Consider the following 382,245-nt stretch of genomic DNA (forward strand, 5'->3'; position numbering starts at 1 on the left):
AATTTATTGAGGAAATTAGTAAAGAAGGTTTGCTATTTACAGTAAAGTATTGCGAAGAGTTTCTAAATAGCGATCTAACTAAAGAAGAAAAGGAAGACATTATAAAGTGTAATGCAGAAATATATTTTCCGACAATTGGCTTACCGCCTATAGAATGGTTAAAAAGTGTAATAGAACAACTAAAAGAGGCTATTTAAAAGAAACACTGAAAGGCCCCCATTTTATGGAGGGTCTTTTTATATTGATACCGAAGTTTTTGGCTTTCTTATCCGGATAGAAATGCAACACCGACAGTGCGGTTTGGATCTACTTGACGGCATCACTAGCTGAACTTTTCAACAAGTTTGACCCTAAAAAGAGATACGGACCATAAATTTCGAGCCGAAAAATCAAGTTCGCCAACAACTTGCGAATTTGATAAACCGGCTTTATTAAGGGAAATTAAAAAACCCTTGCTACGCAAGGGTTTCGGCTATGATTCCGACTGGGCTCGAACCAGCGACCTCTACCCTGTCAAGGTAATGATTATCTTCTGATACGAACAGACGTTTTATTTCGAAACCTTATTTTATAAGGTTTGCTGACCAGTCTTTCTGATAAAAAATCTTCTGTTTTGGCTAAAAATGAACAAGTTGGTCCCCAATTCGTCCCCAACTGTCTCCACATAAAAATAAATTAAAAAGGCCCTGAATCCATTGAGTTAAATGTACCCTTATATACCAAGTGTTCATCTAGATAAAAGACGATAGAATAATGATTGTAAGGTTTCGAATATGTAATAGATTGACCTACATCAGGACATTGATACATCTTATCACACCATGTTTCATATATTCCGTTTGATGTAAGATCCTTCATAATTAATTTAGCATTGAATGTTGGTTCATCTTTGTTAACATTAAATGTGAAAGTTACTTTTTCTTTAGTAAGATTCACTGATTCTACGAAAGTCCACGCAGAATAAAAAAACCAGTTTTTAGGATCAACTATTATTATATCTCTAAAATTCCGTTTAGTAGACTCATCTAAAAGATTAATAAAGGTTTCTTTCTCAGCTTGGCTTCTACATACAATTCTCTTCAAAAACCTAAGATCACATTTATTAGGTATTATCAACTCTGCATGTTTATGATATTTAATATAAGATTCATTAATAGGATCGTAGTAACCTTCATGATATACAAACTCAAATGGCATTTTTCTGAAAGATTCTGCGTCGTTATAAATAGTAGTCGAATCAGAGGCCAAATTACCGTATGTAAAACTAGAATTATCCATAGCGAGCATTGATAGACTATCAAAAAGAAAAAAGACTGGCACTGGACAATGTGCTTTTAGGTCGGGATTTATTTGGCTGTGTGAGCGTATCCCTTCATTACGATACTGAGTTGGTGTTTTAGGCCTGAAATAAAATCTAACGTAATTTTTACGGTCTTTCCATGTATTTTCTATTACTGTCTTACTTGCATTATCGACTTTCATTATGCCTTTTTCTAATGCTTGATTGCGACAATAAATATATCCTTCTGTAAGGATGTTTTTTGCGTTCAATAAATCTGTGAAATGATAAACGTATTTCGGAAAACGTGTCATTTTGAGAGGTGGTAAACCAGTTTTTAATTTACCTGTAGTTAACTCATCTATTACTTGTTTAAATTCATATTTATTTTTTGTCCCTTGGTTCAACTGTGGTTTCCCCCTCCTTATTTTGAAAACCAGTGTTCATTTTGTAAGGTACTACTCTTATTCCATTTACAAAATCTTCATCGTCATTAAACTTATACGCAATTTCGACTGGCTCTATATAATCCAATCTATTTAATAAATTTAAAACTAAACCACCATATTCATGCAAACCTTCAGGTAAATCTTTTTTTGTGCAAAAACCAACTTTTCTAAGTAATCTCCATAGTTCTTTAAGTTGGTATAGAGAAAGAACATGTCTATTATCATTATTTTCAAAAAGAATACATGGTGATTTTTCTAACTGATCGAATTCATCAATTACATTAATTTCCTCAAGGTAAATTCGCCAGTTCTCACCTTTAACTGTTAGATTGGATTCAAAATTGATACTGTATTGTAAGTCTTCCCAGACTTCATTGAAGCTTAAAAATTTTGGCATTGCCTTCAACCAATTTTTTGTAGCCAATATTTCTTTATGCTCAGGTTTTGACTTTTTACTGTCAGTAAGATGAATATATACCTCTATCGGCAAAGGTCTTAAATAATGCTCCATAAGTGGTTGAACTTGTGTTTCCCAATCAAGACCTCCATTGCCGCATCCTAATAATGGAAATGAAATTGATGTTATACCCTTTTCTTCATAAGTAGCAACAAACTTTTTCAATCCAGCTTCTATATATTCAAGTTTCGATGGCGAACGCCAATGTTTTTTTGTTGGAAAATTTAATATCCATTTATGATCAGATTTGTATATCCAAAGTTTACCTATGTCTAGGGCTTTATTTTCGCAAAAAATTTGATATTGTTCAAACATTTCGGGGTAAATTTGTTTAAATTGTTTAGCTATCCCTTTCCCCATCACCCCAACAGTGTTTACCGTATTAACCAAAACTTGGGCTGGGCTTTCAAAAATATTCTGCTTTACGTAAGTAATCAATTTACAACACACCTTTAGTGGAAACTATATATAGACTATTCATTACAATTATTATTAGACCTTAAACATATAACTTTTATTTAACCTCAAACGGGCGAAATTTCTTGTTAGCTTCAAGCTCTTTTTTTAAATTTTCAACATCTTGTCGTAAAAATAAACTTGACGTACCTACTTTTTTGACCATCGCGATTCTTCCGTCTTTAATTAGTTTACTCATTCGCTGCTTATTTACATCTAAAATCTTTGCCACTTCAGGAGTACTTAAGATTTCCCTTACTACAAAATCCTCAACGTCCTGACGACACTTTAAATGGTACTCCATATTTTCCCCATCCCATTTATTAATTCTCAATACAGTTCATTCGATAAGGTCAATATATGACACGTTCATCTTTTGAGCTACAATAACTGTTAATCTGGAAGAAAAAATGTTTGTTTCTCTTTAGAATTTCAAGTCATCAATAAAGAATATGAATTCATTTTTCTTAACATTAGTCTTATGATATAATTTCATTATAGTTGATGTATAGACCAAGGTCTATACATTTTCAAAAATAAACTCTACTCTTAAGTGCACTCCTAATAAAAATGTTCAATAACGATTTTTTTCATTACGATCTTAGATAAAATCCTACCTCCTACTTAATAATTCACTATAAAACAAAAATAGGAAAAATGACACAAATCAAATTACCATTTTTGTCTTTGAATCACTCAGTAATATTTTTCTTTATTCTTCCATAATAATATCTTGTTGAAGTATTTCGTATGAAAGGATATGGTCATGAAAGTTTTCGAAGCAACCACCCTCCTCGCCGCTGCCAAACAGCGCGCGGGTGAATACAAAAAACTGCGCGGCCAGATGGTTAATCTAAAAAAAGCGTTTCAAGGTATGGCTGATTTTGGTGACAATGATTTCTCAGGCCGGGGCGCAAATAACATCAAAGCTTTTTTCAAGGACCACGCCGGCGTCACAGACAGCTGGCTTGATCTGATCGATATGAAAATCGCATTTCTCACAAGCCTTCCCGGCAAGGTCGAAGACGCCGGACTTTCCAATTCGCATGTGGAGGAATCATTTCTGGAGCACGAGCTCACCCACGCTCTCAGTAAATCAAAGGCGATTATGGAAGAGCAGAAAAAGGACATGCGCTCCATCCTCGGAGAGATCGAAGACATCATCTCGCTCGAATTGTTTTCAACCGAAAGCACGGATCAGAAGCTTTCTTCAGCTGACAAAAAAAGAAGCGAAACGATACATAAGCTCGGCAAGCTTGATCACGATCTAACGAAAGAATACGCAGAAACCGAAGCAAACGAACAGTTCATCCAAGCCGACTTTCAGCAGCTCCAAAACGCCACGGGCAAAGGAAAAAGCGCCACGCCGCTTCACTACAACGCCAAGGCGTACCGTGAAAGCGACATCCATAAGAAGAAAGGCGAGATTGCAAGACATTCGGATGCTTATTTGACGATTAAAAAGGAAGAAGCGAAAGAGCGAGAAATCAAGGATCTGAAGAAAAAGCTGGCTGATGGTGTAACCGACCCGGATGAATACTTAGAAATCGCCAAAAAGGTTGGCTATGAGAATCTCACCCCTGAACAGCTTGAATTTGTTTCATTTCTGGAACAGCGTAAAGCTTTCATGGATAACGGAAAAGAAGCATTGCAAATCATAGGTGATGGCGCCAAAGGTCTGCTTGTTGGTGTATACGATCTTGCCAAGGATACCGGTGAAGGAGCACTTCAACTCGGACGGAATATAGGTTGGACAATTGACAACTTAAACAAAGACCCTCAAAAAGTTCTGGATACTGTTCTGGAATACGACTATCTAGGTGTCTTTCAAAGTATGGTTGACACATTGAAGGATGATTGGGATAAAAAGATGATTCACGGGGATGCATATACACGGATGCACTATGTTACTTACTTGGGCGGAAGTCTTCTGTTATTGAAAGGCGGAAAGTCCTCTGTCTCAACAGGCTCAAAAGATCTTGCTAAAGCTGGTGGCAAAATTAAAAAAGGCGGAAAGTCTGTAAAACAGTTTTACAAATCTCCTGTCAATCGGTATACTCCTGCATTAGAAGGAATCCTTCAAGATGCTGAGAATACTATTAATGTGAAGAATACACCACTCCTAAAAAGAATAGCCGATTCCACTAAAGATAGTGTACTCTTTAAATCAATCAATGGTAAGTCATCAAAAAACAAGACAGTTAAAAAAGGCCTTTCCAAAAAATCAAGAGAAGTTGCGCTTCCAAAGGTAGACACATATGAACAAGCTAGAAATGAGGCGCTAAATCTAATTGGTGATTTAGGAATAGATTCAAAACCTTTTATAGGTACTTTATCTAAAAGCGCAGGCTTTGGTAAAGTTACTGGCCGAATGTCTGGAGATAATAAAGTCCTTTGGAGATTAGATTATGACCCCGAAAAGGGACCTCATATAAATGTTGAGGATTATAGAAATGGAAAAGGAGATAAGGCAAAGAAATATTATATACCTTTTAACGGAAACGAAGATACTTATAAATCCCTTTTAAAACATTTAAATAAATAGGAAGTGTTAATATGACCTTATACGAAGAATGTCTAGAAGCTCTTGGAGATAACAAAGAAGTCCTCACTATTTCTGAGACACGTAAATATCATGAGCAACTTGGCGAAAGTTTCCCCTTCACATCATGGGGAAGAATTAAATGGGATGAAGTAACTTATCACAGATCTATTGATTACGCTGAAGATATTGATGAATGGTTAGTTGAGAATAAAATAGATAATAAAACTGTTATTCTCCTTTGGGCTTACGGTGATTATCCAGCTGTAAAAACCAGCTTAGACAACGCCTTAAACGTAATTGATGATGTAACTGCTGTAGGTTCAGATACCTTCATGTTCAGCGAATCTGGTTATGTTATTGAATTTTTCCATGATGGAGATGTAACAATAGGAAAAGCAATATGAAAATATTAGCCCTTTTTAGTTAAGAGAATCAATATGAATTTAGAGAAAAAAATGAAAGATATATTAATTAAAAGAAAAAAACTTAATCTTAATGATGACTATGGCATTCAAAAAAGTTGGGATGAAATAATTGAAGTGCTCTCAGAAAACGAAGAAAATACAATCAGCTATCTAGAAAATTGTAATAAAAGCAGATTTATATTGGGTCAGTGAGGTATTTGAAGATTTAGCTGAAAGTTTGCAAAGTAAAGAACTTATTGATTGTTTAAGAAAATTAGATGAAAAATACCCTGGCCTAGAAATGACAAATGATATTGATATAGCAGAAAGTTATATAGAATAATATACTTACCACCTCTTATATTTGAAGATAACGATTCTTGGTGGTGGTAAGCAATGATTGAAATTAAAGTTTCTGATCCTGTATTTAGATTTCTCGGTGGACATTTTCACCAAGATATAGAGTCTCCGGAAAATGCACTTGATGAATATTTAAATGAAGCATCACAAAAACTAAAAGAAAGAGATTTAATAGCACTAACTGAGTTTGTAAATAGTGATTATTCAGAAGAAGACAAGAATGAATTTATAGAGGAAGCAGCGGATGGTATATACTTTCCTGAAGATGATATAACTCCATTAGAATGGCTTAAGCAAGTCACTGAACAAATTAAAAAACACCTTAAAACAACATAGTTAGAAAAAGAGCCCTCTTATAAGAAGGGCTTCTTTTATAATTTCAATTTCACTTCTAGCTTCGCTTTCGTTTTTAGTCCGTAAATGCCGTATGTCTTCAAAACAAACATGGACTGAATCGTTCGACCGCATTTTTGATGACAGATAAATTGAAGTGGTATAAACTGCAGAAAAAGAGGGTAATAAAAAAAACCATAATAATGGACTTAATTTATATTCTTCTAATCTCATTTTATGGGATTTTCCCCATCTCTCTGATGAACAAAAAGTCGCTAAACCATATCGGCTGTATTAGATGTAGAGATGTATATTAATAAAGATGGCTCAATAGCTACTGCATATCCTTTATATAAAAAACCAAGGGAATGATTGATTTTATTATGAAATATTCATTTGAATGTAAAAGAGCCCGTTTAGGGTACTTACGAGTAGTTCTCCCCGCAGAGTTAGAATACTTTTCTGATTTCATTGAAGACATTGTTTCGGTAGATGAAGCTGATGAATACTTGAAAATGATTCAAGATGTATTGGATGGTTCTTCTGAAGAATATGAGATTCAACTAAATACAACCATTGCATATATAAAAGAAGATCAAACAGTCATAGAACACCTTTATACAGAAAATGAAAACGATAGAAGCTCCATGGAAACAGAAAAATTCAAAAAACTTATACTCGACTGGAGAGACAAGATCCCCCAAAGGTATAAGAGTGATGATTGAAACTTTAGGTCCCTTGAAATTCAAGGGACCTTTTACTTTAATACCGCTCCAAGTTTCACTTTGTTTTCGATCCACAGTTACTATCTGAAGAACTCATTAGGAACCGTCTGACCAATTTTTTGGTTTTCAGTGCATAATAGCTATCAATACCATATCCTTGCCCTTCTTACTGGAATAATGTAAGCCTCTAGAGCTGTTTCAATAAAAAGTAAAAAACCCTTGCTACGCAAGGGTTTTGGCTATGATTCCGACTGGGCTCGAACCAGCGACCTCTACCCTGTCAAGGTAGTGATTAGCTTCTGATACGAACAGATGTTTTATTTTGAAACCTTATTTTATAAGGTTTGCTGACCAGTCTTTCTGATAAAAAATCTTCTGTTTTGGCTAAAAATGAACAAGTTGGTCCCCAATTCGTCCCCAACTGTCCCCAAATCAGATTTATTGACAACAGAACTAACGTTCGTATATCATCTTTGCAGGAGTTGAATTGCAATGACCGATTTTGAACGGAAAGTGTATCGGATTATTTTTAATATGACTCGCTTCGGGAAAAATCCCTCCATGGAACAATTGAAAAGGAAAACCGGGAAAGATGAGCAGACGATACGTGCTGCTGTGAAAAATTTGATGAGGCAACGCATTTTGAAGTGGGATAAGAAAAAAGAGAAGTGGATGTTTTGACTCATTACAATAAAGTTAAACAAAGGATTTAAAAGGGGTTACATGGTTTATTGCACTTGATGCTCTTTTAACAGTTGATAGTGTTCATAGGTGAATTGAAATAATCTAAAAAGAGGAAACTGCAAAAAAAGCTCACCATAATAATGGCGAGCTTTAATCAATTAGAAGCGTTTCTGCATGATCATAAGAAATTATCTGAAGTTCGTCTGTTTCTTTCCAAGCGTTTTCCTCATGTGAAAAATCACTTATATCTCCAGAGCCGTAATCAATAAAGAATTTATCTACTTTTTGCAATATCTCAAATTCATGTTCATCAAAGATACTCTCATTGAAGTTCTCTAAAGATTTAATTTGGTTTGCAACATAATTACCTTGCATTTCGTACTGTATTTTAATAAGCTTATTTTTTTCTAACGTTGATAATAGCAATTCATAATCTTTAGGTACTGGTCCAAATTTAAAACGAACGTAGGGCATCCCTGTTATGGATAAAGTGTTTTGCTTGAAATTTAGAAAATCTGAATAAAATAATAACTTCATTAGTTTGGTTTTCTGTACTCCGAGTTGAGCAAAGTACAAAACCATATTTATTAATTTCTCTATATTAAAAGGACTATAACCTGAGTCAATTGTTTTTTCGTGTATTTTATAATTCATTTGAATAGTATCCAACAGGCTCTGCTCTACTTCGCGTTGCTCTACACAACTGAGTTTACTCTTTATTTTCTCTTGCTCTTTATCATTAAATTTGTACATTCTTTGCTTAAAAAAATCATCTAATTTCTCTGGATTTTTGTTTAGTTGCAAGTATATATTCATATGTGATGAATCAGGAATATACTTACCTGATTCATACCGTACTATTGTAGACTTACTCCATCCTAAAATCCGAGAAAATAAATCCATAGACAAACCATATTGATTTCTAATATTTTTTATCTCATCAAGAGGCAGACCAACTCGCTCTGTATAAAGCTTAACCAACATATTCATTGTTTCATTATCTAAAGTTTCATTGTATAAATCTTCATTACACGTTTTGCATTGCAAAACTCTCTCTGTAAGATCGAATGTCTCACCTTTGAAAGTATACTTAGTGGGACGTTCTACAATTATGGTTTCAACATCTTTATCACAGACATCACAATATTGAATTTTTGTCTTCACCATAGTGTCCTCCATTGTCAAATCTCCCTGTTTTTCATCATTTACCCAATTGTTGCACTTACCAATCCTTATGAAAGGATAAACAGACACATCCACGACGCTTATGAATTTTCATTTTGATGTATACTTGATCACCGTTTACAACTTTTTTGAACACCCAGATTACTTTTCCCTCATGCTTACGGTCAACATCAATAATCGGTCCGTCTACATAATGACTTGGTGTTAAAGTTAAGGTTTCATTCCAGACCTGACTAACTGTTGTCAGTCCAATATCCAATAGCGCTTCTTTCCACTTAACCTTTTTTCCTGATGGATGATTATAAGTTCGTGGTATGAAATCTCTTTTGCCGCTGGAGATTAGTCGTTTAGCTTCTTTCAAAAAGGATTTTGAATCTTTATTATGCAGAAGCTTTCTCCCCCAGTGACATTTGTTATTTTATTTATTTTATAATATTGAATATATAAAGGGTATATACCGAGTATATACAATACCGGTATCAATTGATACCGTTTTGACACGAAAATATTCCTGACAGGAATATTTTTTGTCGACACCTTTCGACATTTGGAAGAGATTACAATGGAGAACAACTTAAATTATAAACTTTCTAAGAATAAATGGAAATAACTTAGTGAAAATTCTCCATAATCTTTATAATCTCTATTATTAGGTAGCAAACGTATTACAAATTTAATCAGAAAATTCCTTCTCATTTCAAGAAAAGCTTCGCTCATCATAAAGCCAGTACTCTTACAACCGACTTTAAGTTTTCCCCCTTAACTCTGACACATTTCATACAAGATAGGAACAAAGATACAGGTCAAATTATTCATTTTTCCTCTTTGGATCGCACATTAATCTTTTTCTTCATTCTTCCATGGTAATATCTTGTTGAAGCTTTTTAAAAGAAAGGATATGGTCATGAAAGTTTTTGAAGCAAACAGCTTGTTGACCGCTGCCAAACAGCGTGCGAGTGAATACAAAGAACTGCGCGGCCAGATGGTCAATCTAAAAAAAGCGTTTCAAGGTATGGCTGACCTCGGTGACAGCGACTTTTCAGGCCGGGGCGCCGACAACATCAAAGCCTTTTTCCAGGACCACGCCGGCGTCACAGACAGCTGGCTTGATCTGATCGACATGAAAATCGCATTTCTCACAAGTCTTCCCGGCAAGGTCGAAGATGCCGGACTTTCCAATTCGCATGTGGAGGAATCATTTCTGGAGCAAGAGCTCACCCACGCCCTCAGTAAATCAAAGGCGATTATGGAAGAGCAGAAAAAAGACATGCGCTCCATCCTCGGTGAGATCGAAGACATCATCTCGCTCGAATTGTTTTCAACCGAAAACACGGATCAGAAGCTCTCTTCAGCAGACAAAAAAAGAAGCGAAACAATACATAAGCTCGGCAAGCTCGATCACGATCTAATGAATGAATACGCAGAAACCGAAGCGAACGAACAGTTCATCCAAGCTGACTTCCAGCAGCTTCAAAATGCCACGGGCAAAGGAAAAAGCGCCATGCCGCTTCACTACAACGCCAAAGCGTACCGTGAAAGCGACATCCATAAGAAAAAAGGCGATATCGCAAGACATTCGGATGCTTATTTGACGATTAAAAAGGAAGAAGCGAAAGAGCGCGAAATCAAGGACCTGAAGAAAAAGCTGGCTGATGGCGTAACCGACCCGGATGAATACTTAGAAATCGCCAAAAAGGTTGGCTATGAGAATCTTACCCCTGAACAGCTTGAATTTGTTTCATTTCTGGAACAGCGTAAAGCTTTCATAGATAACGGAAAAGAAGCATTGCAAATCATAGGTGATGGCGCCAAAGGTCTGCTTGTTGGTGTATACGATCTTGCCAAGGATACCGGTGAAGGAGCACTTCAACTCGGACGGAATATCGGTTGGACAATTGACAACTTAAACAAAGATCCTCAAAAAGTTCTGGATACTGTTCTGGAATACGATTATCTAGGTGTCTATCAAAGTATGGTTGACACATTGAAGGATGATTGGGATAAAAAGATGATTCACGGGGATGCATATACACGGATGCACTATGTTACTTACTTGGGCGGAAGTCTTCTGTTATTGAAAGGCGGAAAGTCCTCTGTCTCAACAGGTTCAAAAGATCTTGCTAAAGTTGGGAAGGCGGCTAGCGAAAAGATTAAAAATGGCAATCCATCTGTCAAGCCTTATGCCAATAGATATACCCCGGCATTAGAAGGGATTTTACAAGACGCCGGGAATACTATTAATGTTAAAAATACGCCGCTTTTAAAGAGATTAGTTCAATCAAAGGATGATTTGTTTACTAAAGCCGCACCTTATACTTACAGAGATGAATACGGAAACCTCAAAACAGTTAACTTAAAAATGGGCCATCTTAAAAACCAAAAACATCCTAAAACTGGAGTTCCATATAATAAAGACGGTTTCCCAATTTTCAAAGCAAAATTTGATACGAAGATTGATTCTAAACTTTATAAGGAAAGCGATTATTTACAATTTAAAGATGCAACCTTAAAATTAAAAGAAGAAATTGAAAGAGATCCTTTACTTAGAAATCAATTCAATGACCTTCAAATCGAAATGATAAAAGCTGGTGAAACACCAGACGGATATACTTGGCATCATCACCAAGATTCAGGGAGAATGCAATTAGTTGACCAAAAGGTGCATCGGCAAACAGGCCATACAGGAGGTCGGCACCTTTGGGGTGGTGGAAGTAAGAACAGATAGGAGTTGGTCAATATGACAGAGTGGAGATTTGCCGAAGAACCCATCGGGGAAACAACTGTTAAAAAAATCGAAAAGGCTTTAGATATTAAGTTTCCAAACGACTACATTTCAACTATATTAAACAACAATGGAGCACGCCCAAGTAAAAAGATTTTTGACTATGAAAATACAAAAGGCGCGGTTTTTAATCGATTACATGGCCTAACTGAGGATAGTTCAAGTTTTATTTTAGAGATCTTAGAAGATTATCAGGATGGAAGAATGCTTTCAGGGATAGTCCCTTTCGCCTCTGATCCTTTCGGTAATGAAATCTGTTTCGATTATCGTCAGAATAAAGAGAATCCCACCGTGGTATTCTGGGATCATGAAATTGCATATGAAGATCCTGATGGGGCTTTGAGTCATATATGTGATTCATTTACCGAGTTGATTAATAAACTATACGAGGAATGAACGGATAAAGAAAACGACCAAAAATAAATAAGCTCATTGCCCTTCCTCTTTGTGGAAAAGGGCTCTTTTTTATTTCAATAACTTATTGTTTCACTTTTGTTTCGGGCCGCTCAGGATTTTAGGAGTAAGCCCATGTATAAGCTGGAACCTTCTCACTGCATCCCTTGAAGGATTTAAAAGGGGATATTAATTTAATTGACCTGCCTAGTGTACTTGACGTTAATTTGAAATAAGATCAAGTGAAAATTTCTCCCAAGAATTTGTCCAAATAATGTTATAATGGAGAAAAAAGAAGGGTAAGCAAATTATGGGAGATATTGTTTCAGCTTTTTTGGACAAGAGTCCACCTTGGTTTTTTATCATTTCTAGTTTTATTCTTATTGTCATACTCCTAATTATTGGTTTTTTTGTATATGTTGCTGTAAAACGATTTGCTGATAACGCAAATAAAGAAAATAAGATTATCAAACTTTTAGAAGAAAGAGAAACACTTAAAAATGAAAATCTGCACAATAAACTACTAACAGAACAACTAACAGTCGTTATCTCCAATGCTAAAACCTTTGTCGATTTGTTAGTATTAATACAAAAAAACCGATCAGGTTCAACTGGTGATGCTGTACTAGATGCCATCAATACAATTTTGGAGGGACTTACCGCTGTCATTAAAACTGACATTGGCGAAATGCACAGGTGTGGTTTTTGGATAAGTGATGACACAGGTCTTAGGTTACTTTGTGGAAGTTCGGGCTTTCCTCTTGATTATCCCGGTAATAGAGTTTTAGATATAAATAATTCTATAGCTGGACGATGTTTTAGAAAATCAGAATCAATAAATATTGCTGATGTAACTAAAGATGTTGACTGGAAAGACTCAGATTCTTCAAACACATATAGTTCACTAATATGTATTCCAATAAGTGAATGGGGAGTCGTTACCATTGACGCAAAAAGAGAAATGAGTAATAATACGTTACAAATAGGACAACTTTATTGTTCTATTATAAGTGGCATTTTAGGTGAATATTACGAACTTGTACAGGATGAAGATATTCGCGAGCAAAACCCGGACAGAGATTTCGATGATTTTGTTGATGAAGTTGCTGCTAATGTTGAATCTTAGCCTAAGGAGTTGATGAGATTGAACAGCAAATATACACTCCAAAAAACAGCAATAAAAAAGCTATTTAATGACAACAAAATTTCAAAAGAAGAGTTGGAACAGATATTAGCGAGACTTGAAAAAGAAGCAAACTTCATAGATAAACAAAAGAACAAACGAAAAGAATTAGTCAAAAAAGCTCGATATAGAATATTCGAACATGTTTAAAAACCCCTTCCACATAGGAAGGGGTTTTATTCTTATTGCTGTTTTAATAATGCTTTCAGTTTTGCCTTTGTTTTTGGTCCATAAATGCCATCAGGAGTTAGTCCATTCATCAGCTGGAACCGTCTTACGGCATCGGCTGTTTTCGGTCCATAATAGCTATCAATCCCAAAGTTTTTGGCTTTCTTATCTGGATAGAAATGCAATGCCGCCAGTGCTGTTTGAATCTGTTTAACAGCATCGCTGTGCATTAATGGACTTTTCACTTTGAAAATGCCAGAAGGTAGATTAAAAGATGTTTTCTTTTTGCTTGAGCTTGATTTTTTCACCGTTTTGGATGAAGTTGTTTTCTTGCTTGATGTTTTGCTGCCAAGCGCTTTTAATTCAGCATCAATCGCTGCTTTGACTTCATTCCAGCGTCCCTCTGCTAAAATACGGTGCGGGCAATACTTTCCGCTCCAGTCTTGATGCTTCCTTACACGATCAATGCCCCACCCGTATTCTTTAAGAAGCTGCGCCACAAATTTGATAGCCAGTGCCTCCGCTGCTTGGTATCGCGCTCCGCCTGACTTGCTGTAGCAGATTTCTACACCGATAGACTTACGGTTCCCGGTTCCGTTTGTACCGTCGCCAGAATGCCAAGCGTTCCGGTCCAGCGGAATCCCCTGAATTACTTCTTTATCATCTACAGCAAAATGATAGCTTGTCGATTCGCTGTTTCCCGTCATATAACTGATTTCATTGGCGGCTGATGCGTCGTTTGCTGTGTTATGGATGGTGATATACTCCGGCGTCATTGGATTCGGGCATTTCAGTGCGTAATTTTCACTTGGAACTAATCTTTTTTTGACTGCAATTGTCATGAAAAATCTCTCCTATTCTGTTTTTGAATTAAAAAAACAGCAGCCGGATTAACCAGCTGCCTGTTCGTCTTTTTCTTTTGTCTGATCGTTGTCGCTTTCAATTACGTGAAGCCGGTCAGTGATGACGGCCGGAATTTTAACGCCGATCTGTGCCAAATTTTCCGTGATGGACAGGCCCTCATTTGCGATATAAAAAAGAACGGTTCCAAAGGTCAGAACACCGTTCAAATTTGTTATCGTATCAATAATGTTTGCGACGATGACCACCATAAAACTGAGCATCTTCCGCACATACCCAAACCACGCGCTGCGGCTCCGCAGCTGCTTCATTTTCCACGCTTTGATAATGCCGGTGATGACATCCAAGATGCTGAGGATCAGAAGCAAGTCAAGGTATTTCACCTCCCCGAAAAGATATGTTCTTGCGATCTGTAAGCTTTCAAAATTCATCCACACATGTATTCCCTCCATTTTGATCACCTCCTTCGAGGCAAAATAAAAACACCTATTCAGTTACAGGTGCTGGTTCACTATTATTTTCTTTCGACGCTGCTGTCGCGTTTAATTGCTTTTCGAGTTCCTCGCGTTTATTATCTGCAAACGTGTATAGCGCTTTATATTCGGCCAGCTCATTATTCTTCAGATTCAATTCCTGCTGTAGGGAAGCAGCTTTATATGCTGCAATTTGTAACTGGTCCTGAAGTTGCTCTTTTGTCATTTCTTGCATTCCTTTCACTCCTTACTCTTGATCGGGATACGCATTACCGCGTTCGCTTTCTGTAATTTCATCATATTCCGCTTGTGTGATGCGGCCTTTCTCAACGGCTTTTCTCATTTCAATGGTCAAAACAGTTCCATTTTTCCAGCAATCCTCAAAAAACCCGAAAAGAGCACTTCGGTTCTCCAATGGGCTCCCCCCGTTTCCTTTTATTGATTCATTAAGAGATTGCAAACCCTCTGAAGGTCAAGGACTTGTTCCTGCAACTTTTCCTCTGTAGTCTTTTCCTTTTCTCTATCTTTTGCTTCAATATTTAATACCACGGGCTCAAGCTTCATCTTTGTCACCCTCCTTATTTTGAACGTAGATTGTTATAAGCCCCTCTCGGTTGCCTTGTGGATCAACGACAATTTGAACTGGAATCATAATAAGCTTTTTGCTCCCACTGTACCCTTGATAATAACCGTCAGGCTCTACATAGGTTTTTGTAAGCAAATAGCTTATTTCATCCGACTTTATATCATGAAGAACATATAATTGATACGCTACTTTTGTTGTATCGTCCGGCTGCAGATCGAACGAAACAGCCTCCATGGGATATGTCTTGTCTCCTTTTTTTATAGAGCCGGCAGTTATATCAATTCCCGTGCTGGTTTCTTCTATTTCAATGCCATCCGCATAATAAAGACTCATGTTAAAATCCCTTTTTTCAATCATAAAAATTACTCCCTTATTGTGATTCGTAAAAAATAACTATTTGAACCTTTATCGTTTTTCCCGCAACTCCGGCAGTAGTCCCGGTCCCTCTCACTCCAATATCAACAGAACTAGCGCTTATATTTTCTAATCCTACCGTAACCGCATTAGAATATGCGCCAATCGCTGTACCTACCGCCGCAAAAACGTTCTCAGGCGCATAATCAAAACTATCAACAAAAGGAATGCGATTGTAGCGTGCGTACGCAGTTGCCCCTCCGTCAGGCGGCAGTTTAATGTCCCAAGTAAAGCAGTAAACCATCAAACCGTATTGTAGGCCTCCATGCTCGTCTTCTAATTCTGTAGAAACATTGCCACCCATCAATTTGAATTCGCAATTTTTTGCATTCCCTGCTACAACTTTGGTTCCCAATGGTAGCGTTAAATCTGATGCATCAACAATCGTTTTTTGGCCTGATTTCAGTCGAATGACCCCTGGGACATCAATATCTAAATTATTCGGTTTAAAGCGATAAATAGTAGCTGATCCTTCAAAAAGGGCCTGATAACGGTTATATGTGAACGGCTCTCCTATATTTTTAGGATTGGTAGTAGCAGTAAGAAGAAAAGCGTCTTCTTCAACAGCTGCCTGTCTTTCCATTTTCATATTAAAATGGCTTATAACTTGTCCAACATCTCCTATTTCTGAATACATTGAAATAGTTGGAACCGTTTCATATGCGGTTTGCTCGCCTGCGCCACGGAGCTCTATTTTGCCATCACCAATTGAAACTGTTCTATAGATTTCATTATAGGAATCACCAGGATCAAAAAACTTTCCTTGTTCCTGCATTATTTTCCCAGAACTAACAATCAATTTGTTGTAAACATAATGAGAGTCTCTGGTGTACTGGTAAATCTTATCGCCTTCGATATAGTATTCGGCATCTTCTGATTGTGTCAGCGCCTCGAAACGGGCCCCTTTTATGGTCACCCCCTCAATCGTGATACCTTTTAACGTCCCGACATTTATTTTGTCCGCTGAAAGGTCTTTGATCTTGGCGTTTGTTATTGAACCATCAATGATGTGTACCGAATCAATTATTGCTTCTTTTAGATGTGCCTTTGCGATAGCCGCATTTTGAATAGCCGCTGTCCCGATTGCCGCCTCAGCTATTTTCGCACTTGTTATGGCTGCATTTTTTATATGAGCTGCTTCTATTACCGCCTTTTGGATGTGGTCGCCATCAATAACCCCATCAACCAGCTGAGTATCAAACGGGCTATAACCATAATCAGAAATGACATCGCCTTTGCGTACCTGTACCTTACGAATAACAAAGCTACAGGGCTCAGTGTTTCCGTTTCGATTATATCCGCCGATTCCAATTGTGTAATCAGAGCCGGTTTCCGGAGCAGTAAATTTGATATTAACCCTTATAAATTGATCAGACGGAAAAGCAGAAATATCTTTCTGTTCATTGCTGCTAATTTGTATGAAAGTACTTCCTTTTTTCAAATGAATATAATTTATGTCTGTGGTATTATTCCTCTTTATTTCAAAAGACAGTGTATATTGTTGATCTTTGACCAATGCCATTCTTTGAACATTAACAGGCGAGGACCTGTTACCACATATTCCGAAAGCTATTCTAGTTGTTCCATTGATGACTTGAGAAACAGTCATTTCGTTAAATTCTTTTTCCTCAACACTGTGGCTTGTGTCCAGGTAATCATAGAACCATTTAGATTTTAAAAGAGAGCCAGGTAAGATATTAGCATCATCAAAGTTTCTTGAAAGTTTATCAGCGTCAACGGCCAGCTGGGCCAGTTTTTCTTTTGTGATCGCACCAAAAACAATATCATCAGTCAGAATGCGCTGGGTGGTCGCGGAAAACTGATCTGTGAATTCGCTCGCTGTGCCCCGTGTGTTGATTGAGCGCAAGCGATAATACCAAACTTCATTTACTCCCGTAAAATGCTCATATCCGCCTGTTTTGCCTCTGAAAATACGATTCTCTTTTAATGGGGTGAATCCATTTACTTGTGAAGCATATACCTCATAGGCTGCAATATAACTGGACGGATCATAGTCCCATGTCAGAGCCACATTCTGAAACATTGGCTTGATCACTACATTCGTCGGAATGGGCGGCGCTTTGTCGGGGAAGCTGCCATCCGTAACCTCTCCGGCATCCGGTTTACTTTCCCAAGTGCCGCGATTTTTTTCAATTACGCTTTCAATTTGATCAATCCGGCCATCTTTTTGTAATGCTGATAAAAATTGGCCGATCTCAACGACGCAAGTATTTTCAGGGTCGGTAATATCGTATTCCATTGAAATAACGCGCTGCGATGTCTCAATTGGGATAGCGAAGTTTCGATCAATTGCGATCGTTGTATCTCCCAATTCCACATGTTCGTGTTCGTGTCCCGGCACGCTCTCGAGCAGTTGCACGGACAGTTCGTAATTGATTTCTGTCTTACATGCAGTCGTTATCAAATGATTATATGTGGCCTTTAAGAGCTCTTCCGGATCCGTTATGTCTTCATTATTGAACTGGCCTTCCCGATGGATCAACTTTCCATCTTTAAGGCGCCCCAATCTTTCTAATAAATCCGGATCGCCAACCCATTCCTGGCCTAAAGGCTTATCGACCGGGTCGCCTTTTGATTTTTTCCATTCTACTTCAGAGAAATCAATAAAACGGGAATAGCCGCCCGTTTCCTCTCCTTCCTCATCCGTAGATGCTATGGATGCCCCGTAACCCCAAAGGGCTGTCACCGGGTAACTGATAACGGTCCGCCGGATATTCGTTGTATCCTTATAACTCTCAAAGCGCTTCCCGCTGTCTTTACCGCGACGGGGAAGTATTTTTATGATTCGTTTGACGACCTTATTTCCATCAAATTCTATAGTGTCCTGAAGCTCTCCGCCCCATATATTGATCACGTCAGCGATACAATCCAACGCTGTTTTTTTATAGAAGGTAGTCGAATTCACTCCAAGCTCCGCCGTTACTTCCGCCACCCATCTTGACCGAGAAAGGACGTTGTCCAGTACAAACTGAGCAGTTTTGTTAGTTGGGCGGAAATCTTTTACAAATGTTTCGGCAAGCTCCATCATGGCAGCCTCACAGGTAACCTGGGTGTTAACCTCTCCTTCTTCGTCTGCATCATCCAATTCCTTGATGACAAACAGACGCAGTACACCGTCCTTATCTCTGAACACCACTTGATTCTCTTCAAATAAGAAGCGTGCGTCAGGATGGGAGGCGTCCGCTACAAAAGAAAAAGAAGAGCCCTTGTTCAGCTCTTCCTTGTATTTCGCATCCCAGAACGTACAGGTTTCTCGTCCGTGGCTGGACAGCACTGTCAATAATTTATCATCTGGTGAAAGTATATAAATGTCAGCCATGACCGGACCTCCTTACAAATATGCCTCATTAAATTTGATGCTGCTATTATGACTGAACTTGATTTTAACTGGCGTCCTGGGCGGCAGTAGAAACCAATCTGATTGAATTTGAAGTGCTGTCATGATTAAATTACCGCTGCAAGTGACCTTTCTTTTTGCTGAATCAATTACAAGAGTGTCACCAGCGATAAAATCGTACAGCAGCTTGATCGTTTTCGATACAGACCCATCATCATTAAGAAGAGCCACCTCATATGAAGTGGCTTTCTCTTCAAAGACGCATTCGATTGTCGGGTCTACGGCCGCATATCCCGGATTAATGATAGTCTGAATACCTGAATTAAATTCAAAATCCTTCGCCGGGCCGTATTTTTTTGGGTCAGGACAGATAAAAGTCAATGTTGCAGTCTGAAAGCCTCCCTGTTCTTCGCCTTCTGAAATGCTTTCAAAGACAGCATTATAGACTCTGTCAGGCTCATCGTGAAAAATTAACGGTTTAGGCTCTTCAGTGTGAAGAATAAAAGTCAGTTCCTCCTGCTTTTTCTTCAGCTCTTCTTCACTACGGAAGGCAAAAAGAACCTCAACGGTTATGACTCTTACAGGAATTCTTGTGTCCCGCAGGAAACCGCCGGGGCGATTCCCGATAGTGGCTGTATTCACTTCCCTCCCTGTCACGCCTCGGCCGCCCGTGGACTTTACATAAAAGAAGGGTGATATATCAATGCCATCAAATGTGATTTTCCATTGATTAGGCAGCAGTTCCTGATAATTGATCAATTAAATCTATCCCTCCTTGCGTTTGACCGTTTTTGTGCGTATGTTACAGGCTTTTCTACTCCTTGACCGACCTTCTTGCTGTCCATCTCAACAACAATCATCCTGTCAGGCAATTCAAGATTCCGGATGTCCGCGCTCAATTCTTTTCTAACCGTGCCGAGTTCGCTGCTGGAAATGGATGTGTCATATGCAAAATTCAGATCCTCCTGCTGAATAGTCATGGCATCACTGACGGCGCCCATAGCTTTCTGAACGGTGCCGATACCATTCTGAATCCCCACAGCGATACCGGCAGGAACCATGATCCCGACCTGATCCCGCATCAATCTGGATGGGGAGTGGATTTTCAATTTTTTCTTAATCGTTTTTTCAATTGTCGAGGCGATGGAATTTGCTTCTTTCGCCAGCTCGCCCTTCATATTCTTCATTCCAGAAATAATGCCGGCCATTGTATTTGACCCGATGGCTTTTCCGCTTTTCTTGAGAGAACCAAGCTGTTTTACATCCACTGTAAGCTCCCCAATTTTGCGGAGATAGTCATTTTTCAGAAGTGCCAGTTCTTTATTTGCGGCCGACCGTAATTCATTTATTTTCTTGGTCGTCGCGTTCTTCAACCCGGTTAATTCTTGGGTAGCCTGGTCACTGGCCAGCTTGTGCTTTTCTTTCCACAGACTTACATACTCATTTAGCTCCGAATCTGTCATGCGGGCTATTGCATTAATCTGATCAGCTGACCCGACACCCATTTCTTTCAATTCGTCTGTGAATGCCTTCGGTGCCCGGCTTGCTATTTTTGTGATGTCAGTGTTGAACGTTTTGATCTTGTCCAGCTGCTTTTTAAGATTTGAAGTCAGCTTGGAGCCGTTCACATTTTGACTTGAGACATCGTCAAATAGACCGATGGCGTTATAAATCGCGTCAGTTCGGTCTTGCAACTCCTTTTTATAGGCATCGTTGGCCGCCTTAATATCGGCAGTCAGTTTATCATTCACTTTTTTGAATTTTGAGAGATAAGTATTGTTTGCAGAAAGAATGCCCTTGTTAAGTTTGTCAGCCGCTTTCTTTTCGGCTTCCTTCTGCTTTCTGGCCTTATCAGTCATAGCTTTTTGAGTCTGATAGATTTCCCGTTGAACCTTTATTTGCTGGTCAGAATTCAGCTTGTTCTTCTTCTTGATTTTCTCAAGCGTTTTGATATAGGTATTCCCGCTGATTTTTCCTGTATCGTATTTTGCCTCAGCTTTCTTAATCTGATCTGATACTTTCTTGGTATACGCCAGCTTCGCCTTCGCTTCCTTGCGCTGCTGCTCTTTCAAAAGCTTCTTCTGTTTATCAGAGGCGTTTTTGGATGCCTGATATATCTCGCGCTGTATTTTTCGGTTTTGCTCGCTGGTAAGCTTGTTTTGCTTCTGAATCTTCTGCAATGTTTTGATATACGTATCCGCGCCCATTTTCTTGGTGTCATACTTCACTTCAGCGTTCTTGATTTTGTTGGATACCTTTACCTCAGCCGCCTTCTGAGCTGCTTTTGCTGCTTTTGCCGCGGCCGCTTTTACTTTGGCCTGTGACTTATCAATACCAGCCGCCATACCGGTGCCGACGTGATAACCGACCTGGTCACGCATTACCCTTGACGGAGAATGGATTCCCAGAAGTTTTTTCATGCCGTTAGGAATTGCATTTGCCATTGATTTCACTTTGCTCGCTAAAGCCCCTGCCATGCCGCTGATACCATTTATTAAGCCTTGGATGATGTTGCGGCCAATGGACTTGAGGTTGATGCCTCTAAAAAACTTCATGACACCATTCCAAATGCTGACGATACGTTCTTTTGTTGCTTGGATACGGTTTACGATTTGCGCTTTCATATAGCTGAATGCTGTAGAAGCCGCGCTTTTAATGCCGTTCCAAATGGACATTACTTTGCTTTTCACTGTATTCCATAGGCTTATTACTCTGTCTCTCGTTGCTACAATTCTATTGACGATTTGCGCCCGCATGTAGTTGAAAGCTGTGACAGCTGCACTTTTTAAAGCATTCCAGACAGATGTCACTTTGCTTTTTATCGCGTTCCACAAACTGACCATTTTGTCTCTGGTTGCAATAATCCGATTCACAATTTGTGCGCGCATATAGGTAAAAGCAGTCACTGCAGCACTTTTCAGGGCATTCCATATGGACGATACTTTACTCTTAATTGCATTCCAGATGCTGATCATTTTATCTCTCGTCGCAATGATCCTGTTAACGATCTGGGCCCGCATATACGTAAAGGCTGTGACAGCCGCCGATTTAAGACCTGACCAAATTGAGGTAATAGTGTTCTTAATGCCGTTCCATACTGAAGTCGCAGTCTTCTTAATACCGTTCCAGACATTAGAGAAGAACGACTTTAGCCCGTTCCATGTTGATGTTGCTATCGTCTTTATACCTGTCCAGACAGTAGACAACCAACTGGAAATAGCACCCCATACCGCAATTGTAGCCGATTTCACCGTGTCCCAATTCGCGATGATCAAGGCAACCAGACCGACGACAGCCGCCGTAATCCATCCGATAGGCCCCATTGCGATTACCCATGATGCCGCCATACGTGCCGCCTGTGCTGCCGCTTGTGCCGCAAGCACCACAAGTTGCCGACCGAATAAAACCATTTGCTTACCGCCTGCAACCAACAAAGATATAAAATTGCTGATCTGCGCCGCCGTCCAAGCCGCTGCCATGCGGGTTGCCTGCGCTATGGATTGCGCTGCAAGCACGGTCATTTTGGCAATGAAAAGACCCATCTGCTTAATCCCGTTTGTCAGCATTGTGATAAAAGAGGTGATCTTCATTGCTGTCCATGCGGTTGCTGTACGGGCAGCACTTGCGATTGATTGAGCAGCCATTACAGTCATATTCTTGATCCATAAACCCATTTGAACAATGCCGCGCTTCAGAGCAGAAACAAACGCTGATATTTTCATGGCTGTCCACGATGCCGCCATTTTCACAGCATTAGCTGTTGCGCTTGCTGCCATCGCTGTATACTTCGCAATGAATTGCCCCATAGTAGCTATCGCTGATTTTAATTGGCCAATCATGCCAGTCAGTTTTATACCCGCAGCTGTGGTTTTAAAGGTCCGTAGATATTCAGCTGCTTCTTTAAAATCTTTAAGACCGTTGGTAACAGCACTGACTGCTACTATCGCCGGAACAATAGCTCTTAAAGCACCGATTAATGAAATGCCCGCCGCAATGAACTTCCCGATTGCCGGGTTTGCTTCCATCGCCGCATTAGTAAATTTCAAAAACCCATTTACATTCTCCAAAATCGTTTTGCCTAGTGGAGCCATGCCAACAAGCAAGTTGATGATAGTCTTCGCGATCTGCCCCAATGTGCTCCATACTGTAGGGCCGTTGGTTTTGATATAGTCAATGAACGATTGAAATTCTTTTGTTTTCGTAACGCTGCCTGCCCACTCATTGAACCGCTTGGTCAGATCTACGAGTGATGTCATCATGTCTTGTGACATAGGAGCGAATCCAGTAAACAGCTTTGTCAGGCCGCCCGAAAAGTTTCTGATAATCTGCAACAATTTTGGGCCGTTGGTTTTTGTATACTCCACGAAAGCCTGAAATTTCTTTGAAGAACCCAAGTTCGCTGACCATTTCACCCATGATTGGGTCATTCCTTCGATGGATTTTGTCATGCTCTTTCCGGTCGGTCCGAATGCTACGATGAGATTGAAAACTGTCCGCAAGACATTCCCGGCAGATCGGCCGAATGAAGCAAACGCCTTCGGAGCTTCTTTGTTCAGATAGGAAATGAATCTCTGCATGTCCGGAGCCTTGAAAGCCTTGTCCATGCTTTTTGCCAGTCTCACGCCCTCTTTCGCCAGCCCGTCAAACATTGGAATCAGTGAGTTAAGCGCGAGTTTAAACGTATTAAGAGACATACCGAATGTTTTTAAGATCGGCTTTTGAACCATCGTACCGATGTCCCGCCAGTTGTCTCTAAAGTCTTCGAGGTTCTTTAATGCCTCTCTCTCTTCTTTTCCAAGAGATTTTTGCAGATTATTGATCTGTTTCATGATTTTAGCGCGCTCTTTCGCGCTTGTTGCATTGTCCAGCTTCTCCTGCAGCTTGGAAAGGTCTTCGGATGCTTTGAATACACCGCTTATCGAAGTAATAGCAAGGGCGCCGAATGCCGCCGCGCCTGTTCCCGCTGTTGCAAATGCACTGGTTAACCCCATTACTCCGCCGGCTGCCACCCCGAGCATAGGACCCAATGAGCCGATTACCCCGACAATACTTGCAAGGGCTGGCGAGATTGCAGGAAGTAGGGACGTTAATGCCCCGGCAATTGAATGACCGATGACCGTTGAAACTGAGTTTGTAATCTTGGCAAGCCTGTTCATTGACGTTTCAAACCGATCAATTCGAGCTTCTATACTAATCCAAACTCTTCTCGGCAGGGACGCCAGAGCAGCGCGAGCCGTTGCCACAGAGCGCATAAGCGCAGCCGTGTTTCCGTTTATGACCGTGGTAATTCTGTTTGGCAGTGAAGCCAAAGCTGAACGGACTGCCGAAACCCCGCGCATGATAGGCGACGTGGCCGCATTAAAAGTGGTAGTTACGTTATGAGATACTGATGCTATGGCTGACCGCGCAACAGCGACAGCACGCCCTAAAGGAGTGGGATTTCCGTCTATCGTCGTTGTGATTCTGTTCGCCACCGCCGATAGCCCTGCTTTAGCGCGTGCCAATGCGGAAGATAACGGCCGCACATTCCCCATTAATTGCGTGGTGACAGTTTGGGGAATCTGTCTTAATCTTTGCTTCGCCCAATTGATGGCCCGAGTTAAAGGGTCTGAATCCGCATCTAAATCAACTCGCGTGCGTTGATGTCGATGAACAAAGTTATCTATTTGTTGCGCCGCCTGCCGTACTCTTGCCTGAAAGCTGGCAATCTCGGCGTCAACCTCGACTGTGTGATGATCAGCCATCCGGCGCATTATATCGTTGACGCGATCCATACTGCGATTAAATTTTCTTGTCTGTGCTTCAACTATTGCTGTCAGTCTTTCGATCATTCCCTCACCCCATTCCTTGTCCGAATTTTGCAAAGTGGTTGCGGATTGCATCATTAAACCGCTGAACCCCTTTGGCTCGTTTGCCGAGCTCGTTTACATCTGACTTGCGCCATTTGTCGTTATCGCCAGTGATATTGCGCTCCAATTGGCGTCTGGCCTTCTTCGCATCAAACATTTTCGTTTCTTTGGGGCGCTTCTCATTCATGGCGTAACGATGAAACATGGCGTTTCTTGCCATAAGCTCCAATTCATCTATTTCTCGCAACTTGGCCCCTTTGAGCAGAAGCTTGTACTCGTTAGGAGTCCATGACATGATTAAATCCACATCATAAACCCCGAGCCAATGTGCGGAGTTCGTAATTATTTGGTCGTAGTCGATCCCGTTCTCTCTTTGTATGCCTCTTTCATCATCTTCAAGACTTCCTTGCCGTTCTCTTCGTCCTCCAGCCGTTTCGCTTCCATTTCCGGTGTTTCGTTCGGAGCCGGTTTCTTCCCTTTGTTCATCTTCTCCATCATCTTCCACCGCTGACGGATCACGCCTCTGAAAAAACCCGCTGAGTCCAATGTCGTAAATGCTTCATTGATCATCTTGTCAATTGCGTCGCCTGTTTCGTCTTCATCAATGATTTTTATGATTGCTTCCTCAATAGCCTCAGTTGATGGCTTTTCTTTCTTCAAGTAAGCAAGTGCGCAATCCCAAAAAGCAGAAAGATAGGAAGCCTCTTCGTTGAGCAAGCTCATGTAAATATTCATTGTGCCGCCTTTGCCCTTTTCGTCCGCAGTGGAATATTTTTCGTTTGCTAATCTGTCAAAAGCAAAGTCGCAACGTGATTTGTATTCTTTATCTCCGATAGTTAAGTAAGCCATTTATAAAACCTCCGATTATTGTTGTATGTTAAAAAAGAGCCCGGGAAGCCCGGACCCTATGATTCCTTTTCTGTTCGTATCGTAAAATTAGCCGATCGTTCCGATTCCCCGGCCGAGTTCACTGCCGACACGTTAAAAATGTAGGCGGTGTCCGGCTTTAGATTAGGATTCGACGTGTACGAATTCTTTGAGACAGTCGCTATTTTTGCATAAAACCTGTAAATATTGTAAGATGTCGCCCCTTTCACCGCATCCCATGAAAAACTCACCTGATTTGAAGTGGCGCTTTTCGCAGTTATATTGCGGGGAACGTTAGGGCGTAACCGCTTGTGTTTGCGTAACAATCTCAGTCATTGAGGACTCACCCGCATCGTTCACAGCAGAGACGTTGACCGTGAGTTTCGTATCGGCCGCAATTCCTGTCAAGGTGTGGGATGTGCCAGTGACAGTTGCGTCCAGCTGCTTGCTCGCTCCCCTGTATACCTTATATGAAGTTGCCCCATCTACCGCATCCCATTTCACGGTCACGCTGTCAGCTGTAGCCGTGAACGATAGATTTTGGGGCGCCTTAGGGCGTAGTTGTTTTTTTGGCATTCTCGCCAAACTGCATGAACTCTTTGGCACCGGCAGAAGATCTGATCTCGTCAATTAATTCTTGAGGCAGAGGATCAAGTTCACCTTTACGGGTCTTACCGAGAACAGGCAATGTTGTTGAAACCTCAATAAACCCATCTTGCGGTGCACTTTTTTCTAAGTTCTCGATGATTGCATGTCCATATTCAGAATCATGCTTATCGTTTTTGTTTTTATTCAGGTTTACTTTCCATACCTGAACTGTCTCTTCGTTGTCATAAGCATCTTCAATCGCCGTTTGACCCGGATCAGAGACAGCAGCATAATATGTCAGTTCGATGCTCTCAGATTTAGGGCCGTACCCAACAATTCGGCCAGACTTTGTTGATTCATCTTTTGTATCTTGTTCTTTCGTATGACTGCCTTCTGTTTGGAATGCGATAAACAGACCTTCAGTCGAAGTAGCATTCATCGGTTGAACAAAGTAAACCTCATCAATACCATTCAATAAATCTGCCATTTTGTTCATCCTCTCAATTGTTTATTGTGAAGCGCATTCTGAGAATGCCGTGACGCGTGTACCCGTCAATATCGGTGATCACCTGCATGCTGCGCATCTCAGAACGGCATAAAGAAAAGCCCTCTATTGTTAGGGGCCTGTTTGTCAATGCTTGAAGCATAAGGCTCAAAATCTCCATAGCTTCTTTTTTTCCGTTGTAACCTGACCAGCAATGCAGAACGACATTAATTTCTTCACCGCTGGATGTCTTGGTTTTAAATGGGGAAACATCATCATCCCCCATTGTCACATAAGGCTTTTCCTGATCTTTCGGGACTGCATCAAAGACGCCTGTGACGCGCCCGTTCAGCTCTTCGTCTGTTGATAACCTCTTAAATAGAGCAGCCTGCAACGGCCACAGGGCAGATCGCATGATGACAGCTCCTTTCTATCACATTTGACTGGCAAAATACCGCATGCCTTCGTCCACAGCTGGATTCCAGAACGGCTGCGCCCGCATTCCCCGGGTGACTACCCATCTATTTAGCTTGGTGTCGTAATAAACCCACGGCGTTTGCCGGCCGCCGCCTTCCTCTGCGTAAATCCCTGTTCCGTATTCCACATATACAGCATAATCGGCACCAACAGAAATAACGGCCCGTAAGCCGCCCTCTTGGTAGTCGATTTCAATTGAATTTTTCAGGTTTCCCCCGTCTATTGCGGCGGTCGGAGCATTCAGAACAGCATGGCTGTAAATCAGCTCGGCCGTGTCTGTGACCAGTTGCTTAATATCATCTATGACCCGGCTTCTGAACTCGCTTGTGGCTCCTTGCATCTGCCTGACCCATCTACCGCTCACCTCAGCCATTGCCCTTCAGCACCCCCGTAACCTGACATTTCAAATTCATAATCTCATGCATGCCGCCCTGGTCGATCGGATCTGATTTGAGAGTCAGCACCTTGTTTTCGTAGATGATCCGCATTGTCTTCTCAATATCATTGCGATACGGGAAATACACATTGCAATCAACCGGATTCTGAAGCTGTTGAGCCTGATAATATTCCCGGGACGTAATCCCACCGACAAAGGCCTCTGTTGTGAGATAATCAGTGAATTTTTCAACATAGCCCCCGCCGCCGTCCGGCACCTTTTCCATCCGCTGAAACGTGATTTCGTGGGGGAATTCCTCATAAATCATTTAACTCTCAGCCTTCGATATGGCGTAAGGTGTTTAGTGATGTACCGAGGAAATTCTGTATTGTACGAATATGACACATCCCCCATGCTTCTTCCCGAAAGTCCAGAAGGATTCATGTTATATTCTGCAGCCTTCGCAACAAAAAGCTTCACGCCAGCTGGCAAAGCCTCCGGGTCGAAAGTGTTGCTACAAAAATCACTGGCAGACTCAATCAAAATAGGGACTATTTCAGATAAATATTCGTCATGCCTATCTGTCTTAATCTCTGTCATTCGCTTTACTTGTGCGATGTCCACTGAATCACCTACTCTTCACCTAAGACAAACTTGATCAGTTCGTCTTTAGGCGCTTTAGGGTCAAAATCATATTCATTCTCTTTCAAGAAAGCAATAATCTCATCTTTGTTTACCTTCTGCAGTTGAGCCTCAGTCATATCAAGAAGATCGGCAGCTGGCTTCTTGGCCTCTTCCACTCTCTTAAAACCAATGTGAGAATAAACCACCTCAAAAGCCTTTTCAGTGCATTCAATGGTTTTGGAACCGTTAGATGCTTTCATATCATGCGCCGCCTCCTTCCAGTGCTTTTATCCGATTCTCTAAATCAGATAGTTTTGCTGTCACATCGTCACCGAGTTTTGCTAAAGTAACTGCCTTATCTCCCACATTTTTTGTTTGAACGCTCCCGGTGCCAATATTACGGTTTTGGACGGACCCATCACCGATATTGATGTTTTTCACTTCTCCGTCGCCGATCATTTCCGAAGTGATAGTTTTAGGAGCAGGAGCAGGCGCAGAACCCGATAACCCGGTAACCTTCGCGCCTTCTTTTATTTCAAGCTCGCCGCCGATCACCAATTTGTCGCCGTTATTAGTGTTATAGTTTTTAGATGTGTACCCCATAAGCTTACGCCTCCGTTGCTGGTGTAATAGCAGCAAAAGCATCATCGGTCAATGTCATGAATCCGACTTGCTGAGTTACACGGAGAGCAACCATATCACGCTCATACAAGTTGATCGGGTTTCCGTCTGCATCGACAATCGTTGTCAATGTTGCATCCTCTGAGATTTTGTATTCCATGCCTTGAGGGATTCCGTAACGTGTGTAATTCCAGTCAGCCGCAAGTAATGCCGCTTTTTCGTAATCCCATGACTTAGAATCCACATATCCGATCGGAAGGCCAAGTGCTTGCTGTGTGGCACCACCTGTCGCATCGTTGAAGATCGGAAGACCATTACCATCCTTTGTGCCGCGGAGCTTTTGACGGAATCGGCGTGTTGTTGTAAAGCCGTTTACATCTTTGTCAGCGTCTTCGACCAGAGCCATGACCCCGCTTAACTCATCATATAGATTGCCAAGTGAGTTTAACGCAATAGCGTTACCAGATTCCTTGATTTTTTCAAATACAGATACGCCTTTTCCAAACGGTGAATCTACACCGAATAACGCAGCCTGATCAAATTTGATCGCAAAGGCTTCAGCGATAGCCGGGCGCATTTGTGTGAAGAAATCTGTTACAGAGTAGCGCAAGAATTCTTTAGAAACAGGGATGATGACACCCAATTTCTTTGAAATCATTTTTGCTGTTAACCATTGGGCCTTAGATGTTTGAATTCTATCGCCCTCTCCAACCCAGTATGCCCCCGGCCCAGAAGCCAAGTACGTGAATTCTTTCTCCGGCTTAGTCATTTCTTCAAATTTTGCTAGTTTCGTGACAGCAGATTGGGTCATAAACTCTTTTAAAACTAGCGTCCCTTGTTCAGTTGGAACCTTCCCATTTACTGAGTCTTGCATTAATGCATTGTTTGGGTTAAATGTTGGCATTAAAGATAGCCCTCCTTATTTTCTAATACTTGCTTCAGCTGCAAGCGAGCTAATGTCTAAATCTTGATTTGTCGGTTCGTTGCTGCCGGACTGGACATCACGGCCATTCTCTTGAAACTTGGATTCAATAGCCTTTTGAAGTGCAGCATTGTACTTCTCTTCGAATGCTCCGAGGTTCTTCATCGTTGATTCTTCATCCTCACCGACAAAGAATCCCACTACATCTACATCTGACGGCAGTTGCTTTTCGGAAGCATAAGAAACAGCTTTGTTTAAAAGCTTTTCACGTTGCGCTGCTGTCTTTTGATCTTTCAGCTCCTTTTCGAGCTTCCTGATCCGCTTCTGCTCTTCTGTTTCTTCTGGATAAAGCTCTTTTACCTTTGCATCAACCAGAGCATCGAGGTTGTTCGCCTTCCACGTATCAAGCCCTTTTGTAAAATGAGAATCCAACCGAGGCTGAATGAGACGTTTTCCTTCTTCTGTATCTAAAAACCCATTCACCTTGTCAGCAGACACGGCAGAAAGTTCATTTAGATACGACTGTACTTCTTCGTTCTCTTTATTTTCTTCGAGAAATTTTTTCACATCTTCTAAAGTTGGCATTACGTTTCTTCCTCCTTCGCCCTCTACAGTGCGCGCCTGTTATGAGTGCATGAAAAATAAGCCTTTTAACGTCATGCTCAGGACAAAATAAAAAGCCGCTGTTTAACGGCTTCCCTTTTCCTCAATGGATTTGTACCACTCTTCATAGGTTTGGTATGGGATTGTTTGACCTGCCCCGCTGCCGCCTTCCCTCGCCCTTCTCGTATCCGGCAAGACGCCGTTTACTTTAAAAGCAATCGTACAACGGCAGTTTATGTCATCTTTCGCATTATTCATGTGCCCCGGAGCCGGGCCGACGCCGCCGTAAATTGATTTGAACAGCCCATTGCGTTCTATTGTCTTCCCGTCCAGCTTCCTGTGGCCAGATCGTGTTTTAAGATCCAGGGTAGCGTTCCACATCTTTTTAAGGTTGCTCCGTTTTGAGGCCTTCTCAGCGCTTTCCATCCTTGCCGAGACTTGTACCCGATGAGCTTCTGTTCTCGCAACGTCACGGGCTTTCCTGCGGGCAAATTCGGTTGCTCTTTCAATGCGGCGGGCGATCTTTGAATAATCCTCCCCCGCTTGTAGGCCCTGTGCGACGGAAATTTGAATCTGCCGGACATAATCATCTCGATGCCGCCTGTATATCGCTGACAAAGTCAATTCAGCTATGGGATTTAGAATGGCCTGCCGGATCACTTCAGCTGTCGGGATGCTAAAACCCAAGTTAACCACGGATTCCATTTCAAATAGATAAGCAGAACGCATATAATTCTCTAAAAACTGCTTTGCTGCTAATGCCTCAACAATAGTCAGAATGGTTTTGAAAGCCTTGTGAGATTCCTCGACCATCCTCTCCATTTCCTTGTTCAGACGATTGTATTTGTTGGCATTGGCAAAAGTAAGCTGGCCGTCCTTGCTGTACTTCGCATACAGCCGGGCAATTTGTGCATTGATCTCCTTTAAGCGAGATGCAAAAACGACATCAATCTTTTGAGCATCCTCAGTGATCATGTCGTCCAGGTACTTATCAATATCATTCTGGTTCATCTTCATCACCGCCCGCGTCTGTTTCCACATCCGTTAACGGTGGCATGTTGAGCCTGTATTCCTCTTCTTCCTCTTCCATCTTCTTCAGTTCATACTGGACATCATCAACAAACGACAGCAGAGACAGGCGGGTTTCTTCGCTTACCATTCCTTTAAGCTGTCCCGTCGTGTTTGCTTCTTCCAGTACATTTGCCGGAAGGTTTCTCTTAAATCCAAACCAAACTTTTTTATAATCTTCCGCTGCCGCTTGCCTTTTAGTGTCCCATGCGGAAAAAATCAATTTATATTGATAACGCAGAGCAGCCGTCATCTTCCGTTCCATTGTGATGCATTTGTTTTCAAGCGACATCAATTTATATTTCATCGCAACCCCTGAAACATTCCCACCAAAAGATTCATCGGAGAAATTGACCGATTTCGCAAAACGGAGAATATTCTCTTCCAACCTATCAAGATGGTTTTCTATAATGGCATCGTTTATATCCTTTGTCAGATAGCTTACGTCGTCTTTTTCGTCATACAATTCAAGGATTCCGGTCTTTTTGAGCTGATCAAGCGTCTCTTCATCCGCGCCAAGCCCTTTTAAAATTAGATAAGCCAGTCGATATTGCTCAATCTCATTCGATGCATCGGACAACGTGCGGTCATACGCATCAATTAACGAAAGAACCTTTTCGGCATCTCCCTTTAGTTCCTTGTTATTCGCTAAACCGAATAAGGGGCAGCCGTCAAAAAGATGCAAAGTTTTTTTATCAAGAGTGAAGGCCGAGCTGTCTTTCGTACTGAAATAATAAACATATTTCTGATCATAGAATTCTGCTTTAATCTTGCCGCCGTACACCGTGTAGTATCGCAAAGCGTAAGTAGGTTCATGGATGCTTCCATCAGTAATAAAGGCGCATTCCCATGGATCAATATTTTTTATACGTTCGTTTCCAGAACGGTCAACGTAAGCGAGGCGGGCACCGTAACCGCAAATAGAGGCCATTTTCCCCCACTCGCTGTCTTCATCAGCAATGTTGTTTTCCGTATTGAAACCTTCAATCAGCTGTTTCACAAGTTTTGCATTACTTGCTTCACCGCTCTCATCAAACTCATACGCAATTGGATGACCAAACAGATAGCCCACCTTTGTATCAATGATTTCAGAATCAAACGAGTTGTTTAGCCTATTGTTTACTTTGTGATCAATACGTTTTAATTTCCCTGTTTCAAAATCCTCGTATTCAATGGCTTCTCTGGATAAGATCGGAACGCCCTGAACCTCAGCCTGGTACCTATCATATAGTTTTTTCATTCTGTCATGATCCGGCTTATGCTCCTGAATGATCTTGTCAATCAATTCAGGTGTTATGCCGGACTGTTCAATCATGTCTATAAAATGATTCATCAACTCACCCCTCTCCGTCTTTTCGGTTTATTATGCGAATACAGAGCGTACCGGAGTGAGTCCAGCACGTCGTCCCATTCCTTCACAGGATCGCCAGTCTTTTGATTCCAAACATACATAAAAATTTCCTTTTCGAAGAGAGCAACCTTATCTTTCACAATAAACAATTCATTTCGCTTAAACAGCCGCGCCACTTCTTCGATACCGGATATGACCGCCTTATCAGCGTTCAATGCACGTAGTTTCTCCCTGCGAAATCGCTGAACGTGTTCCGGCCGCGCAGTATCGCAGTAGAAATTGATGTTGCCGTATCGCTCTTTGATGTCCTTCGCTACCTTCACCCAGTAATCAATTTCCTCATGTTGCTTGGCATGTTCTTCGAGCAAATAAAAACACCCCTGGTCATCTTGTCCGATTACAACAATAGAACCCGGGTGCTCATATCCCCAGTCGACGCCCGCAAAATACTTCTTGAAATTGACGCGCCTGTTTTCCAATTCCTCAGAGCTGATATAGTGAATGTCCTTATTGAAATCCTTGTATATGACTCCTTCAGGCGCCACCCAATAACCGTGTATATCCCGATCTGTAAACATGCCACTCGGCGTCGATGCCACGATGCTCTCCACATATTCCGGATCGAGAAAATTGTTATCGAACAGCGAGAAATGAAATGACCGGATGTTCAGCCGGCCGCTTTTCAATACCTGCCCGTCTTTGTCGATATAATCCGTTTTGACGGTGTGCATCGGGTTTTCGGGGTTTGTATCCATCATGACCACAGCGCCTTTGTAGGAGCACCGGGAAATGACTTCTTTCATGAAAGAATCATGCAGGGCAGTCGCTTCATTCAGGAATGCGCCGGCTGATGTGAACCCCCGCGCTTTTTTCCATGAATCAGCATTGGCGCCGTCAAAGCAATAAACACGGTTGCCGAATATTTCAACGGCATTCGACTTGTCGAGCCTCAATTCTTTACCCAGAATCAATTCCATATCGTTCAAGACATTTCGTTTTATGGCTGCCTGAGTAGCCCCGCCGATGATGAAGGATAAACCCATGTTTTGATACTTGCTGACGTGAGCAAGGAACGTCAAAAGGAGCACGAATGTTTTTCCTGCCCTCTTTGCACCGCTACAAATTAGAATTTTGGGTTGCTCTTTAATAAAGCTGTCCCAAACTTCCTTTTGCTTTTTATTCAGTTCCATCGGCATTCACCATTTTCCTCAACATTGCGGCAATATCATTTTCTTGGGTGTTTCCGTCGCCGCCGTTAACAGCCTTCTTCGTCTTCTCGATATTCAAGCGCATTTGCTCCAATTTAAGGCGCCGCTCATCTTGCTCATGCGCCAGCTGGTCAAATTGCTTGATCAAGCTCCGGAGCTCGCCCATTGCCCGAGATTGAGCGTTCAGGAATGTTGCATGACGATCCCATGCGAATTGAAACTCCCATTCTCGCTCATCACCAAACATACCTGGCTTCTCCTTTTTCATAACTTTGGTTACATCATCCTGATCCTGCACAAACATAATGCGTTGCGCCCGTAGAATGGCTGCATATTGTATTTGAATCTGATCCCATATCATATCAGCAGGGGAACGTTCCTGAATCTCTTCCATGATTTCAAGCGTTTCTTCCGGCAGATACTTTGAAAAGAACCCATGTGATACAGCGTTTTGATTTCTTGCCGGAGCCGCCCCTCCGCTATTTCCTAATGCGTTTTTGTTGCCGGGTTGCCCGCCTATTTTTGTGTGCACACTTTTTTCAGGGGGTGCACCCTTTTTCCTTTCCCATCCATGCCGCTGCTTCCACGATTTGATCGTGTTCACTGACACCCCGTATTTTTCGGCAAGGTCCTTGTATTTCATGCCTTTGACGTAATCCTTATACGCCTGAATGTGCTTTTCAGCCATCTACATTCACCGCCGCCCCCTTCTGATTCGTGTTTGTTTTGGAAAAAATAAAAAAGAGCCCTAAGGCTCTTGATTATGATTACCCAACTATCTCAATGGAAAAAATGTGATCTACATTATACAAGGTTCCTTCAAATTCATAAAATTTGATTTTACCTTTTCTAATGTCGTCAAGATCAGCTTTAAAACGCCCTTGATGGTGTACTACCTCACCATTTATAAAAGTAATTTTATAGGTCGCCATTTTTTATCACCTCTTTCTCTATCTAAAAACAATATATCAAACATCTTCCATTTAAACTATATATTCTCTCTAAACCGCGCCCACACTCAGAGGCTGTCAGCCGCCAATTGTTTTATCTGAGATTCACTGGACCCGGTTTACAGAGAATATAAAAAAGCACCCCGCAGGATGCTTAATTTTAACCTTCTTTTGAGGCCTTTAATACACCAAGAATAGCATTGGCTTTGTCATAGCCGTCTTTTTTTAAGTCTTTAGCGTCTTCTCTTAACCTTTCAATTAAATAAATACTTTCGAGGTTTTGTTCAGCGTAAATTACACTTTTCATAGCCCAGGTTTCTAATTCTGCACCTTTAAGAATCATTTTCCCAGTCATTTCATGTTTAATCGCTGTGCCTATGACTTTCTCGCCTTCTTTAATTAATTGATCAATATCCATTGCATTCACCTCCCACCTTATTATCGGTTAAGGAGTAGGAGAAAGGAACCATTCGCAGAATTTGTCGAACGAAAGTGTCTTTCATAAATAGGTGGCAACCGTAAGACGAAAAAACACCCTTTTGACAGGGTGCAATCAACGTTTCTTTTTATAGCCTTCAATATCTTTTCTCAAGAATAGGCGATCTCTGTTCGTAGTTTTAATCGGAACCAATGTTTTATAATCCACCAGCTGCTTGAGGTTCTGCCGGCTGCATCCGATTATCTCAATGGCTTCAGATGTCGTTATGACTTCTTTATCCATAAAATCTCTCAGCTCGTCTATACTCTCAAAAATAAACTTAGCCATTTCGGAGGTTTCTCCATTTTAGGGTTATATTAATTATAGTCAATACAAACCAGATCAGTGCCAAAATCATAGTAATAATATCGAAAGTGCTGAGATCACCATAATTAAAATTAGTGAACAATATCACAAACAGAATAAAGAATAAGATCGTTGAACCATCGATTAATTTTTTCATATTTGCTCATTTCCTTCTATGTTTTTGAAAATCCAAAATATCCTCTTTCAGAAAAAGCCTGTCCCGGGGCATTTCTTTCATCGGCTCTAATTCCCCGGTCTTTACTAACTGATTCAGATACTGACGGGTGAACCCCAATATCTCAAGCGCCTCACTTGTATTGAGTATCTCTTCATTCAGAAATTTCTTGATTGCGTCACGCTCTTTAGGCTTGTACATTTTTATTCATCCTTTTTTCTCGCGATATTTCAAGTAAAGGGAAAATGCTTTCTCAATGATCGAAACAACAAATAAAATGATCAGACTAATGTCGAGAGCCGTTTTCAATGGTCCCGCTGCCACATCCTGACGGAAAAACAGCATATACGCCAGGGCGAGAAGAACAACAATATCGGTGGTGGACTGTACACTTTTCATTTTTTTGAAAGTGGCTGGCTTTCAGGTATTTTTCTTTAGTCGCCGCATTTGTTATACTTGGAGCAAGGGAGAAGCGCTACCTTCTCCCTCGGCTCAAAATCATCTGCGCTTTCTTGGACGTCTGCGTTTTTTGATTTTGGGCTTTTTTGTTTTAAGCTTTTCCCTGATGATGAGGACTTTTTCAACAACTGTGAGAGTTGTGAGGATAATCCCCAGTATCAATGCGATTTCAGCCACTTTCTTTCCCTCCTTTCTATACTTTAATTATACCTCAATACTTTACTTACGTCAAGTAATTTAGTGGGCTTTTTTCATTATTTCTCCAATAAAAAAGAGCCTATTCACGCTAAACAGAATAGGCTGTGATCTGCTCTATTTTTCATTTTCAGGCGGGAACGCTCGATGTTCTTCTGCACAGTTCCTTTTTTAATCCCCAATAACTGCGCGATTTCTTCGAATGACATGTTTTGCACAGCATGCATCATGAAAATGTCTTTTTCTCTTTCAGTAAGCACGGATAGGGCATCAGCGATTCTTTCCTTATCCCAATCACTTACCTCTCCCTCAGCCTCTTGAACGATTGCGTATTCTTCCGGGAGCGCATCAATTAAGCGCGGATCAGCAAGAATCGTCCTTTGGTATGCGTCTCTTCTGTCAGCACCTCGGCGGGCGCCGGGCTGTCTTCCGTTCTGCAGCCATTCGAGAGTGAATTCAATATCGCTGATCATGCTACTAATAATCTTTTTGTCGTTAATCTGTTCGGCCGTCAGATTGACTTCAGCTGTATCTTTGTAGAGCCGGTACATCTTTCTTGTTTCTCTTAAAGCCCGTTTGTATTCAATGATTAAATCTTGCATTCTGATTCCTCCCCTTAATTGCGCTTAAATGCGCCGCCCTTACCTCGTTTAAGAGTTTGCATGTTCGTGTTCATCATTTGTTGCCAGAAACGATCTGAGCGCTCCTGCGTGTTATTATTGGGCTTTTTCTTTTTCTGCTTCATGTCATCCCTCCGCTCAAATAAAAAACGGACACCAACCAAAGCACAGTAATTCTGTGCAATGATTAGTGTCCGCAGGCTTTCCATCTTGGACTTATTTAAGTTCTTCAAGCTCCTTAATGCTTGAGTTGATTATGTCTTTTAATCTAAAATTCATTCCGTTTAAATCTCTTAAATAAACTGAAAAAGTATCTGCATACCCACCCTGTGCTAACTTATAACTTTTCACCAATAAATCTTCTATTTGATTTTCACACAAACCTAAAATTTCTAAATATATTTGATAATTATCTACACTGAGATTTTGTCTATCTATTGATTTTATCCTGTTTAAATATATAAAAAGGTTTCTTTTAATATGTTCTTTTGACTTAAGTATATTATCTAATTCCTGTTGATCTTCTTCTTTTATATCAGAGAACTCTTCGTAGTGCATTATTCTTTCATCAATATTATAATGTCTCGCCTCTAGGGACGTATAGGATCCAACAGCTCTAATCAAAAGGTTAGTTGAATGCTCAAGGAACCTTGCTTCTTTTAAAGAGCTTTCTAATTGTGTCCTTTTATAAACCCGCCTTTCGTGTTTGATATTGTGTTGCATAATTGTTATAGCTACCAAAGCAGATATTCCAGATCCGATTAATGATCCCCACAGGCTAGGGTTTAACAGGAAATCACTAATGATATTTGTTCCTATACCTTCAGTTTTCAAAAAGAAATTTATATCAATGACTTTTCACTCCTATTTTTTACACAAATTATACAGTAAAAAGAAATTCTAATAAATTCATATTATTCTATTCTTTTTCAAATTTAGCATACTTATCAATATCTTGAAAAAACGCCGCGGCCGTGAATGCAATGATTGCGCCTATTAATGTGATGTTCGCTTTCATGTCAGGCCTATATTCGTACTGAAAATAAAACCAGAATCCTAACCCCATTAGCAGAAAAACTATTCTCAGCGCCATCGAATCCCCCTTATTTGATTTGAAATTTAGCTGATTCAAACGTTCCGATATAGTTCCTCTTGCCGGAATCAGAGTAGCAGTCAAGCTGGATGACATAGGTTCCCTTTCCGATCTTATTCCGGATCGTTTTCACGTTGAATGATTTCAGAGGCGTTGCCGTTTTGAAGCTGCCCCGCTGTACTAAATTCGTATCAGTCAGCCCGCCGCCGCTGCGCTTCTTGTATACGCCAGCCGTGTAATAAAGTGTTCTTGATCCTTTTTTCTCGGTTTTCCAGTCCACCGTTGAGGCACTGGCCGTGTAGGTCGCGGCATCCGTAAACACCCGGCCGCTGTACCCGGATTCGTTTTGCCAGCCGGACCATACTGCGGAAGCAGACGGCGCAACGGCCGCCGCTCCCGTAAGTAATGCAGCTGATAAAATGATTGATTTGAATAGTTTTTTCATTATTTTCCCCTTCCTAATTCACAAATAATTAACATCTATTTACAAGGATAATCGTTATTTTGCTCGAATTCTTACTGTGTTCCATAAAAAACCAAAGGAGTGTTTAAAATGAATTTCAAAAAGATTGCTGTGACTGCACTATCGATTCCTGTATTAGCTTTTTCAATTAGTGGTATGGCTTCAGCTAAGGAGATAACTCCTCAAAAAAATGAAATGCAAACAACTATATCTCCTGGTCCAATTAAAGCCTATTACGATACTTTTGAAGTGAGAGCTGGGGGTTCTAAACAATTAGATGCAAAATATTTAGGATCAGGATTCGCTTATCATTCAGATAATAGCGCTGTTTTCACAGTAGATACCAATGGACTTGTCCGTGGCAATAAAGCTGGAAATGCATATTTAACTATATTCAAAAATGGATCAGTATACGGTCAGTTACACGTATTTGTCTATTAATTTTCTAATAGAAGAGCATTCTAATATGCTCTTCTATTTTTCCACTTCACCACCTATGCAGCGCCCACAATGCGGGCAGCGGGCATCTGCGCGGATTTCTAAATCAAATTTGGTGTAATCGCAGTCCGGGCAATGGTATTCGATCATGACCGGGCCTCCAAACTGAACAATGATTGCTGAAAGTAACTTTGTTCAGCAGCAACCGGGTTGATCCATAACACTTCTTGGCGTTTGGCCCCGGCTTCCGCTGATACTTCTCGTATTTCTCTTTTCCAATGCCTGAGTCGTTCATCGTATATTGGATGTGCATACCCTGAGAGAAGAACAGGACCAGGGTGTTCATCCAGCGTCTCAAGCAGTTCAACATGATCTTCTATTGTCATTTCGTGTTTGTAATGCCGCTTTGTCCGCGTTTCGATGATGTAAGGCGGGTCCGCGTAAACAAGAACCTCTTTTCGCTTATACCTTTCAAGCAGCTGGACTGCGGGCTGATGTTCAATCTGAGCCTCTTTCAGTCGCTTGGCTACTAACAATACCTTTGCAGGCAGTTTACCCCACTCTTTTGCTGTGTCAGGCCCGTTACTACTGATCAAGCTCCGCCAGCCTGTCCGGTCACTTGTTTTCGCTCCTATGGCCTGCCAGCAACGAATGAGAAAACGTCGGGCGTCCTCTATTTCATCGCCTGATTCAGAATCATAGGAGGCGTAATATTCGTCTCTGGATAACGGCGTCCATTCAATTAATCTCGCAAGCTCTTCCGGATGATCCCGAATGACTTTGAATAGATTGACCACGCTGCTATCCAGATCATTGATTGTTTCGATGGTCGAGGGCTGTTTATTAAAAAACAATGCTCCGGATCCAAAGAAAGGTTCAACGTATGTTTTATGCTCGGGCATATGGCTGATGATCCAGTCTGTCATTGACCATTTACTGCCCGGATAGTGTAAAATCCGCGGAAATCCCATTCCTTAACCCCCGATCAAATTTGGAAGCACGGAGACTGCGAAGAAGAAAAGCCCCACGCATGCCCCGACCAGCCAGATATTTGTTTTATCTCGTTTAGCGATAATGGTATCGCCGATCATTTTCAGATCGTCAGAACGAGCGACAAGCGTCGGGATGTAGTCCGGGTGAACCTTTAAAAGCTCGGCCGCCTGCTCGACGGTCATTGCTTCGTCCTTCGTGGCCTTCACGTTCCGTTGCAGTTCCACTTGTAATGGCATCATTCTGCTGCACCCTCCAATTCGTTTTTGGCAACTGTTATCGCGAAACTCAGATTAGTAATGATCTTTTCTAATGCCTGTTTGTATCGTTTTCTATCCCCGCTTAGACGCTGAATGTCCTTTTGTGCCTGTCGAAATTGATGAACTGTTACTTCCTGCTGACGCTTGTTTTCCTCGATGATTTCCTGCTGCTTAACAGTCTGTTCAGCTTGCTCAATAAGCCAAGCAATTTCCTTCTGAGGAATGTATGTCAGTTTTTTCAGACGTTCAATTCTTTCTTTCATGCCCGTTCCTCCCCCGCAGGGGAAACCCCTGCTATTTGAATTTATGACCGATCTCGTAATCACAACGAGCCAGGCCGCCTTTTATTGTTTGAATGATTGTTTTACCGTGTTCCGGGGCGTCCATTAGATGAGCAGTCCCTTCAGTGCCATCTAAAACGATGATGCGGACTTTCCCCGGCTCGATGCTTTGCTGAATAGTTGTTTCATGATTTTTTATTTCTGTTGGCTTGTTCACTCTGGCCGCCCCCTGTGCTATGATAGAAGTACCAGTTCATACAAGCATCGGGGCTTCGGCTTCGGTGCTTTTTTACGTTTTACGACGGAAGCCGCATCGTTAAGCCGGCAGATGGCTTTAATTCCTCACGGTAGATGATTGGATGCTTTTCGACGTATGCCGCCAACTGCTCCGGCGTCATTTTCCACTCCTTAACTGGACCAGGCTTGTATGGATCGATTTTTTCTTGCATAGCACATAACCTCCTGAATTGATTTAGTATTCAAGCACCAAACTTTTGCCGCAAAGCGTTATGGCAGGATTTCCGTTATAATGACTTCCACTCGGGGTTCTTCACTGTAAAACTTACTGACCTTCAAATCGACTACCTGACTATCATCCTTGTATATCAAATGATTTAAAGCGTCTTTGACACCTTTTACGTAGTTATCGACGTCCGGCTTTGTTACAGGGCGTAAAAGTCCTCTCTCAGCGTTCTCCTTTTTCCTCTTGGATCCGGATACAGCTTTCGGCATAGGTCTGAATACTCTGACATCCATTGCCACAGGTCCCGTAATAACTTGTTTTGGCCGATACTGTGACGCCACCAGCGCAACATATTGTTTAAAATTCTTTGATTTCAAAGGATCACGCATTTTAACCTTGCCATTTATAACAGATCCCCTCGGCCTCCCCTGTGCAACAGGCTCGCCGTAAACTATAAACTGAATGGAATCCAACCGTCATTACCTCCCGTCAATTTGTTCCCAGTGCTGAATCTGCTTTTCCTTGTACGGCGCTGTGAGGATGATGGCTGGCAGCAGGATAAACGCTTTAAGCACTGTGCACCAGCTCCATTTGTTTGATTTTTTCCTCAAGCACCCGGATCGCCGGGGAAAGGTCCTGGCCGGCCGTTTGCTCGGCGGGCCCGAACAGATACATGCCGCCGGTTGCTATGAAGTTCGCTTTTTCCGTCATTCCCAATCTCCTAACCTATGATTTAATTGCATCCGGTCGCCCTTAATGATCACCGTGTAATCTCTGCACATTTGATGAATCCGGGAGCCCAACGCCTCGTCGATATCCAAAATTTCGCCCATATCAAGCTCGGAAGAGATTAGCAGAGGCTTATGGTTCAGGTACCGGTAATTCACAACCGATTGAATTTGTTCCACTTGCCAATCTGTCGCCCGCGGCTCCCCCTTTACTGGCTTGAATAAGTCATCAATGAACAGAACTTCAGCTTTCCGCATGGCGTCGAGCTTTGTTTCCAGCTGGTCAAAGTCATTTCGCAGATCACCCATTCCCTCTACGTATGGGAAATACATGCAGTAAATTGATTTTTTCTTGATTAGATTGTTCATGATCGCCGTTAACAGGTGCGTTTTACCGCTCCCCGGCTGCCCGAGCAAAGCGATACTGTTTGAACGTTTTCCCTTGATGCTCTGAAAATCCTTATAGTATTCCACCGCGCACTCATAAGCGTCCTTGATCATGTCTGGCTTCCCGTCCTTAATGAAGGTTCCAAAAAGGAGCTTTTCGAATTCCTCCGTGATGCCGCTGGCCTTCATAAGCCGGGCGATCTTTTTCCGTTTTACACACTCGCATTGCTTTGAAAATGTAGTTTTCCATTCCCGGGCCTTATCCGGCAAGCATACTTTCCCCGCAAGATAATCCTCTTCTCTGACCATTTGATCGGGGGCCAGGCTCTCCATTGTCTTATGATCTTTCCTCAGCTGGCGCTCTGTGTCTTGGTGAATCCGGTAAACGATAATGCCCTTATCCTTGCAGTCAGAGCACTCATATTCAGCCTTTTCTTCTGAGACGGCCTGTCCCGTTGAAGATGCTGCTGACCGATCCCGGAGCTTGGTTAGAATGGCCTTCATTGCTGCGTCCATTTCTTGCGTTTTGCGAGCTTCCATACTGCTGTTTCTCCTTTCGTCTCTGGCTGAATGGGTTTGAGAGGATTGCTTCAATGTAATTCAGATTGACGTTGTTGCCCTTGCTTCTGAAAGCCTGTTTCATTGCCTCCATGACTTTCTCTTCACCGTAATCATCCACCATATACCCGAGCCGCTGAACCTCCATCGTGCCAATGGTGCGGGCTGTTTTGTTTTCGAATAGTTCAAATGCATTTTTCATTTTTTCGTCAACCTCCTGCTGTCCTAAAGGTATTGGAGCCGGGTCTATCTTCTTGTTGTAATTTCCAAGCTGTATGTACTCGGCATAATTCAACACCGTCACAATGAAACCACGTTTTTGCGGCAGCCGGTCCAGCTTCAAATACTCTTGCTTTACCATCCGATCTAACGAGTATTTGATCTGATCAGAAGACCAGTTGAAGCGCTTGGCTAAATCCACAAGCTTAACGATTGTCTGCCCGACCTTTAGTTCTTGATCTGCCCTGTACTCCGCCCGTTTGAATAAATAATCGTATATTGTCTCATCACGTGAATCCTTAAATGGCAGCCGAGGTAGGACCACATACCCCAAACCTTGCATATCCATGCCGCTCACCTACTTCCTTTCACACAGTGCTGTCAGAGCCTTGAAATCTATTTCTACTAATCTCAGAGACGGCTCATTTGTCTTTAAGTAGTCAGTCGTGTACCGGGTATACAAGTCCTTTCTCATGTCGCGCTGAACCGTTTTGACCAGCCAGAGATAACAATGTGGGATGGGAATCCTGATCAACTCCCTTTCCATCAGCTCACCAACTCCGAAAAATGGATGATGCTGTTCAGTTGATTAGTGGCCCGGCAATACTTGCATTTTTCGCATCGCTCCGGCTTCTCTCCGCCGTGTTTCACTTGCAAAATCCGATCCATCCGCTGCTCAATCTCTTCAAGCTCTACTTCCATCCTGCCTTCATCAATATTGATGACAGCTTTATCAGGTGGATCTTCTTTTGAAACCCCTACAATCAGGGGCTCAAGCCATTCGTTACGCCCAGTCATCCGTTTTTCAATCTCTGCGTAAAGCGCCATCTGAGCGATGTATCCGTATGCCTCAACAAAAGAGCAATATCCTATTTCCGGGTCCCAAACTTTCTCCCGCAATGACCGCGCTGTTTTCAGATCGGAGAAACGGCCGCCAGCTGGGTTGTATACGTCCAGCTTTCCTTTCCACGGAACACCGAACAATTCAGCAGTTACGATGACTTCCTTTTCTCCTTGCAAAACGAACATACAGAGTTCGTCATGTTGAATCGCCTCAATCATCAGATCAGCTAACTGATACTGCTTGTACAGCTGGCCCTTTTGTGTAAAAAGTGATGGGGTGTTCTTTTTAAATTCATCAAAAGCCTGTTCACCTTCAAGCCAGGCATGAACATATTGGCCGAAGAGGAGCGCCTCCGAAGTGGGCGGCGTCCATTCTCCGTTCAACTTTGCCATAGTAGCAGCCTCGCATTGCAAAAAGCTTTTATATTGAGAATTTGACATGTAGTATCTATCAATCTCGTTAGAGTAATAATTCTCCTTGTTCAGTGCCGGTATCCGCATTAGCAGGATCACCCGCCTTTTCTTTACTATCAGCAGGCTTGTCAGCTTGCTCTTTCTGCTTTTTAAATTCTTCCTCAGCCTTTGATTTAGTCGCGCCAGTGGCCTTCACATTGAAGTAATCCTCTTTCTTCGCCATCCCATCTCGCAGTGACGTGTAAATACGGCCAATTTTCAGGAAATCTTGCTCAGTAAAGGCATCAACATTACTTCCGATGTACTCCTGAATCATTTCCTTAGTGATGCCAAACTCTTTTTTAAATAGGGAGAAGGCGCTTCTGAGCCGGTCTTCCAGTGGTTCCTTATGACCGCTAATCAATGTTTTTTGACACATATCTACCGCCGCATCAACGATGTCTCCCGGGATCACTCCAAGTATGCAGGCGCGAACCCGGCGGGCTCCTTGATTGGCAACCATTTCGTAAATATCCCTCGGATCATCCAGTTTTGTAATGGCGCCCCGTGCCTTCCGTTCATGCTTCACAGTGAAAATTTTGGTTTGCCGGGTATTCGTTTCAAGATCCCAAGCGTAAGCCATGACAGATGATTCACCAGCTTTTTGTTCCAACTCCATAATTCCGTAATCAATGTTCCCCCAGTTCTGTGCCAAGGCCTCCGCCAGCCGGATAGATGGACCAGATACCTTTGTGCCACCGCGGGGAAACTCATACACCGCATTCTCGGCCAGCAATCTCCGTTCGCATGCTTTTTTAATCCGATCAAACGCCGCATATACGTCCCGTGGAAATTTCTTTGCAATAACCATAGCCGCCTGTACTTCTTGAGCCTGTCGGCTTACCATCGCTTCCGTAGTCACGCCTGTGGCCTGTTGGGGTGCTGGCATGTAATCTGAGTAATCTACCTGAGATAGTCCGTTCATTGTGCTTCTGCCACCTTTCTCAAATAAGCTTCTGTGCCGAGCCGCTGCCATTCTCGGTATGCATCCATTGACGGAAAGGAAAATACGGGTTTGCCTTTACTGAACATGATTGAGCCGCCGACTTCTCTTAAACGCTTCTGATCGTCCGCCCGGTCACTGAAAGATGCTGTTATTCGTTTTGCCATGTGTAAAACCTCCATTGTCTTTTATGAGGTAATTTGGTATAATAAAGGAACTAATCTTTACCAAAAGACCTTTTGAAGTCCACTCTGCCAAGTGGGCTTTTTTTATTGCTCATTTTTAAATTCAAAACCAAGATGCTCCTTCAGATACCGCTCAAGGTTTTCCCTCAATATGACTTCACCTTCAGCACTATCTATCACGTAATCATCGAAAGCCGTTACTTCATCCCCAAAGAAATCCTTTTGCGTTTCCGGCTCAGTCAGCTTGTCATGCCAGTTGTTCAGAACCATTGGATTTTCAATATTCATTGTGAACACCTACCTACAACACTCAGGTGAATCCCGCGAGCTGCCATATTTAAAACGGTTTGGTGTAAGCGTCCTTTATTCGCCAGCCGGTTAATATCCTCTGTAAGAACCTTGATGCTCCCTGCAAGACTGATAGCTTCTTCATAATCGCCATCCCGTAACGCCTCCGAAAGCATGATAGAGAGCCTTTCCGCCGACTCGATTTTCCTTTTTGCTGAATCTGCATCTGCTTTAAGAAACTGATTGATTTTCATACCAGCACCGCCTGCCTTTCCTCTGTTTTTGCCATTGCAACTTGACTCATTAGCGCTTTCCGCGTCCATCTTTCAGCCAGTTCCTTCATGTTCAGGCCATGACTGCGGGCCAGCGAATATATCAGCGTTTTGTTTGCTGGGATCAGATCAAAAATCTGTTTAATATCGGCCATGGGCAGTTCTTCCGCCTGTCGGCCTGGCCTATCATTTGCCAGCCAGCGCGCTAAATGCTTTGTTGCCTGCAATGCTTCTTCAAGCTGGTGAATCATGTTGATTACCGCTGTGCTTGCGCTCTCATTAAGAGCTGGGTCTATTGGAGCTGCCGTTGTCGGGTGCAGTTTGAAAAGGTAATGTACCAGATCAATATGTTCGTATGCCTCGCACGCCTCAAACCACCTGATGCATAATTCAGGGGTCAGCTTACTAAAACCATTTTCAACATCGGAAACGTAACGTTGATCCTTCCCGCCTATCAAACTGCCGATCTGATATTGTGTAAACCCGGCCGCTTTACGAACACAGCGCATGATCTTCGGTAAATTCCGCAAGTTGTACGGATTGTTCTCCATATGTTTGCCTCCTGATATATTCAGCTGTTTGCTGTTAAAATTTAATTAGGGTCAAAAGATGTTTTATTGTATTGGCTTATGATTTTTCGAATATCCGGCCTCATGGCTCTAAATTTCGCTTTGTGGCCACAATAAAAACAAATATTTACTCTATAGAGCCTCTTTCATGATTGCTTGTTCTTGTGCTTCGATCCATGCATCAATATTGTGTTTGGTAAAGAAAATCCGATTTCGCACACGAAAGTGAGGAATTTGTTTTTCTCGAACCATTGTGTAAATTGTGTCATGGTGAACACCCAGGTAATCAGCTGTTTCCTGCACAGTTAATGTATTGCGTGTCATACTCGGCCTCCTAAGCAGTGTGCTCTTTACTCGTTACGTGTAACTTTTGATCAAAAAAAAGTTCATCTACATCTTTATTCAACAACTTGGATATTTGATGTGCTTTTTCAAGACTTGGTTTTGTACGACCCATTTCTATATTCGCATACCCACTTACAGATCTGTATCCGAGTTTTTTAGCCATAAAGGTTTGGGTCTTTCCTTGAGAAATTCTAGTCGCCCGTAAATTTTCTAACATTATTTAATTCACCACCTTACTCTTTTTGTGTAACTCGTTAAACTCATAATAATATACACAATAAGGGTAAGTCAATATATTTTTATTCTTTTTGTGTAAGTTATTATCTGTTGTGTGTAAACCGTGTTAAAATTTACACACCAAATGAAAAAAGGTGTATAATAATGGATAATATAACAGGGAAAATTCTAACTGAATTAAGAGAAAAAAAAGGTTGGAGCAAATCTTTTGTCGCAAAAAAATTGGGCATTAAAACAATGTCTACATATGCGAATTGGGAGTACGGCTTAAGGAAACCGGATGGCGAGATGCTTGTGAGAATTGCAAAGCTGTATGGTGTAACTACTGACTATCTCCTAACCGGCAAAGAACCTAATGCTTTTAATACTGACCTTTTTGATGATCCTGATTTACAACTCGCCTTTAGACAAGCTCGTGATTTCTCAGAAGAAAGTCAAAAACAAGCAATTGATTTTATTAAGTACCTTAAAGAGAAAGAAGAACGCGAAGGCCGCAAGCCTAAAAAGTAACAACTGCCGAAACCTTTATTTATATTATTTATTATGTTATTTCTGTTTACTAATAAGATCGGGATTGGATCGGGATTAGAACCGAACTGGAACGGGAAAGCATTTTTCATTAGTAGGTTGAAGCCAGTTATATCAAGGGATTCAGCAATCGTCCTCTTCTGGATTGCTTCAGTATTCAAACTGGAATGGATCAGAAAAAAAGAAAGACAAACTCAGCCGTGACTACATATAAAGGGGAAATTAATTTGGCGTTTTTGTTCACTAATGAGGAAGTATATAACAGTGCCTTTGGAAAAAAACGCAGAGCTTCAGGGGCTTTCAGGAAAACTTATTATGCAGCCCAGCCATTATTGGGGAAGAAAAACCAAGTAATAATGGAAGCTATATTCGGTGTGTTAAATGACAAAAAATTCGGCACTCAAGGTTTACTTATTGCTACCAAAGAAAACTTATATCATATTGCAGATAAAGCTGGTGCCCATAGAATAATCAGCTGGTCATATAACGAAATTACGAGCATCACCATCTTAAAGGAAACATTTACAGGGTTTCAGATAGATCTCAAAACCCATAAAGAGGAATTCTTGATTAAGGGAATTCAAGAAGGGGATCATGATAAGTTTGTCAACTACGTGAGAAAAGAAATACAAACTGCTCAAAAAAATAATGATCCGTCCCCTGCCCAGTCTACTCACCAGCATTTATCTGATTTTGACATGATAGCTTCAGAAATTAGAAAATATGCTGAGTTAAAAGAAGAAGGTCTTTTGACAGAAGAAGAGTTTACAGCGAAAAAAAAGCAGCTTTTAAAATTATAGTGGCCCTATGGGCTTTTCTTTCACACCAAAAACAGAACATACATTCCCTGCATGGTGGTGTTTTTAATGTCAATCCAGTTATCGTATCTTGAAGAAGAAGTGAAAAAAATCTATTACAAATTAAATATTGAGACTCCTGAAGACATTGATTTAGAAAGGATTGCCGCAGCATTTCGTATCTGGTTGCATTATGAGCAAAGAGAAAGCTGCATGTTTCAGATTAACGGTGAATATAGCGTCGTCCTTGATGCTCGTGCCTCTCCACAAGAACAGTGGCAAGACTTTGTTCATGAGCTATGCCATGTCTTAAAACATACTGGAAACCAATTTCACATGAATAGAATGTTCAGGCAGCTTCAGGAATACCAGGCGAACAGTTTCATGTATCACTTCTGCGTACCAACGTTCATGCTCATAAAATTGAAACTGCCCCGTCTTAAATCAGAGGCCATTAAATTAATAGGAGATACATTCAATGTGACATATTCCTTGGCCGCTAAACGGCTAGAAATATTCAACAGAAAACAGTTTTCAACTCTCTGGCATAAAAATCTTCATCAAATAAGTAAATTGAATGTTAGGAGGTAGCCAAATGGCCAGTATAGAGCCCCGTGGAAAAAACTCTTTTAGATTAATTGTTGAGAATGGTTACGATGCCAAAGGTAAAAGGGATAGGAGAAAGAAAACAATTCGTATAGAAGATCCAAAGCTATTAAAGACTAAACGGAAATTACAAGATTATCTCGAGGACCAGCTGCACCGTTTCAGAATTGAAGTAGAGGCCGGCGAGTATATTGCTCCGGAAAAATCCACTTTTGATTCATTTGCAGAAAAATGGGTTGAAAAGAAACTCTTTAATAAGAATGGTAAGCCTTACTCTTTTACAACATCTGTTAAATATTCAAATCACTTAAAAAATCACATTCTTCCAGCATTAGGTCATAAAAAAATAGACAAAATAAAAAGCCTTCATATTGTTGATTTTATAGATGATTTATCTAAAGATGGGGCTAGAAAAGATGGAAAGCCTGGCGGATTAGGTGATCAAACAATCAAAGATATTTTTAAAATCTTACAAGCATTATTTAAAACTGCCACAGAGGAATGGAAATTGATAAAAGACGATCCTATTGAGGGATTGAGTTCGCCAGAAGCTGAGAATAAAGAAATGAACTTTCTTGAATCTGACGAAGCAGCTGAATGTATTAAAGTGTTGTATGAAATAGATATTAAATGGCGCTTATATTATCTTGCAGCTCTGATCGGGGGGCTTCGTAGAGGGGAAGCTCTTGCCTGTGAATGGCACTTGGATATAGATTGGGACAAAGGTGGAATATACGTAAATAGATCAATTTCTAAAACAATTAACGGAGAGCCTCATGTCAAAAGCCCAAAGTCAAAAAGTTCTCAACGATTCGTCAAAATGCCTGATTTTTATATGAATGAATTGGCTAAATTTTATCGCATATGGAAAAAAGAAAAATTGTTGCTTGGCGACGCATGGGAAGGCGGAGAACATCAATATGTGTTTCACAGTGGTAAAGGAAAACCTTACTACTATACAACCCCTACCGCAAAATGGACTAAAATAAAAAAGAAGTACGGTCTAAAAGATGTTCGTCTTCATGACTTGCGGCATACTATGGTTGCTCTCCTTATGGAAGCTGGCGAAAGTCTCAGTGCTATTCAACGAAGAGCTGGACATGCCAGTGCTCGAACAACTAGTGATATTTATGGTCATGTTACCGAGAAACTCGAAAATAGCACAGTAAAACACTTTAACCAGTTCGATCCTAGAAACCTAGCACAAAAACAGAGTTGATTTTGAATTCCCCTTCAAAATCAGCTCAAAAAAATAATTTCGTCCCCAATTCGTCCCCAACTCGATGAATGATGACAAAATTAATAATTAAGCAAAGTAAAAAACCCTTGCTACGCAAGGGTTTTGGCTATGATTCCGACTGGGCTCGAACCAGCGACCTCTACCCTGTCAAGGACGAGACACGTATTCTGACTAATCTTTAACAATCCTAAAAAATCGCCTAAACCCCTGTCACATAAGGGTTCATAGTATTTAGTTTCCTGATTAATATTTGTTGTTTCTAAGTAGTTTAAAATGTTCGTGTGACTCCATGGTGACACAAAAACACTTGCTGCACAATTCGGCAATTTGACGATTCGATATCTGCTGTTCACCGAAATTATCGGCAATCAATTCTTATCTACTCATCTTTCCGAATTTCCGAATTCTTTTTAAAGTTAATCGTCGCATTTTTAGAATATATAGAGTGGACAGCAGCACACTAGGTTCGGAATAATGTTCCGATCCTTTGACGCCTCCAAAAATGGATTGGTTGATTTCGATAGGAATAATGTTCCGATTAGCTTTGACTAGCCCTAAACATTCTTTAGGTCTTCTATTAATTCTTGATTGTGACAATTTGTCACAATCAATTCATACCTATTTATTAGTTTTTCAGCTTTAACCTGCACTGAACATTGTTCGTTTCAGCTGATCAAAACATTACTTCGCTCAGGTCGTGGTTGTTTTGTCTACGACCTTATTGTGGTCGTGGATTGAGTCGTTGCTAATTTGTCAACGAGTGATACAAGGTCGTATACGTTTTGGGTACGACCTCCCTTATGATGTGAATTGAGTCTCGTCACAAATTGTGACGACCTCTTCACTTGTTTCGTTCCCCAATTCTGGGGAGCCGATGGGCATTTAAGTATATAGATAATAACCATATATACTTAACCAAAGGGTTAAGGGTCTGGTTCATCATGAACTACACCTTGCCAGGTTCACTATGAACCTCACAAATTTCTTTGTTATTTGTCTTGACTTTTCTTTTGATTTTTTGCTTGATTGGTTGAGACTGTGGACAACGGCTGGGCAAGTTGTCTGCCTGAATTTGCTTGTAAAAAAATAAACAAACTCAGGCAGGCGACTGAAACTTGATTGTATATCAACTTGTGGTATCCGTGTGTTCACCCTATTTGCCGTTGGTTATTCCCCAAACAAGCCTACTGTGTCAAGTGTCCCTAACAGGTTTGGAAGTCCAAAATTGGACTCTCCTACTTATGGCTTGTCCTGCATCGTCAGAAACGATACACCCTTCCTTCGTCAGCACTTAATGGCAGCTTTCGCCTTTCAGATGCATGTGTAAATAGGGAAACACAGAAGGCATCCTATCCTCATTTATTGCGTCGGCTGAGTCACTACCCTGTCAAGTTTTACGTGTGTTAGAGCATTCCACGGCAGTCTCTTTCGCCACTTGTGGCGATGGCGCCATATTGGAGCCTTCGAAAAAAGGCATCACTAAAGACAACACCTTAATTCAGGAGTATAGACTGACTGTATTCAGTTTTAAGGGGCTCGCAAAACGCTACCCCCTTTGATAATAATCCGATCTATTGTAGTGATACGACGCATGTAGAGGAGGCGGCGCGTCCCAATGCTAACCCTCCCTACATATTTACATGAGGTTTTCTTATGAAATATCACCCCCTTAAATATTGATTATTCACTTACTTTTGAATACAATGGAATGGCATAGTACTTGCTATCAGATTAGGAGAGTGCTGGTGACACTCTTCCTAATCACCCAAACCACGCTATACCCAATATACTTAACGCTGGTACAACTACGATCAATCCTCCAAATACAACCTGACAGAAACGTTCATTATGTAATTCTGTTTTATTCATGGTCTTCCACTTCTTCTGCGTATGAATCTTCATCTATGTAAAAAACATTGTTTGTTACAGTTGGAATAACTGTTTTACCTCCCCCCATATCCAACATGATATGAGGGAAATCAACGCCCATTTCTCCAGTCTGTTCTAACGCTTCAATTGCATCTTGTTCATCCTTCGCATCAAGTTCAACACAAACCGGTATTGTCATAGTTGTGAAGATTTTGAAACGCTTTTTAGGCTTTCCATCGTCGTATGTTTCAATGAAGTTGTTTTCTTCTTCAAACATCTTCCCTCTGAAGTAATTGAAATGATTCGTCATGTCCTCAATACGCTGTTCGTTTGTGATTGTCCCTAAGCTTGCTACATTAGTTCCTACAGTGTGACGGTTAATTTGCATTGTCGTTATCCCCTTTAGTAAGTTTTGTTTTTATCAAGAATCTGATAGCCTTCCGGTGTAACAAGCTCCCTATTGTCAATGAGAGCATCCCATAATCGTGTGCTGAGCAACTTATCAATTACTGCATTGGTTAAGCTTCTGAGGTTTTTGTATTTGATGTCTTCAGCCAAGAATACTGAATGGATGCTGTCGTATTTCCCATCCTTCCTTTTAAGGACTTGATACAGATGTACTTGACCATCTTCGCCAGAAATTGCGAATTGCTTGTAAAACAACATTGCTGGAAAGTCACCCAAATCACTTCTACGAATGGTTATTCGTTTCAAATGTTATCACCTCTGGTTAATCACTATTTGTTTAACCCTACGAGTTAATAATATATCACCATTTGTTTAACGTCAAGCGTTAAACTCATTATTTTTTGCATTGAATTGTGGTATTATTATTTTGAGGTGAATACTCTTGATCAAATTTAAATTAGATAAGCTTTTGAATGAACAAGATAAAACAATGTACTGGCTTTCTAGAAAAACAGAAATCAGACCAAATACAATTAGCAAATGGGTAAACAACGAACAATTACAAGAAGATGAAAAGGTAAAGTCTATAAACGTTGATGCTTTAAATAAAATTTGCAAAGTGTTAAATTGTAAAATTGAAGATATCATTGAATTTATTGAGGATGATTCCGAAGAGTCTTAAGCAAAAGTATTGCTTTTATTTTTTTAAAATTCGTTAAACAAAACCATTGAAATATTCAATTGTCCATAATGTGGACAATCAAAAGTATTGCGATTGCTGTTATACTGTACGGAGAGGTGAATGGGATGGAAAACAATATGCTTCAAGCAATATTAGATGAGATTAAGAAAATTGATAACAAAATTGATGGTGTGGCTTCTGATTTGAAGTCATTTAAAAAAGAGATGCACGAATTTAAAGAGGAAATGAATGAATTCAGAGAAGATACAAAGAAGGAATTCAATCAGATTAACGTTAAGTTAGACCGCCTTGAAGAGAACCAGCCAAAAGATATTACGGCTCACCTTAAACACATACAGAACGTAGATAATAAAACAGAGCTATTGAATAAGCGATTATTTGATGTTGAAAGTCGATTGAAAAACTGATTGCCACAAATGACAATAAAAAAGCCCCTCACAATTTGTGAAGGGTTATTTTAACTATTTAGTCTTAATACTTCTCAGAAAAGCACTTCTGTTCTCAGTGGCATTGGTAAGCATTGTTGCATTTTCATTAAGCCTTTGTACTAATGCTTCTTTAGCTTTACCTTCAAATGAAGAGAGTAAAGCAATATACACTTCAGCTATAACCTGTTGTGCTGAAGAAAAATCTGATGCGTTTTTTATGTCTTCTTTTAGGCTCTGACAATGGGATTTTAAACTTGAACCCACAATTTTTTTTAATTCCTCATTCTGTTGTAACCGTCTGTAAAACTCATCTGCATCCATATTAACTCCATATGGCAATTTAAATCCCCCCTTACAACCGTAACCAGCTTGCTAATTCATCATCCTTATCTTTTAGATCTTCAGCCATTTTAACAATGAACTCACTAATATCCTCTAAATCTCTAATTAAATAATGAAGAGAAGCCTCAGTCTGATAATGTTCTTCTGAGTCATAAAATGTTGCCCCATCTTTCACATAAGGTGCGTGAAACAATACAGCTTTATCAACATCGCTTGGATCTAGATCCTTAAATTCTCCTAATCTCTTTCCGCAAATAGATTTTACGTCATAAACCATTTTGCTGTGATCATGAGGGAATCGTTCAATTGCTTGTTTCTTTGTTTTTAAGTCTTCGATAGCTGCCTGTAATCGTTTAGCCAGTTCTTTTGCATACTTAGCATCCACTTTAATGGTTTGCCCATTCATACCTGAATAAGATGAGAACGATTCGATATTCTGGTTATAAACACCGTTGCTGCCATCGACACTCTGGATATTACCATTCTTATCAAATTTAAAGTTAGCGTCAATCATACTATGAGTATCAGGATTTTTAGCGAATGCTTGGCCATAGAATGAAGTAATAAGACTCCCTAAAATACCAGTAATACCCAAAGATGTATTGAGCCGGTTAGCGCGATCTTGACGTGCGATGCTTGGGTCTTTCGTGTATATAGTTGTTCCGTTGTGTCTGTCGTATTCTAAAAACCAACCTGAACCCACCATATCATCAGGATTAATGATTGCTTTATGATACAAATCAAATTCGCCATTTCTGATTTTCTTTTGTGTTTCATCATCATGCAGCTTAACAATGGAAGGGTTGTTAAAAGCTACACTGTAAACGCTATTGTTTACACCAGCGTATTCCGCATCTGCCCCTCCAAGTGAGTGACCTGTTGTCGAAATCACTGTGTTAGTGCCAGCATACTTTTTCACTTCATTGGCAACGAGCTTATCACCTTGATCAAATTGAGATGTCTTAGTGACAATTTTGTATTCTCCACTCTTAATCATCATTGCTTGTTCCATACTGCCGTTATACTTGGCAATAGCTTTAGAGTTTTCAGATGCATCTTTTTTCATTATGTATTGGACTTTCTTTTTCGGGTCTTTACCCATGACTACGTTGCCGCCATCAGCACTTATAACATCAGCTTTAATTTGTTCCTGATTTGTTCCTTGAAAACCTACAACGACATTTTCTGGTTCTTTTGGTTTTACCCATTTACCTTCTTTTTTCTTGGCTTGGACAAAGACGTATACATCTAGCCCTGTATCTGGATCTTTTTTGATTTTATCTACATAAAATGCTTTATTAGATGTGGTCTCAATAGGATCTTTATTTACATAACTCTCTTTTAGACTCTTATCATCATACGTATATTGACTCAGGAAATAGTATTCTTTATCTGTTAAATTAGGTATGTCAGTCTTTGTATTCATGTACAATACCCCTTCCTTCATGTAAAATGTAAGACAGAAAGGATGGTTTTATGAAAAAATACATAATTATCCTTATAGCTCTGGTTATTATAACACTTGGAGGGATATTTATGAAGGAACAACACGACAAAAAAATGGAAGCCCAAGAAACTCAGCAAAAGGAAGAGTTGTACTCTTTGGCTAAAAAAAGAATGAAGGATTTTATTGAAACAAACTATAAAGATATCCAGTCAATTGATTACACCAATGATTATGAAATAAATCCAATGGGTGGTATTTCAATAAATGGCTATTTAAACGGAAACAAAGACAAAAAAATTTGGGGTATATACGATAAGGCAAATGATGAAGTTGGAGTATTCAAAGTAAATGCTACCCGAAAACCGGAATGCGAAGATAAAGTATGCGAGTATTAAATAAACCCTTCACAGTTATTTGTGAGGGGTTTATTTATTGTGTGGTCTATGTTTAGATTAGACTCAAATGTCCGAAAGAAAAAGCCCTATCCGATTAAGGATAGAGCTGTTTTATTCTTGTATTGTTGTTAATACTCCATTGTCGAAATATAGGTATCTGCTGCCGTAAACCCATTGTTCGTTTATTCCTGATGCTGTCGTTGTCTTATTAATAGACATAGGTCTTCCCCAATCTTTAAGTTGAATAACTTCCTGCTTAGTCATGCCAATAGCAATTTTCTTTTCCTGATATTCTTCATCTTCAGACTGTTCATCATCATTTTCGCTGTATGTAACTTCTCTTCTTTGGAAACCAGTTGATTCAGGATTATCGTCTACACGATCTTTTATTAGTAAAGTGTTTTCTTCAGGGTTGTTTAATAGATCATAAGCAACTTCATAACTGACCGCTTTATCATTTTTAGCCGGCAAAATATAGATACGACTGATCGAGCAAACCTTATCTTTTCCACAGTTTATTTTATTAAAATTAGAGTTTTTTTGAGCTACTTCCATTGCTTCACCCACTTTAAGCAACTTTTCTTTATCTGATAGCGATGTGAAAGATGGTTTAGCTGCTAAAGATAAGTCGTATACTTTATCATTGGATTTATCGGTTTTAGACATCCACACTTGATTAAAGTTTTTCTTTACTCCCTTATCATTTCCCACTTTCTCGGCAATTGCGTCTAAATTACTGGTGTCTAATCTGTTTAGGTACATCGGAATTGTTATAGCTAGAATAATACCAACTACCACAACACTAAGTGTTGATATTAGAAGTATGATTTTCTTTTTTGACAAATTAACCTCTCCTTCCCATCTTTACTTATTATCGGTTATTTCACTCACTATTCCAACAAAAAAAAGACGTATCCGATAAGGATACGCCTGTTTAGTTTACATGCCTATATGCTTCCCAGATGTACTTTGTATTTAATTTATTCCCTCTTTGATTGCTGTCTGAGCCTGTTATAAATCCTAGTTCATTTATGCTTCCGTATGTAGAGTTTCCCCCAACCAGGGATATTCCTATTTCATTTATCTGATACGTATAACCCCCTGTCTCATCAATTAATAGCATAGAATCATTAGGAGACACTGGCCACACTTTCATATGTGTTGGAGTGAAAGGCAGCAATATCTGTTTACTAATTGTTCCATCACCCACATACGTTCCTTTAGCCATCTGAGGAACATCAGAGGATAGCGCATATTCTGAGTGTAGTTTACCCCCAAGAAACTCAGCGTTGCCATCTATGGAACCTATAATGATTCCTTGGTCATTACGTACAGGTATTGAATTAGGCGTGGATAGCGTTGAAGTCGTGTAACCATTTAATGAATCAGCCGATCCCGCAGAAGACACAATCCACTCTTCGCCATTAAAAAGCTCTTGTTTATTAGTCTTTGGATCGATCCAAATCGTTCCCGCTTCTGGAGTTTCAGGCTTCGCTACTGATGATATAGTATACAAATTGTTTACTTTTCCATTAAGGTTTCCACTCACCTCTACAGTAGAAGAAGGGAGGTAAGGGTTTTCGTTTGGATGAAGGGATTTTACGATGTCAGATCCAATGAATTGAGTTATCTCTATATCTGCATCAACTCTTCGATAGGCTTGAATACCAATGGTGTAGTATTTATTGGAGGGCAACCCTGTGAACGCTGCAGCTCGTTTGTCATACTTTACATTCTTCAGGTCTTCACTTGCCATTTTTGAGCCGAAAACATATTCATCCTTATCGTTGCTAGAATATAGATACAATTCAAATCCATCAATATTATACTTGTCTTCATCAGAAGTTGGATAATCCCATTCTATTGTGATATCTACTGATCCGTCATCATTGTTTGTATGGGATATAGCCGTGCCGTCACCTTTAATAATTGGAGGGTCAGGTTTTACAGCTATTCTGTCATTCCTAATGTTGAAATTTTCAGTTGCATTCTCCCAGTCAATTTTTCTTTTGTTATAATCCGTGTTTGTTTTTATAGATGTATACATCATATTACTGATGGTTTCAAAATCGCTTTTAATCTTCTTTCCATTTGATATTGTTACATCCATTGTCTTTTGAGCAAAATCAAAATTAAATGTAACAAGTCGAGCTTTCACATCAGTCTTCAGTTCTTCTGACCTGATTCTGACAGTATCGCCAAGTGAACACCTATCCCAGTTATGAGATTCAGAAATACAACTGAAAAAGTTAACTACATCTAAGGTAATGTTAATTGGTGGCGCATTTCTCTTTTCCATCTCCTCTATGCTCTTTTCATAAAGTTCAGTTTCATCAAATAGGCTATCATTCGACCATTCTCCTTCCAGAATAAAAACTGAAAGTTCTTCTTTAAGATCGTCTGTAAGATATTTTTCAAATTTAAGTGTTTCTTTAAGCTCAGAAATAGAATTTTGGATTGTTTCCTTATCTTTATCTAAGATAGCAATCTGATTAATCTTGGCATCAAGTTCCTGAATTTTCATTTGTAATTGGGCTTTTAATTCTTTAGTGTCATCCCCTGCTTTTTTAGCTACTTCAATATGGTCTAATATCTTTTGTTTTTCTAGTTCTAGGGTGTACTGTTCATTTTTGAGCACTGTTTTCTTTTCTTCGACTTGTTTTTGTTGTTCAAGTAACAGGTGAAATTTATTCCCTTGTTCATTCACAATCAAATTGTAATCCAGGATAGCATGACAAAGCTCATTCGACATGTAATTACTTTTTTGGATTACGTTTCTGTTTTCATCACGATTAAATGGGTAAAGGAAGTATGAGAAATCATCTATATATGCTTGCCCAGTCGGATTTACCGAGTTAATGCCTATTCCGTCTTTCCCTGTTGGATATAGTCTTGTGGTAACTTCCTCTGTGTCTTCTATATCATTTATGTCAACTATATACTGGCCTGTTTTAAACCATAATCCTTTGTACGTACCCTTATCAGTATCTTTATAAAAACTCACTGTCATATTTTCTGTATTAAAAAGAGGTGTTGCACCAAACTTTTCACATATGGTATACAATAAATCTAATTTAGTCGAAGATGTAACATCAAATTGTCTATACTTAGTATTCAATTCTGAATCAATATGATCTACTTTCCATCCAGTGTTTTTAAGGCAAGAATTAGCTGCTTCTTTTAAATTAATCGACGTTTCTTCAAATCTCCGCACTTTGTATTTGGTAAGCAAAAAAGGCAAAGACTTGCATTCGTATATGTAAGAAGCTCCATCCTCGTTCATTGATTTTGTTCGTTTTGTTATCACAAACCACTCTGTCATCCCATAAAATTCAGCTTTAATAAGATACCATGGTTTCAATAATTCTAATAAAGGATTATCTTTGTATCTGTGGAAATATCCCCACTTCAAAGGAACAGAGAAAGACAACTCATGGGTTTTCCCATAGTTCATTGTGATTGTCTCATTGAATTTATCGACTATGTTCCCTATCTTCTTCCTATTGGGTTTCATTAATGCTAATCGAAGATCTTTCACTTCAGTGTGTTTGCTTATTCTCAATTAAAAAACCTCCATTCAAATTAAAAAAAGAGCCGGCGTTTTAGCCGACTCACGAGTTATTGAAATTTAACCCCTTGTTTTTGAGGCCATTTGTAAATTGTTTGTACATTAAATCAACAGCCTTCTGAGGATTCCCAGTTTCTTTAATGGTTACTGTAAAGTTAAAGTCGTTGTTTACTGTAGAAGTCTCTGTTTTGTTGCTAACAAGAGAATCTGGAACATTAGTTTTAACGTTTGCACTTAAACTTGGTATTCCAAACTTACCACCAACAAACGAAACATCACTAAGGAAATCTTTATACTTACTTAAATCGGGCTTTGCAGAAGGGGCACCATTTAAATCTTTTTCCGACAATTCACGTACAGTGTCTACTGCTTTAAGCATGTTTTTGGTGTCTGACTCATTTAAGATGAGTTCTCCACTATCCACTACTGCGAGAGCACCCGCCGCTGGTAGCTTACCTACATGCCCTCCAGTTTTAAACCTGGCAACCTTTTGACCAGTGGTATTGCCTTTGACAACGGTATTTAAGGCATTAGAAGCTTCTTTAAGCTTATCAATGAGGTTATTAGAAATACTCTTACCGATGGACTCCATATTGCTGTTAATGAACTTAGAGAATTCATTAAGCTGCTTAGAGATGTCAGTGATTTTCCCGTTCATGAGTTTGTCTTCAATTTTCTTGAATTCTCTCTCATCATTTGTCAGGTTATCATATTTGTCATTTATGGCATCCTGATCTTTTTCAAGTTGGTCTTGAAGTGCTTCCTTACGTTTCGTATTGCTACGATCTTTAAGAAACTCATCTAATGCTTCTTGCTGTTCTTGAAGCTGCTTTTCTAAGTCTTTAACCTGTGATTTAGCTTCATCTGAGTCATCAAGTGATAATTTACTGATCTTTTCTTTGGTTTCCTGAATAGCCTGATTCTTTTCTTTGAGCTCTTTTTGGTATTTAGCTTCATCATCAGTTTTATCAATCTCATCAATCAAGTCTTGCGTAGCTTTTTGGTGCGCTTTTAATTCAATATCACGCATCTTTTCGTACATCTCTTTATAGATGGAGACAACTTCATCAGCAAGAGATTTATAGATGTCCTTGATCGACTTTTTGGTGTTATAAAGCTCCAGATTAAAATCTTTCTGTTTATCCTTCCAGTTTTCGATCTCAGTTGTAATTTGCTCTTGTATTTCTGGAAATCCTTTAGCTGCCTTTTTTTGTTCCTCTAATTGCTTGATGTATTTTTTGGCCTCAGCCTGTTGTTGCTGTACTAATTTGACTTGCTGACTATAATATTTGACCTTATCCTTGTCTTTTTCAGTCATTGATATTTTATTGTCAACGTCTTTGATCTTGGATTCAGTCTTGTTTGATGATTTTTGAATTGACTTTAAAGTTTCATCTACTTTAGATTGAACTATTTGCCCTTGCAATTCCCTTACTTGCTCTTGAAAGTTGATAAGGTCTATTTTAGCTTGCTTCAGCTCTTCTTTAAGTTGAGCTTTTTGGGCAGAATTCAAATTCTTATTAGCTGAAATTTCTTTTTGTATCCATGAAACCTTTTGACTCTGAATCTTTTGCTGTTCAGCCATTGCTTTTTTCTGTTCTGCAGTATACTTTCTAAACTGTTTACTGTCTGACAGATAATGACTTGCTAAGGCTTGGTTCTTGGCAATTGCCAAATCATAGTCACCAATACGCTTATCAAACTCATCAAGCTTTGACTGTACAATTTCGTATTGAAGCTCTTCTATTTGTTCTCCAACAGAACTGATATCACCTTGGAGGGAGAGAAGATCGGATTTGGCTTGTGCTATTGCTTGTTGTCGTTCTGCTTCAGCTTGAGATGCATCCGAAATAGACGTGCCGACACCTTTTAAATACTTCTCAGGGTCAATCGTCTTTCCGTTTTCCTCAATTTGCAGGTGAAGGTGATTTCCTGTTGAATTACCCGTACTGCCAACTTTACCAATGGTCTGGCCAGCTTTAACAGTTTGACCGGCTTTAACAGAAGGGGTATCAAGCATATGCATATACTTAGCAACTTTTCCATCATCCTGTTGAATGACAACCCAGTTACCGGCAGTTTTACTATAGCCAGCAATTTGAACTTTTCCACTCTGAACGGATTTAATTGCGGTTCCAGCTTTTGCTGCGAAGTCGATACCTTTATGTGGAGTTGATCGGTAAGCGCCATCTTTCGCATTATATTTAGAACTTATTTTAAACGCACTGTTCTTCGTGTAGTAGCTTGCAATGGAGGAATTAGCAGAAGTCATTGACTTAGTGTAATTTGACATGATCTTCTGAACATAATTCTGCGTTTCCTTGAAAGGAGGGATGCCACCATATTTGATTACATTCCCAGGCCCTGCGTTATAAGCAGCAAGTGCTTTCTCAACATTGCCACCAAATTTGCTTAGTTGTTGGGCTAAATATTTCGTGCCACCCATGATGCTCTGATAAGGATCATAAACATTGTTCACACCTAAGCTTTTAGCAGTGGAAGGCATCAACTGCATCAAACCAGCAGCCCCGGCTCCAGAACGAGCCCTTGCATTGAATCCTGATTCTTGTTGGATTACAGCTGCAATTAGAGCTGGATCAACACCGTATTTGCTTGCGGCAGAATTAATGTAACTGGAGTATTTACCGGAGTAAGACCCGCCACCCGAAGAATAAGAACCACCAGAAGATGAACCAGAGGAAAGGGAAGAGGTAACTATACCGTATTGTGCAATGTTCCCTGACTTAATTTGATCCTTGAGGAGTTTGGCTTGCTCCTGCATAAGCTTTTTCTTTTGTTGGAGTTCTTTGATTTCTTTCTTTAGGTTATTTCTGTATTTTTGAGACCATTTTGCATAGTCGTTTAACTTCTTGTTTTGTTCGTCAATTACAGATGATACCTTTTCTAAAGCCTCTTTATACTTATCAGTTACATAAGTAGATGTTTTGGTTTCTTCATTAGCTTTCTCTTGCTCGTCTGTCCATTTTTCAAGGGAAGTGCCTGATTCTATTAACGCTTGTTTATTTGTTTCCTGGGTAGATGCAGCTTCTTCTGATGCTGAGATATAGGCCTGGATAGCTGATCTTACACTATCCATCTGGGATCTTTCACTATCCGAGTACCCACCAGGTTGTAACATTTGTTTTTCGATCTTATGTAATTCTTTCTTCGCATCAGCTACATTATTAATTGATTTAACTTCAAGCTGAGACAATTCAGCTTCAGATATATCGAGCTTACGCTCTCTGCGAAGCTTTCTAAGGCTGTCAATCCTTAACGTATCAGCGTTTAAGGTCTTAATAGCGTTGTTAACCTCGGTTTTCATTAGGTGATTGCTATACCGAACCATGTCATCATACGCATCAAGTTTAACTTTTCTCTGACGAATTACTTCATCTCGGTTAACCTTTATAACACCATTTTCATAACTTATTGCTTTGGCTAATTCTTTATCTTTTTGGATTAGAGCATTAGCTTCATTGGCAGAAATGCTCTTTCCTTCAGCCATCTTTTCTAAAAGTTCATTTAAAGGGGCAACTTGTTCTTTGGTGTTATTAAAAACATCTCCGTTAAGGACATCTTGAACAGAGCCAAATTTTATTCCTTCTGAGAGTTCTTTAATAAGATCCTTAATCTGACTGACATCATTTGCATCAAGCGCTTTTTTTAGCTTTTGACTAAAATCTTCAGCTTCATTACCTGCCTCAGCAAGAGTTTCTCCTAAATCACCAACTTCAGATTTAACAGATGAAACGGCTTTGTCTCCATCTTTAATGTTCTTTTGTGCCTTATCAAAACTCAACTTAAAGACATCAATTGATGAACCAGAGTCAGCATAGGTCTCTAAAAGAGTTTGTAGGTCTTTTTTTGCGTTATCAAATGCTTTTTCATCGTTTGAGTTCAATGCTGTTTGCATTTTCTCTTGGAGTTTACCCAATGCAGAAGAGAATTTTTCAAGATCCTCTGGATCCAAGTCATCTTTTAGAGTGAGCTTATCAACAATGTCAGTGAGACTTGCCTTTAACGTATTACTAATATCAATTTTACTGTAAGCTTCAGCAATGGATAGTACGCTGTCCCTAACTTTTGCATTACCACTAGAGATATCCTTTTGTACCCGATTTATATTCAGCTGTGCTTTATCAGCTTCCAACTTATAATCATTTTCATCTGAAAAAGGACTTTCAAAGAAAGACCAGAAATTCTTGCCTTTTGAATATTCCTTGGCCATCTTCTCATACTGCTTCAGTTCTTCCTTAGACTTTTCGATTCCTTTTGAAGCGTCTTCGAACGTCTTTTTAGCACCGTCTTTTGCCTCTGTCTTTTTGAGCTCAAGATATTCTTTGGTATTCTTAATAGCCTCTTCTAAAGCCTTATTACTCTTTAGAATTGCATTACCTTGAGAATCATAGCCTTTAATTAAAGCCGGAAACGATTGTGCTAATTGTTGTGTAACCTGAAGGTATTCCTGTTCTTCATCAGAAGTAAGGGTTCTGGAATCTTTAGCTTTTTGAAGCTCCTTATACTGTTTGATCAGTTTATCTGTGGAGTCTTTGTTGGTTGTAATAGCTTCAATGTTGGTTTGCTGATTTTGTTCAAAGTCTTCTTTTGCTTTCTTTGCATCAGCGAATGCTGTAATTATTTTTTCTAAAGCAAAACCAATACCAGCGAAGGCAACGCCTACTACTGTAGATGCCAACATACCTCTCCAGGCAACAGTAAATGACCTTGTAGCAATTGTAGCTCTTGTCATTCCCGCTTCTATCCCAATTGTTGCTCTTTGGGCTTCAGTTAAAGAATTCGCCCCAAAAATCATTGCTGTTTGAAGCAAACGCATATTCTTATTAAAGCCAACTACAGCAAAGTTTGCTGTCATAAAAGCAATTGGAAGGAATCCGACACCCTTTACAGCTGAAGTGACAGCTTTCAGAAGATCCCCAACTACAGATACAGCATTAATTAAACCATCACTAATAAATGCATCTCCTGATGCTACAGCTAATTCAGTGAACTTATTTTGAAGTTTATTTAATCTTGCCTGTAAGCTGTCTGCATATTTCTGTTGTTCACTCCAAGCGCTACCTGTGGAATTAGCCGCAGTGGTGGCTGCATTCTGAGCAATGGAGAAGTTGTTCATCATTGCATTAAATCGAGATAATTGATGGATGTTTGCAACACCAATAGAGGTGTTTTGTTTTTGGGCATCAGTTAACGTATCCCATTTGGCTGCTACCTCATTAATCAGCTCACTTGCTGACTTAGCTTCTCCACCCGCAGTCTTTACAGAAATTCCGATCTGATCTAAAGCTTTAATTGAGCTTTCATTATTTCCGATACGTGCAAATATCGTCTTTAATGAGTTACCGACCACATTCCCAGATTCACGAGTGGTACTTGCGATGGCCGTGGTGTATCCGATTAGATCATTCAATTCAACACCAAAAGTTGAAGCTGTTGAACCAGCTTTTCTAATACTGTTAGCTAGATCCATTGTAGTTACAGCATAGTTGTTATCGACTTCATTAAGCTTATCCGCAATTGAAATAGAATCATTCGCAGCAATATTGAAGTTTAACATTGCGGCAGTTAAAGTGTTAACTGTGTCGTCAGGGGTGAGATCGGAGACGTTCTGAAGGACTTGTGCAGTTTTTGTTAGAGTGGACAGTTCACTTTCATCAAAACCCATACGTCCAAAATCGCCAGTCATTTGGAGAATATCGGTGATTTTGTTTGATAGGGAATCCCCTAATTCAATAGACGTTTGTAGAAGCTCATTAAACTTGTAGTCTGGTTCATCCATTACACGACGAATGTTTGTCATGAGCGTATCAATTTCAACAACCTGAGAAACTATTGATTTAAGAGCAGTAACCCCACCAAATAAAGCAGAACCGGCTAGCATGTAAGCAGGCATTCCAGTAAAAGCTTGCTTTAATTTCTCACCAAAACTAGATACTTGTCTTGAAGATGAGCTTGCATTAGATTGAATCTCTCTAAACTGCATACTAAGACTTTGCATCTGTCTAGTAATATTTGGTGTCTTTACATTGAGCTGATTCACAGAATTAATATAGTTTTGCAATGCTCTGGAGTTCTCAGGACTGATAGATGTTCCATACCTATCCGTCAAAGATTTAACATTTAATTTAGCTTGTCTTTGATACAGGCTTAATTGATGTTCTAACTCTTTAGTTCTAGCTTTTAATGCTGCAGAGTCATCCAAGCGTTTCATTCTGTTAGCGATCTGATCTATTTGAGAGGTTGTTCTTGCGGCGTTAATTGAACTGGATAGTCTATTGAGGACTGTTGAGGATAGTTGGCCTTTTTGTCTAAGCTGCTCTAATTTTTGGTTTAGTTTATCTATTGCCTTTTGTTGCTGGTCAAAGTTTTCTGTGGTTTTAACAGCTAAAGTTGCCCCGTGCCTATCTGTGCTATGGGTGACATCTTTAAACTCATCTCTATATTTAGTCACTGTTCCGGTGACACGACCAGTTGCATCTTGTTTCGTTACTTTCTTTTGAGCTTGGCCAAGACGCTCCATTTGTTGCACGAGCTTACTTGCTGCTTTTGATTCCCGTTCCAAACTCTTTGTTGAGTTGTCTATGATTGTCCGAGTTTTCTCATGGATTTCACCACTCCGCTTATACTGCTGTGTAAGCCTAGTGATAGAACCATCTGCATTTTTAGTCTCAGTAATATTTTCTTTGACTGTCTGATTAAGGTGTTTTAATGCCTCTTCACTTTGCTTAAAAGCACTTGAAAACCTTTCAAGAGTTCTAAGAACTTTGTCATCAAAGCTTACTTTGAGATTCAATGGATTGATTTTATTTTGAAGTGTGGATATATCTTTATTTAATTGCTGAACTGTCTTAGTTGATGTGTCAGCCACAGGAGTTAATACAATTTTTAAATTTTGAGACACTTGTTCTTTCACTTCCTTAGTAATTTTTCTACAAATAAAAAAAAGAAGTGCCTCAAAATTTAAAGCACTTCGTTTGTTTACTTAGTGGGCTTGTGTGCGCCTATATAGTTAACGAACACCTCATAATGTCTTCCCCAGTCTCTGGGTGGGTAAAGAACCTCGTATTCTTTTCCTTTATGAACGACTTTAACGCCTTTCTCTAGCTTTTCATTAGGCGGGCAGAAGATCATATTGGTTATGTCAGTTATTCTTCCTACCGCAGTTGGAGAACTAATTGATTCAACATAAGGCTGAAAAGAACATTTGTATGGAACTAGAGTTTCTTGATCCTCATATATATCTGTTCCCCAATCAGTCTTTTTACCTGTCTTCACCCTTTTAACCTGAATTAAAAAATATAGATCATTGAACTTCAATGTGAGTCACCCTCCAGCAGTAATGTAAGGGGTTTTAAAGCTATCCAATTCAAGCTTAATATCATCAGGGAGTTTGTCGTAATAGCTTTCTGAAATACCCCCTCTTGTTTCCGCTTTTGTAGCCTCAACACCCTTTAATCTATACTTAAATACAGCTATATCCTCAATGACACCTAGCAAATTATCTGGAATTTCATTTTCATTAATCTCACAGTAATTAATTACAAAACGCCGAGCTTTCTTTAAATAAAGTTCCAAAAGAGCATCTTCAGAGTCATCAGCAATATCTAAAAACAACTTCAAATTAGCCAATTGATCCATTCTATTCACCTGATTTCTCAGTTTTCTTCTGCTTTTTTACTGTTTTTTTCTTTTCCTTATAGCCTTGTTCCTTATAAATTAATTTAAAGGCCTTTTCTGTCAATTTCACTTCATTACCATTTGGATCAATGTAATCCTTCATATTAAGCACCTCATATTTTATTTAGATTTTTTATGATAAAAAAAGAGAGAGGATAACCTCTCTCCGATTAATCTTGTTTATCAACCTTAGGAGTGATTGCTGCAAAAGCATCTTCCTTAATAGGTAAGAAACCAAGTCTCATAGTTGCCTTAATTGCAATCATATCGTTTTCTGCAAGTGAAAGAGGTTTACCATCGCCCATTACATGACCTTGTAGTGTAGCTTCCTTCAGGATTTCATATTTCAATCCTTCTCGAATACCAACCAATGAGTAATCAAAGTTACCTAAGATTAGATCAGCCTTTGTTTTGTCAAATCCACCATTTGAAGAAAATTCAACAGGGAATCCGTACAATTCATTTTGTGATACACCAGAAACATAAATTTGATTTCCGTTTGTGTCTCTTAGAGTACGTAGAGTATTTTTAATACCTCGATGCCCTGCAAATCCAGTTACATCTAATCCTGCATCTTCAACAAGAGCCATAGCATTTGAAACGTCAATATCAAATGTGCCGCCGGTTCCGTTTGCAATAAGATTTCCAGAAGCCTCAGCAGAGCCAAACAAGCTTTTCTTGAACGGAGAGTTGATACCAAAAAGACCCGCTCCATCAATAGTAGTGTAAAATGCTTTTTCAATTTCTGTTCGCAGTTCTGAGAAAACGTTGATAGTGGTGTCATTTAATTTCTCTTTAGTTACTGGAATGATTACACCGATCTTTTTAGCTTCAAGTTCAGGATGGATATATCTCACTTCGGACGTATTAATCCGTTCAGATTCACCTACCCAGTATGCTCCAGGCCCATCAACCAAAACAGGAATTTTCTTTTTATCGGATTCCATAGGCTGAACCTTAGATAATTTGAGTAATGTCGAACCCTTGGTAATGCCTTTGATGATTTCTTTTTGAATTTGTGTAGGTACAAAACCTTCTAATTGATCTTTTAAAAATGCCATTTATAATTTCCACCTTTATTCTTTATTTTATTATTTCTAATAGTTTTATAGTCTTGATTGATTCTCATAAATAGCTGCCATAAAGTCTGAAGAGGATCCAGCTTTGTTGTTATTTACAGAAGCAGGAGGAGTATAGCTGCTATTCTTCAATCGGTCTTCAACCTGTTCTTGAATATACGGCTTCATAGACTCTTCAAATTTTGTTAAGTTTCCTAGAGTTACCTCTTCATTATCAGAAACAAGCAAATCAATTAAGTCTGCAGGAATCTTTTTATCTGATGCTGTTTTTAGTGCAATGGATTTCATTTTCTCAATTCTTGCATTGCGTTCAAATTCTTCATTTTTGAGTTCAAGTTCCCGAATTCTTTTTTGTTCAGGAGTTTCATCTGGATACCGCTTCTTAATTTCCTCTTCAAGCTTCTGAGGAAATGTGCTTTCCATCCATGAGTTTAAACTTGTGGAGAAGAATCTATCTTTTTGCGACTGCATCCACTTTTTAGCATCTTCATCTGTTTCAACGAACTGTTTAACACCATCAAGTGTTACAGGCTGCAACCCTTGAAGATATTGTTTTACCTCGTCATTATCTTGTTGTTCTTCAAAAAACTTTTTAACATCTTCTAAATTCATTTCAAATCACTCCATTCGCCCTTTCTAGTGTCAGTGACCCTAAAAAGTGCATATTTTTACATAAGAAAAAGGCTCTATTTATAGAGAGCCTGTAGTATTACTTATCTCTAATGATTTAAGTTTTCTTTGGTGCTCAATCTCTTGTTCTCTTGCATATTCTTGTTCCTGTCTTCTCTTCTGCATCTCTACAGCAGGATTTTCAACATATGGTATTTGGGCTAGTATCGTTTCCCATGAACATACTTCAGATAACTTGCTTAATGAATCAGCTAAAGCAGTAATATCAGAAGGGATGTTCATTGTTAATTTAAGCTTAACCTTGCGATGATCGTATTCCTCGCCTTTTTGGATCTTGATAAACTTAAAGAAGTTCTTTAACCTCTTCTTAATTGCTGTTTCCAGCATCGCTTGTTTAAGGGAACATTTATTTTCCAAGGAGATTAATCTTGATCTGAGGGCTGCAGAAGATAAATTAGATTGAAGCTTTTCATTTGTGTCTACATGACTGGCCAGCTTGTACATTTTCTCTTCAAGCTCTTTCAGCAAATTTTGTACAAATTTATCATCAATCTTCTTAATAAGATAATCAACACTTGCTTGTGTAGGCACTTGAAGAATACCCGTTTTCTTAAACTTCGCTGCGTCTTCATCAGTGATTTTTGCTCCGGTTATTTTCAAGAAAGCCTGTCTGAAATCAGATACCTCATTCACCAAATCAGATAAAGTGTTATTATAGGCATCATTTTCTGATTTGATATCATCTAACATACTTGTTCTTTCGTGATTTGCGGAGGTCACTTCAATTGGAGGTGTATCGAAGATATGTGTACGCTGCCCCACATAAATTAGATTATCGCTTCCATCAACATCAAAGTGTAAGATTGAATTACTTATGTAAACATCTACTTTTTCGTTATCAGAAAACAAATCATTTTTGTATATATGCAATGCTAAAATAACGTCTTTCTCAACATCGCCTTCTTCGATTACAAAGCAGTTCATTGGCGTTAATACAGCACACTTAAATTCATTGTCTCTGGTTGTGTATTGGATTTCATATGCTTCACCAAATTTAGTTGCTTCTAGCATAAGTTTTTGATCGTGAATTTTAGACCAATGAGAGAAGTTATAATCAATCACATCAATCAATTGATTATTTCCATCTAAACTAATATAGGTCACTGGATTCCCTAAAGCATACGCAATTTCGTCATGAATAAATTTTTTAAAGAAATTCACGACTACTTTCATATTACTTCTACTCTCATTCATAGCGTAGTTCCTCATTATGCTATGATGTCCATTGTAGTATTCTTCGTATGTTTTATAAGTCTCCTGGTTTTCTCTTAGCTTTCTAAGACACTTCATTAACAAAGTTTCTAATTCAGGAGTTATTTGAATTTGTCCATTTCTTTTTCGCTTTAAAACTGTATCAACAATGTTTCTCAATTACTCACCTCCTTTAAAATAATGCTGACCTATCTAAAAAGCTAATGTATTGCACTTCTTGTAGCTCATCAATAAGCCTGTCAAACTCAGCTGTAATATCAGGAGCATCATCAAAGCGTGTAAACTTTTCACCTTCATAAGCCATTATCTGATCAGTAAACTCTTTATCCTCTTGAGGAAATACAATAAAACCACTGTCTACCTTTCCACCAATGGCTCTAATCTTAGCTTCTTTGTTTTTCGTTTGATGTTCATTAATGATTTGAATATCTCTTGCTGTTAGTGTACGATCTTTATTAATTTCTCTTTGAATATCACGTACATCTGCACCACTAAACACGTTCTTTTCAATCCATAAATGCGTGATATCTGGGTATTCTTTCAATAAGGAAATAACCTTTGCAATATAGTCATCGTATTCAAGCCTCTCAATACACGCTTTCCTAACCCATCTAAAGTTATTAGGAGTCTTAGAACCGACAATAAAAGCAGAATAATCGTGACTATCCTGTACCTCAACGGCTGGATCACAACAAAGTATTGTTTTTATGAAATTGTCTTTTTCCTTTTCAATTTCTTTTCTAGGTAATGTCTTGATATCATGGAAAGCTTTCTGCCCTAGCTTAGAAGCATCATTCATCATTTCTTGTTTAAATGCTGAAGGATTAGGATAATACTTTCCAACGGCAAGATCGTAGCAATCATACTTATCTTCCCAAAGAACTGGGAATTTCATTTCTTCTTCATGCTCTAAGTAGAACTTTTTAGCATCCTCTTCTGCATTGGGATTGGTTGCGTCATATCGAATTTTCTTCAATTCAGCCCATTTGCCACTATTGAATAATTCATCAATATCGTCAACAAGGACGGCTTTCTTCACGATCCGTTTATACTGGCTATCTTTTAATATTCTTGAGATAAGACAGTCCCTATGTAGAATTGTACCGAGCATAATAAACTTTGTTGCCATCTTGACCTTCTTGCCATCCCTGTAAACAGGATCATCTCCAGCATATTCAGCATCTTGTGTCCATGTATTGTATTTCTTATCTCTTGCTTCTTGAGTAATAACATCAGCTGATGATTGATAGTCATCGCCAATAATGCATGTAGGGCGCACTCCATTGTGTTTTAATCCACGAATAGATGTCCCAGAACTTATAGCTTGGATTTTGCAACCGTTTGAGAAATACATTTTCAACTTAATTGAACGTGTGAGCATATGTCCAAATGTATTGATTATGTAGGGGTTCTCAACAAATGCCTTTCGAGTATCATTGATAAATTCAACCGCATCATCCTCTTTCTTCCCAGCTACAAGCGTAAAGTAGGATATACCGTATGCTGCTAAATATGTTGATAAGGCAAAGTTAACAGTTGTTGTCTTAGAGCTACCACGAGGCATACAAAGGGAAAGCTTATCGAATTCATCTTTAATGAACATATCATCAAGCGTATTCCATATTTCAAAATGGAAATCACCAAGTTTACGAGCTGTATTAGTGGGTTTTGCTTGGAAAGTATCCTGTAGGTAATATAGACAAAAGAATTCAAAACTACGAGCCCCAAGTGAATGAGCTACTCCATTTTTACCGAAGAGATTCTTCCCCTTCATCATTCTGTTTGTCCTCATTACTGCTTCATCATGAGTTGAACCATTTTTCAAGTAATCTCTATAAAGATACTCTCTAAGCAAATTCCTGTTTTCTCTTGTGTTGATTAAATCGGATATCCGAATCACCTCCGAGTTTTAAAATTATAATAAAAATTGTGTGGGTTGCTATCGGATGAGAGGGTGTTCAATCATTTAGAATGCCCCCTATTATTGATAACTAGCATCCTTTCTGGTGCGTTTCAAACACATTTAGCCCTATAGGTATCAGATTATGCATCAATGCTTATTTAGCCTGTAAATGCCTTTTAGAGAGGATTCTATCGGGTGGTTTTATACTCACAAAATGACTTACTAATACCATAACCATAGTTTGTAAAGGCATACGTTTATAAACGCTGTCTATCTCAACAACATCACGTTTAAAAAGGTGTTATTTTATTTTAATAAACGTTTATAATATATAATAGACCTTTTTAAACGAAAGTGGTATAATAAAGGTACAATAAATGAGAGGATGACAAGTGATGACTTCTAAAATGTTTGGTTACATAAGAGTAAGTTCAAAGGATCAAAACGAAAGCAGGCAGATCACCAATATGCTTAAAGAAGGCATTGCTGAACGTGATCTATTCATTGATAAACAAAGTGGTAAAGACTTCGAAAGACCTGCATATAAAACACTTAAGCAAGTTGTAAGAACAGGTGATACTGTTGTGTTTGATTCAATCACTCGTATGGGTCGTAACATGAAAGAGACTCAAAAAGAATACGATTGGTTCATTGATAATGGCATTAAGCTTAAATTCATTAAAGAACCAATGATCAACTCAACTGAAGATCAAGACGATATTCTTAAAGAAGCTATACAGAAGATTGTATTGACTATCCTTACAGCCTTTGCAGAGAAGGAAAGGGAGGACATAAGAGAGAGACAAGCAGAAGGGATCAAAGATGCCAAAGAAAAAGGAAAGCACTTAGGACGACCTAAAAAGGGGTTTGACACATTAACAAAAGAGCAACGATCCACCCTTGAATCAGGCTACTCTAAATGGAAAAGCAAAGAGATTACAGGTGTTCAATTCGCTAAAGACTTACAGCTTACTAAGAATACTTTCTATAAAGTGATAAAAGAATATGAAGCACAGCTGACCCTAGCCAATTAATAAAAGCTAAGGGTCTTTTTATTCGTCTTCAGATAGCTTTGAAGCCGTCCACTCTTCTTCTTCCTTTTCCAATACATCTTTTGATACATTGTCATTGTTTCGATCATCTTTGATATTTAGAATATTCTCTGGATTTCCCTCAGTGTATGCAAGTAATAGCTGTGTAGCCTTCACCCTTGCATTATCATTTGTGGATGATTCGCTAATCTTTTTTAGATTTTCAAAGAAGGCTTTTGTATCTCGACTTACTTCACGTCTAACTGAAAGTTTTTTGTAATGTAAAAGTCTGTCGTACTCCTGCGAGTATTCTTCTTCCTTTTCCCAGTTGTACAGAGTCGGTCTGGTCACTCCTACTTCCTTAGCAATCTCAGTCCTATTCAGCTTTCCTTCCACTAATAATTCAATTGCTTTTAACTTTCTTTCATCAAGCATAATATATTTTACACCTACTTTATTTTTTACATTTTTCTCATGATAAGAACGCTTTAAGATCGCATTTACATTTGGCATATACAACCCCAGATTCAATTTCGTGTAATCCTTCAGGTTCCCCACAGCTTTTACAGCAAGCCAATTCATTTTCTACAAAGGCGTTCTTGTATACTTCTAATGCTTTGTCTTTAAAATACCTTTCAAATGTAGCCAGTTTAGTCTCATCATCCTTAAAACTGATCTTTTCTGAATCAATCAGCTTATTTTGCCTAATGACATCGACGGTTTCTCTGGATTCCGGATGAAGCAAGTGAAGTGCAATTTTAACGCCATAATACACTTTTTCACCTTCATCTGAATTCCCCAAGTACACATTGTAATCACAAACCTCCAGATACATGTCCACATCTAAAGTTGTTTTAATTCGACCTATTTTTTTAGCTGTACTCATTTTTAAATTCCTCCGTTGTATGTTGTTTTATTTACTTGTCCCGCTTCATAACACAAATAAAAAAGCACCCGTTGCTGCGGATGCCTTTACCTTTTCCTTTTATAACTTTCAATATCTTCTCTTAAAAACAAACGGTCACGACTTGTTGTTTTAATGGGTACTAATGTTTCACGATCGACCAACTGTTTTAAGTTTTGACGACTACAGCCGATTATCTCAATCGCTTCAGACGTAGTTAAAATTTCTTTTGCTATAAAATCCTTCAAGTCATCAATGCTGTCAAAAACAATCTTAGTCATTTCGATGATTCCTCCACCTAAGAATAATGTTTATTATTGTGAGTATCAACCATATTAACGCTAATACCATTGTTAGTATATCTAAGGTGCTGAGATGAGCATAATCAAAATTCGAAAACAGCATAATGAACAGAATAAAAAAGAATATTGTTGTGACATCAACCAATTTTTTCATGTGTTTTGAGTATGGAATGAAAAGTGTTATAATAATAAGAGAAGGGGAATAAATCCCCTCTAGCTTATGAGCGACGTTTCTTCTTGGCGGGAGAGCGTCGTTTTTTGTTTTTGCTTGCCTTCAAGTCCTTGATGTTCTTGATCATGGTTGTTATTCCTGCTAGGATTGCAACCACCCAAGCCAAGTCCCGAAGGATAAGCTCTAACTTTTCCATACTCATTTCCCCTCCTTTCTTAACTTAATTATAACACTTACGTTTACTATCGTCAATCTATTTATTTTATTTTTATCCTTATTTTTCACTTTTTTCTAGCATAAAAGGAGGGTACTAATATATCCTGCATGTTGTTTTCTGTCCTTGTTTAGACATTTATAGTCGTTCGCGAATCGACTTTGTTTAAATTGAATGGTTATTTTTTATTTTTCTTCTAGTTCAGCTACTGTATTAATAATCATCTGTTCAAACTCTTCAGACTTAGCAGATCCTAATTTTTCAAAATTGGATCGAAGTCTATTAGCTATGATGTTTATTTTTTCAAGTGATTCTATAGGAAACTTATTAAAGATTGGATAAAGGAGATCAGTGTTCATTAACTCGTAATAAAACTCAAACTGTTTCTTAGTATCATCAGGAATATCCAAGTCACTGAACTCCTTCACGACATTAAAACTTAACCAATCATTCATGCTGATCTTACTCAAATCAATACCTTGCTCTTCAGCTTCTAATAGGGCTTTCACAAAATTCTCAAACATCTTTTGTAACTTGAACATACCAAACTGAGGATAGATGTATACATGATACTCATCATTGATCTGAACCTTTTGTTTCTTATCAACACTTTTTGATAGTGTCTTTACACCTGATACGCTTAATTTTTTCGATGCCATTTCATTTCCTCCTAATCAGCTAACATGCCTTCTGCATGAAGAATGTAATCGGGGTGAATTTTGTTTTTCACAGCCTGTCCTTCAACAAATTGTAAAAAGTCTGATTTCTGCCCTTTTTCAATTAGATAATCTTTGAATAAGTTACCTACAGTAATTAATTCATCCTCAATACAATCGCGTTTTTCTTTCCACTCTTCTTCACTTTTCTTCAGTTTCTCATTTTCAATAATCATTTTTTTTATTTCGTTTAAATTAATCATTTAATTTCTCCTTTGCTTTCATTGTTTTCGTATGGCTTTCCTACAATTCCTTCATACTGTTCGGGCGTAATCCAGTCTATTTCAACATACGTCCTTATGTCGGCGTCCGTATAACACTTCCAGTCATAGAACTGCTTAATATCTGCAAATTCGGGGTATGAAGCCATTTACTTACCTTCCTTCAAGTCAGTAATATCTTTTTGTAGTTGTGCGATTAATAGAGCTGTATCAGCTTCTCGTTGTCTTCGTTGAGCATTTTCCTTTTCAGCAGCAGCCACTTGAAACGATAATTTAGCATTCTGCATTTTCAAAAGATCAACCGGTGAAGATACCCGCCCATTTTCAATTTGTTTTTCTAGTTCCTCTTTTTCTTCTTGCGTTGCGGCCTCTGTCCATGACTTATCTGAGGGATGATACATTGCCTTTATGAAAGACGGAGGCTGGACGGTTGTACAATTCTTAGGGATTGTATAGTCTCCTTCTTCATCCGGTTCAATAATAACGGGTTTGGTTAGAATGAAATTTTCATCATACTCATAAACCTGAATCACGCTGTGTCTCCTTTTTGAAAACCCACGACTACATCAATATAGTAACCGCCCAATTTACTTGAATCAGCGGGGTCTGGGTATTTTATTTTCAAATCACCATTATCGTAAATTATCAGATTGGCTGTTCCACCCGTACCACTCAATGATACTGTTGCTACAGTACCGCCTGCTGGAACCATTGAAGATGGAATTGAACCAAATATGATCTCTGGATCAGTTCTAACATGACCTCTTAAAACTAACAGCGCTCCCCATTTTGCGTAAATGGGCGTTCGTGTGCCTACTGTAGCTCCATTCTTTAGCATGATGTTGGCATATGTAATAGCACCGTTCCACGTCTTCCGTTCATCTACCGAGATGTGCCGCTCTGGGTTTTCATTATGATCTTTGAACTGCTGGGTCATATCATTCCAATAAGCTTGGTCTTCAGCCGTAACATGAACATTAGTGTCATTCAGGTGATTATCAAAATCACTTTTAGCGGCTTGCTGAACGTTATCAACTTTATCAAGTCCCAGCTGTGCAGCAGTTACCTTGTGAGGATTTGAGGTATCTGAGGTGTGTTTGTCAAAATCCGCTTTCTTTGCTTGCACGTCGTTAGTGACGGCCGATAACCCTATTTGTGCTTTTGTTACACCATGTGGGTTGTCTTTATCTTCTAAATGAGCATCAAAAGCAACTTTTGCGGCTTGCTCTTCATTGATTACATTTGATAATCCGACTTGCTCTTTTGTGACATGATGGGGATTCTCAGTGTTCAGAGTGTGCATTTTTAAATCGAAATTCTGCTTCTCCATGAAATCATCAACTTTTTCAGATAAACGCTTTTCATGAGCAGACATATGAGCTTCAGTTCTGTAAAATTGATCTTTAAGATTATTGATTTGTATATTGTTTTGTTTAAGCTGACCTATAAATTGTGAATTAGACATTGATTATTTCTCCTAAATAAAGAAGACCTTATTAAAGGTCTTCCGTCCAAATATCGTCCCAAATGTCTTTCCAGGCTGGAGAATTATCAGAAGCTGCTGAAAGTGATTCATATGGATGCTCTTCGTCAAAATCCTCTTCAAAGAGCTTTTCAAAATCACTCAGGCTTATGTAATAATTGTCCTCCTCTGAAAGCAGTAAATATGCATCTTCAATACCATCAACCTTTTTAAACTTTCCGCATACATCATGAAAAGTCATTATTCCATCCCCCAAACAATCATTTTAAAACCAGTAATATCAACAGTTCCAGATGCCTTAACTGTCAATAGCACTTTTGGACAAACGAAGGGCAACTGTTTTTGAATTGGATAGTTTGAAACAAATGCAGCATTACTGATTAAAGTTGTGCTGTCACTTGCGGATGTTGATGAATAAAAAGGAATACTCTTCGGCACAGAATAAGCACTGACTGTAACTTTGCTATTTGCGCTGTCAGTCTGTGTTGTATACAGAGCAACGCCATAAGCTCTAAACACTCCTAAATTCTCAACAAGATCTAATGTGTACGACTTTGTTGCACCAACTGCCACAGTATCATTATCTGTTAACACAGATTCCTCGTATGACTTTTGGATCTGAGTTTTAATAGGAACTGTGTTTCTCACAAGAACTGGAATAGATGATTTGTTTGCAACATTAACATCAAGAGGCTGATCAGTTTTAAGATCAACCTCTAATGGAATAGTTGAATTTTCAATTGATACAGGCGTTATAGGGTTGCCAGTACCATCATCTTTTGCAGAGGTAAGCGTAGTTCCATCTTTATTTAAGAAAGGAATCTTCAACGCCTCCCTTATGCACTTGCGCCGCCAAGATCAACGCTTTGCTTTGGAGACTCAGTAGGTTTCTCACCTTTTGATCCGTCTGCTTTACGTTTAACCCGAATGAAACGCCCAAGAGAATTATCAACTGCTAGCGCTGTAAATTTGATTTCAGGTGTAATTGCGTTGCCGGCTTCAAAGTTTAGCTCTGCTTCACCAGAAGGAGAGATTTTATCGAACTGAATATAAAGATCACTATGGATTGTTTCAGTTTCTGGATCGTACTCTAAAGTGTGATATTCCATCTCATAAGCTTCAGAGAATGTATCAGCCTTAATTTCAACAATTTCGCCTTCGGCATCAATTTTATATCGTGCTTTAACTTTCGCACCCTCTTTTGCAAAAGTTGTAGGGAGTTGACCTTCTGTGGATTCAGTTTCCATAAGATAAGACTCTCCTTCGCTATTCTCGAAAGAAACTGCATCAACTGGAGTCTTGCTAAGAGTTACTTTTCCATCTGACTCAACAGTAAGCGTCTCATCCTCCCATACTTGCACCGTCCCATTTTCAACCTTGACTCCTTGTTGCATGGCCAACCAATCCAAGCTGAAGAAAGCATTTTTGATTGTTCCTGTAATATTCTTGTCGGACTTAATTTGATAAAGGTTTTGGTTTCCCCATCCGCCTTTCAAATAGTCTTCCTGGATACTTTGAGACAGGCTAGTTGTTTGTGCTTCAGCAGTTGCAATAACTTTCCCGTCAGATTTTCTTTTCATAACAACGTTACATACATCATGAATTACTGTCTTTTTACTCATTTATTAAAATTCCACCTTGTTTTTTAATTTGAGAATAATTTCTCTAAGTTTCTTGCTTCTTTCTTAGTTATGTAATTTTTCTCTTCTTCAAATAAATCTATATGTTGACTCCAAGAACCAATGTTTTTGGCAGCTTCCGGACTTACAGTAGAGAGTACAATCGCAGCAGAGCTATTTAAAAAAGCAGCGCCTCTGAAAAAATGAGAGTGAAGTTGGGGAAGCGTTAATTCAAGAACTTCAGCGGATGAATACCCAGTAAATTGAACAACACAACTAACAATATCGGAGAAATCATAATTGTTCTCAGACTGTTTCAACGCTCTACTTTTCTTGTTGAATTTTTCAAGTTCAGAGTTTTTGCTAACCTTTTTTTCTTTTAAGCAATGCATATCAAGAATTAACTTGCGGATATCGTGAAAGTTCTTCTCGTCTACAGATTGGAACGCATCAGGGTTATTAAACACTTTCGCAAACACTCTTTGGTAAGAGGCTCTTAACTGATCCATCACATTAACTATGTCCAACAAAGTTGAAGCGTTAAAATCATTGATCAAGCTATCCAATTGACCAAATTTATTGTTTTCTTGAAATTCAGCTATTATTTCAGATTTTGATTTAACCATTTGAGAGAGATCATTTACGAACTGAGGATAATCTTTAAGTCTAATGAAGTGGCACTCTCCTATATCTGTTGAAATAGGAGTACCTAAAATAAAGAAGTCCTTTGAATATTCCATTATTGTGGAGCTCCAAAGGAAAAGATGAGTTTATAGCCGAGGTATCCATCAGGGGGATTAGCTATCAACATTCTATTGATATTAGCAACCTTACCCACACCAGCAACATTTTTATCGTAAACAATATCAATTAGCCGGTCTATGATCTTGAGACTTCTAGGATCATTGTCTTCAAAATGATCAATATGGGTGTATACGTCAATCATTACATCCTGGGAAGTAATACGCTTATTGTGTGTAGTATAGCCGTTACCAAAGTACATGCAGATCCGACATTGAGGATCATCTTCTTTTAAATCGTTAGATTTAGGAGCCCTAACAATAATTCCTTTGAGGATGTCATCAAAATCATCTCTTTGCTGCACGTCTATATTAGCGGGATTACTCAACTCTTTATAATAAGCAAGATTCATTAACTCACTGTCTCTTGAAACGAGCTTGAAAATGCCTATTAAGTCATTTGCTAATTTGCTCATATCATCACCTCCTTCCTAAATTGTTTAATTAAAATCTATAAAGAGGCTTACCATTGGCCATCTCTTTTATTTTTTCATTTGCTTTTCTTAATACTTCTGGATCAATATTTTTAACCAACTCTTGAAACTTCTCATTTGGCTCGCCCCATCTTGGCTGTTCTTTTTTATTTTCCATTACCGAGCACCTTCTCTAACATCAAAATCGCTTTACTAGCTCTATACCATCCTTCGCCTTGACAGTAGCATTCCATATCCCATGTATTCTCAAAAAACAAATCACATTTCTTACAGTAATATCCTGACTTGAGGATTTTCGTATCAGTAACCTTATTTTCTTTCATTTTTATTATTCCTCCAATTGTTTTTTCTCATTTAAACACGATTACGGGGGCACTGAGGATGCCCCGCACATAGTCATGTTAAAAGGAGAAACCCCGAACCAAAAATGGCTCGGAATAAGAACAAAAATAAAATCAAAGGAGTAAAACTAATGAAACCCCGAAACCATTTATTTAACGTCGCTGGAGTCGGCCTGTACATCTCTTCAGCACTGTTTCCGCAATGCTGTTTAATGTAGTAACGACAAAGAATTAGATCACTTTGATTACTCTGCGCTTTCCGTTTTCATACTCAGGCTTAGAGTAGACAAAGTCTTTCATTCTTTGAATAAGCTCAGGTGACATATCTGAATCATAATTCAAAAAGGAGCTGATTTTTGACTGAGCACAACCGCATTCTTTCGCAATTTCCGTTTGAGTTAACCTTCTTTTACGAATATCTAGCCATAGCTTATGTCTATCAATTTCCACTTATAGTCCTCCTTCCATCAATAAATTTTTATTTGAAATAATTATCTAAAATAAGGGGGGCTGATCATAGTGATCAGCATTCTTTGATTATTTAGGAGGAATAACCAAAAGACTATAGATGTCCAAAGTTGAATTAAACAATGTTTGGGTCGAAATTGCATAGTATGGATTTTTGTGATAAATTATAATTACGGAATCGTATAAATAATTATCTATAAATCAATACTTCTTTTTTCTTCCCTAGAAGAAGATTATAGATATCACTATACAACTGGAAAAACCCTTGTATATCAAGGGCTTATCCATCTTCATTTTTTTCCTTATAATTTAAGCGTTACATTTTTTATTTTTACGTGATTTTCGTGTTCTCAGTCTTCCTAGTTCCCTCCTCCTCTCTTCTGCACACTCTTTGCACCTTGTTCCCTTTTCGATTTCCCGCTCACAATCAACACATTTAAAAACTCTGCGAATGTTCTTTTTTAAATTCCTTACAATGTTATACCCAAAACAATTGTAGAGAGTATCCTTATGCTTAGAGCATTTAGTATTGAATAGATATTCAACCAATATATCTGTTATGTAACTGCTGTCTCTCTTAATACTCAGCAAGGTTTCTCTGATCTCTTTTGTGACATGCCATTCTGCATCTTGTCGGGATACGTCTTGCTTTTTCTGCTGTTTAGCTTTCCAATGCTTACCCCTATCAAGCAGTGTGTAAGTTCTCACGATCATTGCATCTTCAACTTTCTTTCTGCTGAAGTCTTTGAGTAATTCGTCTTTTATTTGCAGGAGAATTCCCTTTGTACCTAATTCCTTTTGCTGTTTTGAATACAACTTGTAGAGTTCATTAAATCGTGTCGATACTTCTTGATCAAGCTCAAGATTAGTATTCTTATTCTTCAGTTTTGTGTAATCAAATTTACCCGCCAGCCTCTTAAAGTTCACCCTGTTATTCGGTATTTTTTCACCCAACCGATTAACTACAGAATCATTTCTTGGTCTGACGTTCTTTCTTTTCTTGTCTTTTGCGTAAATAAAGAAGTGAGGAACTTTTCTGTTATAAGTCCCCTTCAGGAAACCATTAATTCTTTGACTAACATGATCAGGACGGGTTGGTTTGTATAAGGTCTTGGCATAATCAATCTCAAAGTTATTTTCCATGGTAAGCCATTTGATCACGTCTAAATCAACCTTATCACTATTCCACACCTTGGTTATGTTATTACTATACTCACCAATGTTTACCTCAAACGCCAGTTCCAAGCTTTTATAGATGTTCTCATTATTGATTTCTTGGTTTTCTGCTGTCTTCATTTCATAATAAAGAGGAACAATATCATCATTTTTCATATTTCTTTCTGCTATCTCAACAAAAGTGCTGTCGCTAACTAAAAGTGCTTTATCTCCGTCCACATCAAACTGCAGAAGTCTTGACAAGGCATCCTTAGTGGACGTATACACGCCTTTCGTAATGAACCAGTCTTTAAGATCATCATTTAACTTGTTGATCCTAATACCATGCTCCCTAGATAGATGAGGAGGCCTTAACACATCTAATTTTTGCTGATTATTAAAAAGCTTACAGCTAACCTCTCCGTCATTTAGTAAAACCTTCGGATCAGAATCACCACAAAACCAATAACCGCAAGCAGCATACAAATCTGGAATAATAAAAGTATAATGAGAGCCTTCTAGCAGGATTTTCCCTGCTTTTGCTTCCTTCACCAAACGCTTTTTATTCTTCTTAATAATCTCCTTTGAATGGTTATCATTAAGCAACTCAGGATAAATCAAATGTGCTTTCTGAAAGTTATTTTTATGGGCATTGCTTTCAACGGCTCCTATAACCTCAAGCATTGATTCTTTATCTTTGTAAAGAGTTTGGATCCTCTTCACTGTGTTTTCTGAAAGCTTATCTAACTCTTCATCTGTCGTGTCGGTTAGTGTCTGGATCATTTGATAATTAAGTTCACTGTTTTTAAATTCATCCTCTTCTTCATTCAACTTGGCTGCCTGACACTCATACTTCTTAAATTTGGATTTGTAATCATCCCATGAATCATAATGTTTCCAGAGCTTAAACTGACTCTTCGTTAGGATAATTTTAATACCGTCTTTAACAATATCCCATTCCTTGCCGTATATATCTTTAATTTTGGTCTTCCGGCATAATTTAGAATACTCATCAAATGGAAATGGGACTAACATTCCTTTCATAAAAGGGGCTCTAAACATGAATGCACTCTCCGAAAGCTCAGGGAGAATCATTCCACAGCCATCCGTATGATTTATTGGAATAGACTTGTACTCTCTTTTAATTTCGTATGTTTCATCGTTTATGTAATCAACCTCAGTGGACACATCCGTCTCAAAATCATTTACAACTATACAATCATCAATATTAAACCCTTTCCATAATGTACTAGCGCTATTTGATAAGGCAAGGTAAGCGATCCATTTGTTAATACTCATGCCACCCTTAGAATTAATTACCTCTTCACTAAGCCCACACATCAGAGTGTTTTTCTTCTTCAGATATGTCTTTTCTTTGATGAATACACCCTTCTTTTGTCTAATTTGTCCTGCTGATGAAGCATAGTAAACGTATTTTTCATTATTAAAATAATAACCATTCTGAACCAAGCTTCTAAAAACGTTATGGTAAAAGGATTCAACTATCATAATCTCCTCAGTGATCTGATCGTAGTCCAATCCAAGTGTTCTAATTAGCACTGAATCAAATAAAGAGATAACCCTTTGCGATCTAACCTCTCCATCTTTTGTTTTAAGCGAATCACCTCTAAGGGTTCTCGTCCCTTTAAAACTTTGCTGCTCTTCAATTAATTCATCTTTCTTTTCGTTAATCCAACAGTTAGTAATTTTTTTAAGACGGTTGATTTTCGCTTTGTTGTATTTGCAGGCCATTAGCTCATCCATATCATTTGAAAGCCTGGATTCACTTTCACCTTTTTTCTTGATATATGTAATTAGCGATTGTTCCAATTCCTTAAAGCTTCTTTCTTCCTCTAAGAGCTTACCAGTTAGATCTAAATGAATATCAGATACATTTGTATCATTCAATTTTGCCACTTTTTTAGCCAACTTCTGCAAAAACTTTTTATAAAGGCGAAGTTGAAGCAAATCCTGATTTAATTTTTCTTCTTTATCATTATAAAAAGCAGATGAATCTAAAGAGTAAACGAACACTGATTTAGTTAAATTTTCATTTTTCAATAAGTAATCCTCCAATTGATTAAAGTTAAAAATAATACAGGAAAGATAAAGTGAGGCTGGAAATTGCAAAACTTGTTTTTGCGATTTGCATATACTGTATCTACAATGTATCTAATATCTTAAATACTCTTCTATATACACTCCCCACAGTGCAGCACACTGAGGAGTTTAGCTCTGCATGTTCAGAAGCTATCTCTGCATGTTCAGGAGTTAGGTGAAAAGCCTAATATAGCGGGCTTAAAATATGGTAATGATTGTTCCATTTATCAAAGATCAGAGCATCATTTTCATCGTAATTTCCTGTATCCTCAAGCTTATGTTTTACGATTTTCAATAGCTTTGCTTTCCTCAATGCCTTATTAGCTTCAATGATTGTCGTGTTTCCTATTTTCAACCGACTTTTTAATACATCAAAACCAACATAGCAATAATCAATCCCTCTTTTGTCCTTTGGGTTAATGTGGCTCTTATAATAGAATGCCAATCGCACCCCGTTTTCATCTATTTGATCATTTTTGAAGTATGTAAAGATGGATGGATTCATTTTGCAGAATCTACCCTCATTCTTTGCTTTTGAATTAAAGAATATTGATAGATAACCTTTGGTGGGGAGCTTCTCAATTTTGTTGTCAATTAACCCGTACTTATGTAATGCATTAAATCGCTTCTTTAATGTCCTCGTGTCATTGATTTTAAGCTCATTCATCAGCTTCTTATGGTCTAATACTATTTCATCTTGGCCGCCGTTCCTAAAGTGTTTAAAACAAAGGTTGGCGTACAAATTGAATTCTTGATTCGATATGTAAAAATTCTCGTTTCGTATGATATTGGAAGGTACTTTAACAAATAAATTTGTCAATAAACATTCTCCTTTTGTGCTTATTATTCTGGTGCTTAGACTTCCTTGTGAGAGCTTTTAGCAATCACATTTCATTTAGTATCCTTTGAACAGTTTCGTCTTTCTCATAAAGCCAGAACCGCTTATTTCGAGTGCTTAATGCTTCACAGATTAGTGGCGCTCCAGCTGCTCTTAACTTTCGGTGTAGGTTTACCGAGTAGCAATAGAAATACTTCGATTGTTTCATTAAAAATCTCTCCCTTTAAATTAAATTCAAGTACTCTGACGGCTTACTGTTCTCAATAGCTGTAACAATCGGTGCTCTGTTTTTATTTGTTTCAAGTTTGCACCACAGTTGCTCCCCATTCTCCACATACCTACCGTTAAATTTCGATATATCAGCGTAAGCTTCCGGACAATATGAAGAAGATAGCTTAATTAAACCGGTGTCAAACCTCTCTGTAACCGTCATTTGATGAAAACCGTTAGATGAGAATTTATCCAGGTTCTCAAGCATTATTTTTATGTCATTTTTTAAATTTTCCGATGATTTTCTATATGTAACTTTCTTGCAAACCCCATCACGCATTATGTAAGGCAACCCAATAACCACTGAATCATATGGCTTCGGGCTAATAATTTCTGCTGTATAACCATTTGTGCTAAGTATTGCATTATGTTTTAGGCTGTAATAAACCGGCTTGTCTTCATTGATCCGCTTAAAGCCATTAGCTAATGCTGCTAAATCAATTCTTACGCTTCTTCTAGCCGACATTTAATCCTCCACTTATTTTATTTTTATCCTAAAAATATGTAATGAGAAGGAGTGAACGAATCGCTCACCCCTTCAAATGGATATGTAATGCTTACGCACCACGTCCAAAACCTGCTACATGGAATGTTTCTTCCCCTGATGCGCTGTGAATTGTAGTTTGTTGACCCGCAACGAAACCAACAGCCAATGAAGCTACGATTGTAAGACCGATAAATACTTTTTTCATATTATGTTCACCTCCTTTCAAGTAATATCGCGCGACGTCGCGCGTTTTAGAGTGCAAGTAAATCCAAAATCTGCTCGTCCTCACCCATTTCTCTTAATTTATCCAAAGGCAAGCGTACGCTGTATAGATCACCAGACAGCTTAAAGTGTTTTATAGACTCATAAAAGAATCTCTTATCTTCATAAGCTAGTCCCTTTAGATAAAAGTGAATGCCAAAGTCATTATGAATATTCGGTTGCTGCTCTAAGTTCTCCAATATTTCTTTAGCCTGTTGCAAGTTGTTTTTCTTGATGTGATAGTGTGCAATTTCTTGGATATCTGTAACTTCATTTGAATCAGGGTTTAACCAAAAGTTCTCTTGATTCCAATGGTTTTCCAAGAAACAAAGGCTTCTAGTTAACTGTAATTTTGCCAAGGGGTTATTCTCAGTATGTTTTAAACCGGCCAGGTAATATTCCTTTGCTTTTTCATAATCATCAAGCAAATAAGTATTCCCCAAAGTTAGATAGCTATAAGCGACAAGCCTATCAATATTCGTCACATTAATGCCATATGAGCAATAAAAACGGGCTTGAGTCATATTATTCTGACTGAATGCCGAAGCGCCCAACAAAGCCATCAGACGGTTATAAAAGGAGCTTTTAATTTGTTCATTGTTTTCAATAAAATCAAGATCAACGACTGTCGACATTTCTGCAAGATTTGAGTATTCAGCCATTCTAAGGTAGTAATACAACGGGATTATGTAAGTGAATACACGCATTTCTTGAGACTTGGGATCAAGCTTCCCAATTGCTTTAAGCGCCTGATGTGCGTTTATTTCGCCTCTGTCTTGCTTACGTTTGATCTGATACATTGCTGCCCATTCACGTTCAATCGAACAGCTACTGTTGATTAATTGATCAATTAATGCGTCAGTTTGTTCATACTGTTCATTAATATCTGACATTTCAAGACGTACCTTTGCATCTACTTTTGGTTTCTTAGCTTCTCTCTCTTTTGCTATCATCCGAATAACCCCCTGTGGTGTGTCACTAATTCAGAGCAACAGACAGTGGCGATGTCACCACTAACCCGAATCTGAATATAGGATCTCTTTTAGTTCATACAGAACATATGATCTCATTATAGTTCATCCTCCAGTTTTATGGAACAAGTTATGTATTGCGATTATGTATTGCGGTGTTGCTGTTATGTCCTATTGAGCGATTTGTTGCTCACCGTACCACCATTTTTTGAAACCTTCTGTTGGTACTTTGATTCTGTTTTTCCCTACCCGCACTGCGTGAAATTTTCCACTCTTACAAAGGGCATATGCTGTATCTCTTCCAGCCCCAGTAATTTTGCGAATATCTTGAACATCAAGCGCAACTTTTTTGAAGAGTTCTTCCAGTTGCTCTTGGTTTAGTACCTCTTGGTTCATCCGTCCACCTCTCTTCTGTTTCCTGTTTAACCCTTTCCTTTTCGGGTTAATCCAATCATAAAACATACTCATTAATATTTCAATACTTTTCATGAAAGTTTTTTTATTTTTATTAAAGTTTTATCGCAACCAATAAGAAAATAATAAATATATTCTTTTTATTCACCATATGTTATGATTATTTTCGAGGTGACATTATAACCATGGATAAAAATATTAAGATTGATAAAGAAAACAAGTTAGGGTCAGTGGTCAAATACTATAGGAAGAAAAAGAAAATCAATTCTCAAGAGCTATCAAAATCGTTAGGTAAGTCCGGAGCGTACATTAGTCAAATTGAAAATGGACACAACAAGAATCCGGATTACAACACATTATTAGAGCTATTCAGAAAGCTTGGAATCGCAGAAGAGAATTTAGAAATGTACCTTGAAGCTCTTGGTTTCATGTCTCCTGAAAAAATAGCAGCTGAAAAGGCGGCAGAAGAAGCCTGGATTGAACGGGAAATTGAGCTGATGAACGATCCTGATTACCAAAAACAATTACTTGAACAAGCAGAATTTATGCGAATCCAAGAGCAACACGACAATTATGATGAAATGATAAATAGAAAAATGGATGAGATCAGAAAAGATCTTGATTGGTACTATACGATAAACCCTAGTGAGTTCGGCACAGTCATTGAAAACCTTCATAAGCTGATGGTATCTATGGGAGATTCCCCTGATAACTTCCGATTTCTAGTTTCTTTATTCCGTAAAGATATAACAAAGTTCAATAAAGACGCTAAGGAACATATTATCAGTGCATTAAAAGAAGGTTACGAAAAAAGCAATACCGGATGGGGAGAGCGCCCTAGCTGGTAAAAATAAAAAGGAGAACGATTAATGGCATCAGTAAAAAAAGATAAAAGAAACGGCAATTGGTACTATGTGTTTGATATAGGAAAAGATGAGAACGGCAGACGGAAGCAACGTAAACGAAGTGGGTTCAAGCTAAAAAAAGATGCAGAAGAAGCATTAAGGGAAGATCTTCAGTTATACCATGCTGGGGATCTTCTCAAAGATAATGATTCAACTTTCAAAGAATTGGTTGAGTATTGGCTGAATATCAAAACTCCAGATGTGAGCAACCAAACTCTAAAGGTTTATCATTATAATCTAAAAAATCATATACTCCCTACCTTCGGAAGCATGAAACTTAGCGATATAACAACTCAAAAGGTACAAGCATTTATAACAAGGTTAGTTAATTCCGGTTTATCGGCTGCCACAATAAAGAAGATATATCACGTACTCAACAACGTAATGAAAACAGCTGTTCAAGATGAGTTTATTAAAAAGAATCCAGTTGAAAAGGTTAGAAAGCCATCAGTTAAGCGTAAAGAAGTTGAAGTATGGTCAGCCGAACAGATGTCATTATTCCTGGATCACACCAAAAACAGTCGTTACTATATTGCATTTTGGTTAGCGATTTCTTTCGGACTTAGACAAGGTGAAATTTTAGGTTTACGTTTTAAGGATATAGACTTCAATAATGGCGTTTTGAGAATCGTTCAAACACTAGAACATTCTGGCGGCCAAACAAAATACGGTGGAAAATCATCGACAAGCACACGCACCATCGACTTATCAGAACATGATATCCATATACTGAAGAAACAAAGAAGTCGTGTATTGAAAGAGAAGAGTTTATGCGGAGGGCTCTATACAGACCGAGATTTAGTTGTATGTACAGATACAGGGAATGCAATCAATCCAAGAAACCTTTTAAGACAGTTCAAAGCTTATTTAAAGCAGCTTGATTTACCTGATATCCCATTCCATAACCTTAGACACTCTCATGCATCCTTACTGTTAACAAAGTTTCATCCTAAAGTTGTTCAAGAAAGGTTAGGACATAAAGATATCCAGGTCACGCTTAACACCTATTCGCATTTAATGCCAAACATGCAGAAGGATGCTTCCACATTTATCAGTGGCATCTTACAAGGCAAACAAAAAGAGGAATCACATTAAATTGTGACTCCTCTTTTTTGTGACTCCAGTGTGACACGAGTAAGTGTCCAACACGCTGAAACCCTTGATGATTCCGACTGGGCTCGAACCAGCGACCTCTACCCTGTCAAGGTAGCGCTCTCCCAGCTGAGCTACGGAATCATGATATGTATGTGTTGCTGGGTATGTTGTTGTCTCTCTGACATTTATAATTATATATCCTGATTTCTCATTCGTCAACACTTTTTTTATCTAAAATAAAAAAAAGGGCGCGTCGCAAAATTGACGGCGCCCTTTTCGTTTATGATCTCACTTGGGCGGGGGTTATTTTTTTCAATGCCTGTTCGAAGTCCCGTTCTAAATCTTCGGCGTTTTCGACTCCGACGCTCAGGCGCAGAAGGCCGTCTGTGATGCCGCGTTTCTCCCTCTCTGCTTTCGGCATGGCGGCATGCGACATGGCTGCAGGGTATGAGAGAATGGACTCGACGGCGCCGAGGCTGACGGCAAATACCGGAAGCGATACGTTTTCGACCAGCTTTTTGACGGCTTCTTTGCTTTCCAATTCAAATGACAGGACGGCGCCCGCTCCGGTCGCTTGACGTTTATGGGTATCGGCTCCCGGGTGTCCGGCAAGGCCGGGATAGTAAACGTTTTTGATGGCAGGATGCCTGTTAAAATAGGCAGCCAGCCGCTCAGCCGTCCGGCTCGCTTTTTCCAGTCTGACCTGCAATGTTTTTAAGCCTCTCAATACGAGCCAGCAGTCCTGAACGCCGAGCACCGCTCCAAATGAATTTTGCAGCTTATACAGCTGATTGCCGAGCTCTTCATCCTTTACGGCGGCAAGGCCTGACAGCACGTCACTGTGGCCGCTTAAAAATTTCGTCGCGCTGTGGAGCACGATATCTACGCCGAGATCAAGCGGACGCTGCAGAGCAGGCGTCATAAAAGTATTGTCAAGGTATGTCAGACAGCCGTGATCCTTTGCCAGTTTGACGACGCCCTTAATATCCGTGATGCCGAGCGTCGGGTTTGACGGTGTTTCCATATAAATGGCTTTCGTGTTCGGCCGGATGGCGCGGGCGACAGCTTCTGTGTCCGTCATATCAACAAAGGTATGTTCGATTCCGAAACGGGACAGAACCTCAGTCACCATGCGGAATGTTCCGCCGTACACATCCTCCGTGACGAGGACATGGTCGCCTTGGGATAAGAGCAGAAATGCCGTCGAAATCGCCGCCATACCGGAGCTGAAAGCAAAACCTCTCGTTCCGCCTTCAAGACCTGCGATCGTTTCTTCAAGCGCTGTTCTTGTCGGTGTGCCTGAGCGGCTGTAGTCATATGTCCCGAATTCTTCAAATGAAGACTGATGGAATGTGGAAGCATGCTGGATCGGGACGCTGACGGCTCCGGTGGCTCCGTCTGTTTTAAATGGATTGTGCACGAGCTGGGTTTCCAGCGTCCAATTTTGATTACTCATATGACACGGCCCCCTCTTTTACTTGCTGTAATGCCTGCTTGACATCCCGCTTCAAATCTTCTGCATGTTCAATGCCCACTGAAAAACGCAGCAGACGGTTGCAGACGCCGTTTGCGATACGGATGTCTTCCGGAATGTCCATGTGCGTCTGCGTCGCGGGATATGTAATAAAGCTTTCCACCCCGCCGAGACTTTCTGCGAAACAGATCGTTTTCAGCGCCTTTAAAAACGGATTGACCCATTCCTCTTTTTGCAGCCGGAAAGACAGCATCCCCCCTTTTCCGGGATATAACACGTCGGCGATTTCTTCTTCCTGTTCTAAAAATTCTGCAAGTTCACGGGCGTTTTCTTCATGACGGCGCATTCTGAGTCCGAGTGTTTTCATCCCTCTCATTAAAAGCCACGAATCAAACGGCGGGAGAACCGCGCCGATCGCATTTTGGTGATTAAACATGATCTCGCCGAGCTCTTCATCCTTAACGACAGCCAGACCGGCAAGAAGATCATTGTGCCCGGCTAAATATTTTGTGGCGCTGTGAATGACGATGTCCGCTCCCAGTTCAAGCGGGCGCTGGAGCACCGGGGTATAAAACGTATTATCCACAATTAAAAGCAGGCCGGCTTCTTTCGTAATCCGGGCAATTTTTTCAATGTCCGCCTCCTGCATTAACGGGTTTGTCGGCGTTTCAACAAATACCGCTTTCGTGTTTTCCGTTATTTTGGAGCGTAAACAGTCTTCATCGCTGAAATCATCGTAAATAAAGCTTAAGCCGTATTTTCTCCATTCGTTTTCAAACAAACGGTACGTGCCTCCGTATAAATCGGAGGATACAATCAATTCATCCCCGCTTTTAAACAATGCCATAATGGTTTGAATGGCTGCCATTCCCGAGCTGAAGGCAAATCCTCTCGCACCGTTTTCCAACACGGCGATGGAGTCTTCGACGAGCTGGCGTGTCGGGTTTTTCGTGCGCACGTAGTCAAAACCTGTAGATTCTCCTATTCCTCTATGGCGATAAGCGGTGGACAGATAAATCGGCGGACTGACCGTTCCCGTTGCTTCTTCGCTTCTATTTCCGATTTGGGCTAATTTTGTATCAACATGCTGCGTCATCAGTAAGCACCATCCTTTTTCAAAAATAAAAAAGCCCCCTCTTCATAAGAAGAAGGAGCTTTTCTCTTCCTCTTATCTTCCAAGCATGTGAATCGCTTGCTGGATTTAGCACCTTGGCACTTTGCCTTCCCGCGGCAAAGCAAACCGGTTGCTGAGGTTTCAAAGGGCCAGTCCCTCCACCTCTCGTGATAAGAATATTGTTTTGTATTTTCTGATTGTTCTATATTAACGCACAATAAAATGGATTTCAACAACTTTTTATTTATCTGAACTCTCGCAAGAAGTGCATCTGAAGAAAGAAATTTCTAATAATTCATGGTACAATAGGAAAAAACCATCAAGACAAGAAGCGGCCTGGAGGAATGCGAAGTGGCATCAAAAAACGGAATCATTCATGAGAAAAAACTTTTCTCCCATGAGCTTGAAGAGGAAATGACCGTTTTGGTCTACCTGCCCGCCACCTTCTCCCCCCTGTATAAATATCATACGGTCATCGCTCAGGACGGCCATGATTATTTCAGATTAGGGAGAATCGGGCGGCAGGCGGAAGAGCTTATGTCAAAAGGGGAAATTGACCGCTGCATCATTATCGGCGTCCCTTATAAAAATGTGCGGGAGCGAAGAAACACATACCATCCAGAAGGCTCTAAGTTCGCCTCATATAAGCGGTTTATCGCCAATGAGCTCGTTCCTTTTATCGACAAAGAATACCCGACTTATCAAGTCGGATACGGCCGCACCATGATCGGGGATTCCCTCGGCGGAACCGTTTCGCTCATGACGGCGATTGACTATCCGAACATGTTTGGAAACGTCATCATGCAGTCTCCGTATGTTGACGGGCACGTGCTGGATGCCGTCCGGCAGTCGGAGGATCTCAAACAGATTTCCGTTTATCATCAAATCGGAGAAAAAGAAACCGGCGTTCACACGACGGACGGCCAGGTTCTTGATTTCACCGCGCCGAACGAAGAGCTCAAACAGCTGCTGGAAAGCAAACAGTCCGAATACACGTATGAAACCTTCGACGGGGATCATAAATGGACCTACTGGCAGCCGCTCATCACGCCGGCGCTGAAAAAAATGCTGTAACCATTCATTTAAGGAGGGAACTTTCATGAAATACGGTATTGTTTTATTTCCATCAAAAAAATTACAGGATCTCGCAAATTCGTACCGGAAACGCTACGACCCGAGCTACGCGCTCATTCCGCCGCATCTGACGGTAAGAGATCCGTTTGAAGCGACAGAACAGGAAATCGAGCAGGTCGTATCACAGCTGAGACAGACGGCGAAAGAGTCGCATCCGCTCGTTCTGAAAATCACAAAATACAGCTCGTTTTCTCCTGTGAATAATGTGATATATATGAAAGCAGAACCGACGGAGGAATTAAAATCTCTGAGTGAGAAATGCTACTCAGGAGCATTATCCGGCGAGCCGGAATACAGCTTCGTTCCGCATGTCACGGTCGGCCAGAAGCTGTCGTCAGATGAACATTCCGACGTACTCGGACAGCTGAAAATGCAGGACATTTCCCACGAAGAAGTCATCGACCGTTTTCACCTGCTCTATCAGCTGGATAACGGCTCATGGACTGTGTACGAAACATTTTTATTAGGCGGAGGAGAATAACTGCTTGGAATCCATCATCGCAAAAACTGAAAAACAGCTGAACGACGCTTTTTTCGTCAGAAAAGAGGTCTTTGTGAAAGAACAGCACGTTCCGGAAGAAGAAGAGATTGATCAATTCGAGGACACGTCAGAACATATAGTCATATATGACGGCGGCCAGCCGGTCGGAGCCGGCAGATGGCGCATGAAAGACGGGCATGGAAAATTAGAACGCATCTGCGTGATGAAAAGCCATCGTTCTTTAGGCGTCGGAGCCATCATTATGCAGGCGCTTGAAAAAGCGGCGGCAGCCAAGGGCGCCGACAGCTTTCTCTTACATGCGCAGACACAGGCGGTTCCGTTTTACGAAAAACAAGGATACCGCGTCACATCCGGCGAAGAATTTCTCGATGCGGGCATCCCCCATCTGGAAATGGTAAAGGAACACAAACGATAAAATCAAAAGCACTCCTGTTGATATGGCAGGAGTGCTTTTTTTATGAAAATAATACTATTTCATGAATTTTATTGAATTTTATGGAAGGTTAATGTATGTTTAGTATACGAAGTATTACAATTCATACAAAAAATACAATTCATATTTCGGAGGGATAAACATGACGGCACCAAAAGGAAAACACATATTCGGGACTGTTAAAGTGGGGACAAAAGGACAGATTGTCATTCCTAAAGAAGCAAGAGATGTTTTCGATATAAATCCGGGGGACTCACTGCTTATGCTCGGGGATGACCAGCAAGGTATCGCACTTGTAAAACAAGAACTCTTTTTCGAGTTTGCAAAAGATATTTTAAACGCTAAGCAAATCGATGAAGATAGCGAGGATGAGTAAATGCATGCGATTGAGCTGAAGCAATTAACGAAACATTATAAAGAAACCGCCGCCGTTGACCGTCTTAAGTTCTCAGTTGAGAAAGGGGAATTTTTCGCTTTACTCGGTGAGAACGGAGCCGGAAAAACGACATTAATCAGTATGCTTTGCGGACTTCTTTCTCCGGATGACGGTGATGCATCAGTGCTTGGACACAGTATTTTGACTGATTTGGATAAAATAAAACCGAAATTGAATATGTCCCCGCAGGAAACAGCCATCGCTCCTCATCTAACCGTACGGGAAAACTTAGAGTTTATAGCCGGAGTCTACGGAATTCCGAAAAAAGAAGCAAAAAAAAGAACGGATGAGATGCTCGAATTGTTTCAATTAAAAGAGAAAGAAAGAGCAAAAACAAAAACATTATCAGGAGGAATGCAGCGCCGCCTCAGCATCGCAATGGGAATGATCACCAAGCCGGATATTTATTTCTTAGATGAACCGACATTAGGGCTGGACGTCCGTTCACGCCGCGAGTTGTGGAAAAATCTTGAGGCATTAAAGGGAGACATGACGATTATTTTAACGACACACTATTTAGAAGAGGCTGAAGCCCTGGCAGATCGTATTTGCATTTTAGAAAATGGGACTTTAAAAGCACTGGGCACGGCGGAGGCTCTGAAAAAGCAAACTCATTCAGCCACATTTGAAGATGCCTTTTTAGCGATTTGTGACGGGGAGGCGGGTCTTTATGCTTGATTTCGCCATTCGCAACCGCAAAGAAATTTTTCGTGACCCCCTGTCTATTATCCTTGGAATCGCACTGCCTGTTATTCTATTGTTTCTGTTTACGGCGATTGAAAAAAATGCGCCGCTTGATACCTTTAAAATTCAGCATTTAGCACCCGGACTCATTGTTTTCGGTTTTGCTTTCCTTACGATGTTCTCTGCATTGCTGATCGCAAAAGACAAACAGACCGCCCTTTTGACCCGTTTGTTTGCTTCCCCTTTAAAAACAGCCGATTATGTCATCGGTTATGCACTGCCGATGCTGCCGTTAGCCATTTTACAAATCGTCATTTGTTTTATCGCAGCAGCGGCTGCCGGTTTATCCGCCGAGTGGATGAATCTTCTCGCAGGTATCGCTGTCTTGCTGCCGATTGCGATGATGTCCGTTTTCTTCGGTTTATGTTTAGGGGCTGTGTTTACGGACAAACAAATTTCAGGTATCGGAACGATTTATATTACACTCGTGCAATTTCTGGGCGGGGCTTGGATGGAGGTGAGCCTGCTCGGTGACACATTCAAACATATCGCTTATGCCTTACCGTTTATTCACTCGATCGAGCTGGCCCAGGAAGTCATATCCGGAGATTATTCTTCATTTCATCAGCATATTTGGCCGATAGCGGGATATACCGTTTTGGCGCTTGCACTTGCTTTCCTCAGTTTTATGAAAATCAGGAAGAGATAAAAAAAGCCGGCACTCCGTAATGGGAGCGCCGGTCTTCTTTATTACGTTTCTTTCAGAAGGCTTATCGTATGCGGCAGCAGACGGTCATCCCCCGGACTGCCATGGCCCGGGACGACAATGCTGATGTCCTGATATCTTTTCATGACTTTGCGGACGGCGCGCGGCCACTGATCCGGATAAAAGCCCGGAGTAGGCACGATTTCCTTTGTTTCTAAAGCCTTGATTAAGCATCCGCCGAATAAGAGCTTATCCTCAGGCAGCCAGACGGTCATATTGTCTTCCGTATGCCCTTTTCCCGGATAAAACGTTTCAATTTTCATATCGCCAAACTGCAGCTTTGTCACGTTTTTCAAATCTCCGAGCGGCCGGTCATATCCCTGCTGTCGGGCGAAGTCGGCGGTCAGCTTCGTGCTGTGCACCTTTACACCGTATTTGTACAGGGTGTTCAGCCCGCCGATACGATCGTCATGGGCGTGTGTCACAATGGCATCGGTCATCCTTTTTCCTGGAAACCGCTTTTTTATTTGTGTCATTAATTGCTCTGTGAGACTGTCATTCCACGGAGTATCAATCAGTACGATTCCTTTGGAAGTCTCAAGAAGCAATCCGTTCGCAGGGACGGGACTTCCGTCTGCCGTACCGGTGCTTGTATGCATCCAAACATGCGGCGCCAGCTGTGTGAGAGTGACATCTTTTGCTGCGGAGCCATCCGCCGCGTGTGCCGGTTTCATTCCGGCAGTAAAGAGGCCGAATAGAAATAACCCCGCAATTAATAATGAAAGCTTTCTCAAATTTGAATCATTCCTTTCCGCATCTTTCATATATACGACTCAAAAAAACCCGGATATATCCGGGCTTTTTCACACGTATTGATTTATTAACCGGCCTTTTCCCATGATTTGCGGCAGACGGGAAAGAGAGCGCTTACGTTTTTCCTCAAGTACTTTCTTTTCTGCGGCTGCGGTGTTTTCCTGGCGGCGTTCCACCTCTCTGTACACCCTGTCATTGGCGAGGGCGGCTGCTTTCGTAATGCCGGCGTAATCAGGCTTATAACCCGCTGCCCGGTTTGCGTATTGAGAATACTGCTGGTTTTGAATCCGTCCCGCATAAATCATATGTACCCCTCCCCTTCGCTTTTCATTTCCCTTAATCTTACTTTTTGAAACGCGGTTCTTTTGTTATGATATTCTTTGTCTATCAAATGGATGAACACCTTTTAATGGGAGGACCCCTTTTTGAAATGCGCCCGACTGAATAACCGAACGATACATTTACATAAATATTCTAGAGAACATTACCAATTCCTTTTTGAAGAAGCTCAGAAAGGAAATATTTTTTGCGCACATTGTGACCAGCCCGTCTTGATGCGGCTTTCGATTTTAGAGCAGCCGGCATTTTATCACCGGCAAAAGGGAGACTTCACCGCCTGTGAAAAAGCATGCGCGGCCGAGGAACCGCAAGCGGAGAAAGAAAAAGAAGAGTATAAGGAAGCCGGCATGTTCCGCCTGCCGAAAGGAAAAGCGATTTCAGAGAATCAGAAACCGATCGTCTCAGAATGGAAAAGCCCGAAAAAAGTGCCTGCGGCCGAACCGTTTTCACCAACATCCGAGGCGGCTGACACATCTTTGTTCCCCGGCATCGGCCTGAACCGTGAACAGATGAAGGCAGTTACTGAAACGGACGGGCCTTTGTTAGTGCTTGCCGGAGCGGGAAGCGGAAAAACAAGAGTGCTGACAGCACGCGCCGCCCATATGATTGAACACCTCGGCATTTCACCTGAGAATATGCTGCTTGTGACCTTTACGACAAAAGCCGTCGCCGAAATGAAAGAGCGAATGGCAAATGAGTACGGACTGGCAGCCGGAAAAGTCTCCCGTCTCGTGACCGGAACATTCCACAGCTTTTTCTATAAAATACTCTATCATTATGATTCTTCAAAATGGAACGGCAGCCAGCTTTTAAAAATGGAGTGGCAAAAAGAGCAATATGTGAAAAAGGCGCTCTATGAAGAAAATTTGGATGAAAAAGAGTTTCCCGTCGACCAGGCGCTTCAGCTTATCGGCTGCTGGAAAAACACGTATCTCCCCCATGAGACCATTCCGCTTGCGGACGACTGGGAGAAAAAAGTGTACAGGCTCTACGAACATTACGAACGGCAAAAGCGGGAAAAACGGCAATTTGATTTTGATGACATGGCCCAAGGCTGTTATGAACTGTTTCAAAGCCGGCCTGATATTCTCGCGCAGTACCAAAACAGATTTTCTCATATTTTGATTGATGAGTTTCAAGATATCAATCCTGTCCAGTACAACATTATGCAAATGATCGCAAGCCCAGAGAATAACCTGTGCTGCGTGGGTGATGACGACCAATCCATTTATGCGTTCCGCGGCAGCAGCCCGTCTTTCATTCTTGATTTCCAAAAGGATTATCCGGCAGCAAAGACCATTTACTTAACGGCAAATTACCGATCGCCGCATCCGATCGTCTCAAGCGCTCATGCCGTCGTAAAGAAAAATAAAAAACGGTATGAAAAAACACTATCTGCCGTCAAAGACGGCGTTCACAATCCCGTGATATTTTATCCTTACGATGAAGAAGAAGAAGCGACCATGATCGTTTCGGATATGAAAGAGAAAATTCAAAACGGGGCGAGCCCTGACGATTTTGCCGTGCTTTACCGGACAAACAGCGCCGGACGGGCCATTTATGAAAGACTGCACCAATCATCGATTCCTTATCATGCCGACAGGGGTGTGCAGACGTTCTACAGCCGCAGAATCGTACGCCAGATCCTCGCCTACTTATATGCGAGTCAGAATGAAGATGATCCGGATGCGGTGAAAGACCTGCTGCCCGCCTTATTTTTAAAGCAATCCGCCCTGCAAACGTTAAAGGCGCTGTCAATCACGGAAGATTGCACGATGGTTAAGGCACTGACGAAACTGCCTGACCTGAAGCCTTTTCAAATAGGGAAGATCAAGCAGATCGTTCCGTTTTTCGCAAGCATCCGGACAATGAAGCCGGTTGAAGCCATCACCTTTGCAGAAAGCAAAATGGGTTTTTCCGAGTATTTAAAAAAACGGGGCAATGAGGGGAACAAACTGGAAAAAGGCTCTGATGATCTCAGGGATGTCAAAGTGGCCGCCAAAAAATTCAAAACGATTCCCGATTTTCTTGCGCATGTCGATCATATGCGCGCCGCTGAGAATCTGAAAACCGATGAAAACGGCGTCGAACTGCTGACCATTCACCGCTCTAAAGGTCTTGAATTCAATACGGTCTATATTTTAGGCGCGGCTGACGGCTCGATCCCCCATGACTTCGCGCTTGAGACGGCGAGACAGGGCGATCCCGCTCCGCTCGAAGAAGAAAGACGGCTTCTGTATGTCGCAATGACAAGGGCCATGCAGCATTTATATGTATCTTGTCCCGCGTACAGGCGGGGAAAAACAGCGCGCAGCTCAAGATTTCTCGAGCCCCTTCTTCGGACGGACAGACGGAGCGCACTCAGGATATAAAGAACCCGGCAGATCGCTGCCGGGTTCTTCTCACATAAAAAGGCCTTTTTAGCAAGGCCGGCTGATGCCTATTTATTGTTCAGCATTTTAGAAATGGTGCCAAAATCAAGTTTCTCTTTACCGCTTGTAATAGATTGAACGATTTTGTCTTCCAATTCTTTCGGAACACGCTTGTTAGCCAGCTGGGACACCTTCTGAATGACGCCTCTCACCGTGTTTTCATCTTTGAAATTGGCATTTTGCAATGATCCTGCAAGGTTCATGACATCCTTCATGCTGACGCCTGTTTTTTTCTCAATATTTTTGAAAAATTGATTATCCATGGTGTGCCTCCTTTTGTGGAGTAATACGATATTGTATGAATAAAGAGCGGAACATGTGCCCGTAAGACAAGGAAAAAATTCCGAGTGCCCCGTCTCTATACTCCTTCAAACATCAGGGAAGCACGGGACTGAACGGTCCCGCGCTTATCCAAGGTCTTGCTAAGGTTTAGCCAAAAAAGGATGCACCGACAATGATCAGAAGGATGAACAATACGACAACAAGAACAAATGTTGAGCCGTAGCCGCCTCCGACATAGCCGCCTCCGTATCCGCCGCAGCCGCCATAACCGCCGTAGCCGCCGCCGAATCCGCCATATCCGAATCCCATATCTAAGCACCTCCTTTACTCTCTATACTCTATGTGAGCCGACTTGTTTGGCTTGGATAAATGCATAGGGCCGGTGCGGATTTCATTCATTTTAATGAGAATGCTCATTTTTCTTCAGTTTTGCTTCTGTTTCGGCGGCAAACACATCTATCCATTCCTCAAAGCGCGATCCCGCTTCATCAAACTCAGACAGCTGTTTTTCAATAGATAAGATATATTTGTCATGCTCCCGCTGGTTTTGATTGTGCCGGCGGTATTTACCGTTTATGAATGATTCAAATATGTTCATAACATCCCCTCCTCCTATGATCTATGCCGAACAGAGGCCGGCGTTCGGCAAAAAACAAAAAAACCGGAAGTTCCGGTTTTTTAGAAAACGGCTATTTCGGTTTTTTCTTTTGGCCGCAGCCGCAGCCTTTTTTCTTAATTTTTTTTTCGTAAGGCTGATGCACAGTTGACTTGTATGGAGAATGTTGGGAAGGTTTGCTTGATTGATTCATGGTGATCCTTCCTTTCCTTATGTCATATATGCCAGTTTATGCCGAAAGTGACGGTAAGTTGCTGGTGGAACCGCCTTATTCCTGCAGAAGACGAGAAACCGCAGCTTCAATGATCCCGGCCGCGCCGGCGATGGCTAACAACAAAATCAGCCATTGCGCAGCCTCGGGTACCACAATCTGGGCCGCAATTAAAAAGGCGGCGCACCACACGCCCGTACACCAGTAGCAGCTGAGAAGTTCACCGATAAATGCCCTGATGCCTTTTCCTTTTATGACAATGTAGGTTTCTGTCGTGCCGTCTGGTGCGGTTTCTGTTTTTTCCTCGTGAAAAAGGCTCCGAAGCGGCGCCATAATGGTGTCAAATACGAAAAGCCTGGCCAGCCGGAAAACGGCAAACGATAACAGAATAAATGAAAGCCAATTGATAACCACCTGTTCACTCCTTTTCAAAACTTGACCTCTTTATACATATGCGAAAACCCTGATCTTCATGAATCGCACCTTGTCCGATAAAAAAATAGGTGCGATTTAGTTGTTTTTCTTATTCCGCTCGGCGTTTCATTTGCATTATATAAAGTATGAATGAGAAAGGAGTGAAGGTTATGTCGTTTGAAGAAAAAGTCGAAACACTGCAGCCGCAAATATTCGAACAATTATCCAACGAATTCGAGCAGAAGATCGAAGTGATTGATTGCGAAAATGTCACAATAGATACAACACTTATAACGGCCGCTCTTTCAATACAAGCTTCAGTTACTGCGGCGATTATCCTTGCGACACAGCTCGCGATCGCAGATGAAGACACAGCCGACCAAATGGCAACCGAACTGCTGATCCTCGATGATTGCCAAATAAAAAAGCGAACCCTCATTCAAGTCATTAACAGCCGCAATGTCAAAATCACACTGACAGCAGACGATATCATGGCCTTTGTACAAACTTTATTTCAATTATTAAATATACTTTTTGCTGAACTAGACATCCTTTAACCTTTCTTTTCAAATATTTAAATAGAGGTGAGAACAAATGGCAGATAACGAAAAATTAAAAAAAGAACTCGAAAGTCTACCAGAAGTGGATCCGCTTTTAAAAGTGCTTGTCAGCAATGTCTTCAAAAAACACGGCGTGACAAAGGATAAAATGCGGGATATCCCTGATGAAGAAAAAGAAATGCTGATCGCATTAGTCAAAGACATGCAGGCGAAATCAGAAGCTTTTCTTGAAAGCCAGAAACAGAAAAAAGAGCAGGAAAAAGCGCAAGAACAGCAGACAAATCCGCAAACCCGCAGAGAACAATTAATCGAACAGCTCCGGCAAAGACGTCAAAATCCCGGTCAATAACTAAAAAATAGTGATTTTTATCAGGATAGATGCCTGAGTCAAAGTAAGGGGCCGGCTCATTTAATATTAGTAAAAGAAAAGGAGGAATAGATATGGAAAGCAGACCATACTCTTGGGTTGCACTTGATCCTGAATGCGAACATCCGCGAGAAGAAAAAGAAGAAAAAGAAGGCAGAAGATGCAGTGTTTGCTGTAACGGAAACGGATTCGGCGAAGATAATGCCTTCATCGACCAGGACCTGGCTCAAGCGAATCTCAACAAACAAGTTTCTGAAGAAGCGATTATTATCAGAGACTCTTGTGATATTAACGTAACGTCAACAGACGTTCAGGCAGTCGCTTCAGTCATGACAGCTCTTAATGCAGCAGTCGTAACGGCCACTCTCACTTCAATCGCTGACGGAGTCATCGCTGAATTGGTCGCACAAGACTTATTGCAGCTAACAGCTAACAAACAAATCAACCGTCAAAAACTGCTCATCGAAAACTCCCGCGGCGTAAACGTGACAACAGTAGATGCCGATATCGCAGTGTTGATCTCAACAGCGACAAATACACTGGTTGCCATCTTAGTCATCACCCTGATCCTCTAAAAAGAAAAAGCAGAGCTAAAAATGCTCTGCTTTTTCTTATTTTCTCCGCATATGATGAATATATAGACGTTCACCCACACCAAGTGAGGCTCGCGTACATATGTTGTTAAAGACAAAAGTCAAATACCCTAAAAGAAGGAGCTGAAATCCATGAGCTGCGGAAAACACCATGGCCGAGATGAAAGTTGTGTATGCGATGCAGTCGAGAAGATTTTAGCAGAACAAGAGGCTGTTGAAGAACAATGCCCGACTGGATGCTATACCAATCTGTTAAGCCCGACGGTTACCGGTAAAGATACCATCCCGTTTCTCTTGTTTGATAAAAAAGGCGGTTTGTTCTCCACATTCGGGAACGTCGGAGGATTTGCGGATGACAGCCAGTGCTTCGAGTCTATTTTCTTCCGGGCAGAAAGAGTTTGTGATTGCTGCGCAACGCTTTCAGTATTGCGCCCCGTAGATGTGCACGGCGACACCCTCAGCGTCTGCCATCCTTGTGACCCGGATTTCTTCGGTTTAGAAAAAACAGATTTTTGCATTGAAGTTGATCTGAGCTGCTTCAGCGCCATTCAATGCCTTTCACCGGAGCTTGTTGACCGGCCTGAGCCGCACAAAGAGAAAAAGCATCACGGATAGTCATTGATTCGCATCTTTCCTAAAGAAGAATCCCCTTCCAACCTTCTATTACAGATGCAATCATCAGCCCGCCCGGACTTCCGGGCGGCTGACTCTCCGATATCGTTTAATCCGGTATATAAAACGTGAAGTCAGGAGGGATATTATGAGCAAGCATACAACATACTGTGTGCGTGAAGCGGTAGAAAATATTGAAGACCTGCAAAATGCGGTTGAGGAAGATTGCCCGGCCGGATGCTATTCCAACCTTTTATCGCCGGGTTTTTCATTAGGCGATACAGTGCCGTTTGTGCTTTTCACTTCTAAATCATCACCGTTTACCGCATTCGGAAATGTCGGCGAGCTGGATAACGGTCCGTGTTTTAACACCGTTTTTTTCAGAGTTGAAAGGGTCTGTGACGGCTGTGCCACATTAAGCCTGCTTATTGCTTTTGACGAGCATAAGCACATTCTTGATTTTACAGATAAAGACTCTCTCTGCGATGTATTCCGTTTAGAAAAAACGAACTATTGCGTTGAAGTCGATCTCCATAGCTTCTGCGCCATCAATTGCCTGAACCCGAGACTGATCAACCGCACACATTCTTAAATCAAAAAGCATAAAAATAAGCTGCCGGATTAAGAATTCAGGCAGCTTTTTGTATGGTTAAAATCCAAGCGGATGCAGCGAGGTAATATCGTCTATTGCGAGTTCTGCCGGCGCTCCGTTGCTTGTCGTCCGCAGGAAGATCGCATTATTTTTTCTGCCGACGATTACGCCTCTGTAGGTTTTCCCGTTGGCTTCTATCAGACAAAGGGTCCGCGGCATATTATGCGGCAGCTTCGTTAAGAAATCAATTTTTTCAAGAATGGACATTCTGCTCATCGGCTTTTTCACGCGCTTTGGCGGAACCTTTTCCTCTGGGGCGGCATTGTGAACCGCTTCAGGCTCTTTTTCAGCGGTATCAGGCTCTTTTTTAGCGGCGTCAGGCTTGGCAGTGTCCTGCTCCGCTTGCGCCGGAACTTCTTGAACGGCTTCTTCTGCGCGGCTGTGCTGTTCAGGCACTTGCTTTTCTGGTTCGACAGCCGCTGCTCCTTCAGGCTGAGTTTTACATTCTTCCTCCCGCTTTTCATGCATCGGCTCTTCTTCCGGCGGCTGAGGCGCTTTCCTTTTTTTGATTAATATGTCCTGCATTGATGATTGCGTGTCTGAATAATCCGCCTGAACAATATACATGAGCGGTTTTTTTTCCGCGTTTCTGTTTTGTTTTGACATCTTCATCCCTCCGATTCTGTCATGTTTTATTTATATGACGGAATGATTAAAATCAGAAGAAAGAAAAAAGCAATCCCTGAAAGGGACTGCTTGTTATTTAACGAGCGGTAATATGGAATCCTGAATCAACGTGAAGATTTTCGCCCGTGATGCCTCTTGACAGGTCGCTGAACAAGAATGCAGCCGTGTCGCCCACTTCTTCAGGTGTTGTCGTGCGGCGCAGCGGCGCGCGCTCTTCAATTTCTTTCAGGATAGAGTTGAAATCACTGATTCCTTTTGCAGACAGCGTACGGATCGGTCCTGCTGAAATGCTGTTGACGCGGATGTTTTCTTTTCCTAAGTCAGCGGCTAAATATCTGACGCTCGCATCAAGAGACGCTTTTGCCACACCCATTACGTTATAGTTTGAAACGACGCGCTCTCCGCCGAGGTAAGTGAGTGTAACGATGCTTCCGCCTTCAGTCATAATCGGACGCGCCGCTTTTGCGACCGCTGTCAGAGAGTAAGAACTGATGTTATGCGCAAGCAGGAATCCTTCGCGGTTCGTATTTAAATATTCGCCGACAAGCTCTTCTTTGTTTGCGAACGCGATGCAGTGCGCGATGCCGTGAATCACGCCGACCTGCTCTTTAATGCTCGCAAAGCAAGTTTCGATCTCAGCGTCATTTGTCACATCACACGGAAGGATGATGGAATCATTTCTTTCTAATGTAGCCGCAAGGTCATGAACTGATTTTTCCAAGCGCTCTCCCGCGTAAGTGAAAATGAGGCGCGCTCCGGCTTCATGCAGCGAACGGGCGATTCCCCATGCGATACTGCGTTTATTGGCAACGCCCATCACAACGATGTTGCGGCCTTCAAGTGAGAAATTCATATGTATAAAGCCTCCTGTAATCGTCTTAAAGACATAGTTTTAGTACCTGATCTTAATTTTTATCATATCATAACCTTGTCCAGATTGAAAGCATGGGAAAAAGACCGCGGATGTTGAAGCGGTCTCTTTTTTATCTCGTCTGCAGACTGTTCCTTTTAAAGGCAAAATGATTGGTCGGGCCGTGTCCCTCTCCGATGCCGAGCGTATGTTCCACGGCTTCCCGCACAAAATTGACGGCTGTCTCAAACGCGGTCTGAATGTTTTTCCCCTTTGCCGTTTCCGCCGTCAGCGCGGCTGCGAACGTGCAGCCTGTTCCGTGGGTGTGTTTGGTGTCAATATAAGCGTGGCTGATTTGGGTAAAAGACGAACCGTCAAATAATAAATCAACGATTCTCCCCTGTTCAGGCTGATGTCCGCCTTTTATGATGACATGCTTTGCACCAAGCTTGCAAAGGCATTCGGCCGCTTTTTTCCGGTCCTCAAACGTTCGGATTTCCATTCCCGTCAATACCTCAGCTTCCGGAACATTCGGCGTCACCGCATAGCTGCGCGGAATTAACAGCTCTTTTAACGCGGCCTGAGATTCCTCACGCAGCAGGGAAGCGCCTCCTTTGGCAATCATGACGGGGTCGGTGATGACATGATCAAGCCCGTACTGATCCGTTTTTTCCGCAATTTCCGCAATCATTTCCGCGCTCCACAGCATTCCCGTTTTTACAGCGTCAGGCCGCAAATCTTCCGCCACCGCGTCAATCTGGCTGCCCAGCGCTTCCCGGGTGAGCGGATAAATGCCGTGAACGCCCAAAGTGTTCTGGGCGGTTACCGCTGTAATGGCTGACATCCCGAAAACGCCGAGCTCCTGAAAGGTTTTGAGATCCGCCTGTATACCGGCGCCGCCTCCGGAATCTGATCCGGCAATCGTCAATGCTTTGCATATGCTCATGATGTTTTTCTCTCCTTTCGCATTATCCGATCCATTTATGATAAAAGGATTTCGCCCTGCTGATATCACTTGTGCCGTGTATTAATGCTCTGCCGTCACGAAACAGTACCATCTTGAAATTGTCTGTGCAAAACGAAATCAAATACGGGTTGGCTGAAACATCAAGCCCTGTCCGTCTGAGCTGTCCCGCAAGTTTTTGCAGATCAAACTGTTCGGAGATCCCCGTTCTGATCTGCACCGTGTTCCGCCCACACAGAACCGCCGCTTTTGTCTGATTTTCATAGGATAAAAACGGATAATCGTTTGTGCCGCAGCTTGGGCAATCAGCCGACTTAAGACGGGCGACGTTTATTTCTGACCGTTCATTTTTCCATAAATCAAAGGAACGGAGAACATGCTCGATAGATCCGCCCGTTAACAGCTTCAGCGCATCTGCTGCCTGAAAAACGGCCGTCTGCAATACAGCCGGACTGATGATTCCCGCCGTATCGCATGTCATACCGCCTAAAGGCAATGTCTCAAGCAGACAGTGAAGGCACGGCGTGACACCGGGAATGACGGTAAAAGAGAGCCCGTAGCTGCCGACACAAGCGCCGTACAGAAAGGGAATCCCTTTCTGCACAGCCGCATCATTCACAATCAGCCTCGTTTCAAAGTTGTCGGCGGCATCCACGATGAGGGAGGCGTCACGAATCAATCCGGGTGCGTTTTCCGCAGTGACATCCATGACAAATCCCTCGACCTCTACATCACTATTTATAGATCGAAGCCGTTTTTCAGCCGCCGCGGCTTTCGGCATTTCCTGTCTGACATCGTCTTCGGTATAAAGCTGCTGGCGCTGGAGATTACTCCACTCCACATAATCTCTGTCAGCGATCGTTACCTTCCCGACCCCTGCTCTGACAAGCATCTCCGCACTTGCCGTCCCAAGCGCACCCGCGCCGATAATCACGGCATGAGACGACCGGAGCTTCTCTTGGCCTGAGGGACCGATCGGCTGAAACAGCTCCTGTCTGGAATATCTGTCCGTCATACCGGAAGACCGTCTCGCGGACTGCTTGCAGTTCCGTAATCTTTCACCGGAATTCTCCCGGCTTCATAAGAAAGGCGCCCCGCTTCTACGGCAAGCTTCATCGCCCGGGCCATCTTGACCGGATCATCAGCGCCTGACACAGCGGTATTTAACAGCACGCCGTCTGCCCCGAGCTCCATCGCGTAGGCGGCGTCTTTTGAAGATCCGACGCCGGCATCGACAATGACCGGCACCTTCGCCTGTTCAATGATAAAGGATAGATTCAGCGGATTTAAAATTCCCTGACCGGAACCGATCGGGGAAGCGCCCGGCATAATGGCATGCACTCCGAGCTCCTCAAGACGTCTTGCGAGCACGACATCGTCTGACGTATACGGAAGCACGATAAATCCCTCTTCGAGCAGCTGTTCTGATGCTTTCAGCGTTTCAACCGGATCAGGCAAAAGTGACCGGCTGCATCCGATGACTTCTACTTTTATCATGTCACAAAGCCCTGAAGCTTTGGCAAGCCTTGCGATTCGGACCGCCTCTTCAGCCGTTGCGGCACCGGCCGTATTCGGCAGAAGCGTGTATTTAGACAAATCAAGCTGTTCGAGAAAGTTAGGCTGAGACTCTTCAAAGATGTTCATCCGCCGCACCGCAAAGGTTAAAATATCCGATTCCGAGACAGCCACCGCCTCTTTCTGAATCTCAAAACTCGGATATTTTCCCGTTCCTAACAGCAATCTTGACTGAAACTGTTTTCCGCCTATTGTTAACATCCTCATCCGCCTCCTACAAAATGGACAATTTCTATGACATCGCGGTCACACAAACTTGTATTTTCATAATTCTTTTTTTCAATGATTTCTTTATTTCTCTCCACAACTACGATTCTTTGATCAAGCTGGTACGATTCAAGCAAATCCTGAACCGTCCCCTCATTTCGATTCCAATCAATTTGTTTTCCGTTCAGCTGAAGGATCATATATGAACAGCCTCCTTGCGATCAATTCGAAACGCTTCTTCCCATTCCTGTTTAATCTGTCTTTCCAGGATCATATCCCGCACCATTACAGCCGTTGCCGGCGCCAACAGGATGCCGTTCCGAAAATGGCCGGCGGCGAAGATGATGCCGCTGTCTTCAGGATGCCGCCCGATAAACGGCTTTCCGTCTCTTGTTCCCGGCCTGAGTCCCGCCCAAAACCGGTCTATTTTCATATGTTCGATGGCGGGAAGCATTGTTTTCGCTTTTGCAATGACGGCCTCAATTCCTCCGATGTCAGGCGTATCGCTCCAGTCGCCCTGTTTCATCGTGGCGCCGATGACAAGCCGGCCGCTTTTTCTCGGGACGACATAACAATGATCATGGTAAAGGGTTTTGGTCAGCGGGGTATCGTCATTCCACACGGAAAGGCATTCTCCCTTCACAGGAAAAAAAGGCTGTCCCAAGCCGAGCTGGCTGAAAAACCGGCCGCTCCATACACCGCTTGCAACTGCGACTTTGTCAGCATAGACATCCCCGCCGGACGTTGTGATGCAATATTCTCCGTTCACCCGTTTTACGGAGGTGACTTGTGTATGCTCATATATGTCAGCGCCATAGCGCCGCGCTCCTTTTGCATACGCTTTGCAGACATAGTACGGTTCGACATGGACATCGTCTTTTATAAAACTTGCGCCGAGAATGTCTTTTGAAGCGTAAGGCTCTTTTTCAAGGGCATCTTCCGCTGAAAGCCAGGTGACGGAAGGCAGATCATCCATCTTCCGTAGACGGGCGATATCTTCTTCGGTATACGCCAGTTTAAGCATTCCGCCGTTATGGCGCCTGATGTCAATGCCGCAAGCTTCCTCAAGCTCTTGCCCCGCCGCTTCATACAGCCTTTGACTGTGCATGGCAAAATCAAAAAACGCATCCCGGTTTTCACATTCCGCATGAGCGCCCAGCATTCCCGCGGCAGCGCTTGTCGTTTTTCGGCCGACTTCTCTGGCTTCAAACAAGACAACGTTCTGCTGCGTCTTCGCCAGCTCATAAGAAATGGCGCACCCGATAATTCCGCCGCCGATCACCGCTGTATCATAGTGCTTCTTCATAATCGGCCTCCCTTACCGCGCGTGCATACCGTTTTGCCGCCTCCTCAGGATTTTCAGCTGAGAAAATACCTGACATGACGGCAATTCCGTCCGGTTTCGCCTGCTTTGTGTGTCCGATCGTCTGCATTGTCATTCCGCCGATTGCGATGACGGGGATGGAAAGCGTGCGTTTGATCTCTGAAAGCAGGCTGATGCCTCTTGCTTCAAGTCCCTGTTTACATTCGGTTTCAAATACATGGCCGAACACCACATAATCCGCATCTTCCTTTTCAGCTTGGATGGCTTCTTTCAGCGAATGAACCGAACGTCCGATATGAAGATGGGGAAATCTGCTTCGCACCTGCTTTACGGAAAAGCTGCGGGACGGAAGCTGAACACGGTGTATGTTGGCAAAAAGCGCGATATCCGCCCTGTCATTGATAATCAATTTGTCCTTATCCGCACCGCCCTTTTTCAAAAGGGACAAGAGCTGCATGATCTCTCCCGCTGTTTTATCCCGCTCACGGATATGGATAAAGCTTACTTCGCGCTGAATCGAAAGAATATCCTCGGCAAGCTCGGCAACGGGTTTGCGATTATCAGTTACCGCGTGCAGCTCCAAAAGATTCCACCTCTTTTCCGCCCTTCTCGGACCAGCCTTCTTTTTGATAGGCCATTCCCCAAAATTGATATTCATAATAGCTTGAAATCACAAAATTCTCTTTCATTTTCGCGCGGATGTCCTCTGTGCTGTTTTCAGCAATCTCGTCGAAACGGCTGATTTGTTCTTCGACTTGCTGTCTGAACCAGTCTCCGCCGTATGTACCGATCCATTTTTCATAAATCGGATGCTCCGGTTTGCACTCTTTTAAGTGTTCGCCGACTTCATAATAAAGCCAATAACAGGGCAGAAGCGCAGCTAATATTTCTCCAAAATTGCCGCTCATCACCGATCTGTACATATGAGACGTATAAGAATAGGCGGTCGGTGCCGGTTTAAATGCCGCACGCTCTTCTTCCGTAATCCCTAAAAGCTCCGTAAACTCGCGGTGCAGCGCCATTTCCGCTTCATATGTCCCTTGAGCGTGGCCCGCCATCCTGCCCGTCGTAAACAAGTCTTCGGCATATGCGGCGCCGAACGCCTGAACTTTTGCAAAATGCGTCAAATAGTAGGAATCTTGCAGCACGTAATAGCTGAAACGGTCTATCGGCAGGCTTCCGTCACCGATTCCCGTTACAAACGGATGTACAAAACTTCCGTCCCACCATTCGGCAGCCGCCTGTCTGCATTCTTCAGAAAATGTCATCATGTCTTCCCCCCTGATAAAATAAAAAAACCACTTTCCCGCATCGGAAAAGTGGTTTGGAATTTAAATGGATAAAAGGAACCCCAAAAAAATACCGCTCCACTTCCCTACGCAGGTCTGAACCTGTTCAAGTTATGAGGGTCTAAAAGTCTCACTTTTATCTCAGCCCTTATGAAGGACACCCCTAGTGGTCATACGATTAATGATTTATTTGTTATGCCTTCTATATTATCACGAATTGCAATTTGGTCAAGCTTCAAGGATTTTTCTCAGTTCCGACACGTAGTTGCGCGAGCCCGTGACGATGAGGCGGTCTCCTGTTTTCAGCCGCGTGTCTCCGTGCGGAACGATGCTGTCCACACCTCTGAAAATCCGGACGAAAATCACATCGCCCATCAGCGGAAATTCCCGCAGAATGATGCCGTTATACGCCGGGTTTTCCAGATTGATCTGATATAACGAAGACTCCTCATTCGTCAGGAGGCTCATCACGCCCGGCGCCTCAATTAATGCGCGCAAGAGCGTCTTTGTAGACAGAAGGATAGAAAAAATACTGATGCCCTCTTCTTTCAGTTTTGTTTCATGCTCAACCGAGCCGACGCTTGCGATGATACGCTCAGTCCCTTTCTCTTTCGCTATTAAGGCGATTTCAGCGTTCACATCTTCATTTCCCGTCGCCACGACAAGAATATCGGTTTTGAAAATACCGTGCGACTCAAGCGTGCCGGGCTCGTAATCAGAAATCGTGTCAACCGAAAAAACCGATTCCGCAAGCGTTTCCCCGGCATTTTCCTGATACACATGGACGACCCGTACTTCATATTCCTCCTCAGGCAGTTCCAGCGTAACCGGAAGTGTCATTTGGTTGGCGCCGATAAATGTAATGCGCTTTTTTTCCTGCGGCGCACTTTGCCGTTTGTATAATTTCTTAAAGCCGATCGGCGTGATGATGCTGGCAATAACCGCAACTAAAGTCAGCGCGCCGGACATATTGGCGCTGATAATGTGGAGCCTTTCTCCGATCGTAGCCGCCGCGATAACAAGCGACAGCGTGGACGTCAGCAAAAAGCCCGAAGCAAACACGGTTCTTTTGTCATACCATTTCTTTAAGTAAAACACCGGGAACATTTTGCTGATAAACAGCGCAAGCAGAAGCAGCGGAATCATCGTTAATGTTTTCGGATCTTGGAAAAGTGTCCAAATGTCCAATTTCACCCCGACCATGACGAAAAAGATCGGAATTAAAAACCCGTAGCCGAATGAATCCAGCTGTTCCACCATTTCTTTATTCGGAGACAGAAGCGATACCAGAACGCCTGCCAAAAACGCGCCGAGAATATTTTCCGCCCCGAGAGATTCCGATAAAGCGACAAGCACGATAATCAGTGTGAAAATGGCCCGCGTGCCGATCTGCACGGTGCCTTTAGACATCGACTGCACAAATGAACGGTGTTTAAAGATCCTGCCGAAGAAATACAGCACGACCCCCGCGGCAAAAAGAATCAACAGAAGCCACATATTTCCGCTGTCTTCTCCGTAAAGAGAAGAGAAAAAAGCGAGCAGAATCATCGTAGCCAAGTCCGCGATAACGGCGACAAGCAGGATGATCTGGCCGATATTGGAGTTCATGATCCGTTCTTCCTTTAAAGTCGGGACCACCACGCCGAGTGATATCGTCGAAATAATAAGCGTCATTAAAAATGCGTTTTGTATAAAACCGGCTAATACAAAAGCATAGGACAGCAGCAATGATAAAATAAAGATGCCGAAAAAGATAATCAGTGCGGCAGAAAACGTGTTGGGCGCTTCCTTGCCATTCGGAAGGAATTGTTTTTTCTTCCCTTTCTCAAATGAAGAAAAATCAATTTCCAATCCGCTTAAAAACATTAAAAAGATAAAGCCGAGAACCGACAGCGTCTCCAGCCACGTGTCTCCCTGAACGACAAGATTCAGGCCGCTTTTTCCGATAATAAGCCCCATGATGATCTCCGCGACGACGACGGGGATGCTGAGCTTAAACCGATGTAAAAGGAGCGGCGTCAAAAAAGCAACGATCAGAACGACGACTAAAGATGCGACTGATGTGTGTTCCATTCGTAAATACCTCCTTAAAACAAGGGTTATAAAAGCCCGCTTAAAGCGGGCGAAACCTTACTTTTTTTTAAAAACATAACGCATATTCTAACAAGGCTGAACGCGAAAAAAAAGTGATAAGGCTTTATTTCTTTAATTCTTTTTTAATTTGTACCAAAACAGCGTAATTAGGTATAGGAATTAGCCCCATAATAAATAAAAAACCGTTAATAAGGAGGCTGACACGAATGGCTTATGACATCATCAGCGATATACACGGATGTTATGACGAAATGATCGCGTTAATGCAAAAGCTCGGATATGAAGTCAAAGACGGAACGCCCGTTCATTCTGAAGGCAGGACGCTTGTCTTTGCGGGGGATTTAACGGACAGAGGCCCAAAATCCGTAGAAGTGATGCGTTTTGTGGCAAAAGCATATGAAAAAGGAGCCGTCCGTTATGTCCCGGGAAATCATTGCAACAAACTGTATCGTTACTTAAAAGGAAACCCCGTAAAAGTGATGCACGGACTGGAAACGACGGCAGCCGAACTGAAAGAGCTGTCTCCCGCCGACAGAACGGAAGTCTCCAGACAATTCATCCGATTATATGAGTCAGCGCCGCTTTATGACATTTTACATAATGGCGATCTCGTTGTCGCCCACGCCGGCATAAAAGCTGACGATATCGGTAAATACTCGCGTAAGGTAAAAGAATTTGTTCTGTACGGCGATATCACGGGTGAAACGTATCCCGACGGCAGACCCGTCAGAAGAGACTGGGCCGCCGCTTACGAAGGCAAGGCATGGATTGTTTACGGCCATACCCCGGTAAAACGCCCCCGGATCGTCAACCGTACAATCAACATTGATACAGGCTGCGTCTTCGGCAATCAACTGACAGGCTTTCGTTTTCCCGAGCACGAAACCGTCTCTGTGGAAAGCTCAATGCCGTATGATGCTTCACGATTTCGCGAGGATCACGGCAGGCAGGCATGAAAAAAGCCCGAAACCGGCACACGGTTCGGGCTTTACATGTGTTCAATTAATGTTTTCATATCGTCAGGCACCGGGGCGTGAAAAACGAGCGTTTCTCCGGTCATGGGGTGTACGAATGAAAGCCGCTCACTGTGAAGAGCCTGCCGCGCAATTCCCTCATTTTTTCCGCCGTACAGTGTATCACCGACTAACGGATGGCCGAGGTAGCTCATGTGCACCCGGATTTGATGCGTCCGCCCTGTTTCCAGCCGCAGGGCTGCAAGCGTAAACGCATGTCCCGCTTTTTCCGTTTGAAAATGCGTCACCGCTCGTTGTCCCTCCGGCGTCACCATCCGCTCAATAATACTGTCGTGTTTTCTTCCGATGGGCGCGTCCACCGTTCCTTCCTTCTGCGGCATGACCCCATGTACGACAGCGAGATACCGCCTGCTGACAAGCCCCTTCTTCTGCGCTGCTGACAAAAGAGAATGGGAAAGCCGATGTTTGGCGATCAGCATCGCCCCCGATGTATCCCTGTCAAGGCGGGTGACAAGATGAACCGTTGATGGCACGCCGCTTTTTCGGTAGTGGCTGATCACTCCGTTAGCGATGCTTCCCGACGGGTGTTCTCTTGATGGAATTGAGGAGACATACGGCTGTTTATTGACCACAAGCACATCGTCATCTTCATAAAGAATATCAAGCGGAACCGGCTCAGGCAAAAGCGTTTCACTCACATGCTCCTTCGGAAATTCAATCTTAAGCACGTCTCCGTCCGCTAACACGGTGCGGACGGTTACATGCTCTCCGTTCACAAGCAGGTCTCCCCCGCCGAATTTAATGTCAGCGAGTAGCCGCTTTGAAATGCCGAGCTGCGCCGTATATTCTTTTATCGTCATGCCGGCTTCCCGGGCAGTCATGTTCTTTTGGATAAAAAAGTTGTCCAATCCGTTTCCTCTTTCTATTCGCCTTTTCCGATAAAGGAGTCCTGCACCCTTTTCCAAAACGGAAAAGGGCGGAATCTTGCAAATCTGACTTTTTCATTTGCCACACGGCATAGAATGGACTTGACATCCTTATGCAGCAAGGTTAAATGATCAATTGTGACTTGAAAGTCGACGTCGTTTCTCGGTTTGATGACACAGTTATGATGATCGGGAAGCAAAAGCGGCGAACCGACAGTCCTGAACACTCTGTTGTTAATGGATGCCATTTCCGCAAGCTGAATCGCTCTGATGGAAGGGTGGATGATTGCGCCGCCTAACGCCTTATTATAAGCCGTGCTTCCGGAAGGCGTGGACAGACATAAACCGTCTCCCCTGAACGTTTCAAACAGCTGGCCTTTAATTTCCACGTCAGCGACGAGACTGCCTTCTATGCTTTTGATCGTACATTCGTTCAAAGCCAGATACCGCTCCTCACGCTCTTCATCATGATAAGTGACAATCACCTCAAGAAGGGGATACTCCACGGTATGATACGGCGTTTTGGCGATGGCCAGAACGAGCTTTTCTATCTCCTGCGGAACCCAATCGGCATAAAAACCCAAATGCCCCGTGTGAACTCCGACAAACGCCGTTTTATCGAGACGGTCGCTGTACCTGTGAAATGCGTAAAGAAGCGTTCCGTCACCGCCGACGGAAATAACGATTTCCGGCTCTTTTTCATCCAAGGTCATATCAAAATCGAGTAAATACGCCTGTATTTTGCTTTTCAGTGTATCTGAAACCTCGTCTCCTTTTGAAGAAACGGCAAATTTCATGCCATTCCCCTCCTTTCCTACTGGCGGTCTCCCGCTTTTTTCTTTCGCGAGAACGCGGCTTGGGCTTCCTGGATTTCTCCGCGGATTTCTGACATTTCTTCATCGAGCCGGGATGCGGCTTCTGAGGCCCGCTGCAGCCTCAGCTTTACTTTTTCGGGAATGTTCCCGCTGTATTTGTAATTCAGTGAATGCTCAATGGTTGCCCAAAAGTTCATGGCAAGCGTCCGAATCTGTATTTCCACAAGAACGTGCTTTTCACCGGACGTTGTTTGTAAAGGATATAAAACGACAAGGTGGTAAGACCGATATCCGCTTTCCTTATGCTCTGCTATGTAATCCCGCTTATCGACAACGGTAAAATCTTTTCTGGCAAACAGCATATTTTTGACGATCTGGATATCATCGACAAATTGGCACATAATACGCAGCCCCGCGATATCCTGCATCGTTTCAATCTGATGAAGCGGTATGCTTTTTCGTCTCGCTTTTTCAAGTATGCTCGCCACCGGCTTCACGCGGCCTGTCACAAACTCAATCGGTGAGTGGTCATCTTCATACTCATAAAGGGTTCTGACGCCTTTCAGCTTCACCTTTAATTCTTCAACAGCCTGGCGGTATGGCGCTAGAAATTGCTCCCATTGTTTGTCATCCATCGTACATCCCCCAATTCCGAACCTGTTCTAAAGAAATACGTTTTTCACTTTTTCTTCCATATCTCCGTAGTTTGCATTATCTTTAATATTTTCAAGAAGATAATCGAGTTCTTCATGCAGCCCTGAAAGTTCAACCGTTTTTCCGCCGGCCTCAAGGACCGCCGGCTTTCTTTGGTCTAAGGCTTCTTTCAGATCCGGCCAGATATGTTCTTTTATAATGACATATTCAAAAGAGTCAGCTGATTCAAGTATGTATACAAAAGCAAAGTGATCGGAATCAACAAGCATTTGACCTGAGGCTTTGCGTTCCGCTCCGCTTAAGTCCTCTCCGCACTTCAAGCGGAGCGCGTCTTCTGTTAATGATGCATTTTGGATTTCAATTCTCTTTTGCATAATGTTCTCCTTTTTTAACAAAGTACAGCATTTATTTTATCATATCAAGGTCGATATTGATAAACGTAACCTCTAAAGAGATAATGGGAATTATACAATTTTTCGTCCTGAAAGGAAGACTGTCATGACCCAAGAAATAGAAATTGAATTCAAAAACCTGCTGACAAAATCAGAATTTCTGAAGCTGAGTGAAGCACTCTGCATGAAAGAACATGATTTTAAACAGCAGGTCAATCATTATTTCGACACGAAAGATTTTTCCCTGAAACAAAAAAAATCAGCACTCCGCATCCGAGAAAAAGACGGCGCGTTCGTCCTGACTTTAAAAGAGCCTGCTGCGGTCGGTCTGCTGGAAACGCATCAAGAGCTTGCGGCACCTGATCTTGACGTCTTCAAGATTCCGGAAGGCCCCGTCAAACGTCAGCTGGAAGGTCTCGGAATCAACTCAGAACACATTTGCTATTTCGGAACGCTGTCGACCGCACGCGCGGAAAAAGAATCAGAAAAAGGCTTAATCATTTTAGATCACAGCCGATATTTAGAGAAAGAAGACTTTGAATTGGAATTCGAAGCTGCTGACTGGGATGAAGGAAAACGGGCGTTTGAACAATTGCTCAAGCAATTCGGCATCCCAGAGCGGATCACGAAAAATAAAATCCAGCGTTTTTATGAACAGAAACAAAAAAAGGTGGAATGACACAGTGAATATAACGAATTGGGCGGCCCTTCTCCAGCTGCAATCAATGGCGCTGCAATCAATCTCTCATACAAGCACGGCTTCAGGCGGACAATCTTCAGAAAGCCCGCTTGCCAATTTCAGCGCGCTTCTCAGCCAGTATACGGACACAGCCGTCCGGCAGCAGCCGGAATCAGGAATTTTAAACGGTGTGCGGACCGCTCACGCTTCTTATTCACCGAGAATTCCCGTTTCATCCGGTTCCGCGGCAGCTTCACAGACCGCTTCCCCAAGCATAAAGTCTGCGAATGCGGCTTCTGACATCAGCACCGGAAACTTTTCAATAGACAGCGCCATTCAGAAAGCGGCCGAAAAATACGGAGTGGACGAAAAGCTGATCCGCGCGGTTATTAAACAGGAATCAGGCTTTAATCCGAAAGCGGTCAGCGGTGCGGGGGCAATGGGACTGATGCAGCTCATGCCTTCCACGGCAGAATCACTCGGGGTGTCAAACCCGCTTGATCCCGTCCAGAACGCTGAGGGCGGCACGAAGTACTTAAAGCAGATGCTCACGAAATACGACGGAAATGTATCTCTCGCGTTAGCCGCCTACAACGCAGGCCCCGGCAACGTAGATCGGTACGGAGGCATTCCGCCGTTTAAGGAAACACAGCAATATGTCAAAAACATAACCAAACAGTATTACGCGTAAACCAGAGAGGCTTCCTTCGCCCTCTGGTTTTTTGCGGAGTGAAATCTTACACATGAATGAAGGCGATGTGATATGATATGAAATACAAGCGCCTGACAGAAAGGCACTTTGTTTGTAGAAATAAAATGTTATTGCTAAAATATACAGTAACTGAAGATAGTAAAACTGAAAGATAAATTCGCAATGGGAATTATGATTCCTATTAGCCATATAAAGGAGTAGTCAACATGGGACAATCGTTTAACGCACCATATGAAGCGATTGGAGAGGAACTTCTATCGCAACTTGTTGATACTTTTTATGAGCGTGTCTCGTCTCATCCCTTGCTGAAGCCGATATTTCCAAGTGATTTGACTGAAACGGCCAGAAAACAAAAGCAATTTTTAACCCAGTATTTGGGCGGACCTCCTCTTTATACTGAAGAGCACGGACATCCCATGCTCAGGGCAAGGCATCTCCCCTTTCCGATTACGGACGAGAGGGCTGATGCGTGGCTAAGCTGTATGAGCAAAGCGATGGATCAGGTCGGGCTGGAGGGCGATATTCGTGAATTTCTGTACGGGCGTCTGGAACTGACGGCCAGGCATATGGTAAACCAGTCAGAAGCGGAGGATCGATCATATTGACGAATTATCAGCATGAGCAATACTTCGCCCATTGCCACGGACATCCAAAAAAACCGCTCGAAATTTACATGTTTGTCGACCCTTTATGTCCTGAATGCTGGTCGCTGGAGCCCGCCATAAAAAAATTAAAAATCAAATACGGACGTTTTTTTACGCTGCGGATCATTGTTTCCGCGAGCATTACATCGCTGAATAAGCAAAAGCGGAAAAAACACCTTCTTGCTGAAGCTTGGGAAAAAATTGCGAACCGTTCCGGGATGCCCTGTGACGGAAGCCTTTGGCTTGAGCAGGATCAGCCTCTTTCATCGCCCTACCTTGCCGCACTCGCTTTAAAAGCGGCTGAACTGCAGGGAAGAAAAGCGGGCATTCTGTTTCTCCGCAGCATGCAGGAAAGCTTGTTTGTCTCCAAGCAGAATATTACAGATGAAGACGTTCTTTTAGAAATTGCCGAAAAGACGAAATTGGATGTTGAAGAATTCAAGCGTGACCTCCATTCGCAAAGCGCGGTAAAAGCGCTTCAGTGCGATATGAAAATCGCGGCGGAAATGGACGTCACCGTCAACCCGACATTGACGTTCTTTAACAGCCTGCATGATGATGAAGGGCTGAAGGTTCCCGGCAACTATTCTTATGACGTATACGAAGAGATCTTATTCGAAATGCTCGGGGATGAACCGAAGCCTTCTGAAACGCCGCCTTTGGAATGTTTCATTGAATATTTCCGGTTTGTCGCATCGAAAGAAATCGCACTCGTTTATGATTTGAGTCTAGAAGAAGTTGAAAAAGAAATGAAAAAACTGGCATTCGCCAAAAAGGTCGCCAGAGTGGAAGCAAAGCACGGCCTGTTTTGGAAATCTCTGGCCGGCACTCAGGAGGATGTCACCTGTTGTGATCATTAAAAAAAGCTGATTCCTTACGGAGCCGGCTTTTTTTGTGCAAATAAAGAAACCGCGCCGGGATAAGCGCGGTTTCATATGTCTTAACGACAACAAAGGGGATGGGAGAAATTTTTCACGGTCAAACAAAGGGGTAATGTTTGTTTGTGATCAATTTCACATCCTTATCATATCAAATCTTGTCGAGTTTTGACAAGCCATAAGATTAATGTTCATATTTTTGTCACAAAACATAACTGACTGCTTGTTTTCATAGAATATATCAATGAAAAACAAGGAGGGAAATCAATGCTCCGCACCGTATTGATCATCGGAATGATTGTGTTTTTCTTCTTTTTAAATCTGCTGGCCATGATGCACATGCTGCCGATTTACATTACATCTCCCCTGCTGTTTCTGTCTATATTGTTTGCCTTGTACCGGCTGAACCATAGAAAAACGTTTAAAGGGTTTTAGAAAAAGCCTGCGCATCTTATGCACAGGCTTTTTTGAATTACGAAGGGTTCACTTTCGAAAGAAGTTCTTCCATTTCATTCAGTTTCTCTTCAAACATTTTGCAGGCCGCCTCGATCGGTTCAGGCGATGTCATATCGACTCCCGCTTTTTTCAGTATGTCAATCGGATATTCCGAGCTTCCCGCTTTTAAGAATTCGGTATAGCGCTCCACCGCAGGCTGGCCTTCTTTTAAGATCTGGCTGCTCAGCGCTTGGGCCGCACTGTAGCCTGTCGCATATTGATACACATAATAATTGTAATAGAAGTGCGGAATTCTTGACCATTCCAGACTGATTTCTTTATCAATCACCATGTTGTCACCGAAATACTTTTTATTCAGATCATAATAAAGTTCGTTCAGCAGTTCAGGCGTCAGCGGCTCGCCTTCCTGCGCTTTCGTATGAATCAGATGCTCAAATTCAGCGAACATCGTCTGTCTGAACACTGTGCCTCTGAATCCTTCAAGCATATGGTTGAGCAGGTACAGACGCTGTTTTTCATCCTTTAAGCTGTTCAGCATATATTCACCGAGCAGCGCTTCATTAGTCGTTGAAGCGACTTCAGCGACAAAAATGCTGTAGTTACCGTATGGATACGGCTGATATTTTCTCGTATAGTAGCTGTGCACGGAATGGCCGAACTCGTGAACGAGCGTAAACAGATTATTGACATTGTCATGCCAGTTCATCAAGATGTACGGATTCGTGCCGTATGTACCGGACGAATAAGCACCGCTGCGTTTTCCTTTGTTTTCGTATACATCGACCCAGCGGTTTTCAAGTCCTTCTTTTAAAATAGACGCGTATTCCTCGCCCAGCGGAGCAAGTCCTTTGAGCATATAATCTTTCGCTTCCTCATATGTGACCTTCATTCCCGAATCTTTTACAAGCGGTGTGTACAGGTCATAAATATGGACTTCATCAAGGCCGAGAACCTTTTTCCGCAGGTCAATGTAACGGTGTAATAACGGAAGATGTTTATTGATCGTTTTAATAAGGTTATCGTAAACTTCTTCAGGGATGCTGTTATTGGATAAAGCCGCTTCCCGTGCTGATTTATATTTTTTCACACGGGCGTAAAAATTATCTTTTTTCACAGTGCCGCTGAGTGTAGTCGCCATCGTGTTTTTATACTGTCCGTATGTTTTATATACGGCTTCAAATGCGTTTTTGCGGACTTCACGATTGCTGCTTTCCAGGAAATTAATAAAGTTGCCGTGTGTGATTTGAGTTTCCTTGCCGTTTTCATCTTTAATCGACGGAAACGTAATATCGGCGTTATTTAAAACACTGAATGTATTGGAAGGCGACGACAGCGCTTCTGAGGCTTCCGCAAGCAGGGCCTCTTCTTGTTCGCTCAGCACGTGCGGACGCTGTTTTGTAATTTCTTCAATTGCATGGGAGTAAAGCTTAAGCTCTTCTTTTTCCAGAATGAACTGGTGCAGCTTGTCCTCCTGAATCGCCAGAATTTCCGGTTCAATGTAAGCAGTCGCGCTGGCAGCCTGGGAATACAGGCTTGCGGCTTTGTCGTTCAGCCCTTGGTAGAAAGAATTTCCCGTATCCTGGTCTGAGCGCATATGCGCGTATGCATAAAGTTTCCCAAGGCGGTTCGTCACTTCATCCTGTGCCGTAAGCGCCGCGTATAAATTATCAGCCGAATGAGCAAGCGTGCCTTTAAAAGAAGATAAATTCGGGATTAATTCTTTAACTGCTTGAAATTCTTTATTCCAGGCCTCATCACTAGGAAAAATATCCTCTAGTCTCCATGTATGCTCTGCCTTTACTTCACTTCTGTCAGGCAGCTGTGCTGCTTTATTTTCCTCAGTCATGGTGATCCCCCTCGTTTTCTTTACTTCAAGCCAATTGAAAAAACGATTGTTTCTCCAAAAACTTGTGTTGTGATTATCTTCCGGCTTTTCACTGCCTTTTGTCAAATCATATGCGGCATATAAGACCGAGCATACCAATAATACAGTGAAAAAACGAAAACAAAATGCTTGTACGCCCCTCACATTCGCCACCACCTTGACGTTAGGGTGAACGAAATGAAGCATTCTCATTCCCCAAAAAAGAGCAGATCCCGCCGGCGCAGCTCTTCTGCCGTTTGAGGGAGCTTCCGTTGAGATGAGGGCATATATACTTCATTCTCAATTTCCCTTAAAAAATCCTGCAAGCATAAGAAATCAGCATATTGTTTTACCGCCATTCTGATAAGGCTATCTTGTGAACCATACCTCATCCGGATCTCCTTATGCCTGATTTTTTGCCGTAAATCATGAACCATGCCGGATAATCGGATCGGCGCGCCTTTTTTAAAAAGTTCCTCAAGCCGCAAGTATAAATGGCTCTGCCACACAAAAACGGGACTTGCAAACACAAAGCCCGCTGAAACGGGAATAAACACTTCAGAGGGGAGAAATGGAAATGCAACCTGATGTCTTTCGTAAAAAAGACGCCGGATAAGACCGGCATCTTCAGATAAAAACCGCCCGCTTTTGTTGCGGAAGCCGGCTACGGCACGTCCCCACGAGGGAAGTCTGACGCTGTGCCGCCCTTCCGGATGACAAATGTCTTTCAGGTTTGCTTTGTGAAGAGGGATTGCGGTTAAGCCGGCATAAGAATAGCCGGTGTAAAACGGAGTGATGGAATGCAGCCTGTAAAAGGAGCGGGCGTCGGGGCAGTAAAACAGTAAGGAGGAAAATGAATGGACTTCAAAGAACTGCCAGTGAAAAGCAGAAAGCCGGAAAAATTGCGCGGCCATCCGTTTTAACCGTTTTGCCCCGATGATCCAGACCGGCCGGTACCCGGCATTTTTCAGGCCTGCCGTCCGGCTCTTTAAAGAGTCCGCCGAAAGGTTCGCACATTGAAATTCAAAAGCCAGCCTCTCTTCTCCGCTTTCCGCCGTCAAGTCAGGCCGCTGTCCCGCGGAAGTCAGATACGGTTCCAGGCTGACACTGCACCCTTGTGTCTTTAGCCAGAGAAAAAGCTGCCTTTTTCCTTCAAGATGGTATTCGCTTTCAGGTTCGGATTCTCCAGGACACAGCCTGCTTTTTTTATGAGCGAAGTGCGGCAGTTTCTCCCGTCCCAGTTTGATATCAAGCTCACTTTTGCAAACAGGGCAGAACCAGCGTTTCTTTCTCAGCTCCGCCGCTTTTTCCTTTGAATAGCTTCCGGCCAGCTGAATGAGCCGTCCGTCGGCAGTCACAGCACTGAACATGTTGCATCTTCTCCTTTCCTGAATCTTGTTGTATTCAGCATGAAGAAGATATAATCCTGTTTGCGGATGAGAGCCGTTATTCGGTTTTCATCCGTTCATCGTGTCATTCAGAACAAAAAAAAACCGATTTCTGCTGAGAGAAATCGGTTTGTTATGATGCAAAGTGTTTTTTTATTGTATATAACGCATGATCAGCGATCACCAATTTGCCGTATTCTTCAAGACGGTGAATGCTGACTGATGATTCTTGCGCGTACTCCAACAGGATGCTTAGCTGATTTTCAACCTCTTCATCAGTTTGCTCATAAAAATCTGCATATAAATAATATCGGTCTTCAAACGAATACAGGGTCGTTTTGATTCCGTTAAGATTCAATTTTGATAGCGAGATGAGATCCTCAAAATCATCGAACCGCAAAGTGAATTGAAGCTTTTGCTCCTTATCTTCCCGGCTCTCGGCCTGCTCTTCTTTCTGGAAATCATCAAGTAAAGCATCGAGATTTTCATCTGCCGGCTCTTGTTTTTTATCTTCCGGGATCGGCAGTTCGAGTTTTTGTCCGTCCTTGGAAAGCTGGGCTTTTGTTACGATTATTTCCAGTCCTTTGTCCAATGCCTGAACCTGAATCCAAAGAGGACCCTCGACAGCGAATTCTTCTTCATCATGCACTTCATCCATGACTTCCCAGAACAGTTCTTCACTGCGCTCGCGATTGTACCAGATTTCTTCTCTGTCAAAACCGCGATCTTCAATATCACCATAAGACATATAAAATTTTACAGTATGCTCATTAATTCTTTCTATTTCCATTTTGCCAACCTTCCCTTCTTTATAAGATGTTGAAGGGACATCTAAGCTCCCGATGAATAGTACTTTACTACACTTTACCCATTCCGTCCACATCTTAACCTTATAGAGGACAGCGCAAATTCTTTATATTTCTATTTTATGATAAAACAGTTATAAAAGAAATAAAAAAGCATTTTCACACCGAAAAACAGGCTTTCTCCCGGTTCCCATCATAAATAGCACACTGCTTCATATATTAGCTGTACAAGCAATCGATCTATAAGCGAGGTGTTACCATGCCGCACGATTACCTGCTGTCCCTTCTGCTTATTATCGGGATTGACCTTATTCTCGGCGGTGACAATGCCGTCGTCATCGCGATGGCCAGCCGGAATCTGGCTCATAAACAAAGACAGCAAGCGATCATCTTCGGAACGTTTATCGCAGTCGTCTTGAGAATCGTTCTGACGAGCGCTGCGGTCTATTTATTGAATGTTCCTTTTTTACAATGCGCAGGCGGGGTATTTTTATTGTATCTCGGCTATCAGCTTCTGATTGAGAAGAAAGATGCGCAGCATGTGAAAAGCAGTTCTTCTCTTTGGAAAGCCATCCGCACAATCGTTCTGGCTGATATCTTTATGTCGCTTGACAATGTCATCGCAGTAGCCGGCGCTTCTCACGGTGAGCTGACACTTGTAGTGATCGGCCTCTTCATCTCGGTGCCGATTATCATTTGGGGCAGCAAGCTCGTTCATGCCGCCATGGACAAAATGCCTTTATTGATGTACGCCGGGAGCGGTCTTCTCGCATTTACCGGCGGTGAAATGATTGCCGGAGACAGCAAGCTGTCATTTTTCATGGCAGAACACGGCATTATACAAATGATGCTGCCGATTTTGACCGTCGTATTTGTTATCCTCGCCAGTATGATTTACCAGCAGACTGAAAAATAACAAAAAGCCCAAACCGCGATGGTTTTGGGCTTTTTCCATGCTTATCGTAACTTATATCAGTTGGCAAGACGCTGTGCTTCTCTTAATTGGAAAGAACGCACTTTTCTTGGCAGGAATCGTCTGATTTCATCTTCGTTATAGCCGACTTGCAGACGTTTTTCATCAATGATGATCGGACGGCGGAGCAGTCCCGGATGCTCATTGATCAAAGTGTATAAGTCTTGAAGCGGCATAGATTCAACATTTACGTTCAGTTTCTGGAATACTTTAGAACGGGTAGAGATAATTTCATCCGTACCGTCTTCAGTCATACGCAGAATCTGCTTGATCTCATCAATTGATAACGGCTCGGAGAAAATGTTTCTCTCTACAAACGGAATCTCGTGCTCTTCAAGCCAAGCTCTTGCTTTTCTGCATGACGTACAGCTAGGTGATGTGTATAATGTAACCATTAATCTTCACTCCTCTAATTAGTAGGATGAACATGTTTGTATTCTCAAATTGAAATGACTTTAAAAAAGGAATCTTTATAGGTATTATACTATAAAAAAGTAAGTGTGAACAGTCTCCTGAGAAAAAAATGTGTCAATCCAGCAAATTTACGGCTGGCGGATTTTTCCCCATTCTCAATTAGCTCAGCTGATCGAAAATGTTTTTTCGTTTTTTCTCATCAATGACTTTGAGAACTTCATCCGTTTTTTCGTATGATTCTCCGTACCATTTTTCATCTTTATAAGTGTGAATGTTTTCATATGTCTGTTTCATCGCTTCAAACATTTCTTCTTCTGATTCCGTCTTAGGTGACCAGTACAGAATCTCCATTTTGTTCACTTCATTCGTAGCCAATGACCGGCGCCGATACCCGATTGACTGCGCGTGCTTGAAATGCTCTCTTTGATAAAAACGCAAGCGTTTCTGTGTATCCGTGTCATCCTCGTCAACAGGCTCCACCTCAAGCAGAATCGGCTTGTTTTTCTTTTTCAGCCTGCCGATCAGCTTGCTTCCGAGGCCTTGTCCTCTGGATTTCTTTGACACAAACAGGTAATCAATAAAGATGAAAGAGTCAAATTCCGCATACATCAGCACGTGGTACTGCCCCTCTTCTTTATGATAAACATCGCTTTGCTCCTTTAACAGAGCTTCCATATGCGCTTTTGATTTCATTTCTTCAATCGGAAAATATTCACTCAGCTTTTCGTACCAGTTCATTCATTTGCTCCTTATGGGTTCGTTGTCTTCACACTTTTAGATATACCCCATTTCCGATTGTTTAAACAATCTTACATCTATTAAGACGTGTGATCCTTTAACATGGTTTCAATTTTTTTAAAATGGTGTGTAATCGACGTTTTTGGTATAACGGTTTGCCGCGTCCCACAATAAAAATTCGTCAATTCCTTCATCATGCAGCGCTTTAACCTGGTCTTCCACCTGGCGTTTTCCGTACTTTTGATAATTTCCGCTGCCGAGATATGATGCCGTGAAGTCCTGAAGCCACGGACGCGATACAGGCGGGTGTTTCAGCTTAGACAGTTTTTTATTTTCCACCTTCGCGTATTCTTTGACGACATTGTAAGGCTCAAGATCCGGTTTATCAATGCCGAAATAGCTTGTCCAATGGCTCGGATAAATCATGGATGAAATGACATCGACCTGTTCTGAAATCTTGCTGAAATTCTGGCCGATCCCCGGCGCTTCCGGCAGCGTGGCAGAATAGCCGAAAATATCAACCGACACATCCGCGCCGTACGGCTTGAGTTTTTTCTTCGCATAACCGACAAAATCGGTGACGGCATGAACGCGTTTTTGCACATTGCTGTCTGCTGTTTTCCCGTAATCGCCGTGTCCGTATGTCAGTTCGTCATCACGTTTTTCAAATCCTTCAGGAAAACGGACATAATCAAACTGAATTTCTTGAAACCCCATCTTTACGGCTTGTTTTGCAATCTTTACATTGTAATCCCATACTTCTTTCATAAACGGATTGACGAACGATTCGCCGCGGCCGTTTTTCCAGACACTTCCGTTTTTTTCTTTAAAAGACCACTCCGGCTTTTCATTCGCGAGTTCGCTGTCTTTAAATACGACAATACGCGCGATTGGATAGATCTTTTTTTCCTCCAGCTTTTTCATCATCTTTTTTGGATCTTTGATGTACGGCTTGGCGATTTTAGCATACTCAGAATGGCCATCCGGCTTAAAGGTGAGGTTTCCGTTGTCGTCCTTGACATCAATCACCATTGTATTGAGCTCCGTTTTGTCCACAAAGTCTGTCAGCTCCCCGAATTTGCTTCCTCCAGCCGAATGCCCTGTGACGTAAATGCCCCGCACCTTATCAGGATGTGTAAAATGCAGCCCTGACGGATAAGCGAACCGTGCATTTGATTTCGGCAGTTCTTTTTCAGCCAGCGCTATTTTTACAAGCGGCTGCTCCTCTTTCGCAGCGGCGTGGGCCGGATATGCGGCTGCACTGATAAACAGTCCCGCACAAATGGCGCACAAAATGGTTTTCATACTGATCTCCCCCTTTTTTTCCATTATAGAAAAACGGGAGCTGGCTTAATAAACTTGAATGTGCGCAAAAAAATCCTCCAAGACTGAGTCTTGGAGGATGATACTTTTATAGATAGGTTTTAAATTCAGCTTCTGTGCACATGACAAAATGTCCCGGTTTCACTTCTCTGAATTCCATTTTTTCTCCTTCTTGGAGCTGATGAATGGACGGATCGTATTTCTTTCGCATGCGATTTCTTTCATAGTCCGGATCAGGGAGCGGGATAGCGGACAGCAATGATTTCGTATATGGGTGAAGCGGGTTTTCGTAAAGCTCATCCGCCGGCGCAAGCTCCACCAATTTTCCGAAATACATGACGCCGATGCGGTCGCTGATGTATTTGACCATTGATAAATCATGGGCGATAAACAGGTAAGTGAGCCCTTTTTCTTTCTGCAATTCTTTCATTAAATTGACGACTTGCGCCTGAATGGAGACGTCAAGCGCCGAAATCGGTTCGTCCGCGATGATAAACTCCGGATCAACCGCCAGCGCTCTGGCGATTCCGATACGCTGGCGCTGTCCGCCAGAAAATTCATGCGGGTAGCGGTTGGCGTGCTCTTTATTTAAACCGACCGTTTCCAGCAGTTCGTGAACCCGCTGCATCCGCTCTTTTTTCGTTTTTGCCAGGCGGTGAATATCTATTCCCTCGGCAATAATGTCGGCGACTGTCATTCTCGGATTTAAAGATGCGTACGGATCCTGGAAAATCATCTGCATTTTCCGGTTAAATTCCAGCAGCTTCTTGCGGGATTTTTTCCCGTGGACATTTTCCCCGTTAAAGAGAACTTCCCCGCCGGTTGCCTCATACAGCCGGATAATGCTGCGGCCCGTCGTTGATTTACCGCAGCCCGATTCTCCGACAAGGCCGAGCGTTTCGCCTTTATAAATATCAAATGACAAATCATCTACGGCTTTTACCGTTCCTTTCTGCGTGAAAAAATGCTGTTTTAAATGTTTGATTTCGAGAAGTTTCTCAGTCATTTTTTTCACCTTCCTTCATTAAAACAGGATGCTGATACGTATTCGGAAGCTGACGGATTTTAGCCTTCACCGCTTCAGGGGGCTCGACCTTAGGCGCATCAGGATGCAGAAGCCACGATTTCACAAAATGCGTATCAGACACTTTATACATCGGCGGTTCCTGTTCAAAGTCAATTTTCATCGCATATGAGCTGCGGAGCGCAAATGCATCCCCTTTCGGAGGATTCGTCAGATCAGGCGGCGTGCCCGGGATGGCCGTCAGTTTTTCCTGATCGGTGCTGTCCAGGCTAGGCATTGAGGCAAGCAGCCCCCACGTATACGGATGGCGCGGATCATAAAAGATTTCATCCACCGTGCCCGATTCGACGACCTGACCCGCGTACATGACAGCGACCCGGTCGGCGACATTGGCGACAACGCCGAGATCATGCGTGATAAAAATGATAGACGTATCAATTTTCTTTTGCAGATCTTTCATCAGCTCAAGGATCTGTGCCTGAATCGTCACATCAAGCGCTGTTGTCGGTTCATCGGCAATTAACAGTTTCGGATTTGCCGCAAGCGCCATCGCGATGACGACACGCTGTCTCATCCCGCCTGAAAATTCATGGGGGAATTGGCCGATCCGTTTTTCGGGCATCGGAATCCCGACGAGATCAAGCAGCTCTATGGCGCGCTTTTTCGCCGCTTCACTTGAGATTTTTTCATGTTTGAAAAGCACTTCCGTAATTTGTTTGCCGACTCTCATCGTCGGGTTCAGAGAGGTCATCGGGTCTTGGAAAATCATTCCGATGTCCTTTCCTCTGATGGCCTGCATTTCTTTTTCAGACATCGGCACGATATCGCGTCCGTCAAAAAGAATCTGTCCTCTTTTAAAGTAGCCCGGCGGCATCGGAATCAGCTTCATAATCGCTTGGGAGGTCACACTTTTTCCGGAACCCGACTCCCCCACGATCGCCAGCGTCTCTCCTTTATTCAAATGGAAATTCACGCCGCGGATTGCCTGTACCTCTCCGCCGTATGTTTTAAATGAAATGGCTAAGTCTTTTACTTCTAGCAAACGTGTCACTCATATCACTCCTTATTTGCGTAACTTAGGATCCAGCGCGTCTCTTAACCCGTCGCCGACAACGTTAAAGCCGAACATCGCCAGGCAGATAAAGCCGGCAGGGAAGAACAGACGCCAAGGGTAATAGGTTAATGCAGGCAATCCGTCTGAGGCCATCGTTCCCCAGCTCGCAAGCGGCGCAGGTACGCCGAGGCCCAAATAACTTAAAAACGCTTCTGTAAAAATCGCCGTCGGAACCGTCAGTGTCATCGTTACGAGTATAGATCCCATCGCGTTCGGGACGATATGTTTAAACAAAAGCCGGCCGGTTTTGGCACCGAGTGTCTGTGAAGCAAGCACATACTCCTGATTCTTTAGTTGCAGCACCTGTCCGCGGACGATTCTCGCCATATTGATCCAGCCCGTGATTGTCATGGCGACGATAATGGTGAGCAATCCTTTCGGCAGGACAACCATCAGCAAAATAACCATTAATAATGAAGGAACAGCCCACAGAATGTCGGCGATGCGCATCATCACTTCATCTGTGCGTCCGCCGCGGAATCCAGAAATGCTGCCCCAGATTACGCCGATTAATAAATCAAGCACGGCAGCTGCGACACCGATAAAGATAGAAATCCGCGCGCCCACCCATGTCCGGACGAATATATCCCTTCCAAGGTCATCCGTGCCGAACCAATGATCTTTCGACGGCGCCTTATCCGCATTTAACAGATTGGTAGTCGCATAATCATACCTTGAAAAGAAAGGCGCTAAAATCGCCATCAGAATAATAAGAACGATCAGTACGAGCCCGACCATCGCAAGCTTATTGCTGCGGAAGCGGAGCATGGCGTCTTTCCAGAGGGAAAGGCTTTTTTTATTTATTTTTTCGGCATCACCGGCATTAGCTGAAGCTGGTTCAAACATATTTTTAGGAATGTTCTGCATGGTCTAGGCTCCTTTCTTTGCTTTAGAAAGCTTGATTCTCGGATCGATTAATCCGTACAGCACGTCTACAATTAATACGCATAAAAGCAGGAGCACGCTGAAGAACACGGTAACTCCCATAATGACCGTATAATCACGGTTTGTAATGCTGTTTACAAAATGCGCGCCTAAACCGGGAATTCCGAAAATGGATTCAATGATGAAACTTCCCGTTAAAATGGATGCCGCCATCGGCCCCATATATGTCACGACCGGCAAAAGCGCGTTTCGAAGCGCATGGCGCACGGTGACTGACGGACGGGAAAGTCCTTTAGCTTTTGCAGTCCGTATGTAATCGCTGTTTAACACTTCAATCATGCTTGAACGGGAGAGTCTGGCAATGAACGCCATCGGCATGGAAGCGAGCGCAATAGAGGGCAGAAAGGTGTATGCCCAGGATTCCCACCCTGCGACCGGGAACAGTTCTAATTTAATTGAGAAAATATATTGCAAAATCGTCGCCAATATAAAACTCGGAACTGAGATCCCAAAGATCGTTAAAATCGCAATGGTATAATCCTGCCATTTATTATGGTACAGGGCAGCAAGCACCCCGAAAAGCACACCGAACGCTAAAGCGAGGAGAATAGCTTCTGCACCGAGAGTGAATGAGACGGGGAAGCCTGAATTGATTAAATCATTAACACTTTGGCCTTTATATTTAAAAGAAGGTCCGAAGTCCCACATCGCCACAGATTTTAAGTAGCTGGCATATTGAACGAAAAGAGGCTTGTCCAGGCCATAGTGTTCGTTTAAGTTTGCCTCAATTTCAGGCGGCAGCTTTCTTTCGCCGGAAAATGGTCCGCCCGGCGCTGCCTGCATTAAGAAGAATGTGGCGGTCACAATCACAAACAATGTGATGATCATGTAAATGAATCGTTTACCGATATATTTCAGCAAGGTGAACACCTCCATGTTTTTTACAATTTTATACGTAATCAGTAAGAAAGGTATATGGGGACATCCTCCCCATATACCTTGGGTCTTTTGTTTTCAGAACCGTCTTTTATTCAAAAGAAGCGTTTCTGAAGTAAACTTCGCCTGTTCCGGTCAAGATTACATTTTTGAGGTTTTTATCCTGCACCCAAGGATCCGTATAGAAATAAACTGGCGCGACCGGCATTGCGTCAATAAAGATCTTTTCTGCTTTTTTCAGCTCTTCGATACGTTTATCCGGATCCGTTTCAAGCTGAGATTGGTTCAGCAGCTTTTTAAACTCAGGATCTTCCCATCCGGTATCATTGTTTCCGCCTTCTTTATCACGGAACAATTCAAGGAAGTTGATCGGATCGTTGAAATCGCCGAGCCAGCCCATACGCCCGATTTGGTAGTTCTGGCTGTGCAGCTTGTCGATGTAAACATTCCATTCGGAGTTATCAAGCTCAACTTTGACGCCTAAGTTCTTTTTCCACATTTCCTGTACGGCCTGCGCGATTTTCGCATGCGCGTCATCCGTATTGTAGGACAGTTTGATCGCCGGAAGGTCAGAGGCATTCTTGACGCCTAATTCCTTCAGTCCTTTATTTAAGAATTCTTTAGCTGATTTGACGTCATTGTCTTTGAAATAACCTTTTGTGTTATCCTTGAATCCCTTCATTGACGGCGGCACCGCAGCCATGGCCGGGATTTGTTCGCCCTGCGTTACATTTTTCACGATGGACGAGCGGTCGATCGCATAAGCAAGGGCTTTACGGATGTTAACATTGTTCAGCGGTTTCTCTTCTGTGTTGAATTTGTACCAATACACGCCTGCGATCGGTTCAACGTGAAGAGATCCGTCTTTTTTCAATGTCGGCAGAGATTCAGTCGGAAGCTGGCCGAGCGGCATTCCTGCCCAGTCAAGCTCACCGGCCTGGAATTTTTTCAGTTCGGTGTTGTTATTGTTAATCATCACCATGTTGATTTTCTTCAATTTCACAGCGTCTTTATCCCAATATTGATCGTTCTTTTCGAGCGTGATGGAACCGCTGTGTTTCCAGGCCGTCATTTTGAACGGGCCGTTTGACACATAATTTTCGCCCGCGTTTGTGTTCCAGTTTTTATGTTTTTCCGCAATTTTCTTGTTGACCGGCATATACGTATAGAATGAAGTTAATTGCGTGAAATAAGGTGTCGGGTTATTCAGTTCAACCTTTAATGTTTTGTCATTTACGGCTTTTACGCCTACATCATCAATCTTGCCTTTTCCTGTATTGGCAGCTTCAGCGCCTTTGATGTAGTAGAGCTGATAAGCGTATTGTGATTCGTTGTTCGGGTCAAGCGCCCATTTCCACGCATATTCAAAATCCTGCGCCGTCACAGGGTCGCCGTTAGACCATTTCGCACCGTCACGAATCGTAAATGTATAGGTCTTTCCGTCTTTGCTTGTTTCAATTTTAGATGCCATTCCTTCTTCAGGCTCACCTTTGGAGTTTACGCGTGTCAATCCTTCAAAAGTCTGTCGGATTACGCCTCCTGACACGGAATCATTCGCTAAACCCGGATGCAGTGAGAACGGCTCGGTTTTAATATTGATATTAAGTGAAGTCTGTCCTTTGGTGTCTTTTTTACCGCCGCCTGATCCGCCGCTGAATCCGCCGCACGCACTTAATACAAGCGAGAAGATAAGCATCAAACCTACAATAGACCAACGCTTTTTCATGCACTAACCCCCTAATCAAATTTTTCAGCCTTTACTACTAAATACTCAGAAATATCAGACAAAATAACTTAATATTTTTCTAAACTTTAATTGTGTTCCGTCTTTTCTGATTATTTTATGTAAAGAAGCTGTAACAATAGAGTGAACAAGTTCATTATAATGAAATGAATAATTTATTGCAATACTATTTTCTCAATTTAAAATATTTAAATTTGGTCAGTTTTTCTGTCAAAAAGGTGATACACTTCTATAGTTTAAAGCATGACCTAACTAAATTTTTTTATTGCAATTTCCAGTTCATATTGCTTTTTACATATAATATTCGTTATACGAAATGTTGATATACGTTATCATTTAAGCATTTTCAGTTCTTTTTGAGGATTTCCAGCCCTTTAGCAAACTGGAAATAATCTTGTATTCCTCTGATGACATTTGGCTATAATTGATTTATAATAGATCAATCAAATACATTTGTTGTGATTGCGATGATGAAGAGTAGTACACATTTTCATCCGTTTGAAGAGAGTCTGCGGTGCTGGGAGCAGGTAACGGGCGATGTGGAATGGACTTCTGAGCAGCTGACCGAACGTTAGTAGGCCCAGCCGGAGCAGCCTCCGTTACCAACGTCTCGAGCGATTCCATTGTAATGGAATAATCAGGGTGGCACCACGGTTCATTCGTCCCTTTTTTCTACGGGAAGAATGGGCTTTTTTTATTATGTTTTAAGAAATGAGGTAAGAAATATGAAGAAAACGATTTTTTCAGGCATTCAGCCGAGCGGTTCCGTTACCCTCGGCAACTATATCGGCGCAATGAAGCAATTTGTCGATTTGCAGCATGACTACAACGGCTACTTCTGCATTGTCGATCAGCATGCGATTACGGTTCCGCAGGATCGGCTTGAACTGCGGAAGAACATTCGCAATCTCGCGGCCCTTTACGTGGCCGTCGGACTTGATCCTGAGAAAGCGACCCTCTTTATCCAGTCGGAGGTTCCCGCTCATGCCCAGGCGGGGTGGATGCTCCAATGCGTCGCATATATCGGCGAGCTTGAGCGGATGACGCAATTTAAGGATAAGTCAAAGGGCAAAGAAGCCGTCGTGTCCGGACTGTTAACCTATCCGCCGCTGATGGCCGGCGATATTTTACTGTACGGAACGGATCTTGTTCCGGTCGGAGAAGACCAAAAACAGCACCTTGAACTGACCCGCAACCTGGCGGAACGCTTCAATAAAAAATACAATGACATCTTCACGATTCCTGAGGTGAAAATTCCTGAATCAGGCGCGCGCATCATGTCACTGGCTGATCCGCTCAAAAAAATGAGCAAATCAGATCCGAACCAAAAGGCATACATCACGCTGCTTGATGAGCCGAAGCAGCTCGAAAAGAAAATCAAGAGCGCCGTGACTGATTCTGAAGGCATTGTAAAGTATGATAAAGAAAACAAACCGGGCGTTTCTAATCTTTTGACGATCTATTCTATTTTAGGAAACACATCAATTGAAGATTTAGAGGCTAAATATGAAGGCAAAGGGTACGGTGAATTCAAAAGCGATTTAGCCGAAGTCGTTATCGGCGCATTGACACCGATCCAAGAACGCTACCGTGAATTAATTGAGAGCGACGAGCTTGACCGCATTCTCGACGAAGGAGCGGCGCGCGCAAACAAAACGGCCGGCAAAATGGTGAAAAAAATGGAAAATGCCATGGGTCTCGGACGGAAAAGAAGATAAAGAAAAGAGGCGGGAGAATCCCCGCCTCTTTTTTAGTTCACTTTTGATTCCTGCTCCATTTCCCAAAGCTTTTCGAAAAACGGCTGCCCTTTAATCAAATTTTCACAGAACGCAAGATGTTTATCTGACCAGCCTTCAATTGTTTCATTGTAAAGCATGTCCCAAATCTCTTCAAAGCTCATCCGTTTGATCTGCTCATACATATGCGGATTCCATTCCGTGTACCAATACACAATTTCCGCACGGTTTTTCAGCCCTTTCAGCTGGTCGAGCGCCATAAACATCAGCTGCTTGATCTGCCGCTCTTTTCTCGTCAGCCCTCTGACATGCTCCGGCGCCAATGACAAAATGTGATATTCCTTTGAAGACTCCAATTGCGCCGGCTCAAATTGAAACGATTCCGGTTCTACATCCTTTACCATTTCATAAACAAGCTGCTCCTGCCTCGGAATCAGGCGGCTCTTTCTGACCGGAATGGTATACCCGATCGTATCCACGGCAATGATGCCGATACCGTCTGTCACGACAAAACAGTACTCCAGCTTTGTCCGCTCATGATTTTTTCGCACGTATGACTTTTGGTGGACTTGGTCAAGCAGTTCTTTCGGAAGCTCTGATAAGTCGTTTTCTATGTAATGAAATAATACCGACGGCACTCTGAGCAGCGGCGTCTGATCCAAAAGCTCAACCGTGTCTTCCTTCCGCCATTCGTGAAAATGGCATACATTGTAGCCGTTCTCTTCCCCTTCAAACCAATTGACCCATACATCATGAAGAAATAACATATTCGACCCCTCACTTTATAAAAACTGTTGTCCACAGTATAGGCAAGGGATAGATAAATTATTCCATTTCGATATGAGATTTCCGCAATTCGGAACTGGATTTCTGACTGCATTGCAACAAAAAAATCTCCCGTTCCGTCCGGGAGATCATTTCACATTTTTCGGATCAAGCGCATCACGCAGCCCGTCTCCGACAAAGTTGAAGCACAATACGGTAAGAAGAATGAACAGTCCCGGAAATAACGGGTACCACCAAGCCTGAATCATAATCGTAAAGTTCTGTGCATCCTGAAGCATATTGCCCCAGCTTGCGATCGGCGGCTGAATCCCGAAACCGAGATAACTTAGCGCCGATTCGGCCAGAATAACCGATCCGACTTTTAAAGTGGCTGACACAATAATCGGTCCCAGCGCATTGGGCAGGATATGTGAAAAAATAATTTTATGTGTTTTTGTTCCGATTGTTTTAGCGGCTAACACATATTCTCTTGATCGCAAGGATAAAAATTCCCCCCTGACCAAACGCGCGGTTGTCGTCCAGCCTGTCAGGCAGAAAATTAAAATTAATTTGTCCACGCCTGGCTTAAAGATTGTAACAAGCGTAATCAATAAGAAAATATCAGGAATGGAAAGAACAATATCCACTAACCGCATAATAACAGCATCTGCGAAACCTTTAAAATAGCCCGCTACCGCTCCTAAAATCGTCCCGATAAAAATAGAGCCGACAACAGAGGCAAATCCGACTAGTAAAGAGATTCGCGCGCCGTACAGAATCCGGCTGAAGATGTCACGCCCGAATTTATCCGTCCCCATCAAATGTTCAAGACCCGGCGCTTTAAATTTATCAAGCAGGCTTTGCTGCTCTTGAGAATAAGGAGCAATCACCGGCGCAAAAATCGCTGACATAATAATCACGAACAGAATAACAGCACCTGCAACCGCCAGTTTATTTTTCGAAAACTTTTCCCAAAAGATTTTTGTCATGGTTTCCGGTTTTTCAGCAATATTTTCTTTCAGCCCGATCTCCGGTGACGGAGATGTGTTCAGCTCAGCCATCGATGTCCCCCCTTTTAATATTCAATTCTCGGATCAACCACTGCGTATAAAATATCAGCGACAAGGTTGCCAATGACCACAAGAACAGCTGAAATGACGGTCATCGCCATAATGACGGGATAATCACGCTGAAACGCTGAATCAACAAACAGCTTTCCTAACCCCGGCCATGTGAAAATTTGTTCGACAACGACAGATCCTCCGATAAACGAAGGAATCATCAAACCGAAAATTGTAATGACGGGTAATAATGCATTTCTCAATCCATGTTTAAATAATACACGGTTCTCCTTGAACCCTTTCGCTCTCGCTGTACGGATATAATCCTGATTTAATACATCAAGCATATTGGATCTCGTATATCTCGTCAGTCCGGCCATGTCAGCTGTAGCTAATACGAATGCAGGCAGAATTAAATGATGAATCCGGTCAAATATATTGAAATCGGCATTCAGCGTCTCGACACCGCCGGTCGGAAACCAGCCAAGATTTACTGATAAAATCATAATCAAAATTAATCCAAACCAAAAGTTTGGAATGGCCAGACCTATAAATGAGGTAAACGTAATGCCATAGTCGAGCTTTGAATAAGGCCGCTTTGCCGACAGGACACCGAACGGAATAGAAATCATAAGAGCCAAAATCGTTGAAACGAGCATCAGCAGCAGCGTATTGGGCATTCGGGCCATAATCAATTCTGAAACAGGCGTTCCTTTTCTGACAATTGACGTTCCGAAATCGCCCTGTACCATGTTGCCGAGCCACTTTAAATATTGAACGTACTGAGGATCATTCAAACCGTATTTTTCAATAAACTGCTCTCTGTCAGCCTGGCTGATTTTCGGGTCCATCATTAATGTCATCGGATCGCCGGGCGCGGCTTTCATAATAACAAATGATAAAATTGTAATTCCCAATAAAATCGGGATAGACATTAAGGTTCTTCTGATAATATATGCAGCCATATACTTGTCCCCCTTTACTTTCCTTATTAAAAACAGAAGAGGGAGAAAACGCTCTCCCTCCCCTTTAAGGGAAAATTATTTTGCAAGCCACCATTTTTGGATATTATATAAATCACGTTTCGGATGGTATTTGTATCCTTCAAGATTTTGCGGCATTGCCATATGGTTGTTAGGGTAATACAAGAACGTATACGGCTGATCTTCCGCAATTTTTTGATAAATCTGCTCATATTCTTTGGAATATTGCTTTCTGTCACTGATTGATTTTGCATCTTTCATGAGCTTATCCGCTTCGGCATTTTTATACCAAACGTAGTTTAAGCCCTTTTTAATCTGGCTTGAGTGGAAGATGTCATATTGATCCGGGAATGTGGATAAACTCCATCCCATGACCATTGCATCAAAATCCCAATTCGGAGGATTCATTTGTTCTACGAGCGCGCTCCATTCAACGATTTGGGTCTTCACTTCAATGCCGATTTTTTTCAGCTGTTCCTGAACGACGACAGCGATGTCTTCACGGACTTTGTTTCCTTGATTCGTTTTAAGCGTAAACGAGAATTTCTTTCCGTCTTTATCTAAAATGCCGTCACCGTTCGTATCTTTCCAGCCGGCTTCTGCAAGCATCTGTTTCGCTTTTTTCTCGTTGTACGCAAATTTCGGAACATCTATATCTTTAGGATAGTTCCAAGATAAAGGGCTTTCCGGAATGTAAGCTACCTTTCCGTCTCCATCCAATACTTGGCTGACGATTGACTCCCGGTCAAGAGCGGTTGTCAGCGCCTGACGGACCTTTTTATCCTTGAATAATTCATTTTTTTCATTCCACCCGATGTACACATACTGTAAGGCCAAATCAGTAACGACTTTCAGATTATTAAATTTTTCAGCCGTTTTGTAGTCAGTGGCGGGCACATTAAAGAAATTAATATCGCCTGCCTGCAGCTGAGCAACGGCAGCATTTGCGTCGGGAATGACTTTATACGTTACAGTATCTAAATACGGTCTTCCTTCAAAATAATCATTATTCGCTTCGAGTTTAATATATTGGCCCTGCTTCCATTCTTTAAACTTAAATGGTCCTGAACCGATCGGTTTCTTTCTGTTAAACTCATTTTCTTCTAAATCAGCAATCGGAACATTACCGAGAATATGCTTCGGCAGAATGGCTGTGCTGTCTAACGCATTATTGTAAAAATTACCGTCTTTATATTTCAGCTTGAACAATACTTCGTAATCGCCTTTTTTCTCTACGGATTTCAGCATTTCATATGTTGAGCCGCGTTCTCCCTTGTAATCTTTGCTTAAAGGGACACTGTACGTAAATACGACGTCATCTGCAGTCAGTTCTTTTCCGTCATGAAACTTAACGCCTTTTTTGATTTTCACATCATATGCAAGGCCGCCGTCTAATTCTTTAATGCTTTCAGCGAGTGATAATTTCACATTCAGTTTTTCATCCGTTTTCGTTAAAAAGCTGTACAGCATATTTTCAATATCCGTACTTGCGTCATCCGTAGAATACAGAGAGTTAAAAAGTGTGGGTTCCCCGATTGACCCGACAACCAAATCTCCGCCTTTTTGCGGTTTTCCTGCCGGTTTGGATTCGGTGCTTGTGGATTTTGAACCGGAGCAGGCTGACAGGAAGATAGCGAGCGCCATAAAAACACTTAGCATCATCAGTGCGCTTTTACGTAATTTCATATCAATTCCCCCTTTGTGATATATATGCAGCAAACTGGTTATGTAATCCGGCATACCCCCTCTCGATGCTTGTCATTTCAGGCATATAAATGGCAGGCGACGTAATGGCCGGGAGCGGCTTCTTCAAATGCCGGGATTTGTTCCTTGCAGATCGGTTTGGCCATCGGGCACCGCGTGTGGAACACGCAGCCTTTCGGCGGATTTGCCGGGCTTGGCAGTTCTCCTTTCAGGATGATTCGTTCCCGCTTGACGGCGTCTTTTTTTCTCGTGACGGGCACTGAAGACAAAAGCGCCTGCGTATAAGGGTGAAGCGGATTGCCGTACAGCTCGTGTTTATCGGTCAGCTCCATCATTTTTCCCAGATACATGACGCCGACTCTGTCGCTGATATGGCGGACAACACTCAAATCATGAGAAATAAACAAATAGGTCAGGTTGAATTCTTCCTGCAGTTCTTCCATCAGATTGATGACCTGGGCCTGAATGGAGACATCGAGCGCGGAAACGGGTTCATCCGCAATAATCAGCTCGGGATTCAACGTCAGAGCCCGCGCAATCCCGATCCGCTGGCGCTGCCCTCCGGAAAATTCGTGCGGATAACGGTTTGCAAAGCTCGGATGAAGGCCGACTTTCGCCAGCAGCTCCTCCACTCGCTCGTTCCGCTCGCTCATGCTGTACATATGGTGAGTCTGGAACGGCTCTTTAATAATGGAACGCAGCGTTTTCCTCGGGTTAAGGGATGCGAAGGGATCTTGGAAGACCATCTGGATGTTTTTACGGACGCTTTTTCTCAGCTTTTCTTCAGATAAGCCCGAGATATCCTGACCCTTAAAAAGAATCCGGCCGTCTGTCGGCTTGTATAAACGGATCATCGTCCTTCCCGCCGTTGATTTGCCGCATCCTGATTCACCGACGATGCCGAGCGTCTCCCCGCGCTTCAGTGAAAAAGAAACGCCGTCAACAGCCTTTATATCACCGACTTTCCTTTGAAAAAAACCGGAGCGGATCGGGAAATATTTTTTTACGTCTTTCAGCTCTAAAATCGTTTCTTGGCCTGCAGCTGTCATTTTGATTGGGCACCCTCTTCCTCATATAAAAAACATCTTACAGAACGGCCGCTTTCATGCGTTATCAGCTCCGGCTGCCCTGTTTTGCATTTGTCCATCGCTTTTGAACACCTCGGGGCGAATCGGCAGCCTTCCGGAAGATTATCCGGTGTCGGGACACTGCCTTTGATCGCTTTTAATGTATCAATCTCTCCATCTATCACCGGTATGGAGTTTAACAGCCCTTCGGTATACGGATGAAGAGGGTTTAAAAATAAGTCCTCCACACTCGCGCTCTCTACGACTTGTCCGCAGTACATCACGATCACCCTGTCGGCGGCTTCGGAAACCACACCTAAATCGTGAGTGATCAGCAGAATGGAAGTATCGAATTTTTTGCAGAGGTCTTTCATCAGCTCCAATACTTGGGCTTGTATCGTCACATCAAGCGCCGTCGTCGGCTCATCAGCGATCAGAAGCTTCGGATTGCAGCTGAGCGCGATGGCGATCATCACCCTCTGTCTCATCCCTCCGGAAAGGCGGTGCGGATATTCTTTCATCACTTGTTCCGCTCTGGAGAATCCGACGAGTTCCAGAAGCTCAACGGCTTTTTTGGACGCTTCTTTTTTATTCACTTTTTTATGGTATTCAAGCACTTCGGTAATTTGTTCGCCGATAGTCAGCACCGGATTCAGGGAAGTCATGGGCTCCTGAAAGATCATAGAGACGTCATTTCCGCGGATTTTGCAATATTCGTTTTCGGTGAAGGAGGCCAGGTCTCTGCCTTCAAGCTTAATCGAGCCGTCCATAATTTTTCCGCCCGAGCCTTGGACAAGTCCCATAATAGAAAGCGAGGTGATGCTTTTGCCCGAGCCGGATTCTCCTACAAGAGCGACGGTTTCGCCTTTATTAATGTGAAAATCAACTCCGTCGACTGCGGGGATCGGCTGTTTCTTTCTGAAAAAATAGGTCTTTAAATTATTCACTTCTAATAGTGTGCTCATGATACGCCCCTTTCTCATTCCGCTGAAGCAGAGGGAAACATACGTTTCGCTATCACAAAATATAGAATAGTCGAAAAATTTTATAGTTGTATATTATTACATCATTATTACAAAAGCAAGAATTTTTTAGGATAAATGTAATATCCTTAAATAATTTCCATTCTTTTAATCTATTAAAGCGTTGCCTCCAGAAAGGTTTTTGAAGGGATGGCCAATGCTTCTTTTACTGTTTTTTGATGGTCGGTTAAATATTTTTTTACTATATTGAATCCGACGGCATAGCCGAGCATTGAGGGGAAGTATCCTTTTCCGTATAACAGCTGGGAAAACATTCTGCTGTCTCTCGTTAAGCGGAGGTTCGGCTTGACTCTTTTTTCAAACAGAAAATCAAGCTGCTCAGGCGTATAGTAGGACGTCCATTCCGCCGTAAGACTTGAGCCGAACCGCTCATATACAGCATATTCTGCCAGCCCCTCCATCATGATTGTATCAAGAAATGTCTCATCTTTTTCGTCCTTTGTCACATGTTCTAACCGGCAGACGTGATTATATTCATGTGTCATAAGGGCGGATACAGCTGAATTGGAACTATCCGACGATAGAAAGAGGAACATTTTGTCCCGAAAGGCCAGACCGGATTTTGATCCGAATTCCTGACGGATTTTCCGGTTTCGTTCATCGACGGGCAAAACTACGATCGGCACGTCCGGCCCGCTCCACTTCTCCTTTAAATAGGCTTCCTCCTTTTGAATATGGCTGCAGCATCCTTTTTCTTTCAGCCGTTTACTGGTCCTAACGCCGTCCTTCAAATGGCGGAACATGCCGTGGTTTTGCAGCATCCCGAGTATCGGCTTCCACTCTTTCTTATCGGCCCCTGGAAAAAGCGGCAAAAGATGCGGGGCCAGATCATTTACGGATGCCGCCTTTTCCATCCATTGATATGTCTGCTTGACGCTCATACCGTTCGCCTCCTCTTGTTGTTATCATATGCACGCACAAAAAAACCGGCCACCTTTTTCAGGCAGCCGGTCAAAAACTGTATTATTGATATTTTTTAAAGATCAAAGTGGCATTATGTCCGCCGAAGCCGAGCGAGTTGCTGAGAACGACGTTGACATCCTGCTCGCGCGCTTTGTCCGGTACATAATCTAAATCACACTCTTCATCAGGTGTTTCGATGTTAATCGTCGGCGGGATAATGCTGTCTTTAATGGCCATGACGGAGAAGATTGCTTCAATTCCTCCGGCAGCGCCTAACAAATGACCCGTCATTGATTTTGTCGAACTGACGGCAAGCTTGTACGCATGATCACCGAAAACGGTCTTAATGGCTTTTGTCTCGTATTTATCATTGTAGTACGTGCTTGTGCCGTGAGCGTTGATGTAATCAATTTCTTCAGGCTTGATGCCCGCATCTTTGATTGCTTCCTGCATCGCTCTCGCACCGCCTTCCCCGTCTTGGGCAGGCGCGGTAATGTGGTAGGCGTCACCCGTTGAGCCGTAGCCGACAATTTCCCCGTAGATTTTCGCACCGCGGGCAAGCGCGTGCTCAAGCTCTTCAAGCACGACGATCCCCGCGCCTTCTCCCATGACAAAGCCGTCACGGTTTTTATCAAACGGGCGGCTTGCCGTTTTCGGATCAGGATTTGTAGAAAGGGCTTTGTTTGCACTGAAGCCCGCAAATGACATTCTTGTCAGCGGCGCTTCCGTTCCGCCCGTAATCATCGCATCGGCATCGCCGCGCTGAATGACTTTAAACGCGTCACCGATAGAGTTCGTTCCCGTCGCACATGCCGTCACCGTACAGGAGTTGACTCCTTTTGCTCCGAGAGCGATTGAGATTTGGCCTGTCGCCATATCCGGAATCATCATCGGAACAAAGAACGGGCTGACCCTTCTCGGCCCTTTAGTCAGGAAGATTTCGAATTGGGATTCAAGCGTTTCAAGGCCGCCGATTCCGGACCCGACCCAAACGCCGACTCTCGGCGCGATCTCGTCTGTGATGTTCAGACCGGCATCTTGAACGGCCATTTTCGCGGCTACGACAGCGTATTGCGTGAAGCGGTCCATTTTTCGCGCTTCTTTTTTATCCATGTAATTTTCAATATTGAAATCTTTCAGTTCAGCAGCTACTTTCGCCGGATACTCGTCCGATTCCACACGTGTGATCGGTCCGATTCCGGATACGCCGCCGATTGCATTTTTCCAGCTTGTTTCGGCGTCGTTTCCAAGCGGAGACAGGGCTCCAAGCCCTGTAACGACTACTCTTTTTTTACTCATCTTGTGTGCACCTCACCTTTTTTTATCGTCCCCAGCGTATTGCTATGGCGCCCCATGTCAATCCTCCGCCGAAACCGACCATGACGATGACGTCGCCGTCTTTAATTTTGCCTGCTTCCAGTTCCTCTACTAATGAAATCGGAATGGATGCTGCGGATGTGTTTCCATATTTATGGACTGTTTTAGACATCTTTTCAACCGGAAGCTCCAAACGTTCCCGTGCCGCTTCCATGATACGGATGTTTGCCTGATGCGGAATCAAAAAGTCTACGTCCTCTTTGGAGAGGCCGGCTTTTTCAATGACATTTACACTCGATTCACCCATTTGCCGGACGGCGAATTTGAATACTTCTCTTCCATGCATGATTGTATGCCCTTTTTCATCTAAGTACAAGTGCTGACCGCCTGTACCGTCTGCTCCGAGCTCAAATGACAGTATGCCTCTGTCGTCGCTGACCGGTCCGATGACCGCCGCTCCGGCTCCGTCTCCGAACAGCACAGCCGTATTGCGGTCGTCCCAGTCGGTAATGCTTGAGAGCTTTTCCACGCCGACCACGAGGACATGTTTGTATGTTTGCGATTCAATGAATTGTTTGGCGGTTACGATACCGTACATAAAACCCGCACATGCGGCGCTGATATCCATCGCGCACGCTTTTTTGGCCCCGAGCTTCTCTTGTATCATACAGGAAACGGTAGGGAAGGACTGGTCAGGAGTAACCGTCGCCACGAGGATCATATCAAGCTCCTCAGCAGAAATACCGGCCTGATCAAGCGCTTTTTGCGCAGCCTCAGCGGCCATGCCGGATGAATACATATCTTCCGCGGCGATTCTTCTTTCTTCTATACCTGTTCTCGTACGAATCCACTCGTCCGATGTATCTACCATTTGTTCAAGATCATGATTTGTCAGCACTTTTTCCGGGATGTAACGGCCGACGCCAAGAATTCCAGCTTTCATTGGAAAGACTCCTTTTTTATAATGAATTTAAAACTAATTAGTTATGATCAATTATTAGTATCAGGTACTAATTCTACCCTATTTTTTTTCTGTTGGCAATATATTCGTCTAAACTATCGGACGCTTCTCCTCATAGAATAAAAGGAAGACGAAAGGAGGCTTCACTATGGATATTTTCTCCAAAATGATGTTCGGCGATTCCAGAGATCGGGATAAAGAACCGGAAGAAAACCCGGAGCAGCCTCAGGCTGAAAACGAAGAAGAGATCGATTACAACCACGTGATGAATCAGCTGGGGTCCATCATGAACTCTCTGGATCAATTAAAGCCCGTATTTAAAGACTTCGCGCCGATGGTGTCCGCTATAAAGAAAAAAATCATGTGAAAAGCCACTTCATGAAAAGTGGCTCTCTTTATTTATTCAGCTCCCCGGCATCAGATCTGCCAAGCTCATACGCTTCCGCCATGACCGATGTAAACAGGTCCATAAACGGCTGAATCATTTCCATAGACAGATCTATGCCGGATTTCTCAAGCTCCGCCTTTGCTTCCGGCAGGTATTTCATCGCGATCTGCATAAATTCAAGAGACTTTTCATGCTGCATGTGTATCCACCTCTATTCATTTGACGGCAGTTCATTTGTTCGGTTATACGTTTTGACAAGGTCTGAGATTTTGTCTTGAAATGCTTTGTCCACCAGAGGGCTGAACGTCCCCATTTCAACGACTCCTTCCCTGAAATCAAAGTTGTGATCTCCGCTCTTGAGCGTACCTTTATTATATTGCTCGGCAATTAATGTATAGGCTTTATCTACGTTTTGCACCGTGCTTGTCAGCACCGTGTTTTTGCCGAGATTCGATTGCTCGGCGACATAGCCGATGGCGTAAAGCCCGTCTTTTTTGATTTGCTGAATGACAGGAACATTATACCCGTCTCCGGCCGGATATACAACATCCGTGCCTTCCGCTTTTAACTTCTCGTAAAGATGCAGCGCTTCATTGCCGTTATCCCAGTGGTCCGTAAATTCAGTATTGACGGTGATATCGGGCTTTTCATATTTCGCCCCTTTGATAAAGCCGTCTACTTCAGGCTGCCACAGAAAGGAGGCGATGACACCTACCTCATTGGTTTTTGACATATGGGCGGCCGTCATTCCCCCGAAAAAGCCCATTGCTTCTCCCATCAGGTGAACGCTTGTGACATTATCGCTTTTCGCCGTTCCGTTTGCGACGACGAATTCCATGTCGGGATAATCCTTGCTGATCATATTGAAAATTTCCTCGTATTCATTTCCGTGCCCGTATAAAAGATTGACTCCTTTTTTATGAAAATCATCTATCGCTTTTAAAATATCTTCATCGGATCTGATATTTTCTTTATAATAAACGTCAACGTTAAATTCAGATTGTATCGCTAATAAACCTTTGTAACCTTTTGTCCCCCATACCAAGTCACTGATGGTATCGGGAAAAAGCATTCCGACCTTCTCAATTTTTCCTTTAAACGGAGTTTGTGCGCATCCGCTCAATAAAAGGAGGACAGAAAAGGTCATGACAAGCCTGGTGATCAAGCCATGTTCAACCCCTTTTCAAACTCATAACATGTATAAATTGATATACGTTTATTGTAGCGGTAATGCACATAACATGGAAGGTATTTCTTAAAAAATGTCGAATATTGATGAAAATTGTCTTTTCCACTCTTTAATTTTTTCTTCCGCTTCCGTTTTTTGTGTTTTTTCTTTTATTTCCAGGGTAATAATCTGATTTTCGTCTTCTGTACCGTCAGCCTCAAGCTGATTCATCAGCCCGCAGACTGCGTCTTCTAAAAAGATCCTGCTTTCGCCATCTTCTTTTGCTTCCGTCCACGGACCGTAAAGGGGAGGAAGGATAATCGCTTTTGCCGTATCCCGCTGACCGTTTTTTTCCCAGTCTCCGTGATCCTCACTGTAAACAATCCAATATAAAGGCTCAGCCCTTTCTTCAGGCAGACACCCGCTCCCGTATTGAACGCAGATACGATCGTATTCCTTTTCACCGATTTCATCTATTATTTGAAAAAGCCCGTTTCTCGCGAGCCACATTAAACGTTCTTCTAAATACAGCTGCCTCGTTTTGTCCTCCGGTTCTGCCAAAATGACATCAACATGCACATCCTCATCCATCAACCGTTCGCACAATGAAAGGCCGAGAAATTCATCTGCTCCAATGATCAACGCTGTCTTCATCACATCTGCCGCCTTTCCGGTTTTTCATTCACACACAAGCCAAACAGCCCTCTGAAAAGAGATGGCTGTTGTATTCTATTCATTACAGGTCTTTTTCATGACTGCGGAAAAACCGGCAGATGGCTCTGTACATACGCGCAGGGTTTTCAAGCAGGTGATACGTGATATCAGTCTTGCTTCCGGTCTTTTCCCGGGCTTCTTTATACGCGTTCGCATGCAGGGTGTACGGGTACGGCGCTCCGGTCGTTCTTTGCCATATATGTACCGGCGCGCGGGTGCGGCAGCCGGTAATGGTCTGATAGCTCAGTGAGCTTGCCTCTTTTTCAGAAACACCGAAACTTTGTGCCGTTTCCCTCAGAAACTGCTTATAAAAAAACTTATTTTCTTTCTCTGATTCAAAATGGGCTTGAAGATCAAGACAAGGATCTAACATTGCGGCTGAACGGATATGCTCCGGTGAAGACTGCAGCAATTGATCGGCGATGAGGGCGCCCATGCCTTCTGCGAGCAAGTGTATTTTCGGATTGAGGGTTTCTTGTTTCAGCACATAATGAATCAGCTGTCTGGCGTAAAGGACGGCTTTTTCCGAACCCCAATGCCGTCCGTATAAATTGCTGTTGAAAATGGTGTACCCTCTGTCAAGCATCGTATTTAACAGCTGGTTTCTCCCTTCATGTTCGAGCCAAAAGCTTGAGTCCCGGCTGACAAAGTGGGTTCTGTCCCCCAGAATAAAGATACAGAAGCCGTTCGGCCGATACGGCAGATGGATGACGTTCAGCTCAGATCCGAATTGGAAGAATCTTTCCGTTATCCCCATGCCTGCCCGCCTCCTTTTACTCCTAATCTCTCTATTGGCTATCATATGTAAGAAGAATGAAAACGGATCGGATAAACTCCTATTTGCTGCTATGTTTTGGCTATTATCCCGAGCACGGGAACCGAATTTTCCTTCAGACGGCCTGACAGGCGGGCAAATGTCAGTTTCAGGCGCGCTTTTTGATGAGAAAATGACCTTCCGCCCGCGCTTTATGTATGGTATGATACAACGTAGAATAAAATGAAGGACGAGGTGGAAACGTGCGGTTTATTATCGGTTTTATTTGGACGTTCCTTTTAACACATATGGCCTGTTATTTGGTCGCCTCCATGAACAGCGCGGCGTACAATTTCAAGCAATCATCCGTTATTGCCGTAGTTATTGCAGTGCTTGTCTTTGTTCTTGCGGAGATCATGCCTGTCAAACAGGATGCAAGCCAGCATTAAATAAAAAAACCTGCTATTCAGCAGGTTTTTTTGTGTTCACGGTTTTCGTTGATACGTCCACAATCTGTTGTGGTTTGAAGTTTCAGGGAACATTTCTCCCACTGTGAGCTTGATTTTCTGCGGATTTTTGACCATGCTTCCCGTTTCGCCGATTTCAACGTACACACCGTTATTCGGCGCTTTTTGTCCCGGGCGGAATTGATGCTGCTGTCCCACGTCATTTCCTCCTTTTTCTTTTTTATGTAGTATGCGCTTGTATGCGGAGAAATATCAAAAACCGCTGAATGAGGTTCAGCGGTTTTTTTGTTCATCCTGTTTGTAAAGAAGAGCTTTCAGGAGCGCTTTTTGCGCGTGAAGCCGGTTTTCCGCCTGCTGGAATACCGCAGAGTTCGGGCCGTCGATAATCTCGGACGTGACCTCCTCCTCCCGATGCGCGGGCAGGCAATGCAAAAATGTATAGTCAGGTTTGGCGAGACTGACGAGTGAGGCGTTGACTTGATACGGGGCAAACACGTTCAGCCGCTGCTGCGTCTCTTCCTCCTGCCCCATGCTCGTGAAGACGTCGGAGTAAATCACGTCTGCATCCCGCACCGCTTCCTGCGGATTTTCGGTAAGGGTGATTTTCGCTCCGGAAACAGCCGCCGCTTCTTTTGCGGCATTTACCGCCTCTTCCTCTACTTCATAGCCTTTCGGCGAAGCAACCGCAATGTCACAGCCCATTTTTGCGCAGCCGATCATTAGTGAATGCGCTACATTATTTCCGTCACCGATATAGGCGGCTTTTACTCCTTTTAATTTTCCTTTTATTTCTTGTATCGTTAACAGATCCGCGAGTGCCTGACACGGGTGATACCGGTCGGTCAACCCGTTTATGACAGGAATATCTGCATGCTCGGCAAGCTCTTCGACTTTTTCATGTTCAAAGGTGCGGATCATAATGGCATCAACGAAGCCGGACAGCACCTTCGCCGTATCCGCAACCGTCTCCCCCCGCCCAAGCTGCAGGTCGCTGCTTGAAAGAAATAGTCCCGTTCCCCCGAGCTGGGCCATTCCCGCTTCAAAAGACACACGTGTGCGGGTTGAAGATTTTTCAAAAATCATCGCCAATGTTTTCCCTTGGAAAATCGGCTGTATCGGATGTTGTTTTAATAATGAAGCTTCTGTCAAAAGCGCATTGATGTCTGACGGGCTGACATCTTTTAAGGAAAGAAAATCTTTGCCGTACAAATGGGTTAATGTGTGTTCCGCTTTTATTGTGTGCATGATGCCACTTCCTTTTGATAAAGATCTTTGAGCGATACAGGCTGAGGTTTGCCGGAGCCGCTTGCTAAAAATGCCTTTACGGTTTCCGGTTCAGTAAAGACCGTCACGCCGTGCGTCATGGCTTCGATCCGTTGTTTACGCGCTTCTTCAGAGTAATTGAAATTGATATGGACCGCTTTATCCTTTCGCTCTGCCCATGCCGGGAACGCATCTTTGCATACCGTAAATCCCGCCTCTTGAGCCTGACGTTCCAATTCCGCATCACAGCCTTCCAGATAGATGCTGCCTTTTTTCTCCCAGACGTGCGCGTAGATTTTTTTCAGGGCGCTTTCTGCGTCAAACGCGACACACATGCCTTCTCCGGTCGACTTCATTTCCGGCCCGGGCTTTACGTCCACATCCTGAATGGCGTGCGAAGAAAAAACCGGGAATTTCACTGCCGTTCCGTGCTGATTTTGAACCTCGGGCTTGAGGTCTTTAAGGGAAGCGCCGGCCAGCAATCTGGCGGCAAGCGGGATCATCGGCACTCCCATCACCTTAGACACGACAGGAACTGTGCGGCTTGCCCGCGGGTTCACTTCAAGAACGAGAATATCTCCTTTGTCATCAATGACAAACTGAATGTTCATGATGCCTTTAAAAGCCAGTTTTACCGCGATTTTTTCGGCGGCCTCTTTTATATTACGCTGCATATCAGGTGTGACAGACGGACCCGGAAGAATCGCAAAACTGTCGCCCGAATGAACGCCGGCGCGTTCAATGTGCTCTGTGTAAGTCGGCACGAATACTTCATGTCCGTCGGAAATCAGATCGATCTCCAATTCTTTTCCTGTAATGTACTGATCGATCAAAATCGGATACGGCATGCCCGCTTCATTTTCCAGCAGTTCTGACATTTGCACTTCTGAATCAACGATGATCATGCCCATCCCACCGATGACATAAGACGGACGGATCAGCACGGGGTAGCCGATTCGGCTTGCTTTTTCCGTTGCTTCTTCTTTTGAATAAGCGGTTTCGCCTTTGGCATGTTTCAGGTCAAGATCATCAAGCAGCTGATAAAACAGATCCCGATCCTCCAGCGCATCAAGGGTTTCAAAGGATGTTCCGAGCAGCGGAATGCCCGCTTTTTCCAGCGGCTCAGCGGCATTGATCGCGGTCTGCCCCCCAAATTGGACGATGGCAAAATCAATGTTTTCATGTTCCGCCACGTTCAAAATATGTTCTGTCGTCAGCGGTTCAAAATAAAGCCGGTCGGCGATTTCATAATCCGTGCTTACTGTTTCCGGATTGTTATTAATCATAATCGTTTCATACCCCAGCTTTTGCAGGGTCAGAACGCCGTGGACGGCACTGTAATCAAATTCCACTCCCTGACCGATGCGGATCGGGCCTGAGCCGATGATGAGGGCGCGTTTTTTCTCTTTTCGGCTGATATCTCCGTCGCTTTCCCCGAGGTAGGTGGAGTAGAAATAATTCGTCTTGGCATCAAATTCAGCGGCGCATGTATCTACGATTTTAAACGACGGGACGATGCCTGATTTCTTTCTGAGAGCACGGATGTCTTCTTCCGTTTTTCCCGTGAGAGATGCGATCATGACATCCGTGAAGCCCTTTACCTTCGCCTGCTTTAAAAGCGGCACAGACAGATGATCCCCTTCTTCCATCAGCTTGTTTTCCAATGTGATGATATTTCGGAATACATGGAGAAAAAACGGGTCAATTTTCGTTTTGGCATGGATGTCTTCTATCGTTTCACCGCGGCTTAACAGTTCCATGACGACGAAAAATCTCCGGTCATCCGGCGTTACCGCTAATTCCCACAGCTGATTGATCGTACAGCCGCCGAGTTCAGGCAGGCGGGTGCCGATCGTTTTCAGCTCAAGGGAGGCCGCCGCTTTTTGAATGGCCGCTTCCATATTTCTTTCGATCGCCATGACCTCTCCCGTCGCTTTCATCTTCGTTCCGAGCGTGCGGTCGGCATGTTTAAATTTATCAAACGGCCAGCGCGGGAATTTGACGATGACATAATCAAGCGCCGGTTCAAAGCTTGCATAAGTAGAGCCCGTCAGCGGATTTTTCAGTTCGTCGAGCGTATAGCCGACGGCAAGTTTCGCCGCCATTTTGGCAATCGGGTAGCCGGTCGCTTTTGACGCGAGGGCCGATGAACGGCTGACACGCGGGTTCACTTCAATGACATAGTACTGTTTGCTGAACGGATCCAGCGCAAATTGAATGTTGCAGCCGCCGACCACATCCAGCGCCGAAATAATCGCCAGGCTTGCTGAACGCAGCATCTGATATTCTTCATCCGTTAACGTCTGGGACGGTGCGACGACGATGGAGTCTCCTGTATGCACGCCGACGGGATCGATGTTTTCCATATTGCAGACGGTGATGCATGTATGATTGCTGTCGCGCATGACCTCATATTCGATTTCTTTAAATCCGGCGATGCTTTTTTCGACGAGGCATTGGCTGATCGGGCTTGCTAACAGCGCCTGTTTAATAAGCGTCTGAAACGCTTCTTTCGTTTTCGCGATTCCGCCTCCCTTTCCGCCTAACGTGTACGCCGGTCTCAGAATGACCGGAAATCCGATAGACTCAGCGAAACGGAGGGCGTCTTCTTCGTTGTCGACGATTTCGCTTTCCGGAACGGGCTGATCGAGCTCTTTCATCAGGGCGCGGAACTGCTCCCGGTCTTCGCCTTTTTGAATGGTTTCCACTGATGTTCCCAAAAGCTTGACGTGATGCTTCTTCAGCACGCCTGCTTCTTCAAGCTTAACGGCTAAATTCAATGCCGTCTGGCCGCCCAAATTGGCAAGCAGACCGTCCGGTTTTTCTTTTTCAATAATGGCCTCGATGCTGTCGGTTGTGAGCGGTTCAAAATATATTTCATCGGCAAACGCCTCATCCGTCATAATCGTTGCCGGGTTGTTGTTGACTAGAATAACGCGGTATCCTTCTTCTTTCAGAGCCATGCAGCCCTGCGTTCCTGAATAATCAAATTCTGCCGCCTGGCCGATGATGATGGGGCCGGAGCCGATGACTAATATGCTGGAAATGGTTGTATCTTTAGGCATGAGCGATTTCTCTCCTTGCTGGTATCACTTTCTCTAGAAATTCATCAAATATCCACTCGCTCTCAGCCGGGCCGGGATGAGCTTCAGGGTGGAACTGGACGCTTAATACGGGAAGGCGCTTATGAATGAGCCCTTCCACCGATGTGTCATTGACATGGTGAAATCTGATGGACAGCTCGTTTTCGTCAATTGATGCTTCATCGACGACATAGCTGTGGTTCTGGCTTGTCATAAACACCCGTTTCGTTTTCCGGTCAATGACGGGATGGTTGGCACCCCTGTGGCCGAACGGCAGCTTATACGTATTTCCTCCGAAAGCCAGGGCAATCAGCTGATGCCCGAGGCAAATGCCGAGTGCGGGGAAATCACTGAGTAATGATGTAATCCGGTTCATGTACGGCGCAATCGCTTTCGGGTCGCCCGGGCCGTTTGAAAGCACGATTCCGTCAGGCTGAATGTCATAAACGGCGTTCATCTGCTGATACGGAATGACCGTTACTTTACAGCCGCGCTTTACAAGTGACGAGGCGATTGATTTTTTATAACCGAAATCAATCAGCGCAATATGCCGGTCTCCGTTCCCCATTGACGTGATGTCTTCAGACTGCGCCAGCTCCGCCGGGTTTTCTGTTCCGGATGCTGCGGGAATTTCTCCTGTTGTTGACACGGCAGCGTTCATCGTGCCGCCGGAGCGGATGGTTTTGACGACGGCCCGTGTGTCCACTTCGGTTAAGAGCGGGATGTTCCATTTATTTAAATACTCTCTCAAGCTTGAGACTGCTTCATGGTGAGAAAAATGTTCACACGCTTCATAGACGGCAACAGCCTTGACTTGAGGGATCTTACTTTCGAGGTCTTTTTCATTAATTCCGTAGTTTCCGATCAGCGGATACGTAAAGACGATGATCTGGCCCTTATATGACGGGTCTGTAAGCACTTCCTGATAGCCCGTCATTCCGGTGAAAAAAACAGCTTCGCCAACACAGCGGGCTTCTTTTTCAAGTTCACCGCCGAATGATGTTCCGTCTTCCAATACTAAATAGCCTTTCATCTAAAGCCCACCTCTTGATGAATAATTAATTAAAAATATGAATTTTTATACTCTTATATCGAAAAAAAAATTACCGTTTCACTGCCGAATGCGCTTCGATCGCTGCTTTCAGCATACTGACGGCCGACAGCATTTCTTCTTCAGAAACCGTAAGCGGCGGCAGCAGCCTAATGACATTCGGTCCGGCCGGAAGCACGAGAAGTCCGCGTTCCTGCAAATCTCCGATAATGCCGGACACGGGACCTGCGCATTCAATGCCGATTAATAACCCTTTTCCGCGGATTTCTTTTACAAAAGGCCCTGTCAGTTCACGGTTCAGCTGCGCTTTTAAAAATGATCCTTTGTCTGCCGCCTCCTGGAGAAAGTCCGGCTGAAACACAATGTCCAAGGTTGCTTTCACAGCTGCCATGGCAAGCTTATTGCCGCCGAAAGTCGTACCATGCGTACCCGGCGTAAAGGCGTCTCCAAGCTTCTTTTTGCCGATCACGGCTCCGACGGGAAAACCGTTTCCAAGCCCTTTCGCAGCAGTGATGATGTCCGGAGAGATGCCGAAATGCTCATAGCCGAATGCCTTGCCCGTCCGGCCGATTCCGGTTTGAATCTCGTCTGCGATAAGCAGTGCCTGTTTGTCTTTGCAAAATGTCTGTAAGGCTTCGATGAATTCCGGATCGGCGGGATTGACTCCCCCTTCTCCCTGCACCGTCTCAAGCATGACGGCGGCGATATCATCCTCTTTTGAAAGCGTGCTGAATGCCGACGGATCATTAAACGGAAGATAGTGAAAGCCTTGAAGCATCGGTCCGAAACCGATCTTGATTTTGTCTTGTCCGGTGGCGGCCATCCCCGCATAGGTCCGTCCGTGAAAGGATTGATGAAATGTTACGATTTTTGTCTTTCCCGTTGCTTTACGGGCAAGCTTAATGGCGCCTTCATTCGCTTCGGCCCCGCTGTTGCAGAAGAAAACGAGATCCCCCGCGCTATGTTCGGCCAGCTTTGCCGCGGCTTTTTCCTGAAGATCATTTTCAAACAGATTGGAAACGTGCCATACGCTGTCAAGCTGTTCTTTCACCGCTTCTGTCACCTCATCATGACAATGGCCGAGATTGGAAACGGCGATGCCCTGAATAAAATCAAGATACGTTTTTCCGTTTTCATCCTCTGCGATTGTCCCTTTCGCTTTTTTGATATCGATGGGCCAGCGGCTGTAGGTTTGAAATAGACTGCTCATGACACGCTCTCCTTTTCTTTGACGATTTTTGTTCCTTGGAAGGCTTGATCGGTGAAAAACGCTCCTTTTCCGTTTACGATCATCACTTCCTCGACATCTTCACTCAGTGCCGATAATGCCGAGTTTACCTTCGGAATCATCCCTCCTGAAATCACGCCGCCATCTATGAGGGCCTGAATCTCTTGCGGCGTCAAAGTATCCAGCCTGTTCTCTCCGTCCATAATTCCTTCGACATCCGTGACAAATAAAAGTTTATCGGCGTGTAAGGCTGAAGCGACGGACGATGCCGCGGCGTCTGCGTTGACGTTCAGCGTTTCGAAATCACTTGTCATGGAAAGCGGAGCGATAACGGGAATGATGCCTTCTTTCATTAACGCTTGGATGATTAATGGATCTGTATTTTGTATTTCGCCGACTTCTCCGTATTTGTCTTGATTAAGGTAAGATGCTTGAAGGAGACCGCCGTCCTTTCCTGATATTCCCGCGGCTTTCAGCCCGTTTTTCGCGAGTTCGGTTACGAAAAATTTATTGATCGTCCCTGACAAGACCATTTCCGCTGTTTCCAGCACCGGTTTGGTCGTTTTCCGCTGTCCATCGACAAATTCCGTTTCAATCTGCAATGTTTTCAGCATTCTTGAAATGTCCGGGCCGCCGCCATGCACGACGGCAATGTTCCAGCCCGATTGCATAAGCTCTTTTACATTTTGAAAAAAATCGGCGGATAACTCGCGGATCACGCTTCCGCCGCACTTAAAAACGATGGTTTTCTTCATGCCGCTCCCCTTTGTTATGTGCGATAGCTCGCATTGATTTTGATATAATCATAGGTTAAGTCACAGCCCCATGCCCGGCCGCTGCCGGAGCCTTCCTGCAGGCGGACTGCAATCGTAATCTCATCACCTGATAAGTACTCCTTGGCATCAGTTTCCGAAAACGGCTGAGGTTCGTTGTTTTTAAACAGACACTGGCCGCCGAGGAAAACTTCCACTTGTTCGGCCGTTACGCTTGCCGCACTGTGCCCGATTGCGCCGATGATGCGCCCCCAATTGGCGTCTGTGCCGTAAACGGCGGTCTTCACAAGGCTTGAACCGACGATTTTTTTGGCGATAATATTCGCCTCAAGGTTATTTTTCGCGCCTTCGACTCTGGCTTCAATTAATTTCGTCGCTCCTTCACCGTCTCTGGCAATATCTTTGGCAAGGTCTTCGCATACAAGCTTTAATCCCTTTTTAAAAGCCGGCCAGTCAGGATGCTGCTCCGTCAGGCAATCATTCCCCGCGCAGCCGTTCGCCATCACAAGCACCATGTCATTCGTCGATGTTTCTCCGTCAACGGTGATTTGGTTAAATGAAACATCCGTAATCTCTCTGAGCGCGTTTTTGAGCGCCTGTTCTTCCACGGCCGCGTCCGTTGTGACAAAGCCGAGCATTGTCGCCATGTTGGGGTGGATCATGCCGGAGCCTTTCGCCGCTCCGCCGATCGTGATGATGTCTCCGCCGATCACCAGTTCATAACACGTCTGTTTCGTCACTGTATCCGTCGTCAAAATGGCTTCTTCAAATGCTCCGGACACGGACGGCGCTTGACCGAGCTGTTCAATGCCCGCTTGAATTTTTTTCATATCTAAAAGCTCGCCGATCACCCCGGTTGACGAAACCGCAACAAGCTCCGGCTCAATGCCGAGCTGGCTCGCGAATCCGTCCCGCATTTCATAGGCGTCCTTTAATCCTTGGTCTCCCGTACAGGCGTTGGCAATCGCGCTGTTGACGATAACCGCCTGAAGCACACCCTCTTTTTTCAAGCTGGCTTGTGTCACTTTCAGCGGCGCTGCCTGAAAATGGCTCTGCGTATATACCGCTGCACTGACTGCAGGCGCTTCACTGATAATCGCTCCGAGATCTTTTTTTGAATAGCGCAGACCGCAGTGCACGCCCTTTGCCTCAAACCCTTTCGGCGAGGATACGCCGCCTTTTATTTTCGTGATTTCCTCACTCAGCTGAATCATATTTTTGAATCCCTCTTTCGTTCTATGGATAGACTGGCGTCATCGTAAGTCCCGTTTCTTCCTGCCAGCCATTCATGATATTTAAATTTTGAACCGCCTGCCCTGCGGCGCCTTTCATCAGATTATCTATGACAGAAACGATGGTGGCACGGTTTGTTCTTTCATCCACGGTGACACTGATATCACAAAAATTGCTGCCGTATACCTCTTTCGTCGCCGGAAATTCACCTTCCGGCCTGATTCTAACAAAATATGAATCTTTGTAGAATTCGGAATACAATTCTCTTACCTGTGCAGCAGACATACCCGGGGGAGCCTCCGTATACATCGTCGCCATAATGCCCCTTGTCATCGGCGCCAAATGAGCGGAAAACGTGATCGGGCCTGTGCCGGGCTGCCAAGCCGCTAATTGCTGTTCAATTTCCGGAGTATGCTGATGCTCATTAACCTTATAAATTTTGAAATTATCATTCAGCTCAGAATAATGAGTGCCCATGGATGCTTTTCGGCCGGCGCCGGATACGCCTGTTTTCGCATCAACAATCAGAAATGAATCTTGTAAAAGCTTATTCTTCGCCAGCGGGGCGAGCCCGAGCAGCACAGCCGTCGGAAAACATCCCGGATTGGCAATCAGCTTTGCAGTCTGAATCTCTTCTTTTTGCAGTTCAGCTAAACCGTAAACCGCGCTTTGAATCGTTCCTTTCGGAGCGGCCTTCCGCTTATACCACTTTTCATACACGGCCGGGTTTTGAATCCGCAGATCGCCGGATAGATCAATGACCGGGATGCCCGCCTCCGCCAGCTTGGGCGACCACTCTCCGGAGACGCCGGGCGGCGCGGCTATGAACATGACATCAATTTCGTTTCGGATCGTTTCTATATGAAGCGGCTGAAGTGATTGTGACGCTATATTCCTCAAATGCGGATATGAAGCGGCATATTCTTTTCCTTCGTCGCTCGATGAATATAATATACAATCCTCTGCATAAGGGTGATGGTTAAGAATCCTGACAAGTTCGGCGCCTCCATAACCAGTAGCGCCTATAATACCTATTTTCAACGGGTTCACCTTCTTGGTTTTTGTGAAATTATTTAACATTATAACATGAATAAAAATTAATTCAATTGTATATTTAATATTTTTTCATTCATTTTCCATCTGCTTTCGCTGACAAAAAAACCCCCTCTCGTTCGAGGGAGTTCCATAAGAAAAACAGGCTGATCGGATCAGCCTGTTTTCTTCAGCATCATCAGCCCGCTTATAAAAAACAGCACGGAGCTGGCGTAAAAAATAATATAAACCGTAAAGAAATCAGCGAGAAACCCGCCGAGAATAATGGCGGCAGCTGAAAATACGGCCGTCCAGAAATGATAGCTGCCGACTTTTTTTCCCCGCTCCCCGCCGTCGGTGTAATCGGCGATCATGATTTTCTCGCCGTGTTTTTGCATCGCGCCGAACAGGCCCAAAAGCACCTGCACAACATAAACCTGGTGCACGCCGGTAATGTGCGGGAGCGTCAGAAGAAGCACCGCCATCCCCCACGAATTCGCCATAAGGAACCAGCGGGGATCCAGTCTTGCCGACAGCCGGCCGAGCAGCGGATGAATCAATGCGCCGCTCAGGCCGAACAAGCCGTATGAGAGACCGAATTGCGTGTAGCTGGAACCGATGTTTTTAATAAATAAAATATAAAACGGAAAGATCAGGCTGCCGGCAAAAAAGACACTGCTCTGTGACAGGATCAGCCATTTTAAATGGTTGTGTTTCATGATTTGTACCTCTGATAAAAATAATTCATAAACAAGTCATCCGGATCATATTTGTGTTTTTTCTGAAAGAACATATCGCTTTTCGGATATGCCTCGCGCATCTGCTCTTTCGTTTGATACAGCATATACGGGAGATAATAACTGCCGCGGTGGCGCAATGCCGTATCCGTCATTTTTCTGACAATCCGCGCCGCACTCGCCTGGCCGTCTTTTGAAAACCCTTCATTGATTAAAAGGACGAGTGAAAACATGTCTTCCTTTGCGTATGACAGATCGGCTTTTTCATTTTTTTGTACGTAGCGGATCGTAATATTTACGAGATTGAGATCTTCATGTGACAGCGTCTTGCGTAAATCATGAATGTACGGCGCAAATTCGCCGACGGGCACGAAGTATTCTTGTAGCACGTCGGTGTTGTCCGTGTTTTCATATTCCAAAAATTTCGACTCTGACCGCATGACATTGTTCCTGGAGACTTTCACGCCGTTTTGGGTGAGAAAATAAGACTGCTGGGTTGACCAGAACCAATTTCTGCCCCAGTCATACCGGCGGGAGAGGCCGAGCGCGAATTTCGTCAGCGCCGGATGCTCATCTTCTTTCAGTTCATTGTGCCGCTTTAATTCTTTCTGATTGTCTGAGAGCGTGTAATCAGTCACATACATATCGCGCAAAAAGCCTTTATCCCCTGTTGCGATCCGTGCGAGATGCATGCGCACGGCGGGGTTGCGCTGAACATGCTGCGTAAAATATTGACTGTATGTATCAGCGTTCATGCGTTTCGTTTTCATTTCATAAAGCTCATCATCCGTCAGCTCAATATCCGCGTCAAGGATGACGCCGAACAGGCCGTAGCCGCCGATGACGGCTGAAAACAGGTCATCTTTCGGAGTAACGGTGATGACTTTGCCGTCCGCCTTTAAAAGATGAAACGATTTGACCGTATCAATCAGCGAACCGTACCGGATATCCCGGCCGTGGGCGTTGGCGCTCAGTGAGCCGCCGATCGTAAAAATGTTTTGCGATTGCATGACTTTTACCGCGAGCCCGTACGGATTGACATAGCGCTGAATATCATTCCACGTCGCTCCCGCCTGCACTCTGATGATTTTTTTCTTTCGGTCGAGACCGAGTATTTTGTTGTAGCCCGTCATGTCGAGAACGATACCGTCTTCATAATACGTCTGGCCGCCCATTGAGTGCTGGGCGCCTGCGATTGAGATCTTCAGATGCTTTCTCTTTGCTTCCTTAATGGTTTCGATCAATGTTTCTTTCTCTTTTCCTTTGACCGTCTGCTTAATTTTCACGGGCATGAGACGGCTGACATCCGTCATTGTCCCTGCCTGCTGCTCCGGCTCTTTGTGAAAAGCGGAAACAGCGAACAGCGCCGTATAAACAAGAATGCTAAGGATAATGAGAAGTAATTTTTTCTTCATGGGTTCCTCCCTCGCATGCAGCCGGTCTATTATATCATGCCTTACGTCCGTTTTTTTCCTTTTTAATCCGATACCGGAAAACACACGGCATAAAAAATACACAGAAATCCTTAAAATGATTTTTTAGTCAGTATATAATCGATATATATGCAGATGTATTACCAAAGGGATTGTTTAAGACAAACATGTTAAATGAGGTGGGGAAAATAAACATAAAAGGAATCAATCATCTTCTTTTTTCTGTTTCAAATTTGGAAAAATCTATAGAATTTTATGAAAAAGTATTTCATGCACAACTCCTGGTTAAAGGGCAAAAAACAGCATATTTTGATCTGAACGGGCTTTGGCTTGCACTTAACTTAGAGGCGGATATACCAAGAAATGAAATACATAAATCTTATACGCATATGGCCTTTACAATTGACCCCAAAGATTTTGATGCAATACATCAACGGCTAAAAAATCTAAATGTAAATATATTAAATGGGCGTCCCAGGGATAAACAAGATCAAAAGTCAATTTATTTTACTGATCCCGATGGGCATAAATTTGAATTCCACACAGGCACACTCCAAGACAGACTGTCCTATTACAAAAAAGATAAACCTCATATGAAATTTTATATATAAAGGTTTGTTTGCGATCCAAAACAAACCCTCACTGTCGCTTATATGCAGACAAAAGAAAAGCACCTCCAAACTTTAGGATGTACCTAAAATCCGAGGTGCATTTTCTTATTACTGAATCCCTAATGCGATTTTTGCGTAGCGTGACATTTTGTCTCTTGTCCACGGCGGATTCCAGACGATGTGGACCTCCGTCTCTTTTACATCCGGAATGTCGGCGAGCGCTTTTTTCACCTCGTCGACGATGATCGGAGCGAGCGGGCACCCCATTGATGTCAGCGTCATCGTAACGTGCGTCAGGCCGTCGTCATCCATATCAACGTCGTATACAAGGCCGAGATTGACGATATCGACGCCGAGCTCAGGGTCAACAACCTGCTCCAAGGCGCCCATGATGTTTTCTTTTAATGCTTCTTCCACGTTCCATCACTCCTTTTTCCTCAGTATAACGTAAAAGCGGGTTTTGTTAACACCTTTGTGCTTTATAAATGCTTATCGAACCAGGCGACGGTTTCTAAAACGGCGTATCTCGGGACTTTATGGTCAGCCCGTTCGTCTTTCAGAAACTGAAGATGGTCAGGCCGGCTGCTGTAATGAGGTTTAATCGTTTCATAAAAGCCGCGGGTCGGTGCGTACGGAACGACTTTGTCTTGAACGCCGTGCCAGAACAGCAGCGGGCGGCTCCGGAGTTTTTCCGGTTCCAGACTGAGATCAAACGGTTTGAGCCGCGCAAACAGTTCATCGACCTGTTCTTTTGTGACGTCAATGTCGATGTCCTGCTTTTGAATGTGGTCAATCTGCTGCTGAAAAAACGCCGTATAGTTCGGGCTTCCCATCAGACTGACGCCGGCTTTGACCCAATCATACGCGGCCATCGCGCCGAATGTCGTAATTCCGCCCATTGACGTGCCCGCAAGACCGATCCGCCCGTCTTCAATCAGACCGCGCGCTTCAAAATCCTTTTTCAGCACGTCAAGCTCCTCGATTTCATTTAATACAATGTCCCAAAAATGGACGGCGAGCTCTTCTGCTGACAGCTGTTCAGCGCGTTCACCGTGGTAAAGAGCTTCCGGCAGCACCGCCCTGAAGCCCTTTTCAGCAAGCAGGTAAGCGAAATGAAGATTATGTTCCTTCGCGCTTGTAAAACCGTGAATAAAGAAAACAAGGGGAGCGGGACGGTCCCGATTTTCTTCTTTTACAATATGTAAAAACGGAATGCCTGATACGGTTTGATGATCAATAAGAATCACGTTGACTCCCTCCTTAGGATAACCATAATCATAAGTGTAACATGTAGACAATAAAGATGGTAAAAAGCTACACTGTACATAAGAGAAAAACAGCAAATTACATGACAAAAGGAGTTATTTATGGAGACAAAACCTTACCTCATCGCTTTAGATCTGGATGGAACCTTATTAAAAGATGATAAAACCATTTCCCCTGAAACGGCACGGACGATTCAGACGCTGAAAGAAGCGGGTCATCATGTCTGCATCTCAACCGGCCGCCCGTTCCGTTCCAGTTCGATGTATTATGACGAGCTCGGGCTGACAACGCCGATTGTCAATTTTAACGGGGCATTTGTCCACCACCCGAAAGACGAGTCATGGGGACGATACCACACGTCCTTATCTGTCGATGTGGTCAGACAGCTTGCCGAACTTACAGAGACCTATCAAATACATAATGTGCTCGCTGAGATCATTGATGATGTGTACTTCCATTATCATGATGAGCATTTAATTGAGGCGTTTCATATGAATACGGCGAATGTCACATTCGGCGATCTGCGCGAAACAGTCCAAGAAGATGTGACGTCCGTATTGATACATGCAAAGGAAGAGGACGTCGCGGACATACGCGCGCATTTATCCGATGTGCACGCCGAGGTCATTGACCACAGAAGATGGGCGGCTCCTTGGCATGTGATTGAAATTATTAAACACGGGATGAATAAAGCGGTAGGCCTGAAGAAAATCAGCGACTATTACCAAGTGCCGAGAGAACGGATCATCGCGTTCGGCGACGAAGACAACGATCTTGAAATGCTCCGATTTGCCGGGTGCGGCGTAGCGATGGGAAACGGCACGGATGAAGTCAAACAGGCCGCCAACCGCGTCACGGGATCAAATGAAGCGGACGGAATCGCCGAATTTTTAAAATCCTATTTCTCCCTGTGAGGTTTTGCCGCTCATAACACAAAGCCTTCCGCCCATACTAAAACAGACGACTCATCTCGTCTAAATATGGAAGGGGGACATTGCAATGGGTAAACGAAACAAATCAAAACGGTTTATTCAGCAAGGCAAGGACTCTGTCAGTCTTCATGACGCAAGATTTCCATATCGGTCTACATTAGAGGAAGCACAGCATGATGCAGCAAAAGATTCGGCTGAAAGGCAGGTTGACTTTTAATGAGAAACGAACTGTTTTCTCAAGCCAAGTCATTTGTCCAGCAGGCCGTCATGATTGCTAACGGTTTCGAGGACGGCGATCAGGAAAAAGCCGTCTCACGCGCCAAAAACGCCGTGTCTTCCGCGTACGCCAATTCGACGGATGCAGAACGTCAGCAGCTGCACCAATTTCAGGATCAGCTGGAGAAATTGCAATAAAAAAAGGCGCCCCGTTTAGACGAGGGCGCCGCTTTTTTATTTCACTTCAAATGTTTTTACCGTTTTCAGTCTCTTTCCGATCTGATCGGACTTCCCTAAAAACGTCACCGTCACCGTGTATGTTCCCGGACCGGGCACGTTTTTCCACACATCTGAAAAGTCATACGTTTCATTCGGCGTTAAAGTCACGGTTTGAAACGCCTGAGTAAACATTTTGTCTTTTGAATAGCGGTACAGTTCTTTGTGATGTTGGTCATGTACGGTCAATTCGAATTTCTGCCCAGAGCTGAATGTGAAATCGATCGGGCTGCCGCTTTTGTTTTTTAAAGACATTTGAAATTCGATCTGCTGATCCGTCTGCACAGGGTTTACGGCTAATTCCGCTTGCTGTTCATTCATCTCTCCGGATACCTCCTCAGCGGGCTCCTTCTGCCCGGATTGACTGCTGCATCCGATCAATAAAATGACCGGTAATAACAGGCCAAACAGCCACTTCATTCTATCCGCTCCTATCAGTCTTTTCTGAAGAAACCAAAGATCCCCGTCGTTTGCACGATGTTTGTGAAGGCTTTCGGGTCGACTTCTTTCACGATTTTCTCAAGGTCATACAATTCGTACCGCGTGATGACGATGATCATCATTTCTTTCTGTTCGTTTGTGTAAGCGCCTTTTGCCGGCACCGTCGTAATGCCGCGGACCATTTTCCCGTAAATCGCTTCTTTGATTTCATCGGCTTTTTTCGTAACGATCATGGCGGTCAGTTTCATGTGGCGGGTGTGAATGGCGTCAATCACCCTTGTTGTGACATACAGAGCGACAAGGGTATATAATGCTTTCTCCCATCCTTGCAATAATCCTGCCGTCAAAATGATAATCCCGTTCAAAATGAAGAAATATGTGCCGACCGGTTTATCCTTCCATTTGGCCAGCACCATCGACACGATATCAAGACCGCCTGTCGAAGCGCCGAATTTCAGCGTTAAACCGATGCCGATAGCTGAGATGACTCCTCCGAATACGGTATTCAGAAGAATATCGTGCGACAGTCTCATTTCCGGGAGAATTCCCATAAAGACGGACGTCATCGCTACGCTTAATATGCTGTATACGGTGAATGATCTGCCGACTTTCAGCCACCCCAACACACCGATGGGAATGTTTAAGAGGAACATGAGAACTCCTGTCGAAATATAAAAGGGGGCGTATTGATCAACGACGCTTGACAGCAGCTGGGCGACACCGGTAAAACCGCTGGCATATACATTCGCCGGTATCAGGAATAAATTCAGTCCCGCCGCATACAGAAACGCGCCGATGACGACGATTGCTAATTTTTTTGCTTGTTCTAGTACCATGGCTTGCTCCTCCGCTCATTTTCATTATTAGCTTTTCCCTTAAAACAAAGTTTTGAACACTATTTTGCCACATTTATATGATATAGTTGGCATCACTCTCACCAATCGGAAAGAAGGGAATTATGATGACAGTTCACCTTATTGCTGACAGCGCCTCTGACCTGCCGAAATCTTATATTGAAGAAAACCGGATCGGGTTCATTCCGCTGCACGTAACACTTGACGGAAACGAATATGAGGACACGGTCACCATTCAGGCGGATCATATATTTCAAGCGATGCGGGACGGGAAAGTTCCGAAAACATCCCAGGCATCACCGGATACGATAAAAAAAGTATTTTTACAATACGCGGAACTGGGAGAACCGGCGATATACGTCGCCTTTTCCTCAGGTCTTTCCGGCACCTATCAGACGGCCGTAATGATGGCCAATGAAGTAAAAGAGGAATTTCCCGATTTTGATTTACGGATTGTAGATTCCAAATGCGCTTCATTGGGCTGCGGCCTCGCGGTGATGCACGCGCAAACACTCTGTGTTAACGGGAATACAATACAAGAAATCGAAACGTCTGTAAAGAGCTTTTGCGCACGGATGAAACATATATTTACGGTCGATGATGTCGCTTATCTCGCGCGGGGCGGCAGAATTTCAAAAACGTCCGCTTTTGTCGGGGGGCTTTTGAACATCAAACCGATTCTGCATGTGGATGACGGCAGGCTCGTGCCGCTCGAAAAATTGCGCGGACAGAAGAAACTGTTTAAACGGATTATAGAAATGATGAAGGAAGAAGGCGGCGATTGGGCGGATCAAACCGTGGGAATCAGCTATGCAGATAATGAAGAGACGGCGCTTCGGATGAAGGAAATGATTGAAGAAGCGTTCCATCCGAAAGAGATCATTCTTCATTCAATCGGCTCTGCGATCGGCGCCCACTCCGGGCCGGGCACGCTCGCGATTTTTTTCCTGAAGCCATAATTTCAATGCGGGCGGGCATCCTAACGGACAGAAGGGAGGCTTTGCCGCATGAAAGATGATGACAAAAAACCGTTGGACAATAACGCCGTAAATCAGAAAAAGAACCGGCTTGCCGAAAAAAACCGGCAGGCGGGAAAAAACCAGAATTCCAAAAAACCGGACCATCTGTAAAAGCAAAACAGCCCTCTTTGTCTTAGAAGAAAGAGGGCTGTTTTTTGTTCTATATGCGTCTAACATCACTTATCACGAATCCGCTTTCAGGCAATGCCGGCATTCTGGACAGGCTGAAGCTTAAATCTTGGGACGGAACATCGTACTCTATTTCATTGGCAAGAAACGCAAGGGAAGTTTTCATGACTTCCACGGTCATTCCCTCACCCGGACAGCGGTGGCCGTTAGCCGGATCACCTCCGCCCTGGGGAATGAAATCAAATTTATTTTCCTCCCGCCCCTGAAAACGTTCCGGGCGAAATTCATTCGGATTCTCCCAAAGCCGGGAATCATGGTTTGTCCCATATAGGTCAAGCATGACGGAAGCACCCTTTTTAAACTCACAGTTCTTCCATACGAAATCTTTTTTCACAACGGCTCCTAAAAACGGGGCAAACGGGTAATACCGCCGAACTTCATGTGCAAATCTTTCGGCCTCCTGATCATCTCTCGATCTCAGTTTGCCCCGATATTCAGGGTAATCATGCAATGCAAGAGCTGAAAACGTAATGAAGTAAGAAATGGCGGCAATCGGGCGCAGAACATTAATAAGCTCAACAGCAGCCATGTGAGAATCAAGTCTGTTCCCGTCAAGTTCTGTATGAAAAGCCATTTCATACAAGGCTGAGCCCTCCGGCGTTTGCAGCTTGCCGGACCGCACATCCTCAATGACCTCCTCTATCCATTTCTCCGTTTTCAGCCTCGCCCTTCTGCCTTTCCAATGACGCGGTCCGACAGCGCCGAATGCGTCTACCATATCGGTGAAATCCTCCGCCCGTTCTTTCACTTCTGAGTCTTTCAGCGGGACGCCGGCCCACTCACAGGCAGCCTGGCACAGCACTTTCTTCGCTTCATCAAAAAGGACAATTCGGTTTGAACCCTCCCACATTTCCACAGATGCTTTCCAGTGTTTTGCCACCGCTTCCGCAAGCCGTTTTTGCCGGGGCGGCGTCATCAGCGACATAAATAGAAGCTTCCTGTGCTTATGCCGTTCACCGTCCATTGCCTGGATTGCCCCTGTTCCGAATAACGTTTTCTGCACCCGTTTGGGGAGGGCCTGCTGCCGCTGAAATCGTTCTGTGTCATAAAAAAGCTTTGCGGCTTCCGCTCCGCTCATACAAATGAATGTCTTCCCTAATAAACGGGCGCGAAACACATCTGAGCGATAATTCTCCGCTCGGTTTTTCACAAATACATAACCATCACGTAATAAAGCCAGACTATTATCAAGACCCTTTTCATGCGGAATTTGTTCATCCATCCCGATTCCTCCCTTCTTTTTTCACCTTTCACGAAAAAGAATAAATATAAACACATGTATATTCAGTATTTGTGTTTCATTCAGAAGTTACTCATGTCAGGCTGCAAAAATAAGGGGCGGGGCAAAAGCCCGTTACAAAGTAAACCGGCGGACCTGATCGTTTAACCGCTCTGTCAGGCTCACCAGATTATTGACGCTTTCCGCCATTTTATGAAAAGAAGACAGCTGCTCAAGCGCGGAGGCAGAAATCTCTTCGCTTCCTGCAGCCGTTTCCTGAACGACGGCGCTGATGCTTTCGGCATGATGCAGCACTTGCTCACCAAGCTGTTTCGATTCGATGATCCGTCCGTCCAATTGAGTAAGCTCCGCTTTAATATGGGCGGCTTTTTGTTCAATATGGGCGAATGATTCTGACGTTTTCTCCATCAGCTCCTGCTGTCTGTCCGCTAAAGCGACGCCGGTCGTGACAGCTCCGGTAATAGACGTGATGCCGTCTTCAATTTGCTTTACCATATCGAAAATCTGCGCGGTCGCTTTGGCTGATCCGTCTGCGAGCTTCCGTATCTCCTCGGCAACGACGGCAAATCCTTTTCCGGCCTCGCCTGCTCTGGCCGCCTCGATTGCGGCGTTTAATGACAGCAGATTGGTCTGGCCCGCAATGTCAGAAACGGTCTGCGCCATCATACTGATGCCTGCCGCATGCTTTATGAAGAGATCGGCGGCTTCGGAAATCTCTTTTGATGTCTCATTGCTTTTATCAATGGCTTGCTTGGTCTCGGCTAAAGCACCGCGCCCCGCAGCCACCGCCGCAATCGTCTCTTCGCTGCTTCTCGTCGTTTGTTTTGAACGTTTGGCGTTCGCCTTTGAATGTTCATCCATTTGTTCAATGAATTGCACCGCATGCTGCAGATCTTCTGAAATGGTTTGGGAGCCTTGCGCCATTTCTTCCGTCGACACGGACACCTGCTCGGTCATGTCCTTCAGCGTCTGGTTTTCCTTCGTCAAACCTTCCGCAAACGTCTCGACTTCACGGCCGACCTCTCCGATCGCCTGAATTAAGGTGCGGAGCTGTTCAGCCATCATTCCGAATGAGTCATTCAGCTCTTTCAGTTCGTCCTTCCCTTTATAATCAAGCATTTCAACAGCAAGGTTCCCTCCCGCAATACGACGGGCATTTTCAGCCATGCGGCGTATCGGCCCTGCAATTCTCTTCGTCAGCCTGATGGAAGATATGACGGTAACAGTAAGTATCACGATGGTCAGCACGGCTGCGCTGTAAACGATAAACTGAATCTGGTCAGCCGTCTGCTTCTGCATGTCTTCATAGTGATCCCGGCTTTTCAGATTCAGCATATAAATATCATTCAGAAGACCGTTGATGCGGGCCGCCGTCCTTGTCGCTTCAGCCGGGCTTTTCGAATCAAGAGCAGCGTCCGCCTCCGCCTGCCACGATTCGTATTTTTTGGCGAGTTTGTCATAAGCGGCTTTGTCCGCATCGTCCGTCATCGTTTTTTTGAGCGCCGCCAGTTTGTCTGAGCTGCTTTTCATATAGCTTCGCACATCTTCTTTCTGGGCGTCTGCGAGCGTATAGGAATAGCCGGTGATGCTTTCTTTTAACGTATTAAGGTCAGCTTTTGCTTCCTGGACGTTTAACAGCGCGTCCACTTCATCTTCATTTGAAGCCTGAATCTTCATCATGTTTACGATGGTAAAGCCGATGACGGCGGCGAAGCAAATCATCGTAACGGCTGCGTTAACGAGCAGCCTTGTCCGTAATGTCACTTCAGATCGCCTCCTTTTTCAATCAGACTGTTTTTCATATCCGTGATCTTTTTCGCCAGCCCGCCTGCGTTTTTGACAACTCTGATCTTGGCTAAGTCCATGCCATTTTCCTTCAGTCCGTAAACGATCTCACCGCTTTTGATCTCCTTGTTGTCTTTTAAATCTTTCGCCAATTCATAGATGACATGGTCGACATTTTTCACTAAAGAAGAAATAACGGCGTGCTCGGCGGTGTAATATTGATCGCTGTCAACACCGATGGCGTATACTTTTTGCGCCTCCGCTTCTTTCAGTGCGCCGACTCCCGTGAAGCCGGCCGCCGTAAACAGGACATCGGCTTTTTTTCGGATCATGTTTTGGGCGATGCGCTTCCCGAGCTTATCATCATCAAACGTACCGCTGATGTCCGACAGCACGCGGATTTTCGGTTTGACTGATTCCGCGCCTTTCAGATAGCCTTTTTTAAACCGTTTAATGACGTCGGCATCTGAACCGCCGATAAATCCGATCGTGCCGGTTTTGCTCGTCATAGCCGCCAGCGCTCCGGCTAAGAAGCTTCCTTCATCCTCTTTAAACGTGACGGAGGTGACATTATCCAGGTCTGATACGGAATCAATCAGCACAAACCGCTGCTTCGGATATTTTTTGGCGACCTTTTCTAAATCCGCCTGCATGCTGTAACCGAGCCCCACCACAAGATCATTGCCTTCCCGGACAAGCTGGGTCAGTCCTTTTTCGTATGTACCGGTATCTTTTATTTCCCGATAGTCAAATGTGATGCCGAGCTCGTCTCTCGCTTTCATCAAACCTTGAAAGCCTGAATCATTAAATGATTGGTCGCCGAGGCCGTTGTCTGTCAGCATGATGCCGATTGTTTTCGTTTTTTCGGCCGCCGTTTCCTCAGATTTGCCGGCACATCCCGCCGTGCTGAGCGCAATCAGCAGTACAGCCGCAAATATCGCCATTTTTTTCATTGAAACTCTCCTTTTGTTTTTTCTATAGTTATATATCGGTTCGGATGTCAGAATATTTTATTTCAATAAAATATGTATGTTCGGCAGGAGGTTAAACAAATGAGGAATATAGCAGCTTTTGAGAAAATAAAAAACATCGGTTTTGGTTCACCGATGTTTTTGCAGAACATTTATTGTTTTTCGTATGTCCAGCCGTCTTCCTGATAGACCTTGCCGTTTTTCATCAGATGCCCGAGCGCCCGCTTAAAGGCGGCTTTGCTTAAATGAAACCGTTCGCGGATATCGTCAGGATTGCTTTTGTCTCCGTAAGGCATCGCGCCGTTTCTTGATCTCAGATAGGTCAGAATTTCTTCCGCGTCAACCGAAAGCGCATCCTGCTTTCTCGGCAGCAGGGACATGTTGACGGAGCCGTCTTCCTTTACCTCGATGACACGCCCTGTCACGCGGCTGCCGAGTCTCGGCTCTTCTTTTCTTTCTGAAGGGTGAATAAACGCGCGGATGCCTTCATCGGTAATCAGAAAAGATCCTGATGCAATCAGTCTGTACACCGTGCCTGTCAGGTCTTTATTCATGACGTCTTCCTCTGCATCCGTAAATAATTCACTGATGATATCCTCAGGCGCCGGTTTGGCAAACATGCGCCCGCGGCTTGTCACCTTCAGCATGCAATACAGTCTGTCTCCTTTTTGCGGCCAGACGGATTTGTACGGAGGCAGGTGCTCCGTTGCGACGAGCGCGTCTTTTGACAGGCCGACGTCGACGAATACGCCCATATCCTTCACAGCGTCCGTCACTTCCACCCATCCGTAGTCATAAAAGCTGATGAGCGGCTTTTTCATCGTCGCCGCGAGTCTTTCCTGATGATCGACGTAGATAAATACGTCCACTTCATCTCTGTCTTCGATATCCTCTGTGATTTCACTGTTATGTAAAAGAACCGTATCCTCGCCGTCGGTTAAAAAATAACCGAAATCGGTTTGGTGATCTATACTAAGCGTGAGCTGCTGCCCTGGTCTCATGTTATCGTCCTTCCTGATTCGCCCGTATGAGGCTGATGTTTTTCTCATTTTTTCCAATATGCATAAATTCATGCTTTATGCTGTTGGACATTTCTCTTTATTCTACTATAATCAACTCATAAGTGAAATGTTATAGGAGGTTTTCTCATGGCAAAAGAAAGTTCTTTTGATATTGTATCCAAAGTTGAATTTCCCGAAGTGCAGAATGCGATTCAGATGACGCTGAAAGAAATCGGCACGCGCTATGACTTTAAAGGATCGAAAAGCGATGTGAAGTTAGAAAAGGAAGAACTTGTCCTGATTTCTGATGACGAGTTTAAACTGAATCAGCTTAAAGATGTGCTGAGCGGCAAGCTGATCAAACGGGACGTGCCGACGAAAAACATTGAATACGGCAAAATCGAAAATGCAACTGGAGGCACGGTGCGCCAACGCGCGAAGCTTGTACAGGGCATTGATAAAGACAATGCCAAAAAAATCAACGCGGTGATTAAAAACTCCGGCTTGAAGGTCAAGTCGCAGATTCAGGACGACCAAGTGCGCGTCACCGGAAAAAATAAAGATGATCTGCAGCAGATTATTGCAGCCGTCCGCGGAGCAGACCTGCCGATTGACGTTCAATTTATTAATTTTAGATAAATTATGTGATTCCTATTGATTATTGTCTCTATTTTCGGTAAATTTGGAGAAAGGGATTTTCACAGTTAAGTTTTGGAAACCCATGACAATTACATGAACGTTCTTATCAAGAGAAGCCGAGGGACTGGCCCGACGACGCTTCAGCAACCGGTGTAGTGGTTTACCTAAACCATGACCAAGGTGCTAAATCCAGCAAGCTAAAAACAGCTTGGAAGATAAGAAGAGAGACAAATGATTACAAAGTCTTCTTCTTAAGAAGACTTTTTTTATTTCTCTTTTTTCCTTGCTGAATGTGATGAAGGAGGCAAACAATGGGACTATTACAAGACTTAGAAGAACGGATTTTAATCGGAGACGGCGCGATGGGCACTCTCCTCTATTCCTACGGCATTGACAGATGTTTTGAGGAACTGAACGTATCAAAGCCCGAAGAAATCAAGCGGATACATAAGGCTTACGTGGAAGCCGGGGCAGACATCATCCAGACAAATACGTACGGCGCGAATTTTATTAAGCTCTCAAGATACGGACTTGAGGATGAAACGAAAAAAATCAATCAGGAGGCGGTCAGAATCGCGCGCGCTTCCTCAGGCGGCGCTTATGTATTGGGAACGATGGGCGGCATCCGCACCTTTAACAAAAACGCCTACAGCCTGGAGGAGATTAAACGCAGCTTTCGGGAGCAGCTTTATTTATTGCTGCACGAAGAGCCGGACGGTCTGCTTCTGGAAACATACTATGATTTAGAAGAGGCCCGCGAAGTGCTGAAGATCGCGAGAAAAGAAACGGAACTTCCGATTATGCTGAACGTATCCATGCACGAACAGGGCGTGCTGCAGGACGGAACGCCGCTTCAGGAAGCCCTCAGGTCCATTGCCGATCTCGGCGCTGACATAACGGGAATCAATTGCCGGCTCGGCCCGTACCACATGATTGAAGCGCTCACCGAAGTGCCGATTTTCCGTGACGCTTATTTATCGGTCTATCCGAACAGCAGCCTTCCGTCTTTAGAAGAAGGCCGGCTTGTTTATGATACGGACGATGCCTATTTCCGGGAGAGCGCCGTACAGTTCCGCACTCAGGGCGCGCGCATTATCGGCGGCTGCTGCGGTACGACGCCAAACCATATCAGAGCCATGGCTGAAGCGGTCCGCGGACTTTCTCCCGTCACTGATAAAGAAGTGAAAATCAGACGGGAAGAAGAAGTCATCTCAGTCCGGAATGAACGAACCGAGCCAGGTTTAAACGAAATCGCCGCTCAAAAACGGTCAATTATCGTAGAGCTTGATCCGCCGAAGAAATTGAATTTTGACAAATTTCTGCAAGCGGCGGCTGAATTAAAAGAAACCGGCATAGAAGCGCTGACGCTCGCCGACAATTCATTGGCGACACCGCGGATCAGTAATGCCGCCTGCGGTTCATTGCTGAAAGAGCGCCTTGATATCCGTTCTCTCGTTCACATTACATGCAGAGACCGCAACATCATCGGCCTTCAGTCACATTTAATGGGGCTGGATACGCTCGGGCTCACCGACATTTTAGCCATCACGGGTGATCCTTCAAAAATCGGTGACTTTCCGGGGGCTACCTCCGTCTATGATTTAACGTCCTTTGATTTGATCAGGCTGATTAAACAATTCAACGAGGGCATTTCTTTATCAGGGAAACCGCTCGGCAAGAAAACGAACTTTTCCGTAGCCGGAGCATTTAATCCGAATGTCCGCCATCTTGATAAAGCAGTCAAACGGCTGGAGAAAAAAATCGAGTGCGGAGCTGACTACTTCGTGTCCCAGCCTGTCTACTCGGAGCAGCAGCTCATTGACATTCATCATGAAACGAAGCATCTCAAAACACCGGTGTATATCGGAATCATGCCGTTAACGAGCAGCCGCAACGCAGAGTTCATTCATCATGAAATCCCGGGCATTAAGCTGTCAGACAGCATCCGCGAAAAAATGGCGCTCGCCGGCGAAGACAAGCGAAAGCAGAAAGCCGAAGGCCTCGCCATCGCTAAATCGCTTCTCGACACGGCGTGCGAACTGTTTAACGGAATTTATTTAATCACCCCGTTTCTCCGTTCTGATTTGACGTCAGAGCTTGCAGCTTATATTAAGCAAAAGGATGAAAAGCGGGCTGATGTATATTTGCATTGACGCGAAAGAAGCCGCCTGATATGACAGGCGGCTTTTTCATGGTACGATACAGAAAAAGAATCAAGCAAAGGAGGATTTTTTCATGGTTGAAGTAAAACCCATCACCGCAGAAGACACATACGCAATCAGACACAGCGTGCTGCGCCCCCATCAGACGATTGAGGATTGTAAATATGATCAGGACAGCGTCAAAGGAGCCTTTCATCTCGGAGGTTTTTACGACGGGACATTGATCAGCATCGCTTCTTTCTACCCGCAGAACCAGCAGGCTTTACAGGCAGCGCCCGCCTACCAGCTGCGCGGCATGGCGACGCTTGAGGAATACCGGACGCAAAAAGCGGGAAGCACGTTAATCGCCTATGCGGAACGAAAACTGGCAGATATGGGGGCGGCGCTTGTCTGGTGCAACGCCAGATGTCACGTAAAGGGATATTACGAGAAGCTCGGCTGGAAAAGCACGGGCAGCCCCTTTGATATTCCCGGCATCGGCCCGCATGTGATCATGTATAAAGAACTCGCCTGAAACAGACAAAAGCCCTCTTATCAGGGCTTTGTTTTTATCTTTCAGCGGGCCGGATGACGTTCAAACGGAATGAAGCTTTTATAAGCGCCGCTATTGACGCGATCCCGCTTTGATATTACCCTTTGTTCAGTAAGCAACACGCCATTCGGCAAGGGTGGCAGGGGCGAAAGCGATATCTGTCAATTGCCGGTTTCAGCTATTATGTTTAGAAAAGGGAGTACGAGATGAATACGATCCAAAAACCGAAAATCCCGAAAGAATTGCCGGTGCTTTCTTTCACAGAAGCGCTTCAGGATGAGGAGATCAAAGAAGTCATCATTGAAAACGGCATCGTAAACGGCAAACTGGACGGCCTGCGCGCCGAAAAAGTCATTTTCAGAAACACCGTTTTTACGGATGTCTCTTTCAGACATATGGAATGTACGGATGTCCTGTTTGACAAATGCGATGTCTCAAACGCTGATTTCAGCGGAAGCATCATCCATAGAACGGCGTTTCAGCATTCAAAACTTCTCGGCTTGAATCTGGCGGATTCCGCCATGCGTCATGTACGGTTTGAAGACTGCCTCGCACATTACAGCTCCTTCAGCTATTCCAATATGAAGCATGTACGGTTTGACACGTGCGGCCTTTCAGAAAGTGAGTGGAATGATGCCGTTCTTGAATACACAGATCTTGACGTCTGTGATTTGAACGGCGCAAACTTCATCGGCACGTCTCTTTTTAATATGGATATCAGCACGTGCACATTTGATCATCTGCACGTCTCGCTTGATAAGCTGAAAGGATGCCGCATCTCTCCGTCTCATGCCGTGACATTCGCAGAAGCGCTCGGAGCCATTGTGACGTGATCTTTTTATTAAACGAAACGGCGGGCGATGTCCGCTATCGTTTGAATGCCTTTTTCCAAGTCCGGTAAGGATGCGTACGAATAGGAAAGACGCAGGCTTTGCCGGTCTTCGGGAAGATAGAGAGCTCCCGGATTGATCAGCACGCCGGCCTCCAAGGCACGGGTGAAAAGCTTCTGAACGGCGATTGCTTGATGAAAAGTGACCCAAATATAAAAGCCCCCCTCCGGCACACGCCACTCCGCAATATCTCCCGCGTATCTTTCAAGAAAACGCAATGCCGCATCTCTCCTGATTTTGAGTTCCTTTCTGAGACGCAAAAGACGCGCTTCATAGCGGCCGCTTGACAGCCATTGACATGCCGCCCATTGAGATAAAGCGCTGGAGCCGTAATCCGTCTGCATTTTAATATCGGCGAGCCTGTCTGCAACCGGCTCAGGGGCGACGACCCATCCGATGCGCAGACCCGGGCTTACGGTTTTTGACAGCGTGCCGATATACAGTACATTCCCCTCACCGTCCATGGATTTTAACGGAGGCGGCGGTTCTTTATCGATCCATATATCACCGTAAGCGTCATCTTCAATGACAGGCAGACGGTGATTTCTTGCGAGCGCGATGAGTTCCTTCCGCCGCTTAAGGGACATTACCGTTCCGGTCGGATTATGGAATGACGGAATGGTGTACAGCAGCCCTGCTTCGTATTGCCGACGGTAAGCGGGAAGATGATCCGTTTTGATTCCGCTCTCATCCATCGGCACTCCCTTAAGCCTGACGCCCGCTGATTGAAACACACGCAGGGAATGGAGGTACGACGGATTTTCAGTCAGCATGACAGAGTTTGGCTTTAACAGCCCGATTGAAATGAGCTGAAGCGCCTGCAGCGCGCCTGAGACGATTACGATGGATGCCGGGGACGCGTGAATCTCCTTTGTTTTTACATGTTCCGCGACGCTTTGCCGAAGCTTCAGGCTGCCCTTCGGCTCTTCATAGCCGAGCGCAAAAATGTTAGTTCCCGCTTCACGGAACAGTTCGGCCATCTCCTTCTCAGGCAGAAGCTCTTGACTCAGCTCACCCGTCCCCAGCCTGATCAGATCCGGACGCGGCTCGTTTTGATTAATGGCCTGAACCAAGGCTGAATTCGGCTGATGACTCCCCGATGTAACGTATGTGCTCCAATCAAGGGGCTTAGCCGCTGCCATGATGCTCCACGTACTGTTGACGACTTTTGTGCCTCCCCCTCTTTTTCCTTCCAGAAGACCTTGGGCGATTAACTCATCAACTGCTGCCGTCACTGTGCTTCGGTTGACCTGAAGCTCCTCGGCGAGCTTTCTTTGTGAGGGAATTTTCGTGCCGATGGTCCATTCGCCATGAAGTATTTTTTCTTTTATATGCTGTTCGATCTGGAGATAAAGCGGTATGTACGACTCCCGATCCGGACGCCAGCTGTTCATACGTCATCCCTCCTTCTTTATTTATTATACATTTGGCTGGTTCAAGTACCAGCCAAATGGACGGAGACATCAGCACATAGTGCGGCTACAATGAGATTTAGTTGACGATTGGAGGGTTTTACGATATGAATGCCATTCTTCACGGAGTGATGCTCGCTTTCGGCCTTATTTTGCCATTGGGCGCGCAAAATGTATTTATTTTTCAGCAGGGAGCCTGGCAAAAACATGTGTGGCAGGCGTTTCCCGCAGTGATTGCCGCCGCGGTATGCGATACGATTCTCATCATCGCGGCCGTCGCAGGCGTTTCAATGATTATTGCAGAGATTCCCGTTTTTCAGACCGTCATGCTTATAGGCGGCTTTTTGTTTCTCAGTTTTTTAGGCTGGCAGACTTGGAGAAGCAAACCGCAGGCCGAACAGGCGAAAAAAACGGTTTTCTCGGCAAAAAAACAGGCGGTCACGGCCGCCATGGTATCCCTTTTGAACCCGCATGCGATTTTGGATACCGTCAGTGTCATCGGCACAAGCTCCGCCGCCTATCCGGGAATTGATAAATGGCTGTTTGCCGGTGCTTGTATAGCGGTTTCCTGGGTATGGTTCGCCGGACTGGCATTCGCGGGACGGCTCGTCCAAACGGCGGATACAGGAGGCCGGCTCCTCGGCATCCTAAATAAATGCTCGGCATTGGTGATGTGGGGTGCTGCTTTTTATTTTGCGGCGCTTTTGTTTCGATAAAAGGAATTCGGCCAGGTCATGTTGAATGTACGGAAGGAAGAGGGGGAATTGGAATGTCAGACATTTTAAAGCTGTATCACTACCACAGATGGGCAAATGAGCAAGTTATTCAGCATCTGAAGACCCTGCCCGCGGCAAGCTTACAACAGAAACTGGATAGTGTTTTTCCGACTGTGAACGCCGTGCTTGTACATATATACCGGGCTGATTACATTTGGCTTCACGTGCTTTACGGAGAATCTTACGAACAAATCGTCTCGCAGTTTGATCAATTTGAAAAGCTTGATGGAGATTTTGAGGCGATTGAACATAGAATGACTGAACTGGACAAAGAATACAGCAAATTTTTAAGAGAATTGGAGAACACGGAAGGCCCGATCTCCATTTCTCATCCGCGCATGGGAACGCTCCGGACGACATATGCCGATGTGATCCGGCATGTTGTGAATCACGGCACATACCATCGCGGCAATATAAGCGCGATGCTTCACCAAATGGGCTATAAAAGCGTGCCGACTGACTACATTTTTTTCTCATACGAATCATAAAAAAGCAAAGGCCTCCCGGGCCTTTGCTTTTTCACTTCGAATCTATCATAATCCGGCATATCCGAAGGCGCCCGGGGTAAGCTTTACAGGCCTTCCGGTTTTAAAAGATTCCGTCGCGGCGATCCCGATTTCTAAGTTAATCGTGGCATCGACGTCTGTCACAATCGGCATTTCCCCTTTTTTCACACATTCGGCGAAGTGCTCAAGCTCCAGACGGTAAGCGTCTTTAAAGCGGGCTTGAAAATCCGGAATTATTTCGTAGCTGCTGCCTGACTCCGTTAAAATGGTGACATGGCTTTTCCGCAGCGTACCGACCAAGATGCTTCCCGCCGTCCCGATAATTTCGGCTCGGATATCATGCCCGTACGGAGAATTTCGGCTTGCCTCCACATCGCCGGCCGCGCCCGAATCAAATTCAAGATACGTTAATGCCTGATCAACGTCGCCGCACTCTTCCATGAACGGGTGCTTTAAAATCCTCCCGTGCCCGCTCACGGACGTAACTTCGGCATTCATGAGATATCTCGCGATGTCGTAATCATGAATCGAACAGTCAATGAAAAGCCCTCCGCTATGTTTGATAAATTCCGCGGGCGGTGCGCCTTGATCTCTTGTAAATCCTTTATAATAAATGGGCCTGCCGATTTCCCCGGCGTCGATTCTTCTTTTCGCGTCGGCGTATGCCGGATCAAACCGCCTCATAAAACCGACCTGGCAGATGACGCCCGTTTCTTCGATTTTTTTCATGACTTCTTTAGATTCCTCAAGACTCAGGGTGAGCGGCTTTTCAACAAAGATGTGCTTGCCGTTTTCAGCAGCCTTCATAATCATTTCCGCATGTGTGCTCGTCGGTGTGACAATGATGACGGCATCAATCGTGTGATCTTCCAACAGGTCATACGGATTCTCCGTCCATTTGGCGATTCCTAATTCTTTCGCCCACGCTTCCGCCTTTCCCTTCATCGGGTCACAGACGGCCGCAAGCTTGGCTCCCCGCACTTCGCTGACTAAATGCTTCGCATGAAAATACCCTAATCGTCCTAATCCCAGCACCGCACATCTGACTTGATCTGTCATCTATCACCGCTCCTTTTTTCTTGAGGCCGCATGCCGCAATTGCGCAAGCGGTTTCTCTCATTAAATAGAAATCATTATTTTGAAAGCGCTTTATTTATAACCCAAGCTGTTTGCTTTCTTTTCTTGTAATCCGCAGTATATGCGCAAGCGCTTTCTCGAATCTGTTTTAATTTTACAATGCTTTTCTCTCGTTTGACAATGTTTTCACAGAAAAAAACGCGCCTTATCGCTGCGGGCGCGTTTTTGCCGGTGCCGTAGAATGTCTGATGACGAGTTCCGGAGATAAAATGATTTTGCTTTTTGTTTTTTTCTTCCCTTGAATCTCATCAATGAGAAGTTCAACGACACGCCGCCCCATTTCGCGTATGGGCTGAGAAATCGTCGTGAGCGGCGGTGCCGTCATTTCAGCGAGAATGGTATTGTCAAAACCGATGACCGACAAGTCTTCCGGCACCCGAATGCCCCGGGAGCGCGCCGCCTGTATCGCCGCGCATGACAAGACATCATTAAAGGCGAAAACGGCGGTCGGAAGGTCTCTGTCAAACAGCTCACCCGCTGCCTGTTTTCCGCTTTCCAGCGAATATTCCGTCGGTATGATCAGCGATTCATCTAGTGTCATCCCCGCTTCCCGCATCGCTTTTCGAAAGCCTTTGATTCTGTCTCTTTCACCCGTCGTCGAACCGTTGCCGACGATACAGGCGATTCTTTTATGGCCTAAAGATATGAGATGCTCAGCCGCCGTATAGCCGCCGAGAAAGTCATCGATAATGACGACGTCCATCGGCGCGAGCGGTTTATCCTGCGTAATCATCGCAAGCGGGATGCCCGATTTCACCATATCATCAAGCGCTGTGACGCTGTCATCATGATCAAGTCCCGTCGCGAATATAATGCCGTCCGCCTGCTTCTGCCGCAGCATCGAAAAATACTTCGTTTCTTTTTCAGGCTGATAATCGGTGCTGCAGATAATGATATGAAACCCAAGTGCACCGGCGCTGTCTTCAATGCTTTTCGCCAGTTCCCCGAAAAACGGGTTTGAAATATCCGGGGTGATCAGGCCGATCATATTCGTCTTTTTGCCCGTCAAAGCGGATGCGTGAACATTCGGATGATAGTCCATCTCCTCCATGACACGGAGCACCATCCGGCGGGTTTTGTCACTGATCCTCCCCGTATTGTTGATGACCCGCGAGACCGTCGAGATAGAGACGCCCGCTTTTTCGGCCACGTCGTAAATTGTCATTTTCATGCTTACCGATCCCTCTTCTGTTCTCTGGTTTTAGGTCAGTCCGTTTTCCGGCTTACGAATTTGCGGTATTCAAGCGGCGAAAAGCCTTCAATCTGTTTAAACAGTTTGGAAAAATAGGTTGGGTCCTCCATGCCGATGGCGTCCGCGATCGCCCCCATTTTGTAATTGGTTGCGGACAAAAGACGTTTCGCCTCCGTCATTCTGACTTTGTTCGTATACTGGCCCGGCGTGACGCCGAGCACCTGCTGCATGCAGCGGGTCACGTAGTCTTGGTTGTAATGAAGAGCCGAAGAGAGCGCTTTGATGGTTGTTTTCTCCTGATAGTGCTCCTGCAGGTACCGGGCGGCCTCCCATGCGACTCTTTCCTTTGCGGACGGGATTTGGAACGCTTCTTTCTGAAGATGGAGCAGCAGCTCTTCAAACAGAATCTGCTTTCTGAGCGGCAGATCGGAGTTCTCTGCGCTGTCATCGGTCAGCACACTGAATTGCCCGGCCATAAACTGCGGGCGTCTCACCTTCCCTTTTTGCGGCAGGGACAGGCGGTAGCGGGACGGCTCTTCAAAGCTCCCTTTTTTTCGCCTCAGCTCCGACCAGTTGTTCCCGGTTGTTTCCGTCACCTCATAATCCGCTCCTTCAAAATGAAGCCACGAATAGGATGTCGTTTCTTCACTGCCTTTTGTCCCGTAATGTTCAAGCCCGGGAGAAAGCAGAATATATTCTCCCGCTTCAACGGAAAAGGCGTTTTCGTCTTCTGTAATGTAGAGGACGCCTTCTTTCACATACAGCAGATCAAACACCGGGAAGACCCGTCTCACATGGGTTTCGCCTTTTTTGAACACTCCTTCTCCCGCAGCGATAAAGACCGGGAACGGAGGAACTGTGAACTCGAGAAAGGACATATTTTCGGCCCTCCTTTTTAAGTCGGATTTTTGCAAGAAGTTTCGTTTCTCTCCCTTTTTATTATAAGAAAATGGAGGTACACTTTTAAACGTTGATTTTGTCAGGAAAGGGGTTAAAAGAAATGAAACAAGCGATTTTAAAACGGGCTGCGTTCAAACAATCCTCTGATCACAAACTCTCATTATATGCGCTGACTTGGCCGATATTTATTGAGGTTTCATTATATATGTTTATGGGAAACGCCGACACTCTTATGCTTAGCCAATACTCTGACAACAGTGTGGCGGCCGTGGGTGTCAGCAATCAGATTTTAAATTTAATTATCGTGATGTTCAGCTTTATCGCTACGGGTACGACAATTGTGATTTCACAGTTTTTAGGATCTAAACAGAAAAAAGAGGCGCAGGAAGTGGCTTATGTATCAATAGGAGCGAACTTTGTCATCAGTCTCGCCATCAGCGCCGCCATATTTTTTGCGGCCGTTCCGCTGCTTCATGTGATGGGTCTTTCCAATGAATTGATGCCGGATGCCAAAGTCTTTTTGCAGGTGGTCGGCGGGCTGTCCTTCATTCAGGCTTTGATTATGACATTCAGTGCCATTTTAAAAAGCTACGGTCATACGAAGGATACGATGTTCGTTACGATCGGGATGAATATTTTAAATATTGCCGGAAACTTTCTTGTCATTTTCGGGCCGCTCGGCCTTCCGGTGTTAGGCGTCGCCGGTGTTGCGATGTCAACGTCCTTTGCGCGGATCATCGGACTGATCGCGATGGTTGTGATCGTCAAAAAACGCATCGGACTCGGTCTGACATGGCAAAAGATTTTTCACGTCCATAAAGAGCACTTGCGGAAACTCCTGAAAATCGGGATTCCGTCTGCCGGCGAACAGCTGTCTTACAACATTTCACAAATGGTTGTTACTTATTTTATCGCCATTATGGGCGCTCAGGCGCTTACAACAAAGGTTTATACACAAAACATCACCATGTTTATCCTGCTGTTCGGAACGGCGATCAGCCAGGGCACACAGATTTTGATCGGCAGATATATCGGCGCCAAACGGTTTGACGACGCTTATGACCGCTGCATGAAAAGTCTGTACTGGGCGCTTGGCATTGCCGCTTTGACATCCGTGATCATGACCTTGTTTTCAAAGCAGCTGATCGGAATTTTCACAAGCAGCCCTGACATTATTGCGACGGCGAGCATGCTGATCGCCATGACGATCATTCTTGAGCCCGGCCGTTCATTTAATGTCATTATTATCAACTCGCTGCGGGCTGCCGGAGATGCAAAATTCCCCGTTTACATGGCGATGATTTCCATGTGGGGTATCGGACTGCCTCTCGCTTATCTGTTCGGCATCCATTTCGGATTGGGGCTTATGGGCATCTGGATTTCATTTATCGCGGATGAATGGGTCAGAGGCATTCTTATGTACAGAAGATGGCGGTCGCGGATTTGGATTCAAAAAGGGATTGCATAAACGCCCGAAGCTTCGTTAAGAAGCCGGGCGTTTTTTTATGCTTGCGAAAGCTGTTTTCTCATGTCACCGAGCTCTGACCGGTAATGTGCCAGCAAACCGGTAACGGCGGGCCTTGAGTATAACGGAAACAGCTCCAGCTCTTCAGACGCCTCCTCGAAATACGCCTCGGCCTCGAATGCGATGTACTCCCATACATTCATAAAAGCTTTGTTGACGGTATGGCTCTCCAGCTCTTCTTCCGTATAGCCGAATTGCATCATCACCTGGCGCGGTAGACGCTTTTTCGCCCGCTCGTCTGTATGGACCCCCAGAAGCACCCGGGTCAGCTGAATGGCTGCTCCTAATGAAACGGCTGCATGGCGGAGTTTCTCTTGGTTCCGGCGCGCGCAAACCGGCAGCAGTAGCAGGCCGAGGGCTCCGCCTGTTTGGCCCGCGTACATCAGCAGGTCATCAAACTCTTGATAAGTTACTTTTTCTCTGTCAGAGATTTGGCCGGCGATAAACTCACGTAACGGCTCTTCTTCAAGCGCAAATTGCTGCCGCACATCGGCGAGCGCTTCCCACAAAAAGCCGTCGGCGTGTGTCCCGTTCAGAAAGTCTTGTGCCGCCTGTTCAAATCCCCCAAGTTCCTGCACATCAAGCCGGTCAGCTTCGTGAAACAAAGCAAGCACCGCCCATGCGGCCCGCCTGTTTTTTGGCGGCAGGGTTGAGAAAGTCCGCTTATATAAAGGAAAGTGCGCCTCGGCAAGCTGGACGCATGTTTCGTATTCGGTCATGGTATCACTCCTCTGTTTTTTAGTGTACCATATGTTTCACAATAAAAAGACCGATATCCTTCAGCGGAAACCGGTCGCGGCACTGTTATTCTTCTATATCGATACGGTACGCCTCAAACCATGTATGGATCTGGGCAAGATGGGCGATCAGCTGCGGGCCTTTCATCAGCTGGCCGAACCACGGAACCTGAAAAGATGAACCTTCTGTCTCCAGCAGCATTTCCAGCTTCTTTCTGTCAAGCAGGGTGTGAAGCACGGAATCTTTCTGTTGTAAAATCGTTTTCAGCCATTCTGTGACCCCCTGCGTGTATTTCGGGTGATGCGTTTTCGGATAAGGGCTTTTTTTGCGGTACAAAATATCTTCAGGAAGCAGTCCTTCAAGCGCTTTCCGCAAGATGCCTTTTTCCCGGCTGCCATGCATTTTCATTTCCCAAGGAATATTCCAAACGTATTCCACAAGTCTGTGGTCGGCGAACGGCACCCGTACTTCAAGACTTGCGCCCATGCTCATGCGGTCTTTGCGGTCGAGCAGATTTGTCATAAACCAAAGCATATTTAAGTAGAACAGCTGCCGTCTCGCTTTATCTGTTCCCGTCTCACCGTCTAACAGCGGCGTTTCCGCAATGGTTTCTTCATATCTCGCATTCACGTATTCTCTAAGATTCAGCCGTTTTTGCCACTTTTCATCCAAGAGCGTGATCCTCTCCTCAGTCGACCTCATCCAAGGAAATCCGTCTTCTTCTGCTGCGGTGTGAAACCACGGATATCCGCCGAAAATTTCGTCCGCGCATTCTCCGGAAAGGCTCACGACAAAATCTTTTTTAATTTCCCGGCAGAACCATAATAGCGATGAATCAACATCAGCCATGCCCGGCAGGTCTCTGACGAGAACGGATTCCTCCAGATGTTCAACAAGCTGATCCTGCGTAATCACGCACTTATGATGCTGTGTGCCGTATGCATTTGTCATTTTATCGATCCACGGGCCGTCATCATTCGGCTGAAAGGCGCTCGCTTTAAAAAATTTGCTGTTCTCCTCATAATCAATTGAATAAGTATGAAGGGGATCTCTGCCTTGTTTCTCAAAATGAGCGGCGGCTATCGCGGTTATCGCGCTCGAATCAAGCCCCCCTGATAAAAACGTGCAAACCGGCACGTCAGATACGAGCTGGCGTGTCACTGCATCCTGAAATAAGTACCGAATGTGAGCCGCGGTTTCATCGAAGCTGTCTGTATGCTTTTCGCTCTTTACATTCCAATAACGCCATATGGACAAACCGTCCTTTGAGAAAGTGAACGCATGAGCGGGACGCACCTCGTGAATTCCTTTAAACACCCCGCAGCCCGGAGTTCTGGACGGCCCGAGTCCGAATACTTCCGCAAGTCCGCCGCTGTCTGTGCGGGCTTTCACATCAGGATGAGCAAGGATGGCTTTCAATTCCGACCCAAACAGAAAGGAAGAGCCGTGTTCTTTATAAAAAAACGGTTTGACGCCGAGCCGGTCTCTTGCCCCGAACAGCCGCTCGCGCTTTTCATCCCAGATGGCAAAAGCGAAAATACCGTTCAAGCGGTTCACGCACTCCTCCCGCCACTCAATATAGCTGTGCAGCAGCACTTCTGTATCAGAGGTCCTCTCAAAACGGTGGCCCCTCGCCTGAAGCTCCTTCCGCAGTTCCTCCGTGTTATACAGCTCGCCATTATAAATGATCGTGTACGTCTCCTCTTGATGCGTGCAGGCCATCGGCTGGCGGCCGCCTTCAATGTCAACGACCGAAAGTCTTTTATGTCCGAATAAAACATGGGGCTCTCCCCAGACGTTTGAATCATCAGGCCCTCGTTTTGAAAGAGTGTCTATCATATTGTTCATAATATGTTTCTCTTGGACGAGCTGCTTTTGAAAATCGACCCAACCCGCAATTCCACACATGTGATATCAGCTCCAATCCCGTTTCTGTCGGTATCAAATTCGTTTCTATCAGCACTTTACCCAGTTTATGCAAAGAAACGCAGATAGTTGATTTGTCCCACTAAGAGTTGTATGAGACAAGCCCGATTTGGAAAGAACGGAAGAGAAGAAACAAACAAAGGAGACCGGCACGGTTATGAAACGAAAACAGCTTTTCTCAGAAAAAAACAAATGGGGGCGCGGCACCCTGATGATAGAGGACGGCATCTGCCTCGTCGAAAACGATGAAGGCGATATCCTGCTTGCAGACAGTCTAGGAAACGCAGACGTATTGATGAAACGCAGCGGCAGATGGCAGCCGGCACGGATTTGCGGCGGTGCGGCCGAAATCGGCGCAGACACCATCCCCCTGCTCGGCGGGGAAGAAATCCGTTATGAAAAGCCGGTCAAACGGCCGCTGTTAACCTTGCTCGATTCGCTGGACGATGAAACGTTTCTGCTGTTTCTCAGCCATCTTCACGGGTTCGGCCTGTCTGTATATGATTGCGTATTTTCCTACAATCAGGCGCTGTTTTCCGGTGAAGGCGTTTCGTTTTATCACTTCTCGGCGGATGACGCACAATGCGCCCTGCAGCATCACCGCGGCAGCTCGGGTAAACACGACAGATTTGAATGGACGGCATCTGACGGGCGGCGCTCCATTATGTATTCAGCGGCAAAACAAGACGGCACCGCATAACAAACAGAACGGCACTTTTAAATAGGTGCCGCCTGATGTATTTAGCTTTGTTTTTCACGCTGATTGACGCCCGGCGTTTGCTTTTACCCTTTACAGCCGTAGCTTTTGCGGTAACGAGAGTGATTGACGCTGGCACAGTTGCGCAAAATGTATGCGCAACTAAAAAAACCCGGATGCATCCGGGTTTTTCAAGCGACTGATTAAAATACGTGAAAGCCGATCGGCAAGTGAAGGCCGAGCAGCACCGTCAGGACGAGCACGATAATAAAACCGATCCACAGTCCGCCGGTTGATTTGCCTTTTTTCTTACGGATGACGAGCATTTCCATCAGTCCGATGGTAATGATGCCGAGCAGCATTTTTCCGGCGTATTCTCCGTTCCAATTCGCAAAACGGACAAAAAGCTCAGCTCCGGTCAGAATAATAATAATGTAGAATAAGCGCAGAATCATATGCGTAATTTTTGCGCCCTTCGCTTTTCCGGCACCGTACAGCCCGTAGCTGACAAATACCAGGATAAGCGCAACGACCCATGAAGTAATATGCCAATGTGTCATTATGTTCAATTCCCCCTATCAGATCAATCTGCCTCACTTATGGTACCACAACAAGCCGCCCGGAGCATTATCAATCGTGCGAAAGACACACAATTATCCGATTTGGTTCGACAGCGTGCCGATCGGTTCAATTGTAATGTCAATGCGGTCCCCCGGCTTTAAAAATTTCGGCGGCTTAAACCCTTTTCCGACACCGGACGGCGTCCCCGTCGCTATAATGTCACCGGCTTCAAGCGTCATCCCTTTTGACAGCGTCTCGATTAATTCAGCTATCGGAAAAATCATGTCGCCCGTTGATCCTGATTGGCGCAGTTCTCCGTTCACCCGCGTTTCAACTTTCAGGCTTTGCGGATCACTGACGGCCGACTTATGTACAATGACCGGGCCCATCGGGCATGTCGTATCCAGGCTTTTGCCGATAAAAAACTGTTTATGTTTTTTCTGCAGATCGCGCGCTGTTATATCATTTACAATTGTATAGCCGAATATATGATCAAGCGCATGTTCTTTGGAGATGTGCGATCCGCTTTTTGATATGATTACCGCAAGCTCCCCTTCATAATCAAGCTGCTCCGTTACGTCCAAGTGGCTGTTCACTGTTTCTCCGTGTCCTGTAACGGCAGCGGGGGCTTTCGTAAAAACCATGGGATGCTCCGGTATATCAACCTCACTCCCCATTTCAACGGCATGATCACGATAATTTTTCCCGATGCAGATCACGTTCTTTGAAGGTCTCGGAATAGGCGCGCAAAGCTTTACGTCAGACAGCGCATACATAAATGAACCCGACTCGTCATTCGGTTTTTTCGCCCATTCCGCAAGCTGTCCGGCATGCGCGACAAACTTATCTCCTTTTTGAATGCACTCGATCAGCGAACCCGGAATCGTCTCAAGTTCAAACAATTTTTTTTCAGCCTTTTGCAGATCTAAGATTTTGTCATCATCAATGATCAGACCGACAAATTTTCGGCTGTTCAGTTCCCCTGTCGCAAATTTCATGTTAATCCCCCATCATTTTTAAATCTGGCATTCCTTTATGTATTCTTCCTCCGGGCGGGAAATTCCTCTTTTAAACAGGCTGAAAATAAGTGTAAAAGAGTATCAAAAATTGTCACTTTTTTAGTCATATTGACGAAATAAAACCTTCTTGGACAAAATGGGTTATACTATTATCATCCTATGTTTTCCAAAATAATCGAGAATTGGAGATCACACGATGAACAAAATTGAAGAAAAAAGATTAACTTTATTCGAGACAGCGCAAAAATTCGGAATCAATGCGACGGAGACCATCAGGTGCAGCCAGGAGCTGGACAGCCTTTTAAACGGGTGCCGGGGCGGGCTCATCCAACAAACGAAAGACAGCGGGCTGAACCCGTCCGTACAGATTGAGCACGGCCGCACCGCAGGAAAAAAAGAGGCTTTCTCATAAACGTGATGTGTATATAAATCTGTATCATTTATGTATAAGGCCCGGCATGCGTATAGCGCCGGTGTTTTTACGTCTAAAGTTTTTTCCGCTCACAAAAATGTGCATTTGTCATAAGCTATTTTAGGCAGGCAGCCCAGATAAGCTCCTGGAGTGCAGTCATGAAAATCTTCACGAAAAGGATGTGCTCGTATGCCCGCAATTGTCGGAGCGTTTAAAATTAATGCCGTCGGTACGAGCGGAGTCGTTCATATAGGCGACTGCATCACCATTTCTCCAAAAGCAGAGGTTAAGACATTTGCCGGAGCGGGCAGCTTCAATACCGGAGACAATCTCACACTGACGAATTACAGGAATTCAACGAATGTGTACGATAATGATGTAATCGACCAGCCGATGGCAGGAAACGCATAAAGGAGGCGCCGTATGAATTTTTACGTCAATCAGTCGATCCATATCAATTACATGCGTGTAGAATCTGTCAGCAATTCCTCCATACTGCAAATCGGAAGCGCCGGTTCAATTAAATCTCTTTCCAATCTGTACAATACAGGGAGTTATGTTGAGCCGGCGCCGCCTGTCACCGCGGGGCAGCAGACTGTAACAACAGGGGGAGGTCCCGGCACCTCATCATTTGTACCGCTCCAGCCGCCAAGCCGGTAGTTTTAATGAAGGAAACGAGACGCGAGGTGAATGTCATGTATGATCAATCCGTTTCATCCTATCTGCAGAATTTAAATTCTTTCGTCCAGCAGCAGGCGCAGCAGATTCAGGAGCTCGAACGGCAGCTGAAAGAATTCCAAAATGAAATTTCAACGCTGAAGCAGCAGCCTTCTACAAGAATCGATCGGCTCGAGTATAAATTTGATCAGCTGAAAATTGAACGGCTGGAAGGAACGCTGAATATCGGATTGAATCCGACTGATCCGAATGCCGTGCAAAACTTCGAAGTCGGCCAGACATCTCCGCAGGTCGGAATGATGCAGCAGGAACAGGCGGGCCAGCAAATGCAGCAAATCCGTCAAAACGTCGATATGTACCTGAATGAAGAAATCCCCGCGCTTTTAGAGAAGCTCGAAACTCAGTATGAGAGCAGGCTGGACGAAGCGAACAAATATCATATTATTGAAGATATCAGAAAGCAGATGGACAGCCGGATTCAGTATTATCTGTCCCATGTCCCGAAAGAAGAAAATACGGCGCCCGCGCAATATGCCGAGCAGATTGCCGAACATGTGAAGCGTGATATTGTCAGGGCCGTCGAGCACTTTATTAAGCACATACCTGGTGAAATGAAAGGTGATGATCCGTCATGATTTTTACAGTGATTAACCGGAATATTGAAGTCGGCGACATCCGGTCTACCGGTGTGTCCAGTTCTTCCTTATTATTAATCGGCGACACCGATTCCGTCTATCTGTCTTCTATCTTTGACACGCCTCCGGAATCTCTTATTATCGGGCCTTATGTGCCGCTGGCGCCGGAATAATGTTAAAGCGCATTTCACGCCTCCGGAACGCCAAAATCAATTCAGTCGGGATTGCGAGTGTCTTTCAAGCAGGCGATACGAATGAAATCAATATGCGGGTCAAAGTATTGGCCGATCAGCGTAGTCTTGCTGTATACAGAGATGATGAAGGCTCATTTAACAAAAAAGAATACCAGATCTTTCGGCAGCCGGCCGTCATGCCGTTACCGGAAACGGGAGTCCAAAGCGCATTCTGCCATGAAAACCCTTCAATTCGGGTAAGGAATGTGAAAGTTCAAGGGGTATCGTCAGCGTCCGTGGTTCAAATCGGATCGACGTCGATCGTTCTGGGAGATTCGCGGCTGAAACATATTAGGCAGATCTTCACATCAAGCTCACAATCACAGCAGCCCTGACATATAATGACGGTGAGACTTCTATAAAGGGTGTCGTTTATGCCAGCAATTACCGGACCTATAGCTATCAATTCCATATCGGGCGGAGTCGTAAACTTTGGTGATTCCTTTTACCTTTCTCCAAAAAGCTCTTCTAAATCTGCGCTCGGTTCGGGAGCAGGCAATACCGGAGATTTCCTGTTATTAAACAACGTTGTCAATGCGACAAACTATATAGACCCCGATGTCAGCGATCAAAATGTGGTCGGAAACGCCTAAAAAGCAGCCGCTCTTTCAGAAGAGGGCTGCTTTTGGTTCAGCGTTATGTTCGTTCATTTGCTTTTTTTGTTTTTACAAGCTTTTTTGGCGGCTGTTTTCTGATCCATTTTACAAACCGCGCGAGTTTCGGGTCACGCCGCAGCTCTTCTATTCCCGCGAGCCTTGCCGCAAGCTCCTGATTCGTATAGAGCGCGTGAACCTGTTTATGACAAGGGATGCAGAGCATTGCGGTCGGAAGGAATGTCCCGCCTTCTTCCTTAGGCGTTAAGTGGTGCTCCGTCAGCCGCACATGATGGCGGCCGCATAATTCACATGTGCCCTCGGCAGAATCGGCCATAATTCCTTCTCCTTTCTACATGATCTCCAATGTGACCCGGGTGCCTTTCCCACCCGGTTCGGACGGATGAACGATTAATTTTTTCGGCAGACGCGCTCTCAGCTCCTGCACATGGCTGATCACTCCGACGGATAAGTTGTCCGATTGCAGCTTTTCGAGCGCTGTGACAACGGTGTCTAAGAGCCCTTGGTCAAGAGTCCCGAATCCTTCATCTAAGAAAAAGAATTGCAGCGGGTATTGCCCCCGCAGCTGAATCTGGGCGGACAAGGCAAGTGCAAGCGACAGCGATGTCAGAAACGTCTCCCCGCCGGAAAGGCTTGATACGGGCCGTTTGACGCCTCCGTTCGCATCATCACGCATGACGAAACCGCCTTCTGAATCGACTAATATGGCATACCGCTGCCTTGTCAGCGCTCCGAGACGGGCAGAGGCGTCCCGAGCCACGCTTTCCAGCTGTTCTTCCGCTAAAAATTCGACGAATGTATTGCCTTTACATACAGACTGGAGCTTATCAAGCCTGTCAATCTGTGTCTGCCAGCTTTTCAGTTCGGCTTCAATCTCTTTAAAGCGCTTATGCTGTTTTTGCATAACCGCGTAGGCTTTTGCCTGTGCTCCTTTTTCCTCCATGGCGGCGCCTGACTCAGCCTCTGCCTGCTTCAGCAGAGAAACGGATGCTGTCCATTCTTCCTCCGATATCCGGCGGTCGGCTAATTTATCAGTAACACGGCTGATATTTGCCGATAGCTGTTTTGAGGTGTCCAGGAACTCATCTATTTCTTTTTTCATTTCCTCTGCACGCCCTTGCGGAAGCAGACTTTTTTTGACTTGGTCCGGCTCGGTAAACCCGGTGTCTTTTGACCTCACGCGCCAGTCGTTTTGCGCTTTCTCAAGGGAAGTCTCAGCATCCCTGAGTGACATGAGACTCCCGGATTCCCGGCCTTTTGCGTCATTCAGTGATTGCTGCGCCTGCTTCAGCGCGTCGAATAAGGACTGTTCTTTCGATTTTAACAGCTGTAATTCCTGCCGCACCGCTTCAAGCTTTGCGGAAATTGATGTTTCTTCAGCTGCTGTTCCGAGCTCTTGTTCATATCCGTCAATCACCTGCTGCAGGCGCTCAGACGCATAGTGAAGCTCGAGCCGTTCCCGTTCAAGCCGATGCTTCATCTCCTGCAGGCGTTCTTTCTCCTCTTCATGTTCCTTGAGGAATGCGATGCTTGTTTCAATGCGCTTCTCACATTCTTCTGCCTGCCTGTCCTTCTCATCTATCGAAGCCTGCCAGGCGTCAATCCGGTTTGGCGGAATATCACCGCAGACTTCGTTGTACTGATTCAATCGGCTTTCTGACAGCGATTCAAGCTCTTCTAATGAATGTCTGAGACGGTCGGCTTCTTTTTCCTCGTAGCGGATTCGTTCGGCCAGCTGCTCAGCTTGTTTCACCGTCTGCTGATGCGCGCTGATCAGTCTTGTGACCTTCTCTTTTACCGACAGCATATCCTGTTTCATTTGTTTCCACTCCAAGCGGACGGCGCTGAACGCTTCATCAAGCGGGCGTCCGCTGATGGAGGAAGCGGCTTCCAGCTCCGGAACCCGGGCGCTTTGCAGAAACGGACATTCTTCGGTAAAACGCCCCGACTGTTCTTCTAATGCAACCTTGGCTGTCAGCACTTCCTGAGAAAGAGCCGCCGCCTCAGAAAGCAGCGCTTCAACCTGCTGCAACTGTTCCTGTACAGCCGTATCAGGCGAGAATGTTTCATGAGCGGAACGCGGGCGGTCATGCTGCGTCGAGCCGCATACAGGACAAGGCTTTCCTTCGATTAGTTTTTCCGATAATTCTTTTGTTAATGCAGCCGTTCTCGCTTCCTCTGAGCGCCTGCGGAGATCGGCTTGCGTTTTGTCAGCCCGTTCGGCTGCAGCTTTTAGTGAACGCTCCGTTTCACAGACCATATGGTAAACGGTTTGAAGCGTTTGATAAGCGTGCGTAATGTCTTCCTCTTCGATTTTCGCTTTCGCTGTGAGCGACTCGCTTTCTCCGTTCAGCTTCTCCATGTTTTTCAGCTGCGTTGTCAGATTGGCCCGTTCTTTCGTGATTTGTTCCTGTGTCTGCTGAAAGCCCGCCGCCAGCTGTGCTGCGGTCTGGCATTTTTTCCGTTCATTGGCGGTCACTTGAACTGCTTTCAGCTCTTCTTTCAGCTCATTCTGCCTGTTTTTACCGCGGGTCAGGCGGTCTTTCACTCCGGCCAGCTGTTTCGAGGCGGCTTCGTATTCTTCCTCTTTTTTGCTGTGTTCCGCATTTGTTTTTTCCGCTTCTTTTTTCGCTTCAAGCAGTTTTTGTTCTATGGCTGAAAGTCTTTGATACAGCTCATCTTCCTTGACAAGCTTCGGCTCCTGTTCGGCCTTATGGGCCCGCCATGCTTCATAGGCTTCATTTTGCCGGGTAAATGAAACGGTTTCCGCCTCTGATTTCCGTTTGGCCAGTTCGTGCTCCTGTTCGGCGCGCTGCTTCCGGCGGACGGCTTCTGTGTAACGGTCTGCGTACGGCTCAAGGGCGAGAGCTGTTTCCGCCTCTTTAAGACGCTCAGTCAAATCCGTGATGTACGGGCGTCTTTCCTCAAGCTTTTTCTCCCGGCGCTCATATTCATCTCTTTCTGTCTGCAAGTTCCAAATTTCCTGGTGATTCTCAAAACGCTCTTTTGCCCGGACCCGTTTCTTCTCAGCTGCTTCAAGCCGTGCGTTCGCTTCGTGAAACTGCTGTTCAGCCTGCTTCAGCGCATCTTCTCCTGCGTCTCCGAGGCCGGATTGTTCGGCCAGCATTTCATTTTTTTTCGCTGCCGCTTCCTGCGCCCGCCTCCGCAATTTTTTGACAAGCCTGTCCCCGTACTGTTCCAGATTAAACAGGCGCTGGAGCATATGTCTTCTTTCCGCGCCTTTAAGCGACAGAAACTCGGCAAACTTTCCTTGCGGCAGCACGACGGCTCTTGTAAAGTCGTCAATGGTCAGGCCAAGAAGCTCCTCTACCTTTTTGTTCACTTCATTCGCTTTATCGGCCAGCACCGTTTGTTCGTCTTTGATTTCAATCAGGCGGCAGAGGGCGGTTTTTACTTTCGTTTCATCCGTTCTCTTAAAAACGCGCTCGACCTTGTAGGAAACCCGGTGGCCGGATTGAAGCGCGAATGTAAATGAGACGGCGAGCTGATCTTCGGCATGATTCAGGATGCCGTGCGTATTATTTGCGGCGCGCTCCACTTTTCCGTATAAAGCGAGTGTCATGGCATCAAGGATCGACGATTTACCGCTTCCGGTCGGCCCGAAAATCCCGAACACCCCGGCTCCTGACAGTCCGGCAAAATCAATGGTCTGTTCCTCCCTGAAGCTGTGGAGCCCTTTTATCGTTAACAGAATCGGCTTCATGTCGCATCCTCCTCATCATCTGCTGACGCAAGCTCTAAAAACAGCTTGACCATCTCCTCATCCGGCACGCCGCCGCCCGTTTGTTTTTCATAAAACTTCTTAAATCGATCCTCAATTGATGTGTGTTTCACTTCAATCCGGTCATTGCCGGTCTCTTTTTCTTCAAAAACCGGCCTGATATGGATAAAGCCGGGATGCGCCTTTCTCAGCCGATGAATTTCCTCGAGAGAAAGCTGATCCGTCAAATGGATATCAAGGTCGATCCAGGCATTCCGGTCACGCCCTTCATCGAGCCAGCCGTGAACCTCGCTCAGCCCCTGCGCTTTCCATTTGACGAGCGGTTTACCGGAAGACAGGAAAACCTCTTCCCACTTCGCTTCTCCGCCGGGCTTCGCTTCTACCACCGTCACCGATTTGGCATAACCGGCTTCTGAAAAGCTGTATGCGAGCGGAGAGCCTGAATAACGGGCAGCCGTCTTGGCGCGCTTGATCGTTTGCGGACGGTGGAGATGGCCGAGAGCCACGTAAGCCGCATCAGCCGGCAGGCTGTCAGCGGCAACTGTGTAAGCGCCCCCGACTTCAATCGGACGCTCTGAATCGGTCTGATTTCCCCCCGCGACATAAATGTGGCTCGCCGCAATTTTCACGGCATCGTGCCGGCACAGTCCGCACATGTGAGCAAACGCCTCTCTGATTTTCACATCGTAATGATCGCGAAGAAGCTTTTCCTCAAACGTATCAGAAAGCACTTCGTTTAATCTCGCCTCTGACGGATATGCCAGCGCGGCTACGGCTAACAGCTCGTCCGCCGACGGCACCTCAATATGCACGGGTTCTGTCCGCGGATAGCCGATTAAATGAATGCCGCGCTCATTTGTTAACGGAGAAGCCGCCGCCAGCCTGTCGGGATTGTCATGATTTCCGGCAATGACGACAACCGGGCGCTTTCCGCCGTCAGAAAGCGCGGAAAGACTTTCGTAATACAATTGTTCAGCGAGCGCAGGCGGGTTGACCGTATCAAATACATCCCCCGCCATAATGACCGCATCAATGTTTTCTTCCTTGACAATGGTATTCAGCTCTTCCAATACCTCGGCCTGCTCGCTCAGCCGGCTTCTGCCTTCCAGCGTTTTGCCGAGGTGCCAGTCAGCTGTATGTAAAATGCGCATACCGCATTCACCTCACTTTTTGATAGAAAAAAAGATCCGCTCCAAAAAGGAGCTTCGGATCTTGTTACAGTGTAAGAACGTGACCTCCATCGAAGAAATAGAGCGCACACCCTTTCACTTTCGTTTTTGTAATTTGTTCAACCGCTTTTGTATACAATTCGATTTGTGTTTCATACCTTTTTTGCAGAATCGGAGCCGCGCCTTCAAATCCGTTCCGGAATTTCCCCTCTATCCGATCTGTTTTATAGTCCAGCAAATAGAGGCCGTCCGCCGTTTCGTAGAGGCAGTCAATAATCCCCTGCACGAGCAGCGGTTCACCGGCCGTTTCGGCATCCTTGTACACCTCGCCGGCCGGAAGCGCCATACTGAACGGCACTTCCCGGTCAATCCGCAGCGCCCCGAGAAGGTCTTTACCGATTTCAGTTCCGAAAAACTGAACAATTTCTTCTATATCAATAGCTTCCTGCTGTTCTTCTGTCAGCAGCTCTTTTTCGTAAAGCATCCGGACCGTCCGCTCCGCTTCTTCGGCAGTCGGCACGTGCGTCAGCGGTATGTGCTGCATCACCGTATGCATCGCCGTTCCTTTTTCGGCGGCTGTCAGCCCTTTTTTCATCATAAAACCGGGACGCCTGTATAAAAGCGTGTCTCCTGACGGTTTGATGAGAGAGCGGCCGCTGTATTCATCCTCGTATTCTTGCTTTCTCTTCAGCTCAGAAACTGACTGCTTCGTTCTGATAGCCGTCAGCTCTCGGTACGGATATTCCCATTCAAGCAGACGGCGCGCCTGATCATCAAATGAAAACGAACCAGGAATCGGCTCGCCCTGCTGAATCGCTTTGAGACGTTTGCTCTTTTCTTCAGCACGTTCTTTTGGATTCTCTTCCAGCAATTCACTTTGCTGCAGCATCCGGATGTGAAAACGCGACGGGTCGCGCGCGATATCCTCAGACGATGAAAGTCCCGGCGTCCTGTGCGCCTCCATGTCACGGTGGCGGATGAGCGCCGGCCCGATAAAGTCCAAATAAGATGACGCCTGATAGCGGTCGAATTCAGAAAGAAGCCAATCAGCCCGGTCTGCTTGCGCCTGCCATTTGGCCAGTTGTTTTTCCCGGTTTTTGCAGGAGCCGACGAGAAACAGCTTTTCCTTCGCTCTGGTCAGCGCCACATACAATACGCGCAATTCTTCGGATAAGAGCTCTCTGCGCATCTTTTTCTTCATCGCCACAAGCGGAAGAGTCGGATAGCTGATTCTGAGTTCCGGATGAATGTACTTCGTGCCGAAACCGAGCTCTTTATCAAGCAGGTATGATTTGTTGAGATCCATCATATTAAAACTTCTGCCGAGTCCGGCGGTGAAAACGACGGGGAATTCAAGTCCTTTGCTGCTGTGGATCGTCATCAGCCGAACGACATCCTCCTGCTCGCTGAGCGCCCGGGCCGTCCCCAGATCATCGCCGCGCTCCTGCATCCGTTCAATGAACCGCAAAAAGCGGAATAACCCGCGGAACGCCGTCGCTTCGTACGAGCGCGCCCGGTCATACAAGACGCGCAGATTGGCCTGGCGCTGCTTTCCGCCGGGCATGCCGCCTGCATAGTCAAAATATCCGGTATCGCGGTATACTTCCCAAATCAGCTCAGACACCGAATGATTCGTCGAAAATGACCGCCACTTTTGCAGACTGTCATAAAAAGTTCTCAGTTTTTGATACAGGTCATCATGCCTGTCACCGTTCGCTATATATGCTTTAAGCGCTTCATAAAACGGCGCTTTTTTCTTTTCAAGGCGTATCAGCGCAAGTTCATTTTCGTCACATCCGACGATGGGCGAGCGCAGCACGGAAGCAAGCGGAATATCCTGATACGGATTATCAATCACCTTCAAGACTGAAAGCGCCGCAGCCACCTCCACGGCTTCAAAGTAACCCGACGTCAAATTGGCGTACACCGGAATGCCCTGGTTTTTCAGCTCTTCCATTAATTGCGGCGCCCACGGCATGGAGCGCAGCAAAATCACGATATCCCGGTACTGGATATTCCGGTGTGTTTTTGTTTTGCCGTCATATACCTTAAACGGAGATGAGACAAGCTTTCGGATCTCCCCGGCTATCGCTTTCGCTTCCCAGTGCACGGTTTCAAAGTCTTCGGCATCCTCGGCGCTGTCTGCGTCATCAGCGCTGTCAATCAGCAGCAGTTCCGTTTTTGCCGCGTCATTCGGCGGATACGATGCGCCGAGCTTCAATGCCGCCTGTTCATCGTAGTCCACTTCGCCGATTTTTCCGCCCATCAGCTGCTTAAACAAGAAATTCGTACTGTCCAAAATATCGGAGCGGCTGCGGAAATTTTGGTTCAGATCAATTTTCTGCCCCGCGCCTTCCCCGCTTTCTGTAAACCTTTTATATTTCCCGAGAAACAGCAGCGGCTCAGCAAGTCTGAAACGGTAGATCGATTGTTTGACGTCGCCTACCATAAACAGATTTCCCGCCTCTTCATTCCCGCTTTTAACAAGCTGCAGGATAGACTCCTGCACAAGATTGGTATCTTGATATTCATCAACCAGAACTTCATGAAACTGGTCTTGATAATAAACGGCCGCTTCGCTCGGCACCCGCCGGCCTTCTTCATCAACCGCAGTTAAAATCGCCAGGCAGTAATGTTCCAAATCTGAGAAATCAATAATTGATTTTTCTTGTTTCGCCGCTTCAAATCGTTTTCCGTACGATATCACGAGCTGAACGACCGTTTCGATGACAGGCTTCATATCTGTTAAACTCTTTAAGTGATCTTGCGGACTTCTTGTAAAGTAATCTGTCTTTACCTTTTCGATCAGTTTCTTCGCGCCGTTTCGCAAATCGGTCGCTTCGTCCAAAAGCGCTTTGTCAAATTCATCACCCTTTACCGCCTTCGCCCGCTTAAATGAGACTGCGGGAACCCGTTCATACAGCGCATCGAAGTCATGCCGGCAGCTGATCAGCTCTTCTATCTGCTGAAGGTCATCCAGAAAATTATCAGCACGCGGCGCCGGCCCGCCGGGCGCTTTTGTCAGTTCAAGCGCCTTCTCAAGCTTTTGTTTTGCCCCGAAGAGCGCCATTTCAACATCTTCTCTCACATACTGGTAAAACGGAAGCTCTTCCATTTTGCTTTCTTCCGTCACGTCATACAAGCGGACAAAGCTTTGCAGCCACGCTTCCGGGTCAGGATGCGACCGGGAATACTCGTACACCCGTTTGACAAGGTCTTGAAGATCCAGATCATGCCTGTCTGTCGTATATCTGTCCGCAAGCTCAAAAAACGCCTGATTCCCTTTTGCGTATTCATCTTCAAACAGCTCATCAAGCACTTCGTCTCCGAGCAATTCGCCTTCCGTCTGGTCAGCCATCCGAAAACCGGGGTCAAGATCAATCATATAATAATATTTTTTAAGCACTTGCAGACAGAAAGAGTGAAGCGTCGAAATGCTCGCCCGATTTAATAGAGAGAGCTGCCGTCTGATATGCAGAGATCCCGGATTTTTGGCGAGCTCTTTTTCTAATGCTTCCGCGATCCGATGCTTCATCTCCGCTGCTGAGGCGTTTGTAAAGGTCACCACAAGGAGCCTGTCAACATCAACCGGATCTTCCTCCGCGGTTATCTTTCTGATCATCCGTTCCACGAGCACGGCCGTTTTACCTGATCCGGCTGCGGCAGCGACCAGAATATCGCGGCCGGAAGAAACGATGGCGCTCCATTGGTCATCCGTCCATATGCTGTCTTTCGGTTTAGGAATTTGCATCATCATCCGCCTCCTTTTTCAGCCAATCCAGTATAGTGCCGTCTTTTTCCGCTTTCAGGCTGCGGTATTCATTTTCCTTAAGCGACTCATCAAACTGGCACACCGATTGAAACGCACAATACGTACAAGGCGTCTTATCTTTCAGCTTATACGGGGTAATGGACACAAGCCCGTCCGTTATCGCTTCGCCCGCCTGTTCAAATGTCCGCCGCACATGGTCTGTCAGCAGATGAAAATCCTGTTCACTGACCGCGGCTGAGTCGGATCTTAAAGAACCGTCCTTTTTCAAACCGGCATTGACGATATTTGAACGCCCTTCCTCCAACGTCGTGTCCATCAGGCTGATCGCCTCCCGGTCACCGAGGAGAAGGCCTTTCATTTTAAATTTCTTGAAAATTTCCTGCTCGATTTCATCAAGCCCCATCGGCAGACTGGCCTGAATCATCGGATCATGAATATGGAAATACAAAACGCCTGCCGGTGTCGCTTTCATGCCGAGCCAATCCGCGGAATGTGTAATCGATAAGTCAAGATATGTGAGCATTTGCAGAGCGAGCCCGTAATACACCTCAGCCAGATCAAGCCCTCTGTCGCTTGATTTATAATCAACGATTCTCAGCAGCAGGCCTTTTGAGCTTTCCGCTTTATCCACGCGGTCGATCCGTCCGACGAGTTCCATCGTACAGCCGTTTTTCAGCGTGAAAGTGAGCGGAGGCAGCGGCCCGCTTCCGCCGAAACCGAGTTCAAGACCGACCGGGACGAAACCGCTCGCCTTCGCATGCTCGCTTAATATGCCTGAAACACGAGTGACGATCTTCTGCAGTTTTTCCTTCACATAAAAGTGTCTGTTTGAGCTGAGCAGAATCTCTTTTTGCAGCTTTGGCGCAAGCCGTTCCACCGCTTCATAGGAGAAATTCCGGCACTGATCTTTCGTCAGATCGCGCCATTCCAGCTTCTGATCACGAAGCCGGTCTGAAATCAGCTTCAGGCTGGAGTGAAACAGCTGGCCGATATCCGGCGCTTCCAGCTTGAAAAACTGCCGCTCTTTTAATTGAAGCCCGTGAGATGCAAAATGAGAGAACTGGCAGGCATTAAACGCCTCCATCCGAGAGACGCTTCCTTTAATATGCTCGCCGTAAAGCTGGCGCGAAACAGGCCGTTCAAGACGCTTCGCCTCATTGCGGAAAAACAGGCTTGAAAACAGCTTTTTCGCACGCCGGTGATCAGACTCTTTCATCAGCACATTGTATGCGCTCCACCATACGTCACTGATCTCGTACTCTCTTGTCCACAGCCTGAGCTGACTTGCCGTATATGTCTGAGCCACCTGTTTATTGACGAGATACTGAAGCTGCTCTTCTTCGCTTACCTGCTCGGGGTCAGCCGCTGACAGCTTTTCCTGATGATCGGGAAACAGCTCGCCAAGCCTGTTTACAACGATTGACGGCAGGAGCGTTTTTCCTTCCGCATCGGCAATCGGGTATGACACATAAAGACGGTCAGACGGACTCGACAGCGCCATATAGATGAGAAAATGCTCATCAAGCAGCCGCTCACGCCCCGCGGAAGACAGCTCCACTCCGACCGCTTTCAGCCACTCCCGGTCATCATCAGACAGCACGCCGTTTTCATCCGGGCGCGCCGGAAGAACGCCGTCATTGGCCCCGATGACGAATGTGCAGGACGTGCCGTACATTCTTGAGAGATCCATATTCCCTACAAATACTTGGTCAAGCGCAGGAGGAATTAAAGAAAAATGAAGCGATTCCGTTCCCGTTTCAAGCATTTGCTGGAACAGCGCCAAAGATATTTCATCTTCACCCATCATGCCGGCAAACTCCTCGAGAAGCTGGATAACGGCATCCCACGCCTGGCCGTGCTGCTGCGCTTCGATCATGTTTCCGGCCTCTTCGGCCCGCTGCCTTTTTCGGTCCAGCTTCAGGGGAACATCGGTATCTTCCAAAAAGAGATAAAGAGCCTCCGCCATGCTTTGAACCGTTTTCGCCTTTTTCATCCGGTTTTGAAGCCGGACAAGGGGCGCGGCCATCCACTCTTTCGTCTCATTCAGCATTTGCTCCATCTCTATTTCCTGATCTGTCTGCGCGAAATCCTCATCGAGCGATACGAAGCGCCTGTATACAAACCGCTCGCCGCTCGTCCAGCGCTCCCCTTTAATGCCGTAGGCGATACAGTAGTTTTCAAGCTGATCAACCTGCTCTCTTATTTTCTGCTCCGGCTGATCAAGCGGGAATAACAGTTCGGTTTTCGCACAGCGGAACACCGCTTCATATCTCCAGTTCCCCTTCACGACATCCAGGCTTGAACGGATGAATTCAATAAGCGGGTGATGCTGCATAGAAGCTTTTCCGTCAATAAAATAAGGAAGCCCGTAATCGGCAAACACTTCCTTCAGCAAATCTTTATAATCTTCCGGCTGACGGATGAGAATCGCCATATCTTTGTACCGGTATCCTCCGTCCCGGACAAGTGATTGAATTTCCCGGGCAATACCTTCAAGCTCAGCTCTTCTGTTTTGCGCCTGCATGACGGTAAAAGCTTCCTGTCCGCCGGTATACGCCGCGGCGGGACGCACATCGTACTGCGACTCTATACAGGCAAGCTCCGGCACATGCCGATGCCGCTTCGTGCCATGCAGTTCCTTGCAGGAAATATCGGCATTCAATTCCTTTGCCGTCTGATAAAGCTTATAGTATGTGCTTCCCGTCATTCTGAACAGATCGAGCTCATCCGGTGCCTGTTCCGCCGAAGGACTGTCCGCCGTCAGCGAGAATGTGACATGTTCAGCATGCATGATCAGCTGCTCCAGCACCCTTAATTCCTGCGGCGTAAATTGATAGAATCCGTCGACGTAAACACGGGCGCCTTTTACAACGTCCGCCAAAGGAATCTGCTGAGCGAGCAGCGTCAAATAATCCTCTGAATGCAAATAGTGTCCGGCGAGGCTTTTTTCCATCTGCTGATATAAAACGCCTAAATCATGAAGTTTTTCAGACAGCATCCGCTCTCCGCGATATTCTGACGCCGTTCCGCTTTCCGCCATGCGGCGGACGTCTTCAGGCTCAATACAGTACCGCTTAAACTCTGTCAGCATCCGTTCCACCTGCTCAGTGAACCCGGTTTTGTCACTCGCTTTTTGATACACTTTAAACTCGTGCTTATGTTCTTCAATCAGTTTCCTTAAAAGCATCTGCACACCCGTCGTCGTCACAAACGGGCGGTTCATGCCCCCGGTATGCTGAAGCACGCGCCACGCCAAACGCGAAAAACTGAACACTTGAGCGCGTATCATGCCGCCGATATCCGGCGTTTTAGCAAGCTCATATTCCATTAAAAACGTCATTTGATCCGGGACTAGAAAAATGATCGGTTTCCCGAACGGCTCCCGGCGCAGTTCATCTTGAATGCTGTCGATAATCAGCCTCGTTTTCCCACTCCCCGATCTGCCTACTAAAAACTCAACACCCAAATTAGAAGACCCCTCTCTTTTTATCTTTCTACATTTTATCGAAAGTTGACGAAAATGACCAATCTCATCTGCTGGTAAAAACGGGATGACTGTTTTAAAAAATATCGTTTTTGACCAAAATAAAGAAAAAAGGACTAATGATGATGTCAGAATATCCCGAAGTGATTGTACGGACGGCTCTGTCGTTCAGCATTCTGTTTATCGGCGCCCGGATACTCGGTAAACAAACCATTTCACAGATGACGCTTTTTGATTTCATTGCGGCCATCTCGCTCGGCGCCATCACGGCAAATCTGTCGTTTAATACAAAGCTGCCGATTCATTATAATGTCATTGCCTACATTATTTTCGTGGCAATCATTTACCTTGTCGCATATCTTTCTATGAAAAACAGGGCCCTTAGGGGTTTCTTTGCAGGCAAACCGACCATTATCATTCAAAACGGTAAAATACTTGAGCATAATATGAAAACGATGCGTTATACCATCGACTACTTGAACCAGCAGCTGCGTGTAAATGACGTATTTGACATTTCTCAGGTTCAGACTGCCATCATTGAAACAAACGGCAGCATGTCAGTGGAGGTCAAACCGGAATTTGCGCCCATTACAAGACAGGATCTCGGCATCTTTGCCGGACATGAAAAGAACTTTGCCGTTGAGCTGATTATGGACGGCCGGCTGGTGATGAAGAATCTGGAAGAAAACCACGTATCGGAAAAATGGCTGAGAGAAGAATTGGACAAGAGAAACCTCAAACCGGAAGACGTCGTATACGCTGTGCGCGGAAGCAACGGCCGGCTTTTTGTCGACACATACGACGACCATATTACATCGCCGCTAGATCAAGAATAAAAATGACATCCGCACATGTCACGGGCTGCCGCCGTATAATACCCTATAAACATCCGGGGGTGAGTCCAATGCACGAGAATTTTTTTCATTATACAGCCATCTGCAGTGACGATTCTGTGCTTATCAAGGATCTGGTAAAATCCATAAACGGTGAATACAGCGCTGTGATTTGCTACTCAATATTAGCCGAAAAAGCGCCGACCGCAGAAATCAGAAGACGAATCGAACATATCAGAGAAGAAGAAGTGCGCCACCTGCACGCTTTCTCTTCACTGTATACGTCAATTACCGGAAAACAGTTGACGCCGAAACAGACGGAGCATTGTCCGCACACATACAGAGAAGGACTGAGGGCGGCGTTTTATGACGAGCAGAAAACGAATGATTTTTATTTGCAGGCATCCGATAGAGCGGTGCATCCGGAAGCGAAGCGGTTATTTGCCCGCACGGCATTTGACGAGCAGCGTCATGCCGTCTGGTTTTTATACGATATGGCCCACTCTCCTTTCCACCATACAGGGGGTGCGGTATCAAACGCGCCGAACACAAGCTACACCGAGGTAAATACCGGAAAATAACGGTTCAGGCAGATCACGCTCCCCCGCCGGGAGTCTTCAGACCGCAGACAAACCCCGTTCTTTCAACATGAGAGAATGGGGTTTACTTTTCGAGCCGTTTTTATACTCCCTCTAAACAATGGATAACTTCTTCATTGTATAATCAGCAAAAACCCTTTATAATAAAATAAACCAACTGGTCGGTTTTAAACGAACCGAGCCCCGCTTTGCCGGGACAACGATATGAATGAGGCGGAAAGGATCTGTGTGAAGTGACAAATACAAAAGGCGGTGCCGGAAAGAGCGAAAAGACGAAGAACAGGCTCGTATCCGCTTCGCGTGACTTATTTGCAAAAAAAGGATATTCAGAAACATCGATTCGGGATATTTTAGAGGCGGCCGAAATCAGTAAAGGCAATCTATATCACCATTTTAAAGGAAAAGAGTTTCTGTTTCTTCATATCATGGAAGAGGATCACCGCGTGATGATCGAGACGTGGAGGGAAATGGAAGCTGATCTGAAAGATGCTGCCGAAAAGCTGACGGGCTTTGCGGAGCTGCTCAGCCGGATGAGCATCAATTACCCGCTTATGAGAGCAAGTGAAGAGTTTTATGCGAGTGCGTTTACGTCAGAGGAGGTCGTAAAGCGGCTCAACAAAATTGATATTGAATATGACGATGTGATGAGGGAGATCTTAGAAGAGGGAAATCAAGACGGCAGCTGGTCCATTCATCATGTCGAATCAAAAGTGAAAATCCTGCTATCCGTCTTCTACGGTTTAGATGTGTTATATAAAAACGATACCATTCAGCAAAGAATCGAATTGCAAAAAGAAGCCATCTCCGCGTTTATTCACGGGTCGATCAGCGCTGATAAACAGAATGACAGCTGACAAAGGAGAAACAACATGCAAAAACCGATCAGAGAACAAAAGGCTGTACTCATCATCTTATTAAGCAACATATTTATTGCTTTTTTAGGCATCGGATTGATCATTCCCGTTATGCCGCTGTTTATGAATGTGATGCACTTGACGGGCAGCACAATGGGATACCTTGTCGCTGCCTTCGCCGTCGCGCAATTAATTGCATCCCCCATTGCGGGGAGATGGGTTGACCGCTTCGGCAGAAAAATCATGATTCTCGCCGGACTGTTTTTGTTCGCATTATCCGAACTGACCTTCGGATTGGGCACACATGTCTCCATTTTATATTTCGCAAGGGTGCTGGGGGGCATCAGTGCCGCTTTTATCATGCCCGCTGTTACAGCGTATGTCGCAGATATTACGACGGTGCAGGAAAGATCGAAGGCGATGGGCTATGTATCTGCCGCCATCAGCACAGGGTTTATCATCGGGCCCGGCATAGGAGGATTTATTGCCGATCACGGCGTTCGAATGCCGTTTTTCTTTGCGGCGGGAATTGCATTTATCGCAGTGATTTCCTCTGTCTTTATGCTGAAAGAGCCGTTAACTAAAGAAGAACGCGCAAAGCAGATGGAAAGCGTCAAAGAATCAACCTTCTTAAAAGATTTGAAAAAGTCGATTCATCCAAGCTACTTGATCGCCTTTATCATCGTCTTTGTTTTGGCATTCGGACTGTCGGCGTACGAAACGGTATTCAGCTTATTTACAAACCATAAATTCGGCTTCACGCCAAAGGATATCGCCATTATTATTACGTTCAGCTCCATTGTGGCGGTCCTCATTCAAGTGCTCGCATTCGGCAGACTTGTCAACTTCCTCGGGGAGAAAAAAGTCATTCAGCTTTGTCTGATCATCGGCGCTGTGCTGGCTTTCGTTTCTACGGTGATGTCAGGATTTTTGCCCGTGCTCGCTGTCACCTGCATCATTTTCCTTGCGTTTGATTTACTGCGCCCGGCACTGACTACTTATTTATCGAAAATCGCAGGAAATCAGCAGGGGTTTGTTGCCGGTATGAACTCAACATACACGAGTTTGGGCACCATTTTCGGCCCGGCTCTGGGCGGTATTTTATTTGATATGAATATTCACTTCCCGTTTCTGTTCGCAGGTGTGGTTTTATTTCTCGGTCTGGGATTGACCTTTGTGTGGAAAGGAAAAGCGGGCGAGGTTTCGGAGTAGGGTGCACTCACCCATCTCCGGAGCTTTTTTTATGTTTGTGATAAGAAAAATGAATGGATTATGAGAAATAATTCATTATTTATTTATCTCAAAATCTATACTATAGTAATAGTAAGGTTAACGAGCTTAACAATTTAATATGAATGTTTCAGGAAGAAGGGTTTTCATTGAAGAAAGACAAACATCTCCTTACGGATATCTGGTTTATTCTCATCAGTGCGGCAGGGGGGTTTCTTCTTTCGCTTACAGGGATGTCGATCGCCTGGATGCTCGGAACGCTGGCAGCCGGCTGCATCCTCTCCATGACGAGGCCCCGCTGGCTGTTCATGGCGCCTGACAGAAGAGGGATTCACCGCAGATGGCTTGCGGCGGGACAAATGATCCTCGGCATCGAACTCGGCCAGAAACTGAACCTGTCCGTTCTGTCGGTTTTACGGGAGCATTGGCTTCCGGTAGGGTTCATGCTGATTTTCTCTATCGTGATGGCGCTTGTTTCCGGATATGTGCTCTTTCGGTTCAGCCGGACGGACATGATGACAAGCTTTGTAGGCACGGCGCCGGGCGGTTTATCCGCCATGCCCGGTATCGCCCAGGAAGTCGGCGCAAACACCGCGATTGTAAGCCTTATTCAGCTGACGCGCGTCCTTTTGGTCGTCATGACAATACCGTTTCTCGTCATTTTCTTATTTACCAAACAAAACGGTACGGCTCAGACATCAGCCGGAGCCGTTTCGGCAGGAGCTTCATACCCGGGCCTTATTCCCGTCTTGTTAACGGCCGGATTTATTTTGGCTGCCTGGCTTGCAAGCAAAGGCGCAAAACGGCTGAAATTTCCCGCCCCTTGGCTGCTCGGCAGCATGATCGGCGTTGCTGCTGCGGAAATCGGCGTGTCCGCCTTGGCGGGCAAAGACATGCTGGCCTGGTGGCCGCCGGAAGCGAACCAGCTGTCACAAATTTTTCTCGGTGCCACAATCGGATCAAAAATGTACAAAAGCATGTTCACCGGCGTGACGAGAGTGCTGACCGTCGGATTTATTTCTTCCGTCGGATTAATCGCCGCCATGATTCTGAGCGCGGTTGCGGTTTCTAAATTAACGGGCATCTCCATGATTACATCTGTTCTCGCCTTTTCTCCCGGCGGGATCGCCGAGATGGCGGCGACTTCGATCACCCTGCACGAAGACTCGACTTTCGTCGTCGCGGTTCAGGTCATCCGGATCGTTCTCGTCATCGCCATGCTTCCGCCCTTCTATCGGCTGCTGCACCACCTTTCTCAGCTGAAACGGGCACACGGCGAAAGAGGCCGGGCAGAAAGAGGAACATGATCCGAATAAAAAAACACGCATCCATATGCGTGTTTTTTATTTGAACAGCTCTCCGCCGCCATTTACAGACCGCCAGTTTGCTGAAAGATCACGGAACAGCCGTTCAGCAAATAACAGTTCTTCATCTGTATAGCGGTCTAAAAACGCCAAGAGCCGCTTTTTTATCAATTCATGATATTCATGATGAAGGGAATGCAGCTCTTTCCCGGCAGGAGTCAGCCGGAAATAGACTTCTTTTTTATTGTCGCTCAGCCGGGTTCTGCGCAGAAAGCCGGCTTCCAAAAACTTCGCGCAGCTTCTCGACACGGTCGGCTTTGTCGTCTTCATTTTTTCCGCTATTGACGTGACATTGATCGGTTCATGATCTCCGATACACGACAAAATGTGAATTTCCGTCAAGGTCAGCTGTAATTTTTTTCCGTTTTCTTCACGGAGTTCGTCCATCCGTCCGGCCAACGACGCCCTGATGTCCTCCTGACACCTCTCCTGCTCGTGAAAAATATCTGTCAGCCCTTCAAGAATCATGTGTTTTGCATGGTCTGGCTGTCTTCTGTCCAACTGCTGAATCACCCTTCCGTATTGATTGTTTCTTTTACTATAACGTTTTGTTACACAAGAAACAATCACACAGGCGCATAAAAGGGTATCAGATGAATCCCCATCTCTCCAAACCGGCCAGAACGGCTTCTTCCGCTTCACGTCCCGAGCCGCCGGCTGCCCATGCCGCGTGGCCGTCCGGCCGGATTAAAACGGTGTGGACGTCATCCCAATCGGCACGTGTTTCAGCAAGATCCGCCCTTACAGCTGCCACGCTGTCCGTATCAATACCGGCGGGAATGCTCCCTCTTAATGACAGAAGCACAAAGGCGCCCTTATGAAGAAAATCATACAGCCGGGCCGGCCGCCCGTCATGAAGGGTCAATTCGATATCCGGCAGGCGTTTTCCGTTCAGGGTATGCGGCGGCAGCTCCGCATCCGGTTCATAATGCAGATCAAGCGCGGATACTTTTCCCGCCAATAAACGGTTGGACTCCTGAAAATCCAGCAAAGCGGTCATCGTTTCTCTTAATGCCATACCCGACTCGGTAAAATCCATGAGCTTTATCTGGGTTTTTATATTGTGCAACACTTCTTTTCCTGTGCTGTGCCTTTCCTGATGATAGCTGTCCAGAAGATGAGGCGCCGCTTTTCCCTTCATTTGCGCCGCCAGCTTCCAGCCGAGGTTGAAGGCATCCTGAAGCCCCGTATTCAGGCCTTGGCCGCCTGCGGGAAAATGAATGTGCGCCGCATCCCCGGCCACAAAAATCCGGCCGGATCGGTACTGCTCAGCCTGACGCTCGGCATTGCCGAACCGCGACATCCATACCGGATCACTCAATCCGAAATCAGTGCCGCATATCCGCCGCAGGTCTTCTTTCAGCTCATTTTCAGTGACCGGCTCTTCCTTCCGCTTTTGCGGAGCGTGCGGAGAAACGATGAGGACGCGGAAAAGTCCGTCCGTAAGAGGGACAATCACAACCGATCCCTCCAGGCGGCACGTTGACAAAAAGGAAGATTCGGGCGGATGTTTCAAAGCGGCATCACAAAGGGTTCCTGTTAAGTCGGCATCAGTGCCCGAAAAAGCGATGCCCGCCTGTTTCCTGACAATGCTCCCCGCTCCGTCTGTACCCGCTGCATAAAAGCTGTGAAGAGTGCGGATACCGCTTTCGTCCCGGAACACCGTCTCCACTCCGTCATCCGTCTGGGTGACAGCCACCGCTTCCGCCCCGCGGATGATGTCTGTGCCGAGACTTGATGCATACTCCTCCAAAATCCGCTCCGTTTCTGCCTGAGGCAGCATTAACGAATAATTCTGCTTCGTATCCAGCCGAGAAAAATCCAGCCGTGTATCCAGCATGGAAAAATGGCCGGAAGACACCTTCGTCCCTTTTTCCAAAAAGCGTTCCAATATGCCCCTCATGGCAAAAAGTTCAAGTGTGCGCGGATGCATGATAAGCGCTTTGGAATATGGCACCGTCTTCTTCAATCGTTCAATGACAGTCGTTTTCACTCCGGCCAGCGCCAGTTCTGATGCAAGCATAAGCCCGACCGGACCTCCCCCGATAATGGCAGTCTGTGTTTTCATCTCATCAGTCCTCTTTCATATTTTTTGTTACACACGTAACAATATCACCAAAAATAAAACGCCTCTTTTTTGTTTCGTGCGTAACAATTTTCATTATAGTCTTTCCTCTGCTTTTTGACAATCATTTCCGAAAAAAAGACGCCGTTCACTTGGCGTCTGATTCACTGATGACTCCGACAATGTCTTTATCCTTAATCGGACCGAAATGACGGCTGTCGAGGCTGTATATGCGGTTGTCGCCAATAACAAAGTATTGTCCCTTCGGTATGCTTTTGCGCCCGGTCGTTTCCTTCAGCGTATAATCACCGGTCACATGGCTCCCGGCGGACAATGATGACTTTAACGGTTTTAAAAACGGTTCCGCCACCCGTTTTCCATTCACATACAGCTGATCCTCCCTGTATGCGATTGACTCGCCGGGGAGCCCGATGACTCGTTTGATCAGCACTTTGCGGTGCGGGCCTTTAAACAGGACAATATCGAAACGGCGGATCGTTTTGTAACGATGGGAAAACTTGTTGACCATCAGCTCATTTCCTTGTTTAAAGGTCGGATTCATGCTGATTCCTTCGACTTTATAATCAATAAAAATGGCATTCTTTAATTGTATGGCCAAAACAACGATAAGCACGCCGGCTATAAACCAAAATCGTTTTTTCAAGATTCCTGTCTCCCTCCGTCTTTCTCATGCTGACTGATTCTCGTCTGTAAACGCCGTTCGATATGCTTTCCGGCATACCACAGCACCGCGATCACCGTTATGGCGCCCGCCATCCTGAAAGGCTGTGTCATGAGTGCGTGAAGATCATACCCGATAAAACTGATCATAAAGATCATGACCATTTTCCCCATAGCGGCTGCTGATATAAACTGCAGCGCCCCCACCCGTGACAGACCGGCAACGATATGAACCGCAGCGGACGGCGTAAAGGGGAAGCAAAGTAAAATAAACAGCGGACCGAAACCGTGCCGCTCAACCCAGAGCATCATCCGCCTTATGGTCTGATGCCTGCGGATGAAACCGAAAGCTCTTTTCTGTCCGAAACGGCGGACGGCATAAAACATCAGCATCGATCCTGCCGCAGATCCAAGCCACGACAGAAAAAAACCTTCCCACAAACCAAATGCATTCGTATTCGCCACCACAAATACAACAAGCGGCAAAAACGGAAGAAACGCTTCAATAAAAGGCAGTGCAGCCGCAGCCGCCGGGCCGAAAGCTCTATAGCTTTGGAACCATTCCGTCAGCTGTTCCTCAGTCAAATATGATAAAAATTGCTCCAACGTTTATACTCCTTAACGAGTTTGTCTATCCTTATTCTACACATTATCTCCAAAAAACGAAAATGTTTACGAGATTTTCCGACTTGAAATATCGTGTAAGCGAGTATAAAATAAGAACAAATGTTCTCTTTTTTAAGAAAGAAGGAGTATTTATGCCTGACATCCGGAGCGGCACCCGCGATCTCATCGAAAAAGGGCTGTTTCTGCCCATGGCGGCTGCCATCCTGAACCGGGACCTCGAAGCGCTTGATTCGTGCCCGTTCAAATTAAAACAACCCTATAAACAGCTTATCGGCTGCTCTTTAAAATTAGCACAAAAGGATTTGAGTGATGTTCGAAAAGAGTTAAGAAAGCGTAAAATTAAACTATACGAAGCGGAAAGAGATGAAGCATTTACGCTTTATATATGCACCATTAACGGCTATGAAGAAAAACACCGTTATTTCAACCCGAGAATACGGGAACAGGTAACCGCCTTATTGGAATATTACCTGTCTCTTGCGACCATTTAAAAAGCAGCCGGGACTGCTTTTCCTTTTCAGTCGATAAATTTCAGACTATTCACACTATACATTCGACATGATTTTCTTTATAATCGGGACACGCTGTTTCCAATGAAAAGGAGGAATGTTATGAAACTGATTCATGTTCTCGCCGCCCTGCCCTTTTTCGGAATTCTCGCCGGCATTCCATTTGCCAACCGGGTGACGCCTTATGTTTTCGGAATGCCTTTCATTCTCGCGTATGTCGTCATCTGGGCGGTGCTGACTTCCGTTCTGATGGCCGCCGTTTACAAATTGGACAAAGAAAACAAGGCGGGTGAGGCGGAATGAACGCAGCATTTCCCGTAATGGCCGCCGTGCTCCTGTTTTGTGTATATCTCGGAATCCGGGCCCGAAAAGGAAAAAATATGGACCTTGAACAATGGACAGTGGGCGGACGCGGCTTCGGCACGATGTTTGTCTTTTTATTAATGGCGGGAGAAATATACACGACCTTTACATTCCTCGGCGGAAGCGGATGGGCTTACGGAAAAGGAGGCCCCGCCTTTTATATTATCGCGTACGGCTGCCTTGCCTACATTTTGTCATATTGGCTTCTGCCAGCCGTGTGGACTTACGCCAAACAACACAAACTGATGTCGCAATCAGATTTTTTTATTTCAAAATACAACAGCCCGCTCCTCGGCATTCTCGTATCGCTCGTCGGCATCGCATCCCTCATCCCCTATCTCGTCCTGCAGCTGAAAGGGCTCGGATTAATTGTTTCAGCAACGTCATACGGACAGATTCCGCCCTCAGCCGCTGTCTGGATCGGCGCTGTCTCCATCACGATTTATGTGATGATATCAGGAATCCACGGTTCGGCGTGGATATCCGTCGTCAAAGATATCATGATTTTAGGCATCGTCCTGTATTTAGGCATTTATTTGCCCATTCATTACTATGGCGGGTTTACGGAGATGTTCAAACAAATTGACGCCGCAAAACCCGGTTTTCTCACGCTGCCGGAAACCGGACAGAGCGTTTCCTGGTTCAGCTCAACGGTTTTGCTGACCGCTCTCGGCTTTTATATGTGGCCCCATACATTTGCCGCTTCCTATTCGGCGGAGCATCCGCGGGTGTTTCGGAAAAACGCAATCATCATGCCTCTTTATCAGCTCGTCCTGCTGTTTGTCATCTTTACCGGATTTGCGGCGATTCTGCAGGTGCCCGGTTTAAAAGGGGCGGACACGGATCTCGCCTTATTAAAGCTGTCTGTGAAAACCTTTGATCCCTGGTTTGTCGGACTGATCGGATCGGCGGGCATTCTGACGGCGCTTGTACCCGGTTCAATGATATTAATGGCCTCAAGCACGCTGTTCGCCAAAAATGTGTACAAAGCCATTCTGCCCGGCACGACTGACGAAAAAGTCTCACGGCTCGCAAAATACGCCGTACCCGTCATCGCGCTGATATCCGTATATTTTACGCTGAAAGGCGGAAATACCATCGTCACCTTGCTTTTAATGGGCTACAGCCTTGTCACCCAGCTTTTCCCCGCACTCTTATTCAGCCTGCCGAAGCGGCGTTTCATCACAAGCCACGGCGCTTTTGCCGGCATAACGGCCGGGGTCGGAACGGTAGCCTTCATTACGCTGACCGAATCAACCATCGGAACCCTCTTTCCGTTTCTTCCGCAGATCGTTAAGGATATGAATACAGGCATCATCGCGCTGGTTCTGAACATTTCCGTCATGTTTGCAGTCAGCGCCGCAGTCAGAAAAAAACAAATCAGCGCAGCCGAAAAGGCGGCTTAAATGGTAAGATAGCGGTAAGATACACGAAAGGGGAAAAACGCATGATCATGACAACGACCGAAACCGTCGCCGGAAAACAGATTACGGAAGTGAAAGGCCTGGTGACAAGCAGTATCGTCCAGTCCAGACACATCGGCAAAGACTTGCTTGCAGGCTTAAAATCTGTCGTCGGCGGCGAATTGAAAAGCTATACTGAAATGCTGGAAGACTCCAAAAAAGCGGTGAAAGAGCGGCTGATCAGAGAGGCGGAGCAGCTCGGAGCGAACGCCATCGTCGGCCTGCGGTTCGAACTGACCGCAGGACAGAACACATCCGAATTAATCGGATACGGAACCGCCGTCACCGCCGAATCCATTTAAAAAAACAAGCCTCTTTAAAGAGGCTTGTTTTTTTATTTCTCACATGCGATATAGTCTTTATCTCGGTCAAGTCTTTTATTTGCATTGTAAAGCGCTTTTGATACATACGGCTTGTACTTTGTTCTGCCGCCCTTGTTTTTCACTTTTGACGATTTGGCCACGCCGCCCTTATACACCTTATTCAGCGCCTTGCAGTTTTGATACGTTTTTACCTTTGTTTTCGCTTCTGCCGTCTGCCCCGCTCCGTATGAACAGCCGAACACCAGACCGAAAGACAAAAGCACAGCTGCCGTCTTTTTCATTTCTATCCTATCCCCTTTCCTGAATCATGCTGTATTGCTGAACATATCATAGTTCAAATAATCTCCATTTACAAGATAAATAGGAAAATAGTTTTAATTTACGTCCGCCCGTATATCTTTTATGGAATTTTTCCCAAAACCTTTTATAATATGAATTGATAGCGCTATCTGACTATGATGATAGGAGGAGAAATGATGATGAAAAAAGGGCTTCTTGCGGGTGTGCTCACTACAGCCGTTCTATTCGGCGCATGTACGGCGGATATTCCGGGGGTGATCAGTCCCAAAACGGCGGAAGCGGCGTCCCAGCTCAGCAAAGGAATCGGCGGAAGGGCCTACCTGAACAGCACGGGCTCAGTTCTCGTCACGAAAATTCAGCTTCCAAGCTCGATTCAGGTGTCAAATGGGACAGCCTATATTTACTCAGGATTTACCGGAGGCACAGAGGCTGATATCGGGCTTCAGTACAGTGACACCTATCATGTATGGAAACCGATCATGAAAGTCGGTTCAAAGGGGCAAGGCCAGGTCCGGTATCTGGAAGGAGAAAGCCAATTCACCTATACGAAAGGCTTCCGGCCCGGCAGCACCGTACAGCTGACCATTTACAAAAATCTGAACGGCAATACCCGCGCCACATATTGGGGCACGAATAATGACGGATACACCGGCCGCATCATCTCAGAACTCGCCCAAACAAATGTAGGCTCTGTCTCAAAATGGAAAGCGCTCGCCACCGTCGCGGTCACATCAGAGGATCAGCGCCCTTACATCAAATCAAACTTCTCAACAGCCTTTACGAACATCACGATCGACAATAAAGCAGTCACCCCTGTGATTGATACACAGGATTTTGCCAAATTGACAGTGTCAGGCAGCAGCGTCAGCATGTCTGTCGTCAAATAAAGAATGTTGAACGCACGATTTCTGCCATCGTGCGTTTCGTGAGGGTCTGCCGGATACGCAAATCCTTTATTTTTCGGATTACGTTTAATAAACAAACTCTGTTACATTCAAAATGTCGATTTCTATATAACAATTAGAGGAACCTCATTTGTTGAGGTTCCCCGTTATTCTCCAACTCACGCACCGGTTAACTTCACATACTGTCAGCCGGCTCAGGGCTGTCCAATTTTAGTTAGAATATAGCTTTAACAGGTCTTGTGCTGGAAAACGATCTGCATCGTTCGCCTCTACAAAATATGCCAACTGCCATTTTTGTGTTTTGATAGCTTGTTTGCTAGTGGGATTTTCCCATTTAGGGTAAACTCTAATTGCCATTTTTCCTTTTGCAGCGGCTGTTTTAAGGATATTTTGCTTTACAAGAACTTCTTTTGGAAAAACAAATTGTCCAAAATGATTATTACCGGCAAAAGTATTGATTACCAATAAATCAGCAGCTTTTTCATATGAAAAGGCTTGGTTTTTACCATCTCCATCTTTTTCCCAAAAAGCAACAAACTGTCCTATCTTGTTAGGCGTTATTTTTGCGACTCTGAATCGAACTGACTTTGAATGCAGTTGAAACATACCGGCCCCATACTCTGAGTTTTGAGCTTCTTCTTGAATATCATGTATCGTTAAGTGATTTGGTTCATAAAAAATTTTATTTACATATGTTAACGCCTTATAAAATTCATTCACTGCTTCGTACTCCTTATTTTTTATAGTACGTCATCCATTGCTTCTTGATTAAAATGGGCTGATCATGTGTTTCCAATAAAAAAACAGCCCTCGTCAGGGTTGTTTTTTAACATTTCTTTCATTATTTCCGCCAAAATGCTGAGCAGTCCGCCTTATCCTGAATATTGAATTGAATCATGCGTTCAAGCAGCTCATAATGCACCGGTTCAGTCGATTGAATTCTGAACAAACGGGAAGTAGCGCTGTAGCCGGCACGGGCAATGTCGTCGGCAAAATGCGCAATTCCAGCTTCTTCGGGGGAAACACTTACATGATGCTTTGCTGCCGCAAAGCCGATAATAAAGGTGCCGTGATCCGTAAACATCGGCGTGTTCCACTTGATCTGCGCTTCTAAGTTCGGAAATTGGCCAGCCGTCCACGACAGGATTTCCTCCATTCGCAGACGATGATCAGGGCTGTCGATACTTGATAAATAGTCTTTGAAAACGTCCATGTCTTCCTCCTTCAACATCACGTCCGCTAGCGCCAAAACCCCGGATTTTCAGCTTTTTCCTTGATGTTAAATTCGATGATCTTCTTAAGCAGATCATAGTGCACCGGATCAGTCCATCGAATTCTGAACAGGCGCGAAGAAGCGCTGTACCCGGCCTGGGCGATGTCATCGGCAAAATGCTCCATCGTCTCTTTTTCAGGTAAAATGCTCAAATGATTTTTTGCCGCGGCAAACATAATGATATAGGTGCCGTGATCGGTAAATGTCGGTTTGTTCCACTTGATCTGCGCTTCTAAGTTCGGAAATTGGCCAGCCGTCCACGACAAAATCTCCTCTGCCTTGAGACGGTGATCCGGGTTATCGATTCCTGATACATATTTTGCAAACACATCCATGCCCATCTCTCCTAAAATGAAAAATCATTACTCTTTACATCATCATAGCCAACAGACGGACACGATACAACTCTATACCGGCATGTAAATCGAAAAAAGCCCTCCCCAAAAGGAGAGGACCCGTCCCTTCGCATCATAGCTTTCTCTAATATCTCTCCCCCAGCTCCCGCAAAATAAAGTCGTAGATCATTCTTGTCCGCTCTTCCTTCGGATACAGCATGAATTCCTGCCGCTTCGGGATATGACTGCCCATCCTGTCCTGAAAAGTGGTTCTGAGATAGGCGGTTCTGTAAACCTGATTTTCAAAAGAATGATAGGATACTTCCAGTTCCATCGTTTTGCCGTTTGAGAACGTGACCGCTGTGTCATCAAATGCCGTCGGTTGAAAATCTTTAACGTGAACATGCGATATCCAGCCGCATTGAGGCCTTGCAGAAGAAAGTGTAGGGAATAAAAAGATGTGATTTGAAGGGTCCACCATAATCGGCGGCTTGTGAGAAATTTTAATCGCTTCATATGTTCCCGCTTTTCTCCCGGCATAGCTGGAACCAAAGTAGCGGCAGCTTCTGTCGATGATGTGAATCGGCTTCATGCTGACATACAGAATGCAGTCTTTTTCAATGACCTTCGACCCCATTTTACCGTCTATTTCCTCAGGCAAAACAGCGATGGTTGAACGATTTACTTCGTAGCTTTCTAAGGGTGCGTGTGTTTTCTGGCACATGATGTGCATCCTCCAATCCTTTTCTTGAAAATTTATACTAATAATCTATCATCTGTCATTGGAAAACGACAGGTTTTTTTCGAATATAGCTAAAAATCACCTTTTAAAGATGTAATTTAGTCTTAAATTACTATTTAAATATTATTTTTCTTTTTCGTTTCACCTCATTTATACAATGATCATTTACGTTTTTTCGTCAATTTGCAGGATATGTCGATATATTTCCAAGTATTAGTTGTCTAAAGATTATAAAAATTAATTGATTTTTCCGGCCGTTATCCATATACTATAAAAAAGGCATTGGGGGGATTCTTTATGAAAGAGAAAAAGTCGTACACTGAGCTCATGAAGTCCCGCAACACGCAAAAAGCAAACGAATTCGATGTGACAATGGCCGATATTTACATTCAAATGGTGCTTGATGAATCCTTGTATAAACGCCGGATCGCCATGCTGACAATGCAGATTAATAAGGCGCTTGATGATAAAAATAAAGAAGCGTTCCTCACGCTTTCAAAAGAATATGCCGCACTCAAACAGAGTGAATAAGCCAATCCATATGGATTGGCTTTTTTTACATTATCCGTTTACGATGGTGCCGCCGTTCACATGAATCGTCTGGCCCGTGACATATGAAGAATCATCGCTTGCTAAGTACAAATAGCTCGGCGCCACTTCAACAGGCTCTCCCGGGCGCTGCATCGGCACGTCTGAGCCGAAGACTTCCACTTCCTTCGCCGAGAAGCTCGCCGGGATCAGCGGCGTCCAGATCGGCCCCGGCGCCACTGCGTTTACTCTGATGCCCTGAGTGACAAGAGATTGGGAAAGAGATCTTGTAAACGTGACGATCGCCCCTTTTGTCGCTGAATAGTCAATCAATGTTTTGTGGCCTTTATAGGCGGTAATGGAGGCCGTATTAATGATTGAACTTCCTTTTTTCAGGTGAGGGAGCGCGGCTTTCGTTAAGTAAAACATTGAAAAAATATTCGTCTGAAACGTTCTGATGAGCTGGTGGCTCGTGATTTTCTCAATCCCCGGCTGCACGTGCTGCTCCCCCGCGTTGTTGACCAGGATGTCAATGGAAGGAAAGGCTTGGCCCGCCTGGCGGATGACATCGTTGCAGAAGGCTTCGTCTCCGACATCCCCTGCGATCAGCAGACACTTCGCCCCCTCTTTTTCTACATATTGCTTCGTCTCTTCGGCATCCTGATGCTCATCAAAGTAAACGATGACCACATTAGCGCCTTCCTTCGCGAATAAAACGGATACGGCGCGGCCGATCCCGCTGTCTCCGCCCGTGATGATCGCCGTTTTCCCTTCAAGTTTTTTCGCCGCTTTCGGTTTGTCAAAAACGGGGCGCGGGTCCATTACATATTCAAAGCCCGGCTGCCGGTTTTGATGCTGCGGCGGCAAGGTTTTCTTCTTCTGATTAGCCATTTTGATCACTCCTTTACATTAATTACTATATTATGAGTAATTTGAGCAACTTATACGAATTTCATGTATGAACAGAGTCTTATTGGAAAAATTAAGAATATACAACAGAGGAGGTAAATCTGAATTGACTACTTTTTCAAACGAGGAACCGGCTTCCTATTGGAAAGCAACAGCTGACATTCCTTCCTTTCCCGCCCTCACTGAAGATACGGAATGTGACGTTGCGGTTATCGGCGGAGGAATTACGGGCCTGACAACGGCATACGAACTGACGAAAAGAGGTTTCCGTGTCGCTGTCATTGAAGCAGACCGGATTTTAAACGGGACGACCGCGGGCACGACCGCAAAAATCACCGCCCAGCATGATTTCATCTATGCCGATCTTATTCAGCAAATCGGACAGACCAGCGCAAGGCTGTATTTCGAAGCCCATCTCCGCGCCATGGAAGACATGAAGCAGATCATCAAGGACCTTTCGATTGACTGCAGACTGATTGAACAAGACGCATATCTTTACACCAATACAGAATCAGGCGCCAAAAAAATCCGCAGTGAGCAGGAAGCTTATACCAAGCTCGGTATTGAACACGAACTTGTGAAAGAACTTCCCGTCCCCGTTGATTGCAGGCTCGGCCTCGCCATGAAGAATCAGGCGCAATTCCATCCGCTTTTATATGGCGCGGCGCTCGTCAAAGAGATCGTTAAAAACGGGGCGCGGATTTTTGAACAGACGGCTGCGATCGACATAAAAAAAGAACCGCAGCCGGAAGTGGTCACGAAAAACAGACACGGCATCAAGTGCCGCTATATTGTCTGCTCTTCCCACTTTCCTTTTTATGACGGAGGCGGGCTTTACGCCGCCAGAATGTATGCCAGCAGATCCTACGTACTCGCGGTAAAACCGAAACAAGCGTATCCGGACGGGATGTATCTCAGCATAGACAAGCCGTCCAGATCACTGCGATACACCGATTTGAACGGTGAAAAACTGGTTCTTGTCGGCGGCGAAAGCCACAAAACAGGCCAAGGAAAAGAAATGTCCGAGCATTACGAAGCACTGAAACAATTTGCGGAAGACACAATCGGAGTTGAAAGCATCCCATATCATTGGTCTGCACAAGACCTTGTCACCATTGACAAAATTCCGTTCATCGGTCCCATCTCGGGCGATGAAGAACATATTTTGGCGGCGACCGGTTTTAAAAAATGGGGTATGACAAGCTCAGCGCTCGCCGCGAAGCTTTTGGCTGATCATATTCAAAACAAAAAGAACCCGTTTTCCGGCCTGTTTATTCCGTCACGCTTCCACGCAGATCCGGGACTGAAAAAACTGATTTCCTATAATGCCGACGTGGCCAAACACCTTATCTCGGGCAAACTTGAGAGGCCGGACGCTTCACCTGAGACTCTTCGGCCCGGGGAGGGAAAAATCGTAACGGTAAACGGCAAACGGGCCGGCGCCTATAAAGATGAAAAAGGCTGTCTGCATCTTGTCGATACGACATGCACCCATTTGGGCTGTGAGGTCGAATGGAATGACGGCGAACGGACGTGGGACTGTCCTTGTCACGGGTCCCGGTTCACACCTGACGGCGGGGTTGCCGAAGGTCCCGCCATCAAGCCGCTGAAGCGCCTCAGCCAAGATTGACTAAACCATTCTGTACGAATGGTTTTATTTTTTTCCGCATTAAAATATTTTTATCAGATTCCTTCATTCAAGTTCCTTCCATACCGATAAAAAGAAAAAGAGAATATCTGGGGGAACTTATATTGTTATTTAAAAAAGACCGCAAAAAAGAAACAGCTTATTTTTCAGAAGCCGATGGAAAAAAACGCATCGCGCTTTCAAATCAATATGCAGATGTCCAAAAACAGCTGAAAATGGTCAGGCTCGGAAACGAAGAACTTCATGTGCTTGAAGAGCTGCAGCCGTTAATTAAAGAACATATCTCAACAATCGTCGATTCCTTTTACCGAAATCTGGATCACGAAAAGTCATTAATGACGATCATTAACGACCACAGCACGGTGGAGCGCCTGAAAAAAACATTACGGCGTCATATCCATGAAATGTTCGCCGGCACGATTGATGATGAATTCATCGAAAAAAGACAGCGCATCGCTTCCATCCACTTGCGGATCGGCCTTGAACCGAAATGGTATATGGGAGCGTTTCAGGATCTGCTTCTGTCGATGATGAACATATATGAAGCAGCAATTCCGGATTTGCATGAGCTTTTAAAAGCGATCAAAGCGACGACGAAAATATTGAATCTTGAACAGCAGCTCGTCCTTGAAGCATTCCAGAGCGAATATAACTGCCAGCGTGACGAACAAGAGGAAAAGAAAGCCCGTCTTCATCAAAAAATCCAGGAAACATCCGGATCACTCGCTGATTTGTTTTCAGAAACGAGCAGAGCCGTGCAGGAGCTGGTCGATAAATCCGAGGGCATTTCCGAGGCGTCAAAAGCCGGCACCGTCACTTCCGTACATGTCGAAGAAAAATCAATCGGCGGGAAAAAAGAGCTTGAAAGCCAGCAGAAGCAGATGAATAAAATCGACGCCAGCCTTCTGCAGATTGAAGAAGAAATGGACAAGCTGAATGACATCGCCCAGCAGATCGAAAAAATCTTCGGCATCGTGACGGGGATCGCCGAGCAAACGAATCTCCTGTCACTCAACGCTTCAATAGAATCCGCGAGAGCCGGGGAGCACGGCAAAGGGTTCGCCGTTGTGGCGACGGAGGTAAGAAAGCTTTCAGAGGATACGAAAAAAACCGTTTCCACCGTATCAGAGCTCGTGAACAATACCAATACACAAATCAACATCGTGTCCAAACATATTAAAGATGTAAACGGACTTGTAAGTGAAACGAAAGAAAAAATGACGCAGATCAACCGTCTGTTTGATGACATCGTCCAAAGCATGAAAACGAGCAAAGACCAGACAGGCAAAATCGACGTTGATTTGCAGGCCTTTCTCGGCGGCCTTCAAGAAGTCAGCCGCGCCGTTTCCCACGTTGCATCATCCGTTGATTCACTTGTTATCCTTACAGAAGAATAAAGATAAACCGACCGGCCTTTTTCATAAAGGGCCGGTCTTTTTAATGTTAACTTAAAATATAATAGAGTTGACATATATAAAGACTCGCTTTATTGTATAAACATATTTTGATAAGCTGGAGGAATACATAATGAAATTGACAGAAATGATGCATATTGCCGTGTTTACCGCCATTATGGGACTTTTGGGGCTGCTCCCGCCGCTTTTCTTATCCTTTACGCCGGTTCCGATTACGCTCCAGACGATCGGTGTGCTCTTATCGGGAAGCATCCTAAAACCGAAAGCGGCGTTTTTAAGCCAATTGCTTTTTTTGCTGATTGTGGCATGCGGAGCGCCTCTCCTTTCAGGCGGCAGAGGCGGGTTCGGGGTTTTTTTCGGGCCGAGCGCCGGATATCTCATCGCATATCCGCTGGCGGCATTACTTCTGAGCCTCAGCATCCAAGGCCTTCGCTCAGCTGCTGTCCCCCATTTGTTTATCAGACAGTTCTTGTTCGGCGTGCTGTTTTTGTATGTCATCGGCATTCCCGTTCAGGCTTTTATGATGCACATTGATATCTTGACTGCCGTAAAGCTCAGCCTCATCTATGTGCCCGGAGATCTGCTTAAAGCGGCCGCAGCCTCATTCGCAGCCGTAAGAATCAGAAAAACTCTTCAAGCAAGCCGGCTTTTGCCGACGAAAGGAAGCTGATTTTAGTCATCATGATTACATCAACATATTCAGATACAGCCGGACAAGCGCCGGAACAGATCGCAATTCAGACAGAAACAGAACAGATCAACTATCAAACTTGGAACAGGCTGGTAAACCAAACCGCAAACTGGCTTGGTAGCCTTTCAGATAAGCCCGAAAACATTGCAATATTACTGCCGAACGGCATCCCATTTTTACAACTTTTCGCAGGGGCGGCGCATGCCGGCTGCACGGCGGTTCCGTTAGATCCCCGCTCGGCAGCGGCGGAACTCGCGGATCAGCTGCACATCAGCAAAACCGACCTCGTCATCTGTGACCGCCGGCTGAGCGGCAGACTGGACGGCGTCAAAACGCCTGTCATCCTGTGGGATGAATGCAGGCCTTTGATCGAGGCGGAAAAAACGGAAGGCGCTTTTATCGAAAACACCGGCCTGCCCTTTTATACCGGATTCACCTCGGGATCGACCGGTAAGCCGAAAGCCTTCACCCGCTCTCACCGTTCGTGGCTGGAGAGCTTTTCTTGTACGAAACGTGAATTCGGCATTTCCCCTGATGACAAAGTGCTGGTACCGGGCACGCTTCGCTCGTCACATTTTTTATACGGCGCCGTCAGCACTTTGTTTATCGGCGGAACCGTCATCCTTCAAAGAAAATTCAATCCGGCCGGAATGAAAGACCGGCTCAGACAAGCTGACGTTCTATACACCGTGCCGACAATGACGGACGCCCTGCTCTCACTAGAGGCGTTTCCGGATACACCGCTCAAGGTGATTTCTTCCGGTGCAGACTGGCCCGCTTCGTCTAAACAAGCGCTGTCAGAGCGCTATCCCCATTTGCGGTTGTACGATTTTTACGGAACGTCTGAGCTGAGTTTCGTGGCGTTCTTATCGCCTGAAGACAGCGCCCGAAAGCCTGAAGCGGCGGGCCGCCCGTTTGAAAATGTTACAATCGAAATCCGCCGCCCCGGAGGAGAACGCTGCATGCCGGGCGAAACGGGGAAGATTTTTGTGAACAGCCCGATGAAATTTTCCGGATACATCAACGGCGCAAAACCTGATGATTCCGGCTGGATGACGGTTGATGACATGGGATATATAGATCGTGAAGGCTATCTTTATATCGAAGGACGTGAAAACGGGATGATCGTATCAGGCGGCCTGAATGTATTCCCTGAAGAGATAGAACGTGTGCTCAACCGCTGTCCGGGCGTCAGAAAAGCGGCAGTCATCGGCGTTCCTGATGATTATTGGGGCAGCATCGCCGTTGCGGTGATCGACGGACATGCAAATGTAAGGGAACTGAAGAAACAGTGCCGCGAGCAGCTGGCGGCATATAAAATCCCGAAAAAGTGGCTGTTTTCAGAAATACCGGAAACATCCAGCGGAAAGATCGCCCGTGCCGCCGTACAAAAGCAGGCAAAGGACATGATGGAATGGAAGCTGTAATTACGGATGCGAAACGGACGATTTTCGCCCGGGAAAACGGCCTGTTAAAAGACTGTCTCCCAGAAGATTTGGCAGCTCCGCTGATTCGCCATTTGAGCCGAAACATGCCCGAAGACATTGATGAAGTCCTGATCGGAAACGCGACGGGCCGCGGCGGGAATCTCGCCCGGCTGTCAGCCTTGGCCGCCGGACTTCCTTTGAGCGTGTCCGGTACGACCATCGACAGACAGTGCGGCTCGGGACTGGACGCCGTGAGGGTCGCGTGCCACTTTGTTAAAGCCGGCGCGGGGAGCATGTACATCGCGGGAGGAGCGGAGAGCAGCAGCCGTTCCCCTTTCTCTTCCCGGGCGCGCTTTTCTCCTGAACACATCGGCGATCCTGATATGGGCATAGCAGCCGAGTATACGGCACAGGCTTACGGCGTAACGAGAAAGATGCAGGACGAATATGCCCTTCTCAGCTATGAACGGAGCGTCAAAGCGAACGAAGACGGCTTATACCGCCGGGAAATTCTTCCCTGTCACGGATTCGCCGCTGACGAAAACATGCTGAAAAAGCGGAACATGGAGCCTCTCATCTCCCGTGCCAAACCCGTCTTTCAGTCCGGAGGCTCTGTCACCGCCGCCAACAGCTGCGGAATTTCTGACGGGGCGGCGGCAGTTTGTGTGATGGAAGAACAAAAAGCGCGGTCTTTCGGTTTAAAGCCGGGATTGCGTTTTATCGGAAGCGCGGTAAGCGGCGTCCATCCGCATTATCCGTCAGCAGCCCCGGTTTATGCCGTCAAAAAGCTTTTGAAGGAACGGAACCTGTCACCGGATGATATTGATATATACGAAATCAACGAGGCGTTTGCCGTCAAAATATGCGTTTTTTCACAGCAGCTTCAAGTGCCGTATTCTAAAATAAATGTCCGGGGCGGCGCTCTGGCCGTCGGGCATCCGTACGGGGCTTCCGGGGCGGCGCTTGTCACCCGGCTTTTTTATGAAGCAAAAAGACGCCCGGATGCCCGCTACGCAGCAGCAGCGATCGGCAGCGGAGGCGGAGTCGGACTGGCGCTTCTCTTTGAAGTGTTAACGTAACGGCAGTATAATAGATGATATCGATAAAAAATGATCGGAGTGGAGACTTTATGACTGCCGTTTGTTTAGTAAGACATGGAGAGACTGATTGGAATGCCCAAAAGAAGCTTCAAGGCAAATCGGATATTCCGTTAAATGCGACGGGAGAGCGTCAGGCGAAAGAAACAGGAGAGTACTTAAAGGGGTCCGAATGGGATGTCATCGTCTCAAGCCCGATGAAACGGGCCAGAAAAACAGCTGACATTATTAACGGGTTTTTGAATCTTCCCATTGTTGTCATGGAAGATTTCAGAGAACGGAGCTACGGTGATGCGGAAGGAATGTCCTTACCGGAACGGTCGAAGCGCTACCCGGATAAAAACTACCCGAATATGGAGAAAGCAGAAGAGCTGACAGACAGAATGCTTGCCGGTTTAGTGAAAGTTCAGGAGCGGTTTCCTGAGCAAAAAGTACTGATCGTCGCTCACGGCGCAGCCATTCACGCCCTCTTGTCCGCCATTTCTGACGGTGATACCGACATACAAAACGCTAAGCTTGTCAATGCGTGCCTGAGCAATATCGAACGAATTGAAAATAAGTGGCGCGTCAAAGATTACAATGTAAGCAGCCACCTATCAGAATCATAACAAAAAGGCCCGAATTCAGTTTTGGGCCTTTTTGGCGAGCATTTTTTTCTGAAGATCATGTAATATGGCGTCCGCACCGTCAATGCTCCGGCGCTCCGTCCATACCGCCCTGTCCGCGCGGTAAACGTGTCCGTTTTTTACGGCTGTCAGCTGTTTCCAGAGGTGATTTTTTTCGAGTTCTTTCTCACCGTCCAACAGTACGATGTAATCAGGATCGATATGCAAAAGCTGCCCGGGCGTCATTTTGATAGAGTCTGATTTCCCGCCGGAATCCGTCTGGACCGCATATGTAAACCCTGCGAGCGTCAAAAGCCGGGATGTGAAAAACCGGTCATCCTTTACGGAAATGCTGTCATTTGCAGCGTCAATTAATAAAATCGTGCCGCCTTCTGCATCCAGCTTTCTTTTGATGTCATTCAGCTTTTCTTCCTGAGCCGACAATTGTTTCTCTATGATGCCATCTTTACCGACCGCCTTTTCAATAGTAAGGGCAGCGTCAACCGCATCCTGATAATCCGCAGCTTCATTTTGTAAAGCGATTGTCGGAGCGATCTTTGTCAGCTCATGGTATATCCCCTTGTGAAGGCTTGAGTCTGCAATGATGAGATCGGGCTTTAACGAAGTGATCTTTTTCAAATCGGGATGTGACGGGAGCCCGACGGACGGACTGCCGTCGTTTCGCTCTGCCCGGTCATCCGCCACGGCCGCCGGCTTTATGCCGAGATCATGGAGGGTATCAATAAAGCCATCATTCAATACGGCGACGCGATGCGGGTGCGCAGCCACATGCGCCGTCCCTAGATCATGCCTGACGGCGGTTTCATGTTCCTGTTCTGAGCATCCCGTTATGAAGAGAACGGATAAGATCATCAGCATACTGAAAATTGGTTTCATCTGTTCCCCCTCTTTCATTTTTCCGCAATTATATCATTGACAATATAAGTATCAATGATATTCATTATCATTATTTTTATAAAATGGTTTCACTGCTTTTCTCCGTCAAGAAAGCCGAAGACTGATTCATGCCGGCCGCTTTATTTCATTCCGCTTTCGTTTCCATCAGACTTCTGCATTCAACAAAAGGTGACATTTATCCTGTTTTTGCCGCAGCTTCCAAAAATGGAATCAAACCGTTCGACCCAGCAAACAAGAGAGCGATCGCGGCTGTGTACAAATACTCATGTCCTTCCATCGGTTTTTTCCATTAAAATTTAAATATTTCGGGTTCCTATTAAACGAAAGAGAGATGATATACCTAAATAGAAATAAAACAAACTGAAAAAAATTGGGTCTACTAAAATATTATTCCATGCTATACAATTAATCCACAGAATAATCTGTCTATTGGTTGTTCTGCAAATGAAAAAAAGGAGAGGATAAAGAGTGAGAGGCAAAAAGGTATGGATCAGTTTGCTGTTTGCTTTAGCGTTAATCTTTACGATGGCGTTCGGCAGCACGTCTCCTGCCCAGGCGGCAGGGAAATCAAACGGGGAAAAGAAATACATTGTCGGATTTAAACAGACAATGAGCACGATGAGCGCCGCTAAGAAAAAAGATGTCATTTCTGAAAAAGGCGGGAAAGTGCAAAAGCAATTCAAATATGTAGACGCAGCTTCAGCTACATTAAATGAAAAAGCCGTAAAAGAGCTGAAAAAAGACCCTAGCGTCGCTTACGTTGAAGAAGATCACGTTGCACAGGCGTACGCGCAGTCCGTGCCTTACGGCGTATCACAGATTAAAGCCCCTGCTCTGCACTCTCAAGGCTTCACCGGATCAAATGTTAAAGTAGCGGTTATCGACAGCGGTATCGATTCTTCTCATCCTGATTTAAAGGTAGCAGGCGGAGCCAGCATGGTTCCTTCTGAAACAAATCCTTTCCAAGACAACAACTCTCACGGAACTCACGTTGCCGGTACAGTTGCGGCTCTTAATAACTCAGTCGGTGTATTAGGCGTTGCGCCAAGCGCATCTCTTTACGCTGTAAAAGTTCTCGGCGCTGACGGTTCCGGCCAGTACAGCTGGATCATTAACGGAATTGAGTGGGCGATCGCAAACAATATGGACGTTATTAACATGAGCCTCGGCGGACCTTCTGGTTCTGCAGCGTTAAAAGCGGCAGTTGACAAAGCCGTTGCTTCCGGCATCGTAGTCGTTGCGGCAGCCGGTAACGAAGGCACTTCCGGCAGCTCAAGCACAGTGGGCTATCCTGGTAAATACCCTTCTGTCATTGCGGTAGGCGCTGTTAACAGCAGCAACCAACGAGCATCTTTCTCAAGCGTAGGTTCTGAGCTTGATGTCATGGCACCAGGCGTCTCTATCCAAAGCACGCTTCCTGGAAACAAGTACGGCGCGTACAATGGTACGTCAATGGCATCTCCGCACGTTGCCGGAGCGGCTGCTTTGATTCTTTCTAAGCACCCGAACTGGACAAACACTCAAGTCCGCAGCAGTTTAGAAAACACCACTACAAAACTTGGTGATGCTTTCTACTACGGAAAAGGGCTGATCAACGTACAGGCGGCAGCTCAGTAAAACATAAAAAACCGGCGTCGGCCATGGCCCCGCCGGTTTTTTTATTATTTTTCTTCCTCCGCATGTTCAATCCGCTCCATGATCGACGGGTGGCTCCCTCTGAAAATTTTGACGAGAAACGGCGGGTTGACCCGGCTCAGTCCCGTATCGGCCAAGTCCTGAAACGTCTCAATCGCCGCTTCCCGGTTTCCGGTCAGCTCGATGCCGTAGCGGTCGGCGGCGTTTTCCTGATACCTGGAGACGGCATTCGTAATCGGATCAGAAGCAAAACTGAGAACGGATATGAGGAGCAATAACAGCGGGAGGGCGGCCAGATCTTCAGGCCCCTTTATATGAAGCATTCGGCCGAAGAATTTGGACAGCCGCTTATAAAGCTTGTCAATGATATAGAACCCGGCTAATGACAGCAGGAGATACCCGGCCAGTCCGATGTACACGTGCTTCATCACATAGTGCCCCATCTCATGCCCCATAATGAACAAAATTTCCCGATCCTTCAGTTTGTTAAGCGTCGTATCCCACAAAACGATTCGCTTATTCGAACCGATCCCCGTCACATACGCATTCAGCGCATTCGTTTTCTCCGACATATTTACTTCATAAACATGGCTGGCCGGAATATCGGCCTTGTCGGCAAGCGACAAAATTTTGCTTTCCAGCTCCTTGTCTTTCAGCGGATAGAAATCATTGTATAAAGGATCAATCACGACCGGCTGCAGGAAAAACAAAAACAGGGTAAACGGCACAGTAAGACACCAAGCGTAAAACCACCATTTTTTTGTATGCTTTGTGATCAGCCAGTAAAACACAAGCACACACACGGCAAACAGCGGAAAGCTGATCCAGAAATCAATGACATGGTCTCTTATCCAGCTTGCTGTTGTCTGCGTCGAAATATGATACGCAAGCGAAACCCGATATCCGATCCACTCAAGCGGAAGCGAAGCCACCGTAACGATGAGTGAAATCACAAATACGAAGCTTACGATTTGCAGCACCCGAAAGCGCACCGCTGCTTCCAGCCAATGCTTTATTTTTTTGGCAAGCCCCGTAATGAGCAGCAGAAAAAATAAAAACCAATCTAACGGCGCTCCGATGAAAAACAAAAAATCCTTTACATTTGAAAAGTTTTCAGCGGCTGCCAGGCGGCCCGGGTCCATAAACGAGGACGGATCGGCTTTCGTTCCCTTTACGGCCTCCGGGACGGCGGAGTCTCCTGTCATAAAGAAATACCAATAGAAAAAAAGGCCGTACAGCACATAGGCAAGTCCCGCTGCCGCTATCCATTTGCGCATGGAAGTCTCCCTCCTTAGCCTTATGACTTACTCCTATTGTAAGCATAAATGCAAATAAATAGAACCAAGCCTCCAAACGGATGTTAATCTTTTCACAACAGAAAAGAATGGAACAACAGGAAGCGGGAAAGACTAAAAGACGGAGTGATGAATATGAAAAAAATAATCGCGTTTATTGTAGTAATCGCCCTTTTGGTTATTGCTTTCTTCTATGTATACAGCCGGACCGGCGATGTGTTTCCATCAAGCAACGCAGATCTGATTATTCTGTCTGAGCACGGAAAAAAAGAAATCAAAATTAAAGACAGGCAGAATGTAAAAGATATGCTCGATATCTTGAACCAAGGAAAACAAGTCAAACTGACCAAAAGCGTGTCTCCCGATTACGACGGAACGGTCAAATATCATGAAGACCGTTTTGATTCATTCAGCATGTGGCTCGAAGGCGGCAATTATATGATGTACAAGTATAAAAACACGTATTACAAACTGACCCGGCATGATACGAAGCTTGTGCAAAGCATCATTAAGGAAGAATCGCAGAGCTGACCGGATCAGCATGTAAAAGCGAAGCCCCCGGCTTCGCTTTTCGTCCGTCATTTCGGAAGCATGTCCCGGACCGCCCGTCTCAGCAGCTTCCCGGTCGCATTCTTCGGAATTTCCTCAAGAAAAACCACTTCCGCCGGCCGTTTATATTTTGCCAAATGTGTTTCACAGTAATCAAAAACCGCCTGCTCTGTCAGCTCACCGTCCCCAGGCACTATATAAGCATGCACCGCTTCCCCCGTTTTGGCGTCAGGAACGCCGATGACCACGGCTTCTTTAATGCCCTCATGGCTGTAGAGCACTTCTTCTACTTCGCGCGGATAGACGTTGTATCCGCCGACGAGAATCATATCTTTTTTTCTGTCGACGATATAAAAATAACCGTCTTCATCGCGTTTCGCCAAATCACCCGTGTACAGCCAGCCGTCTTTCAGCGCGTGCTCCGTCTCCTCGGGCATCTTGTAATAGCCTTTCATCACATTCGGCCCTTTCACGATCAATTCTCCCACTTGATGGTCGGGCAATTCGCGTCCGAGTGTATCGACGACTTTATTTTCGACATGTAAAATATTCGTCCCGATCGAGCCGGGCTTTCTCCCCCGGTCAAACGGATTAAAACAAGTAACCGGAGACGCTTCAGAAAGTCCGTACCCCTCCAGAATGGTGACGTCAAAGGTTTGTTCAAACGTCTGCAACAGAGCGACCGGCATGGAGGCGCCGCCTGAAATGCACAGTCTGACGGACGCAAAATCCTCCGCCTTGCCGTGCTCGTATTGATACAGATAGTTATACATCGTCGGAACGCCGGCAAAAATGGTTGCCTGACGGCTTTTAATCAGTTTAAACACAGAAGCCGGGCTGAATTGCGGCTCGATTAAGACACACGCTCCGCTCATCAGAGGCGCATTCATACAAACGGTTAAACAAAAAACGTGAAACATCGGCAATGCCGCCACAATTTTGTCTTTCTCATTCATTCCTAAGTATCCGGCGACATCATTTGAATTGGAGAAAAGATTCTGATGGGTGAGCATGGCGCCTTTCGGTTTTCCGGTCGTCCCTGAGGTGTATAAAATGACGGCAGTATCATCTTTTGACAATGTCGGATAAGTTCTGCTGCGCTCCGCCGGGCGAAGCATTTTTGTAAACGTTGTCATTTTTAAGCGCAATTGAGGGTCTTCTGTCGATGGAGCGTTCTCTGCTGTCTGGCTGATAATGATATGCTCCAGCAGCGGCAGCGAGCCGTGCAGGCTTTCAAATACGGGAATTAATAGATCGATGCCGGCGATCGCTTTGACATCGCCGTTTTTCAGCATGTATGCGATTTCTGAAGGTGTATATGCCGGATTAACAGGTATGACGACAATTCCCGCTTTTAACGCGCCGAAAAACGCAATAACAAAGTCAGGCGTATTTCCGAGCAGCAGCGCGAGATGATCCCCTTTTTTCAGTCCCCTGTCCTCCAAGCCGTTTGCAAATGCTTTGATTTTACCTGCCAGCTCCTCATACGTCATGTACTGATCTTGAAACAGACAAGCTGGTTTTTCCGGTTTCTGCGATGCCGTTTCTTCCAATTTGGAAACCAGATTCATTTTCCCACCCCTTTAAAAATGTAATGAATGAATAGTCATTCATTTATCCGGAATAAACGTTCACTTTTATTATAGAAAAATATAGAAAAACACTCAAGGGCAAAAAGCCCCGAGTGCCGTAAAACCGGAAACTATAATTGTTTCAGCGCTTCACTGACCGGCGTGCCGCCCGCCGTCAGATCGAATGCTTTTTCATACGTATTCGGTTCATCAAGGGATGCGATAACGGTCTTGGCGACATCGTCTCTTGAAATGGAGCCTCTTTCTAAATCGGCCGCGGCTTTGATATTTCCCGTGCCGGGATCATTTAATAACCCGCCCGGCCGGATAATCGTATACGTCAGACCGCTCGCTTCAAGAATTTTATCCGCATAATGCTTTGCGGCGTAATACGGCTTCAGCGCTTCATTCCAATTGCCGCGGTTATGAGCCTGAAGGGCGCTTACCATAATGAACCGCTTGATGCCGGCTTTCTTTGCCGCTTCTACCGCTTTCGCCGCTCCGTCAAGATCAATCAAAAGCGTCTTATCGTATCCGGTGCTTCCTCCTGATCCGGCGGTAAACACAATCGCGTCACAGCCTTCAGCAGCTTTCGCGATGTCTTCCGGGCTTCCTTCCAAATCTGCAAGAACGGCTTCTGTTCCCGCGGCTTGAAGCGCTTCTTTCTGCTCTTGTTTCCGGACCATCGCCCGCAGCGTATGCGTGCCGTCTTTTTGAAACAGCCCGGTCAGCCGCTGTCCGATCTGTCCGTTTGCTCCGATGAGAAATACTTTCATCATGATCCCTCCCTATTCATTATGGTTCTATCATTTCACAAAAACGGGCGCTGATTCAAATCATGCGTTCGGCAAATGTTCTAATAAATCAGCTCGAGGAAATCTTCCAGCTCTATTTTGCCGAAATACTGTTTCAGATCGATTCCGGCCAGCGCTTCCCTGATAGCGGTTCGGTCATACTGTTTTCCGGTCAGTGCCTGTTCGACTTCACTCACATCTTTCGCACCGAAGAAATCACCGAAAATTTTGCAGTCCTGAATGATTCCTTTTTTCACTTCAAGACGCAGATCAATCGATCCGACCGGATAACGTTTCGAATGCTGAAGATTAAATGCGGGCGACCTGCCGAAATTCCAGTCCCAGTTTTGATAGCGCTCTTCGGAAATCTTCCGGATCGCTTTCCAGTCTTCATCGGTCAGTTTATATTCCGGCACTTCGGAAAGATCATTTGTATTAAAAATATGGTGAAGCAGGTGCTTTTTGAATTCGTCCGCCGTCATTTTGTCATCAAGAAACTCGCTGATGTTGGCGACACGGCTTCTGATTGACTTAATGCCTTTTGATTCGATTTTGTCCTTTTTCACTTTCAAGGCTGATACAACATGATCAATGGCGGAATCCAGCATTAATGTTCCGTGGCTGAAAATACGCCCTTTCGTCGAAAATTGAGCGTTGCCGGAAATTTTTCTGCCGTCCGCGACGATGTCGTTTCGGCCGCTTAATTCAGCTTCCACACCGAGCTGGCGCAGCGCTTGAATAACGGGTTCGGTGAATTTTTTAAAATTGTGAAAGCTGTCGCCGTCATCCTTGGTGATAAAACTGAAATTCAGATTCCCGAGGTCATGGTAAACCGCACCGCCTCCTGATAGCCTGCGGACGACGATGATTCCGTTATCTTCTACGTATTTCGTATTGATTTCTTCTATTGTGTTTTGGTTCTTCCCGATGATAATCGACGGCTGATTGACATAAAACAGCAGGTATGTCTGTTCAGGGTCGAGATGCTTCACGCAATATTCCTCGATCGCGAGGTTGATCCTCGGGTCGGTTATGTTTTGATTGTCGATAAATAACATGGTGCTCCTCCTTTATTTCTCCCACTTCAATCCGGAAGCGGCGATTGTCACTTCGCCCCCGAACACGGATTCCGCTTCTTCTTTCAGCTTCCGGTGCTCGCCGAAATGAGGCAGATGCGTGAGAATCAGCTCCCCCGCTCCGGCCTCCTTCGCGATACGTCCGGCTTCCAAACTGTTCATATGGCCGGCTGACGTGCCGTCCTGGTCTGCGTAAAAATTGCACTCACAGATCAGCAGATCGGCATTTTCCGCAAACGGGATAAACGCGTCCTGGTAGCTTGAATCAGCCGTATACACAACAGAAGCTGAACCGTCAGTAATCCGCATCGCATAACAAGTGACCGGATGCACCGTTTTCAGAAAGGTAATGGTGAACGGCCCGGCAGAAAGCGGGCGGTCCGGCTGATAGGCCACTCCTTTTGTATGCGTTTTATATGTAAGACGCTCAAACTGTTCTATATCAGCATCATGCCCGTAAATCGGCAGTGCATGCGGCCCTTTTCCGAGAAAGGAGCCGACCTGTTTGGCAAATTGAAGCGGCCCGATATCAGCGATGTGATCATGATGATAATGAGACAAAATGACGGCATCAAGCTCTTCTGCCGGAACATAAGCAAAAAGCTTTGATAATACGGCGCTTCCGCAATCGACGAGCAGAGAATAGCCGCCGGACTGAAACAGATAGCCTGAAGTTGCTTCGTTTGCGGCCGGAAACCCGCCGCAGCATCCAATAACTGTAACTTTCATATAATCCTCCGAATGTTTATGATAAAAAGTTCCTTTCCTCCAATATACCTATTTTTCGTACAAATTGCATGTTTTAAACATTGTGCCAAAACAGCCGTTGATTTTCTCAAACTGTTATAATACAATGTAAAGACAAAACAATGAAAGAGGGATGGGTATGTTGGAAAAGATGTCGGATTTTTTCAGAAATTTACCCGGTAAGAAATGCGAAGAATGCGGAAATGAGATTGTTGAGCAGTATGAGTGTCACATTAATTTGTGTAATGACTGCTTGAAAATTAAGGATATGTGACAATAGGGCGCCGCACAATTCTAAGTTGTGCGGCGCCCGTTTTTTTCGGCCGTCATCATACTTTCTGAATAGGGCGTTATTCACCATTATTAGCAATTATCTGTACGTTTTAAAATATTCAGTATTTTCAATCTATATTTTTCTATAGACGGATTGTTTTCTTTTCTATTATAATTTGTTCTAATAGCTATCTTTTTAGATACTTATTGCACTTTTTTCTTCGGGAGGTAATCTATGAAAAAATTACGCTTTGGACTAGCGACGCAAATTTTCGTCGGACTCATACTAGGGGTTGTAGTCGGTGTCATCTGGTACGGCAATCCCGCCATTCCAACATATTTACAGCCTATCGGCGATTTGTTTTTACGCTTAATCAAAATGATAGTGATTCCAATTGTCGTCTCCAGCTTAATCATCGGCGTTGCCGGCGCGGGAAGCGGAAAACAAGTCGGAAAATTAGGCTTCAAAACGATTTTGTATTTTGAGATCATTACCACTTTTGCCATTATTCTCGGGCTGGCTTTGGCGAATCTGTTTCATCCGGGAACAGGCGTTAATATACATGAAGCTCAAAAGACAGATATCAGTCAATATGTTGAAACAGAAAAAGAACAAAATAACAAATCTATCGCAGACACATTCCTGCATATCGTACCGACAAACTTCTTCCAATCATTAGCCGAAGGAGATCTGCTTGCCATTATCTGCTTTACCGTGCTGTTTGCACTCGGCATCTCGGCAATCGGTGAAAAAGGAAAGCCTGTCTTGGCCTTCTTTGAAGGTGTTTCTCATGCGATGTTCCATGTTGTGAACCTGGTCATGAAAGTTGCGCCGTTTGGTGTTTTTGCGTTGATTGGTGTTACCGTTTCCAAATTTGGGCTCAGTTCCCTGCTTTCACTCGGTAAACTGGTCGGTTTAGTATATGTAGCTTTGGCTTTCTTTCTCATTGTTGTATTCGGAATCGTCGGAAAGCTTGCCGGAGTAAACATTTTCAAATTCCTCGCCTATATGAAGGATGAAATTTTATTAGCGTTCAGTACGTCAAGCTCCGAAACCGTACTCCCCCGCGTTATGGAAAAAATGGAGAAAATCGGCTGTCCGAAAGGTATTGTTTCCTTTGTTGTGCCGATCGGATATACCTTTAACTTAGACGGATCTGTGCTGTACCAATCTATCGCCGCTTTATTCCTCGCTCAGGTATACCACATTGACTTGTCCATTTGGCAGCAGATTACCCTTGTGCTTGTCTTGATGGTCACTTCCAAAGGAATGGCTGCCGTGCCCGGGACTTCTTTCGTCGTCCTGCTTGCGACATTAGGCGCATTCAACATTCCTGCAGAAGGCCTTGCATTCATCGCCGGGGTTGACCGGATTATGGACATGGCCCGTACGGTCGTCAATCTGACCGGAAACGCGCTGGCATCCGTTGTGATGTCAAAATGGGAAGGCCAGTATGATCCCGTTAAAGGCGCGAAGGTCATGAGCCTCGCCAAAACAGAACAAAACACAACCATCTCAGGTTAAAAAAACCCTGCACGGAATGATTTCCGCGCAGGGTTTTTTATGCCATCGGCGATAGAACGTACCGGTGCAAAAGCTTCGCCGTATTAAGAAGCGATAACTCATGCGTGCGTTCAAAAGCGTGTGAAGCGTCAATTCCCGGGCCGATCAGCCCGTGGACGATGTCATGGCCCGAACGGATGGCTGCTGAGGCATCAGAACCGTAATACGGATAAATATCAAGCTGATAATCAATGCCATAGCGCTCCGCAAGCCCGGCCAGATGTTTTCTGAGCTGATAATGGTACGGGCCGCTCGCATCCTTCACGCAAATGGAGACGGTATATTCATCCGTAGACTGGCCGTCGCCGATCGCTCCCATATCAACAGCCAAGTATTCGACGGTCTCAGGAGGAATGTTGGAATTGCCGCCGTAGCCGATTTCTTCATTATTAGAAATCAGAAAATGCGTCGTATACGGAAGTTCGATTTTCTCTTCCGTGATGCGGCGGATTAAATTCAAGAGCAGAGCCACGCTCGCTTTGTCATCAAGATGACGGGACTTAATAAAGCCGCTCGGCGTAATCTGCACGCGCGGGTCAAATGAGATGAAATCGCCGACCCTGATGCCGAGATCGGACGTCTCTTCCTTCGTCCGGACAGGCTCATCAAGGCGGACTTCCATATTCTCCCGATTCCGCTCTGCCTTGCCGGCGTCCTTGTAGACGTGCACTGAAGTCTGATGCATTAAGATGGTGCCTGTATAGGTTTTGCCGGAAGAAGTTTGGATCTCGCAATATTCCCCTTCAATCGAGTTATATCGGAAGCCGCCGATCAAGTCAATCTTCAGCCGGCCGTCCGCCTTTATCTCCTTTACCATCGCGCCGAGCGTATCGACATGCGCCGTCAGCAATCTGTGTTTCTTGTCATCACGGCCGGGAATTGTGACAAAAAGACCGCCTTTGCGGTTTCTGTAAGAGGAGACGCCCCATTCTTTTAAAAGACTTTCTGTATAGGCGATAACCTCGTATGTATTGCCCGTCGGACTCGGAATCGACACCAATTCTTTAATCAGTTCCATCGTATGTTTCATATTTTCCACAGGTCATTCCTCCTATCAATTTTATTCTTCTTAAAATATACTCTTTTGATCCATAACCCGTCCAATCTTTTCCTTCTCTTTTTTCATAGAATGAAGGGAGCATGAGCATAGGAGGGAAATGTATGATCAGCCGTAAACCGCACAAGCGGAAAAGATTTCATAATGATTGGTTTGAGGATTGGTTTGAGGATAATTGGTCTGGTGCAGCCTTCTGGGGCTGTAAAAAAGAAAAAGATCACTGTAAAAAGAAAAAAGAAGACCCTTGTAAAAAGAAGAAAGATAAAAAGAAGAAAGATAAAAAGAAGCATCATCATTCATGCTGCCGCTGCCGTCATTGGTAATCGTTCACACAAGCCCGTTTTACAAATAGATTCTCATGCTCCCCAAACAGCGGATGCTGCTTGGGTTTTTTTATTAAAATTAGTACCAAGTAATAATATCAGGTGTTATAATCTGATATAAAGGAGTGATTTTTTCATGTCAAAATCTAAAATTACAGCAATCGGTACATATGCTCCGGCACGCCGATTAACAAACGCGGATTTGGAGCGCATCGTCGATACATCTGATGAATGGATCGTCCAGCGCACCGGTATGAAGGAAAGACGCATTGCCGGCGAACATGAATTCACATCGGATTTGTGTGTGGAAGCGGTGAAAAACCTTGCAGAACGATACAGCGGAACTCTTGATGATGTCGATATGATCCTTGTCGCCACAACGACGGCGGACTATGCGTTTCCAAGCACCGCGGCACGCGTGCAGGCTTACTTCGGCTGGCCGCACACGGGGGCGCTTGATATTAACGCCACATGCGCCGGACTCACTTACGGCCTTCAGCTCGCAGACGCATTAATTACCGCCGGTTCTCATCAAAAAGTGATTGTCATTGCCGGTGAAACATTATCAAAAGTAACGGATTATACTGACCGGACGACCTGCGTTCTTTTCGGAGACGCTGCAGGCGCCCTATTGGTGGAACGCGATGAATCAGCGCCGGGCTTTTTGGCAGCCGTGCAAGGAACAGCGGGAGGAAGCGCGGACGTGCTGTATCGCACGGGACTGAGCGCAGAATTAAACGGCGAGCCGCTTAAAGGCGGAGGAAACATGGTGCAAAACGGGCGCGAAGTATATAAATGGGCGGCCAGAACCGTGCCTGAGGAATGCAATGCCCTTTTAGAAAAAGCCGGCTTTTCAAAAGACGATCTGGATTGGTTCGTTCCTCACAGCGCCAACATGCGGATGATCGAATCCATCTGTGAAAAACTGCCCTTCCCGCTTGAACGGACATTGACAAGCGTTGAATATTACGGCAACACTTCATCGGTTTCTATTATTCTCGCTTTGGATGAAGCTGTGAAAGCGAAAAAACTGTCGGAAGGCCAGACGCTGGTATTATTCGGGTTCGGCGGAGGATTGACGTATACCGGACTGTTGGTGAGATGGGGATTTTAATAGCACGACGATCGAAATCTAAAAAAAAGAGGCCCTGAGCATCTGCTCAGAGCCTCTTTTTCTTATGCTGTTATTTCTTCTTCCGTTTTGTGTTCTTTTTTGCTTTGCACCGTAAAATACACGATGGTCAGCGCGATCATGACAACGGCGATGCCCAACAGAATGGATGCCTGCTGCCACATATAGCCGTAATCGCCATTTGAAATGACGGCGCGGAACCCGTTGATGCTGTAAGTCATCGGCAGTGCCCCGTGAATCACTTGATAGAATCCCGGCAGGAGTTCAAGCGGGAAGGTTCCTCCGCTTGCCCCGAGCTGGAGCACCAGAATGATGACAGCGATAAAACGTCCCGGATTCCCCATCGTTGTCGCCAATAATTGAATCATGGACAGGAACGCGATGCTGGTAATCATCGTAAAGAGATAGAATCTCCAAGTGCTCTCCACATCAAGCCCGATTCCTTTCAACAGAACCGTGGCGACAATAACGGATTGAATCAGTCCGACGAGCAGAATAACGCTGAATTTGCTGAGGAACCATTCAAAACCGTTTCTCGGACGCCCTGAAGCTTCACTCAGAGGGAACACGACCGTCAGCATCAATCCGCCGACATACAAGCCCATAGAGAGAATATAAGGCGTCAGTCCGGTACCGTAGTTAGGCACGGAATGAATCGCGTTATCGTCCGTTTTTACCGGATCGGCAAACATGCTGTACGTTTTGTCATCTGTCTTAATGTCCCCGGTTTGATCGGCCGCATCTTTCAGCTGGCTGGACAATTGTCCGGTGCCGTCTAAAAGCTTGCTTAATCCGGTGCCGAGAGACGCTTGACCCTGCTCAATTTTGGACGAGCCGTCATGGATTTTGTTTTGCGCGTCCAGCAGTTTCGTTAAGCCGCCTGATACTTGGCCGCTCCCTGACACTAACGCTTCTGATCCTGATTTGAGCTGTCCGAACTTGCTGTTGTATTCGCCGATGCCGGCCGTCAGTTTGTTTTGGCTTTCAAAGACGGTCTGCGCTCCGCTGTACAATTTATCAGTTCCCGCTGTCAGCTGGTTAATCGCGTCTTGTACCGCCGCTGCGCCGTTATACAGTTTCGATGTGGACTGAGGCAGTGCTTTCAGCTGATCAGCCTTCGCTTTTACATCTTTGAGCGCGCTTTTTATGACTGACATATCCGGAAGCTGAATATCTCCGCCGGACGGAAGCTGGCTGACGATATTGTCTAAATCCGGAAGGTCGGCCTTCGGAAGCTTCTCATTCAGTAGCTGAACAAGTTTCGCTTTTTGCTCATCCGTTAAGAAATCACTGTCCTTAATCACCTTTTTGACCGCGTCATCCCGGGCATCCAGGTTGTTTTTCAGATCAGAAAGCTTCTTCTTAAACTGCTGCAGGTCCTTTTCAGTCTGCTCGAGCTGCCCAACCGCGTTTTCAATGTCTGACAGGTTGACTGAATTGATCGCATCTTCAAATGCCGCCGCTTTTTGCGACACTTCCTGCGCCTTGCTGTTTAACGCGCTTAATCCATTCGTTAAATCCGGAAGCTTTTGCTGGAGCTGCTTTTGCGCGTCAAGGCTCGTTTTCAGCCCGCTGGCCACTTGGCCTCCTCCTGAAGCAATCTGTCCTGATTTATCTTGAATTTCGGCGCTTGCGCTCTGAAGTTTTGCGATAGAGCTGTCAAGCGTTTGAATTCCGCTTGTCACTTTCGCCGCTCCGTCTGCAAGCTGCTGCGTTTTATCGCTGATGGTGGCGGTGCTTTCAGTAAGCTTCGCTAAATTTTCCTTCAGCTTGGCGCTGCCGTCTTTCGCGTTTTTCGTGCCGTCGTCTATTTTCTTGGCTCCGCTGCTGGCTTTGCCGAGCCCTTTGGCAATATCTTTAAAGTTATCAAAAATGACTTTTGCGTATTGCTCTGTCACTTCTTTCGACACGGAGGCTTTCAGTTTGTCGATCGCCTTTTCCCCGATTGTCGCGCCGACATAGTTTGATCCGGCATTCGTATGATATTTCAGATCCAGCTTCTTCGGATTTTTATCCATTACCGTGCTGGCGTTTTTCGAAAAATCTTCAGGAATCTCGACCAATAAATAATATTTAGCATTTAATAAGTCCTTTAACGATTGATCAAGATCGCTTGAAAAATGCCAATCAAAATTATCATTTTTCTTTAACTCTTTCACAAGATCGTCACCGATCTGAAGATGTTTCCCTTCGTAGTCCGCCCCTTTATCCTGGTTGACAACGACAACCGGCAGCTGATCCACCGTGCCGTACGGGTCCCAGTACGCCTTCAAAAACACTCCGCTGTAGATCAGCGGAACGAATAATATGGCAATGATGGGGATTAACAGTTTCTTGTTCGTTACAATGTCTTTCCACTGGCTTTTTATTGTATTCAACCCTGTTGCCTCCTTCCGCAAACTGACTCATTTGACAAAACGGTCACGGCACCTAAAAAGTGAAGGATCATCTATTATTTAGATAATCCTTGACCAACATACATTTCCAGCAATTCGGCGATCGTCTCTTTTTCAAGAGGCGGATGGTTTTTTTCCCAGTCAAATATCAGCGCGATGTAGAGCTTGAGCATCACAAAAGCGGTCAGTTCCGGATCACACGGTTTAATGCTTCCGTTTTCAATGGCTGTTTCTATCTTTTCTTTAATGTATGACAGAATGGCCCGCTCCATTTTCGCAATGACATCCTGAACGGCTATTGTACCAATCTCGGCGTTCTCCTGAAAAATTTTAATAGTCAGCTGGTGTGTTTTTCTGAATTCCAAAATCGCGACAAGCGCCCGGTGGACATTTTCGTGAAATGAAAGCTCCGGTTTCATCGCTTCGTCTGCGTGTTCCTTCATTTCTCTTAAAATAGTGGTGAAAATATCATCAAACAGTTCTTCTTTGTTTTTGAAAAACGTGTAGATGGTTCCCTTCCCCACATTTGCAAGCTTTGCCACCAGATCCATTGTCGTTGCTTTGTAGCCGAATTGTGTAAAAGACTTCGTTGCCGCTTCCAGAATGAGCTTTTTCCGATCGACGGACATGTTTCCCACCTCGTTAAATTGACCGTTTGAACGTTTTAGTCATTTTGTACATAAGATAACTTATCACAGTCGCAAAGAAGATTCAAATGTTTTTTCTCTTTATTGGTGTTCCCTTTACAGAACGGGAACATGCAAAAAAAACCTCCGTTTTACGATAACGGAGGCTGGTACGTTTCAAATAAATAAGCCAGTGAATCATATACGGCGGCTTTTCCCTGGTCGATACAGTCGGGGATGCCCACCCCTTCGAAAGACGCGCCCGTCGCGTATACGCCCGGATAGGAAGCTTTCAGCGCATCTCTGAACTCTTTGATGCGCTCCTTATGGCCGACATGGTATTGCGGCATGCTTTCGTTCCAGCGGGTCACACAGGTCATTTCCGGTTCGCCATTCATTTTCATTACTTTTTTCAAATCTTCTATTACGATTTTAATGATCTCGTTATCTGAAAGATCTACGATGGATTCATCTCCGGCCTTTCCGACGTACGCCCTGAGAAGCGTTTTGCCCTCCGGCGCCGCGTGCGGCCATTTTTTATTCGTCCATGTGCAGGCCGTGATGGAGAAGTCGCTGTTTCTAGAGATAACGAAGCCCGTACCTTCATGCTCCATCTTGACGGCTCCCTCAGGAAAACCTAAGGCGACGTTGGCAACGGACGTAGAATGCATGTCTTTGAGACATGAAACCGCCGGCAGATCAGAAAGCATTTTCGCCGCGGCTTTATGCGGGGCTGTCACTATGCATCCTTCCGCATAGAGCACTTTGCCGTTATCAAGCGTCACGGAATATCCTTTCTCCTCGCGGCCGATATGGGTGACTTTCGTTCCTTTCATCACCTTTGTCAGCGTAAGCTGTTTTTCCAGCTCCTCCACCAACGTTTGAAGCCCTGTCGTCAGCGTTAAAAACTGGCCCTGCTTTTTGGCCGTCAGCTGCTGTCCCGAAGGCTGCGGACGTGATTTTTTCATACCGAGAATCAGGCTTCTGTGCTTTTGCTCAGTCTGATAGAATTGCGGAAACGTGGACATGAGGCTCAGCTTATCAATATCTCCGGCATAAATCCCTGATAATAGCGGTTCTATTAAATTCTCAACGACTTCGTCACCGACGCGTCTGCGGAAAAATTCACCCAGAGACTGATCTTCCTTCGGTTTGCTCGCAGGCAGGACAAAGTCAAGCGCCGCCCGCGCTTTTCCGGGAATAGAAAATAAACCGGTGGAGATGAACGGAGCGATTTTGGTCGGAATGCCCATCACCGCGCCCTTCGGCATCGGATGAAGCGTCTCGTTGACGAGCACGTAAGACTGTCCGGTCGCATTGTTGACGAGCAGATGCTCAAGCCCCAAATCCTTGACGAGCTGCGGCGCGCTTTTTTTCCTTTCCAAAAAAGAATCCGGGCCCCGCTCAATGATGTAGCCGTCTTTATGCGCCGTCTGAATTTTGCCGCCGGCTCTCGGGCCTGCTTCGATCAGGGTGACCTCAAGCGGCAGCTGTTTTTCTTTGATTTCTTTTTCCATGTAGAAGGCGGCGGCTAATCCCGTTATGCCGCCGCCGATGATGACCAGATGTTTTTTATCGCCACTCATTTTTATCGCCTTCTTTACCGTTTAATTCTACTTGTCCAGCTCTTTCAGCACGACCGCTGCAAGCGCGTCGATAAATTCAGGCTGTGCGTTCGGCATAGCCGGACGATAGTAGCTTGCGCCGACTTCTTCGGTCACAGCTTTGCATTCATAATCATTATCGTAAAGCACCTCTAAATGATCGGCAACGAAGCCTGCGGGCACGTATACAAATGCTTTATAAGGATGCTTTTGATACAGCTCGCGCGTGAGATCCTGCACATCCGGCCCGAGCCACGGATCAGGGGTGTTCCCTTCGCTTTGCCAGCCGACTGCGTAATCGGTAATTCCGGCGCCTTCGGCAATCAGTTTTGCGGATTCCTCCAGCTGGTCAGGATACGGATCGCCGTATTCTTTTATTTTTTCAGGAAGGCTGTGCGCTGAGACGATCAGCATCGCGTCATCCCGTTCTTCTTTCGGCATTGATTCATATGTTTTCTTCACCTGGCCGACCCAATAATCAACGAATTTCGGTTCATCATACCAGCTTTCAACAGACTTGATGGTCAAGCCGCCGAGCTTCTCCGCTTCTTCTTTCGCGCGTTTGTTGTATGACTGGACGCTGAATGTTGAAAAATGAGGGGCGAGCACAAGGCTGACAGCTTCTGTAATGCCGTCTTTATGCATGTCCGCCACCGCGTCTTCAATAAACGGTTCAATATGTTTTAATCCGATGTACACTTTGAATGTTACATCATCCTGGATTTCATTTAAACGCTGTGCGAGCTTCTCCGCCTGCTCCTGCGTGATTTTCGCCAGCGGAGAAATGCCTCCGATCGCTTCATATCTGTCTTTTAAATCTTGAAGCATATGAGGCTCCGGCTTTCTTCCGCGTCTGATATGCGTATAATAACGTTCTATGTCCTCTTCTTTGTAAGGCGTTCCGTAAGCCATGACAAGAAGTCCCATTTTCTTTTTGCTGCTCATTTTGTTAAACACCTCTTTTGATGGTCTGTCTACCTTGATTTTGACAGGAAAATCTACTTATAACCAACGATCTGCTCAGGAAGATTGTTCCGTTTTTTTGGCAGCGGAATATTCATGTACAAACGCCGTCAGCTTTTTCAGCGTTTCCGGATTGACATCAGGGAATACGCCGTGCCCTAAATTGAAAATAAACCCGTCCGTTTTCATGCCTTGATCAAGTATCGCTTTCGCTTTTTTCTCGATGACTTCCCAAGGCGCAAGAAGAAGCGACGGATCAAGATTGCCCTGAACCGTTTTTGTAATGCCTTGTTTTCTGGCGTCATCTATGCCGAGTCTCCAATCAAGACCGACGACATCAAGAGGAAGGTCATGCCAATCCCCGGCCAGGTGGCTTGCCCCTACGCCGAACATGATCAGCGGAACTTGCTCTGCAGAAAGCTCTCGGAAAATTCTGTCCATCACCGGTTTTATAAACTGCCGGTAATCTTCGCGGTTCAGTGCGCCGACCCATGAATCAAAAATCTGAATGGCTTTTGCGCCGGCGTTAATCTGCGCTTTTGCATAAACGATAATCATGTCCGCGAGCTTGTCCATCAGCATTTGCCACGCTTGCGGCATACTGTGCATAAACGCTTTTGTTTTGTTGTAATTTTTAGAAGGCCCGCCTTCAATCATATAACTGGCCAGCGTAAAAGGCGCTCCCGAAAAACCGATGAGCGGAACATTCAGCTGTTCGTTTACGAGTAATCGGATCGTTTCCAGCACGTAAGGAACATCCTGTTCGGGATTCAGTTCGCCGAGCTTTTCAATATCCGCAGCAGAGCGCACCGGCTGATCGATCACCGGGCCGATTCCGTTTTTTATTTCAACATCCACTCCGATATAAGGAAGCGGCGTCATAATGTCTTTATATAAAATGGCAGCGTCCACTCCGTACTGCTCGACCGGGAGCCTCGTCACATACGCGCACAGCTCGGGCTGATGCGTAATTTCGACTAAGCCGTACTTTTCCTTCAGCTTGCGGTATTCCGGCTGCGACCTCCCCGCCTGTCTCATGTACCAGACAGGGACGTGATTTGTCTTTTCTCCCCGTGCCGCTTTTAAAAACGTATCATTAAACGCTTCTCGTTTACTCATCTGAATTTCCACCTTTCCTCCTGCAACCATACGTTCGTGTTCTTCGCCCATTACACTATACCTTGTTTTTTCAAAAGCGTATAGAATTGAGGCTTAATGTTCAAAAAATCGCCGAATTCATGATTAAGAAGAAAAAAGCTTCGGCTGAACGTATTCCGTTCCCTCTCCTTCTTGATCCGTCTGTGAATTATATGGAACGACTTTGTATGAAGCCCCTGAAAACAGATTGGCGTACGGTATGTCAAAGCTGCCTTTTCCTTTCACCGAATCCAGAAGCTTGTCTTTTCCGTCTTTCTTCTCATATATTCGGTAAACAACCCGATCATCCTTTTGAATATCCCATTTTAATTGAACCGTAATCAGTCCCATCGCCTTAAATGTATAACGGGCCGACAGGGACTTTACCGCCTCCAGCTCAATCGGGCTGCCCAGTTCCTTCACATTTTCAGGCTTTTTGAATGTCCGGCCGTTTTCCCCCGCTTTTGTAACGATATCTTTAAAGAGTCTGACCGGGTATTGGCTTCCGCCTTTCAGGTAATGGGTTTTATCCGTTTTGTCATAGCCCATCCAGACGGCTCCCGTCAGTCCGGGAGTGTATCCCGCAAACCAGGCGTCCTTTGTCGCGCCGGGGACGCCGGTAAATGTGGTCGTGCCGGTTTTCCCCGCCAGGTCACCTTGATAGCTGCCTTGTGAAGCGGTTCCTTCTTTTACGACCTGCTGAAGCATTCTCGTCATATTCCATGCCGTCTGTCCGCTGAAGACGCGCGTTTTGCCGTTTTTAGGCCCGGACAACGTTTCTCCGTCTTCGTCCGTGATTTTCTCTATAAAAAATGGCTTCGTATACATTCCGCTTGCCGCAAAGGTATGATAAGCTCCGGCAAGCTGAAGCGGAGTAACGCCTTCAGACAGACCGCCCAGCGCAATCGCGAGTCCGTTGTCAGAAATGTTCATACCGTTTTTCTCAAGATACGATTTTCCCGTATCTACGCCGATCTGCTTCAATGTCCAGACAGCGGGCGCATTTATGCTGTAAGTGATCGCATCCTGCATCGTCACTTCCCCCTTGTACTGTCCGTCATAATTTTTCGGTTCATACCCGTCGTAGGACGTGAGTTTGTCTTGGAGAAGCGAATACGGTTTGAACTTGTCTTCCTGCATGGCGGGCCCGTATACGGCAATCGGCTTAAACGTTGAGCCCGGCTGCCGCTTCGCCGTAACCCTGTTGTATCCTTTTGTCACGTAGTCGCGTCCGCCGACCGCCGCGCGCACGCCTCCGGTTTTATTATCAATAAAGACGGCGCTTCCCTCTGCCGCTTGATCCGTCCCCGGAAAATAGCCGCTTTCCTTCATGAGGGTGTATGCCGTTTTCTGCAGCTTGGAATCAAGTGACGTCCGGATCGTATAGCCGCCTTGAAGCAGCTGTTCACCCGACATCGAATAACGGGATTCCGCCTCCTTGATGACAAGATCGATATAACTGTCAAACCAAGGCGTTTCTGATGTTTTCTTGACATGAAGCCCCAATGTCCGGCCCTGGGCTCTGACGGCTTCCTTGGCGCTGATATAGCCTTGGTCGTTCATCATTGCAAGAATCGTATCGCGGCGTTCTTTATTTTTATCCGGATGCTGAATCGGCGAATAAAGAGATGGCGCCTTCGGAATCGCTGCCAGAACGGCTCCTTCCGCAACGGTTAAATCTTTTACTTCTTTATTAAAGTAGTAGTGGGACGCGGCTTGAATGCCGTAAACGCCATGGCCGAAATAAAGCTGGTTCAGGTACATTTCAAGCAGCTTGTCCTTGCTGTAATCACGCTCAAGATTGATGGCGATAATGACTTCCTTCGTCTTGCGCAAAAATGTTTTATCATGAGTCAGAAAAATGTTTTTCGCCAGCTGCTGGGTGATCGTGCTTCCGCCTTCCACCTTGCCGCCTGCTAAAACATCCCGGAACACCGCCCGGCCGACAGACTTCACATCAATGCCGTGATGTTCGTAAAACCGTTTATCTTCAACGGCGATAAAGGCATCTCTCACATCTTCCGGAACCTGCTGAATGGATACCGGCTCGCGATTTTCCGTATAGAGGCTCGCGATTTCATCACCGTTTTGATCGACGATTTTTGAAGATGCGTGCAGTATTAATTTCTTTTCATCGATGACATAATGGCCGAGAAATATAATGATAATGTATCCGATTAACGCGAGAAAAGCGGTTGCCGCCGCAATTACAGCCGGAATAAAGAATCTTTTTTTCTTTTTCAGCATAAGTCACCTCGCCTTTCTTAACTTGTAGTATGGGAAATATTGTTTCGAATTATGTCAGAATGAGTCGCCAATAGAAACTTATACCACTCTTTTGATATACTAGCAAGCAGGAGGTGGCTGATATGAAGGTTTATATTACATACGGGACAGCCGATTTTTTAAAGACGATTGCAAAGAAACACCCGAGTGAGAATATGGTGCTGATGCAAGGGGAGGATAATGCGGTTTTAATTCATGAAACAAATGGAGAAACCGTTTTTCAGGCGCCCCATTCCTATGAAAGCATCGACAGCGTCGGGGAAATCAAAAATCCGGGCTACGCCGTCCTCAACAACATCGCCGTTACCCAGGAAGGCCGTCCGCTGTTTGAAAACCGGTTTAAAAACCGCGCCGGCAAAGTGGAAAATGAACCCGGTTTTCAAGCCATCCGCGTATTAAGACCGCTCGAAGGCGATACGTATGTCATTTTGACCCTGTGGGAAGAGGAAAAAGCCTTTCAGGATTGGCAGCAGTCAAACTCTTATCAGGAAGCTCATAAAAAACGCGGAACATCTGCCGGCATCGACACGACGTCTATTTTCTCCCGGCCGTCTTATGTAACCGCTTATTACGCAATAGACTAAAAAACCGCCGGAGATTCTCCGGCTTTTTTAATGTCCCGATTTTACGCTTCGTTCTTTGCACCTTCCGCCCGCCTATGAATAACCTGTAGCAATCCTATTTATAAACGGAGTGGTTCAATTGGGGATCGGCGTCTACTCGGTACATCTGCTTTATGTTGCTTTTATCGCGGCCATTATCGTTTTTATGCTTCTCAGAAAAGATACAACCTTTATTTCACTCGCCGGCATTTTTGTGATTGCGCTATGGACGACGCATTCATTCTCCGCTTCGGTCAGCAGCCTGTTTCACAGCTTCACGTATGCCGCCGGAGAATTGCTGCCGACAATTTTTATCATTTGTTTTATCGTGGCGATGAGCGGCCTTTTGACCGAAACCGGTATTAATGAAGCGATGATTTCTCCGTTTGCAAAGCTGATGAAAGGGCCGGCTGTCGCGTATTGGGTTATCGGCTGTCTGATGTTTGCCATCTCTCTTTTTTTCTGGCCGTCACCAGGGGTGGCGCTGATCGGCGCTGTGCTGCTTCCCGCAGCGATCCGGGCGGGCCTTTCTCCGATCGCCGCGGCTATGGCGATGAACCTGTTCGGCCACGGATTCGCTTTATCGGGGGATTACGTCATTCAGGCGGCCCCGAAATTAACGGCCGATGCCGCGGGCATTCCCGTGGGCGATGTCATGCAGGCAAGTATTCCGCTCGTTTTGATCATGGGGTTAACGACGACAATCACCGCTTTCTTCCTCATCATGCGGGATCGAAAAAAAACGAAGGCCCCCCTCTCCTTGGACAGCTCCGGTTCTTTGGACACAAGTATGTATCTTCCGAAAAAACTCAGGGTGATCCTGGCGGTTTTCATTCCGCTTGTTTTTCTCGCCGATATTATCTGCATGATCGTATACCGTCTGCAGGGAAACGAGGCGACGGCACTCGTCGGAGGAACCGCGATCGGCATTCTCCTGATCGTTCATTTCATTGTATATAAAGAGCGGCATTTAGAAAAGATCACCGAGTATTTTATCGGCGGTTTTCAATTCGGCTTTAAAGTATTCGGCCCCGTCATTCCGATCGCGGCCTTCTTTTATCTCGGTGACGCGGGGTTTAAAAGTATTTTGAACACCCCGCTGCCGAAAGGATCTGCGGGGATCGTCAATGACCTCGGATTGGCCCTGTCCCATTCTTTTCCGATGTCCGGAGAATTCGCCGGCATCGCCCTGGCCGCAGTCGGTGCGATTACCGGGCTCGACGGGTCAGGGTTTTCCGGTATATCTCTTGCAGGCTCGATGGCAAAGCTGTTTTCTGCCGCGCTTCATACGGACCCGGCCGTTTTAACGGCGCTGGGCCAGATTTCAGCGATCTGGGTCGGGGGCGGAACATTGGTCCCTTGGGCACTGATCCCCGCTGCGGCTATTTGTAAAGTTGATCCGTTTGAGCTTGCCAGGAAAAACTTTATCCCGGTTGCGGCCGGGCTAGTCGTCACAACGATCGCCGCCATCATCATTCTCCCGTAGCAAAAGGATTGAAATCTTCTGACATTTTCTATACAATCATGGGAAAAGCAGACGAGGGGGGCATCGCTTTTGACGTTAACGACACTTCAAAAAAGCTTAAACGCTCAGCTTGACGGGCTGTATGAGGAAATGGTTGAAATCAGGCGTCACCTTCACATGAATCCCGAGCCATCCTTTAAGGAGAAAAAAACACCGGCGTTCATCGCCTCATTTTATGAAAAGCTCGGCGTCCCCATCCGGACGAATGTCGGGGGCAACGGTGTCACAGCCTATATTGAAGGCGGTGAACCGGGACCGGCCGTGGCACTCAGAGCTGATTTTGACGCTTTGCCGATACAGGATGAAAAAGATGTGCCCTATGCTTCACAAATTCCCGGCGTCATGCACGCCTGCGGGCATGACGGCCATACGGCGGCTCTGCTCGCGGTCGGAAAAGTGCTGTACCGCAACCGGGAAAAACTGAAAGGGTCATTTGTGATGATCCACCAGCACGCTGAGGAATTATCTCCCGGCGGAGCACAAGCAATGATTGAGGATGGCTGCCTCGAACATGTCGATGCCATTTTCGGCACTCACCTTTGGGCGACTGAACCCGTCGGAACGGTCTTATGCCGCCCGGGCCCAGTGATGGCCGCCGCTGACGGCTTTACGATTAAAGTCATCGGCAAAGGCGGCCACGGCGCGATTCCTCACGATACGAAGGACGCCGTTTTAATCGGCTCACAAATCGTCACGGCTCTTCAGCATATCGTCAGCCGGCGGGTAAATCCGGTGCAGCCGGCCGTCATCTCAGCCGGCTCGTTCACCGCTGAAAATCCGTTTAACGCGATTGCCGATCAGGCAGTCATATCAGGCACCGTCCGCTCGTTTGACGAAAGTGTGCGCAGCCTGCTCGAAGCAGAAATAGAAGCCGTCGTAAAAGGAATCTGTTCCATGCACTCCGCTTCCTATGAATATCGTTTCAAGCGCGGTTATCCCGCCGTCGTTAATCATCCTGAGGAAGCGGCGCACGCTGCGGCAGCCGCAGCGGAAACAGACGGCGTCACGAAGGTCGTTGAAGGAGAGCCGCAGATGGCCGGAGAGGATTTTTCCTATTATCTGCAGCATACAAAAGGCGCATTTTTCTTTACGGGCGCCGCTTTAGAAAACGCGGAAACCATTTATCCTCATCATCATCCGAAATTTGATTTTAATGAAAAAGCGATGCTGACGGCCGCCAAGGTGCTTATCGGTGCCGCGGTGAGCTACCCCCGCTGACATAAAAAACAGCCGGTACATTACGTACCGGCTGCTGTGATTCTTAAATGAAAAACGTGCCTTGCCGTCTCACCGAGCTGTGACAGCAGTTTATAATTGGCCGCTCCGCCCACGGCGGCTCCGACGACCGGCAAAAGCTGAAACAATTTCACCACGTCCAGATAATCGCGGTATTCCTGCTGAAAAACTCTCCAATCGACATCATGCTTTTTCGAATCCCACTGTTCAATCATTGAGTATATGCGTTTCCGCTGTTCACCGCTTGAGAAAGCCAGCTGAAAAATAAACAGCAAAAACAATCGTTCATCCCTGTCTTTCACATCATAACCGTAAATGGAGGCAAGATCGAACAGACATTTCATTTTAATGGATAGCAGCAAAGGAAAATCAGCCATCCCTAAAAAAATTCCGCCGGCCCCCGTACCGATACCTTCAGCTGCCGCGACCTTTTGGTACGATGCGACGGTTTGTCTGGCGAGAGCATCTTTTTCAGCAAGCGTCATACCGTTTGTATCCCGCTTGCTTTTCACCAGATTTGAACCCGCCATTGTTGCTTCGGTCATTTTTTTAATGCTTTCTGTGATGACGGCATGAATTTTATCGGGAATCCGCTCATTGATTTTCGCCTGCATTCCTTTAGAAAAGCGTTCAAGCATGGAATCTTTGCGCAAAAAACGCGCTTTCCATTGCAGTGCTTCCTGTATCAGCTGCTGATCGTCGGTCATCTGTGTCTCCTTCTTTCATTGAGGTTTCAAAAACCCGATTGATTACAGCTTGCCGTACTTTTTCAATCTTCCGCCCATATACGAAGGCATGATCACAAAAATCAGAACGGCTGAAGCAACAGCCGCATACAGCGCCCCGCTGACTCCCGCGGCATAAGCTGACGCTGCACAGAACAGCAGCGCCTGCACGGTTAACGCCGATTTCATCAGCGAAAAGAAACTTTGCAGCTTCGCTTTCTGGTTGACCGGGTAAAGCTCCTGTAACGACAGATGATGAAAATGCCCGAACAGCGGCAGAAGCTGTATCCCCGTAATAAAGACGGTAAATACGGTTAACGCCGCCGTTATCCACGGATTGGCGGAAACGAGCATAATAATCAGGATAAAAATAATCGTGAGCCTGACCTGAATGCCGAGATAATCATTTGAACGCAGAAAGGCCCGCGCATACATATAGGAGAACGTTTTCCGCTGTTCAAACGGAATCATTCTGAGCAAAAAGTCGAGATACGCCCGGCGTTTTGCCTGTTTCTTTAGGTGAGGCACATCGGTAAACAGATTGGCGATTCTGTAAAACCGCTGCTTCCTTCTTAATTCATATTCAATATGGGCTTCCCATTTTAATGATTTATGTTTTGCGGCCGATGTGAAATACACATAAAGGCCGGCCATCACAATGTAGACGGCGGCAGCGTACACATAAAACGACTGTAAGACGAAGTATAAAAGCAGCATATTGCAGATAAAGCGTATGACCGCATCCATCATTTTCATGCTTCTGTCATTCATAAACGTCATCCGCCACTCCATGGCCTGATTCCACGCTTTTACCGCCAGCATCTGAATAAATACGGCGGCATACGACGCAAGCGACGCCCCCGGACTTACAGCGAAAAACAGAGGCATGCATACAAGCGACAGGGCAATAAGCGGAAACAGCTGTGACAGATAGCTGTACTTAAATGAATGCTTAAAGTATGTCCCCATTTTCGGTTCAAGCGGCAGCAGAAACACGAGGTCCGCTTCCTTTAACAGCGTCCGGACGTATGAACCGGTCAGCACAAATGAAAAGAGCACCGCCATCACCCAAAATGACGGAAAATGAACGGGAATGTCTTTGACCCACTTGCTGTACCAGCTCGCCGCGCCGGCAATAAAAAAGATCAGCACAATGACGAGATGATCATTGAGCATATATTTCATATACATTCTGGTTTCCTTTATATGCTCTTCAAGCCGGGACTGCCAAATCGTAGACATATTATTCATGGCCGGCGTCTTCCTTCGTCAGTTCGATATACAAGTCATCAAGAGCTGCGTCTTTCATGCCGAACTGCTCTCTCAGTTCTTCCAGTGTGCCGCTTGCCCGCACTTCGCCGTTATGTAAAATAATGAAAGCGTCACAGTAGCGCTCTGCCGTAGCCAGGATATGCGTTGACATCAGCACGCTTGATCCGGCTTTTTTCGCGGCGTCCATCCGCTCCAGCAATGCATTGATCGCAAGCGGGTCAAGGCCGAGAAACGGCTCGTCAATGATATAAAGCGAAGGCTCCGCGAGAAACGCGCACATGATCATGACCTTCTGCTTCATCCCTTTGGAAAAGTGAGCGGGAAACCATTTCAGCCTTTTTTCCATTCTGAATTCTTTCAGAAGCGGAGGAAGCCTTTTTTCAAGCGTTTCTTTGGAAAGGCCGTACGCCATGGCCATCAGCTCCAAATGCTCTTTGAGCGTCAGTTCTTCATACAGCACCGGCGTTTCGGGGATGTACGTAAATTGCGAGCGGTAGCTTTCCTTATCCTCCGAAAACGTCTTGCCGTTCAGCTCGATCGAGCCTTTATGCGGGTCCATTAATCCGATAATATGCCGGATCGTCGTGCTTTTGCCCGCGCCGTTTAATCCGATGAGTCCGACAATCTGGTTCGGCTCAAGGGTGAATGAAACATTTTTTAAGACCGGGTTCCTCGTATAACCGCCGGTTAAGTCTTTTACCGATAGCAGAGACATAATTTCTCCCCTTCTGATTCGTTTTTCTTCATAGTACCAAAAATAAAGTCTGATTTGAAACGATTCCCTTTTTTTCTCACGTGAAAATCGTGCATAGTTATCGTTTTGGCGGACATCATAATGTATGTAGAAGGAAACAGCTTTAATCAACTGAAAATGAGGTGTTTATAAAAGACGTCTTAGAACAGTTGGATGAAAATCAACATGTCCTGTGCTTACAATTTCTTCACACACTGCTTTGATGATGTTCTTCATTCATGATGAAATAATCAAATGAGGTGTTTGTCCCAGGAATGATTAAGCAGACCCATAAGTCTTCATTTTAAAAACAAATGAGGTGCTTACAAAAGGCATATTCAATTTTCTGTGATAAAGCTCGTACTTCTGCATCAGGGTGAACGCGCAGCCGTTCATCCTGTTTTTTGTTTTGGCCGTTTTTGTGGTACGATGAGAATATACATATATTTCTTTTCAGGGAGGAAACCCATCTATGCACAAAGCGGACGATTGTATTTTCTGCAAAATCATTGCCGGTGACATTCCGTCTTCAAAAGTATACGAAAATGAACACGTCGTGGCGTTTCTTGATATCAGCCAGGTCACAAAAGGCCATACGCTCGTGATTCCGAAAACACATATCGAAAACGTGTACGAGTTTACGCCTGAGCTTTCTAAAGAATATTTTGAAGCGGTGCCGAAAATCGCACGCGCCATCCGCGATGAATTCGAGCCGATCGGGCTGAATATTCTCAATAACAACGGTGAAAAAGCGGGCCAATCGGTGTTCCATTTTCACATGCATATCATTCCGCGTTACGGAAAAGGCGACGGTTTCGGGGCTGTCTGGAAGACCCACGCCGAAGACTATACGCCTGACGATCTTCAGGAGATCGCTTCAACCGTCAGAAAACGGCTTGCCTCATCTTAAAGATGAGGTTTTTTTGCATCCGGAAACACAAAAAACATAAATTATATTTTTTTATATCAAAAAAATCAAAAAATTGTGATAGGATAATTGTATTATTTCTTACACTAAAGCGGAAAACAGGGAGAGATCGTAAACATGGAACGTACAACGAATTTCAATGCAGGACCCGCAGCCCTTCCACTGGATGTGCTGCAAAAAGCACAAAAAGAATTTGTCAACTTCAATGATACCGGCATGTCCGTCATGGAGCTGTCCCACCGGAGCACGGAATATGATGCGGTGCACCAAAAAGCCAAAAGCCTTCTGAAAGAACTGATGGATATTCCCGACGATTATGATATTTTATTTCTTCAAGGCGGCGCAAGCCTTCAATTCTCCATGCTGCCGATGAACTTTTTAACGCCGGAAAAAACGGCGCACTTCATCGTAACGGGCGCATGGTCTGAAAAAGCACTCGCCGAGGCGAAACTGTTCGGAAACACATCCGTCACGGCAACAAGCGCAGATTCAAACCACAACCACATACCGGAAGCGGACCTCTCAGGAATCAAAGACGGCGCCTATCTGCATATTACGTCAAACAACACGATTTTCGGAACGCAGTGGAAAGAGTTCCCGAATTCACCGATCCCGCTCGTAGCCGACATGTCAAGCGACATCCTGAGCAGAAAAATTGATGTCAAAACGTTTGATGTCATCTATGGCGGAGCCCAGAAAAACCTCGGGCCGTCCGGCGTCACGGTCGTCATCATGAAAAAATCATGGCTTGAAAACGAAAACGCCAACGTCCCTAAAATGTTGAAATACTCCACTCACACAAAAGCCGATTCACTGTATAATACGCCGCCTACATTTGCGATTTATATGCTGAGCCTCGTCCTTGAATGGCTGGCTGAAAACGGCGGTGTCGAAGCGGCTGAACGGCGCAATCAGGAAAAGGCCGATGTCCTGTACGGCACAATCGACGCAAGCGGCGGGTTTTACGCGGGGCATGCCGCAAAAGACAGCCGTTCTCACATGAACGTCACGTTCACCCTCCGCGACAGCAGTCTCACGAAAAAATTCGTTGAAGAAGCGAAAGCGGCTAAAATGATCGGACTCGGAGGCCACCGCTCAGTCGGAGGCTGCAGGGCGTCTATCTACAACGCCGTCAGCCTGGCTGATTGTGAAAAACTGGCTCAGTTTATGAGAAAGTTCCAGCAGGAAAACGAATAAATTTCTTCTAACAAAACGGTTCCTTTGATATACTGTTTGCATATCAATTTTTCCGGCCATCGCAATAAATGACGAGCATATTATTGGATGGCGAAAAAGCTTAGCAGAGGAGAGCTTAGTATGAAAACAAAAGAATTAGTCATTATGGCCCTGTTTGCGGCAATCGGAGCGGTGCTTCATTCCATTATGCCGCCGGTATTATTCGGAATGAAACCCGATATGATGCTTGTGATGATGTTTATGGGTATTCTGTTATTCCCCCGTGTGCAGAACGTGCTGATGATCGGGATTGTAACGGGAATCATTTCCGCACTCACGACATCTTTTCCGGGCGGACAGCTTCCGAATATCATTGAAAAACCGGTAACGGCGTTTCTGTTTCTCGCGCTGGCGCTTTTGGTGAAAAAGAGCGTGAAAACAGCGGCCGCCGCCGTCATTACGATAGCCGGCACCTTCATCTCCGGTTTGCTCTTTTTGGCGCTGGCCCTTCTGATTGTCGGCCTACCGGGCGGATTCACCGCATTGGTGCTCGCGGTCGTCCTTCCGGCGGCTGCGCTGAATACGATCGCCATTATCATTATGCATCCGATTGTGCAGACGATCTTAAAACGGTCCAATATGATTGAAACGGTGAAATAACCGCATACCGAAACCTCTTCCGGCCGGAAGAGGTTTTTTAATGTGTTTCAGCATGTTTTATACGAGAAGTTTTGTGAAAAAGATAAGGAACAATGCGAGGGCGGTTCCTGCTGAGCAGACGATGGCCTTTTGGCGGACGACCCGCTTCGGCGGATATGAAGCGGCCTGGCCGAGCAGTTTCAGGTAATAAACGGCGCCCGCCGCAAAGACAAGAGCCATACAAGATAAAACAATCATAAAGACAGACAACCTTCTCCCTCCTTTTCCCTTAAAAAATATGCTAAAATAAAGCAAGCTATGTATAGAAGTTTATTCTTCTGAACAAAAATGATAAAAGTTATGAGAAAAAAAACGGGGTGATTTCAAATGGCTGACGGACGTTCCCTTTTAACAGGCCTTTTCGTAGGCGGATTGATCGGAGGCGCAGCGGTGTTACTCTCGGCTCCTTCATCCGGAAAAGAGCTGCGGGGCAAAATCAAAGCGAATTGCAATTCAATTGAGGACACAATCAAACGGTTAAAAAAAGACGGAATGGCGCTTAAGGACCAGCTTGTCCAAACGGCGAAAGAAAGCGCAGAAGTCATTAAAGACGTAGGCGGAGAGCTTCAGACCAGCATTAAAAGGTGGCAGGAGGAAATCAAGCCGCACCAGCAGGATCTCCAAAAGGAAATCGCTGATATCGAAGAGAAAATCAGACAGCTGGAGAAAACCTTACAAAACTAATATCCTATACAACCAAAAAAAGTGCGGACCTATTGCGTTCCGCACTTTTTTTTGCGGTTTAAAGCCTTTCCCAGCAAAGGATTAAGAATTTATTATAAAATTCTTAAATTTTCATCTTTATTAATCTTTATTTTATTGGCATAATAGAGGAAAAGAAAATGTGAAGCAGGTGATCTGTATTGAATCGTGTTGAACCGCCTTACGATCTAAAAGAAGCTTTAATCTATACCCAAAAAATGGCGCAGCTGTCCAAAGCGCTCTGGAAATCTATCGAGAAAGACTGGCAGAATTGGCTGAAGCCGTACGACCTTAATATTAATGAGCATCATATATTATGGATTGCCTATCAGCTTAAAGGAGCTTCTATTTCAGAAATCGCCAAATTCGGCGTTATGCACGTATCAACTGCATTTAACTTTTCAAAAAAGCTTGAAGAACGGGGATATCTGAAATTTTCCAAGCGGCTGAATGATAAACGGAACACGTACATTCAGTTAACTGAAGAAGGGGAAAATGTATTCGAAAGCCTGCTTGAGGAGTTTGATCCGTCGAGGAACGCGGTGTTTAAAGGCTCACAGCCGATCTACCACTTATTCGGGAAGTTTCCTGAGGTTGAAGAATTAACCTGTGTCATCCGCCACATTTACGGCGAAGATTTTATGGAGATATTCGAGAAATCATTGACAAACATAAACAATGATTTTGAAAGTGAAGACGGAAGGCTGAAGAAAAAAACGGACGAATCGGCTGTCCATGAAACGGCTGAAGAGCTGGAACCGATCAACAGTTAATCAAAGTGCTTCATAATCTCAATAAACTCTTCCATCAGCGCTGTATAAAGCCCCTGCTCATACAAAGCAAAAATCGTTTCATGAACATCTAATTTTTCGTTCAGCTGTCCCGCAAAAAGCGCAAGGAGCTTGTCAAACGTCACAAAGCCTTGCGCTTTTTGCGACTCCAGCTCGTCCTCCAATTCGCGGCAGATCCGCCCGACCTCTTCTCCTTCTTCTTCGGTCAGCCCTTTTTCAATCATCATCGCATAAAAAGGGTACTTATCCATATCCACCGTTTTCACCAGCAATTGTATGTAATATTCTAAACGCCCGATACGCTGATCCATTGAATCCATCCGTTTCACTTCTTTCTATCTTTAATCTTATTTTAGCTGATAATGAATGGAGAAGAAAGGTTAAACCGTACATTTCCATGTTTCACCGAGCTCTTCTGTTCTTCTCTTTCCAGGTTTATTTTTTTCTTTAAAAAAGGATTGATTTTTTCTCCTGAAGAGAGTAAATTATTTTGAGATTGTATTCCATCTTTGTACGGAAGGATGACTCTGATGAATTGCTGGAAAACCATTAATCTGATCAAAGATTATGGTGCGGTTCGTTTATTATTGACTGCTGTAGGTTTTATGATCCTGTTTTTTATATGCAACTTCTTGGCATTCGGGCTGCTGCGTCCGAATATCAGTTTAAGTGACGGGCACGTGTTTGCTTTTTGTGTTCTGCTCGTTGTTACTTTATTTGTACATAAAGTCATACATGTCCTGCCGATGATCTGTAAAAAAAGAAAAAAGGAAATGAAAATGTACTTCTTGCGGATGCCGACATGGAAAGGCATACCGAAAACGACGATGCTGATTTCAACGATCAGCCCGTTTTTATTCATTACGCCGTTATTGTTTTATGCCGGACTGGCATTTCCGAGACACGCTCATTACTTTTATATGATTTCGAGCATTCATGCGGGGTATTGCCTGCCTGATCTTCTGTTTGCGCTCCATCTGGTCAAAGCGCCCAAATCATGTCTGATTGACCAGGAATCCGACGGTTTTGATATTTTAGTAAAAAAAGTGCCGGAGTCTTGATGTCCCGCTGATTTTTCAGGTTACATTCTATCTTTTTTAATAAATATTTGGTAATGTAATATGGGAGCAGTTCAGAGAGAGGGGGAATCTCCCATCATTTTATTCTATTTTATCGTGGCTGCCCTGTTTATTCTTTATTTCATAAACAGGCTCACAAATACATTATGCCTTGTCAGAGAGATTCCTGAAGACCGGCAGGATAAGGTATTCCGTTTTATTAATGTATCTATTTTAATTTTACTGATCTCTTCATTCGTCGAGATCTCCTTTACTGTGTAAACAGGCAAAAAAATATGGCTGACGGTGGTCTGACCCCCGACAGCCATATTTTTTTCTTAATAAAGCCAAGAAGCGCCGATGATGATCAATAAGATGAACAGAACAACCAATAATGCAAAACCGCCTGCAAATACTTCACCCATCTCCAAAAGCACCTCCTACAAAACGTTTTATTTTTCCAATTACATCATATGCAATGTACTTCTGAAACGATTAGGCGCCCGGGTAAGAAAACGGACCGCTTTTAGAAAAAGCGATCCGTTTCGCTTAGCAAATGTAAGCTGCACCTACGATGATAAGCAATATGAACAGTACTACGAGCAGCGCGAAACCGTTTGAATATCCTCCGCCCATGGTTCATTACCTCCTTTTCATGATCAATATATTTGTATGTATCAGGAAAAAGTTTGACTAGACGAATGCCCTTTATTTAAAATCTTTTTACAGAAAGCCACAATATGTTATGATACGCATATGCAATTTAATTTGGATGATTAGGAGTGTTTAAAGGAATGAAGAAAATCGCGATAGCAGCTATTACGGCAACGAGCGTCCTGGCTCTCAGCGCTTGCAGCAGCGGCGACAACGACGTGATCGCCAAGACGGATGCCGGAAATGTAACAAAAGGCGAGCTCTACACGAACATGAAAAAAACCGCGGGTGCAAGTGTGCTGACACAGCTCGTACAAGAAAAAGTATTAGCAAAAAAATACAAAGTAACGGATAAAGAAATCGATAACAAGCTGAAAGAGTACAAAACGCAGCTCGGCGATCAGTACAGCGCCCTTAAACAGCAGTACGGCGAAGATTACCTGAAAGATCAGGTGAAGTACGAACTGCTTGCACAAAAAGCGGCGAAAGACAACATCAAAGTGACTGACTCCGAAACGAAAGAATATTACGACGGCTTAAAAGGTAAAATCCGTGCGAGCCACATCCTTGTCGCTGACAAAAAGACAGCTGAAGAAGTGGAGAAAAAGCTGAAAAAAGGCGAGAAGTTTGAAACGCTTGCGAAAGAATATTCAACTGACAGCTCAAAAGACAGCGGCGGCGACCTTGGCTGGTTCGATAAAAAATCAATGGATGCAACATTCAGCAAAGCTGCATTCGGCCTGAAAGTCGGACAAGTCAGCGATCCGGTCAAAACAAAATTCGGTTATCATATCATCAAAAAGACGAAAGAACGCGGCAAATATGATGACATGAAAAAAGAACTGAAAGAAGAAGTTCTTAACCAGAAATTAAACGACAACTCAGCTGTACAGGCGGCAATTCAAAAAGTCATGAAAAAAGCTGACGTAAAAGTGGAAGACAAAGACTTAAAAGACACGTTTAACACTTCAACATCTTCTGAATCTAAATAAAAAAACTGTGCGGGCTCTCGGCGAGCCGCACAGTTTTTTTATGCGATGGAATGATTGGAGTTTTCTTCTGCATCCCCGTTTTCACTTGCGGGCGCAGCCATACGGCGCTCGCGTTCCTGTTCCATCCGTTCAATATACACCCTTCCTTCTTTTTCAATAAACGACTGGTCAAGCTTTTCCTCTTCTTTAGCTGTTGTGAAAAGCTTATATGCGCTGAAAATAATTCCGATAATGCAAAGGTATACCCACCAAGGAAAAAATAGCACGTCGGTTTCCTCCTTTTTTCACCCAGAGTCTTTATTCTAAGCTATGCTTGATAAAGACAAGTTATGAGAGCTGAACGTAAAAAAGACCGATCATAGAGAATCGGCCTTTTTTATCTTATTGATGGAAAGTCGGTTTGTAGAAAGAACGGTTTTCAAGCGCAAATACACGCTCTGTGTATTCGCCCGGCTTCACCCGTTCCAGCGCTCTGTCCATCATGATCATTTTTGCATCCAGATTATCAATGTAGTGCAGAATTTCCGCTTCTTTCACCATCGGCGGTTTCGGGCTTCCCCATTCCGCTTTTCCGTGATGGCTTAAAATCAAATGTTTCAGAATCAGCACTTCTTCAGCGTCAATCTGAAGCTCTTCGGCTGCTTTAGAAAGCTCTGTCACCATGATCGAAATGTGCCCGAGCAGATTCCCTTCCACGGTGTACGTTGTGGAGACGGGGCCTGAAAGCTCTTTTACTTTGCCGAGATCATGCAGAATGACTCCGGCATACAGTAAATCCCGGTCAAGAGACGGATACAGATCGGCAATCGCTTTTGCCAGGTTCAGCATGGACACTACATGATACGCGAGCCCGGAGACGAACTCATGGTGGTTTTTAGCCGCAGCCGGGTAATCCATAAACTCAGCCGCATATTTTTTGACCAGATGTCTTGTGATCCGCTGGATGTTTGGATTTTTCATTTCAAAAATGTATTGAGTGACGGTTTCCATCATTTCATTTTTCGGAATCGGCGCCGTTTCCAGAAAATCATCAATGCTGACATTTTCGTTCTCGCCGGCCGGCCGGATGTTTCTCAGCTTAAGCTGGTTTCGTCCGCGATAGTGATGGACATCTCCGATCACCTTCACGATCGTCTGCGCCGCGTACGTTACTTCATCAGTCGGCTTGGCATCCCACAGCTTCGCTTCGATATCTCCCGATTGGTCCTGCAGCATTAACGTCAGGAATGGTTTTCCGTTGCTTGCGATTCCTTTAGTCGAAGATTTAATCAGAAAGTATTGATCGACCTGCTCGCCGACCTCGTGCAGCATAATACCTTTTGCCATTCTATTAAAAGCTCCCTCCATATCTTACATAATACCAGTATAGCACATACCTCTTTTTTGAAAATAAACTCTTTTATGACAGGAGCCGCATGACTTGTCCGCTGTGAAAAGACCGGCTGACATGCTCATGGCAGGTGAAATAAAGTATCTGCCGCCCGCCTTCTGAAAGCTGATTCAGCACATCAAACAGCCGCTGCAGCCGCTGCCTGTCAAAATGGACAAAACTGTCATCAAGTAAAAACGGCAGTGATACCGCAGACTCCCTCTCTGACGCAAGGGCAAAACGAATCGCCGCATAAAGCTGCTCGCATGCCGCCTGTGAGAGTTCGCCTGCAGAAAACACCGTTCCGTCTTTCCGCATGACCATAATGGAATCATCAGCCTCGGAAAAATACAATTTGTGGTAGCGTCCGTCCGTAAGCGGTCCGTATAATGCGCCGGCGGTTTCTAACAGACGGGGAAGCGTCACTTTTTTATGCCGCTCCATTTTTTCCCTGATAATGTGTCTGACCGTCTGTAATGCGGCCCACTCTTTAGCGGTTTTTTTCACGCGCTCCTTCTGCATTTCTGTCTGCTGTTTTAAATCGGATACAAGCCCCGAGGACTCCAGCTGCTCTTGCTTCACCGTTAATAAAGCGGTTTGCTCACGGAGCTGGGCGCTTTTTTCCTCAAGCGTTTTTTTCTCTGTTTCCTTCTGAACGACTGTATGTTCAAGTTCGGACACTGTGCGGCTCATGTACGGCTCCAGCTGTTTTCCGCCTATGCCGGACAAGTGCGTTTTGATTTCGCGCAGCTGCCGCTCTGTTTCCCGGCGGCTTTCATTCAGCCTGGCGAGTTCACAAAAGTGTTCGCGGTTTTTTGCGCCTGCCGCCATGAAAAGCTGTTTGACCTGCTGTTCGTAGTAATGAACTTCTTCGTTTAATTCACGCATTTGCTCTTGTGCATGCAGCAGATCCGTTTCGAGCGCCTGCTTTCGTTTTGCTTCCTCACGGGCCCGTTCCGCCTGCGCCAGCAAAACGTGCAGTCTTTCTTTTGCGGACAGCTCCCTTCCGTCTGAAGGACTCAGCTTTTTGACCCGGTCCTCAAAAGCTCTTTGCAGCTTTTGCAGCCTGCCCGCTTCAATGGTCAGCTCATGCTTGTTAAGGATTTCTTTTTTGACATCTTTCATCACATGATATGCGTCAAGAAGATGGGAAGGACTTCCTGAAAACCCCAGTTCCTTCATAAAAAGTTCCGCCTGTTTTTCAGACGGCGCCATTTCCGCCTCCCATTCTTCATATTGGCGGATGATTCTCTCATATGCCGCTTCTTTCTGTTCAAGCACGGCTTGATCCGCAATCAGCTGCTGCCGGTGCCGGCCGTCTCGCCAAAGCTCTTCCTGCAGAAGATCAGCCGCTTCTTTAGAGATCGCCGGCTTCTTTTTCTTGTGTCCGGGCCCTCCTCTTTCTGACGGCAGCGGTTTTTGCATGCCGGACAGCATATACAGCAGCAGAGCGCCGGTAAAAAGGGCGGCGGGCAGCCATTCCTTTAACATAGCGAAAATCGCAATGAACAGAATGCCCGCACCGAGAAAGAGCTTTTTTTGTCTGGCGCGCTGTTTTTCCAGATGCTGAACATGTGCCTGCCATTCGTTTCCTTCTGTATCAGCCGTTTGCTTATATGATTGTAAAGCGGCTTCTTTTTCTTTCCTGACAGCGGGGTCCAAAATGTTTTCCGCCGTCACGGCATGTTTTCGTTCGGCTTCTTTCAGCTCCAGCCGCGCTTGTTCGAACATCGCATCAAGCTGTGCCTTTCTTTCTCTTGCCTGTCCGGCGCTCTGCACGGCTTCCTGCAGCCGCCATTCATATTCATAATCGGTGTTCAGTGAAAGAATGCCGTCTTCCTCATGTCTTCCGAGCTGCTGCAATCCTGACGAAACGCGGGCAGATGTCTGCCGGATCTGTGATTGGATGGCGGCAAGCTGTTCGCCGCGCGATTCGTACATATGCTGCTCGCCGGAAAGCTCCTGCAGCTGCCGCTCTTTTTGCAGCAAGTCCTCATTTGGAGCGAGCAGCTCAGCCTGCCGCCGGAGTTCATCCGCTTTTGCCCGAAGCCCCTCAAGACGGGCCGCTTTCGGATGGAGATGCGATTCGTATTTTTCAAGCTGATGCATTCCGTCCTTCGGGAATTGCTTCAATGCTTCCGGATAAGAAGAAAGTTCGCTTTCCAAGGCTGTTTTTTTATCTGCGAGCGGCTTTGCTTCTATCGCTGATTTTACTGTTTTGATTTCTTCAGTTATGTCTTTCAATCGTGCTTCGGCATCCTGCAAACGGCCGCCGGCGCTTTTTTTCTCTTCCAGAAGGCTGTGATAGCCCGCTTCCGCAGCTTCCGCCTGTTTCAGCTGGGCGCTGAGCCGCTTTAATGTATCCAACTCCTGATTTAAGCGGGGGTTCCGCCCGTTCGGCTTATACATCCTGTCAAGTTCTTTTGCCAGCCGCCCGTCAAGCTTTGCCGCCGCTTCCGACCCGAATAAGCTCGAATACAGGAGAAACTCGCCGATTTTGTCCCGGTTAAAAGCTTGAATCTCCTGCAGTCCGAATACATCGAACGAATAGATCGCTTCGTACAGCGCCCGGTCTGTATCGGAGAGAAGCTGTTTGAGCCATTCTCCGTCCTTGATTTCGCCTGAAGCCGTATACACTCTGACTTTTTCGGCAGCGCCTTTTGTCCGTTCGATTTTGACAGCGCCGTGATCGCCATGCTTCAATTCCACAGCGCCGCCGTAAACCCCGCCGTTTTTCGGTTCGTATTTTTTTGATTTCGGAAAACCGAACAGCACGCTTTTGATAAAGGACATCAATGTCGTTTTCCCCGCTTCATTTAACCCGTAGATCACTTGCACGGGAGAATCTGACAGCTGAAAACTTCGGTCGGAAAATTTTCCGTATTGGTAAATATGCATCGCCGTTATTTTCATCGCTGAATCTCCTTCATCTGGCGTCTTAAAACGGCTTGAGCCTGCCGCTTAATATCCAGTATCTCTTCATCTGTAAATGAAGCCATCTGACGCCGGTATACGGGATGACGCTCAAGGGCTTCAAATACACCGCTCATGTCTGCGCATTGTTCTATGTCCTGAAGGAGCCCTTTAAAAAACGGATCGGGCGGCACGTTGTCTGTTTCATCCGTCCGATCCTCAAGCGCAAGCGGCCAGACGAAACATTCCTCTTCGGCCTCTTCCTCCTGTAAAGCGGAAAGAAGCTCCTCCGCGATGCCTGCGGGCGCCTCCGTCCAAAAGCGGGGCGCCGCGCCGCGAAGCACCAGCCTGACACATGCCGGGCGGCCCGCCGCGCGCAAGCCGGAGAATGTATCCGATGCGGCTTTCAGAAGTGAAGTCATATGTTCAGCTCCGGAGATATCAAGATCAATTTCCTCCCATAACACATCATGCGCTTCTTTGAATTCCCAAGACATCTCACCGTTTGCCGCCCGGACGAGATAATATCCCTTAGGCCCGGTTTCTTTTAAATGCCGGGCTTGAATATTCCCGGGGTAAATGGCGGCGGGATGCTGGGCGGACAGAACCTGCCGTTTATGAATGTGTCCGAGCGCCCAGTAATCCATGCCGCTTTTTTCAAGGTCTTCTTTCGTAAACGGGCAGTACGGGTCATGCCCTTCCGCTCCTGATAACATGCCGTGGAGCATGCCGATATGATAAGGCGCGCCGGTCATTTTCCGGTAACGGGCCGCCTGATTGACCGTTACGCTTCTTTCCTGATAGCTGCACCCGTAAATGCTTGCCGCAAGCTCTCCGTTTTTAAAGAAAGATTTTTCCTCCGGTGTATCCGAGGTGAAGATATGTACATTTTCCGGCCATTCGATCGGCGTCCACTTACCGCCCAAATGATCATGGTTGCCGAATATGACGAACACTTGGATATCCGCTTCCTGTAATCTCGTAAACTGTTTTCTCAAAAACAGCTGGGCTTTTAAACTTCTGTTGGCTTCGTCAAACAGATCCCCCGAAAGCAGCACGAAATCTGCCTGCTCCCGGAGTGCCCCGTCCGTCAGTCGGCGGACGCTGTGAAATGTGCTTTCTTTAATACGCGCATATACCGGTTCAGGCAGATTCGAAATGCCGTAAAACGGGCTGTCCAGATGCAGGTCAGCGGCATGAATAAACGTCAGATCAGCCATCTCGCCCTCCCCTTTCTGCAAATTGAATTACCATTATTTTAGCACCGTTTTTATACGAATGCACGTTCTGCAAAATAAAAAAACAGCCCGGCTGTTCCGGGCTGTTTCTCTTATTTTTTGGAGATGCGCAACGCTTGTTTAATCGCTTTGAATCCGCTGGCGTTTCCGTAAATCAATACGCCGCCTTTGTAAATTTTCGCGCCGACCGCCGCAAAGATCACGATAGTGAGCAGTGTCAGGGCGATTCCGGCCGCAGCCTGCCAAAACGGGATATCGAGCATCCCGACGCGTAAAAACATAATCATCGGCGTGAAAAACGGAATGTAAGATGTAACGGTAATAAAACCGGCGTCAGGATTGCCGAGGCCGAACATGGCGATCATAAAACCTGCCACGATTAAAAAAACCATCGGCTGAATCGTCTGCTGTACGTCCTCTATCCGGCTGACAACACTGCCGAGAAACGCGGCAAGCGTCGCGTAAAGAAAATAGCCGAGCAAATAGAAAATGACGGCATAGACTATCGTCGAGACTGGAACATCCGTAAAATTGAGAAATGCACTGATCGGCGACGACGCCTCATTATGAGGGTTCAGCTTCAGTGAGAGATAACCCGCCGCAATCAGCACCCCAAACTGTGTGATCCCCACGAGCGCGATACCGAACAGTTTGGCAAACATCTGCTGAATCGGCGGCATGCTTGAAATTAAAATTTCCATGACGCGGGACGATTTTTCCGTCGCCACTTCCATCGCAATCATGCTTGCGTACATGATAACTGAGAAGTAGATGACAAACAGCATGATGTATACAAGCCCCATTACCTGACCGAGCTCTTCCTCAGATTTCGCCCCTTTTTCCAGCGCGTCTTTGCTGACTTCCGGCGGAGTGTAGAGGCTGCTGACTTTTTCTGCCGAAATGCCGAGCTTGGCGGTTTCGACAGCGGTTTTTGTCTGGGTTAAAGCCTGCTTGAGCAGTTTATACGCTGATTCATCGGAAATGGTCAGCGCCTTGTATGCTCCTGTTATCGTTCCTTTTTGATCTTGTCTGATGATAAACAGTCCGTCCCATTCACCGTCTTTGACTCGCTTTACGGCATCTTTTTCGGACTCCTTCGTCTCCATTGCCTGCAGATCATTGTCTGTATCCGCCGCTTTAAGCTGTTTTGCAAACGCCGAGTACAGCCCGCCCGTTTCATCAATCACCGCGATTTGCTGCTTGCCGTCATCCGATTGAAACACGGATATAATCGATTGCAGGTTGGTCACCGCTAATACTAATAAAACGGTAATGGCGGTCGAAATAATGAATGACTTTGCCGCGATTTTGTTTTTATATGTATGAAACAGCATAATCCAAAATTTATTCATAAACGGCCCCCACCTTTTCTATAAAAATATCATGCAGTGACGGCTCTTCCAATTCGAACTTCCGTATAAAACCTTTCCCTTGCAGCGCCCGGAAAATATCCTGAGAAACAGGTTCATTCGCGACCTGCAGTCTGATTCCGTCATTTGTTTCCTTCCATTTCACGACACCTTCATGCGTTTTTAAAAAGCTGAGGTCATCATCTGAATGAACAGTGACATTTTTTTTGCCGAAAGACCGCTTAATGTCTTTCAGATTGCCTTGAACGACGGGTTTCCCCTTCTGGAGAATGCACAAATTCTCGCAAAGCTCTTCCACATGCTCCATTCGGTGGCTTGAAAAAACGATGGAAACGCCGCTGTTTTTCAAAGAAATGACCGCTTCTTTCAGCAGCTCGACATTCACCGGATCAAGACCGCTGAAAGGTTCATCGAGAATCAGCAGTTCAGGCTTATGCAGGACGGCCGAAATGAACTGGATTTTCTGCTGGTTTCCTTTCGACAGCTCTTCGACTTTCTTATTCTTGTAATCTGTAATGCCGAACCGCTCGAGCCATGTCATGAGCTCTTTTTCCGCCTCTTTTTTGCCCATTCCTTTTAATCTCGCCAGATAGACAAGCTGGTCACTCACCTTCACTTTCGGATACAGCCCCCGCTCTTCCGGGAGATAGCCGATTTTTTCACTGATGGAATAATTGACCGGCTGCCCTTTCCAGGTGATATGCCCGTCAGTCAGGCTTAAAAGACCCAAAATCATCCGAAAGGTCGTCGTTTTTCCCGCGCCGTTTGCGCCGAGCAGCCCGAACATTTCCCTTTCAGGTATTTGCAGGTTCAAATTGTCAACAGCGGTAAAGCTGCCGAATGTTTTCGTTACGTTTTTAATTGTAAGCACGAATCCAACTCCTTCCTTGACCCATTATATACTAATAATGGGTAAAAATTAATGGAGGATTTTAAATTCTTTATCAGAATATCATTCTATAAAGGGGGTGACATGATGGGACAATATGTATTGACCGCATTCCATGCGTCGGGAGAAACGCTGCTGAATGAACGGATCGAAGCGGATAATGAGGCGGAGGCGAAGGCCGCCGGAGAGGCTTTATTGAAGGAAAAAAAGCTTGAGAACAGTACTCATCGCTTGGTAAATGAAGCCGGAAAGCTGATTTTATTCCACAGATAACAGAAGCTTTCCGGCTTCTGTATTTTACCGGTTAAATTGCGGCGTCCGTTTTTCTAAAAAGGCGCGGATGCCCTCTTTATGATCATCCGTTTTTCTCATATTTTCCTGGGCCTTTCGTTCAAGAGACAAAACGTCTTTTAACCGGCTGATATGGAGGCTCTGATAAATAGCCTTCGTTTCAATCATCGCTGACAGCGGCGCATGCAGCAATCGGTCGATATACGGTTGTGCCCCCTCACTAGGGCCGCCGCTGAACAGCCCGTCGGCAAGCTTGAGCCGCACCGCTTTTTCAGCCGGCAATTTTTCACCGCTCCAAATCAGTTTTTTCGCTTCGATCTCACCGACGCGTCTCATTAATAAATAATGGCCTCCTCCATCGGGAACCAATCCGATGCCGATGAAATTCATCGCGAGGCGGGCGTTTTCTTCGGCGAGCACCACATCGGCGCACAGCGCGAAACTCAGCCCGAGCCCGGCCGCGGCTCCGTGGATGGCGGCAATCACAATTTTTTTCATATCATAGAGGGTCAGCGTAATGGATTCGATCATTTTCATGAGCCGTTCATATTCTCCTGAATCATGATCAGACGTCATCATCTGAATATCACCGCCCGCGGAAAATCCCCGGCCTTCCCCCCGTAAAAGCACGATAAGCGCCTCACTGTCGGCTGCCATCACGCATGCATTTTCCAATTCCCGGAGCATTTGTTCATTCAGCGCATTGTAACTGTCAGGCCGGTTCAGCACAATCTCTGCGATCTTTCCCTTTTCTTCATAACGAATATACTGCATGTTTACATCCCCCTTGAATCCGCTTACATATTTTGTTCAAATGATATATTCCTTCCCCCGAAGCGAAACTCCTTTATTTTTCAAGGTCAACAGATACCGAAAAATGCATATCATTTGAAACTGAACATACATTTTTATATAGTGAAATTGATATACAAAACAAAAGGGGGGAAAAACGCCGATAATGAAATATGTGATACTCAGCTTGTTACTGAGCTTTTTTATGGTGCTGTTCCCCCCTTCGGATGTCGCTCTTCCTTCCCAATTGGTGACAGAAACAGACAGCCATGTACAAATTTCGGTTTACCCGCAGGAAACGGATTCGGCAAAGACGCCGGTTCAAACCAAAACCGCTCCGCAAGGCCTGTCAAAAGGATACGGTGCGTTATCCCGGATGATCTCCCTGTTATCTGTCAAACCTCTTGATCAATTCATTGATTCCACAATGGAAAGGACATGCGCCATTCCGATACAATACCAGTCAAATTACCTCCGGCATCAGACCATTTCTCATTGCCAATCTGTATTTACGGCGTAAAAACAGTATATTCCGGAGGGATTTTTTATGAATATTAAAGAAAACGATCTGCCCGGCATCGGGAAAAAATTCGAAATCGAAACGAGAAATCATGAAAAAATGACGATCATCATTCATGATGACGGCAGGCGGGAAATTTACAGATTTGATGACCGCGACCCTGATGAGCTTCTGGCAAGCATTTCACTTGATGATGCGGAAGCTAGACAAATTGCCGCGATTATCGGCGGGATGGTGTATAAACCGCAGGCGCTTGAATCGATTGAAATGGCGTTCAACGATCTGATTATCGAATGGTTTAAAGTTGAAAAAGGGGCAAAAGCGGCAGGGCGGACGCTCGGCGAACTGGATGTGCGGCAGAACTATGACGTGACGGTCATCGCCATCATTAAGCATAACCAGAAAAAGCTTTTAAACCCGGGCGCTGATTCGCTCCTTGAAGCAAACGATACACTCGTCCTCTCAGGTGAAAGAAAGCATCTGAAAAAGCTGATCCAAGACTTCCTCTCCAGAGACGGAGTGTGATCTGTTTATGGACCATCTCGTATTTGAAGTCGGTACGGCGTTAGTTCTTGTGGCCATTGCGAGTGTCATCGCCAATAAAATTAAATTCTCGATCATCCCCTTCCTGATCATTTTAGGAATGCTCGTCGGGCCGCACGCGCCCCAAGCGGGCATCATTGACCTGACGTTTATCGAAAGCCGGGAAGTGATTGAATTTTTCGGACGGATGGGCGTCCTGTTCCTCCTCTTTTACCTCGGGCTTGAATTCTCGGTCGGAAAATTAGTCAAATCCGGACGTTCAATCGCCGCCGGCGGAACGATTTATATTCTGATTAATTTCAGTTTAGGGCTGATCTACGGCTTTATCACGGGCTTTTCCTTTTTGGAAGTGCTTGTATTGGCGGGTGTCATCACGATATCATCAAGCGCCATTGTCGCAAAGGTGCTTGTCGACTTAAAGCGCACGGCCAATCCGGAAACGGAGCTGATTCTCGGCATCATTATGTTTGAGGATATCTTTCTGGCGGTTTACTTGTCCGTCGTCTCCGGGCTTGTTCTGGGAGACGCGACGTCTGTCGGAGGCGCGCTGATGTCAATCGTGATCGCTTTCGGATATATGCTGCTGTTTTTCATTGCCGCCCGAAAATTGCCGCCTCTGCTGAACAAGCTGCTTGATATCCGTTCAAACGAGGTATTTGTCATCGTTATTTTCGCAGCGCTCTTTTTCATTGCCGGCTTTTCCGAAACGATTCATGTCGCTGAAGCGATCGGCGCGCTCTTGCTCGGACTCGTGTTTTCGGAGACGGCCCATTCTGACAGGATTGAGCATCTTGTCGTGCCGTTCCGTGACTTTTTCGGGGCCATGTTTTTCTTCAGCTTCGGTCTCAGCATTGATCCGTTTTCACTCGGAGATGCGGTATGGCTTGCCCTCGGCGCCGTTCTGCTGACGATTGCCGGAAACTTTATCGCCGGCATGATCGCCGGACGCCGGGCGGGGCTTTCTCATAAAGCATCGTCTAATATCGGGCTGACCATTGTGTCCCGCGGCGAATTCTCCATTATCGTCGCAAATCTCGGCATCGCCGGCGGCCTGTCCGCTTCACTTAAACCTTTCGCCGCCTTATATGTTTTGATACTGGCCATCTTCGGCCCTTTGCTCACGAAAGAATCGAAGCGGATATATCTCCTGTTGAACAGCGTGTTCAAATGGAAGGCGCCTGAAAAGAAGCCGCAGAAATCATAAAAAAAACTGACCTCTTCATAAGGGGTCAGTTTTTTTGAGCGGGAAGAAATTGCTGAAAAGCCGTTTTTTTATTAATGGAGAAATGCTCTTTCCCCAGAATGGTATTGATGATTTTTTGGTTTCTGTAAACAGACAGCTTCAAATTCGTAGCGCCTGTTCCGTGAGCATGATCAAGATTCGTTAATGTGAAAAAATGATGCCGCCTGTCGTCCTTAAAGATAAGACGGGAATCGGCCGTCACTTTAAACCGTTTCTCATCCTCCCATTCGATATCGGGGGCAATTGCCGTAAACCATTCCGGAATAAGAGGTTTAAAGCCGGTCGCCAATATCACTTTTTCTGAATCGGCCGTAAAGGTTTCATCCATCTGCCATTGATGAAAGCTCAGTACGCAGCGCCCATTTTGCTTTTCAATTTTTTCAAGCTCCGCCATCGGCTGAATATACACGTCAGGCGAACCTCCGCTGATCGATCTGTGATACAGGGCATCGTAAATGGCGGCAAGTGTGTCAGAATCAATGCCGTGGCGCAGTCCGTCCAGCTCAGGGAGCGTGTTCAGCCGTTCTTTAAAAGGCAGGCGGTTAAAATATTCCACATAATCAGGTGTAAACATTTCCTGCCCGAGCTTGGCGGTTTCCAATTCTCGAAATCCGGCGGAGCGTGTCACCCATTGCAGCCGGCTGCGGCGGTATTGTTCATCGTGCAATAAGTCAGAAAAGATCTCCGCGGCGCTCTGTCCGGAGCCGACCACCGTAATTGATTCGGCACCGGCGAGCTCGTCTTTCCGAAACAAATATTCCGTGCTGACCATCGTGTCCTGACGCGCTTCGCCAGCAATCTCTGCGGGAATAAGCGGTTCAGACCCCGTCCCCATGACGAAATGCTTCGTTTGATAGACACTGATGCTTCCGTCCTCAATGTTCTTGACGCTGACGTCATAATGTCCGCCGGCATTTTTCACGCCGATTACCTCTGAGCCGAAACGGCATGATTTGATTTCTGAAGCCACCCAGCTCAAATAGTCGTTAAATTCCCGTCTCGGAATATCAAATTCATTAAACGTATAAAACCGGTACAGCCGGTCATGTTCATGGAGAAAGTTTAAAAACGTGTAGCGGCTTTTCGGATCGGCGAGCGTGACCAGGTCCGCCAGAAACGCCACCTGTAAATCCGTCCCTTTAATTAATAGACCGGGATGCCACGCAAATTCTTTCTTTTTATCGAAAAAAAGAGCGTCTGTTCCGGGTATATCCTCTAATAATGCGGCAAGCCCTAAATTAAACGGCCCGATTCCCGCTCCAATGACATCATACATAATTACACCTCTTACGAATAACAGTCTGATGGTCTTTTCCCGTTTTTACAGACGGTTAAACATAAAAAAAACGGCACGCTGATTCCGTGCCGTTTTTGATATTATAATGCAGATTTAACGAACATCTCATCTAAGTATTTGATTTTCTCTTCTGTATAATGCTCGAATCGGTCATTATATGATTTCGGATCTTTCGGATTGGCGAAGTGCGTGATTTTTCCGGTTTCCGGATGAATGAATTTGCTTGCCGCGCCGCAGCCGATACCGATAATCGTCTGCACTTCTTCCATAATCATAATGTTGTAGATGCTTTCCTGACCAGGGAGGGAGTAGCCGACATTTTCAAGGTTTCCGAGAATGTTTTTCTGCCGGTACAAGTAGTACGGCGTATAGCCGTGCTCTTTTGTCCAGCGGACGGCGTCATCCATCATGCGGGACACTTCCTGTCTGTCGGCAACTTTATACTTATGCTTGTTTCTCGTCATTTCTGACGCCCGTTTAAAAGAAAGCGTATGAACGGTCAAAGATTCAGGCATCAGCTTTTCCGTTTCTTCAAGACTGTGCCTGAACTCAGCCGTCCCTTCTCCCGGCAGGCCGATGATCAGGTCCATGTTGATGTTATTCATGCCGTGTTTGCGGGAAAGATGGTATTTTTCGATGGTTTCTTCAACTGTATGATGTCTGCCGATGGCCTTAAGCGTTTCGTTTTCATAAGATTGCGGGTTAATGCTGATTCTGTCAATCTTATACTTATTTAAAACGGCCAGCTTTTCCTCCGTAATCGTGTCGGGTCGGCCCGCTTCAACGGTAATCTCCCTGATATTCGCGACATCCGGGAAAGAGCGGACCATTTCTTCATATAAAAGATCCATTTCTTCAGCGGTAATGCTTGTCGGCGTGCCGCCGCCGAAATAAATGGTCGTCACTTTGATATCATGCTGTTTCAGCCATTCTCCGATTTTCTGCATTTCATAGTGAAGCCCCCATAAAAAGGAGCCGACTCTTCCCGCCTGTCCTTGAATGGCATAAGCCGGAAACGTGCAGTAGGCGCATTTCGTCGGGCAGAACGGGATGCCGATATATATGCTGACTTCATCTTTGACCCGGTACAGATCGGGAACCGCAGCGAGCTGGCGGTCGACAATCTCCTGCATCAGATTGATTTTTTCATCATGGATCAGATAATCTTTTTTCAGATCGGCGTGCGCCTCTTCTTTTGTCAGGCCGCTCTGCAGCTTTTTATGAAGAAGTTTAGTAGGCCTGATGCCGGTTAAGATTCCCCATTTTTGTGTCATGCCCGTATGCGATTGAAGAAGATTTAAGTAGACGTATGACAGCGTGTTTTTCACCTGTTTAAATACTTCTTTTTCGCTCCATCCGGCAAGAAGCGGTTTCGTATGATGTTCCTTTTCGCCGGTTCCTTTGATTTCTCCGGATACCGACACGCTGTCTGCATCTTGAGAAATGGCAAGTGAGATGACGAGATCAGAGGGTTCCTCCGTTTCGCCGTACGCAAGAACACACTCTTCAAAAAATAAATTCGCGATGTTTTGCAGCGGACGATGCAGCCTGTCATCCGTGATGCCGTCTATTTTTATTTGCAATGTGATCACCTTATTTTTCAGATTCAAAACTTTCTTTAGTGTACAGAAAGAACAGGCTAAAATCAATCCGCGAAAAAGCCGCAGACCGGCGTTTCGCGTCTGCGGCTCTTGATTACGGCCGTTTCATGTGGAACTTATCGAGAAAGCCTTTGCGGTGCTGCATGCGGAAATATTCCTTAATCATATAGGCGACTCCCTGTTCATCATTTGACCTTGTCACCCAGTCCGCTTTTCTTTTTAATTCATTTGAAGCATTCCCCATCGCGACGCCGAGACCGGCCAGCTCGATCATCGGCAGATCATCTTCCTGATGGCCGATAGCCACAACCTCTTCCATTGAAAGCCCGAGTTCAGCGGCGACCATAGAAAGTCCGCTTTCTTTTGAAACCCCTTTAGGCACGATGTTCAGTTTTTCTCCGTTGACGCGGATCACATCGACGGCCGGGAATGCTTTCATTATCGTATCCGTTATGTCAGCCTGCAGGCCATCTTCGGCATGCACTTCAATGACGGGCGCTGAAACCGGCTCATCAAGGAGCAGGTCACTTAATGATTCGACAAACTGCACCGGATAAAAAATCGGGTCAGACGGATGAATCATTGTTTTCCCGACCAGATTGGAGTTCACTTTCTTCTTGTTTCCGATCGAATATTTTTCGTGAAGAAGCCGGATATTGCATGGATAGCTTTCCAGCACCTGAACGATATTAAACGTGTGATCTTCTGATATTTTCTTTTCAAAAAACGGCTCATCTATTTTTTCAGAAATGTATGCGCCGCTGTGGGTAATCAATTTTGCATTCAGCTTTAATATTTTCGCCACTTTTTGAGCGGAGCGAAAATGGCGGTTTGTGACCAGTGTGACGTAAATTCCTTTTTTCTTGACGTATTCGATGGCATCCTTTGTCGTCTGATGAAGTTTGCCGTTGGAGCGAAGAAGCGCTCCGTCTATATTTAACGCCAGCATTTGTTTTGACACAGAGAAGTCCCCCTCCTTGATGACTGTACTTGTCATTAGGATATGACCCTGTCTCTTTGTTTAGAACAACCTTTTCTCCGCAGCAAAAAAGCCTGCCTCAAGCAGACTTTGAACTGTCGTTTTGTTGGGATACGATCGATTTGCTGCCTTCTCCCCAATGTGTATTTCTATTTACGAAATATATCAGGAACCCCTTATTTGACCGTTGATGCGCTCGTTTCACTTACTCTCTGTTGCTACCCCTTAACATACCAGGCAGTATAGGCGACCGTATCCTTAGATCATCTGTAAGTGTAGGCGCTTTCAGAGTTATTATCTCAATTATATTGTTAAAAAACAAGGGTTTTTTTAACTAAAAAAATCAGAGGGAATATCTGTGCTGAATGTATGATAAAGTTGAAAGGGAACATACATTCCCATATAATAAAAGAAAAAAAGCGGTGACTGTCATGTCTCTATTAAAAGATATTTATAACGAAGAATTTGCAGAAGCACTTCTGAACAGAATCAAATCGGCGCATCCGGCTTTTGAGCGGGACAAGTGCCGGGCGCTGATATTTCAGGAAGATTGGCCCGGACTGACGTTAAAACAGCGGATGCGCCGGATCACAGACTCTTTATATGAAACACTGCCGAAGGATTACATACGGGCGCTTGACGTCTTATATGAGACAGCTCCCCGCTTCTCAGGGCTCGCCGGGATTATTTTTCCCGATTATGTCCAACAGTACGGAACGGATCACTGGGACGAATCCATGAAGGCGCTTCAGTATTTCACTCGTTTTTCCACTTCCGAATTTGCGGTCCGCCCGTATATCAGGCTTGACCGGGAGCGGATGTTCAAAGAGTTCCTTTCCTGGACGGAGCATCCGGACGAACATGTCAGAAGGCTTGCCAGCGAAGGCTCAAGACCGCGCCTCCCATGGGGAATCTCCATTCCGGCTCTTCTTGACGATCCTTCTCCGATTCTCCCTGTTCTGGACCGCTTGATGCAGGATGACTCGTTATATGTCAGAAAAAGCGTGGCGAATAACCTGAATGACATCTCCAAAACACATCCGGATCTTCTGGTACAGATCGCAGCCGAGCGGTTCGGAAGCTGTCCGCACACGGACTGGATTTTGAAGCACGCCTGCAGGACACTGTTAAAAAGAGGAGACAAACAGGCGCTTGCGGTTTTCGGGTTTGAAGACGCCTCCCGGATTTCATTGGAACGTTTTACATTGAATTCGGAAACGGCCGCCATCGGAACAAGCATACATTTTTCTTTTCAGATCCGCTCATCCGCCCGGCAAAAAGTCAGGGTTGAATACGCGATTGATTTTGTAAAGAAAAGGGGACACCGCAGCCGCAAGGTGTTTAAGATGTCGGAGTCCGCCATGGATAACGGAGACGTAAAAGCCTTCAGCAAACATCATTCCCTTAAAGATTTAACCACCCGCAAGCATTATCGGGGAATTCACACTCTGTCTGTCATCATTAACGGTACGGTAAAAGGTTCGCTTGATTTTTCTGTTGAATAAAAAAACCCCTCCATTTCATAGATGGAGGGGTGTGGAGCTTATTCCGGGCTGCCGTAAAGCTCTTCAAGAGGTTTCATAATGATTTTGTTTAACTCGCCGATCAGCATGCTCATGCGCTGTTCCGCTTCCATCAGCTGAGAAATCAATTCATGCTGCTGTACGAGAGCAACCGTTTTTTGTGCCTGCTCTACCTCTTCCTGAGTGATTTCTTCACCTGACATCTGTTTCTGCTGAAGCTGCAGCTGTACATTGCGGAAGTTATCAAACATGCGTTTTGCGGATTCATCTGCGTTTACTTGATCATAAAGCCCTCTCAGACGGCTGTATTCATCACTGTTTCGCAAAGCTTTTTCAAGATCATATGCTGCATCATAAAAATGAACTGCCATAGTAACCGCTCCTTTCTTCCTTTCGGACATACCACTCCACTATAACAGACTGCGGAGCGACTTTCATCATCGGCGTATGTTTTCCTTAGAAAAGAATGACAAACAAAGCCTGAATTGCTCCGATTATCCCGCCGAGCAGACCGCCTAAATACGTTATCATCTTAAATTCTCTCTTGGAAATCGACAGCACCATTTCCTCCAGCCGTTCAACGGGAAACTGATCAACCTGCTCTTTGACCACTTCCTCAAGACGCAGCCGTTTCAGTACATCCTCCAAATGAGCGGCAATACTGCCGAGTGCCGCATCAAGCAGCTTCGGCGCGTACGTTCCCGTAATCTCCCCTTCATAACGGGAGATGATGTCACCGAGCCGGCATTCGAAAAAGGGCGCGGTTTGAAGTGCGGCCAAAGCCCGCTTTTTCATGCTGAACAGCAGATCTTTCGCATTCCACTTTTCATCGGCCTCATAAAGTGTATAAGATTTGAGCTTGCCCCATTCTTGAGAAAGCAGATCAGCCAGAAGCTTTTTCGTTTCCTCATTGCGCAAAAACTTTAACAGCTCAGGCAGCACACGGTCTGCCAAGCTTGAATTGCCGAGGAACATCTGCACCATGCTGCCGAGCATCCCCCGGGAGTTCAAAAAGTCGTCAATCATATTTCCGAGCCTGTCTTTCCCTTCTTCGCTCTCAAAATAATCAATGCTCCGCTTCAGGATATAATCTGCGGCCATCGGGACTTTTTCATCCAGCTTTTCCTGAAGCTCATCAGGAAGCCAGTCTTTTATGGCGCGGTGCTCATATTTCCGGTACAGTTCCGAAAGCTTTTCATCGGTAAAACGGTCAATCCAGGCATCCGTCTTTTCCTGCGGATTCCGGATGCCCGCGGCGGCCAAAGCTTCGTGCACCGTCATCTCGGAAGCGGCCATTTTTTGTGTGAATTGTTCGGCGAAAAGAAGCGCCTGGTTTTTAACGGTATCTGATAAAAGCCGTTTTTTTATTCCTTCCGGGGTTAAAAGGTGGTTCGTCACCATGAGCCCCATTTGTTTTGCCAATTCATCCCGCCTTTTCGGGATCAGCCCCGGCGTAAACGGAACCCGTTTTCCGAACAGGTAATACGGCCGGTACGGACGAAATAACATCTGAATGGCAAGATGATTCGTCACCGCGCCGATCGCGGCTCCGATCACAATCATAAATAGAAACGTTCCTGCTATGCCCATTCCTTTTCTTCTGCCTCCATCTAATGTTCTATTTTCTTGATGATATATCTATTCGTATTATAGAGGCTGGCGTGCATGCGGGCAAATGAAGAACCTGAATTGTTGTTTGTGAGGAATAAGGCAAGATGCTGTTTCGTACTCTTTACAGTAGATCATCTTTTATGATGCGCCTTAGCATATTTATTGGATGGAAGGGCCGTTCCATCAGCGGCTTTTTGAATAAAGGGGGAGTAATAATATGACAACACTCGGTTTTATGTCTGTATCCCGCCGGCACGAAGAAGATTACGCCGGGGAATTGGCTGAAAGAGCGCCTCAATATAATGTGCGCTTAGCCCGCTTTACACCGTTTGATATATTTCCGGATTCTTTGCGCGTGAAAGCGCTCGTCTATCACCCGCAAAGCGGAAAGTGGAACGAAACGGAAATCGATATTCCCGAATATATTTACGACCGCTGTTTTTACGGAAAATCCGCTGAAGCGCAAAAAGCCAAACCGATCGTCGAATGGCTGAAAAAATATCGGAAAACGGAATTTATCGGCCGGGGGCTTCCTGATAAATGGACGGTCACGGATGCGCTCCAAAAGCATCATCTGATCAGTCCCTATATTCCTGAAACGGCCGAAGTCAGCCGCTATGAACAGGTGCAATCATACTTAGCCAAGGAAAAAGCATGTATACTTAAGCCCGCTTTCGGCGCGGGAGGCAGAGGCATCATCCTGCTTGAAACAGGCAAAAAATCAATTACGGCCACTTACTATATCGGAAAAAACAAACAAACAAAATCATTTTCCAATCACGTGTCTTTTAAGTCCTGGTGCAAAAAAGTGCTGCAGCACCGCTATTTGCTTCAATCCTACTTAAATATCCAGGATAAAGAGCGGCATCCGTGCGACATCCGCATTTTCATGCGCAAAACTGAGTCAGGCGTTTGGGAAACGGTCGGAAAAGCGGTCAGAAGGGGTTATCAGAACGGTCTTTTATCTCATTTCCCCGGAGGATCCGAACCGATTAAGTTTGACACATGGTTTGAGGAAATTCCGAGAAAGCAGCAGGCCGTTTTATTGGATGATGTCTTTTCGATCACCCAATCCGTCCCTTATTTCCTTGACGAACGGTTCGGACCGCTGTTTGAGCTGGGGCTCGATATTTGTTATGCCAAAGACGGACGCATCTGGCTTTTGGATGTCAATTCAAAGCCGGGGCGGAAAGCTATTTTAAGCGTGGCTCCGGAGGCGAAAGAGGATTTGTATACGAGTCCGCTGAGACGCTTCCGCGAACTTCAGTCACAGGAAAGCCGGAAAGGAGTATTACCGCGTGAATCATAAAGGGATGATTGTCGGCATCGATAAAAAAAGCAAAAATACGCTGTTTCTCCCCTCCTCCATGAAACGGGAAGGGCTTTTATCCGCTGCCTTCGGGACCAAGGTTGTCAAATGCCGTGTAGCCTTTTCTCAATCACTTGAAAAAAGCGCGCTCCTTTCTGAAGATTTGTTTGAGGAGCTGTTGATACCGCATAAAAGCCGGGCTGACTTTCTCATACACGGCCAGACGGTGCACATCGGTCCGCTGATCGGCGTTTTCACAGCCGGGTTCACATCATCGCCGACCCGCCCGTTAAGAGACCGCACAGACTTCTTTTCCAAGATGCTCTCTCTTCATGAACAGGCGAACGGATATTGTTTCGTTTTCGGTGCTCATCAGATCAACTGGGAAGAAGGCACCGTCCAAGCGCTGATTTATAAAGAAAACAGCTGGAAACGGACGGCCGTCCCGCTTCCGAATGTCGTATATGACAGACTCCCGAGCCGAAAAACGGAAGAAGTTCCGCTTTTACAGCAGACAAAACAAAGGCTGATGAATGTCTATCAGATTCCGTGGTTTAATCCGCAATTCTTTAATAAATGGGACATTCATAAGCTTCTGGAAAAAAACAGTCTCACCGCTTCACTTCTACCAAAATCTGTCCTGCACCCGAATGCGGAAGCGTTAGAAACGTTATGCAGCACGTTTGACACCGTCTATATCAAACCTGCAGACGGCGCACTCGGAACGGGGATTTACAAGGTGGAAAAAACAGATGCCGGCTTATCTGTCAAACACACGAATGAGGAAAAAACGGTGGTGACGGCAGAGTATTCAGATGCGGCATCCTTCATGACATCATTTAAAGAAAACAATGATCCGTCCGCTTTTTTAATTCAGCAAGGCATTGACCTGATTCGGCTGGATGGGCGCCCCGTCGATTTCAGGGTGCACACGAATAAAAACGCCGAGGGGAAGTGGACAGTGACGGCCATTGCGGCAAAAATTTCCGGTGAAAACAGCATCACGACGCATCTGGCAACCGGCGGAGAAGTCAGGACGTTAGCTGAATTATACGGCGATCCGCGCGAGAGAGTCGGCATGATGCGGAAACTTTCAAAAGCCGCCTTGGCGGTCAGCCGCGTGTTAAATGAGCACATTGAAGGTTTTATCGGCGAAATCGGTTTTGACCTCGGCGTCGATCATTCAGGGAAAGTTTGGATGTTTGAAGCCAATTCCCGCCCCGGGCGCAGCATTTTTTCCCATCCGAAGCTGAGATCGGTCGATTACCTGACAAAACGGAGAAATTTTGAATACGCGTCTTATTTATCAGAACGGTCCATCACCGCCCCGGAAAAACTTTGGCGGTGAGGCTGTCTTTTTTTTGGTTTACCCGGGACAGGCAATGAACGATGAGCTACAATGAACAAGATCAACATTTCCCATAAGGAGCGTGAACGTCATGATTTCGCACTTCAGCTGGAAACCGTTATTCAAAAAAGAGAAACTGCCCGGATGGCGGATTTCATTTTACTGGCAGGGTACGCATTACGAAGGGATTTACCATAAGTCCGGAGACATTGAATGGGGACACACACATCCGGGAAAAGAAGAGCCGGCTCTCGTAAAAGAGCTGCATGAATTAATGCTTTATCACATATATGACTGAAAGCTAAAAGCTCAGCCGCACCAGGCTGGGCTTTTCTTTTTCCTTCCGCTATTTACCACACCGTTTTCCGAATGAGATGCCGTTTGATTCACCATAATACGTAGTACAAAGCGGCAAACAGCATTGGGTGAAGCCGAGCTGGCAATGGTTTTCATTCCGAAAATCATCGGCTGGTGCAATTCCAGCAAACCCAACCATACTACTTTATAAAGGAGATCATACAAATGGCAAACAACAACTCTTCAAACCAACTCGTAGTACCCGGCGCTGCTCAAGCAATCGACCAAATGAAATACGAAATTGCTTCTGAGTTTGGCGTAAACCTTGGCGGAGAAACAACTTCTCGTGCAAACGGTTCTGTCGGAGGAGAAATCACGAAACGTTTAGTATCTTTCGCACAGCAGAACATGGGCGGCCAAGGCGTACAATAACTCAATAAATGGCTTACAGAAGGCGCGGGATACCGCGTCTTCTTTTATGCCGTCACCCTTTTTTCCTATTCCACATACCCTAGGAAAAAAGGAGGGAAAACATGTCATTCATTGCCTCAGTCAATTGGGAGCTGTTTCAGTTCGTAAGTGTTTCTTTGGTCAATGAATATGTTGCCCACCATTTCCCGTTTATTCACAGGTATTCTTTTCCCCGCTGCTTTGAATGATATAATGAGCGGCGAGGAGGTTTTTTACATGAACATCGCTTTACTCGGAGCAACGGGAAGAGTCGGACAGGCTTTTATAAAAGAAGCGCAGAAACATGGACACATGGAGATATTCGCTCTTGTCAGATCAGCCGGAACAGTCCTTCCCATTCCTGAAAAACATATCATAACAGGGAATGCGAGGCGGCGGGAAGATGTAAGCCGATTGATTTCCAAAGCGGACACAGTCGTGAGCTGTCTCGGCACGGACGGTGACGATACCCTTTCAGCCGCTATGACCCATATCATAGACGGCATGAAACGGCATCATGTTCAGCGTCTGATTACGATCGGCACCGCGGGTATCCTTCAATCACGGCTTATGCCTGATCAATACCGTTTTGAATCGGCAGAATCAAAACGAAAATCAACAAGAGCCGCAAAAGAACACGCCCGCGTATACGAGATGCTGCTGGCAGAGGATCTTGACTGGACGATCATCTGTCCCACCTACCTTCCTGACGGAGATGCTGCCGGAGTTTACCGGTTCGAACAGGATCGCCTTCCTGAAGACGGCGCTGAAATCACCGTCGGAGACACGGCGCATTTTCTGTACCGTGAGCTGATCAGCCCGCAGTTTGTCAGAAAACGGGTGGGACTGGCTTACTGAATGAAAAAAGGGCGAATCTTTAGATTCACCCTTTCCGATTACACCGCGGACTTCGCCGTTCCTTTCTGCAATTCATACATTTGATGGTACTGCCCCTTTTGCGCCATTAATTCGTCATGGCTTCCCTTTTCAATGATGCGGCCCTTTTCCAGCACGAGAATCTGGTCCGCGTGTCTGATCGTGGAAAGCCGATGGGCGATAATAAATGTCGTGCGCCCTTCTTGAACGACTTGCAGCGCTTTTTGAATGACTGCTTCTGTTTCGGTGTCAATGTGCGCCGTCGCCTCATCCAAAATTAAAATGGCCGGATCAAACACAAGCGCTCTTGCAAAAGAAATCAGCTGACGCTGGCCTGAGGACAGTGTGCCGCCTTTTTCAGTGACGGGCTCTCTGATGCCCTTCGGCAGGGATTGCAGAAGACTTGCGGCGCCTACTTGGCGAAGCGCTTCTTCCGCCTGCTCCAAAGAAATACGCTGATCATCGAGTGTCACATTGGAGCCGATCGTACCCGAGAAAAGATACGGGTCTTGCAGCACAATGCCCATATGCGACCTCAGCTCCTGCCTCGACATGCCGTATATGCTTTTATCGTCCAGCAGAATATCCCCTTTTTGAGCATCATAAAAACGGAACAGAAGATTCAGGATGGAGCTTTTGCCGGACCCCGTATGGCCGACGAGGGCGACCGTCTCCCCTTTTTCAGCTGTAAAGCTGATGTGTTTCAGCACCTCTTCCCCCTTTCGATATCCAAAAGAAACATCGCGGAATTCCACAGTTCCTTTCGCCTTTCTGTCTGCGGGAGCGCCTTCTTCTTCCGTTTCCTCCTCCTGTAAAAGCTCGAATACCCTGGCGGCAGAGACACGGGCCAATTCAAGCTTCGAAAATTGGTTGACAATTCCCGTAACCGGCTGGAATAAACGGTTTAAATAATCAACAAATGCATATAAAACGCCGATCGAAACAATTCCGGCCGCACTCAGACTCGCGCCTCCGAAATACCATATCAGCCCGACAAACGCCAGATTGCGCAACACATTGACAAGACTGTGGGACATGAGGGAATTTAAGGACAGCATTTTGTTTTTGTAGCGGAAATGAGATTCATTCAATTCTTCAAATTCCTTCATCGTTTCCTTCTCGCGGCGGAACGCCTGAATAATCGGCATTCCTTGAATGGATTCGTTCATTTTCGCATTGATGTCACTGTTAATGGAACGGATTTTTTGGTTGAAGACGGATGCGTATTTGCGGTACACAACCGACCAGATCATTAAAATCGGGATAATCAGCAGGCAAACGGCGGCCAGCCTGACATCAAGCATAAACAGCGCCGTAAAAATGCCGAGCATATAAACGCCGCTTGTGATAAATGTCGACAGCACCGTTACATATAAATCCCTGACCGCTTCTGTGTCATTCGTAATGCGGGCCACGACTTTTCCAGCAGGCAGATTATCAAAGTAGCGGATCGGCATTTTCTGAATGTGTGAAAATACATCCTGCCTCATGCGCTGTATGATCCGATTCGCTCCCATCTGCAGCAGATAATGCTGGCCGTAATGAAAACATACGGAAAACATGAGCAGTCCCGCGTAAATGGCGGTCAGCGTCAGCAATCCTTTTATTTCCGGACGGTAAAATTGAAAAATCTCCTGTCTTGATAACGTAATGGCGGGATATGACCTGCTTTCTTTACCGTTTGATATTGTCAGCCGGCCGTCAGACACAGAACGGTTTCCGTCAAAACTGACGGGACGGTCAACAAAATAGTAGCCCGCACCGACTTGATAAATGTGCGCCTCTCCGGTTTTGTCCGCCCCCGGTTTGAGCCGGTCCTCCCTGACATAATCATGCCCCCGGAACCTGACGGCGCCCGGATCGTCCGCAGAGGCTTTAACCCATGTTTTTTCAATGCCGAGAATGTGGTCGTCAATCATTTTTTTTCCGATAAACGGGCCGGTCAGCTCAGTGCCGACCGCAATAATGAGCAGGACGACCGCCCATATCAGCAGCTTCTTATATTGAAGCGCGTAATTCCATAATCTTCTCCCGGTCTTCATGCGCCCGTCCCCCCTTCTTCAAGAGAGGACAGCTGCTGCCTCTCATATTGTTTTCGATACCAGCCGTTCTGCGCCAATAGCTCCTGGTGCGTGCCTCTTTCAGATACCCGGCCTTCATCCATGACGAGAATGAGATCTGCGTGTTCAACTGCCGAGAGCCGGTGGGTGGTGATAATCGTTGTTTTATGCCGCCGTTTTTTACGGATGCTGTCAATGATGGCGGCTTCCGTTTTCGCGTCTACGGCAGAAAGCGAATCATCTAATATGAGAATGTCCGGATCGGTCAAAAGCGCTCTCGCAATTGAGATGCGCTGCTTTTGTCCGCCAGAGAGCGCTACGCCCTTCTCGCCGACAAGCGTCTCAAGCCCGTCGGAAAGCATACCGATATCGTTTTCAAAATGCGCATCTTTCAGCGCGCTGCCGATTTCCTCTTCGTTTGCATACTGCCGTCCGTAAAGCAGATTCTCTTTTACAGTCTTTGAAAATAAAATATGATCCTGCGGCACATAGCCGATCCACCCGCGGAGCTCCTCAAGCGGAATCTCCTGAATCGGAACGCCTGTAAACGTGATTGCTCCCTCACCGGGCGGATATTCACGCAACAGCTGCTTAATGATCGTCGTCTTTCCGCTTCCCGTCTTCCCGACGATGCCGAGTGTCTGCCCTTTTTCTACGGAAAAAGATACATCGGAAACCGCCGGTCCAGCTCCGCTCGGATATGTGAAAGTCACATGTTCAAAAGCAAGACGCCCGGGCTCCTTGATTTGGGCGGGGTGCTTGGGTCCTGTCACGTCAGGCTCATAGGAAAGCGTCTCATTGACACGATCCAAGGAGGCATTTCCGCGCTGCATGATATTGATTAATTCTCCGATCGCAAACATCGGCCAGATCATCATTCCGAGGTACACGTTAAACGATACCAGCTCTCCCAGCGTCAGCCGGTTTTGAAAAACGAGATAAGCGCCGTAGCCGAGACCGATGAGATAGCTGAGGCCGACGAGAAGCTTCACAGTCGGTTCAAAAAGTGAATCGATAAACGCCACTTTCATATTTTTCTCATATACATCCGCCGTCATATCACCGAACCGGCTGACATCATTTTTTTCCTGCACGAATGCCCGGATGACCCGGACGCCGGATACCGACTCCAGCACCTTGTCATTTAATGATCCGAAAGCATCCTGCGCTTCCGTAAACCGCTCATGGATCTTTTTTCCGTACAGGCTGACCGCAGCCGCCATTATCGGCAGCGGAATAATCGCGGCAAATGTCAGCTTCCAGCTGATGAGAAGCCCCATTGTCAAAAATATCGTCAGCATATACATCGTCGAATCAACGAGCGTTAAGACCCCGAAGCCCGTCGTCATACTGACGGCCTGCAAGTCATTTGTCCCCCGCGCCATTAAATCGCCCGTTCTGTATTTCTCGTAAAACGGCGGTGACATTTGAAGAAGCCTTCCCATCAGCTTTGAACGGAGAATCTTCTCCATGACATTCGCCCCGCCGAAAAGCTGATACATCCAAAAATAAGACAGTAAATAGACGGCTGCCGTTAATGCGAGAAAAACACATATGTAAAACAGCATCCCGCTTTTTGTAAACACGCCCGCCTTCATATCGTCTATCGCGTTACCGAGAAGTTTAGGCGGAAACATTTCAATGACATTCACAATCAATAACAGAACAATCGCTGTCGTATAGCGCAGCCAATAGGCTTTAAAAAACCACGCGAGCTTTTTTAATACAGTAAACAAATACCGTCATCCCCTTTCATCAATCAGCCGCCCTCAAGCTTTTCCGGATTGTTTTTCATTGTTTTCGCTAATACCGCCACATGCATCACACCTGTCTTTCTTTCATTTTTTTGTATAAAAAAAGACATGAAGCCTCAGCTCCATGCCTCTTATTATTATAAATAAGGTACAGACCCGCCGTTTATGCGCGACTGCCCCGTTTTTAAGCAAATGTTCAGAAAACGGAAGCTGTATGGGAGTCACGCCGGTATTCAGCTGAAGATGAGTTGACAAGCTTTAGTTTTGACATGATCCATACCTCCTTTTTCCCTATATTGTTCCTTCATCATATAAACAAATCCTTTTTTTGTCAATGCAGGTTTTACATTTCTGCCATTCGGGTATTGTAAAACAAACCTTTTTTACTGAAAGGATGAGGCCGATGTTTCACGCGGACCGGTTGATAGCAGCTTTTGACGGAAGTGATGATAGTAAAAAAGCGCTCCAAAAAGCCATAGACCTTTCAAAAACGTTTCACGCGGATTTAACGGTCGTACATTCCCACAATGCAAAAGATACCCGGACGATTGTTGATCCCCCGAGGCCGGGAGCTGGGGCAACGTATATCGGCGGCGGGATTGCAAGCGTTCCTGACCCGCTCCAGGCGGAAAGAATCTCCCCTGATCCGATGATTTATGAAGACCGTACGGAAGAAATCGTTGCGGAAGCGAGAATGCTGATGAACGACAGCCAGATTGACGGGGATATCGACATTTTAGAAGGTGATCCCGCTGATGCCATTATCGAGCATGCCGACCGTATATCGGCGGATTTGATCGTCATGGGGAGCCGGGACCAGAACAGGCTGAAAAAACTTTTATTCGGAAGCGTCAGTGAAAAACTGTCATCGAAATCCGATATTCCCGTGCTGATCGTAAAATAATTCTTTCTGTAAAGCAGCTTAATCAAAAGCTGCTTTTTTTACAGCTCCCGGCTGTTTCTTCTTTTTTTCGGCATCACAAAAAAACTCGCCATGATCAAAAAATCGATGCACAATACGACAGACCAGCCCTTTAACAGTACGCTGAGCGCTTCGGTGCGGGAAGCGTCCTGAATGAGAAATACCGTTCCGGCTAAAAGAACGCCGCCGATGACAAACGCTAATACATGTCTCCCCCACCCTTTTGCATAATGTTTGGCATAATCCAGCCCGTACCGCTTGACCGGTTTTGCCCCTTCCTTGACCACATAATAGCGGAACCGCTCATCCGCCCATTGAATCATGCTTTTCCCGAAGGCGACAGACACTCCGATATAAATGGCCGCCACCGCATGCGCCATAGTCGCCGCCGCCCCTCTGTATAAATCAGCTGCGGCCGCCAGAAACAGTACGGCATCCAATAAAGGAATGAGAGCGAAAAAAAACATTCCGAGCTTTTGCCGCCTGAATATATAGCGCGCCGCCAATCCGAAGATGACAGCCGCCCAAAAAGCAGCCTCACAAATGACAATCAACCAAGCAATCGCGTTCAATCCGGTTCCCCCTTATCGTTTTCTAAAATGCATTGTATCACTGCTTTTTATTTAATACAACTGTATTACAAAATTGCAAGAAAAAATATTTCCTGTTACACTAGAACCATGCCTAAAATAATCGATCATGAAAAAAGAAGAAAACAAATAGCCGAAGCCACTTGGCGGACGATTTTGGAGCGGGGAATGGAAGGAGCGACAGTGAGAAACATCGCCCAGGAAGCGGGTCTTTCTTTAGGCGCGCTGAGGCACTATTTCACCACCCAGGATGAGCTTTTAGGGTATGCGATGACACTCGTAAAAGAAAAAGCGGCCGCCAGAATTAACGAAGTTGCCATGAAAGATCTGCCGCCGAAAGAAAAAGCGGTGCGTCTGATGCTTGAAATCATCCCGACAGATGAAGAAACGATGGCTGAAATGGAGGTATGGTTCGCTTTCACAGCTTATGCCAGACATAAGGGAGAAGAGTTTCATCCCCAGCAGGACGGGATCTTGGCATATATCCGCGGCCTGATTGACTGGCTGGATGAAAATAAGCTTCTGAAACCGAATCTTGATAAAGAGATCGAAGCGGAGAAAATGTACGCCATCGCCGACGGATTGGCGCTGCATGCCATGCTTGAACCTGAGCGTCTTTCAAAAGAGAAGATCTCCCGTGTGCTCGTGCAGCATATCGAATCTCTTTTTATCTGACTGAAGCAAAAAGGCCGGATGTGTTCCGGCCTTTTTTCAGCTTATGACTGAACGCCGAGCTCTTGCTGAATGTGCGACTGAAAAGCCTCCTGAATCGTTTTGGCTACAGGTCCCGGCGCTCCGCTTCCGACCGGTTTTCCGTCAAGGGTTACGATCGGGATTAATTCAGCCGTCGTTGACGAGATGAAAATTTCATCCGCATCCCTGAGTTCGTCTTCGGTAAGAGCCTTCTCCCGCACCTCAATCCCGTTTTCTTTCATCAGCTCTAACAGTTTCATCCGCGTAATGCCGTTTAAAATCAGCTCATTTGCAGGATGCGTCCGGACAGTGCCGTTTATGACGGCGTATACATTGGAAGAGGTTCCTTCCGTAACCGCTCCGTCCCTTATCAGCACCGCTTCATAAGCGCCTGCTTCATAGGCTTTTTGTTTAATCATCACATTATACAGTAAATTCAGACTCTTAATGTCACACCTCAGCCAGCGTTTGTCTTCCGCCGTTATGGCCTGTGCTCCGGCTTTTTGTTCATTTTCCGGTTTTTTCACTGAAAAGGTGTATGCCGTCGTCTGCGGTTCCAATCCTTCGTCATACTGGTGCTTCCGCGGCGCCTTCCCTCTCGTCGTCTGTATATAGACCCCGCCGTCAATGAGTTTGTTTTCCTGTACGAGCTTTTGCAGATCCCATTCTATGTCCTCTGCGGAGAACGGCAGGGTGATGCCGATTTCTGCGGCGCTTCTGAAAAGACGGACGATATGCTCACGCAGACCGAATAAGGCGCCGTTATACACTCTGATGACCTCATACACACCGTCACCGAATTGATATCCGCGGTCCTCAATATCAACTGCCGCTTCTTCACGATCAATCAACTGGCCGTTTACTAATGTCTTCATGTAAACCCTCCTAATCGTTATCTGCCGTGATGTACATTCTCAGCTGTTATTGTCAACTATTCTATCATACTGAACGAGCCGGCTGCGGAGTTTATTTTTTTCTTAAAATCTTATTATTCGACATCTTTTCTATGTCTTTTCCAGTTTTGTTCCTGTATACTTGATTCGACATACATATGCTGTTAACTTATGGCACTTCGCAAGCCTCCGCTGTTATCGGCATTATGCAGAAACTTATGCTACTGGAGAGATTGTTATGCGCAACACAAAAGAAGGTGCTTCCCCTTCTCTGTTTTCATTGGCTTTTAAACTTACGAGTTTAGCAGTTTTGTGCGGACTGCTTCTGGTAATCGTCATAATGGGATATTCCGCTTCCGCCGCAAAAAACAAACAGGTCACCGTGACCGCAAACGGGCAGCTTCGGGATGAAGCAGAAAGCCTGCGGCTGAAAAATGATTCTCCCGACGTCTTAATGAAACATTTGCAGAAAGAGCGTGACCCAGGGAAAAAAACGGTATATTTAACCTTCGACGACGGGCCGTCTCCATATACTGAACAGCTGTTGAATGTATTGAAGGCAAATGGCGCAAAGGCCACTTTTTTTATGCTTGAACCGCGGATGAAAGCCTATAAGCATTCCGTGCAAAGAGCGAAGCAGGAAGGAATCGCGCTCGGCCTGCACGGCGTGACGCACGATAATCACCTGTTTTATCAAACACCGACATCACCGCTGAACGAAATGCAGCAGGGACGCGATACGCTCGAGGCAATCACCGGAGTAAAAACGGATCTTGTCCGCACGCCTTACGGCAGTAAACCGTCATTGACGGCTGCCCAGATTAAGAATCTCGAAAAAGGCGGATTCGTGTACTGGGACTGGACGATAGACAGTGAAGACTGGAAGTACAAAAACGCACGGTACGTGCCGGAAGTATTGAATCAGCTCGCATATTTGGAAAGCGTTCATACGAGCAGGCCGCATGTCATTTTAATGCACGATCTGCCTGCGACGGTGCACGCTTTGCCTAGCCTGATCCAAAAACTGAAAGCCCAGGGCTACTCCTTTGATGTTCTGACGGATCAAATGATTCCCGTCCATGAATAAGAAAAGCCGGATCTGTATATGATCCGGCTTTTTTATGTCGCGGCGCTGATCCGTTTTGCAAATTCACCGATCTTCTCATGGATGACAAGATCAAATAAATGGTCGCAATATGTCGGCTCAAGGTTAATGATCACCTGCTTCAAACCGGGAATCCGGCCCGCATCCTCAGGGACAAACCTTGCCGGCGCCACTTCAAGCGAAGTGCCGATCACAAGAAGAAGATCAGCTTTATCAAGCTTTTCATAAAGGGTTTCAAAATGCTGAACGAGATCGCCGAACAGCACGACATCCGTTTTTAATACGGTGCCGCATACCGCATGATCACCGATTTCCGCCGTACATTCCGGCACTTCGTCCTTCAGCAGATGAGAAAGCCCGTAGCGCGCTCCGCAGCGGGGGCATGCGGCGGTCTGAATTGAACCGTGAAGCTCATAGACACTGCTGCTTCCCGCTTTCTTATGCAGCCCGTCAATATTCTGCGTGAAAATGTCTACCTGCTTTCCCCGCTTTTCAAGATCCGCCAAATACGTATGGCCGGCATTCGGCTCATAGCTTCCGCTCATTTTCATCTGAAAGAGCTGTTTGAATTTAGGCCAGAATTCACGCGGACGGCGTTCAAAGTATTCCCTGCTCATCGCTTCCATTCTGGAGGTGTCTTCGGTCCATATACCGCCCGCCGAACGAAAATCAGGAATGCCGGATTCCGTGCTCATTCCCGCTCCCGTCAGCACCACGATACGTTCCGCCTGATTGATCAATGTCATAAACGCTTCCACTCTTCCACCGCCTTTTCTTTTTATCATATCATGAAAAAAGAACGGCGCCTGTTATGCCCGTTCTTTTTCTCCGGAATGATCCTTCACATGAATCGGATCATCGTGGCTCTTCTGTTTTACGAATACATTCTGGCCCGGATAGGCGAACTCCACGCCTTCCTCAGCAAAAATATCAATAATCCGGCGGTTGATATCCTGCCGCACGTCCAAGCTTTCCGCCCAGACGATGGTCTTTGTGTAAAAGTTGAAAAACAGATTATAATAGCTGTCCGCAAACACGTCAAAGTTAACCATAATCGTATCATCATGCACGCCTTCATGTTCACGAAGCATTTCTCTGAGCCTTGTGATGCACCGCTCTAAACGATCAATCGGCGTCGCATAAGAAACACGAACAGAAAACGTGACCTGGCGCTTCGTCATCCTCGTCCAGTTTGTGATGGCTTCCATGGACAGCGTTGAATTGGGCACGGTAACAAGCGCCCCCTGCGCCGTCCGGAACCTTGTGCTTCGGAATGTGATATCTTCAACGCCCCCCGTTACAGATGACGTCTCGACCCAGTCGCCGATCGTAAACGGCTTTTCCGTAATGATGATAATGCCGCCGAAAAAATTGCTGATCGTATCTTTAGCCGCGAGCGCGAAGGCCAATCCGCCAAGTCCGAGTCCGGCCACGAACCCGTTTACATCATAATTGAATTCCTGCGCGATCACACTGACGCTGAGCGCCAGAATGACAAAGCGCAGCACCTTGGATAAAAACGGCGCCAAAATGTCATCCATATCAAGCTCAAAGCGCTGATTGACTTTATGAAATAAAAACGAAGACGCCGATGTCAGATTGCAAAGCCCCCAGGCGATCAGCGCAACGATCAGAGAGCGGTACAATTTTTTGACAATGTCCATCTGCCCGTCTAAAAACGGCGAATACTCAATCGCCAAAAACAGACCCAGCGCCACGAAAAACCATCTGGCCGGCTTGTCAAACGCTACGGCAATCTGTTTGAATATGTCGGTTTTCGGCTTGTTCGCCAATTTGTAAACGAGCTGAAAAAAGTATTTGACAAACAGTTTTCTCAAAACGAGAAAAGCCGCTAAAATTCCGATGCTGATACTGATCTGCGACATATGGTCAAGCGTAAAAAAGCTCTGAAATTGTGTCATCATGGCATGCTCCTTTGTCTTGTCGAAAATCTATTATACTAAAACATTCGGACATCAGCTTCTTTTAATGTCTTTAGGCAGCCTGAAAAACCCCGGCATCAGAGCACAGCCGGGGTTTTCACACATTCGTTCATCTTTCAGCCAGATACAACAGGGTCAGGCACTATTTCTTCTTTGATTGTGTCTGTTTCAGGAGAGTCGCTTTTTGGATTTCAGCATCGGTTTCGGCCTTAATTCTTTCTTCCACTTTCAATCTCCCTTTTCCCATGATCTCGCCTCCTTTTTGCCATTATAAATCATCAATGCGGATTGTAAACCGAAAAAAGCACTATCTTTATTCCAAAAAAATACTGTTTTGCACATTCACCAGTTTGAATCGCTGTGCATATACGAATCTGATATAATAACAGAAATGCCCATGAGGGGAGCTGACAAGCTTGTATACCATCGCTCATCGCGGCGCATCCGGTTACGCGCCCGAAAATACATTTGCGGCATTTGATATCGCTGCCGAAATGAACGCTGATTTCATTGAGCTTGACGTCCAGCTCACAAAAGACGGCCAGATTGTCGTCATCCATGATGACAAAGTCGACCGGACGACGGACGGCTCCGGTTTTGTAAAAGATTTTACGCTGAAGAAGCTGCAGTCTCTGGACGCCGGCAGCTGGTATGGGGCTGAGTTTAAAGGGGAGCGGATTCCCCTGCTCGAAGAGGTCTTGAAGCGTTATCATTCTAAAATCGGATTTTTAATTGAACTGAAAGGGCACGTTTCTCAAGTCGGTCTTGAAAAAGCAGTCGGCCAGCTGTTAAGCAGGTTTTCCTTTTCCATCCACCCTATCGTTCAATCATTCAGCCTCAAGTCGATTCAGACCTTTCACGGCATGTATCCGTCCGTTCCGACTGCAATTATTGCAAGACCCAGCTTCGGGATGTTGTCCAAAAGCCAGCTGGCCGCCTACAAATCAGCCGTACATTATGTCAATATTAAATATACCCGCCTGAATCGGTTCTTGATTTCCACCGCTCACAGACACGGCCTGAAAGTATTTGCCTGGACGGTCAGAAATCAAAAGACGGCCCAAAAGCTGCAAATGATGGCAGTTGACGGCATTGTAACTGATTTTCCGAATTTTATTTCTAAGGATGGCTGATATGAAACAATACATCGCAATTTTTATCGGAGGCGCGCTTGGCGCTTTGCTTCGCTTTGAAATGAGCGCGCACATTCACAGCGGTTCTTTCCCGGCGGCCACTTTCCTCGAAAACGCGGCGGGAAGCCTTTTACTCGGTCTTATTACGGGTTATTTCATCATTCGGGCTAAACGCCCTCTTTTGACCGCCTTTTTAGGAACCGGTTTTTGCGGAGGTTTCACGACGATGTCAACCTTCGCAAAAGAAACCATTTTTCTGCTGCAATCGTCTCCCGCAGCGGCTTTTTGTTATGCTGCCGCGACATTAATCTCTGGCATTGCCCTTGCATACGCGGGCATTTTCTGGGGACGGCGGATTGCCCTTCACGCAGCGGGAAGGGGGCATGATACGCCATGACGATTGTCCTGATGCTTATCGCAGCGGGTATCGGAGCGGTATTACGGTCTCTGCTGGGTAAAGCAATTTCAGAAAGAACAAAAAGTTTTCCGATCCCGCTTGGAATAGCTGCGGTCAACCTGCTCGGCTCCTTCGGCCTCGGCATGTTCACCGGCCTGGGCCTGGATAATCCTTCCGCCGGCATCATCATCGCGACGGGCTTTTTCGGTGCGTTTACGACTTTTTCCACGTTCAGTATTGAAGCCGTGCAGCTGATGATGAACAACCGCATAAAGGAAAGCCTGCTCTACATCGCTGTTTCAGCAGCCGGAAGCCTTTTGGCGTTCTGGTGCGGCTTCATTATCATTTCCATTTAAAAAAACCTTGAGCTTATTTTTCGCTCAAGGTTGCGTTATGAAGCATGACCGTTTCAGGCACGGGCAGCTGGCGGTTTATTGTTCCCTGACCGCCCGGGCGGCCCTGTTCTTCTTTGAGTTCAAGCTGTTTAATAAACCGGCCGTCCATTTCTAATATGAGGGCAGTGTATCCCCCGATTTGTATCGACTCACCCGCACAGATGTCAATATTCCGTTTCAGCACAAGACCGCCGATCGTGTCGACTTCCTCTTCAATCCCTGCGCCGAGAAGATGATTCACCTGATCAATCCGAACCTTTCCGTCCAGCACATAATGGCGTTCGGACAGCTTTTGAATCTGCGGCTGTTCGTCTTCATCAAATTCGTCTCTGATATCGCCGACGATTTCTTCAAGGATGTCTTCGGTCGTCACAAGACCGGACGTTCCGCCGTATTCATCAGACAATATCGCCAAATGAATCCGTTCTCTCTGCATTTTTATCAGCAGGTCGTGTATCGGGATCGTCTCGATGACTTCAATCACCGGGCGGACGTAAGACGTGATGGATACTTCCGCTTTTTCATCTTCTGTCATAAACAGCAGATCTGAAAAGAGATGCTTCGTATTGATCATGCCGATGACACTGTCTTTGTCCCCGTCCGTTACGGGCCAGCGCGTATATTTGTCTTTCAGCATCATATCAAGCATTTCCGGCACGTCCATATCAGTGGAAACAGCCGCGATTTCTTTTCTCGGGATCATGATTTCCTTGGCGATCCGATTATCAAAATCAAAAATTTTATTCACAAATGTATATTCAGACGGATTGATTTCTCCGTTTTTTAAACTTTCTGACAGCAGGATCCGCAGCTCTTCTTCAGAGTGGGAGCCTTCATGCTCAGATGCCGGCTTTAATCCGGCCAAACCGGTCAGAATTCTCGCGGAGCCGTTCAGCACCCAAATAAACGGGAACATGAACACGTAAAATAACCGAAGCGGTCCGGCAATCCATAACGTCAGCTTTTCCGCTTTTTGAATCGCAACCGTTTTAGGCGCAAGCTCACCGACGACGACATGTAAAAACGTAATCAGCCCGTACGCCGCCGCAAAAGCAATCACATGCTCAGCAGAATCCGGCAGCCCCATGCCCTGAAACACAGGATGAAGCATCCGCTCAAATGCAGGCTCTCCCAGTACGCCGAGCCCGATGGATGTGAGTGTAATGCCAAGCTGCGAGGCGGATAAATACTCATCAAGATCCGTAATGATACGCTTTGCGAGCACCGCCCGTCTGTTCCCTTCTGAAATGAGCTGATCGATTCTGGATCTTCTCACTCTGACGATCGCAAATTCACTCGCCACGAAAAATGCGGTTAACGCAATGAGCACACCGATTAAAATCAAACTGTCAATATCGTCCATTTCACCTTATCCCGAATTGAAGGATAAGGACGTCACCTCCTGATTTCATCGTTTTTTCTTAAGCGAGAGGAACGAAATGGGTGATTGACTACACAGAGGGCCCCATCCTGCCACCTCCTAAGTCAAAGCATGATTGTCATTTGTATAGTTTATTGTATCACAACTCCATTCTTTCATCATTTTCAGATTTTTTTATCATATAAAAAACAGCCTTCAAAAAGAAGGCTGCCGTTATCTGCTTCGGAAATGATTTTCTAAACAAAGCGCCGTATTAATCCCCCCGAATCCCATGCTTAAGCTTAACGCATGGTGTACGGTATGGGCGCTCGGCCCGTCGGTCACCCACTGAAAAGAATCATCAATCGGCTCCGTTAAGTTTCGGATCGGATGAAGCTTGTTTTCCCGCATTTGCAAGAGAGCAGCAATGATTTCCACCGTTCCGGCCGCACTCAGACCGTGTCCGGTAATCGATTTTGTCGCATTAATCCGCGCGTGCGACAGGCCGCTTTCAGAAAGCGCCCGGCATTCAGTCTTATCACCGATCGGCGAACCGGTGCCGTGCGGGTTGATGTAATCGATCTCTTTTGCTGAAAGACCGGCCCGCTCCAGCGCCTGGCGGATCACCGTCATTTCGCCCTCTGCTGAAGGATTCGGGTTGCGGTTTGCATCGGAAGCCATCCCCCAGCCCTTTAAGCCGGCCCACGAACGCGCGCCCCTCTCTTCGGCAGATTCAGCGCGTTCCAGCACAATCGCCCCGCACGCCTCTCCGAATATAAACCCGTCCGTATGCCGGTCAAACGGGCGGCAGGCGGCTTCAGGCCGTTCAGCGTATGTATCAGTGCCCATCGCTCCCAAAGAACGGAGAGCATGACACTCCATGTACGACAGATCGGCCAGCGCCCCGATCACGATGCATCGGTCAAACAGGCCTCCTTTGATTCCTTGAGCAGCCTGAATAACCGCCGCCTGGCCGCTTGCCGACGCGCCGCCGACCGTAAAGGCCGGCCCTTTTATCCCGAATTGCTCCGTACAAAGCCCCGACAAATCACTATCCATAAAAGAAAGCCCGTATGTCGGATTTACAAATTGCGGCGTTTCACCGTTTTTCTCAAAGACCTGCAGCAATTCGCGCTGCGTCATATTCGAGCCGCCGATGATCAGACCGGTGCGGCTGTGGTCAGCGCCGTCTAATTGAGCGTCATGCCACGCTTCATATAAAGCGATAAGCGCCGTCTTTCCTGATAATGCGGCCCTTCGGTACAAGCGCTTGGACAGCGCGTCCGGCGGCGTTAATTCGCTAAGCTCCGCGCCGATAAACGAACTGCCTTTCTGCCGGCCGGGCCGTTTCATCACATCAAAGGCGTGCCGCCCCTCCATGAGCGCATCGAGAAACGCCTCCTTGCCTTGTCCGACCGCGGTTAAGACTCCGATTCCTGTAATGCTGATGTCTGACGTGCCATTATTTCTCCTCGACATTTGTCCGTTCTCCCATCTTTATGTATTGGAAGCTATGAAGAAAAATCTTGATACAGTGCTTTGAAAATATCGCGCGACTGTCTGATCTGTTCTGAAGGCACGCTGAAAGATAATCGGAAATAGCCGCTTTTTCCAAATCCGCTGCCGGGTACGATCAATAGTTTGTATTTCTGTGCGGCATGCATGCAGAACGCCACCTCGTCTTCAATCGGTGATTTCGGAAAGACGAAAAAGCCTCCTTTCGGCATTTCAAATTCGAAGCCGGCTTCTGTGAGGATGTCCACCATAAGGTCTCTCCGCTTTCTGTAAGGTTCAGCGTCAATCGAAAGATCATCCATTTTCGCCACGGCGCGCTGCATCATGACCGGAGCGTTCACAAAACCGAGCGTCCGGTTGCAGAAAACGAACGCATCCGTCAGAAGATCGCCCTCAGGCATTTGGGCGTCTGCCGCGATATACCCGAGCCTTTCCCCCGCAATGCCGAGATCTTTACTGAACGAACTGACTAAAATCACGCGGTGATACGCCTGAAACGGATTCGCCTGCTCTTCTCCGTAGATCAGCTGGCTGTACGGTTCATCAAATAAAATAAATATGCTTTGGCCGTTCCGCTCTTCGGCTTCTTTTAATAAGGCGCCCAATTCGTTAAGGTTTTTCTGGCTGAGCACAGTCCCCGTCGGATTATGCGGCGTATTAACGATCAGTCCTTTCGTACGGGGGGTGATCGCACCTTTAACCGCTTCAATATCAATCTCAAATGAGTCAGTCAGCGGGCAGATGACGGGTCTGCCGCGGTAATTTTCAACATACGCTTTATATTCCGCAAAATAAGGCGAAAGGAGGATGACTTCTTCCTCCGGGTTTAAAATGCTCTTCAGCGCGACATTCAGCGCCCCGCCGGCTCCGACCGTCATGACTGTATGCCTGGCGGAAATTTCTGTCTGAAACCGCTCTGACAAAAAGCGCGCAACCTTTTCTCTCGCCTCCGGAAGCCCCTGGTTTTGTATGTATCCGTGCCGCCCTGTTTCAGCCGCTTCGCAAAGCGCCTTTTTAAACGTTTCAGGCGGCTCCGCAACCGGATTTCCTATTGAAAAGTCAAACACCTTATCGGCGCCGAACTCTTTTTTCAGCCGCGCGCCTTCATCAAATAGTTTGCGTATCCATGAACCTTTCTCCAGATTCTGTGTCACTTCCCGTGATAAACCGGCCACTGTCATCTGTCCCTTCTGTCTTTTTCTTCCGTTTCTATTTACAATGATTATGAAAGATTTACCTAGCGCAGTCAACGCTTTTTCAGACAGCCCGCCGCGCCGTTTCAGGAGAAAGACGGAAAACAATAAACTTGTGCAAACTCCCCTTCATATATTAAACTATTCTCATAACTATAACGTGATGGTTGGGGAGGGATTTAGATGGGGCTGAGACTTATCGCATCAGTGAATTAGCAGAGCTTGCCGGTGTAACGAAACGCACGGTGGATTACTACACAAACCTCGGGCTTTTAAAGCCTGACAGGTCTTGTTCGAACTATCGTTACTACGATACACTTGCACTTAATCGGTTAAAGTTTATAGTCGCTTGTAAAAAGCAGCGATTGGCCCTGTCTGATATAAAAGATCGACTGGAGAACCAGTTTCCCTCTTCAGCCCTGCCTGACGATATTGGAAATCTGGCATCGGAAATTGATCACATGAATCAAAACATCTCCGTGATCTTGAATCGGTTTGAAAAGCTTGAACCAGAGGAGCGCGCCCAGCTGAAAAAAAGGCTGGCTCCTGAAAAGCTTGCAGTGCTTCAATCATTTATGCTGCTGTTAAGTTAAACCATTATCTTACTAACAGGAGGTGTTACCTTCATCTTCCCAAAAGGAGTGAAGGTTCTAATTGGACATTGTGAATTTGATTTTAGTCGCGGTTTTAATCGCGCTGACGGCATTTTTCGTAGCATCTGAGTTTGCGATAATCAGAATCAGAGGCTCACGGGTTGACCAGCTTATAGCAGAAGGAAATAAAGCCGCAATCGGTGTCAAAAAAGTGACCACGCATTTAGATGAGTATTTATCGGCGTGCCAGCTCGGCATAACATTGACTTCCATCGGTCTTGGTGTCTTAGGCGAATCAACGATTGAACGCTTGCTTCATCCGCTTTTCACAAAGATAAACGTACCAAGCTCATTATCGCATATTATTTCATTTATTCTCGCCTATGCGATCATTACATTCTTACACGTGGTCGTGGGAGAATTGGCGCCGAAAACAGTCGCCATCCAGAAAGCGGAAGCCGTTTCAATGCTGTTTTCGAAACCGCTCATTTGGTTTTACCGCATCATGTTCCCGTTTATCTGGCTTCTGAACAACTCCGCCCGTCTTTTAACGAAGGCGTTCGGTCTGGAGACGGTGTCTGAAAATGAGCTTGCCCACTCTGAAGAAGAGCTGCGCATTATTTTATCGGAAAGCTATAAAAGCGGTGAAATCAACCAGTCTGAATTTAAATATGTGAACAAAATCTTTGAATTTGACGACAGACTTGCAAAAGAAATCATGATTCCGCGTACGGAAATCGTCAGTCTGCCGCATGATATCAAAATCTCTGAAATGATGGACATCATTCAGATTGAAAAATATACCCGGTACCCTGTCGAAGAGGGTGACAAAGATAATATTATCGGCGTTATTAACATTAAAGAAGTGCTGACCGCCTGCATAAGCGGCGAAGTATCAGTCGACTCGCCGATTACCGATTTTGTCAATCCGATCATCCATGTGATTGAGTCGGCACCGATTCACGATCTGCTTGTAAAAATGCAGAAGGAACGGGTTCATATGGCGATTCTGTCGGATGAATACGGCGGAACCGCGGGGCTTGTCACCGTTGAAGACATTATTGAAGAAATCGTCGGGGAAATCCGTGATGAATTTGATATCGATGAAATCAACGAAATCCGCAAACTCGGCGACGGCCATTACATGCTTGACGGCAAGGTCCTGATTGATCAAGTGAACGAACTCCTCGGCATCCATTTAGAAAATGACGAGGTCGACACCATCGGCGGCTGGTTCCTTACCCAGAAATACGACGTCGAACAATACGACTCGATTATCGAAGAAGGCTGTGAATTTATCATTAATGAAATTGACGGCCACCACGTCGCATATATCGAAGTGAAAAAACTGGCGTTTGATGAACTGCTGGAAACCGCCGAACAAAAAGAAGCATAACAAAAAAGCTTGCGCGTCTGATACAGACGGCAAGCTTTTTTTCATTTACAATTGTTCAAGTTTTTTCTCAAGCTCTTTAATTCTGGCATTCAGCTCTTCTGTCATGGCCGCAAGCCTCTCCTTCGGCGCAAGATCGGAAAAGTCCTCCAAAAAAATCGGCTCTCCGATGATAAGCCGCATTTTTCCCTTTTTAAACAGCGCTTTACCCGTAGACGGCCCTTTATATGCGGCCGGAACGAGCGGCGCTTTTCCCATTTGGGCGATGGTCACGGCCCCTCTTTTCAGCGGGACGTCTTCTGATGTTCTCGTACCGCTCGGAAAAATCCCGACAATCTTTCCTTCCTTCAGAAGCTTAATCGGCGTTTTAATGCTGCTCGGGCCCGGATTTTCACGGTCAACCGGGAACGCGTGAATCTTCTTCAAAAAACGTCCGATCCACTTTTTCTGAAACAGCTCTTTTTTCGCCATATAATGAATCTGATGGGGCAATATCCCGACACCGAGCGTGAGGACGTCCACCCAGCCCGCATGCGTGCACGCGATAACGAATCCTTTATCAGACGGAAGATTCTCTTTATTGTACACTTTCACTCCTCCGCGCAGGGATAGAATGCATTTGATGGCATTTGCACAAAACTTATACATAACGCACTTCCTTTGTTGTAATGATCAAAAGTGTTCTCTCTCTCTATTATAACAATATTTTTTATTACCTGGTACTAATAATTATATTTTTCCTCCGCCGATCTCTATCTTTTATGACGGATTTTGGGTACTATAGAGAAATGGTGTTTGATGAGGTGAAAATGAATTTAAGCCGTTTGCATGGAACGTGCAACTTTAAACCTTTCTTATGCGTGTATAACATAGAGGGGAGAAAAGGCAGTGACGATCGATGAAATTTACCAAATGTATATGAATGATGTTTACCGGTTCCTGCTCTCCATGACAAAAGACAAGCATCTCGCTGAAGATTTGCTGCAGGAAACCTTTATGAGGGCATACATACACATTCACTCCTACGACCACAGCAAAGTAAAGCCATGGCTTTTTCAAGTGGCGAGAAATGCGTTTATAGATTATGTCAGAAAACATAAAAAGGAAGTGACCATTTCCGATGACTTAATTGGGAGCCTTTTTCAGACGGCTGTTCAAAGCCCGGCTCATCAGATTGAAATCAAGGAAGTGCTGACAGGGTATATGTCCGAACTTCCCGACAATTATCGGGAGGCCTTAACACTGTATTATTTAAAAGAACTGAATTACAAAGAAGCATCCCATATTATGAATATTTCAGAGGCTAATTTTAAAAGTGTTTTATTTCGTGCCAGACAGCGGCTGAAAGCACTTTATAATAGAGGTGTTAATGATGAATGAAGAATTTAAAAAGCGTTTTTACCAATACAAAAATGGAGAAATGAGCGACCGGGAAATGGCCGCCTTTGAAGAAGAGCTGGAAAAGCTGGAAGTCTATCAGGAGTTGATTGAAAGCGAAATGCAGGACGATCGGGAATGGGACGTCGGCATCAGCCCGGAAAAACAGAAGGCCATTTTATCATACGGAAAACGCAAATCGTATTTGCGGATTTCAGTTCTCGCCGTCATCTCCACCTTGATGATTTTGCCGCTTTGCACTTTGGGAAGCTACCTCTATTACGGTCTGGGAGGAAAGGAAAGCACCGGCAATCAATTAATGGAGACCGCGGCAGTGACGGTGGCGACCACAATGCCGAACGTCCTCGTCGATACCTCCGGACTGAAAAGCCAGGTGAAGCTGTTTGGAATGAATACGGAATTTCCGCTGCAAAAGCAGATCGGCACAAAAACGAAATCCGTCGGCGGAGAACGAATTGAAATGTTTTTAGATACGGTCAAATCGCCTGCCGTTAACTACTATGATCTAGACGCGGCACAGGCAAAGCATTATTTCGCCCATCCTTCCGGCTTAAAGGAACGCACGATTGAAAAAGCCGGTCAGACATTAAAAAAATTGCCTGAAGGAAGCGTGGCGGAGGTCTATCTTTCTTATGACCGGGCCTACCCTTCTTCTCAAGTATATTCAACTTTTAAAAAATACGATGTGAAGTTTTTATGGAATGCGGTCGAAACGGAGAAAAATCTGAAAGACAGTCCTTATGCCGAGCCGTTAGGATTTCCCGGGAAAGATTCTAAGATGGTGTCCTCTTTCGAAACGCAAGGACAGACAGACCGTGAACAATTTATCAATGCCCTTGAATTTATGTCCCGCCATAAAAAATGGGCGCATGCAATATCGAAACGAAAAGACATGAATCTGGGCAGCCGAATCGACTATGTTGAACATCACGGAATGAACGTGTACGGCTCTGTCGTGACGGGGCCGACAAAAGAAATCGAACGTCTGCTGAAAAACAAAACAGTAAAAGCAGCAAACATCGGTGAGGTGGAATTATGGAATTGGTAAGAATTTTTAAAGAGCATAATGTTTTCGGCTGGATATCAGTCGGTACCGCGATTTTGTCGCTGCTGCTTTTGAACGTGGCAATCATCAGCAATGTGACTTTCTATTCTTATCAGATGCTGCCGTTTGCGATGGCCGCCGTGCCGTTCGGCATCATTGAGCTGTTTATTAAAAAAGGACGGACGGGCCCGGGACTGCTCGGTGTCATTCTCAATCTGTTCGTCATTGTCTGTGTATATACGATCGTTGCGGTTGATACGAATCTGCAATTCGGTTTTTAAACATAAAAACAGGCCCTTTTACGGGGGCCTGTTTTTTTAAAATGAAAGAACGCCGATTAAATGCAGCAATACGACGATGATAGCCAGCGGCACGAGATATTTCAGAAGGAAATACCACACCTGAAAGAAACGATAGCCGATGGCGGAACCGCTTTTCATCTCGGCAAACAGCTCCTGCTTCGGTATTTTCAGCGGGACGAAGATTGATATTAATAAAGCGCCGAGCGGAATCAGCACATTGCTGACGGTGAAATCCGCAAGATCAAAAAACGTTTTTCCGAACAAATGAACATCACCGAGAACACCGTATGATAAACAGGACGGAATTCCGACTAAGAAAATGAGCAGACCGCTTGTCCACGACAGCTTCTTTCTTTTCGTTTCATCACCTTTCCCCACAGTCGCCACGATAATTTCCACCATCGAAAAGGCCGAAGTCAGCGCGGCGAAGAAAAAGACCGCCAGAAAGCTGATAAAAAACAGCGAGCCGAACGGCAGCCGATCAAACACAGCCGGCAGCACGGTAAACAGCAGTGTAGGCCCTTCATCCGGTTTAAAGCCGAACGAAAAAACCGCCGGGAAAATGGCCAGTCCCGCAAACAGCGTAACGAGTACATTCATCATAACAATGGAACCCGCCGAACCCGGAAGATTTTGGGTTTTCGGCAGATACGAACTGTATGTCACCATGACCGAAACACCGAGCGTTAATGTAAAAAACGCCTGTCCTAAAGCATATAGGATGGATTCCGGCGTCAAATCTTCAAAGTGCGGAACCAATAAAAATTTAATCCCCTCAACGGCATGATCGAGCGTGACTGATCGCAGCACAAGCAATAGAAACAGCACGAATAAAATCGGCATCAGCACCGCACTGACACGTTCAATCCCTTTCTGCACGCCTTTTGCGACGACCGCTACCGTCATGATCATAAAAACAAGCTGCGCAACGAGAGTCTGGATCGGATTTTCAATGACCGTCCCGAACACCGTGCCGTACTGCTCCTGAGTGAGCCCAGATAAAGAACCCGTAACGGCTTTTAACACATAAAGCAAAATCCACCCGCCGACAACACTGTAAAAAGACAAAACTAAAAAACAGGCCGCCACACCCACATAACCCGTGAGGTGCCATACCGACTTCGGCGCGGCTTGTTTGTAGGCATCAATCGCATTTGTCTGGCTCCGTCTTCCGAAAATAAATTCACCGAGCAAAAGCGGATAGCCTAAAAGCACGGTAAAGAGGACGAATACAAGAAAAAAAGCGCCTCCTCCGTTCGTACCCGCTACGTAAGGGAACTTCCAAATGGCTCCCAGGCCGATCGCCGAACCGGCAGCGGCCATAATAAATCCTATTTTTGAGGCCCATTGAACCCTTTTTTGGTCAGACACGACTTTCCACTTCCCTTCCGCCCTATATTATCCCTTATTCACTGCGATAACTTAAGCCCATTTCAATATGTTTCATTATTCCGAAAAATAAAAAGGAGCGGCGGGTGCCGCTCCTTACAAATCCCCGTTTAATTTCGAATGCTTTCTCGAATATAAGAAATAAATCACCAGACCGATGATCAGCCAGATAAAGAAACGGAATATGGTGGTAGCGCCGAGGTTAATAATCAAAAACACGCAGAACAGAATGGACAATATCGGAATAAAGGGAACCCCCGGACATTTAAAAGCCCTCGGCAGATCAGGCTGTTTCTTTCTCAATACGATAACCGCCACTGAAATCAGGACAAACGCGGCAAGCGTGCCGATGTTCACCAGCTTCGCCAGTTCATCAAGCGGGACGAGCGAACCGAGTAATGCTGACAGGATGCCGAACACCCACGTCACCACGTGCGGCGTTTTATGCTTCGGATGGACTTTTGAAAGCGCCCCCGGCACTAAACCGTCACGGGACATGGCAAACATCACCCTCGTCTGGCCGTACAGCATGACGAGCATCACCGTTGTCATTCCCAACACTGCGCCGATATCAATAATCCCGGCCACCCAATTCTGTCCGGCCATCTGCAGGACGAGAGACACGGGATGGTCAACGCCTTCAAAGCGGGCAAACGGAACGACGCCCGTCATAATCGCCGATACGGTCACATACAGCACGGTGCAGACGATTAATGAAAAGATAATTCCTTTCGGCAGATCCTTCGCCGGATTTTTCGTTTCTTCAGCGGCGGAAGAGACGGCGTCAAAACCGATAAAAGAGAAGAAAACGAGCGCCGCGGCACTGAAAACACCGCCGAACCCCATCGGTATAAACGGCTGCCAGTTGTGAGGTTTGACATATACGGCCGCAACGGCGATAAACAATAGAACAACCAGAACCTTCAAAATGACCATAATATTATTGACCCGCTTCGATTCCCTAATGCCTAAGTAGAGGAGGAATGTAATCGCAAGCACGATAACAAATGCGGGGAGATTAAAGAATGTGACCGTGCCTTTTATTGACCCCGGCGCGGCCGTTAATGCGGTCGGAAGATGAATGCCGAAGCCCGCCAAGAATGATTGAAAATAGCCGGACCATCCGACCGAAACCGCGCTGACGGCGAGCATATATTCCAAGATTAAATCCCATCCGATAATAAACGCGAGAAGTTCACCCAGTGTCGCATAAGTAAACGTGTAGACGGAACCGGAAACCGGGACGCTTGAAGCAAATTCGGCATATGACAGAGCCGCAAATAAACACGCAAGAGCGGCGATGACAAATGAAACGGTCAGCCCCGGCCCCGCCGTGACAGCGCCTGTTCCGGTTAATACAAAAATCCCCGTTCCGATGATGGCCCCTATCCCCAGAAGGGTCAAATCAAAGGCCCCTAACTCTCTTTTTAGCGACTTTTCCCCGCCCGTTGCGGCAAGCAGGTCCTGAATGCTTTTCTTTCTGAATACGCTCCCCTTCATCTGCTTCACTCCTTGTAAACCAATATATGTTAGAATATTCAGATAACAATAGCAATAATGACTAAATTCTTATTTTTCGCATGAAATGTTTCAGCACATCATTCCTTTCTCCTACATCATATTATAGCGAAAAATATAAAAATGAAAATAACTTTTTTGAAAATTCTATATATTATTTTTAGTTTTCATGAAACAGAACTCAGCGGATTTTCCACTGTTAAATATTAACATTAGTGATTCAGCTAGCGACTTTTATTTTTTTTAAAATCGTATTCATATGTACGTTCAAATAAAAATCCCGCCCTTTTTAAAAGCGCGGGATAAGACTTGCGTATTATGTTGAAATAAATCTGCCGCCATTTACGTGAATGGTTTGCCCCGTCATATAGGAAGATTCGTCTGAAGCCAGAAGCACGTAAGCTCCGGCGTGTTCCGCAGGCTGTCCCGGTCTTCCCATCGGAGTGTCCAGACCATGCTTTTCCACCTTTTCTTCAGTAAACGTTGCCGGAATCAGGGCGGTCCAGATCGGGCCAGGGGCCACCGCATTTACTCTGATCCCCTGATCGGCCAATGACATCGCCATTGAACGAGTAAAGGAAACGATGCCGCCTTTCGTGCACGAATAGTCGATCAATGATGTGTCTCCCTGATAAGCGGTAATCGACGTTGTATTAATGATGGCGCTCCCTCTTTTGAGATGAGGCAGCACGGCTTTTGTCATATGAAACATAGAAAACATGTTTGTACGGAATGTCTTCTCCAGCTGTTCAGCTGTAATATCAAGAATCCCGTTTTGCGGATGCTGCTCAGCCGCATTATTAACGAGAATATCTATTTTTCCGTAGTGATCTAAGACTTGCCGAACCGCCTTCTGACAATGCGCCTCATCACCGACGTCTCCCGGAATTAACAGGCATTCGGCCTGGTATTCTTCCGCACGCTTTTTCGTTCTCTCAGCATCGGCATGTTCGTCTAGGTACAGGATGGCAAGATCCGCCCCTTCCTTCGCGTAAGCGATCGCAGCCGCTGCGCCGATGCCGCTGTCTCCGCCCGTGATGACGGCGACTTTTCCTTTTAATCTGCCCGACCCTTTTACATCCGGGTCCTCCAAGAGCGGCTTCGGCTCCATGTCTGACTCAATGCCGGGCTGGCGGTTTTGCACCTGCGGCTTTTGTCCTTCCGTCTGTCTGTCCATCGGATTCATATTCTCACACTCCTGCAATTGGTATTACTGAGACGATACCACGCAGTGCGGGGAGTTAAACGGACAAATATGCCGGTGATTAAAGCTGCTGAGCCGTTTCGGGAAAAGCGCCGGTGTATTTCGCAGACGGCCTGTAAATTATGTTATCAGCGGACTGTTCAAGCACGTGTGCGCACCAGCCTGCCATTCTGCTTGCTGAAAAGGTCGGCGTAAACAAATCATTGTCGACATCAATGGCCTGCATCACAGCCGCTGCGTAAAACTCCACATTCGTATACAGCTTCCGTCCGGGCTTATATTGCTCTAACAAGCGGATGGCTTCCTTCTCCACATAAAGCGCCAAGTCAAGCGACGGATCATTTCCCGCCACTTCTTCAGCCTTTATGCGCAGCGCTTCCGCCCGCGGGTCTTTTGTTTTGTACACCCTGTGCCCGAAGCCCATCAGGCGTTCTCCCCTCATAAGCTTCGCTGTCAAATACGCTTCTGCATTTTCTTTTTCTCCGATGTCTTTAAGCATTTTCGTGACGCCTGAAGGCGCGCCTCCGTGCAGCGGCCCTTTCATCGTACCCAGTGCGGCAGTGACGGCAGACACTAAGTCCGATTCAGTCGAAACGGTGACTCTCGCTGAAAATGTCGATGCATTCATCCCGTGCTCCATCGCCAGAATCATATACGTCTCAAGCGCTTTCTTTTGGGCTGCGGACGGCTGCCTGCCTGTCAGCATATACAAATAGTTTTCAACGTGTCCGTATCGCGCCTCAGGTGACAACGCTTCCTGCCCTTGTTTACGGCGGTATCTGTACGCAATAATCGTCGGTGTGACGGCAATCAGTTTAATCGCTTCTTCCGGCTTGGGCGGATATGTAAATGAATCTGTGCCCAAACCTGAAACAGCCGTTCTCAGCACCGCCATGTCGTCCATTTCATCCGGAAGCGTTTCCAGTAAGTCGATCAAATGTTTCGGAAGCCCGCGCTCGGCTGCAAGTTCTTCCTGAAACGCAAGCAATTGCCGCTCATCAGGAAGCGCCCCGTTCAAAATGAGATACGCCGCTTCTTCAAAACTGGATTGCAGCGCGATATCCTTCGCATCATAGCCGCGATATATTAAATGCCCCTTTTCTCCGTCAATGTGGCTGATCGCCGTTTCTGCACAAGTAATCCCTTTCAATCCACGATAAATCAATTTCATTCCCCCTTATCCTCTTTCTGTTATTATAGTAAATATAATATTTAAAAAATAATGAATATTTTTAAGGGAATTAATTAAAACTTTTAATCAGAGGAGTGCATCTATGGATTTTAAATGGCTTCACACCTTCGTCACTGCGGCAAAATATGAGAATTTCAGAAAAACGGCGGAAACGCTTTTTTTATCTCAGCCGACCGTCACCGTTCATATAAAATTATTAGAGAAAGAAATCAGCTGCAAGCTGTTTCAGCGAAGCGGCCGGAAAATACAATTGACGGAAGAAGGAAAAGCATACGTGCCGTTTGCCATGAGGCTTTTGGAAGACTATGAAAACAGCATGGCGGAGCTGCACAGGGTGCGCCAGGGCTACTCGCACACACTGACACTCGCTGTTTCGCCGCTTATCGCCGACACCGTTCTCCCGTCTGTCATGAAGCGTTATACAAAGGACAATAAAGAAACCGAAATGACGGTCACCATTTTCGAATCGGAAGAAATCGCCTCTCAAATCAGAAACGGCTCAGCCGATATCGGACTGAGCTGCTTAAAGGTGCAATCATCTTCCCTCACTTGCCGCCCCCTGTACAATGACCCCGTTGTCCTCGTCGCGCCGCCCGGCCGAAAACCCGGAACAGGGAAGGCGGATGAAGTGAAAGACCTGTTCGGACAATATCTGCTTTTGACCCATAACCATCCTGACTATTGGGATGATTTGCTCCGCCAGGTCAGAATACAGTTCCCTTTCGTCAGGACAATGAAGGTGACACAGACGCATATTACGAAACGATTTATTAAAGAGGGGCTGGGTGTCTCATTTCTGCCGCTGTCAACGGTACGGGCCGAGCTCGCCGCAGGCAGCATGATTGAAATTCCGTGCGAATTCGCCCAGATGCCGAGCGCGGGCGCGTACGCCATCGCCCTCTATGAAAATGAAAAAAAGAAAACCTTTTTAGATTTTTTATCACATTTTCATTTTTAGGTGAAACAAATGGAGCTCTGTCCCGTCTAAATAAAAAACCCGTTCTGATGAACGGGTTTCTATCGCTGCTAGAATCTTTTCGCGCCAAGGTAGCGAGGTTTCCAGTAGCTGTTATTCAGATCACTTGTTGTGACGCCGTCAGAACCGGCATGGATGAACTTGTTGTTTCCGATGTACACACCCATGTGTGAAGGGCCGGCCTGATATGTTGTAAAGAAGACGAAGTCTCCTCTTGACGGGCTGGACACGCTCTTCATTGAGCTCCAGTATCCCGCAGTGCTTGTTCTGCCGACACTCGTCTGTTTGTTTAACAGGTACCAGATAAATCCGCTGCAGTCAAAGCCGGAAGTCGTTGTTCCGCCCCATACATACGGCGTGCCGATTAAAGATTGCGCATCAGAAATCAGCTTGTTTACATTCAGGCTCGTCTGTGCAGCATTATGGCTGGATGAAGGCTGCTTTGATGACGAAGACCCTGAAGACGTTGAACCGGAAGTTGATCCCTTTACTTTAAGAACTTGTCCGATGCGGATCAGGTCCGTTTTTAAACCGTTTAAACTTTTTAATTGGTTTACCGTCATTTTATATTTATTCGCAATTTTCCAAAGGCTGTCGCCTTTTACGACTTTATATGTAGACGATGATGACTTGCTGCCCGAATTTGAACCTGAAGATGATTTACCGTTGATCGAAAGCGTCTGGCCGATGTAAATGATATCCGATTTTAATTTGTTCTCAGATTTAATGGAATTAATTGACGTTCCGTACCGATTTGAAAGTCCCCATAATGTATCGCCTTTTTTTACCTTAATCGTTTGCGCAGATGCCGCGCCCGCAAACAAAGTCGTCCCCAAAACCACTGCCGTTGTTGCTGTAACAAGTTGCTTTTTCATGTTTTCCTCCCCGAATGATTCTATCTATTTTATGTGTCTCTTTTTTAAAGTTTTTATCTGTTTCCTATTATAAGGTTCAATTTCCACTAGAAATAGACTTGACTTCCCGTGACAAATTTCTTACTAATTCGTTTTTAAAAAAAGTTTTTAAGGGTATTAAATATTTCAATTTGATTTCAAACGTGACGAAAAACGAGTCAATTTGTCATGTTTTTTTCCTGTGATCCTCGTATTTTGGAAAAACAAAGCAGTTTATTTTCCAAATAACCCCTTGTTAAAAAAATCCTCGTCTTTTTCAAAAAAGTGAATGGTTTTCACTCTTTCTTGAAAACATAAGTTACACCGGAATTTACATTTCTAACAATGTTTCACCTGAAATTTACAGGAGGAACAGGCGCTCTTTACAAACATCCCCTACCATTAGACATGCAGACAAGATTAAAGGAGGACGAGTGAGAATGAGTCTATTTAAACAGGTTCGATCAAAACTTCTGCCGGCGGCAGCCGTATCCGTGCTGACAGCCGGTCTGATTGCGGGCGCGGGGCTTCAGCACTCCGAACAGGCTGCGGCAAAAAAACAGCCTGACAAAAACGAGATCAGAAACGTCATCTTCATGGTCGGCGACGGAATGGGCGCTCCCTATATGAACGCCTACCGTTCGGTCATTAACAAAGGAAAGCCTGCAGACGGCATGAAACTGACGGCATTCGACCCCAATCTCACCGGTATGATGATGACTTACCCTGACGATCCTGATTCCAATATTACCGATTCCGCGGCGGCAGGCACGGCAATGGCCACAGGCGTGAAAACGTATAACGCGGCGATCGGAGTCGATAAAAAAGGAAAGCGGGTAAAATCCGTCCTCGAAGAAGCGAAACAAAGAGGCAAATCCACCGGACTTGTCGCAACTTCGGAGATTGCCCACGCCACTCCTGCGGCATTCGGAGCCCATAACAAATCCAGAAAAAATATGGATGACATCGCAAGCAGCTACTTTGATGACCGCATCAACGGAAAACAGAAAGTCGATGTGCTCCTCGGAGGCGGCAAATCAAACTTTATCCGTAAAGACCGCAATGTAACAAAGGATTTCAAAAAAGCGGGATACAGCTACGTTACATCAAAACAGGAGCTCAAAAAGGATCGTAACAAGAAGATTCTCGGCCTGTTTGCCGATGGCGGACTCGACAAAGCAATCGACCGCTCAAACGCCGTCCCTTCATTAGAAGACATGACAACGGCAGCGATCGACAGGCTGAACAAGAATAAAAAAGGGTTTTTCTTAATGGTCGAAGGCAGCCAAATTGACTGGGCGGGACATGACAATGATATAGTCGGCGCAATGAGCGAAATGAAGGATTTTGAAAAAGCGTATAAAGCAGCGATCGCATTTGCCAAAAAGGACAAACATACGCTTGTCGTTGCCACGGCCGATCATACCACCGGCGGATTGACGATCGGCGCGAATGACGATAAAAACTGGCATGTTGAACCGATTCTTGCCGCCAAAAAAACCCCGGCATTTATGGCTGACCAAATCAAAGCGGGCAAATCCGTATCTTCCGTGCTTGCGCGTTATACAGACCTGAAATGGTCAAAAGCTGAAATCAAACAGATCGAAACGGCCGCAAAACAAGATGCTGACAAGAGCGTCTACAAAGCGATCATTAAGCTCTTTAATGCGAAAACCAACAGCGGCTGGACAACCGGCGATCATACGGGCGAAGAAGTTCCCGTTTACGCATACGGTCCGGGAAGAGAGTCATTTACGGGGCTTTTAAACAACACGGACCAGGCCAAAAAGATCTTTCACATCCTGAAACACGGAAAATAAAAAAAGGATGCGGGGGTTTCCCCGCATCCTTTTTTTACAGATATCTCCGGTGCACTCCTTTGCCGTCATACGAAAACATCACTTCTCTGTCTTCAAGAACAGATTCGATGTGCACGCTCCTGCCCCACAGCTGGTACAGATACGGCAGCACTTTCTCCAAATATTTCAGATCAAGCTCAATTCCCTCATACCAATGTTTAATATAAAGCTCATTATTCTTCAGGTAATCCCCGTCATTGACGGTCAGATAAGGAAATCCCCCGTTGACCCGCATGTTCACGAGCTGGTCGCGCACGGCCTTCCATTCTTTGTCGATCACTTTATAGTCCCTGCCCTGTTTTTGGAATAAATACAAATCCTCACGCATCACGAGATCTTTCGTCAAATAATTGCGGATAAATGATATATCCGATTCAATTTCCCTGACCTCAAACATTTTCTCGCGGCCGGAACCGGGCTTTACTCCTGATTTTTTCATTTCATCTGTCGGGTTGTCATAACGCTCTTCGATGTCCTCAAAAATTTTCAGCCCTAAATAATACGGGTTGATTCCCGTTTTTGACGGCTGAACGACGCCTGCGTTCAGCTTCGCAAATTCGATGGCTTCATCTGAAGTCAGGTCAAGCTCGCGGATAATCCGCTGATGCCAATAAGATGCCCAGCCTTCGTTCATGATTTTCGTTTCCAGCTGCGGCCAGAAATACAGCATTTCTTCTCTCATCATGGTTAAAATGTCACGCTGCCACGGTTCAAGCTCCCGCGAATGTTCTTCGATAAACAGCAGAATATCTTTTTCCGGCCGGGGCGGAAACGGTTTTTTCCCTTTTTTCTTTTTCACCTGCTTCGGCTTATCCATTCCCCATAAATCATCGTAAGGCGATGGCGCGGTTTCTTCTTCGTCCTCCTCTTCGTCATCGACGCTCCACAGCAGCTTCGGCCTGACGAGCGACGGATCGATATGCTCCTGAATCGCCAGAATGGCATCTAAAAAGGACTCCACCTCTTTTATCCCGTGCATTCTTTCATAATGCTTAATCCGCTCCGCCGCAGCCGCCATACTCTCAACCATGTCCCGATTCGTATTTTGAAAGCGGCAGTTATTTTTGAAAAAATCACAATGGGCAAGAACATGGGCTACAATTAATTTATTTTGGATCAGCGAATTGCTGTCCAGCAAAAAAGCGTAGCAAGGGTTGGAATTAATGACAAGTTCATAAATTTTGCTCAAACCGAGATCATAATGGAGTTTCATCTTGTGAAATTGTTTGCCGAAACTCCAATGGCTGAATCTCGTCGGCATGCCGTACGCGCCGAATGTATAAATAATTTCAGCCGGGCAAATTTCATATCTCATCGGGTAGAAATCAAGGCCGAAACCCTTGGCAATGTCGGTTATTTCCTCAATTGCCCGCTGTAAACCTTTTGTCTCCTCCGCGTTCAACCGAATCCCCCCTACTTGGACTTATTTATAATGTATGACCCCTTCTCTCAAAAGATGAAATAACAGACCGGTTTCCGGCTGAAAACTTTCGGCACATCCGCCCCGTTTGCTTTATATGTAAGTGGGTAAAACACACACCATACCCCAAAAAGAAAAGGAGCGATTCTACTTGAATACAGCAGACATGCTTACGACGTATCTCAGCAAACTCCCGAATCTGATCATTGCACTGCTCGTCCTGCTTATCGGCTGGGGCATTGCCAAAATCATTGAAAAAGCCGTATACAAAGGCCTGCAAAAAACAAAAATCGACGACAGGCTGTTCGCCGAAAAAAAGCCGGCGCGCTATTCCTCAGAAAAAGTCATCAGTAAAGTCATTTATTTTATCGCATTAATCATCGTTTTTATTCTATTCTTTAACATTCTGCATCTGACAACCGTGGCTTCGCCTTTTGTCAGCATGCTGTCAGCGATAACGGCGGCTGTGCCGAGCATTTTAAAAGCCGGCCTGATTCTGCTGTTGGGCTGGGCGGCCGCTTCGCTTTTCAGCTATCTCGTCAAAAAAGCGGGCATGAAACTCGCTGAAAACGGCCGGCTCAGAAAATGGACAATGGTGTCTGAAGAAGCGGAAATGAGCAGATCCGTTACGGCCGCTTCACGAATCGTTTTTTACTTCGTCTTGCTCTTGTTCCTGCCCGGCGTCTTGGCCGCTCTCCAAATCAGCGGAGTATCAGGGCCGTTTACAAATATGATCCAAAGCGTTTTGTCCTTTATACCGAAATTATTCGCCGCGGCGCTGATTGTTTTAATCGGCTGGCTTGTTGCCCGTCTCGTCCGTGATATCGTCACAAACTTTCTGGCGAGTATCGGCACGGAAAGGCTTGCCGCACGTATGGGGCTTTCTATTTATCTGAAGGATACAAGCCTGTCGGCAATCATCGGAACGATTGTCTACGTGCTGATTTTCATTCCGGTGATCATCTCTGCGCTTGACCGGCTTGATGTCGCGGGTATTTCTGAACCGGCGTCAGCCATGCTGCACACGGTCTTCACAATGCTCCCTAATATCATCATCGGTATTGTGCTGATCATCGCCGGCATCTGGATCGGAAAATGGGTCAACAGCATTGTATCCGGGCTCTTGCACCGGGCCGGTTTCGACTCTCTTCTCGGTAAAATGGGCTTTGAACAGGCGGGTACCCCGAAGCTGACGCTTTCTCAGACGGTCGGAATGATTGTTCAGATCATCATCGTCCTGCTCTTTACGGCAGAGGCGCTGCAGCTTGTCCATCTCGAATTTCTCGTCGTTATCGCAACAGGTATTATCGCTTACCTGCCTAATGTTCTGGCCGCTGTATTTATTCTCGGAATCGGGCTTTTGGCCGGACAGCTCGTCAGCAGGCTGCTTGCCGGCATGCTGAGCGGAAAGGAATTCAGATTCCTGGCGCCGCTTGCGAAATATACCATTATCACTCTTTCAATCTTTATGGCGCTGGATCAGCTCGGTGTCGCCGACACGATCGTAAATGCCGCGTTTATTCTGATTCTGGGCGGTTTCGCGCTTGCCTTCGGACTTTCATTCGGTCTTGGCGGAAAAGAATTCGCCTCCCGTTATCTCGCAAAATTGGATCGCAAAATTGAAAAACATCAATCGGCTGACGATCGTAAGCCGCCGATGTCTTAACGAAAAAAACGTGTGCTCAGAAGGAGCGCACGTTTTTTTTTGAGTTAAAGGGGCAAATTCCTTTTTTTTCATTTTAAATTCATATATGATAGACTGTAACAGAAGCAAAATCTCTTTTTTCGAGGTCATTCTATGAAATTAACGAACTATACCGATTATTCTTTACGCGTTTTAATTTTTTTGGCTTCCAGACATTCCGACGAACTTTCCAACATAAAAGAAATCGCAGATACTTATTCCATCTCTAAAAACCACCTCATGAAAGTCATTTACCGCCTCGGACAGCTCGGATATGTCGAAACGATCCGGGGCCGGGGAGGCGGAATTCGATTAGGAATGACACCGGAAGACATAAACATTGGAGAAGTCGTTCGAAATACAGAAGACGACTTTAACATCGTAGAATGCTTTGACTCCAAAAAAAATCTCTGTATTATATCTCCCGCCTGCAACTTAAAGAACCTTCTGAATGAAGCCCTGCAAGCTTACCTGGCCGTTTTAGACAAATATACGTTAAGGGATCTGGTCAAAAACAAAGAGGAGATTATGAGACTGCTCAGAAGCTGAAGGAATGTCCGCATTCCTTCTTTTTTTTATGCCGGCATAAGAAAAAAGGACTATTTCTATTAATATGATAAACGATTGCAGACAAGTGCCGATATAAAGATTATCATTACTGATATCCTCACCTTGCGGCTGCAACGAATGGGGATAGAAAAATTATCGCAGGAAAAGGGAGATTCATTATGAAAAAAAAGGTAGCGGTCGGTTTGACTGCATCTGCGATCGTCGGGTCTGCGTTAGCTGTAACACCGGCAGAAGCACAAACGATTAAGGTTAAAAGCGGAGATTCATTATGGAAGCTTGCCCAAAACTACAATACAAGCGTGGATGCCATTACATCAGCGAATCATCTAAAATCCACCGTTCTTTCTATCGGGCAGACGCTCAACATTCCTAACGGCAAATCAGATTCCGGCAGCAAAAAGCAATCTTCAAAGAACAGCGGCACGACTAAAAGCGTTTATACAGTGAAAAGCGGAGACTCGCTGTGGCTGATCGCATCTGATTTTAAAATGTCCGTACAGGAACTGAAAAAATTGAACGGTCTGACAAGCGACTTAATCCGCGCCGGACAGAAGCTGCAAGTGACGGGGAAAGTTTCCTCAAGCACCGATCAGAAAAAAACCGCTCCTGGCAGCAGCTCAAACAGCAGCAAAAATCAGTCATCATCTTCCGGGACGTATAAAGTCAAACTCGGTGATTCACTATGGAAGATCGCAAACAGCGTCAATATGACCATTGCGGAACTCAAAGTATTAAACAACTTAAAAACGGATACGATCTACGTAAACCAAGTCCTGAAAACAAAAGGAACGTCTTCTTCGGGAAACACGCCGTCAAAAGACAATTCAAACCAAAATAAAAACCAGACGCAAACGTCCTCTTATACAGTAAAAAGCGGAGACTCACTCTGGAAAATCGCAAACGCATACAATATGACGGTTCAGCAAATCAGAAGCATCAACAAACTGACGTCAGACATGCTGCGGGTCGGACAAGTGCTTAAGCTGACCAAAACGTCATCTTCCGGCTCTTCGACTTCACCGTCAACTCCGAACCAGTCCGGAGATACAGGGAAAACCACTACATATACCGTGAAAAGCGGGGATTCTTTATGGGTGATCGCCCAAAAGTTCAATGTGACCGCCCAGCAGATCCGCGAGAAAAACAATCTGAAAACAGATGTTCTTCAAATCGGACAAAAGCTGACGATTACCGGGCAGCAGACAAACACAACACCGAATCAGTCCGGCAACACAGGCGGCACAGGTTCAACAAGCGCGAAGATTAATGTAATGATCGATGCCGCAAAAGCTCAGCTGGGCGTACCGTATGTATGGGGCGGGACAACGCCGAGAGGCTTTGACTGCAGCGGTTTCATTTATTACGTTCTCAATAAGGTCACTTCTGTATCCAGACTTTCAGCCGCAGGCTACTGGAATACGATGACATCAGTCAGCCAGCCGGCGGTCGGTGACTTTGTCTTTTTCTCAACTTATAAAGCCGGACCTTCCCACGTCGGTATTTATCTCGGGAACGGCCAGTTTATTAATGCCAACGATTCGGGTGTCGTTATTTCCAGCATGAACAATTCCTATTGGAAACAGCGCTACCTCGGCGCAAAACGTTTCTTCTGATATCTGACAAGCTGTACGGCCTCAATTAGGCTGTGCAGCTTTTTTTACAGTCTGAAAATATTAATGCTGATCACGTGTTTTGTTACGGGATGGAAATACACTTCAGCACGGGATGAAAACGTTTCTTTTGCTGTTTGCACCGTTACGCGAAACACATCTTTCGTTTGTTCCCGGTTCACTTTTGTACGGCCCATGTACGAATAATCGGTAAGCTCGGCCCCCTTGTATTCACGTTCAAGCTGGTTCCATGCGAGCTGCTCCCATTTTTCAACTGATGGATCGAGGTGTTCTGTATGCCCTTTTTCAGCGATCGAGGCAATGAGAATGCCGCAAAACAAGAGGGCAAGCGCAAATGGAAGGGATTTCATCTTTATGTTCTCCTGAGTCGTTTTTTGTCAATCTTAGCGTGTCCAAAGAAGAGACGGATATGCGGTTTTATTTTATGTCTCCCTCATATTGCTATGCCGCAATGATAAGGACACCAACTTTTCCCCCGTTGCATCCGGGCTTCGACGGCATAAACTAACGGAGAACTTCTCATTGAAAGGAGAAGCGTAAGATGGATCATGCCGATTATGACAAAGCCTTGTATTACACACACCGGTCTCAATGGGACAATTTATTAATTTTGATGGTTCGTACAAAAGATGATTTATTATCAAAGCGTATTGAGCACTTTCTGCACGCGTATCATTTCGAATATGATCATGCGGTGCTTGAAAAAGAGCTGTATTCCCTTCTCGGGTATATTGATCATGCGACAGAGCTCGCTTATGAAGATCAATTAGCCATGCTGACATAAAACAATCCCGGCGTCAGACGCCGGGATTTCCTGTGTTTGTGAACATATTCAGCTCTTCGATCATGTCTTTCAGGCTGACCGCCATATCCTCAGATACGGTCCGGCGCTCCATGTCGATGTGAATCGGGTCTAAGACCAGCTGTTTCGGGATGACATTTGCATAGACGCCCCGCATGACCGTCCGCATATTCGCCAGCGCGTTCATGCCTCCTTTTCCTCCGCCCGCCGCGGCAATGATTGCCACCGGTTTGTATGCCCAGTGATCGCTGCTTAAAAAATCGATGGCGTTTTTTAAAGCGCCGCTCATGCCGCTGTGATACTCGGGAGATAATAAGACGACGGCCGCCGACTTTTTCACCTGCCGCCTTAACTCTTGCACTGAAGGCAGCTCGTTCTGTTCTTCTTCACCGTTATAAAGCGGCAGTTCACTTTCGCTCAAATCAATAAAATCGGTATGAAACCGATCTCTGATATAAGAAGCGGCAATTCTAGTCCGCCCGTTTTTTCTCGGTGTTCCGCTGATCACTAATATGCTCATAATTTTACCGCCTTTCCAAAAACATTATATTTTACCGCATACAATGCCGCCTGCGTCCGATCGGAAAGATTCAGCTTTGACAGCAGGTTGGATACGTGGGTCTTCACTGTTTTTTCAGAAATACACAGTGCCGCCGCAATTTCCTTATTGCTTTTCCCTTTGGCTATTTCTTGAAGAACATCTTTTTCACGGGGGGTCAGCTGATAATATTTTTCCTTATCCTGATCATCCTGAACCATATGGGTCAGCACGTGAGGCACAATATCCGCCGACAGCCGGTAACGTCCGGAATACACTTCCCGGAGCGTTTTCACTAAATCATCGGGCTGAGCGTCTTTCAACTGATATGCTTTTGCGCCGGCTTTAAGAGCGGGAATGACATGCTCCTGATCAGAATAGCTCGTCAAAACGACGATACTGATGTCCGGAAATCGTTCAGCCGCAATTTTTGCCGCTTCTATGCCGTCCATATCAGGCATTGATAAATCCATCAGAATGATGTCCGGCTCCGTCTTTTCAGCTTGCTGAAGCGCTTCAGCACCGGTGGATGCCTCACCGACAACTTCAATGTCTTCCTGAGTGGCGAAGAAATAGCGCAGTCCTTTGCGGACAACGTGATGATCATCAGCAATCACAATTTTCATCAATCAGACCTCCTGTCCCGAAACGGAAGCCGAACGGAGACAATCGTTCCGGCGCCAAGCTCGGATTGCAGTGTAAAGCGGCCTCCGATCGCTTCAGCCCGCGCTTTCATGCCGGCCACGCCGAGCGATGGGAGCACAGCGTGTGCATCAGCGCTGAAGCCCGCTCCACGGTCGCTGATGTGAAGCTCAGCGCAATCCGGCTTTTTAACAGCGGAAATGATAACCCGGTCCGTTCCCGCATGCTTTTTACAGTTATTCAAGGCTTCCTGGGCGATCCGCCAAAGCGCGTGTTCCTGTTCATCCGTAAGCTCCAGCTCATCCTCCATTTCACAAACGGCTTCCAGGCCGATAAGAGCGGCATAGCTTTTGATCGACGCATACAGCCCTTTCGTCAAACTTTCCGGCTTCAGCTGCCAAATAAGCGCCCTCATTTCTGTTAGCGCATCCTGAGACAGCTCTTGAATAAACGTAATCATCTGCCGGAGCCGATCATCATCTGTAAAGCTCTTTGCGGCTTTTGCCGTTAAGCTGACAGAAAACAGCATCTGATTGACGGAATCATGCAGCTCTTGCGCAAGTCTGCTTCGTTCCATCAACAGGGCGTTCTGCTGCTCAAATTCGGCCAATTTCATCCGCTGGATCGCCGTTCCGATTTGAAATGCAACCGCTTCAAGCAGATGCAGTTCTTCTTCGTTGAAAAATGTCTTTTCACTTGCGGCGACGTTTAATAAACCGAACTTCCGGCCGCCGTCCTCAAGCGGTACGGTCGCATGATGGGTAATGCCCTCCGTATCGCAGCAGTTCGTCGTCTGTTCCGCAAATTCAATCCGTTTACAATTCATTATGTTTACGGCTTTTGTCAATCCGCCATTGCTGAATTTGGTCAGACAATAGCATTCCCCGCTGCACATGAGTGCATTTTCCCGCTGACCGAGAGCCGGCGGTAAATAAGCGGCTGCGGCGAGCGTATAAGCCCCGTCCGGCTCAATCAGAAAAATCCACCCTGTCTGCAGCCCGGTCAGGCTGAGCAGTTCGCGGAGCACTTTATCAAGCGCTTCCTTTAAATCGTGGCTTTGGTTTAAGGTTTCCGCAATCGCTTTTAACGTTTTTAACGTTTCTACCGTCGTTTTCGTCAATTTCCCTCACTCCGGCCAATCAGAATTATCCATATTATATCAATTCTTTTCTGTATATTCCTTTGTTTTCAGCATGAATTTTCCTCATACTTTCGGATGAGACGTAAAAAAACCGCCGGATGTCGCTTCCGGCGGTTTGTTGTTTATTTCGTATTTTCCACTATGCCATCCACCGTTTTCATGACGGCTTCAGATAATGCGGCAAGACGCTGTTCGCTGTCTTGTAAAGAAGTTCCCTTCACGGCGAAATAGAACTTCACTTTCGGCTCCGTTCCTGATGGACGAAGGCAGAACCAAGAGCCGTCTTCAAGGAAATATTTCAGGACATTTGACTTCGGCAGATCAATATCTTCTTCACGATGATCGGCAAATACAGTCCGTTTTCCCGTTGAATAGTCTTCAGCCTGCGTGATTTGTTTTCCGGCCATCTGCTTCGGCGGATCGTTTCGGAAGGAAGTCAGGATAGCGGAAATCTGCTCTGCTCCCTGTTTTCCTTTTAACGTCAATGACTTCAAGCCTTCACGATAATAACCGTATTCTTTAAAAATGGACAGCAGCGCGTCATAAAGCGACATGCCCTGCTTTTTATAAAAGGCGCATACCTCGACGGCTAACAGCGCAGCCTGGATCGCGTCTTTGTCACGCGCGAAATCGCCGATTAAGTAGCCGTAGCTTTCTTCATACCCGAACTGGAACGTGTATTGGCCTGATTTTTCATATTCTTTGATCTTTTCACCGATAAATTTGAAGCCTGTCAGCGTGTCAATCGTATCTAACCCGAACGATGAAGCGACAGCGCGGCCCAATTCGCTCGTGACAATCGTTTTCATGACGACACCGTTTTCAGGAAGGGTGCCCTGTTTTTTCTTCTCGGAAAGCAGGTAATGCAATAAAAGCGCGCCTGTCTGATTTCCCGTCAGCACTGTGTACTTGCCTTCGCTGTTTTTTACGGCAATGCCGAGACGGTCGGCATCCGGGTCCGTAGCGACGAGAATATCGGCATTTTGTTCTTCTCCGAGTTTAATGGCATATTCGAATGCCGCGTGCTCTTCCGGATTCGGCGATTTGACGGTTGAAAAATCCGGGTCCGGCAGCTCTTGCTCCTTTACGACGGTGACGTTTTTGTAACCGAGTGCTTCAAGACCGCGGCGTACCGGTTTATTTGCCGTGCCGTGCAGCGGAGTGAACACGACGCTGACATCCACTTCATCCGAAAGCTCGGGATGTACGGAGATGGAAGTCAGTTTTTCAGTATACGGTTTATCAATTTCTTCACCGATTATTTTAATCAAACCTTTTTCTTTCAGCGACTGTTCATCTTCAACTTGAATCGTTAATTCATTTTCTATGGCATTCACTTCCGCAATGACGATGTCCGCTTCTTTCGGCGGCAGCTGTGCGCCGTCATCGCCATACACTTTATATCCGTTATATTCAGGCGGGTTATGGCTGGCCGTCACGACGATACCGGCATAAGCGTTCAGCTTTCTCACCGCAAAAGACAGCTCAGGCGTCGGGCGGAGCTCATCAAATACGTATGTTTGAATGCCTTGGGAAGCAAGGGTTTTTGCAGCTTCCATCGCAAACTCAGGAGATTTATGACGGGAGTCGTATGCGATCGCAACCCCTCTTTTTTTCGCGTCTTCTCCCTGTTTTTCGATATACGCCGCAAGTCCGGCGGATGCTTTGCGGACCGTGTAAATATTCATCCTGTTCGTACCCGGCCCGATTTCTCCTCTCATGCCTCCTGTTCCGAACTCAAGATTTTTGTAGAAAAAATCTTCCAGCAGCTGCTCGTTTCCTTCTGCGTCCGCCAATAATTTTTTCAATTCTGAATCTAATTGTTCGGCCTGATTCCAGCGTTCGTAGCTCTTACTCCAACTCATGTTCGTCCTCCTATAATTTCAGCTTATGACCATATTTTAATATGAATCGGCTGCCCGTGTCACTTGATAACCTAACCAAATGCTTTATGTAAGAAGATAAAAGAAGGGCTCATGCCTTTTCGGCACAGCCCTCCGGTTATTATTGTTCGAGCGGAACAACCGCGTCGTGCAGCAGCGTATTTAACCACTCAGTGTGTTTTTCTTTCGTTGCGTCATTCCATTGGAATCGGTCGCTCATGTAATCAATCACGGCCGTTTTATACGTTTGCACCCATTTGATGTCGAAGAACAGTCTTCCCGTTCTGCGGACGAAGAAATCGGCAGGTGTCGCAGCCATTTCTTCTTCGATGCTGTAAGCCGCTTCAGCCAGAATGTGAACCGGAATCTGGCGTTTTTCCGCTTCGTCTTTCAGACCTTCAATCCGGCTGAATACATTTTCAACGTTAGAGCCGTATCTGATGGCTAACTGCTTAGCGGTTTCCTGTGATAAACCGATTTTCAAGCCGTCTTTTGTCTTTGCTTCCACAAATGACTCGAAGTTTTTAGAGCCGCCGACATGTCCGCCGGAAATCGGCATCGTCTTCGTCTTGCAGCCGCCGAAGTCCTGGCCGCCCTCTTCTTTCAAGCGGTCGCGGACAAGATCGACAATGTGCTCAGCCATTTTACGGTAGCCCGTCAGTTTTCCTCCGGCGATCGTAATCAGGCCTGATTGAGATGTCCAGATTTCATCTTTACGGGAGATCTCAGACGGGTCTTTCCCTTCTTCGTGAATAAGCGGTCTGAGGCCGGCCCAGCTTGATTCAATATCGTCCGCCGTAATGTTCAGTTCCGGGAACATATAATTGATGGAGCTGACGACATAATCGCGATCCTGCACCGTCATGCGCGGATGCTCAAGTTTTTGTTTGTAAACCGTATCGGTCGTACCCACGTATGTTTTTCCTTCACGCGGAATGGCGAACACCATCCGGCCGTCCGGCGTATCAAAGTATACCGCCTGTTTAAGCGGGAATACGGATTGGTCGAATACGAGATGGACCCCTTTTGTGTGCTGAAGATGTTTTCCGCTTTTGCTGTGGTCTTTTTCTCTCAGCTCGTCGACCCACGGACCTGTCGCATTGACGATTTTTTTGGCGTAAACTTTGTATTCCTTGCCTGACAGCAGATCTTCAATTAAAACGCCGACAACTTTTCCTTTTTCATAAAGCAGTTCTTTCACTTTAGAGTAGTTGACAGGCTCCGCACCGAATTTAACGGCTTCTTTCATGACTTCAATCGTCAGTCTCGCATCGTCCGTCCGGTACTCTACATAATAGCCTCCGCCTTTTAAGCCGTCTTTTTTGACGAGCGGCTCTTTTTGCAGCGTTTCTTTAGCAGACAGCATGCTTCTGCGCTCTGATTTTTTTACTCCCGCTAAATAGTCATACACACGCAGGCCGATGGAAGTAGAGAATGAACCGAACGTGCCGCCTTTATGAAACGGCAGCAGCATCCATTCCGGCGTCGTGACGTGCGGGCCGTTTTCGTACACGATGGCACGTTCCTTACCGACTTCTGCAACCATTTTGACTTCAAATTGCTTCAGATAACGCAAACCGCCGTGGACAAGCTTTGTGGATCGGCTTGATGTGCCGGCCGCGAAATCCTGCATTTCGCTCAAAGCGACTTTCATTCCCCTTGAAGCTGCGTCAAGCGCCGTACCGGCACCCGTAATACCTCCGCCTATAATAAACAGATCGTATGTTTTTTTAGTCATGTCTTCCAGCATATGATCCCGTTCCAAACTTGAAAATTGGTGATTCATCATTACGTTTCCTCCTTGTTGTCACGGTATAGAAAAAGAGACCACAACAGCCAAAGCGCAGTTATCACTTTGGTGCTGTGGTCTCTCCTCATCTCAGGACCGTTCCTATTAACTTGTTTTCAGTATACCACATTTTTATCTTATTTAAAAGCCATAGCTGCATTTACTGCTTTTTTCCATCCGCCGTACAATTCATCGCGTTTTTCATCTTCCATTTCCGGTTTGAATTGCTTATCAAGGTTCCATTGATCAGCGATTTCAGTGCTGTCCTTCCAGTAGCCGACAGCGATTCCGGCCAAATACGCAGCACCGAGCGCCGTCGTTTCATTAATTTCCGGACGTTCGACCGGCACATCAAGCAAGTCGCTTTGGAACTGCATGAGGAAGTTATTTTTTACCGCTCCGCCGTCTACACGCAATGTTTTTAAAGAGATGCCTGAATCAGCCTCCATGGCATCAAGTACATCTTTCGCCTGATAAGCGAGAGATTCAAGCGTAGCCCGGATGAAATGCTCCTTCGTCGTTCCTCGTGTCAGGCCGAAAACTGAGCCGCGCACGTCACTGTCCCAGTACGGTGTGCCTAATCCGACGAAAGCGGGCACGACATAAACACCGTCAGCGGAATCCACACGCTCTGCGTATGTCTCGCTTTCTTTTGAATCCTGGAACATCCGCATGCCGTCTCTCAGCCATTGGATGGCAGAACCTGCGACAAAGATGCTTCCTTCCAGTGCATACTCGACTTTTCCGTCTAATCCCCAGGCGATTGTCGTCAGAAGGCCGTGATCAGAAGTGATGGCTTTTTCTCCGGTATTCATCAGCATAAAGCAGCCTGTGCCGTATGTGTTTTTCCCCATGCCTTCTTCAAAGCACGCCTGGCCGAACAGCGCTGACTGCTGGTCTCCCGCCGCTCCCGCAATCGGAATGTTTTTACCGAAGAAATGATAATCAACCGTTTTCGCGTACACATGAGAAGACGGTTTCACTTCCGGCAGCATTGATTTCGGCACGCCTAAAATATCAAGCAGCTCGTCATCCCATTTTAATTCATGAATATTAAACATCAGCGTTCTTGAAGCGTTGGAATAATCCGTTACGTGCGCCGCCCCTCCGGACATTTTCCAGATGAGCCATGAATCAATCGTTCCGAACAGAAGATTTCCGTTTTCCGCTTTTTCCCGCGCGCCTTCTACATTGTCAAGAATCCATTTGACTTTCGTTCCTGAGAAATAAGGGTCGATCAAAAGTCCCGTTTTTTCTCTGAATGTATCATTATATCCTTTTTCACGAAGCTCTTCGCAAATGCCGGATGTTTGTCTCGATTGCCACACAATCGCATTGTATACCGGCTTTCCGGTATCTTTATCCCATACGACCGTCGTTTCCCTTTGGTTCGTGATGCCGATGCCGGCAATTTGATCAGCGCTGATTCCGGACTCGGAGATCACAGTCGCGATAACGGCGAGCACCGATCCCCAGATTTCGTTCGCATTGTGCTCCACCCAGCCCGGCTGAGGGAAATGCTGTGTGAATTCCTTTTGAGCGGAATGCACGATTTTTCCTTCTTTATTAAAAAGAATCGCTCTTGAACTTGTTGTGCCTTGGTCAATTGATAAAATATAGGTCTCCATGATGCCGCTCTCCTTTTTAAATATATTCAGAATTTGATAATATTTTCCGTGATTGAGATTTCTTGGTATAAATATAGAGTATGAAAAGCACTACAACCATTATAACGCTTACAAACCAAAAGCTAGGTGTCACATTTCCTTTAAACGCGGCATTGTAAAATACGCCGCCGAACGCACCGCCCATGATCGGACCGACTACGGGAATCCAGGCATATTTCCAATTTGACGGCCCTTTTTTCGGAATCGGCAGAAAGGCGTGAGCGATTCTCGGCCCCAAATCCCGCGCAGGGTTGATCGCATATCCGGTCGTCCCTCCAAGAGAAATCCCGATGGCAACGATGAGGAATCCGACAATCAGCGGGTTCAGCCCTTTTGTGAATTCATTCGCTCCGATTGCCAAAATGCCGAGCACAAGCACAAACGTACCAATGACTTCACTTATCATATTCCCAAATGTATGAGGAATACTCGGGCCGGTCGAGAAAACGCCCAGTTTAGCGGCCGGATCATCCGTCGCCTTCCAATGCGGCAGATAATGAAGGTACACAACAACCGCACCGATCATTGCTCCGATCATCTGCCCCGCAATATAAACAGGGACCTCTTTCCAAGGAAAGCTGCCTTCAAGCGCAAGGCCTATCGTTAAAGCCGGATTCAAGTGGGCGCCGCTGATACTGCCGACGGCATATGCCGCCATGGCTACTCCCAATCCCCAGCCGAATACAATAACAATCCATCCGGATTGGTATGAAAGCGATTTCTTTAAATTGACTCCCGCACAAACGCCGCCGCCGAAAATAACAAGCAGCATTGTACCGATTACTTCTCCCCAAAATGCTGTCATCATCATTCCTCCTAAATGACAAAATAGCAGGTTTGACAGAGTTATAGAGAATAAAAAACCCACAACAAACCGCTTTACGCTTTATTGCTTCCGTAAAGAGCTGTTGTGGGTCTCCGGGTCTCCATCACATAGTATTAACCTAGGTCTATTGTAACAATGGGTGTAAGCGGTGTCAATCTTTTTTTGTCATAGAATGTTCATATTTAGCCCATAGTTCGGTGTCTGAAGTCGTCACGGCCGTGGCTCCTGCCTGCAAGGCGTTTTCAACGTCCTGCTCCGTGCGGATGAAGCCGCCGGCAAAAATCGGAATCCCCGTCATTTCTTTAATTTCTCTGATTAAAGTCGGAACGATGCCCGGGAGAACCTCGATAAAGTCAGGCTTATGCTTTCCGACGAATTCCATGCTTTTCTCCATGGCGCTCGTATCCAAGAGAAACAGACGCTGGATCGCGTATATTTTCTTTTGTTTCGCTTTGACGATGACTGATGATCTCGTCGAAATGATGCCCGCGGGCCGGATATCCTGACAAATAAACTCCGCACCGTATTCGTCATGCTTAATGCCGTGAATTAAATCGACGTGAACCATCAGAAGTTTTCCGTGTTTTTTTGCTTCATTCACGACACCTTTTAATTGACCGAGGTGGATATCTAAAATGACGCCGTATAAGAACGGACTTTCTAAAAATGCATCGAATTGCTTCATGTTCCGGATTGCCGGTAGAATCTGCTGGTTGTGAAAACTCATGTTTTACTCCTTTACATTAAAAATCAATGCTCAGCACGCTTTCCTTGACGGTCGAAATGATGAAAGAGAGCTCCTCGTCCGACAGGCAAAAAGGCGGAGACAGCTGAATGACATTATTATATCCCGCTACAGTATCGCCATTTTTCCCGACAAGCAGGCCTTTTTCTCTGCACGCGGTGATGACGTGCTGCACAAGGGCGGCATCAGCGGGTTCCTTCGTGACTTTGTCCTTGACGAGCTCAATGCCGGCAAGAAGGCCCTTGCCCCGTACATCTCCGACCGCCGGATGTTCTCTGAGCGGCTCAAGCTCACGGAGCAGCTTTTCTCCAAGCTCACGGGAGCGGGCGATCAGATTTTCGTCCTCCATCAATTGCAGGTTTTTCAAAGCCAGGGCGCAGGCTGCCGGATTGCCTCCGAATGTATTCACGTGCCGGAAGCGGCCGTACGGCTCACCGCCCGAATACGCCTCAAAAATCTCCCGTTTTACTGCCGTTGCCGACAGCGGCAGATAAGCGCTCGTAATGCCTTTTGCCATTGTGACGATGTCCGGTGAAACGCCGTAATGCTGAAATCCGAACGGCTCTCCCGTGCGGCCGAAACCGCAAATGACTTCATCACTGATCAGAAGCGCGCCGTGGCGGCGGCAAATGTCCTCTACCTTTGCCATATACCCGTCCGGAGGCATCAGTATCCCTCCGCCTGTAATAATCGGTTCCATAATAACGCCGGCAATCGTTTCGCTTAACTCCCACGTCATGATCCGGTCGATGTCATGCGCGCTTTCCAATGTGACGGCATCGCCGGGATTCCGATAAAGATCAGGCGGCGCCGCATGCAAAAACCCTTGTGAGAGCGGCTCATATTTATATTTTCTCTGCGCCTGGCCGGTAGCGGCGAGCGCCCCCATCGTATTGCCGTGATAGCCTCTGTACCGGGAGATGAATTTGAAGCGGCTGTGATCGCCGTTTTCAATGTGGTATTGGCGGGCAATTTTGAACGCGGTTTCATTTGCTTCCGATCCGCTGTTGGAAAAGAAGATCACATAATCGCCGCCGAGCCATTCATTCAGTTTTTCCGCAAGCTCAATCGCGGGTTGATGGCTTTGGGTCAGCGGATAATAAGGAAGCTCCTTCAATTGGCTGTAAGCCGCATCGGCAAGCTCCTTTCTCCCGTATCCGATATTGACGCACCACAGGCCTGACATACCGTCCAAATACCGTCTGCCGTCAATGTCCGTAACCCAGGCGCCTTCCCCTTTTTGGACGATTATGCTGTCATCCGGCTCCGCCCCTTTCATCGCGTGCCAAATCAGCTCTTTATCCTTTTGTTTGAGTGACTGATTTTTTTGTACATGTTCCACACCGCTCATCTCCCTTTCAATATCATTGCACTGTATCGAAAGCTGCCCGGCTTCTGACGCCGATTCTCTTGGTGAAGTTTTCCTCTTAATAAGAATATAAGGGCGCGGCATGGGCGAGTCAATAAAGCGGCGGCAATTAAAAAAACGCTTTCTCCCAGAAAGCGAAAGAGCTACAAGAGCATATCCCGAAACCGGGGCCGGCGCAAGTGTTTTTATAAAAAAACCCGCCCCTTAAGCGGAGCGGGCGTTTTTTTATTTCAGGTGCGTAATCCGGTAAATATCTTTGCGCCGGTCTTTCAGCTGGCGCACGGTTCCGTTTTCACGCTGCCTTCTTAAGATTTCAAGGTCCACGTCCCCGATCACGACCATTTCGATATTCGGATTCGTTTCACCGACGATTCCGTCTCTGGCGAATTCAAAATCAGACGGAGCAAAAATGGCTGACTGCGCGTATTGAATATCCATATTTTCTGTTTGCGGCAGGTTTCCGACTGTACCTGAGATGACGGTGTAAATTTGGTTTTCAACCGCTCTCGCCTGAGAGCAGTATCTTACGCGCAAGTAGCCTTGGCGGTCTTCAGTGCAGAACGGCGTAAAGATAATTTTCGCTCCTTGATCCGCGGCAATTCTCGCAAGCTCCGGAAATTCGATATCGTAACAGATCTGAATGGCGATCTTTCCGCAGTCCGTATCAAATACGCGCACCCTGTCTCCGGCGCTGATGCCCCACCATTTCCGCTCATTCGGCGTAATGTGAAGCTTATATTGTTTTTCAATCGTGCCGTCACGTCTGAATAAGTAGGCGATGTTATAAATTTTCCCCTCTTCTTCAACGAAGTGGGAGCCGCCGATGATGTTGACATTATATTTCACCGCGAGATCTGTAAAGAGGCTGATATAGTCCTCGGTATATTCGGTAATCCTCTGAATGGCCAGACTCGGCGAACGCTCCTCGAGAAATGACATGAGCTGCGTCGTGAAAATCTCCGGGAACACCGCGAAATCAGATCTCGCATCGGAAGCCACATCGACATAATATTCAACCTGATTGGCAAATTCCTCGAAGGAGTAAATCTTTTTCATTTCATATTGAATGACGCAAATGCGCACCGGAAATGCCGATTTGTAATAGCGCTTCGACTGCGGCAAGTAATCGACATTGTTCCATTGCATTAATGTCGCATATTTAATGGACGCGGTGTCATCCGGGAGATAATTCGGATTGATCCGCATGAGCGTAAATCCGTTCATCAGCTGGAAAGAAAGCACCGGATCATAAATCTGATGGCGCGTCACCTGTTCGACATAGGCTCTCGCCGTCATTTCTTCCGCATACTTATGATAATTCGGAATCCGCCCGCCGATAATGATGCTTTTCAGATTCAATCGTCTCGCCAAGTCTTTTCTCGCCTCATACAGCCGGTGTCCGATTTTCATCCGTCTGTATTCCGGGTGAACCATTACCTCAATCCCGTACAGATTCAATCCGTCCGGGTTGTGGTTCGTGATATAACCGTCGTCTGTAATGTCCTGCCACGTGTGGCGGTCATCATATTCATCGAAATTGATGATCAGGCTTGAGCATGAACCGATAATTTCTCCTTCATACTCGGCGCAAAACTGACCTTCCGGAAAGTGCGCGAGATGGCTGATTAAATGCTCAGGCTCCCACGGCTCCATCCCCGGAAAACAATCCTTTTGCAGCTCAATTATTTTGTTGATATCTTTCTCTTCCATATTCCGTATGACCATTTTCTTTTCAAAACGGGTCAGATCAAGTTTCTCAGACAATGCTGCTTCCCCCTGCCGGTTCGTTTTGATCGTTCAATCGCTGTAAGAGTAATTCAAGTTCCATTTCCGCCATCGATTCCAGTCTGTGATCGTATTCTTCAAATAACAGGGCGCTTGTTACCTTATTCGGGACGATGACACATTTCATTCCGGCGCGTTTGGCTGCGATTGAGCCGTTGACCGAATCCTCAAAGGCCAGACATTCAGATGGTTCAACGCCTAAATGTTCCGCAGCTTTCAGATAGAGCTCCGGATTCGGCTTCACTTCTTCTACGTCGTCAGCCGTCTGAATCACTTCAAATTCATCAAACAGGCCTAATTCCTTCAGATGGCCCGACACCCATTTAAAATCTGAGCTGGAAGCGAGCCCCACCTTCAATCCTAATTCTTTTGCCGCGGCTAAATAAGCTTCCACCCCGGGGCGCGCCGTTTCCGTCTTCATCCGCTGTTCGAAGCGCCCGCGCCTGATCGCCGTCAGTTCATCATGATCGAGCTTTCTTCCCAGCTGCTCCTCTAAATATGCGAATGGCTTAAACCCCGCGGCCGTTCCGATCACCTTTCCCCAGACGGATAAAGGCAATGTTGAACCGTGTTCTTCAAACATTTCCTGCAGCACTTCATATTCATGGGTTTCTGTATCTAAAATTAACCCGTCAAAATCAAAGATTAATGCTTTTATCAATGGTTACAGCTCCTTTAGCTAAACGTACTGACCTATGTATACACTATACCGTGAATTTCTTTCGCGTTCAAAATGTAACATTCTGACGGAAAGAAGAGCCTGCATGAGTGCAAGCTCTCTTCATCCGTTACTGTGTGTTTTGACTGGAAATATTGGAAAGAGCTGCTCCCGCAGACTCATTTGAACGCTGATCGACCGCTAAGTCTCCAAGCGCAACAATCCCGACCAGATGATTTTGATCGACAATGGGAAGGCGGCGGATTTGGTGTTGGGCCATCAGATGTGACGCCTCTTCAAGACTCATTTCCGGGTTTCCGGATACAACTGCAGAAGACATCACGTGTGAAACAGGTGTTTGGCCGTCGCGGCCTTGAGCCGTTGTTCTCAATGCGATATCACGGTCTGTCAGCATTCCTTTTAATTCCCCTCCGTCAACGACGGGAATTGCTCCGACATTATGCTGGTGCATCAGCGCAGCCGCTTCCTGAATCGTTTGATTGGGAGAAACGGTAGCCACGTGGGTAGTCATTGATTGTTTGATTGAACTCATTGTAAAGCACCCCTTTCGACATTTATTATGCTCGGGGAGTTGTCTCATTATAAAGGGAGTTAGAGGAAAGAAATTGTGGTATCATGTCAAGGAAGCAAAAAAGAGCCTGTTAAAAGGCTCTTTTTACCCGTCAGATCAGCCTTCTGTGACCGCAGGCTTCTGATCCGGCCCCTGTCTCGAAATCATCATAGGTAAAGGGAAAATTCATTCCGCATTCATTCAGCAAAGCGCAATTTTTATCAAACAGCGCCCGCTCTTTGACGTCATATACCGGGTGCGGCTTTGACAGCATGATATGTACCGTTTGCAGACAAGCCATAATTTGAAACGCTTCTTTTAAAGTTCCTTGGTAACGTTGGTTTTGTAATGATAATACGCCCCTTTTTTTAAAGCGCTGAATTTCCAGTTCGGAGAAATAAAGAGGAAAGACATTTTGAAACAATTCAGAGGAAAGCTCTTGTATCGCGCTTTCTTGTCCGTCAGTCGCTGCGTTCACAATTCTCACATCAATCACCTTTCTTGCCATGTGAATATCCTTAATCTTTATCAAGAATAGCATAGAAAAAAACGCGAAAGCTAAGGTAAGTGTTTCCTATTGAAACAGCCGCTTTCCGCTTGAAAAGGAGCTTTATGATATGAAACAAAATGACCGCGGTCTGGAACTCCTGATTACGGAAAAGCACGCCGGACAATGGCTGTTTTCAGTCCTGAAATCTGAATTCCAGGCGTCAAAACCCGTAATTACGGAATGGATGAACCAAGAAAGCATTCAGGTGAATCGGACATCCCCGAAAAACAATATCATACTGAAGACCGGAGATCGCTTATTCATTGATCTTCAGGAAAAAACGGGTTCTTCGGTGACTCCGGAATACGGAGAGCCGGACATTTTATTTGAGGACAATCATATGCTGATTGCAAATAAGCCGGCGGGAATGCCGACTCATCCAAATGAAGAGGGTCAGACCGGCACCCTCAGCAACCTGATCGCTTACCATTTTCAAATCAACGGCGAGCAGGCGAAAGTGCGCCACGTTCACCGTCTTGACCGTGACACGTCAGGCGCGGTCGTTTTCGCGAAACACCGCCTGGCCCATGCAATCCTTGACCGTCAGCTCGAAACCAAAACATTAAAACGCACCTATATCGCCGCGGCGGAAGGAAAAGTCACGCCGAAAAAAGGCACGGTTGACTCGCCGATCGGCCGCGACAGGTCACATTCCGTCAGACGGCGCGTCTCACCCGGCGGACAAGCCGCCGTCACCCATTACAGAGTGAAAGGCTATCATCCCGGTGCGCAGCTTACATTGGCAGAGCTTGAACTGGAAACCGGGAGAACACATCAAATCAGGGTGCATATGGCAAGCATCGGCCATCCGTTGGCGGGCGATGACCTGTACGGCGGAAGCAGGACGCTGTTTCACAGGCAGGCGCTTCACGCCAAAAAAGTCAGTGTCGTCCATCCGATCTCAGGAGAAGAAATCGTTGCCGAGGCGCCGATGCCGGCTGATCTGGCTCATTTTACCGAAACGTATTTTTCTTAAACCGGGTCGGCATATATAATATATCGTTTCGGCGCATTTCCAATGTAAGAAAACGGATAGCAAGTGGTCAGGATCAGTTCCTCCCGCTTGTGCTGAAGGGTGATGACAGATGTATCATCCCGGCTGACGATTTTTGTACGGCTGATTTTATAAGAAAACGTGCCGTAAGACAAAATCACGTTCAGTCTGTCTCCTTTTTTCAGTTCGCCGGTCCGGCGGAACACCGTGTCCCTGTGGCCGGATAACACAATTTGGCCGTGATCGCCCGGATAATAGCTGTCCTTATAATGTCCGACGCCTTTTGCTAAATCATCTGCGTCAGTCCCTTCGACGATCGGGAGCTCAGCGTCGATTTCAGGAATTTCTAAAATGCCGCTTGCCTCACCCGTTTCGGGGTGAAATTCTTTTTTGCGCTGTGCCAGCACGGCGCTTTTTGTTTCGTTCTTTTCCAAGACAGGTTCTGTTGCTTGTTTTGCTTCTTCAAGCGATTGGTTCGTTTTCATATGTGAATCAATGATCTTCCAGCTTCCGTAACATGTGATGATGATACCGGCGATGATGACGAGAAGCGGAATATGTTTCAGTTTGTTCATCGTGTGCGGATTCCCCTTTTCTTTCTGAAAAGCCAATATACGCCGGCACCCGTGATCACCAGGCCGGCCAATGCCGTCTGATGGCTGCCCGCTGAAGTATCAGGCAATGGGCGGCCTTTTTGTGTGCCGCTTTCAGTCTGTTTTGTGCTTTGTTCCGAATTTGCGGCAGACGCCGGACGGGATTCAGGAATTGACTGCACTGTATCAGATGCTGTTTCTTTTACGACAGGACGTTTAGGTTTTTTGGTTTGATCAGGCTGTTCTGCTGCATCCGGTTTTTTAGCGGGTTTTTCCGCTTGAGGTTTTTCTCCTTTATCAGGCCTGGTGCCGCCCGGTGTTTCCCCGCTTCCCGGCTGATTGCCGGTGTCATCAGGTGTTTTGGCGGCTGATGCCGTGCGGATGCGGCCGTCGGTTTGATAAGAAATCGGTGCGGAAAAGCTTTTGACATAGTCTACTGTCGCTTCCAAATCCTCAGGCCCCGTCACCGGATTCTTGCCGACTTTCCCGATCGGACCGTATTTTGCCCCCGCCGCCGTCGCCATAAATTGATTGACTGTTACTGTATATCCTTTTTCGGGCTGTATGTCTGTCCCGTCCGCCATTTTCATATCAACCGCTTGTCCGGTTTCCGGGTTCCATGTATAGGAAAATCCGCTGATGCTGTAATCCGGTCCGTACACCGGAGAAATTTGCGCGTTGATGATCTCCCGCAAATCTTTTCCTTTGATTTCAAGCTTCGTCAGCACATTGCCGAACGGCTGTACATTATAAAGGTCTCCCCATGTGATCGGCCCTTTTTTTATGCCGTCCCGGATGCCTCCCCCATTCATAAGCGCAAAATCGGATTTCATCTTCGCTTTCATACCGTCGGCAATCAGATTTCCGAGCGCCGTGTCGCCGTCATTTGAATACCCGCCCGTTATATCATGGGCCGCTTCCCCGACCGTTTCGCTGATAATCGGTTTCACTTTCTCTTCATATTTGCTTAATATGCCTGCCGCAGCCGGGTCAGGCTTGATTTTACTTTGATCGATATATTGGATTTCCGCTGATTTTTTCACGATATCCTTCGACTCTTTATCAAGTTCAAGATCGGCGATTCCGATTGCTTTTCCGTATTCAAATGCCTGCACAATCAGCTTGCCGTTGATTTCTCCGTTTACGACTTTATGATTGTGCGCGGCGAAAATCACATCAATCTCTGAGTCTGTTCCGCTTGCAAGCTTTGCGGATTCTCCAGTGATTGCTGAGCCATTTTGTTCAGCAGACATATGGGCGAGTACGGCGATTGCTTTAATTCCTTTTTTCTTCAAGTCAGCGGCGGCGTCATTGACGGCCTTTACCTCATCCGTAAACGTAATATTTTTAATTCCGTCCGGGATGACCATGCCTGCCGCCGATCTGGTTACAACCCCGATAAATGCGACCGGAATTCCGGAAACGTATTTGATTTCATACGGCGGCAGAAAGGACTCCCCTGACTTCAGTTTACAGTTTGCGCAGACGAGCGGGAAATTTTGGCCGTCATAACCGCTTGTCCCCTTACCGTCCGGATGATCTCCTCCATTGATGATCCGTTTAAGCTCATCCGTTCCTTCATCGAATTCGTGATTGCCGACAGTTCCGACATCAAAACCGATGTCTTCCATCAATTCTACTGTCGGTTCATCCTGAAAAAGGGCTGACACGGGAGAGCTGCCCCCGATCATATCGCCCGCATGCACGACAAAGGCGTGTTCTTTCTCGGCTTTCGCCTTTTTAATGTACGCGGCGGCGTAGTCCATCCGCCCGAAAGTGCCATCCGGTTTACCGTCTCCGTTAAGGTCAAGCTCATATTGCTGATCAATTTTTCCGTGCAGATCATTCATGCTGATGATTCTGAGCGGGACACGGCCCGAGTCTTCAGTCTGCCGTTCTTTATACGCTTTATCCGTTCCAGCTTCATTCAGTGATCCGGCTTGTCCGATTGCTTCCGCATCTTTCACGCTGAACATCATAAAACAAACCGTCAGCAAACAGCACGAAAGACGCATACCCCTTTTTTTCTTCATTCATTTCCCCCCCTGTCTTCTAAGAAATACGTTAGCTTATTTTCTTAAAAATCACATCACTTTTTTGTAAAGATTGTCTTCACTGGCGCAAAATAGTAAATAATCCCCACGTAACGAAATAGGTCTTGATGTATAACGGATCGGCTTTTTTCACATCTTAATGATGATTTGACATGAAGGAGGAAAACAACCAGTGGAACAGCAGCAGAATCAGCAGCAGCCGCCAGTAAATCAGGGGATCCCGGGTTCACCGCAAGTGAATCACGGAGGACATGAGCTTTTCGATATGCATGAAGTGCTGGCCGGAACAGTCGGCGTTTTGGATCAATTTATGATGCTCAGACAGTTTATACAGGATCAGCAGCTGGCCGACATCCTTGACCGCCAGTATCAATTCATTCTCGGACTCTATAATCTGACGGCAGAATGCTTTAAGACCGGCCAAAAGCCTTCTCAGGAAACGTCGACATATATGATGAAGGAACAGAACCAGGCCGTCTACGGTATAAAACCGACTCAGCCGAAAAAACCGAATCAATCATTAAATGATGTCAAAGATCTCGGGATCAGCGGCCATATGCTCGGCCTGATTAAAGCTCAAGCTTCTCTCTTGACGATGAGCTCGCTTGAAATGACCAATCCCGTCACAAGAAGAGTGCTCTCCGCCCAAATTCAGCAATATGTCGAAATGGCGTTTGAAATCTTCTTATACCAAAACAAACACGGTTATTATCAGGTTCCTCAGCTCAATGCACAAGATATGCAGACCATGCTGAATTCATTTGCACCGGCGGAGGGACAGCCGCAAATGCCTCCGATTAAAGGACAAATGGGACAGCAGCAGCAAAACCTCCATTGATTAAAAAACGGCGTTGGAAACCTGACTCTCCAATGCCGTTTTCTTTTTTTCATATGCTTTTATGAAATCATGTTCAAATTGTTTCAGGCCTTCTTTCGTAGCCGCTTCAAAGCCTTTTTCAAAATCCTGTGTTTCGGCGGTTTTGTTGATAATGGTTAAGATAATGCCTTCTCCGAATGTTTCGGTTAAGTCCTTTATCATATAGAAGCTTTGCAAATAGACATCCGTTTCATATTCCATACGCGATTTCTGCCATTTCCGGTCGGTCGTTAATTGATCAAACGGCACGACGGAAAATGCAATCGGATCAATGACTACATCATAATGCGCGACCCACTCGCTCAGCCCCTCATGAAACCAAAGCGGAAATACAGACGTATCCGTCCCCAATTGCCGCGTTTTTTGATGAAACGCGTAGTGTGTATATTCATGTATAATTAATTGTTTATACATGAAAACGGCCAGCTCATCTTTTTTCAAAAGCTGTTTTTTCTCTTCAGGCAAAAGCCCCATCATCTGCTCCTGTTCTGAATAAAAACCGACTACATTTTTCAATCCTGAATATTGCTCCATTTCAGCTTCATCCGAAAAGAAAATGAGTTCAAGTGGCGCTGCACCTTTGTAGCCGACAATGATTTGATTGATACGCTTTGCGTGGTCCAGCGTAAGCTTGGTCAGATCCAAGAGCGGCTTTTCATCCGCCGTATAGTAAATCGCTGTATGTTTGTAAATTTCTTTATTCATGTGTTCAGTCACTTGTTCCTTCGTCGGAACAGAGCGGCTGTTTTGGCCTGACAGGACGTACATCATACTTACTGAAACGGCTGAACTGACAGCCAATATGACAAGGACTCCGCACAGGATCAGAGTGAATGCCGCCCGTTTCCCCATGCCGTCACGCAAACAAGCTCCCCTCCCCGATCCTTTAATTTTCATCTCATTCTTTACTTTATGCTCAGGAGCGCTGGGTCGTGACGGCAGATAAAATAAAAAAGCCGCATCAAATGCGGCTTTTCCATTCATTTATTTATTGGGGTTTGGGAATACACGCTGCACCATTTGACCGAATTCATCAAACAGACCGGATACAGGATGTCCGTTTTGGATTCGTTTTCCGTAGCCTTGCATACGTTCAACGAAGTCCGGGTTCGCTGATACATATACAGTCCGGACATGTTTATCGGCTGATTTCACCTTATCGGTAATTTTATTTTTTAAATGGTTGGCGATGGCGCCTTTTTGCCCGTTTGTCAGAACAACGGCAACATATGCGCTGTTTCCGGCAACGATCACAGTCGCATTTTTAACTTCTTTTAAATCAGTCACCTTGTCAGCGGCTTTATCAGCCACTCTCAGGTTACGATTGTCATTGTGATCGGTGTTTTGGTTATGACGGTTCACTGTATTCATATTTGTCGCACCGTCGTTAGGCGTGTTGCGGTAATTTACATTCTGGGTGCGGTTGTCATTTCGTTTTCCTTCCCCCTGGTTCCCCATACTGCACCCTGCGGTAATCAGCATCGGCAGAAGAAGGGCAGAGATAACTGCTTGCTTTTTTATCATGTGAATTCCTCCTTTCTCACTTTACGTATAGGTTTTTCTATTCGGCGGGATTTATGCACGCCGTTTGCATTCTGAGCGGTTTGGATAAATATCAGAAGGAAAGGGAAAGGTAAGCGTAATCAATTGAATGAGGAGGGATTTAACTTGTTCAGAAAAAAAAGCGGCGTCAGCCCGACAGCGCTGCTGATCGGATCATCGATTCTGATTGCAGCTTTATCACCCGAAATCCGCCGGAAAATCTCCGGAATGGTTTCAGGCAGTATGCAGCATAAAGATGGCACACATTCCATGCAGCCTGCTGACCTGATTCAACAGGCGTTCGGCGGGGAATCCGGCGGACAGCAGCACACGGACAAAGCCCGGCATTCACAAAACGGCTCATTGCAGCCTGCCGAGCTGATCAAACAGGCGTTCGGCGGGGATTCCGGCGGACAGCAGCACACGGACAAAGCCCGGCATTCACAAAACGGCTCCACGCAGCCTGCCGAGCTGATCAAACAGGCGTTCGGCGGGGATTCCGGCGGACAGCAGCATGAGCAGACTTCCCGCAATCACTCCGGCTCATCCCATACAGACGGACAGGCAGACCGCAGTAAAGAAACTTCGCCGAAGCCTCACTATACCGAGCCGATTCACTTCGAAGAAAGCGCGGTAAATGTTTTAAATGACAGCACCGTGATGAATATGCTGGAAGAAATTGAACCCGGAAATCATTAGAAACGAAAAAATCCTTCATTCGTTCAACGATGAAGGATTTTTCGTTTTAGCGCTCGATCTGCTTTTAAGCTTCTTCAGCTTCAATGACGATTGAGGAATCATTGTACACCGCGGTATCGGTTTCCTTCGTCATTTTACTTGTTAACAGCCCTGCGGTCATACTGCCGCTGACATTTAAGGCGGTGCGCCCCATGTCAATTAACGGCTCAATTGAAATGAGCAGCCCGGCAAGCGCGACAGGCATGTTCAAAGCGGATAGGACGAGCAGAGCCGCAAATGTCGCGCCGCCTCCCACGCCTGCTACACCGAATGAACTGATTGCCACGATGGCGATGACAGAGACGATAAATCCCGGTTCAAACGGGTTTTGCCCTACTGTCGGCGCAATCATCATCGCGAGCATCGCCGGGTAAATGCCGGCACAGCCGTTTTGACCGATCGATAAGCCGAATGAACCGGCGAAGTTCGCAATTCCTTCCGGGACGCCCATGCTTTTTTGTGTTTTAATATTAAGCGGCAAAGCCCCTGCGCTTGAACGGGACGTAAACGCAAATACCATGACAGGAAATGCTTTTTTCACGTATGTGATCGGATTTAAACCGCTGAACGTAATCAGCAGCAAGTGAATGATAAACATGACGATAAGCGCGGCGTATGAAGCGATCACAAACATCCCCAGTTTCGCAATGCTGTCGATGTCGCTTGTCGCGATCGTCTTTGTCATAATCGCCAATACCCCGTAAGGCGTCAGTCTTAAAATTAATGTCACGACGCGCATAATAATCGCGTATACCGCATCGACAATTCCGCTGAAAGTCGCAGCGTGCTCCGGCTGCTTCCGTTTCACGCCCAGAAAAGCGATGCCGAGGAAAGCGGCGAAAATAACGACTCCGATGGTGGAAGTCGGTCTGGCCCCCGTAAAATCAAGAAACGGATTTCCCGGCAGAAGCTCAACGATTTGCTGAGGCAGCGTTTTGGCCGTCATATCCTCAGATTTTTGCTGCAGCTCCTGGCCTCTTGATAACTCGGTGCTTCCCTGGTCGATATGAACGGCTTTCAGATCAAAGGAAAGCGCCGAAACAATTCCGACTGCCGCAGCAATTGCTGTTGTAGCGATCAAAATCCCGATGATCAGTCCGCTGATTTTCCCGATGTTATGGGTCAGTTTCAGCTTCGTAAATGCGCCGAGAATAGAAATAAAGACTAGCGGCATGACGATCATCTGAAGCAATTTGACATAACCGCCGCCGGCAATATTAAACCAATCGGCCGTTTGTGTCACGATATGTGAAGCCGGCCCGTAAATCAATTGCAGTGCAAAACCGAATACAATGCCTAGTCCGAGCGCGGTAAAGACACGTTTAGAAAAGGAAACGTGTTTTTTTTGCATGACAAACAGACCTGCTATAAGCAAAAGCATAATAAAAACATGTAAGACTACAAATAAATTCTCCAAAACAGGTAAACACTCCCTTGCTCATTATCCTTTAACACTATATTATATGAATTCCGATCGGTCAAGTAAGAATTGACAAAATATGTATTTTTATAGACTTTTCTCTTTTCTTTCCACCCTTTCTCTAGTAACTTATATAAGGGTGATTGTTATGCTGAAGGAACTGTTTCTTAATTTGACGATTTTAATTACATTTAATTATCTGTTCACCCTTCTTTTTAAAGAGTCGCTTTCGTATAAAGAAGACCGTCTGATGTTTCAATTACTGAAGGGGACGGTCTGCGGGCTTTTAGGGGTTTTTCTGATTGCTTTCGGCTTTTCTTACTCCGATTCCATCATTGATCTCAGAAATATCCCCATTATCATCGCCGCTCTTTACGGAGGCTGGGTGTCTACGGCAGCCGCCTTTGCGATTATCGTCGCAGGCCGTATCCTGATCAATTTCAATGCCAGCGCCATTTTTTCCATCGCCGCCGTCGGGGTTATTGCGATACTTTCTGCGGCCGTCCTCAGAGGAAAAAAGCCGGATCACAAAATGGCGTTCGTTATGCTGCTTTTTTCAAATGTTATTTTCACCCTGACGCTGCTGTTTCTTATGCCCGAACAGCCTGCCGGGGCCCTCGTTTAGTATTGGCTCATTTCCGTCTTGGGCGGAATGCTGTCGCTGTATATTATTAAACACGAAGCCGATGCCCGCCTTTTGTTCAAGCAATACAAGTTTCAAGCGAATTATGATTTTCTGACGGGGATTTTTAATAAGAGAAAATTCGAGGAAGTCTCGCGCGTTCTGTACGATCGGGCGTCTCAATCCCCCTCGTCTCAGCTCGCGCTTATTTATTTGGATATTGATCACTTTAAGCAGATCAATGATCAATACGGCCATTATGAAGGGGATCAAGTGCTGAAGGAACTGGGGGCGCGCCTGAGGTTCTTACTCAGCAGTTCTGATCCGTCAGCCCGCATCGGCGGGGAAGAATTTGCCGTGCTTATGCCCAATTGCACGTATACGAAAGGGCTTCACCTCGCAGAGGAAATCAGGCACACGATTGACGCGAACCCGATTCTGCTGACGAGCGGAGATACAATTCCCGTGACCGTTTCCCTCGGCATCGCGCATTATCCGACAAATACATCGGATCCTCAGACATTGCCCCTGATCGCAGACCGGATGCTGTACAAAGCGAAAACATCAGGGCGCAATCAAGTGTGCAGCACTGAAAAAAAAGAATGATCGCCCGAAGAGGAAATCATTCTTTCTTTTCAGTGAGAAAGCCGCCCCTCAGGAAAACAGGAATCAGGCTGCCCTCATATTCTTTTTCAATAAACGCCGCGGTATCATCTGATTGATACAAAGACAGGAGTTTTTGCATCCGTTCATCATCTTTATCCTCAGCTCTGACGGCGATCAGATGAATATACGCTTCCTTCATTTGCGCCGATCGGATCAGCGCGTCCTTCTCCGCATGAAATCCTGCTCTTTTCGCCTCGCTTTGACTGAGAACTGCTGCGTCAGCATGTTCCGCCGCCTGATATGCGTTCTTTTTTGTTTCCGTTTTTAAGGTCAGATGCTTCGGGTTGTCCTTGATCATATCAGTTGAACCCGTACCGGTGAATCCCTTTTTCAATGTCATCAGTCCGGCCTCCTGCATGAGAAAAAGCGCCCTGCCGAAGGCCGCCGCTTCATCAGGCACGGCAATGACCGCTCCGTCCGGTATATCCTTCAGCCGTTTATGCTGCTTGGAATACACCCCAAGCGATACCGCATATGTCGTTCCTAAAGGAGCCAGCTTCTTTTTCACATGAGGCGGCAAAGATTGAAAATAAGAAACGGATTGAAACGCATTGGCGTCGAGATCCCCGCCGGCAAGCGCCAAATCGGCCTCGGCATAATCCGAAAAACGTTACCAAAGAAAGCTGCAATCCTTCCTCACCGGCTTTTTTCGCGACAAACTCCCAGATCGATTGATCAGATTCATTGATTCCGATAGTAATTGTCCGGTTCCCGTCAGGATAATGGCATGAAGTAAGTAACATGATCAAAATGAAAAGAAACAGACTGTTTATAAGCCGCAGGTTCAAGTTGACCTACTCCCTATCTATTTTTATGTACAGAGGCGGCACCATGGTATTCGGGCTCATGATTACATACAATACCGATTAAAAAAGGGTTGTCAATTGCTTCCTTAAGAGGCTGCAAAGCGGTTTTTATCAGCTGAAAATGGGCTGTTCTAGTCTCAAATCAGATTTCCGTATCAGAGCGTTCTCCTCTTAAAACATGTTATTTCGAAAAAAGTTACATTTAGCAGTTGTTTTTTCTTCGAATTACTGGTAGAGTAAAGGTAATTATTTTTGTTCGAACTATCTTTAAGAAGAAAGTTTTGTAAGAGTTTTCGTCTTGGAAGTTTGTTTTAGAGCAAGAATAGTGAATTTAAGCGTTATGTCGCTTTAGGAGGAAATTTCATGTTAGAAGGTAAAGTAAAATGGTTCAACTCTGAAAAAGGATTCGGATTCATCGAAGTAGAAGGTCAAGACGATGTATTCGTTCACTTCTCTGCTATTCAAGGCGAAGGCTTCAAAACTTTAGAAGAAGGCCAATCTGTTTCTTTCGAAATCGTTGAAGGAAACCGCGGACCACAAGCTGCTAACGTAACAAAAGCATAAATTGTTTAAAAAACCTGCCGGTTTACGCCGGCAGGTTTTTTTCATCTAAAACGAAAAGCTGTTTTGCAAAGGCAAAACAGCTTTTTTATATCAGGTGGCAATATCGCGTTTTAAGAAGACGCCGAATGCGAGCGCCAGAAAAATAACGAAGTAAATCACAAGCATCACAACCGAAAATGTCATCGTCATCCCCTCTACTAAAGGAGTCCCGTTCATATATTGCGACAAATCTGTGTTCGCAAATAAAATATATTTGGTCCATTCAAATTTCGCAGCAAGAAATACCGTCGCCGTGTTCCCCATAACCAATAGAAAAATAGAAAATCCGACCGCTAATGAGCTGTTCCGGAATACCGCAGACAGCATAAACGCCATCGTCGCAAGCATAAAAGCGGAGACAGATTCATAGACATATGTTTTAGCGAGGAAAGCGATGATATTTTGCTCAAAAACATGGCCGTCTTTGTATACGAGATGAACATCAGCCGCAGTATCTCCGCCTGTACCGAAAAAGACCAATCCCAACAGAGCGGAGCCGGCAAATAAAATCACAAGCATCAGCAGTCCGAACAGCAGCACCGTCATATATTTAGATAGCAAAATCTGAAAACGGCTGAGCGGACGGATAGCCAGCAGCTTGATCGTCCCCCAGTTGAACTCATTCGCCACGATGCCTGCGGCAATGATAATCGTAAACAGCCCGGTCAAAACAGTCATCATCGAAGAATCAGCTACGTATGACCACACGGTGTACCCTGTATCCTCGGGAATGTTATGATCCATACGGTATTGATTTATCGCGACATTCTGTTTCAGATTATCAATGAGCGTCTGATTTCCGGTTTCCTTCATCTGCTGTTTCATTTCTTTGTTTTCAGCTTGGAGCTCCTGTTTCCAATTCGGATTGGCTTCGCTCGAGGTGAAATGGTTTGACAGAAGCGCAAAACCGATCATCGAAATGCCTAAAATTACAATCATAGCCCACGTGCCGACGCGGCTGAAAATTTTTATCCATTCATTATAGATCAGCTTAAACATATTGAACCTCCTCTTTCGTCCCGCCGGTAATCTCCAAGAAACGGTCTTCCAAAGATTTTGTCATGATTTTCACTTCATATAAGCGGATGTTTTCACGGACGAGCAGAGATATCACATCAGGCACTTCCTGTTTTGACAGCTTGATCTCAATACCGTTTGTCTTCTTCACACAGTCAAACTGACTCAGAACGGCAAGAGCCTCTTCTCTTTGTTCAATATGGAAGAAGTATGTATCTTTATCCTCTTTTCCTTCATCCCTTACTTTTTGAATATCGACAAGCTCCCCTTTTTGCAGAATGCCGATTCGGTCGCACATTAACTCCATTTCTGACAGCAGATGGCTAGAGACGATGACAGCCATTCCTTTTTCACGTGTCAGCTTTTTCAGATGGTCCCTGATTTCCCTGATGCCCGCGGGATCAAGGCCGTTTGTCGGTTCATCCAGAATCAGCACCTTAGGATTATGCAGCAGGCTTTGGGCGAGGCCGAGACGCTGTCTCATTCCGAGAGAGTAGGTTTTTACTTTGTCATGTATTCTGTCCTGCAACCCGACGAGCTCGATGACCTCATCTATTTTTTCTTTCGTAACGCCTTTTACCATCCTTGCGTACTGCTGTAAATTTTTATAACCGCTCAGGAATTTGTACAGCTCCGGGTTTTCCACGATGGCTCCGACGTGCCTGACCGCTTTTGCATAGTTTTTCGTAATGGATTCCCCGCAGATTACGATGTCTCCCTGAGACAGTTTCATTAATCCGACCATCATTCTGATCGTAGTGGTTTTCCCCGCTCCGTTCGGCCCTAAAAATCCAAACACTTCGCCCGCCCGGACGGAGAAGCTCAGATCATGAATAATCGTTCGTCCTTTTATCGTTTTCTTTACCTGTTGCAGTTCTAATACCGTTTCCAATTAGAATCCCCCTTCTATTTCGTGCGCCTGCATGACGCTTCTGTACCATTGCAGCACGGACATTCCTTCCTGTTCCCGGATTTCTTCGACCTCGCGCCGTTCAGCGATTTTCCCTTTTATGAAAACCATCACTTCGTCTAACAGCGTCTCAATCTCGACGATCTCATGCGTGGCAATGACGACGATCTGGCTGTCAAAATCAATATAAGATACGAGACTGTTGACAATCGACTCTCTGACCGCCGGATCAAGACCTGAAAACGGCTCATCCAGCAGAATGACGGATGCTTTTCTCGAGAGGGCCAAGACGATTTTCAGCCTGCCCCGGCTGCCTTTGGACAGCTCTTTTATCTTCTGCTTCGCTGAAAGATTCATTTCCGTTAATAGGTTATGTGCTTTTTCGAGCTGAAAATCCGGGAATTGCGAATGATAAAATGTGAGCATATCACCGACGGTCGTCCGGGCGGAAAACATATCATGTTCGGTTAAATAAGCCGTACGAAACAGCATGTTCCTGCTTACTGCGCAATCTCCCATCCGGACGGCGCCCGATGTCGGGAACGCAAGCCCGGCAAGCATTTTAAGCGTTGTTGATTTACCGCTTCCGTTCGGCCCTAAAATTCCGTAGATTTTACCCGGAGACAATGAAAATGATACATCGCTGACCGCAAGCCTGCGGCCGTATTTTTTTGTTACGCGTTCAAAATCAAGATTCATCGTTTGCTTCCTCCGCATATCGTTTGATCCCGTCGAGCATTTCCTCAGGAGATAACCCCAGCTCCGCCATTTCCTGAATAAAGCGTTTGAAAACGTCTTTTGTCAGCCTGTCTTTCAGCTCCGCTTTCAGATCGGATCTTTCCGCTATAAAGGTTCCCTGTCCTCTTCTCGTCTCCACGATCCCCAGCCTTTCCATTTCACTGTACGTTCTTTGTATCGTGTTTGGATTCACTTTCATCTGTACGGCCATCTCCCTTACGGACGGCAGTTTGTCCCCCGGTGAAAGCTCACTTCGGATCAGCCGGTAATATACACGATCGGCAATCTGCAGATAAATCGGCTTGGATGACTGAAATTCATTCTCCATCATTACACCTCAACCTTTCGATTCAGCAGCATAGAGGCCAGCGCGAGACAGAGCGCCGCAAGCACGATCACTGCCAGGAAACTGAAAAGCGAAATGTGGACGGCTTTCAGCTCCATCGTCCATCCGGTCAATTTTGTATAATGAAAATGAAAATTCGCATACACTTTTACCGGCCATAAATCATGTTGAGATGAAGTGAAAGGCGTAATGATTTTATCGTCAATATAGGTCCAGACAAACGCAAGCACGATGCAGATCACCCAACGGAGGACGGGAACATGTTTTAATGAGTGAAAAACAGTCCAAAATACGGCCACGATCACAGATAAGTACGCTGAACTGATCAGCAGGTAAGCATTCAGTCCGGTTAATGTGCCGGCCAGGGGAATGGCGTGTTCCAGCGCTCCTTTTGCAGAAAGCATCCGGTACATCCAAATGCCGTAACCGGTAAGCGCGAGCTGCCCGATCAACTGATACAGCAGCGAGGCCGTCAGCTTGGAAGCCAGCAGATAAAATCCTCCATTCGGATTGTAAAGCCACAGCTGGTTTTTTCCTTCTTTATGAAGGTGATAGTACATAAAAAGCGGCGCTACAAGAAATTGAAAAAACCCCATTGCCGCAAAAAAGCCGAAAATGACGAGCGGTTCTTTCTGACGGGCAGCGATGACGTGGGCTGCAAACGCCAAGCAAATCATGCCGAAAAGCCACACCGCGAGCCAAATCCATGAAACCTTCGCATCTTTTTTCAGCAAACCTAAAAACGATGTCATTCTTGCTCTCTCCATTCGGATCAAGTGTATGAGTAACATAGTACACTAGATCATCACGTATTACAATATCTTCAATAAAAAAAAAGACAAATCCGCTCTTACGCAGATTTGCCTTTTCAATTACTTCTTTTTGTTTTTTAAGGAGAGCAGCGCATCACGATAGCTGCTATCCTGCATTTTGCCGCCGCTATCAGGATCGTTTGTTTCCCGATCCGTCTCAGAAGTCTTAAACTTCTGAAGCGCCTGACGGTACACATCATCGCCCATTGTATTCTTTTTCTCACGGGGAGATTCAGATTTCACAACGACGGGAGCATGCTCGGCTGAGCGCTCCTCGGCCGGATCATGCTTTTCCGGCTGTTCGGCTGTAGTGCCGATCGCTTCTCTCTTTTCTTCTTTGACATCCTGTCCTGCAGAAGTGCTGCGGACATTGAATGTGATAAGAAGTGCAATCACAATGACAGCAGCAATAACCGCTATAATAATGGCCATATAACCCTCTCCTTACTGTCGTCCGGCAGTTAGATTACCTGTGACTTGGCTGACACGTCTGCCAAGCGCACGGCCTAATTGAAGGCCTTCTTCCGTCATCAGCACATCGCTGTCAACCGGGCATGTGACGCCCGCGCCGTAGTAAGAGCCGTACAGCGCGTTTTCTGGAACGTTGCCGGGAAGTCCGACAACAATCATGCCTTGGTGAAACATAGGAGTGATCAGATTGTGCATTGTCATTTCTAATCCGCCATGTGTTGTCGCCGTCGTACAGAATACGGCGCCGACTTTATCAATCAGCTCGCCTTCAGCCCACAGATAGCCGAGTCTGTCGATCCACGCTTTTAAGCCTGAACTGATGGTGCCAAAGTGTCCCGGGCATCCCCAAATAATGGCATCCATGTCTTTCAGCTTGCGGATGTCTGCTTGATCGACATGGTCGATCAGGACTTCAGCCTCAGCGTTTTCTCGCGCTCCTTCGGCAATGGCTTCAGCAAGGTGTTTTGTATGTTCGCCTTCACTATCGTACACTACGTAAATTTTCATTCAGGAAACCTCCCATTCAGATGATTAAGATTCCTTCACTTCTTTAGGGGCCGGAAGCAATGACAGCTCCTCTTTTTTCTTCGCCCGCTGTTTGTCTTTCCGTACGTCACGCAAGAACAGGCTCAGGACTACGCCGATAACCGCAAAGATCGTCGCCCACATAAACGCGTCATTAATCCCCATAACGTTGGAATTAAGTGAAGCTGTTTTGTAGAGATATGAATAAACGGTTTGTTTCGCCGCATCAAGCGACATGTTCATGTTGACCATTAAATTCGAAACCGCGCTTTGGAACGACTGCATGAAGCTTGGATCAGCCGTGCTCGTTTTATCCGCAATCTGCGAATAGTGCATTGTCGTACGGTTCGTATAAATCGTTGTGATCAAACTTGTTCCGATTGAACCGCTGATCTGGCGGAGCGTGTTGCTCATCGCCGTGCCGTGGCTGTTCAACCGTGCCGGAAGCTGGTTCATTCCGGCTGTCATAACAGGCATCATTAACAGTGACATACCGAATGCGCGGATGGCATAGACAAGCATAATGTGCGTGTAAGGTGTGTCAATTGTCAATTTTGTGTACTGGAATGTCGTTGCGACCGTGATGACCAGCCCGATAATCGCAAGCGGTCTCGGACCGATTTTGTCAAACAGAATACCGGAAATCGGCGACATGATCAGCATGACAATCGCGCCCGGCAATAGCAAGAGACCCGATTGCAGCGCCGTAAAGCCGACTAAGTTCTGCAGGTAAATCGGAAGCAGGAACATTCCTGTGTAAAGCGCAACGGTAATAATGATGTTAATCACACTGGAAAGTGAGAAAATATCATATTTAAATACCCGGAAGTCGAGCATCGGTTTTTCAGAGCGCAATTGCTGAATGACAAACGCGGCAATCGCGATGACACCGACAATGACGGTAGAAAGCACGATCGGATCTCCCCAGCCGTCGCTGCCCGCTTCACTGACTCCGTAAAGCAATGAGGCAAATCCGACAATGGATAGAATCGCACCCAAGCTGTCGAGTTTGATTTTTTGCGGTTCCACCAAGTTCTTAAAGAGGAAAAACGCTATGATAATAACGATTGCCCCGATCGGAACAAGGCCGTAGAACATAATGCGCCATGTGTAATGCTCGATGATCCAGCCGGAAAGAGTCGGTCCGACCGCCGGAGCAAACATCATCGCAAGACCGAAAATCCCCATTCCTTTCCCCCTGCTTTCAGGCGGGAAGATAAGCAGAATGGTTGTCATGACCAGCGGCTGCAGGATACCGCCGCCGACCGCCTGAATTAACCGGCCGATCAGCATGGTTGAGAAGTTAGGCGCGATTCCGCAGACTAACGTTCCCGCTGTAAAACAGAACATGGCTACGAGAAAGAGGCTTCTCTGTCCGAACCGGGTAATTAAGAACGCAGATAACGGAATCAAAACACCGTTGACCAGCATGTATCCGGTCGTAAGCCACTGAATCGTCGTCGCACTCACACCGAACTCGGTCATTAAGTGCGGCATCGCCACGTTAAGAAGCGTTTGGTTCAAGATCGCCAGGAATAACCCGGCCATAAGCACAATAAGCAATGTTTTAGGACTTTTTACTTGATTATCTGATTTAGCCACCTAAGACAACCTCCCTTCATGGTTTGATGACTGATCTGTATTATTCAGAGATTTTTACAGATGCGTTCATACCAGGAAGCACCTTGTCAGATGGGTTGCTGAGTGAAATTTTAACAGGAACTTTTTGCGTTACTTTTGTGTAGTTGCCGCTTGAGTTTGAAGAAGGCAGCATATCAAATGTTGAATTTGTCGCATAACCGATTTCTTCTACTGTTCCGTCAAATGTTGTATTAGGATCGCCGTCAACAATTACGTCTACTTTGTTTCCTACTTCAATGTCTCTGATGTCTGTTTCTTTAATGTTTGCAGTGATGTAAAGGTGTTTCATGTCAATTTCCTGGGCAATTGTCGTACCGGCTTGCACCATTTGGCCGTTTTTCACTTCGTTTTTCACGATTGTTCCATCCATGATGGCTTTTACGTCAGCATTTTGCTGTCCTTTGATTTTTGCAACAACGTCGTTTTTGCTTACTTCTTTCCCCTCATCAAGGTTCCAGTCAGTTACTTTACCTGCAGCAGGAGCTGTGATAGCAGCCATGTCGCCGGCAACTTTTGCTTCATCGGTTTTTACATAGTGTGTGCTTTGATAATAGTAGTAAGCACCTCCGCCTATAATTGCAAGAACAACAATCAAACCGATAATGTTGGTCAGAATTAAACGTCCTCTGTTCATTTTGTTTTCTCCTTTCGTTTCTTCCTCTATCATTTTGTGGAATGATGATAAAAATATGTGGGGATTTTTTTATTTTCCGTTTTTCACTGCACAGCCGTTTGCAAGCTTCGTTAAACTTTCCGCAAGCTTGCGCAGGTACTGCAGTTCAGCGGTATTGAGCTGCCGGTATAAGACCGCCGCTTTTTCGGCATATTGAACAGCAGCTTTCTTTAGAAGTTCTTCCCCCTCTTCGGTTAACTGAATCATAACAACACGCCGGTCGTCGTGATAGTCGCTCCGAACCATTAGGCGGCGCTTATACAGAATATCGGTCATTCTCGTGACAGACGCCGGTTTCAGATCAAGCGACAAAGCCAGCCTTGAAAGCTGCGTGCTTTTGCTCTTATGTATTTTGAACATCAGCAGATACTGCAGTACTGTAATATCAAAAGGTTCAAGAACTGTCTCCAGAATCATTTTCTGCTTTTTGTAAATCGATCTGGAAGTATCAAACAGTTGTTCAAAACTGAGCAAAGCGAGCTCTGATTCAATCACCGTATTTTCACCTCATTCCCTTAATAATAGTTCACAAGATAAAATATTAATAAATGAAAGAAGGTTTGTAAAGAGAAAAGTTTCATTTTTTAAGGATTTTTTTTATGCCGTTTTTTCTCTTTATTTTTAATTTAAAAAAGCCGGGTGAAGAACCGCGGCCGCACGATTCTTCACTCGGCTTTATATTTAATACGATGCTTTGCTTACACCGGCTTCCTCATTTTTAAAAAAGCTTTTCAGCGCTTGAAATACGTCTGATTTCTGTTTCAGGATGTAGTATTTAAATTTATCATCTTTGACATTTTTATAGGCGGACATGAGGGTGGAATGCCTGTTATATTGATTGACCTCACCGTAACAGAACAGATTCGATTTTTTCATGATGTCATTGACGAGCTTTACGCACCGGGCGTTATCCGAAGTCAGGTTATCTCCGTCTGAAAAATGAAACGGATAGATGTTGTAGCGGGCGGGGTCATATTTTTCATCAATTAATTCAAGAGACTTCCGGTAAACGGAGGAACAGATGGTGCCCCCGCTCTCGCCTTTCGAGAAAAAATCTTCTTCCGACACAACCTTCGCTTCCGTATGGTGGGCGATAAATTCGATATCAACCGTTTCATACTTTGTCCGTAAAAATCGTGTCATCCAAAAAAAGAAGCTCCTCGCCATATACTTTTCCCATACGCCCATCGAACCGCTTGTATCCATCATGGCTAAAACGACAGCTTTCGATTCCGGCTTCGTCACATCATTCCATGTTTTGTATTTCAGATCTTCCGGATAAATAGGGTAAAACGACGGCTTGCCTGTCATGGCGTTTCGTTTATAGGCCGACAGCATCGTCCTTTTCTTATCGATATTCCCTGTCAGCCCGGTTTTCCGGATATCATTGAACTCGATATCGGTATGGACGATATTGTCCCTTTCCTTTTGCTGCAGATTCGGCAGTTCTAATTCCTGAAACAGCGCTTCTTCCAGATCCATCAATGAAACTTCCGCTTCATAATAATCCTCGCCTGCCTGATCGCCGGCTCCCTGGCCTTTTCCGGCACCCTGCTTTTTATCTGCGCCGTCTCTTGCGACGACATCGCCGACTTCGCTGTCGCCGTCGCCTTGGCCGACATGTTTATTTTTATCATAGTTATAACGGATTTTATATTCATCAAGCGAACGAATCGGGATTTTCACGACATCTTTTCCGTTGGACATAATAATGCTTTCCTCAGTGACAAGGTCCGGAAGGTTGTTTTTTATCGCTTCCTGTACTTTCTTTTGGTGGCGCTGCTGGTCGTCAAAGCCTTTGCGATGGAGGGACCAGTCTTCCTCTGAAATCAAAAAATTTCCGCTGTCATTACGGGACATGAATTCCCCTCCTTAACCGTTATGGTCGTTTTACATGTGTATTCCGGCTTGGTCCTGTTTATGAAACAAGTCCGGCGAAAAGATTTATTTTTATCTTATGCCGGCCGGACTCTCCAATTGACAAACAATTGCGAAAAACAGACAAAAGAACCCGTCCTTTTACAGACGGGCCTCTCAATGAAATCAAACATCAGCGGTTTAACAAGCTTCCGACATACTTCAGCAGTTCATTAGCGCTAGTCGAATTATAGCCGTGTTCATCTATTAACCTTGCTACTACCTCATTGACCTTTTTAAGCTGCTGCTCATCCGGCGTTTTGGTGGAGGTCGTAATTTTCACCACATCTTTTAAGTCTGCGAACAGCTTTTTCTGAATCGCTTCGCGGAGTCTTTCGTGCGAATTATAGTCAAAGCGTTTTCCTTTTCTTGCATATGCGGATATGCGGATTAAGATTTCTTCGCGGAACGCTTTTTTCGCGTTTTCTGAAATGCCGATCTGCTCTTCAATGGATCTCATCAGTTTTTCGTCAGGATTCATTTCTTCACCCGTCAGCGGATCGCGGAGCTTATTTTTATTGCAGTACGCTTCCACATTATCTAAATAATTGTCCATGAGAGTTTTCGCGGATTCTTCATATGAATAGACGAACGCCTTCTGCACTTCCTTTTTGGCGATGTCATCGTACTCTTTCCTGGCGGCGGAAATAAAATTCATATACCGCTCTTTGTCCTCGGCGGAGATGGACGGATGCTGGTCGAGCCCTTCTTTTAAGGAACGCAGCACATCAAGCGAATTGATCGATTCCATATTTTTTCTGATAATCGTTGAGGAAATGCGGTTGATGACATAGCGCGGGTCAATTCCGCTCATTCCTTCATCATGGAATTCCTTCTTCATATCCTCAAGATCAACGGAATTGTAACCTTCAACGCTTTCTCCGTCATAGAGCCTCATTTTTTTGACGAGATCAATATCAGAGCGGTTCGGTTCCTTCAGCCTGGTCAAAATAGAAAACATCGCGGCCACTTTTAATGTATGGGGGGCGATGTGTACGTCAGAAACATCACTTTCAGAAATCATTTTTTCATAAATCCGTTCTTCCTCTGACACCTTTAAATTATAAGGAACAGGCATCACGATGATCCTGGAGTGAAGGGCTTCATTTTTCTTATTGGCAATAAACGAGCGGTACTCCGTTTCGTTCGTATGCGCAACAACCAATTCGTCGGCTGAGATGAGCGCAAACCGTCCGGCTTTGAAATTGCCTTCCTGCGTGAGTGACAGAAGGTGCCACAGAAATTTTTCATCGCATTTCAGCATTTCCTGAAACTCCATCATTCCGCGGTTCGCTTTATTTAATTCACCGTCAAACCGATAAGCGCGCGGATCTGATTCCGAGCCGTATTCGGCAATCGTTGAAAAATCAATACTCCCCGTCAAGTCGGCGATATCCTGTGATTTCGGGTCAGACGGGCTGAAGGTTCCGATTCCGGTACGTTTATCCTCCGAGAAGAATATACGTTCAACCTTTACATCCTCAATTCTGCCGCCGTATTCTTCTTCAAGCCGCATGACATTAAGCGGAGAAAGGCTGCCCTCAATTCTGATGCCATATTCTCTGTAGAAGTCGTCGCGCAGATGATGGGGAATGAGATGGAGAGGATCTTCATGCATCGGGCAGCCTTTAATGGCGTAAACAGCGCCGTTGTCTGTCAATGAGTAGGCTTCAAGCCCTTTTTTCAGCATGGTGACAAGAGTTGACTTTCCGCCGCTGACGGGTCCCATCAATAGTAAAATCCGTTTTCTTACATCGAGCCGCTTGGCAGCCGGGTGAAAGTATTCCTCCACGAGCCGTTCCAGAGATTCCTCAAGGCCGAACAGCTCCCTCGAGAAAAAGCTGTATGTCTTTTTCCCGTCATCCTCCTCGATTCCGCTGTCTTTTATCATATTAAAAACGCGAGAATGAGCAGACTGCGCGACCAATGGATTTTCTTTTATGATCTCCAAATAATCAGCGAACGTCCCTTCCCATTTGAGACGCTGCTCTTCCTCTCTGTACTTTTCAATTTTCTTTAATATATCCATAAGAACCTCCTCTATCATGGTTAATGCACTAGAAATAAGGTACTTTGTTACAATCTATGCGGTGACGTGATAATACATGCTTTTCGTTTCTTAAAAATAAAGACGTTATAAGGCCGTCATTGACAAGGGTCCGGTGCACCGTTCATAATGAAAGAAATACAGTTTCATCCAGACTCGGACATCAAATGGAAAAGCAAAGAGGAGGAGAAATGATGAAAACGATCATTTTACTTGGGGTCATTCTCACTTTTTTAGTATCCATTTTTACGGCGGGTTACGACAGCAAACCTGAAAACAAATAACGGCAAAAGGGTGCTCTTCATAAAGAGCACCCTTTCCTGTACAACATAACAATGTTTCATATTTGAATACGTTCTTGGACAATTGATTTTTCATGAGATTTGCAGCTTGTTTGATACTCGATTTTTCCGATTTTGCAGCCCGGGCCTATTTCCACATGCTTTCCTCTGACGATGTCCGCTTCCGTGTATTCGAGGTAAATTGCGTCTCCTTCGATCAATTCAGCAGAAAGCGTGCCGGCTTTCCGTTTAAGAAAACCGGGTTTCCGTCTGACGGTGATCGATGTGCCGCCGATTTCTTTCACACGGCTTCGGTCATAACGCAAATGGATGTTTACGTCCCCCGCGTTTAACAATCCCGCCACATTGATACATCCTGTTACATGAAGCAGCTCCGTCTCGCAATCGCCGCCGACGGTGAGACTGCCTTTTATATGACACTGCTCTCCCGCGGCCCCGCCGCCAATTTCAGCAAGTCCTTTCAGCCTCATCGTGGCGAAACGCATGGAGCCGCCGACTTTCAATGTGCCCATCACATTTGCTGAACGTGCTGATAAATCTCCTGCAACTTCATGCTCTCCGAAAATTTTCAGCCTGTTGATCTCGGCATCTCCGAGAAAAAGTCCCGTACCGAATATCCGGCAGCGTTCGCTTTGAAGTCCTGCGCCGACAGTTCCTTCCCCTTTAATGCTTACATTTTGGTAGGAGCCGCCGGAGGCGTGTCCGGCTCCGTACATTTTTAAATGACTCAATTTTTTTGTCGTTTCCATCGCAGTTCCTCCTATCGTTTCACGACTTTGTTAACCAAAGCGGAAGGATCACATGTAAAATCGCCGCTGTATTCCACAGTCCCAATGGTGCAGCCTGCGCCGATCCGCACATGATTTCCGCGGACTGTCTTCGCGTTCGTGTCCGCCAATTCAATGATGTCACCTTCAATCAGCTCCGCTGTCAGCACCGGGGCCGGCATCAGCTTAAAACGCGTAAGCACGCTCTTTCTGCTCATCACTTTCAAATGGCGGCAGCCGATCTCTTTCACATGGCTTTCTCCCGCCGTCAGCTTAATACTGACTTCATCGGCATTCAGCAGGCCGCCGATCTTGCATTTGCCTTCCGAACGGAACGTCTCTGTCTCGCAATCGCCTTCAATCCCGGCTTTCCCGGATATGAAAATATCATCAGCTTTCACACCGCCGCCGAAAGATGAAAATCCCGCGACGTTCAGCCGCTCCGTTTTGACATCACCTTTAATGACACCCGTTCCGTTGATACGGATGGATTCAGCTTCGGCACTGCCGGAAATTTTCCCCGAACCGCTGATCGTCAGTGTTTGCGTCTTGACATGTCCGTCTGTTTTTCCGCTGCCGTTAAACAAAAAGCTCGCGCACTCCACATCACCTGACACCGTGCCGCTTCCGTTGATCTCCACTGTATGAAAACGGCCTCCTTTTGAACTTCCTGAACCGTTGATGATTAATTTATCTGTTACTTCCATTGATGGTCCTCCTGCATCCATTTCGTTTTTAATTCTTCCGATGCCGCAGCAAGCGCCACCCGTTCAACCACTTTGACAGTCGGTTCAAATAAAATATGTTCCGCGTCTGCGATGAAGCACGTCGTTACGCCAAGCTTTCGGAGCATGACAAGCTCCGTATTTGCTTTCAGTTCGGAAGCCTCATACGTTTTCAGCACCCCTGCCGCCAATTTTCCTTCCTCAAGGCTGATATTGCCCGATCGCAAAAGTCCTTCAAGCACATATAAAGACAGCAACGCGCGGGACGTGAATGTCACGCCGTCTTCGCCATAAACTTGCAGCGCGGCCTTTGAAATCAGCCCCTTTTGAAGCAGCTCCGCAGACGTTATATTGACATCAGTCATTTGCGGAGACAGCATTTCTCTCATTTCATCCAGAGACAGATTTTCTTTCATTTTCTGTATTTTTGAGATACGTTTTAATATTTCCGCTCTCGGAAAAAATGTTTCCTGGCCTGTAAATGTTGATTTTCGGATAAACCATTCTTCAGGAATTAAATTTTTCCGTTTCCAGCGGTACAGCTGCCCGTATGAAATTGATGTTTCTTCCAGCAATTCTTTTTTAGAAATCAGTTGTTCCTCCATGAATCCAGCTCCTTCGATGAATGTATTGTAACATAACACTGTTACGTTGTTAAGCCTGGAAATATAAAAATGCCGTGAACCGCTGCTGTCCGTCTTTTTTATTCAATAAAAAAACGCCCGGATGCGGGCGTTTTTTTCTCACGTCAAATCTCTGTAATTTTGCTGGCGCAGCGCTTCATATACAAGAATCGCGGCCGTGTTGGACAGGTTTAATGATCTCACATGCTCGGTCATAGGAAGACGCAGGCAGCGGTCCATATTGTTTTCGATCAATTCTTTCGGAAGTCCGCTCGTTTCTCTGCCGAATACGAAGAAAAAGTCTTCCTCCGTATTTGAGTAATCAAATGATGTGTGCGGCTTTTGGCCGAATTTTGTAATGAAGAAAAACTTTCCGTTCTCATATGCCTCAAATAACTCTTCCAATGAATCATGATATACGACGTTGACGAACTCCCAATAATCGAGTCCGGCGCGCTTCAGCATTTTATCATCGGTCGAGAATCCGAGCGGGCGGATCAAATGAAGCGTTGTGTCTGTTGCCGCACAAGTACGTGCGATATTTCCCGTATTGGCCGGGATTTCGGGTTGATATAAAACGACATGTAATGCCACGATGTTCACCTCTGTTTTTTATTCCGCCCACCATTATATCATTAATTACTCTTTTGTCGTATCATCCGTAATATGAAAAAACGCATATCTGATGGAAGGAGTATACGCCGTTGAATCCTCATATGACCAATATCTCATTCTGCTGTCATACGTTTGGGCATTGACAAGCGGCATATTGCTTTTATCTTTCGCGACCACGATCGCCGTATGATTAAAACGGCCGTCTCCTTCAAAATCATAGCAAATGATATCTCCGGGCATCAGTTCTTCAGCTCTTGATACTTGTACCGCGCGAAGCCCTGCCTTGGATTGGGCCAGATACATCTTCATCGAATGCGCGACCGTCCAGCTGTAGCTCCACGAGCTTGCCTTCATCCACCAGCCTGAGCCTCTGTTCGGATGCCCCCGCATCGGTGCTTTTCCGGCATGTAAACATTGGGAAATAAAATTGGTGCAATTATCGCTGAAATTTTTATAAGCGGGATTTCGTTTATTCCAAAACTTCTCCGCGTACTGCACGGCAGCCAGACGGTCATATTGAAACGCCCGCCCGAAATCCTCCCGTTCACTCCGCTCATATTCAATTACGCTGTTTCCGTCAGAAAATCCCGCCGGTTTTTTCTTTACTTCCCGGTCTTTAATCAAAAGCTGATCATAGAGAAATGCAGTCCGTTCCTCAATCTGCTCTTCTAAGTAAAGGTGTCCGTCATGCTCCTTGCACAAATATTCGAAATGAATCGTGTACATGACGCATAACGTGCCGTCGTCCTCAAGGCTGCTTTTGACGATGACGGCTTTTGCCTTCGCTTTCACGATGTCAACTTTCCGTTTTTTAAACAGCTCTTTTTTTCTCGTCAGGACCTCAAGATCGCCAGCCTGCCCATTCTGCCTCATCTCGGTTCCGTTGATTAAATAATGAAGCCGGGCCTCCGCTAAATCTTCAATAATATGCTTCAAGCGCTCCACCCACCATACTGTTTTATAAAGAAAAAACACTTGAACTCCGGCCAAGTGCTTTTTCTCTATACATATGTCAGGACCGGCCGGTTTTAGTCTTATCAGAAACCGATAACAGCTCCAGTCCCTTTTCAATTTCCCGTATGGCTTCCTCATCCTGCTCCTTTTGAAGCGCTTTTTCTAATTCCCCCGCATAATCAGGGTCACCGATTTTCCCGATGGCCCAGGCGGCCGTCCCCCTGATGACGGGGCGCGGATCTTGGTGCATCAAGGCCGTTAATTCCGGAAGAGACGAGGCATCTTTAAAATGAGCCAAAGCTAAAATCGCATTCCGCTGTATCGGCTTCTTGCCGCGCCATGATCCCGATACATGTCCGAATTTTTCTTTGAATTCGCGGTTGCTTATGGTCAAAAGCGGCTTTAACAGCGGCTTTGCGATTTCCGGATCAGGCTCCATCTGCGGATGAAGATGAAAATCTTTCCCCTTATTAATCGGACAGACCGTCTGGCACGTGTCACAGCCATACAGACGGTTTCCGATTTTCGTGCGGAACTCATCCGGCAAAAATCCCTTTGTCTGGGTCAGGAACGAAATACAGCGCTGAGCGTTAAGCTGTCCGGGATTGACGAGCGCGCCGGTCGGACACGCGTCTAAACATTTTGTGCACGTACCGCACATATCTTCAATCGGCACATCCGGTTCAAAGGGCAGATTGGTGATCATTTCAGCCAGATAGACGTAAGAGCCGTATTCAGGCGTGGTGATCATGCAGTTTTTGGCGCTGAAGCCGATTCCCGCCCGTTCAGCCACGGCCCTGTCGGACAATTCCCCTGTATCCACCATTGACTTTGTGCGGATATCCTCATGTTTGCTTTGGAGAAAATTCTCCAGCAGATCAAGCTTTTCGCGCAGCACGTCATGATAATCCTTCCCCCAGGAAGCTCTGCAAAAAATGCCGCGCCGGCCGTCCCTCGTGCTCCTCGGCGCATCTTTCATTTTGGAAGGATAAGCAAGGGCGATGGCGACGATCGATTTGGCTTTCGGCAGAAGCAAAGACGGAGTAACCCGTTTTTCAATATCCGGCTCTTCAAACCCGGATAAATAGCCGAGTGATTCCTGAAGAATCAGCCGGTCCCGCAGACTGTCGAACGTATCAGCCGTCGTAAACCCGATTTTGTCGACTCCGATGCTTTTGGCGTATTCGATTAATTCCTCTTTCAGTTTATGAATATTCATTTTTTGCACAGCCTCCTTTCTTTGTGATCAGGCTCCCGCACAGGTATAATAGAGTTTTATCATCCCGAAATGGAGTGAACACACTTGAACATCAGTTTAGATCCACTTATTGCTGAACGGGTGCCGGGGATCAAAGCGGCAGCCGTCTTATATGAACAGATCGAAGTCGGGCCTGCTCCGCAAATGCTGAAAGGCCGCCTCCGTTTATTTCAAGAATCTCTTTACTTTGATTATGCTGACGGGGGTATAGAAGAGCAGCCTTTTGTAAAAGAGTGGGCGCGTATAATGGAACAGCTCAGTCCCGCCTTTTCAGGACAAAAAACGCCGATGGAGCTTATGCTCGGCGATATTTCCCGGGAACGATTCATTGAAAGTGTGAATTCAGCCCATGATACCATACTTTTTTTCTCCTTGAAATATTCATTGCCTATCATGGCGTATGACGCCGCAGAAATAGATGAACTGATTTCGATTACGATCGGAGAAAAAGAAAGCGTACTGTCCTTCTCCGGACCGGACGGCGTTTTCGGCGATTTCACCGGACATATCAATACCCGATCGGTCACGCCCGGCACAAAGAAAATGCTGCAGCTGATCTTTTTCCCGCCTTCATTTCATGCCGACGCGGCGGATGAGCTGCTATCATCCTTAACCAAAATGTTTGAACAAATTCACGGAGGCACGCATACCGTCTCCTGGCTTTCATAAAAAGACACGCCTTTCGTGTCTTTTTTCACATAAAAAAACGCAATACTTCGTTTATCAGAGAAACGAAACACTGCGTTAATAACGTATGTATGGAGCGGGTGATGAGAATCGAACTCACGACATCAGCTTGGAAGGCTGAGGTTTTACCACTAAACTACACCCGCATCAAAATTCTTTTTTGTCAGTACCGCTTTGACGTTTCTAATATTACATGTTTATTTTTTTTTCGTCAAGGGAATGTTAAAAAATTTGTCGAAAAAAATTCTTTTTTTGTCCACATGTTAAGTTGGGTTTACATTTTGTTAAGAATTTCATACAATACGAAAAAGAAGAAAACTTGAGGTATGCGTGATGATGAAAAATAAAGTAAAAGAGCTGAGAGCCAGATTCGGCTATTCTCAGGAAACGCTCGGAAAAGAAGCCGGAGCCACCAGACAGACGATTGCAGCGATTGAAAAAGGAGATTATGTGCCTTCACTTTTATTGGCGCTTAACATCTGCCGGGCTTTCTCCCTGCCGATGGAGGAAGTTTTCTGGCTGGAGGAGGAGAAAAAATGAGTTTGAAAAGAAAAGCGTGTTTTCACCTTGCACTCTACGGATTGGCCTGCTGGACGCTTATTTCCTTTATGGAAGCGGCGCCGCGGATCGCTCAGTTTTTCCAAACGGAGGGGAGCGGTTCATTCGAGCTGAATATCACTCCGTTTCTGCTGTTTACCGTCTGTGCCGTATTATATATCTATACTGAAAAGAAAAAACGGAACGGCAAAAAGCACAGGCTTGTGCCCGATGAATTTGAGGAACAGGATGAAAGAGAACGGATGATGACGGCTAAAGCCTGCCGTTCCTCGTATATTGCCGTTTACTTCTCATTGCCGGCCGCAGCCGTTCTGCTTTTGTTTTATCCGCTGATTCAGCCGCATCTTCCCTTTTTTCCGATTCTTTTAATTTTCATTCTGATGATGATTCAGCATTTGGCTTATGTTTTCACTTTTCATAAGCACGGCAAAAACTCCGGTTCATGACAGATCCGGAGTTTTTTACATTACCAGCTCGCTTTTTTCACCCCGGGAATCCGGCCTTTATGGGCCAGCTCCCTGAATGCGATTCTGGACAGTTTAAATTTTCTCATATATCCGCGGGGCCGCCCCGTCACCGTACAGCGGTTATGAAGCCTGGCCGGAGCAGAATCACGCGGCAGTTTGCTCAGCGCTTCCCAGTCTCCTTTTGCCTTTAATTCTCTTCGGATGTCCGCATATTGTTCAACAAGCTTCTGCCGCTTGAGCTCTTTGATCACTTTTGATTTTTTGGCCATTTCAGCACTCCTCTCAAATCGTAATTATTACGTTTTGTATCATATCATCCATATGAGTATCGTGCAAGCTAAGCGCTTAAAAAGGCGGGTATCACCCGCCCTGCTTGTTCACCTTCACATAATAGAGCAATGCGTCAGAATGGCTGATCAGCATCTTTTTATCCCGTGACATATTGACGGGCTCCCCTGAATTCTTCACACTCGCACCGATCAATACAGGTTTCCCATAAGTCACTGGCTCGGCAGAGGAGATAAACACGGACGCTCTGTCATCTCCCTGATACCGGGTAAAAACAGCGTCTGCCGAGACTTTCCCGCTGTCATCGACGATACCGAAACGAACCTTGTCTTTTTCCTTTTTCCCTTTGTCTTCTCGGTCTGTGTAAAAGATGAATTGCAATGCTTTTGGTTTATTTACATCGCCGCCGTAATCTGATTCAAGCGGCCCTGCCTTATCCGCCAGTTTTCCGTTTTGATAATGCTCAATATACATCTGTGCGGCCGCCAAGTCTTTTGTGACACCGGTTACTACTGCCGCTCCGCTTTCTGAAGAGGCAATTTCCATTCTGTATTTCTCTGTCTTTGATAAATCAGCTTCTTTTATCTGCATGCCGTTGGAATGTCCGCATGCGGTTAATCCCGCCAGCAGACAGCATGCTGCCGTCCATTTGAATACCTTCAGAAAAAACAGCCCCTTTTTGATGATTGTATCATTATTGAAAAAAAAAGAGGCATTTATTTATTCAGACTGTCGCTTTATTTCCTCTTGCAAAATGGTCGTTGCCCATTGCTTCACCCAGTCTGCGCTCAAGCTTTTTAGTCCGTTCATTCTGAAACGGCAGAAGCGGAAACACGAGTTCAGCCAGATAATAAGCTTCTTCCAGATGCGGATAACCTGAAAAGATAAACGACTCAATGCCGAGTGCCTGATACTCTAAAATTCGAGCAGCGACGGTCTGCGGATCACCGACAAGCGCCGTGCCCGCTCCGCCTCTGACCAGTCCGATGCCGGCCCAGAGATTCGGGCTGATCTCAAGCTTCGAGCGGTCACCGTTATGGAGATCGGCCATCCGTTTTTGTCCCGAAGAATCAGCGCGCCGGAGCGCAGCCTGCGCTTTCGCAATCGTCTCTTCGTCTAAATGGCTGATTAATCGTTCAGCCGCTTCCCATGCCTCTTCCTCAGTCTCCCGGACAATCACGTGAAGTCTGATGCCAAAACGCATTGTCCTTCCTTCCTTGGCAGCCTGTTTTTTAACGGTTTCAATCTTTTCTTTTACCTGCTCCGGCGGCTCTCCCCATGTTAAATAGACATCTGTATGTTTCGCCGCAGCCTCAATTCCCGCCTGTGATGAACCGCCGAAATATAATGGCGGATGCGGAGACTGTTTTGGCGGAAACAGCAGATTGCTGTTTTCCACTTTGATATGGTCCCCTTCATATGTCACCGTTTCGCCCCGCATGAGTCCGCGCCAGACGGTTAAAAATTCTTCAGTCGCCTTATAACGTTCATCGTGGCTGATAAACATGCCGTCTCCCGCCAGTTCATAAGGATCTCCGCCCGCTACGACATTTACGAGCAAACGGCCGTCTGACAGCCGATCCATTGTCGACGCCATTCTCGCGGCGACAGACGGCTGCATCAGTCCCGGACGGACCGCCACTAAAAATTTCAAGTCACTCGTTTCCCCCGCTAAAGCGGCAGCCGTCAGCCACGGGTCTTCACATGATCTCCCCGTCGGCAGCAGAACCCCCGTATACCCGAGTCTGTCCGCCGCCTGTGCCACTTGCTTAAAATAAAGATGATCCGCCGTTCTCCCTCCCGTTTGCGTCCCTAAATACCGGCCGTCACCATGCGTCGGAATAAACCAAAGAATCTCCATATGAATCTCTCCTTTTTTAATAGGTTACCCTTCATAACTGTTCCGCCATTTTAATAGTTTCCGTTCGAGCATTCTGACCAATGCATCTGTCAGCTTGCCGACAGCCGCAAAAATGATAATGCCGACAAACACCTTATTTGTCTGTGAAAATTGTCTGGCATCCATAATCATATAACCGACGCCCTCGCTCGAGCCCATCAGTTCCGCCACCACAAGACCGAGCCACGCAATGCCCAGAGAGAGCCTGATGCCGAGCAGGATATTCGGCAGAGATGCCGGAAGAATTAATTTCGTCATCTGCTGATACCAGTTAAATTCCAGCACCCGCGCGACGTCAAACAGCTTCGCGTCCACACTGCGGATTCCGAGAAACGTATTAATGTACACGGGGAAAAAAGCCCCCAATGCGATCAGCAGCATTTTTGATGTCTCATCAAATCCGAACCACAAAATGAACAGAGGAGTCACGGCCAAGTGCGGAACCGTTCTGAGCATTTGCAGGGACGGATCAAGATATGCTTCCGTCCGCTTTGAGAAACCGACCAGCAGCCCGAAAACAAGTCCGAGGCCCGCGCCAAGCAGAAATCCGGCAGCCGCCCGGTATAAGCTGATCTCTAAATGACCCCAAAGCTCACCTGAAAGAAGAAGTTCCTGAAACGTCTGCAAGATGACGACAGGCGACGGGAGCACCGTGGCCGAGACGATGCCCAGACTTGCGATAAACTGCCATACTGCGATGACCGCAGCCGGGAGTACAACCCCTTTCATCCATTGGTATGAATACTTCCGGGATCTTGCCAGAGCTTTCTTTTCTGATTGGCTTATTGCGCCGGCAGCCGTTGATGCTTCTGCTTTCATTACTTGCCATCCCCCGTTTCAAGCGCTTTTTTAATAAATGAATTGTCGACAACGTCTTTTACATGAATTTTCTTATGAATCGCTTTTGTTTGATATTGAAAATCAGCGGTTTCCTGTTGGGCTTTGACAATATCATCATTGATCGGTTCATTGAGAGGCTCAGTATTGTTAAGCACGTTTCTGACAACTTTCGGATCAAGATGTTTGATTTTCGCATATAAGGAGACAGCTTCATCTTTGTGTTCCTTTTGCCATGTAACTGCCTGATTGAACACTTTCAGAAAACGGACAACCTCATCCGGGTGTTCTTTGGAAAATCCCGTTCTGACTAACGTGAAACCGGGAGAATATAAATCTGTGCTTTCTCCGTTCGCCAATATTTCCGCCCCGTGCTGCAGCGTTTCAATCGACAAATACGGCTCCCAAATGGACCATGCGTCAACTGATTTGTTTTCAAAAGCGGAAACCGCCTCATCAGGCTGAAGCTGGATGATGGTGACGTCATCGGCGGAAAGCCCCGCTTTATCTAAAGCTTTATAGAGAAAATCAAAGCCGCTGCTGCCTTTGGCTACGGCGATTTTTTTACCTTTCAATTCTTTCAGGCTCTGAATCCCGCTGCCCTTGTTTACGAGAATGCCGTTTGCCTTTAACCCGTCCTGAGACAGCCCGATCTCTTTAAAATCAATTCCAGCCGCCTGACCGGAAATGACCGGTGAATTGCCGACCTGGGAAAAATCAAGCTTATCGGCGGCAAGACCTTCAAATTGCGGAGGACCGCTTTGGAATTCGACCCATTTTACTTTTATTCCGTCTTTTTTGAAGGCCTCTTCAAACCAGCCTTTTTCCTTGGCAATGAGAAGCGGGCTTAAACTCTGCTGGATGCCGATCCGGATTTCTTTCACCGTTTTCCCGCTCCCTCCTGTCCCGTCTGCACTGCATCCGGCTGACATCATGACTGCTGCGGCTAAAAGAATGATAATTTTTTTCACTTCGCTTCGTCCCTTCTATATCCCGGACCCATCCGCAAACCGGAGGTCTTCCGTTTTCTCAAACTCAGAAAGCACCTTCTGCCGGACGGCCTGAAAATCCGCTGACGTCCGATTGCGCGGATGCGGAAGCTGAATCGGCATCAGACTGTGCAGCCGGCCGGGCTTTGCCCTGAGGATCGCCAGCTTATCGCCTAAATAGACGGATTCATCAATATCATGCGTGACCAGAATCATCGTCGTTTTTTTCTCGCGCCATATATCAAGCAGCACATCCTGCAAATGTTTTCTCGTAAAAGCGTCAAGCGCCCCGAACGGTTCATCTAAAAGCAGCACCTCCGGCTCGCGCAAAAGGGCTCTGGCGATGGCAACCCGCTGCGACATGCCGCCGGATAATTCGCGCGGATAAGCGTTCTCCGCTCCCTGCAGCCTGACAACCTCAATCAGATCATCCACTTTTTTCCGAACGGCCGGGTCGTTCATATTGAGATCGGCAGCGATGTTTTGTTTTACCGTCAGCCAGGGAAACAGCCGGTGCTCCTGAAAGATAAATCCCTGCCGGATGCCCGGTCCCGACACATTGCGGCCGTTTATTGTGACAGAGCCTTTATAATCGGTATCAAGACCGGCAATCAATTTTAAAAGCGTGCTTTTGCCGCATCCGCTCGGCCCGATGACAGTTAAAAATTCTCCCGATGCAATTGACAGCTCAATATCATTCAGCACCGGCGTTTTCCGGCCTTCATGCTCAAAAGCTTTTTCTTGTATGCTGATGGTTACAGCCATCTGTCTTCCCCTCTCTTTCTGCCGCGTGCGATCGAAAAACAAAAAGGCCCCCATCTCCGATTGCTTACAGAGATGGGAGCCTTCGGCGGTCCGATCGGCAACCCGTTTGTTTTTAAATTTGAATATCATGTTAATTCAAATTATTCCGACTTGTCAACTATTTTTTATAAGGATTAAAATACGCTCTCCGGCATAACCCTGCCAGAGAGCGCATCGGCTGTATCACGTATTTACTTCCTTTTCTTGGCGGGCGATTTTCAATAATGTTCGCGCATTGTTGCCGAATATGTTTTCTATATCTTCTTCCCGCATATTGATTTCCCGGCAGGTCCTCACCTGCTCCTGAAGATATCTGTATACATATCCTCTCGGAAATCCGTTCGAATCCGTCCCGAAGATGATCCGTTCAGCACCGATTAATTCAGATGTCTTTCGAAACAGAATTTCCAAATCAAGCGGATACGGCATCCACCTCATCCACTGATTTGAGCCGGACGTGTCAATATACACATTCGGGCAGCTCCAGCACAGCTGCAGCAGTTCCTGATAATATCCGGCGCCGAAATGCGGAATGATGAACGGGATATCAGCATACTCTCTCGCGACGCGATAGATGGAGAGCGGGTTGATGTTGCGATGGCTGACAATACCCCCCGCTCTCCCTAAAAGCCCGAAGTGAATTAATACAGGCAGCTTTTTGTCAGCCAGATACGTCCACAGCTTTTTCAGCGACGGATCATGAAAATCAATGTCTGTCAGCGGCCCGAACAGTTTATATCCTTTCAGACCGAGCTCTTCTACCGCTCTTTTCAGCTCTTCATACGCATCCTCCCTCTCCAAAGGATGATATGCAAATCCGGTAAATCTCGCGGGATTGGCTTGAATAAACGCCGCCATCCGGTCATTGCTCTCTGCTGTTAAAAAATTCAGCACATCAATGCCGTACTTATCTAATTCATTCTCCCATCTTGTCATCAAAGCGATTTCGCCGTCATCGCCATCAACATCATGCGGATCAGGAAAATCCCAAGTCAGATTCATTCTTTCTGACCGCTCCCGGTTGTAATCGGAAAATGTCTTATCGTTTTTGCCGAAATAAAGGCTGTACGGCAGATGACCGTGAATATCGACAGGTTTAAAATGCTGCCGGAAAAGCATACAATCGCCGCCTCCCTTACCGCCTGACAATAAAAAAAGGCCCTTATCCAGTGAAGAATAAGAGCCTCTTGTGTCCAAGTCAGCGGTTTCTATTTTTTCTCATCTTAAACCCATTATTCCCGTCAGTCAAGTATGCTTTCAAACCCAAACCCTTTTTTCGATAATAAAAATAATTATTTTATAATCATTATAAAATAATATTGACTTTTTACTGATAGGTGGTATTATGTTTTTATAAATCTAAAGAGGTGATCACATGAGTTCAAATAAATTGACAACCAGCTGGGGCGCTCCTGTCGGAGATAACCAAAACTCAATGACGGCCGGCGATCGCGGTCCTGCTTTAATACAAGACGTCCATCTGCTTGAGAAATTGGCGCACTTTAACAGAGAACGCGTTCCGGAGCGTGTCGTTCACGCAAAAGGCGCGGGCGCACACGGTTATTTTGAAGTCACAAATGACGTTACAAAATATACGAAAGCCGCATTTCTGTCAGAAGTCGGTAAACGCACGCCGCTCTTCATCCGTTTCTCAACCGTTGCGGGCGAACTGGGCTCTAGTGACACAGTGCGCGACCCGCGCGGATTTGCCGTTAAGTTTTATACAGAAGAAGGAAACTACGACATCGTCGGAAACAATACACCCGTGTTCTTCATCCGCGATGCCATCAAGTTCCCTGACTTTATTCATACACAAAAAAGAGATCCGAGAACACATCTGAAAAATCCGACGGCCGTTTGGGATTTCTGGTCTCTGTCACCGGAATCCCTGCACCAGGTAACCATTCTGATGTCAGACCGGGGCATTCCGGCGACTCTTCGCCATATGCACGGATTCGGAAGCCATACATTTAAATGGACAAATGATAAAGGTGAAGGCGTCTGGATCAAATATCACTTTAAAACAGAGCAAGGCGTGAAAAACCTTGATGTTAATACAGCCGCAAAAATCGCGGGCGAAAATCCCGATTACCATACGGAAGATTTGTTCAATGCGATTGAAAACGGCGATTTCCCCGCATGGAAATTATATGTTCAAATCATGCCGTTAGAAGACGCAAACACATATCGCTTTGATCCGTTTGACGTCACAAAAGTATGGTCTCAAAAAGACTATCCGCTCATTGAAGTCGGCCGCATGGTTCTGAACCGCAATCCGGAAAATTACTTTGCGGAAGTAGAACAGGCGACGTTCTCTCCCGGCACATTAGTCCCCGGCGTCGACGTCTCACCTGACAAAATGCTTCAAGGCCGGTTGTTCGCATACCATGACGCGCACCGCTACCGTGTCGGCGCGAACCATCAGGCGCTGCCGATCAACCGTTCCCGCAATGAAGTGAAAAACTATCAGCGTGACGGACAAATGCGTTTTGATGATAACGGCGGCCGCTCCGCCTATTACGAGCCTAACAGCTTCGGCGGCCCGAAAGAGTCACCTGAAGATAAACAGGCGGCATATCCTGTATCAGGTTTCGCTGACAGTGTAAGCTATAATCATCATGATCATTACACACAAGCCGGCGACCTGTACCGCCTGATGAGCGAGGAAGAGCGCGCGCGCCTTGTCGCCAATATCGTCAGTGCGATGAAACCTGTGGAAAAAGAAGAAATTAAGCTGCGCCAGATCGGCCACTTCTACAAGGCTGATCCTGAATACGGCAGACGCGTTGCCGAAGGACTCGGACTGCCATCACCAAAATAGCATCAAAAAACCTGCCGGTCTGCCCGGCAGGTTTTTCCTGTTTATTATCAATAAAACCGTTTTTTTCTCAATTACACGAAGTGGCATGCCGCAAAATGATGAAGCCCTTTTTCTGACAGCGCCGGACTTTTCTCAGCACATATCTTCTTGGCTGCCGGGCATCTCGTTCGGAATTTACAGCCTGAAGGCGGATCAGAGGGGCTCGGTATATCACCCTTTAAAATTATCCGCTCCCTTTTCGCTCCGGGATCAGGAACAGGCACGGCTGATAACAGCGCTTTCGTATAAGGGTGAAGCGGCCGTGAAAAGAGCTCCTCCTTTGACGCGTATTCCACAATCGTCCCTAAATACATAATGGCGACCTTCGTACATAAGTGCTCCACCACGCTTAAATCATGAGAAATGAACAAATATGACAGCCCGTGCTGTTTTTGAAGGCTGCTGAACAAATTGATCATCTGCGCCTGGATGGAGACATCTAACGCCGCCACGGGTTCATCCATAATGATAAATTGCGGCTTGAGCGCCATCGCTCTTGCAATCACGATCCGCTGCCGCTGCCCTCCGGAAAATTCATGCGGATATCGGTCGATAAAGTTTGCGGAAAGTCCGCAGGCTTCAAGAACCTCCGCCGCTTTATCACGCGCATTCCGCTTCACCGCCAATTGATGCTCGATCATCGCTTCACCGATGGCTTCTCCGATCCGGCGCCGGGGATTTAAAGAACTGAACGGATCTTGAAAGATGAGCTGCGCTTCTGATCTGAAAGTTTTGAGCTCGCGCCGGCTCATCCGAAACACATCACGCCCCTGAAAAAACACCTCTCCCCCTGTTTTCTCATGAAGCCTCAAAATGGTCTTGCCGATTGATGACTTTCCGCTGCCCGATTCTCCCGCTAAGCCGAACACTTCTCCTTTTCCTATCGTAAAACTGACACCGTCGACCGCTTTTACGGGATTTTTGCGGGTCTTTCTCATCCCCCCATGTTCCTCGTAATATTTTTTCAGCCCCTTGACCTCCAGCAACACATCACTCATCTGCTTTCTCCTCTCTGTAAAGCCAGCACGCCGCCTGATGCCCCTTCCCGAATTCAGTAAAATGCGGGCTCGATCTCCGGCATATTTCCGTGCTGTGTTCACATCGCTCCGCAAAATAACAAGACGATCCCGACAGGTCCGCAAGCTCGGGGACCTGCCCCGGAATGGTGTACAGCATCTCCCTTCTTTGACCGATAACCGGCTTGGCCGCGAGCAGCCCTTTCGTATACGGATGCTTCGGATCAGAAAACAGCTTTGCAACCGGTCCTTCCTCCACAATTTTTCCCGCATACATGACAATCACATAATCAGCCATTTCGGCAACCACGCCAAGGTCATGAGTAATGAATAAAATAGACGTGCGAAATTGCTTTTTCATATCCCGCAATAAATCCAATATCTGCGCCTGAATGGTTACGTCAAGCGCTGTCGTCGGCTCGTCGGCAATGATCAATTTCGGTTCGCAGCTTAGCGCGACAGCCGTCATGATGCGCTGCAGCATGCCGCCGCTCAGCTCATGAGGATATCGGTGCATAACCTGCTCGGCATGCGGGATCTCCACTAACGTGATCAGTTCAACGGCCTTCCGCCATGCCTCTTTCTTACTCAGCAATAAATGTTCGCGAATCGGTTCGGCCAGCTGCTCACCGATTGTAAACACCGGATTCAAAGATGTCATCGGTTCCTGAAATATCATCCCGATTTCGCTGCCGCGGATTTTCTGTATGTCTTTTGGTTTCAATTCCAACAGGTTCCGTCCGGAAAAATGCACCGCTCCCCGTTCGATTCTCCCCGTCTCGGGAAGAAGCTGCATAATGGACAATGACGCCATGCTTTTCCCGCAGCCGGACTCCCCTACAATACAAACCGTTTCCTCCTCATGTATCGTAAAGCTGACATCGTCCACGGCCTTTACCGCCCCCTCCTCTGTATAAAAAGCCGTTTCCAAATGCCTCACTTCTAAAAGCGGTTTTTTCATTTCATTTTCACCTGCCGTTTTACCTTAGGATCAAAAGCGTCTCTTAAACCGTCTCCAAGCAGATGAATCGCCACAACGGTCAGAAAAATGGCCGTTCCCGGCGGAATCCACAGCCACGGGCGGAGTGTAAAATCCATAAAATGATTCGCCGCTTCCATCATGTTTCCCCAAGAAGGTGTGGGCGGAGCAACGCCAAGCCCGAGAAAACTCAGCGCAGATTCACTCAGCATCGCTCCCGCCACATGCAAAGTCGCCGCTACCAGTAATAACGGCAATGTATTGGGAAGCAAATGATAGAGGATTTTCCGTTTATCACTAAGCCCCAAAACTTCCGCGGCCATCATAAACGGCTGCTCCTTCAGCGACAAAATCTGTCCGCGTACAAGCCGCGCCAAACCGGGCCATCCGATCAGGCTTAACATCATCATAATCAGGTACATTCTGTATTCAGAAGGCACTTTCCACTCCGACATCACCGCAGCCAAAATCAAAAGCAGCGGCAGGCCCGGGATAGACATGAGCATATCAGCAATTCGCATAATGATCATATCTGCGGCTCCCCGATAAAATCCGGCCGCAGCCCCGAGTAAAGAACCGATGACAAGCGACAGCACCATTGAAGCAAGCCCCACAGTCAGAGAAATCTGCCCCGCCAGCATCAGCCTCGTCAGCACATCTCTCCCGTACTGGTCGGTTCCCAGCCAATGATGGATTCCCGGCTGCTGATTGGCATTTGAAATATCCGTCCGATCTGTTATGTACGGAGAAAAAGACGGCCCGATAAAGCACAATAAAAACATAAAACATAAGAAAAGAAGACTGATGACCGTCAGCTTATGCTGCAGCAGGCGGCGGTACGTCTGCTTCCAAAGAGAAGGCGGCACCTCTATTTGTTTTTTCATTCCGAACACCCCCTATTTCAGCCTGACCCGCGGATCAACCGCGGCATAAGCGATATCCGCTAAGAAGTTCCCCGCAATCGTTAAACAAGACAAAAACAAGGTAAACGCCATCAAAACCGGATAATCACGATAATGCACAGATTCCAGCTGAATACGTCCGACTCCCGGCCACCCGAAAATCTGTTCAATAATGATGGCTCCGGAAAACAGTCCCGGCAGTTCAAAAGCAAGCAGGGTGATGGCCGGAATGAGCGCGTTTTTCAACGCATGTTTCCAGATGACGGTGCGCTCTTTCAATCCCTTCGCTCTGGCCGTTCTGATATAATCCTGTCTGATCACGTCCAGCATGCCGGAGCGGAAATACCTTGTCAGCGAGCCGATGCCGAGCATAGATAAAATCACGACCGGAAGAATCATATGTCTGGCGGCTTCAAGCACGTACGAAAAACCTGTACTCGTGCTTCCGGTATCAATCATCCCGCCGACGGGCAATATTTTCAAATCCACCCCAAACCACTTAATAAACAGAAGGCTGATAAAAAAAGACGGAAACGCCATGGAAGCAAACACAAGAAACGTCACGATCCCGTCAAACCATGAGTATTTCCTGACAGCGGATATGACACCCGTTATCATCGCGGCTGACCATGTGACAAGCAACGCCAAAAACGCGACAAAAAACGAATTCCAGACATATTTCCGTAGCAGTGACAGGACGTTCTCCTGATATTTCAAAGAAAACCCAAAATCTCCGCTGAGCACATTTCCGAGCCACGTCACATAACGCTGCCAAATCGGCTGATCCAGCCCGTAAAGCGCTTTTAACTCCTTCGCTCTTTCAGGAGTCAGGTTTACATTGGAATCGATATAGTCGCCCGGCAGCATGGCGAATAAGAAAAAAATAATAAAGGACGTACCGAATAAGATCACAAGCATTTGAATGAATCGTTCTGCGGCATACCGTTTCACAAAAAGCCCCTCCTTTCCGCTGAAAGGGCAAAATCCCCAGGATGCACCGGGTTTTTGCCCAACCGTTCTATTGAATTGAGACATTTGAGAGACTTGAACTGATTCCAGAATAATTGTCAGGCTCAAGCCCTTTTATTTTTCCGCTGACCGCCCTTGCGCTCTGACGGTAATGAATCAGAATGTAAGGCGGGTTTTCCCCGAGCTCCCGGTACAGCTGGTGATAAATCTCTTTTCTTTTGCTGATATCAAGCGTGCCGGCTCCTTTCTCTATCAGCCGGTCCGCTTTCGGATTGGAATATCCCGTTACATTATTGGGATGGCCGGAAGCCAGCTTTTCCACCGTGTCATTCGGATCAAGAATCTGCGAGGTGGAAACGGCGGCAAGGTCGTATTGTTTGTCATTTATTTTCGCTACTTCTGTATTAAAATCCATGACTTCCGGTTTTAATGAGATTCCGATGTCCGCGTAATTTTCTTTCGCGATCGGGATGAAATCATCATCCGCTTTAGACGTGTAATAGCTGATTTCAAGCTTTTTGCCGTTTTTTTCACGTACACCGTCTTTGCCCGTTTTCCAGCCTGCTTCATCGAGAAGCTTTTTGGCTTTTTCAGGGTTAAACGCGTACCGATTGACACCTTTGTTATCATAAGCCCACGAAACCGGAGACACCGGAACATTCGCGACCTCTCCGTAGCGTTTAAAGCGGACATCGACGATTTTTTGACGGTCAAGTCCGTAAATAAGCGCCTGGGACACTTTCTTATCTTGAAAAGGCGGACGCTTGTGATTGACGTACACAAGCCCGTAATCATTCACGACAGATACGCTTATATTGGCAAAACCGAGACTTTTTAAATGCTGAACCGTATCATCATCAGGTGAGAAAGAAGCGTAATCAAGGTCACCCGTTTCAAACAGCTGAAGAGAAGTTGACGGATCGATAATTTTATAAATCAGCTTTTCGGTTTTCGGTTTTCCGGCATAATAGTGTTCATTAGCCTGATAGCGTATTTCCTGTCCCGGAAGGTATTCTGTAAATTGATAAGGTCCCGCTCCGAGCGGTTTGGCATAAAGCTCTTTTAAATAGTCCAGTTTGCCGAATTGATATTTCTTCCCGTAGTAGGCTTCTGACAGCACCTGCCCGCCTAAAAGAAGCAGCGACTTCGCACTGACTTTCTCAGTCGTAATTTGAATGGTTCTGTCATCAAGGACGCGTATGCCCTCTATCGTCTTTGCCTTTCCTTCTTTGTAAGCCTTACCGCCTTTAATATAGGCCGTGGTGATATCTTCATAGCCCGCGTATGCAGGATCATGCAGCAGTGTTAAAGTGAATGCGGCATCCTTTGCGGTCAGCGGTGAACCGTCGCTGAAAACGAGATTTTTTCTTAAACGGAACGTGTATGTAAGCTGATCTTTGGAAATTTTCCAGCTTTCCGCAAGAGCCGGGGCAGGCTTCCCCGTTTTATCCAGTTTGACTAACGGTTCAAAAATAGGATCTGTCGCATTTCCGTCCCAGCCGTTTTCGTAAAAGTACGGCAGAAACACGCCGCCCGGCGCGGAAATCCCAGCAACAAAAGTGTCAGTTCTGGCTTTCGATTTAGCGGGAATCGCCGCCGGATGAGAAGCTTTAAATTCCTTTGTCTTGACATGGGCAATACGTGTTTCTTCCTTTTTATCAGCCGCAGATGACGGTTCTTCTCCGGCACTCCCTAACGCGCACCCTGATAACATGATGGATACCGACAGCGCAAGTACCGTTGTTTTTATCCTCCATTTTCTCTCCTTCATCTTTATCGAACCCCCGCATGCTTTTCATCTATCTTTATATAAATCTGCTCCATCTGTTCCTCATTTCTCATAATCTCCCGTTTGTTTTTCTCTACAAGCAGTTCGAAATTCAATGTGTGTTTTCTGTACTTTTTTCGTTTTTTGCTCTTTTTGCGCACATGTGATACCTTTTTTAACGCCACTTTTCATCCCTCCGCTTTTCATTTCATTCAATGACTTTCACGCAAAAAAGGCCCTTATCTGTTTAAAAGATAAGAGCCTTCGGTGATCCGATCAGCCATCGTTTGGAAATATGTAATGATTATGTTAATTCATACAATCCCTACCTGTCAACTATAATTTAAAATATCGTTTCCTTCCGGGGGTTTTCCTCATACACTCTCTCATTTTTCCGCATATGCTAGAAAACATAGCAGAGTACAAGTGAAAGTGAGTGAGAATGTGGAAAAGACAACATTGACCGGTCGCATCGTCAAAAAAGATGACCCGGACTATAATGCTGCAAGAACCAATATCAATTTAAGCCTGCAAAGATATCCAGACATCATTGTGTTTTGTCAAAACAAACATGACGCCCTCAATGCGCTGAGATGGGCGCGTGAGAACAATGTGCCTTTCCGCATCAGAGGCGGAAGACACAGCTACGAAAATTTTTCCCTGTTAAATAACGGACTAGTCATTGATCTCAGTGAAATGAAGAAAATAAGAGTAAATGAGGATACGCGGCTGGTCTCGATTGAAGCGGGAGCCGAATTGGGAGAAGTCTACCGGACACTCTGGCGGTACGGCTTGACCCTTCCTGCGGGGACCATTGCGAATGTGGGAATCACGGGGCTGACGCTCGGGGGAGGAATCGGATATTTAACAAGGACAGCCGGACTTACTTGCGATCGTCTCCTCCAGCTCGAAATGATCATAGCGGACGAAAAAGCGGGTGCTGACTTGATCACAGTCAACCGCTCAAAGCACTCTGATCTATTTTGGGCGTCTCAGGGCGGAGGGGGAGGCAACTTCGGCATTGTCACATCCATGATGTTTAAAGCCGTGCCGATCTCGTGCGTGTCTGTTTTTTCTGTCACTTGGGGCTGGGATGATTTTGAGGAAGTATTTAACACGTGGCAGCGCTGGGCTCCATTTACAGACAACCGGCTTACCTCATCAATTCAGTTTTGGCCTAAGGAAGTAAACCGCATAGAAGCTCTCGGTCAATTTACCGGGACAAAGGATGAGCTGAAAGAACTGCTGGCTCCGTTAATGAAAGCGGGAAAACCGACAAGCGGCATGGTCAAGACAGTGCCATTTATTAAAGCGGCAGCCTTTTTTAACAGCCCGGGAGGCAATCAGCCGCAAAAGATGAAGCGGTCAGGATCCTTTATTGAAAAACCATTATCTTCACGCGCGATTTCCACTTTAAAGCGCTATTTAGAGCACGCTCCGAACGAAAACGCCAGTGTCTGGCAGCAATCTCTCGGCGGGGCGGCCGGACGGATCGCTCCGGACCAAACGGCATTCTACTATCGCAACGCAATCATTGCCCAAGAATATATTACAACTTGGACATCTGCTGAAGAAGAAAGACAAAATGTCCGCTGGATCGAAGGACTGAGAACGTCCCTATCAAGAGAAACGATGGGAGATTACGTGAATTGGCCTGATAGAGAAATCAGAAACTGGCTGCAAACATATTACGGAGAAAATGTTCACCGCCTCCGTCAAGTCAAAACGAAATACGATCCGGAAAATATATTCCGATTTGAACAGAGCATTCCGCCGCTTCGCCGTTCACCGTTTTTCTAAAAAAGATGAAGATGGGCAAACTCCATCTTCATCTTTTCTTTTATTGATATAAGCGGCTTCCCTTCTCCGCAAACTCTTTTGCTTTTTCTTTCAGCCCTTCATTGACGGCCTCGTCTTCAGTAAGTCCGTTTTCCTTCGCATAATCACGAATATCCTGAGAAATTCTCATGCTGCAGAACTTCGGACCGCACATCGAACAGAAGTGAGCCGTTTTTGCGCCTTCAGCCGGCAGCGTTTCATCATGATATTCGATTGCTCTTTCAGGATCAAGCGACAAATGAAATTGATCACGCCACCGGAATTCAAACCGCGCCTTAGACAGAGCATCGTCACGGATCTGTGCACCCGGATGCCCTTTAGCAAGGTCTGCGGCATGTGCTGCGATTTTGTACGTAATGACGCCTTCTCTTACATCATCACGATTCGGCAGCCCCAAATGCTCCTTCGGCGTGACATAGCAAAGCATCGCCGTCCCATACCAGCCGATCATCGCCGCGCCGATTGCTGAAGTAATGTGGTCATAACCCGGAGCGATATCCGTCGTTAATGGCCCGAGCGTGTAAAAAGGGGCCTCTTTACAAATTTCCAGCTGCTTGTCCATGTTTTCCTTAATTTTATGCATCGGCACATGACCCGGTCCTTCGATCATCACTTGCACATCGTGCTTCCACGCAATCTCCGTCAATTCTCCGAGAGTCTCCAATTCCGCAAACTGCGCTTCATCATTGGCATCCGCAATCGAACCGGGGCGAAGCCCGTCACCAAGAGAAAAAGCGATATCATAGGTCTTCATGATTTCACAAATTTCTTCAAAATGCGTGTACAGAAAGCTTTCCTGATGATGAGCCAGGCACCATTGCGCCATAATCGCCCCGCCGCGGGATACGATTCCCGTCGTGCGTTTGGCCGTTAACGGGACGTAATGAAGCAGTACGCCGGCATGGATGGTGAAATAATCCACGCCCTGCTCCGCCTGCTCAATCAATGTGTCACGATAAATGTCCCACGTTAAATCCTCGGCAATGCCATTCACTTTTTCAAGCGCCTGATAAATCGGCACCGTTCCCACAGGCACGGGACAGTTGCGGATAATCCATTCACGCGTGGTATGAATGTCTTTTCCCGTGGATAAGTCCATCATCGTATCGGCGCCCCAGCGAATCGCCCACGTCATTTTTTCGACTTCTTCTTCGATAGAAGATGTAACAGCCGAGTTGCCGATATTTGCATTGATTTTCACATGAAAATTCCGGCCGATAATCATCGGCTCGCTTTCCGGGTGGTTGACGTTAGAAGGAATAATCGCCCGTCCGCTCGCCACCTCTTCCCTGACAAATTCGGGAGACACATGCTCACGTATTGCGATAAACTCCATTTCCGGCGTAATGATGCCTTTTCTCGCATAATGCAATTGTGTTACATTTTTCCCCGGCTTGGCCCGAAGCGGTTTCCGCTGTAGGCCGGGGTATTCGGCGGCATGATCTTCTTTTTTATAACCGTTGTCTTCAGGTCTCACGGTCCGGCCGTTATATTCCTCTACATCTCCGCGCCCGGTAATCCACTTTGTGCGGAGCGCCCCCAGCCCTTCATGAATATCAATCTGTACATCCGGGTCTGTATACGGCCCGCTCGTATCATAAACACGGACCGGCGCATTCTCCTCTTCCCCGAATGCCCCCGTAGTCGCACTCAGGCTGATTTCCCGCATCGGCACTCGTATATCGGGCGAAGAACCTTCTGCATAAACCTTTTTACTGCCGGAAAAACTCGACATAATGGAAATGTTCGCTTGCTGTACTGATTGATTTTGCATACAAATCTCTCCTTTATCATTTGAATAACAGAACCAAGCTCAGCACCAGCACAAAAAAACCGGGTTCAAAGAAGAACCCGGTTTTGCAGTCAGAAAGAAACTATTATTGTTTTCTTCAACAATAATAAAACCTTTACTTCCCCACGCTGGTACGAACCAGATCAGGTCCAAAGGGTTAAGAAACCGCCGCTTCTCTCTCAGCCCGCTCAGACGGGCACCCCCAGTAACTATTGATTTCGCTCTCATCGTAACATAAGTTGTGTACAAAAAAAAGCATATTATCAAAATTCAGATAATTGGACAGTCATAAGCTCTATTTCTCGAACGCCTTCTTCGGTATTAAAAACCCGATAACCCTTTGCGGTTTCCCGGGAAGAGACAGCCCGGATCAGCTGACCGTCTTTATAATGAAGCGCAGCGTCATCAGCGGCATAGCCCTCCCTGAGTTTCTTTTCTGAAATCAGACGGTGATACACCGGCCGGCGCCCCGCTTCTCCGTCATAGTGCGGACAAAAGCTGCCCGGCAAAAATCCTAAAGCTCTTAACTCTCTCAAATCTCCAGCTGAATCCGTCAATCCTTCTTCATACCAGCAAATCGCCCCGGCGCTGAGACCCGCCAACATGATGCCGTTTTCCCAAGCCTCACGAAGAATACGGTCAAGCCCCCATTCTTTCCATAAGACAAGCATATTGCGCGTATTTCCGCCGCCGACATATATAATATCTTTCTTCATGAGAAAGGATCTGAGATCAGAACCCGGCGGTTTAAACAGCGACAAGTGATCCGGCTCACACCGCAGCTTTTGAAAGGCCTGATAAAACCTGCCGATATAATTCTCCGAATCTCCGCTTGCCGTCGGCAAAAAACAAACTTTCGGCTTTGACCGCGCCGACTGCTCTAAAATATACTGATCCAGCACAAGATGATCCGGCTCCATGGAAAAGCCTCCGCCGCCCATTGCAATAATCTGCTTCACGTCATCACCTCTTTTTTTTCTCTAGTATAACAGCTCATAAAAAGGCGTTATCCCATTTTCGGATAACGCCTTCAAAAAGTATTTGTTATCTGAAAAATGAAAACGCACCGTATAACACAACGGAGATCCCTGCGGCGATAAGCGCCGGAACAAGCTTCGAACGGGCATACTTCACAACATCGATCCCCAACACCGTACAGGTTGTCACCGTATTATCACTGAGAGGAGAAGCAAACGCTCCAAATGTTCCGCTCGCAAACACAGCCCCGATCGCTAATAATAAGCTGGTATGTGACTGAACCGCCAGCGTTACGCCGAGCGGCATTAATAGCCCCCAAGTCCCCCAGGATGACCCGATAAAATAGGATATAACAGCCCCCAGTATAAAAAGAGACGGCGCAATAAACATATGAGGGATCCATGACGTTAAATGAGAAGTAACATATTTCGAGAATCCCAGATCTTCAGATACTGCTGTTACGGCCCAAATCAGCGATAACATAATAATAACGTTGACCAATTCGTTTCCGCCCTTAATAAAATGGGTAACAAGCTCGCCTGCATGAAAACGCTGAAACATAAAAAGAGCAAATGCTGCAATAACCGCTGCCAATAATGCGGTTAACATGACGCCAAGCATATCACTTTTGATAAAAGCATTCAAAAACCCTTGTGCTTTTGAATGACCGTCCCACCAGCTGAGAAAGAGTGTTAATAGCAAAAACAGACCGATCGGAATGATTAAATTCCAAGGCCGAATCGGTGTTTCCTTAATATAAGCACGGTGCGCCGAATCCAGCTCCTCCTGCTGGTCAGCATTCTCATCACTTTCGAACATTCCCGTATGTCCACCGTGAATATCTGAGATCGTCCCTGTTTCCATGTTGAATGAACCTGAGCCTTTTGAAAGCAACACACCGCTGTTCCGCGGAATCGGTTCCGTATTTTTGCTATGTTATGTTTGCGAGCAGAAGTTTGTCCGCTCTTTTCTGTTTTTTTTAAGCTTTCGTCCGCTTTTTGTTTCTTAAAAAAGCAGTAATAAATTCCGACTAATATAATCACAATGGAGAAAAAATTGAAGGGAATACTTTTCACATACACCGTGTAAGCCGGCTGATCTATTCCTGACCTTTTAAGGGCCTGTCCGATAATGGAAACCATGTAGCCGACAAATGCCGTTGCTATCGGAATCAAGGCAATGACAGGGTTTGCCGTAAACTCAATGGCATACGCAATTTTCTGTTTCGACAGGTCCAGACGCTTGCTTAACGCTTTCATGATCGGTGCAATTGTGACGATGCGAAAGTCCGGTTCACTGAACGTGCCAAATGTCGACAGCCATGCAAGCAGCATCGCACCTTTTTTGGTTTTAACTTTTTTACTGATCAAATGGACGAATCCTTTTATCCCGCCGGTCAGCTTTATAATCCCTACAAGGCCGGCAAATGAATATAGAAACACAATGATTCTAATGTTATTGGTGACGACAATATTGCTGATTACATATTGAACCATATGTTCAATCCCGCCAAGCAAGCTGGGATGCAAAAGATAGCTTCCGACCAGCAAACCGATAAACAGACCGGACTGCACTTGCTTTGTAATGATTGAAATGGGAATGACCAGAATAAATGGGATAAGACAAGCCCAAGTCCCTTCCACTAAAAACACCTCTTTCAAAGAACTTCTTGTTAGTATCTTTGAAAAAAGCGGATTTATACAATCAGCAGGTATCATGTTTTCACAAGCCTTGGAGGATATTTTCATACAACAAAAAAGGCTTCTACATATTGTAGAAGCCTTTGTATACCGGTGGCCGGGGTCGAACCGGCACTCCAGAAGGAACACGATTTTGAGTCGTGCGCGTCTGCCAATTCCGCCACACCGGCATGTAATGCGTCGTGTTCAACCGACGTATATAAATATAACATGTATTTTATAAACCGTCAACGGTTTTAGCAAAGTTTTTTTAATGGTAATGCAGTATATCCGATACAAACAAGAAACTTATATTGATAGTCATTACGTTTTTATTATATAAAAAAAGTGATCTGCAATATGCAAATCACTCTCATATATGTTTTATAATGTGAAAACTGATGACCAATTTAACATAGTTCGTTCAAAGTTAAATTGGTGCCGAGGGCCGGACTTGAACCGGCACGGTAGTCACCTACCGCAGGATTTTAAGTCCTGTGTGTCTGCCAATTCCACCACCCCGGCAATAGAAAGGCGACACCCGGATTCGAACCGGGGATAAAGGTTTTGCAGACCTCTGCCTTACCACTTGGCTATGCCGCCGTAATTTGGAGCGGAAGACGGGATTCGAACCCGCGACCCCCACCTTGGCAAGGTGATGTTCTACCACTGAACTACTTCCGCAACATGTAAAAGAACTTAATACATCTTATGCTGTTGTTTTTTAAAAAATGCAACTGGGCTAGCTGGATTCGAACCAACGCATGACGGAGTCAAAGTCCGTTGCCTTACCGCTTGGCTATAGCCCAATGATAATATGGGGCGATTGATGGGAATCGAACCCACGAGTGCCAGAGCCACAATCTGGTGCGTTAACCACTTCGCCACAACCGCCATAATCTGAAGATGAATAAATAATATAATGGCAGGGGCAGTAGGAATCGAACCCACACCGGAGGTTTTGGAGACCTCTGTTCTACCGTTAAACTATGCCCCTATTTATAAAATGGTGGAGGGGGGCAGATTCGAACTGCCGAACCCTGAGGGAGCGGATTTACAGTCCGCCGCGTTTAGCCACTTCGCTACCCCTCCATCATTTAGAGTGCCGGCCAGAGGACTTGAACCCCCAACCTACTGATTACAAGTCAGTTGCTCTACCAATTGAGCTAGACCGGCAAATGGTGGCTCGGGACGGAATCGAACCGCCGACACACGGATTTTCAGTCCGTTGCTCTACCAACTGAGCTACCGAGCCTTTTTATAAATGGCGGTCCGGACGGGACTCGAACCCGCGACCTCCTGC

The 382,245-nt window shown here is 45.5% G+C and carries 418 protein-coding genes, 12 tRNA genes, 5 pseudogenes, 4 riboswitches and 1 other annotated feature; of the genes and pseudogenes, 138 read left to right on the forward strand and 297 right to left on the reverse strand.

Features of this window, described 5'->3' with window-relative positions; translation table 11 throughout:
* A partial coding sequence (locus RUW00_RS13210; protein WP_315956631.1) for a contact-dependent growth inhibition system immunity protein occupies positions 1-197 on the forward strand: 197 nt, incomplete at its 5' end.
* 478 nt (positions 198-675) lie between these two features.
* Here RUW00_RS13210 and RUW00_RS13215 read toward each other — a convergent pair.
* From RUW00_RS13215 to RUW00_RS13225, 3 genes are all read right to left on the reverse strand, one after another.
* A complete protein-coding gene (locus RUW00_RS13215; RefSeq protein ID WP_095273420.1) occupies positions 676-1,686 on the reverse strand; it encodes a DarT ssDNA thymidine ADP-ribosyltransferase family protein in 1,011 nt (336 codons plus the stop codon).
* Entirely contained in the window at positions 1,664-2,623 is a 960-nt protein-coding gene (locus tag RUW00_RS13220) for a macro domain-containing protein (RefSeq protein WP_217988065.1), read from the reverse strand. The genes RUW00_RS13215 and RUW00_RS13220 overlap by 23 nt, the downstream gene beginning before the upstream one ends.
* A 76-nt stretch (positions 2,624-2,699) precedes the next feature.
* Positions 2,700-2,945: a helix-turn-helix domain-containing protein gene (locus tag RUW00_RS13225; protein ID WP_095273419.1), complete on the reverse strand. Its 246-nt coding sequence runs from the start codon at positions 2,943-2,945 to the stop codon at positions 2,700-2,702.
* 462 nt (positions 2,946-3,407) lie between these two features.
* On the opposite strand from RUW00_RS13225, the gene RUW00_RS13230 reads away from it, so the two are divergent.
* From RUW00_RS13230 to RUW00_RS13255, 6 genes and pseudogenes are all read left to right on the forward strand, one after another.
* A complete protein-coding gene (locus RUW00_RS13230; protein ID WP_280145021.1) occupies positions 3,408-5,186 on the forward strand; it encodes a T7SS effector LXG polymorphic toxin in 1,779 nt (592 codons plus the stop codon).
* 11 nt (positions 5,187-5,197) lie between these two features.
* On the forward strand, positions 5,198-5,590 hold the full coding sequence (locus RUW00_RS13235; RefSeq protein ID WP_021494070.1) for a CDI toxin immunity protein: 393 nt from the start codon (positions 5,198-5,200) through the stop codon (positions 5,588-5,590).
* A 33-nt stretch (positions 5,591-5,623) separates the two neighbouring features.
* A pseudogene (locus RUW00_RS13240) lies at positions 5,624-5,933 on the forward strand (hypothetical protein).
* A gap of 53 nt (positions 5,934-5,986) precedes the next feature.
* Entirely contained in the window at positions 5,987-6,286 is a 300-nt protein-coding gene (locus RUW00_RS13245; protein WP_095272961.1) for a contact-dependent growth inhibition system immunity protein, read from the forward strand.
* 365 nt (positions 6,287-6,651) lie between these two features.
* Complete coding sequence (locus RUW00_RS13250) at positions 6,652-7,008, forward strand: tRNA-Val4 (protein WP_095272963.1); 357 nt, start codon at positions 6,652-6,654, stop codon at positions 7,006-7,008.
* Between the two features lie 492 nt (positions 7,009-7,500).
* On the forward strand, positions 7,501-7,689 hold the full coding sequence (locus RUW00_RS13255; protein WP_213390673.1) for a hypothetical protein: 189 nt from the start codon (positions 7,501-7,503) through the stop codon (positions 7,687-7,689).
* A gap of 153 nt (positions 7,690-7,842) precedes the next feature.
* Here the strand turns inward: RUW00_RS13255 and RUW00_RS13260 are convergent, their stop codons facing one another.
* Together RUW00_RS13260 and RUW00_RS13265 are read right to left on the reverse strand one after the other, a co-directional pair.
* Positions 7,843-8,856 carry a type II TA system antitoxin MqsA family protein gene (locus RUW00_RS13260; RefSeq protein WP_315956633.1) on the reverse strand — a complete coding sequence of 338 codons (1,014 nt, stop codon included), beginning with the start codon at positions 8,854-8,856 and terminating at the stop codon, positions 7,843-7,845.
* A 58-nt stretch (positions 8,857-8,914) separates the two neighbouring features.
* On the reverse strand, positions 8,915-9,238 hold the full coding sequence (locus tag RUW00_RS13265) for a hypothetical protein (protein ID WP_213390675.1): 324 nt from the start codon (positions 9,236-9,238) through the stop codon (positions 8,915-8,917).
* 543 nt (positions 9,239-9,781) lie between these two features.
* Here RUW00_RS13265 and RUW00_RS13270 point away from each other — a divergent pair.
* From RUW00_RS13270 to RUW00_RS13285, 4 genes are all read left to right on the forward strand, one after another.
* Complete coding sequence (locus tag RUW00_RS13270) at positions 9,782-11,602, forward strand: T7SS effector LXG polymorphic toxin (protein WP_315956634.1); 1,821 nt, start codon at positions 9,782-9,784, stop codon at positions 11,600-11,602.
* Positions 11,603-11,614: 12 nt separating this feature from the next.
* Positions 11,615-12,055, forward strand: a complete 441-nt coding sequence (locus RUW00_RS13275; RefSeq protein ID WP_061046860.1) for an SMI1/KNR4 family protein — start codon at positions 11,615-11,617, stop codon at positions 12,053-12,055.
* A 307-nt stretch (positions 12,056-12,362) separates the two neighbouring features.
* A complete protein-coding gene (locus RUW00_RS13280; RefSeq protein WP_061046861.1) occupies positions 12,363-13,178 on the forward strand; it encodes a GAF domain-containing protein in 816 nt (271 codons plus the stop codon).
* 18 nt (positions 13,179-13,196) lie between these two features.
* The gene (locus tag RUW00_RS13285; protein WP_061046862.1) at positions 13,197-13,385 is read left to right on the forward strand and encodes a hypothetical protein; all 189 of its coding nucleotides are present in this window, start codon (positions 13,197-13,199) and stop codon (positions 13,383-13,385) included.
* Between the two features lie 32 nt (positions 13,386-13,417).
* Here RUW00_RS13285 and RUW00_RS13290 read toward each other — a convergent pair whose 3' ends face one another.
* The 36 genes from RUW00_RS13290 to RUW00_RS13465 all read right to left on the reverse strand — a co-directional run bounded on the left by RUW00_RS13290 (position 13,418) and on the right by RUW00_RS13465 (position 38,854).
* A complete protein-coding gene (locus tag RUW00_RS13290) occupies positions 13,418-14,245 on the reverse strand; it encodes a peptidoglycan recognition protein family protein (protein WP_315956636.1) in 828 nt (275 codons plus the stop codon).
* Between the two features lie 48 nt (positions 14,246-14,293).
* A complete protein-coding gene (locus RUW00_RS13295; protein WP_119027023.1) occupies positions 14,294-14,716 on the reverse strand; it encodes a phage holin family protein in 423 nt (140 codons plus the stop codon).
* A 34-nt stretch (positions 14,717-14,750) separates the two neighbouring features.
* Positions 14,751-14,972, reverse strand: coding sequence for a hypothetical protein (locus tag RUW00_RS13300; protein WP_007408578.1), 222 nt, complete (start codon positions 14,970-14,972; stop codon positions 14,751-14,753).
* Positions 14,973-14,984: 12 nt separating this feature from the next.
* The gene (locus RUW00_RS13305) at positions 14,985-15,152 is read right to left on the reverse strand and encodes an XkdX family protein (protein WP_015388395.1); all 168 of its coding nucleotides are present in this window, start codon (positions 15,150-15,152) and stop codon (positions 14,985-14,987) included.
* 20 nt (positions 15,153-15,172) lie between these two features.
* Entirely contained in the window at positions 15,173-15,301 is a 129-nt protein-coding gene (locus RUW00_RS13310; RefSeq protein WP_017417518.1) for a hypothetical protein, read from the reverse strand.
* Positions 15,291-15,680 (reverse strand): hypothetical protein, encoded by a 390-nt coding sequence (locus RUW00_RS13315; protein WP_015388396.1) that lies wholly within the window; start codon positions 15,678-15,680, stop codon positions 15,291-15,293. Before RUW00_RS13315 ends, RUW00_RS13310 begins: the two co-directional genes overlap by 11 nt.
* Before the next feature lie 13 nt (positions 15,681-15,693).
* A complete protein-coding gene (locus tag RUW00_RS13320; RefSeq protein WP_315956638.1) occupies positions 15,694-19,077 on the reverse strand; it encodes a phage tail spike protein in 3,384 nt (1,127 codons plus the stop codon).
* A 12-nt stretch (positions 19,078-19,089) separates the two neighbouring features.
* Positions 19,090-19,854: a distal tail protein Dit gene (locus RUW00_RS13325; RefSeq protein ID WP_315956639.1), complete on the reverse strand. Its 765-nt coding sequence runs from the start codon at positions 19,852-19,854 to the stop codon at positions 19,090-19,092.
* On the reverse strand, positions 19,851-24,926 hold the full coding sequence (locus RUW00_RS13330) for a hypothetical protein (RefSeq protein WP_315956663.1): 5,076 nt from the start codon (positions 24,924-24,926) through the stop codon (positions 19,851-19,853). The genes RUW00_RS13325 and RUW00_RS13330 overlap by 4 nt, the downstream gene beginning before the upstream one ends.
* 4 nt (positions 24,927-24,930) lie before the next feature.
* A complete protein-coding gene (locus tag RUW00_RS13335; protein WP_071348589.1) occupies positions 24,931-25,239 on the reverse strand; it encodes a hypothetical protein in 309 nt (102 codons plus the stop codon).
* A gap of 47 nt (positions 25,240-25,286) precedes the next feature.
* The gene (locus RUW00_RS13340; protein WP_266121946.1) at positions 25,287-25,793 is read right to left on the reverse strand and encodes a tail assembly chaperone; all 507 of its coding nucleotides are present in this window, start codon (positions 25,791-25,793) and stop codon (positions 25,287-25,289) included.
* Positions 25,794-25,849: 56 nt separating this feature from the next.
* Complete coding sequence (locus RUW00_RS13345) at positions 25,850-26,137, reverse strand: fibronectin type III domain-containing protein (protein ID WP_223152009.1); 288 nt, start codon at positions 26,135-26,137, stop codon at positions 25,850-25,852.
* Positions 26,106-26,387, reverse strand: a complete 282-nt coding sequence (locus tag RUW00_RS13350; RefSeq protein WP_031378544.1) for a fibronectin type III domain-containing protein — start codon at positions 26,385-26,387, stop codon at positions 26,106-26,108. Before RUW00_RS13350 ends, RUW00_RS13345 begins: the two co-directional genes overlap by 32 nt.
* Positions 26,362-26,886 (reverse strand): phage major tail protein, TP901-1 family, encoded by a 525-nt coding sequence (locus tag RUW00_RS13355; RefSeq protein WP_017417511.1) that lies wholly within the window; start codon positions 26,884-26,886, stop codon positions 26,362-26,364. The genes RUW00_RS13350 and RUW00_RS13355 overlap by 26 nt, the downstream gene beginning before the upstream one ends.
* A 13-nt stretch (positions 26,887-26,899) precedes the next feature.
* Positions 26,900-27,298: a DUF3168 domain-containing protein gene (locus RUW00_RS13360; protein WP_017417510.1), complete on the reverse strand. Its 399-nt coding sequence runs from the start codon at positions 27,296-27,298 to the stop codon at positions 26,900-26,902.
* A gap of 18 nt (positions 27,299-27,316) precedes the next feature.
* Complete coding sequence (locus RUW00_RS13365; RefSeq protein WP_017417509.1) at positions 27,317-27,733, reverse strand: HK97 gp10 family phage protein; 417 nt, start codon at positions 27,731-27,733, stop codon at positions 27,317-27,319.
* Positions 27,726-28,064, reverse strand: a complete 339-nt coding sequence (locus RUW00_RS13370) for a phage head closure protein (RefSeq protein ID WP_017417508.1) — start codon at positions 28,062-28,064, stop codon at positions 27,726-27,728. Before RUW00_RS13370 ends, RUW00_RS13365 begins: the two co-directional genes overlap by 8 nt.
* Positions 28,061-28,360 (reverse strand): phage head-tail connector protein, encoded by a 300-nt coding sequence (locus RUW00_RS13375; RefSeq protein ID WP_015388403.1) that lies wholly within the window; start codon positions 28,358-28,360, stop codon positions 28,061-28,063. The genes RUW00_RS13370 and RUW00_RS13375 overlap by 4 nt, the downstream gene beginning before the upstream one ends.
* 8 nt (positions 28,361-28,368) lie before the next feature.
* The gene (locus tag RUW00_RS13380) at positions 28,369-28,620 is read right to left on the reverse strand and encodes a hypothetical protein (protein WP_315956640.1); all 252 of its coding nucleotides are present in this window, start codon (positions 28,618-28,620) and stop codon (positions 28,369-28,371) included.
* 1 nt (position 28,621) lies between these two features.
* Positions 28,622-28,963, reverse strand: a complete 342-nt coding sequence (locus RUW00_RS13385) for a hypothetical protein (RefSeq protein WP_278071735.1) — start codon at positions 28,961-28,963, stop codon at positions 28,622-28,624.
* Positions 28,964-28,967: 4 nt separating this feature from the next.
* The gene (locus RUW00_RS13390; protein ID WP_017417505.1) at positions 28,968-29,885 is read right to left on the reverse strand and encodes a phage major capsid protein; all 918 of its coding nucleotides are present in this window, start codon (positions 29,883-29,885) and stop codon (positions 28,968-28,970) included.
* Positions 29,886-29,900: 15 nt separating this feature from the next.
* Positions 29,901-30,488, reverse strand: a complete 588-nt coding sequence (locus RUW00_RS13395; RefSeq protein ID WP_017417504.1) for a DUF4355 domain-containing protein — start codon at positions 30,486-30,488, stop codon at positions 29,901-29,903.
* Positions 30,489-30,590: 102 nt separating this feature from the next.
* Entirely contained in the window at positions 30,591-31,517 is a 927-nt protein-coding gene (locus RUW00_RS13400; RefSeq protein WP_017417503.1) for a phage minor head protein, read from the reverse strand.
* A complete protein-coding gene (locus RUW00_RS13405) occupies positions 31,504-32,907 on the reverse strand; it encodes a phage portal protein (protein ID WP_278071734.1) in 1,404 nt (467 codons plus the stop codon). Before RUW00_RS13405 ends, RUW00_RS13400 begins: the two co-directional genes overlap by 14 nt.
* Positions 32,907-34,115, reverse strand: coding sequence for a PBSX family phage terminase large subunit (locus tag RUW00_RS13410; protein WP_278071927.1), 1,209 nt, complete (start codon positions 34,113-34,115; stop codon positions 32,907-32,909). The genes RUW00_RS13405 and RUW00_RS13410 overlap by 1 nt, the downstream gene beginning before the upstream one ends.
* On the reverse strand, positions 34,102-34,821 hold the full coding sequence (gene terS / locus RUW00_RS13415) for a phage terminase small subunit (RefSeq protein WP_017417500.1): 720 nt from the start codon (positions 34,819-34,821) through the stop codon (positions 34,102-34,104). The genes RUW00_RS13410 and terS overlap by 14 nt, the downstream gene beginning before the upstream one ends.
* A gap of 79 nt (positions 34,822-34,900) precedes the next feature.
* The gene (locus RUW00_RS13420; protein WP_017417499.1) at positions 34,901-35,065 is read right to left on the reverse strand and encodes a hypothetical protein; all 165 of its coding nucleotides are present in this window, start codon (positions 35,063-35,065) and stop codon (positions 34,901-34,903) included.
* 178 nt (positions 35,066-35,243) lie between these two features.
* Positions 35,244-35,501, reverse strand: coding sequence for a hypothetical protein (locus tag RUW00_RS13425; RefSeq protein WP_095240918.1), 258 nt, complete (start codon positions 35,499-35,501; stop codon positions 35,244-35,246).
* 135 nt (positions 35,502-35,636) lie between these two features.
* On the reverse strand, positions 35,637-35,849 hold the full coding sequence (locus RUW00_RS13430) for a transcriptional regulator (RefSeq protein ID WP_031378531.1): 213 nt from the start codon (positions 35,847-35,849) through the stop codon (positions 35,637-35,639).
* 181 nt (positions 35,850-36,030) lie between these two features.
* Complete coding sequence (locus RUW00_RS13435; RefSeq protein WP_003155868.1) at positions 36,031-36,243, reverse strand: helix-turn-helix domain-containing protein; 213 nt, start codon at positions 36,241-36,243, stop codon at positions 36,031-36,033.
* Positions 36,244-36,540: 297 nt separating this feature from the next.
* Entirely contained in the window at positions 36,541-36,678 is a 138-nt protein-coding gene (locus tag RUW00_RS13440) for a hypothetical protein (protein ID WP_017417495.1), read from the reverse strand.
* A gap of 104 nt (positions 36,679-36,782) precedes the next feature.
* The gene (locus RUW00_RS13445; RefSeq protein ID WP_015239615.1) at positions 36,783-37,298 is read right to left on the reverse strand and encodes a sigma-70 family RNA polymerase sigma factor; all 516 of its coding nucleotides are present in this window, start codon (positions 37,296-37,298) and stop codon (positions 36,783-36,785) included.
* Positions 37,299-37,312: 14 nt separating this feature from the next.
* On the reverse strand, positions 37,313-37,441 hold the full coding sequence (locus RUW00_RS13450; RefSeq protein WP_095241029.1) for a hypothetical protein: 129 nt from the start codon (positions 37,439-37,441) through the stop codon (positions 37,313-37,315).
* Between the two features lie 91 nt (positions 37,442-37,532).
* Positions 37,533-38,150, reverse strand: coding sequence for a hypothetical protein (locus tag RUW00_RS13455; protein WP_048367969.1), 618 nt, complete (start codon positions 38,148-38,150; stop codon positions 37,533-37,535).
* 85 nt (positions 38,151-38,235) lie between these two features.
* Positions 38,236-38,409, reverse strand: coding sequence for a hypothetical protein (locus RUW00_RS13460; RefSeq protein WP_173602903.1), 174 nt, complete (start codon positions 38,407-38,409; stop codon positions 38,236-38,238).
* A gap of 10 nt (positions 38,410-38,419) precedes the next feature.
* The gene (locus RUW00_RS13465) at positions 38,420-38,854 is read right to left on the reverse strand and encodes a hypothetical protein (protein WP_213390685.1); all 435 of its coding nucleotides are present in this window, start codon (positions 38,852-38,854) and stop codon (positions 38,420-38,422) included.
* A gap of 108 nt (positions 38,855-38,962) precedes the next feature.
* Here RUW00_RS13465 and RUW00_RS13470 point away from each other — a divergent pair, with 108 nt between their 5' ends.
* Positions 38,963-39,313, forward strand: a complete 351-nt coding sequence (locus RUW00_RS13470; RefSeq protein WP_017417491.1) for an Ig-like domain-containing protein — start codon at positions 38,963-38,965, stop codon at positions 39,311-39,313.
* A gap of 143 nt (positions 39,314-39,456) precedes the next feature.
* On the opposite strand, the gene RUW00_RS13475 is transcribed toward RUW00_RS13470, so the two are convergent.
* The 17 genes from RUW00_RS13475 to RUW00_RS13560 form a co-directional block, all read right to left on the reverse strand.
* Positions 39,457-40,281, reverse strand: coding sequence for a DNA adenine methylase (locus RUW00_RS13475; protein ID WP_015388416.1), 825 nt, complete (start codon positions 40,279-40,281; stop codon positions 39,457-39,459).
* 3 nt (positions 40,282-40,284) lie between these two features.
* Entirely contained in the window at positions 40,285-40,542 is a 258-nt protein-coding gene (locus RUW00_RS13480; RefSeq protein WP_015388417.1) for a hypothetical protein, read from the reverse strand.
* Positions 40,539-40,823 carry a hypothetical protein gene (locus RUW00_RS13485; RefSeq protein ID WP_015388418.1) on the reverse strand — a complete coding sequence of 95 codons (285 nt, stop codon included), beginning with the start codon at positions 40,821-40,823 and terminating at the stop codon, positions 40,539-40,541. The genes RUW00_RS13480 and RUW00_RS13485 overlap by 4 nt, the downstream gene beginning before the upstream one ends.
* Positions 40,824-40,854: 31 nt before the next feature.
* Complete coding sequence (locus tag RUW00_RS13490; RefSeq protein WP_003155894.1) at positions 40,855-41,058, reverse strand: XtrA/YqaO family protein; 204 nt, start codon at positions 41,056-41,058, stop codon at positions 40,855-40,857.
* A gap of 79 nt (positions 41,059-41,137) precedes the next feature.
* A complete protein-coding gene (locus RUW00_RS13495) occupies positions 41,138-41,290 on the reverse strand; it encodes a hypothetical protein (RefSeq protein WP_014470584.1) in 153 nt (50 codons plus the stop codon).
* A 58-nt stretch (positions 41,291-41,348) separates the two neighbouring features.
* Positions 41,349-41,777: a RusA family crossover junction endodeoxyribonuclease gene (locus tag RUW00_RS13500; RefSeq protein WP_015388419.1), complete on the reverse strand. Its 429-nt coding sequence runs from the start codon at positions 41,775-41,777 to the stop codon at positions 41,349-41,351.
* A 94-nt stretch (positions 41,778-41,871) separates the two neighbouring features.
* Positions 41,872-42,015 carry a hypothetical protein gene (locus RUW00_RS13505; RefSeq protein WP_315956641.1) on the reverse strand — a complete coding sequence of 48 codons (144 nt, stop codon included), beginning with the start codon at positions 42,013-42,015 and terminating at the stop codon, positions 41,872-41,874.
* Positions 42,012-42,959 carry an ATP-binding protein gene (locus tag RUW00_RS13510; protein WP_141228462.1) on the reverse strand — a complete coding sequence of 316 codons (948 nt, stop codon included), beginning with the start codon at positions 42,957-42,959 and terminating at the stop codon, positions 42,012-42,014. The genes RUW00_RS13505 and RUW00_RS13510 overlap by 4 nt, the downstream gene beginning before the upstream one ends.
* On the reverse strand, positions 42,844-43,545 hold the full coding sequence (locus RUW00_RS13515; RefSeq protein WP_061046883.1) for a DnaD domain protein: 702 nt from the start codon (positions 43,543-43,545) through the stop codon (positions 42,844-42,846). Before RUW00_RS13515 ends, RUW00_RS13510 begins: the two co-directional genes overlap by 116 nt.
* Positions 43,546-43,742: 197 nt before the next feature.
* The gene (locus tag RUW00_RS13525) at positions 43,743-44,540 is read right to left on the reverse strand and encodes a PD-(D/E)XK nuclease-like domain-containing protein (RefSeq protein WP_283772078.1); all 798 of its coding nucleotides are present in this window, start codon (positions 44,538-44,540) and stop codon (positions 43,743-43,745) included.
* Positions 44,500-45,417 carry a hypothetical protein gene (locus tag RUW00_RS13530; RefSeq protein WP_095240925.1) on the reverse strand — a complete coding sequence of 306 codons (918 nt, stop codon included), beginning with the start codon at positions 45,415-45,417 and terminating at the stop codon, positions 44,500-44,502. The genes RUW00_RS13525 and RUW00_RS13530 overlap by 41 nt, the downstream gene beginning before the upstream one ends.
* The gene (locus tag RUW00_RS13535; RefSeq protein WP_007408617.1) at positions 45,414-45,602 is read right to left on the reverse strand and encodes a hypothetical protein; all 189 of its coding nucleotides are present in this window, start codon (positions 45,600-45,602) and stop codon (positions 45,414-45,416) included. Before RUW00_RS13535 ends, RUW00_RS13530 begins: the two co-directional genes overlap by 4 nt.
* 102 nt (positions 45,603-45,704) lie before the next feature.
* Positions 45,705-45,908, reverse strand: coding sequence for a YqaI family protein (locus RUW00_RS13540; RefSeq protein ID WP_014470593.1), 204 nt, complete (start codon positions 45,906-45,908; stop codon positions 45,705-45,707).
* Positions 45,905-46,162: a YqaH family protein gene (locus RUW00_RS13545; protein WP_095240926.1), complete on the reverse strand. Its 258-nt coding sequence runs from the start codon at positions 46,160-46,162 to the stop codon at positions 45,905-45,907. The genes RUW00_RS13540 and RUW00_RS13545 overlap by 4 nt, the downstream gene beginning before the upstream one ends.
* Positions 46,159-46,731: a helix-turn-helix domain-containing protein gene (locus tag RUW00_RS13550; protein WP_015388430.1), complete on the reverse strand. Its 573-nt coding sequence runs from the start codon at positions 46,729-46,731 to the stop codon at positions 46,159-46,161. The genes RUW00_RS13545 and RUW00_RS13550 overlap by 4 nt, the downstream gene beginning before the upstream one ends.
* 150 nt (positions 46,732-46,881) lie before the next feature.
* The gene (locus RUW00_RS13555; protein ID WP_014470596.1) at positions 46,882-47,073 is read right to left on the reverse strand and encodes a helix-turn-helix domain-containing protein; all 192 of its coding nucleotides are present in this window, start codon (positions 47,071-47,073) and stop codon (positions 46,882-46,884) included.
* A 10-nt stretch (positions 47,074-47,083) separates the two neighbouring features.
* On the reverse strand, positions 47,084-47,311 hold the full coding sequence (locus tag RUW00_RS13560) for a helix-turn-helix transcriptional regulator (RefSeq protein ID WP_179960591.1): 228 nt from the start codon (positions 47,309-47,311) through the stop codon (positions 47,084-47,086).
* A 164-nt stretch (positions 47,312-47,475) separates the two neighbouring features.
* Here RUW00_RS13560 and RUW00_RS13565 point away from each other — a divergent pair, with 164 nt between their 5' ends.
* From RUW00_RS13565 to RUW00_RS13580, 4 genes are all read left to right on the forward strand, one after another.
* Positions 47,476-47,841, forward strand: coding sequence for a helix-turn-helix domain-containing protein (locus RUW00_RS13565; protein WP_061046888.1), 366 nt, complete (start codon positions 47,476-47,478; stop codon positions 47,839-47,841).
* A gap of 245 nt (positions 47,842-48,086) precedes the next feature.
* The gene (locus RUW00_RS13570; protein ID WP_061046889.1) at positions 48,087-48,659 is read left to right on the forward strand and encodes an SHOCT domain-containing protein; all 573 of its coding nucleotides are present in this window, start codon (positions 48,087-48,089) and stop codon (positions 48,657-48,659) included.
* Between the two features lie 66 nt (positions 48,660-48,725).
* Positions 48,726-49,247, forward strand: coding sequence for an ImmA/IrrE family metallo-endopeptidase (locus RUW00_RS13575; protein WP_061046890.1), 522 nt, complete (start codon positions 48,726-48,728; stop codon positions 49,245-49,247).
* A 4-nt stretch (positions 49,248-49,251) separates the two neighbouring features.
* On the forward strand, positions 49,252-50,481 hold the full coding sequence (locus RUW00_RS13580) for a tyrosine-type recombinase/integrase (RefSeq protein ID WP_315956642.1): 1,230 nt from the start codon (positions 49,252-49,254) through the stop codon (positions 50,479-50,481).
* A gap of 1,882 nt (positions 50,482-52,363) precedes the next feature.
* On the opposite strand, the gene RUW00_RS13585 is transcribed toward RUW00_RS13580, so the two are convergent.
* Together RUW00_RS13585 and RUW00_RS13590 are read right to left on the reverse strand one after the other, a co-directional pair.
* The gene (locus RUW00_RS13585; protein WP_315956643.1) at positions 52,364-52,759 is read right to left on the reverse strand and encodes a hypothetical protein; all 396 of its coding nucleotides are present in this window, start codon (positions 52,757-52,759) and stop codon (positions 52,364-52,366) included.
* 14 nt (positions 52,760-52,773) lie between these two features.
* Positions 52,774-53,085: a hypothetical protein gene (locus tag RUW00_RS13590; RefSeq protein ID WP_017696936.1), complete on the reverse strand. Its 312-nt coding sequence runs from the start codon at positions 53,083-53,085 to the stop codon at positions 52,774-52,776.
* 136 nt (positions 53,086-53,221) lie between these two features.
* On the opposite strand from RUW00_RS13590, the gene RUW00_RS13595 reads away from it, so the two are divergent.
* A complete protein-coding gene (locus RUW00_RS13595) occupies positions 53,222-53,461 on the forward strand; it encodes a helix-turn-helix domain-containing protein (protein WP_095353220.1) in 240 nt (79 codons plus the stop codon).
* 125 nt (positions 53,462-53,586) lie between these two features.
* Entirely contained in the window at positions 53,587-53,889 is a 303-nt protein-coding gene (locus RUW00_RS13600; RefSeq protein ID WP_014417471.1) for a hypothetical protein, read from the forward strand.
* Between the two features lie 54 nt (positions 53,890-53,943).
* Here the strand turns inward: RUW00_RS13600 and RUW00_RS13605 are convergent, their stop codons facing one another.
* Together RUW00_RS13605 and RUW00_RS13610 are read right to left on the reverse strand one after the other, a co-directional pair.
* A complete protein-coding gene (locus RUW00_RS13605) occupies positions 53,944-54,249 on the reverse strand; it encodes a hypothetical protein (protein ID WP_017417545.1) in 306 nt (101 codons plus the stop codon).
* Between the two features lie 13 nt (positions 54,250-54,262).
* Positions 54,263-55,678 (reverse strand): hypothetical protein, encoded by a 1,416-nt coding sequence (locus tag RUW00_RS13610; RefSeq protein ID WP_013353313.1) that lies wholly within the window; start codon positions 55,676-55,678, stop codon positions 54,263-54,265.
* Positions 55,679-55,728: 50 nt separating this feature from the next.
* Between RUW00_RS13610 and RUW00_RS13615 the strand changes: the two genes are divergently transcribed.
* Positions 55,729-56,094, forward strand: a complete 366-nt coding sequence (locus RUW00_RS13615; protein WP_110085160.1) for a DUF1433 domain-containing protein — start codon at positions 55,729-55,731, stop codon at positions 56,092-56,094.
* Between the two features lie 111 nt (positions 56,095-56,205).
* Here RUW00_RS13615 and RUW00_RS13620 read toward each other — a convergent pair whose 3' ends face one another.
* From RUW00_RS13620 to RUW00_RS13665, 10 genes are all read right to left on the reverse strand, one after another.
* Entirely contained in the window at positions 56,206-56,937 is a 732-nt protein-coding gene (locus RUW00_RS13620; RefSeq protein WP_104678859.1) for a hypothetical protein, read from the reverse strand.
* Between the two features lie 91 nt (positions 56,938-57,028).
* Positions 57,029-59,608 carry a phage tail spike protein gene (locus tag RUW00_RS13625; RefSeq protein WP_315956664.1) on the reverse strand — a complete coding sequence of 860 codons (2,580 nt, stop codon included), beginning with the start codon at positions 59,606-59,608 and terminating at the stop codon, positions 57,029-57,031.
* Positions 59,609-59,705: 97 nt separating this feature from the next.
* Positions 59,706-66,584: a phage tail tape measure protein gene (locus RUW00_RS13630; RefSeq protein WP_315956644.1), complete on the reverse strand. Its 6,879-nt coding sequence runs from the start codon at positions 66,582-66,584 to the stop codon at positions 59,706-59,708.
* Positions 66,585-66,661: 77 nt separating this feature from the next.
* Positions 66,662-67,000 carry a hypothetical protein gene (locus RUW00_RS13635; RefSeq protein WP_071347048.1) on the reverse strand — a complete coding sequence of 113 codons (339 nt, stop codon included), beginning with the start codon at positions 66,998-67,000 and terminating at the stop codon, positions 66,662-66,664.
* 6 nt (positions 67,001-67,006) lie between these two features.
* Positions 67,007-67,321 carry a phage head-tail connector protein gene (locus RUW00_RS13640; RefSeq protein WP_071347049.1) on the reverse strand — a complete coding sequence of 105 codons (315 nt, stop codon included), beginning with the start codon at positions 67,319-67,321 and terminating at the stop codon, positions 67,007-67,009.
* Between the two features lies 1 nt (position 67,322).
* Positions 67,323-67,463, reverse strand: a complete 141-nt coding sequence (locus RUW00_RS13645; RefSeq protein ID WP_157110140.1) for a hypothetical protein — start codon at positions 67,461-67,463, stop codon at positions 67,323-67,325.
* A 67-nt stretch (positions 67,464-67,530) separates the two neighbouring features.
* The gene (locus RUW00_RS13650; protein WP_173613673.1) at positions 67,531-68,421 is read right to left on the reverse strand and encodes a phage major capsid protein; all 891 of its coding nucleotides are present in this window, start codon (positions 68,419-68,421) and stop codon (positions 67,531-67,533) included.
* A 45-nt stretch (positions 68,422-68,466) separates the two neighbouring features.
* Complete coding sequence (locus RUW00_RS13655) at positions 68,467-69,051, reverse strand: DUF4355 domain-containing protein (protein ID WP_053574398.1); 585 nt, start codon at positions 69,049-69,051, stop codon at positions 68,467-68,469.
* A 78-nt stretch (positions 69,052-69,129) separates the two neighbouring features.
* Positions 69,130-70,500, reverse strand: coding sequence for a phage portal protein (locus RUW00_RS13660; RefSeq protein WP_053574399.1), 1,371 nt, complete (start codon positions 70,498-70,500; stop codon positions 69,130-69,132).
* Positions 70,501-70,513: 13 nt separating this feature from the next.
* Positions 70,514-72,118, reverse strand: a complete 1,605-nt coding sequence (locus RUW00_RS13665) for a hypothetical protein (RefSeq protein WP_280144568.1) — start codon at positions 72,116-72,118, stop codon at positions 70,514-70,516.
* A 521-nt stretch (positions 72,119-72,639) separates the two neighbouring features.
* Here RUW00_RS13665 and RUW00_RS13670 point away from each other — a divergent pair.
* Positions 72,640-73,278, forward strand: coding sequence for a recombinase family protein (locus RUW00_RS13670; RefSeq protein ID WP_277539459.1), 639 nt, complete (start codon positions 72,640-72,642; stop codon positions 73,276-73,278).
* Between the two features lie 18 nt (positions 73,279-73,296).
* On the opposite strand, the gene RUW00_RS13675 is transcribed toward RUW00_RS13670, so the two are convergent.
* The 23 genes from RUW00_RS13675 to RUW00_RS13785 form a co-directional block, all read right to left on the reverse strand.
* Positions 73,297-73,788, reverse strand: a complete 492-nt coding sequence (locus RUW00_RS13675) for a phBC6A51 family helix-turn-helix protein (protein ID WP_315956645.1) — start codon at positions 73,786-73,788, stop codon at positions 73,297-73,299.
* Positions 73,748-74,161, reverse strand: a complete 414-nt coding sequence (locus RUW00_RS13680; RefSeq protein WP_315956646.1) for a hypothetical protein — start codon at positions 74,159-74,161, stop codon at positions 73,748-73,750. The genes RUW00_RS13675 and RUW00_RS13680 overlap by 41 nt, the downstream gene beginning before the upstream one ends.
* A gap of 86 nt (positions 74,162-74,247) precedes the next feature.
* Positions 74,248-74,460, reverse strand: coding sequence for a helix-turn-helix transcriptional regulator (locus RUW00_RS13685; protein WP_014721012.1), 213 nt, complete (start codon positions 74,458-74,460; stop codon positions 74,248-74,250).
* A gap of 239 nt (positions 74,461-74,699) precedes the next feature.
* Complete coding sequence (locus RUW00_RS13690; RefSeq protein WP_017417543.1) at positions 74,700-74,849, reverse strand: hypothetical protein; 150 nt, start codon at positions 74,847-74,849, stop codon at positions 74,700-74,702.
* A 203-nt stretch (positions 74,850-75,052) separates the two neighbouring features.
* Positions 75,053-75,526 carry a hypothetical protein gene (locus RUW00_RS13695; protein ID WP_222885116.1) on the reverse strand — a complete coding sequence of 158 codons (474 nt, stop codon included), beginning with the start codon at positions 75,524-75,526 and terminating at the stop codon, positions 75,053-75,055.
* An 11-nt stretch (positions 75,527-75,537) separates the two neighbouring features.
* The gene (locus tag RUW00_RS13700) at positions 75,538-75,786 is read right to left on the reverse strand and encodes a hypothetical protein (protein WP_222885115.1); all 249 of its coding nucleotides are present in this window, start codon (positions 75,784-75,786) and stop codon (positions 75,538-75,540) included.
* Positions 75,783-75,953, reverse strand: coding sequence for an XkdX family protein (locus tag RUW00_RS13705; protein ID WP_222885114.1), 171 nt, complete (start codon positions 75,951-75,953; stop codon positions 75,783-75,785). The genes RUW00_RS13700 and RUW00_RS13705 overlap by 4 nt, the downstream gene beginning before the upstream one ends.
* Positions 75,954-76,337 carry a hypothetical protein gene (locus RUW00_RS13710; protein ID WP_057079929.1) on the reverse strand — a complete coding sequence of 128 codons (384 nt, stop codon included), beginning with the start codon at positions 76,335-76,337 and terminating at the stop codon, positions 75,954-75,956. It abuts the gene before it with no gap.
* Positions 76,334-77,269, reverse strand: coding sequence for a hypothetical protein (locus RUW00_RS13715; protein WP_315956649.1), 936 nt, complete (start codon positions 77,267-77,269; stop codon positions 76,334-76,336). The genes RUW00_RS13710 and RUW00_RS13715 overlap by 4 nt, the downstream gene beginning before the upstream one ends.
* 31 nt (positions 77,270-77,300) lie before the next feature.
* Positions 77,301-77,528, reverse strand: a complete 228-nt coding sequence (locus RUW00_RS13720) for a hypothetical protein (RefSeq protein WP_014417458.1) — start codon at positions 77,526-77,528, stop codon at positions 77,301-77,303.
* Complete coding sequence (locus RUW00_RS13725) at positions 77,528-78,115, reverse strand: hypothetical protein (RefSeq protein WP_014417457.1); 588 nt, start codon at positions 78,113-78,115, stop codon at positions 77,528-77,530. The genes RUW00_RS13720 and RUW00_RS13725 overlap by 1 nt, the downstream gene beginning before the upstream one ends.
* Positions 78,116-78,123: 8 nt before the next feature.
* The gene (locus RUW00_RS13730) at positions 78,124-78,909 is read right to left on the reverse strand and encodes a hypothetical protein (protein ID WP_104679070.1); all 786 of its coding nucleotides are present in this window, start codon (positions 78,907-78,909) and stop codon (positions 78,124-78,126) included.
* A 23-nt stretch (positions 78,910-78,932) separates the two neighbouring features.
* The gene (locus RUW00_RS13735; RefSeq protein WP_104679069.1) at positions 78,933-79,646 is read right to left on the reverse strand and encodes a hypothetical protein; all 714 of its coding nucleotides are present in this window, start codon (positions 79,644-79,646) and stop codon (positions 78,933-78,935) included.
* Positions 79,646-80,122 (reverse strand): hypothetical protein, encoded by a 477-nt coding sequence (locus tag RUW00_RS13740; RefSeq protein ID WP_017417539.1) that lies wholly within the window; start codon positions 80,120-80,122, stop codon positions 79,646-79,648. Before RUW00_RS13740 ends, RUW00_RS13735 begins: the two co-directional genes overlap by 1 nt.
* Positions 80,123-80,150: 28 nt before the next feature.
* Positions 80,151-80,297 (reverse strand): hypothetical protein, encoded by a 147-nt coding sequence (locus RUW00_RS13745; protein WP_014417454.1) that lies wholly within the window; start codon positions 80,295-80,297, stop codon positions 80,151-80,153.
* On the reverse strand, positions 80,287-80,463 hold the full coding sequence (locus RUW00_RS13750) for a hypothetical protein (RefSeq protein ID WP_017417538.1): 177 nt from the start codon (positions 80,461-80,463) through the stop codon (positions 80,287-80,289). The genes RUW00_RS13745 and RUW00_RS13750 overlap by 11 nt, the downstream gene beginning before the upstream one ends.
* Before the next feature lie 249 nt (positions 80,464-80,712).
* A complete protein-coding gene (locus RUW00_RS13755) occupies positions 80,713-80,931 on the reverse strand; it encodes a helix-turn-helix domain-containing protein (protein WP_014417453.1) in 219 nt (72 codons plus the stop codon).
* A gap of 327 nt (positions 80,932-81,258) precedes the next feature.
* Entirely contained in the window at positions 81,259-84,165 is a 2,907-nt protein-coding gene (locus tag RUW00_RS13760) for a hypothetical protein (RefSeq protein WP_315956654.1), read from the reverse strand.
* Positions 84,166-84,388: 223 nt separating this feature from the next.
* Positions 84,389-85,024: a hypothetical protein gene (locus RUW00_RS13765; RefSeq protein ID WP_095284239.1), complete on the reverse strand. Its 636-nt coding sequence runs from the start codon at positions 85,022-85,024 to the stop codon at positions 84,389-84,391.
* 241 nt (positions 85,025-85,265) lie between these two features.
* Complete coding sequence (locus RUW00_RS13770) at positions 85,266-85,778, reverse strand: hypothetical protein (RefSeq protein WP_095284241.1); 513 nt, start codon at positions 85,776-85,778, stop codon at positions 85,266-85,268.
* 91 nt (positions 85,779-85,869) lie between these two features.
* Positions 85,870-86,004 (reverse strand): lysogeny pheromone AimP family peptide, encoded by a 135-nt coding sequence (locus RUW00_RS13775; RefSeq protein ID WP_021495004.1) that lies wholly within the window; start codon positions 86,002-86,004, stop codon positions 85,870-85,872.
* Positions 86,005-86,050: 46 nt separating this feature from the next.
* Positions 86,051-87,013: an AimR family lysis-lysogeny pheromone receptor gene (locus RUW00_RS13780; RefSeq protein ID WP_315956655.1), complete on the reverse strand. Its 963-nt coding sequence runs from the start codon at positions 87,011-87,013 to the stop codon at positions 86,051-86,053.
* A 189-nt stretch (positions 87,014-87,202) separates the two neighbouring features.
* Entirely contained in the window at positions 87,203-87,427 is a 225-nt protein-coding gene (locus RUW00_RS13785) for a helix-turn-helix domain-containing protein (protein ID WP_315956656.1), read from the reverse strand.
* A 203-nt stretch (positions 87,428-87,630) separates the two neighbouring features.
* Here RUW00_RS13785 and RUW00_RS13790 point away from each other — a divergent pair, with 203 nt between their 5' ends.
* Positions 87,631-88,293, forward strand: coding sequence for a helix-turn-helix domain-containing protein (locus tag RUW00_RS13790; RefSeq protein WP_257730909.1), 663 nt, complete (start codon positions 87,631-87,633; stop codon positions 88,291-88,293).
* Between the two features lie 21 nt (positions 88,294-88,314).
* Positions 88,315-89,445, forward strand: coding sequence for a site-specific integrase (locus RUW00_RS13795; protein WP_017695703.1), 1,131 nt, complete (start codon positions 88,315-88,317; stop codon positions 89,443-89,445).
* A 68-nt stretch (positions 89,446-89,513) separates the two neighbouring features.
* On the opposite strand, the gene RUW00_RS13800 is transcribed toward RUW00_RS13795, so the two are convergent.
* The 3 genes from RUW00_RS13800 to RUW00_RS13810 form a co-directional block, all read right to left on the reverse strand.
* Positions 89,514-89,586: transfer RNA gene (locus RUW00_RS13800), tRNA-Val, on the reverse strand.
* A gap of 139 nt (positions 89,587-89,725) precedes the next feature.
* Positions 89,726-90,901, reverse strand: a complete 1,176-nt coding sequence (gene metC, locus RUW00_RS13805) for a cystathionine beta-lyase (RefSeq protein WP_280145020.1) — start codon at positions 90,899-90,901, stop codon at positions 89,726-89,728.
* On the reverse strand, positions 90,894-92,015 hold the full coding sequence (locus tag RUW00_RS13810) for a methionine biosynthesis PLP-dependent protein (protein ID WP_280145019.1): 1,122 nt from the start codon (positions 92,013-92,015) through the stop codon (positions 90,894-90,896). Before RUW00_RS13810 ends, metC begins: the two co-directional genes overlap by 8 nt.
* A gap of 69 nt (positions 92,016-92,084) precedes the next feature.
* Positions 92,085-92,210: riboswitch (SAM riboswitch) on the reverse strand.
* Positions 92,211-92,384: 174 nt separating this feature from the next.
* On the opposite strand from RUW00_RS13810, the gene RUW00_RS13815 reads away from it, so the two are divergent.
* From RUW00_RS13815 to RUW00_RS13840, 6 genes are all read left to right on the forward strand, one after another.
* Positions 92,385-93,107, forward strand: a complete 723-nt coding sequence (locus tag RUW00_RS13815) for an esterase family protein (protein ID WP_007409075.1) — start codon at positions 92,385-92,387, stop codon at positions 93,105-93,107.
* Positions 93,108-93,132: 25 nt separating this feature from the next.
* Positions 93,133-93,648, forward strand: coding sequence for a YjcG family protein (locus tag RUW00_RS13820; protein WP_003154969.1), 516 nt, complete (start codon positions 93,133-93,135; stop codon positions 93,646-93,648).
* Between the two features lie 4 nt (positions 93,649-93,652).
* Positions 93,653-94,084 (forward strand): GNAT family N-acetyltransferase, encoded by a 432-nt coding sequence (locus RUW00_RS13825; protein WP_280145018.1) that lies wholly within the window; start codon positions 93,653-93,655, stop codon positions 94,082-94,084.
* A 160-nt stretch (positions 94,085-94,244) separates the two neighbouring features.
* A complete protein-coding gene (locus RUW00_RS13830) occupies positions 94,245-94,478 on the forward strand; it encodes an AbrB/MazE/SpoVT family DNA-binding domain-containing protein (RefSeq protein ID WP_007409078.1) in 234 nt (77 codons plus the stop codon).
* Positions 94,479-95,216, forward strand: coding sequence for an ABC transporter ATP-binding protein (locus RUW00_RS13835; protein WP_017417469.1), 738 nt, complete (start codon positions 94,479-94,481; stop codon positions 95,214-95,216). It begins immediately after the preceding gene.
* Complete coding sequence (locus RUW00_RS13840) at positions 95,209-95,931, forward strand: ABC transporter permease (protein WP_017417468.1); 723 nt, start codon at positions 95,209-95,211, stop codon at positions 95,929-95,931. Before RUW00_RS13835 ends, RUW00_RS13840 begins: the two co-directional genes overlap by 8 nt.
* A 41-nt stretch (positions 95,932-95,972) precedes the next feature.
* On the opposite strand, the gene bla is transcribed toward RUW00_RS13840, so the two are convergent.
* Both bla and RUW00_RS13850 read right to left on the reverse strand, forming a co-directional pair.
* The gene (gene bla, locus RUW00_RS13845) at positions 95,973-96,722 is read right to left on the reverse strand and encodes a subclass B1 metallo-beta-lactamase (RefSeq protein WP_017417467.1); all 750 of its coding nucleotides are present in this window, start codon (positions 96,720-96,722) and stop codon (positions 95,973-95,975) included.
* 69 nt (positions 96,723-96,791) lie between these two features.
* The gene (locus tag RUW00_RS13850; protein WP_014417440.1) at positions 96,792-97,046 is read right to left on the reverse strand and encodes a hypothetical protein; all 255 of its coding nucleotides are present in this window, start codon (positions 97,044-97,046) and stop codon (positions 96,792-96,794) included.
* A gap of 120 nt (positions 97,047-97,166) precedes the next feature.
* Here RUW00_RS13850 and RUW00_RS13855 point away from each other — a divergent pair, with 120 nt between their 5' ends.
* The gene (locus RUW00_RS13855; protein ID WP_100261703.1) at positions 97,167-99,452 is read left to right on the forward strand and encodes an ATP-dependent helicase; all 2,286 of its coding nucleotides are present in this window, start codon (positions 97,167-97,169) and stop codon (positions 99,450-99,452) included.
* Between the two features lie 68 nt (positions 99,453-99,520).
* Here the strand turns inward: RUW00_RS13855 and spoVIF are convergent, their stop codons facing one another.
* From spoVIF to RUW00_RS13875, 4 genes are all read right to left on the reverse strand, one after another.
* Positions 99,521-99,775, reverse strand: a complete 255-nt coding sequence (gene spoVIF, locus RUW00_RS13860; protein WP_003154986.1) for a sporulation-specific transcription regulator SpoVIF — start codon at positions 99,773-99,775, stop codon at positions 99,521-99,523.
* Between the two features lie 166 nt (positions 99,776-99,941).
* Positions 99,942-100,103 carry a YjcZ family sporulation protein gene (locus RUW00_RS13865; protein WP_007610678.1) on the reverse strand — a complete coding sequence of 54 codons (162 nt, stop codon included), beginning with the start codon at positions 100,101-100,103 and terminating at the stop codon, positions 99,942-99,944.
* Positions 100,104-100,194: 91 nt separating this feature from the next.
* On the reverse strand, positions 100,195-100,392 hold the full coding sequence (locus RUW00_RS13870; protein ID WP_012117306.1) for a hypothetical protein: 198 nt from the start codon (positions 100,390-100,392) through the stop codon (positions 100,195-100,197).
* Between the two features lie 286 nt (positions 100,393-100,678).
* The gene (locus RUW00_RS13875; RefSeq protein WP_014417437.1) at positions 100,679-101,035 is read right to left on the reverse strand and encodes a DUF1360 domain-containing protein; all 357 of its coding nucleotides are present in this window, start codon (positions 101,033-101,035) and stop codon (positions 100,679-100,681) included.
* A gap of 170 nt (positions 101,036-101,205) precedes the next feature.
* On the opposite strand from RUW00_RS13875, the gene RUW00_RS13880 reads away from it, so the two are divergent.
* From RUW00_RS13880 to cotZ, 5 genes are all read left to right on the forward strand, one after another.
* Entirely contained in the window at positions 101,206-101,592 is a 387-nt protein-coding gene (locus tag RUW00_RS13880) for a spore coat protein (RefSeq protein WP_022553545.1), read from the forward strand.
* A 37-nt stretch (positions 101,593-101,629) separates the two neighbouring features.
* The gene (locus RUW00_RS13885) at positions 101,630-101,944 is read left to right on the forward strand and encodes a hypothetical protein (protein WP_014417435.1); all 315 of its coding nucleotides are present in this window, start codon (positions 101,630-101,632) and stop codon (positions 101,942-101,944) included.
* Positions 101,945-102,036: 92 nt separating this feature from the next.
* The gene (gene cotX, locus RUW00_RS13890; protein ID WP_014417434.1) at positions 102,037-102,537 is read left to right on the forward strand and encodes a spore coat protein CotX; all 501 of its coding nucleotides are present in this window, start codon (positions 102,037-102,039) and stop codon (positions 102,535-102,537) included.
* Positions 102,538-102,687: 150 nt separating this feature from the next.
* Positions 102,688-103,170, forward strand: a complete 483-nt coding sequence (locus RUW00_RS13895; RefSeq protein WP_003154995.1) for a CotY/CotZ family spore coat protein — start codon at positions 102,688-102,690, stop codon at positions 103,168-103,170.
* A 145-nt stretch (positions 103,171-103,315) separates the two neighbouring features.
* Positions 103,316-103,759 (forward strand): spore coat protein CotZ, encoded by a 444-nt coding sequence (gene cotZ, locus RUW00_RS13900; RefSeq protein ID WP_003154997.1) that lies wholly within the window; start codon positions 103,316-103,318, stop codon positions 103,757-103,759.
* 57 nt (positions 103,760-103,816) lie between these two features.
* Here cotZ and RUW00_RS13905 read toward each other — a convergent pair whose 3' ends face one another.
* From RUW00_RS13905 to RUW00_RS13950, 10 genes are all read right to left on the reverse strand, one after another.
* Positions 103,817-104,425, reverse strand: coding sequence for a CotO family spore coat protein (locus tag RUW00_RS13905; RefSeq protein WP_063636846.1), 609 nt, complete (start codon positions 104,423-104,425; stop codon positions 103,817-103,819).
* A gap of 97 nt (positions 104,426-104,522) precedes the next feature.
* Positions 104,523-105,299, reverse strand: a complete 777-nt coding sequence (fabI, locus tag RUW00_RS13910; protein WP_003155001.1) for an enoyl-ACP reductase FabI — start codon at positions 105,297-105,299, stop codon at positions 104,523-104,525.
* 130 nt (positions 105,300-105,429) lie between these two features.
* Positions 105,430-106,242: a bifunctional hydroxymethylpyrimidine kinase/phosphomethylpyrimidine kinase gene (thiD, locus tag RUW00_RS13915; protein ID WP_014417432.1), complete on the reverse strand. Its 813-nt coding sequence runs from the start codon at positions 106,240-106,242 to the stop codon at positions 105,430-105,432.
* Between the two features lie 22 nt (positions 106,243-106,264).
* Positions 106,265-107,275: a thiazole biosynthesis adenylyltransferase ThiF gene (gene thiF / locus RUW00_RS13920; RefSeq protein WP_209388102.1), complete on the reverse strand. Its 1,011-nt coding sequence runs from the start codon at positions 107,273-107,275 to the stop codon at positions 106,265-106,267.
* The gene (gene thiG / locus RUW00_RS13925; RefSeq protein WP_007610655.1) at positions 107,272-108,042 is read right to left on the reverse strand and encodes a thiazole synthase; all 771 of its coding nucleotides are present in this window, start codon (positions 108,040-108,042) and stop codon (positions 107,272-107,274) included. Before thiG ends, thiF begins: the two co-directional genes overlap by 4 nt.
* The gene (gene thiS / locus RUW00_RS13930; protein WP_007409096.1) at positions 108,039-108,242 is read right to left on the reverse strand and encodes a sulfur carrier protein ThiS; all 204 of its coding nucleotides are present in this window, start codon (positions 108,240-108,242) and stop codon (positions 108,039-108,041) included. Before thiS ends, thiG begins: the two co-directional genes overlap by 4 nt.
* On the reverse strand, positions 108,239-109,348 hold the full coding sequence (thiO, locus tag RUW00_RS13935; protein WP_280145017.1) for a glycine oxidase ThiO: 1,110 nt from the start codon (positions 109,346-109,348) through the stop codon (positions 108,239-108,241). Before thiO ends, thiS begins: the two co-directional genes overlap by 4 nt.
* Positions 109,332-109,949 (reverse strand): thiazole tautomerase TenI, encoded by a 618-nt coding sequence (gene tenI, locus RUW00_RS13940; RefSeq protein ID WP_014721002.1) that lies wholly within the window; start codon positions 109,947-109,949, stop codon positions 109,332-109,334. The genes thiO and tenI overlap by 17 nt, the downstream gene beginning before the upstream one ends.
* Positions 109,927-110,634 (reverse strand): thiaminase II, encoded by a 708-nt coding sequence (gene tenA / locus RUW00_RS13945; RefSeq protein ID WP_015417218.1) that lies wholly within the window; start codon positions 110,632-110,634, stop codon positions 109,927-109,929. The genes tenI and tenA overlap by 23 nt, the downstream gene beginning before the upstream one ends.
* Positions 110,635-110,721: 87 nt before the next feature.
* Positions 110,722-110,830, reverse strand: a riboswitch (TPP riboswitch).
* Between the two features lie 53 nt (positions 110,831-110,883).
* The gene (locus RUW00_RS13950; protein ID WP_007610641.1) at positions 110,884-112,728 is read right to left on the reverse strand and encodes a monovalent cation:proton antiporter family protein; all 1,845 of its coding nucleotides are present in this window, start codon (positions 112,726-112,728) and stop codon (positions 110,884-110,886) included.
* A 227-nt stretch (positions 112,729-112,955) separates the two neighbouring features.
* Here RUW00_RS13950 and prpE point away from each other — a divergent pair, with 227 nt between their 5' ends.
* Positions 112,956-113,705 (forward strand): bis(5'-nucleosyl)-tetraphosphatase PrpE, encoded by a 750-nt coding sequence (gene prpE / locus RUW00_RS13955; RefSeq protein WP_007409101.1) that lies wholly within the window; start codon positions 112,956-112,958, stop codon positions 113,703-113,705.
* Between the two features lie 32 nt (positions 113,706-113,737).
* On the opposite strand, the gene RUW00_RS13960 is transcribed toward prpE, so the two are convergent.
* From RUW00_RS13960 to RUW00_RS13975, 4 genes are read right to left on the reverse strand one after another with little or no spacing between them, the layout of a single operon-like run.
* The gene (locus RUW00_RS13960; protein WP_280145016.1) at positions 113,738-114,631 is read right to left on the reverse strand and encodes an RluA family pseudouridine synthase; all 894 of its coding nucleotides are present in this window, start codon (positions 114,629-114,631) and stop codon (positions 113,738-113,740) included.
* 14 nt (positions 114,632-114,645) lie between these two features.
* Positions 114,646-115,446 (reverse strand): NAD kinase, encoded by an 801-nt coding sequence (locus RUW00_RS13965; RefSeq protein WP_003155018.1) that lies wholly within the window; start codon positions 115,444-115,446, stop codon positions 114,646-114,648.
* Positions 115,447-115,463: 17 nt separating this feature from the next.
* Positions 115,464-116,099, reverse strand: coding sequence for a GTP diphosphokinase (gene yjbM / locus RUW00_RS13970; RefSeq protein ID WP_003155019.1), 636 nt, complete (start codon positions 116,097-116,099; stop codon positions 115,464-115,466).
* A 27-nt stretch (positions 116,100-116,126) separates the two neighbouring features.
* On the reverse strand, positions 116,127-116,492 hold the full coding sequence (locus RUW00_RS13975) for a UPF0738 family protein (RefSeq protein WP_012117290.1): 366 nt from the start codon (positions 116,490-116,492) through the stop codon (positions 116,127-116,129).
* A 124-nt stretch (positions 116,493-116,616) separates the two neighbouring features.
* On the opposite strand from RUW00_RS13975, the gene RUW00_RS13980 reads away from it, so the two are divergent.
* From RUW00_RS13980 to RUW00_RS14000, 5 genes are all read left to right on the forward strand, one after another.
* Positions 116,617-117,189, forward strand: coding sequence for a CYTH domain-containing protein (locus tag RUW00_RS13980; protein ID WP_021494986.1), 573 nt, complete (start codon positions 116,617-116,619; stop codon positions 117,187-117,189).
* A 4-nt stretch (positions 117,190-117,193) separates the two neighbouring features.
* Positions 117,194-117,880 (forward strand): lytic transglycosylase domain-containing protein, encoded by a 687-nt coding sequence (locus RUW00_RS13985; protein ID WP_022553553.1) that lies wholly within the window; start codon positions 117,194-117,196, stop codon positions 117,878-117,880.
* 227 nt (positions 117,881-118,107) lie between these two features.
* Complete coding sequence (locus RUW00_RS13990; protein WP_003155023.1) at positions 118,108-118,506, forward strand: globin domain-containing protein; 399 nt, start codon at positions 118,108-118,110, stop codon at positions 118,504-118,506.
* Entirely contained in the window at positions 118,503-119,405 is a 903-nt protein-coding gene (gene spxH / locus RUW00_RS13995) for a protease adaptor protein SpxH (RefSeq protein ID WP_003155024.1), read from the forward strand. The genes RUW00_RS13990 and spxH overlap by 4 nt, the downstream gene beginning before the upstream one ends.
* A gap of 285 nt (positions 119,406-119,690) precedes the next feature.
* Positions 119,691-119,858: a hypothetical protein gene (locus RUW00_RS14000; protein ID WP_003155026.1), complete on the forward strand. Its 168-nt coding sequence runs from the start codon at positions 119,691-119,693 to the stop codon at positions 119,856-119,858.
* A 37-nt stretch (positions 119,859-119,895) separates the two neighbouring features.
* On the opposite strand, the gene pepF is transcribed toward RUW00_RS14000, so the two are convergent.
* The 3 genes from pepF to mecA form a co-directional block, all read right to left on the reverse strand.
* Complete coding sequence (pepF, locus tag RUW00_RS14005; RefSeq protein ID WP_103527241.1) at positions 119,896-121,725, reverse strand: oligoendopeptidase F; 1,830 nt, start codon at positions 121,723-121,725, stop codon at positions 119,896-119,898.
* A gap of 227 nt (positions 121,726-121,952) precedes the next feature.
* Positions 121,953-123,113: a competence protein CoiA family protein gene (locus tag RUW00_RS14010; protein ID WP_280145015.1), complete on the reverse strand. Its 1,161-nt coding sequence runs from the start codon at positions 123,111-123,113 to the stop codon at positions 121,953-121,955.
* A 151-nt stretch (positions 123,114-123,264) separates the two neighbouring features.
* Entirely contained in the window at positions 123,265-123,921 is a 657-nt protein-coding gene (mecA, locus tag RUW00_RS14015; RefSeq protein ID WP_072177131.1) for an adaptor protein MecA, read from the reverse strand.
* Between the two features lie 275 nt (positions 123,922-124,196).
* Between mecA and RUW00_RS14020 the strand changes: the two genes are divergently transcribed.
* Complete coding sequence (locus RUW00_RS14020; RefSeq protein WP_014417421.1) at positions 124,197-124,853, forward strand: TerC family protein; 657 nt, start codon at positions 124,197-124,199, stop codon at positions 124,851-124,853.
* Positions 124,854-124,909: 56 nt separating this feature from the next.
* Here the strand turns inward: RUW00_RS14020 and spx are convergent, their stop codons facing one another.
* From spx to RUW00_RS14060, 8 genes are all read right to left on the reverse strand, one after another.
* Positions 124,910-125,305 (reverse strand): transcriptional regulator Spx, encoded by a 396-nt coding sequence (gene spx / locus RUW00_RS14025; RefSeq protein ID WP_003155034.1) that lies wholly within the window; start codon positions 125,303-125,305, stop codon positions 124,910-124,912.
* 178 nt (positions 125,306-125,483) lie between these two features.
* On the reverse strand, positions 125,484-126,062 hold the full coding sequence (locus tag RUW00_RS14030) for a GNAT family N-acetyltransferase (RefSeq protein ID WP_007409110.1): 579 nt from the start codon (positions 126,060-126,062) through the stop codon (positions 125,484-125,486).
* A gap of 117 nt (positions 126,063-126,179) precedes the next feature.
* A complete protein-coding gene (locus tag RUW00_RS14035; protein ID WP_121984166.1) occupies positions 126,180-127,367 on the reverse strand; it encodes a putative glycoside hydrolase in 1,188 nt (395 codons plus the stop codon).
* Positions 127,368-127,473: 106 nt separating this feature from the next.
* Complete coding sequence (oppF, locus tag RUW00_RS14040; protein ID WP_014417419.1) at positions 127,474-128,391, reverse strand: oligopeptide ABC transporter ATP-binding protein OppF; 918 nt, start codon at positions 128,389-128,391, stop codon at positions 127,474-127,476.
* The gene (locus RUW00_RS14045) at positions 128,384-129,460 is read right to left on the reverse strand and encodes an ABC transporter ATP-binding protein (RefSeq protein WP_003155039.1); all 1,077 of its coding nucleotides are present in this window, start codon (positions 129,458-129,460) and stop codon (positions 128,384-128,386) included. Before RUW00_RS14045 ends, oppF begins: the two co-directional genes overlap by 8 nt.
* A 12-nt stretch (positions 129,461-129,472) precedes the next feature.
* Entirely contained in the window at positions 129,473-130,390 is a 918-nt protein-coding gene (gene oppC, locus RUW00_RS14050; RefSeq protein ID WP_032874455.1) for an oligopeptide ABC transporter permease OppC, read from the reverse strand.
* Positions 130,391-130,393: 3 nt separating this feature from the next.
* A complete protein-coding gene (locus RUW00_RS14055; protein ID WP_014417417.1) occupies positions 130,394-131,329 on the reverse strand; it encodes an ABC transporter permease in 936 nt (311 codons plus the stop codon).
* A gap of 106 nt (positions 131,330-131,435) precedes the next feature.
* Entirely contained in the window at positions 131,436-133,070 is a 1,635-nt protein-coding gene (locus RUW00_RS14060; protein ID WP_022553558.1) for a peptide ABC transporter substrate-binding protein, read from the reverse strand.
* A gap of 476 nt (positions 133,071-133,546) precedes the next feature.
* Positions 133,547-133,758: a binding site (T-box leader), on the forward strand.
* A 55-nt stretch (positions 133,759-133,813) separates the two neighbouring features.
* On the opposite strand from RUW00_RS14060, the gene trpS reads away from it, so the two are divergent.
* Positions 133,814-134,806, forward strand: coding sequence for a tryptophan--tRNA ligase (gene trpS, locus RUW00_RS14065; RefSeq protein ID WP_014417415.1), 993 nt, complete (start codon positions 133,814-133,816; stop codon positions 134,804-134,806).
* Positions 134,807-134,838: 32 nt separating this feature from the next.
* Here the strand turns inward: trpS and RUW00_RS14070 are convergent, their stop codons facing one another.
* The 9 genes from RUW00_RS14070 to RUW00_RS14110 form a co-directional block, all read right to left on the reverse strand.
* Entirely contained in the window at positions 134,839-135,591 is a 753-nt protein-coding gene (locus tag RUW00_RS14070; protein ID WP_007409116.1) for a YjbA family protein, read from the reverse strand.
* A gap of 147 nt (positions 135,592-135,738) precedes the next feature.
* On the reverse strand, positions 135,739-136,650 hold the full coding sequence (opp4C, locus tag RUW00_RS14075) for an oligopeptide ABC transporter permease (RefSeq protein ID WP_072177127.1): 912 nt from the start codon (positions 136,648-136,650) through the stop codon (positions 135,739-135,741).
* Positions 136,651-136,664: 14 nt separating this feature from the next.
* Positions 136,665-137,615 carry an oligopeptide ABC transporter permease AppB gene (appB, locus tag RUW00_RS14080; RefSeq protein WP_007610596.1) on the reverse strand — a complete coding sequence of 317 codons (951 nt, stop codon included), beginning with the start codon at positions 137,613-137,615 and terminating at the stop codon, positions 136,665-136,667.
* 75 nt (positions 137,616-137,690) lie between these two features.
* Positions 137,691-139,319 (reverse strand): peptide-binding protein, encoded by a 1,629-nt coding sequence (locus RUW00_RS14085; protein WP_095060848.1) that lies wholly within the window; start codon positions 139,317-139,319, stop codon positions 137,691-137,693.
* A gap of 77 nt (positions 139,320-139,396) precedes the next feature.
* Positions 139,397-140,386, reverse strand: a complete 990-nt coding sequence (locus tag RUW00_RS14090; RefSeq protein WP_007610590.1) for an ABC transporter ATP-binding protein — start codon at positions 140,384-140,386, stop codon at positions 139,397-139,399.
* A complete protein-coding gene (locus RUW00_RS14095; RefSeq protein WP_280145014.1) occupies positions 140,383-141,369 on the reverse strand; it encodes an ABC transporter ATP-binding protein in 987 nt (328 codons plus the stop codon). The genes RUW00_RS14090 and RUW00_RS14095 overlap by 4 nt, the downstream gene beginning before the upstream one ends.
* Before the next feature lie 173 nt (positions 141,370-141,542).
* A complete protein-coding gene (locus tag RUW00_RS14100) occupies positions 141,543-142,328 on the reverse strand; it encodes a DUF2268 domain-containing putative Zn-dependent protease (protein WP_280145013.1) in 786 nt (261 codons plus the stop codon).
* Between the two features lie 82 nt (positions 142,329-142,410).
* Positions 142,411-143,649: a beta-ketoacyl-ACP synthase II gene (fabF, locus tag RUW00_RS14105; RefSeq protein WP_021494977.1), complete on the reverse strand. Its 1,239-nt coding sequence runs from the start codon at positions 143,647-143,649 to the stop codon at positions 142,411-142,413.
* A 22-nt stretch (positions 143,650-143,671) separates the two neighbouring features.
* Positions 143,672-144,610: a beta-ketoacyl-ACP synthase III gene (locus RUW00_RS14110; RefSeq protein WP_007409122.1), complete on the reverse strand. Its 939-nt coding sequence runs from the start codon at positions 144,608-144,610 to the stop codon at positions 143,672-143,674.
* Positions 144,611-144,776: 166 nt separating this feature from the next.
* Between RUW00_RS14110 and RUW00_RS14115 the strand changes: the two genes are divergently transcribed.
* A complete protein-coding gene (locus RUW00_RS14115; RefSeq protein WP_007409123.1) occupies positions 144,777-144,995 on the forward strand; it encodes a hypothetical protein in 219 nt (72 codons plus the stop codon).
* Positions 144,996-145,023: 28 nt separating this feature from the next.
* On the opposite strand, the gene RUW00_RS14120 is transcribed toward RUW00_RS14115, so the two are convergent.
* The 4 genes from RUW00_RS14120 to RUW00_RS14135 form a co-directional block, all read right to left on the reverse strand.
* Positions 145,024-145,215: a ComZ family protein gene (locus RUW00_RS14120; protein ID WP_003155061.1), complete on the reverse strand. Its 192-nt coding sequence runs from the start codon at positions 145,213-145,215 to the stop codon at positions 145,024-145,026.
* A gap of 12 nt (positions 145,216-145,227) precedes the next feature.
* The gene (locus tag RUW00_RS14125; RefSeq protein WP_072177123.1) at positions 145,228-146,181 is read right to left on the reverse strand and encodes a BMP family ABC transporter substrate-binding protein; all 954 of its coding nucleotides are present in this window, start codon (positions 146,179-146,181) and stop codon (positions 145,228-145,230) included.
* Positions 146,182-146,271: 90 nt separating this feature from the next.
* A complete protein-coding gene (locus tag RUW00_RS14130) occupies positions 146,272-146,838 on the reverse strand; it encodes a hypothetical protein (RefSeq protein WP_280145012.1) in 567 nt (188 codons plus the stop codon).
* Between the two features lie 82 nt (positions 146,839-146,920).
* Positions 146,921-147,655, reverse strand: coding sequence for a lipase family protein (locus RUW00_RS14135; RefSeq protein ID WP_014417405.1), 735 nt, complete (start codon positions 147,653-147,655; stop codon positions 146,921-146,923).
* Between the two features lie 260 nt (positions 147,656-147,915).
* Between RUW00_RS14135 and RUW00_RS14140 the strand changes: the two genes are divergently transcribed.
* Positions 147,916-148,101 (forward strand): YjzD family protein, encoded by a 186-nt coding sequence (locus tag RUW00_RS14140; protein WP_007409129.1) that lies wholly within the window; start codon positions 147,916-147,918, stop codon positions 148,099-148,101.
* A 36-nt stretch (positions 148,102-148,137) separates the two neighbouring features.
* Here the strand turns inward: RUW00_RS14140 and RUW00_RS14145 are convergent, their stop codons facing one another.
* The 10 genes from RUW00_RS14145 to RUW00_RS14190 form a co-directional block, all read right to left on the reverse strand.
* Positions 148,138-148,317, reverse strand: coding sequence for a YjzC family protein (locus RUW00_RS14145; RefSeq protein WP_003155070.1), 180 nt, complete (start codon positions 148,315-148,317; stop codon positions 148,138-148,140).
* Between the two features lie 75 nt (positions 148,318-148,392).
* A complete protein-coding gene (argF, locus tag RUW00_RS14150; RefSeq protein ID WP_022553565.1) occupies positions 148,393-149,364 on the reverse strand; it encodes an ornithine carbamoyltransferase in 972 nt (323 codons plus the stop codon).
* A complete protein-coding gene (locus RUW00_RS14155) occupies positions 149,352-152,447 on the reverse strand; it encodes a carbamoyl-phosphate synthase (glutamine-hydrolyzing) large subunit (protein ID WP_280145011.1) in 3,096 nt (1,031 codons plus the stop codon). The genes argF and RUW00_RS14155 overlap by 13 nt, the downstream gene beginning before the upstream one ends.
* Positions 152,440-153,498, reverse strand: coding sequence for a carbamoyl phosphate synthase small subunit (locus RUW00_RS14160; RefSeq protein WP_012117273.1), 1,059 nt, complete (start codon positions 153,496-153,498; stop codon positions 152,440-152,442). Before RUW00_RS14160 ends, RUW00_RS14155 begins: the two co-directional genes overlap by 8 nt.
* Before the next feature lie 70 nt (positions 153,499-153,568).
* A complete protein-coding gene (locus RUW00_RS14165) occupies positions 153,569-154,726 on the reverse strand; it encodes an acetylornithine transaminase (RefSeq protein WP_022553568.1) in 1,158 nt (385 codons plus the stop codon).
* Positions 154,723-155,499, reverse strand: a complete 777-nt coding sequence (argB, locus tag RUW00_RS14170; protein ID WP_280145010.1) for an acetylglutamate kinase — start codon at positions 155,497-155,499, stop codon at positions 154,723-154,725. The genes RUW00_RS14165 and argB overlap by 4 nt, the downstream gene beginning before the upstream one ends.
* 14 nt (positions 155,500-155,513) lie before the next feature.
* Positions 155,514-156,731, reverse strand: a complete 1,218-nt coding sequence (gene argJ, locus RUW00_RS14175; protein WP_017417439.1) for a bifunctional ornithine acetyltransferase/N-acetylglutamate synthase — start codon at positions 156,729-156,731, stop codon at positions 155,514-155,516.
* Positions 156,732-156,753: 22 nt separating this feature from the next.
* On the reverse strand, positions 156,754-157,791 hold the full coding sequence (gene argC / locus RUW00_RS14180) for an N-acetyl-gamma-glutamyl-phosphate reductase (protein WP_014417398.1): 1,038 nt from the start codon (positions 157,789-157,791) through the stop codon (positions 156,754-156,756).
* Between the two features lie 167 nt (positions 157,792-157,958).
* Entirely contained in the window at positions 157,959-158,501 is a 543-nt protein-coding gene (locus RUW00_RS14185; RefSeq protein WP_003155082.1) for an MFS transporter, read from the reverse strand.
* Positions 158,498-159,934 (reverse strand): FAD-binding oxidoreductase, encoded by a 1,437-nt coding sequence (locus RUW00_RS14190; RefSeq protein ID WP_280145009.1) that lies wholly within the window; start codon positions 159,932-159,934, stop codon positions 158,498-158,500. Before RUW00_RS14190 ends, RUW00_RS14185 begins: the two co-directional genes overlap by 4 nt.
* 185 nt (positions 159,935-160,119) lie before the next feature.
* Between RUW00_RS14190 and fosM the strand changes: the two genes are divergently transcribed.
* On the forward strand, positions 160,120-160,563 hold the full coding sequence (gene fosM / locus RUW00_RS14195) for a FosM family fosfomycin resistance protein (RefSeq protein WP_007409139.1): 444 nt from the start codon (positions 160,120-160,122) through the stop codon (positions 160,561-160,563).
* A gap of 108 nt (positions 160,564-160,671) precedes the next feature.
* Here the strand turns inward: fosM and RUW00_RS14200 are convergent, their stop codons facing one another.
* Together RUW00_RS14200 and RUW00_RS14205 are read right to left on the reverse strand one after the other, a co-directional pair.
* Positions 160,672-160,980 (reverse strand): metal-sulfur cluster assembly factor, encoded by a 309-nt coding sequence (locus tag RUW00_RS14200; RefSeq protein WP_003155088.1) that lies wholly within the window; start codon positions 160,978-160,980, stop codon positions 160,672-160,674.
* 62 nt (positions 160,981-161,042) lie between these two features.
* Complete coding sequence (locus RUW00_RS14205) at positions 161,043-161,810, reverse strand: prolyl oligopeptidase family serine peptidase (RefSeq protein ID WP_007409140.1); 768 nt, start codon at positions 161,808-161,810, stop codon at positions 161,043-161,045.
* Positions 161,811-161,930: 120 nt separating this feature from the next.
* On the opposite strand from RUW00_RS14205, the gene RUW00_RS14210 reads away from it, so the two are divergent.
* The 3 genes from RUW00_RS14210 (at position 161,931) to RUW00_RS14220 (ending at position 163,175) form a co-directional block, all read left to right on the forward strand.
* Positions 161,931-162,743, forward strand: a complete 813-nt coding sequence (locus RUW00_RS14210) for a Cof-type HAD-IIB family hydrolase (RefSeq protein WP_021494966.1) — start codon at positions 161,931-161,933, stop codon at positions 162,741-162,743.
* An 85-nt stretch (positions 162,744-162,828) separates the two neighbouring features.
* On the forward strand, positions 162,829-162,978 hold the full coding sequence (locus RUW00_RS14215) for a hypothetical protein (RefSeq protein ID WP_003155094.1): 150 nt from the start codon (positions 162,829-162,831) through the stop codon (positions 162,976-162,978).
* On the forward strand, positions 162,978-163,175 hold the full coding sequence (locus RUW00_RS14220) for a DUF3813 domain-containing protein (RefSeq protein ID WP_003155097.1): 198 nt from the start codon (positions 162,978-162,980) through the stop codon (positions 163,173-163,175). Before RUW00_RS14215 ends, RUW00_RS14220 begins: the two co-directional genes overlap by 1 nt.
* 36 nt (positions 163,176-163,211) lie before the next feature.
* Here the strand turns inward: RUW00_RS14220 and RUW00_RS14225 are convergent, their stop codons facing one another.
* Both RUW00_RS14225 and RUW00_RS14230 read right to left on the reverse strand, forming a co-directional pair.
* Positions 163,212-163,673, reverse strand: coding sequence for a BsuPI-related putative proteinase inhibitor (locus RUW00_RS14225; protein ID WP_280145008.1), 462 nt, complete (start codon positions 163,671-163,673; stop codon positions 163,212-163,214).
* 14 nt (positions 163,674-163,687) lie between these two features.
* Positions 163,688-164,530, reverse strand: a complete 843-nt coding sequence (locus RUW00_RS14230; RefSeq protein WP_007610547.1) for a YitT family protein — start codon at positions 164,528-164,530, stop codon at positions 163,688-163,690.
* Between the two features lie 125 nt (positions 164,531-164,655).
* On the opposite strand from RUW00_RS14230, the gene RUW00_RS14235 reads away from it, so the two are divergent.
* On the forward strand, positions 164,656-165,507 hold the full coding sequence (locus RUW00_RS14235) for a DegV family protein (RefSeq protein ID WP_061862064.1): 852 nt from the start codon (positions 164,656-164,658) through the stop codon (positions 165,505-165,507).
* A 48-nt stretch (positions 165,508-165,555) separates the two neighbouring features.
* Positions 165,556-165,678 (forward strand): hypothetical protein, encoded by a 123-nt coding sequence (locus RUW00_RS14240; protein WP_003155105.1) that lies wholly within the window; start codon positions 165,556-165,558, stop codon positions 165,676-165,678.
* 49 nt (positions 165,679-165,727) lie between these two features.
* Here the strand turns inward: RUW00_RS14240 and cypC are convergent, their stop codons facing one another.
* The 4 genes from cypC to RUW00_RS14260 all read right to left on the reverse strand — a co-directional run bounded on the left by cypC (position 165,728) and on the right by RUW00_RS14260 (position 170,801).
* Positions 165,728-166,978, reverse strand: coding sequence for a CYP152 family fatty-acid peroxygenase CypC (gene cypC, locus RUW00_RS14245; protein ID WP_267542932.1), 1,251 nt, complete (start codon positions 166,976-166,978; stop codon positions 165,728-165,730).
* 132 nt (positions 166,979-167,110) lie between these two features.
* On the reverse strand, positions 167,111-168,760 hold the full coding sequence (locus RUW00_RS14250) for a methyl-accepting chemotaxis protein (protein WP_280145007.1): 1,650 nt from the start codon (positions 168,758-168,760) through the stop codon (positions 167,111-167,113).
* Positions 168,757-169,734, reverse strand: coding sequence for a BMP family lipoprotein (locus tag RUW00_RS14255; protein ID WP_280145006.1), 978 nt, complete (start codon positions 169,732-169,734; stop codon positions 168,757-168,759). The genes RUW00_RS14250 and RUW00_RS14255 overlap by 4 nt, the downstream gene beginning before the upstream one ends.
* Positions 169,735-169,904: 170 nt before the next feature.
* A complete protein-coding gene (locus RUW00_RS14260; protein ID WP_280145436.1) occupies positions 169,905-170,801 on the reverse strand; it encodes a CvfB family protein in 897 nt (298 codons plus the stop codon).
* A 99-nt stretch (positions 170,802-170,900) separates the two neighbouring features.
* On the opposite strand from RUW00_RS14260, the gene RUW00_RS14265 reads away from it, so the two are divergent.
* The 4 genes from RUW00_RS14265 to RUW00_RS14280 all read left to right on the forward strand — a co-directional run bounded on the left by RUW00_RS14265 (position 170,901) and on the right by RUW00_RS14280 (position 174,919).
* The gene (locus RUW00_RS14265; protein ID WP_014417389.1) at positions 170,901-171,392 is read left to right on the forward strand and encodes a YajQ family cyclic di-GMP-binding protein; all 492 of its coding nucleotides are present in this window, start codon (positions 170,901-170,903) and stop codon (positions 171,390-171,392) included.
* A gap of 100 nt (positions 171,393-171,492) precedes the next feature.
* Positions 171,493-171,614, forward strand: a riboswitch (SAM riboswitch).
* A gap of 89 nt (positions 171,615-171,703) precedes the next feature.
* Positions 171,704-173,545 (forward strand): bifunctional homocysteine S-methyltransferase/methylenetetrahydrofolate reductase, encoded by a 1,842-nt coding sequence (locus RUW00_RS14270; protein ID WP_280145005.1) that lies wholly within the window; start codon positions 171,704-171,706, stop codon positions 173,543-173,545.
* An 82-nt stretch (positions 173,546-173,627) separates the two neighbouring features.
* Positions 173,628-174,068: a GNAT family N-acetyltransferase gene (locus RUW00_RS14275; protein WP_007409151.1), complete on the forward strand. Its 441-nt coding sequence runs from the start codon at positions 173,628-173,630 to the stop codon at positions 174,066-174,068.
* A 224-nt stretch (positions 174,069-174,292) separates the two neighbouring features.
* Positions 174,293-174,919: a pentapeptide repeat-containing protein gene (locus RUW00_RS14280; RefSeq protein WP_267542929.1), complete on the forward strand. Its 627-nt coding sequence runs from the start codon at positions 174,293-174,295 to the stop codon at positions 174,917-174,919.
* Between the two features lie 8 nt (positions 174,920-174,927).
* Here the strand turns inward: RUW00_RS14280 and pdxR are convergent, their stop codons facing one another.
* A complete protein-coding gene (gene pdxR, locus RUW00_RS14285) occupies positions 174,928-176,370 on the reverse strand; it encodes a MocR-like pyridoxine biosynthesis transcription factor PdxR (RefSeq protein ID WP_280145004.1) in 1,443 nt (480 codons plus the stop codon).
* 125 nt (positions 176,371-176,495) lie between these two features.
* On the opposite strand from pdxR, the gene RUW00_RS14290 reads away from it, so the two are divergent.
* Both RUW00_RS14290 and RUW00_RS14295 read left to right on the forward strand, forming a co-directional pair.
* Positions 176,496-177,104 carry a LysE/ArgO family amino acid transporter gene (locus RUW00_RS14290; RefSeq protein WP_014417385.1) on the forward strand — a complete coding sequence of 203 codons (609 nt, stop codon included), beginning with the start codon at positions 176,496-176,498 and terminating at the stop codon, positions 177,102-177,104.
* Between the two features lie 53 nt (positions 177,105-177,157).
* On the forward strand, positions 177,158-177,652 hold the full coding sequence (locus RUW00_RS14295) for a DinB family protein (RefSeq protein ID WP_280145003.1): 495 nt from the start codon (positions 177,158-177,160) through the stop codon (positions 177,650-177,652).
* 45 nt (positions 177,653-177,697) lie between these two features.
* Here the strand turns inward: RUW00_RS14295 and iolX are convergent, their stop codons facing one another.
* The 3 genes from iolX to RUW00_RS14310 all read right to left on the reverse strand — a co-directional run bounded on the left by iolX (position 177,698) and on the right by RUW00_RS14310 (position 180,877).
* A complete protein-coding gene (gene iolX, locus RUW00_RS14300; protein ID WP_280145002.1) occupies positions 177,698-178,729 on the reverse strand; it encodes a scyllo-inositol 2-dehydrogenase in 1,032 nt (343 codons plus the stop codon).
* Between the two features lie 223 nt (positions 178,730-178,952).
* Positions 178,953-179,978, reverse strand: a complete 1,026-nt coding sequence (locus RUW00_RS14305; protein ID WP_014417382.1) for a LacI family DNA-binding transcriptional regulator — start codon at positions 179,976-179,978, stop codon at positions 178,953-178,955.
* A 35-nt stretch (positions 179,979-180,013) separates the two neighbouring features.
* Positions 180,014-180,877, reverse strand: coding sequence for an AraC family transcriptional regulator (locus RUW00_RS14310; protein ID WP_280145001.1), 864 nt, complete (start codon positions 180,875-180,877; stop codon positions 180,014-180,016).
* 122 nt (positions 180,878-180,999) lie between these two features.
* On the opposite strand from RUW00_RS14310, the gene RUW00_RS14315 reads away from it, so the two are divergent.
* Positions 181,000-182,367 (forward strand): MATE family efflux transporter, encoded by a 1,368-nt coding sequence (locus tag RUW00_RS14315; RefSeq protein ID WP_022553576.1) that lies wholly within the window; start codon positions 181,000-181,002, stop codon positions 182,365-182,367.
* 35 nt (positions 182,368-182,402) lie between these two features.
* On the opposite strand, the gene RUW00_RS14320 is transcribed toward RUW00_RS14315, so the two are convergent.
* Both RUW00_RS14320 and asnB read right to left on the reverse strand, forming a co-directional pair.
* A complete protein-coding gene (locus RUW00_RS14320) occupies positions 182,403-183,143 on the reverse strand; it encodes a squalene/phytoene synthase family protein (RefSeq protein ID WP_280145000.1) in 741 nt (246 codons plus the stop codon).
* Positions 183,144-183,228: 85 nt separating this feature from the next.
* On the reverse strand, positions 183,229-185,070 hold the full coding sequence (asnB, locus tag RUW00_RS14325; protein ID WP_014417378.1) for an asparagine synthase (glutamine-hydrolyzing): 1,842 nt from the start codon (positions 185,068-185,070) through the stop codon (positions 183,229-183,231).
* A gap of 175 nt (positions 185,071-185,245) precedes the next feature.
* Here asnB and RUW00_RS14330 point away from each other — a divergent pair, with 175 nt between their 5' ends.
* Positions 185,246-185,788, forward strand: a complete 543-nt coding sequence (locus RUW00_RS14330) for a DUF2777 family protein (RefSeq protein WP_209388079.1) — start codon at positions 185,246-185,248, stop codon at positions 185,786-185,788.
* A 200-nt stretch (positions 185,789-185,988) separates the two neighbouring features.
* Here the strand turns inward: RUW00_RS14330 and RUW00_RS14335 are convergent, their stop codons facing one another.
* Positions 185,989-186,345 (reverse strand): YisL family protein, encoded by a 357-nt coding sequence (locus RUW00_RS14335; protein ID WP_003155128.1) that lies wholly within the window; start codon positions 186,343-186,345, stop codon positions 185,989-185,991.
* 93 nt (positions 186,346-186,438) lie between these two features.
* A complete protein-coding gene (locus tag RUW00_RS14340) occupies positions 186,439-187,344 on the reverse strand; it encodes a fumarylacetoacetate hydrolase family protein (RefSeq protein WP_280144999.1) in 906 nt (301 codons plus the stop codon).
* A 217-nt stretch (positions 187,345-187,561) separates the two neighbouring features.
* On the opposite strand from RUW00_RS14340, the gene RUW00_RS14345 reads away from it, so the two are divergent.
* The 7 genes from RUW00_RS14345 to RUW00_RS14375 all read left to right on the forward strand — a co-directional run bounded on the left by RUW00_RS14345 (position 187,562) and on the right by RUW00_RS14375 (position 189,916).
* Entirely contained in the window at positions 187,562-187,777 is a 216-nt protein-coding gene (locus RUW00_RS14345; RefSeq protein WP_014417374.1) for an aspartyl-phosphate phosphatase Spo0E family protein, read from the forward strand.
* 189 nt (positions 187,778-187,966) lie between these two features.
* The gene (locus tag RUW00_RS14350) at positions 187,967-188,188 is read left to right on the forward strand and encodes a spore germination protein (protein WP_003155135.1); all 222 of its coding nucleotides are present in this window, start codon (positions 187,967-187,969) and stop codon (positions 188,186-188,188) included.
* 12 nt (positions 188,189-188,200) lie between these two features.
* The gene (locus tag RUW00_RS14355) at positions 188,201-188,437 is read left to right on the forward strand and encodes a spore germination protein GerPB (protein ID WP_007409164.1); all 237 of its coding nucleotides are present in this window, start codon (positions 188,201-188,203) and stop codon (positions 188,435-188,437) included.
* Positions 188,438-188,472: 35 nt separating this feature from the next.
* Positions 188,473-189,090: a spore germination protein GerPC gene (gene gerPC, locus RUW00_RS14360; protein WP_014417373.1), complete on the forward strand. Its 618-nt coding sequence runs from the start codon at positions 188,473-188,475 to the stop codon at positions 189,088-189,090.
* Positions 189,087-189,263, forward strand: coding sequence for a hypothetical protein (locus tag RUW00_RS14365; RefSeq protein ID WP_003155141.1), 177 nt, complete (start codon positions 189,087-189,089; stop codon positions 189,261-189,263). The genes gerPC and RUW00_RS14365 overlap by 4 nt, the downstream gene beginning before the upstream one ends.
* Positions 189,263-189,658, forward strand: a complete 396-nt coding sequence (locus tag RUW00_RS14370) for a spore germination protein GerPE (RefSeq protein WP_014417372.1) — start codon at positions 189,263-189,265, stop codon at positions 189,656-189,658. Before RUW00_RS14365 ends, RUW00_RS14370 begins: the two co-directional genes overlap by 1 nt.
* A gap of 39 nt (positions 189,659-189,697) precedes the next feature.
* A complete protein-coding gene (locus RUW00_RS14375) occupies positions 189,698-189,916 on the forward strand; it encodes a spore germination protein (RefSeq protein WP_003155143.1) in 219 nt (72 codons plus the stop codon).
* A 43-nt stretch (positions 189,917-189,959) separates the two neighbouring features.
* Here the strand turns inward: RUW00_RS14375 and RUW00_RS14380 are convergent, their stop codons facing one another.
* The 5 genes from RUW00_RS14380 to addB all read right to left on the reverse strand — a co-directional run bounded on the left by RUW00_RS14380 (position 189,960) and on the right by addB (position 202,086).
* Positions 189,960-190,253, reverse strand: a complete 294-nt coding sequence (locus tag RUW00_RS14380; protein WP_017417418.1) for a hypothetical protein — start codon at positions 190,251-190,253, stop codon at positions 189,960-189,962.
* A gap of 15 nt (positions 190,254-190,268) precedes the next feature.
* Positions 190,269-193,661, reverse strand: coding sequence for an exonuclease subunit SbcC (gene sbcC, locus RUW00_RS14385; RefSeq protein WP_280144998.1), 3,393 nt, complete (start codon positions 193,659-193,661; stop codon positions 190,269-190,271).
* Positions 193,658-194,830 carry an exonuclease subunit SbcD gene (gene sbcD / locus RUW00_RS14390; protein ID WP_315956660.1) on the reverse strand — a complete coding sequence of 391 codons (1,173 nt, stop codon included), beginning with the start codon at positions 194,828-194,830 and terminating at the stop codon, positions 193,658-193,660. Before sbcD ends, sbcC begins: the two co-directional genes overlap by 4 nt.
* 64 nt (positions 194,831-194,894) lie before the next feature.
* The gene (addA, locus tag RUW00_RS14395) at positions 194,895-198,599 is read right to left on the reverse strand and encodes a helicase-exonuclease AddAB subunit AddA (protein ID WP_280145435.1); all 3,705 of its coding nucleotides are present in this window, start codon (positions 198,597-198,599) and stop codon (positions 194,895-194,897) included.
* Entirely contained in the window at positions 198,586-202,086 is a 3,501-nt protein-coding gene (gene addB / locus RUW00_RS14400; RefSeq protein WP_315956661.1) for a helicase-exonuclease AddAB subunit AddB, read from the reverse strand. Before addB ends, addA begins: the two co-directional genes overlap by 14 nt.
* 140 nt (positions 202,087-202,226) lie before the next feature.
* Here addB and RUW00_RS14405 point away from each other — a divergent pair, with 140 nt between their 5' ends.
* The 5 genes from RUW00_RS14405 to RUW00_RS14425 all read left to right on the forward strand — a co-directional run bounded on the left by RUW00_RS14405 (position 202,227) and on the right by RUW00_RS14425 (position 206,927).
* Positions 202,227-202,940 carry a DUF421 domain-containing protein gene (locus RUW00_RS14405; RefSeq protein ID WP_104843237.1) on the forward strand — a complete coding sequence of 238 codons (714 nt, stop codon included), beginning with the start codon at positions 202,227-202,229 and terminating at the stop codon, positions 202,938-202,940.
* 68 nt (positions 202,941-203,008) lie between these two features.
* Positions 203,009-203,518: a ferritin-like domain-containing protein gene (locus RUW00_RS14410; protein ID WP_095273027.1), complete on the forward strand. Its 510-nt coding sequence runs from the start codon at positions 203,009-203,011 to the stop codon at positions 203,516-203,518.
* A 251-nt stretch (positions 203,519-203,769) separates the two neighbouring features.
* Positions 203,770-204,390, forward strand: a complete 621-nt coding sequence (locus tag RUW00_RS14415; protein ID WP_280144993.1) for a TetR/AcrR family transcriptional regulator — start codon at positions 203,770-203,772, stop codon at positions 204,388-204,390.
* Between the two features lie 15 nt (positions 204,391-204,405).
* Positions 204,406-205,602 (forward strand): MFS transporter, encoded by a 1,197-nt coding sequence (locus tag RUW00_RS14420; protein WP_014417364.1) that lies wholly within the window; start codon positions 204,406-204,408, stop codon positions 205,600-205,602.
* Between the two features lie 167 nt (positions 205,603-205,769).
* Complete coding sequence (locus RUW00_RS14425) at positions 205,770-206,927, forward strand: AbrB family transcriptional regulator (protein ID WP_280144992.1); 1,158 nt, start codon at positions 205,770-205,772, stop codon at positions 206,925-206,927.
* 36 nt (positions 206,928-206,963) lie between these two features.
* Here the strand turns inward: RUW00_RS14425 and RUW00_RS14430 are convergent, their stop codons facing one another.
* From RUW00_RS14430 to RUW00_RS14445, 4 genes are all read right to left on the reverse strand, one after another.
* Complete coding sequence (locus RUW00_RS14430) at positions 206,964-207,485, reverse strand: MarR family transcriptional regulator (protein ID WP_012117244.1); 522 nt, start codon at positions 207,483-207,485, stop codon at positions 206,964-206,966.
* 88 nt (positions 207,486-207,573) lie between these two features.
* Positions 207,574-209,052 (reverse strand): monooxygenase, encoded by a 1,479-nt coding sequence (locus RUW00_RS14435; RefSeq protein ID WP_280144991.1) that lies wholly within the window; start codon positions 209,050-209,052, stop codon positions 207,574-207,576.
* Between the two features lie 145 nt (positions 209,053-209,197).
* Positions 209,198-209,713, reverse strand: coding sequence for a signal peptidase I (gene lepB / locus RUW00_RS14440; RefSeq protein ID WP_003155158.1), 516 nt, complete (start codon positions 209,711-209,713; stop codon positions 209,198-209,200).
* Entirely contained in the window at positions 209,710-210,336 is a 627-nt protein-coding gene (locus tag RUW00_RS14445) for a TVP38/TMEM64 family protein (protein ID WP_059367273.1), read from the reverse strand. The genes lepB and RUW00_RS14445 overlap by 4 nt, the downstream gene beginning before the upstream one ends.
* Before the next feature lie 152 nt (positions 210,337-210,488).
* Between RUW00_RS14445 and RUW00_RS14450 the strand changes: the two genes are divergently transcribed.
* From RUW00_RS14450 to RUW00_RS14465, 4 genes are all read left to right on the forward strand, one after another.
* A complete protein-coding gene (locus RUW00_RS14450) occupies positions 210,489-210,848 on the forward strand; it encodes a YhjD family protein (RefSeq protein WP_017417407.1) in 360 nt (119 codons plus the stop codon).
* Between the two features lie 120 nt (positions 210,849-210,968).
* Complete coding sequence (locus RUW00_RS14455) at positions 210,969-211,169, forward strand: DUF3311 domain-containing protein (protein WP_007409181.1); 201 nt, start codon at positions 210,969-210,971, stop codon at positions 211,167-211,169.
* Positions 211,166-212,635, forward strand: coding sequence for a sodium:solute symporter family protein (locus RUW00_RS14460; protein WP_280144990.1), 1,470 nt, complete (start codon positions 211,166-211,168; stop codon positions 212,633-212,635). The genes RUW00_RS14455 and RUW00_RS14460 overlap by 4 nt, the downstream gene beginning before the upstream one ends.
* A gap of 41 nt (positions 212,636-212,676) precedes the next feature.
* Positions 212,677-212,994 carry a YbjQ family protein gene (locus RUW00_RS14465; RefSeq protein ID WP_003155166.1) on the forward strand — a complete coding sequence of 106 codons (318 nt, stop codon included), beginning with the start codon at positions 212,677-212,679 and terminating at the stop codon, positions 212,992-212,994.
* A 32-nt stretch (positions 212,995-213,026) separates the two neighbouring features.
* Here the strand turns inward: RUW00_RS14465 and RUW00_RS14470 are convergent, their stop codons facing one another.
* Positions 213,027-213,296: an excalibur calcium-binding domain-containing protein gene (locus RUW00_RS14470; protein ID WP_003155168.1), complete on the reverse strand. Its 270-nt coding sequence runs from the start codon at positions 213,294-213,296 to the stop codon at positions 213,027-213,029.
* Positions 213,297-213,491: 195 nt separating this feature from the next.
* On the opposite strand from RUW00_RS14470, the gene RUW00_RS14475 reads away from it, so the two are divergent.
* The gene (locus RUW00_RS14475; protein ID WP_215797018.1) at positions 213,492-214,202 is read left to right on the forward strand and encodes a YrpD family protein; all 711 of its coding nucleotides are present in this window, start codon (positions 213,492-213,494) and stop codon (positions 214,200-214,202) included.
* 228 nt (positions 214,203-214,430) lie between these two features.
* Here RUW00_RS14475 and RUW00_RS14480 read toward each other — a convergent pair whose 3' ends face one another.
* The 4 genes from RUW00_RS14480 to RUW00_RS14495 form a co-directional block, all read right to left on the reverse strand.
* The gene (locus RUW00_RS14480) at positions 214,431-214,940 is read right to left on the reverse strand and encodes a MepB family protein (RefSeq protein WP_128496547.1); all 510 of its coding nucleotides are present in this window, start codon (positions 214,938-214,940) and stop codon (positions 214,431-214,433) included.
* A gap of 121 nt (positions 214,941-215,061) precedes the next feature.
* Positions 215,062-215,433, reverse strand: a complete 372-nt coding sequence (locus tag RUW00_RS14485) for an iron chaperone (protein WP_174532632.1) — start codon at positions 215,431-215,433, stop codon at positions 215,062-215,064.
* A 26-nt stretch (positions 215,434-215,459) separates the two neighbouring features.
* Entirely contained in the window at positions 215,460-215,828 is a 369-nt protein-coding gene (locus RUW00_RS14490) for an iron chaperone (RefSeq protein ID WP_012117235.1), read from the reverse strand.
* 145 nt (positions 215,829-215,973) lie between these two features.
* Positions 215,974-216,552, reverse strand: coding sequence for a competence protein ComK (locus RUW00_RS14495; RefSeq protein WP_003155179.1), 579 nt, complete (start codon positions 216,550-216,552; stop codon positions 215,974-215,976).
* A 315-nt stretch (positions 216,553-216,867) separates the two neighbouring features.
* Between RUW00_RS14495 and RUW00_RS14500 the strand changes: the two genes are divergently transcribed.
* On the forward strand, positions 216,868-217,101 hold the full coding sequence (locus tag RUW00_RS14500) for an IDEAL domain-containing protein (RefSeq protein ID WP_007610478.1): 234 nt from the start codon (positions 216,868-216,870) through the stop codon (positions 217,099-217,101).
* A 30-nt stretch (positions 217,102-217,131) separates the two neighbouring features.
* Here RUW00_RS14500 and RUW00_RS14505 read toward each other — a convergent pair whose 3' ends face one another.
* On the reverse strand, positions 217,132-217,989 hold the full coding sequence (locus RUW00_RS14505; protein WP_007610477.1) for an SDR family oxidoreductase: 858 nt from the start codon (positions 217,987-217,989) through the stop codon (positions 217,132-217,134).
* A 124-nt stretch (positions 217,990-218,113) separates the two neighbouring features.
* Here RUW00_RS14505 and RUW00_RS14510 point away from each other — a divergent pair, with 124 nt between their 5' ends.
* The 7 genes and pseudogenes from RUW00_RS14510 (at position 218,114) to RUW00_RS14535 (ending at position 224,893) form a co-directional block, all read left to right on the forward strand.
* Entirely contained in the window at positions 218,114-219,637 is a 1,524-nt protein-coding gene (locus RUW00_RS14510) for an FAD-dependent oxidoreductase (protein ID WP_115940941.1), read from the forward strand.
* A 122-nt stretch (positions 219,638-219,759) separates the two neighbouring features.
* Positions 219,760-220,293 (forward strand): annotated as a pseudogene (locus RUW00_RS23025) (protoglobin domain-containing protein); the annotation flags it as partial.
* A 243-nt stretch (positions 220,294-220,536) separates the two neighbouring features.
* Positions 220,537-221,052: a methyl-accepting chemotaxis protein gene (locus RUW00_RS23030; RefSeq protein ID WP_369719112.1), complete on the forward strand. Its 516-nt coding sequence runs from the start codon at positions 220,537-220,539 to the stop codon at positions 221,050-221,052.
* 130 nt (positions 221,053-221,182) lie between these two features.
* On the forward strand, positions 221,183-221,740 hold the full coding sequence (locus RUW00_RS14520; RefSeq protein WP_003155185.1) for a biotin transporter BioY: 558 nt from the start codon (positions 221,183-221,185) through the stop codon (positions 221,738-221,740).
* A gap of 11 nt (positions 221,741-221,751) precedes the next feature.
* Positions 221,752-223,188 carry an acyl-CoA synthetase gene (locus RUW00_RS14525; RefSeq protein ID WP_280144989.1) on the forward strand — a complete coding sequence of 479 codons (1,437 nt, stop codon included), beginning with the start codon at positions 221,752-221,754 and terminating at the stop codon, positions 223,186-223,188.
* Positions 223,176-224,267, forward strand: coding sequence for an acetyl-CoA C-acyltransferase (locus tag RUW00_RS14530; protein ID WP_280144988.1), 1,092 nt, complete (start codon positions 223,176-223,178; stop codon positions 224,265-224,267). The genes RUW00_RS14525 and RUW00_RS14530 overlap by 13 nt, the downstream gene beginning before the upstream one ends.
* Positions 224,268-224,317: 50 nt before the next feature.
* Entirely contained in the window at positions 224,318-224,893 is a 576-nt protein-coding gene (locus RUW00_RS14535; protein WP_280144987.1) for a histidine phosphatase family protein, read from the forward strand.
* A 15-nt stretch (positions 224,894-224,908) separates the two neighbouring features.
* On the opposite strand, the gene RUW00_RS14540 is transcribed toward RUW00_RS14535, so the two are convergent.
* Positions 224,909-225,787 (reverse strand): ABC transporter substrate-binding protein, encoded by an 879-nt coding sequence (locus RUW00_RS14540; protein WP_280144986.1) that lies wholly within the window; start codon positions 225,785-225,787, stop codon positions 224,909-224,911.
* A 489-nt stretch (positions 225,788-226,276) separates the two neighbouring features.
* Here RUW00_RS14540 and RUW00_RS14545 point away from each other — a divergent pair, with 489 nt between their 5' ends.
* Positions 226,277-227,425 (forward strand): S8 family peptidase, encoded by a 1,149-nt coding sequence (locus tag RUW00_RS14545; RefSeq protein ID WP_014417349.1) that lies wholly within the window; start codon positions 226,277-226,279, stop codon positions 227,423-227,425.
* Between the two features lie 44 nt (positions 227,426-227,469).
* Here RUW00_RS14545 and RUW00_RS14550 read toward each other — a convergent pair whose 3' ends face one another.
* Positions 227,470-228,720: a M48 family metallopeptidase gene (locus RUW00_RS14550; RefSeq protein ID WP_280144985.1), complete on the reverse strand. Its 1,251-nt coding sequence runs from the start codon at positions 228,718-228,720 to the stop codon at positions 227,470-227,472.
* A gap of 153 nt (positions 228,721-228,873) precedes the next feature.
* On the opposite strand from RUW00_RS14550, the gene RUW00_RS14555 reads away from it, so the two are divergent.
* Entirely contained in the window at positions 228,874-229,269 is a 396-nt protein-coding gene (locus RUW00_RS14555; RefSeq protein ID WP_007409201.1) for a YhfM domain-containing protein, read from the forward strand.
* Positions 229,270-229,316: 47 nt separating this feature from the next.
* Here RUW00_RS14555 and RUW00_RS14560 read toward each other — a convergent pair whose 3' ends face one another.
* The 4 genes from RUW00_RS14560 to RUW00_RS14575 form a co-directional block, all read right to left on the reverse strand.
* Complete coding sequence (locus RUW00_RS14560; RefSeq protein WP_280144984.1) at positions 229,317-230,858, reverse strand: fatty acid--CoA ligase family protein; 1,542 nt, start codon at positions 230,856-230,858, stop codon at positions 229,317-229,319.
* A 131-nt stretch (positions 230,859-230,989) separates the two neighbouring features.
* The gene (locus tag RUW00_RS14565) at positions 230,990-231,634 is read right to left on the reverse strand and encodes an SDR family oxidoreductase (protein ID WP_032863814.1); all 645 of its coding nucleotides are present in this window, start codon (positions 231,632-231,634) and stop codon (positions 230,990-230,992) included.
* Positions 231,635-231,714: 80 nt separating this feature from the next.
* A complete protein-coding gene (gene lplA, locus RUW00_RS14570) occupies positions 231,715-232,710 on the reverse strand; it encodes a lipoate--protein ligase (RefSeq protein ID WP_003155205.1) in 996 nt (331 codons plus the stop codon).
* A 12-nt stretch (positions 232,711-232,722) separates the two neighbouring features.
* A complete protein-coding gene (locus RUW00_RS14575; protein ID WP_280144983.1) occupies positions 232,723-233,457 on the reverse strand; it encodes an MBL fold metallo-hydrolase in 735 nt (244 codons plus the stop codon).
* A 169-nt stretch (positions 233,458-233,626) separates the two neighbouring features.
* Here RUW00_RS14575 and yhfH point away from each other — a divergent pair, with 169 nt between their 5' ends.
* Together yhfH and RUW00_RS14585 are read left to right on the forward strand one after the other, a co-directional pair.
* Positions 233,627-233,749, forward strand: a complete 123-nt coding sequence (gene yhfH / locus RUW00_RS14580; protein ID WP_370465857.1) for a protein YhfH — start codon at positions 233,627-233,629, stop codon at positions 233,747-233,749.
* Between the two features lie 234 nt (positions 233,750-233,983).
* On the forward strand, positions 233,984-235,273 hold the full coding sequence (locus RUW00_RS14585; protein WP_003155211.1) for a glutamate/proton symporter GltT: 1,290 nt from the start codon (positions 233,984-233,986) through the stop codon (positions 235,271-235,273).
* A 37-nt stretch (positions 235,274-235,310) separates the two neighbouring features.
* Here RUW00_RS14585 and RUW00_RS14590 read toward each other — a convergent pair whose 3' ends face one another.
* On the reverse strand, positions 235,311-236,342 hold the full coding sequence (locus RUW00_RS14590; RefSeq protein WP_396334721.1) for a M42 family metallopeptidase: 1,032 nt from the start codon (positions 236,340-236,342) through the stop codon (positions 235,311-235,313).
* 131 nt (positions 236,343-236,473) lie between these two features.
* On the opposite strand from RUW00_RS14590, the gene RUW00_RS14595 reads away from it, so the two are divergent.
* Complete coding sequence (locus RUW00_RS14595) at positions 236,474-236,692, forward strand: hypothetical protein (RefSeq protein WP_017417388.1); 219 nt, start codon at positions 236,474-236,476, stop codon at positions 236,690-236,692.
* 136 nt (positions 236,693-236,828) lie between these two features.
* Positions 236,829-237,806: a beta-ketoacyl-ACP synthase III FabHB gene (fabHB, locus tag RUW00_RS14600; RefSeq protein WP_003155217.1), complete on the forward strand. Its 978-nt coding sequence runs from the start codon at positions 236,829-236,831 to the stop codon at positions 237,804-237,806.
* A 62-nt stretch (positions 237,807-237,868) separates the two neighbouring features.
* Here fabHB and RUW00_RS14605 read toward each other — a convergent pair whose 3' ends face one another.
* From RUW00_RS14605 to RUW00_RS14630, 6 genes are all read right to left on the reverse strand, one after another.
* A complete protein-coding gene (locus RUW00_RS14605; protein ID WP_021494936.1) occupies positions 237,869-240,202 on the reverse strand; it encodes a YhgE/Pip domain-containing protein in 2,334 nt (777 codons plus the stop codon).
* Between the two features lie 74 nt (positions 240,203-240,276).
* A complete protein-coding gene (locus tag RUW00_RS14610; RefSeq protein WP_003155219.1) occupies positions 240,277-240,849 on the reverse strand; it encodes a TetR/AcrR family transcriptional regulator in 573 nt (190 codons plus the stop codon).
* 149 nt (positions 240,850-240,998) lie between these two features.
* Positions 240,999-242,432 carry a protoporphyrinogen oxidase gene (gene hemY / locus RUW00_RS14615; protein WP_280144981.1) on the reverse strand — a complete coding sequence of 478 codons (1,434 nt, stop codon included), beginning with the start codon at positions 242,430-242,432 and terminating at the stop codon, positions 240,999-241,001.
* A 27-nt stretch (positions 242,433-242,459) separates the two neighbouring features.
* Positions 242,460-243,395: a ferrochelatase gene (hemH, locus tag RUW00_RS14620; RefSeq protein WP_003155221.1), complete on the reverse strand. Its 936-nt coding sequence runs from the start codon at positions 243,393-243,395 to the stop codon at positions 242,460-242,462.
* 75 nt (positions 243,396-243,470) lie between these two features.
* Positions 243,471-244,532, reverse strand: a complete 1,062-nt coding sequence (gene hemE, locus RUW00_RS14625) for a uroporphyrinogen decarboxylase (protein ID WP_015239515.1) — start codon at positions 244,530-244,532, stop codon at positions 243,471-243,473.
* A 123-nt stretch (positions 244,533-244,655) separates the two neighbouring features.
* Entirely contained in the window at positions 244,656-246,797 is a 2,142-nt protein-coding gene (locus RUW00_RS14630) for a transglycosylase domain-containing protein (protein ID WP_065180667.1), read from the reverse strand.
* Positions 246,798-246,919: 122 nt separating this feature from the next.
* Here RUW00_RS14630 and hmoB point away from each other — a divergent pair, with 122 nt between their 5' ends.
* The 3 genes from hmoB (at position 246,920) to RUW00_RS14645 (ending at position 250,181) form a co-directional block, all read left to right on the forward strand.
* A complete protein-coding gene (hmoB, locus tag RUW00_RS14635) occupies positions 246,920-247,420 on the forward strand; it encodes a heme-degrading oxygenase HmoB (RefSeq protein WP_017417382.1) in 501 nt (166 codons plus the stop codon).
* 118 nt (positions 247,421-247,538) lie between these two features.
* Positions 247,539-248,924, forward strand: a complete 1,386-nt coding sequence (locus tag RUW00_RS14640; RefSeq protein WP_017417381.1) for a membrane protein — start codon at positions 247,539-247,541, stop codon at positions 248,922-248,924.
* 69 nt (positions 248,925-248,993) lie between these two features.
* On the forward strand, positions 248,994-250,181 hold the full coding sequence (locus tag RUW00_RS14645; RefSeq protein WP_209388065.1) for a M20 family metallopeptidase: 1,188 nt from the start codon (positions 248,994-248,996) through the stop codon (positions 250,179-250,181).
* A 20-nt stretch (positions 250,182-250,201) separates the two neighbouring features.
* Here the strand turns inward: RUW00_RS14645 and RUW00_RS14650 are convergent, their stop codons facing one another.
* The 3 genes from RUW00_RS14650 to RUW00_RS14660 are packed head-to-tail and all read right to left on the reverse strand — an operon-like array spanning position 250,202 to position 252,911.
* A complete protein-coding gene (locus RUW00_RS14650; RefSeq protein ID WP_014417334.1) occupies positions 250,202-250,906 on the reverse strand; it encodes an EcsC family protein in 705 nt (234 codons plus the stop codon).
* Between the two features lie 42 nt (positions 250,907-250,948).
* A complete protein-coding gene (locus RUW00_RS14655; RefSeq protein WP_007409219.1) occupies positions 250,949-252,175 on the reverse strand; it encodes an ABC transporter permease in 1,227 nt (408 codons plus the stop codon).
* Entirely contained in the window at positions 252,168-252,911 is a 744-nt protein-coding gene (locus RUW00_RS14660; RefSeq protein WP_280144980.1) for an ABC transporter ATP-binding protein, read from the reverse strand. Before RUW00_RS14660 ends, RUW00_RS14655 begins: the two co-directional genes overlap by 8 nt.
* Before the next feature lie 490 nt (positions 252,912-253,401).
* On the opposite strand from RUW00_RS14660, the gene RUW00_RS14665 reads away from it, so the two are divergent.
* The 3 genes from RUW00_RS14665 to RUW00_RS14675 all read left to right on the forward strand — a co-directional run bounded on the left by RUW00_RS14665 (position 253,402) and on the right by RUW00_RS14675 (position 255,693).
* Entirely contained in the window at positions 253,402-253,839 is a 438-nt protein-coding gene (locus tag RUW00_RS14665; RefSeq protein ID WP_007409220.1) for an HIT family protein, read from the forward strand.
* Positions 253,840-253,974: 135 nt separating this feature from the next.
* Positions 253,975-255,054: a 3-phosphoserine/phosphohydroxythreonine transaminase gene (serC, locus tag RUW00_RS14670; protein ID WP_022553600.1), complete on the forward strand. Its 1,080-nt coding sequence runs from the start codon at positions 253,975-253,977 to the stop codon at positions 255,052-255,054.
* A gap of 120 nt (positions 255,055-255,174) precedes the next feature.
* Positions 255,175-255,693, forward strand: a complete 519-nt coding sequence (locus RUW00_RS14675; protein ID WP_012117208.1) for a tryptophan transporter — start codon at positions 255,175-255,177, stop codon at positions 255,691-255,693.
* A gap of 57 nt (positions 255,694-255,750) precedes the next feature.
* On the opposite strand, the gene yhzF is transcribed toward RUW00_RS14675, so the two are convergent.
* Entirely contained in the window at positions 255,751-255,942 is a 192-nt protein-coding gene (yhzF, locus tag RUW00_RS14680) for a membrane protein YhzF (protein ID WP_007409223.1), read from the reverse strand.
* Positions 255,943-256,059: 117 nt separating this feature from the next.
* Between yhzF and RUW00_RS14685 the strand changes: the two genes are divergently transcribed.
* Both RUW00_RS14685 and RUW00_RS14690 read left to right on the forward strand, forming a co-directional pair.
* Positions 256,060-256,416 (forward strand): YtxH domain-containing protein, encoded by a 357-nt coding sequence (locus RUW00_RS14685; RefSeq protein WP_007409224.1) that lies wholly within the window; start codon positions 256,060-256,062, stop codon positions 256,414-256,416.
* Between the two features lie 179 nt (positions 256,417-256,595).
* Entirely contained in the window at positions 256,596-257,207 is a 612-nt protein-coding gene (locus RUW00_RS14690; protein WP_014417329.1) for an HTH-type transcriptional regulator Hpr, read from the forward strand.
* Here RUW00_RS14690 and RUW00_RS14695 read toward each other — a convergent pair.
* Positions 257,204-257,545 carry a YhaI family protein gene (locus tag RUW00_RS14695; protein WP_003155243.1) on the reverse strand — a complete coding sequence of 114 codons (342 nt, stop codon included), beginning with the start codon at positions 257,543-257,545 and terminating at the stop codon, positions 257,204-257,206. The two genes, RUW00_RS14690 and RUW00_RS14695, sit on opposite strands and share 4 nt — an antisense overlap.
* Positions 257,546-257,755: 210 nt before the next feature.
* Here RUW00_RS14695 and RUW00_RS14700 point away from each other — a divergent pair, with 210 nt between their 5' ends.
* On the forward strand, positions 257,756-258,286 hold the full coding sequence (locus RUW00_RS14700; RefSeq protein WP_007409225.1) for a DUF3267 domain-containing protein: 531 nt from the start codon (positions 257,756-257,758) through the stop codon (positions 258,284-258,286).
* Between the two features lie 60 nt (positions 258,287-258,346).
* A complete protein-coding gene (locus tag RUW00_RS14705) occupies positions 258,347-258,565 on the forward strand; it encodes a hypothetical protein (protein ID WP_003155245.1) in 219 nt (72 codons plus the stop codon).
* A gap of 56 nt (positions 258,566-258,621) precedes the next feature.
* On the opposite strand, the gene yhzE2 is transcribed toward RUW00_RS14705, so the two are convergent.
* Both yhzE2 and yhzE1 read right to left on the reverse strand, forming a co-directional pair.
* Entirely contained in the window at positions 258,622-258,708 is an 87-nt protein-coding gene (gene yhzE2, locus RUW00_RS14710; RefSeq protein WP_003155248.1) for a sporulation protein YhzE2, read from the reverse strand.
* A 124-nt stretch (positions 258,709-258,832) separates the two neighbouring features.
* On the reverse strand, positions 258,833-258,919 hold the full coding sequence (yhzE1, locus tag RUW00_RS14715) for a sporulation protein YhzE1 (protein WP_017417375.1): 87 nt from the start codon (positions 258,917-258,919) through the stop codon (positions 258,833-258,835).
* Between the two features lie 158 nt (positions 258,920-259,077).
* On the opposite strand from yhzE1, the gene RUW00_RS14720 reads away from it, so the two are divergent.
* Positions 259,078-259,929: a peptidylprolyl isomerase gene (locus RUW00_RS14720; protein ID WP_280144979.1), complete on the forward strand. Its 852-nt coding sequence runs from the start codon at positions 259,078-259,080 to the stop codon at positions 259,927-259,929.
* A 38-nt stretch (positions 259,930-259,967) separates the two neighbouring features.
* Here the strand turns inward: RUW00_RS14720 and RUW00_RS14725 are convergent, their stop codons facing one another.
* The 6 genes from RUW00_RS14725 to RUW00_RS14750 all read right to left on the reverse strand — a co-directional run bounded on the left by RUW00_RS14725 (position 259,968) and on the right by RUW00_RS14750 (position 267,690).
* Positions 259,968-260,195, reverse strand: coding sequence for a sporulation YhaL family protein (locus tag RUW00_RS14725; protein WP_012117207.1), 228 nt, complete (start codon positions 260,193-260,195; stop codon positions 259,968-259,970).
* 115 nt (positions 260,196-260,310) lie between these two features.
* Positions 260,311-261,255 carry a 3'-5' exoribonuclease YhaM gene (yhaM, locus tag RUW00_RS14730; protein WP_003155251.1) on the reverse strand — a complete coding sequence of 315 codons (945 nt, stop codon included), beginning with the start codon at positions 261,253-261,255 and terminating at the stop codon, positions 260,311-260,313.
* A 73-nt stretch (positions 261,256-261,328) separates the two neighbouring features.
* A complete protein-coding gene (locus tag RUW00_RS14735) occupies positions 261,329-264,211 on the reverse strand; it encodes an ATP-binding protein (RefSeq protein WP_280144978.1) in 2,883 nt (960 codons plus the stop codon).
* Positions 264,208-265,431 (reverse strand): metallophosphoesterase family protein, encoded by a 1,224-nt coding sequence (locus RUW00_RS14740; RefSeq protein WP_017417372.1) that lies wholly within the window; start codon positions 265,429-265,431, stop codon positions 264,208-264,210. Before RUW00_RS14740 ends, RUW00_RS14735 begins: the two co-directional genes overlap by 4 nt.
* A 110-nt stretch (positions 265,432-265,541) precedes the next feature.
* Positions 265,542-266,801: an ABC transporter permease gene (locus RUW00_RS14745; protein ID WP_280144977.1), complete on the reverse strand. Its 1,260-nt coding sequence runs from the start codon at positions 266,799-266,801 to the stop codon at positions 265,542-265,544.
* On the reverse strand, positions 266,794-267,690 hold the full coding sequence (locus tag RUW00_RS14750; RefSeq protein ID WP_159353968.1) for an ABC transporter ATP-binding protein: 897 nt from the start codon (positions 267,688-267,690) through the stop codon (positions 266,794-266,796). Before RUW00_RS14750 ends, RUW00_RS14745 begins: the two co-directional genes overlap by 8 nt.
* A 105-nt stretch (positions 267,691-267,795) precedes the next feature.
* On the opposite strand from RUW00_RS14750, the gene RUW00_RS14755 reads away from it, so the two are divergent.
* The gene (locus RUW00_RS14755) at positions 267,796-267,981 is read left to right on the forward strand and encodes a YhzD family protein (RefSeq protein WP_015239502.1); all 186 of its coding nucleotides are present in this window, start codon (positions 267,796-267,798) and stop codon (positions 267,979-267,981) included.
* Positions 267,982-268,005: 24 nt separating this feature from the next.
* Here RUW00_RS14755 and RUW00_RS14760 read toward each other — a convergent pair whose 3' ends face one another.
* On the reverse strand, positions 268,006-268,773 hold the full coding sequence (locus RUW00_RS14760) for an enoyl-CoA hydratase (RefSeq protein ID WP_017417370.1): 768 nt from the start codon (positions 268,771-268,773) through the stop codon (positions 268,006-268,008).
* Between the two features lie 184 nt (positions 268,774-268,957).
* Here RUW00_RS14760 and RUW00_RS14765 point away from each other — a divergent pair, with 184 nt between their 5' ends.
* From RUW00_RS14765 to RUW00_RS14775, 3 genes are read left to right on the forward strand one after another with little or no spacing between them, the layout of a single operon-like run.
* The gene (locus RUW00_RS14765; protein ID WP_315956662.1) at positions 268,958-269,311 is read left to right on the forward strand and encodes a hypothetical protein; all 354 of its coding nucleotides are present in this window, start codon (positions 268,958-268,960) and stop codon (positions 269,309-269,311) included.
* A gap of 27 nt (positions 269,312-269,338) precedes the next feature.
* The gene (locus RUW00_RS14770) at positions 269,339-269,836 is read left to right on the forward strand and encodes a cation:proton antiporter regulatory subunit (protein ID WP_012117200.1); all 498 of its coding nucleotides are present in this window, start codon (positions 269,339-269,341) and stop codon (positions 269,834-269,836) included.
* A 7-nt stretch (positions 269,837-269,843) separates the two neighbouring features.
* Positions 269,844-271,058 (forward strand): cation:proton antiporter, encoded by a 1,215-nt coding sequence (locus RUW00_RS14775; RefSeq protein WP_095273067.1) that lies wholly within the window; start codon positions 269,844-269,846, stop codon positions 271,056-271,058.
* Between the two features lie 25 nt (positions 271,059-271,083).
* Here RUW00_RS14775 and RUW00_RS14780 read toward each other — a convergent pair whose 3' ends face one another.
* The 3 genes from RUW00_RS14780 to RUW00_RS14790 form a co-directional block, all read right to left on the reverse strand.
* Positions 271,084-272,373, reverse strand: coding sequence for a lysine N(6)-hydroxylase/L-ornithine N(5)-oxygenase family protein (locus RUW00_RS14780; RefSeq protein ID WP_280144976.1), 1,290 nt, complete (start codon positions 272,371-272,373; stop codon positions 271,084-271,086).
* Positions 272,374-272,474: 101 nt separating this feature from the next.
* Complete coding sequence (locus RUW00_RS14785) at positions 272,475-273,977, reverse strand: coproporphyrinogen III oxidase (protein WP_095273068.1); 1,503 nt, start codon at positions 273,975-273,977, stop codon at positions 272,475-272,477.
* A gap of 112 nt (positions 273,978-274,089) precedes the next feature.
* On the reverse strand, positions 274,090-274,956 hold the full coding sequence (locus tag RUW00_RS14790; RefSeq protein ID WP_012117197.1) for a Cof-type HAD-IIB family hydrolase: 867 nt from the start codon (positions 274,954-274,956) through the stop codon (positions 274,090-274,092).
* 383 nt (positions 274,957-275,339) lie between these two features.
* Between RUW00_RS14790 and RUW00_RS14795 the strand changes: the two genes are divergently transcribed.
* Entirely contained in the window at positions 275,340-276,479 is a 1,140-nt protein-coding gene (locus RUW00_RS14795; RefSeq protein WP_280144975.1) for a DNA alkylation repair protein, read from the forward strand.
* A 38-nt stretch (positions 276,480-276,517) separates the two neighbouring features.
* Here RUW00_RS14795 and RUW00_RS14800 read toward each other — a convergent pair whose 3' ends face one another.
* Together RUW00_RS14800 and RUW00_RS14805 are read right to left on the reverse strand one after the other, a co-directional pair.
* Positions 276,518-276,868 carry a YlbF/YmcA family competence regulator gene (locus RUW00_RS14800; protein ID WP_014720937.1) on the reverse strand — a complete coding sequence of 117 codons (351 nt, stop codon included), beginning with the start codon at positions 276,866-276,868 and terminating at the stop codon, positions 276,518-276,520.
* 85 nt (positions 276,869-276,953) lie between these two features.
* Entirely contained in the window at positions 276,954-278,087 is a 1,134-nt protein-coding gene (locus RUW00_RS14805; RefSeq protein WP_014417318.1) for a DUF445 domain-containing protein, read from the reverse strand.
* A gap of 238 nt (positions 278,088-278,325) precedes the next feature.
* On the opposite strand from RUW00_RS14805, the gene RUW00_RS14810 reads away from it, so the two are divergent.
* The 6 genes from RUW00_RS14810 (at position 278,326) to RUW00_RS14835 (ending at position 282,370) form a co-directional block, all read left to right on the forward strand.
* On the forward strand, positions 278,326-279,417 hold the full coding sequence (locus tag RUW00_RS14810) for a YheC/YheD family endospore coat-associated protein (protein ID WP_014417317.1): 1,092 nt from the start codon (positions 278,326-278,328) through the stop codon (positions 279,415-279,417).
* On the forward strand, positions 279,407-280,765 hold the full coding sequence (locus tag RUW00_RS14815; protein WP_103527023.1) for a YheC/YheD family endospore coat-associated protein: 1,359 nt from the start codon (positions 279,407-279,409) through the stop codon (positions 280,763-280,765). Before RUW00_RS14810 ends, RUW00_RS14815 begins: the two co-directional genes overlap by 11 nt.
* A gap of 82 nt (positions 280,766-280,847) precedes the next feature.
* Positions 280,848-281,063 (forward strand): YheE family protein, encoded by a 216-nt coding sequence (locus tag RUW00_RS14820; protein ID WP_012117190.1) that lies wholly within the window; start codon positions 280,848-280,850, stop codon positions 281,061-281,063.
* Positions 281,064-281,287: 224 nt separating this feature from the next.
* Positions 281,288-281,494 carry an alpha/beta-type small acid-soluble spore protein gene (locus RUW00_RS14825; protein ID WP_007610368.1) on the forward strand — a complete coding sequence of 69 codons (207 nt, stop codon included), beginning with the start codon at positions 281,288-281,290 and terminating at the stop codon, positions 281,492-281,494.
* A gap of 101 nt (positions 281,495-281,595) precedes the next feature.
* Entirely contained in the window at positions 281,596-281,721 is a 126-nt protein-coding gene (locus RUW00_RS14830) for a hypothetical protein (protein ID WP_007610363.1), read from the forward strand.
* Positions 281,722-281,749: 28 nt separating this feature from the next.
* The gene (locus tag RUW00_RS14835) at positions 281,750-282,370 is read left to right on the forward strand and encodes an NAD(P)-dependent oxidoreductase (protein WP_014417314.1); all 621 of its coding nucleotides are present in this window, start codon (positions 281,750-281,752) and stop codon (positions 282,368-282,370) included.
* Positions 282,371-282,408: 38 nt separating this feature from the next.
* Here RUW00_RS14835 and bmrD read toward each other — a convergent pair whose 3' ends face one another.
* Positions 282,409-284,430, reverse strand: coding sequence for a multidrug resistance ABC transporter ATP-binding protein/permease BmrD (gene bmrD, locus RUW00_RS14840; RefSeq protein ID WP_280144974.1), 2,022 nt, complete (start codon positions 284,428-284,430; stop codon positions 282,409-282,411).
* Positions 284,427-286,184, reverse strand: a complete 1,758-nt coding sequence (gene bmrC / locus RUW00_RS14845) for a multidrug ABC transporter ATP-binding protein BmrC (protein ID WP_202729480.1) — start codon at positions 286,182-286,184, stop codon at positions 284,427-284,429. The genes bmrD and bmrC overlap by 4 nt, the downstream gene beginning before the upstream one ends.
* A gap of 421 nt (positions 286,185-286,605) precedes the next feature.
* Here bmrC and RUW00_RS14850 point away from each other — a divergent pair, with 421 nt between their 5' ends.
* A complete protein-coding gene (locus RUW00_RS14850) occupies positions 286,606-287,106 on the forward strand; it encodes a universal stress protein (protein ID WP_007409250.1) in 501 nt (166 codons plus the stop codon).
* Positions 287,107-287,144: 38 nt separating this feature from the next.
* Here RUW00_RS14850 and RUW00_RS14855 read toward each other — a convergent pair whose 3' ends face one another.
* On the reverse strand, positions 287,145-287,696 hold the full coding sequence (locus RUW00_RS14855) for a hypothetical protein (protein WP_014417310.1): 552 nt from the start codon (positions 287,694-287,696) through the stop codon (positions 287,145-287,147).
* 108 nt (positions 287,697-287,804) lie between these two features.
* Between RUW00_RS14855 and RUW00_RS14860 the strand changes: the two genes are divergently transcribed.
* The gene (locus RUW00_RS14860) at positions 287,805-288,389 is read left to right on the forward strand and encodes a TetR/AcrR family transcriptional regulator (protein ID WP_095060926.1); all 585 of its coding nucleotides are present in this window, start codon (positions 287,805-287,807) and stop codon (positions 288,387-288,389) included.
* Between the two features lie 41 nt (positions 288,390-288,430).
* On the opposite strand, the gene dat is transcribed toward RUW00_RS14860, so the two are convergent.
* Positions 288,431-289,282, reverse strand: a complete 852-nt coding sequence (gene dat, locus RUW00_RS14865; RefSeq protein WP_014417308.1) for a D-amino-acid transaminase — start codon at positions 289,280-289,282, stop codon at positions 288,431-288,433.
* A gap of 256 nt (positions 289,283-289,538) precedes the next feature.
* Here dat and RUW00_RS14870 point away from each other — a divergent pair, with 256 nt between their 5' ends.
* On the forward strand, positions 289,539-290,387 hold the full coding sequence (locus RUW00_RS14870) for a polysaccharide deacetylase family protein (RefSeq protein ID WP_014417307.1): 849 nt from the start codon (positions 289,539-289,541) through the stop codon (positions 290,385-290,387).
* A gap of 32 nt (positions 290,388-290,419) precedes the next feature.
* On the opposite strand, the gene RUW00_RS14875 is transcribed toward RUW00_RS14870, so the two are convergent.
* The 3 genes from RUW00_RS14875 to RUW00_RS14885 form a co-directional block, all read right to left on the reverse strand.
* Positions 290,420-291,151, reverse strand: coding sequence for an NAD-dependent protein deacylase (locus tag RUW00_RS14875; protein WP_301294548.1), 732 nt, complete (start codon positions 291,149-291,151; stop codon positions 290,420-290,422).
* Between the two features lie 63 nt (positions 291,152-291,214).
* Entirely contained in the window at positions 291,215-292,330 is a 1,116-nt protein-coding gene (locus RUW00_RS14880; RefSeq protein WP_280144972.1) for a mechanosensitive ion channel family protein, read from the reverse strand.
* A gap of 160 nt (positions 292,331-292,490) precedes the next feature.
* Positions 292,491-292,595: a YhdX family protein gene (locus tag RUW00_RS14885; RefSeq protein WP_003155299.1), complete on the reverse strand. Its 105-nt coding sequence runs from the start codon at positions 292,593-292,595 to the stop codon at positions 292,491-292,493.
* A 169-nt stretch (positions 292,596-292,764) separates the two neighbouring features.
* On the opposite strand from RUW00_RS14885, the gene RUW00_RS14890 reads away from it, so the two are divergent.
* Genes RUW00_RS14890 through crcB form a run of 3 tightly spaced genes read left to right on the forward strand, consistent with a single transcriptional unit; the run spans position 292,765 to position 294,234 of the window.
* A complete protein-coding gene (locus RUW00_RS14890; RefSeq protein WP_280144971.1) occupies positions 292,765-293,481 on the forward strand; it encodes a glycerophosphodiester phosphodiesterase in 717 nt (238 codons plus the stop codon).
* Position 293,482: 1 nt separating this feature from the next.
* Positions 293,483-293,878, forward strand: a complete 396-nt coding sequence (locus RUW00_RS14895) for a fluoride efflux transporter FluC (RefSeq protein ID WP_014417303.1) — start codon at positions 293,483-293,485, stop codon at positions 293,876-293,878.
* Complete coding sequence (gene crcB / locus RUW00_RS14900; RefSeq protein WP_280144970.1) at positions 293,875-294,234, forward strand: fluoride efflux transporter CrcB; 360 nt, start codon at positions 293,875-293,877, stop codon at positions 294,232-294,234. The genes RUW00_RS14895 and crcB overlap by 4 nt, the downstream gene beginning before the upstream one ends.
* A gap of 13 nt (positions 294,235-294,247) precedes the next feature.
* On the opposite strand, the gene RUW00_RS14905 is transcribed toward crcB, so the two are convergent.
* From RUW00_RS14905 to RUW00_RS14915, 3 genes are all read right to left on the reverse strand, one after another.
* A complete protein-coding gene (locus RUW00_RS14905) occupies positions 294,248-295,636 on the reverse strand; it encodes a hemolysin family protein (RefSeq protein ID WP_007610337.1) in 1,389 nt (462 codons plus the stop codon).
* 231 nt (positions 295,637-295,867) lie between these two features.
* The gene (locus RUW00_RS14910; protein WP_029973212.1) at positions 295,868-297,112 is read right to left on the reverse strand and encodes a beta-ketoacyl synthase N-terminal-like domain-containing protein; all 1,245 of its coding nucleotides are present in this window, start codon (positions 297,110-297,112) and stop codon (positions 295,868-295,870) included.
* Between the two features lie 32 nt (positions 297,113-297,144).
* The gene (locus tag RUW00_RS14915) at positions 297,145-298,329 is read right to left on the reverse strand and encodes a pyridoxal phosphate-dependent aminotransferase (protein ID WP_015417125.1); all 1,185 of its coding nucleotides are present in this window, start codon (positions 298,327-298,329) and stop codon (positions 297,145-297,147) included.
* A 179-nt stretch (positions 298,330-298,508) separates the two neighbouring features.
* Here RUW00_RS14915 and cueR point away from each other — a divergent pair, with 179 nt between their 5' ends.
* Positions 298,509-298,934, forward strand: coding sequence for a Cu(I)-responsive transcriptional regulator (gene cueR / locus RUW00_RS14920; protein WP_007409263.1), 426 nt, complete (start codon positions 298,509-298,511; stop codon positions 298,932-298,934).
* 61 nt (positions 298,935-298,995) lie between these two features.
* A complete protein-coding gene (locus tag RUW00_RS14925) occupies positions 298,996-300,330 on the forward strand; it encodes a hemolysin family protein (RefSeq protein WP_007409264.1) in 1,335 nt (444 codons plus the stop codon).
* A 45-nt stretch (positions 300,331-300,375) separates the two neighbouring features.
* On the opposite strand, the gene RUW00_RS14930 is transcribed toward RUW00_RS14925, so the two are convergent.
* On the reverse strand, positions 300,376-300,975 hold the full coding sequence (locus RUW00_RS14930; RefSeq protein ID WP_007409265.1) for a lysophospholipid acyltransferase family protein: 600 nt from the start codon (positions 300,973-300,975) through the stop codon (positions 300,376-300,378).
* 240 nt (positions 300,976-301,215) lie between these two features.
* Here RUW00_RS14930 and sigM point away from each other — a divergent pair, with 240 nt between their 5' ends.
* The 3 genes from sigM to RUW00_RS14945 are packed head-to-tail and all read left to right on the forward strand — an operon-like array spanning position 301,216 to position 303,051.
* Complete coding sequence (gene sigM / locus RUW00_RS14935) at positions 301,216-301,707, forward strand: RNA polymerase sigma factor SigM (RefSeq protein ID WP_003155312.1); 492 nt, start codon at positions 301,216-301,218, stop codon at positions 301,705-301,707.
* Positions 301,697-302,773 (forward strand): anti-sigma factor, encoded by a 1,077-nt coding sequence (locus tag RUW00_RS14940; RefSeq protein ID WP_087920756.1) that lies wholly within the window; start codon positions 301,697-301,699, stop codon positions 302,771-302,773. Before sigM ends, RUW00_RS14940 begins: the two co-directional genes overlap by 11 nt.
* The gene (locus RUW00_RS14945) at positions 302,761-303,051 is read left to right on the forward strand and encodes an anti-sigma-M factor (protein ID WP_003155315.1); all 291 of its coding nucleotides are present in this window, start codon (positions 302,761-302,763) and stop codon (positions 303,049-303,051) included. The genes RUW00_RS14940 and RUW00_RS14945 overlap by 13 nt, the downstream gene beginning before the upstream one ends.
* A 36-nt stretch (positions 303,052-303,087) precedes the next feature.
* Here the strand turns inward: RUW00_RS14945 and RUW00_RS14950 are convergent, their stop codons facing one another.
* The 4 genes from RUW00_RS14950 to RUW00_RS14965 all read right to left on the reverse strand — a co-directional run bounded on the left by RUW00_RS14950 (position 303,088) and on the right by RUW00_RS14965 (position 308,348).
* The gene (locus RUW00_RS14950) at positions 303,088-304,443 is read right to left on the reverse strand and encodes a sodium-dependent transporter (protein WP_014417298.1); all 1,356 of its coding nucleotides are present in this window, start codon (positions 304,441-304,443) and stop codon (positions 303,088-303,090) included.
* Positions 304,444-304,557: 114 nt separating this feature from the next.
* Entirely contained in the window at positions 304,558-305,961 is a 1,404-nt protein-coding gene (bcaP, locus tag RUW00_RS14955; RefSeq protein WP_014417297.1) for a branched-chain amino acid transporter BcaP, read from the reverse strand.
* A gap of 334 nt (positions 305,962-306,295) precedes the next feature.
* A complete protein-coding gene (locus RUW00_RS14960) occupies positions 306,296-307,165 on the reverse strand; it encodes an SDR family oxidoreductase (protein WP_014417296.1) in 870 nt (289 codons plus the stop codon).
* Between the two features lie 79 nt (positions 307,166-307,244).
* Entirely contained in the window at positions 307,245-308,348 is a 1,104-nt protein-coding gene (locus RUW00_RS14965; protein WP_280144969.1) for a citrate synthase/methylcitrate synthase, read from the reverse strand.
* A gap of 109 nt (positions 308,349-308,457) precedes the next feature.
* Here RUW00_RS14965 and RUW00_RS14970 point away from each other — a divergent pair, with 109 nt between their 5' ends.
* Entirely contained in the window at positions 308,458-309,333 is an 876-nt protein-coding gene (locus RUW00_RS14970) for a transcriptional regulator CitR (protein WP_072177635.1), read from the forward strand.
* 68 nt (positions 309,334-309,401) lie between these two features.
* Here the strand turns inward: RUW00_RS14970 and RUW00_RS14975 are convergent, their stop codons facing one another.
* Positions 309,402-310,226 carry a C40 family peptidase gene (locus RUW00_RS14975; RefSeq protein ID WP_014417294.1) on the reverse strand — a complete coding sequence of 275 codons (825 nt, stop codon included), beginning with the start codon at positions 310,224-310,226 and terminating at the stop codon, positions 309,402-309,404.
* Between the two features lie 458 nt (positions 310,227-310,684).
* On the opposite strand from RUW00_RS14975, the gene RUW00_RS14980 reads away from it, so the two are divergent.
* Complete coding sequence (locus RUW00_RS14980; protein ID WP_100261668.1) at positions 310,685-312,064, forward strand: alkaline phosphatase PhoA; 1,380 nt, start codon at positions 310,685-310,687, stop codon at positions 312,062-312,064.
* Positions 312,065-312,098: 34 nt separating this feature from the next.
* Here the strand turns inward: RUW00_RS14980 and RUW00_RS14985 are convergent, their stop codons facing one another.
* On the reverse strand, positions 312,099-313,505 hold the full coding sequence (locus RUW00_RS14985) for a SpoVR family protein (RefSeq protein ID WP_280144968.1): 1,407 nt from the start codon (positions 313,503-313,505) through the stop codon (positions 312,099-312,101).
* Positions 313,506-313,674: 169 nt separating this feature from the next.
* On the opposite strand from RUW00_RS14985, the gene RUW00_RS14990 reads away from it, so the two are divergent.
* The 3 genes from RUW00_RS14990 to lytF all read left to right on the forward strand — a co-directional run bounded on the left by RUW00_RS14990 (position 313,675) and on the right by lytF (position 317,390).
* A complete protein-coding gene (locus RUW00_RS14990) occupies positions 313,675-315,189 on the forward strand; it encodes a mechanosensitive ion channel (RefSeq protein WP_014417291.1) in 1,515 nt (504 codons plus the stop codon).
* A gap of 132 nt (positions 315,190-315,321) precedes the next feature.
* Positions 315,322-315,756 (forward strand): nitric oxide-sensing transcriptional repressor NsrR, encoded by a 435-nt coding sequence (gene nsrR, locus RUW00_RS14995; protein WP_007610306.1) that lies wholly within the window; start codon positions 315,322-315,324, stop codon positions 315,754-315,756.
* A gap of 179 nt (positions 315,757-315,935) precedes the next feature.
* A complete protein-coding gene (lytF, locus tag RUW00_RS15000) occupies positions 315,936-317,390 on the forward strand; it encodes a peptidoglycan endopeptidase LytF (protein WP_072177637.1) in 1,455 nt (484 codons plus the stop codon).
* A 44-nt stretch (positions 317,391-317,434) separates the two neighbouring features.
* On the opposite strand, the gene RUW00_RS15005 is transcribed toward lytF, so the two are convergent.
* The gene (locus RUW00_RS15005) at positions 317,435-317,758 is read right to left on the reverse strand and encodes a DUF3889 domain-containing protein (RefSeq protein WP_003155332.1); all 324 of its coding nucleotides are present in this window, start codon (positions 317,756-317,758) and stop codon (positions 317,435-317,437) included.
* A 191-nt stretch (positions 317,759-317,949) separates the two neighbouring features.
* On the opposite strand from RUW00_RS15005, the gene RUW00_RS15010 reads away from it, so the two are divergent.
* The gene (locus RUW00_RS15010) at positions 317,950-318,192 is read left to right on the forward strand and encodes a YhdB family protein (RefSeq protein ID WP_003155335.1); all 243 of its coding nucleotides are present in this window, start codon (positions 317,950-317,952) and stop codon (positions 318,190-318,192) included.
* Positions 318,193-318,205: 13 nt separating this feature from the next.
* Here RUW00_RS15010 and RUW00_RS15015 read toward each other — a convergent pair whose 3' ends face one another.
* The 13 genes from RUW00_RS15015 to RUW00_RS15075 form a co-directional block, all read right to left on the reverse strand.
* Entirely contained in the window at positions 318,206-318,730 is a 525-nt protein-coding gene (locus RUW00_RS15015) for an NADPH-dependent FMN reductase (protein WP_014417289.1), read from the reverse strand.
* Positions 318,727-319,374: a response regulator gene (locus RUW00_RS15020; protein WP_072177640.1), complete on the reverse strand. Its 648-nt coding sequence runs from the start codon at positions 319,372-319,374 to the stop codon at positions 318,727-318,729. Before RUW00_RS15020 ends, RUW00_RS15015 begins: the two co-directional genes overlap by 4 nt.
* Entirely contained in the window at positions 319,374-320,510 is a 1,137-nt protein-coding gene (locus tag RUW00_RS15025) for a GAF domain-containing sensor histidine kinase (RefSeq protein ID WP_267542914.1), read from the reverse strand. The genes RUW00_RS15020 and RUW00_RS15025 overlap by 1 nt, the downstream gene beginning before the upstream one ends.
* 143 nt (positions 320,511-320,653) lie before the next feature.
* A complete protein-coding gene (locus RUW00_RS15030) occupies positions 320,654-322,396 on the reverse strand; it encodes a phospho-sugar mutase (RefSeq protein ID WP_209388047.1) in 1,743 nt (580 codons plus the stop codon).
* A gap of 139 nt (positions 322,397-322,535) precedes the next feature.
* Positions 322,536-324,203, reverse strand: a complete 1,668-nt coding sequence (glpD, locus tag RUW00_RS15035; RefSeq protein ID WP_014417285.1) for a glycerol-3-phosphate dehydrogenase — start codon at positions 324,201-324,203, stop codon at positions 322,536-322,538.
* A gap of 137 nt (positions 324,204-324,340) precedes the next feature.
* Positions 324,341-325,831, reverse strand: a complete 1,491-nt coding sequence (gene glpK / locus RUW00_RS15040) for a glycerol kinase GlpK (RefSeq protein WP_007610291.1) — start codon at positions 325,829-325,831, stop codon at positions 324,341-324,343.
* A 16-nt stretch (positions 325,832-325,847) separates the two neighbouring features.
* Positions 325,848-326,675, reverse strand: a complete 828-nt coding sequence (locus tag RUW00_RS15045) for an MIP/aquaporin family protein (protein ID WP_021494903.1) — start codon at positions 326,673-326,675, stop codon at positions 325,848-325,850.
* Between the two features lie 172 nt (positions 326,676-326,847).
* A complete protein-coding gene (locus tag RUW00_RS15050; protein WP_007610287.1) occupies positions 326,848-327,423 on the reverse strand; it encodes a glycerol-3-phosphate responsive antiterminator in 576 nt (191 codons plus the stop codon).
* Positions 327,424-327,439: 16 nt separating this feature from the next.
* Complete coding sequence (locus tag RUW00_RS15055) at positions 327,440-328,792, reverse strand: aspartate aminotransferase family protein (protein WP_129093688.1); 1,353 nt, start codon at positions 328,790-328,792, stop codon at positions 327,440-327,442.
* A 243-nt stretch (positions 328,793-329,035) separates the two neighbouring features.
* The gene (locus RUW00_RS15060) at positions 329,036-330,574 is read right to left on the reverse strand and encodes a bifunctional GNAT family N-acetyltransferase/carbon-nitrogen hydrolase family protein (RefSeq protein WP_007408451.1); all 1,539 of its coding nucleotides are present in this window, start codon (positions 330,572-330,574) and stop codon (positions 329,036-329,038) included.
* Entirely contained in the window at positions 330,567-331,256 is a 690-nt protein-coding gene (locus RUW00_RS15065; RefSeq protein ID WP_003155347.1) for an HAD family hydrolase, read from the reverse strand. Before RUW00_RS15065 ends, RUW00_RS15060 begins: the two co-directional genes overlap by 8 nt.
* 127 nt (positions 331,257-331,383) lie before the next feature.
* Positions 331,384-331,806 (reverse strand): CBS domain-containing protein, encoded by a 423-nt coding sequence (locus tag RUW00_RS15070; protein WP_007408449.1) that lies wholly within the window; start codon positions 331,804-331,806, stop codon positions 331,384-331,386.
* Between the two features lie 130 nt (positions 331,807-331,936).
* Positions 331,937-332,332 carry a DUF5365 family protein gene (locus RUW00_RS15075; protein WP_007408448.1) on the reverse strand — a complete coding sequence of 132 codons (396 nt, stop codon included), beginning with the start codon at positions 332,330-332,332 and terminating at the stop codon, positions 331,937-331,939.
* Between the two features lie 109 nt (positions 332,333-332,441).
* On the opposite strand from RUW00_RS15075, the gene RUW00_RS15080 reads away from it, so the two are divergent.
* A complete protein-coding gene (locus RUW00_RS15080) occupies positions 332,442-333,350 on the forward strand; it encodes an RluA family pseudouridine synthase (RefSeq protein ID WP_017417335.1) in 909 nt (302 codons plus the stop codon).
* Here the strand turns inward: RUW00_RS15080 and RUW00_RS15085 are convergent.
* Together RUW00_RS15085 and RUW00_RS15090 are read right to left on the reverse strand one after the other, a co-directional pair.
* A complete protein-coding gene (locus RUW00_RS15085) occupies positions 333,347-333,943 on the reverse strand; it encodes a class D sortase (protein ID WP_109566811.1) in 597 nt (198 codons plus the stop codon). The two genes, RUW00_RS15080 and RUW00_RS15085, sit on opposite strands and share 4 nt — an antisense overlap.
* Positions 333,940-335,994: a bifunctional metallophosphatase/5'-nucleotidase gene (locus RUW00_RS15090; RefSeq protein WP_109566810.1), complete on the reverse strand. Its 2,055-nt coding sequence runs from the start codon at positions 335,992-335,994 to the stop codon at positions 333,940-333,942. Before RUW00_RS15090 ends, RUW00_RS15085 begins: the two co-directional genes overlap by 4 nt.
* 193 nt (positions 335,995-336,187) lie before the next feature.
* On the opposite strand from RUW00_RS15090, the gene RUW00_RS15095 reads away from it, so the two are divergent.
* Positions 336,188-336,853 (forward strand): spore coat protein, encoded by a 666-nt coding sequence (locus RUW00_RS15095; protein WP_109566809.1) that lies wholly within the window; start codon positions 336,188-336,190, stop codon positions 336,851-336,853.
* On the opposite strand, the gene RUW00_RS15100 is transcribed toward RUW00_RS15095, so the two are convergent.
* Together RUW00_RS15100 and RUW00_RS15105 are read right to left on the reverse strand one after the other, a co-directional pair.
* Positions 336,854-337,756: a hypothetical protein gene (locus tag RUW00_RS15100; protein ID WP_109567364.1), complete on the reverse strand. Its 903-nt coding sequence runs from the start codon at positions 337,754-337,756 to the stop codon at positions 336,854-336,856.
* Positions 337,757-337,876: 120 nt separating this feature from the next.
* Entirely contained in the window at positions 337,877-338,416 is a 540-nt protein-coding gene (locus RUW00_RS15105) for a YhcN/YlaJ family sporulation lipoprotein (protein ID WP_003155362.1), read from the reverse strand.
* Positions 338,417-338,560: 144 nt separating this feature from the next.
* On the opposite strand from RUW00_RS15105, the gene RUW00_RS15110 reads away from it, so the two are divergent.
* Positions 338,561-339,133, forward strand: coding sequence for a hypothetical protein (locus RUW00_RS15110; RefSeq protein WP_109566808.1), 573 nt, complete (start codon positions 338,561-338,563; stop codon positions 339,131-339,133).
* Between the two features lie 64 nt (positions 339,134-339,197).
* On the opposite strand, the gene RUW00_RS15115 is transcribed toward RUW00_RS15110, so the two are convergent.
* Complete coding sequence (locus tag RUW00_RS15115; RefSeq protein ID WP_100261664.1) at positions 339,198-340,589, reverse strand: L-cystine transporter; 1,392 nt, start codon at positions 340,587-340,589, stop codon at positions 339,198-339,200.
* Positions 340,590-340,740: 151 nt separating this feature from the next.
* Between RUW00_RS15115 and RUW00_RS15120 the strand changes: the two are divergent.
* Positions 340,741-341,820: pseudogene (locus RUW00_RS15120) on the forward strand (GGDEF domain-containing protein).
* A 16-nt stretch (positions 341,821-341,836) separates the two neighbouring features.
* On the opposite strand, the pseudogene RUW00_RS15125 reads toward RUW00_RS15120, so the two are convergent.
* A pseudogene (locus RUW00_RS15125) lies at positions 341,837-342,668 on the reverse strand (MetQ/NlpA family ABC transporter substrate-binding protein).
* Between the two features lie 381 nt (positions 342,669-343,049).
* Between RUW00_RS15125 and cspB the strand changes: the two are divergent.
* Complete coding sequence (cspB, locus tag RUW00_RS15130; protein WP_003155376.1) at positions 343,050-343,250, forward strand: cold shock-like protein CspB; 201 nt, start codon at positions 343,050-343,052, stop codon at positions 343,248-343,250.
* Positions 343,251-343,340: 90 nt separating this feature from the next.
* Here cspB and RUW00_RS15135 read toward each other — a convergent pair whose 3' ends face one another.
* The 18 genes from RUW00_RS15135 to queG form a co-directional block, all read right to left on the reverse strand.
* A complete protein-coding gene (locus tag RUW00_RS15135) occupies positions 343,341-344,288 on the reverse strand; it encodes an ABC transporter permease (protein WP_280144966.1) in 948 nt (315 codons plus the stop codon).
* On the reverse strand, positions 344,281-345,198 hold the full coding sequence (locus RUW00_RS15140) for an ABC transporter ATP-binding protein (RefSeq protein ID WP_012117151.1): 918 nt from the start codon (positions 345,196-345,198) through the stop codon (positions 344,281-344,283). The genes RUW00_RS15135 and RUW00_RS15140 overlap by 8 nt, the downstream gene beginning before the upstream one ends.
* The gene (locus RUW00_RS15145; protein WP_280144965.1) at positions 345,199-345,915 is read right to left on the reverse strand and encodes an ATP-binding cassette domain-containing protein; all 717 of its coding nucleotides are present in this window, start codon (positions 345,913-345,915) and stop codon (positions 345,199-345,201) included.
* Positions 345,905-346,282: a GntR family transcriptional regulator gene (locus tag RUW00_RS15150; RefSeq protein WP_031304429.1), complete on the reverse strand. Its 378-nt coding sequence runs from the start codon at positions 346,280-346,282 to the stop codon at positions 345,905-345,907. The genes RUW00_RS15145 and RUW00_RS15150 overlap by 11 nt, the downstream gene beginning before the upstream one ends.
* 2 nt (positions 346,283-346,284) lie before the next feature.
* On the reverse strand, positions 346,285-347,052 hold the full coding sequence (locus tag RUW00_RS15155) for a hypothetical protein (protein ID WP_103527036.1): 768 nt from the start codon (positions 347,050-347,052) through the stop codon (positions 346,285-346,287).
* A 120-nt stretch (positions 347,053-347,172) separates the two neighbouring features.
* Positions 347,173-347,544 carry a hypothetical protein gene (locus RUW00_RS15160; protein WP_014417269.1) on the reverse strand — a complete coding sequence of 124 codons (372 nt, stop codon included), beginning with the start codon at positions 347,542-347,544 and terminating at the stop codon, positions 347,173-347,175.
* Between the two features lie 12 nt (positions 347,545-347,556).
* The gene (locus tag RUW00_RS15165; RefSeq protein WP_003155386.1) at positions 347,557-348,090 is read right to left on the reverse strand and encodes an NAD(P)H-dependent oxidoreductase; all 534 of its coding nucleotides are present in this window, start codon (positions 348,088-348,090) and stop codon (positions 347,557-347,559) included.
* Between the two features lie 24 nt (positions 348,091-348,114).
* Complete coding sequence (locus RUW00_RS15170; protein WP_003155387.1) at positions 348,115-349,710, reverse strand: MFS transporter; 1,596 nt, start codon at positions 349,708-349,710, stop codon at positions 348,115-348,117.
* Between the two features lie 40 nt (positions 349,711-349,750).
* On the reverse strand, positions 349,751-350,416 hold the full coding sequence (locus RUW00_RS15175; protein WP_007610259.1) for an HlyD family secretion protein: 666 nt from the start codon (positions 350,414-350,416) through the stop codon (positions 349,751-349,753).
* 36 nt (positions 350,417-350,452) lie between these two features.
* The gene (locus RUW00_RS15180; protein ID WP_003155389.1) at positions 350,453-350,917 is read right to left on the reverse strand and encodes a MarR family transcriptional regulator; all 465 of its coding nucleotides are present in this window, start codon (positions 350,915-350,917) and stop codon (positions 350,453-350,455) included.
* Positions 350,918-351,103: 186 nt separating this feature from the next.
* Entirely contained in the window at positions 351,104-352,282 is a 1,179-nt protein-coding gene (gene yhbH, locus RUW00_RS15185; protein ID WP_017417325.1) for a sporulation protein YhbH, read from the reverse strand.
* 190 nt (positions 352,283-352,472) lie between these two features.
* Positions 352,473-354,368 carry a serine/threonine protein kinase PrkA gene (gene prkA / locus RUW00_RS15190; protein WP_003155391.1) on the reverse strand — a complete coding sequence of 632 codons (1,896 nt, stop codon included), beginning with the start codon at positions 354,366-354,368 and terminating at the stop codon, positions 352,473-352,475.
* 358 nt (positions 354,369-354,726) lie between these two features.
* Entirely contained in the window at positions 354,727-355,437 is a 711-nt protein-coding gene (locus tag RUW00_RS15195) for a hypothetical protein (protein ID WP_072177651.1), read from the reverse strand.
* A gap of 11 nt (positions 355,438-355,448) precedes the next feature.
* Positions 355,449-356,162 (reverse strand): polymer-forming cytoskeletal protein, encoded by a 714-nt coding sequence (locus RUW00_RS15200; protein WP_012117144.1) that lies wholly within the window; start codon positions 356,160-356,162, stop codon positions 355,449-355,451.
* Positions 356,153-356,785 carry a YhbD family protein gene (locus RUW00_RS15205; protein ID WP_007408428.1) on the reverse strand — a complete coding sequence of 211 codons (633 nt, stop codon included), beginning with the start codon at positions 356,783-356,785 and terminating at the stop codon, positions 356,153-356,155. Before RUW00_RS15205 ends, RUW00_RS15200 begins: the two co-directional genes overlap by 10 nt.
* Before the next feature lie 138 nt (positions 356,786-356,923).
* Complete coding sequence (gene trmL, locus RUW00_RS15210) at positions 356,924-357,406, reverse strand: tRNA (uridine(34)/cytosine(34)/5-carboxymethylaminomethyluridine(34)-2'-O)-methyltransferase TrmL (RefSeq protein WP_007610253.1); 483 nt, start codon at positions 357,404-357,406, stop codon at positions 356,924-356,926.
* A gap of 36 nt (positions 357,407-357,442) precedes the next feature.
* Positions 357,443-358,354 carry an amidase domain-containing protein gene (locus tag RUW00_RS15215; RefSeq protein ID WP_031304428.1) on the reverse strand — a complete coding sequence of 304 codons (912 nt, stop codon included), beginning with the start codon at positions 358,352-358,354 and terminating at the stop codon, positions 357,443-357,445.
* 76 nt (positions 358,355-358,430) lie between these two features.
* The gene (queG, locus tag RUW00_RS15220; protein WP_015239452.1) at positions 358,431-359,591 is read right to left on the reverse strand and encodes a tRNA epoxyqueuosine(34) reductase QueG; all 1,161 of its coding nucleotides are present in this window, start codon (positions 359,589-359,591) and stop codon (positions 358,431-358,433) included.
* Positions 359,592-359,675: 84 nt separating this feature from the next.
* On the opposite strand from queG, the gene RUW00_RS15225 reads away from it, so the two are divergent.
* A complete protein-coding gene (locus RUW00_RS15225) occupies positions 359,676-360,299 on the forward strand; it encodes a hypothetical protein (protein WP_014417262.1) in 624 nt (207 codons plus the stop codon).
* Positions 360,300-360,389: 90 nt separating this feature from the next.
* On the opposite strand, the gene RUW00_RS15230 is transcribed toward RUW00_RS15225, so the two are convergent.
* Positions 360,390-360,463, reverse strand: a tRNA-Gly gene (locus RUW00_RS15230).
* Positions 360,464-360,653: 190 nt separating this feature from the next.
* On the opposite strand from RUW00_RS15230, the gene RUW00_RS15235 reads away from it, so the two are divergent.
* Both RUW00_RS15235 and RUW00_RS15240 read left to right on the forward strand, forming a co-directional pair.
* Positions 360,654-360,857, forward strand: a complete 204-nt coding sequence (locus RUW00_RS15235; RefSeq protein ID WP_003155407.1) for a helix-turn-helix transcriptional regulator — start codon at positions 360,654-360,656, stop codon at positions 360,855-360,857.
* Positions 360,854-361,321, forward strand: coding sequence for a hypothetical protein (locus RUW00_RS15240; protein WP_095273114.1), 468 nt, complete (start codon positions 360,854-360,856; stop codon positions 361,319-361,321). Before RUW00_RS15235 ends, RUW00_RS15240 begins: the two co-directional genes overlap by 4 nt.
* Positions 361,322-361,341: 20 nt before the next feature.
* Here the strand turns inward: RUW00_RS15240 and rpsN are convergent, their stop codons facing one another.
* The 7 genes from rpsN to RUW00_RS15275 form a co-directional block, all read right to left on the reverse strand.
* Positions 361,342-361,611 carry a 30S ribosomal protein S14 gene (gene rpsN / locus RUW00_RS15245; protein WP_007610245.1) on the reverse strand — a complete coding sequence of 90 codons (270 nt, stop codon included), beginning with the start codon at positions 361,609-361,611 and terminating at the stop codon, positions 361,342-361,344.
* Between the two features lie 91 nt (positions 361,612-361,702).
* The gene (locus RUW00_RS15250) at positions 361,703-362,221 is read right to left on the reverse strand and encodes a sulfur oxidation protein (RefSeq protein WP_254634446.1); all 519 of its coding nucleotides are present in this window, start codon (positions 362,219-362,221) and stop codon (positions 361,703-361,705) included.
* A 133-nt stretch (positions 362,222-362,354) separates the two neighbouring features.
* Positions 362,355-363,491, reverse strand: coding sequence for an FMNH2-dependent alkanesulfonate monooxygenase (gene ssuD, locus RUW00_RS15255; protein ID WP_021494886.1), 1,137 nt, complete (start codon positions 363,489-363,491; stop codon positions 362,355-362,357).
* A gap of 24 nt (positions 363,492-363,515) precedes the next feature.
* Positions 363,516-364,349, reverse strand: coding sequence for an ABC transporter permease (locus tag RUW00_RS15260; protein ID WP_280144964.1), 834 nt, complete (start codon positions 364,347-364,349; stop codon positions 363,516-363,518).
* Positions 364,349-365,338 (reverse strand): aliphatic sulfonate ABC transporter substrate-binding protein, encoded by a 990-nt coding sequence (locus RUW00_RS15265; protein WP_280144963.1) that lies wholly within the window; start codon positions 365,336-365,338, stop codon positions 364,349-364,351. The genes RUW00_RS15260 and RUW00_RS15265 overlap by 1 nt, the downstream gene beginning before the upstream one ends.
* Before the next feature lie 15 nt (positions 365,339-365,353).
* Positions 365,354-366,121, reverse strand: coding sequence for an ABC transporter ATP-binding protein (locus tag RUW00_RS15270; protein WP_014417255.1), 768 nt, complete (start codon positions 366,119-366,121; stop codon positions 365,354-365,356).
* 222 nt (positions 366,122-366,343) lie between these two features.
* Positions 366,344-367,279 (reverse strand): amidohydrolase family protein, encoded by a 936-nt coding sequence (locus tag RUW00_RS15275; RefSeq protein WP_100261662.1) that lies wholly within the window; start codon positions 367,277-367,279, stop codon positions 366,344-366,346.
* A gap of 256 nt (positions 367,280-367,535) precedes the next feature.
* On the opposite strand from RUW00_RS15275, the gene katA reads away from it, so the two are divergent.
* Positions 367,536-368,981 (forward strand): catalase KatA, encoded by a 1,446-nt coding sequence (gene katA / locus RUW00_RS15280; protein WP_280144962.1) that lies wholly within the window; start codon positions 367,536-367,538, stop codon positions 368,979-368,981.
* A 71-nt stretch (positions 368,982-369,052) separates the two neighbouring features.
* Here katA and RUW00_RS15285 read toward each other — a convergent pair whose 3' ends face one another.
* From RUW00_RS15285 to RUW00_RS15310, 6 genes are all read right to left on the reverse strand, one after another.
* Positions 369,053-370,018, reverse strand: a complete 966-nt coding sequence (locus RUW00_RS15285; RefSeq protein ID WP_249684876.1) for an ABC transporter ATP-binding protein — start codon at positions 370,016-370,018, stop codon at positions 369,053-369,055.
* Entirely contained in the window at positions 370,011-370,997 is a 987-nt protein-coding gene (locus RUW00_RS15290) for an ABC transporter ATP-binding protein (protein ID WP_280144961.1), read from the reverse strand. Before RUW00_RS15290 ends, RUW00_RS15285 begins: the two co-directional genes overlap by 8 nt.
* Complete coding sequence (gene opp4C / locus RUW00_RS15295) at positions 370,994-371,899, reverse strand: oligopeptide ABC transporter permease (protein WP_072176823.1); 906 nt, start codon at positions 371,897-371,899, stop codon at positions 370,994-370,996. Before opp4C (RUW00_RS15295) ends, RUW00_RS15290 begins: the two co-directional genes overlap by 4 nt.
* A 12-nt stretch (positions 371,900-371,911) precedes the next feature.
* Entirely contained in the window at positions 371,912-372,868 is a 957-nt protein-coding gene (locus tag RUW00_RS15300) for an ABC transporter permease (RefSeq protein ID WP_095273118.1), read from the reverse strand.
* Between the two features lie 67 nt (positions 372,869-372,935).
* Positions 372,936-374,657: an ABC transporter substrate-binding protein gene (locus RUW00_RS15305; RefSeq protein ID WP_095273119.1), complete on the reverse strand. Its 1,722-nt coding sequence runs from the start codon at positions 374,655-374,657 to the stop codon at positions 372,936-372,938.
* A 2-nt stretch (positions 374,658-374,659) separates the two neighbouring features.
* Positions 374,660-374,839 carry an FbpB family small basic protein gene (locus RUW00_RS15310; RefSeq protein ID WP_003155431.1) on the reverse strand — a complete coding sequence of 60 codons (180 nt, stop codon included), beginning with the start codon at positions 374,837-374,839 and terminating at the stop codon, positions 374,660-374,662.
* Positions 374,840-375,098: 259 nt separating this feature from the next.
* On the opposite strand from RUW00_RS15310, the gene RUW00_RS15315 reads away from it, so the two are divergent.
* Positions 375,099-376,454 (forward strand): FAD-binding oxidoreductase, encoded by a 1,356-nt coding sequence (locus RUW00_RS15315; protein ID WP_022552799.1) that lies wholly within the window; start codon positions 375,099-375,101, stop codon positions 376,452-376,454.
* 40 nt (positions 376,455-376,494) lie between these two features.
* On the opposite strand, the gene thiC is transcribed toward RUW00_RS15315, so the two are convergent.
* The 13 genes and pseudogenes from thiC to RUW00_RS15380 all read right to left on the reverse strand — a co-directional run bounded on the left by thiC (position 376,495) and on the right by RUW00_RS15380 (position 382,197).
* On the reverse strand, positions 376,495-378,267 hold the full coding sequence (gene thiC, locus RUW00_RS15320; protein ID WP_280144960.1) for a phosphomethylpyrimidine synthase ThiC: 1,773 nt from the start codon (positions 378,265-378,267) through the stop codon (positions 376,495-376,497).
* 121 nt (positions 378,268-378,388) lie between these two features.
* Positions 378,389-378,499, reverse strand: a riboswitch (TPP riboswitch).
* A gap of 49 nt (positions 378,500-378,548) precedes the next feature.
* On the reverse strand, positions 378,549-379,244 hold the full coding sequence (locus RUW00_RS15325; protein WP_280144959.1) for a Type 1 glutamine amidotransferase-like domain-containing protein: 696 nt from the start codon (positions 379,242-379,244) through the stop codon (positions 378,549-378,551).
* 85 nt (positions 379,245-379,329) lie between these two features.
* Positions 379,330-380,906, reverse strand: a pseudogene (locus tag RUW00_RS15330) (Na+/H+ antiporter NhaC family protein).
* Positions 380,907-381,051: 145 nt separating this feature from the next.
* Positions 381,052-381,133: transfer RNA gene (locus tag RUW00_RS15335), tRNA-Leu, on the reverse strand.
* A 245-nt stretch (positions 381,134-381,378) separates the two neighbouring features.
* Positions 381,379-381,467: transfer RNA gene (locus RUW00_RS15340), tRNA-Leu, on the reverse strand.
* A 7-nt stretch (positions 381,468-381,474) separates the two neighbouring features.
* A tRNA-Cys gene (locus tag RUW00_RS15345) sits at positions 381,475-381,545 on the reverse strand.
* Between the two features lie 6 nt (positions 381,546-381,551).
* Positions 381,552-381,626 (reverse strand) — tRNA-Gly (locus tag RUW00_RS15350).
* A 53-nt stretch (positions 381,627-381,679) separates the two neighbouring features.
* A tRNA-Gln gene (locus RUW00_RS15355) sits at positions 381,680-381,751 on the reverse strand.
* Between the two features lie 9 nt (positions 381,752-381,760).
* Positions 381,761-381,836, reverse strand: a tRNA-His gene (locus tag RUW00_RS15360).
* Between the two features lie 29 nt (positions 381,837-381,865).
* A tRNA-Trp gene (locus RUW00_RS15365) sits at positions 381,866-381,939 on the reverse strand.
* Positions 381,940-381,949: 10 nt separating this feature from the next.
* A tRNA-Tyr gene (locus RUW00_RS15370) sits at positions 381,950-382,034 on the reverse strand.
* 11 nt (positions 382,035-382,045) lie between these two features.
* A tRNA-Thr gene (locus RUW00_RS15375) sits at positions 382,046-382,118 on the reverse strand.
* A gap of 3 nt (positions 382,119-382,121) precedes the next feature.
* Positions 382,122-382,197, reverse strand: a tRNA-Phe gene (locus RUW00_RS15380).
* Between the last annotated feature and the right edge of the window lie 48 nt (positions 382,198-382,245).

Source organism: Bacillus sp. IS1, assembly GCF_032461585.1.
Classification (GTDB): domain Bacteria; phylum Bacillota; class Bacilli; order Bacillales; family Bacillaceae; genus Bacillus; species Bacillus velezensis.

Excerpts from the sequence above, each read along its gene's own strand:
- RUW00_RS13225 (WP_095273419.1), bottom strand. The coding sequence starts at position 2,945 with ATGGAGTACCATTTAAAGTGTCGTCAGGACGTTGAGGATTTTGTAGTA.
- RUW00_RS13230 (WP_280145021.1), top strand. The coding sequence starts at position 3,408 with ATGAAAGTTTTCGAAGCAACCACCCTCCTCGCCGCTGCCAAACAGCGC.
- RUW00_RS13235 (WP_021494070.1), top strand. The coding sequence starts at position 5,198 with ATGACCTTATACGAAGAATGTCTAGAAGCTCTTGGAGATAACAAAGAA.
- RUW00_RS13245 (WP_095272961.1), top strand. The coding sequence starts at position 5,987 with ATGATTGAAATTAAAGTTTCTGATCCTGTATTTAGATTTCTCGGTGGA.
- RUW00_RS13250 (WP_095272963.1), top strand. The coding sequence starts at position 6,652 with ATGATTGATTTTATTATGAAATATTCATTTGAATGTAAAAGAGCCCGT.
- RUW00_RS13255 (WP_213390673.1), top strand. The coding sequence starts at position 7,501 with ATGACCGATTTTGAACGGAAAGTGTATCGGATTATTTTTAATATGACT.
- RUW00_RS13270 (WP_315956634.1), top strand. The coding sequence starts at position 9,782 with ATGAAAGTTTTTGAAGCAAACAGCTTGTTGACCGCTGCCAAACAGCGT.
- RUW00_RS13275 (WP_061046860.1), top strand. The coding sequence starts at position 11,615 with ATGACAGAGTGGAGATTTGCCGAAGAACCCATCGGGGAAACAACTGTT.
- RUW00_RS13280 (WP_061046861.1), top strand. The coding sequence starts at position 12,363 with ATGGGAGATATTGTTTCAGCTTTTTTGGACAAGAGTCCACCTTGGTTT.
- RUW00_RS13290 (WP_315956636.1), bottom strand. The coding sequence starts at position 14,245 with ATGACAATTGCAGTCAAAAAAAGATTAGTTCCAAGTGAAAATTACGCA.
- RUW00_RS13295 (WP_119027023.1), bottom strand. The coding sequence starts at position 14,716 with ATGGAGGGAATACATGTGTGGATGAATTTTGAAAGCTTACAGATCGCA.
- RUW00_RS13300 (WP_007408578.1), bottom strand. The coding sequence starts at position 14,972 with ATGCAAGAAATGACAAAAGAGCAACTTCAGGACCAGTTACAAATTGCA.
- RUW00_RS13310 (WP_017417518.1), bottom strand. The coding sequence starts at position 15,301 with ATGAAGCTTGAGCCCGTGGTATTAAATATTGAAGCAAAAGATAGAGAA.
- RUW00_RS13315 (WP_015388396.1), bottom strand. The coding sequence starts at position 15,680 with ATGATTGAAAAAAGGGATTTTAACATGAGTCTTTATTATGCGGATGGC.
- RUW00_RS13320 (WP_315956638.1), bottom strand. The coding sequence starts at position 19,077 with ATGGCTGACATTTATATACTTTCACCAGATGATAAATTATTGACAGTG.
- RUW00_RS13330 (WP_315956663.1), bottom strand. The coding sequence starts at position 24,926 with ATGATCGAAAGACTGACAGCAATAGTTGAAGCACAGACAAGAAAATTT.
- RUW00_RS13335 (WP_071348589.1), bottom strand. The coding sequence starts at position 25,239 with ATGTCATGGACTCCTAACGAGTACAAGCTTCTGCTCAAAGGGGCCAAG.
- RUW00_RS13340 (WP_266121946.1), bottom strand. The coding sequence starts at position 25,793 with ATGGCTTACTTAACTATCGGAGATAAAGAATACAAATCACGTTGCGAC.
- RUW00_RS13350 (WP_031378544.1), bottom strand. The coding sequence starts at position 26,387 with ATGCCAAAAAAACAACTACGCCCTAAGGCGCCCCAAAATCTATCGTTC.
- RUW00_RS13355 (WP_017417511.1), bottom strand. The coding sequence starts at position 26,886 with ATGGCAGATTTATTGAATGGTATTGATGAGGTTTACTTTGTTCAACCG.
- RUW00_RS13360 (WP_017417510.1), bottom strand. The coding sequence starts at position 27,298 with ATGCGATCTGCCCTGTGGCCGTTGCAGGCTGCTCTATTTAAGAGGTTA.
- RUW00_RS13365 (WP_017417509.1), bottom strand. The coding sequence starts at position 27,733 with ATGGCTGAGGTGAGCGGTAGATGGGTCAGGCAGATGCAAGGAGCCACA.
- RUW00_RS13370 (WP_017417508.1), bottom strand. The coding sequence starts at position 28,064 with ATGATTTATGAGGAATTCCCCCACGAAATCACGTTTCAGCGGATGGAA.
- RUW00_RS13380 (WP_315956640.1), bottom strand. The coding sequence starts at position 28,620 with ATGAAAGCATCTAACGGTTCCAAAACCATTGAATGCACTGAAAAGGCT.
- RUW00_RS13385 (WP_278071735.1), bottom strand. The coding sequence starts at position 28,963 with ATGGGGTACACATCTAAAAACTATAACACTAATAACGGCGACAAATTG.
- RUW00_RS13390 (WP_017417505.1), bottom strand. The coding sequence starts at position 29,885 with ATGCCAACATTTAACCCAAACAATGCATTAATGCAAGACTCAGTAAAT.
- RUW00_RS13395 (WP_017417504.1), bottom strand. The coding sequence starts at position 30,488 with ATGCCAACTTTAGAAGATGTGAAAAAATTTCTCGAAGAAAATAAAGAG.
- RUW00_RS13400 (WP_017417503.1), bottom strand. The coding sequence starts at position 31,517 with ATGAACCAGAATGATATTGATAAGTACCTGGACGACATGATCACTGAG.
- RUW00_RS13405 (WP_278071734.1), bottom strand. The coding sequence starts at position 32,907 with ATGAATCATTTTATAGACATGATTGAACAGTCCGGCATAACACCTGAA.
- RUW00_RS13410 (WP_278071927.1), bottom strand. The coding sequence starts at position 34,115 with ATGGAACTGAATAAAAAGCAAAAGGAAGTTTGGGACAGCTTTATTAAA.
- terS (WP_017417500.1), bottom strand. The coding sequence starts at position 34,821 with ATGGCTGAAAAGCACATTCAGGCGTATAAGGATTACGTCAAAGGCATG.
- RUW00_RS13420 (WP_017417499.1), bottom strand. The coding sequence starts at position 35,065 with ATGGCGACCTATAAAATTACTTTTATAAATGGTGAGGTAGTACACCAT.
- RUW00_RS13425 (WP_095240918.1), bottom strand. The coding sequence starts at position 35,501 with ATGGATATTGATCAATTAATTAAAGAAGGCGAGAAAGTCATAGGCACA.
- RUW00_RS13430 (WP_031378531.1), bottom strand. The coding sequence starts at position 35,849 with ATGGCTAAGTTTATTTTTGAGAGTATAGACGAGCTGAGAGATTTTATG.
- RUW00_RS13435 (WP_003155868.1), bottom strand. The coding sequence starts at position 36,243 with ATGTACAAGCCTAAAGAGCGTGACGCAATCAAGAAATTTCTGAATGAA.
- RUW00_RS13445 (WP_015239615.1), bottom strand. The coding sequence starts at position 37,298 with ATGCAAGATTTAATCATTGAATACAAACGGGCTTTAAGAGAAACAAGA.
- RUW00_RS13450 (WP_095241029.1), bottom strand. The coding sequence starts at position 37,441 with ATGAAGCAGAAAAAGAAAAAGCCCAATAATAACACGCAGGAGCGCTCA.
- RUW00_RS13460 (WP_173602903.1), bottom strand. The coding sequence starts at position 38,409 with ATGGCGCTGAGAATAGTTTTTCTGCTAATGGGGTTAGGATTCTGGTTT.
- RUW00_RS13465 (WP_213390685.1), bottom strand. The coding sequence starts at position 38,854 with ATGAAAAAACTATTCAAATCAATCATTTTATCAGCTGCATTACTTACG.
- RUW00_RS13470 (WP_017417491.1), top strand. The coding sequence starts at position 38,963 with ATGAATTTCAAAAAGATTGCTGTGACTGCACTATCGATTCCTGTATTA.
- RUW00_RS13475 (WP_015388416.1), bottom strand. The coding sequence starts at position 40,281 with ATGGGATTTCCGCGGATTTTACACTATCCGGGCAGTAAATGGTCAATG.
- RUW00_RS13480 (WP_015388417.1), bottom strand. The coding sequence starts at position 40,542 with ATGATGCCATTACAAGTGGAACTGCAACGGAACGTGAAGGCCACGAAG.
- RUW00_RS13485 (WP_015388418.1), bottom strand. The coding sequence starts at position 40,823 with ATGAAAGAAAGAATTGAACGTCTGAAAAAACTGACATACATTCCTCAG.
- RUW00_RS13495 (WP_014470584.1), bottom strand. The coding sequence starts at position 41,290 with ATGCAAGAAAAAATCGATCCATACAAGCCTGGTCCAGTTAAGGAGTGG.
- RUW00_RS13505 (WP_315956641.1), bottom strand. The coding sequence starts at position 42,015 with ATGACGGAAAAAGCGAACTTCATAGCAACCGGCGGCATGTATCTGTTC.
- RUW00_RS13510 (WP_141228462.1), bottom strand. The coding sequence starts at position 42,959 with ATGGAAGCTCGCAAAACGCAAGAAATGGACGCAGCAATGAAGGCCATT.
- RUW00_RS13515 (WP_061046883.1), bottom strand. The coding sequence starts at position 43,545 with ATGGATATGCAAGGTTTGGGGTATGTGGTCCTACCTCGGCTGCCATTT.
- RUW00_RS13525 (WP_283772078.1), bottom strand. The coding sequence starts at position 44,540 with ATGCGGATACCGGCACTGAACAAGGAGAATTATTACTCTAACGAGATT.
- RUW00_RS13530 (WP_095240925.1), bottom strand. The coding sequence starts at position 45,417 with ATGAACGGACTATCTCAGGTAGATTACTCAGATTACATGCCAGCACCC.
- RUW00_RS13535 (WP_007408617.1), bottom strand. The coding sequence starts at position 45,602 with ATGGCAAAACGAATAACAGCATCTTTCAGTGACCGGGCGGACGATCAG.
- RUW00_RS13540 (WP_014470593.1), bottom strand. The coding sequence starts at position 45,908 with ATGAATATTGAAAATCCAATGGTTCTGAACAACTGGCATGACAAGCTG.
- RUW00_RS13545 (WP_095240926.1), bottom strand. The coding sequence starts at position 46,162 with ATGAAAATCAATCAGTTTCTTAAAGCAGATGCAGATTCAGCAAAAAGG.
- RUW00_RS13550 (WP_015388430.1), bottom strand. The coding sequence starts at position 46,731 with ATGGAGAACAATCCGTACAACTTGCGGAATTTACCGAAGATCATGCGC.
- RUW00_RS13555 (WP_014470596.1), bottom strand. The coding sequence starts at position 47,073 with ATGACACGCAATACATTAACTGTGCAGGAAACAGCTGATTACCTGGGT.
- RUW00_RS13560 (WP_179960591.1), bottom strand. The coding sequence starts at position 47,311 with ATGTTAGAAAATTTACGGGCGACTAGAATTTCTCAAGGAAAGACCCAA.
- RUW00_RS13565 (WP_061046888.1), top strand. The coding sequence starts at position 47,476 with ATGGATAATATAACAGGGAAAATTCTAACTGAATTAAGAGAAAAAAAA.
- RUW00_RS13575 (WP_061046890.1), top strand. The coding sequence starts at position 48,726 with ATGTCAATCCAGTTATCGTATCTTGAAGAAGAAGTGAAAAAAATCTAT.
- RUW00_RS13580 (WP_315956642.1), top strand. The coding sequence starts at position 49,252 with ATGGCCAGTATAGAGCCCCGTGGAAAAAACTCTTTTAGATTAATTGTT.
- RUW00_RS13585 (WP_315956643.1), bottom strand. The coding sequence starts at position 52,759 with ATGCAAATTAACCGTCACACTGTAGGAACTAATGTAGCAAGCTTAGGG.
- RUW00_RS13600 (WP_014417471.1), top strand. The coding sequence starts at position 53,587 with ATGGAAAACAATATGCTTCAAGCAATATTAGATGAGATTAAGAAAATT.
- RUW00_RS13610 (WP_013353313.1), bottom strand. The coding sequence starts at position 55,678 with ATGAATACAAAGACTGACATACCTAATTTAACAGATAAAGAATACTAT.
- RUW00_RS13615 (WP_110085160.1), top strand. The coding sequence starts at position 55,729 with ATGAAAAAATACATAATTATCCTTATAGCTCTGGTTATTATAACACTT.
- RUW00_RS13625 (WP_315956664.1), bottom strand. The coding sequence starts at position 59,608 with ATGAAACCCAATAGGAAGAAGATAGGGAACATAGTCGATAAATTCAAT.
- RUW00_RS13640 (WP_071347049.1), bottom strand. The coding sequence starts at position 67,321 with ATGGATCAATTGGCTAATTTGAAGTTGTTTTTAGATATTGCTGATGAC.
- RUW00_RS13645 (WP_157110140.1), bottom strand. The coding sequence starts at position 67,463 with ATGAAGGATTACATTGATCCAAATGGTAATGAAGTGAAATTGACAGAA.
- RUW00_RS13650 (WP_173613673.1), bottom strand. The coding sequence starts at position 68,421 with ATGGCATTTTTAAAAGATCAATTAGAAGGTTTTGTACCTACACAAATT.
- RUW00_RS13655 (WP_053574398.1), bottom strand. The coding sequence starts at position 69,051 with ATGAATTTAGAAGATGTTAAAAAGTTTTTTGAAGAACAACAAGATAAT.
- RUW00_RS13665 (WP_280144568.1), bottom strand. The coding sequence starts at position 72,118 with ATGATGAAGGGGAAGAATCTCTTCGGTAAAAATGGAGTAGCTCATTCA.
- RUW00_RS13670 (WP_277539459.1), top strand. The coding sequence starts at position 72,640 with ATGACTTCTAAAATGTTTGGTTACATAAGAGTAAGTTCAAAGGATCAA.
- RUW00_RS13675 (WP_315956645.1), bottom strand. The coding sequence starts at position 73,788 with ATGCCAAATGTAAATGCGATCTTAAAGCGTTCTTATCATGAGAAAAAT.
- RUW00_RS13680 (WP_315956646.1), bottom strand. The coding sequence starts at position 74,161 with ATGAGTACAGCTAAAAAAATAGGTCGAATTAAAACAACTTTAGATGTG.
- RUW00_RS13685 (WP_014721012.1), bottom strand. The coding sequence starts at position 74,460 with ATGACTAAGATTGTTTTTGACAGCATTGATGACTTGAAGGATTTTATA.
- RUW00_RS13690 (WP_017417543.1), bottom strand. The coding sequence starts at position 74,849 with ATGGAAAAGTTAGAGCTTATCCTTCGGGACTTGGCTTGGGTGGTTGCA.
- RUW00_RS13695 (WP_222885116.1), bottom strand. The coding sequence starts at position 75,526 with ATGGCATCGAAAAAATTAAGCGTATCAGGTGTAAAGACACTATCAAAA.
- RUW00_RS13700 (WP_222885115.1), bottom strand. The coding sequence starts at position 75,786 with ATGATTAATTTAAACGAAATAAAAAAAATGATTATTGAAAATGAGAAA.
- RUW00_RS13705 (WP_222885114.1), bottom strand. The coding sequence starts at position 75,953 with ATGGCTTCATACCCCGAATTTGCAGATATTAAGCAGTTCTATGACTGG.
- RUW00_RS13715 (WP_315956649.1), bottom strand. The coding sequence starts at position 77,269 with ATGTCTAATTCACAATTTATAGGTCAGCTTAAACAAAACAATATACAA.
- RUW00_RS13720 (WP_014417458.1), bottom strand. The coding sequence starts at position 77,528 with ATGACTTTTCATGATGTATGCGGAAAGTTTAAAAAGGTTGATGGTATT.
- RUW00_RS13730 (WP_104679070.1), bottom strand. The coding sequence starts at position 78,909 with ATGAGTAAAAAGACAGTAATTCATGATGTATGTAACGTTGTTATGAAA.
- RUW00_RS13735 (WP_104679069.1), bottom strand. The coding sequence starts at position 79,646 with ATGGAATATTCAAAGGACTTCTTTATTTTAGGTACTCCTATTTCAACA.
- RUW00_RS13740 (WP_017417539.1), bottom strand. The coding sequence starts at position 80,122 with ATGAGCAAATTAGCAAATGACTTAATAGGCATTTTCAAGCTCGTTTCA.
- RUW00_RS13745 (WP_014417454.1), bottom strand. The coding sequence starts at position 80,297 with ATGGAAAATAAAAAAGAACAGCCAAGATGGGGCGAGCCAAATGAGAAG.
- RUW00_RS13750 (WP_017417538.1), bottom strand. The coding sequence starts at position 80,463 with ATGAAAGAAAATAAGGTTACTGATACGAAAATCCTCAAGTCAGGATAT.
- RUW00_RS13770 (WP_095284241.1), bottom strand. The coding sequence starts at position 85,778 with ATGTCGGCTAGAAGAAGCGTAAGAATTGATTTAGCAGCATTAGCTAAT.
- RUW00_RS13775 (WP_021495004.1), bottom strand. The coding sequence starts at position 86,004 with ATGAAAAAAGTATTTATCGGTCTTACAATCGTAGCTTCATTGGCTGTT.
- RUW00_RS13780 (WP_315956655.1), bottom strand. The coding sequence starts at position 87,013 with ATGATAGCAAAAGAGAGAGAAGCTAAGAAACCAAAAGTAGATGCAAAG.
- RUW00_RS13785 (WP_315956656.1), bottom strand. The coding sequence starts at position 87,427 with ATGAACCAAGAGGTACTAAACCAAGAGCAACTGGAAGAACTCTTCAAA.
- RUW00_RS13790 (WP_257730909.1), top strand. The coding sequence starts at position 87,631 with ATGGATAAAAATATTAAGATTGATAAAGAAAACAAGTTAGGGTCAGTG.
- RUW00_RS13795 (WP_017695703.1), top strand. The coding sequence starts at position 88,315 with ATGGCATCAGTAAAAAAAGATAAAAGAAACGGCAATTGGTACTATGTG.
- metC (WP_280145020.1), bottom strand. The coding sequence starts at position 90,901 with ATGAGTAATCAAAATTGGACGCTGGAAACCCAGCTCGTGCACAATCCA.
- RUW00_RS13810 (WP_280145019.1), bottom strand. The coding sequence starts at position 92,015 with ATGACGCAGCATGTTGATACAAAATTAGCCCAAATCGGAAATAGAAGC.
- RUW00_RS13820 (WP_003154969.1), top strand. The coding sequence starts at position 93,133 with ATGAAATACGGTATTGTTTTATTTCCATCAAAAAAATTACAGGATCTC.
- RUW00_RS13830 (WP_007409078.1), top strand. The coding sequence starts at position 94,245 with ATGACGGCACCAAAAGGAAAACACATATTCGGGACTGTTAAAGTGGGG.
- RUW00_RS13835 (WP_017417469.1), top strand. The coding sequence starts at position 94,479 with ATGCATGCGATTGAGCTGAAGCAATTAACGAAACATTATAAAGAAACC.
- RUW00_RS13840 (WP_017417468.1), top strand. The coding sequence starts at position 95,209 with ATGCTTGATTTCGCCATTCGCAACCGCAAAGAAATTTTTCGTGACCCC.
- RUW00_RS13850 (WP_014417440.1), bottom strand. The coding sequence starts at position 97,046 with ATGATTTATGCGGGACGGATTCAAAACCAGCAGTATTCTCAATACGCA.
- spoVIF (WP_003154986.1), bottom strand. The coding sequence starts at position 99,775 with ATGGATAATCAATTTTTCAAAAATATTGAGAAAAAAACAGGCGTCAGC.
- RUW00_RS13865 (WP_007610678.1), bottom strand. The coding sequence starts at position 100,103 with ATGGGATTCGGATATGGCGGATTCGGCGGCGGCTACGGCGGTTATGGC.
- RUW00_RS13870 (WP_012117306.1), bottom strand. The coding sequence starts at position 100,392 with ATGAACATATTTGAATCATTCATAAACGGTAAATACCGCCGGCACAAT.
- RUW00_RS13880 (WP_022553545.1), top strand. The coding sequence starts at position 101,206 with ATGTCGTTTGAAGAAAAAGTCGAAACACTGCAGCCGCAAATATTCGAA.
- RUW00_RS13885 (WP_014417435.1), top strand. The coding sequence starts at position 101,630 with ATGGCAGATAACGAAAAATTAAAAAAAGAACTCGAAAGTCTACCAGAA.
- cotX (WP_014417434.1), top strand. The coding sequence starts at position 102,037 with ATGGAAAGCAGACCATACTCTTGGGTTGCACTTGATCCTGAATGCGAA.
- RUW00_RS13895 (WP_003154995.1), top strand. The coding sequence starts at position 102,688 with ATGAGCTGCGGAAAACACCATGGCCGAGATGAAAGTTGTGTATGCGAT.
- cotZ (WP_003154997.1), top strand. The coding sequence starts at position 103,316 with ATGAGCAAGCATACAACATACTGTGTGCGTGAAGCGGTAGAAAATATT.
- RUW00_RS13905 (WP_063636846.1), bottom strand. The coding sequence starts at position 104,425 with ATGTCAAAACAAAACAGAAACGCGGAAAAAAAACCGCTCATGTATATT.
- fabI (WP_003155001.1), bottom strand. The coding sequence starts at position 105,299 with ATGAATTTCTCACTTGAAGGCCGCAACATCGTTGTGATGGGCGTTGCC.
- thiD (WP_014417432.1), bottom strand. The coding sequence starts at position 106,242 with ATGAGCATATGCAAAGCATTGACGATTGCCGGATCAGATTCCGGAGGC.
- thiF (WP_209388102.1), bottom strand. The coding sequence starts at position 107,275 with ATGACGGACAGATATTCCAGACAGGAGCTGTTTCAGCCGATCGGTCCC.
- thiG (WP_007610655.1), bottom strand. The coding sequence starts at position 108,042 with ATGAGGATGTTAACAATAGGCGGAAAACAGTTTCAGTCAAGATTGCTG.
- thiS (WP_007409096.1), bottom strand. The coding sequence starts at position 108,242 with ATGATCCTTCAGCTGAACGGAAAACAAATTGATTGGAATCGAAATGAG.
- thiO (WP_280145017.1), bottom strand. The coding sequence starts at position 109,348 with ATGAAGAAGCACTATGATACAGCGGTGATCGGCGGCGGAATTATCGGG.
- tenA (WP_015417218.1), bottom strand. The coding sequence starts at position 110,634 with ATGACATTTTCTGAAGAATGCAGACAGGCGGCTGCCGAATGGTGGGAC.
- RUW00_RS13950 (WP_007610641.1), bottom strand. The coding sequence starts at position 112,728 with ATGGAACACACATCAGTCGCATCTTTAGTCGTCGTTCTGATCGTTGCT.
- prpE (WP_007409101.1), top strand. The coding sequence starts at position 112,956 with ATGGCTTATGACATCATCAGCGATATACACGGATGTTATGACGAAATG.
- RUW00_RS13965 (WP_003155018.1), bottom strand. The coding sequence starts at position 115,446 with ATGAAATTTGCCGTTTCTTCAAAAGGAGACGAGGTTTCAGATACACTG.
- yjbM (WP_003155019.1), bottom strand. The coding sequence starts at position 116,099 with ATGGATGACAAACAATGGGAGCAATTTCTAGCGCCATACCGCCAGGCT.
- RUW00_RS13975 (WP_012117290.1), bottom strand. The coding sequence starts at position 116,492 with ATGCAAAAGAGAATTGAAATCCAAAATGCATCATTAACAGAAGACGCG.
- RUW00_RS13980 (WP_021494986.1), top strand. The coding sequence starts at position 116,617 with ATGACCCAAGAAATAGAAATTGAATTCAAAAACCTGCTGACAAAATCA.
- RUW00_RS13990 (WP_003155023.1), top strand. The coding sequence starts at position 118,108 with ATGGGACAATCGTTTAACGCACCATATGAAGCGATTGGAGAGGAACTT.
- RUW00_RS14000 (WP_003155026.1), top strand. The coding sequence starts at position 119,691 with ATGCTCCGCACCGTATTGATCATCGGAATGATTGTGTTTTTCTTCTTT.
- pepF (WP_103527241.1), bottom strand. The coding sequence starts at position 121,725 with ATGACTGAGGAAAATAAAGCAGCACAGCTGCCTGACAGAAGTGAAGTA.
- RUW00_RS14010 (WP_280145015.1), bottom strand. The coding sequence starts at position 123,113 with ATGTTCAGTGCTGTGACTGCCGACGGACGGCTCATTCAGCTGGCCGGA.
- mecA (WP_072177131.1), bottom strand. The coding sequence starts at position 123,921 with ATGGAAATAGAAAGAATTAATGAGCATACTGTAAAATTTTATATGTCT.
- RUW00_RS14020 (WP_014417421.1), top strand. The coding sequence starts at position 124,197 with ATGCCGCACGATTACCTGCTGTCCCTTCTGCTTATTATCGGGATTGAC.
- spx (WP_003155034.1), bottom strand. The coding sequence starts at position 125,305 with ATGGTTACATTATACACATCACCTAGCTGTACGTCATGCAGAAAAGCA.
- RUW00_RS14030 (WP_007409110.1), bottom strand. The coding sequence starts at position 126,062 with ATGAACTGGTACGAAAAGCTGAGTGAATATTTTCCGATTGAAGAAATG.
- RUW00_RS14035 (WP_121984166.1), bottom strand. The coding sequence starts at position 127,367 with ATGAAAACCATTTTGTGCGCCATTTGTGCGGGACTGTTTATCAGTGCA.
- oppF (WP_014417419.1), bottom strand. The coding sequence starts at position 128,391 with ATGACTGAGAAACTTCTCGAAATCAAACATTTAAAACAGCATTTTTTC.
- oppC (WP_032874455.1), bottom strand. The coding sequence starts at position 130,390 with ATGCAGAACATTCCTAAAAATATGTTTGAACCAGCTTCAGCTAATGCC.
- RUW00_RS14060 (WP_022553558.1), bottom strand. The coding sequence starts at position 133,070 with ATGAAAAAGCGTTGGTCTATTGTAGGTTTGATGCTTATCTTCTCGCTT.
- trpS (WP_014417415.1), top strand. The coding sequence starts at position 133,814 with ATGAAGAAAACGATTTTTTCAGGCATTCAGCCGAGCGGTTCCGTTACC.
- RUW00_RS14070 (WP_007409116.1), bottom strand. The coding sequence starts at position 135,591 with ATGTTATTTCTTCATGATGTATGGGTCAATTGGTTTGAAGGGGAAGAG.
- opp4C (WP_072177127.1), bottom strand. The coding sequence starts at position 136,650 with ATGGCTGAGCTGAACACATCTCCGTCACCGGAGATCGGGCTGAAAGAA.
- appB (WP_007610596.1), bottom strand. The coding sequence starts at position 137,615 with ATGGCTGCATATATTATCAGAAGAACCTTAATGTCTATCCCGATTTTA.
- RUW00_RS14085 (WP_095060848.1), bottom strand. The coding sequence starts at position 139,319 with ATGAAATTACGTAAAAGCGCACTGATGATGCTAAGTGTTTTTATGGCG.
- RUW00_RS14090 (WP_007610590.1), bottom strand. The coding sequence starts at position 140,386 with ATGACAGCTGCAGGCCAAGAAACGATTTTAGAGCTGAAAGACGTAAAA.
- RUW00_RS14095 (WP_280145014.1), bottom strand. The coding sequence starts at position 141,369 with ATGAGCACACTATTAGAAGTGAATAATTTAAAGACCTATTTTTTCAGA.
- RUW00_RS14100 (WP_280145013.1), bottom strand. The coding sequence starts at position 142,328 with ATGAGCGTCAAGCAGACATATCAATGGATGGAAAAGGCGGCATCCGTA.
- fabF (WP_021494977.1), bottom strand. The coding sequence starts at position 143,649 with ATGAGTAAAAAAAGAGTAGTCGTTACAGGGCTTGGAGCCCTGTCTCCG.
- RUW00_RS14110 (WP_007409122.1), bottom strand. The coding sequence starts at position 144,610 with ATGAAAGCTGGAATTCTTGGCGTCGGCCGTTACATCCCGGAAAAAGTG.
- RUW00_RS14115 (WP_007409123.1), top strand. The coding sequence starts at position 144,777 with ATGGATATTTTCTCCAAAATGATGTTCGGCGATTCCAGAGATCGGGAT.
- RUW00_RS14120 (WP_003155061.1), bottom strand. The coding sequence starts at position 145,215 with ATGCAGCATGAAAAGTCTCTTGAATTTATGCAGATCGCGATGAAATAC.
- RUW00_RS14130 (WP_280145012.1), bottom strand. The coding sequence starts at position 146,838 with ATGAAGACAGCGTTGATCATTGGAGCAGATGAATTTCTCGGCCTTTCA.
- RUW00_RS14135 (WP_014417405.1), bottom strand. The coding sequence starts at position 147,655 with ATGGGGATAACGGAAAGATTCTTCCAATTCGGATCTGAGCTGAACGTC.
- argF (WP_022553565.1), bottom strand. The coding sequence starts at position 149,364 with ATGCACACAATAAAAGCGGAACACACATTAACCCATTTGTACGGCAAA.
- RUW00_RS14155 (WP_280145011.1), bottom strand. The coding sequence starts at position 152,447 with ATGCCTAAAGATACAACCATTTCCAGCATATTAGTCATCGGCTCCGGC.
- RUW00_RS14160 (WP_012117273.1), bottom strand. The coding sequence starts at position 153,498 with ATGAAAGGCTATTTAGTATTGGAAGACGGAACATCATTCGGCGGTGAA.
- RUW00_RS14165 (WP_022553568.1), bottom strand. The coding sequence starts at position 154,726 with ATGAGCAGTCTATTTCAAACCTACAGCCGCTGGCCCATCGATATCAAA.
- argB (WP_280145010.1), bottom strand. The coding sequence starts at position 155,499 with ATGAAGAAAACCATCGTTTTTAAGTGCGGCGGAAGCGTGATCCGCGAG.
- argJ (WP_017417439.1), bottom strand. The coding sequence starts at position 156,731 with ATGATTCAGCTGAGTGAGGAAATCACGAAAATAAAAGGCGGCGTATCC.
- RUW00_RS14185 (WP_003155082.1), bottom strand. The coding sequence starts at position 158,501 with ATGAAACACAACCATTTAAAATGGCTGATCCTGTCACAGAGCAGTGTC.
- RUW00_RS14190 (WP_280145009.1), bottom strand. The coding sequence starts at position 159,934 with ATGAAGAAAAAATTACTTCTCATTATCCTTAGCATTCTTGTTTATACG.
- fosM (WP_007409139.1), top strand. The coding sequence starts at position 160,120 with ATGTTAAATGAGGTGGGGAAAATAAACATAAAAGGAATCAATCATCTT.
- RUW00_RS14210 (WP_021494966.1), top strand. The coding sequence starts at position 161,931 with ATGGAGACAAAACCTTACCTCATCGCTTTAGATCTGGATGGAACCTTA.
- RUW00_RS14215 (WP_003155094.1), top strand. The coding sequence starts at position 162,829 with ATGGGTAAACGAAACAAATCAAAACGGTTTATTCAGCAAGGCAAGGAC.
- RUW00_RS14220 (WP_003155097.1), top strand. The coding sequence starts at position 162,978 with ATGAGAAACGAACTGTTTTCTCAAGCCAAGTCATTTGTCCAGCAGGCC.
- RUW00_RS14225 (WP_280145008.1), bottom strand. The coding sequence starts at position 163,673 with ATGAAGTGGCTGTTTGGCCTGTTATTACCGGTCATTTTATTGATCGGA.
- RUW00_RS14230 (WP_007610547.1), bottom strand. The coding sequence starts at position 164,530 with ATGGTACTAGAACAAGCAAAAAAATTAGCAATCGTCGTCATCGGCGCG.
- RUW00_RS14235 (WP_061862064.1), top strand. The coding sequence starts at position 164,656 with ATGACAGTTCACCTTATTGCTGACAGCGCCTCTGACCTGCCGAAATCT.
- RUW00_RS14240 (WP_003155105.1), top strand. The coding sequence starts at position 165,556 with ATGAAAGATGATGACAAAAAACCGTTGGACAATAACGCCGTAAATCAG.
- cypC (WP_267542932.1), bottom strand. The coding sequence starts at position 166,978 with ATGGATGAACAAATTCCGCATGAAAAGGGTCTTGATAATAGTCTGGCT.
- RUW00_RS14255 (WP_280145006.1), bottom strand. The coding sequence starts at position 169,734 with ATGAAAAAAATGGCGATATTTGCGGCTGTACTGCTGATTGCGCTCAGC.
- RUW00_RS14260 (WP_280145436.1), bottom strand. The coding sequence starts at position 170,801 with ATGAGAAAAACATCAGCCTCATACGGGCGAATCAGGAAGGACGATAAC.
- RUW00_RS14265 (WP_014417389.1), top strand. The coding sequence starts at position 170,901 with ATGGCAAAAGAAAGTTCTTTTGATATTGTATCCAAAGTTGAATTTCCC.
- RUW00_RS14270 (WP_280145005.1), top strand. The coding sequence starts at position 171,704 with ATGGGACTATTACAAGACTTAGAAGAACGGATTTTAATCGGAGACGGC.
- RUW00_RS14275 (WP_007409151.1), top strand. The coding sequence starts at position 173,628 with ATGGTTGAAGTAAAACCCATCACCGCAGAAGACACATACGCAATCAGA.
- RUW00_RS14280 (WP_267542929.1), top strand. The coding sequence starts at position 174,293 with ATGAATACGATCCAAAAACCGAAAATCCCGAAAGAATTGCCGGTGCTT.
- pdxR (WP_280145004.1), bottom strand. The coding sequence starts at position 176,370 with ATGAACAGCTGGCGTCCGGATCGGGAGTCGTACATACCGCTTTATCTC.
- RUW00_RS14290 (WP_014417385.1), top strand. The coding sequence starts at position 176,496 with ATGAATGCCATTCTTCACGGAGTGATGCTCGCTTTCGGCCTTATTTTG.
- RUW00_RS14295 (WP_280145003.1), top strand. The coding sequence starts at position 177,158 with ATGTCAGACATTTTAAAGCTGTATCACTACCACAGATGGGCAAATGAG.
- iolX (WP_280145002.1), bottom strand. The coding sequence starts at position 178,729 with ATGACAGATCAAGTCAGATGTGCGGTGCTGGGATTAGGACGATTAGGG.
- RUW00_RS14305 (WP_014417382.1), bottom strand. The coding sequence starts at position 179,978 with ATGAAAATGACAATTTACGACGTGGCCGAAAAAGCGGGCGTCTCTATC.
- RUW00_RS14310 (WP_280145001.1), bottom strand. The coding sequence starts at position 180,877 with ATGTCCTTTCTCGAGTTCACAGTTCCTCCGTTCCCGGTCTTTATCGCT.
- RUW00_RS14315 (WP_022553576.1), top strand. The coding sequence starts at position 181,000 with ATGAAACAAGCGATTTTAAAACGGGCTGCGTTCAAACAATCCTCTGAT.
- RUW00_RS14320 (WP_280145000.1), bottom strand. The coding sequence starts at position 183,143 with ATGACCGAATACGAAACATGCGTCCAGCTTGCCGAGGCGCACTTTCCT.
- asnB (WP_014417378.1), bottom strand. The coding sequence starts at position 185,070 with ATGTGTGGAATTGCGGGTTGGGTCGATTTTCAAAAGCAGCTCGTCCAA.
- RUW00_RS14330 (WP_209388079.1), top strand. The coding sequence starts at position 185,246 with ATGAAACGAAAACAGCTTTTCTCAGAAAAAAACAAATGGGGGCGCGGC.
- RUW00_RS14335 (WP_003155128.1), bottom strand. The coding sequence starts at position 186,345 with ATGACACATTGGCATATTACTTCATGGGTCGTTGCGCTTATCCTGGTA.
- RUW00_RS14340 (WP_280144999.1), bottom strand. The coding sequence starts at position 187,344 with ATGAAATTTGCGACAGGGGAACTGAACAGCCGAAAATTTGTCGGTCTG.
- RUW00_RS14345 (WP_014417374.1), top strand. The coding sequence starts at position 187,562 with ATGAACAAAATTGAAGAAAAAAGATTAACTTTATTCGAGACAGCGCAA.
- RUW00_RS14350 (WP_003155135.1), top strand. The coding sequence starts at position 187,967 with ATGCCCGCAATTGTCGGAGCGTTTAAAATTAATGCCGTCGGTACGAGC.
- RUW00_RS14355 (WP_007409164.1), top strand. The coding sequence starts at position 188,201 with ATGAATTTTTACGTCAATCAGTCGATCCATATCAATTACATGCGTGTA.
- gerPC (WP_014417373.1), top strand. The coding sequence starts at position 188,473 with ATGTATGATCAATCCGTTTCATCCTATCTGCAGAATTTAAATTCTTTC.
- RUW00_RS14365 (WP_003155141.1), top strand. The coding sequence starts at position 189,087 with ATGATTTTTACAGTGATTAACCGGAATATTGAAGTCGGCGACATCCGG.
- RUW00_RS14370 (WP_014417372.1), top strand. The coding sequence starts at position 189,263 with ATGTTAAAGCGCATTTCACGCCTCCGGAACGCCAAAATCAATTCAGTC.
- RUW00_RS14375 (WP_003155143.1), top strand. The coding sequence starts at position 189,698 with ATGCCAGCAATTACCGGACCTATAGCTATCAATTCCATATCGGGCGGA.
- RUW00_RS14380 (WP_017417418.1), bottom strand. The coding sequence starts at position 190,253 with ATGGCCGATTCTGCCGAGGGCACATGTGAATTATGCGGCCGCCATCAT.
- sbcC (WP_280144998.1), bottom strand. The coding sequence starts at position 193,661 with ATGAAGCCGATTCTGTTAACGATAAAAGGGCTCCACAGCTTCAGGGAG.
- sbcD (WP_315956660.1), bottom strand. The coding sequence starts at position 194,830 with ATGCGCATTTTACATACAGCTGACTGGCACCTCGGCAAAACGCTGGAA.
- addA (WP_280145435.1), bottom strand. The coding sequence starts at position 198,599 with ATGCAAATTCCTAAACCGAAAGACAGCATATGGACGGATGACCAATGG.
- RUW00_RS14405 (WP_104843237.1), top strand. The coding sequence starts at position 202,227 with ATGATGTCAGAATATCCCGAAGTGATTGTACGGACGGCTCTGTCGTTC.
- RUW00_RS14410 (WP_095273027.1), top strand. The coding sequence starts at position 203,009 with ATGCACGAGAATTTTTTTCATTATACAGCCATCTGCAGTGACGATTCT.
- RUW00_RS14420 (WP_014417364.1), top strand. The coding sequence starts at position 204,406 with ATGCAAAAACCGATCAGAGAACAAAAGGCTGTACTCATCATCTTATTA.
- RUW00_RS14435 (WP_280144991.1), bottom strand. The coding sequence starts at position 209,052 with ATGAAAACACAGACTGCCATTATCGGGGGAGGTCCGGTCGGGCTTATG.
- RUW00_RS14450 (WP_017417407.1), top strand. The coding sequence starts at position 210,489 with ATGCCTGACATCCGGAGCGGCACCCGCGATCTCATCGAAAAAGGGCTG.
- RUW00_RS14455 (WP_007409181.1), top strand. The coding sequence starts at position 210,969 with ATGAAACTGATTCATGTTCTCGCCGCCCTGCCCTTTTTCGGAATTCTC.
- RUW00_RS14460 (WP_280144990.1), top strand. The coding sequence starts at position 211,166 with ATGAACGCAGCATTTCCCGTAATGGCCGCCGTGCTCCTGTTTTGTGTA.
- RUW00_RS14465 (WP_003155166.1), top strand. The coding sequence starts at position 212,677 with ATGATCATGACAACGACCGAAACCGTCGCCGGAAAACAGATTACGGAA.
- RUW00_RS14470 (WP_003155168.1), bottom strand. The coding sequence starts at position 213,296 with ATGAAAAAGACGGCAGCTGTGCTTTTGTCTTTCGGTCTGGTGTTCGGC.
- RUW00_RS14475 (WP_215797018.1), top strand. The coding sequence starts at position 213,492 with ATGATGAAAAAAGGGCTTCTTGCGGGTGTGCTCACTACAGCCGTTCTA.
- RUW00_RS14485 (WP_174532632.1), bottom strand. The coding sequence starts at position 215,433 with ATGGACGTTTTCAAAGACTATTTATCAAGTATCGACAGCCCTGATCAT.
- RUW00_RS14490 (WP_012117235.1), bottom strand. The coding sequence starts at position 215,828 with ATGGATGTGTTTGCAAAATATGTATCAGGAATCGATAACCCGGATCAC.
- RUW00_RS14495 (WP_003155179.1), bottom strand. The coding sequence starts at position 216,552 with ATGTGCCAGAAAACACACGCACCCTTAGAAAGCTACGAAGTAAATCGT.
- RUW00_RS14500 (WP_007610478.1), top strand. The coding sequence starts at position 216,868 with ATGAAAGAGAAAAAGTCGTACACTGAGCTCATGAAGTCCCGCAACACG.
- RUW00_RS14505 (WP_007610477.1), bottom strand. The coding sequence starts at position 217,989 with ATGGCTAATCAGAAGAAGAAAACCTTGCCGCCGCAGCATCAAAACCGG.
- RUW00_RS23030 (WP_369719112.1), top strand. The coding sequence starts at position 220,537 with ATGAATAAAATCGACGCCAGCCTTCTGCAGATTGAAGAAGAAATGGAC.
- RUW00_RS14520 (WP_003155185.1), top strand. The coding sequence starts at position 221,183 with ATGAAATTGACAGAAATGATGCATATTGCCGTGTTTACCGCCATTATG.
- RUW00_RS14525 (WP_280144989.1), top strand. The coding sequence starts at position 221,752 with ATGATTACATCAACATATTCAGATACAGCCGGACAAGCGCCGGAACAG.
- RUW00_RS14530 (WP_280144988.1), top strand. The coding sequence starts at position 223,176 with ATGGAAGCTGTAATTACGGATGCGAAACGGACGATTTTCGCCCGGGAA.
- RUW00_RS14535 (WP_280144987.1), top strand. The coding sequence starts at position 224,318 with ATGACTGCCGTTTGTTTAGTAAGACATGGAGAGACTGATTGGAATGCC.
- RUW00_RS14540 (WP_280144986.1), bottom strand. The coding sequence starts at position 225,787 with ATGAAACCAATTTTCAGTATGCTGATGATCTTATCCGTTCTCTTCATA.
- RUW00_RS14550 (WP_280144985.1), bottom strand. The coding sequence starts at position 228,720 with ATGCGCAAATGGATAGCGGCAGCGGGACTTGCCTATGTGCTGTACGGC.
- RUW00_RS14555 (WP_007409201.1), top strand. The coding sequence starts at position 228,874 with ATGAAAAAAATAATCGCGTTTATTGTAGTAATCGCCCTTTTGGTTATT.
- RUW00_RS14560 (WP_280144984.1), bottom strand. The coding sequence starts at position 230,858 with ATGAATCTGGTTTCCAAATTGGAAGAAACGGCATCGCAGAAACCGGAA.
- RUW00_RS14565 (WP_032863814.1), bottom strand. The coding sequence starts at position 231,634 with ATGAAAGTATTTCTCATCGGAGCAAACGGACAGATCGGACAGCGGCTG.
- lplA (WP_003155205.1), bottom strand. The coding sequence starts at position 232,710 with ATGTTATTTATCGACAATCAAAACATAACCGACCCGAGGATCAACCTC.
- RUW00_RS14575 (WP_280144983.1), bottom strand. The coding sequence starts at position 233,457 with ATGAAAGTTACAGTTATTGGATGCTGCGGCGGGTTTCCGGCCGCAAAC.
- yhfH (WP_370465857.1), top strand. The coding sequence starts at position 233,627 with ATGTCGGATTTTTTCAGAAATTTACCCGGTAAGAAATGCGAAGAATGC.
- RUW00_RS14585 (WP_003155211.1), top strand. The coding sequence starts at position 233,984 with ATGAAAAAATTACGCTTTGGACTAGCGACGCAAATTTTCGTCGGACTC.
- RUW00_RS14590 (WP_396334721.1), bottom strand. The coding sequence starts at position 236,342 with ATGAAACATACGATGGAACTGATTAAAGAATTGGTGTCGATTCCGAGT.
- RUW00_RS14595 (WP_017417388.1), top strand. The coding sequence starts at position 236,474 with ATGATCAGCCGTAAACCGCACAAGCGGAAAAGATTTCATAATGATTGG.
- fabHB (WP_003155217.1), top strand. The coding sequence starts at position 236,829 with ATGTCAAAATCTAAAATTACAGCAATCGGTACATATGCTCCGGCACGC.
- RUW00_RS14610 (WP_003155219.1), bottom strand. The coding sequence starts at position 240,849 with ATGTCCGTCGATCGGAAAAAGCTCATTCTGGAAGCGGCAACGAAGTCT.
- hemY (WP_280144981.1), bottom strand. The coding sequence starts at position 242,432 with ATGAGTGGCGATAAAAAACATCTGGTCATCATCGGCGGCGGCATAACG.
- hemH (WP_003155221.1), bottom strand. The coding sequence starts at position 243,395 with ATGAGCAGCAAAAAGAAAATGGGACTTCTTGTCATGGCTTACGGAACG.
- hemE (WP_015239515.1), bottom strand. The coding sequence starts at position 244,532 with ATGAGTAAACGAGAAGCGTTTAATGATACGTTTTTAAAAGCGGCACGG.
- RUW00_RS14630 (WP_065180667.1), bottom strand. The coding sequence starts at position 246,797 with ATGCTGAAAAAGAAAAAAAGATTCTTTATTCCGGCTGTAATTGCGGCG.
- hmoB (WP_017417382.1), top strand. The coding sequence starts at position 246,920 with ATGAAGGTTTATATTACATACGGGACAGCCGATTTTTTAAAGACGATT.
- RUW00_RS14650 (WP_014417334.1), bottom strand. The coding sequence starts at position 250,906 with ATGACCGACGATCAGCAGCTGATACAGGAAGCACTGCAATGGAAAGCG.
- RUW00_RS14655 (WP_007409219.1), bottom strand. The coding sequence starts at position 252,175 with ATGAATAATATGTCTACGATTTGGCAGTCCCGGCTTGAAGAGCATATA.
- RUW00_RS14660 (WP_280144980.1), bottom strand. The coding sequence starts at position 252,911 with ATGTCTCTGCTATCGGTAAAAGACTTAACCGGCGGTTATACGAGGAAC.
- RUW00_RS14665 (WP_007409220.1), top strand. The coding sequence starts at position 253,402 with ATGCACAAAGCGGACGATTGTATTTTCTGCAAAATCATTGCCGGTGAC.
- serC (WP_022553600.1), top strand. The coding sequence starts at position 253,975 with ATGGAACGTACAACGAATTTCAATGCAGGACCCGCAGCCCTTCCACTG.
- RUW00_RS14675 (WP_012117208.1), top strand. The coding sequence starts at position 255,175 with ATGAAAACAAAAGAATTAGTCATTATGGCCCTGTTTGCGGCAATCGGA.
- RUW00_RS14685 (WP_007409224.1), top strand. The coding sequence starts at position 256,060 with ATGGCTGACGGACGTTCCCTTTTAACAGGCCTTTTCGTAGGCGGATTG.
- RUW00_RS14695 (WP_003155243.1), bottom strand. The coding sequence starts at position 257,545 with ATGGATTCAATGGATCAGCGTATCGGGCGTTTAGAATATTACATACAA.
- RUW00_RS14700 (WP_007409225.1), top strand. The coding sequence starts at position 257,756 with ATGAATTGCTGGAAAACCATTAATCTGATCAAAGATTATGGTGCGGTT.
- RUW00_RS14705 (WP_003155245.1), top strand. The coding sequence starts at position 258,347 with ATGGGAGCAGTTCAGAGAGAGGGGGAATCTCCCATCATTTTATTCTAT.
- yhzE2 (WP_003155248.1), bottom strand. The coding sequence starts at position 258,708 with ATGGGTGAAGTATTTGCAGGCGGTTTTGCATTATTGGTTGTTCTGTTC.
- yhzE1 (WP_017417375.1), bottom strand. The coding sequence starts at position 258,919 with ATGGGCGGAGGATATTCAAACGGTTTCGCGCTGCTCGTAGTACTGTTC.
- RUW00_RS14720 (WP_280144979.1), top strand. The coding sequence starts at position 259,078 with ATGAAGAAAATCGCGATAGCAGCTATTACGGCAACGAGCGTCCTGGCT.
- yhaM (WP_003155251.1), bottom strand. The coding sequence starts at position 261,255 with ATGGCAAAAGGTATTATGCTGCACGAGGTCGGCGAGCAGGTCGATCAA.
- RUW00_RS14735 (WP_280144978.1), bottom strand. The coding sequence starts at position 264,211 with ATGAAAATAACGGCGATGCATATTTACCAATACGGAAAATTTTCCGAC.
- RUW00_RS14740 (WP_017417372.1), bottom strand. The coding sequence starts at position 265,431 with ATGGCTGATCTGACGTTTATTCATGCCGCTGACCTGCATCTGGACAGC.
- RUW00_RS14745 (WP_280144977.1), bottom strand. The coding sequence starts at position 266,801 with ATGAATAAATTTTGGATTATGCTGTTTCATACATATAAAAACAAAATC.
- RUW00_RS14755 (WP_015239502.1), top strand. The coding sequence starts at position 267,796 with ATGGGACAATATGTATTGACCGCATTCCATGCGTCGGGAGAAACGCTG.
- RUW00_RS14760 (WP_017417370.1), bottom strand. The coding sequence starts at position 268,773 with ATGCAGTATATTCGTTATGAAGAAAAGGGAAAGATCGCAGAGATTGTG.
- RUW00_RS14765 (WP_315956662.1), top strand. The coding sequence starts at position 268,958 with ATGAAATATGTGATACTCAGCTTGTTACTGAGCTTTTTTATGGTGCTG.
- RUW00_RS14770 (WP_012117200.1), top strand. The coding sequence starts at position 269,339 with ATGAATATTAAAGAAAACGATCTGCCCGGCATCGGGAAAAAATTCGAA.
- RUW00_RS14775 (WP_095273067.1), top strand. The coding sequence starts at position 269,844 with ATGGACCATCTCGTATTTGAAGTCGGTACGGCGTTAGTTCTTGTGGCC.
- RUW00_RS14780 (WP_280144976.1), bottom strand. The coding sequence starts at position 272,373 with ATGTATGATGTCATTGGAGCGGGAATCGGGCCGTTTAATTTAGGGCTT.
- RUW00_RS14795 (WP_280144975.1), top strand. The coding sequence starts at position 275,340 with ATGTATGATAAAGTTGAAAGGGAACATACATTCCCATATAATAAAAGA.
- RUW00_RS14800 (WP_014720937.1), bottom strand. The coding sequence starts at position 276,868 with ATGGCAGTTCATTTTTATGATGCAGCATATGATCTTGAAAAAGCTTTG.
- RUW00_RS14805 (WP_014417318.1), bottom strand. The coding sequence starts at position 278,087 with ATGGGCATAGCAGGAACGTTTCTATTTATGATTGTGATCGGAGCCGCG.
- RUW00_RS14810 (WP_014417317.1), top strand. The coding sequence starts at position 278,326 with ATGACAACACTCGGTTTTATGTCTGTATCCCGCCGGCACGAAGAAGAT.
- RUW00_RS14825 (WP_007610368.1), top strand. The coding sequence starts at position 281,288 with ATGGCAAACAACAACTCTTCAAACCAACTCGTAGTACCCGGCGCTGCT.
- RUW00_RS14830 (WP_007610363.1), top strand. The coding sequence starts at position 281,596 with ATGTCATTCATTGCCTCAGTCAATTGGGAGCTGTTTCAGTTCGTAAGT.
- RUW00_RS14835 (WP_014417314.1), top strand. The coding sequence starts at position 281,750 with ATGAACATCGCTTTACTCGGAGCAACGGGAAGAGTCGGACAGGCTTTT.
- bmrD (WP_280144974.1), bottom strand. The coding sequence starts at position 284,430 with ATGAAGACCGGGAGAAGATTATGGAATTACGCGCTTCAATATAAGAAG.
- RUW00_RS14850 (WP_007409250.1), top strand. The coding sequence starts at position 286,606 with ATGTTTCACGCGGACCGGTTGATAGCAGCTTTTGACGGAAGTGATGAT.
- RUW00_RS14860 (WP_095060926.1), top strand. The coding sequence starts at position 287,805 with ATGCCTAAAATAATCGATCATGAAAAAAGAAGAAAACAAATAGCCGAA.
- dat (WP_014417308.1), bottom strand. The coding sequence starts at position 289,282 with ATGAAGACATTAGTAAACGGCCAGTTGATTGATCGTGAAGAAGCGGCA.
- RUW00_RS14870 (WP_014417307.1), top strand. The coding sequence starts at position 289,539 with ATGCGCAACACAAAAGAAGGTGCTTCCCCTTCTCTGTTTTCATTGGCT.
- RUW00_RS14875 (WP_301294548.1), bottom strand. The coding sequence starts at position 291,151 with ATGACATTGATCAATCAGGCGGAACGTATCGTGGTGCTGACGGGAGCG.
- RUW00_RS14880 (WP_280144972.1), bottom strand. The coding sequence starts at position 292,330 with ATGATGACACAATTTCAGAGCTTTTTTACGCTTGACCATATGTCGCAG.
- RUW00_RS14885 (WP_003155299.1), bottom strand. The coding sequence starts at position 292,595 with ATGGGAAAAGGGAGATTGAAAGTGGAAGAAAGAATTAAGGCCGAAACC.
- RUW00_RS14895 (WP_014417303.1), top strand. The coding sequence starts at position 293,483 with ATGAAACAATACATCGCAATTTTTATCGGAGGCGCGCTTGGCGCTTTG.
- crcB (WP_280144970.1), top strand. The coding sequence starts at position 293,875 with ATGACGATTGTCCTGATGCTTATCGCAGCGGGTATCGGAGCGGTATTA.
- RUW00_RS14905 (WP_007610337.1), bottom strand. The coding sequence starts at position 295,636 with ATGGACGATATTGACAGTTTGATTTTAATCGGTGTGCTCATTGCGTTA.
- RUW00_RS14910 (WP_029973212.1), bottom strand. The coding sequence starts at position 297,112 with ATGTCGAGGAGAAATAATGGCACGTCAGACATCAGCATTACAGGAATC.
- RUW00_RS14915 (WP_015417125.1), bottom strand. The coding sequence starts at position 298,329 with ATGACAGTGGCCGGTTTATCACGGGAAGTGACACAGAATCTGGAGAAA.
- RUW00_RS14930 (WP_007409265.1), bottom strand. The coding sequence starts at position 300,975 with ATGTATAAGTTTTGTGCAAATGCCATCAAATGCATTCTATCCCTGCGC.
- RUW00_RS14940 (WP_087920756.1), top strand. The coding sequence starts at position 301,697 with ATGATGAATGAAGAATTTAAAAAGCGTTTTTACCAATACAAAAATGGA.
- RUW00_RS14945 (WP_003155315.1), top strand. The coding sequence starts at position 302,761 with ATGGAATTGGTAAGAATTTTTAAAGAGCATAATGTTTTCGGCTGGATA.
- bcaP (WP_014417297.1), bottom strand. The coding sequence starts at position 305,961 with ATGAAGGGGAGCGTATTCAGAAAGAAAAGCATTCAGGACCTGCTTGCC.
- RUW00_RS14960 (WP_014417296.1), bottom strand. The coding sequence starts at position 307,165 with ATGAATCCGATGGACAGACAGACGGAAGGACAAAAGCCGCAGGTGCAA.
- RUW00_RS14970 (WP_072177635.1), top strand. The coding sequence starts at position 308,458 with ATGGATTTTAAATGGCTTCACACCTTCGTCACTGCGGCAAAATATGAG.
- RUW00_RS14975 (WP_014417294.1), bottom strand. The coding sequence starts at position 310,226 with ATGAAAAAGCAACTTGTTACAGCAACAACGGCAGTGGTTTTGGGGACG.
- RUW00_RS14980 (WP_100261668.1), top strand. The coding sequence starts at position 310,685 with ATGAGTCTATTTAAACAGGTTCGATCAAAACTTCTGCCGGCGGCAGCC.
- nsrR (WP_007610306.1), top strand. The coding sequence starts at position 315,322 with ATGAAATTAACGAACTATACCGATTATTCTTTACGCGTTTTAATTTTT.
- lytF (WP_072177637.1), top strand. The coding sequence starts at position 315,936 with ATGAAAAAAAAGGTAGCGGTCGGTTTGACTGCATCTGCGATCGTCGGG.
- RUW00_RS15005 (WP_003155332.1), bottom strand. The coding sequence starts at position 317,758 with ATGAAATCCCTTCCATTTGCGCTTGCCCTCTTGTTTTGCGGCATTCTC.
- RUW00_RS15010 (WP_003155335.1), top strand. The coding sequence starts at position 317,950 with ATGGATCATGCCGATTATGACAAAGCCTTGTATTACACACACCGGTCT.
- RUW00_RS15015 (WP_014417289.1), bottom strand. The coding sequence starts at position 318,730 with ATGAGCATATTAGTGATCAGCGGAACACCGAGAAAAAACGGGCGGACT.
- RUW00_RS15020 (WP_072177640.1), bottom strand. The coding sequence starts at position 319,374 with ATGAAAATTGTGATTGCTGATGATCATCACGTTGTCCGCAAAGGACTG.
- RUW00_RS15030 (WP_209388047.1), bottom strand. The coding sequence starts at position 322,396 with ATGAGTTGGAGTAAGAGCTACGAACGCTGGAATCAGGCCGAACAATTA.
- glpD (WP_014417285.1), bottom strand. The coding sequence starts at position 324,203 with ATGATGAATCACCAATTTTCAAGTTTGGAACGGGATCATATGCTGGAA.
- glpK (WP_007610291.1), bottom strand. The coding sequence starts at position 325,831 with ATGGAGACCTATATTTTATCAATTGACCAAGGCACAACAAGTTCAAGA.
- RUW00_RS15045 (WP_021494903.1), bottom strand. The coding sequence starts at position 326,675 with ATGACAGCATTTTGGGGAGAAGTAATCGGTACAATGCTGCTTGTTATT.
- RUW00_RS15050 (WP_007610287.1), bottom strand. The coding sequence starts at position 327,423 with ATGAGTTTTCACAACCAGCAGATTCTACCGGCAATCCGGAACATGAAG.
- RUW00_RS15055 (WP_129093688.1), bottom strand. The coding sequence starts at position 328,792 with ATGAGCGGTGTGGAACATGTACAAAAAAATCAGTCACTCAAACAAAAG.
- RUW00_RS15070 (WP_007408449.1), bottom strand. The coding sequence starts at position 331,806 with ATGAGTTCAATCAAACAATCAATGACTACCCACGTGGCTACCGTTTCT.
- RUW00_RS15075 (WP_007408448.1), bottom strand. The coding sequence starts at position 332,332 with ATGGCAAGAAAGGTGATTGATGTGAGAATTGTGAACGCAGCGACTGAC.
- RUW00_RS15080 (WP_017417335.1), top strand. The coding sequence starts at position 332,442 with ATGAAACAAAATGACCGCGGTCTGGAACTCCTGATTACGGAAAAGCAC.
- RUW00_RS15085 (WP_109566811.1), bottom strand. The coding sequence starts at position 333,943 with ATGAACAAACTGAAACATATTCCGCTTCTCGTCATCATCGCCGGTATC.
- RUW00_RS15090 (WP_109566810.1), bottom strand. The coding sequence starts at position 335,994 with ATGAAGAAAAAAAGGGGTATGCGTCTTTCGTGCTGTTTGCTGACGGTT.
- RUW00_RS15105 (WP_003155362.1), bottom strand. The coding sequence starts at position 338,416 with ATGATAAAAAAGCAAGCAGTTATCTCTGCCCTTCTTCTGCCGATGCTG.
- cspB (WP_003155376.1), top strand. The coding sequence starts at position 343,050 with ATGTTAGAAGGTAAAGTAAAATGGTTCAACTCTGAAAAAGGATTCGGA.
- RUW00_RS15135 (WP_280144966.1), bottom strand. The coding sequence starts at position 344,288 with ATGTTTAAGCTGATCTATAATGAATGGATAAAAATTTTCAGCCGCGTC.
- RUW00_RS15145 (WP_280144965.1), bottom strand. The coding sequence starts at position 345,915 with ATGAATCTTGATTTTGAACGCGTAACAAAAAAATACGGCCGCAGGCTT.
- RUW00_RS15150 (WP_031304429.1), bottom strand. The coding sequence starts at position 346,282 with ATGGAGAATGAATTTCAGTCATCCAAGCCGATTTATCTGCAGATTGCC.
- RUW00_RS15155 (WP_103527036.1), bottom strand. The coding sequence starts at position 347,052 with ATGACATCGTTTTTAGGTTTGCTGAAAAAAGATGCGAAGGTTTCATGG.
- RUW00_RS15160 (WP_014417269.1), bottom strand. The coding sequence starts at position 347,544 with ATGGCCATTATTATAGCGGTTATTGCTGCTGTCATTGTGATTGCACTT.
- RUW00_RS15165 (WP_003155386.1), bottom strand. The coding sequence starts at position 348,090 with ATGAAAATTTACGTAGTGTACGATAGTGAAGGCGAACATACAAAACAC.
- RUW00_RS15175 (WP_007610259.1), bottom strand. The coding sequence starts at position 350,416 with ATGATAGAGGAAGAAACGAAAGGAGAAAACAAAATGAACAGAGGACGT.
- yhbH (WP_017417325.1), bottom strand. The coding sequence starts at position 352,282 with ATGTCCCGTAATGACAGCGGAAATTTTTTGATTTCAGAGGAAGACTGG.
- prkA (WP_003155391.1), bottom strand. The coding sequence starts at position 354,368 with ATGGATATATTAAAGAAAATTGAAAAGTACAGAGAGGAAGAGCAGCGT.
- RUW00_RS15195 (WP_072177651.1), bottom strand. The coding sequence starts at position 355,437 with ATGGAAACGACAAAAAAATTGAGTCATTTAAAAATGTACGGAGCCGGA.
- RUW00_RS15200 (WP_012117144.1), bottom strand. The coding sequence starts at position 356,162 with ATGGAAGTAACAGATAAATTAATCATCAACGGTTCAGGAAGTTCAAAA.
- RUW00_RS15205 (WP_007408428.1), bottom strand. The coding sequence starts at position 356,785 with ATGGAGGAACAACTGATTTCTAAAAAAGAATTGCTGGAAGAAACATCA.
- queG (WP_015239452.1), bottom strand. The coding sequence starts at position 359,591 with ATGAATATTCATAAACTGAAAGAGGAATTAATCGAATACGCCAAAAGC.
- RUW00_RS15235 (WP_003155407.1), top strand. The coding sequence starts at position 360,654 with ATGAAAAATAAAGTAAAAGAGCTGAGAGCCAGATTCGGCTATTCTCAG.
- RUW00_RS15240 (WP_095273114.1), top strand. The coding sequence starts at position 360,854 with ATGAGTTTGAAAAGAAAAGCGTGTTTTCACCTTGCACTCTACGGATTG.
- rpsN (WP_007610245.1), bottom strand. The coding sequence starts at position 361,611 with ATGGCCAAAAAATCAAAAGTGATCAAAGAGCTCAAGCGGCAGAAGCTT.
- RUW00_RS15250 (WP_254634446.1), bottom strand. The coding sequence starts at position 362,221 with ATGCAGATAAAAGAAGCTGATTTATCAAAGACAGAGAAATACAGAATG.
- ssuD (WP_021494886.1), bottom strand. The coding sequence starts at position 363,491 with ATGGAGATTCTTTGGTTTATTCCGACGCATGGTGACGGCCGGTATTTA.
- RUW00_RS15260 (WP_280144964.1), bottom strand. The coding sequence starts at position 364,349 with ATGAAAGCAGAAGCATCAACGGCTGCCGGCGCAATAAGCCAATCAGAA.
- RUW00_RS15270 (WP_014417255.1), bottom strand. The coding sequence starts at position 366,121 with ATGGCTGTAACCATCAGCATACAAGAAAAAGCTTTTGAGCATGAAGGC.
- RUW00_RS15275 (WP_100261662.1), bottom strand. The coding sequence starts at position 367,279 with ATGCTTTTCCGGCAGCATTTTAAACCTGTCGATATTCACGGTCATCTG.
- katA (WP_280144962.1), top strand. The coding sequence starts at position 367,536 with ATGAGTTCAAATAAATTGACAACCAGCTGGGGCGCTCCTGTCGGAGAT.
- RUW00_RS15285 (WP_249684876.1), bottom strand. The coding sequence starts at position 370,018 with ATGAGTGATGTGTTGCTGGAGGTCAAGGGGCTGAAAAAATATTACGAG.
- RUW00_RS15290 (WP_280144961.1), bottom strand. The coding sequence starts at position 370,997 with ATGAAAAAACCGCTTTTAGAAGTGAGGCATTTGGAAACGGCTTTTTAT.
- opp4C (WP_072176823.1), bottom strand. The coding sequence starts at position 371,899 with ATGAAAAAACAAATAGAGGTGCCGCCTTCTCTTTGGAAGCAGACGTAC.
- RUW00_RS15305 (WP_095273119.1), bottom strand. The coding sequence starts at position 374,657 with ATGAAGGAGAGAAAATGGAGGATAAAAACAACGGTACTTGCGCTGTCG.
- thiC (WP_280144960.1), bottom strand. The coding sequence starts at position 378,267 with ATGCAAAATCAATCAGTACAGCAAGCGAACATTTCCATTATGTCGAGT.